The 461,373-nt window shown below is 70.7% G+C and carries 416 protein-coding genes, 12 tRNA genes, 1 other RNA gene, 4 pseudogenes and 1 riboswitch (2 of these 434 only partly in view); of the genes and pseudogenes, 272 read left to right on the top strand and 161 right to left on the bottom strand.

Features of this window, described 5'->3' with window-relative positions; translation table 11 throughout:
• Positions 1–853, top strand: the end of a protein-coding gene (gene smc, locus ELQ40_RS10870; protein ID WP_127793705.1) for a chromosome segregation protein SMC. It extends 2,765 nt beyond the left edge of the window; only the last 853 of its 3,618 coding nucleotides appear in the window; its start codon lies off the left edge, out of view; it ends in the stop codon at positions 851–853.
• A gap of 4 nt (positions 854–857) precedes the next feature.
• On the opposite strand, the gene ELQ40_RS10865 is transcribed toward smc, so the two are convergent.
• Positions 858–2,522, bottom strand: coding sequence for an alpha-amylase family protein (locus tag ELQ40_RS10865; RefSeq protein ID WP_127793704.1), 1,665 nt, complete (start codon positions 2,520–2,522; stop codon positions 858–860).
• On the bottom strand, positions 2,519–3,487 hold the full coding sequence (locus tag ELQ40_RS10860; RefSeq protein ID WP_127793703.1) for a TIGR03885 family FMN-dependent LLM class oxidoreductase: 969 nt from the start codon (positions 3,485–3,487) through the stop codon (positions 2,519–2,521). The genes ELQ40_RS10865 and ELQ40_RS10860 overlap by 4 nt, the downstream gene beginning before the upstream one ends.
• A gap of 124 nt (positions 3,488–3,611) precedes the next feature.
• On the opposite strand from ELQ40_RS10860, the gene ftsY reads away from it, so the two are divergent.
• The 3 genes from ftsY to ffh all read left to right on the top strand — a co-directional run bounded on the left by ftsY (position 3,612) and on the right by ffh (position 6,654).
• Positions 3,612–4,487, top strand: a complete 876-nt coding sequence (ftsY, locus tag ELQ40_RS10855) for a signal recognition particle-docking protein FtsY (protein ID WP_127793702.1) — start codon at positions 3,612–3,614, stop codon at positions 4,485–4,487.
• A 17-nt stretch (positions 4,488–4,504) separates the two neighbouring features.
• Complete coding sequence (locus ELQ40_RS10850) at positions 4,505–4,987, top strand: DUF2004 domain-containing protein (protein WP_127793701.1); 483 nt, start codon at positions 4,505–4,507, stop codon at positions 4,985–4,987.
• A 71-nt stretch (positions 4,988–5,058) separates the two neighbouring features.
• On the top strand, positions 5,059–6,654 hold the full coding sequence (gene ffh, locus ELQ40_RS10845) for a signal recognition particle protein (RefSeq protein ID WP_127793700.1): 1,596 nt from the start codon (positions 5,059–5,061) through the stop codon (positions 6,652–6,654).
• 28 nt (positions 6,655–6,682) lie between these two features.
• Here ffh and ELQ40_RS10840 read toward each other — a convergent pair whose 3' ends face one another.
• Genes ELQ40_RS10840 through ELQ40_RS10830 form a run of 3 tightly spaced genes read right to left on the bottom strand, consistent with a single transcriptional unit; the run spans position 6,683 to position 10,206 of the window.
• A complete protein-coding gene (locus ELQ40_RS10840; protein WP_164863540.1) occupies positions 6,683–7,357 on the bottom strand; it encodes a DUF305 domain-containing protein in 675 nt (224 codons plus the stop codon).
• Entirely contained in the window at positions 7,354–9,396 is a 2,043-nt protein-coding gene (locus ELQ40_RS10835; protein WP_205649320.1) for an LVIVD repeat-containing protein, read from the bottom strand. Before ELQ40_RS10835 ends, ELQ40_RS10840 begins: the two co-directional genes overlap by 4 nt.
• A gap of 3 nt (positions 9,397–9,399) precedes the next feature.
• Complete coding sequence (locus ELQ40_RS10830; protein ID WP_127793698.1) at positions 9,400–10,206, bottom strand: spermidine synthase; 807 nt, start codon at positions 10,204–10,206, stop codon at positions 9,400–9,402.
• A 133-nt stretch (positions 10,207–10,339) separates the two neighbouring features.
• Here ELQ40_RS10830 and ELQ40_RS10825 point away from each other — a divergent pair, with 133 nt between their 5' ends.
• Both ELQ40_RS10825 and ELQ40_RS10820 read left to right on the top strand, forming a co-directional pair.
• On the top strand, positions 10,340–11,368 hold the full coding sequence (locus ELQ40_RS10825; protein WP_127793697.1) for a lipid II:glycine glycyltransferase FemX: 1,029 nt from the start codon (positions 10,340–10,342) through the stop codon (positions 11,366–11,368).
• A 94-nt stretch (positions 11,369–11,462) separates the two neighbouring features.
• The gene (locus ELQ40_RS10820) at positions 11,463–12,896 is read left to right on the top strand and encodes a GH1 family beta-glucosidase (RefSeq protein ID WP_127793696.1); all 1,434 of its coding nucleotides are present in this window, start codon (positions 11,463–11,465) and stop codon (positions 12,894–12,896) included.
• Here the strand turns inward: ELQ40_RS10820 and ELQ40_RS10815 are convergent.
• The gene (locus ELQ40_RS10815) at positions 12,871–14,025 is read right to left on the bottom strand and encodes a glutamate--cysteine ligase (protein ID WP_127793695.1); all 1,155 of its coding nucleotides are present in this window, start codon (positions 14,023–14,025) and stop codon (positions 12,871–12,873) included. The two genes, ELQ40_RS10820 and ELQ40_RS10815, sit on opposite strands and share 26 nt — an antisense overlap.
• Before the next feature lie 286 nt (positions 14,026–14,311).
• Here ELQ40_RS10815 and rpsP point away from each other — a divergent pair, with 286 nt between their 5' ends.
• From rpsP to ELQ40_RS10790, 5 genes are all read left to right on the top strand, one after another.
• A complete protein-coding gene (gene rpsP, locus ELQ40_RS10810) occupies positions 14,312–14,731 on the top strand; it encodes a 30S ribosomal protein S16 (RefSeq protein WP_127793694.1) in 420 nt (139 codons plus the stop codon).
• Positions 14,732–14,734: 3 nt separating this feature from the next.
• Positions 14,735–14,971 carry an RNA-binding protein gene (locus ELQ40_RS10805; RefSeq protein ID WP_127793693.1) on the top strand — a complete coding sequence of 79 codons (237 nt, stop codon included), beginning with the start codon at positions 14,735–14,737 and terminating at the stop codon, positions 14,969–14,971.
• A gap of 1 nt (position 14,972) precedes the next feature.
• Positions 14,973–15,608: a ribosome maturation factor RimM gene (gene rimM, locus ELQ40_RS10800; protein ID WP_127793692.1), complete on the top strand. Its 636-nt coding sequence runs from the start codon at positions 14,973–14,975 to the stop codon at positions 15,606–15,608.
• Positions 15,609–15,611: 3 nt separating this feature from the next.
• Positions 15,612–16,298 carry a tRNA (guanosine(37)-N1)-methyltransferase TrmD gene (trmD, locus tag ELQ40_RS10795; protein WP_127793691.1) on the top strand — a complete coding sequence of 229 codons (687 nt, stop codon included), beginning with the start codon at positions 15,612–15,614 and terminating at the stop codon, positions 16,296–16,298.
• Between the two features lie 136 nt (positions 16,299–16,434).
• Positions 16,435–17,217, top strand: coding sequence for a sirohydrochlorin chelatase (locus ELQ40_RS10790; protein ID WP_240665744.1), 783 nt, complete (start codon positions 16,435–16,437; stop codon positions 17,215–17,217).
• 157 nt (positions 17,218–17,374) lie between these two features.
• Here ELQ40_RS10790 and ELQ40_RS10785 read toward each other — a convergent pair whose 3' ends face one another.
• The 4 genes from ELQ40_RS10785 to nirB all read right to left on the bottom strand — a co-directional run bounded on the left by ELQ40_RS10785 (position 17,375) and on the right by nirB (position 23,517).
• Positions 17,375–18,805 (bottom strand): MFS transporter, encoded by a 1,431-nt coding sequence (locus ELQ40_RS10785; RefSeq protein WP_127793690.1) that lies wholly within the window; start codon positions 18,803–18,805, stop codon positions 17,375–17,377.
• A gap of 163 nt (positions 18,806–18,968) precedes the next feature.
• Entirely contained in the window at positions 18,969–20,102 is a 1,134-nt protein-coding gene (locus ELQ40_RS10780; protein ID WP_127793689.1) for a uroporphyrinogen-III synthase, read from the bottom strand.
• A complete protein-coding gene (cobA, locus tag ELQ40_RS10775) occupies positions 20,099–20,905 on the bottom strand; it encodes a uroporphyrinogen-III C-methyltransferase (RefSeq protein ID WP_127793688.1) in 807 nt (268 codons plus the stop codon). The genes ELQ40_RS10780 and cobA overlap by 4 nt, the downstream gene beginning before the upstream one ends.
• The gene (nirB, locus tag ELQ40_RS10770; protein ID WP_127793687.1) at positions 20,902–23,517 is read right to left on the bottom strand and encodes a nitrite reductase large subunit NirB; all 2,616 of its coding nucleotides are present in this window, start codon (positions 23,515–23,517) and stop codon (positions 20,902–20,904) included. Before nirB ends, cobA begins: the two co-directional genes overlap by 4 nt.
• 201 nt (positions 23,518–23,718) lie before the next feature.
• Between nirB and nirD the strand changes: the two genes are divergently transcribed.
• Complete coding sequence (gene nirD / locus ELQ40_RS10765; protein ID WP_127793686.1) at positions 23,719–24,072, top strand: nitrite reductase small subunit NirD; 354 nt, start codon at positions 23,719–23,721, stop codon at positions 24,070–24,072.
• A gap of 21 nt (positions 24,073–24,093) precedes the next feature.
• Here nirD and map read toward each other — a convergent pair whose 3' ends face one another.
• Entirely contained in the window at positions 24,094–24,861 is a 768-nt protein-coding gene (map, locus tag ELQ40_RS10760) for a type I methionyl aminopeptidase (RefSeq protein WP_127793685.1), read from the bottom strand.
• 88 nt (positions 24,862–24,949) lie between these two features.
• Here map and ELQ40_RS10755 point away from each other — a divergent pair, with 88 nt between their 5' ends.
• The 10 genes from ELQ40_RS10755 (at position 24,950) to ELQ40_RS10710 (ending at position 33,274) form a co-directional block, all read left to right on the top strand.
• A complete protein-coding gene (locus ELQ40_RS10755) occupies positions 24,950–25,453 on the top strand; it encodes a hypothetical protein (protein ID WP_127793684.1) in 504 nt (167 codons plus the stop codon).
• A 208-nt stretch (positions 25,454–25,661) separates the two neighbouring features.
• Positions 25,662–26,009 carry a 50S ribosomal protein L19 gene (rplS, locus tag ELQ40_RS10750; RefSeq protein WP_127793683.1) on the top strand — a complete coding sequence of 116 codons (348 nt, stop codon included), beginning with the start codon at positions 25,662–25,664 and terminating at the stop codon, positions 26,007–26,009.
• 83 nt (positions 26,010–26,092) lie between these two features.
• On the top strand, positions 26,093–26,845 hold the full coding sequence (gene lepB / locus ELQ40_RS10745) for a signal peptidase I (protein ID WP_127793682.1): 753 nt from the start codon (positions 26,093–26,095) through the stop codon (positions 26,843–26,845).
• The gene (locus ELQ40_RS10740; protein ID WP_127793681.1) at positions 26,845–27,540 is read left to right on the top strand and encodes a ribonuclease HII; all 696 of its coding nucleotides are present in this window, start codon (positions 26,845–26,847) and stop codon (positions 27,538–27,540) included. Before lepB ends, ELQ40_RS10740 begins: the two co-directional genes overlap by 1 nt.
• Before the next feature lie 5 nt (positions 27,541–27,545).
• Positions 27,546–27,869: a DUF2469 family protein gene (locus tag ELQ40_RS10735; protein WP_127793680.1), complete on the top strand. Its 324-nt coding sequence runs from the start codon at positions 27,546–27,548 to the stop codon at positions 27,867–27,869.
• Between the two features lie 124 nt (positions 27,870–27,993).
• The gene (locus tag ELQ40_RS10730) at positions 27,994–28,350 is read left to right on the top strand and encodes a YraN family protein (protein WP_127793679.1); all 357 of its coding nucleotides are present in this window, start codon (positions 27,994–27,996) and stop codon (positions 28,348–28,350) included.
• Entirely contained in the window at positions 28,350–29,921 is a 1,572-nt protein-coding gene (locus ELQ40_RS10725; protein ID WP_127793678.1) for a YifB family Mg chelatase-like AAA ATPase, read from the top strand. Before ELQ40_RS10730 ends, ELQ40_RS10725 begins: the two co-directional genes overlap by 1 nt.
• Positions 29,918–31,159: a DNA-processing protein DprA gene (gene dprA, locus ELQ40_RS10720; protein WP_127793677.1), complete on the top strand. Its 1,242-nt coding sequence runs from the start codon at positions 29,918–29,920 to the stop codon at positions 31,157–31,159. Before ELQ40_RS10725 ends, dprA begins: the two co-directional genes overlap by 4 nt.
• Before the next feature lie 178 nt (positions 31,160–31,337).
• A complete protein-coding gene (locus ELQ40_RS10715; protein ID WP_127793676.1) occupies positions 31,338–32,270 on the top strand; it encodes a metallophosphoesterase in 933 nt (310 codons plus the stop codon).
• Positions 32,267–33,274 carry a tyrosine recombinase XerC gene (locus ELQ40_RS10710; protein ID WP_127793675.1) on the top strand — a complete coding sequence of 336 codons (1,008 nt, stop codon included), beginning with the start codon at positions 32,267–32,269 and terminating at the stop codon, positions 33,272–33,274. Before ELQ40_RS10715 ends, ELQ40_RS10710 begins: the two co-directional genes overlap by 4 nt.
• A 95-nt stretch (positions 33,275–33,369) precedes the next feature.
• Here ELQ40_RS10710 and ELQ40_RS10705 read toward each other — a convergent pair whose 3' ends face one another.
• Positions 33,370–33,981: a M23 family metallopeptidase gene (locus tag ELQ40_RS10705; RefSeq protein WP_127793674.1), complete on the bottom strand. Its 612-nt coding sequence runs from the start codon at positions 33,979–33,981 to the stop codon at positions 33,370–33,372.
• A 283-nt stretch (positions 33,982–34,264) separates the two neighbouring features.
• Between ELQ40_RS10705 and rpsB the strand changes: the two genes are divergently transcribed.
• From rpsB to ELQ40_RS10660, 9 genes are all read left to right on the top strand, one after another.
• Positions 34,265–35,203 carry a 30S ribosomal protein S2 gene (gene rpsB, locus ELQ40_RS10700; protein WP_127793673.1) on the top strand — a complete coding sequence of 313 codons (939 nt, stop codon included), beginning with the start codon at positions 34,265–34,267 and terminating at the stop codon, positions 35,201–35,203.
• A 48-nt stretch (positions 35,204–35,251) separates the two neighbouring features.
• On the top strand, positions 35,252–36,082 hold the full coding sequence (gene tsf / locus ELQ40_RS10695; protein ID WP_127793672.1) for a translation elongation factor Ts: 831 nt from the start codon (positions 35,252–35,254) through the stop codon (positions 36,080–36,082).
• A gap of 147 nt (positions 36,083–36,229) precedes the next feature.
• Entirely contained in the window at positions 36,230–36,961 is a 732-nt protein-coding gene (gene pyrH, locus ELQ40_RS10690; protein ID WP_127793671.1) for a UMP kinase, read from the top strand.
• 32 nt (positions 36,962–36,993) lie between these two features.
• On the top strand, positions 36,994–37,548 hold the full coding sequence (gene frr / locus ELQ40_RS10685; RefSeq protein ID WP_127793670.1) for a ribosome recycling factor: 555 nt from the start codon (positions 36,994–36,996) through the stop codon (positions 37,546–37,548).
• A 99-nt stretch (positions 37,549–37,647) separates the two neighbouring features.
• On the top strand, positions 37,648–38,556 hold the full coding sequence (locus tag ELQ40_RS10680; protein WP_240665742.1) for a phosphatidate cytidylyltransferase: 909 nt from the start codon (positions 37,648–37,650) through the stop codon (positions 38,554–38,556).
• 21 nt (positions 38,557–38,577) lie between these two features.
• Entirely contained in the window at positions 38,578–39,132 is a 555-nt protein-coding gene (locus ELQ40_RS10675) for a DivIVA domain-containing protein (RefSeq protein ID WP_127793668.1), read from the top strand.
• 126 nt (positions 39,133–39,258) lie between these two features.
• Positions 39,259–39,894 carry a lytic transglycosylase domain-containing protein gene (locus ELQ40_RS19395; protein ID WP_370296343.1) on the top strand — a complete coding sequence of 212 codons (636 nt, stop codon included), beginning with the start codon at positions 39,259–39,261 and terminating at the stop codon, positions 39,892–39,894.
• Positions 39,895–39,916: 22 nt separating this feature from the next.
• On the top strand, positions 39,917–40,225 hold the full coding sequence (locus ELQ40_RS10665) for a hypothetical protein (protein ID WP_240665741.1): 309 nt from the start codon (positions 39,917–39,919) through the stop codon (positions 40,223–40,225).
• On the top strand, positions 40,222–40,953 hold the full coding sequence (locus ELQ40_RS10660) for an alpha/beta hydrolase (RefSeq protein WP_205649319.1): 732 nt from the start codon (positions 40,222–40,224) through the stop codon (positions 40,951–40,953). Before ELQ40_RS10665 ends, ELQ40_RS10660 begins: the two co-directional genes overlap by 4 nt.
• A gap of 67 nt (positions 40,954–41,020) precedes the next feature.
• Here the strand turns inward: ELQ40_RS10660 and ELQ40_RS10655 are convergent, their stop codons facing one another.
• Both ELQ40_RS10655 and ELQ40_RS10650 read right to left on the bottom strand, forming a co-directional pair.
• Positions 41,021–42,088, bottom strand: coding sequence for an AI-2E family transporter (locus ELQ40_RS10655; protein WP_127793667.1), 1,068 nt, complete (start codon positions 42,086–42,088; stop codon positions 41,021–41,023).
• 37 nt (positions 42,089–42,125) lie between these two features.
• On the bottom strand, positions 42,126–43,739 hold the full coding sequence (locus ELQ40_RS10650; RefSeq protein ID WP_127793666.1) for a DivIVA domain-containing protein: 1,614 nt from the start codon (positions 43,737–43,739) through the stop codon (positions 42,126–42,128).
• Between the two features lie 186 nt (positions 43,740–43,925).
• Here ELQ40_RS10650 and ELQ40_RS10645 point away from each other — a divergent pair, with 186 nt between their 5' ends.
• The gene (locus ELQ40_RS10645; protein ID WP_127793665.1) at positions 43,926–45,863 is read left to right on the top strand and encodes a hypothetical protein; all 1,938 of its coding nucleotides are present in this window, start codon (positions 43,926–43,928) and stop codon (positions 45,861–45,863) included.
• Positions 45,860–46,786 (top strand): tetratricopeptide repeat protein, encoded by a 927-nt coding sequence (locus ELQ40_RS10640; RefSeq protein WP_127793664.1) that lies wholly within the window; start codon positions 45,860–45,862, stop codon positions 46,784–46,786. The genes ELQ40_RS10645 and ELQ40_RS10640 overlap by 4 nt, the downstream gene beginning before the upstream one ends.
• A gap of 51 nt (positions 46,787–46,837) precedes the next feature.
• Here the strand turns inward: ELQ40_RS10640 and glgB are convergent, their stop codons facing one another.
• Both glgB and ELQ40_RS10630 read right to left on the bottom strand, forming a co-directional pair.
• A complete protein-coding gene (glgB, locus tag ELQ40_RS10635) occupies positions 46,838–49,039 on the bottom strand; it encodes a 1,4-alpha-glucan branching protein GlgB (protein WP_127793663.1) in 2,202 nt (733 codons plus the stop codon).
• Positions 49,032–51,218 (bottom strand): maltotransferase domain-containing protein, encoded by a 2,187-nt coding sequence (locus ELQ40_RS10630; protein ID WP_127793662.1) that lies wholly within the window; start codon positions 51,216–51,218, stop codon positions 49,032–49,034. The genes glgB and ELQ40_RS10630 overlap by 8 nt, the downstream gene beginning before the upstream one ends.
• 71 nt (positions 51,219–51,289) lie before the next feature.
• Here ELQ40_RS10630 and glgP point away from each other — a divergent pair, with 71 nt between their 5' ends.
• Positions 51,290–53,851, top strand: a complete 2,562-nt coding sequence (gene glgP, locus ELQ40_RS10625) for an alpha-glucan family phosphorylase (protein WP_127793661.1) — start codon at positions 51,290–51,292, stop codon at positions 53,849–53,851.
• Positions 53,852–53,890: 39 nt separating this feature from the next.
• Here the strand turns inward: glgP and ybaK are convergent, their stop codons facing one another.
• On the bottom strand, positions 53,891–54,388 hold the full coding sequence (gene ybaK / locus ELQ40_RS10620; RefSeq protein ID WP_127793660.1) for a Cys-tRNA(Pro) deacylase: 498 nt from the start codon (positions 54,386–54,388) through the stop codon (positions 53,891–53,893).
• A 40-nt stretch (positions 54,389–54,428) separates the two neighbouring features.
• Entirely contained in the window at positions 54,429–56,525 is a 2,097-nt protein-coding gene (gene glgX / locus ELQ40_RS10615; RefSeq protein ID WP_127793659.1) for a glycogen debranching protein GlgX, read from the bottom strand.
• An 18-nt stretch (positions 56,526–56,543) separates the two neighbouring features.
• Here glgX and ELQ40_RS10610 point away from each other — a divergent pair, with 18 nt between their 5' ends.
• The 16 genes from ELQ40_RS10610 to ELQ40_RS10535 all read left to right on the top strand — a co-directional run bounded on the left by ELQ40_RS10610 (position 56,544) and on the right by ELQ40_RS10535 (position 74,147).
• Positions 56,544–57,764, top strand: coding sequence for a cysteine desulfurase family protein (locus ELQ40_RS10610; protein ID WP_127793658.1), 1,221 nt, complete (start codon positions 56,544–56,546; stop codon positions 57,762–57,764).
• A gap of 60 nt (positions 57,765–57,824) precedes the next feature.
• Positions 57,825–58,964: a tRNA 2-thiouridine(34) synthase MnmA gene (mnmA, locus tag ELQ40_RS10605; protein WP_127793657.1), complete on the top strand. Its 1,140-nt coding sequence runs from the start codon at positions 57,825–57,827 to the stop codon at positions 58,962–58,964.
• A 133-nt stretch (positions 58,965–59,097) separates the two neighbouring features.
• Positions 59,098–59,850 (top strand): hypothetical protein, encoded by a 753-nt coding sequence (locus ELQ40_RS10600; RefSeq protein ID WP_240665737.1) that lies wholly within the window; start codon positions 59,098–59,100, stop codon positions 59,848–59,850.
• An 88-nt stretch (positions 59,851–59,938) separates the two neighbouring features.
• Entirely contained in the window at positions 59,939–62,335 is a 2,397-nt protein-coding gene (ligA, locus tag ELQ40_RS10595) for an NAD-dependent DNA ligase LigA (protein ID WP_127793656.1), read from the top strand.
• Positions 62,313–64,100, top strand: coding sequence for an alkaline phosphatase family protein (locus ELQ40_RS10590; RefSeq protein WP_127793655.1), 1,788 nt, complete (start codon positions 62,313–62,315; stop codon positions 64,098–64,100). The genes ligA and ELQ40_RS10590 overlap by 23 nt, the downstream gene beginning before the upstream one ends.
• A 50-nt stretch (positions 64,101–64,150) precedes the next feature.
• Positions 64,151–64,453, top strand: coding sequence for an Asp-tRNA(Asn)/Glu-tRNA(Gln) amidotransferase subunit GatC (gatC, locus tag ELQ40_RS10585; protein WP_127793654.1), 303 nt, complete (start codon positions 64,151–64,153; stop codon positions 64,451–64,453).
• Entirely contained in the window at positions 64,450–65,991 is a 1,542-nt protein-coding gene (gene gatA, locus ELQ40_RS10580) for an Asp-tRNA(Asn)/Glu-tRNA(Gln) amidotransferase subunit GatA (protein ID WP_127793653.1), read from the top strand. The genes gatC and gatA overlap by 4 nt, the downstream gene beginning before the upstream one ends.
• Positions 65,991–67,523: an Asp-tRNA(Asn)/Glu-tRNA(Gln) amidotransferase subunit GatB gene (gatB, locus tag ELQ40_RS10575; RefSeq protein WP_127793652.1), complete on the top strand. Its 1,533-nt coding sequence runs from the start codon at positions 65,991–65,993 to the stop codon at positions 67,521–67,523. The genes gatA and gatB overlap by 1 nt, the downstream gene beginning before the upstream one ends.
• A 130-nt stretch (positions 67,524–67,653) precedes the next feature.
• Positions 67,654–68,400 carry a hypothetical protein gene (locus ELQ40_RS10570; RefSeq protein ID WP_127793651.1) on the top strand — a complete coding sequence of 249 codons (747 nt, stop codon included), beginning with the start codon at positions 67,654–67,656 and terminating at the stop codon, positions 68,398–68,400.
• A gap of 48 nt (positions 68,401–68,448) precedes the next feature.
• Entirely contained in the window at positions 68,449–69,717 is a 1,269-nt protein-coding gene (locus ELQ40_RS10565) for a DNA polymerase IV (RefSeq protein WP_127793650.1), read from the top strand.
• 53 nt (positions 69,718–69,770) lie between these two features.
• A complete protein-coding gene (locus ELQ40_RS10560; protein WP_127793649.1) occupies positions 69,771–70,106 on the top strand; it encodes a hypothetical protein in 336 nt (111 codons plus the stop codon).
• 57 nt (positions 70,107–70,163) lie between these two features.
• A riboswitch (TPP riboswitch) is annotated at positions 70,164–70,274 on the top strand.
• Positions 70,275–70,311: 37 nt separating this feature from the next.
• Positions 70,312–70,941, top strand: a complete 630-nt coding sequence (locus ELQ40_RS10555) for an ECF transporter S component (protein WP_127793648.1) — start codon at positions 70,312–70,314, stop codon at positions 70,939–70,941.
• A 2-nt stretch (positions 70,942–70,943) separates the two neighbouring features.
• Complete coding sequence (locus tag ELQ40_RS10550; protein WP_205649318.1) at positions 70,944–72,455, top strand: ABC transporter ATP-binding protein; 1,512 nt, start codon at positions 70,944–70,946, stop codon at positions 72,453–72,455.
• Positions 72,452–73,285 (top strand): energy-coupling factor transporter transmembrane protein EcfT, encoded by an 834-nt coding sequence (locus ELQ40_RS10545; protein WP_127793646.1) that lies wholly within the window; start codon positions 72,452–72,454, stop codon positions 73,283–73,285. The genes ELQ40_RS10550 and ELQ40_RS10545 overlap by 4 nt, the downstream gene beginning before the upstream one ends.
• Positions 73,282–73,839: a hypothetical protein gene (locus ELQ40_RS10540; protein ID WP_127793645.1), complete on the top strand. Its 558-nt coding sequence runs from the start codon at positions 73,282–73,284 to the stop codon at positions 73,837–73,839. Before ELQ40_RS10545 ends, ELQ40_RS10540 begins: the two co-directional genes overlap by 4 nt.
• Positions 73,840–73,889: 50 nt before the next feature.
• Positions 73,890–74,147, top strand: coding sequence for a hypothetical protein (locus ELQ40_RS10535; RefSeq protein ID WP_127793644.1), 258 nt, complete (start codon positions 73,890–73,892; stop codon positions 74,145–74,147).
• 16 nt (positions 74,148–74,163) lie between these two features.
• Here the strand turns inward: ELQ40_RS10535 and ELQ40_RS10530 are convergent, their stop codons facing one another.
• The 6 genes from ELQ40_RS10530 to ELQ40_RS10505 form a co-directional block, all read right to left on the bottom strand.
• A complete protein-coding gene (locus tag ELQ40_RS10530) occupies positions 74,164–75,408 on the bottom strand; it encodes a hypothetical protein (RefSeq protein ID WP_127793643.1) in 1,245 nt (414 codons plus the stop codon).
• Positions 75,409–75,464: 56 nt separating this feature from the next.
• On the bottom strand, positions 75,465–75,812 hold the full coding sequence (locus ELQ40_RS10525) for a metallopeptidase family protein (protein ID WP_127793642.1): 348 nt from the start codon (positions 75,810–75,812) through the stop codon (positions 75,465–75,467).
• Between the two features lie 68 nt (positions 75,813–75,880).
• A tRNA-His gene (locus ELQ40_RS10520) sits at positions 75,881–75,953 on the bottom strand.
• 40 nt (positions 75,954–75,993) lie between these two features.
• Positions 75,994–76,617 carry an oligoribonuclease gene (gene orn, locus ELQ40_RS10515; protein ID WP_127793641.1) on the bottom strand — a complete coding sequence of 208 codons (624 nt, stop codon included), beginning with the start codon at positions 76,615–76,617 and terminating at the stop codon, positions 75,994–75,996.
• A gap of 98 nt (positions 76,618–76,715) precedes the next feature.
• Positions 76,716–76,788 (bottom strand) — tRNA-Arg (locus tag ELQ40_RS10510).
• A 72-nt stretch (positions 76,789–76,860) separates the two neighbouring features.
• Entirely contained in the window at positions 76,861–78,102 is a 1,242-nt protein-coding gene (locus ELQ40_RS10505; protein ID WP_127793640.1) for a cation:proton antiporter, read from the bottom strand.
• Positions 78,103–78,232: 130 nt separating this feature from the next.
• On the opposite strand from ELQ40_RS10505, the gene nadE reads away from it, so the two are divergent.
• A complete protein-coding gene (gene nadE, locus ELQ40_RS10500) occupies positions 78,233–79,072 on the top strand; it encodes an ammonia-dependent NAD(+) synthetase (RefSeq protein WP_127793639.1) in 840 nt (279 codons plus the stop codon).
• Positions 79,073–79,153: 81 nt separating this feature from the next.
• Here the strand turns inward: nadE and ELQ40_RS10495 are convergent, their stop codons facing one another.
• From ELQ40_RS10495 to ELQ40_RS10485, 3 genes are all read right to left on the bottom strand, one after another.
• A complete protein-coding gene (locus tag ELQ40_RS10495; protein WP_127793638.1) occupies positions 79,154–79,810 on the bottom strand; it encodes a hypothetical protein in 657 nt (218 codons plus the stop codon).
• A gap of 131 nt (positions 79,811–79,941) precedes the next feature.
• Positions 79,942–80,196, bottom strand: a complete 255-nt coding sequence (locus ELQ40_RS10490; RefSeq protein WP_127793637.1) for a hypothetical protein — start codon at positions 80,194–80,196, stop codon at positions 79,942–79,944.
• A gap of 95 nt (positions 80,197–80,291) precedes the next feature.
• A complete protein-coding gene (locus ELQ40_RS10485) occupies positions 80,292–81,296 on the bottom strand; it encodes an aldo/keto reductase (protein WP_127793636.1) in 1,005 nt (334 codons plus the stop codon).
• 17 nt (positions 81,297–81,313) lie between these two features.
• Between ELQ40_RS10485 and msrA the strand changes: the two genes are divergently transcribed.
• From msrA to ELQ40_RS10460, 5 genes are all read left to right on the top strand, one after another.
• Positions 81,314–81,838, top strand: coding sequence for a peptide-methionine (S)-S-oxide reductase MsrA (gene msrA, locus ELQ40_RS10480; protein WP_127793635.1), 525 nt, complete (start codon positions 81,314–81,316; stop codon positions 81,836–81,838).
• A gap of 175 nt (positions 81,839–82,013) precedes the next feature.
• Complete coding sequence (locus ELQ40_RS10475; RefSeq protein WP_127793634.1) at positions 82,014–82,652, top strand: single-stranded DNA-binding protein; 639 nt, start codon at positions 82,014–82,016, stop codon at positions 82,650–82,652.
• A 78-nt stretch (positions 82,653–82,730) separates the two neighbouring features.
• Positions 82,731–83,213, top strand: coding sequence for a hypothetical protein (locus ELQ40_RS10470; RefSeq protein ID WP_127793633.1), 483 nt, complete (start codon positions 82,731–82,733; stop codon positions 83,211–83,213).
• A gap of 4 nt (positions 83,214–83,217) precedes the next feature.
• On the top strand, positions 83,218–84,900 hold the full coding sequence (gene ettA, locus ELQ40_RS10465; protein WP_127793632.1) for an energy-dependent translational throttle protein EttA: 1,683 nt from the start codon (positions 83,218–83,220) through the stop codon (positions 84,898–84,900).
• Positions 84,901–84,904: 4 nt separating this feature from the next.
• Complete coding sequence (locus ELQ40_RS10460; protein ID WP_127793631.1) at positions 84,905–85,384, top strand: thioesterase family protein; 480 nt, start codon at positions 84,905–84,907, stop codon at positions 85,382–85,384.
• A gap of 87 nt (positions 85,385–85,471) precedes the next feature.
• Here ELQ40_RS10460 and ELQ40_RS10455 read toward each other — a convergent pair whose 3' ends face one another.
• The 3 genes from ELQ40_RS10455 to ELQ40_RS10445 form a co-directional block, all read right to left on the bottom strand.
• Positions 85,472–85,975 (bottom strand): hypothetical protein, encoded by a 504-nt coding sequence (locus ELQ40_RS10455; protein WP_127793630.1) that lies wholly within the window; start codon positions 85,973–85,975, stop codon positions 85,472–85,474.
• Positions 85,975–86,478, bottom strand: coding sequence for a Rieske (2Fe-2S) protein (locus ELQ40_RS10450; RefSeq protein WP_127793629.1), 504 nt, complete (start codon positions 86,476–86,478; stop codon positions 85,975–85,977). Before ELQ40_RS10450 ends, ELQ40_RS10455 begins: the two co-directional genes overlap by 1 nt.
• A 110-nt stretch (positions 86,479–86,588) precedes the next feature.
• Positions 86,589–87,458, bottom strand: coding sequence for an acyl-CoA thioesterase II (locus tag ELQ40_RS10445; RefSeq protein WP_164863536.1), 870 nt, complete (start codon positions 87,456–87,458; stop codon positions 86,589–86,591).
• 86 nt (positions 87,459–87,544) lie between these two features.
• Between ELQ40_RS10445 and ELQ40_RS10440 the strand changes: the two genes are divergently transcribed.
• On the top strand, positions 87,545–88,225 hold the full coding sequence (locus tag ELQ40_RS10440) for a hypothetical protein (RefSeq protein WP_127793628.1): 681 nt from the start codon (positions 87,545–87,547) through the stop codon (positions 88,223–88,225).
• Positions 88,226–88,252: 27 nt separating this feature from the next.
• Here ELQ40_RS10440 and ELQ40_RS10435 read toward each other — a convergent pair whose 3' ends face one another.
• From ELQ40_RS10435 to pepN (ELQ40_RS10395), 9 genes are all read right to left on the bottom strand, one after another.
• Complete coding sequence (locus ELQ40_RS10435; protein ID WP_127793627.1) at positions 88,253–89,926, bottom strand: FAD-binding dehydrogenase; 1,674 nt, start codon at positions 89,924–89,926, stop codon at positions 88,253–88,255.
• A gap of 97 nt (positions 89,927–90,023) precedes the next feature.
• Positions 90,024–90,521, bottom strand: coding sequence for a globin (locus tag ELQ40_RS10430; RefSeq protein ID WP_127793626.1), 498 nt, complete (start codon positions 90,519–90,521; stop codon positions 90,024–90,026).
• Positions 90,518–91,657: a mechanosensitive ion channel domain-containing protein gene (locus ELQ40_RS10425; protein ID WP_127793625.1), complete on the bottom strand. Its 1,140-nt coding sequence runs from the start codon at positions 91,655–91,657 to the stop codon at positions 90,518–90,520. The genes ELQ40_RS10430 and ELQ40_RS10425 overlap by 4 nt, the downstream gene beginning before the upstream one ends.
• A 12-nt stretch (positions 91,658–91,669) precedes the next feature.
• The gene (pepN, locus tag ELQ40_RS10420) at positions 91,670–94,288 is read right to left on the bottom strand and encodes an aminopeptidase N (RefSeq protein ID WP_127793624.1); all 2,619 of its coding nucleotides are present in this window, start codon (positions 94,286–94,288) and stop codon (positions 91,670–91,672) included.
• 39 nt (positions 94,289–94,327) lie between these two features.
• The gene (locus tag ELQ40_RS10415) at positions 94,328–95,056 is read right to left on the bottom strand and encodes a response regulator transcription factor (protein ID WP_205649317.1); all 729 of its coding nucleotides are present in this window, start codon (positions 95,054–95,056) and stop codon (positions 94,328–94,330) included.
• Entirely contained in the window at positions 95,053–96,333 is a 1,281-nt protein-coding gene (locus ELQ40_RS10410; RefSeq protein ID WP_127793622.1) for a sensor histidine kinase, read from the bottom strand. The genes ELQ40_RS10415 and ELQ40_RS10410 overlap by 4 nt, the downstream gene beginning before the upstream one ends.
• A gap of 10 nt (positions 96,334–96,343) precedes the next feature.
• Positions 96,344–97,195, bottom strand: coding sequence for an ABC transporter permease subunit (locus ELQ40_RS10405; protein ID WP_240665736.1), 852 nt, complete (start codon positions 97,193–97,195; stop codon positions 96,344–96,346).
• Complete coding sequence (locus ELQ40_RS10400) at positions 97,192–98,103, bottom strand: ABC transporter ATP-binding protein (protein ID WP_127793621.1); 912 nt, start codon at positions 98,101–98,103, stop codon at positions 97,192–97,194. The genes ELQ40_RS10405 and ELQ40_RS10400 overlap by 4 nt, the downstream gene beginning before the upstream one ends.
• 116 nt (positions 98,104–98,219) lie before the next feature.
• Positions 98,220–100,784, bottom strand: coding sequence for an aminopeptidase N (pepN, locus tag ELQ40_RS10395; RefSeq protein WP_127793620.1), 2,565 nt, complete (start codon positions 100,782–100,784; stop codon positions 98,220–98,222).
• Between the two features lie 115 nt (positions 100,785–100,899).
• Here pepN (ELQ40_RS10395) and ELQ40_RS10390 point away from each other — a divergent pair, with 115 nt between their 5' ends.
• The 7 genes from ELQ40_RS10390 to ELQ40_RS10360 all read left to right on the top strand — a co-directional run bounded on the left by ELQ40_RS10390 (position 100,900) and on the right by ELQ40_RS10360 (position 107,972).
• On the top strand, positions 100,900–101,904 hold the full coding sequence (locus ELQ40_RS10390) for a DUF2332 domain-containing protein (protein ID WP_127793619.1): 1,005 nt from the start codon (positions 100,900–100,902) through the stop codon (positions 101,902–101,904).
• Positions 101,905–101,914: 10 nt separating this feature from the next.
• A complete protein-coding gene (locus ELQ40_RS10385; protein ID WP_127793618.1) occupies positions 101,915–102,418 on the top strand; it encodes a ribose-5-phosphate isomerase in 504 nt (167 codons plus the stop codon).
• A 3-nt stretch (positions 102,419–102,421) separates the two neighbouring features.
• Positions 102,422–103,441 (top strand): Fpg/Nei family DNA glycosylase, encoded by a 1,020-nt coding sequence (locus tag ELQ40_RS10380; RefSeq protein WP_127793617.1) that lies wholly within the window; start codon positions 102,422–102,424, stop codon positions 103,439–103,441.
• Between the two features lie 45 nt (positions 103,442–103,486).
• Positions 103,487–104,152, top strand: coding sequence for an FMN-binding negative transcriptional regulator (locus ELQ40_RS10375; RefSeq protein ID WP_127793616.1), 666 nt, complete (start codon positions 103,487–103,489; stop codon positions 104,150–104,152).
• Positions 104,149–105,636 (top strand): amidohydrolase, encoded by a 1,488-nt coding sequence (locus ELQ40_RS10370; protein WP_127793615.1) that lies wholly within the window; start codon positions 104,149–104,151, stop codon positions 105,634–105,636. The genes ELQ40_RS10375 and ELQ40_RS10370 overlap by 4 nt, the downstream gene beginning before the upstream one ends.
• Before the next feature lie 175 nt (positions 105,637–105,811).
• A complete protein-coding gene (locus ELQ40_RS10365; protein ID WP_127793614.1) occupies positions 105,812–107,260 on the top strand; it encodes a sensor histidine kinase in 1,449 nt (482 codons plus the stop codon).
• A gap of 52 nt (positions 107,261–107,312) precedes the next feature.
• Positions 107,313–107,972 carry a response regulator transcription factor gene (locus tag ELQ40_RS10360; RefSeq protein ID WP_127793613.1) on the top strand — a complete coding sequence of 220 codons (660 nt, stop codon included), beginning with the start codon at positions 107,313–107,315 and terminating at the stop codon, positions 107,970–107,972.
• Positions 107,973–108,014: 42 nt separating this feature from the next.
• On the opposite strand, the gene ELQ40_RS10355 is transcribed toward ELQ40_RS10360, so the two are convergent.
• From ELQ40_RS10355 to ELQ40_RS10340, 4 genes are all read right to left on the bottom strand, one after another.
• Complete coding sequence (locus ELQ40_RS10355; RefSeq protein ID WP_127793612.1) at positions 108,015–108,734, bottom strand: hypothetical protein; 720 nt, start codon at positions 108,732–108,734, stop codon at positions 108,015–108,017.
• Positions 108,735–108,797: 63 nt separating this feature from the next.
• Positions 108,798–109,283: a Dps family protein gene (locus ELQ40_RS10350; RefSeq protein ID WP_127793611.1), complete on the bottom strand. Its 486-nt coding sequence runs from the start codon at positions 109,281–109,283 to the stop codon at positions 108,798–108,800.
• A gap of 244 nt (positions 109,284–109,527) precedes the next feature.
• Positions 109,528–110,253, bottom strand: a complete 726-nt coding sequence (locus ELQ40_RS10345; RefSeq protein WP_127793610.1) for a DUF3558 domain-containing protein — start codon at positions 110,251–110,253, stop codon at positions 109,528–109,530.
• Between the two features lie 208 nt (positions 110,254–110,461).
• A tRNA-Gly gene (locus ELQ40_RS10340) sits at positions 110,462–110,532 on the bottom strand.
• Between the two features lie 98 nt (positions 110,533–110,630).
• Between ELQ40_RS10340 and ELQ40_RS10335 the strand changes: the two genes are divergently transcribed.
• The 7 genes from ELQ40_RS10335 (at position 110,631) to clpX (ending at position 116,110) form a co-directional block, all read left to right on the top strand.
• Positions 110,631–111,002: a nuclear transport factor 2 family protein gene (locus tag ELQ40_RS10335; protein WP_127793609.1), complete on the top strand. Its 372-nt coding sequence runs from the start codon at positions 110,631–110,633 to the stop codon at positions 111,000–111,002.
• 120 nt (positions 111,003–111,122) lie between these two features.
• Positions 111,123–111,197, top strand: a tRNA-Pro gene (locus ELQ40_RS10330).
• Positions 111,198–111,247: 50 nt separating this feature from the next.
• The gene (tig, locus tag ELQ40_RS10325) at positions 111,248–112,657 is read left to right on the top strand and encodes a trigger factor (RefSeq protein WP_127793608.1); all 1,410 of its coding nucleotides are present in this window, start codon (positions 111,248–111,250) and stop codon (positions 112,655–112,657) included.
• A gap of 70 nt (positions 112,658–112,727) precedes the next feature.
• Positions 112,728–113,285 (top strand): tetratricopeptide repeat protein, encoded by a 558-nt coding sequence (locus ELQ40_RS10320; protein WP_127793607.1) that lies wholly within the window; start codon positions 112,728–112,730, stop codon positions 113,283–113,285.
• Positions 113,286–113,318: 33 nt separating this feature from the next.
• Positions 113,319–113,945 carry an ATP-dependent Clp protease proteolytic subunit gene (locus ELQ40_RS10315; protein WP_255424726.1) on the top strand — a complete coding sequence of 209 codons (627 nt, stop codon included), beginning with the start codon at positions 113,319–113,321 and terminating at the stop codon, positions 113,943–113,945.
• 20 nt (positions 113,946–113,965) lie between these two features.
• The gene (locus tag ELQ40_RS10310) at positions 113,966–114,649 is read left to right on the top strand and encodes an ATP-dependent Clp protease proteolytic subunit (RefSeq protein WP_127793605.1); all 684 of its coding nucleotides are present in this window, start codon (positions 113,966–113,968) and stop codon (positions 114,647–114,649) included.
• A 186-nt stretch (positions 114,650–114,835) separates the two neighbouring features.
• Positions 114,836–116,110 carry an ATP-dependent Clp protease ATP-binding subunit ClpX gene (gene clpX / locus ELQ40_RS10305; protein WP_127793604.1) on the top strand — a complete coding sequence of 425 codons (1,275 nt, stop codon included), beginning with the start codon at positions 114,836–114,838 and terminating at the stop codon, positions 116,108–116,110.
• A gap of 8 nt (positions 116,111–116,118) precedes the next feature.
• On the opposite strand, the gene ELQ40_RS10300 is transcribed toward clpX, so the two are convergent.
• Both ELQ40_RS10300 and sepH read right to left on the bottom strand, forming a co-directional pair.
• Positions 116,119–116,403, bottom strand: a complete 285-nt coding sequence (locus ELQ40_RS10300) for a hypothetical protein (RefSeq protein ID WP_127793603.1) — start codon at positions 116,401–116,403, stop codon at positions 116,119–116,121.
• A 100-nt stretch (positions 116,404–116,503) separates the two neighbouring features.
• Positions 116,504–117,820, bottom strand: coding sequence for a septation protein SepH (sepH, locus tag ELQ40_RS10295; protein WP_370296335.1), 1,317 nt, complete (start codon positions 117,818–117,820; stop codon positions 116,504–116,506).
• 23 nt (positions 117,821–117,843) lie between these two features.
• On the opposite strand from sepH, the gene ELQ40_RS10290 reads away from it, so the two are divergent.
• The gene (locus ELQ40_RS10290) at positions 117,844–118,137 is read left to right on the top strand and encodes a DUF4193 domain-containing protein (protein ID WP_127795250.1); all 294 of its coding nucleotides are present in this window, start codon (positions 117,844–117,846) and stop codon (positions 118,135–118,137) included.
• Between the two features lies 1 nt (position 118,138).
• On the opposite strand, the gene ELQ40_RS10285 is transcribed toward ELQ40_RS10290, so the two are convergent.
• Complete coding sequence (locus ELQ40_RS10285; RefSeq protein WP_127793602.1) at positions 118,139–118,603, bottom strand: DUF3093 domain-containing protein; 465 nt, start codon at positions 118,601–118,603, stop codon at positions 118,139–118,141.
• A 38-nt stretch (positions 118,604–118,641) separates the two neighbouring features.
• Between ELQ40_RS10285 and dut the strand changes: the two genes are divergently transcribed.
• The 5 genes from dut to dxs all read left to right on the top strand — a co-directional run bounded on the left by dut (position 118,642) and on the right by dxs (position 125,689).
• The gene (gene dut / locus ELQ40_RS10280) at positions 118,642–119,100 is read left to right on the top strand and encodes a dUTP diphosphatase (protein WP_127793601.1); all 459 of its coding nucleotides are present in this window, start codon (positions 118,642–118,644) and stop codon (positions 119,098–119,100) included.
• Positions 119,097–119,735, top strand: a complete 639-nt coding sequence (locus ELQ40_RS10275; RefSeq protein ID WP_127793600.1) for a DUF3710 domain-containing protein — start codon at positions 119,097–119,099, stop codon at positions 119,733–119,735. The genes dut and ELQ40_RS10275 overlap by 4 nt, the downstream gene beginning before the upstream one ends.
• Complete coding sequence (locus tag ELQ40_RS10270; RefSeq protein WP_127793599.1) at positions 119,732–120,547, top strand: DUF3159 domain-containing protein; 816 nt, start codon at positions 119,732–119,734, stop codon at positions 120,545–120,547. Before ELQ40_RS10275 ends, ELQ40_RS10270 begins: the two co-directional genes overlap by 4 nt.
• Positions 120,548–120,704: 157 nt before the next feature.
• Complete coding sequence (locus tag ELQ40_RS10265; protein WP_127793598.1) at positions 120,705–123,557, top strand: aconitate hydratase; 2,853 nt, start codon at positions 120,705–120,707, stop codon at positions 123,555–123,557.
• Positions 123,558–123,742: 185 nt separating this feature from the next.
• Positions 123,743–125,689 carry a 1-deoxy-D-xylulose-5-phosphate synthase gene (dxs, locus tag ELQ40_RS10260; RefSeq protein WP_127793597.1) on the top strand — a complete coding sequence of 649 codons (1,947 nt, stop codon included), beginning with the start codon at positions 123,743–123,745 and terminating at the stop codon, positions 125,687–125,689.
• 82 nt (positions 125,690–125,771) lie between these two features.
• Here the strand turns inward: dxs and ELQ40_RS10255 are convergent, their stop codons facing one another.
• The 4 genes from ELQ40_RS10255 to ELQ40_RS10240 all read right to left on the bottom strand — a co-directional run bounded on the left by ELQ40_RS10255 (position 125,772) and on the right by ELQ40_RS10240 (position 130,923).
• Positions 125,772–127,913: a 3-hydroxyacyl-CoA dehydrogenase NAD-binding domain-containing protein gene (locus tag ELQ40_RS10255; protein WP_127795249.1), complete on the bottom strand. Its 2,142-nt coding sequence runs from the start codon at positions 127,911–127,913 to the stop codon at positions 125,772–125,774.
• Between the two features lie 5 nt (positions 127,914–127,918).
• Positions 127,919–129,124, bottom strand: a complete 1,206-nt coding sequence (locus tag ELQ40_RS10250; protein ID WP_205649315.1) for a thiolase family protein — start codon at positions 129,122–129,124, stop codon at positions 127,919–127,921.
• A gap of 76 nt (positions 129,125–129,200) precedes the next feature.
• A complete protein-coding gene (locus ELQ40_RS10245; protein ID WP_240665735.1) occupies positions 129,201–130,397 on the bottom strand; it encodes an HRDC domain-containing protein in 1,197 nt (398 codons plus the stop codon).
• Positions 130,390–130,923 (bottom strand): DUF3000 domain-containing protein, encoded by a 534-nt coding sequence (locus tag ELQ40_RS10240; protein WP_127795247.1) that lies wholly within the window; start codon positions 130,921–130,923, stop codon positions 130,390–130,392. The genes ELQ40_RS10245 and ELQ40_RS10240 overlap by 8 nt, the downstream gene beginning before the upstream one ends.
• A gap of 164 nt (positions 130,924–131,087) precedes the next feature.
• On the opposite strand from ELQ40_RS10240, the gene ELQ40_RS10235 reads away from it, so the two are divergent.
• Positions 131,088–132,281: an alpha/beta hydrolase family protein gene (locus ELQ40_RS10235; RefSeq protein ID WP_370296333.1), complete on the top strand. Its 1,194-nt coding sequence runs from the start codon at positions 131,088–131,090 to the stop codon at positions 132,279–132,281.
• 19 nt (positions 132,282–132,300) lie between these two features.
• Here the strand turns inward: ELQ40_RS10235 and ELQ40_RS10230 are convergent, their stop codons facing one another.
• On the bottom strand, positions 132,301–132,735 hold the full coding sequence (locus tag ELQ40_RS10230; protein WP_127793594.1) for a SufE family protein: 435 nt from the start codon (positions 132,733–132,735) through the stop codon (positions 132,301–132,303).
• 65 nt (positions 132,736–132,800) lie between these two features.
• A complete protein-coding gene (locus ELQ40_RS10225; protein WP_127793593.1) occupies positions 132,801–133,700 on the bottom strand; it encodes a sulfurtransferase in 900 nt (299 codons plus the stop codon).
• A 144-nt stretch (positions 133,701–133,844) separates the two neighbouring features.
• Here ELQ40_RS10225 and zapE point away from each other — a divergent pair, with 144 nt between their 5' ends.
• The 3 genes from zapE (at position 133,845) to ELQ40_RS10210 (ending at position 137,051) form a co-directional block, all read left to right on the top strand.
• Positions 133,845–134,900 (top strand): cell division protein ZapE, encoded by a 1,056-nt coding sequence (gene zapE / locus ELQ40_RS10220; RefSeq protein ID WP_127793592.1) that lies wholly within the window; start codon positions 133,845–133,847, stop codon positions 134,898–134,900.
• Positions 134,901–135,092: 192 nt separating this feature from the next.
• The gene (locus ELQ40_RS10215) at positions 135,093–136,355 is read left to right on the top strand and encodes an ammonium transporter (RefSeq protein WP_127793591.1); all 1,263 of its coding nucleotides are present in this window, start codon (positions 135,093–135,095) and stop codon (positions 136,353–136,355) included.
• A gap of 126 nt (positions 136,356–136,481) precedes the next feature.
• Positions 136,482–137,051 carry a type II toxin-antitoxin system PemK/MazF family toxin gene (locus ELQ40_RS10210; RefSeq protein ID WP_240665732.1) on the top strand — a complete coding sequence of 190 codons (570 nt, stop codon included), beginning with the start codon at positions 136,482–136,484 and terminating at the stop codon, positions 137,049–137,051.
• 99 nt (positions 137,052–137,150) lie between these two features.
• Here ELQ40_RS10210 and ELQ40_RS10205 read toward each other — a convergent pair.
• Positions 137,151–137,223, bottom strand: a tRNA-Val gene (locus ELQ40_RS10205).
• A gap of 317 nt (positions 137,224–137,540) precedes the next feature.
• On the opposite strand from ELQ40_RS10205, the gene ELQ40_RS10200 reads away from it, so the two are divergent.
• The 3 genes from ELQ40_RS10200 to ELQ40_RS10190 all read left to right on the top strand — a co-directional run bounded on the left by ELQ40_RS10200 (position 137,541) and on the right by ELQ40_RS10190 (position 137,912).
• Positions 137,541–137,613, top strand: a tRNA-Gly gene (locus ELQ40_RS10200).
• A 114-nt stretch (positions 137,614–137,727) separates the two neighbouring features.
• Positions 137,728–137,801: transfer RNA gene (locus ELQ40_RS10195), tRNA-Cys, on the top strand.
• Between the two features lie 36 nt (positions 137,802–137,837).
• Positions 137,838–137,912, top strand: a tRNA-Val gene (locus ELQ40_RS10190).
• 174 nt (positions 137,913–138,086) lie between these two features.
• Here the strand turns inward: ELQ40_RS10190 and ELQ40_RS10185 are convergent.
• Positions 138,087–140,168 (bottom strand): glycosyl hydrolase family 28-related protein, encoded by a 2,082-nt coding sequence (locus tag ELQ40_RS10185; protein ID WP_127793590.1) that lies wholly within the window; start codon positions 140,166–140,168, stop codon positions 138,087–138,089.
• A 268-nt stretch (positions 140,169–140,436) separates the two neighbouring features.
• On the opposite strand from ELQ40_RS10185, the gene thrS reads away from it, so the two are divergent.
• Together thrS and ELQ40_RS10175 are read left to right on the top strand one after the other, a co-directional pair.
• A complete protein-coding gene (gene thrS, locus ELQ40_RS10180; protein ID WP_127793589.1) occupies positions 140,437–142,422 on the top strand; it encodes a threonine--tRNA ligase in 1,986 nt (661 codons plus the stop codon).
• Positions 142,419–142,982 carry an HIT domain-containing protein gene (locus tag ELQ40_RS10175; protein ID WP_127793588.1) on the top strand — a complete coding sequence of 188 codons (564 nt, stop codon included), beginning with the start codon at positions 142,419–142,421 and terminating at the stop codon, positions 142,980–142,982. The genes thrS and ELQ40_RS10175 overlap by 4 nt, the downstream gene beginning before the upstream one ends.
• Positions 142,983–143,019: 37 nt before the next feature.
• On the opposite strand, the gene pdxY is transcribed toward ELQ40_RS10175, so the two are convergent.
• Together pdxY and ELQ40_RS10165 are read right to left on the bottom strand one after the other, a co-directional pair.
• Entirely contained in the window at positions 143,020–143,871 is an 852-nt protein-coding gene (pdxY, locus tag ELQ40_RS10170) for a pyridoxal kinase PdxY (RefSeq protein ID WP_127793587.1), read from the bottom strand.
• Between the two features lie 7 nt (positions 143,872–143,878).
• Positions 143,879–145,231: an aminotransferase class I/II-fold pyridoxal phosphate-dependent enzyme gene (locus ELQ40_RS10165; protein ID WP_127793586.1), complete on the bottom strand. Its 1,353-nt coding sequence runs from the start codon at positions 145,229–145,231 to the stop codon at positions 143,879–143,881.
• 110 nt (positions 145,232–145,341) lie between these two features.
• Here ELQ40_RS10165 and pdxS point away from each other — a divergent pair, with 110 nt between their 5' ends.
• The 12 genes from pdxS (at position 145,342) to ELQ40_RS10105 (ending at position 156,998) form a co-directional block, all read left to right on the top strand.
• Positions 145,342–146,232 carry a pyridoxal 5'-phosphate synthase lyase subunit PdxS gene (gene pdxS / locus ELQ40_RS10160; protein ID WP_127793585.1) on the top strand — a complete coding sequence of 297 codons (891 nt, stop codon included), beginning with the start codon at positions 145,342–145,344 and terminating at the stop codon, positions 146,230–146,232.
• The gene (gene pdxT, locus ELQ40_RS10155) at positions 146,229–146,885 is read left to right on the top strand and encodes a pyridoxal 5'-phosphate synthase glutaminase subunit PdxT (RefSeq protein ID WP_205649497.1); all 657 of its coding nucleotides are present in this window, start codon (positions 146,229–146,231) and stop codon (positions 146,883–146,885) included. The genes pdxS and pdxT overlap by 4 nt, the downstream gene beginning before the upstream one ends.
• A 52-nt stretch (positions 146,886–146,937) precedes the next feature.
• Entirely contained in the window at positions 146,938–147,465 is a 528-nt protein-coding gene (locus tag ELQ40_RS10150) for a DUF1697 domain-containing protein (RefSeq protein WP_127793583.1), read from the top strand.
• Positions 147,466–147,570: 105 nt separating this feature from the next.
• Positions 147,571–148,299 carry a hemerythrin domain-containing protein gene (locus ELQ40_RS10145; RefSeq protein ID WP_127793582.1) on the top strand — a complete coding sequence of 243 codons (729 nt, stop codon included), beginning with the start codon at positions 147,571–147,573 and terminating at the stop codon, positions 148,297–148,299.
• Positions 148,300–148,349: 50 nt separating this feature from the next.
• Positions 148,350–149,105 carry a YebC/PmpR family DNA-binding transcriptional regulator gene (locus tag ELQ40_RS10140; RefSeq protein WP_127793581.1) on the top strand — a complete coding sequence of 252 codons (756 nt, stop codon included), beginning with the start codon at positions 148,350–148,352 and terminating at the stop codon, positions 149,103–149,105.
• Positions 149,106–149,114: 9 nt separating this feature from the next.
• Positions 149,115–149,726: a crossover junction endodeoxyribonuclease RuvC gene (gene ruvC, locus ELQ40_RS10135; RefSeq protein ID WP_127793580.1), complete on the top strand. Its 612-nt coding sequence runs from the start codon at positions 149,115–149,117 to the stop codon at positions 149,724–149,726.
• Entirely contained in the window at positions 149,723–150,343 is a 621-nt protein-coding gene (gene ruvA, locus ELQ40_RS10130) for a Holliday junction branch migration protein RuvA (RefSeq protein WP_127793579.1), read from the top strand. Before ruvC ends, ruvA begins: the two co-directional genes overlap by 4 nt.
• Positions 150,340–151,374 (top strand): Holliday junction branch migration DNA helicase RuvB, encoded by a 1,035-nt coding sequence (gene ruvB, locus ELQ40_RS10125; RefSeq protein ID WP_127793578.1) that lies wholly within the window; start codon positions 150,340–150,342, stop codon positions 151,372–151,374. The genes ruvA and ruvB overlap by 4 nt, the downstream gene beginning before the upstream one ends.
• 100 nt (positions 151,375–151,474) lie before the next feature.
• On the top strand, positions 151,475–151,849 hold the full coding sequence (yajC, locus tag ELQ40_RS10120) for a preprotein translocase subunit YajC (protein WP_240665730.1): 375 nt from the start codon (positions 151,475–151,477) through the stop codon (positions 151,847–151,849).
• Between the two features lie 143 nt (positions 151,850–151,992).
• Positions 151,993–153,648, top strand: a complete 1,656-nt coding sequence (secD, locus tag ELQ40_RS10115) for a protein translocase subunit SecD (RefSeq protein WP_127795245.1) — start codon at positions 151,993–151,995, stop codon at positions 153,646–153,648.
• A complete protein-coding gene (gene secF, locus ELQ40_RS10110; protein ID WP_127793576.1) occupies positions 153,648–154,670 on the top strand; it encodes a protein translocase subunit SecF in 1,023 nt (340 codons plus the stop codon). Before secD ends, secF begins: the two co-directional genes overlap by 1 nt.
• Before the next feature lie 78 nt (positions 154,671–154,748).
• Positions 154,749–156,998, top strand: a complete 2,250-nt coding sequence (locus ELQ40_RS10105) for a bifunctional (p)ppGpp synthetase/guanosine-3',5'-bis(diphosphate) 3'-pyrophosphohydrolase (RefSeq protein WP_127793575.1) — start codon at positions 154,749–154,751, stop codon at positions 156,996–156,998.
• A gap of 31 nt (positions 156,999–157,029) precedes the next feature.
• Here the strand turns inward: ELQ40_RS10105 and ELQ40_RS10100 are convergent, their stop codons facing one another.
• The 3 genes from ELQ40_RS10100 to ELQ40_RS10090 all read right to left on the bottom strand — a co-directional run bounded on the left by ELQ40_RS10100 (position 157,030) and on the right by ELQ40_RS10090 (position 159,802).
• Positions 157,030–157,578 (bottom strand): hypothetical protein, encoded by a 549-nt coding sequence (locus ELQ40_RS10100; RefSeq protein ID WP_127793574.1) that lies wholly within the window; start codon positions 157,576–157,578, stop codon positions 157,030–157,032.
• Positions 157,579–157,672: 94 nt separating this feature from the next.
• Positions 157,673–158,905, bottom strand: a complete 1,233-nt coding sequence (locus tag ELQ40_RS10095) for a DUF349 domain-containing protein (RefSeq protein ID WP_127793573.1) — start codon at positions 158,903–158,905, stop codon at positions 157,673–157,675.
• A 111-nt stretch (positions 158,906–159,016) separates the two neighbouring features.
• Positions 159,017–159,802 carry a peptidylprolyl isomerase gene (locus ELQ40_RS10090; protein WP_127793572.1) on the bottom strand — a complete coding sequence of 262 codons (786 nt, stop codon included), beginning with the start codon at positions 159,800–159,802 and terminating at the stop codon, positions 159,017–159,019.
• 146 nt (positions 159,803–159,948) lie between these two features.
• Here ELQ40_RS10090 and ELQ40_RS10085 point away from each other — a divergent pair, with 146 nt between their 5' ends.
• From ELQ40_RS10085 to ELQ40_RS09870, 44 genes are all read left to right on the top strand, one after another.
• A complete protein-coding gene (locus ELQ40_RS10085; RefSeq protein WP_127793571.1) occupies positions 159,949–161,349 on the top strand; it encodes a replication-associated recombination protein A in 1,401 nt (466 codons plus the stop codon).
• Between the two features lie 231 nt (positions 161,350–161,580).
• Positions 161,581–162,204, top strand: a complete 624-nt coding sequence (rpsD, locus tag ELQ40_RS10080; RefSeq protein WP_127793570.1) for a 30S ribosomal protein S4 — start codon at positions 161,581–161,583, stop codon at positions 162,202–162,204.
• 158 nt (positions 162,205–162,362) lie between these two features.
• Positions 162,363–162,569, top strand: coding sequence for a hypothetical protein (locus ELQ40_RS10075; protein WP_127793569.1), 207 nt, complete (start codon positions 162,363–162,365; stop codon positions 162,567–162,569).
• A 59-nt stretch (positions 162,570–162,628) separates the two neighbouring features.
• Positions 162,629–165,286: an alanine--tRNA ligase gene (gene alaS, locus ELQ40_RS10070; RefSeq protein ID WP_127793568.1), complete on the top strand. Its 2,658-nt coding sequence runs from the start codon at positions 162,629–162,631 to the stop codon at positions 165,284–165,286.
• A 2-nt stretch (positions 165,287–165,288) separates the two neighbouring features.
• Positions 165,289–165,768, top strand: coding sequence for a Holliday junction resolvase RuvX (gene ruvX / locus ELQ40_RS10065; RefSeq protein WP_127793567.1), 480 nt, complete (start codon positions 165,289–165,291; stop codon positions 165,766–165,768).
• Positions 165,765–167,408 (top strand): endolytic transglycosylase MltG, encoded by a 1,644-nt coding sequence (gene mltG, locus ELQ40_RS10060; protein WP_127793566.1) that lies wholly within the window; start codon positions 165,765–165,767, stop codon positions 167,406–167,408. Before ruvX ends, mltG begins: the two co-directional genes overlap by 4 nt.
• Entirely contained in the window at positions 167,401–168,237 is an 837-nt protein-coding gene (locus ELQ40_RS10055; RefSeq protein ID WP_127793565.1) for a shikimate dehydrogenase, read from the top strand. The genes mltG and ELQ40_RS10055 overlap by 8 nt, the downstream gene beginning before the upstream one ends.
• A gap of 96 nt (positions 168,238–168,333) precedes the next feature.
• Positions 168,334–169,539 (top strand): chorismate synthase, encoded by a 1,206-nt coding sequence (gene aroC / locus ELQ40_RS10050; RefSeq protein WP_127793564.1) that lies wholly within the window; start codon positions 168,334–168,336, stop codon positions 169,537–169,539.
• 58 nt (positions 169,540–169,597) lie between these two features.
• On the top strand, positions 169,598–170,098 hold the full coding sequence (locus tag ELQ40_RS10045; RefSeq protein WP_370296328.1) for a shikimate kinase: 501 nt from the start codon (positions 169,598–169,600) through the stop codon (positions 170,096–170,098).
• Positions 170,095–171,183, top strand: coding sequence for a 3-dehydroquinate synthase (gene aroB, locus ELQ40_RS10040; RefSeq protein WP_127793563.1), 1,089 nt, complete (start codon positions 170,095–170,097; stop codon positions 171,181–171,183). Before ELQ40_RS10045 ends, aroB begins: the two co-directional genes overlap by 4 nt.
• A 58-nt stretch (positions 171,184–171,241) precedes the next feature.
• The gene (locus ELQ40_RS10035) at positions 171,242–171,700 is read left to right on the top strand and encodes a type II 3-dehydroquinate dehydratase (protein WP_127793562.1); all 459 of its coding nucleotides are present in this window, start codon (positions 171,242–171,244) and stop codon (positions 171,698–171,700) included.
• A gap of 134 nt (positions 171,701–171,834) precedes the next feature.
• The gene (gene efp, locus ELQ40_RS10030; RefSeq protein WP_127793561.1) at positions 171,835–172,398 is read left to right on the top strand and encodes an elongation factor P; all 564 of its coding nucleotides are present in this window, start codon (positions 171,835–171,837) and stop codon (positions 172,396–172,398) included.
• Positions 172,398–172,811: a transcription antitermination factor NusB gene (gene nusB, locus ELQ40_RS10025; RefSeq protein WP_127793560.1), complete on the top strand. Its 414-nt coding sequence runs from the start codon at positions 172,398–172,400 to the stop codon at positions 172,809–172,811. Before efp ends, nusB begins: the two co-directional genes overlap by 1 nt.
• A gap of 302 nt (positions 172,812–173,113) precedes the next feature.
• The gene (locus ELQ40_RS10020; RefSeq protein WP_205649313.1) at positions 173,114–173,626 is read left to right on the top strand and encodes a DoxX family protein; all 513 of its coding nucleotides are present in this window, start codon (positions 173,114–173,116) and stop codon (positions 173,624–173,626) included.
• A 147-nt stretch (positions 173,627–173,773) separates the two neighbouring features.
• Complete coding sequence (gene pyrR / locus ELQ40_RS10015) at positions 173,774–174,364, top strand: bifunctional pyr operon transcriptional regulator/uracil phosphoribosyltransferase PyrR (protein WP_127793559.1); 591 nt, start codon at positions 173,774–173,776, stop codon at positions 174,362–174,364.
• Positions 174,361–175,311: an aspartate carbamoyltransferase catalytic subunit gene (locus tag ELQ40_RS10010; protein ID WP_127793558.1), complete on the top strand. Its 951-nt coding sequence runs from the start codon at positions 174,361–174,363 to the stop codon at positions 175,309–175,311. The genes pyrR and ELQ40_RS10010 overlap by 4 nt, the downstream gene beginning before the upstream one ends.
• A complete protein-coding gene (locus tag ELQ40_RS10005) occupies positions 175,308–176,651 on the top strand; it encodes a dihydroorotase (RefSeq protein WP_127793557.1) in 1,344 nt (447 codons plus the stop codon). The genes ELQ40_RS10010 and ELQ40_RS10005 overlap by 4 nt, the downstream gene beginning before the upstream one ends.
• Positions 176,644–177,195, top strand: a complete 552-nt coding sequence (locus ELQ40_RS10000; protein WP_127793556.1) for a hypothetical protein — start codon at positions 176,644–176,646, stop codon at positions 177,193–177,195. Before ELQ40_RS10005 ends, ELQ40_RS10000 begins: the two co-directional genes overlap by 8 nt.
• Positions 177,192–178,349 carry a glutamine-hydrolyzing carbamoyl-phosphate synthase small subunit gene (gene carA / locus ELQ40_RS09995; protein WP_205649312.1) on the top strand — a complete coding sequence of 386 codons (1,158 nt, stop codon included), beginning with the start codon at positions 177,192–177,194 and terminating at the stop codon, positions 178,347–178,349. Before ELQ40_RS10000 ends, carA begins: the two co-directional genes overlap by 4 nt.
• Positions 178,349–181,639 (top strand): carbamoyl-phosphate synthase large subunit, encoded by a 3,291-nt coding sequence (carB, locus tag ELQ40_RS09990; protein ID WP_127793555.1) that lies wholly within the window; start codon positions 178,349–178,351, stop codon positions 181,637–181,639. Before carA ends, carB begins: the two co-directional genes overlap by 1 nt.
• The gene (gene pyrF / locus ELQ40_RS09985; RefSeq protein ID WP_127793554.1) at positions 181,636–182,514 is read left to right on the top strand and encodes an orotidine-5'-phosphate decarboxylase; all 879 of its coding nucleotides are present in this window, start codon (positions 181,636–181,638) and stop codon (positions 182,512–182,514) included. The genes carB and pyrF overlap by 4 nt, the downstream gene beginning before the upstream one ends.
• The gene (gene gmk, locus ELQ40_RS09980) at positions 182,507–183,490 is read left to right on the top strand and encodes a guanylate kinase (RefSeq protein ID WP_127793553.1); all 984 of its coding nucleotides are present in this window, start codon (positions 182,507–182,509) and stop codon (positions 183,488–183,490) included. Before pyrF ends, gmk begins: the two co-directional genes overlap by 8 nt.
• Complete coding sequence (rpoZ, locus tag ELQ40_RS09975; protein ID WP_127793552.1) at positions 183,483–183,740, top strand: DNA-directed RNA polymerase subunit omega; 258 nt, start codon at positions 183,483–183,485, stop codon at positions 183,738–183,740. Before gmk ends, rpoZ begins: the two co-directional genes overlap by 8 nt.
• A gap of 16 nt (positions 183,741–183,756) precedes the next feature.
• The gene (gene coaBC, locus ELQ40_RS09970) at positions 183,757–185,082 is read left to right on the top strand and encodes a bifunctional phosphopantothenoylcysteine decarboxylase/phosphopantothenate--cysteine ligase CoaBC (protein WP_127795241.1); all 1,326 of its coding nucleotides are present in this window, start codon (positions 183,757–183,759) and stop codon (positions 185,080–185,082) included.
• Positions 185,079–186,272, top strand: a complete 1,194-nt coding sequence (gene metK, locus ELQ40_RS09965) for a methionine adenosyltransferase (RefSeq protein WP_127793551.1) — start codon at positions 185,079–185,081, stop codon at positions 186,270–186,272. The genes coaBC and metK overlap by 4 nt, the downstream gene beginning before the upstream one ends.
• Positions 186,273–186,289: 17 nt before the next feature.
• Entirely contained in the window at positions 186,290–188,299 is a 2,010-nt protein-coding gene (locus tag ELQ40_RS09960) for a primosomal protein N' (protein ID WP_240665728.1), read from the top strand.
• 67 nt (positions 188,300–188,366) lie between these two features.
• Positions 188,367–189,299 carry a methionyl-tRNA formyltransferase gene (gene fmt / locus ELQ40_RS09955; protein WP_127795240.1) on the top strand — a complete coding sequence of 311 codons (933 nt, stop codon included), beginning with the start codon at positions 188,367–188,369 and terminating at the stop codon, positions 189,297–189,299.
• A 25-nt stretch (positions 189,300–189,324) separates the two neighbouring features.
• A complete protein-coding gene (locus ELQ40_RS09950) occupies positions 189,325–190,785 on the top strand; it encodes an RsmB/NOP family class I SAM-dependent RNA methyltransferase (protein ID WP_127793549.1) in 1,461 nt (486 codons plus the stop codon).
• 72 nt (positions 190,786–190,857) lie between these two features.
• Positions 190,858–191,547 (top strand): ribulose-phosphate 3-epimerase, encoded by a 690-nt coding sequence (gene rpe / locus ELQ40_RS09945; protein WP_127793548.1) that lies wholly within the window; start codon positions 190,858–190,860, stop codon positions 191,545–191,547.
• Positions 191,544–191,807: a phosphoribosyl-ATP diphosphatase gene (locus ELQ40_RS09940; protein ID WP_127793547.1), complete on the top strand. Its 264-nt coding sequence runs from the start codon at positions 191,544–191,546 to the stop codon at positions 191,805–191,807. Before rpe ends, ELQ40_RS09940 begins: the two co-directional genes overlap by 4 nt.
• Before the next feature lie 48 nt (positions 191,808–191,855).
• Entirely contained in the window at positions 191,856–192,698 is an 843-nt protein-coding gene (hisG, locus tag ELQ40_RS09935; RefSeq protein WP_127795239.1) for an ATP phosphoribosyltransferase, read from the top strand.
• A 7-nt stretch (positions 192,699–192,705) separates the two neighbouring features.
• Positions 192,706–193,467: an imidazole glycerol phosphate synthase subunit HisF gene (gene hisF, locus ELQ40_RS09930; RefSeq protein ID WP_127793546.1), complete on the top strand. Its 762-nt coding sequence runs from the start codon at positions 192,706–192,708 to the stop codon at positions 193,465–193,467.
• The gene (gene hisI / locus ELQ40_RS09925; protein ID WP_127793545.1) at positions 193,464–193,820 is read left to right on the top strand and encodes a phosphoribosyl-AMP cyclohydrolase; all 357 of its coding nucleotides are present in this window, start codon (positions 193,464–193,466) and stop codon (positions 193,818–193,820) included. The genes hisF and hisI overlap by 4 nt, the downstream gene beginning before the upstream one ends.
• Positions 193,817–195,343 carry an anthranilate synthase component I gene (locus tag ELQ40_RS09920; RefSeq protein ID WP_127793544.1) on the top strand — a complete coding sequence of 509 codons (1,527 nt, stop codon included), beginning with the start codon at positions 193,817–193,819 and terminating at the stop codon, positions 195,341–195,343. The genes hisI and ELQ40_RS09920 overlap by 4 nt, the downstream gene beginning before the upstream one ends.
• On the top strand, positions 195,344–196,048 hold the full coding sequence (locus ELQ40_RS09915; protein WP_127793543.1) for a Trp biosynthesis-associated membrane protein: 705 nt from the start codon (positions 195,344–195,346) through the stop codon (positions 196,046–196,048).
• An 89-nt stretch (positions 196,049–196,137) separates the two neighbouring features.
• Positions 196,138–196,368 (top strand): DUF6704 family protein, encoded by a 231-nt coding sequence (locus ELQ40_RS09910; RefSeq protein WP_127793542.1) that lies wholly within the window; start codon positions 196,138–196,140, stop codon positions 196,366–196,368.
• A 5-nt stretch (positions 196,369–196,373) separates the two neighbouring features.
• The gene (trpC, locus tag ELQ40_RS09905; RefSeq protein ID WP_127793541.1) at positions 196,374–197,144 is read left to right on the top strand and encodes an indole-3-glycerol phosphate synthase TrpC; all 771 of its coding nucleotides are present in this window, start codon (positions 196,374–196,376) and stop codon (positions 197,142–197,144) included.
• A 1-nt stretch (position 197,145) separates the two neighbouring features.
• Positions 197,146–198,354, top strand: coding sequence for a tryptophan synthase subunit beta (gene trpB / locus ELQ40_RS09900; RefSeq protein ID WP_127793540.1), 1,209 nt, complete (start codon positions 197,146–197,148; stop codon positions 198,352–198,354).
• Complete coding sequence (gene trpA / locus ELQ40_RS09895) at positions 198,351–199,130, top strand: tryptophan synthase subunit alpha (RefSeq protein WP_127793539.1); 780 nt, start codon at positions 198,351–198,353, stop codon at positions 199,128–199,130. Before trpB ends, trpA begins: the two co-directional genes overlap by 4 nt.
• Before the next feature lie 64 nt (positions 199,131–199,194).
• Entirely contained in the window at positions 199,195–200,187 is a 993-nt protein-coding gene (lgt, locus tag ELQ40_RS09890; RefSeq protein ID WP_127793538.1) for a prolipoprotein diacylglyceryl transferase, read from the top strand.
• 85 nt (positions 200,188–200,272) lie between these two features.
• Complete coding sequence (gene gltB, locus ELQ40_RS09885) at positions 200,273–204,862, top strand: glutamate synthase large subunit (RefSeq protein ID WP_127793537.1); 4,590 nt, start codon at positions 200,273–200,275, stop codon at positions 204,860–204,862.
• Between the two features lie 53 nt (positions 204,863–204,915).
• A complete protein-coding gene (locus tag ELQ40_RS09880) occupies positions 204,916–206,373 on the top strand; it encodes a glutamate synthase subunit beta (protein WP_127793536.1) in 1,458 nt (485 codons plus the stop codon).
• A gap of 72 nt (positions 206,374–206,445) precedes the next feature.
• Entirely contained in the window at positions 206,446–207,861 is a 1,416-nt protein-coding gene (gene pyk, locus ELQ40_RS09875) for a pyruvate kinase (RefSeq protein WP_127793535.1), read from the top strand.
• A gap of 126 nt (positions 207,862–207,987) precedes the next feature.
• Positions 207,988–208,848 carry an alpha/beta fold hydrolase gene (locus ELQ40_RS09870; RefSeq protein WP_127793534.1) on the top strand — a complete coding sequence of 287 codons (861 nt, stop codon included), beginning with the start codon at positions 207,988–207,990 and terminating at the stop codon, positions 208,846–208,848.
• 55 nt (positions 208,849–208,903) lie between these two features.
• Here the strand turns inward: ELQ40_RS09870 and ELQ40_RS09865 are convergent.
• A tRNA-Leu gene (locus ELQ40_RS09865) sits at positions 208,904–208,986 on the bottom strand.
• A 36-nt stretch (positions 208,987–209,022) separates the two neighbouring features.
• On the opposite strand from ELQ40_RS09865, the gene ELQ40_RS09860 reads away from it, so the two are divergent.
• The 17 genes from ELQ40_RS09860 to ELQ40_RS09780 all read left to right on the top strand — a co-directional run bounded on the left by ELQ40_RS09860 (position 209,023) and on the right by ELQ40_RS09780 (position 231,172).
• Positions 209,023–209,628: an ANTAR domain-containing response regulator gene (locus ELQ40_RS09860; RefSeq protein WP_127793533.1), complete on the top strand. Its 606-nt coding sequence runs from the start codon at positions 209,023–209,025 to the stop codon at positions 209,626–209,628.
• A gap of 131 nt (positions 209,629–209,759) precedes the next feature.
• The gene (polA, locus tag ELQ40_RS09855) at positions 209,760–212,471 is read left to right on the top strand and encodes a DNA polymerase I (RefSeq protein ID WP_127793532.1); all 2,712 of its coding nucleotides are present in this window, start codon (positions 209,760–209,762) and stop codon (positions 212,469–212,471) included.
• Positions 212,472–212,524: 53 nt separating this feature from the next.
• Positions 212,525–214,198, top strand: a complete 1,674-nt coding sequence (locus ELQ40_RS09850) for a DUF885 domain-containing protein (protein WP_127793531.1) — start codon at positions 212,525–212,527, stop codon at positions 214,196–214,198.
• A 62-nt stretch (positions 214,199–214,260) separates the two neighbouring features.
• A complete protein-coding gene (locus ELQ40_RS09845) occupies positions 214,261–215,286 on the top strand; it encodes an epimerase (RefSeq protein ID WP_255424725.1) in 1,026 nt (341 codons plus the stop codon).
• A gap of 108 nt (positions 215,287–215,394) precedes the next feature.
• Entirely contained in the window at positions 215,395–216,846 is a 1,452-nt protein-coding gene (rpsA, locus tag ELQ40_RS09840) for a 30S ribosomal protein S1 (protein ID WP_127793530.1), read from the top strand.
• A gap of 86 nt (positions 216,847–216,932) precedes the next feature.
• Positions 216,933–217,547, top strand: coding sequence for a dephospho-CoA kinase (gene coaE, locus ELQ40_RS09835; RefSeq protein ID WP_127793529.1), 615 nt, complete (start codon positions 216,933–216,935; stop codon positions 217,545–217,547).
• A gap of 81 nt (positions 217,548–217,628) precedes the next feature.
• Positions 217,629–219,698 carry an excinuclease ABC subunit UvrB gene (gene uvrB / locus ELQ40_RS09830; RefSeq protein WP_127793528.1) on the top strand — a complete coding sequence of 690 codons (2,070 nt, stop codon included), beginning with the start codon at positions 217,629–217,631 and terminating at the stop codon, positions 219,696–219,698.
• Between the two features lie 105 nt (positions 219,699–219,803).
• A complete protein-coding gene (gene uvrA / locus ELQ40_RS09825; protein ID WP_127793527.1) occupies positions 219,804–222,692 on the top strand; it encodes an excinuclease ABC subunit UvrA in 2,889 nt (962 codons plus the stop codon).
• A gap of 2 nt (positions 222,693–222,694) precedes the next feature.
• Positions 222,695–224,650, top strand: a complete 1,956-nt coding sequence (gene uvrC / locus ELQ40_RS09820) for an excinuclease ABC subunit UvrC (RefSeq protein WP_240665726.1) — start codon at positions 222,695–222,697, stop codon at positions 224,648–224,650.
• A 34-nt stretch (positions 224,651–224,684) separates the two neighbouring features.
• Positions 224,685–225,560: an RNase adapter RapZ gene (gene rapZ, locus ELQ40_RS09815; RefSeq protein ID WP_127793526.1), complete on the top strand. Its 876-nt coding sequence runs from the start codon at positions 224,685–224,687 to the stop codon at positions 225,558–225,560.
• Positions 225,561–225,597: 37 nt separating this feature from the next.
• The gene (gene whiA / locus ELQ40_RS09810) at positions 225,598–226,578 is read left to right on the top strand and encodes a DNA-binding protein WhiA (protein WP_127793525.1); all 981 of its coding nucleotides are present in this window, start codon (positions 225,598–225,600) and stop codon (positions 226,576–226,578) included.
• Between the two features lie 101 nt (positions 226,579–226,679).
• Positions 226,680–227,306: a superoxide dismutase gene (locus ELQ40_RS09805; RefSeq protein WP_127793524.1), complete on the top strand. Its 627-nt coding sequence runs from the start codon at positions 226,680–226,682 to the stop codon at positions 227,304–227,306.
• A 93-nt stretch (positions 227,307–227,399) separates the two neighbouring features.
• A complete protein-coding gene (gene gap, locus ELQ40_RS09800; protein WP_127793523.1) occupies positions 227,400–228,404 on the top strand; it encodes a type I glyceraldehyde-3-phosphate dehydrogenase in 1,005 nt (334 codons plus the stop codon).
• Positions 228,405–228,414: 10 nt separating this feature from the next.
• Positions 228,415–229,629 carry a phosphoglycerate kinase gene (pgk, locus tag ELQ40_RS09795; protein WP_127793522.1) on the top strand — a complete coding sequence of 405 codons (1,215 nt, stop codon included), beginning with the start codon at positions 228,415–228,417 and terminating at the stop codon, positions 229,627–229,629.
• Complete coding sequence (gene tpiA, locus ELQ40_RS09790) at positions 229,620–230,408, top strand: triose-phosphate isomerase (protein WP_127793521.1); 789 nt, start codon at positions 229,620–229,622, stop codon at positions 230,406–230,408. The genes pgk and tpiA overlap by 10 nt, the downstream gene beginning before the upstream one ends.
• 104 nt (positions 230,409–230,512) lie before the next feature.
• Positions 230,513–230,764 (top strand): preprotein translocase subunit SecG, encoded by a 252-nt coding sequence (gene secG / locus ELQ40_RS09785; protein WP_127793520.1) that lies wholly within the window; start codon positions 230,513–230,515, stop codon positions 230,762–230,764.
• Between the two features lie 42 nt (positions 230,765–230,806).
• Positions 230,807–231,172 carry an RNA polymerase-binding protein RbpA gene (locus ELQ40_RS09780; protein ID WP_127793519.1) on the top strand — a complete coding sequence of 122 codons (366 nt, stop codon included), beginning with the start codon at positions 230,807–230,809 and terminating at the stop codon, positions 231,170–231,172.
• Positions 231,173–231,253: 81 nt separating this feature from the next.
• Here ELQ40_RS09780 and pgl read toward each other — a convergent pair whose 3' ends face one another.
• The 6 genes and pseudogenes from pgl to tkt all read right to left on the bottom strand — a co-directional run bounded on the left by pgl (position 231,254) and on the right by tkt (position 239,359).
• Complete coding sequence (gene pgl / locus ELQ40_RS09775; protein ID WP_127793518.1) at positions 231,254–232,024, bottom strand: 6-phosphogluconolactonase; 771 nt, start codon at positions 232,022–232,024, stop codon at positions 231,254–231,256.
• Positions 232,021–232,986, bottom strand: coding sequence for a glucose-6-phosphate dehydrogenase assembly protein OpcA (locus tag ELQ40_RS09770; RefSeq protein WP_127793517.1), 966 nt, complete (start codon positions 232,984–232,986; stop codon positions 232,021–232,023). Before ELQ40_RS09770 ends, pgl begins: the two co-directional genes overlap by 4 nt.
• Positions 232,983–234,525, bottom strand: a pseudogene (zwf, locus tag ELQ40_RS09765) (glucose-6-phosphate dehydrogenase). Before zwf ends, ELQ40_RS09770 begins: the two are co-directional and overlap by 4 nt.
• A 12-nt stretch (positions 234,526–234,537) precedes the next feature.
• Positions 234,538–236,139 (bottom strand): glucose-6-phosphate isomerase, encoded by a 1,602-nt coding sequence (locus ELQ40_RS09760; protein WP_127793516.1) that lies wholly within the window; start codon positions 236,137–236,139, stop codon positions 234,538–234,540.
• Entirely contained in the window at positions 236,136–237,245 is a 1,110-nt protein-coding gene (gene tal / locus ELQ40_RS09755; RefSeq protein ID WP_127793515.1) for a transaldolase, read from the bottom strand. The genes ELQ40_RS09760 and tal overlap by 4 nt, the downstream gene beginning before the upstream one ends.
• Positions 237,246–237,268: 23 nt before the next feature.
• Positions 237,269–239,359 carry a transketolase gene (tkt, locus tag ELQ40_RS09750; RefSeq protein WP_127793514.1) on the bottom strand — a complete coding sequence of 697 codons (2,091 nt, stop codon included), beginning with the start codon at positions 239,357–239,359 and terminating at the stop codon, positions 237,269–237,271.
• 322 nt (positions 239,360–239,681) lie between these two features.
• Here tkt and ELQ40_RS09745 point away from each other — a divergent pair, with 322 nt between their 5' ends.
• Positions 239,682–240,602, top strand: coding sequence for a heme o synthase (locus ELQ40_RS09745; protein WP_127793513.1), 921 nt, complete (start codon positions 239,682–239,684; stop codon positions 240,600–240,602).
• A 52-nt stretch (positions 240,603–240,654) separates the two neighbouring features.
• Here the strand turns inward: ELQ40_RS09745 and ELQ40_RS09740 are convergent, their stop codons facing one another.
• Positions 240,655–241,635: a heme A synthase gene (locus ELQ40_RS09740; protein ID WP_370296320.1), complete on the bottom strand. Its 981-nt coding sequence runs from the start codon at positions 241,633–241,635 to the stop codon at positions 240,655–240,657.
• 250 nt (positions 241,636–241,885) lie between these two features.
• Here ELQ40_RS09740 and sufB point away from each other — a divergent pair, with 250 nt between their 5' ends.
• Genes sufB through ELQ40_RS09710 form a run of 6 tightly spaced genes read left to right on the top strand, consistent with a single transcriptional unit; the run spans position 241,886 to position 246,840 of the window.
• A complete protein-coding gene (gene sufB, locus ELQ40_RS09735; RefSeq protein ID WP_127793512.1) occupies positions 241,886–243,304 on the top strand; it encodes a Fe-S cluster assembly protein SufB in 1,419 nt (472 codons plus the stop codon).
• Positions 243,305–243,333: 29 nt separating this feature from the next.
• Positions 243,334–244,494, top strand: a complete 1,161-nt coding sequence (gene sufD / locus ELQ40_RS09730) for a Fe-S cluster assembly protein SufD (RefSeq protein WP_127793511.1) — start codon at positions 243,334–243,336, stop codon at positions 244,492–244,494.
• Position 244,495: 1 nt separating this feature from the next.
• Positions 244,496–244,822, top strand: a complete 327-nt coding sequence (locus tag ELQ40_RS09725; RefSeq protein WP_127793510.1) for a non-heme iron oxygenase ferredoxin subunit — start codon at positions 244,496–244,498, stop codon at positions 244,820–244,822.
• A gap of 59 nt (positions 244,823–244,881) precedes the next feature.
• Complete coding sequence (sufC, locus tag ELQ40_RS09720) at positions 244,882–245,664, top strand: Fe-S cluster assembly ATPase SufC (RefSeq protein ID WP_127793509.1); 783 nt, start codon at positions 244,882–244,884, stop codon at positions 245,662–245,664.
• A gap of 20 nt (positions 245,665–245,684) precedes the next feature.
• Entirely contained in the window at positions 245,685–246,014 is a 330-nt protein-coding gene (locus ELQ40_RS09715) for a metal-sulfur cluster assembly factor (protein WP_127793508.1), read from the top strand.
• Positions 246,015–246,027: 13 nt separating this feature from the next.
• Complete coding sequence (locus ELQ40_RS09710) at positions 246,028–246,840, top strand: methyltransferase domain-containing protein (RefSeq protein ID WP_127793507.1); 813 nt, start codon at positions 246,028–246,030, stop codon at positions 246,838–246,840.
• Positions 246,841–246,932: 92 nt separating this feature from the next.
• Here ELQ40_RS09710 and ELQ40_RS09705 read toward each other — a convergent pair whose 3' ends face one another.
• From ELQ40_RS09705 to ELQ40_RS09675, 7 genes are all read right to left on the bottom strand, one after another.
• Entirely contained in the window at positions 246,933–247,190 is a 258-nt protein-coding gene (locus tag ELQ40_RS09705; protein WP_127793506.1) for a hypothetical protein, read from the bottom strand.
• On the bottom strand, positions 247,190–247,636 hold the full coding sequence (locus tag ELQ40_RS09700) for a GNAT family N-acetyltransferase (RefSeq protein ID WP_127793505.1): 447 nt from the start codon (positions 247,634–247,636) through the stop codon (positions 247,190–247,192). The genes ELQ40_RS09705 and ELQ40_RS09700 overlap by 1 nt, the downstream gene beginning before the upstream one ends.
• Before the next feature lie 61 nt (positions 247,637–247,697).
• Positions 247,698–250,295: a valine--tRNA ligase gene (gene valS / locus ELQ40_RS09695; protein ID WP_127793504.1), complete on the bottom strand. Its 2,598-nt coding sequence runs from the start codon at positions 250,293–250,295 to the stop codon at positions 247,698–247,700.
• A gap of 164 nt (positions 250,296–250,459) precedes the next feature.
• Positions 250,460–252,154 carry an ABC transporter ATP-binding protein gene (locus ELQ40_RS09690; protein WP_127793503.1) on the bottom strand — a complete coding sequence of 565 codons (1,695 nt, stop codon included), beginning with the start codon at positions 252,152–252,154 and terminating at the stop codon, positions 250,460–250,462.
• Positions 252,151–253,032 (bottom strand): ABC transporter permease, encoded by an 882-nt coding sequence (locus ELQ40_RS09685; RefSeq protein WP_127793502.1) that lies wholly within the window; start codon positions 253,030–253,032, stop codon positions 252,151–252,153. The genes ELQ40_RS09690 and ELQ40_RS09685 overlap by 4 nt, the downstream gene beginning before the upstream one ends.
• Complete coding sequence (locus ELQ40_RS09680) at positions 253,029–253,985, bottom strand: ABC transporter permease (RefSeq protein ID WP_127793501.1); 957 nt, start codon at positions 253,983–253,985, stop codon at positions 253,029–253,031. Before ELQ40_RS09680 ends, ELQ40_RS09685 begins: the two co-directional genes overlap by 4 nt.
• Positions 253,986–253,989: 4 nt before the next feature.
• Entirely contained in the window at positions 253,990–255,669 is a 1,680-nt protein-coding gene (locus tag ELQ40_RS09675; protein WP_127793500.1) for an ABC transporter substrate-binding protein, read from the bottom strand.
• A 66-nt stretch (positions 255,670–255,735) separates the two neighbouring features.
• Between ELQ40_RS09675 and ELQ40_RS09670 the strand changes: the two genes are divergently transcribed.
• From ELQ40_RS09670 to ndk, 5 genes are all read left to right on the top strand, one after another.
• Positions 255,736–256,485 (top strand): TetR/AcrR family transcriptional regulator, encoded by a 750-nt coding sequence (locus ELQ40_RS09670; protein ID WP_127793499.1) that lies wholly within the window; start codon positions 255,736–255,738, stop codon positions 256,483–256,485.
• A 139-nt stretch (positions 256,486–256,624) separates the two neighbouring features.
• Complete coding sequence (gene ileS / locus ELQ40_RS09665; RefSeq protein WP_127793498.1) at positions 256,625–259,948, top strand: isoleucine--tRNA ligase; 3,324 nt, start codon at positions 256,625–256,627, stop codon at positions 259,946–259,948.
• A complete protein-coding gene (locus ELQ40_RS09660) occupies positions 259,945–261,321 on the top strand; it encodes a folylpolyglutamate synthase/dihydrofolate synthase family protein (RefSeq protein ID WP_127793497.1) in 1,377 nt (458 codons plus the stop codon). The genes ileS and ELQ40_RS09660 overlap by 4 nt, the downstream gene beginning before the upstream one ends.
• A complete protein-coding gene (locus ELQ40_RS09655; protein ID WP_127793496.1) occupies positions 261,318–261,788 on the top strand; it encodes a DUF4233 domain-containing protein in 471 nt (156 codons plus the stop codon). Before ELQ40_RS09660 ends, ELQ40_RS09655 begins: the two co-directional genes overlap by 4 nt.
• Positions 261,785–262,207 (top strand): nucleoside-diphosphate kinase, encoded by a 423-nt coding sequence (gene ndk, locus ELQ40_RS09650; RefSeq protein ID WP_127793495.1) that lies wholly within the window; start codon positions 261,785–261,787, stop codon positions 262,205–262,207. Before ELQ40_RS09655 ends, ndk begins: the two co-directional genes overlap by 4 nt.
• Before the next feature lie 116 nt (positions 262,208–262,323).
• Here ndk and ELQ40_RS09645 read toward each other — a convergent pair whose 3' ends face one another.
• A complete protein-coding gene (locus ELQ40_RS09645) occupies positions 262,324–262,950 on the bottom strand; it encodes a vitamin K epoxide reductase family protein (protein WP_127793494.1) in 627 nt (208 codons plus the stop codon).
• A 287-nt stretch (positions 262,951–263,237) separates the two neighbouring features.
• On the opposite strand from ELQ40_RS09645, the gene ELQ40_RS09640 reads away from it, so the two are divergent.
• A complete protein-coding gene (locus tag ELQ40_RS09640) occupies positions 263,238–266,021 on the top strand; it encodes an Rne/Rng family ribonuclease (RefSeq protein WP_127793493.1) in 2,784 nt (927 codons plus the stop codon).
• On the opposite strand, the gene ELQ40_RS09635 is transcribed toward ELQ40_RS09640, so the two are convergent.
• The gene (locus ELQ40_RS09635; protein WP_127793492.1) at positions 266,007–266,291 is read right to left on the bottom strand and encodes a DUF4031 domain-containing protein; all 285 of its coding nucleotides are present in this window, start codon (positions 266,289–266,291) and stop codon (positions 266,007–266,009) included. The genes ELQ40_RS09640 and ELQ40_RS09635 overlap by 15 nt on opposite strands.
• Before the next feature lie 217 nt (positions 266,292–266,508).
• Between ELQ40_RS09635 and rplU the strand changes: the two genes are divergently transcribed.
• The 7 genes from rplU (at position 266,509) to nadD (ending at position 271,681) form a co-directional block, all read left to right on the top strand.
• A complete protein-coding gene (gene rplU / locus ELQ40_RS09630; RefSeq protein WP_127793491.1) occupies positions 266,509–266,817 on the top strand; it encodes a 50S ribosomal protein L21 in 309 nt (102 codons plus the stop codon).
• Between the two features lie 24 nt (positions 266,818–266,841).
• Positions 266,842–267,099, top strand: coding sequence for a 50S ribosomal protein L27 (gene rpmA / locus ELQ40_RS09625; protein ID WP_127793490.1), 258 nt, complete (start codon positions 266,842–266,844; stop codon positions 267,097–267,099).
• Positions 267,100–267,179: 80 nt separating this feature from the next.
• Positions 267,180–268,700, top strand: a complete 1,521-nt coding sequence (gene obgE / locus ELQ40_RS09620) for a GTPase ObgE (RefSeq protein WP_127793489.1) — start codon at positions 267,180–267,182, stop codon at positions 268,698–268,700.
• 32 nt (positions 268,701–268,732) lie between these two features.
• On the top strand, positions 268,733–269,515 hold the full coding sequence (gene proB / locus ELQ40_RS09615; protein WP_127795235.1) for a glutamate 5-kinase: 783 nt from the start codon (positions 268,733–268,735) through the stop codon (positions 269,513–269,515).
• A gap of 9 nt (positions 269,516–269,524) precedes the next feature.
• Positions 269,525–270,793: a glutamate-5-semialdehyde dehydrogenase gene (locus ELQ40_RS09610; protein ID WP_127793488.1), complete on the top strand. Its 1,269-nt coding sequence runs from the start codon at positions 269,525–269,527 to the stop codon at positions 270,791–270,793.
• 68 nt (positions 270,794–270,861) lie between these two features.
• Positions 270,862–271,068, top strand: a complete 207-nt coding sequence (locus tag ELQ40_RS09605; RefSeq protein ID WP_127793487.1) for a hypothetical protein — start codon at positions 270,862–270,864, stop codon at positions 271,066–271,068.
• A gap of 13 nt (positions 271,069–271,081) precedes the next feature.
• The gene (nadD, locus tag ELQ40_RS09600; protein WP_127793486.1) at positions 271,082–271,681 is read left to right on the top strand and encodes a nicotinate-nucleotide adenylyltransferase; all 600 of its coding nucleotides are present in this window, start codon (positions 271,082–271,084) and stop codon (positions 271,679–271,681) included.
• A gap of 142 nt (positions 271,682–271,823) precedes the next feature.
• On the opposite strand, the gene ELQ40_RS09595 is transcribed toward nadD, so the two are convergent.
• Entirely contained in the window at positions 271,824–272,147 is a 324-nt protein-coding gene (locus tag ELQ40_RS09595; protein WP_127793485.1) for a hypothetical protein, read from the bottom strand.
• Positions 272,148–272,717: 570 nt separating this feature from the next.
• Between ELQ40_RS09595 and ELQ40_RS09590 the strand changes: the two genes are divergently transcribed.
• The 5 genes from ELQ40_RS09590 (at position 272,718) to ELQ40_RS09575 (ending at position 275,306) form a co-directional block, all read left to right on the top strand.
• Entirely contained in the window at positions 272,718–273,173 is a 456-nt protein-coding gene (locus ELQ40_RS09590) for a hypothetical protein (RefSeq protein WP_127793484.1), read from the top strand.
• A gap of 64 nt (positions 273,174–273,237) precedes the next feature.
• On the top strand, positions 273,238–273,624 hold the full coding sequence (rsfS, locus tag ELQ40_RS09585; RefSeq protein WP_127793483.1) for a ribosome silencing factor: 387 nt from the start codon (positions 273,238–273,240) through the stop codon (positions 273,622–273,624).
• A 111-nt stretch (positions 273,625–273,735) separates the two neighbouring features.
• Positions 273,736–273,811: transfer RNA gene (locus ELQ40_RS09580), tRNA-Ala, on the top strand.
• Between the two features lie 149 nt (positions 273,812–273,960).
• Entirely contained in the window at positions 273,961–274,701 is a 741-nt protein-coding gene (locus ELQ40_RS18780; RefSeq protein WP_164863534.1) for a hypothetical protein, read from the top strand.
• Between the two features lie 53 nt (positions 274,702–274,754).
• Complete coding sequence (locus ELQ40_RS09575) at positions 274,755–275,306, top strand: GNAT family N-acetyltransferase (protein ID WP_164863533.1); 552 nt, start codon at positions 274,755–274,757, stop codon at positions 275,304–275,306.
• A 33-nt stretch (positions 275,307–275,339) separates the two neighbouring features.
• Here ELQ40_RS09575 and ELQ40_RS09570 read toward each other — a convergent pair whose 3' ends face one another.
• Complete coding sequence (locus ELQ40_RS09570) at positions 275,340–275,975, bottom strand: TetR/AcrR family transcriptional regulator (protein WP_164863532.1); 636 nt, start codon at positions 275,973–275,975, stop codon at positions 275,340–275,342.
• Positions 275,976–276,144: 169 nt separating this feature from the next.
• On the opposite strand from ELQ40_RS09570, the gene ELQ40_RS09565 reads away from it, so the two are divergent.
• Entirely contained in the window at positions 276,145–277,368 is a 1,224-nt protein-coding gene (locus tag ELQ40_RS09565; RefSeq protein WP_127793480.1) for an oxygenase MpaB family protein, read from the top strand.
• A gap of 29 nt (positions 277,369–277,397) precedes the next feature.
• Here the strand turns inward: ELQ40_RS09565 and ELQ40_RS09560 are convergent, their stop codons facing one another.
• Together ELQ40_RS09560 and ELQ40_RS09555 are read right to left on the bottom strand one after the other, a co-directional pair.
• Complete coding sequence (locus ELQ40_RS09560; protein ID WP_205649311.1) at positions 277,398–278,447, bottom strand: alcohol dehydrogenase catalytic domain-containing protein; 1,050 nt, start codon at positions 278,445–278,447, stop codon at positions 277,398–277,400.
• Between the two features lie 99 nt (positions 278,448–278,546).
• A pseudogene (locus ELQ40_RS09555) lies at positions 278,547–279,400 on the bottom strand (aldo/keto reductase).
• Between the two features lie 165 nt (positions 279,401–279,565).
• On the opposite strand from ELQ40_RS09555, the gene ELQ40_RS09550 reads away from it, so the two are divergent.
• Positions 279,566–280,450, top strand: coding sequence for a helix-turn-helix transcriptional regulator (locus ELQ40_RS09550; protein ID WP_127793479.1), 885 nt, complete (start codon positions 279,566–279,568; stop codon positions 280,448–280,450).
• On the opposite strand, the gene ELQ40_RS09545 is transcribed toward ELQ40_RS09550, so the two are convergent.
• Entirely contained in the window at positions 280,339–281,388 is a 1,050-nt protein-coding gene (locus ELQ40_RS09545; RefSeq protein WP_127793478.1) for a hypothetical protein, read from the bottom strand. The two genes, ELQ40_RS09550 and ELQ40_RS09545, sit on opposite strands and share 112 nt — an antisense overlap.
• Before the next feature lie 181 nt (positions 281,389–281,569).
• On the opposite strand from ELQ40_RS09545, the gene ELQ40_RS09540 reads away from it, so the two are divergent.
• From ELQ40_RS09540 to ELQ40_RS09520, 5 genes are all read left to right on the top strand, one after another.
• Positions 281,570–282,355, top strand: a complete 786-nt coding sequence (locus tag ELQ40_RS09540) for a ThuA domain-containing protein (protein WP_205649310.1) — start codon at positions 281,570–281,572, stop codon at positions 282,353–282,355.
• Positions 282,356–282,444: 89 nt separating this feature from the next.
• Positions 282,445–283,644 (top strand): IS30 family transposase, encoded by a 1,200-nt coding sequence (locus tag ELQ40_RS09535; protein ID WP_127792102.1) that lies wholly within the window; start codon positions 282,445–282,447, stop codon positions 283,642–283,644.
• Positions 283,628–284,068: a ThuA domain-containing protein gene (locus ELQ40_RS09530; protein WP_240665725.1), complete on the top strand. Its 441-nt coding sequence runs from the start codon at positions 283,628–283,630 to the stop codon at positions 284,066–284,068. Before ELQ40_RS09535 ends, ELQ40_RS09530 begins: the two co-directional genes overlap by 17 nt.
• Positions 284,069–284,234: 166 nt before the next feature.
• Complete coding sequence (locus ELQ40_RS09525) at positions 284,235–284,975, top strand: IclR family transcriptional regulator (protein ID WP_164863530.1); 741 nt, start codon at positions 284,235–284,237, stop codon at positions 284,973–284,975.
• A 4-nt stretch (positions 284,976–284,979) separates the two neighbouring features.
• Entirely contained in the window at positions 284,980–285,750 is a 771-nt protein-coding gene (locus ELQ40_RS09520) for an IclR family transcriptional regulator (RefSeq protein WP_127793475.1), read from the top strand.
• Positions 285,751–285,773: 23 nt separating this feature from the next.
• On the opposite strand, the gene ELQ40_RS09515 is transcribed toward ELQ40_RS09520, so the two are convergent.
• Positions 285,774–286,430 (bottom strand): TetR/AcrR family transcriptional regulator, encoded by a 657-nt coding sequence (locus tag ELQ40_RS09515; RefSeq protein ID WP_240665723.1) that lies wholly within the window; start codon positions 286,428–286,430, stop codon positions 285,774–285,776.
• On the bottom strand, positions 286,427–287,329 hold the full coding sequence (locus tag ELQ40_RS09510; RefSeq protein ID WP_127793474.1) for a shikimate dehydrogenase: 903 nt from the start codon (positions 287,327–287,329) through the stop codon (positions 286,427–286,429). The genes ELQ40_RS09515 and ELQ40_RS09510 overlap by 4 nt, the downstream gene beginning before the upstream one ends.
• Before the next feature lie 135 nt (positions 287,330–287,464).
• Here ELQ40_RS09510 and ELQ40_RS09505 point away from each other — a divergent pair, with 135 nt between their 5' ends.
• Positions 287,465–288,229, top strand: a complete 765-nt coding sequence (locus ELQ40_RS09505; protein ID WP_164863528.1) for an IclR family transcriptional regulator — start codon at positions 287,465–287,467, stop codon at positions 288,227–288,229.
• A 3-nt stretch (positions 288,230–288,232) separates the two neighbouring features.
• Positions 288,233–288,997, top strand: coding sequence for an IclR family transcriptional regulator (locus ELQ40_RS09500; protein ID WP_127793472.1), 765 nt, complete (start codon positions 288,233–288,235; stop codon positions 288,995–288,997).
• Between the two features lie 68 nt (positions 288,998–289,065).
• Here the strand turns inward: ELQ40_RS09500 and dctP are convergent, their stop codons facing one another.
• The 4 genes from dctP to ELQ40_RS09480 form a co-directional block, all read right to left on the bottom strand.
• Complete coding sequence (gene dctP, locus ELQ40_RS09495; RefSeq protein WP_164863527.1) at positions 289,066–290,121, bottom strand: TRAP transporter substrate-binding protein DctP; 1,056 nt, start codon at positions 290,119–290,121, stop codon at positions 289,066–289,068.
• A gap of 169 nt (positions 290,122–290,290) precedes the next feature.
• Complete coding sequence (locus tag ELQ40_RS09490; protein WP_127793470.1) at positions 290,291–291,574, bottom strand: TRAP transporter large permease; 1,284 nt, start codon at positions 291,572–291,574, stop codon at positions 290,291–290,293.
• Between the two features lie 4 nt (positions 291,575–291,578).
• Positions 291,579–292,241, bottom strand: a complete 663-nt coding sequence (locus tag ELQ40_RS09485; protein ID WP_127793469.1) for a TRAP transporter small permease — start codon at positions 292,239–292,241, stop codon at positions 291,579–291,581.
• Positions 292,242–292,460: 219 nt separating this feature from the next.
• Positions 292,461–295,172, bottom strand: coding sequence for a PQQ-binding-like beta-propeller repeat protein (locus tag ELQ40_RS09480; protein WP_127793468.1), 2,712 nt, complete (start codon positions 295,170–295,172; stop codon positions 292,461–292,463).
• Between the two features lie 227 nt (positions 295,173–295,399).
• Between ELQ40_RS09480 and ELQ40_RS09475 the strand changes: the two genes are divergently transcribed.
• From ELQ40_RS09475 to ELQ40_RS09440, 8 genes and pseudogenes are all read left to right on the top strand, one after another.
• On the top strand, positions 295,400–296,866 hold the full coding sequence (locus ELQ40_RS09475) for an aldehyde dehydrogenase family protein (protein ID WP_127793467.1): 1,467 nt from the start codon (positions 295,400–295,402) through the stop codon (positions 296,864–296,866).
• Positions 296,863–297,756 carry a citryl-CoA lyase gene (locus ELQ40_RS09470; RefSeq protein WP_240665721.1) on the top strand — a complete coding sequence of 298 codons (894 nt, stop codon included), beginning with the start codon at positions 296,863–296,865 and terminating at the stop codon, positions 297,754–297,756. Before ELQ40_RS09475 ends, ELQ40_RS09470 begins: the two co-directional genes overlap by 4 nt.
• The gene (locus ELQ40_RS09465; RefSeq protein WP_127793466.1) at positions 297,753–299,516 is read left to right on the top strand and encodes a thiamine pyrophosphate-binding protein; all 1,764 of its coding nucleotides are present in this window, start codon (positions 297,753–297,755) and stop codon (positions 299,514–299,516) included. The genes ELQ40_RS09470 and ELQ40_RS09465 overlap by 4 nt, the downstream gene beginning before the upstream one ends.
• Positions 299,517–299,577: 61 nt before the next feature.
• Entirely contained in the window at positions 299,578–302,271 is a 2,694-nt protein-coding gene (locus ELQ40_RS09460) for a TIM barrel protein (RefSeq protein WP_127793465.1), read from the top strand.
• Positions 302,272–302,293: 22 nt separating this feature from the next.
• Positions 302,294–303,279 (top strand): annotated as a pseudogene (locus ELQ40_RS09455) (aldo/keto reductase).
• A gap of 73 nt (positions 303,280–303,352) precedes the next feature.
• Positions 303,353–304,381 carry a proline racemase family protein gene (locus ELQ40_RS09450; RefSeq protein ID WP_127793464.1) on the top strand — a complete coding sequence of 343 codons (1,029 nt, stop codon included), beginning with the start codon at positions 303,353–303,355 and terminating at the stop codon, positions 304,379–304,381.
• The gene (locus ELQ40_RS09445; RefSeq protein WP_127793463.1) at positions 304,378–305,331 is read left to right on the top strand and encodes an ornithine cyclodeaminase family protein; all 954 of its coding nucleotides are present in this window, start codon (positions 304,378–304,380) and stop codon (positions 305,329–305,331) included. The genes ELQ40_RS09450 and ELQ40_RS09445 overlap by 4 nt, the downstream gene beginning before the upstream one ends.
• Positions 305,328–306,023 (top strand): GntR family transcriptional regulator, encoded by a 696-nt coding sequence (locus tag ELQ40_RS09440; RefSeq protein ID WP_240665720.1) that lies wholly within the window; start codon positions 305,328–305,330, stop codon positions 306,021–306,023. The genes ELQ40_RS09445 and ELQ40_RS09440 overlap by 4 nt, the downstream gene beginning before the upstream one ends.
• Here the strand turns inward: ELQ40_RS09440 and ELQ40_RS09435 are convergent, their stop codons facing one another.
• Positions 306,024–306,806, bottom strand: coding sequence for a metal-dependent hydrolase (locus ELQ40_RS09435; RefSeq protein WP_127793462.1), 783 nt, complete (start codon positions 306,804–306,806; stop codon positions 306,024–306,026).
• A 178-nt stretch (positions 306,807–306,984) separates the two neighbouring features.
• Between ELQ40_RS09435 and ELQ40_RS09430 the strand changes: the two genes are divergently transcribed.
• Positions 306,985–307,524: a hypothetical protein gene (locus ELQ40_RS09430; protein ID WP_127793461.1), complete on the top strand. Its 540-nt coding sequence runs from the start codon at positions 306,985–306,987 to the stop codon at positions 307,522–307,524.
• Between the two features lie 43 nt (positions 307,525–307,567).
• On the opposite strand, the gene ELQ40_RS09425 is transcribed toward ELQ40_RS09430, so the two are convergent.
• From ELQ40_RS09425 to ELQ40_RS09415, 3 genes are read right to left on the bottom strand one after another with little or no spacing between them, the layout of a single operon-like run.
• Positions 307,568–308,059, bottom strand: a complete 492-nt coding sequence (locus tag ELQ40_RS09425; protein ID WP_127793460.1) for an Lrp/AsnC family transcriptional regulator — start codon at positions 308,057–308,059, stop codon at positions 307,568–307,570.
• The gene (locus tag ELQ40_RS09420; RefSeq protein ID WP_240666033.1) at positions 308,056–308,874 is read right to left on the bottom strand and encodes an oxygenase MpaB family protein; all 819 of its coding nucleotides are present in this window, start codon (positions 308,872–308,874) and stop codon (positions 308,056–308,058) included. Before ELQ40_RS09420 ends, ELQ40_RS09425 begins: the two co-directional genes overlap by 4 nt.
• A gap of 19 nt (positions 308,875–308,893) precedes the next feature.
• Entirely contained in the window at positions 308,894–310,081 is a 1,188-nt protein-coding gene (locus ELQ40_RS09415) for a hypothetical protein (RefSeq protein ID WP_127793458.1), read from the bottom strand.
• Positions 310,082–310,161: 80 nt separating this feature from the next.
• Between ELQ40_RS09415 and ELQ40_RS09410 the strand changes: the two genes are divergently transcribed.
• Positions 310,162–311,343 carry a glycoside hydrolase family 3 N-terminal domain-containing protein gene (locus ELQ40_RS09410; protein ID WP_127793457.1) on the top strand — a complete coding sequence of 394 codons (1,182 nt, stop codon included), beginning with the start codon at positions 310,162–310,164 and terminating at the stop codon, positions 311,341–311,343.
• Positions 311,344–311,509: 166 nt separating this feature from the next.
• On the top strand, positions 311,510–312,073 hold the full coding sequence (locus tag ELQ40_RS09405; RefSeq protein WP_127793456.1) for a YceI family protein: 564 nt from the start codon (positions 311,510–311,512) through the stop codon (positions 312,071–312,073).
• A 136-nt stretch (positions 312,074–312,209) separates the two neighbouring features.
• Here the strand turns inward: ELQ40_RS09405 and ELQ40_RS09400 are convergent, their stop codons facing one another.
• Positions 312,210–313,403, bottom strand: coding sequence for a winged helix DNA-binding domain-containing protein (locus tag ELQ40_RS09400; RefSeq protein WP_164863525.1), 1,194 nt, complete (start codon positions 313,401–313,403; stop codon positions 312,210–312,212).
• 147 nt (positions 313,404–313,550) lie between these two features.
• Between ELQ40_RS09400 and ELQ40_RS09395 the strand changes: the two genes are divergently transcribed.
• Positions 313,551–315,149 carry an ABC-F family ATP-binding cassette domain-containing protein gene (locus ELQ40_RS09395; RefSeq protein ID WP_127793454.1) on the top strand — a complete coding sequence of 533 codons (1,599 nt, stop codon included), beginning with the start codon at positions 313,551–313,553 and terminating at the stop codon, positions 315,147–315,149.
• A 39-nt stretch (positions 315,150–315,188) separates the two neighbouring features.
• Here ELQ40_RS09395 and ELQ40_RS09390 read toward each other — a convergent pair whose 3' ends face one another.
• From ELQ40_RS09390 to ELQ40_RS09380, 3 genes are read right to left on the bottom strand one after another with little or no spacing between them, the layout of a single operon-like run.
• The gene (locus ELQ40_RS09390) at positions 315,189–316,031 is read right to left on the bottom strand and encodes an SURF1 family protein (RefSeq protein WP_164863523.1); all 843 of its coding nucleotides are present in this window, start codon (positions 316,029–316,031) and stop codon (positions 315,189–315,191) included.
• Positions 316,028–316,297: a hypothetical protein gene (locus ELQ40_RS09385; protein ID WP_240665717.1), complete on the bottom strand. Its 270-nt coding sequence runs from the start codon at positions 316,295–316,297 to the stop codon at positions 316,028–316,030. Before ELQ40_RS09385 ends, ELQ40_RS09390 begins: the two co-directional genes overlap by 4 nt.
• Positions 316,294–316,695 (bottom strand): DUF3099 domain-containing protein, encoded by a 402-nt coding sequence (locus ELQ40_RS09380; RefSeq protein ID WP_127793452.1) that lies wholly within the window; start codon positions 316,693–316,695, stop codon positions 316,294–316,296. The genes ELQ40_RS09385 and ELQ40_RS09380 overlap by 4 nt, the downstream gene beginning before the upstream one ends.
• Before the next feature lie 143 nt (positions 316,696–316,838).
• On the opposite strand from ELQ40_RS09380, the gene ELQ40_RS09375 reads away from it, so the two are divergent.
• Positions 316,839–317,546, top strand: a complete 708-nt coding sequence (locus ELQ40_RS09375; protein ID WP_127793451.1) for a beta-ketoacyl-ACP reductase — start codon at positions 316,839–316,841, stop codon at positions 317,544–317,546.
• Positions 317,547–317,594: 48 nt separating this feature from the next.
• Here the strand turns inward: ELQ40_RS09375 and serB are convergent, their stop codons facing one another.
• Positions 317,595–318,257 (bottom strand): phosphoserine phosphatase SerB, encoded by a 663-nt coding sequence (gene serB, locus ELQ40_RS09370; RefSeq protein WP_127793450.1) that lies wholly within the window; start codon positions 318,255–318,257, stop codon positions 317,595–317,597.
• The gene (locus tag ELQ40_RS09365) at positions 318,254–319,501 is read right to left on the bottom strand and encodes a glucose-1-phosphate adenylyltransferase (protein WP_127793449.1); all 1,248 of its coding nucleotides are present in this window, start codon (positions 319,499–319,501) and stop codon (positions 318,254–318,256) included. The genes serB and ELQ40_RS09365 overlap by 4 nt, the downstream gene beginning before the upstream one ends.
• Before the next feature lie 103 nt (positions 319,502–319,604).
• Here ELQ40_RS09365 and glgA point away from each other — a divergent pair, with 103 nt between their 5' ends.
• The 3 genes from glgA to ELQ40_RS09350 all read left to right on the top strand — a co-directional run bounded on the left by glgA (position 319,605) and on the right by ELQ40_RS09350 (position 322,027).
• The gene (gene glgA / locus ELQ40_RS09360; protein ID WP_127793448.1) at positions 319,605–320,792 is read left to right on the top strand and encodes a glycogen synthase; all 1,188 of its coding nucleotides are present in this window, start codon (positions 319,605–319,607) and stop codon (positions 320,790–320,792) included.
• Positions 320,793–320,869: 77 nt separating this feature from the next.
• Positions 320,870–321,655 carry an ABC transporter ATP-binding protein gene (locus ELQ40_RS09355; RefSeq protein ID WP_127793447.1) on the top strand — a complete coding sequence of 262 codons (786 nt, stop codon included), beginning with the start codon at positions 320,870–320,872 and terminating at the stop codon, positions 321,653–321,655.
• Between the two features lie 120 nt (positions 321,656–321,775).
• Entirely contained in the window at positions 321,776–322,027 is a 252-nt protein-coding gene (locus ELQ40_RS09350) for a type B 50S ribosomal protein L31 (RefSeq protein ID WP_127793446.1), read from the top strand.
• Between the two features lie 75 nt (positions 322,028–322,102).
• Here ELQ40_RS09350 and ELQ40_RS09345 read toward each other — a convergent pair whose 3' ends face one another.
• On the bottom strand, positions 322,103–322,804 hold the full coding sequence (locus tag ELQ40_RS09345) for an exonuclease domain-containing protein (protein WP_127793445.1): 702 nt from the start codon (positions 322,802–322,804) through the stop codon (positions 322,103–322,105).
• Between the two features lie 97 nt (positions 322,805–322,901).
• Here ELQ40_RS09345 and ELQ40_RS09340 point away from each other — a divergent pair, with 97 nt between their 5' ends.
• Both ELQ40_RS09340 and ELQ40_RS09335 read left to right on the top strand, forming a co-directional pair.
• Entirely contained in the window at positions 322,902–323,879 is a 978-nt protein-coding gene (locus tag ELQ40_RS09340; protein WP_127793444.1) for an alpha/beta fold hydrolase, read from the top strand.
• Positions 323,876–324,970, top strand: a complete 1,095-nt coding sequence (locus tag ELQ40_RS09335; RefSeq protein ID WP_127793443.1) for a glycosyltransferase family 1 protein — start codon at positions 323,876–323,878, stop codon at positions 324,968–324,970. Before ELQ40_RS09340 ends, ELQ40_RS09335 begins: the two co-directional genes overlap by 4 nt.
• Before the next feature lie 6 nt (positions 324,971–324,976).
• On the opposite strand, the gene ELQ40_RS09330 is transcribed toward ELQ40_RS09335, so the two are convergent.
• The gene (locus ELQ40_RS09330; protein WP_127793442.1) at positions 324,977–325,816 is read right to left on the bottom strand and encodes an NAD-dependent protein deacetylase; all 840 of its coding nucleotides are present in this window, start codon (positions 325,814–325,816) and stop codon (positions 324,977–324,979) included.
• Positions 325,817–325,906: 90 nt separating this feature from the next.
• On the opposite strand from ELQ40_RS09330, the gene ELQ40_RS09325 reads away from it, so the two are divergent.
• Both ELQ40_RS09325 and ELQ40_RS09320 read left to right on the top strand, forming a co-directional pair.
• Positions 325,907–326,713 (top strand): RNA methyltransferase, encoded by an 807-nt coding sequence (locus ELQ40_RS09325; protein ID WP_127793441.1) that lies wholly within the window; start codon positions 325,907–325,909, stop codon positions 326,711–326,713.
• Between the two features lie 10 nt (positions 326,714–326,723).
• A complete protein-coding gene (locus tag ELQ40_RS09320; RefSeq protein WP_127793440.1) occupies positions 326,724–328,121 on the top strand; it encodes a D-alanyl-D-alanine carboxypeptidase family protein in 1,398 nt (465 codons plus the stop codon).
• Here ELQ40_RS09320 and ELQ40_RS09315 read toward each other — a convergent pair.
• Entirely contained in the window at positions 328,064–328,888 is an 825-nt protein-coding gene (locus tag ELQ40_RS09315) for an SGNH/GDSL hydrolase family protein (RefSeq protein WP_127793439.1), read from the bottom strand. The two genes, ELQ40_RS09320 and ELQ40_RS09315, sit on opposite strands and share 58 nt — an antisense overlap.
• An 89-nt stretch (positions 328,889–328,977) precedes the next feature.
• On the opposite strand from ELQ40_RS09315, the gene ELQ40_RS09310 reads away from it, so the two are divergent.
• The 3 genes from ELQ40_RS09310 (at position 328,978) to ELQ40_RS09300 (ending at position 332,771) form a co-directional block, all read left to right on the top strand.
• Positions 328,978–330,780 carry a DEAD/DEAH box helicase gene (locus tag ELQ40_RS09310; RefSeq protein ID WP_127793438.1) on the top strand — a complete coding sequence of 601 codons (1,803 nt, stop codon included), beginning with the start codon at positions 328,978–328,980 and terminating at the stop codon, positions 330,778–330,780.
• 143 nt (positions 330,781–330,923) lie between these two features.
• Positions 330,924–331,475 carry an Lrp/AsnC family transcriptional regulator gene (locus tag ELQ40_RS09305; protein WP_370296306.1) on the top strand — a complete coding sequence of 184 codons (552 nt, stop codon included), beginning with the start codon at positions 330,924–330,926 and terminating at the stop codon, positions 331,473–331,475.
• Between the two features lie 174 nt (positions 331,476–331,649).
• Complete coding sequence (locus tag ELQ40_RS09300) at positions 331,650–332,771, top strand: VIT1/CCC1 family protein (protein WP_127793437.1); 1,122 nt, start codon at positions 331,650–331,652, stop codon at positions 332,769–332,771.
• Between the two features lie 24 nt (positions 332,772–332,795).
• Here ELQ40_RS09300 and ELQ40_RS09295 read toward each other — a convergent pair whose 3' ends face one another.
• The 6 genes from ELQ40_RS09295 to ELQ40_RS09270 form a co-directional block, all read right to left on the bottom strand.
• Entirely contained in the window at positions 332,796–333,683 is an 888-nt protein-coding gene (locus ELQ40_RS09295; RefSeq protein WP_240665715.1) for a DUF3097 domain-containing protein, read from the bottom strand.
• 9 nt (positions 333,684–333,692) lie between these two features.
• On the bottom strand, positions 333,693–334,946 hold the full coding sequence (locus ELQ40_RS09290; protein WP_127793436.1) for an MFS transporter: 1,254 nt from the start codon (positions 334,944–334,946) through the stop codon (positions 333,693–333,695).
• A 37-nt stretch (positions 334,947–334,983) separates the two neighbouring features.
• Complete coding sequence (locus ELQ40_RS09285) at positions 334,984–338,529, bottom strand: error-prone DNA polymerase (protein WP_127793435.1); 3,546 nt, start codon at positions 338,527–338,529, stop codon at positions 334,984–334,986.
• A gap of 81 nt (positions 338,530–338,610) precedes the next feature.
• Positions 338,611–340,152 (bottom strand): DNA polymerase Y family protein, encoded by a 1,542-nt coding sequence (locus ELQ40_RS09280; protein WP_127793434.1) that lies wholly within the window; start codon positions 340,150–340,152, stop codon positions 338,611–338,613.
• Positions 340,149–340,943 carry a hypothetical protein gene (locus ELQ40_RS09275; protein ID WP_127793433.1) on the bottom strand — a complete coding sequence of 265 codons (795 nt, stop codon included), beginning with the start codon at positions 340,941–340,943 and terminating at the stop codon, positions 340,149–340,151. The genes ELQ40_RS09280 and ELQ40_RS09275 overlap by 4 nt, the downstream gene beginning before the upstream one ends.
• Positions 340,944–341,175: 232 nt before the next feature.
• Positions 341,176–341,260: transfer RNA gene (locus ELQ40_RS09270), tRNA-Leu, on the bottom strand.
• 118 nt (positions 341,261–341,378) lie between these two features.
• On the opposite strand from ELQ40_RS09270, the gene ELQ40_RS09265 reads away from it, so the two are divergent.
• Together ELQ40_RS09265 and ELQ40_RS09260 are read left to right on the top strand one after the other, a co-directional pair.
• Complete coding sequence (locus ELQ40_RS09265; RefSeq protein ID WP_127793432.1) at positions 341,379–342,701, top strand: M20/M25/M40 family metallo-hydrolase; 1,323 nt, start codon at positions 341,379–341,381, stop codon at positions 342,699–342,701.
• A 79-nt stretch (positions 342,702–342,780) separates the two neighbouring features.
• A complete protein-coding gene (locus tag ELQ40_RS09260; protein ID WP_127793431.1) occupies positions 342,781–343,599 on the top strand; it encodes an undecaprenyl-diphosphate phosphatase in 819 nt (272 codons plus the stop codon).
• On the opposite strand, the gene ELQ40_RS09255 is transcribed toward ELQ40_RS09260, so the two are convergent.
• Positions 343,586–344,545, bottom strand: a complete 960-nt coding sequence (locus tag ELQ40_RS09255) for a PAC2 family protein (protein ID WP_127793430.1) — start codon at positions 344,543–344,545, stop codon at positions 343,586–343,588. The two genes, ELQ40_RS09260 and ELQ40_RS09255, sit on opposite strands and share 14 nt — an antisense overlap.
• 47 nt (positions 344,546–344,592) lie before the next feature.
• Here ELQ40_RS09255 and ELQ40_RS09250 point away from each other — a divergent pair, with 47 nt between their 5' ends.
• The 9 genes from ELQ40_RS09250 to lnt all read left to right on the top strand — a co-directional run bounded on the left by ELQ40_RS09250 (position 344,593) and on the right by lnt (position 354,828).
• Entirely contained in the window at positions 344,593–345,333 is a 741-nt protein-coding gene (locus ELQ40_RS09250; RefSeq protein WP_240665713.1) for an HAD family phosphatase, read from the top strand.
• Positions 345,330–346,364 (top strand): tRNA (adenine-N1)-methyltransferase, encoded by a 1,035-nt coding sequence (locus tag ELQ40_RS09245; protein WP_127793429.1) that lies wholly within the window; start codon positions 345,330–345,332, stop codon positions 346,362–346,364. Before ELQ40_RS09250 ends, ELQ40_RS09245 begins: the two co-directional genes overlap by 4 nt.
• A 61-nt stretch (positions 346,365–346,425) precedes the next feature.
• Positions 346,426–347,349 (top strand): FKBP-type peptidyl-prolyl cis-trans isomerase, encoded by a 924-nt coding sequence (locus ELQ40_RS09240; RefSeq protein ID WP_164863521.1) that lies wholly within the window; start codon positions 346,426–346,428, stop codon positions 347,347–347,349.
• A 50-nt stretch (positions 347,350–347,399) separates the two neighbouring features.
• Positions 347,400–348,515, top strand: coding sequence for a YafY family protein (locus tag ELQ40_RS09235; RefSeq protein ID WP_240665711.1), 1,116 nt, complete (start codon positions 347,400–347,402; stop codon positions 348,513–348,515).
• Positions 348,515–349,483, top strand: a complete 969-nt coding sequence (locus ELQ40_RS09230; protein WP_127793427.1) for a YafY family protein — start codon at positions 348,515–348,517, stop codon at positions 349,481–349,483. The genes ELQ40_RS09235 and ELQ40_RS09230 overlap by 1 nt, the downstream gene beginning before the upstream one ends.
• Before the next feature lie 112 nt (positions 349,484–349,595).
• The gene (gene tatA / locus ELQ40_RS09225; protein ID WP_127793426.1) at positions 349,596–349,862 is read left to right on the top strand and encodes a twin-arginine translocase TatA/TatE family subunit; all 267 of its coding nucleotides are present in this window, start codon (positions 349,596–349,598) and stop codon (positions 349,860–349,862) included.
• A gap of 48 nt (positions 349,863–349,910) precedes the next feature.
• Positions 349,911–350,672, top strand: a complete 762-nt coding sequence (gene tatC, locus ELQ40_RS09220) for a twin-arginine translocase subunit TatC (protein ID WP_127795226.1) — start codon at positions 349,911–349,913, stop codon at positions 350,670–350,672.
• Between the two features lie 94 nt (positions 350,673–350,766).
• The gene (locus ELQ40_RS09215) at positions 350,767–353,193 is read left to right on the top strand and encodes an RNA helicase (protein ID WP_127793425.1); all 2,427 of its coding nucleotides are present in this window, start codon (positions 350,767–350,769) and stop codon (positions 353,191–353,193) included.
• A 36-nt stretch (positions 353,194–353,229) separates the two neighbouring features.
• Positions 353,230–354,828, top strand: a complete 1,599-nt coding sequence (gene lnt, locus ELQ40_RS09210) for an apolipoprotein N-acyltransferase (RefSeq protein ID WP_127793424.1) — start codon at positions 353,230–353,232, stop codon at positions 354,826–354,828.
• 18 nt (positions 354,829–354,846) lie between these two features.
• Here the strand turns inward: lnt and ELQ40_RS09205 are convergent, their stop codons facing one another.
• The 4 genes from ELQ40_RS09205 to ELQ40_RS09190 form a co-directional block, all read right to left on the bottom strand.
• Positions 354,847–355,215 (bottom strand): RNA polymerase-binding protein RbpA, encoded by a 369-nt coding sequence (locus ELQ40_RS09205; protein WP_127793423.1) that lies wholly within the window; start codon positions 355,213–355,215, stop codon positions 354,847–354,849.
• Positions 355,216–355,300: 85 nt separating this feature from the next.
• Positions 355,301–356,056: a glycerophosphodiester phosphodiesterase gene (locus ELQ40_RS09200; RefSeq protein WP_127793422.1), complete on the bottom strand. Its 756-nt coding sequence runs from the start codon at positions 356,054–356,056 to the stop codon at positions 355,301–355,303.
• Positions 356,057–356,061: 5 nt separating this feature from the next.
• Positions 356,062–357,003: an SPFH domain-containing protein gene (locus ELQ40_RS09195; RefSeq protein ID WP_127793421.1), complete on the bottom strand. Its 942-nt coding sequence runs from the start codon at positions 357,001–357,003 to the stop codon at positions 356,062–356,064.
• The gene (locus ELQ40_RS09190; RefSeq protein ID WP_127793420.1) at positions 357,003–357,476 is read right to left on the bottom strand and encodes an NfeD family protein; all 474 of its coding nucleotides are present in this window, start codon (positions 357,474–357,476) and stop codon (positions 357,003–357,005) included. The genes ELQ40_RS09195 and ELQ40_RS09190 overlap by 1 nt, the downstream gene beginning before the upstream one ends.
• Before the next feature lie 123 nt (positions 357,477–357,599).
• On the opposite strand from ELQ40_RS09190, the gene ELQ40_RS09185 reads away from it, so the two are divergent.
• Positions 357,600–358,373: an SDR family oxidoreductase gene (locus tag ELQ40_RS09185; protein ID WP_127793419.1), complete on the top strand. Its 774-nt coding sequence runs from the start codon at positions 357,600–357,602 to the stop codon at positions 358,371–358,373.
• 66 nt (positions 358,374–358,439) lie between these two features.
• On the opposite strand, the gene ELQ40_RS09180 is transcribed toward ELQ40_RS09185, so the two are convergent.
• Entirely contained in the window at positions 358,440–359,048 is a 609-nt protein-coding gene (locus ELQ40_RS09180; RefSeq protein WP_127793418.1) for an HdeD family acid-resistance protein, read from the bottom strand.
• Positions 359,049–359,212: 164 nt separating this feature from the next.
• On the opposite strand from ELQ40_RS09180, the gene ELQ40_RS09175 reads away from it, so the two are divergent.
• Entirely contained in the window at positions 359,213–359,767 is a 555-nt protein-coding gene (locus ELQ40_RS09175) for a hypothetical protein (RefSeq protein ID WP_127793417.1), read from the top strand.
• Positions 359,768–359,793: 26 nt separating this feature from the next.
• Positions 359,794–360,222 carry a helix-turn-helix transcriptional regulator gene (locus tag ELQ40_RS09170; RefSeq protein ID WP_127793416.1) on the top strand — a complete coding sequence of 143 codons (429 nt, stop codon included), beginning with the start codon at positions 359,794–359,796 and terminating at the stop codon, positions 360,220–360,222.
• Between the two features lie 13 nt (positions 360,223–360,235).
• Here ELQ40_RS09170 and ELQ40_RS09165 read toward each other — a convergent pair whose 3' ends face one another.
• Entirely contained in the window at positions 360,236–360,727 is a 492-nt protein-coding gene (locus ELQ40_RS09165; RefSeq protein ID WP_127793415.1) for a helix-turn-helix domain-containing protein, read from the bottom strand.
• 60 nt (positions 360,728–360,787) lie between these two features.
• Between ELQ40_RS09165 and ELQ40_RS09160 the strand changes: the two genes are divergently transcribed.
• The 4 genes from ELQ40_RS09160 to ELQ40_RS09145 all read left to right on the top strand — a co-directional run bounded on the left by ELQ40_RS09160 (position 360,788) and on the right by ELQ40_RS09145 (position 365,494).
• Positions 360,788–362,224 (top strand): MFS transporter, encoded by a 1,437-nt coding sequence (locus ELQ40_RS09160; RefSeq protein WP_127793414.1) that lies wholly within the window; start codon positions 360,788–360,790, stop codon positions 362,222–362,224.
• Positions 362,225–362,302: 78 nt separating this feature from the next.
• A complete protein-coding gene (locus ELQ40_RS09155; protein WP_127793413.1) occupies positions 362,303–362,713 on the top strand; it encodes a VOC family protein in 411 nt (136 codons plus the stop codon).
• 58 nt (positions 362,714–362,771) lie between these two features.
• Positions 362,772–365,120, top strand: a complete 2,349-nt coding sequence (locus tag ELQ40_RS09150; protein WP_127793412.1) for an excinuclease ABC subunit UvrA — start codon at positions 362,772–362,774, stop codon at positions 365,118–365,120.
• Between the two features lie 2 nt (positions 365,121–365,122).
• Positions 365,123–365,494: a nuclear transport factor 2 family protein gene (locus ELQ40_RS09145; RefSeq protein WP_127793411.1), complete on the top strand. Its 372-nt coding sequence runs from the start codon at positions 365,123–365,125 to the stop codon at positions 365,492–365,494.
• 188 nt (positions 365,495–365,682) lie between these two features.
• Here ELQ40_RS09145 and ELQ40_RS09140 read toward each other — a convergent pair whose 3' ends face one another.
• Positions 365,683–365,901 (bottom strand): SCO4848 family membrane protein, encoded by a 219-nt coding sequence (locus ELQ40_RS09140; RefSeq protein WP_127793410.1) that lies wholly within the window; start codon positions 365,899–365,901, stop codon positions 365,683–365,685.
• 73 nt (positions 365,902–365,974) lie between these two features.
• A complete protein-coding gene (locus ELQ40_RS09135; RefSeq protein ID WP_127793409.1) occupies positions 365,975–366,319 on the bottom strand; it encodes a hypothetical protein in 345 nt (114 codons plus the stop codon).
• A gap of 72 nt (positions 366,320–366,391) precedes the next feature.
• Between ELQ40_RS09135 and ELQ40_RS09130 the strand changes: the two genes are divergently transcribed.
• Positions 366,392–367,165: an SDR family NAD(P)-dependent oxidoreductase gene (locus ELQ40_RS09130; protein ID WP_127793408.1), complete on the top strand. Its 774-nt coding sequence runs from the start codon at positions 366,392–366,394 to the stop codon at positions 367,163–367,165.
• 9 nt (positions 367,166–367,174) lie between these two features.
• Here the strand turns inward: ELQ40_RS09130 and dhaM are convergent, their stop codons facing one another.
• The 3 genes from dhaM to dhaK are packed head-to-tail and all read right to left on the bottom strand — an operon-like array spanning position 367,175 to position 369,538.
• Complete coding sequence (dhaM, locus tag ELQ40_RS09125) at positions 367,175–367,888, bottom strand: dihydroxyacetone kinase phosphoryl donor subunit DhaM (RefSeq protein WP_127793407.1); 714 nt, start codon at positions 367,886–367,888, stop codon at positions 367,175–367,177.
• A 1-nt stretch (position 367,889) separates the two neighbouring features.
• Positions 367,890–368,537, bottom strand: a complete 648-nt coding sequence (gene dhaL / locus ELQ40_RS09120) for a dihydroxyacetone kinase subunit DhaL (protein WP_127793406.1) — start codon at positions 368,535–368,537, stop codon at positions 367,890–367,892.
• Positions 368,537–369,538, bottom strand: coding sequence for a dihydroxyacetone kinase subunit DhaK (gene dhaK / locus ELQ40_RS09115; protein WP_127793405.1), 1,002 nt, complete (start codon positions 369,536–369,538; stop codon positions 368,537–368,539). Before dhaK ends, dhaL begins: the two co-directional genes overlap by 1 nt.
• Before the next feature lie 240 nt (positions 369,539–369,778).
• Between dhaK and ELQ40_RS09110 the strand changes: the two genes are divergently transcribed.
• A complete protein-coding gene (locus tag ELQ40_RS09110; protein WP_127793404.1) occupies positions 369,779–370,537 on the top strand; it encodes an MIP/aquaporin family protein in 759 nt (252 codons plus the stop codon).
• Between the two features lie 157 nt (positions 370,538–370,694).
• Positions 370,695–372,209 (top strand): glycerol kinase GlpK, encoded by a 1,515-nt coding sequence (gene glpK, locus ELQ40_RS09105; RefSeq protein WP_127793403.1) that lies wholly within the window; start codon positions 370,695–370,697, stop codon positions 372,207–372,209.
• 94 nt (positions 372,210–372,303) lie between these two features.
• Here the strand turns inward: glpK and trpD are convergent, their stop codons facing one another.
• Positions 372,304–373,356, bottom strand: coding sequence for an anthranilate phosphoribosyltransferase (trpD, locus tag ELQ40_RS09100; protein ID WP_127793402.1), 1,053 nt, complete (start codon positions 373,354–373,356; stop codon positions 372,304–372,306).
• A 141-nt stretch (positions 373,357–373,497) separates the two neighbouring features.
• Here trpD and ELQ40_RS09095 point away from each other — a divergent pair, with 141 nt between their 5' ends.
• Genes ELQ40_RS09095 through ELQ40_RS09075 form a run of 5 tightly spaced genes read left to right on the top strand, consistent with a single transcriptional unit; the run spans position 373,498 to position 378,608 of the window.
• Positions 373,498–374,133: a heme-copper oxidase subunit III gene (locus ELQ40_RS09095; protein WP_370296786.1), complete on the top strand. Its 636-nt coding sequence runs from the start codon at positions 373,498–373,500 to the stop codon at positions 374,131–374,133.
• 46 nt (positions 374,134–374,179) lie between these two features.
• Positions 374,180–374,971: a cytochrome c gene (locus tag ELQ40_RS09090; RefSeq protein WP_127793400.1), complete on the top strand. Its 792-nt coding sequence runs from the start codon at positions 374,180–374,182 to the stop codon at positions 374,969–374,971.
• A gap of 33 nt (positions 374,972–375,004) precedes the next feature.
• Positions 375,005–376,075 carry a ubiquinol-cytochrome c reductase iron-sulfur subunit gene (locus tag ELQ40_RS09085; RefSeq protein ID WP_127793399.1) on the top strand — a complete coding sequence of 357 codons (1,071 nt, stop codon included), beginning with the start codon at positions 375,005–375,007 and terminating at the stop codon, positions 376,073–376,075.
• On the top strand, positions 376,072–377,679 hold the full coding sequence (locus ELQ40_RS09080) for a cytochrome bc complex cytochrome b subunit (RefSeq protein WP_127793398.1): 1,608 nt from the start codon (positions 376,072–376,074) through the stop codon (positions 377,677–377,679). Before ELQ40_RS09085 ends, ELQ40_RS09080 begins: the two co-directional genes overlap by 4 nt.
• A gap of 32 nt (positions 377,680–377,711) precedes the next feature.
• Positions 377,712–378,608 carry a methyltransferase domain-containing protein gene (locus ELQ40_RS09075; protein WP_127793397.1) on the top strand — a complete coding sequence of 299 codons (897 nt, stop codon included), beginning with the start codon at positions 377,712–377,714 and terminating at the stop codon, positions 378,606–378,608.
• A 74-nt stretch (positions 378,609–378,682) separates the two neighbouring features.
• Here the strand turns inward: ELQ40_RS09075 and ELQ40_RS09070 are convergent, their stop codons facing one another.
• From ELQ40_RS09070 to ELQ40_RS09050, 5 genes are all read right to left on the bottom strand, one after another.
• Positions 378,683–379,099: a cytochrome c oxidase subunit 4 gene (locus ELQ40_RS09070; RefSeq protein WP_127793396.1), complete on the bottom strand. Its 417-nt coding sequence runs from the start codon at positions 379,097–379,099 to the stop codon at positions 378,683–378,685.
• Positions 379,100–380,806 carry a cytochrome c oxidase subunit I gene (ctaD, locus tag ELQ40_RS09065; RefSeq protein ID WP_127793395.1) on the bottom strand — a complete coding sequence of 569 codons (1,707 nt, stop codon included), beginning with the start codon at positions 380,804–380,806 and terminating at the stop codon, positions 379,100–379,102.
• Complete coding sequence (coxB, locus tag ELQ40_RS09060; protein ID WP_127793394.1) at positions 380,803–381,705, bottom strand: cytochrome c oxidase subunit II; 903 nt, start codon at positions 381,703–381,705, stop codon at positions 380,803–380,805. The genes ctaD and coxB overlap by 4 nt, the downstream gene beginning before the upstream one ends.
• Positions 381,706–381,903: 198 nt before the next feature.
• Entirely contained in the window at positions 381,904–382,254 is a 351-nt protein-coding gene (erpA, locus tag ELQ40_RS09055; RefSeq protein WP_127793393.1) for an iron-sulfur cluster insertion protein ErpA, read from the bottom strand.
• A gap of 99 nt (positions 382,255–382,353) precedes the next feature.
• Complete coding sequence (locus ELQ40_RS09050) at positions 382,354–383,778, bottom strand: dipeptidase (RefSeq protein ID WP_127793392.1); 1,425 nt, start codon at positions 383,776–383,778, stop codon at positions 382,354–382,356.
• 38 nt (positions 383,779–383,816) lie between these two features.
• On the opposite strand from ELQ40_RS09050, the gene ELQ40_RS09045 reads away from it, so the two are divergent.
• Positions 383,817–384,416 (top strand): DUF3043 domain-containing protein, encoded by a 600-nt coding sequence (locus ELQ40_RS09045; RefSeq protein ID WP_127793391.1) that lies wholly within the window; start codon positions 383,817–383,819, stop codon positions 384,414–384,416.
• A gap of 64 nt (positions 384,417–384,480) precedes the next feature.
• On the opposite strand, the gene ELQ40_RS09040 is transcribed toward ELQ40_RS09045, so the two are convergent.
• Entirely contained in the window at positions 384,481–385,629 is a 1,149-nt protein-coding gene (locus ELQ40_RS09040) for an alkaline phosphatase family protein (protein WP_127793390.1), read from the bottom strand.
• Positions 385,630–385,697: 68 nt separating this feature from the next.
• On the opposite strand from ELQ40_RS09040, the gene ELQ40_RS09035 reads away from it, so the two are divergent.
• Positions 385,698–388,169, top strand: coding sequence for a DNA topoisomerase (ATP-hydrolyzing) subunit A (locus ELQ40_RS09035; protein WP_127793389.1), 2,472 nt, complete (start codon positions 385,698–385,700; stop codon positions 388,167–388,169).
• A 93-nt stretch (positions 388,170–388,262) separates the two neighbouring features.
• On the opposite strand, the gene ELQ40_RS09030 is transcribed toward ELQ40_RS09035, so the two are convergent.
• The gene (locus ELQ40_RS09030; protein ID WP_127793388.1) at positions 388,263–390,347 is read right to left on the bottom strand and encodes a type IIA DNA topoisomerase subunit B; all 2,085 of its coding nucleotides are present in this window, start codon (positions 390,345–390,347) and stop codon (positions 388,263–388,265) included.
• Between the two features lie 143 nt (positions 390,348–390,490).
• Between ELQ40_RS09030 and ELQ40_RS09025 the strand changes: the two genes are divergently transcribed.
• The gene (locus tag ELQ40_RS09025; RefSeq protein ID WP_127793387.1) at positions 390,491–390,724 is read left to right on the top strand and encodes a hypothetical protein; all 234 of its coding nucleotides are present in this window, start codon (positions 390,491–390,493) and stop codon (positions 390,722–390,724) included.
• A gap of 67 nt (positions 390,725–390,791) precedes the next feature.
• On the opposite strand, the gene ELQ40_RS09020 is transcribed toward ELQ40_RS09025, so the two are convergent.
• From ELQ40_RS09020 to ELQ40_RS09005, 4 genes are all read right to left on the bottom strand, one after another.
• Positions 390,792–391,526 carry a type 1 glutamine amidotransferase gene (locus tag ELQ40_RS09020; protein WP_127793386.1) on the bottom strand — a complete coding sequence of 245 codons (735 nt, stop codon included), beginning with the start codon at positions 391,524–391,526 and terminating at the stop codon, positions 390,792–390,794.
• On the bottom strand, positions 391,523–392,794 hold the full coding sequence (locus tag ELQ40_RS09015; protein ID WP_127793385.1) for a MurT ligase domain-containing protein: 1,272 nt from the start codon (positions 392,792–392,794) through the stop codon (positions 391,523–391,525). The genes ELQ40_RS09020 and ELQ40_RS09015 overlap by 4 nt, the downstream gene beginning before the upstream one ends.
• Before the next feature lie 7 nt (positions 392,795–392,801).
• Complete coding sequence (locus tag ELQ40_RS09010; protein ID WP_127793384.1) at positions 392,802–394,118, bottom strand: RNA polymerase sigma factor; 1,317 nt, start codon at positions 394,116–394,118, stop codon at positions 392,802–392,804.
• Positions 394,119–394,415: 297 nt separating this feature from the next.
• Positions 394,416–395,342, bottom strand: a complete 927-nt coding sequence (locus ELQ40_RS09005; RefSeq protein ID WP_127793383.1) for a proteasome assembly chaperone family protein — start codon at positions 395,340–395,342, stop codon at positions 394,416–394,418.
• An 88-nt stretch (positions 395,343–395,430) separates the two neighbouring features.
• Between ELQ40_RS09005 and ELQ40_RS09000 the strand changes: the two genes are divergently transcribed.
• From ELQ40_RS09000 to sucB, 3 genes and pseudogenes are all read left to right on the top strand, one after another.
• Complete coding sequence (locus tag ELQ40_RS09000; RefSeq protein WP_127793382.1) at positions 395,431–396,903, top strand: leucyl aminopeptidase; 1,473 nt, start codon at positions 395,431–395,433, stop codon at positions 396,901–396,903.
• A gap of 99 nt (positions 396,904–397,002) precedes the next feature.
• Positions 397,003–398,376 carry a dihydrolipoyl dehydrogenase gene (lpdA, locus tag ELQ40_RS08995; protein WP_127793381.1) on the top strand — a complete coding sequence of 458 codons (1,374 nt, stop codon included), beginning with the start codon at positions 397,003–397,005 and terminating at the stop codon, positions 398,374–398,376.
• 80 nt (positions 398,377–398,456) lie between these two features.
• Positions 398,457–399,997: pseudogene (gene sucB / locus ELQ40_RS08990) on the top strand (2-oxoglutarate dehydrogenase, E2 component, dihydrolipoamide succinyltransferase).
• Here the strand turns inward: sucB and ELQ40_RS08985 are convergent.
• Positions 399,994–401,664, bottom strand: coding sequence for a hypothetical protein (locus ELQ40_RS08985; RefSeq protein ID WP_127793380.1), 1,671 nt, complete (start codon positions 401,662–401,664; stop codon positions 399,994–399,996). The pseudogene sucB and the gene ELQ40_RS08985 sit on opposite strands and share 4 nt — an antisense overlap.
• Before the next feature lie 110 nt (positions 401,665–401,774).
• On the opposite strand from ELQ40_RS08985, the gene lipB reads away from it, so the two are divergent.
• The 3 genes from lipB to ELQ40_RS08970 all read left to right on the top strand — a co-directional run bounded on the left by lipB (position 401,775) and on the right by ELQ40_RS08970 (position 404,208).
• Entirely contained in the window at positions 401,775–402,425 is a 651-nt protein-coding gene (gene lipB, locus ELQ40_RS08980) for a lipoyl(octanoyl) transferase LipB (protein ID WP_127793379.1), read from the top strand.
• The gene (gene lipA / locus ELQ40_RS08975; RefSeq protein WP_205649465.1) at positions 402,422–403,408 is read left to right on the top strand and encodes a lipoyl synthase; all 987 of its coding nucleotides are present in this window, start codon (positions 402,422–402,424) and stop codon (positions 403,406–403,408) included. The genes lipB and lipA overlap by 4 nt, the downstream gene beginning before the upstream one ends.
• Positions 403,409–403,494: 86 nt before the next feature.
• The gene (locus ELQ40_RS08970; protein ID WP_127793378.1) at positions 403,495–404,208 is read left to right on the top strand and encodes a DUF4191 domain-containing protein; all 714 of its coding nucleotides are present in this window, start codon (positions 403,495–403,497) and stop codon (positions 404,206–404,208) included.
• A gap of 135 nt (positions 404,209–404,343) precedes the next feature.
• Here ELQ40_RS08970 and ELQ40_RS08965 read toward each other — a convergent pair whose 3' ends face one another.
• A complete protein-coding gene (locus ELQ40_RS08965) occupies positions 404,344–404,778 on the bottom strand; it encodes an RDD family protein (protein WP_127793377.1) in 435 nt (144 codons plus the stop codon).
• A 133-nt stretch (positions 404,779–404,911) separates the two neighbouring features.
• On the opposite strand from ELQ40_RS08965, the gene glnA reads away from it, so the two are divergent.
• A complete protein-coding gene (gene glnA / locus ELQ40_RS08960; protein WP_127793376.1) occupies positions 404,912–406,336 on the top strand; it encodes a type I glutamate--ammonia ligase in 1,425 nt (474 codons plus the stop codon).
• A gap of 119 nt (positions 406,337–406,455) precedes the next feature.
• Here glnA and ELQ40_RS08955 read toward each other — a convergent pair whose 3' ends face one another.
• Together ELQ40_RS08955 and ELQ40_RS08950 are read right to left on the bottom strand one after the other, a co-directional pair.
• A complete protein-coding gene (locus tag ELQ40_RS08955; protein ID WP_127793375.1) occupies positions 406,456–409,470 on the bottom strand; it encodes a bifunctional [glutamine synthetase] adenylyltransferase/[glutamine synthetase]-adenylyl-L-tyrosine phosphorylase in 3,015 nt (1,004 codons plus the stop codon).
• 13 nt (positions 409,471–409,483) lie between these two features.
• Positions 409,484–410,821: a glutamine synthetase family protein gene (locus tag ELQ40_RS08950; protein WP_127793374.1), complete on the bottom strand. Its 1,338-nt coding sequence runs from the start codon at positions 410,819–410,821 to the stop codon at positions 409,484–409,486.
• Between the two features lie 108 nt (positions 410,822–410,929).
• Between ELQ40_RS08950 and panB the strand changes: the two genes are divergently transcribed.
• Positions 410,930–411,814, top strand: a complete 885-nt coding sequence (panB, locus tag ELQ40_RS08945; RefSeq protein ID WP_127793373.1) for a 3-methyl-2-oxobutanoate hydroxymethyltransferase — start codon at positions 410,930–410,932, stop codon at positions 411,812–411,814.
• Between the two features lie 30 nt (positions 411,815–411,844).
• On the opposite strand, the gene ELQ40_RS08940 is transcribed toward panB, so the two are convergent.
• Positions 411,845–412,030 carry an SPOR domain-containing protein gene (locus ELQ40_RS08940; protein ID WP_127793372.1) on the bottom strand — a complete coding sequence of 62 codons (186 nt, stop codon included), beginning with the start codon at positions 412,028–412,030 and terminating at the stop codon, positions 411,845–411,847.
• Positions 412,031–412,110: 80 nt separating this feature from the next.
• On the opposite strand from ELQ40_RS08940, the gene ppgK reads away from it, so the two are divergent.
• Entirely contained in the window at positions 412,111–412,863 is a 753-nt protein-coding gene (gene ppgK / locus ELQ40_RS08935; RefSeq protein WP_127793371.1) for a polyphosphate--glucose phosphotransferase, read from the top strand.
• Positions 412,864–412,926: 63 nt separating this feature from the next.
• Here ppgK and rnpB read toward each other — a convergent pair.
• From rnpB to ELQ40_RS08915, 4 genes are all read right to left on the bottom strand, one after another.
• Positions 412,927–413,300: RNase P RNA component class A (rnpB, locus tag ELQ40_RS08930), an RNA gene on the bottom strand.
• A gap of 44 nt (positions 413,301–413,344) precedes the next feature.
• Complete coding sequence (locus ELQ40_RS08925) at positions 413,345–414,082, bottom strand: zinc ribbon domain-containing protein (protein WP_127793370.1); 738 nt, start codon at positions 414,080–414,082, stop codon at positions 413,345–413,347.
• 49 nt (positions 414,083–414,131) lie between these two features.
• Positions 414,132–414,950, bottom strand: coding sequence for a Nif3-like dinuclear metal center hexameric protein (locus tag ELQ40_RS08920; protein ID WP_127793369.1), 819 nt, complete (start codon positions 414,948–414,950; stop codon positions 414,132–414,134).
• Between the two features lie 66 nt (positions 414,951–415,016).
• Positions 415,017–415,089 (bottom strand) — tRNA-Val (locus ELQ40_RS08915).
• Positions 415,090–415,160: 71 nt separating this feature from the next.
• On the opposite strand from ELQ40_RS08915, the gene ELQ40_RS08910 reads away from it, so the two are divergent.
• Positions 415,161–415,859, top strand: coding sequence for a hypothetical protein (locus tag ELQ40_RS08910; protein WP_127793368.1), 699 nt, complete (start codon positions 415,161–415,163; stop codon positions 415,857–415,859).
• Positions 415,860–415,917: 58 nt separating this feature from the next.
• On the opposite strand, the gene ELQ40_RS08905 is transcribed toward ELQ40_RS08910, so the two are convergent.
• Entirely contained in the window at positions 415,918–416,376 is a 459-nt protein-coding gene (locus ELQ40_RS08905; protein WP_127793367.1) for a peroxiredoxin, read from the bottom strand.
• Between the two features lie 194 nt (positions 416,377–416,570).
• Here ELQ40_RS08905 and aceE point away from each other — a divergent pair, with 194 nt between their 5' ends.
• From aceE to ELQ40_RS08875, 6 genes are all read left to right on the top strand, one after another.
• Complete coding sequence (gene aceE / locus ELQ40_RS08900; RefSeq protein ID WP_127793366.1) at positions 416,571–419,297, top strand: pyruvate dehydrogenase (acetyl-transferring), homodimeric type; 2,727 nt, start codon at positions 416,571–416,573, stop codon at positions 419,295–419,297.
• A 51-nt stretch (positions 419,298–419,348) separates the two neighbouring features.
• Positions 419,349–420,530: a CdaR family transcriptional regulator gene (locus ELQ40_RS08895; protein ID WP_240666017.1), complete on the top strand. Its 1,182-nt coding sequence runs from the start codon at positions 419,349–419,351 to the stop codon at positions 420,528–420,530.
• A gap of 114 nt (positions 420,531–420,644) precedes the next feature.
• Entirely contained in the window at positions 420,645–421,562 is a 918-nt protein-coding gene (locus ELQ40_RS08890) for an ACP S-malonyltransferase (protein WP_127793364.1), read from the top strand.
• A gap of 34 nt (positions 421,563–421,596) precedes the next feature.
• The gene (locus ELQ40_RS08885) at positions 421,597–422,601 is read left to right on the top strand and encodes a beta-ketoacyl-ACP synthase III (protein ID WP_127793363.1); all 1,005 of its coding nucleotides are present in this window, start codon (positions 421,597–421,599) and stop codon (positions 422,599–422,601) included.
• A 66-nt stretch (positions 422,602–422,667) separates the two neighbouring features.
• Positions 422,668–422,916 (top strand): acyl carrier protein, encoded by a 249-nt coding sequence (locus ELQ40_RS08880; RefSeq protein WP_127793362.1) that lies wholly within the window; start codon positions 422,668–422,670, stop codon positions 422,914–422,916.
• Positions 422,917–423,000: 84 nt separating this feature from the next.
• Positions 423,001–424,236 carry a beta-ketoacyl synthase gene (locus ELQ40_RS08875; RefSeq protein ID WP_127793361.1) on the top strand — a complete coding sequence of 412 codons (1,236 nt, stop codon included), beginning with the start codon at positions 423,001–423,003 and terminating at the stop codon, positions 424,234–424,236.
• Between the two features lie 151 nt (positions 424,237–424,387).
• On the opposite strand, the gene ELQ40_RS08870 is transcribed toward ELQ40_RS08875, so the two are convergent.
• Positions 424,388–424,909 carry a DUF3145 domain-containing protein gene (locus ELQ40_RS08870; RefSeq protein WP_127793360.1) on the bottom strand — a complete coding sequence of 174 codons (522 nt, stop codon included), beginning with the start codon at positions 424,907–424,909 and terminating at the stop codon, positions 424,388–424,390.
• A gap of 252 nt (positions 424,910–425,161) precedes the next feature.
• Here ELQ40_RS08870 and ELQ40_RS08865 point away from each other — a divergent pair, with 252 nt between their 5' ends.
• Positions 425,162–425,809: a PadR family transcriptional regulator gene (locus ELQ40_RS08865; RefSeq protein ID WP_127793359.1), complete on the top strand. Its 648-nt coding sequence runs from the start codon at positions 425,162–425,164 to the stop codon at positions 425,807–425,809.
• Here ELQ40_RS08865 and ELQ40_RS08860 read toward each other — a convergent pair.
• Positions 425,791–427,602: a bifunctional 3'-5' exonuclease/DNA polymerase gene (locus ELQ40_RS08860; RefSeq protein WP_240666016.1), complete on the bottom strand. Its 1,812-nt coding sequence runs from the start codon at positions 427,600–427,602 to the stop codon at positions 425,791–425,793. The two genes, ELQ40_RS08865 and ELQ40_RS08860, sit on opposite strands and share 19 nt — an antisense overlap.
• A gap of 108 nt (positions 427,603–427,710) precedes the next feature.
• Between ELQ40_RS08860 and ELQ40_RS18775 the strand changes: the two genes are divergently transcribed.
• On the top strand, positions 427,711–428,484 hold the full coding sequence (locus tag ELQ40_RS18775; protein WP_164863519.1) for a hypothetical protein: 774 nt from the start codon (positions 427,711–427,713) through the stop codon (positions 428,482–428,484).
• 15 nt (positions 428,485–428,499) lie between these two features.
• Here ELQ40_RS18775 and ELQ40_RS08850 read toward each other — a convergent pair whose 3' ends face one another.
• Positions 428,500–429,696 (bottom strand): enoyl-CoA hydratase/isomerase family protein, encoded by a 1,197-nt coding sequence (locus ELQ40_RS08850; protein WP_164863517.1) that lies wholly within the window; start codon positions 429,694–429,696, stop codon positions 428,500–428,502.
• Positions 429,697–429,744: 48 nt separating this feature from the next.
• Positions 429,745–429,978 (bottom strand): hypothetical protein, encoded by a 234-nt coding sequence (locus ELQ40_RS08845; RefSeq protein ID WP_127793356.1) that lies wholly within the window; start codon positions 429,976–429,978, stop codon positions 429,745–429,747.
• A gap of 95 nt (positions 429,979–430,073) precedes the next feature.
• Between ELQ40_RS08845 and ELQ40_RS08840 the strand changes: the two genes are divergently transcribed.
• Both ELQ40_RS08840 and ELQ40_RS08835 read left to right on the top strand, forming a co-directional pair.
• Positions 430,074–430,628 (top strand): PadR family transcriptional regulator, encoded by a 555-nt coding sequence (locus ELQ40_RS08840; protein WP_127793355.1) that lies wholly within the window; start codon positions 430,074–430,076, stop codon positions 430,626–430,628.
• Positions 430,629–430,667: 39 nt separating this feature from the next.
• Positions 430,668–432,374, top strand: a complete 1,707-nt coding sequence (locus ELQ40_RS08835) for an AarF/ABC1/UbiB kinase family protein (RefSeq protein ID WP_127793354.1) — start codon at positions 430,668–430,670, stop codon at positions 432,372–432,374.
• A gap of 50 nt (positions 432,375–432,424) precedes the next feature.
• Here ELQ40_RS08835 and ELQ40_RS08830 read toward each other — a convergent pair whose 3' ends face one another.
• Both ELQ40_RS08830 and ELQ40_RS08825 read right to left on the bottom strand, forming a co-directional pair.
• The gene (locus tag ELQ40_RS08830; protein ID WP_127793353.1) at positions 432,425–432,808 is read right to left on the bottom strand and encodes a hypothetical protein; all 384 of its coding nucleotides are present in this window, start codon (positions 432,806–432,808) and stop codon (positions 432,425–432,427) included.
• The gene (locus ELQ40_RS08825) at positions 432,805–433,296 is read right to left on the bottom strand and encodes a MarR family winged helix-turn-helix transcriptional regulator (RefSeq protein WP_127793352.1); all 492 of its coding nucleotides are present in this window, start codon (positions 433,294–433,296) and stop codon (positions 432,805–432,807) included. Before ELQ40_RS08825 ends, ELQ40_RS08830 begins: the two co-directional genes overlap by 4 nt.
• A 54-nt stretch (positions 433,297–433,350) precedes the next feature.
• On the opposite strand from ELQ40_RS08825, the gene arr reads away from it, so the two are divergent.
• Positions 433,351–433,761 (top strand): NAD(+)--rifampin ADP-ribosyltransferase, encoded by a 411-nt coding sequence (arr, locus tag ELQ40_RS08820; RefSeq protein ID WP_127793351.1) that lies wholly within the window; start codon positions 433,351–433,353, stop codon positions 433,759–433,761.
• 48 nt (positions 433,762–433,809) lie between these two features.
• Here arr and dinB read toward each other — a convergent pair whose 3' ends face one another.
• Positions 433,810–435,006 (bottom strand): DNA polymerase IV, encoded by a 1,197-nt coding sequence (dinB, locus tag ELQ40_RS08815; protein WP_127795223.1) that lies wholly within the window; start codon positions 435,004–435,006, stop codon positions 433,810–433,812.
• 129 nt (positions 435,007–435,135) lie between these two features.
• Between dinB and ELQ40_RS08810 the strand changes: the two genes are divergently transcribed.
• On the top strand, positions 435,136–435,405 hold the full coding sequence (locus tag ELQ40_RS08810) for a hypothetical protein (protein WP_127793350.1): 270 nt from the start codon (positions 435,136–435,138) through the stop codon (positions 435,403–435,405).
• 27 nt (positions 435,406–435,432) lie between these two features.
• On the opposite strand, the gene ELQ40_RS08805 is transcribed toward ELQ40_RS08810, so the two are convergent.
• The 9 genes from ELQ40_RS08805 to ELQ40_RS08765 form a co-directional block, all read right to left on the bottom strand.
• A complete protein-coding gene (locus tag ELQ40_RS08805; protein ID WP_127793349.1) occupies positions 435,433–438,378 on the bottom strand; it encodes a DUF5979 domain-containing protein in 2,946 nt (981 codons plus the stop codon).
• A 176-nt stretch (positions 438,379–438,554) separates the two neighbouring features.
• The gene (locus ELQ40_RS08800; protein WP_240666015.1) at positions 438,555–439,550 is read right to left on the bottom strand and encodes a LacI family DNA-binding transcriptional regulator; all 996 of its coding nucleotides are present in this window, start codon (positions 439,548–439,550) and stop codon (positions 438,555–438,557) included.
• A gap of 9 nt (positions 439,551–439,559) precedes the next feature.
• Positions 439,560–440,579, bottom strand: coding sequence for an acetylxylan esterase (locus ELQ40_RS08795; protein ID WP_127793348.1), 1,020 nt, complete (start codon positions 440,577–440,579; stop codon positions 439,560–439,562).
• Positions 440,579–441,967, bottom strand: coding sequence for a Gfo/Idh/MocA family protein (locus tag ELQ40_RS08790; protein ID WP_127793347.1), 1,389 nt, complete (start codon positions 441,965–441,967; stop codon positions 440,579–440,581). The genes ELQ40_RS08795 and ELQ40_RS08790 overlap by 1 nt, the downstream gene beginning before the upstream one ends.
• Positions 441,968–442,001: 34 nt before the next feature.
• Positions 442,002–445,703: a hypothetical protein gene (locus ELQ40_RS08785; protein ID WP_127793346.1), complete on the bottom strand. Its 3,702-nt coding sequence runs from the start codon at positions 445,701–445,703 to the stop codon at positions 442,002–442,004.
• Positions 445,704–445,730: 27 nt separating this feature from the next.
• Positions 445,731–446,672, bottom strand: coding sequence for a carbohydrate ABC transporter permease (locus ELQ40_RS08780; RefSeq protein ID WP_127793345.1), 942 nt, complete (start codon positions 446,670–446,672; stop codon positions 445,731–445,733).
• Positions 446,669–447,556 (bottom strand): carbohydrate ABC transporter permease, encoded by an 888-nt coding sequence (locus ELQ40_RS08775; protein ID WP_240666014.1) that lies wholly within the window; start codon positions 447,554–447,556, stop codon positions 446,669–446,671. Before ELQ40_RS08775 ends, ELQ40_RS08780 begins: the two co-directional genes overlap by 4 nt.
• A gap of 148 nt (positions 447,557–447,704) precedes the next feature.
• Entirely contained in the window at positions 447,705–449,111 is a 1,407-nt protein-coding gene (locus ELQ40_RS08770) for an extracellular solute-binding protein (RefSeq protein WP_127793343.1), read from the bottom strand.
• Positions 449,112–449,181: 70 nt separating this feature from the next.
• Positions 449,182–449,847 carry an alpha/beta hydrolase gene (locus ELQ40_RS08765; RefSeq protein WP_127793342.1) on the bottom strand — a complete coding sequence of 222 codons (666 nt, stop codon included), beginning with the start codon at positions 449,845–449,847 and terminating at the stop codon, positions 449,182–449,184.
• 108 nt (positions 449,848–449,955) lie between these two features.
• Here ELQ40_RS08765 and ELQ40_RS08760 point away from each other — a divergent pair, with 108 nt between their 5' ends.
• Complete coding sequence (locus ELQ40_RS08760) at positions 449,956–452,967, top strand: glycoside hydrolase family 38 C-terminal domain-containing protein (RefSeq protein WP_127793341.1); 3,012 nt, start codon at positions 449,956–449,958, stop codon at positions 452,965–452,967.
• A gap of 64 nt (positions 452,968–453,031) precedes the next feature.
• Positions 453,032–453,481 (top strand): hypothetical protein, encoded by a 450-nt coding sequence (locus ELQ40_RS08755; RefSeq protein ID WP_127793340.1) that lies wholly within the window; start codon positions 453,032–453,034, stop codon positions 453,479–453,481.
• On the opposite strand, the gene ELQ40_RS08750 is transcribed toward ELQ40_RS08755, so the two are convergent.
• Positions 453,468–454,067 carry a TetR/AcrR family transcriptional regulator gene (locus ELQ40_RS08750; RefSeq protein WP_127793339.1) on the bottom strand — a complete coding sequence of 200 codons (600 nt, stop codon included), beginning with the start codon at positions 454,065–454,067 and terminating at the stop codon, positions 453,468–453,470. The two genes, ELQ40_RS08755 and ELQ40_RS08750, sit on opposite strands and share 14 nt — an antisense overlap.
• A gap of 108 nt (positions 454,068–454,175) precedes the next feature.
• Between ELQ40_RS08750 and ELQ40_RS08745 the strand changes: the two genes are divergently transcribed.
• Positions 454,176–454,562, top strand: a complete 387-nt coding sequence (locus ELQ40_RS08745) for a DUF1048 domain-containing protein (RefSeq protein ID WP_164863515.1) — start codon at positions 454,176–454,178, stop codon at positions 454,560–454,562.
• A 25-nt stretch (positions 454,563–454,587) separates the two neighbouring features.
• Here the strand turns inward: ELQ40_RS08745 and ELQ40_RS08740 are convergent, their stop codons facing one another.
• Both ELQ40_RS08740 and ELQ40_RS08735 read right to left on the bottom strand, forming a co-directional pair.
• The gene (locus ELQ40_RS08740; protein WP_127793337.1) at positions 454,588–455,325 is read right to left on the bottom strand and encodes an alpha/beta fold hydrolase; all 738 of its coding nucleotides are present in this window, start codon (positions 455,323–455,325) and stop codon (positions 454,588–454,590) included.
• A gap of 101 nt (positions 455,326–455,426) precedes the next feature.
• Entirely contained in the window at positions 455,427–456,128 is a 702-nt protein-coding gene (locus ELQ40_RS08735; protein WP_240666031.1) for a sigma-70 family RNA polymerase sigma factor, read from the bottom strand.
• A gap of 271 nt (positions 456,129–456,399) precedes the next feature.
• Here ELQ40_RS08735 and ELQ40_RS08730 point away from each other — a divergent pair, with 271 nt between their 5' ends.
• Positions 456,400–457,161, top strand: a complete 762-nt coding sequence (locus ELQ40_RS08730) for an SDR family oxidoreductase (RefSeq protein ID WP_127793335.1) — start codon at positions 456,400–456,402, stop codon at positions 457,159–457,161.
• On the opposite strand, the gene ELQ40_RS08725 is transcribed toward ELQ40_RS08730, so the two are convergent.
• On the bottom strand, positions 457,121–459,904 hold the full coding sequence (locus ELQ40_RS08725; protein WP_164863513.1) for a BTAD domain-containing putative transcriptional regulator: 2,784 nt from the start codon (positions 459,902–459,904) through the stop codon (positions 457,121–457,123). The two genes, ELQ40_RS08730 and ELQ40_RS08725, sit on opposite strands and share 41 nt — an antisense overlap.
• A 174-nt stretch (positions 459,905–460,078) precedes the next feature.
• The gene (locus ELQ40_RS08720) at positions 460,079–460,516 is read right to left on the bottom strand and encodes a GNAT family N-acetyltransferase (protein ID WP_164863511.1); all 438 of its coding nucleotides are present in this window, start codon (positions 460,514–460,516) and stop codon (positions 460,079–460,081) included.
• Positions 460,517–460,757: 241 nt separating this feature from the next.
• Between ELQ40_RS08720 and ELQ40_RS08715 the strand changes: the two genes are divergently transcribed.
• Positions 460,758–461,373 carry the 5' portion of an alpha/beta hydrolase gene (locus ELQ40_RS08715; RefSeq protein ID WP_127793332.1) on the top strand. Its footprint extends 368 nt past the window's final position, so only the first 616 of its 984 coding nucleotides appear in the window; the start codon lies at positions 460,758–460,760; its stop codon lies beyond the right edge, outside the window.

Below are 461,373 nucleotides of genomic sequence, written 5' to 3'. Positions count from 1 at the left end.
CGACGAGCGCATCCTGGTCGCCGAGTACGGTCCCGACCAGCTCGTGCCCGACGACGAGGCCGTGACGGCCGCAGCGGCGGGCGGAGGGGCATCCGAGGCCGAACCGCCCGAGTCCGCGACCGACCGAGGCGAGCGCGGCGACGGCTTCGGCGACGGGCTCGACACGGCGCCGGCCGGCCGGCCGTTCGATCGCGACGCGCAGCAGCGCCGCCTCGCGCAGGCCGAACGCAAGCTCGCCCAGCTCGGCCGGGTCAACCCGCTCGCGCTCGAGGAGTTCGCGGCACTCGAGCAGCGCCACCGGTTCCTCACCGAGCAGCTCACGGACCTGGCCAACACCCGCCGTGACCTGATCACGATCATCGAGGAGATCGACCAGAAGATGGAGGGCATCTTCCGGTCGGCGTTCGAGGACACCCGCGAGGCCTTCGGCGAGGTCTTCCCGATCCTGTTCCCGGGCGGCACCGGCAGCATCTCGCTGACCGACCCCGACGACCTGCTCACGACCGGCATCGAGGTGAGCGTGAAGCCGGCCGGCAAGAAGATCGAACGGCTCTCGCTGCTGTCCGGCGGCGAGCGGTCGCTCGCGGCCGTCGCCCTGCTGCTCGCCATCTTCACCGCGCGACCCAGCCCGTTCTACATCATGGACGAGGTCGAGGCGGCGCTCGACGATGCGAACCTCGGTCGGCTCCTCACCACGTTCGAGGGCCTCCGTGAGGCGAGCCAGCTCATCGTCATCACGCACCAGAAGCGCACGATGGAGATCGCCGACGCACTCTACGGCGTCTCGATGCGGCAGGACGGCGTCTCAGCGGTCGTGGGGCAGCGCGTGCGCGAGGAGCGCGCCTCGGCGTGATCGATCACGTGAGCCGGCGGTCGCCAGGTTCGACGGGGCGGAGCCAGCGGTAGCCGTACGCACCGACCTCGACCGAGGCTCTGCCGTGCTCGTCGAGGTCGAGTTCGGTGGTCTGCAGGAGATCGCTCAGGCGCGTGCCATCGGGCACCGCGCCCAGGTCGAGTTCCACCTGCACCGGCCGCGGCGCGAAGTTGTGCACGGCGATGAACGAGCCGAAGTCCGCAGTGAGACGGTGCGCGAGCACCGACCGTTCGGCGACCGCCAGCAGTTCGAACCGGCCCCATCCGATCTCGGGGGAGTCCCGGTAGACCCGGGCGAACCTGCGGATACGCGAGAGCAGCGAGTCCGGGTCGTGCTGCTGGGCCTCCACGTTCACATGCTCGGGCGAGTACCCGTCGCTCGGCGGCTTGGCCACGAGGCGCCGGGGCGCCACTCGCGAGAACCCGCCGTTCCGCCCCGCGGTCCACTGCATGGGTGAACGGACCGCCATGCGTCCCCCGAGCTCCGGGTTCTCGCCCATGCCGATCTCCTCGCCGTAGAACAGCACCGGAGTGCCGGGAAGGGCGAACAGCAGGCTGTACAGCAGCTCGACCCGGCGCGGGTCGCCGTCGACCATCGGCGGCACCCTGCGGACGATGCCGCGACCGTACACCCGCATCGACTCGTCCGGCGCGAGCGCGTCGAACACCTCGTTCCGCTCGGCCTCGGTCAACTGGTCGAGCGTCAGCTCATCGTGATTGCGGACGAAGGTCGCCCACTGCGAGGTCGTGAGCACCTCCGGTCGCGAGGCGAGCGTCTCCGCGAGCGGCGTGGCATCCTCCCGCACGAGCGACAGGTACATCCGCTGCATCGCCGGGAAGTCGAACTGCATGGTCAGCTCGGCCGGCTCCTCGGGCGCGCCGAAGAACTCGAGCTGACCGTCGTAGGGGAGGTTCACCTCGCCGAGGAGGATCGCGTCGCTCGAGCGGCGTTGCAGGAACTGGCGCAGGTCGCGGAGGAAGTCGTGCGGGTCGCCGATGTCGACGCCCTCCGGTGCCTCGATGAGGAAGGGCACGGCGTCCACGCGGAATCCGCTCACGCCGAGCTCGAGCCAGAGGCCCATGGTCTTGGTGATCTCGTCCCGCACATCCGGGTTCGAGATGTTGAGGTCGGGCTGGTGCCGGTAGAAGCTGTGCAGGTAGTACTGATCGGTGCGCTCGTCGCGCTCCCACACGCTCGTCTCCTCGCCGGGGAAGACGGGTTTCGGCTGCTTCCGCGGCGGCCGGTCGCGCCAGACGTACCAGTCGCGCCTGACGGAGTCGCGGCTGCGCCGCGCCTCCCTGAACCACGGATGCCGGTCCGACGTGTGGTTCATCACGAAGTCGATGATGACGCGCATGCCGCGATCCCGGGCCATCCGCACGACCTCGACGAAGTCGCCGAGCGAGCCCAGCCGCGGATCGACCCCCTGGAAGTCGGTGATGTCGTAGCCGTCGTCGCGGCGCGCCGTCGGCTGGAACGGCATCAACCAGAGGCAGCTGACCCCGAGGTCGGCGAGGTGGTCGAGGCGGTGCCCGAGTCCCTCGAAGTCGCCGACGCCGTCGTCGTTCCAGTCGAGGTACTTCTCGACGTCGAGGCAGTAGACGACGGCCGTCTTCCACCAGAGGTCTCCCCGAGCCGTGAGCTTCATCGGGAGACCGCCTTCAGGCCGGGCAGCACGTGCTCGCCGAAGGTCTCGAGGAATCCCTGCTGCTCGGTGCCGACGTGGTGCAGGTAGATCCGATCGAAGCCGAGTCCGACGAGCGCGGCGAGGCGGTCGAGGTGCTCCGACGGGTCGGCGGAGACCTGCACGACTGTGGCGACCTCCTCCGGCGAGGCATCGGCCGTGCGGGCGTCGAAGTCCTCCGGCTGCTCGAGGTCCCAGCTCTCGGGAGCGGTGACGAGGCCGTTGCGCCACTGGTCGTGCGCGATCGCGAGCGCGGTGTCGCGATCCTCGGCCCAGCTGAGGTGCACCTGCACCGCGATCGGCCCGCGTCCGCCGGCGTCACGGTACGCGGCGATCACGCGGCGCAGGGCGTCGGGCTCCTGCGCCACCGTGATGAGGCCGTCGGCCCACGCGGCGACCTCGCCAGCCGTCTCCGGCCCGACGGCCGCCGCGAAGAGGGGTGGCGCTTCGGCCGGACGGCTCCAGACCCGCGCCCGGTGCACCCGGACGTGCCCGTCCACCGTGACCTCCTCGCCGTCGAGCAGGCGCCTGATGACGTCGGCGGCTTCGTGCAGGCGTGCATCGCGGACGTCCTTCGGCGGCCAGGCGTCGCCGGTCACGTGCTCGTTCATCGCCTCGCCGCTGCCGAGCGCAGCCCAGAAGCGACCGGGGTGCATCTGCGCGAGCGTCGCGATGGCTTGGGCGGCGACGGCCGGATGCAAGCGCTGCACCGGCGCCGTGACGACGCCGAACGGCAGGCTCGTCGCCTGCAGGGCGGCGCCGAGCCACGCCCAGGCGAACCCCGACTCGCCCTGGCGCAGGCCCCACGGGGCGAGGTGGTCGCTGCACATCGCCGCATCGAACCCGACGCGTTCGGCCTCCTGCACGGCGGCGAGGAGTTCTCGCGGCGGGATCTGCTCGTGCGAGGCATGGAATCCGACGACGGTCACGGGTGCTCCCTTCGATCGTTCGACGTTCGCGCACCGCCGCAGACGGCGGCAACCCCTTGCAGCCCGGTGCGGCCGCGTGTATCGGCGGGCGTGGCGCTCCCGCCTCGCGGATAGGCTGGACGGCATGGCAGAACGTGCATCCTGGTCGCTCGGCTCGGCGCTCCGCGGCATCTTCGGGGCGAAGACGATCGACGATGACACGTGGGACGACCTCGAGGCGGCACTCATCACGGCGGACTTCGGTCCGGCCGTCACGGAGGAGATCGTCGAGCAGATCCGCGCCCAGGTCGAGCGGTTCAAGACCACCGACCCGCGCGACGTGCAGCGGATGCTCCGCGAGATCGTCGAGGAGCGGCTCGCGAAGTACGACCCGACGCTGAAGCTCACCGAACGGCCCGCGGTCGTGCTCGTGGTCGGGGTGAACGGCGTCGGCAAGACCACGACCATCGGCAAGTTCGCCAGGTTCCTGCGCACCTACGACCGGTCGGTCGTGGTCGGCGCGGCCGACACGTTCCGCGCGGCCGCGGTCGACCAGCTCGCGACCTGGGCCGGGCGCGCCGGCGTCGGCATCGTCCGGCCCGAGCGCGAGGGCCAGGACCCGGCATCCGTCGCGTTCCAGACCGTCGAGCAGGCCAAGCGCGACGGCACCGAGATCGTGATCATCGACACCGCGGGCCGCCTGCACACCAAGGGCGGCCTGATGGACGAGCTCGGCAAGATCAAGCGCGTCGTCGAGAAGCAGGCGCCGATCAGCGAGGTGCTGCTCGTGCTCGACGCGACGACCGGACAGAACGGGCTCGCGCAGGCCGAGGCGTTCATCGAGCACGGCGGCGTGACGGGCCTCGTGCTCACGAAGCTCGACGGCAGCGCGAAGGGCGGGTTCGTACTCGCCGTGCAGGAGAAGACGGGGCTGCCGATCAAGCTGATCGGCCAGGGCGAGGGCATCGGCGACCTCACGGGCTTCACGCCGCACGTGTTCGCGCAGAAGCTCGTCGGCTGAAGACCCGGGAGGACGATATGGAACACGACTACTTCGGACTCGTCGGCGACTACTGGTCCGAGCGCATCGAGTACGGCGACCAGGACGTCGAGGTCGTGCTCGACGCCGAGGGCGATGCGGTCGCGACGGCCGCGCTCGACGTCGCCGCGGTGATGATCGGCGAGCTCGAGCTCATCGACGACGAGCTCCGGCAGGTCTTCGTCAGCCAGCTCGATGCCGCGTCGTCGCCGGTGGTGCGGTTCCTCGAGACCCTGCTCGACGCCGAGCTCGAACAGGCCGACGAGGTCGAGGCCGCGATCGGTCGCGAGTCCGGCGACCGCCAGATCGACGCGCTGCGCTCGATGAGCCTGATCCGGGTCGACCTCCGGCCCGACGCCGACGAACCCGGCGACGCGTTCGCCGAGTTCGAGTACGCGCTCGCCCCCGAGGACACCGACGAACGGCTCATCGCCGCCATCGACCTCGGCCGCGAGGTGGTCGACGTCCGCTTCGACGGCTGACCCCGCGCGGTCGACGGCGCGCGCGACCTCGGCACCCGAGCCCTCCGGCCTCGCCTAGAATCGAAGGCACCATGGCTACCTTCGGCAACCTCTCCGACCGTCTCGCAGAGACCTTCAAGCAGCTCCGCACCAAGGGCAAGCTCTCCGCGGCCGACGTGGACGGCACCGTCCGCGAGATCCGCCGCGCGCTGCTCGACGCCGACGTCTCGCTCGACGTCGTCAAGGCGTTCACGGCGACGGTCCGCGAGCGTGCGCTCGGCGACGAGGTCAACAAGGCGCTGAACCCGGCGCAGCAGGTCGTGCAGATCGTCAACGAGGAGCTGGTCCAGATCCTCGGCGGCCAGCAGCGCAAGCTGCAGTTCGCGAAGAACCCGCCGACGGTGATCATGCTCGCCGGCCTCCAGGGTGCCGGCAAGACGACGCTCGCGGGCAAGCTCGCCAAGCACCTCGTGAAGGAGGGGCACACGCCGCTGCTCGTCGCGAGCGACCTCCAGCGCCCCAACGCCGTCAACCAGCTCCAGGTCGTCGGCTCGCAGGCGGGCGTCCCCGTCTACGCGCCCGAGCCGGGCAACGGCGTCGGCGACCCGGTTCGGGTCGCGAAGGACGGCGTCGCGCAGGCGACCCGCGCGCAGCACGACGTGGTCATCATCGACACCGCCGGTCGCCTCGGCGTCGACGCGGAGCTCATGAAGCAGGCCGCGAACATCCGCAAGGCCACGAACCCCGACGAGGTGCTGTTCGTCATCGACGCGATGATCGGCCAGGACGCCGTCGCCACCGCGAAGGCGTTCCAGGACGGCGTCGACTTCACCGGCGTCGTGCTGTCGAAGCTCGACGGTGACGCTCGCGGCGGCGCCGCGCTCAGCGTGGCATCCGTCACCGGTCGCCCGATCATCTTCGCGTCGACCGGCGAGGGACTCGACGACTTCGAGCCGTTCCACCCCGACCGCATGGCGAGCCGCATCCTCGACCTCGGCGACATCCTCTCGCTCATCGAGCAGGCCCAGCAGGCCTTCGACGAGGAGGAGGCGCTCAAGGTCGCCGAGAAGCTCGCGAGCGAGCAGTTCACGCTCGACGACTTCCTGAAGCAGATGCAGCAGCTGCGCGGCGCCGGCTCGATCAAGAAGATGCTCGGGATGCTTCCGGGCGCCGGCGGCCTCCGCCAGCAGCTCGACGACTTCGACGAGCGCGAGATCGTGCGCACCGAGGCGATCATCCAGTCGATGACCCCCGCCGAGCGGCAGAACACGAAGCTCCTGAACGGTTCGCGTCGCCTGCGCATCGCCAGGGGCTCGGGCATGACCGTGACCGACGTCAACCAGCTCGTGCAGCGCTTCGAGCAGGCCGCGAAGATGATGAAGACCGTCGCGCGCGGCGGCGTGCCGCAGATCCCGGGCATGGGCCCGATCCCCGGCGCCGGGTTCGGTGGCGGCGGTGCCTCGGCACGCAAGGCGAAGGGCAAGAAGAAGCCGTCGGGCTCGCGCTCGGGCAACCCCGCCAAGCGTGCGGCCGAGAACGCCGCGATCGCGGCAGGCGGTCCGGTTCCCGGTGGAGCGCCCGCGACGACGAGCGGCGCCGGATTCGGCCTCGGCGGCGGTGCGAAGGGCGGCCAGGCCGCCCCGAGCGAGGAGGAGCTCGCCGCGCTGCAGAAGTTCCTGGGCCGCTAGTCCAGCCGCTCGTGCACGGCGGGCCCGGTCAGCCGGGGACGCCGGCGCCGAGTCGTTGCGCGATCGACCGCAGGCGATCGATCTCGACCGCCTGCGAGGACGCGATCGTTCGCGCCCACCGCGCGACGGCCGGGTCTCCGGATGCCTCGAGCCGCTGCTCGGACATCTCGACGGCCCCCTCGTGATGGCGGATCATCAGGTCGAGGTAGAGCCGGTCGAACGCGTCGCCGTCGAGTGCACGCACTCGGTCCATCGCGCTCGCGCTGATCTCGCCCGGCATGGTCCCGTGCCCGCCGGGCACTGCGTCGTGCGCACCGTCGACGCCGCGGCGCTCGAGCCAGGCGCGCATCGCCCCGGCCTCCGCGGCCTGCGCGACCGCGATGGTCGCGGCGCCGGCGATGACCTCCGGGTCCTGCGCACGCTCGTCGGCGAGCGCCGCCAGCGCGACCGCCTGGTCGTGGTGCGCCGCCATCTCGGCGACCCAGGCGACGTCGTCGAGGCTCGTCGCCGCATCCACCGAGGCGGGTCGATCGCCGGCGTCCGACCGACCGGCACCGGGGGAGGGGCCGCCCGATGGTGACCCGCCCTCGGAGGATCCGGGCGCGACCGGGAACCCGGTGCAGCCGGCCAGGCCCGCCGCGCCGGCGACGAGCAGCGCGGATGCCACGATGAGTCGCGCCCCGCGAGCCGCGCCGATGGTCATGACGACGATCCGCCCGACGGTGCACCGGACGATCCGCCGGGCGGTGCACCCTCGCGCACCATGCGCGCCCGCCGTCGGCGGACCACGGCCCGACGGCGCAGCACCACGACGGCGGCGCCGAGCGCCAGCACCACGCCCAGGCTCACGAGCCCGGCCACGGCCCATCCGTCGAGCCCCCCGCGCGCGACCGGACCCTGCTCGGCTGAGGGCGACGGCGACGCCGACGGGTCGGCGATCGTGAGCACGCCGAGCGCGAGCCGGTCGGCCGTGCGATCTCCCCGGGCGACGAGGTCGTAGGCACCCGGTTCCAGCGGGCCGGGCAGCGACACCGCGGTCGCGGGCAGGGAGCCATCAGCCGCCGCCCGGGTCGTCGCGACCGCGGTCGCCGTCGGCATCCACCAGACGTCGACGGTCTCGCCGGGGTCGAGCGAACCGGGCGGCATCGACACCTGCACGGTCGGTGCGGCCGCCTCGGCGGCCGGGAGCGTGTCGGGGTCGAGGGCGAGCGGCGCGAGCGCCGCGCGCTCGGCCGTCGTCGTCGGCAGCACCGGGGCTTCGCGCCACACCCAGGCGTACTGCGGTTGCGACTGCGGATTCAGCTCGCCGGGGTCGTAGCGCGACGCGTCGGCGAACATCGGATCGGTGAGCCGCAGCACCTCGAGCCCGTCGTACATGTCGCTCGCGTAGAGGTATCCGTCGTAGTGGTAGACCGACCAGATACCGGCGGTGTAGTCCATCGAGTACCCGTACGTCGGGCGGTCGAAGAAGGTGAGTTCGACCGGCGCGGCGGGGTCCGTGAAGTCGATCACCGAGACGCCGCCCTCGAGCCAGGCCTGCGCGATCACGAACCGCCCGGGCACGGGGATCAGCCCGCCCGAGTGCGCGACGCACTTCTCCAGGTCGGACTGCTCGCGGGGGATCTTGAAGTACCCGCGCTGTTCGAGCACCCCGCCCGTGAACGACCAGAGCGCGTCGGCGCCGCGATCCGCGCCGAAGGCGGGGGAGCAGGTGTTGATGAACCCGTCTCCGAGCTCGTCCTGGAACACCACCGCGGTGGCGTCGTTGTCGAAGATCCCCGAGTGCCAGAACGCCACGTTCGGATCGCGCACCTGCTGCAGCACGACCGGATGCAGCGGATCGGCTATCGACAGCAGCAGGCCCTCGCCGCGGCAGGCGGCGACGGCGAGCGCCTTCGCCGGATAGGCCGTGATGTCGTGGCATCCGGTCGTCGACCTGGTCTCCGCACCGCCCGGCACCCGGTCCTCCGTCCCGAACGAGTCGAGCCCCGAGAACAGGTCGAGCTCTCCGACCACCGCGGACTGCTCGGGCGCCGTGAGCGGGACGCCCACGATCTGCAGCGGATTGCGCCCGGTGCAGTTGAGCGAGGCGCCTCGGCTGTACGCGCTGACGTAGACGAGCACCCGCGACGGATCCGCGGGGTCCGGAACGACGGTGTGCGTGTGCGACCCGCACCGGGTGCGCACCGCGGCAGCGTACCGCGGTGCGGTCGGGTCGCTGATGTCGAAGACGCGGATGCCCTCCCAGTTCTCGGACGTCTCGGGAACCCTGGTCGCGTCGCACGAGTCGTCCGACATCGTCTCGTCGACGGAGACGATGACGAGGTTCCCGACCGCGCTCACGTCGCCCTGGCCGCCCGGGCAGTGCTGCGCCGAGCGCAACTGCGGATCGGCCGGCGTGCTGATGTCCCACACCGAGAACCCGTCGAAGTTGCCCTGCACGAGATGATCGCCCGAGAAGGCGAGGTCGGAGTTGATGAAGTCGGGATCGTCACCCTGCCGGAACGGGTTGTCGCGGTGGGCGACCCACTCGAGCCCCGGCCCGATCGCCGGGTCGCGGCCGTCGCCCTCGACGGCTGCCGCCGAAACCGCCATGGGTGTACCGAGGTCACCGTCGTCGGGGGACGGGGCCGGGCCGACCCCTGCGACCGCGGTGATCGCCAGCGCCAGTCCGACCGCCGCGATGCCGCGCGTCGTCGCGCGGCGCACCCGGCTCCGCACGCGCGCGGCCTGGCGGGGCATGGCTCAGTCCGCGACCTCGTCGTGCCTGGCCGGAACCTCGCCGGCGAACGCGACGACCGCGTCGTCGGCGAGCACCTCGACCGGTCGCGGCGTCGAGGCCAGCGCGGCCCCGAACCCGTCGGCCGCCACCGGCTCCGGCGTGGACACGAGCACCACGTTGCCCGGCCCGCCGTCGAGCACCGCGCTCGCGGCGAGCAGGACCACCTCGTCCCCGGCCGCGAGCAGCGTCGCGGCGAGCGTGCGGGGCGCGATCATGTCTCGGCCGGCGAGGCTATTGACGATCACGACGCCGTCCGGTGCGAGCAGGTCGCGCAGCGCCGCGAAGAACTCGACCGTGCCGACGGCGGGCGGTGCCACGCTGCCGGAGAACACGTCGACCATCGCGATGTCGTAGCCGCCGTCGCGTCGTGCCGCGCGGTCCACTGCGGCTCGCGCGTCGTCGAACTCGACGGTGAGTTCCACGTCGTCTGCGAGGGGAAGCACGTCCAGGACGAAGTCGAACAGCTCGGGCAGGAGTTCGACGACGTGCTGCCGGGAGCCGGGCCGGGTCGCGGCGATCCAACGCGGCACGGTCAGCGCGCCGCCGCCGAGGTGCAGGACCGAGATCGGGGCGGAGCCGGGGTGGAGCGTGTCGACCGCTGCAGCGACCGAGCGGACGTACTCCAGTTGCAGGTCGAGCGGATCGTCCGGATTCACGTGCGACTGCGTGGTGCCGTCGATCACGAGTGAGAAGCCGCCGTTCGTACCTCGCTCGGGAAGGAACCGGGCCTGCACGCGTTCGGAGTCGAGCTCGAGGTTGGGTTCGCCCATGCGACCACCATAGGCGCGGTCGCCGGGATTCCGACCCGACGCGCGCAGATCGCCGCGGCGCCCGTCCCGGTCGCTACGATGGGCCCATCAGGGCTTCGAGCGTACGGGGAACGACCGGCACGGGGAGACGCGGGTGAGCACGACGGAATCGGTCAGACTCACGGTCCCGCAGACGTGGGATGCGCGAGTGCTGGCCGAGCCCGGCGACCCGCACTTCATGCAGAGCTCGACGTGGGCGCGCGTCCGGTCCACCGGGCCGTGGCGGGTCCGCGCGGCGACGGCCGACGAGGGTCCGCCGGTCTCGGTGCTCGAGTTCGAGCGCGATGTCGCCGAGGTGGGCGCCCTGCGCCATCTTCCGCGGATCAGCGGGATCGGGCCCGACGAGGTCGAACCGCTCACCGCCTACGTGCGCGAGACGGCAGCGGGTGCCTTCGCGACCAAGGTCGAGCTCTACCAGCATCGCGATGACGACCTCGATGCGGCATTCCGCGCCAACGGTTGGCTGCCGACGCGCGCGTCCCAGTACCGCCATGCGGTGGTCGTACGGCTCGCCGACGGTGCGGATGCGGCATTCGAGCGGATGAAGAAGCGCGGGCGGGCCGAGATCCGCACCGGCGAACGCAACGGCGTGGTCGTCGAGCGAACGGATGTCTCCGGCGCGGACGCCGAGCAGATGATCGACCTCGTGCGCACGACCGAGGAGCGCTCGGGGGCGTTCTTCCGCGACGACGAGTACCTGCGCCGGGTGTGGACCGCATTCGCCGACGACGGCGGAGGGAGCCTGTACCTGGCCAAGCACGGGGAACGCGTGGTCGCGGGCGCCTTCGTCGTCCGTTTCGGCACGCACGCCTGGTACAAGGACGGCGGGTCGACCCGCGACCTTCCGCAACTCATGGCGTCGCGCTACCTGCAGTGGCGCATCATGCAGGACCTCGCCCAGCAGGGCGTCCACCACTACGACCTGGGCCACGTCCCGCCGCCGGACCATCCGCACCCGGCGGGCCGGGGCATCCTGATCTTCAAGAGCGCGTTCGCTCCGGATCTCGTCGAGTACCAGCCCGCGTACCTGCTCGCCCATACGCCCGCCGCCGAAGCCTGGCGGTTGGGCGAGTCGGCGTTCATCTCGCGCCACCGCACCGAGACCGGCGACTACTGGTACTGACTGTTTGCTTACGACGTTGTAAGTAAACGGTGTCGCACAGCGGGTACGCTTGAGCCTGCGCGGCACTGGACCGCGACACAGGACTTGGAGCGACATGACCATCGACCGACCCGACTACCGCGACGCGGGCCTCGAGTTCCCCGGCGACTTCCTCTTCGGTTCGGCCACGGCCTCGTACCAGATCGAGGGTGCCGCGCACGAGGACGGCCGCGGGCCGTCCATCTGGGACACCTTCAGCCACACGCCCGGCAAGGTCTGGAACGGCGACACCGGCGACGTCGCCGACGACCACTACCACCGGTGGGAGTCCGACCTCGACCTCATGGTCGAACTCGGGCTCGAGGCGTACCGGTTCTCGATCGCGTGGCCGCGGATCCAGCCGACCGGGCGCGGCCCGGCGAACGAGGCAGGGCTCGCGTTCTACGAGCGGCTCGTCGACGGGCTCATCGCCCGGGGCATCCGGCCCATCGCGACCCTCTACCACTGGGATCTCCCGCAGGCGCTCGAGGACGAGGGCGGGTGGACGAACCGGGCGACGGCCGAGGCCTTCGCCGACTACGCCCGCATCGTCGGCGAGCGGCTCGGCGACCGCGTCGCCGTGTGGACCACCCTCAACGAGCCGTGGTGCAGCGCCTACCTCGGCTACGGCTCCGGCGCGCACGCGCCGGGGCTCATGGACGGCGCGAAGGCGCTCGCCGCGGTACACCACCTGAACCTGGCCCACGGGCTCGCCGTCGCCGCCCTGCGTGACGTCGTCCCCGGCGACCCGCAGTTCTCGATCACGCTCAACCTCCACGTCATCCGGCCGTCCGGTCCGAGCGGGGCCGAGGCGGCCCGCCGCATCGACGGCCTCGCGAATCGGGTGTTCCTCGGGCCGCTGCTCGACGGCGAGTACCCGGCCGACGTGATCGCCGACACGGCCGACGTCACCGACTGGGCGTTCGTGCGCCCCGGCGACACGGAGCTCATCCGCCAGCCGCTGCACCTGCTCGGCGTGAACTACTACTCGACCGTGACCGTGCGCATGTGGGACGGCGAGTCGCCGAAGGTGAACGCCGACGGGCACAAGGACATGGGCGGCACCGCGTGGCCGGGCTCCGAGGCGGTCGAGTTCCTCGAGCAGCCCGGGCCATACACCGAGATGGGCTGGAACATCGACCCCTCGGGCCTGGAAGACCTGCTCGTCGCGCTGCACGACGCCTACCCGACCCTGCCGCTCATGGTGACCGAGAACGGCGCGGCCTTCGCCGACGTGGTCACGGACGGCCCCGACGGACCGGCCGTGCACGACGACCAGCGCGTCGACTACCTGCGCCGACACTTCACGGCCGCGCATCGGGCGATGGCGCGCGGTGTCGACCTCCGCGGTTACCAGGTGTGGTCGTTCCTCGACAACTTCGAGTGGGGCTACGGCTACTCGAAGCGGTTCGGCATCGTCCGGGTCGACTACGACACCCTGGAGCGGCTGCCGAAGGATTCCGCGCGCTGGTACGCCGAGCTGATCAGGACCCGCCGGATCCCGGCCTGACCCCGTTGCGAAGCTCGCGCGCCAGGTGTTCGACGACGGCGCGGAGGTCGCCGTCGGCGCCGTGCGCCACGTCGAGCTGGCGCCGGTAGCTGGCGCCCTGCTCGACCATGAGCCGGACCGACGCGAGCTCCGCGGCGCAGCCGAGCCGTTCGGCAGTCGGCGCCAGGCTCGTCACGAGGTCGAGGAGGTCATCGCCGACGAGTCGCTCGGTGCCCGCGACATCCGTGATGATCTCGGCGTCCATGCCGTACCGGGCCGCGCGCCACTTGTTCTCGCGCACGTACCAGGGCTGCATCACCGGCGGCGTGCGACCGTCGGCGATCTCGTCGACCATCCGATCGACGAGGCACTGGATCAGCGCCGCGATGCCCGCGATCTCGCCGGCGGTCGAGACGCCGTCGCACACGCGCACCTCGATCGTGCCCCACTTCGGCGACGGGCGGATGTCCCACCGCACCTCGCTGTGATCCTCGATCACCCCCGTCCGGACGAGGTCGTCGACGTAGCGTTCGTAGGACGCCCAGTCGGCGAGCGGATAGGGGAGTCCCGCGGTCGGCAGTTGCTGGAACATGAGCGCCCGGTTGGACGCGTACCCGGTCTCGACCCCCGCCCAGAACGGGCTCGACGCCGAGAGCGCCTGCAGGTGCGGCACGTACGCCAGCATGCCGTCGAGCACGGGCAGCGCCAACGAACCGTCCTCGAGCCCGACGTGCACGTGGATGCCCCAGATCATCATGTTCCGACCCCACCAGCGGGTGCGGTCGATCAGCTTGTGGTAGCGCGGCTTGTCGGTCAGGTGCTGGTCGTACCACTGGCTGAACGGGTGCGACCCGCTGCAGATGAGGTCGTACTCGCCGAGCCGGTCGAGCACGCGGCGCACCTCGTCGACCTGCCCCTCGAGGTCGGCGACGGCGCCGGCGACCGTGCGGTGCACGCCGCTCACCAGTTCGACCGTGTTCGTCAGCAATTCGTGCGTGATGGTCGGATGCGGCTCGCCGTCCGGACTGCGCAGCTCGTCGAGCACCCGGTCGCCGACCGAGGCCAGCTCGCCCGTCGAGCGATCGACGATGGCGAGTTCCCATTCGATACCGATCGTGGAGCGTTCGGACCTGGCGAAGTCGATCTGCATGGGGCCGTCCAGTCCCGGCGTTGGCGCCGTGCGCTCATCTTGGCACGAACCGCGCAGCGCGCGCCGGGCCCTTGCCCGCGACGACGCGTCCGGTAGCGCCGGGATGCCGCGGACGCGCGGCCGTACGGATTGGCGACAGGCCGCCGGATCTGCAAGAATGGTCAGTCGAGTTCTGTACCGCCCGACCCTCTATCCGGCGCGCAGGGCCCCATTGAGCTTCCGCCGAGTGTGCACCCCACGCTCACGGCTGTCAGTTCGCCCAACCTCACAACACTTCAGGAGAATTGTGGCTGTCAAGATCCGCCTCAAGCGCCTCGGCAAGATCCGGGCCCCGTACTACCGCATCGTCGTCGCCGACTCGCGCACCAAGCGCGATGGTCGCGTCATCGAGGAGATCGGCAAGTACCACCCCACCGAGAACCCCTCGTTCATCGAGGTCAAGTCCGACCGTGCGCAGTACTGGCTCGGCGTCGGCGCGCAGCCGACCGAGCAGGTCCTCGCCATCCTCAAGCTGACCGGCGACTGGGGCACCTTCAAGGGCGACAAGGACGCGAAGTCCACCGTCCAGACCGCCGAGGCCAAGGCCTCGTTCGAGCCCGACGCCGCGAAGAAGTCGGTCGTCAAGCCCAAGGCCGAGAAGCCGGCCAAGGTCGAGGAGGCGCAGGCCGCCGAGGCCGAGGCCGCCGAGACCACGGACGAGGCGTAAGCCTTGCTCCAGTCCGCGCTCGAACACCTCGTCAAGGGGATCGTCGACCACCCGGGCGACGTCCGGGTCGTGTCCGCGTCGAGCGCACGCGGCGAGGTCCTCGAGGTTCACGTGAACCCCGAGGACCTCGGCCGCGTCATCGGCCGCGCGGGCCGCACGGCGAAGGCGCTGCGCACGCTCGTGACCGCGCTGGCCGACGGCCGTCGGGTGCGCGTCGACGTCGTCGACACCGACGACTGACGTGACGACGCAACCCCGGCCCCAGCAACTCCGAGTCGGTCGCCTGACCAAGGCCCACGGCCTGAAGGGCGCCCTCAAGCTCGAGCTCTACACCGACGACCCCGAGCGACGTTTCGTCCCGGGCGCCGTCTTCTCGCTCCAGGTTCCTGCCGATTCGCCCTGGCACGGCAAGCACCTGACCCTCACCGACCTCCGCTGGTTCAACGGCCAGCCCGTCGGGTTCTTCGAGGGCATCGACGACCGCACGGCAGCCGAGTCGGCGGTGAGGGCGATCCTGTGGATCGACCTTCCCGCCGACGAGGCGTCGGAGCCCGACGCCTGGTACGACCACCAGCTCGTCGGACTCGCCGCGATCCGCGACGGACGACGGGTCGGCCGGGTCGTGCACGTCGACCACCTGCCCGCTCAGGACCTGCTCGTCGTGAAGACCGACGGTCCGAAGCGTCGCGACGTCATGGTCCCGCTCGTGCAGGCCATCGTCCCCGAGGTCGACCTCGAAGCGGGCACGGTCACCATCACCCCGCCCGCCGGGTTGTTCGAGGACCTCGACGAGCCCGACGAGCCCGAGGAGTCGGGCGAGCCAGGCGATGGCGGCGGCGCCGATCCGGCTCCGCAAGCCCCGGCCACCGGAGCGTAGCCCGTGCGCATCGACATCGTCACGATCTTCCCGGAGTTCTTCCGGGTGCTCGACCTGTCGCTGCTCGGCAAGGCCCGCCAGTCCGGCCTCATCGACGTCGTCGCCCACGACCTGCGCGACCACACCCACGACCGGCACCGCACCGTCGACGACACCCCGTACGGCGGCGGCGCCGGCATGGTCATGAAGCCCGAACCGTGGGGCGAGGCGCTCGACTCGATCGTCGGCGACCAGGCATCCGACGCGCTCCTCGTCGTACCGTCGCCCGCGGGCGAGCCCTTCACGCAGCAGCTCGCGCGCGAACTCGCGGCCGAACCGCACCTGGTCTTCGCGTGCGGCCGGTACGAGGGCATCGACCAGCGCGTCGTCGACCACTATTCGACGCGGATGCGCGTCAGGCTCATCTCGCTCGGCGACTACGTGCTCAACGGCGGAGAGGTCGCGGTCATGGCGATGATCGAGGCGGCCGGTCGACTCGTGCCCGGCGTCGTCGGCAACCCCGAGAGCCTCGTCGAGGAGTCCCACGAGGACGGACTGCTCGAGTACCCGAGCTACACCAAGCCCGCCGTCTGGCGCGACCTGGAGGTGCCGCCGGTGCTGCTGAGCGGCAACCACGGTGCGGTCGCCGCGTGGCGCCGCGAGCAGCAGGTCGAACGCACGCGTCGCGTGCGCCCCGAGCTCCTCGACTGACCGGCTCCCACCCGTCGCCGCAAGCGGCGTGAGGGAGACTTCACGTCCCGGAAACACCTCCGCGCAGCTTCCGAAACACGTCGTTCGTACCGTCGAAACGGCGAAGGGTTCGCCCGGTCGGAAGGCGGAGTTACACGTGGCGGTCGATTCGTCGAGTTCCCAGGTCACCGTCGAGGCGGACAGTTACGAGTTCCGTCCGCTGCGGCTCGTCGCCGTGACCCACGGGGTGCCATCGCCGGCCAACCGCGAGGCGATCATGCACCTCGTCGACGGCGTCGTCCGGGCCCGCCCGGAAGCCGACGTGTCGATCACGTTCGTGGACGCACAGCACAGCGACCTCGCCACGTCGCTCGCGGAGGCGGTCTCCGACCCGCGGGCGATCATCGTGCCGCTCGTGCTGTCCGCCGGCTACCACGTGCGCACCGGCCTCGCCCGGGGCCTCGAGCGGCTTCCGGTCGCCGGCGCGTCGCTGGCCGACCCGCTGGGACCCGACGAGCGGATCGTCGAGGTCCTCGAGCGTCGGCTCGGCCCGATCGACGACGACGATGACGTGTGCGTCGTGCTCGCCGCCGCCGGGTCGAACGACCCGCGTGCGGTGCGCGAGTGCTTCGAGACCGCGCGCCTGCTCGGTGCCCGGATCGGCCGCGCCGTCACGGTGGGCTTCATCGCCGCGGCGATTCCCCGCCTGCCCGACGCGATCGAGATGCTCCGGGCCGTGCACCCCGGCACGAAGGTGCACGTCGCGACCTACCTGCTCGCCCCGGGCACCTTCTACGACGCGGCGATCGTCGCCGGAGCCGACGTGATCGCCGACCCGCTGCTCCTGCCGGGCGAGGCTGCGGACGACGCGCTCGTCCGGCTCGTCCTCGACCGCGCCGACGCGATCGCGGAGGAGCAGGAGTACCTCGCTCGCGGCTGAGGTCCGCCTGAGCCTCGACACCGTACCGCCCCCACCCGCACCGAGACCCTTCTGTGCCGGTATCCGTGTCCGCACGACGAAGCGGTGGATGCCCCGTCGAGGCATCCACCGCCGTGATCGCGTTCGGATGCCTCCGGGGAGGCATCCGAACCGATCCTCAGATCTTGCCCGCCCGAGCGACCGCACCGCGGACGTAGACGGCCCAGGTCAGCAGGAGCAGCGCCACGTAGACGCCGATGAAGACGAGGAATGCGCTCGTGTACGCGCCCGTGCCCTGGAACGAGAGGCTGAGAGCCTGGGGGATGAGGAAGCCGCCGTACGCGCCGATCGCGGAGATCAGGCCGAGCGCCGCCGCCGCCTTCCGCTGCGTCGAGACGTCGCCGCCGCGGCTCGCCTCGCCGCCGCCCCGCACCGAGAACACCACGGGCACCATGCGGTAGGTGGAACCGTTGCCGATGCCGGCCGTGGCGAACAGCAGGAGGAAGCCGACCAGGAAGATCCAGAAGTTGCCCATCGGCAGTGTCAGGATCACACCGGTCGTGATCAGCGCCATCGCGGCGAATGCGCACATGGTGATCCGTGCTCCGCCGAAGCGGTCGGAGAGCCGGCCGCCGTACGGGCGGGAGAGCGACCCGACCAGCGCACCGAGGAACGCGAGCGAGATGGATGCGCCGCCGACGGCGAACGTGCTGAACTCCGGGAACTGGTCGGCGATGAGCTTCGGGAAGACGCTCGCGAAGCCGATGAACGAGCCGAACGTGCCGATGTAGAGCAGCGACATGATCCAGAGGTGCGGCTCCTTGAGGGCCGCCGCCGAGCCGGCGAGGTCCGCCTTCGCGTTGGACAGGTTGTCCATGTACCGGAACGCACCGAACATCGCGACGAGGATGAGCGGCACCCAGATCCAGCCGGCCCACGGAAGGTTCATCGTGGTCGCAGCGCCCACGGTGACGACGATCGGCACGGCGAACTGCGCCACCGAAGCGCCGATGTTCCCGCCGGCCGCGTTGAGGCCGAGTGCCCAGCCCTTCTCGCGCTGCGGGTAGAAGAAGGTGATGTTCGACATCGAGCTCGCGAAGTTGCCGCCGCCGAAGCCGGCGAGCGCGGCGACCAGGAGGAGCACGCCGAACGGCGTGTCGGGGTTGCCGACGCAGACGGCCATCGCGATCGTCGGGATCAGCAGGAGCGCCGCGGAGACGATCGTCCAGTTGCGGCCGCCGAACTTCGCGACCACGAAGGAGTATGGGATCCGAAGGGTCGCTCCGACGAGGCTCGGGATCGAGATGAGCCAGAAGATCTGGCTCGTCTCGAGCTGGAAGCCCGCGGCGGGCAGCATGACGGCGACGATGCTCCAGAGCTGCCAGACGACGAAGCCGAGGAACTCGGCGAAGATCGACCAGCCGAGGTTGCGCTTGGCGATCGAGCGGCCGACGCGCTCCCACTGGTCGCGGTTCTCGGGATCCCAGCCGTCGATCCAGCGGCCCGGGCGGTGCGTGAGCTCAGGGGTGCCCGTCGTCGGGGCAGCGCCCGACGTCACGGCTGCGGATGACGCGGGGGCGTCTCGGACGTCGTTCACGGTGTCGGTCATCAGGTCCTCCGGTGCGGTCCAGTGGTGGTCTCCTGCCGAAGTTACGAGGCCGGTGTTTCTGCGGATCGTGCCGGTCGTAAACGATCTGTCGCGTTCTGCTCACGCATCGGCGCGGCCGGTGTGAGGCCGTCCAGGGCGGCGTGCCGGGCGGCAGGCGGCATCCTCAGACGTCCACCCGGTACCCGCGCTTCACCACGGTGGCGATGACACCCGGCACGCCGATCGTCTGCCGGAGCCGGCTCATCGCGACCTCGAGGGCGTGCTCGTCGCACGTGCCCGGCAGGGCCCGCACGAGCTGCTCGCGGGAGACGACCGAACCGTTTGCGTCGACCAGCGTGCGCAGGATCGTGAGGCCGGCCGGAGCGAGGGCGATCCTGCGGCCGGCGACCTCGACGACGCTGCCGCGCAGCACCACCGGTCCCGCGCGGGTGACGAGGCGGTCGACGCGGTGCTGCTCGAGGTGCTCGCAGACCAGGCGGATCAGCGCCCCCATCCGGAACCGGTCGGGCTGGATCGGATCGATGCCGGCATCGATCAGCGGCTGCGCCGTGACCGGGCCGACCGCGGCGGCGACCACGGGGCCGCGCATCGCGTCGATGATCTCCTCGCCGGAGCCGACGGCCTCGGCCGCGGCGAACAGCGCGTGCACCGCGGGTGCACTCGTGAACGTGACGCAGTCGACTGTGCGCAGGCGGATCGCATCGATCAGCCGGCCCACCCGCTCGTCCGCGTCGTCCGGGAGGGTCCACCGGTAGGGCTCGACGGTGAGCACGCGGGCGTGCGCCTCGCGCAGCCGGTCGAGCTGGCCCGGGTCGAGGAATCCGTGCATCTGCACCGCGATCGTCAGACCCGACGGGTACTGCTCGAGCACCGTGTCGATGAGCGACTCGGTCGTCTCGTGCGGGCTCATGCCGACGTCGTTGAGACCGGCTGCGCGGATGCCGCCGCGGGCCTTCGGCCCGCGCACGAGGATGGCGCTCGTCGAGAGCGTGTCGACGAGCGCCTCGCCGAGGCCCGCCGCATCGGCGACCTCGAACCAGCGCCGCACGCCGTAGGCCGTGGTCGCCAGCAGCACGTCGGGCTTCGCCTCGATGATCTCCCGCGTGTCGGAGATGACGGGATCGTCGACGCGCGCGTTCGCGATGCGCAGGGTCGGCGCGTGCAGCACCTGGGCGCCGCGACGCTCGAGGGCGTCGATGAGGTCGGCCGAACGCCGGTCGCTCGTCACGCCGATCCGGAACCCCTCGAGCTGATCGGGCCGGAACCCCGGCGCGACCGGATCCAGCACCACGGTCATGCGTCCATCGCCGTCAGCCGGGCCGCGCGGTCCATGAGTCCCTGCGCGCTCAGGTCGCCGTCGTGCGCGAGGCGCACGACCTCGCCGACCACGATGACGGCGGGGGACTCGGCACCCGCGCGGTGGGCCGCCACGACGATGCCGCCGAGCTGCGAGACCGTGGTGCGCTGGCCTGGCTGGAATCCTCGCTCGACGACGGCGACGGGCAGGTCGGCCGCGAGCCCGTGCCGCGCCAGCCCCGCCGTGATCTGCGGCAGGTTCGCCACGCCCATGAGGATCACGATCGTCCCGCCGAGCGCGCCGAGGCCCGCCAGGTGGCGCAACGTGTCGTCGTCGAGCGGTGCGTGACCGGACACGACGGTGAACATCGTCGACACGCCGCGATGCGTGAGCGGGATCCCCGCGGCCGACGGCGCGGCGATCGCGCTGGTGACGCCGGGAACGACCTCGACGGGGAGTCCGGCGCGATGGCAGGCGAGCACCTCCTCGCCACCACGACCGAGCACGTAGGGGTCGCCCCCCTTGAGTCGCACGACGTGCGCGCCGCCCAGGGCCTTCTCGACCATGAGCGCCTCGATGCCCGACTGGGGGAGGGCATGGTGCCCCGGCGTCTTGCCGACGTCGATGTGCTCGGCCCGGGGCGCGAACTCGTGCAGCAGGGCGTGCGGTGCGAGCCGGTCGTACAGCACGACGTCGGCGCTGCCCAAGGCCCTCACGGCGCGCAGGGTCAGCAGGTCGTCGGCACCGGGTCCGCCGCCGATGAGGGTGACCCGGCCGCCACGCGGGTCGCCGATGGCGCTCATTCGTCCCTCCCGCGGACCGGGATCGTGGCGCCTGCGAGCAGGACTGCGCGGCCGTCGGCCCGCTCCTCGGCGGTCGCCGGCCGGAACTGGTCGCGCTCCGGGACGCGTGCGATCGACGGGTCGGGCGTGTTCGGCGCATTCACGAAGGAACGGAACCGACGCAGACGCTCGGGGTCGGCGAGGGTCGCCGCCCACTCGTCCTCGTACGTGTCGACGTGGCGGCTCATCGCGGCCTCCAGCTCCTCGGCGAGTCCGAGCGAGTCGTTGACCACGACGTCGCGGACGTGGTCGATGCCGCCCTCGATGTCCTCCATCCATCTGGCCGTCCGCTGCAGGCGGTCGGCCGTGCGCACGTAGTACATGATGTAGCGGTCGATGTACTTCAGCAGGGTCTCGTCGTCGAGGTCGCTCGCGAGGAGCTGCGCGTGCGCCGGCTGGAACCCGCCGTTGCCGCCGACGTACATGTTCCAGCCCTGGTCCGTCGCGATGACGCCGACGTCCTTGCCGCGCGCCTCGGCGCACTCGCGGGCGCACCCGCTCACGCCGAACTTGAGCTTGTGCGGGGAACGCAGGCCGCGGTAGCGCAGCTCGAGTTGCACCGCCATGCCGACCGAGTCCTGCACGCCGTACCGGCACCACGTCGAACCGACGCAGCTCTTCACGTTGCGAAGCGCCTTGCCGTACGCCTGGCCCGACTCGAAGCCGGCGTCGACGAGCTTCCTCCAGATGTCGGGCAACTGGTCGAGGCGTGCACCGAACAGGTCGATCCGCTGGCCTCCGGTGATCTTCGTGTAGAGCCCGAACTCCATCGCGACGTCCGCGATCGCGGCGAGCTTCTCGGGCGTGATCTCCCCGGCCGGGATGCGCGGGACGACCGAGTAGGTGCCGTCCTTCTGCATGTTCGCCATGGCGCGGTCGTTCGTGTCCTGCAGGGCGCCGCGGCCGCCGTCGAGGATGTAGGACCCCTGCTGCGTCGCGAGGATCGATCCGACGACCGGCTTGCAGACGTCGCAGCCGAGCCCGCGGCCGAACCGGGCGAGGATCTCCTCGAAGCTCGTGAGTCCGAGCACGCGCACCGACTCGAAGAGCTCCTGCCGGCTCAGGTCGAAGTGCTCGCACAGCGCGCGGGACATCTCGATGCCCGACTTCGCCAGCTCGCCCTCGAGGATCTTCTTGACCAGCGGCACGCAGGAGCCGCACTGGGTGCCCGCGCGGGTGCACGCCTTCAGCGGACCGAGCTCGGTACAGGCGTCGTCGTGCACGCCGTTGATCGCGTCCCGGATGCTGCCGGCGCTGACGTTGTTGCAGGCGCACACGAGTGCCGACTCGGGGAGGTCGTCGCCGGCGGGCGGCTCCATCCCGCTCGCCGACAGGTAGGCGGCCGGCTCGCTCGAGAGCTCGGTGCCGAGGAGCGGGCGGAGCGAGGCGTACGGCGAGGCGTCGCCGACGAAGATGCCGCCGAGCAGGGTCTTCGCGTCGTCGGTCATGACGAGCTTCTGGTACATGCCCCGGGCGGGGTCGGCGTACACGATCTCGAGCGCGCCGTCGGCCTTCGCGAGCGCGTCGCCGAAGCTCGCCACGTCCACGCCCGACAGCTTGAGCTTGGTCGCGTCGTCGACCGTGGTGAACTCGGCGAGCCCGCCGAGCAGGCGGTCGGCGACGACCTCCGCCATGGCGTTCGCCGGGGCGACGAGCCCGGTGCAGCGGCCCTCGAAGCTCGCGACCTCGCCGATCGCCCACACGCCGGGCAGCGATGCGCGGCACGCGGTGTCGATCTCGACGCCGCCGCGCGGGCCGAGCTCGAGGCCCATCGCGGCGCCGAGCTCGTCGCGCGCGCGGATGCCGATGGCGAAGATCACGAGGTCCGCGTCGATGCGCTGGCTGTTGGTGAAGCCGACCCCGGTCACCCGGCCGCCATCCACGTGGATGCGCTGGGGGCGCGTGCCCAGGTGCAGGGCGATGCCCTGGCCCGAGATGATCCGCCCCAGGGCCCGGCCGGCGCCCTCGTCGAGCTGGGCGGACATGAGCCAGCCGCCGGAGTGCACGACCGCGGAGTCGGCGCCGAGGCGGGCGAGACCGCCGGCCGCCTCGAGGCCGAGCAGGCCGCCTCCGGCGACCAGGACCTTGGCCGGGCGCCCGTGCTCGTCGGCGAGGGAGGCGGCCTCCGCGACGATCCGATCGACGTCGTCGATAGTCCGGTACACGCGGGCGTGCTCGTGGCCGTCGATCTCGGGGACCGGCGCGCTCGATCCGGTGGCGAGCACCAGGTCGTCCCACACCAGCACCCGGCCGGCATCGGTCGTCGCCGTGCGCGCGGCGTGGTCGATCTCGACGACCCGCTCGCCGAGCACGAGGCGGATGTGGTCATCGCCCCACACGCCCGCCGGCTCGAGGGTCAGGTCGGCTCCGCCGTCGAGGCGGGTGCTCAGGGCGACGCGGTCGTAGGGCTGCCAGGTCTCCTCGCCGACCACCGTCACACGGAGTCGGCGCTCGGTGTCGCGCTGGTGCAGGCTGTCGGCCAGGCGGTGGGCCGCGGGGCCCGCGCCGACCACCAGTACCTGGCGGACGTCTTCGGTGTCGGGGGTTTCGGCCGACACGGCGCGCTCGGTCATGGGTCCTCCAGCTCTCGAATGCGGCGAGCTTAGGGCGGGGCGGTTTCGGCGAGATTACGCCGGGGTAACCTCACCCGTCCGTGAGCGCACATCGACCGAGGGGTGATGTGAGGAGGGTTTGACCGAGCGGAAACACCGGCGACCGCGCTGCCGAAACATCGCGTGGGTAGCGTCGCTCGGACAAGAGGAAGGTGAACGCCGATGACACTCCTGGCTGGAACGACGACCTGGGTCCGCGTGTGCGACACGAGCGACCTCGAACCGTTCTGGGGCGAGGTCGCGCTCATCGGCGGCCGGCAGATCGCCGTGGTGCTGATCGGGCCGGACGAGGTGTACGCGGTCGACCACATCGACCCGCACATGGGCTCGCCGGTCATGGCCCGCGGCATCGTCGGTTCCAAGGGCGACCGGCCCACGCTCGCCTCGCCCCTCCACAAGGAGGTGTACGACCTCGTCACCGGCGAGTGCTACACCGACCCGTCGCTGTCGCTGCAGGCGTTCCGCACGCGAGTCGTCGACGGGGCGGTCGAGATCGAGGTCGAGGAAGCCGCCTGATTCCGGGTCGCGCCGGGTCGCCTACCCGCGCGCGGTGAGCACCAGGGGATCGCCGTCGGTGATCGCGATCGTGTGCTCCGAGTGCGCACCGCGCGAACCGTCGGCGCTGCGAAGCGTCCACCCGTCGGGGTCGGTGAAGATGCGGTCGGTGGTCTCGAGGAACCACGGCTCGATCGCGATGACGAGTCCGGGCCGCAACGGCAGCCCGCGTCCGGGGCGACCGTTGTTCGGCACGTGAGGGTCGCCGTGCATCGTCCGGCCGACGCCGTGGCCGCCGAAGTCCGTGTTGATGGAGTAGCCCTGTTCGCGCGCGACGTCCGCGATCGCGCGGGAGATGTCGCCGATGCGGTTGCCGGGCCTCGCGGCGGCGATGCCGGCATCGAGTGCGCGCTCGGTCGTGCGGATCAGACGGAGGTCCTCGTCGCGCGGCGTGCCCACGACCACCGACTTCGCGGAGTCGGAGACCCAGCCGCCGACGGACGCGGCGAAGTCCACGCTGAGCAGGTCGCCGTCCTTGAGGGTGTAGTCGAAGGGGAGGCCGTGCAGCACCGCGTCGTTGACCGAGGTGCACAGCACCTTGCCGAACGGGCTCGCGCCGAACGAGGGGTGGTAGTCGATGTAACAGCTCTCCGCGCCCGCCTTGCGGATCATCTCGTGCGCGAGGGCGTCGAGTTCGAGCAGGTTGACGCCGACCTTCGCGGCCGCGGCGGTCGCCTCGATCACGCTCGCGACGAATCGCCCGGCGGGGCGCATCTGCTCGATCTCTGCAGGGGTCCTCAGTTCGATCACGGCAATCCTTCCTCAGGCTCCCATTCTGTCTGCTCCGCCCTGAGTGAACACCCGGCGGGCGCACAGCGGTCGCCGGTACGCTTGGGCCATGTTCGCACGTCGGCTGTTCCTCCGCTGGCAGTTCATCGCCGCCATCGTGCTGCCCGGGTGGCTCGCGATCGGCTGGGCCGTGTTCGGCGGCGGAGGGTGGGGGACCCTGGGCCTGGTCATCACCCTGCCCGTGACGTTCATCTCGCTCATCGTCGTGGCCTTCATGGTGAATGCGCGACCCACGGTCCGCGAGCAGCGCGCCGTGTCGTGGGGCGACGTCGGCGTGCTCGGCGCCTGGCACCTCTCGATCATCAGTGCCGGGTTCTACGGCGCCACCGCCGCGGGCTTCGGCGCGCTCTCGATCGCCCTGGCGATCGTGGCGTTCTGGTGGTCGATCTGGCAACTGATCCGCGACGGCGCTCGACGGATGCAGGCGTCCATGGCCGAGTTCGAGCGCGTCGCAGCCCAGCAGTCCGGGCAGCAGCCCGGCACGCCGCCGCGCATGGCGCCGTACGACGCCGGTGAGGTCATCGTGATCCGCGAGGCACGCGACCCCGACTGAGGGCCGGGGTGCGGATGCCCGATCGCCGGGTGCTCGGCGCCGCTCGCTTTGCCGGAACCGGGCATGATCTGGCAGAATGGACGATTGTGCCGCCGCAGGTCTCTGCCTCCGGGGAGCAGCATTGCGCGATCGGATCGCGCGGGCGGCACCAGACACGTTTCCAACTGATCCGCGTTCGACCGGTGGCGGGCGCAGAGAGCGAACCATCATGCACATCCTCGACCACGTCGACGCCGCGAGCCTGAAGTCGGACGTCCCCGACTTCCGTCCCGGCGACACCGTCAAGGTGCACGTCAACATCATCGAAGGCACGCGCTCGCGCGTCCAGGTCTTCCAGGGCGTCGTCATCGGCCGTTCGGGCGAAGGCGTCCGCGAGACCTTCACGGTCCGCAAGATCAGCTTCCAGGTCGGCGTCGAGCGCAAGTTCCCGGTGCACTCGCCGATCATCGACAAGATCGAGGTCGTCACCCGCGGTGACGTCCGCCGCGCGAAGCTGTACTACCTGCGCGAGCTGCGCGGCAAGAAGGCGAAGATCAAGGAGAAGCGCGACAACTGATCGCGCCTCCGCGCGCCGTACCGGCGCGTGCGATTCGACCGAGCTCCCCACCCCTAGACTGGGTGGGGAGCTCGGGCGGTTAAATGACACAAGACACAGGCACCACGCGCGACGGCCGCGAGGGCGACGAATCGGCGAACAGGCGCAAGCGCGGGGTGCTGCTGTTCGTGCGCGACCTGCTCGTGATCTTCGTGGTCGCCGTGCTCGTCTCGTTCCTGATCAAGACGTTCCTGATCCGGTCGTTCTTCATCCCGTCGCAGTCGATGGAGCAGACGCTCGAGGTCGACGATCGCATCATCGTGAACGAACTCGTGCCGGAGCTCGTCGGCATCGAGCGCGGCGACGTCGTCGTGTTCCGCGATCCGGGCGGGTGGCTGCCCGCGACCCCCGAGATCGATCAGCCGCCGCTCGTCGCCGCCGTCGAGTGGTTCCTCGCGTTCGTCGGCCTGTCGGCCCCGGACTCCAACGACCACCTCGTCAAGCGCGTCATCGGGCTGCCCGGCGATCACGTGGTGTGCTGCAACGCGCTCGGGCAGATGAGCGTCAACGGCGTGCCGTTGGATGAGTCGGCCTACGCGGTGCTGCCCGCCGGCGAGGCGCGCGTTTCGCGCGACGACTTCGACGTCACGGTGCCGGAGGGGTCGCTCTGGGTGATGGGCGACAACCGCTACAACTCCAAGGACTCGCGGTACAACGAGGAGACGCCGCTGAAAGGCTTCGTGCCGATCGACAACGTGGTCGGCAGGGCGTTCGTCGTGAGCTGGCCCATCGAACACTGGGCGTGGCTGGGCAACTACCCCGAGGTCTTCACCGGCGTCGACGGCGGCGACGGCTGATGGTGGCGGGCGGGCGTCCGCCGTCGCTCGTCGCGGAGCGCGCGCTCTTCGCCGACGGGGCCCCGGTGGTGCTGGCGTGCGACGAGGTCGGGCGCGGTGCGCTCGCGGGTCCGGTGACCGTGGGCCTGGTGGTGATCCTGCCCGACGTCCGGCGCATCCCCGCCGGACTTCGCGACTCGAAGCTGCTGCCCGAGCCGAAGCGCGAGCAGCTGGCTCCGCGGGCGGCCGGATGGGTGGCCGCCTCCGCGGTCGGCGAGGCATCCGCTGCGGAGATCGACGCGATCGGCATCATGGCCTGCCTCGGTCTCGCCGGCTCGCGCGCCTACCGTGCGCTCGCCGCCGAGTTCGACCTGCCCGGCGGCGCGCCGCTCCTGCTCGACGGCAACCACGACTGGCTGAGCCAGTCGATCGAGCACCGCGCCCAGGTGATCACGCGCATCAAGGCCGACCGGGACTGCGCGTCCGTCTCGGCTGCGTCGGTCATCGCCAAGGTGCACCGCGACCGGGGGATGCGCCGCGAGCACGACGATCTCCCGCTCTACTCCTGGGACGAGAACAAGGGGTATTCGACGCGTGCGCATTTCGCCGCGATCGACGACCACGGCCCGAGCGCCCTGCACCGGCACACCTGGTTGCACGACCGCTCGGTCACGGCGGAATCCGGTCCGGCGCTGTTCGACCTCGGCGTAGGATGAATCCGATGGACGAGGACGAATTCGACGACTACGACCGCGAGGTCGAGCTGGCCCTCTACCGGGAGTACCGCGACATCGTCGCGCAGTTCCAGTACGTGGTCGAGACCGAGCGACGCTTCTACCTCGCGAACGAGGTCGAGCTGGTGCGTCGTGACACCGAGCACGACTTCTACTTCGAACTGACCATGAAGGACGTCTGGGTCTGGGACGTCTACCGTGCCGACCGGTTCGTGAAGGCCGTCCGAGTCCTCACGTTCAAGGACGTCAACATCGAGGAGCTCGCGACCAGGGACTTCGAGCTGCCGAAGGAACTCGCGCTCGACGAGTGACGCCTCCGCGGCGTTGAACGTCGGTTCCTGCACAGGCTCGATCCGCGTCATCCGTCCCCGAGACGCGTCCTGACGCGCGGACCACCGCCGCGCGGCCGCCACGCTGGTCGCGGAGGTGGTGCGGATGGCCCACAACACGGAACTCGGCAGGCGAGGCGAAGACCTCGCGGTCGAGCACCTCGAGGCGCGCGGGATGCGCGTGATCGATCGGAACTGGCGCTGTCGGATCGGTGAGATCGACATCGTGGCGCGCGACGGGCGGGACACCGTCTTCGTCGAGGTGAAGACGCGGACGAGTGCCGACTTCGGGCACCCGTTCGAGGCGATCACCGCCCGCAAGCTCGCGCGGATGCGCCGACTCGCCGTGGCGTGGTGCGAACAGGCGACCGAACCGGTCGGCCGCATCCGCGTCGACGCGATCGCGGTGCTCGCGCCGACGGGGGCGCGCACGGTCGTCGAACACCTCGAGGGCGTGAGTTGATGCCCGTCGCGCGCACCCGCTCGGTCGCCCTGCTCGGAATGACCGGCTCCATCGTCGAGGTCGAAGCGGACCTGTCCAGCCAACTCCCCGGGTTGGTGATCATCGGCCTCCCCGACGCGGCGCTCGGCGAGGCACGTGAACGCGTCCGCTCCGCCGCCACCAACGCCGGATGCCCGCTCCCGCAGCGCCGACTCACCGTGAACCTCTCACCCGCCTCGTTGCCGAAGCACGGCTCCGGCTTCGACTTGGCCGTCGCCCTCGCCTGCCTCGCCGCCGCCGGCCAGGTCGATCCCGACTCGGTCGCGAAGGTGGTGCACCTCGGCGAGCTCGGCCTCGACGGCCGCGTCCGCCCGGTCGCCGGCATCCTTCCCGCGGTCGTCGCGGCATCGCGAGCCGGATTCACGACCGTCATGGTGCCGTCCGCGAACGCCGAGGAGGCCTCGCTCGTCCCGGGCGTCGACGTCATCGCCGTCGGTTCGCTGCTGGAGGCCGCGGTCCGACACGGCGGCGAGGGCGACGCGGATCTCCTCGATGCGTTCCGGACCATGCCGACCGAGCAGCGGCCGGCACCCGCACGTATCGGCGGTGCAGCATCCGAGGTCGCCGCGGCCGCTGACCTCGCGGACGTCACCGGCAACACCGATGCGGTCGAGGCGCTGCTGGCAGCGGCGGCGGGCGGGCACCACGTCTTCCTCGGCGGGCCGCCCGGGGCGGGCAAGACGATGCTCGCCTCGCGCCTGCCCGGCATCCTCCCCGACCTCGATCCGGAGTCCGCGCTGGAGGTCGCCTCGCTGCGATCGCTCGCCGGCGAGCCTCCCATGGGCGGACTCGACCTCCGGCCGCCGTTCATCGCCCCGCACCACACCGCCAGCGCCGCCGCCATGGTGGGCGGCGGGAGCCGGGTCATCCGGCCGGGTGCGGCCCCCCGAGCGACGCACGGCGTGCTGTTCCTCGACGAGGCCCCGGAGTTCGCGTCGTCCGTGCTCGACGTGCTGCGACAGCCGCTCGAATCGGGCACCATCCGGATCCACCGTGCCAACGCGGTCGCCACGTTCCCCGCCAGGTTCCAGCTCGTGCTCGCGGCGAACCCATGTCCGTGCGGGCAATACGGACTCAAGCACGGCGAGTGCACCTGCGCACCGGTGGCGCGCCGCCGGTACCTCGCCCGACTCTCCGGGCCCCTGATGGACCGCATCGACGTGCAGGTCTGGGTGCCGCGCATCACCTCGGCGATCCGCCTCGACGGCGAGCCGCCCGGCATCACGAGCGCCACGGCGAAGGAACGGGTCGGGGTCGCCCGCGCGACCGCAGCCGAGCGGCTCGCCGGAACGCCGTGGCGCACGAACGCCGAGATGCCCGGACCGTGGCTGCGAGGTGCCGGCGGCCTGCACCCCGGTGGTCGCGCGACTGCGTCGCTCGACCGGGCGCTCGAGCGGGGCGCGGTCACCATGCGCGGGTACGACCGGGTGCTGAAACTGGCCTGGAGCATCTGCGATCTCGACGGCGCGACCTCGCCCGGCGCCGACCACGTCGGGACGGCACTCGCCCTGCGGAAGGGGGCGCCGCGATGAGCGCGATCGAACGGCTGACCGATCGGATCGGGCGTGCGACGATCGGTATCGGGCGTGACACCGAGGACCTCGAGGCGGTCGCTCGAACACTCCTCGGCTCCATCGCCGAACCCGGCGACGGCGTGATGGGCCACGCCGTGGCAGCACTCGGGCCGCTCGCCGTCGCCGACCTGCTGCTCGGCGGCGCGGATGCGACGGCGCTCGCCACAGCACTGGTCGACGCCGACGCGCCGCTCGACCCACGCAGCTCCCGCGCCGCGTTGGAGCGCTGGCGCCCGCGAATCGACGCCGACGCCGTGGAACGAGCGGTTCGCGATGCCGCCAGGGTGGGGGCACGGCTGCTGATCCCGGCCGATCCCGCCTGGCCGGTCGAACTCGACGACCTCGGGGTGCACGCACCGTTGGCACTCTGGGTGCGCGGCGACGCCGGATTGCCGGCACGATCCGAGCCGAGCATCGCACTCGTCGGAGCCCGTGCGGCGACCGGGTACGGCGAGCACGTGGCGGTCGAATCCGCCGCAGGGCTCAGCGATCGCGGGTTCACCGTCGTGTCGGGCGGTGCCTACGGCATCGACGGCATGGCCCATCGGTCGACGCTCCGTAGCGGCGGCCGCACGGTCGCCTTCCTCGCCGGCGGGGTCGATCGCCTCTACCCGCTCGGGCACGAATCGCTGCTCACGCGGATCATCGAGAACGGCGCCGTCGTCTCGGAGTTGCCGTGCGGCGCGGCGCCGACGAAATGGCGGTTCCTCCAGCGGAATCGGTTGATCGCCGCGTCGAGCGCAGCGACGATCGTGCTCGAAGCCGGGCTGCGCTCGGGATCGCTCAACACGGCGGGTCACGCCGCCGCGCTGGCACGTCCGCTCGGCGCCGTACCCGGTCCCGTCACCAGCCCGGCGTCGGCGGGATGCCACCGGCTCCTGCGCGAGTTCGACGCCGTCTGCGTCGTCGACGCGGAGCAGATGGCGGAACTCGCGACCGGTGGGGCTCCCGTCTCCGGAGGGAGGCCCGGGGAGCGAGGCGGGCCGGCTCCCGGCGGTGCGCGCGGCGCGCGGCGGCATCCGGACGAGGTCAGGGTGATCGACGCCCTGAGCGCTCGCGCCCCACGGACGACCGACGAGGTCGCCCGCCGCGCCGGCATCGAGCCCCGTCGGGCGCTCGGCCTGCTCGGCGCGCTCGAGGCGGAGGGCCGCGCAGCCCGGAATCCGAACGGTTGGGTCGCCGTACGCTCCGGCTGACCTCGCGAGGGTCGCAGCTCGATGCTGCCGATACGGCAGAGCCGGCACCGCGCGCGGCCGTCCGGCCGGAATCGCCTCGGAGTTCGGGGGAGGCGCGATCGCCCGGCGACGCCCAGGCAACCGCGGTCACCCCGGCGAGGCGCCGTCGAGCGTCGGCGGTGCACCGTACGCTGGCCGCGTGGCTGGACTCACCGATGCACCCCGGCTCGGCCGGTTCCCGGCGCCGTCGCACGTGATCGCGCACCTCTCGGACCTGCATCTGCTCGCCGGCGGCGCTGAGCTCGGAGGCCGTGTCGACACGGTGGCTGCGCTCGAGCAGGCGGTGCGGCAGCTCGAACGGCTCGGCCCGATGCTCGACGCGATCGTCGTCACGGGCGATGTCGCCGATCTGGGGGAGTCCGACGCCTATCACCGGGCGCGTGCCGCGCTCGAGCCGCTCGCGGTGCGTGCCGGCGCCGAACTCGTCTGGGTCATCGGCAATCACGATGAGCGCGGCCCGTTCCGCGAGGCGCTGCTCGACGCCCGGCCCGGCGCCGACGACGACGGGGAGTCGCCGCTGCACCGCGTGACGACGGTCGACGGACTCCGCATCATCACGCTCGACGTCACCGTGCCCGGCTGGCATCACGGCGACGTGACGGGCGAGGCGGTCTCCTGGCTCGCGCAGGTCCTCGCCGAACCCGCACCCGCAGGCAGCGTGCTGGCGATGCACCACGCGCCGATCGCGAGTCCGCTGGCCCTGATGGACGTGCTCGAACTTCGCGGACAGGACGCGCTCGCCGAGGTGCTCGTCGGCAGCGACGTCCGCCTCATCCTCGGCGGGCACCTGCACTATCCGACGAACGGCACGTTCGCGGGCATCCCGGTCTCCGTGGCCGGCGCGATCGCGTACACGCTGGACCCCTCGGCCGCGCCGCGCTCGCTCGTCGGCATCGACGGCGGCCGCTCGTTCTCGCTGGCGTACCTCCGCGCCGACGGCGCCACCACCGCGGTCGTGCCGGTCGGCGACCACCCGGTCGTCGCCGAATTCGGGTCGGACTTCCTCGACGAGATCGAGCGCGTCGACCCCGTCGGTCGGCTCGAACGCTTCTCGCGCAAGCAGGCGCCATGACGACGACTCCGTCGTTCCACCAGGCGATCGACGCATACCTCGGGCACCTGACCGCCGAACGCGGGTACTCGGCGAACACGGTGAAGGCGTACGCGTCCGACCTCGCCGATCTCGTCGAGTTCGCCGCGCGACGCACCGCCGTCACCGAGCCACCGGCGTCGGAGTGGGAGTCGGCGGAGCACGACGCGCCGCTCGACACGATCAGCCTGCCGCTGCTTCGCGACTGGCTCTGGGAGGCGACCGAGGCCGGGCTCGCGCGATCGACGATCGCGCGCCGGGCCGCCTCCGTGCGGGGATGCCTCGCCTGGGCGGCCCGTCGGGGCCTGCTGCCCGCCGACCCCGCCGCGCGGCTGCGGGCGCCCCGAGGGCAGCGTGCGCTCCCGAGGGTCCTCACGCGTCAGGCGATCGACGGGCTGCTCGGCCGGCTGGAAGCGGCCGCGGCCGATGGCGAACCGACGGCCGCCCGCGATAGCGCCGTCGTCGAACTCCTGTACGCATCCGGGCTCCGCGTGTCGGAACTGGTCGGTCTCGACGTCGACGAGATCGACCGGTCTCGTCGTACGGTCCGAGTGCTCGGCAAGGGCTCGAAGGAACGGGTCGTGCCGTACGGTGCTCCCGCAGCGCGAGCGCTCGATCGCTATCTCGAACGCGCGAGGCCGCTCCTGCTCACGGAATCGGGCCCCGCCGTGCCGGCGCCACGCTTCAGCGGGCCGACGAGGACGGCGACCCCCGCCGCCTTCATCGGCTCGCGCGGCGGCCGGCTGGGGGTGCGTGCCGTGCACCGCCTCGTCGCGAGCCTCCTCGCCGACCTCCCGGGGAGCGGGCCGAGCGGGCCGCATGCGCTCCGCCACACGGCCGCCACGCATCTGCTCGACGGGGGCGCCGACCTGCGCGCCGTGCAGGAGTTCCTCGGCCACGCGAGCCTGGGCACCACGCAGATCTACACGCACGTCTCGGCCGAGCGGCTGAAGCAGACGTACCGGACGGCTCACCCGCGGGCCTGAGGTCGGGACCCGTCCTTCAGTCCGAGTGCGCCGCGTCGGCGCGCCCGCTGGTACGGCTGCGGTCGCTCCGCGCCGAGCGGCTGGCACGATCTGGATCAGCGCAGCGGGAGCAGCACCGCTCGGGGCACGCCCCCGAGGAACAGGAACGGCGAGACGTAGGCGCCGTCGATCCGCACGCCGAAGTGCACGCAGCTGCCGTCGCAGTGCCCGCCGGCGTCGACGACGCCGATCTCCTCGCCCCGTACGACGCGGTTGCCGGCGTCGACCCAGGCCAGGACCGGTTCGATGGAACTGAGCACGCCGTCGCCGTGGTCGATCGACAGCACAGGCCTCCCGCCGACCGGGCCCGCGAAGTGCACCACGCCCGCGTCGGGCGCCAGCACCGGTGTACCCGGCTCAGCCGCGAGGTCGATGCCGCGATGCCCTGCCGAGTACTCGGTCGCAGGCTGGCGGTACGGCGCGACCACGCGGATCGGCGGCGCGACCGGCCACCGCCAGGTCCCGGCCGCCGCGTCGGGGACTCCCGGGCCCGGTGCCGGCCGTCCAGCCGCCGGCGCCGCGCCGGTCGATGCGCCCAGCAGCACGGTGCCGGTGAGCAACGCCGCGGCGACGCGTCTGCGGGAGCCGCCTGCGAACCGGAACAGTGCCGCGAACCGGAACAGTGCCGCGAACCGGAACAGTGCCGCGAACCGGGGGCGGAGGGGCATCCATCGATCGTCCATTCCCGAAGCCTGGCGAGGCGGGGCCGCGAGGTGCGCGAAGCGCGTGACAACAGGGCGCCGTGGACGCGCGGAGCGGCTGGGGAGGAGAGGTGCCCGTGATAGCATGATCCTTGCGCCTCGCCATGCGAGGTGACTCCGCGTGCCCATTCGGCCACGAATCCACTCAGTCCCGACCGGCGACCTCGTCGGTTCGGGCGGAGCCGTGCCGGGCACCAGGGCTTCGACCGCCGGTCGCAAGCGTCAACTGAGAACAGAAGGAGAACGGCTCATGGCCGTCGTCACCATCCGCCAGCTGCTCGACAGCGGCGTGCACTTCGGGCACCAGACCCGCCGCTGGAACCCGAAGATGAAGCGCTTCATCTTCACCGAGCGCTCGGGCATCTACATCATCGACCTCCAGCAGTCGCTCGCCTACATCGACAAGGCGTACGACTTCGTCAAGGAGACGGTCGCCCACGGCGGCACGATCCTCTTCGTCGGCACCAAGAAGCAGGCGCAGGAGTCCATCGCCGAGCAGGCGACCCGCGTCGGCCAGCCCTACGTGAACCAGCGCTGGCTCGGCGGCCTCCTCACCAACTTCTCGACGGTGTCGAAGCGCCTCGCCCGCATGAAGGAGCTCGAGGAGCTCGACTACGAGGGCACCACCTCGGGCTTCACCAAGAAGGAGCTCCTCCTCAAGAAGCGCGAGCTCGACAAGCTGCACAAGTCGCTCGGCGGCATCCGCAACCTCTCGAAGACGCCGTCGGCGCTCTGGGTCGTGGACACCAAGAAGGAGCACCTCGCGATCGACGAGGCCAAGAAGCTCGGCATCCCCGTCATCGGCATCCTCGACACCAACTGCGACCCCGACGAGGTCCAGTACCCGATCCCGGGCAACGACGACGCGATCCGCTCGGTGAGCCTGCTCACGCGCATCATCGCCGACGCTGCGGCCGAGGGCCTCATCCAGCGCCACCAGAAGCCCGAAGAGGGCGACGAGGCCGCCGAGCCGCTCGCCGAGTGGGAGCAGGAGCTCCTCCAGGCCGGCAGCGCGACCACGCCGGAGCAGGCTTCGGCCGAGACCGAGAAGGTCGCCGAGACCGAGGCCGAGGCCAAGGCCGAGGCCGCCGAGGTCGTCGACGCGGCAGCGACCGAGGTCGCCGCGACCGAGTCGGCTGCAGACGAGGCCGGCGCCGAGGCGGCCGACGAGGCCGCCAAGGCCGAGTAAGCCGCAACCCGTTCCGTCACCCCGAACACGACAGGGAGTCCATTCCACATGGCCAACGTCAGCATCGCCGACATCAAGGCGCTTCGCGAGCAGCTCGGTACCGGCATGACCGACACCAAGAACGCGCTCGTCGAGGCCGACGGCGACATCGAGAAGGCGACCGAGATCCTCCGGCTCAAGGGCGCGAAGGGTAACGCGAAGCGTGCCGACCGCTCCACCTCCGAGGGCCTCGTCGCCGCCGCCGACAACGGCGACGGCACCGCCACGCTCATCGAGCTCGCCTGCGAGACCGACTTCGTCGCCAAGGGCGACAAGTTCGTCGGCCTCGCGGACCGCGTGCTCGCCGCTGTCGCCGCGTCGCGCGCCGAGACCGTCGAGGCGGCCCTTGCCGCACCGGCAGAGGGCAAGACCGTCGCCGACGTGATCAGCGAGGACGCCGCGATCCTCGGCGAGAAGGTCGAACTGCGCCGCGTCCGTCTCGTCACCGGCGAGCACTTCTCGATCTACCTGCACAAGACCTCGAAGGACCTGCCCCCGCAGGTCGGCGTGGTCGTGGGCTACGCGGGTGACGACGCCGAGACGGCTCGCTCGATCGCGCAGCACATCTCGTTCGCCGCGCCCGAGTACCTCACCCGTGAGGACGTCCCGGCCGAGGCCGTCGAGAAGGAGCGTGCGCTCGTCGAGCAGATCACCCGCGAGGAGGGCAAGCCCGAGGCCGCCCTCCCGAAGATCGTCGAGGGTCGCCTCGGCGCCTTCTTCAAGCAGGTCTCGCTGCTCGAGCAGGACTACGCGAAGGACAACAAGCTGTCCGTCAGCAAGGTCCTTCAGGATGCGGGCCTGACGGTGAGCGACTTCGCTCGCTTCAAGGTCGGCGCGTAACACCATCGCGAGGGAGTCCGGATCGGTTTCGATCCGGACTCCCTTCGTGTGTGCGGATGCCTCTGGCGAGACATCCGTCCGCGTCGCTCGGCTCGCACCGAGCCGACGCGCACTAGTTTTGTACCCGGGATCGAAGGGACTGTGGATATGACCGAACGCAGGCGGAGAGTGATGCTGAAGCTCTCGGGTGAGGCCTTCGGCGGGGGAGCCCTCGGCGTCAACCCCGACGTCGTCTCGTCCCTCGCCCGGGAGATCGCCGACGCGGCCCGCACGGTCGAGGTGGCCATCGTCGTCGGCGGCGGCAATTTCTTCCGAGGTGCCGAGCTGAGCCAGCGCGGCATGGACCGCGGTCGCGCCGACTACATGGGCATGCTGGGGACGGTGATGAACTCGCTCGCGCTCCAAGACTTCCTCGAGCAGGCGGGGGCCGAGACGCGCGTGCAGTCCGCGATCTCGATGACGCAGGTCGCCGAGCCGTACATCCCGCGCCGCGCCGAGCGGCACCTCGAGAAGGGCCGCGTGGTGATCTTCGGCGCTGGTGCCGGCCTGCCGTACTTCTCGACCGACACGGTCGCCGCGCAGCGGGCGCTCGAGATCGACGCCGACATCGTGCTCGTCGCGAAGAACGGCGTCGACGCCGTCTACTCGGACGACCCGCGCACGAATCCCGATGCGACGAAGATCGACCGCATCAGCTACCAGGAGGCGCTCCAGAAGGGGCTGAAGGTCGTCGACTCGACCGCGTTCAGCCTCTGCATGGACAACGGCATGCCGATGCAGGTCTTCGGCATGGAGCCGGCCGGGAACGTGACCGCCGCCATCCTCGGCGCGGACCTCGGCACCATCGTGTCGAACGGCACGGCACCGGCCGGTCGATAGACTGTCCCGAGCAGCGAAGAGAAGGAGCTCCCGTGATCGCGGATGTACTGTCTGACGCCACCGCCCGCATGCAGAAGGCCGTCGAGGTCGCGAAGGACGACTTCGCGACCGTGCGGACCGGGCGCGCCAACCCCCAGCTCTTCCAGAAGATCATGGTGAGTTACTACGGCACCCCGACGCCGCTGGCGCAGCTCGCCTCGTTGAACAACCCCGAGGCGCGCACCCTGGTCGTCACGCCCTATGACAAGTCCGCGCTCAAGGACATCGAGCAGGCGATCCGCGACACCCCGAACCTCGGTGCGAACCCGACGAACGACGGCAACATCATCCGCGTGACGCTGCCCGAGCTGACCGAGGAGCGCCGCAAGGAGTTCGTCAAGCTCGTCCGCGGCAAGGCCGAGGACGCCCGGGTGTCCGTCCGCAACATCCGTCGCAAGGCGAAGGACGACCTCGACGCGCTCAAGGGCGAGGTCGGCGACGACGAGGTGGCGCGGGGCGAGAAGGAGCTCGAGCAGGTCACGAAGTCCCATGTCGACCAGATCGACGAGGCGCTCAAGCGCAAGGAAGCCGAGCTCCTCGAGGTCTGACCGGGGAGTCCGAGGCTGAAGATGACAGGCGTCCCTGAGGGGGAGCGGACGGACGCCGGCGATCATGACCGGAGTACCCGCGAGGAGTTCCGCGCGCAGGTGAACGCGCGCAAGGCAGATCTCGAGCGTCAGTTCGAGGCCGGTCGTGCCCAGTTCGATCAGGCGCAGGAGAAGATCAAGGCCCGCACGGGACGCAACCTGATCCTCGCGATCCTCATCGGCGTGGCGTTCGGCGCGGCGCTGCTGCTCAGCCTGCTCGTGGTGAAGCAGCTCTTCATGCTGTTCGCCGTCGTGGTCGCGGCGTTCGCGACCGGCGAGCTCGTGCAGGCGCTGCGGAAGGGCGACATCCGCGTCCCGATCGTGCCGTCGGTCGCGGCAGCCGTGATCGCGGTGCCGGTGTCGTACTTCTTCGGCGCCGCCGGGCAGGTGATCGCCGTGCTGGGCGGCATCGTGCTCGTCACGCTCTGGCGGCTCGCCTCGTCCGGCCGGCATCGCGATGCACGTCAGCCGGGCCGGGGACTCGGTCTCGACCTCGCGGCCGGCGCGTTCGTGCAGGGGTACGTCACCTTTCTCGCGACGTTCACCGTGGTCCTGACGGCCGCCGACGGCGGGGAGTGGTGGACGCTCGCCTTCATCGTGACCGCGGTCGCGGCCGACACCGGCGCCTATGCGTTCGGGCTCATGTTCGGGAAGCATCCGATGGCGCCGGTCATCAGCCCCAAGAAGACGTGGGAGGGATTCGCGGGCGCTGCGGGCACCAGCCTCGTGGCGGGCGTGCTCCTCGCGCTCTTCATGCTGGATCAGCCGTGGTGGTTCGGGTTGCTCTTCGGCGCCGCGATCCTCGCATCGGCGACGATCGGCGACCTGATCGAGTCGCTCATCAAGCGCGATCTCGGCATCAAGGACATGAGCTCGTGGCTGCCGGGGCACGGCGGATTCCTCGACCGGCTCGATTCGATCCTGCCCTCCGCGGCGGTGGCCTTCGTGGCGTTCAGCATCTTCGGTTGACGGGTGGGTGATACTGGAGCGGTGACGTCGACCTTCCCCCATGCCCGCACGCCGAAGCTCGGGTACGACACCCGCCAGGTCGAGGAGTTCCTCGAGGTCGCGCGGCGCGCGTTCGACGGCACGCCGCGGGCCGGCGACCCGAGCGTGACGGCCGAGCGGATCCGGCTCACCGCCTTCGGGATGCAGAAGGGCGGTTACTCCACGTCGCACGTGGACGCCGCCCTCGAGCGGCTCGAGGACGCCTTCGCGGCGCGTGAGCGGCAGATCGCCGCGCGCCTGCACGGTGACGAGGCCTGGCTGCGCGAGGCGCGCACCACCGCGCAGGTGGTGGCAAACCGGCTCGCGCGGGCCGACGGCGAACGTTTCGAGCGGGTCAACCCGCTGGTGCTCGGGTACCACGTGAAGGACGTCGACGCCTTCGGCGACCGACTGTCGCGGTACTTCGCGGACGGCTGGCCGATCGGAGTGGATGACGTGCGAACGGTGACGTTCCGTTCGCAGCGCGGTGGGTATCGCGAGTCGCAGGTGGATCTCGTGCTCGACGCCGTGGTCGACGTGATGCTCGCGGTGCGCTGAGCACCTCGAGGGCCGCTGCTCCGATACACTCGATCCATCGTGGGTAGGCATTCGGATTCAGGCGCGCAGGGCGCGGTCGGATCCGGCGTTCCCCCGATGCGGAGATCCAATGTCCGGCCCGCTTCGATGCGGGTCCCCGAGCCCGTTCGATCCGACGTCGCGGCGACCGCCGGCCGGGGTCCGGGCCGGGTGAAGCAGGCCGCGACCGGGGTGTTCGCGTTCGCCGCGGCCGCGAGTTTCCTGCTGGTGAACGTCATCGGTCCGTTCTCGGGCGCCACGGCGTCGGCGGACTACACGGCGGCCGACCGCTTCGACGGCGAGGCGGCGCAGGACGTCGAGGTCGGGGGAGCGCACGACCTCGCGGTCGCGAGAGAGACCTACCTCGTCGAGGCGAAGCCCGAGGAACCGGTGTCCACCACCGCGAGCAGCGGTTGGGCGCCCCCGGCGATCACCCCCGACCCCGGGTCGGCGCAGGCATACGCGGCTGGCGCGGTCGCGGCGCGGGGGTGGGGCCCGTCGGAGTACGACTGCCTCTACGCCCTCTGGGCGAAGGAGTCGGGCTGGCGCGTGAACGCGTACAACGCGTCGAGCGGTGCGTACGGCATCCCGCAGGCGCTGCCGGGGTCGAAGATGGCGTCCGCCGGTGCCGACTGGGAGACGAACGCCAACACGCAGATCGAATGGGGCCTCGGGTACGTCTCCGGTCGGTACGGCACGCCCTGCGGTGCGTGGGCGCACTCGCAGGACGTCGGCTGGTACTGATCTCGCCGCCTAGACTGGAACGATGGCACCGTCGAATCGAGATCGTGGGCGCGCCGCGAAGGCGCGTGCCGGGCATCCCGAACTCGACGTCGAACGACTGACCGCCGGTTGGAAACGCACCGAGGTGCGCGGCGGGCGCGAATGGTTCGTGCAACCCGTCTCGGAACGACAGGCGGCGAAGGCGTACGCGTGCCCGGGCTGCGTCGTCGAGATCGCACCGGGCACGCCGCATCTCGTCGCCTGGCGCGCCGACGGGGTGCTGGGCGATGCCGCCGACCTCGCAGCCCGACGGCACTGGCACACGCACTGCTGGAGGATGAGCACCCCGTGAGCGAGACCGCCCCGATCGAGATCCGCGCCGCCGTCGAACTGCCCGCGAGCCGCGAGGACATCGAACTCCGGACCGACGACGGACTGACGCTGGTCGGCGAGTTGGCGACACCGGTCGACCGTCCGCCGGTCGCGACGCTCGTGACGCTGCATCCGCTGCCGACCCACGGCGGATTCATGGACTCGCACATCCTGCGGAAGGCGGCGGCGCGGCTCCCGGCGCTCGCAGGACTCGCCGTGCTGCGCTTCAACACCCGCGGGACGACGTCACCACGGGGGACGAGCGGCGGCGAGTTCGGCGACGGCGTCACCGAACGGGCGGATGTCGCAGCGGCGATGGCCTTCGTCCGCGAACGGGGACTGCCGGCGCCGTGGCTGGTCGGATGGTCGTTCGGCACCGAGTTGGCGCTGAAGTACGGACTGGAGCACGAGGTCGCGGGAGTCATCCTCCTGTCGCCGCCGCTTCGGCGGACCACGCCCGACGAGGTCGCCCGCTGGGCCGGGGCATCCGTCCCCGTGGTCGCGCTGGTGCCCGAGCATGACGACTTCCTGCAGCCCGCGGCCGCGGCCGCGCAGTTCGCCGTGGCGCCGAACATCCGCGTCGTGGGAGTCGACGACGCGAAGCACCTCTGGGTCGGCGAGCAGCAGACCCGGCGCGTGCTGGACGAGATCGTCGGACTGGTCGCCCCCGACGCGCTGCCGCTGCCGACCACCTGGCCGGTCGCCTGACCGCCGGCCGGTCGCCTGACTGCGGCCGGTCGCGTGCCGGCGAAGCGCGGGCGGCCGACCCCTCCGGCTACCGCGTGTTCTGGTAGGGGATGACGACCTGCTTGGTGATGAGCAGGAGCGCGGCGGCGACCGGGATCGCGATCAGTGCGCCGAGGATCCCGAGGAGCGTGCCGCCCGCGAGGGCGGCGACGACGACGAGTGCCGCAGGCACCCGCACGGCGCGATTCATGATGCGGGGACTGAGGAGGTATGCCTCCACCTGCATGTACACGAGGTAGTAGATCGCCGCGACCAGTGCCGTCAGCGGCGAGCCGATGCCGGGGAGCAGGCAGACGAGCACGATGATCACGGATCCACTCAGGGTGCCGACGAGCGGGATCAGCGACAGGGTGAACGCGAGGAACGCCAGCACCGCGGGGAACGGGGCGTTGATCACGGAGAGGAAGATGAAGCTCGCCATGCCGTTGATCGCGCCGAGCGTGATCTGGCCCATGACGTACCGGCCGACGGACTGCGTGATCTGCTCGGTGAGGTCGGCGAAGCGCCCGCGCCGGGTCGCGGGGACCAGTTCGTACAGACCCCGCTTCATGCTGCCGAGCGAGGCCGTGAAGTACAGCGTGAGGATCACGACGATCACGGCGGCGAAGACGCCGCTGCCGATCGCGAAGGCGACCTGCCACACCCCGCCGGCGATGTCGCTGAGCTTGTCGGGGTTCGACACGAAGTCGAGCACGGCCGCTGAGACGGAGTCGTAGACCGCCTGCACGTCGAGCAGCGGGAACTCCTCCTGCAGCGTGTCGAGGAACTCCGCGGTGTTCCCGAACCTCGCGACGAGGCCGGGCAGCGCGTCGACCAGCTGGCCGACCTGGTCGACGATGATCGGCACCACGGCGAGCAGGAGGGCTGCGAGAACGACGGTGACGCCGGCGATGACGATCAGTATCGCGGCCCACCGGGGCAGTCCCCGGCGTTCGAGCCATCCCACGGCGGGATCGAGGCCCAACGCGAGGAACAGGGCCGCGCCGACGTACGTGAGGATCGTCGACAGGCTGGCGATCGAGAAGAGGATGAGGAGGCCGGCTCCGACGCCCAGCGTGCCGACCAATCCGACACGGAAGGCGTTATGGATCTTCACGGTCCGGCCCCCTCGGGTACTCAGGTGTTGCTGGCGGTCATCGACCCTGGGCGGCGACCTGCTCGGCCTGCGTCAGCACGCCGCGCAGGCTCTCGAAGTACCCGGCGACGGCGTCGCGCTCGATGCGGATCTCCGCGAGGCGGTCCTCGGCGTCCGCGACGAGGGCGCGGGTGCGCTCCTCGGCGTCGGCGATGAGCTTGCGGGCCTGCGCGTGCGCCTCGGTGATGCGCTGGCGCGCCTCCTCGTCGGCCTTGTCGCGGATGTCGGCGCTCTCGGACCGGACGCGGCTCTCGAGCACCTCAGCCTCGGCGCGGGCCTCGGCGGTCCGGGCGACCGCCTCGGCAAGCTCGGCGTTGGCGTCGTCGAGGTAGCCCTGGGTCTCGGCCACGGCCTCCTGGTGCCGGGTCAGCAACTCCTGCTCGGCGTCGTCGCGCTTGCTCGCGAGCTCGGCATCGAGGTCGTTCTTGGCCTGCTCGATCTCGCGCTTCATGCGGTTGACCTCGTGCGTCGTCTTCTTGCGCATCGAGGTGAGCTGGTTGTCGAGGTCGATCCGGCCCTGCTCGGCCTCGGCCTCGAAGTCGGCCCGGGCCTGCTCCTGCTCGAGCGAGAGGTCCGCTCGCATCTGGTCGAGCGTCTTCTCGTGCTTGATGCGGATGCGCTCGAGCTCGTTCTTCAGCTTCAGCTTGGCGGCCTCGGCCTCGCGCTCGAGGTCGACGCCGAGCTGCTCGCGCTCCTGGTTCAGCTGGGACCGCCCCGCCTCGAGCTCGCGCTCGAGGTCGGTGCGCGCCTGCTCGAGCTCGTGCTCGAGGGCGACGCGACGCTCCTCGATCTCCGCCTCGATCCCCGCGCGTGCCTCGGCGGTCTCGCGGTCGAGGTCGAGCTTGGCCTGCTCGGTCTGCTGCTGGAGGTCGATGCGGGCCTGCTGCGTCTCCTTGGCGAGCTCCGCGCGAGCCCGGTCGAGCTCGACCGCGACCTCCGCACGGGTCTGCTCGGTCTCCTGCTGGAGTCCGGCGGCGGCGGCGCGGGCCTCGGTCGCCTCCGAGTTCGCCTCGGCGCGGAGTGCCGCGGCCTTGCGCTCGGCCTCGGCGAGGAGGGCCGCCGCCTCCCGCTTCGCGCTGCTGCGCAGTTCGGCCGACTCGGTCGAGGCCGCACCGCGGATCGCGGCCGCGTCGCGGGCGGCATCCTGTCGGAGCTGCTCGCTCGACTCGTGGGCGCGGGCGTTCATGTCGTCGACCTCGGCGCGCGCGTTCTCGAGCATGCGCGTCGACTGCGACTTGGCGTCGCTCAGGGTGCGATCGGCGAGCTCCTGTGCGTCGGACTTGAGGAGGTGCACCTCGTCGTCCGCGGCACGACGCAGCTTCTCGGCGTCGATGTCGGCCTGTGCGATCAGCCGCGTCGACTGCTCCTCGGCGACGCGGAGCGTGTTCTCGAGCTTGGTTCCGAGGCCGGAGAAGGTCGGGCTGCCGACCTCCTCGAGCTCGGCGGTCAGTTCCTCGATGCGGGCGAGGAGTCGCTTGTTCTCCTTGGTGCTCTCGGTGATCTGCGTGTTCGCGGTGATGACGTCACGACGAAGGCCGTTGAGGGCCTTGTCGACCTCGTCCTTGTCGTATCCGCGGAACACCTGCGTGAACTCGGTCTCTTCGACGGCCATGCTTCCTCCGGCTCGGGTCCCGCGGCGCTAGGGGGGTTGATGGCGCGGGAGTCGCCCCATTCTATGGGCGAAGGACGCCGGTCATGCTCGGTCGCATTCAGTCGGCGTCCGGCCGGCTCCCAGCCGGAGCCGATAGGGTTGGTTGTCTTTGTCGGAAGCCGCTCTGCGGCATGGAGGGAAAACCACGTGCGCTTCGTCTTCGCCATCGCGGCGTTCGTCGCCGCGGCCGTGCTGATCGGATTGGGCATCGCCCAGCGCACGGTCTTCCTGGAGCCCGGGAGCGTCTCGCTTCAGGTCCAGGTGGACGCGGCCGACGCGGATTACGTCGTCATCGAGCCGGATGCGCTCGCCGCGTACCCGGGCAAGCAGTCCGTCACGATCGCCGGTGAGGGGTCGACCTACTTCGCGTACGGACGCTCCAGCGACGTCCTCGCCTGGTTGGGCGACGACGAGTACGTGGCGGTCGGCTACGACGCCGAGTCCGGCGAACTCACCGATCGCCTGATGGTCGACGGCGAGCCGGTCGACGCGGAGCCGGATGCCCCGTCGACGACCGCCCCGGCGACGGATGCCCCGGCCACGGATGCCCCCGCGACGACCGCGCCCGCCACCCCGGATGCGACGGCACCCGCCGACACCGAGGGCGAGGCCGACGCGGTCGCGGTGTCGCCGTCGGGCTCCGACCTCTGGCTCGAGGAGCAGGCCGAGGAGAGCGGGCGGCTCGCACGCACGGTCGACCTCCCGGACGGGATCTCGATGCTCGTGGCATCCGGCAGCGAGGACCCGGTCCCGGACCGGATCGCGATCGCCTGGCCGCTCGACAACTCGACCCCGTGGGTGGGTCCACTGCTGACGCTCGGCTCGCTGCTGTTCGTGGTCGGCGTGATCCTCCTCATCTCCGGGATCGTCGGGCACAAGCGCTCGCGCGGACCACGGCGCAACCTGCCCAAGGGCGGTCGCGGCCGCCTGCCGAGCGCACCCAAGCCCGGCCGCAAGCAGGCGCAGCTCTCGAGCGGTCGACGCTCATCCGGCACGCGACGGGCCATGATCGCCGGGTTCGCGATGCTCCCGGCGCTCGCGCTGACGGCGTGCTCGCCCGACTACTGGCCCAGCTTCGACGAGGCCGCCGCGCCGGAGACGACGGCGCCGGCGACGGTCACCCCGACGCCGGCCCCCGGGGCGGACGGCGAGGAGCCCGAAGCCGGGGAAGAGGTCGAACCCGCTGTCACGGTGCCACAGATGGAGCGCATCATGGCGCGGATCTCGGACTCGGCCGGAGCGGCCGACGCGGCGCTCGACGCGACTGCGGCCGCCGAGCGGTTCACCGGTCCCGCCCTGCAGGCCCGGGAGGCGAACTACCGCATCCGTGCGGCGCTGCCCGACCGCCCGGCGCTGGCTCCCATCCCCGCGTCTCCGCTCGAGATCACTCTCCCGCAGCAGTCGCGGGGCGGCGTCTGGCCGCGCACGGTGCTCGAGGTCGTGCAGAACGGCGACGATCCGTCGGTCGCGCCGTCGGCACTGGTCCTGGTGCAGGAGTCGCCGCGCGAGAACTACAAGATCATGTACGCGATGTCGCTGGTCCCCGACGCGGATCCGCCGGAGGTCGCTCCCGCATCGATCGGTGCGCCGATCGTCACGCCGGATTCGAAACTGCTCATGCTGCCGCCGAGCCAGCTCGCCACGGCCTACGCCGACGTGCTGATCAACGGCGACGCCTCGCAGTATGCGGCGTTGTTCGAGCTCGAGGGCGATGCCCTGTACGAGCAGCTCGGCCCCACCGGACAGCAGGCCGAGGCCGCGAAGCTGCCGGCGACCGCGGGCATCACGTTCGCGAACCAGCCGGGAGCGAGCACCCCGGTCTCGCTCGCGACCAACGACTCGGGTGCGCTCGTGACCGTGTCGATCGAGCAGACCGAGCAGGTCAGGCCCAACGACGGCGGCACGATCGGCTTCGAGCCGGGTCCGGGCGCGGCCATGTCGGGCTTCACCGAGAAGAGCGCGAAGGGCGTGCAGCGCACGCGAGGCATCCAGGTCCTGTTCTACGTTCCCGCCGTCGGCTCGGAGGACCCGATCCGCGTGCTCGGCTGGTCGGAGAGCCTCATCGGAGCATCGGAGATTCCATGACGAACCCCATTCCGCCCGGCGGCTTCCGCGGCGCCGTCGACCTGTCGTCGCTCGTGCAGCCGCAGCAGGCGCCGGCGGCTGCGTCCGCCGCGACGGAAGACGACGCGATCGTGTTCGCGACCGACGACCAGGGCTTCGCCCCGGTGCTCGAGCGCTCCCGCACGGTACCCGTGGTGGTCGTCGTCTGGGCAGGGTGGAGCGAGCAGTCGGTCGCGCTCGTCGACGCGCTCGCGGGCCTGGTGCGCGCCCGTCAGGGCCGGCTCGTGCTCGCCACCGTCGAGGCCGATCGCAGCCCGCAGCTCGTCCAGGCCCTCCAGGTGCAGGCCGTTCCGACGGTCGTCGCGCTCGTGGGCGGCCAGCCCGCCCCGCTCTTCCAGGGCGAGCAACCCGACGACGTGATCGACCAGGTGTTCGACCAGCTGCTCCAGCTCGCCGCGCAGAACGGCGTGACCGGCACGGCCGAGGTAGATGGCGCCGGCGAGGCACCCGCAGAGTCGGCCGAGGAGCCGCTGCCGCCGCTGCACCAGGAGGCCTTCGACGCGATCTCGGCGGGCGACTACGCCGCGGCCGCTGCCGCGTACCGGACGGCGATCGCCCAGGACCCGCGCGACGCGCTCGCGGTCGCCGGCCTCGCGCAGGCGAACCTGCTGGGCCGGCTGCAGGGCAAGACGCTCGACGAGATCCGCACCCGAGCGGCTGCGGCCCCGGACGACCTCGACGCGCAGCTCGACGTCGCCGATCTCGACCTGTCCGGCGGGCACATCGACGACGCGTTCGCGCGCCTGCTCGACCTGTTCCCCACGCTCGACGCGGCCGGGAAGGCGACGGTCCGGGAGCGGCTCATCGAATTGTTCGAGGTCGTCGGCACCGACGACCCCCGCGTGGTCGCGGCGCGTCGCCGGCTCGCGAACCTGCTGTACTGATCTGCGGAACCCGCAGGCCCGTCGGCCCCGCGGGGCCAACGGACCGTGGGGTCAGCCCTCGAACCGGAACCAGACCGCGCCGAGCGGCGGCAGCGTGAACGACGCGGATGCCGGACGCCCCGCCCACGGGGCATCCGTCGCCTCGACCGCGCCCAGGTTGCCGACGCCCGAACCGCCGAACTCGACGGCGTCCGAGTTCAGCACCTCGATCCATCGGCCCGCCTGCGGCAGTCCGAGCCGGAATCCGTCGTGCGGCCGCCCGGCGAAGTTCACGACGCACAGCAGGGGCGTGCGGTCGCGGTCGTACCGGATGAACGCGATCACGTTCTCGGCCGCGGCACCCCCCTCGACCCACTCGAAGCCCGATGAGTCGTCGTCGAGCTGCCAGAGCGCCGGTGTCGCACGGTAGAGCCGGTTCAGCGCACCGACGAACTCGGCGAGCTGCCGGTGCGTCGGCTGGTCGAGGATCCACCAGTCGAGTCCCCGTTCCTCGCTCCACTCGCTGAGCTGGCCGAACTCCTGCCCCATGAACAGCAGCTGCTTGCCCGGGTGCGCCCACATGTATGCGAGGTAGGCGCGCAGGTTCGCGCGCTGCTGCCAGTGGTCGCCCGGCATCTTGCGCAGCAGCGAGCCCTTGCCGTGCACGACCTCGTCGTGGCTGATCGGCAGGATGAAGTGCTCGCTGAACGCGTAGAGGAACGAGAACGTGAGGTCCTGATGGTGGTGCGACCGGTACATCGGGTCCTTCTGGATGTACTGCAGCGTGTCGTGCATCCAGCCCATGTTCCACTTATAGCCGAAGCCGAGACCACCGGAAGAGGTCGGCGCGGTGACCCCGCCCCATGACGTCGACTCCTCGGCGATCATGACGATGCCGGGGTTGCGCTTGTACGCGGTCGCGGTCGCCTCCTGCAGGAACGCGATCGCCTCCAGGTGCTCCCTGCCGCCGTACACGTTCGGCAGCCATTGGCCCTCTTCGCGCGAGTAGTCCAGGTAGAGCATGGACGCCACGGCGTCGACCCGGAGGCCGTCGACGTGGAACTCCTCGATCCAGAACAGGGCGTTCGCGACGAGGAAGTTCCGCACCCTGGGGTTGCCGTAGTCGAAGACGTAGGTGCCCCAGTCGAGCTGCTCCCCACGGCGTGGATCGGCGTGCTCGTAGAGCGGCTCGCCGTCGAACCTCGCCAGCGCGAAGTCGTCCTTGGGGAAGTGGCCCGGGACCCAGTCCATGATGACGCCGATCCCGGCGCCGTGGAGCCGGTCGATCAGGTACCGCAGGTCGTCGGGGGAACCGAATCGGCTGGTCGCGGCGAAGTACCCGGTCACCTGATAGCCCCACGAACCGCCGAACGGATGCTCCGCCAGCGGCAGGAACTCGACATGCGTGTAGCCCAGCCACTGGACGTACTCGATGAGCTCGTCGGCGACATCGCGGTAGCCCTTCCCGGGCCGCCAGGAGCCGAGGTGGAGTTCGTAGATGCTCATCGGCTCGGCGTGGGGGTTGGTCGAGGCGCGGCGCTGGAGCCACTCGTCGTCCTGCCAGACATGCGTGCGCTGCGAGACGATCGAGGCGGTCGCCGGGGCGACCTCCGCCTGCTGCGCCATCGGGTCCGCCTTCATGACCCAGGCGCCCGATGCCGTGAGGAGTTCGAACTTGTAGGCGGTGCCCGGTGCGAGGCCGGGGACGAACAGCTCCCAGACGCCGCTCGCACCCATGCTGCGCATGGCGTGGCCCCCGCCGTCCCAGTGGTTGAACCCGCCGACGACGCGCACTGCGCGCGCGTGCGGGGCCCAGACCGTGAACGCCGTGCCCTGCACGTCGCCGCCGACGCCCCAATGGTCGCGGGCATGCGCGCCGAGGGCGGTCCAGAGTTCCTCGTGGCGGCCCTCCTGCACGAGGTGCAGGTCGAGCTCGCCGATCGTCGGCGCGAACCGGTAGGGGTCGTCCTCGATCCATTCGGCGCCGTCGGCGTACCGTGCCCGGATCCGGTACGCCGTGGGGCCGAACGCACCCGAGCCCGCCCAGATGCCGTGCCCGACGTGCGCGAGCGGGAGTTGCCGCCCGTCGGCCAGGAGCGCGTCGACCGTGTCGGCGAGCGGACGCCGCACCCGGATCACGGTGTGCGGTCCGGCGGACCCGCCGACCTCGTACCCGTGCGCGCCGAGCACGGAGTGCGGGTCGCTGTGGCGCCCTTCGGCGACGGCGGCGAGCTCGTCGTCGGACACGGAGGGTGGACGGGCGGGATCAGCCATGCATGCTCCTGTTCGTGGCGGAGGCCTGGGTCGTGGCGGAGGACCGGGTCGTGGCGGAGGCCGCCGGGATCGAGCGCTCGGCACTCCCGCGCCGGGCGCGGCTCGGTACCGGCTCCCGCACGATGCGGAGGACGTGCGCCGGTCGGGTGAACGCGTCGAGGCGCACGTAGTTCGAGGCGCCCCACTCCCAGCGCTCGCCCTCGACGAGGTCTTCGACCGTGAATCGGGCGCCCGGCTCGAGCCCGAGCGATTCGAGGTCGAGGTGCACCGTCGTCTCGCGGACCGAATGCGGGTCGACGTTCGCGACGACGATGACGGTGTCGGCGACGCCGCTGCCGGTGAACTCGGCCTCGAGGTGCTTCGAGTAGCAGAGCACCGAGTCGTCGTCGGTGGCGTGGATGCGCAAGCCGCGGAGCTGCTGGAGCGCCGGACGCTCGGCGCGGATCCGGTTGAGGATGCCGAGGTAGAGCCCGAGCGACCGGCCGTCGCGTTCGGCGGCGGCGAAGTCGCGGGGCTTGTACTCGTACTTCTCATTGTCGATGGCCTCTTCGGCACCCGGCCGGGCCACGGACTCGAACAGCTCGAATCCGGAGTAAACGCCCCACGTGGGTGCGGCCGTCGCCGCGATGGTCGCGCGGACGCTGAACGCGGCGGGACCGCCGAACTGCAGGTACTCGGTGAGGATGTCGGGCGTGTTGACGAACAGGTTGGGGCGGAGGAAGTCGGCGGTGTCCTCGCTCAACCCGGCCAAGAACTCCTCGAGTTCCTGCTTCGTGTTGCGCCAGGTGAAATACGTGTACGACTGCTGGAAGCCGGCGGCGGCGAGCGCCTGCAGCATCGCGGGCCGCGTGAACGCCTCGGCGAGGAACACGACGTCGGGCGACTCGGCGTTCACGGTCGCGATCAGCCGCTCCCAGAACGCGAGCGGCTTCGTGTGCGGGTTGTCGACGCGGAAGATGTTCACGCCCTGCGCGATCCAGTGCCGGATGACGCGGAGGACCTCGGCGTGGATCCCCTCGGGGTCGTCGTCGAAGTTCACCGGGTAGATGTCCTGGTACTTCTTCGGCGGGTTCTCGGCGTACCTGATCGTTCCGTCGGGCAGCACCGTGAACCACTCCGGATGCTCGGTCACCCACGGATGGTCGGGGGATGCCTGGAGCGCGAGGTCGAGCGCGACCTCGATGCCCAGCCCGGCCGCGGCCCGCACGAACGCGCGGAAGTCGGCGAGCGTGCCGAGGTCGGAGTGCACGGCGTCGTGGCCGCCGGGGGTGCCGTCGGCGAGCGGGCCGCCGATCGCCCAGGGCGAGCCCGGGTCGTGGGGTCCCGGGTCGAGCGTGTTGTTGCGACCCTTCCGGTTCGTCACGCCGATCGGGTGGATCGGCGGCAGGTAGACGACGTCGAAGCCCATCGCGGCGACGCCGGGCAGCCGCTTCGCGGCCGTGCGGAACGTGCCCGACTTCCAGCTCCCGTCCTTCTGGCGTCGCGCGCCCTCCGATCGCGGGAAGAACTCATACCAGCTGCCGACGCCCGCCCGTCGGCGCTCGACGAGGATCTCGCGTTCGTCCGACGTGGTCGTCAGCCGCGCGAGCGGCCGGCCGTCGAACTCGGCGAGCACCGGGCTGTCGACGAGTGCCCGGCGATCGGGTGCGGCGGCGTCCGCGTCCCGGAGCGACGCGGCCAGCGCGCCGAGGCGCTTGCGCACGGCCGCGGGCCTGCGGGTCTCGGCGACGGCCCGGTCCATCAGTCGGGCGCCGACCTCGTACATCAGGTCGATGTCGACGCCGGCGTCGATCTTCAGCGCCGCGTCGTGCCGCCAGGTGGCGATCTCGTCGCCGAACCCCTCGACGTGCCAGGTCCAGGTGCCGACGGCGTCGAGCAGGGCCCGCACCTCCCAGCGGTCGGTGCCGGGCGCGAGCGGATGCATCCGATGCCGGGTGACGTCGCCCGCGGGCGACGTGAGCACCAGCATCGCGCCGACCGCGTCGTGCCCTTCGCGGAACACGGTCGCGCGGAACGGCACGACCTCCCCCTCGTACGCCTTCGGGCGCCACCGCGGTTCCGGTGCGGCCGGGGTCAGGCGCGTGACCGGGATGCGGTGGGGGAGCGGTGCGGCGGTCGTCACGCTCCGACCGTAGCGCGTCGGGCGCGTTCCGAACACCGGCCACCGGCCGCGTCGCATGGAGCGCGCATGCAGCGCGCCGTGACACGTCGTTCACATGCACGACACCGGTCGCCCATAGTGTGGGCAGGGTGAAGCCGATCAGGAAGTTCACCGTCCGCGCCGTCGTCCCCGCCGCGCTCGCCCCGCTCGAGGAGCTCGCAGCCAACCTCCGCTGGTCGTGGCACGAGCCGACGAGACGGTTGTTCGAGCACGTCGATCCGGCCGTCTGGGCCGACTCGGGACGAGACCCGATCGCGTTCCTCGGCGAGGTCGCGCCGTGGCGGCTCGAGGAGCTCGCCGCCGACGACGACTACGTGGCGTGGGCGAATCGCGAGCTGGCCGAGCTGCGCGAGTACCTCGAGCAGCCGCGCTGGTACCAGGGCTTCGGCGACGATGCGCCGGCGAGCATCGCGTACTTCTCGCCCGAGTTCGGCATCGCGGAGGTGCTGCCCCAGTACTCGGGCGGGCTCGGCATCCTCGCCGGAGACCACCTGAAGGCCGCGAGCGACCTCGGAGTGCCCATCCTCGCCGTCGGCCTGTTCTACGCCTCCGGCTACTTCGCGCAGTCGATCTCGCCCGACGGCTGGCAGCAGGAACGCTACCCCGCCCAGGATCCCGACGGCCTGCCGCTCTCGCTCGTACGGCGTCCCGACGGCACCGCCGTGCAGGTCGTGCTGTCGCTTCCCGACGGGCGCGCGCTCGTGGCCCGCGTGTGGCGGGCGCAGGTCGGCCGCGTCACCCTGCTGCTGCTCGACTCCGACGTGCCGGCCAATGCCGACGAGCTCCGTCGGGTCACCGACCGGCTGTACGGCGGCGGCGGCGAGCACCGGCTGCAGCAGGAACTCCTGCTCGGCATCGGCGGAGTCCGTGCGATCAACGCCTGGGTCGAGCTCACCGGTGCCGCCGAACCCGAGGTCTTCCACATGAACGAGGGCCACGCCGGCTTCCTCGGCCTCGAGCGCATCTCGTCGCTGATCGGCGAGGGCATGGTGTTCGGCGACGCGCTCCAGCTCGTGCGCGCGTCGACGATCTTCACGACCCACACGCCCGTGCCCGCCGGCATCGACCGCTTCGAACGCGACCTCGTGGCGGCGTACCTGCAGAATCCCGACCTGCTGCCCGGGGTGAAGGCTGCCGACGCGCTGCCGCTCGGCGTCGAGCCGGGCGCGGACCCGGCCACGAGCGCGTTCAACATGGCGATGATGGGCCTGCGGCTCGCCCAGCACGCGAACGGCGTCTCGAAGCTGCACGGCGAGGTGAGCCGGCGCATGTTCGGGGCGCTGTGGCCGGGCTTCGACGCCGACGAGGTGCCGATCACCTCGGTGACGAACGGGGTCCACAGCCCGACGTGGGTGGCTCCGGCGCTGCTGGAGCTGAGCGAACGCGTCCTCGGCACCGCGGACCCGGAGCATGCCGACTGGCTCAGCGATGCGCTCGACGACGCGGAGCTCTGGTCGGTGAAGCGCGGACTGCGCGCGCGCCTGGTCGAGGACGCCCGTCGCCGGTTGCAGGACTCCTGGTCGTCGCAGCACTCCGGGGCGACGGCTCCCGACTGGATCGGCGGCGTGCTCGACCCCGACGTGCTGACGATCGGGTTCGCGCGGCGCGTCCCCACGTACAAGCGCCTGACCCTGATGCTCCAGGATCCGGAGCGGTTCGCGGCGATCCTCACCGACCCCGATCGTCCGGTGCAGTTCGTCGTGGCCGGCAAGTCGCACCCGGCTGACGATGAGGGCAAGCGCCTCATCCAGCGTCTCGTGCAGTTCTCGCAGCGACCCGAACTGCGCGACCGCATCGTGTTCCTGCCCGACTACGACATCGGCATGGCGTCGGTGCTGTACCCCGGCTGCGACGTCTGGCTCAACAACCCGCTGCGCCCGCTCGAGGCCTGCGGCACGTCGGGCATGAAGGCCGCGATGAACGCGGCGCTCAACCTGTCGATCCTCGACGGCTGGTGGGCCGAGTACGCGTCAGAGCAGTCGGGATGGGTGATCCCGTCCGCCGACCAGGCGACGGATGCCGCCGAGCGCGACGCGCTCGAGGCGACCGCGCTCTACGAGCTGCTGGAGCACGAGATCGTACCGAGGTACTACGACCGGTCGGAGCACGGCGTGCCGCACGAGTGGGTCCGGATGCTCCGGCACACGCTCGCCGACCTCGCCCCGGAGCTCGGCGCCGACCGCATGGTGCGTGAGTACGTCGACCGCCTCTACCGTCACGCGTGGCAGCACGGCGTCGCGGTCGGTGCCGATCACGCCCGGGGAGCGCGCGACCTCGCCGCGTTCGGGGCTCGCGTCCGCGCAGCATGGCCCGGGGTCTCCGTCGTGCACGTCGAGTCGGGCGGCGTCGACTCGCCGCACGTCGGCGACGAGTTGCGCCTGCGGGCGCGGGTGGAGCTCGGCGACCTGACTCCGGACGACGTGCTGGTCGAGGTCGTCTCCGGCAGGTCGACCGCCGAGGAGACGATCGCGTCGCCGCGCCTGACGCCGCTCGAACCGACCGGGAGGACGCAGGACGGCGGCCCCGTGGAGTACGAGGGATCGGTCACGCTCGACCGCGCGGGGGCGTTCGGGTACACCGTCCGGGTGATCCCGTCGCATCCGCTGCTGCTCAGCGCCGCCGAGCTCGGACTGGTCGCGACGGCGGGGTGACGCCGACCGGCGGAGCGGTCGTGGGAGCGGCTGCTCGGATCAGCGCGACCGCGCGATCGCGGCATAGCTGCCGCCGGTGACGGCCAGGAGGTCGTCCGGTGCGAGCTCCAGGTCGAGTCCCCGCCTACCGCCCGAGACGAGGATCGTCTCGCACAGGATCGCCGACTCGTCGAGCACGATCGGCAATGCGGTCTTCTGGCCGATCGGGCTGATGCCGCCCACGACGTAGCCCGTCCGGCGCTGCGCGACCTGCGGATCGGCCATCTCGGCGCGCTTGCCGCCGACGGCCGAGGCGAGCGCCTTCAGGTCGAGCTGCATCGCAACCGGGACGATGCCGACCGCGAGGCCGCCGTCGACGTCCGCGACGAGGGTCTTGAACACGATCTCGGGCGGGAGGCCGAGCTTCTCGGCGGCCTCCAGCCCGTACGCCGCGGCGCGGGGGTCGTGGTCGTACGCGTGGGCCGTGAACGGGATGCCCGCAGCGACGAGGGCGACGGTCGCCGGCGTGCCGGCGGAGGCATCCGATCGCTTCGCCATCAGCGGGCCGTCACGCGTCCGGGCATCACGCGTCCGGGCATCACGCGTCCGACGCGCGGTAGAGCTGCATCGACTGGGCGGCGACGCGCACGCGCTCGCCGGGGCGCGGCTCGGCCGCGGCGACGTCGGGCGTCTCGCTCGACGAGTCCCAGAGCAGCGTGTAGCTGCCGACGCCCTCGTGGTCGGGCAGCACGACCTCGGTCGGCTCCTCGTGCGCGTGGACGACGAGCAGGATCCGGTTGAACTCCTCGAACTCCGGGGTCGATGCCGCGAGGTATTGCAGGGTGCGCTCGGCGGGGGAGTTCCAGTCGTCGATGGTCATGGTGTCGCCGTCGGCGTTGTACCAGTCCATCTGCGTGGCGCTCGGCGTCGTCTCGCCGAACACGCCGAAGCGCACCGGGCGCAGCGCCGGGTTCTGGGCCCGCAGCCGGATGAGCCGCTTGGCCGTCTCGAACACGGCGCGCTGGTCGTCGTTCCACTCCCAGTCGAGCCAGGTCAGCTCGGAGTCGTGGCAGTACGCGTTGTTGTTGCCCGCCTGGCTGCGCCCGTACTCGTCGCCGGCCGTGAGCATCGGCACTCCGGCCGAGAGCAGCAGGGTGCCCATGAGGTTGCGCAGGCTCCGCCGGCGGGCCGCGCGGATCGCGGGGTCGTCGGTGCGGCCCTCGACGCCGTGGTTGTACGAGTTGTTGTTGTCGGTGCCGTCGCGGTTGTCCTCGCCGTTGCCCTCGTTGTGCTTGACGTCGAAGGCGGTGAGGTCGGCGAGCGTGAACCCGTCGTGGGCGGTGATGAAGTTCAGGCTCGCGAGCGGTCCGCGCTCGCGCGAGAACGTGTTCGACGATCCGGCGAGCCGGGTCGCGAAGCGGCCGATGCCGCTGCCGGCCGAACCCGTCTCGCGCTCGCGGCGCAGGTCGCCGAGCCAGAAGTCGCGCATGCGGTCGCGGTAGCGGTCGTTCCACTCCGTGAACCCGTTGGGGAAGTCGCCGGTGCGCCATCCGCCGGGACCGACATCCCATGGCTCTGCGATGAGCTTCGTGTCGCCGACGATCGCGTCGTCGAGCATGCCGCGCAGCAACGGGTGCTCGCGGTCGTACTCGCCGTGGTCGCCGCGGCCGAGCGTCGCCGCGAGGTCCAGGCGGAACCCGTCCACGCCCATCTCGCCCGCCCAGTACCGCATGGAGTCGAGCACGAGCTGCTGCGGCACCGCGTTGCCGAAGTCGAGGGTATTGCCGCAGCCGGTCGTGTCGACGTAGCGGCCGTGCGCGTCGTGCCGGTAGTAGGAGGCGTTGTCGATGCCGCGGAAGCTCGACGTCGGGCCGCCGCGCCCCTCCTCCGCCGTGTGGTTGTAGACCACGTCGAGCACGACCTCGAGGCCGGCCCGGTGCAGCCGGTCGACCATGTCGCGGAACTCGTCGCGGACGGCCTCTGCGCCGGCTGCCTGCGCCTCGGCGGTCGCGTAGGGGGAGTGGGGGGCGAAGAACGCGAGCGTGTTGTAGCCCCAGTAGTTCACCTTGCCCTGGCGGATCAGGCGGTCCTCCGAGACGAACGCGTGCACGGGGAGGAGTTCGACCGTGGTGGCACCGAGCGAGAGGAGGTGCTCGATCGACGCGTCGTGCCCGAGCCCCGCGTACGTGCCGCGCAGCGCGGCGGGAACGGCCGGGTTGCGCCGGGTGAACCCGCGGACGTGCGCCTCGTAGACGATGGTGTGGTCGAGCGGCACCCGCGGCTTGGGCGGGCGCACCGAGGAGGCGGTGCCCGCGGCATCCGAAGTCGTGCCGAACCCGCCGTCGGCGTCGAGGGGTGCCAGCGCGACGCCGCGCCACGAGCCGTCGTCCGCGCGTACGAGGCCGCGCGCGTACGGGTCGAGCAGGGTGTGCACCGGGTTGAACGCGTGCTCGACGCCGGTCGGGCCGTCGACGCGGACGCCGTACCGTGCGCCGGGCACGAGCGCGGCGGAGCGCGCCTCCCAGACGCCGTGCTCGTCGCGCACGGCGGCGACCCGCTCCGTCGCCCAGTCGAGGTCGTCGGGTGCGAACACGACGAGGTCGACCGCGGTGGCGTTCGCCGACCAGATGCGGAGCACGCCGCCGTCGGCGCCCGTGCGGACGCCGAGGTCGTGCGTGGGAGCGGTTTCGGGCATGCGATCTACAGTAGTTCCATGGCGTATCTCGACCACGCCGCGACGACCCCGATGCTCCCCGAGGCGGTCGACGCGCTCACCGCGGCCCTCGGCCTCACCGGCAACCCCGCGTCGATCCACAGTGCCGGGCAGCGATCGAAGCGACTCCTCGAGGAATCCCGCGAGCAGGTCGCCGCGACCCTGGGGGCCGACGGCATCGAGGTGGTCTTCACCGGAAGCGGCACCGAGTCCGTCAACCTCGCGATCAAGGGGCTGTACTGGCGGCGGCAGGCGGATGCCCCACGGCCCCGCATCCTGCTCCCCGCCGGTGAGCACCACGCCACGATCGACACCGTCGAGTGGCTCGCCGGGCACGACGGCGCCGACATCGTCGAGCTGCCCGTCGACGGGGTCGGGCGCCTGCGCGTCGACGCGCTCGCCGACGAGCTCGTGCGCGACGCGGCATCCGTCGCACTCGTCACGATGCTGTGGGCCAGCAACGAGGTCGGCACGATCCAGCCGGTCGCCGAGGTGTCCGAGCTCTGCGCGCGCGCCGGCGTGCCGCTGCACGTCGACGCGATCGCCGCATACGGCCAGCTGCCGATCGACGTCGGCGCGATCCGACGGGCGACGTATGCCGCGCCCGGCGCCGGACTCGTCGCGCTCAGCGTCTCGGCCCACAAGATCGGGGGACCCGCGGGCATCGGCGCGCTGGTGCTCGATCGCTCGGCGCAGGTCGAGCCGCTGCTGCACGGCGGTGGCCAGCAGCGCCGCATCCGCTCGGGCACGCAGGACGTGGCCGCAGCCGCGTCGTTCGCGGCGGCGGCGCAGGCCGTCGCGTCGCGGCTCGACGCGGATGCCGCCCGAATGGCACGCCTGCGCGATCGCGTGATCGACGGGGTCACCGCGCTCGTGCCGGAGGCCCGGCTCTCGGGAGACCCTGATCCGGCCGGCCGCCTGCCCGCGAACGCGCACTTCTCCTTCCCCGGATGCGAGGGGGATTCGCTGCTGTTCCTGCTCGATGCCGCAGGGGTCGAGGTCTCGACCGGGTCGGCGTGCCAGGCCGGGGTCCCCGAGCCCAGCCACGTGCTGCTGGCGATGGGTCGCAGCGAGGCCGACGCGCGCGGTGCGCTGCGGCTCACCCTCGGCCACGCGTCGACCGACGCCGACGTCGACGCGTTCCTCGCGGCCCTGCCCGCTGCGCACGAGCGGGCGGCTCGGGCCGGACTCGCCGCCAGGTCGACGTCGTTCGACCGCTGAGCAGCGGGGCGAGCGCGCGCTCGGGGCATCCGTTCAGCGGCGGTTCGTAGACTGGGACCCATGCGAGTGCTTGCGGCGATGTCAGGCGGCGTGGACAGCGCCGTCGCGGCGGCGCGTGCCGTCGAGGCCGGCCACGACGTCGTCGGCGTGCACCTGGCGCTGAGCCGGATGCCCGGCACGCTCCGCACGGGCAGCCGCGGCTGCTGCACGATCGAGGACTCGATGGACGCGCAGCGCGCGGCGAACGCCCTCGGCATTCCGTATTACGTGTGGGACTTCTCCGAGCGGTTCAAGGCGGACGTCGTCGACGACTTCATCGCCGAGTACGCGGCCGGCCGCACGCCGAACCCGTGCATGCGCTGCAACGAGCGCATCAAGTTCGCCGCGCTCCTCGAGAAGGCGCTCGCGCTCGGCTTCGACGCCGTCGCGACCGGCCATTACGCGAAGATCACGACGGATGCCTCGGGTCGCCGCGAGTTGCACCGCGCGAGCGCGGAGGCGAAGGACCAGAGCTACGTGCTCGGCGTGCTGACGGCCGAGCAGCTCGAGCACGCGTACTTCCCGCTCGGCGACACGCCGTCGAAGGAGTTGGTGCGCCAGGAGGCCGAGCGCCGCGGACTGTCGGTCGCGCGCAAGCCCGACTCGTACGACATCTGCTTCATCTCCGACGGCGACACGAAGGGCTGGCTCGCCGAGAAGGTCGGCGTCGCCACCGGTGAGATCGTCGATCGCACCGGGGCCGTCGTCGGCAGCCACGAGGGTGCGCACGCCTACACCGTCGGCCAGCGACGCGGGCTCCGGCTCGGCACCCCGGCACCCGACGGCAAGCCGCGGTTCGTGCTCGAGGTGCGGCCGAAGGAGAACACCGTCGTCGTGGGCCCGAAGGAGGCGCTCGCGATCGCCGAGATCGCCGGCAGCCGATTCTCGTGGGCGGGCGCCCACCCCGTGGCATCCGGCCTCGTGGCCGCCGACGGCGAGTCGTTCGCGTGCGACGTGCAGATCCGCGCCCACGCCGACCCGGTACCCGCCGTCGCGCGGGTCGCCGTGTCGGATGCCGGTGCCCCCGAACTCGTCGTGACGCCCGCGGCGCCGCTCGACGGCGTCGCGCCCGGACAGACCGCGGTGGTCTACGTCGGGACCCGGGTGCTCGGGCAGTGCACGATCGATCGGACGCTCAGCGCGGTGCCGGTCACGGCGTAGCCGTCCCGCCCCGGGGTTATGGCCCCCATATAGGGGGGCATGACGGGCCTGTCAAGGGATGCCGACGCCGATCGCGCCGCCCCTACGGTCGGGGGTGCAGTCGCGCCACCCCACCGACGACGAGGAGTCCACCGTGACCATCGAGCGCACCGAAGCCCCCGCACGCACCGATGCACCCGCCCGCAACGACGGGTCCGCGCGCACCGACGGCCCTGCCCGCACCGAGCGCCTCCACGACGGCGGCACCCGGACCGCGGAGGTGGCCCCACGCGTCCGCGACGCCGAGCAGACGCCGCACGCGGAATCCGACGCCCCCTCGGCGGTCGTCGTGGATCGCAGGGACGTCCTCGCTCGACAGCGCCGCCGATTCGGCGGGATCAAGGTCGGGTCGGCGCTGTTCGGCTGGATCACCGCGACGGGCACCGCGACGATCCTGTTGGCGCTCCTCGCGGCGATCGGCGCGGCGTTCGGGTTCGAGGCGGTGCCGGGCTGGATCGGTTCGCTCGGCGTCGAGCCCGCGGCGATGGGATGGGCCGGCGCGGTCGTGCTGCTCGTCGTCGTGATCGCGTCGTACTTCTGCGGCGGCTACGTCGCCGGTCGCATGGCCCGGTTCGACGGCGCCGTACAAGGCGTCGGCGTCTGGGTCTGGGCGCTCGTGATCGCGATCGTGGCCGCGCTGGCGAGCGTGCTCTTCGACGGCCGCTACCGGATCTTCGACGACCTCGCGGCCCTGCCGCGGCTGCCGCTGACGGACGGCGAGCTCACCGTCATCGGCCTCACGTCGGCGGCCGCACTCGCCGTCGCGAGCCTCGGCGGCGCGGTGCTCGGCGGCATCGCCGGCACCCGGTACCACCGTCGCGTCGACCGGCTCGGCTTCCAGGGCTGAGTCCGGCACGTCGCCGCGACGAAGCCTGCGCGATCCTGCGGCCCCCGCGCGCCACCGGCGCGTCGGGGGCCGCTCGTAGGATGGCGATGTGAGCGACTCCGCCGGAACGACCGCCCTCCCGACCGACTTCGATACGGCCCGCGCCGAATCCGACGCGCTCCGTGCGCAGATCGAACAGGCGAGGCTGGCCTACTACGCGGACGGCGACTCGGCGCTCAGCGACGCCGAGTACGACGAGGCGTTCCGCCGGCTCGAGGCGCTCGAGCGCGCGTTCCCCGAACTCGCGGGGCAGGACAGCCCGACCCAGCAGGTCGGCGCAGCCATCGTGGCCGCCGGCTTCCCGACCCACGAGCACGCCGAGCGCATGCTCAGCCTCGACAACGTCTTCAGCATCGACGAGTTCCGCGAGTGGGCGGCGAAGGCCCAGGCCGCCGCCGGGCGACCCGTCCGCTGGCTGTCCGAACTCAAGATCGACGGGCTCGCGATCAGCCTCGCCTACCGCGACGGGGTGTTGGAGACCGCGACGACGCGTGGAGACGGTCGGGTCGGCGAGGACATCACCGAGAACGTCGAGCTCATCCCGGCGATCCCGCGTCGCCTGACGGGCGACGGATGGCCGGCGTTCTTCGAGGTCCGCGGCGAGGTGTTCCTCGAAACCGTCGACTTCGAGGCGCTGAACGAGCGCCAGCATGAGCTCCAGGCCGCGTACGTCGCCGATCAGGTCGCGAAGGGCAAGCCCGAGGCCGAGGTCCCCGTCCGGTTCCCCGAGTTCGCGAACGCCCGCAACACGGCGGCAGGGAGCCTGCGCCAGCGCCGCGAGAACAAGTCGCCCGAACAGCTGCAGCTCATGCGCGAACGGCTCGGCCGGCTGTCGTTGCACCTGCACGGCATCGGCGCCTGGCAGGACCCCCCGGTCGACTCGCAGTCGGGCATCTACGACCTCATCGCCGGCTGGGGCCTGCCGGTCTCGCCGCACACTCGGGTGTTCGGCTCGATCGACGAGGTCGCGGGCTTCATCGCGCACTGGGGCGAGCACCGTCACGACGTCGAGCACGAGATCGACGGGATCGTCGTCAAGATCGACGAACTCGACCTGCACGACGAGCTCGGCGCCACGAGCCGCGCGCCGCGCTGGGCGATCGCGTACAAGTACCCGCCGGAGGAGGTGCACACCAAGCTCCTCGACATCGCCGTCGGCGTCGGCCGCACCGGCCGCGCGACGCCGTTCGCCATCATGGCGCCCGTGAAGGTCGCGGGCTCCACCGTTCGCCAGGCGACGCTCCACAACCAGGACGTCGTGAAGGCCAAGGGCGTGCTGATCGGCGACACCGTCGTGCTGCGCAAGGCCGGCGACGTCATCCCCGAGATCCTCGGTGCGGTCGAAGCGCTGCGCGACGGGACCGAACGCGAATGGCGGATGCCCGAGCGGTGCCCCGAATGCGGCACGCCGCTGCGGCCGATGAAGGAGGGCGACATCGACCTGCGCTGTCCCAATGCGCAGTCGTGTCCCGCCCAGGTCCGCGGCAGGGTCGAGCACATCGGCTCGCGCGGAGGCCTCGACATCGAGGCGCTCGGCGAGGTCACCGCCGCGGCGCTCACGCAGCCGTTCACGCCGTCCGAGCCGCCGCTGCGCACCGAGGCGAGGTTGTTCGACCTGACGGTCGACGAACTCGTGCCGATCGAGGTCGTCGTGCGCGACGCCGAGACCGGCGAGCCCAAGGTCGACGACGAGACCGGTGAGCCGGTGCGGCGGGCGCCCTTCCAGAAGTGGGGGCCCGCGACCTACCCGCCCGGCACCGAAGCACTCGACCCGGGCGAGCGGCGCCGGCTCGGCATCCGCAAGAGCCATCGCGAACTGCTGCCGTCCGGTGCGGCCGAGAAGCTGCTCGCCGAGCTCGAGAAGGCGAAGGCGAAGCCGCTCTGGCGACTGATCGTGTCGCTGAACATCCGCCATGTCGGCCCGGTCGCGGCGCGCGCGCTCGCCGACTGGTTCGGCTCGCTCGACGCCATCCGCGCCGCGTCGCGCGACGAGCTCGCCCAGGTCGAGGGGGTCGGCGGCATCATCGCCGACGCCGTCACCGACTGGTTCGCCGAGGCTTGGCACGTCGAGATCGTCGATCGTTGGACCGAGGCCGGCGTGCAGTGGTCGACGCCGGGGCATCCGGGTCCGGGCGCCGCAGCCGAAGCCGGCGGCGTGCTCGCGGGCCTCACGATCGTCGCGACCGGTTCGCTCGAGGGCTTCACGCGCGAGGGGGCGCAGGAGGCCATCATCCAGGCGGGCGGCAAGGCGGCGTCGAGCGTGTCGAAGAAGACGGATTTCGTCGCGGCCGGGCCGGGTGCCGGCTCGAAGCTCGCGAAGGCCGAGGAGTTGGGCATCCGCGTGCTGGACGCGGCGCAGTTCCGCGTGCTGGTCACGGAAGGGCCGGGTGCGCTCGGGGAGCAGGGCGAGGCTGGGGGAGCGGATGCCGCGACAGACGACGAATGACGAAGCAGCCGGCGACGACCAGGGCGCAGGCGGCGGTCGTGAGGCGCGGCAACGGGCACGATCGCGCCGCGACTTCCTGAAGTTCGGCGGTGTGGCGGCCGCCGGCGCGGTGGTCGGAGGCGGGGTCGGTGCGGCGGCCGGCGCGGCGATCGGCTACTCCCAGGGGTTCGCGGAGGGCGCCGACGACTTCGCCGCGCTCACGCCCCGGCAGGAGGCCGGCTTCGACCACGTCGTCGTGGTGATGGGCGAGAACCGCTCGTTCGACAACATCCTCGGGTACCTGTACACGCCCGACACGGTGCCGAGCGGCCAGAGCTTCGAGGGTCTCGCGTTCGGCGACTACTCGAACGCGGCGCCGGACGGCACCGTGTTCGCGGCCCACATCTACGACGGGCCGACCGACGAGATCATGGGCCGGCCCGATCCCGACCCCGGCGAAGAGTACCCGCACGTCAACACGCAGCTGTTCAACCTCGTCGACCCCGGGGGCAACGCCACGAGCGGCGTCGGCGACATGGCGCACCCGTACAACGCGCCGTCGAAGGGTGAGACGCCCACGATGGACGGCTTCGTCAGCGACTACATCAACAACTCCGAGCGGCTGCGCAAGGGCACGGAGCCGGGCCTCGACGAGGTGGAGCAGATCATGGGCTCCTTCTCGCCCGAGATGCTGCCGGTGCTGTCGACGCTCGCCAAGAACTTCGCGGTGTTCGATCACTGGTTCTGCGCCGTCCCGTCGCAGACGTTCTGCAACCGCTCGTTCTTCCACGCCTCGACGTCGCACGGGTTCGTGACCAACAAGCACGGCGGCGGCTACGACAAGTGGCTCGACGCCGAACCGACGCCGACGGTGTTCAACCGGCTCGAGGAGGCCGGGCTCACCTGGAAGGTGTACTTCGACGCGCTCCAGATGGTCTCGTTCACCGGGGTGCTGCACGCACCGGTGCTCGAGCAGTACTGGAAGACCGAGCATTTCGCGACGATGGACCAGTTCTACAAGGACGTCGAGGCGGGAGAGCTCCCCGCCTACGCGTTCATCGAGCCGCGCATGGTCTACAACCACAACGACTTCCATCCGCCGTTCGGAAAGCTCCGCGAATCCACGGTCGACGGCGAGGAGGTCGTCGACAGCGCGATCTCCGATGTCCGCGCCGGCGAACTGCTGATCCACAACATCTACGAGGCGGTCAAGCGCAGCGCGACCCCCGACGGGTCGAACGCGATCAACACCATGCTCCTGATCACGTTCGACGAGCACGGCGGCACGTACGACCACGTCCCGCCGCCCGCGGCGATCCCGCCGCACGAGGGTGCGGATCCGGGCGAGATGGGGTTCGAGTTCGACCGGCTCGGGTGCCGGGTCCCCGCCATCGCCGTCTCGGCGTACACGCGCGCCGGCACGATCATCCACGACGAGATGCACCACGGCGCGGTCATCGCGACGCTCTCGCGGCTGCACGGCCTGAAGCCGCTCACCCGACGCGACGCGGGCGCCAACGACCTGTTCAGCGTCGTGAACATGGACAAGCCGCGGCATCCGTCCACCTGGCCCACTACGACGCCGCAGTACGTTCCTCCGAATCCCGAGTCGACCGCGCCGCACCCGGCGCACGCCACGAAGGACAAGCCGCTGAGCCCTCCGGCGCGCGGGCTGATCGGGTTGCTCCTCGCGAGGGCGGGCGCCGGTGACGCGCCTGAGCCGCAGACGTTCGAGCAGGCCTACGAGGAGCTCAACCGTCGTGGCGCCGGGCTCTTCGGCCAGTAGCTCGCCCCGGTAGAATCGACGCATCCCCACCACGACACGTTCGGAGCAGCATGTCTGAAATCAGTGCGGAGCAGGTCGCGCATCTCGCGAACCTCGCCCGCATCGCGCTCACCGAGGAAGAGATCGCGCACCTCACCACCGAACTCGGCCAGATCATGCAGGCCGTCGAGCAGGTGAGCGCCGTCGCGACGCCCGACGTCCCGCCGACGAGCCACCCGATCCCGATGCGCAACGTCTTCCGCGACGACGTCGTCGGCGACAACGTCCTGACGAACGAGCAGGCGCTCTCCGGGGCGCCCGAGCGCGACGGCGATCGGTTCGTCGTCTCCGCGATCCTGGGGGAGGAGCAGTGAGCCACGGCGACGACCTGATCCGACTGTCCGCGTCCGACCTCGCCGCCCGCCTGTCCGCCGGCGAGGTCTCGTCCGTCGAGGCGACGCGCGCGCACCTGGACCGCATCGCCGCCGTCGACGGCGCGGTGCACGCCTTCCTCCACGTCGCATCCGATCGTGCCCTCGCCGACGCGGCCGAGGTCGACCGCCGTCGTGCGGCCGGTGACGAGCTCGGCGAGCTCGCCGGCGTGCCGATCGCCGTCAAGGACGTCCTGGTGACCGAGGGCATGCCCTCGACCGCCGGCTCCCGCATCCTCGAGGGCTGGATCCCGCCCTACGACGCGACGCCCGTGCGCAAGATCCGCGACGCCGGCCTGGTGCCCCTCGGCAAGACCAACATGGACGAGTTCGCGATGGGCTCGTCGACCGAGCACTCGGCGTACGGTCCGACCCACAACCCGTGGGACCTCGACCGGATCCCGGGCGGCTCGGGCGGCGGCTCGGCCGCAGCGGTCGCCGCGTTCGAGGCGCCGCTCGCCCTCGGCAGCGACACCGGCGGCTCGATCCGCCAGCCCGCGCACGTCACCGGGACCGTCGGCGTGAAGCCGACCTACGGCGCCGTGAGCCGATACGGTTCGATCGCCCTCGCGTCGAGCCTCGACCAGATCGGCCCGGTCACGCGCACCGTGCTCGATGCCGCCCTGCTGCAGGACGTCATCGCCGGGCACGACCCGCACGACTCGACCTCGATCCCCGATGCGTGGCCGTCGATGGCCGACGCGGTACGCCGAGCGGATGTCTCGGGCCTGCGCATCGGCGTCGTCAAGGAACTCGACTCCGACGGCTTCCAGCCCGGCGTCCGCCAGCGGTTCCACGAGGCGATCGACCTGCTCGAGCGCAACGGCGCCGAGATCGTCGAGGTCTCCACGCCGAACTTCGAGCACGCGATCGCCGCGTACTACCTGATCCTGCCCGCCGAGGCCTCGTCGAACCTCGCGAAGTTCGACTCGGTGCGCTTCGGCCTGCGGGTCACGCCCGACGGCGGCGGCACGGTCGAGCAGGTCATGTCGGCGACGCGCGAGGCCGGATTCGGCCCCGAGGTCAAGCGCCGCATCATCCTCGGCACCTACGCCCTGTCCGCCGGCTACTACGACGCGTACTACGGCAGCGCCCAGAAGGTGCGCACGCTCGTGCAGCGCGACTTCGAGCACGCGTTCGCGGACGTCGACGTGCTCGCCACGCCGACCGCGCCGACCACCGCCTTCAAGCTCGGCGAGAAGTTGAACGACCCGCTGTCGATGTACCTCAACGACGTGGCGACCATCCCGGCGAACCTCGCCGGCGTTCCGGGCATCTCGCTCCCGGTCGGCCTCGCGCCGGAGGACGGGCTGCCGGTCGGCATCCAGTTCCTCGCGCCGGCACGCGAGGACGCCCGCCTCTACAACGTGGGCGGTGCGCTCGAGCAGCTGCTGCTCGCCGAGTGGGGTGCGCCCCTGCTCGACCGCGCACCCGCGCTGTCGACCCACGAACTGCTCGCGACCGAGGAAGGCGCCGTCTGATGGCCCGTGTCGAACTGATGGACTTCGATCGGGCGCTCGAGCTGTTCGAGCCGGTCATCGGCCTCGAGGTGCACGTCGAGCTGAACACCGCGACGAAGATGTTCTCGGCGGCGCCGAACCCGGCGAACTCGGCCAACCACGGCGCCGAGCCGAACACGCTCGTCTCACCGGTGTGCCTGGGCCTGCCCGGGTCGCTGCCGGTCGTGAACGGCGAGGCCGTGCGTTCCTCGATCTCGCTCGGGCTCGCGCTCGGCTGCGAGATCGCACCGTCGAGCCGTTTCGCGCGCAAGAACTACTTCTACCCGGACCTCGCGAAGAACTACCAGATCTCGCAGTACGACGAGCCGATCGCGTTCGACGGCGAGGTCGAGGTCGAGCTCGAGAACGGCCGCGTCTTCCAGGTGCCGATCGAGCGTGCGCACATGGAGGAGGATGCCGGCAAGCTGACCCACGTGGGCGGCGCGACCGGCCGCATCCAGGGCGCCGAGTACTCGCTCGTCGACTACAACCGCGCGGGTGTGCCGCTCGTCGAGATCGTCACGCGGCCGATCGTCGGTGCCGAGGCGGATGCCCCTGCGCTGGCGCGCGCATACGTCTCGACGATCCGCGACATCGCGCGGTCGCTGGGCATCTCCGATGCACGCATGGAGCGCGGCAACCTGCGCTGCGACGCGAACGTCTCGTTGCGGCCCCGTGCCGCCGAGGGCGAGCCGGTCGCGCCGTTCGGCACCCGCACGGAGACGAAGAACGTGAACTCGTTCCGTTCGATCGAGCGCGCGGTGCGGTACGAGATCCAGCGCCAGGCGGCGATCCTCGCCGGAGGCGGCTCGATCACGCAGGAGACGCGCCACTGGCACGAGGACACGGGAACGACGAGCCCGGGCCGGCCGAAGTCCGACGCCGACGACTACCGATACTTCCCGGAACCCGACCTGCTGCCGGTCGAGCCCTCGGCCGAGCTGATCGAGGAGCTCCGGGCGGCCCTGCCCGAGGCGCCCGCGGCGCACCGTCGACGGCTCAAGACCGAGTGGGGCTTCACCGACCTCGAGTTCCAGGGCGTCGTGAACGCGGGCCTGATTGCCGAGGTCGAGGCGACCATCGCCGCCGGTGCCTCGCCCGCCGCGGCCCGCAAGTGGTGGACGGGCGAACTGCAGCGCATCGCGAACGCCGAGGGGCGGGAGCCGGCCGAGCTGGTCGAGCCCGCCGCCGTCGCCGAACTGCAGCAACTCGTCGACGCCGGCACACTCACCGACAAGCTCGCGCGGCAGGTGCTCGAGGGCATGATCGCGGGCGAGGGTACGCCGCAGGAGATCGTCGACGCTCGGGGCCTCGCGGTCGTCTCCGACGACGGCGCCCTGATCGCGGCGATCGATGAGGCGCTCGCGGCCCAGCCCGACGTGCTCGAGAAGATCCGCGACGGCAAGGTGCAGGCGGCCGGCGCCGTGATCGGCGCCGTTATGAAGGCGATGCAGGGCAAGGCGGATGCCGCGCGCGTGCGCGAGCTCGTGCTGGAGCGCGCGAGCGCCGGGTAGTCCTCGCCCGACTTCGTCCGGGGCCGGTCGCGTCGATGACGTGACCGGCCCCTTCGGCGTGTGCCGTTCACAGGAATCGGATGGGATCGACGGATACCGTGTGGGTCACCCCGAGAGGAACGAGGACGTCATGGGATTCCTGGATCGACTCTTCGGCACGCCCGAGCCGCAGCGCCGGCCGGTGCCGCCGGTACCCGGCCCGGGTCGGCCGGTTCCGCCCGGAGGCGCCGCCAGGCGGCCGATGACCGACGACGAGCTCGCGGTCGAGCGGTATCGCTACCTCCTTCGCACCGCGCCGCCCGAGTCCATCGAGGCCGTGCACGCCGAGGCGTTCGCGAAGCTCACGCCGCAGCAGCGTCACCTCGTGTACGCGAACCTCGCGGCGCAGCTGCCGCCGGGGGAGCAGGTGCTGTCCGAGGAGCCGTCGGCGCTCGCACGGGCCGCGACGCGCGCCGAGCTGCGCCAGCCCGGCACGATCGAACGCACGATGTCGTCGATCCCCGGGCCCGGGGCATCCGGGTTCCAGCCGGGAGCGCCCGGATACGGCCAACCCGGTGGGGCGGGTGCCCAGCAGGGCGGTCCGGGCGCGCCGGGGCGGCCGCAGTTCGGTGGGACCGGGTTCGGTTCGATGTTCGCCGGTTCGCTGCTCGGTTCGATCGCGGGGTACGTGGTCGGATCGGCGATCGTGTCGGCGTTCCTGCCCGACCCGTCGGCATTCGAGGCCTCCGGCGATGCCGGTGCGGGCGATGCCGGTGCGGGCGATGCCGGTGCCTCGACCGAGGCGGCCGGCACCGATGCCTCCGGCGACGGCGGCTGGGGCGACTTCGGCGGCGGTGACTTCGGCGGCGGCGATTTCGGCGGTGACTTCGGGTTCTGATCGACCCGCCCAGCGGTCGATGTCGGCGGCCCGACGTAGGCTCGCAGGGTGAGCAAGCAGGACGGCTCGTCACGGCAGGTGACGACGGGCCCGGTCGATGATTCGGCGACCCCGATCCTGCACGTCGACATGGACGCGTTCTTCGTCTCGGTCGAACTGCTCTCCCGTCCCGAGCTCCGCGGCAGGCCCGTCCTCGTCGGCGGAACCGCGGGGCGCGGCGTGGTCGCTGCGGCCAGTTACGAGGCCCGCAGGTACGGGGTGAACTCGGCGATGCCGATGTCGGTCGCGCTCCAGCGCTGCCCGAACGCCGTCGTGCTGCGCGGCGACTATCGCAGGTATACGGAGTACTCGAAGCGCGTGATGGAGATCCTCGGCGACGTGACGCCGTTGGTCGAACCGCTGTCGATCGACGAGGCGTTCCTCGACGTCTCGGGCGCGCGCCGCCTGCACGGCAGCCCCGGGCAGATCGCCTGGTCGATCCGCGAACGCGTCCGTGCCGAGACCGGCCTCACCTGTTCGGTCGGCGTGGCCGCCACCAAGTACGTGGCGAAGGTCGCGTCGGGTCGGGCGAAGCCCGACGGGATGCTGGTGGTGCCCGCTGCCGACACGCTCGAGTTCCTGCGGCCGCTGCCGGTCTCGGCGCTGTGGGGGGTCGGTCGGGTGACCGAGGAGTCGCTGACGCGTATCGGCCTGCTGACCGTCGGCGATGTCGCGGAGACACCGCCGGAGGCGCTCGAGCGCGCCGTCGGACCGGCGCTCGCGACGCGACTGACGCAACTCGCGAACGGCATCGATCCTCGCGAGATCACGGTGCAGCGCAGCGAGCGCAGCATCGGTCACGAGACGACGTTCGACCACGACCTGACCGACCCGGAGGAGATCCGGAGGGCGCTGCTCGGGCTCGCAGGCAATGTCGCCGCGAGGCTCCGCAAGGCGGGCACGACCGCCCGGACCGTGGTGCTCAAGCTGCGGTACGGCGATTTCCGCACCGTGACGCGCTCGCGCACGCTGGCGGAGCCGACCGACGTCGCCAGGCGCATCTACGAGGAGGCGTCCGGCGCGCTCGACGAGTTGGTGGGTGCGGGCGTGAAGGTCCGACTGGTGGGCGTGCGAGCGGAGCAGCTCCGACCGAGCGGCGGCGCCGCCCTGTGGGACCCCGACGAGGACTGGCGCGACGCCGAACGCACGATCGACGAGGTCGTCGCCAAGTTCGGACGGGGTGCGGTCAAGCCTGCGGCGCTCGTCCGTCGAGACGGTAGCGGCGCCGTCGCGGGTGCCAGGTTCCGCCGTCCCCTCGACGACGATGATGAGGCGTGAGCTCCCAGCGCAAGGGGGTGTCGCGTGGGCGCGGCCGCCGGTAGCGTGGCGGCATGGCTGAATTCGTACTCGAACTCGCGGAGAACGTCGGCAGCGTCGGCGTCAAGACGTCCTACGGCGAACCCGTCGACGTCGGCGGGAGCACTGTGATCCCCGTCGCGCTCGGCTGGTACGGCTTCGGCGGTGGCAACGGCACCGACGACGAGGGCCAGCAGGCATCGGGCGGCGGTGGCGGCGGCGGTTCCATTCCGCTCGGCGCATACATCGGCAGGAGCGGCGGCGATGTCCGGTTCGAGCCGAACCTCATCGGCCTGATCCTCGCGGCGACGCCGCTCGTCTGGGTCACCGGCAAGGCACTGCGCTGGGTCATCCGGGCGCTCAAGCGCTGACCATTCACCGCATCATCGAGGGGCGCGCACGGCGGAGGCCGGTCGTGCGTATACTCGTGCACTGAACACGGGAGTCCGGTGAGCCGGGCTGAGAGGAAGGTTCTCCAACCTTCGACCGTCGAACCTGATCTGGGTCATGCCAGCGCAGGGAGGGCAATCACATCTCGTTCCCGTGCCGCTTTCCTTCGAACGAAAGGGCACGACAGTGCACGCAACCACCTCCGTCGCAACCGAACCCGCCACCGGTCGTCGCAACCTCCGCTGGCGGGTCGTCGACATCGTCGTGGCAGCCGTCCTCGGCGTCGCGACCGGCCTCCTCTTCCTCTTCTGGAACAACGTCGGGTACGCATGGTTCTCCGCGGCCGACGCGGTCACACCCGGGCTCGGCGGCATCGCCGTGGGCATCTGGCTCATCGGCGGGGTCCTCGGCGGACTCGTGATCCGCAAGCCCGGCGCAGCGCTGTTCGTCGAGCTTCTCGCGGCACTCGTCTCCGCGCTCGTCGGCAATGCCTGGGGCATCGAGACCCTGTACTCGGGGCTGGCGCAAGGTCTCGGTGCCGAGCTGGTCTTCGCCGCCTTCGCATACCGGCGATTCGGCGTCGTGACCGCGATGCTCGCCGGCGCTTCCGCAGGCCTCGGTGCCTGGACGCTCGAACTGTTCACCTCCGGCAACCTGCAGAAGTCGGCGGAGTTCCTCGGCATCTACCTGGGCACGCTCCTGGTATCCGGTGCGGTACTCGCAGGACTGCTCGGATGGCTCATCGTCAGGGCGCTCGCAGCGACGGGCGCGCTGAACCGATTCGCCGCCGGTCAGTCGGTCACGCAGCGGGTCTGAGGATGACCGGGACCGAACGGCTCGCTCCGGCGACCGTGGAGGCCAGGGGATGGGGTTGGCGGCACGCCGGCCGCATCCGTTGGGCCGTCGACGGGGTCGACCTCGAGATACGACCGAGCGAGCGCGTCCTCGTCGTCGGCCCTTCGGGCGGCGGCAAGTCGACGCTGCTCCACGCGCTCGCCGGCGTGCACGGCGGTGCGGAGGAGGGCGAGTCGAAGGGCTCGCTCCTCGTCGACGGCAGGGAGCCCGCCGCCGCACGGGGACGGGCCGGGCTCGTCCTCCAGGACCCCGACTCCCAGGTGATCCTCGCCCGCGTGGGCGACGATGTCGCGTTCGGGTGCGAGAACCTCGGCGTGCCCCCGGAGGAGATCTGGCGACGCGTCGAGCAGGCGCTCGACGCGGTCGGGCTGGACCTCCCGCTGCAGCATCCGACCAACGCGCTCTCGGGCGGTCAGAAGCAACGCCTCGCCCTCGCGGGTGCGCTCGCGATGCGACCCGGGCTGCTGCTGCTCGACGAGCCGACCGCCAACCTCGACCCCGACGGGGTCGCCGAGGTGCGCGATGCCGTCGGCCGCGTGCTCGACGCGACCGGTGCCACCTTCGTCGTCGTCGAGCACCGGGTGGACGTGTGGCTCGGGCTCGTGGACCGCATGGTCGTTTTCGGACGGGACGGCAGGCTGATCGCCGACGGTGCTCCGGAGGCCGTGCTCGAGGCGCACCGTTCCGCGCTGCTCGATGCCGGGGTCTGGGTACCCGGCGTGCCGGCCGACGCCGGGACTCGACGCGACGTCGGTGGGCCCGCGCTGTTGCGCGCCGAGCACCTCTCCGTCGGGCGGACGCGCGGGAAGGTCGTGCAGTCCGACCTCGACCTGGATCTGGTCGAGGCGACGAGCACGGTGCTGACCGGACCGAACGGTGCCGGCAAGTCGACCGTGGCGCTCACGATGGGCGGCCTGCTTCCGGCGCTCGCGGGTCGGGTCGTGGCATCCGATGCGCTGGCGCGCGGGGCGGGAGCCGAGCCGATCCGGTGGCGGTCCAAGCAGTTGCTGAGCCGCGTCGGCACGGTGTTCCAGGAGCCCGAGCACCAGTTCGTCGCGCGCTCCGTCCGCGAGGAGGTCGGCGTCGCCCTCCGGGCGCTCGGCCGGCGGGACGACGCCGCCGCACGACGCCTCGACGAGGTGCTCGAGCGACTGCGACTCGATCACCTCGCTGCCGCCAACCCGTTCACCCTCTCGGGCGGCGAGCAGCGACGGCTGACGGTCGCCTCGGTGCTCGTCGCGCAACCGTCGGTGGTGATCCTCGATGAACCGACGTTCGGCCAGGACCGGGTGACCTGGACCGAACTCGTGCGACTGCTGCGCGAACTGGTCGACGGCGGCGTGTCGCTGCTGTCGGTGACGCATGACCGTGCGTTTCGCGAGGCGCTGGGGGATCGGCACCTCGACCTGCGCCCGGCCCTCGGCGGCGCGACCGTCGGCAGCGCGACCGTCGGCAGCGATCGGAGGGCCGCATGACCGCGGTCAGAACCGACGCCGCGCAGGCGGCCGGAGCACGCGACGCAGGCGCGCGGACACGGGAGGGAGTGCGCCTGCGGTTCGTCGACCGTGTCAACCCGGTCACCAGACTCGCCGCGGCGATGGTGCTGACCACGCCCCTGCTGCTCACGGTCGACTGGGTGAGCGCCGCCGTCGCGCTGGGGGTGCAGCTCGTGCTCTTCTTCGCGGCCGGTGTGACCCCGCGGCTGCTCGTGCGACGGACCTGGCCGATCCTGGTCGCGGCACCGATCGCCGGTATCTCGATGCTGTTGTACGGTCAGCCCGAAGGCGAGGTCTACGCCGAGGTCTGGCTCGCGAGGATCAGCGACGGCTCGATCGAGCTCGCCATCGCAGTCACCGTCCGCGTGCTCGCGATCGGCCTGCCCGCCGTGCTGTTGTTCCTCGACGTCGATCCGACCGACCTCGCCGACGGGCTCGCCCAGGTCTGGCGGTTGCCGAGCCGGTTCGTACTCGGAGCTCTCGCCGGGACCAGGCTCGTCGGGCTCTTCGTCGAGGACTGGCGGGCCATGGCGCTCTCGCGACGAGCTCGGGGGATCGGCGACCATGGTGCCATCCGCCGCTTCGCGACCATGGCGTTCGCGCTGCTCGTGCTCGCGATCCGTCGCGGCAGCAAGCTGGCGACCGCGATGGAAGCCCGCGGATTCGGCAGCGATCGACCCCGCACGTGGGCGCGCACGTCGACCGTCGGCGCTCCTGATGCCGGGCTGATCGCGATCGCGGCGGGCATCGCCGCGCTCGCGGTCGGCGCCTCGCTCGCGGCGGGAACGTTCCACCCGGTGTGGGCGTGACCCCGACCCTGACCTGCGACGCCGCCGTGGCCGCCGTCCGCCGGGCGGCGGCCGCGGTGCACCGTCCGGTGATCGCGATCGACGGTGCGAGCGGCAGTGGCAAGTCGACGTTCGCGAGCACCCTCCAGGGCGCATGGCCCGACCGTCGCATCGACGTGATCCGACTCGACGACGTCTACCCGGGATGGCACGGGCTCGACGCGGGCGCGTCGACCGTGCGGCGCCGGATGCTCCTCCCGCGCGCCCGGGGCGCCGTCGGTGCGGTCCCGCGCTGGGACTGGGCGGCGGGCGTCGTCGCGGGCATCGACCGGCTGCCGCCGGGACGCCCGCTGATCGTCGAGGGCTGCGGCGCCTTCGCCGCGGTGCGACGACTCGATGCGGCGCGCGTGTGGCTGGTGGCATCCGACGACCTCCGCAAGCGCGCCGCGCTGGCCCGTGACGGCGGCGCGTTCGATCCGTACTGGGACCTGTGGGAGGCGCAGTGGCGACGGTACGTCGCACGGACGCGGCCACACGTGGCGGCGGACCTGATCCTGCGGAGCCGGATCGGATGATCGCGGCGTGCTCGGGCGTCCTCCGCCACGCGGGGCGTACGGTGGACACCATGAGTGCAGCAGAGACCGGCGAGTACCTCGCCGAGTTCATCGACGGCCCGCTCGAGGGGGAGTTCGAACGTCGCGCGCTGGTCGGCGGCGCCTCCGAGGAACGGCTCGCCCGGGTCGCGGCGGTCGACGGCCTCGAGTCGTTGTTCTGGTATGACCGTGTCGACCAGGTCGACGGCGACGAGGGGATCCATGCGAGGTTCCGGTTCGATCCGGGCGACTCGGACCCGGTCGAGTTCGACCCGGACGACAACGAGTAGCGAGCGACGGTCGTGATCAGTCGGCGAGGAACTCGCCGATGATCGCTCCCGGGTTCGTGAGCCGCCAGACCGGGCCGGGGTCCGAGATCGCCGCGGAGAGTTCGAGCGGTGAGGCGAGTTCGCCCTCCGGCGTCGGCACCGCGACGCGGCCGACGGCCGTTCCGGAGCCTGCTGTCGTGAACGGGTCGACCTCCAACGCGACCTCGCCGTCGGCGGAGGCCCATCCGGTGCTCGTGCGGGTCGCCTGCGCGAGCAGGTCGGCGCGGTCGCCCCAGGCGGAGACCACGGTGCCGTACGCCGTCCCGGCCGTAATCACCTCGACCGGGTTCGACGCCGCGGCGGCGGACTGGGTGGCGGCAGTGACCGCCGGATCGAGCGTCTCATAGTCGGGCATCAGCGTCATCGCGCCGACGAGGCGAACCGCATCGGAGCCGTCGGCGGACGGCACCTCCGTGGTGTACACGAACGTGATCGCCGCCTGGTCCGTGAAGCTGCGCGTCATCGCCCGTACGCCCTGGTCCGACAGGTGCGAGATCGCGTCCAGGATCGAGCGCGCCCCCACGCCCTGCGACGACTGACCAGCGAGGATGGCGGCGATCGCCGGATCGGCGACCGCCAGCCCGGCCAGCCGTGCGAGTTCGGCCGCGGTCCCGACGTTGTCACCGGAGAGTCCCGTTGCGTCAGCGACGCTGAGCGTGGTGAACCCGTTCGCCGCGAGCCACTCGTTCGCGCCGGCGACGTACTGGTCGACGCTGCCGAACGCCCAGCGGGCGAGGGTGTCGGCGTGGTTGTTGCTCGAGGCCATGAGCACCGCGCGGATGACGTCGCGTTGGGTCCAGTTCTCGCCGGGCGAGACCTGGAGCGCGCGTGATCCCTCAGACTGGTACCGCAGGTAGTCGGTGTAGTCATCGGGCCCGATGCGGATCGACGGCCCGTCCGACCCTGCGGCGAGGGGCAGCGAGTCCAGCGTGGCGAGCAGCGTCACGAGCTTCGCCGCGCCGCCGATCGGCACCACGTCGGTGCTTCCCCCGGTCGCGATGAGCTCGGTCTCGCCGTCGACGGTGACCGCGGCCAGCGCGCTCGCTCCCTCCGCGGGAAGGGTCACGGGCGACGTCGCCGGCGCGGTCGCCCCGGCGCTCGCGGGTTCGACCGCGACGGCGGGAAGCGGACCGAGGAGCATCGCCGGGCCGTACACCCCGATGAACAGGATCGCGAGCGCGCCGAGGGCGATGCCGACGATGCGGCCGGGGCTTCGGGTCATGCTCTCAGGCTAACGCGAGCCGCGGGCGCCGCCCGACGTCGAAACGCTCCCGTTCGTCACGCCCAGCCGAGTTCGTGCAGGCGGTCGTCGTCGATGCCGTAGAAATGGGCGATCTCGTGCACGAGCGTGACATGGATCTCGTCGCGCAGCGCCTCCTCGTCGTCGCAGATCGCCAGCAGCGGTTCGCGGTAGAGGATGATGCGGTCGGGCATCTCGCCGAAGCCGTAGCGGTCGCGGTCGGTCAACGAGGTACCGTCGTAAAGCCCGAGGAGGTCGAGCGAACCGTCCTCCGGGCGGTCCTCGACGACGAAGACCACGTTCTCGAGACCGTCGACCATGTCGTCCGGCAACGCGTCGAGTTCGTCGACCACGATCGCTTCGAACGCGTCGGCATCGAGGTGCATCTCGGGCTCCGATCGGGTGGCGGATGACGAAACCCCCGCCGCTCTCCGAACGACGGGGGTTCCAACCGGGTGAGTAACGGGGCTTGAACCCGCGACCTCCTGGACCACAACCAGGCGCTCTACCGACTGAGCTATACCCACCATGCGCGCACGATCTCACGATCGAGGCAACTCCACGAGCTTACACCACCTTGGCTGCGAACTCGTCCACGACGGTGGCCGCGAGCTCCTGCAGTTCCTGGCTCGACGGCCCCGGATCGGCGACGAAGACCGCGCGGCGGTAGTACTCGAGTTCACGGATCGACTCGAGGATGTCGGCGAGGGCGCGGTGACCGCCTTCCTTGGCCGGCGAGTTGAAGAAGACGCGCGGATACCAGCGCTTCGCGAGCTCCTTGATCGACGACACGTCGACGTTGCGATAGTGCAGGTGCGCATCCAGACGTGGCATGTACTTCGCGATGAACGCGCGGTCGGTGCCGATGGAGTTGCCGGCGAGCGGCGCCTTCTGCTCGTCGGGCACGTGCTGCAGCACGTACTCGAGCACCTGGTACTCTGCGTCGGCGACGCTCACGCCGTTCGGGATCTCCTCGATCAGGCCCGACTGGGTGTGCATCGCGCGCACGAAGTCGCCCATCGATTCCAGGGCGCTCGCGTCGGGTTTGATGACGATGCTGAGCCCAGCGTCGACCGGCTGGAGGTCGTAGTCGGTGATGACGACGGCGATCTCGACCAGTTCGTCGACCCCGAGGTCGAGTCCGGTCATCTCGCAGTCGATCCAGACGAGTCGGTCGGTCGAGGCTGCCATGGCGGCGAGTCTACCGGCAGCGACCGACCGGGCCGCGCCGCGCCGATCGGGTGCACGCCCGAGGTGTGCGCCCGGGGTGCGCGGCGTGGCGGAGACGGTGCCCCCGGCAGGAATCGAACCTGCGACCGACAGATTAGAAGGCTGCTGCTCTATCCGCTGAGCTACGGGGGCCGACATGGACAGCCTACCGAACGGCGGAGGCTCGGCTCGGTCCGCAGGCCGCCGAACGGTCGATTCCGTGCGTCAGCCTTCGATCGGGACGTGCGGTTCGTCCCCGTCGTGCGCGCGCCGCGCCTCAGGCGCGGGAGCATCGGGTGAGCGCCTTCGCAGCAGCAACGCGATCAGGGGGAACGCCAGGACCGAGCACATCCCGGCACCGACCAGGGCGGACGCCATGCCGCTCGGCAGGACGCCGTCCTCCACGCCGATCGACGTGACGGCGACGATGATGGGCAGGGCGGTCGCGCCGAACAGCGCGGTCGCCGATCGATCGCGCAGGCTCGCGCCCGCGGGCGCTGCGAACGACGAAGGGATTCCCCGGACCACGAGGAAGAGCACGAGGAACAGGGGGATCGAGGCGAGCGCGACGGGGTCGCCGATGAGCGCGGCGAGATCGAACGTGACGCCGGTCTCGATGAAGAACACCGGGACGAGCAGCCCGTATCCGATCGCCTCGAGCTTTCCCTCGATGACGGAGACCTCGCGTTCCGGGGCGCCGGTGAGCAGCAGGCGGTAGACGATCCCGCCGACGAAGGCTCCGAGGAGCATGTCGAGGCCGAGGACGACGCTGAGTGCGACGAGTGCGACCAGCACGACGACGACCAGTCGGATCGCGAACTGCCCGCTCGTGTGGAGGGTGTCGGTGATGACGTGGTGCAGGCGCCGGCCGATCCCGCGTGAGGCCATCCAGATCGCGAGGCCTGCGACGAGCGCGAACGCGATGACGACGATCAGGGCGACGATCGGCGAGTCCTTGCTGAGGAACAGCGAGATCGCGAGCAGCGGGCCGAACTCGCCCACCGCGCCGATCGCGAGGACGCCGATTCCGAACGGTGTCCGCAGGTCGCCCGCGTCCCTCAGGATCGGCATGAGCGTGCCGAGCGCCGTGGAGGTGAGCGCGATGCCGATGAACACAGCCGCCTCGAGCGACGGGCCGATCAGCAGCGCGATGCCGAGTCCGAGCACCAGGGATGCGAGCCAGCCGAACGCGGCGCGCTTCGCGGGCCGACCGCTGATCGCGCGGAAGTCGATCTCGTTTCCGGCGAGGAAGAAGAGCATCGCGAGGCCGAAATCGCTGAGCGCCTCGGTGATGTCGCTCGGCTGGATCCACCCGAGGATCGCCGGACCGAACACCAGGCCGAGCGCGATCTCGAAGACGATCAGCGGGATCGCCACGAAGCGGCCGAGCAGGCGGACGAGCAGGGGCGAGGCCAGGGCGATCACGGGGATGAGCAGCAGTGTGCTCACGGAGACGTCGACCTGCATCAGAACCTCCCCGTCGGTGCCGTCGTCCCGATGCTATCGCCGGGGCAGCGCTCGGCGGCGAACGCTCGCGGACACCGACACCGGGGGTGCGCGTTGCGAGCCCGTAACACCGCGCGGGTAGGGTCGTCGCATGCGCGACCTCCAGGCATCCATCATCGACGAACTCTGCGTGAGCCCGGTCATCGACCCCGCAGAGGAGGTGCGCCGCCGGGTCGCGTTCCTCGTGGACTACGTTCGCGCCACCGGTGCGAAGGGTCTCGTCCTCGGCATCAGCGGCGGGCAGGATTCCACGCTCGCCGGTCGGCTCTGCGCGCTCGCCGTCGATGCGCTCGTCGCCGACGGCGTGGCCGCTCGGTTCGTCGCCGTCCGGCTGCCGTACCGGGTGCAGCGCGACGAGGCCGATGCACAGGCGGCGCTCGGGTTCATCGAACCGCAGGAGACCGTGACGTTCGACATCCAGGGAGGCGTCGACGGCGTCGCGACCGACTACGAGCGTGCGCTGGGGGTGCCGATCAGCGACTTCGGCAAGGGCAACGTGAAGGCACGGCTCCGAATGGTCGCCCAGTACGCGATCGCGGGGGAGGGGGGGCTCCTCGTCGTCGGCACCGACCACGCCGCCGAGGCCGTCACCGGGTTCTTCACGAAGTTCGGCGACGGCGGAGCCGACGTGCTGCCGCTCACCGGCCTCACCAAGCGACAGGGACGCGCCCTGCTCGAGCACCTCGGCGCGCCCGAACAGTTGTACCTGAAGACCCCGACCGCAGACCTCCTCGACGAGGATCCGGGCCAGGCCGACGAGGCGAACCTCGGCCTGCAGTACCGAGACATCGACGACTTCCTCGAGGGCCGGGAGGTCGATCCGGCGATCGCCGAGCGCATCGAGGCGAGGTTCCTCGCGACCCGGCACAAGCGGGCCGTGCCGGTGTCGATGTTCGACGACTGGTGGCGCCCCGTCGCGAACCGACCCTGATCGGCCGGTCGAATCCCTGCAGCCGATCGGCCCGCGCCGCGTGCCGATACGGGGAGTCGGCGCGCGGCGCGTCGGTCCGGGTCAGGCCCTGCCGTCGTTCGATCCGGTCATCGTGACCGGACCCGTGGCGGCACCGACGGTGTCGTCGTCGACCGGGAGTTCGGCGGTCGCCTGGTAGCGGTCGTGGTGCTGTTCGGCGACCCACGCATCCTGCTGCTGGACCAGATCCTGTTCGGGGGTCGCGCGCTCGGTGCCCCAGCGCGCGAGATCGTTCTGGAACTGCTTCCGCGTCCGAGACGGATGCCGCTGCCACTCCAGCATTCGGTCGCGGAACTCCGCGACAGCCGGGTCGAGCTGGTATCCGAACGTCGCCGAGGCGCGCTTGAGCTCGTGGAGCTGGTGCGCGGCCCAGTTCGCCGCGATGTCCGCACCGCGGATCGGCAGCAGGCGGACGTGGATGTCGGCCTGTCCGACGGCGCGGTCGGCGAGCACCTGTTCCTGCGGGGTCAGCGAGTTCCACACGGATGCCTCGGTCGCCGCGTCGACGAGTGCGGCGATCGCGCTCGCCTTCAGTTCGCGATCGCGCTGGGCGACGACGCGCTTGACGGCCGCCGTGGCGATCCACGCCGCGAGGAGCCCCGCGACGACGACCGCGATGAAGAGCACTGCGGCGGCGAAAATCGTCTCGCGAGCCGCACTCGAGTCGAGCCAGGTCATGAAGTCGTTCCACCACTGCATGAGCGCAGGCTACCCGCGCGCGGCTCGCTGCCCCGGCATCCGGCTCGGCGTGCCGGATGGGCGCGAGCCGACCGCTCGGTCCGCGGGAGGCTCGACCGCTCGTCGCGGCCAGACCGCCGCGCGGCCCGGACTCAGCGGAAGATCTCCGCCGCGTCCTCGGCGGTCCAGAACTCGCCGAGCTCGAGCGGACGGCTGGTTCCCGGGCGCAGTCGACGTGAGCGGAACCGCTCGCCGTCGACGGTTCCGCGACGCTCGATGTGCCCGAGGAGGCTGCCGTCGGCGGCGGCGACCCGCCAGAGGCCGGGTGCCGCAGGTGTGAAGCGCAGGCCCGGGATCGCCCCGGGGAAGTGCTCGCGCGCCGGACGCGCGGCGGTGATCGTCGACATGGATTGCTCCGTTCCGTGGTCGTGCAGCCGGCCCTGCGTCCTGCTCCGACGCTAGGTGCACCCACCGACACGCGCGGTGGAACGGGAGCCTCCGATCAGCTCCCCGTGCCGTGCACCGCCAGCGGTTCGATCTCGGCGATCTCCGCCTCGGTGAGTGCCGCGGCATCCAGGGCGGCGACGTTCTGCTCGAGCTGCGCGACGCTCGACGCGCCGATGAGCGCACTCGCGATCTGCGGCTGCCGCAGCACCCAGCTCAGGGCGAGCTGCGCGAGCGTCTGCCCGCGGCCCTTCGCGATGGCATCCAGCGCCCGCGCACGATCGAGGTACTCGTCGCCGATCGCGCCCGACGAGAGGAACCGCCCCTGGGCCGCCCGCGAGTCCGCGGGCACGTCGCCCGAGAGGTATCGGTCGGTGAGCAGCCCCTGCGCGAGCGGCGAGAAGACGATCGCGGAAGCCCCGACCTCGTCGAGCGCCGGGAACAGGCCGTCCTCGATGTGCCGATCGAACATCGAGTACCGGGGCTGGTGGATCGTGAGCGGCACGCCCTCCGCGGCCAGCGCCTCAGCGGCCGCACGGGTCTGCTCGGGGTCGTAGTTCGAGATGCCGACGTACAGGGCCTTGCCCTGTCGCACGGCGTGGGCGAGCGCGCCCATCGTCTCCTCGATCGGCGTCTCGGGGTCGGGGCGGTGCGAATAGAACACGTCGACATACTCGAGGCCGAGTCGATCGAGGCTCTGGTCGAGCGAGGAGAGCAGGTACTTGCGCGAGCCCCAGTCGCCGTACGGGCCGTCCCACATCGTGTACCCGGCCTTCGACGAGACGATGAGCTCGTCGCGATAGGGCTTCAGGTCGGTCGCGAGCAGTCGGCCGAAGTTCTCCTCGGCGCTGCCGGCGGGAGGCCCGTAGTTGTTCGCCAGGTCGAAGTGGGTGATGCCGAGGTCGAATGCGCGACGCACGATGGCACGCTGCGTGTCGAGCGGGCGGTCGTGCCCGAAGTTGTGCCAGAGCCCGAGCGAGAGCGCGGGAAGCTTGAGGCCGCTGCGGCCGACCCGGTTGTAGGTCATGCGGTCGTACCGTTCGGGAAGCGCGAGGTAGCTCATCCCCTTACCCTAGGACCGTGGAGAGCTTCGTTCTGGCCGGTGGCTGCTTCTGGTGCCTCGATGCGGTGTACCGAACGCTGAGGGGCGTCGACGAGGTCGTCTCGGGGTACGCCGGCGGCAGCGTGCCGAACCCCTCGTACGAGCAGGTCTGCACCGGCGCGACGGGGCATGCCGAGGTCGTGCGCGTCGAGTTCGAACCCGACGCCATCCCGCGCGAGGTGATCCTCGACGTGTTCTTCACCCTGCACGATCCGCGCCAGCTGAACCGCCAGGGCGGCGACATCGGAACGCAGTACCGGTCCGCGATGTTCTTCGACGGCGACGTACAGCACGAGCTGTTCGAGGCGGCCCGCGAGCGTGCGGCCGACTGGTGGGAGGGCGAGATCGTCACGACGCTCGAGCCGCTCGGCGAGTTCTGGCCGGCCGAGGAATACCACCAGGACTTCTTCGCGAAGAATCCCGGGCAGGGCTACTGCCTCGCGGTCGCCGTGCCGAAGGTGAACAAGATCCGGCGCTCGTACGCCGAGTACGTCGTCGCTTGACGGCTCCTCCCCAGACCGCCGGTATCGCCGCCGTCCACCGATCACGGCGGGCCCCCGACGCACGGCCGGTCGCCGCGTGATCCTCGAAGCACGCGGCATCCGGGGCGGACCTCCGGCACGAGCGCCCCGGGTGCCGCCAGCCGCAGGTCCCTGCGGCGCCATCCGAAGGAGCGACATGTCCGATTCCATCACCGTCACGGGCGTCGTGGGCAGCGACCCGCGATCGATCACGACCGCCCAGGGCCTCAGCATCACCTCGTTCCGCCTCGCGACGCGGCGACGGTTCTTCGACCGCGCCGCCGGCGCCTGGCAGGACGGCGACACGAACTGGTACACCGTGTCCGCGTTCCGAACCCTCGCGCTCAACGTCGGCGCCTCGGTGCGCAAGGGCGAGCGCGTCGTCGTGCACGGCAGGCTCAAGCAGCGCCAGTGGGCCGCCGGCGAGAAGTCCGGGACCGCGGTCGAGATCGACGCGGACACCATCGGCCACGACCTCCTCTTCGGCATCACGCAGCTCCGGCGGGTGCAACGTGATCGCGACGACGCGCAGACGGATGCCTCGGGCGGCGCGGTCGTGCCGTCGGACGAGTCCGACCCGACGGCGGAGGCGGGCTTCGACGCGCACGGTGCCGACAGCCTCGGCGACGACGAGCGGGTCGTCGGCGGCGACGATGCGGCGTTCGGCGCGCGTCGGCTCGGCTACGGGGACGAGGCCGAGTTCGCGTACAGCGGTCTCGGCGCGTCGATCGCGGAGGAGGAGCCGATCTCCGGAGAGGACGAGGTCGACGGCTCGCTTCGCCGCGAGGTCGTCTGAGCGGCGATGCCCGACGCCCGCCCGAGTCGAGCGCCTAGACTCGGCACGGGCGGCGTCAGCCGCCGGACGAGGGGATCGATGGTTCGGCGACGGTTCGGCGAAGCGGCTCTGGCATTGGCCGGGGCCGTGCTCGTGTTCGGGCTGGCCGCGTGCACGGCGCAGCCCCCTGTGGCGACGACCCCGCCGCCGTCCCCCGGCGCACGTCCGACCCCGACTGCGGCCCCGCCGCCGACCCTGGCGCCGAACCTGTCGGCGACCGAGAACCTCGCGTTCTTCGACCACGTGAACCAGGGCGTCATCGCAGCCGATGCGAACGCCGGCGGCCGCGCGTTCATCGATGCGCTCGTCGTCGCGGGCTTCGACAAGGCGGCGATGCAGGTCAGTCGGGACGAGACGACGATCGGCGAGCCGGCGGACTCCGTCCAGTTCGCCGTCGCGTTCCAGGGAGAGTGCCTCGTCGGACAGTACGGACCGAAGTCGGGCGGGTACCACGGTGCCGTGCGACCAGCACTCGGAACCGGTGGCTGTCTGATCGGGCAGACGCGCCCCATAGACTGGTAGGGACATGGCTGAGTACATCTATTCGATGGTTCGCGCCCGCAAGGCGGTCGGCGACAAGGTGATCCTCGACGACGTGACGATGGCGTTCCTCCCCGGAGCGAAGATCGGCGTGGTCGGCCCGAACGGTGCTGGAAAGTCCACGATCCTCAAGATCATGGCCGGACTCGACCAGCCCTCAAACGGCGAGGCCCGGCTCTCCCCGGGATTCTCGGTCGGCATCCTGATGCAGGAGCCGGAACTCGACGAGTCGAAGACGGTCCTCGAGAACGTCCAGCAGGGCGTCGGCGAGATCAAGGCGAAGATCGACCGGTTCAACGAGATCTCGGCTGCGATGGCCGATCCCGACGCCGACTTCGACGCGCTGCTCGCCGAGATGGGCGTGCTGCAGGAGGCCATCGACGCCGCCGACGCCTGGGACCTCGACTCGCAGCTCGAGCAGGCGATGGACGCGCTGCGCTGCCCGCCGAGCGACGCGCAGGTCTCGGTGCTCTCCGGCGGTGAGAAGCGACGCGTCGCGCTCTGCAAGCTGCTGCTGCAGAAGCCCGACCTGCTGCTGCTCGACGAGCCCACCAACCACCTCGACGCCGAGAGCGTGCTCTGGCTCGAGCAGCACCTCGCGAAGTACCCCGGCGCCGTGCTCGCCGTCACCCACGACCGGTACTTCCTCGACCACGTGGCCGAGTGGATCTGCGAGGTCGACCGTGGTCGGCTCTACCCGTACGAGGGCAACTACTCGACCTACCTCGAGAAGAAGGCCGAGCGACTCGAGGTCCAGGGCAAGAAGGACCAGAAGCTGCAGAAGCGCCTCAAGGAGGAGCTCGAGTGGGTCAGGTCCAACGCCAAGGGCCGACAGGCGAAGTCCAAGGCCCGTCTCGCGCGATACGAGGAGATGGCGGCCGAGGCCGAGCGCACGCGCAAGCTCGACTTCGAGGAGATCCAGATCCCGCCGGGGCCGCGTCTGGGCGACGTCGTCCTCGAGGTCAAGAACCTCGAGAAGGGCTTCGGCGACCGCAAGCTCATCGACGGGCTCTCGTTCTCGCTCCCGCGCAACGGCATCGTCGGCATCATCGGCCCGAACGGCGTCGGCAAGACGACGCTCTTCAAGACCATCGTCGGCTTCGAGCCCGTCGACGGCGGATCGGTGAAGGTCGGGGACACCGTCGAGATCTCCTACGTCGACCAATCGCGCGGCGGCATCGACCCGAACAAGAACCTGTGGGAGGTCGTATCCGACGGGCTCGACTACATCCAGGTCGGGAAGACCGAGGTGCCCAGTCGCGCGTACGTCTCGACGTTCGGATTCAAGGGCCCCGACCAGCAGAAGAAAGCCGGCGTGCTCTCCGGCGGTGAGCGCAACCGGCTGAACCTCGCGCTCACGCTCAAGCAGGGCGGCAACCTCCTGCTGCTCGACGAGCCGACGAACGACCTCGACGTCGAGACGCTGTCGAGCCTCGAGAACGCGCTGCTCGAGTTCCCCGGCTGCGCCGTCGTCATCACGCACGACCGGTGGTTCCTCGACCGCATCGCGACGCACATCCTCGCCTACGAGGGCACCGACGAGGACCCGGCCAAGTGGTACTGGTTCGAGGGCAACTTCGAGTCGTACGAGCAGAACAAGGTCGAGCGCCTCGGCGCCGACGCGGCGAAGCCGCACCGCTCGACGTACCGGAAGCTCACCCGAGACTGACCCCATGCGGCTGCACGTTCCGACCCCGCTCCGCTGGAGCGACCTCGACGCGTACGGTCACGTGAACAACGCCCGGATGCTGAGCCTCCTCGAGGAGGCTCGCATCCAGGCGTTCTGGGTGAACGACGACGGCACCGCCGAACACGCGGTCGGTGCGTCGACCGCGGTGATCGATGCATCGCCCGGGACGACCACGTTCACGCTCATCGCGCGGCAGGAGGTCGAGTACCTCGAGCCCATCCCCTACACCCGACTCCCGCTCGACATCGAGCTCTGGATCGGGCGCATGGGCGGTGCGAGCCTCGAGGTCTGCTACGAGGTGTGCTCGCCGGAGGGCGTCGAGCCGCGGATCCGGTACACGCGCGCGAGCACCACGATCGTGCTCGTCGACGCCGCGACCGGCAAGCCGCGCCGGGTCAGCCCCGAGGAGCGGGCAGCCTGGGAGCCCTACCTCGAGGCTCCGGTCGAGTTCCGCCACCGCTGACGCGTCAGTGGCTGACAGGTGGACCATGGACGCGGCCACAGCTCATGCGTCGATCGTCGATTCGGCGCCGGTCGGTGGTGCCCGTGTTCACTCGAGCGGATCCTCGCTGAACGACCCCTCCCAGACCGCTCGGCTGCCCGACTCGCCGATCTGCACGAGCGTCCACGTCGCGCCTCCGCCGACGCCGACGGCGGACACCGCGAGCACGGCGGTCGCCGCGACCACCGCACCGCGGCCGACGGCCCGTTCGCGTCGTCGTGCGACGAGTTCCACGATCGCCCACGCCGCCAGCGCCACGGCCACGAGCAGCAGCCCGACGACCCACGGTTGCAGTTCATCACCCTGCGCGGTGTGCTCCTGGATGAGGGGTGCCGGAGGCACGCGTGCCTCCAGCCATTCACCGGCGGCGACGGTCACCATCACGAGGACGACGAGCAGCACTCCGCCGATGAGTGCCGGTAGCCACAGCACGCGGCGGGCGGCCGGCCAGACGGCGGCGAGCAGGAGCACGAGGGCGAAGAGCGGCACCGCCACCACGACGACGTGGACCAGCAGGACGTGCAGCGGAAGGCCGGCGACCTCGTAGTCCATCAGGACCCCGCCACGATCTGGTCGCCCTCCACGCGGACCGCGATGGGGGGAAGCGGGTCGAATGCCGGGCCTTGCACGGCTTCGCCGGTCGCGGCGTCGAACGCGGATCCGTGGCAGGGACACTCGAACCGCGCTCCGGCCGGGGCCACCACGCACTGCTGATGGGTGCAGATCGCGCTGAACGCGACGACCTTGCCTGCCTCCGGCTGTGCGAGCAACGCGGGCTCGCCGTCGATCTCGACCGCCACGCTGCCGCCGACCGGCACCGAAGCGAGCGCGGCGATGCCGGCGACGGCGCCGGCATCCGCCTGGTCGTCAGGAGCGGCCGATGCGCTCGGCGGAGCGCTGGTCGGCTCGTCGGCGCCGGTCGGTGGAGAGGTGGTGGGCGCTGCCGACGGTGATTCGTCGGCCGAGCATCCGGCGAGCACGAGTGCACCGGTCACGGCGCCGGTGCCGCCGATCGTGAGCACCGTCCTCCTGGACAGTCGCGTGGCATCCGTCATGGAACATCGCCTCCCGTTGTGCGATGGCCGCCGTTCGGCTCCCTGATGCCATTCTGGCGCGCGGAAGGCGTTCCATGGGGTTTTCCGTGCAAGCGCTCAGGTCGTGTCGATCATCCGCGCGGCGCGCGGACCATGCCCTCCTGGGCGACGGAGGCCACGAGCACGCCGTCGCGCGAGTAGATCCGCCCGAGCGAGAGCCCGCGGCCGCCGCTCGCCGAGGGCGACTCCTGCGTGTAGAGCAACCAGTCGTCGACACGTGCGTCGCGATGCCACCACATCGCGTGGTCGAGGCTGGCGACCTTGAGCCCGCGCGTCGCCCACGGGATCCCGTGCGCTCGCAGCACCGGTTCGAGCAGCGAGTAGTCGCTCGCGTACGCCAGTGCTGCGCGATGCAGTTCGGGGTCGTCCGGCAGTCGCCCGTCGGCCTTCATCCACACCGCCTGCCTCGGAACGAGCTCGCCCTCGACACGGAGGTAGATCGGCGCGTCCACGTGGCGCACGTCGAAGGGCCGTTCGCTCGACCAGTGCCGGGCCATGTCGTGGTCGATGTGTCCGAGGAGGTCGGCCGTCGACGGCAGCGACTCGGGATCGGGCAGGTCGGTGGGCATCTCGACCTGGTGCTCGAGCCCCTCATCGTGGGTCTGGAACGACGCGATGAGCGAGAGGATCGGCAGACCGTGCTGGAATGCCTGCGTCCGCCGGGTCGTGAACGAGCGTCCGTCGTGGATCCGGTCGACGGAGAACGTGATCGGGTGCTGCACGTCACCCGGTCGCAGGAAGTATCCGTGCATCGAGTGCAGCGCACGCTCGTCGTCGACCGTCATGGTCGCCGCCATCAGCGACTGGGCGAGCACCTGACCGCCGAACACCCTTCCGGTCGGCATCCACTGGGAGGGTCCCGTGAAGATGTCCTCGTTCGTGCGCGCGCCGGTGTCGGTGAGGTGCAGCGTGCTCAGCAGGCCCTCGATGGGACCGTTCATCGTTCCTCCGTCGGGAGCGCGCAACGCACGCGGTCCGGCGACCGCTGGCGGAAGCCGCGGCGCTCAGTTGGTAGTTTAGACACGACATGGTTCAGCATCTGACGCTCGCCGACAGCCTGTCGCTCGGTGACCTGCACACGTATCTGCAACGGGCGGGCCGCGTCGAGGACGGTTCGGTGCGCCTGATCGCCGGATCCGGCATCCTCGCGGTCTACACCGCGATCCTCTACCCCCGCGGCATCCTCGACGAGAGCCCGACGGTGCTCGGCCTGCGGACGTTCTCGCTGGTCGACACGGAGGACTTCGACGCGGTCGTGCCGATGCGCTCGATCGTCGAGCGGATCACCCGCGCCCGCCGTGAGCTCGCAGAGGACGACGAGTCGCGACCGGTCACCATGTCGCGTCCGCCCGAGGTCAACACCGTCACCTGGGCGGGCATCTCGCCGCCCCGGGGCGGCTGGTTGCCGATCGGGCAGACGGATGCCGCGACGCTCGAGTCCGCGGCGCGCGCCGGCATCGCCGAGGTGGCGGAGACCATCCCCGACGGAACCGGTGAGCAGCTCGTGCAGCGCGTGCGCAGCGAGGTCTGGGGCCGCGGTATCGACGGTCTGGAGTACGTGCCGTCGGGCGCGGCGTTCGCCGCCTTCAGCCTCGGCTTCCTCGGTGACGACGCCGTGAGCGTGTTCGAGACCGGCCCGTGGACCCGGCTGAGCTCTCGGCGCGGCCACGTGCTCGTGCGGCGCAAGCCGTGGAGCCTCAAGTCCTGACACCGAGCCCGTTCGCGGCCGGCCGCCTCAGTCCCGAGCGATCGCGCGACCGGCGGCACGCCCCGTGAAGAGGCATCCGCCGAGGAACGTCCCCTCGAGCGCACGGTAGCCGTGGATGCCGCCGCCGCCGAACCCGGCGGCCTCGCCGGCCGCGTAGAGGCCGGGCACGGGCGCGCCGTTCGCGTCGAGTGCCCGCGAGTCGAGGTCGGTCTGGATGCCGCCCAACGTCTTGCGGGTCAGCAGGTGCAGCTTGACCGCGATGAGCGGGCCGGCCTTCGGGTCGAGGATGCGGTGCGGCGTCGCCACGCGGATCAGCTTGTCGCCGCGGTAGTTGCGGGCGCTGCGGATCGCGGCGAGCTGGAGGTCCTTCGAGAATTCGTTGTCGAGCTCGCGGTCGCGTGCGCGGATCTCGCGCTCGACCCGCTCGGTGTCGAGCGGTGCGTCGCCCGAGAGGCCGCGCATCCCCTCGAGCAGTTCGGGCAGCGTGTCGGCGACCACGAAGTCGACGCCGTGCTGCTTGAACGCCTCGACCGGCCCGGGGGCTCCGGCGCGGACCCGCTGGGCCAGCAGGCGCAGGTCCTTCCCGGTGAGGTCGGGGTTCTGCTCGCTCCCGGAGAGGGCGAACTCCTTCTCGATGATCTGCTGTGTGAGCACGAACCACGAGTGGGCGTGCCCGGTCGCCATGAGGTGCTCGAGCGTGCCGAGCGTGTCGAACCCCGGGAACAGGGGCACCGGCAGCCTCGAGCCGGTCGCGTCGAACCAGAGCGACGAGGGGCCCGGGAGGATGCGGATGCCGTGGTTCGGCCACACCGGGTCCCAGTTGGTGATGCCCTCCGTGTAGTGCCACATGCGGTCGGAGTTCACGAGCCGTGCACCCGCGGACTCGGCGATGGGCAGCATCCGGCCGTCGACGTGCGCGGGGACGCCGGTGAGGAAGTCGCGCGGCGGCTCGCCCATGCGGGCCGGCCAGTACTGCCTGACGAGCTCCGCGTTCCCGCCGATGCCGCCGGAGGAGACGACGACGGCGGGCGAGCGGAACTCGAACTCCCCGACGACCTCGCGATTGCTCGGCTCGCCGCGTCCGGCGTCGTCGTCGGCGAGGACCGCTCCTCGCACGCCCACGACCGCGCCCTGCTCGACGATGAGCTCGTCGACCCGGTGGCGGTGGCGGAAGGCCACGAGGCCGGCGGCCTCACCTGCCCGGACCCGGGCGATGAACGGCGCGAGCACCCCCGGACCGGTTCCCCAGGTGATGTGGAAGCGCGGCACCGAGTTGCCGTGGCCGGACGGGCGCCCGTCGCCGCGCTCGGCCCACCCGACGACGGGGAAGAACCGGACCCCCTTCCCGTGGAGCCAGGCCCGCTTCTCGCCGGCGGCGAATTCGAGGTACGCGTCGGCCCAGCGTCGACCCCACTCGTCTTCATCGCGGTCGAATCCGGCCGTTCCCGCCCAGTCCTGACGGGCGAGTTCGAGGGAGTCGCGCACGCCCATGCGGCGCTGCTCGGGGGAGTCGATCAGGAAGAGTCCGCCGAACGACCAGTGCGCCTGCCCGCCGAGGCTCGCCGCCGGCTCCTGCTCGACGATGAGCACCCGCTTGCCGGCGTCGACGAGCTCGGAGGCCGCGACGAGCCCGGCGAGCCCGGCGCCCACGATGATCGCGTCGGGTGTCTCGGGCTGGTCGGTGGGGTCGGGTGCGGCCACGTGGGGACTCCTTCGTCTCGGGTGGATCAGGGTCGTCCTGTGTCGGTCAGGGCGTGTCGGGTGGTGCAGCGTGCTCCGGTGGGCGCCGGAGCCGGGATCAGTCCTCGAAGGTGTTCACCATCGCGAACGCCGCGCGCTGCAGGTAGTCCCAGAGGACCTCCTCGGCGAGCGGGGGGAGGTCCAGCGTATCGACCGCGGCGCGCATGTGCGCGAGCCAACGGTCGCGGGCGTCGGGGTTCACCTTGAACGGCTGGTGGCGCAGCCGCAGGCGCGGGTGGCCGCGCTCCTGGCTGTAGGTGCCGGGGCCGCCCCAGTACTGCTCGAGGAAGAGCTGCAGGCGCAGGGCCGCGGGGCCCAGGTCCTCCTCGGGGTACATGGGTTTGAGCACCGGATCCGCGGCGACGCCGCGGTAGAACTCGTTCACGAGCTTCTCGAAGGTCGCCGACCCGCCGACCTGGTCGTAGAACGAGTCTCCCAGTGCCGCGCCGTGCTCGCTGCTGCGCAGCGGCACGTTCGCCGGTTGAGCCGGGCCGGATGCCTCGGGCGGCACGACCGACCCCGCAGCGCGGTCGTCGGCGGATTCGCGATCGGTCATGCGTCGGAGCCTCCGCCCGATGTGCTGCCGCTCGGCGTACTCGGCGGATCCTTCGGCGCACGCGGTCCGCGGGGGAGCAGCGGCTTCTTCGCGGGCTTCGCCTTGGCCTCGGATGCGAGCACGGCGTTCGGGGCGGTCCGCGGCGGTTTGGTGCCCTTCACCCGGGTCGCCGCGTCGAATCCGCTGAGCACCACCGCGTTCAGGCTGGGCAGCTTCACGTCCATGGCGTCGAGCGCGTTCTTGATGCGCACCCGCAGTTCGCGGGCGATGTCGTCCTTCGACGACGTGCGGACCTTCACGACGACGCGGATGACCATCGCCTCGGAGGAGATCGACTCGAGCCCCCAGATCTCGGGCTTCTCGAGGATCCGCGAGCGCCACTTCGGGGTCTGCGCGAACTCGGTCGCCGTCTTCATCAGCGTGGCCTCGACGGCCTCGATGTCGGCGTCGTACGGCACGGCGACGTCGAGGATGACCCGGGCCCAGCCCTGCGACATGTTGCCGACCCGGAGGATCTCGCCGTTCCGGACGAACCAGAGCGTCCCGTTGACGTCGCGGATCTTCGTCACGCGGACGTTGACCTCCTCGACGATGCCGGTCGCCGGTCCCAGATCGACGACGTCGCCGACCCCGACCTGGTCTTCGATGACCATGAACAGGCCGTTGAGCACGTCCTTCACGATGTTCTGGGCGCCGAAGCCGAGGCCGGCGCCGATCGCGGCGGAGAGCAGCGCGAACGAGCCCAGGATGTTCGGGTTGAGCGTTGCGACGATCATCAGCACGACGATGATGCCGATGGTCACGTTGACGATGTTCGTGAGCACCGACCCGAGGGTGCGCGTGCGCTGCACGAGCCGCACGGTGGCGAGGGGCGACGCCTGCAGTGCCTGCGTGTCGGTGACGTCCTGCTTCTTCTTGACGCCGGTGACGATCTGCTGCACGACCCGGTCGATGACGAAGTGCAGCACCCAGCGGATGAGGAGCGCGATGACGACGATGAGGATGATCGAGATCAGCTGGCCGAGCATGATCGCCCAGTTCTCGGACCACCACGTCGAGATCACACTGAAGAAGTCGGTGTTCAGCACGGTCGTCGGTTCGGTCGAAGGCAGCTCGTCGGGGGACTCGAATCGCATGATCCGGAAATCCTATCGATCGGCGACTGGGAGCTCCTCGAACGCCCGGGCGTCGAACGCCCGAGCCGCGAGGGCGCGTTCGAGCTCGGAGAGCTGCTCCGAGACGAGTCGCACCAACGGCGCCGGGCCGTCGTTCGCCGCGAGCCACACGCGCGTCCGTTCGGCGAGCCGCTCGTCGACCAGCGGGCTCGGGAAGAGCCGCGTGACGATGAGCGAGGCCATGGTCGAGGACCGCTGCGCCCACACCTGCTGCAGCATCGCGAAGTAGCCCTCGACGCTCGGTGCCAGCAGTGCGGCGGGCGCTGCGCGACGCCAGCCGTCGGCGACCGCGCGTGCGAGGTCGTTCGAGAGGGAGGCATCCGTCGCGACGCGATGCCACGCAGCCGCCTTCGTCGTCTCGTCGGGCGCCGCGGCGCGAGCCGTCTCGGCGAGCTGTCGGCCCTTGGCGGTGTCGTCGAGCGCGAGTGCCGCGTCGATCTCGCCGGCGGCGGACGCGCCGAGGGCGCTCCGGGCGATCACGATCTCCCAGCGCAGGTCGAGGTCGATCTCGAGGCCGTCGAGCGCCTCGTGTCCGTCGAGGAGCGAGCCGAGCACGTGGGCGTGCGCGGGCGTGGAGGCGAGCCTCGTGAACGCCTTCGCGAACTGGAGCTGCGCATCGGAGCCGGGTTCGGCGAGCGCGGCCTGCGCCCAGACGGCGTCGCCGGCCTCGGCGGCGACGAGGTCGCGGTGCTCCTCGGCGACGTAGCGGCCGATCGCGAGTTCGAGCCGCGCGAGCGTGAGCCCGCGAGTCGAGGACTGCGACTCGTGCCCGACGTTGCGCAGGACCAGGCGGACGTAGTCGCCTGCGGCGAACTCGGCGTCGCGCACCGCGTCCCAGGCCGATCCGAGCACGACCGCGCGCGCGACCGGGTCGCCGAGCTCCGAGAGGTGGTCGATCGCGGTCGAGAACGAGTCGGCGTCGAGCCGGACCTTCGCATAGGTCAGGTCGTCGTCGTTCACGAGCAGCAGGTCCGGCCGGTGGTGTCCCTGGAGTTCGAGGACCGGCGTCGATGCGCCGTCGACGTCGAGCTCGACGCGGTGGGTGCGCAGGAGTCGGCCGCCGACGAGGTCGTAGCAGCCGATCGCGAGCCGGTGCGGTCGCAGGGTCGGCCGTTCGACGGGAGCCGCCTGCTCCACCCTGGCCGAGCGGATCACGCCCGACTCGTCGTCGACGTCGAGCGCGACGCGCAGCGTGTTCACGCCCGCGGTCTCGAGCCAGACCGCGGACCACGTCGACAGCTCGCGGCCCGATGCGAGCTCGAGCTCGCGGAGGAGGTCGGCGAGGGTCGCGTTTCCGCCGCCGTGGGCGCGGAGGTACGCGCCGACCCCGCGCTGGAACGCCTCGAGCCCGACCCAGGCGACCAACTGCTTCAGCACCGAGGCGCCCTTGTCGTAGGTGATCGCGTCGAAGTTGACCTCGACGTCGGCGAGGTCGCGGATCTCGGCGACGATGGGATGCGTCGACGGCAGCTGGTCCTGCTCGGCGGCGTGCGCCTTCTCATCGCTCGCGAACGTCGCCCAGACACCCGAGAACTCGGTGATCTGCGAGGTGGCCAGCGTCGACGCCCAGGTCGCGAACGACTCGTTCAGCCACAGGTCGTTCCACCAGCGCATCGTCACGGAGTTGCCGAACCACATGTGGCTGAGCTCGTGGAGCACGACGATCGCGCGCTGCTCGCGCCGGGCTTCGGGCACGCGGGCTCGGAACAGGTACGACTCGTTGAAGGTGACGGCGCCGACGTTCTCCATCGCGCCCCAGTTGTACTCGGGCACGAAGATCTGGTCGTACTTGCCGTACGGGTACGGCGCGTCGAACGCGTGCTCGTAGAACTCGAGGCCGCGGCGGACCAGGTCGAACATGACGTCCGGTTCGGCGTACTGGGCCAGCGAACGCCGGGTGAAGAGCCCGAGGGGCACCTCGCGGCCGTCGACGCTCGTGGCGATGCCGCTCCAGCGCTCGTACGGGCCCGCGATGATGGCGACGATGTAGCTGGAGATCACCGGCCCGGTCTCGAACGACCAGGTCGCCGTGTCGGATGCCCCGCCCTCGGCATCCTCGTCGCCGCTCCCCACGGCGCCGGCAACCGGCACGGGCTCGGGCGAGGGCGCGTTCGAGAGCACCGTCCAGTACGCGGGCGCCGTGATCGTGAACCGCACACCCGCCTTCAGGTCTGGCTGGTCGAAGACCGCGTAGACGCGGTTCGCCTCGGCGACGGCGAACTCGGTGTAGAGGTAGGTCTCGTCGTCGACGGGGTCCGTGAAACGGTGCAGTCCCTCGCCGGTGTTGGTGTAGGCACAGGTCGAGACGACCCGCAGTTCGTTCTGCGCGGCGAGGCCGTCGAGCCGGATCCGCGTGCCGTCGCTCACGCCGGCCGGATCGAGCGCCCGGCCGTTCAGCACGATCTCGTGCACCTGCTCGGTGCAGGCCTCGATGAAGGTCGAGGCGCCCTCGACGCCGGTGAAGCGCGCGGTCGTCTCGCTCCGGAAGGTCGCCGCGTCGCCCGTGAGGTCGAGCACGACCTCGTAGCTCGGCGTGCCGACGATCCCGGCCCGCTCCTCGGCTTCCGAACGGGTGAGGTTGGCAGCAGGCATTGACGTGCCCTTTCGTCGGGGGGATGGCGCCCGGCAAGCCTATCGAGGCGGGCGGCGCCCGGGCTGATCCAGCAGGCCGAACTCGTACGCGAGGATGACGAGCTGGACGCGATCCCGGGCGCCGAGTTTCTGCAGCACCCGCCCGACGTGCGTCTTCACCGTCGATTCGGACAGGAAGAATCGTTCGGCGAGTTCGGTGTTGTTGAGGCCCTCCGCGATGCCCAGCAGGATCTCGCGCTCCCTCGAGGTCAGGTCTTCGAGCGCGCTCCGCGCCTGCGGCGCCGGCCCGTCGCCGGCCGGGAGATCCGCGGCGAAGAGTTCGAGCATGCGGCGCGTCACTCGCGGCGAGAGTGCCGCCTCGCCGGCGTGGACGGTTCGGATGGCCGAGACGAGCTCGATCGGTCGGACGTCCTTCAGCAGGAATCCGCTGGCGCCGGCGCGGATCGCCGCGAACGCGTACTCGTCGAGGTCGAACGTCGTCAGGACGAGGATGCGCGTGTCCGGATGCCGCACACTGAGCTCGCCGGTCGCGGCGATGCCGTCCATGCCGGGCATGCGCACGTCCATCAGCAGCACATCGACGGCCGTGGCCTCCACCAGGTCGATGGCTCCGCCGCCGTCGGCGGCCTCGCCGACGACCTCGATGCCGGGCTCGGCCTCGAGGAGGAGGCGGAATCCCGTGCGGACGAGCGCCTGGTCGTCGACGAGGCCGACACGCACGACCGCGCCGTGCGTGCGGTCCGGCCGCCGGCTCGCCTGGTCGGTCATCGGTCGGCCTCCGGGTTCGGGGTCGGGAGCGTCGCGCGCAGCCGCCATCCGCGGCCGCCGCGGGGGCCGGCCTCGAGCGATCCGCCGTACCAGGCGATCCGCTCCTTCAGGCCGGCGAGACCGCGCCCGGCGCCGGCGGGCTCGATCGTCGGCGTGCCGGGGTCCGCCGGCGAGGCGTCGTCCTCGACGAGGATCTCGATGAGATCGCCGCGATGCTCGATCCGCGCGGTGACTCGGCTCGCCCGGGCTCCGTGCCGGAGCGCGTTCGTGAGCCCCTCCTGCACGATCCGGTAGACCGCGAGGCCGAGGGCCGGATCCACGATCGGCGGCCCCGTCGTCGTGAGTCGCACCGGCAGGCCGGCATCGCGGAACCCGTCGACGAGATCGGGGATCTCGGCAGGGCCCGGCTGCGGCCGGAGCTCGGCGCGATCGCCATCGGGTTCGGAGAGCACCCCGAGCATGCGGCGCATCTCGGCCAGCGCGTCGCGACCTGCCTCGGCGACGTTGCGCATGGCCTCGGCCGCGCGGTCCGGATCGCGTCGCACCGTCGCCGCGGAACCGTCGGCGAGCGTCACCATGACCGTGAGGCCGTGGGAGACGATGTCGTGCATCTCGCGGGCGATGCGGGCGCGCTCCTCGGCCGCGGCGAGCCGGGCCTGCTGGTCGCGGTCGCGGGCGAGGTCGTGGGCCCGTGCGATGAGCGCCTCGAGATAGCGCCGCCGGTTCCCGACCGTGATCCCGATGAGCGTCGCGATGAGCAGGAAGACCACGTACTGGCCGGAGGCCGCGACCGGGCCGTCGTCGGGGATCGCTCCGGTGACGGCCTCGAGGTATGCGCCGACCGTCGCGACCAGGACCGAACCGGCGAAGCCGAGCCACGCCGACTTCGTCGATCGGTAGACGCCGAGCGCGTACAGGGCGAACACGACGGCGAACACGTCGCTGGCGCCGGCAGGCGCGGCGAGCAGGCACGCTGCCCACGCGATCCCGATGAGGAGCCACGGTCGGCTGCGACGCAAGACCACCAACGCGGCGCCGACCCCGGCGACGCCCACCACATGGGCGACCACCGCGCCCGTGGCAGGGCCGTCGGCCACGGTCGTGGCCCCGACGATGATCACGAGGCTGGGAACGACGTAGGCGGCGGCGATGAGGGCGTCGGTCAGCCGCGGATGGCGCGCCCAGAACCGCCGGATGACGCCCGGCGGCTTCGGCAGACGCAGTTCTCCCCCGACCGCCGGTGCCGGGCGGCCGGGGGAGAACGGTGCGTCCGTCATGGGCAGGACTCTACGCGTCCCGTCGCTTCAGCAGCGCCGAGGCGCCGAGGAGCGAAGCCGCCACCCACGCGACCACGACGAGCAGGCTCTGCCACGCGTTCGGACCGACCATCGCGGCGTCGTCGGCGCCGACGGCGGTGAACATCGTGAGACCCGCCGACGACGGGAGGTAGAGCCCGACGTCCGTCGCCCAGTCCGCCGGGATCAGCATCAGCACGGTCGGCAGGAGCAGCAGCAGCCCGAGCACCGCGGCTATGCCGCCCGCGCTCGACCGCAGGATGGTGCCGATGCCGAGGGCGAGCACCGCGACGAGCGCGAGGTACAGCGCACTGCCCGCGATCGACAGCGCCGTGACCGGGTCGAGCAGGTCGAGCGCGGTGCCGAGGACCGCGGACGCCGTGAGGTAGCCGCCGACGCTCGCGACCAGTCCGACGACGAAGGTGGCGACGACGAGCACGATCGCCTTCGCGGCGAGCGCGGGCAGGCGCTTCGGCACCGCCGTCAGCGTCGACCGGATCATTCCGGTGGTGTACTCGCCGCTGATCACCAGCACCCCGAGCACCCCGACGACGAGCTGCCCGAAGTACGTGCCGAACGTGGCGGACTGGATGACCAGGTCGCGCTGCTGCTCCGCGGGCATGGCTGCGACGTCGAGTTCGCCGGCGGCGCCGTTGAGCATGCTGAACGACATGAGGGCCGCCATGCCGAGCGAGATCACCACGACGATCGCGTACGACCACACGGTCGACCGGAGGCTGCGGAGTTTCACCCATTCGGAGGCGAGCACGCCGCCGAAGGTCAGTCGGGGCTCTCGGGAACCCGCCGGCCGCCGCATCAGGGCCGAGGTGCTGATCGCGGTCATCGGACGGCCTCCGTCCGGTATTCCACGACGTCCGAGGTGAGGGCGAGGTACGCCTCCTCGAGCGACGCCTGCTGCGGGGAGAGTTCGTGGATCGCGATGCCGTTCGCGAGGGCGAGGTCGCCGATGACGGATGCCGCCAACCCGGTGATCTCGAGCACGCCGGCTTCGGACCGGATGACGGCGACATCGGGCGCCGCGACGAGATCGGCCAACTGCGAGGCATGCGGCGAGCGCACCCTGACCCTGGTCTGCATGCCGCCGGCGATGATGTCGGCGACGGGTGCGTCGGCGATGATCCTGCCGCGGCCCAGCACGATGAGGTGGTCGGCGGTAAGCGCCATCTCGCTCATGAGGTGCGAGGAGAGGAAGACCGTGCGTCCCTCTCCGGCGAGGTGGCGCACGAACTCGCGGACCCAGAGCACTCCCTCGGGATCGAGACCGTTGACCGGTTCGTCGAGGATGAGCGTCGCCGGATCGCCGAGCATGGCCGCCGCGATGCCCAGACGTTGGCCCATGCCGAGCGAGAAGCCGCCGACGCGCTTGCGCGCGACCGACTCGAGACCGGTCAGCTCGATGACCTCGCGGACCCGGCGAGCACCGATGCCGTGCGTCGCCGCCATCGCGAGGAGGTGGTTCTCGGCCGTACGACCGGTGTGCACGGCCTTCGTGTCGAGGAGCGCACCGACCTCGTGCAGGGGAGCCCGGTGCTGGGCGTATGGGCGGCCCCCGACCGTGACCGTGCCGGAGGTCGGTCGGTCGAGTCCCACGATCATGCGCATCGTGGTCGATTTGCCGGCCCCGTTCGGTCCGAGGAAGCCGGTGACCTGCCCGGGTTGCACGGTGAACGTGATGTCGTCGACGGCGGTTCTCGCGCCGTAGCGCTTGGTGAGCGCGGTTGCGGTGATCATGCGTTCGACGCTACGGAATGCGTGGATCGGTCGCGTCGGCCGAGGGGATGGTTCGCGGGCGGCGGCGGGTGGTACCGGGGTACCACCCGCCGTCGCGGCGGCCTGCAGCCCGCGGCCTACTGCGCGTCGCGCGCCTGCGCCGCGAGCGCGCGCTCGACACCGGCGACGTTCTCCACGACGAGGCGGCGGAGCGCCGGAGCGGAGTCGGCGCTGCCGGCGAGCCAGGCGTGGCTGGCCTCGACGAGCGCCGCGTTCGCGAGCGGCGCCGGGTAGAGCAGGTCGACGAGCTTCTCGGCGATCGCGTAGCTGCGCTGTTCCCACACCTCGCCGATCATGGCGAAGTACCGGTCGACGAACGGCTCGAGCAGGGTGCGGTCGGCGGCACGCAGGAAGCCGGCCGCGGTGGTGCGCACGACCGAGTTCGTCGCGGTGTCGACGTCGATGAGCGAGGCCCATGCCCGCTCCTTCGCCTCGGCGGTCGGGATCGCGGCGCGTGCGTGCGCGGCGGACTCCTGGCCGGTGACCGTGTTGTCCTCGGCGAGGCGGGCGTCGATGTCGTCGTCGCCGGCACGGCCCGCGGCGACGAGGGCGATGAGCAGCTCCCAGCCGAGGTCGGTGTCGATGTCGAGCCCGTCGAGGGTGCGCTCGCCGGTGAAGAGGGCCTGCAGGTCCTCGACGTGGGAGCCGGACTCGGCGATCGCGGCGAACGCCTTCACGAACTGGAACTGGGCGTCGCCGCCCGCTTCGGCGGACTGGGACAGCGTCCAGAACCCGTCGGCCAGCGCGCGACGTGCGTCGGCGCGCTTGCCGGGGTCGACGTACGAGCTCGCAGCGAGCAGGGCGTTGGCGATGACGATGCGCAGCGTCGTCGACTCGGTCTCGCTCGCGACGTTGCCGAGCACGAGCTCGAGGTAGTCGCTCGCGGCGGTCTCGCCGTCGCGCGTGGCGTCCCAGACCGAGCTCCAGACGAGCGCGCGCGCCAGCGGCGACGCGAAGTTCGAGAGGTTCTCGAGCGCGACCCGGCGCGACTGCTCGTCCAGGCGGATCTTCGCGTACGCGAGGTCGTCGTCGTTGAGCAGGACCAGGTCGGGGCGGGCGAGGCCGACGAGTTCGGCCACCTCGGTGCGCTCGCCGTCGACGTCGAGCTCGACGCGGTGTTCGCGCACGAGCACGCCGTCCTGCAGGTTGTAGAACCCGATCGCGAGGCGGTGCGGGCGGATCGTGGGGTAGTCGGCCGGTGCGGACTGCAGCACCGCGAACGCGGTGATGGCGCCCGAGGCATCCGTCTGGATCTCGGGGCGCAGCGTGTTGACGCCGGCGGTCTCGAGCCACAGCTTCGACCACGCCGACAGGTCGCGACCGGATGCGGTCTCGAGCTCGGAGAGGAGGTCGGCGAGCGTCGTGTTGCCCCACGCGTGCTTGCGGAAGTACGCGCCGACGCCGGCGAAGAACGCGTCGATGCCGACCCACGCGGCGAGCTGCTTGAGCACCGAGCCGCCCTTGGCGTACGTGATGCCGTCGAAGTTGACGAGCACGTCCTCGAGGTCGCGGATCTCGGCGACGATCGGGTGGGTCGAGGGCAGCTGGTCCTGCCGGTAGGCCCAGGCCTTCTCCATCGAGTTGAACGTGGTCCACGCCTCGTGCCACTCGGTGGCCTCGGCGGTCGCGATGGTCGACGCCCACTCGGCGAACGACTCGTTCAGCCAGAGGTCGTTCCACCACTTCATCGTGACGAGGTCGCCGAACCACATGTGCGCGAGCTCGTGGAGGATCGTGACGACCCGGCGTTCCCGGATCGCGTCGGTGACCTTGGAGCGGAAGACGTACGCCTCGGTGAACGTCACCGCGCCCGCGTTCTCCATCGCGCCGGCGTTGTACTCGGGGACGAAGAGCTGGTCGTACTTCGCGAACGGGTACGGCACGCCGAACTTGTCCTCGAAGTAGGTGAAGCCCTGCTTCGTCTTCTCGAAGACGTAGTCGGCGTCGAGGTACTGCGCGAGGCTGCGGCGCACGAAGACGCCGAGGGGGATCACGCGCCCGTCGGCGCTGGTGAGCTCGTCGCGCACGACGTCGTAGGGGCCGGCGATGAGCGCCGTGATGTAGCTCGAGATGCGCGGCGTCGGCTCGAACGCCCAGGTCCTGGCCGCCCCGTCGGTCGAGCTCGTCGAGGTCACGTCGGTCGGCTCGGGCGTCGGCTGGTTCGACACGACCTCCCAGTGCGCGGGCGCCGTGACGGTGAACCGGAACGCCGCCTTCAGATCGGGCTGCTCGAACACCGCGAACATGCGCCGCGAGTCGGGCACCTCGAACTGGGTGTAGAGGTACGCCTCGCCGTCGACCGGGTCGACGAACCGGTGCAGCCCCTCGCCGGTGTGCATGTAGCGGCCGTCGGCGTCGACGACCAGCACGTTCTCGTCGGCGAGGTCGGGCAGCTGGATGCGCACGCCGTCGCTGACCTCGGCCGGGTCGAGTTCGCGGCCGTTGAGCGTGACCGAGTGCACCGCGGCGGTGATCGCGTCGATGAAGGTCGAGGCGCCCGCGCTCGCTCCGAACCGCACGGTGGTCGTGGTGCGGAACAGGTCGGGCCCCTGCGTCACGTCGAGCACGACGTCGTAGTCGTGGACCGTGACGAGCGCGGCCCGCTCTTCGGCTTCGATCCGGGTGAGGTTGTCTCCAGGCACGTGCAAGTCTCCATCTGCGTCGAACGGATGCCTCGCCCGCGGCTCGTGGCCGCGGGCAACGTCCACCAGCCTAACCGCGCGGGCGTCGCCCGAGGGGTGGGAGTACGGTCGCGGTATGCCATCGAGCACGGATGCCTCGGCCACGACCGCCGAGCGGTACCGCGTGTTCGCCGAGGTCGAGGCGCGGGGCATGTCGGCGACGTACGAGGACTGGGCGTCGGGCATCGCCGAGGATCCGCCGACGATCGCGCTCATCGACGAACTCCCCGCGGCGAAGCGTCAGCCGAACCTGGTCTTCTCGGCAGCCCGGTTCCTCGATGCGCCGACCGGCCGCTACGGGGGATTCCGCGACTGGTTGCACCGGAACTGGGCCGACGTGCGCGAGGTGGCGCTGACCCATGCCACGCAGACCAACGAGGCCGCGCGGAGCGCGCTGCACCTGCCCGTGCTCGCAGGGCTCCCGGGCCCGCTCGCCCTCCTTGAGGTCGGCGCCTCTGCCGGGCTGTGCCTCTACCCCGACCGGTTCGGCTACCGCTACTCGGGGCATCCGCCGCTCGAGCCCGCCGACGGCCCGAGCCCGGTGGTGCTCGACTGCGAGGTCGACGCGGCGACCCCGGTGCCAGGGCGGCTGCCCGAGGTCGTCTGGCGGGGCGGCATCGACCTGCACCCGCTCGACGTCCGCGACGCCGACGACGTCGCCTGGCTCGAGGCGCTCGTCTGGCCCGAGCATGACGACCGGCGGCGTCGCCTGCGGGCTGCGGCCGCGCTCGCCGCGGCCGACCCTCCCCGGATCGTCGCCGGCGACCTCGCCGAGCGGCTCGACGCGCTGGCGGCCGAGGCTCCGCGCGACGCGACGCTGGTGGTCTTCCACACGGCCGTGCTGATGTACTTGGAGCCCGACGCGCGCGAGCGGTTCGCCGAGCAGGTGCGAGGCCTGCCCGGCCACTGGATCTCCGCCGAGGGCCGCACCGTGACGCCCGGCATCCGGGTCCGCGACGACGTGCCGAACGAGCCGGCCGACTTCGTGCTCGCACTCGACGGCACGCAGGTCGCGTGGGCGCAGCCGCACGGACGCCGCCTGCGCTGGACCGGGGGATCCGAGCCTTCCCGGCTTCCCTAGACTTGCCTGCATGCGCATCCACATCGCGACCGACCACGCCGGCCTCGAGTTCAGCCGGACCCTCCTCGACCACCTGACCAACGCCGGTCACGAGGTCGTCGACCACGGCCCGGTCGAGTACGACGCGCTCGACGACTACCCGGCGTTCTGCATCAACGCTGCGCTCGCGGTCGCCCGCGACCAGGCCGTCGGGGTTCGCGCACTCGGGGTGGTGTTCGGCGGGTCCGGCAACGGCGAGCAGATCGCCGCGAACAAGGTCGAGGGCATCCGCGCGGCGCTGGTCTGGAGCATGGACACCGCGATCCTCGCCCGCCAGCACAACGACGCCAACGTCATCTCGATCGGCGCACGCCAGCACACCGTCGAGGAGGCGATCCGCTACATCGACGCCTTCATCGCCGAGCCGTTCTCGGGCGACGAGCGCCACGTGCGCCGCATCGCGCAGCTCGCCGAGTACGAGCAGACCGGCGACATCGCCGGCAAGGGCGTCGACACGGCCTCCGCAGAGGCCTGACCGGTGCCCGAGGGCCACTCCGTCCATCGCATCACCCGGCAGTTCGAACGGAACTTCGTCGGCCACGTGGTGCACGCGTCGAGCCCGCAGGGCCGCTTCGCCGCCGGCGCCGCGCAGCTCGACGGCAAGCGCATGACGGATGCCCGGGCCATCGGCAAGCAGATGTTCCTCGGCTTCGAGGGCGACCTGTGGCTGCGGGTGCACCTCGGCATGTACGGTGCGTGGGACTTCGCGGGCGACATCCTGATGGACGCCACGATCGCCTCGGCGAACGGGCGCATGGGGCAGACCAACCAGCGCGGCACCTTCCTCGACGGCCCGAATCCCGACGGCGTGGCCCGCGACGACGCCATCCTCGACTCCGCCGGCGAGAACTCGCTCACGTCCATCGGTGCTCCGCGCCGGGCGAGGCTGCGCATGTCGGAGTCGGAGAAGGACGGCGGCGGCCTCGACGTCTTCCCGCCCGAGCCGGTCGGCCAGGTGCGCGTGCGCCTGCTCACCGACACGATCTGCGCCGACCTCCGCGGGCCGACCGCCTGCGAGGTGCTCGACCCGGCGCAGGTCGAGCAGGTCGTCGCGAAGCTCGGCCCCGACCCCCTCCTCGACGATGGCCCGGAGGCCGAGGAGCGGTTCACCCGGGCGATCCGCAAGCGCGGCACGCCAATCGGCCTGCTGCTCATGGACCAGTCCGTCGTCTCGGGCATCGGCAACGTCTACCGAGCCGAGATGCTCTTCCGCGCCCGCCAGAATCCGCACACGCCCGGCAAGCTGGTGCCCGAGGAGCACGTGCGGCACCTCTGGGCCGACTGGTCGAAGCTGTTGCGGATCGGCGTCGAGACGGGGCAGATGATGACGATGGACGACCTCGAACCCGAGGCCTACCGTGCCGCGATGGCGAACCGCGCCGACCGGCACTGGGTGTACAAGCGCGAGGGCCTGCCGTGCCGGGTCTGCGGCACGAACGTGGTGCTCGAGGAGATGGGCGCCCGCAAGCTGTACTGGTGCCCGTACTGCCAGGCCTGATCGGAACGTCCGCCGCCCACCCCTGAACCTGTCGAAGCGAGCACCATGCGCCAGAACCCCAGCTTCACCCTCGCGAGCGAGGAGGCCGTCAAGCGGGTCATCCGCGAGCACCCGTGGATGACGATCGTGAGCATGACGGATGCCTCCGGCCTCGTCGCCTCCCACTACCCGGTGCTCCTCGATGAGACCGCGGACGGCATCGTGCTGCTGACCCACGTCGGCCGTCCCGACGAGGTGCTCCACGAACTCGGCAGCCACGAGGTGCTCGTCATCGTGCAGGGGCCGCACGGCTACATCTCGCCCGGGTGGTACGACGCGAAGCCCGCCGTGCCCACCTGGAACTTCGTCGCCGCCCACCTGTACGGCACGCCTGAACTGCTGGACGCCGACGAGAACCTGCGTGTGCTCGAAGCCCTCGTCGACCACTTCGAGGACGCGATGCCCGAACCGCGCCGCATGCGGGGCACGGCAGAGAACTCGGCGTACGCCGACCGCATCGCCGGCGGCACCGTCGGGCTGCGGATCCCGATCACGAGGTTCTCGGCGAAGAACAAGATGAGCCAGAACCGCCCTGCGGAGACCGTCGACCGCATCATCGCCGAGCTCGAGGGCGACGGACCCTACGCCGACGCGGCACTCGCGGCCGAGATGCGGCGTACGCACGCCCTGCTCCGCGCCGCACGAGCGGCCGCGACGGGAGCGGGCGCATGACCACGGGCTCGCTCGTGCTCGAGGAGGCGCGGCTGCCCGGCGCCGACCGCGTCGTCGACCTCGTCGTCCGCGATGGCGCCGTGGTTGGACTGCTGCCGCACGGTGAGGCATCCGTCTCGAGCACCCGACCCGCCGAACGCGTCGCACTCGGCGGGAGATTCGTGCTCCCGGGCCTGCACGACCGGCACGTGCACGCCTCGCAATGGGCGATGGTGTCGCGGCGGATCGACCTCGCCGGTGCGATGAGCGCCGCCGAGGCCGCCGCGCTCGCCGCAGCCGCCGTCGCGCGCGGCGAGACCGAGGTCGCCGGGTTCGGCTACCGCGACGGGCTGTGGCCGGATGCCCCGACCGCGGCCATGCTGGACGACGCTGCCGGCGACGTGCCCGTCGTGCTCGTCTCGGCCGACCTCCACGCCTGCTGGCTGAATCACGCGGCCGCCCGCCGGCACCGCATCGAGCTCCCCGACGACGGCGTGCTCCGCGAGGACGCCTGCTTCGCCCTCGTGCGCGAACTCGACGACGTCGCCGACGACCTGCTCGACGAGTGGGTCGCCGACGCGGCATCCCGCGCCGCCTCCCGCGGGATCGTCGGCATCACCGACTACGAGATGCGCTGGAACCGCGACGACTGGGCGCGGCGCGCAGCCGGCGGCGGATTCCCGCTCCGGGTGGCATTCGGCGTCTACCCGCAGCACCTCGACCGCGCGCTCGCCGAGGGCCTTCGCACCGGCGACGCGATCGACGGCACCGGCGGGCTCGTCGCGGTCGGCGGCGCGAAGATCATCACCGACGGTTCGCTGAACACGCGCACGGCCTGGTGCTTCGACCCGTACCCGGGGCTCGAGGGGCACGCGCATCCCCACGGCCTCGCGACCGTGCCGTACGACGAACTCGTCCCGCTGATGCGCCGCGCCCATGCCGGCGGGCTGACGCCGGCGGTGCACGCCATCGGCGACCGCGCCAACGCACGCGTGCTCGACGCGTTCGAGGCGGTCGGCTGTCCGGGATCGATCGAGCACGCGCAACTGCTCCGCCGCGACGACGTCGAGCGATTCGCCCGGCTCGGGGTCGTCGCCAGCGTGCAGCCCGAGCACGCCATGGACGACCGCGACGTCGCCGACCGGTACTGGGCCGGTCGCACCGACCGCGCGTTCATGCTCTCGGACCTGCACGAGGCCGGAGTCGAGCTCGCCCTCGGATCGGATGCCCCGGTCGCCCCGCTCGACCCCTGGGTCGCGATCGCCGCCGCCGTCGGCCGCGTACGCGACGGCCGCGAGCCGTGGCATCCCGAGCAGGCGATCGACGTCCGCGCCGCGCTGGCCGCGTCGACGAACGGCGCAGGGGCCGACGTGCGCGTCGGCCAGGTCGCCGACCTCGTGGTGGTCGAGGCCGACCCGTACGCGGCATCCGTCGATGAACTCCGGCGGATGCCGGTCGCCGCGACGTTCCTCGCCGGACGGGTCACGACGTCGACGTTGGACTGACCGCGGCCTCGCCGAGCGGGCGCATGCTGCGGGCGCATGCGGGGGAGAACCCCCGTCGGGTTCCGGACGCGGGCCGGATTGGCCCGAGTCCACGGGCACGCGACGCTGGGGACATGCACGGATTCCCCACCCCTCAAGCGGTCGCGCCATGCGACCATGACCGAGGAGACCGATCATGACGACACCGGACGCGACCCCGACCACCTCGGCTCCGCCGAGCCCCCGGGAATCCGACGCGACCGCGGCGGCGGAGACGGAGCCGGCGGTCCCGGGCCCGGCCGTCCCGGGCCCGGCCGCCCGCGGCTACGGCGCGTTGTGGGCCTCGGTTCCGCGCGAGCTCGGCTTCCTCATCCTCACGATGCCGCTCGCCGTCCTCTGGTGCATCGTGACATGGGCGCTCTTCTCCACGGGCGTCGGTCTCATCGCGATCGTCATCGGCATCTTCATCACCGTCGCGGCGCTCTACGTCGCGCGCGGATTCGGCATGCTCGAGCTGCACCGCCTCCGCTGGGCCGGTCGGCCGGCGATCAAGCAACCGGAGTGGTCGCGCGGCGGACACGAGACGAGCTTCTGGCGCGCGACGTTCCTGCCGTTCGCCGACGGCCACTACTGGCTGTACCTGCTGCACGTCCTGATCGTGAACCCCATCGTCAGCGTCGTCACCTGGAGCCTCACGATCACGTGGCTCGCGGGGAGCCTCGGCGGGTTGACGGCCTGGCTCTGGGAGCCCCTCACCCCGAGCGGGGGCCGGGAGTTCTTCCTGCACGAGTGGATCCTCGAACGGTTCTTCCCGGCCGCCGACCTCTCGCACGACCTCCGGGTCGGCGAACTGGTCTTCGAGTTCATCCTCGGCGCGGTCTTCCTGCTCACCCTGCCGTTCGTGTTCCGCGGCCTGACGATGCTGCACGACGTCATCGCCCGAGGTCTGCTCGGGGCCTGGCGTTCCGAGGCGCTCGAGCGGGAGGTCGTGGCGCTCGCCGCATCTCGCGGCGCCGCGGTGCAGGCCGAGGACGCCTCGCTCCGCCGGCTCGAACGGGACATCCACGACGGCCCGCAGCAGCGTCTCGTCCGCCTCCAGATGGATCTCGCGGCCATCGAGCGCCGGCTCGACCACGACCCGGAGCAGGCGAAGGCGCTCGTCGGCGAGGCCCGCGAGACCGCTCGTGAGGCACTGGACGAACTCCGGGCGCTCTCCCGCGGATTCGCGCCGCCGCTCCTGCAGGACCGCGGGCTGTCGTCGGCGCTTTCGGCGATGGTCGCACGCAGTCCGATCCCGGTGACCCTCGAGGACCTGCTCCCGTCAGATGCCGACCTGCCCGCATCGATCGAGCGCAACGCCTACTTCATCGCGGCGGAACTGCTCACGAACACCGTCAAGCACGCGGATGCCTCCGCCGTGCGGGTGCGCGTCGCAGTCCGCGACACGGGCCGCGCCGGTCGGTGGCTCGACCTCTGGGTCACGGACAACGGGCGCGGCGGGGCATCCCTTGCCGAAGGACACGGACTCGCAGGGCTCGACGAGCGCGTCCGCGGCCTGCGCGGCATGCTCGTCGTCGAAAGTCCGGTCGGCGGGCCCACCTCGGTCGGCGCGCACATCCCCTACGTCCCGGTGACGCAGGCGTGACCTCGTCGGCGGATGCCTCGGCCGGGGCATCCACCCTCGCTACGCTGGGGGGATGACCGAAGCCGGACGGCCGCTGCGCATCTGCCTCGCCGAGGACTCCGTACTGCTCCGCGAGGGGCTCGTCCGGCTCTTCGACGAAGCCGGCTTCGAGACGGTCGCCGCGTACGGTGACGCGGACGCGCTGCTCGCCGAGTTCGACGACTCCGCCGTCGACGTCGTCGTGCTCGACGTGCGCATGCCGCCGACGTTCCGCGACGAGGGAGTGCGGGCCGCGATCGAGCTGCGCCGTCGCGCGCCGCGCGTGGGCATCCTCCTGCTCAGCCAGTACGTCGAGGGGACCTACGCGCACGAGCTGCTCTCGAGCGGCGAGGGCGGCATGGGATACCTGCTGAAGGACCGGGTCGCGTCGCTCGACGAACTGCAGGACGCCGTCCAGCGGATCAGCGCCGGCGGCACGGTGCTCGATCCCCAGGTCGTCCGCGAGTTGCTGTCGCGGCGCGCCGACCCGCTCACGTCGCTCACTCCGCGCGAGCGGGAGGTGCTCGAGCTCATGGCGGAAGGGCGCACCAACTCGGGCATCGCCGCGCAGTTGTTCATCGGCGTCGGGGCGGTCGAGAAGAACGTGACCGCGATCTTCCAGAAGCTCGGGCTCGAGGACTCGGGCACCGACCACCGTCGCGTGCTCGCCGTGCTCGCCTGGTTGCAACGGTAGGCGACGCGCTGCGCTGTTGGGCACGGGACCGGCTGCTCCCGCTCAGACCGAGCCGGTGCCGGGCGTCCGCCGGAGGGGGACGTGCGTGCGCTGGACGCGCACGAAGCTCCGATATCCGAGGGACATCGACGCGACGATCGCGGCGACGGCGACGGCGGTTCCGACGCCGATCGCCCATCCCGTCGACGCGGTGAGCGTGAAGAGCAGCGCTCCGACGAACAATCCGTCGATCGCCGAGGTCGTGAGTACGACGAGCATTGCCGAGCTCGCGAGCACCTGGGTCCGGTCGCGCACGGCGAACGGATAGTAGGTCCGTGTCGCACCCTGGAGGTCGTCGGCGGTCCCGGTGAGCAGGTATCGCTCAACACCCGGATCGAGGTCGACGTACGCGGCGCGGATCCGGTTCATGGCGAGCACGTACGCGAGATCCTCGCTCATCGTGTTGAAGACGCGCAGCTGGGTGACGATCCCGAGCAGCACCAGGAGGAACAGCACGCCGAGGGCGGCGGCGCCGGACCAATCGCGGAAGGCGGTCGCGTTGCCCAGGACGCCGAGCGTGACGAGACCCGCCGAGACGAGTGTCAGCAGGATGGCGATCCGGGTGAGCACCTCGCTCTGCGTGGTGGAACGCGACGCGAGCAGACTCCAGTGTTCGGTCGCGAGCAGCTGCGCGCGCAGCGCGCGCTGGGCATCGGAGAGCGCGGGCGCCGGTCGGTCGCCGTCATCCGGAGACGGAACGGGCCCGGGAGCAGCTGCCGTCATACCGGCATTCTGCTCCCGGGCCCGTCCCGACGCACCCCCTCTTGATCAGGGGGATCGCGTCGGTCAGCTCACGCTGAGGTGCGCGGCGAGGAACCAGCGGTCCTTGTCGAGGCCCTGGCGGATCGAGATCGCGATGTCCTGGCTCGACGGGTCGAGCTCGGCCAACCCCTCGATCGCGGCGTTCACCTTCTCGGTGGCGACGTCGATCTGCGCGATCACGTCGGCGATCGTGTCGTCGGCCTGCTTGAATCCGGCCTTCGGGTTGACCGCGCCACCCTCCTTCGCGACGGTGGCGAGGCGCGCGTCGATCGGCAGCCCGAGAGCGATGATCCGCTCGGCGGCCTCGTCCGACCAGTCCTGCGCGTGGTCGACGACCACGTCGAGGAACTCGTGCACCTCGATGAAGTTGTGGCCGCGCACGTGCCAGTGCGCCTGCTTGCCGTTGACGGCCAGCGCGATCAGCTCATGCACGATCGGGGTGAAGAACTGCGCAACCCCTGAGGCGACCTCGGCGTTGGTCCCGGTCTTCGGAGCAATGGTGTCGGTCATCTGAGCCCACCTTCCTGATCGATGTCAGGTACAACGCTACGCGGATAGCGGCGTATTTCAAGGGAGGAAAGGCTGGCCTCAACGCCTGATCATGCGCGATTTCGCCGCGAGCGGACTCGAATTCACTGGAGCGAGGGTGACGAGCCACGATGACCGAGCCGAACAGGAGCGGAGCCGGGTCGCCACGTTCTTGGCGACGGACGCCCGGCGCCGGTCGGGACCGGGAGCTATGTCAACTGATCGCTCATCCGAGGCCAGCGAGCGCGATTGTCACCTGGTCGATGATGGCCGGATCCGCTGAGATGCCTTCGCGCGCGACGAGCAATGTCGTGTAGGTGCCGGAAACGCACTGCTGGGCTGAAACGGCCATGGCTGACTCGCGATCCGGGATATACGAAACGGACAGGGTTGTGCCTGGCTCCCGGCCTTGCAGTTCGAGGAGACTGCTGAAATAGCCGCACGCCTCGTCCGCAGGGATGATTGCTCCGGCCTCGAGCTCCGCTGCTGCTCCCTCGATCTGCTGCAACATGGTGGGATCGACCGCACCGTCGGGGAGTGCGCGGAAGCTGTCGAGCACCGACGGCAACGAGCGCGCCCAATCCTCCGCGGGCACCTGCGAGACCTGGATGCCGCCAGTCGAGGTGTTTCCGATCTGGCAGGCGGGCAGATCCGTGCCCGTGACCTGGACTTCGTTCCCCGCGGGCGTCGAACCGATCAACGCCGCGATGGTTTCGTCGTCCAGAAGCCCGCAGGGCGAATTCGAGGCGTCGCCCACGGGATCGGCCGCGGCGGACTCCTCAGTCGTCGCCGACTCTGACGCGCCGGTCGAGCTGGTCGTCTGGGCTCGTTCGAGCTCGGGCGTGCTGGTGCAGCCCGCGATCAACGCGCCGAGAACGAAGCAGCCCGCAATCGCGCTGAGCGTGCGGGTCGAATTTGGTCGAACCCCGGTTCGGGTCATGGGGGAGATCATGCTCGGATGGTAGCCGGGCTGGACAGGTGGTCTTCCCCAGACGCACTCGCTGTGGATCGTTTCTTGGTGAGAGGCGCGAGTCGTCGAATTCGTGCGTGGCGAACTCGCATGAGATGCAGCGACGGGGATAAGCCCTTGGCACCCGCTAGTGACACCTGCGGTCGACGTCGTCGCACGGGCAAACGCTGATCCGTTGCGCGGGTAAGGGAGGGGATGACGGGAATCGAACCCGCGTAATCAGTTTGGAAGACTGAGGCTCTACCATTGAGCTACATCCCCGAGCACCCGGCATCCGGGCACTTGGAACATCGTAGTGCACGCGCGAGACCTGTTCGTGCACGAGGGGTCCGCGCGTCACCCGTTCGAAGGAGAACGAGATGGACGGACGCGCGACGATCGAGGCGCTGGTCGACGCGATCAACGCGAGAGACCTCGACGCGATGGACGCCGTGTTCGACGACGACGTCGTGATCGAGTGGCCGCAGTCACGCGAGCGGATCGTCGGGGGAGCGAACCGACGGGCGGTGTACGCCGCGTTCCCGGGCCTGCCGACGTTGACGCCGCGGCGCATCCGCGGCTCCGGCGAACTCTGGGTGGCGGAGATCGTCGCCGACTACGGAGACGGCGGGGTTTTCGATGCGGTGTTCGTCTTCGAGATCCGCGACGGGCGCATCCGTCACGAGTCGGCGTACTGGGCGTCGCCGTTCGCGCCGGCCGACTGGCGGGCCGGATGGGTCGAGACGATGTGACCGGGATCCGAACCCGGCGATTGGGCACCGCCTGCGTGCAGTAGACTTTCGGGGGCCCATCTTCGCTCCCGCATGCTCCGGCATGCCTGCGCGGGCGGGCCGACGAGTTGAGTAGCGACTCGGGGCGTAGCTCAGCTTGGCTAGAGCGCCCGCTTTGGGAGCGGGAGGTCGCAGGTTCGAATCCTGTCGCCCCGACGAGTCGTGCAGGCTCGACACGAACTTCCACACAACAGGAGATCTTCCCCATGCCGACCACTTCGGTTGAGAAGCTGAGCCCGACGCGCGCCAAGCTCACCATCTCGGTGACGCCCGAGGAGCTGAAGCCCAGCATCACCCACGCGTACGAGCACATCGCCGAGCAGATCAACGTCCCGGGCTTCCGCAAGGGCAAGGTCCCGGCGCCCGTCATCGACCAGCGCGTCGGCAAGGCCGCCGTGCTCGAGCACGCCGTCAACGAGGGCCTCGACGGGTTCTACCGCGCCGCCGTCGCCGAGCACGAGCTGCGCCCGCTCGGCCGCCCGGCCGCCGACATCGTCGAGTGGCCGAACGAGAAGGACTTCTCGGGCGACCTGCTCCTCGCCATCGAGGTCGACGTTCGTCCCGAGATCGAGCTGCCCGCCTACGAGGGCCTCGAGCTCGTCGTCGACGACGTCGAGGTCGCCGAGGACGAGGTCGAGCAGGAGCTCGACCGCCTCCGCAGCCGCTTCGGCACCCTCATCACGGTCGATCGTCCCGCGAAGACGGGCGACTTCGTGACGCTCGACCTCGTCGCCAAGATCGGCGAGACCGAGGTCGACACCGCCAACGGCATCTCGTACGAGGTCGGCTCCGGCGAGCTGCTGGCCGGCATCGACGAGGCGCTCGACTCGCTCACCGCCGACGAGACCACCACCTTCGAGTCGAAGCTGCTCGGCGGCGACCACGAGGGCGAGACCGCTGAGATCACCGTCACCGTCACCGCCGTCAAGGAGCGCGAGCTCCCCGAGGCCGACGACGACTTCGCCCAGATCGCGAGCGAGTTCGACACCATCGCCGAGCTGACCGACTCGCTCAAGGAGCAGGTCGCCCGCAACAAGTCGTTCAGCCAGGGTTCGCAGGCTCGCGACCTCCTCGTCGACAAGCTCCTCGAGCTCGTCGAGATCCCGATCGCCGACAGCGTCATCGAGGACGAGGTGCACCGCCACCTCGAGGGCGAGGGACGCCTCGAGGACGACGAGCACCGCGCCGAGGTCACCGAGGCGAGCACCAAGGCCTTCCAGACCCAGATCCTCCTCGACAAGATCGCCGAGACGGAGAAGGTCCAGGTCAGCCAGGAGGAGCTCACGCAGTACCTCGTCCAGGGTGCCGCGCAGTACGGCATGAACCCGAACGAGTTCGTGCAGATCCTGAGCGAGCAGGGCCAGATCCCCGCGATGGTCGGCGAGGTCGCCCGCAACAAGGCGCTCGCGATCGCGCTGGGCAAGGCGAAGGTCGCGGATGCCTCTGGTAACGCCGTCGACCTGTCGGAGTTCACGGCCGTCGCCGGTTCCGATGACGAGGGCGAGGCCGCTCCTGAGGCCGAGGCCGTGGAGGCCGAGGTCGTCGAGGAGAAGCCGGCTCCGAAGAAGCGCGCCACCAAGAAGAAGGCCGAGGCCGAGCAGGCCGACGCCGAGTAACGAAACCACCCGGAAGGGCCGGATGCCACGCGGCATCCGGCCCTTCCGCATCTCGAGGAGGAGTGCACGGATGACCGACGACTGGGACCGGCGGATCGCCGAGGTCTGGGAACTGGCCGCGGGGTCGCTCGTCGACGACGAGGTGATCGAGCGGATCGACGCCATCGCCGCGGAACGCGGCGACGACGACGCCAGGGCCGCCTTCGAGCGCGCGGGCGCGAGGGACTCCGCCGGGCTGCCGGAGGACGCCGTGCCGCTGTACCGGCGCGCGCTCGAGCTCGGACTCGACGATGAGCACCGCCCGCAGGCGGTCGTCCAGTTGGCGAGCAGCATCCGCAACCTCGGCGACGTCGCCGAGGCGCTTCGGATGATCGAGGCCGAGTACCGCGACCACCCTGATGCGCCGTACCGCGACGAGGTCGCCGCGTTCCTCGCGCTCGCGCTCGTGAGCGCGGGCGACCCGACGCGAGGGGCATCCGTCGCGCTGACCGCGCTCGCACCGCACCTGCGCCGGTACACGCGGTCGATGACGGCCTACGCCGCGGCGCTCGTCGAGCCGGAAGGCGGCGCCGACGGAGCCCCGGAACGGCGACCGGACGCCTCGACCGCCGACGCGTCATCCGCCTAGGGCGAACAGCCCCGTTCGGCCGTGTTGCACCGGATAGATTCGAGTGAACGCGACAACGAAACGGAGCGAAATTCCATGGCCGAACCGTCACTGCAGCCCGGTGTGTTCGATCGTCTGCTGAAGGACCGCATCATCTGGCTCGGCTCCGAGGTCCGCGATGACAACGCGAACGAGATCGCGGCGAAGCTGCTGCTGCTCGCAGCCGAGGACCCGAAGAAGGACATCTACCTGTACATCAACTCGCCCGGTGGATCGATCACCGCGGGCATGGCGATCTACGACACCATGCAGTTCGTGCCCAACGACATCGTGACCGTCGGCATCGGCATGGCGGCGTCGATGGGCCAACTGCTGCTCACCGCGGGCACCAAGGGCAAGCGGTACATCACCCCCAACGCCCGAGTGCTGCTGCACCAGCCGCACGGCGGCTTCGGCGGCACGGCGAGCGACATCCAGACGCAGGCCCAGCTGATCCTCTCCATGAAGAAGCGGCTCGCCGAGATCACCGCTGCCCAGACGGGCAAGTCCGTCGAGCAGATCAACGCCGACGGCGACCGCGACCGCTGGTTCACTGCCGAGGAGGCGCTCGAGTACGGCTTCGTCGACCACATCCGCGAGTCCGCGCTCGACGTGACCGGCGGCGGCGGAACCCAGGCCTGAGGAAGAGAGAGAACACGCGAATGACTGCACCTACCTTCGGTGGCCCTGCTTTCGGCGGCACCGCCTTCTCGGGCACCCAGGCGCCCGGCTCCCGCTACATCCTCCCGAGCTTCGAGGAGCGCACGGCCTACGGCTTCAAGCGCCAGGACCCGTACGCGAAGCTCTTCGAGGACCGCATCATCTTCCTCGGCGTCCAGGTCGACGACGCGTCGGCCGACGACATCATGGCGCAGCTGCTCGTGCTCGAGTCGATGGACCCCGACCGCGACATCATGATGTACATCAACTCGCCCGGCGGCTCGTTCACGGCGATGACCGCGATCTACGACACGATGCAGTACATCCGTCCGCAGATCCAGACGGTCGTGCTCGGGCAGGCGGCCTCGGCCGCGGCCGTCATCGCGGCGGCGGGCACACCCGGTCGCCGACTCGCGCTGCCGAACGCCCGCATCCTGATCCACCAGCCCGCGATGGGCGAAGCCGGTCACGGCCAGGCGTCCGACATCGAGATCCAGGCGGCTGAGATCCTTCGCATGCGCACCTGGCTCGAGGAGACCCTCTCGAAGCACTCGAACCGCTCGATCGAGCAGGTGAACGGCGACATCGACCGTGACAAGATCCTGTCCGCGAACGAGGCGCTCGAGTACGGCCTCATCGACCAGGTGCTCACCTCGCGGAAGACGCTGCCGGCGCTCACGCGCTGACCCCGTCATCGCGCGTCGCAGACGCGAATCGGATGCCCCGGTGCCCGCACCGGGGCATCCGTGCGTCCGCGAGGGCAACGGATTCGCCCTCGGCGAACCGCGGGTCTGCACGAATGCGCGCCGCTCCGCCGCAAGCCCGCCGGTACGGGTTAGGCTCGGAGCAGACTCGTCGAGAGGGAGGATGCGATGGCACGCATCGGGGAGAGCGCCGACCTGCTGAAGTGCTCGTTCTGTGGAAAGAGCCAGAAGCAGGTCCAGCAGCTCATCGCCGGCCCAGGCGTCTACATCTGCGACGAGTGCGTCGAACTCTGCAACGAGATCATCGAGGAGCGGCTCGCCGAGGCGACCGAGACGGAGTCCGGCGAGTTCGAACTGCCGAAGCCGAAGGAGATCTTCTCCTTCCTCGAGGAGTACGTCATCGGCCAGGAGGTCGCGAAGCGCGCACTCGCGGTGGCGGTCTACAACCACTACAAGCGCGTCCGGGCCAAGCAGGCCATCACCTCGGCGGACCACCGCGACGACGTCGAGCTCGCGAAGTCGAACATCCTCCTCATCGGCCCGACCGGCTGCGGCAAGACCTACCTCGCGCAGACCCTCGCCAAGCAGCTCAACGTGCCGTTCGCCGTCGCCGACGCGACCGCGCTCACCGAGGCGGGATACGTCGGCGAAGACGTCGAGAACATCCTGCTGAAGCTGATCCAGGCCGCCGACTACGACGTGAAGCGTGCGGAGACCGGCATCATCTACATCGACGAGGTCGACAAGATCGCCCGCAAGGCCGAGAACCCGTCGATCACCCGCGACGTCTCCGGCGAGGGCGTGCAGCAGGCGCTGCTGAAGATCCTCGAGGGAACGGTCGCGTCCGTGCCGCCGCAGGGTGGGCGGAAGCATCCGCATCAGGAGTTCATCCAGATCGACACGACGAACGTGCTGTTCATCGTCGCCGGTGCGTTCGCCGGACTGGAGGACATCATCTCGTCGCGTGCCGGCAAGCGCGGCATCGGGTTCGGGGCGCCGTTGCACAGCAAGCAGGATCAGGGCGACATCTTCAGCGAGGTGCTGCCCGAGGACCTGCACAAGTTCGGCCTCATCCCGGAGTTCATCGGCCGACTCCCGGTCGTCACGACCGTCTCGCCGCTCGACCGCGAGGCGCTCATGGAGATCCTCACGGAGCCGCGCAACGCCCTCGTGAAGCAGTATCAACGCATGTTCGAGCTCGACGGCGTGCAGCTCGACTTCGAGGGCGAGGCGCTCGAGGCGATCGCCGACCTCGCCGTGCTGCGGCAGACGGGCGCTCGCGGCCTCCGCGCGATCATGGAGGAGGTGCTCGGTCCGATCATGTTCGAGGTGCCGAGCACGACCGGGGTCGCGCGCGTAGTGGTCACGCGCGCAGCCGTGCTCGACAACGCCGCGCCGACGATCGTGCCGCACAAGCCGCGCCGCGCCGAGAAGTCGGCCTAGCTCCCGGTTCAGTCGAAGACGCCCAGCACCCGCCAGCGGTCTCCGTCGCGACCCACGTCGAACATGTGGGTCTCGCCGTCTTCGGTACCCGCCTGGAAGCGCCAGTCGGCGATCGACAGCGGATGGCGGCCGGGGGAGACGTCGTGGCCGGCGAACGGCTCCCACCATTCGGCAGGGCCCACCAGCGGCGTCGGCCGATCGCTCACCCGGAAGCGCCGACCGCGCCAGACGAGACGTTTCGGCTCGCCGGACTCATCGGGCCAGACCTCGACGAACTCCTGCACTCGTGACATCGCCGCACCCTTCGTTCGAACAGATGTTCGAACGCTAGCAGTGGGTGCCGACACCGCCGGCTCGGGGCAACCGAGGTGCCCGATGGCGACGAGTGACCGGTCAGGCCAGGTCGTCGTCCGTACGTGCGCCGAACACGATCTCGTCCCAGCTGGGCATCGATGCGCGACCCTTCTTCGCCGTGCGGCCCGCGCCGGACGACGCCTTCCCGCCCCAGAGCGAGCGCGCGGCCGCGCCGGGCTGCTCCTCGTCCGGCAGGTCGAGGGTGGGTTCCGAGGCCTGGGCGGCCACCTGCGGCGTCGGTGCTGCGGCATCAGGGCCGCTGCCGGAGGGAGTGGCCTGCGCGGGCGACACGTGCATCGGCGCGGCGGGAACGAGTGCCGGTGTCGGATCGTTGGCAGCGGCCTCACGCTCGCCCCTGCGTCGCCGGAGTGCTTCGAGGAGGTCCGCGGTCTCGCTCTGCACCTGCGTGGGCTCGTCGGCTCGCTTGATGGCCGCACGGGCGGCCGCAGGGCTCGACACCTGGGGTGCGAGCGGCGTCGGTCGACCGTACGGCAGGGACTCGGCCGGTGGTGCGGTTTCCTGCGGCGCTTCGGGCTCCGGTTCCTCGAAGGTGAACGCGCCGCTGTCGAACCGTGACTGGTCGGGGTCACCGCCGACCGCACGGAGGCGCGGGATGAGGCCGTCCTTCAACTCGCCCTGCTGGGACAGCGTGATCGCCTCCGAGTTGATCGGCTGCAACGCCCTGCGGCGAGGATCGAAGCCCCACCGTGCGTCGTGGTCGATCGCGTCGGCGGTGAACTCGAGCTTGACGATCCAGCCGCGCTCCTCGTCCTTCCAGCTGGCCCACCGCTCGCCGAGGGCGTCCAGCTTGGCGAGGCGCTCCCGGATCACCGTGCCGAAGGAGAGCGGATCCTCCGAGGGGTCGACCTCTCCCGACACGTGCACCGGAACGGCGAGGGCCGAGGTGACCATGTGCTCGCGCTCGGCCATCACGGGGCCTTCGAAGCGCCGCACGTAGTCGACCGAGGCACCCGTGAGCTTCGCGACCTCGTCGGAGCTGAGCCCCGCGCGGATGTGCGCCTGCACTTCGCGTGGGGAGAGCTTCGGGCCCTGGTGGACCTCCGGGTGCGCCTGTCGGATCCGCGACTGGAGCACGTCGTCGATCTCGATCCGGAAGCGGGCACCATCATCGGAGGCGGCGATGAGTGCACCGCTCTCCACACCGATCACCTTGAGTTCTTGCATCGCGACAAGCCCTTCCGTGCTTTCGTCTCCGGCCAAGGATGCCATGGGCGAGGCGGGAACCCGGGAATAGCGCGGGCGCGCCGGAAGTTGAACGAGTGATCGATCGTCGCGAACCGCGCGGGAGTTTGCCAACGGAGGGTATTTCGTGCAAACTATGGCCGCCGAATTCACGGCGCAACAACGAATGGATGGGCATGGCAACGGATTACGACGCACCGCGGAAGACCGAGGACGACTCCGAGTCGATCGAGGCCCTCAAGGAGCGCGTTCCCGACAAGCTCTCCGGAGCAGTCGACGTCGAGGACGCCGACAACCCCGGTAGCTTCGACCTGGCCGGAGCCGATCTGTCGGACGTCGAGCTCGACGTCGTCGTGCTCCCGCCGCAGGCCGACGAGTTCACCTGCGTGAGCTGCTTCCTGGTGAAGCACCGCTCGCAGATCGACCACGAGACCAAGCTCGGGGCGATCTGCCTGGAGTGCGCTTCCTGACCTACTCGGTCGGTTCCGCATCGGGCCGCCGCGATCGATCGATCGCGGCGGCCAGTTCGTCCGGTCGGCGCGTCGACACCAGCCAGTAGGGCGTCGGGTCGGCGGCGTCGGTGATCGGGATCCGGACCAACGACTTGATCCAGCCTCGGATGACGAGGAAGGCCCGCGCGTCGAGGCGCAGGCCGAGCTCGGCGCGAGTGGCCTCCGCATCGGCGACCGCGACGGGTGATCCCGTGTGCGCGAGGTCGATCTCGGCGCGTCCGGCACGGAGCCGGCCGTCGGCGACCTCGATGACGGGGGCCGTCAGCGAGAGCGCGCCGAGCGCGCCGGCGTAGAGCACGATCCCGGTGACGATGCCCGCGGGCAGCGACACCGGGGCCAGCACGAGCATGCTCGCGGGGATGAGCAGCAGGCTCGCCACCCAGATCCAGGGGGACGGCCACATGCGCTCGCGATAGTCGGACATGGATCTATTCGACCAGACTTCTGCACTACCCTCGAACGGTGACCGATTCCGTCGACGTGCTGATCACGGCAGACCGCGTTCCCACCTACGCCCATCCCGGCGATGCCGGAGCCGATCTCCACGCCTCCGAGTCGCTGGTGCTCGAGCCCGGCGAGCGGGCCGCGGTCGGCACCGGAGTCTCGATCGCGCTGCCCGACGGATACGTCGCGTTCGTGGTGCCTCGGTCGGGGCTCGCCTTCAAGCACGGCATCACGATCGTGAACGCGCCGGGCACGGTCGACGCCGGCTACCGCGGCGAGATCAAGGTCGCACTGCTCAACACCGACCAGCGTGAGGCGCACCGCATCGAGAAGGGCGATCGGATCGCCCAGATCGTCGTGATGCCGGTCAGCCGCGCGCGCTTCGTCGAGGTCGAGCGACTGCCCGGCAGCCACCGCGGCGAGGGGGGATTCGGCTCGACCGGCTTCGGCGAGCACCAGCGAGGAGTGAACGCGTGAGCGACATCGAGAACAACGGCGACGTCCCAGTCGACCAGCCCAAGTCCGCACCCGACGATCGGGAGACCAACGGCCCGCTCGACGAGGCGGAGGCCAACCCGGTCCGCCCGTACGTCGACCTCGGCGGCGTGAAGGTGCTCCCGCGAGAGGGACTGCACCTGCGCCTCGAGATCGAGGAGGGCACCAAGCGGGTCGTCGCGATCGGCCTCGACTACGCCAACTCGACGCTGCAGGTCCAGGCGTTCGCCGCCCCGCGAACGAGCGGGCTCTGGCACGAGATCCGAGGCCAGATCACGGAGCAGATCGCCCGCCAGGGCGGAACCACGACGGTCAGGGAGGGGGCGTTCGGCCCCGAGCTGCTCGCGCAGATCCCGGTGGCCGCGACCGCCGAGCAGCCGGCGCACACCCGGCTCGCCCGCTTCATCGGCGTCGACGGGCCGCGTTGGTTCCTGCGGGGCGTGATCGCCGGCGAGGCTGCCGTCGACCCGGCCGCAGCGGCGCAGGTCGAAGACCTCTTCCGTTCGCTGGTCGTCGTCCGCGGATCCACGCCGATGCCCCCGCGCGACCTCATTCCACTGCGGATGCCTGCGGCCGGTCAGGCCGGCCAGGCCGGTCCGGCCGGTCCGGCGCGTTGAGTCCGGAGCCCGACGACCGCCTGCCCGACGACCCGGGCGCGCGCGACGAAGCCTCCCGCGGCGGCTCCGCCGCCGATGCCGGCGAGGCCGGGACTGCCGACGCGAAGGCCGAGTTCGCCCGCCAGTTCGCCCAGGCGGCGGAGCGGAGCGGGCTCGGCGGCTTCGCCCGCGACGAGAAGCTCACGGCCCGCGACGTGCTCACGGCGGTCGGAGGCATCCGCGGTGTCCTCGAGGCGCTGCTTCCCGGACTCGTGTTCCTCGTGGTCTACTCGGTGCTCACGAGCTTCGGCGGGCAGTCCGCGCAGGCGGCGCTCGTGCCGTCGCTCGTGGCTTCCGTCGGCCTGGCGATCGTGTTCACGGTCGCGAGGTTGGTGGTGAAGGGGCAGCCGACGCAGGCGATCGGCGGCCTCGTCGGCGTGCTCCTGTCTGCGGCGCTCGCCCTCTGGTCGGGAGACGCGCGCGACAACTACGCCCTCGGGTTCTTCACGAACGCGGGGTACGCGGTCGCGCTGCTGGTCTCGCTGCTCGTCCGCTGGCCGGCTCTCGGCCTCATCGTCGGCTTCCTCGTCGGGGACGGCACCGGGTGGCGCGAGGATCGTCGCAAGGTCCGGCTGGCCCAGTTCCTCACGATCGCGTGGATCGGGTTCTTCGTCCTCCGGCTGGTCGTCCAGGTGCCCCTGTACTTCGCCGACAACGTGCAGGCGCTCGGGCTCACGAGACTGCTGATGGGCGTTCCGCTCTATGCGTTGATGCTCGTGTTCACCTGGCTCGTGGTGCGTGCGGCGTGGGCGCCGAAGCCATCCGGCGAGTGATAGAGTTATCTCGACGTCGAGATAGTTTTGCGGGTCGCCGAGCAGTCGGGCGGCCGAATTCCCGTTAGGTTAGCCTTGCTGGAAGCGCCCCTGTCCGACGAGCATGATCGAGATGCCGGTGCCTCCCGTTGCGGGCACCCGCGAAGGAGAGGACATCGTGTCTGCAGTGAACAGTTTCGGGGCGAAGGACACGCTCCAGGTCGGTGACCGGTCCTACGAGATCTTCCGGGTCGACACCGTCGCCGGCTACGACAAGCTGCCGTTCAGCCTCAAGGTGCTGCTCGAAAACCTGCTGCGCACCGAGGACGGTGCCAACGTCACCAAGGAGCAGATCGAGGCGCTCGGCTCATGGGTTCCGACCGCCGAGCCCGACACCGAGATCCAGTTCACGCCCGCGCGCGTGGTCATGCAGGACTTCACCGGCGTGCCCTGCATCGTCGACCTCGCCACGATGCGCGAGGCCGTCACCGCGCTCGGCGGCGACCCGAAGAAGATCAACCCGCTCTCGCCCGCCGAGATGGTGATCGACCACTCGGTCATCGCCGACCTCTTCGGAACCGAGAACGCCCTCGAGCGCAACGTCGAGATCGAGTACGAGCGCAACGGCGAGCGCTACCAGTTCCTCCGCTGGGGCCAGACCGCCTTCGACGACTTCAAGGTCGTGCCCCCGGGCACGGGCATCGTGCACCAGGTGAACATCGAGCACCTGGCGAAGGTCATCTACGACCGCACGGTCTCCACCGCCGACGGCGACGTCGTCCGCGCCTACCCCGACACGTGCGTCGGCACCGACTCGCACACGACCATGGTCAACGGCCTCGGCGTCCTCGGCTGGGGCGTCGGCGGCATCGAGGCGGAGGCGGCCATGCTCGGCCAGCCGGTGTCGATGCTCATCCCGCGCGTCGTCGGGTTCAAGCTCACCGGTGAGATCCCCGCGGGCGTCACCGCCACCGACGTCGTCCTGACGATCACCGACATGCTCCGCAAGCACGGCGTCGTCGGCAAGTTCGTCGAGTTCTACGGCGCCGGCGTCGGCTCCGTCCCGCTCGCCAACCGCGCCACGATCGGCAACATGAGCCCCGAGTTCGGCTCGACGGCCGCGATGTTCCCGATCGACGACGTCACGATCGACTACCTCCGCCTGACCGGTCGCGACGAGCAGACGCTCGCGCTCGTCGAGGCGTACGCCAAGGAGCAGTCGCTCTGGCACGACCCCGCGAACGAGCCCGCGTTCAGCGAGTACATGGAGCTGGACCTCGCCACCGTCGTCCCCTCGATCGCGGGGCCGAAGCGCCCGCAGGACCGCATCCTGCTCTCGGAGTCGAAGGCGCAGTTCGAGAAGGACATCGTCAGCTACGCGACGGCCTCGACCTCGACCGACATCGTCGACCTCGAGTCGAAGCACTCCTTCCCGGCTTCCGACCCCGGCGCCGTGCCCGGTGAGGAGGCGGCCGACACGCGCCCGGTGCACATCAACAGCGGTGCACCCGTCAACGCGTCCAAGCCGGTCAAGGTGACCCCGCCCGCGGGCGATCCGTACATCCTCGACAACGGCGCGGTCACGCTCGCCGCGATCACGTCGTGCACGAACACGTCCAACCCCTCGGTCATGATCGCCGCGGGCCTGCTCGCACGGAAGGCCGTCGAGAAGGGCCTCAAGCGCAAGCCGTGGGTGAAGACCACGCTCGGCCCGGGCTCGAAGGTCGTCACCGACTACTACGAGAAGTCGGGCCTCGGCAAGGACCTCGAGGACGTCGGCTTCTTCACGGTCGGCTACGGCTGCACGATCTGCATCGGCAACTCGGGTCCGCTGATCGAAGAGGTGTCGACCGCGATCAACGACCACGACCTGGCCGTGACCGCGGTGCTCTCGGGCAACCGCAACTTCGAGGGTCGCATCAGCCCCGACGTCAAGATGAACTACCTCGCGTCGCCGCCGCTCGTCGTCGCGTACGCGCTGGCCGGGTCGATGAACTTCGACTTCGAGACCGACGCGCTCGGCACCGACACCGAGGGCAACGAGGTGTTCCTGAAGGACATCTGGCCCGACACCGACGAGGTCCAGGAGATCATCGACTCCTCGATCTCGCGTGAGCAGTTCATCAAGCAGTACGCCACCGTGTTCGACGGCGACGACCGCTGGAAGAACCTCCCGACGCCGACCGGGCCGGTGTTCGAGTGGGACGACGACTCGACCTACGTCCGCAAGGCGCCGTACTTCGACGGCATGAAGATGGACCTCACGCCGGTCTCCGACATCCGCGGCGCCCGCGTCATGGCGACCCTCGGCGACTCGGTGACCACCGACCACATCTCGCCGGCCGGCAACATCAAGGCGGGCACCCCGGCAGCGCAGTACCTCACCGAGCACGGCGTCGCGCAGAAGGACTTCAACTCCTACGGCTCGCGCCGTGGCAACCACGAGGTCATGATCCGCGGCACGTTCGCGAACATCCGCCTGAAGAACGAGTTGGTCTCCGCCGTCAACGACGGCCAGATCGTCGAGGGCGGCTACACGCGCGACTTCACGCTCGAGGGCGGCCCGCAGTCGTACATCTTCGACGCGTGCACCAACTACGCCGAGCAGGGCACTCCGCTCGTCGTCTTCGGCGGCAAGGAGTACGGTTCGGGTTCGTCTCGCGACTGGGCCGCGAAGGGCACGAGCCTGCTGGGCGTCAAGGCGGTCATCACGGAGAGCTTCGAGCGCATCCACCGCTCGAACCTCATCGGCATGGGTGTCGTCCCGCTGCAGTTCCCCGCCGGTGAGAGCTGGAAGTCGCTGGGCCTGGACGGCACCGAGATCGTCTCGATCACGGGGCTCGAGCAGCTCAACGAGGGTGTGACGCCGAAGACCGTGCGCGTCGTGGCCGAGCCGAGCGAGTTCTCGCCCAAGGGCAAGCAGCCCGTCGAGTTCGACGCGGTCGTTCGGATCGACACGCCCGGTGAGGCCGACTACTACCGCAACGGCGGCATCCTGCAGTACGTGCTCCGTTCGCTCGTCGACGCGTAAGGCGTTCGACTCCGACGACTGCCCGCTCCGGGTATCCGACCATCGGATGTCCCGGGCGGGCAGTCGTCGTTCGCGTGTGCGCCGATATCCGCGCGCCATGCGACGTTCAGGCGCCCCGGCGACGGGGCGCGTAGACTCGGTCCGACGTGCGCGGCACCACCGGTGCGTCGGGAAAGGCGGTTCGGATGACCCTGCTCGAGCAGATCGGCGGCCCTCGCGACCTCGACGCGCTGACGCAGGAGCAACTGGGGGAGCTGGCCCAGGAGATCCGCAGGTACCTGGTCGAGAACGTCGCGAAGACGGGCGGCCACCTCGGGCCGAACCTCGGCGTCGTCGAGACGACGATCGCGATCCACCGCGTGTTCGAGTCGCCCAAGGATGCGATCGTGTTCGACACCGGGCACCAGTCGTACGTGCACAAGTTGCTCACGGGACGTCAGGACTTCTCCACGCTGCGCCAGCGAGGCGGCCTGGCCGGGTATCCGCAGCGTTCCGAGTCGGAGCACGACATCGTCGAGAGCTCCCACGCGTCGAGCTCGCTCTCGTGGGCGGACGGCATCTCGAAGGCGTTCGAGATGACCGGGCAGGAGGACCGACACGTCGTCGCGGTGGTCGGCGACGGTGCGCTCACCGGCGGCATGACGTGGGAGGCGCTGAACAACATCTCCGACGACAACACCCGCAACCTCGTGATCGTCGTCAACGACAACGGCCGCTCGTACGCGCCGACGATCGGGGGTATGGCCCGGTTCCTGAACTCGGTCCGCACGCAGCGCACCTACCGCACCCTGCACCTGTCGAGCCGACGCGCATTCGATCGCCTCGGCGGGCCGGCTCGCGCGTTCTATCGCGGCGTCCGCGGCGGCCTGCACGGCTTCCTCGCGCGGTTCACGAACAACGAGGCGCTGTACTCGAACCTCGACATCAAGTACGTGGGCCCGGTCGACGGGCATGACGAGCACGCGATGGAGGCCGCGCTCCGGCAGGCCAAGCACTACGGTGCTCCGGTGATCGTGCATGCGATCACCGAGAAGGGGCGCGGGTACCAGCCGGCGCTCAACGACGTCGCCGACCAGTTCCATGCGGTCGGCCAGATCGACCCGGAGACGGGCGAGTCGCTCGAGACGTCGTCCGTGCCGTCGTGGACGAGCGTCTTCGCCGACGAGCTGGTGCGCCTCGCGGAGCGCGACGACCGCATCGTCGGCATCACCGCGGCGATGCTGCGCCCGACGGGACTCCACCGGATGGCCGAGCGGTTCCCCAACCGCGTCTTCGACGTCGGCATCGCCGAGCAGCACGCCGTGACGTCGGCCGCGGGCCTCGCATTCGGCGGCCTGCACCCGGTCGTGGCGGTGTACGCGACGTTCATGAACCGCGCGTTCGACCAGGTGCTCATGGATGTCGCGCTGCACGGCGCGGGGGTCACGTTCGTGCTCGATCGTGCCGGCGTCACCGGGCCCGACGGGCCGAGTCACCACGGCGTGTGGGACCTCTCGATCCTGCAGGTCGTGCCCGGCATCCGGATCGCCGCGCCACGCGACTCCGTCCGGCTGGCCGAGGAGCTCGGCGAGGCGGTGAGGGTTCGGGATGCCCCGACCGTGCTGCGGTTCCCGAAGGGCTCCGTCGGCGTCGAGTACGCCGCGCAGCGACGGACCGGCGACGGGGTGGACGTGCTCGTCGAAGCCGACCGCAAGGACGTCCTGATCGTCGCCGTCGGGCCGATGGCGGGCATCGCGCTCGAGGTCGCCGAGCGGCTCGAGGCGCAGGGGATCGGCGCGACGGTCGTCGACCCGCGCTGGGTCGTCCCGGTTCCCCGGAGTGTCATCGAGCTCGCCGGGGACTACCGCATCGTGGTCAGCCTCGAGGACGGCATCCGAGTCGGCGGGGTCGGCACGCGGATCCGGCAGGACCTCCGCGAGGCGGGCGTCGACACGGCGGTCACCGAACTGGGCCTGCCCGACGAGTTCCTCGACCACGCCTCCCGGAGCCAGATCCTCGAGCGGGTGGGGCTCACGCCGCAGCAGATCGCGCGCGACGTCACCGCGATGGTGCTCGGTGCGAAGCTGCCGCACGCCCGCGGCGCGGGCATGGAGGCCGTGTCGAGCGACACCGGTTCGCAGCCGCGGGTCTGAGTTCCACGATCGCAGTCCTCCGCTGCACATGCGAACGGGGCCCCGGCATTCGCCAGGGCCCCGTTCGTCGTTCGGAGAGCGGTCAAGCTCCGACGCCGCGGATCGCGGGGTGGTGGAACGTGTCGCCGAACACGCGCTCGGACGCGCCGACCCGGTCCAGGTAGGGCGTCGCGCCGCCCGCCTGGAACGGCCAGCCGGCGCCCAGGATCAGGCAGAGGTCGATGTCCTCGGCCGCGGCGACGACCTGCTCGTCGAGCATGAGCTTGATCTCGCGGGCGAGTTCGTCCTCCACGCGCCGGAGGATGGTGGCCTCGTCGACGGCGGTCTTGCCGACCGTGATCGCCTTCTTCGCCTCCTTGGTCAGGTCGACGACCTTCCCGGCCTTGTCCTTCTCGACGACCTGGGCGAGCTTCGACAGCGTGTGCAGGTTCTCCGAGGCGTAGAAACGCTCGGGGAACTCACGCACCATCGTGTCCTGCACGTGGGCGGCGACCGCCCACCCGACGAGGTCGATGAGTTCGAACGGGCCCATCGGCAGACCGATCGGTGCGAGCGCCTTCTCGACCACCGGCACGGGCGTGCCCTCGTCGACCGCACGGGCCGCCTCGCCCATGACCTTGGCGAGCAGCCGGTTCACCACGAAGCCTGGGGCGTCCGCGGTCAGCACGGCCGACTTGCGCAGCTTCGCGGCGGTCGCGAACGCCGTCGCCAGCGTCTCGTCGTCGGTCTTCGGTGCCTTGACGATCTCGAGGAGCGGCATGACGGCCACGGGGTTGAAGAAGTGGAACCCGACGACTCGCTCCGGGTGCCGCAGGTTCGCGCCGATCTGCTCGACCGAGAGCGACGAGGTGTTGGTCGCGAGGATCGCCGTCTCCGACACGTACTGCTCGACGTCGGCGAAGACCTGCTGCTTGACGGCCAAGTCCTCGAATACGGCCTCGATGACCCAGTCGCAGTCGGCGAAGTCGGCCTTGTCGGTCGTGCCGGTCACGAGGGCGCGCAGGCGGTTGGCCTCGTCGCCGTCGATGCGACCCTTCTGCTCGAGCTTGCCGATCTCGTCGCGGATGTACGCGAGGCCCTTGTCGACGCGCGCCTGGTCGAGGTCGGTGATGACCACGGGCACCTGCAGCCGACGCACGAACAGCAGTGCGAACTGGCTGGCCATGAGGCCGGCTCCGATGATGCCGACCTTCGTCACCTTGCGGGCGAGCGACTTGTCGGGCGCACCGGCAGGGCGCTTCGCTCGCTTCTGCACGAGGTTGAACGCGTAGATGGATGCGACGAACTGGTCTCCCGCGACGAGGTCGGCGAGCGCCTCGTCCTCGCGTTCGAAGCCTTCGGCCTTGGTGCCGCTCTTCGCGGCCTTGAGGAGGTCGAGCGCGCGGTACGGCGACTTCGCGACGGTGCCGAGCTTCGCCTCGAGCGTCTTGCGCGCGATGCCGATCGCGATGTCCCACTTGGCGAGCTTCTCGAGCTTGCCGGGGGCGTTCGGGCGCTTGACCTGCACCGAGCCGCCCAGCACACCGTCGGCCCACTTCAGGGAGTCCTCGAGGAAGTTCACGGGGGCGAACATCGCGTCGGCCATGCCGAGCTCGTACGCCTCCGGCGCCTTCAACATCCGGTTGTTCTTCAGCGGGTTCTCGACGACGACCTTGAGCGCGTTCTCGATGCCGATGAGGTTCGGCAGGAGGTACGCGCCGCCCCAGCCGGGGATGATGCCGAGGAAGACCTCGGGCAGCGCGAGCGCGGGCGCCGAGGCATCCAACGTCCGGTAGTCGCAGTTCAGGGCGATCTCGACGCCGCCGCCGAGGGCGAGGCCGTTGATGAAGCAGAACGACGGCACGCCCAGTTCGCCGAGCTTGCCGAGCACGAAGTGCCCGAGCTGTCCCATCTGCAGCGCCATGTCGCGGCTCGGGATCTCGCCGACCTTCGACAGGTCGGCGCCCGCGGCGAGGAAGTAGGGCTTGCCGGTGATCGCGACGGCCTGGATCTCGCCGGCCGCGGCGCGAGCCTGCAGCTCGTCCAGCCGGTCGTTCAGCTCGAGCAGGGTCACCGGGCCGAGCGTCGACGGGCGGGTGTGGTCGCGGCCGTTGTCGAGCGTGATCAGTGCGAGCACCTTGCCCGAGGCGAGGCGGATGTCGCGGACGTACGAGTGCGTGACGACCTCGTCGTCGGCGAACGCCGCGGTGAGCCCGGAGAAGTCGATCTTCGAGTAGTCGGTCATGGAGCTCAACGGCCCTTTCCGTAGCGCTTGTGGTGGGGGTTCTCCCAGATGACGCTGCCACCCTGGCCGAGGCCGACGCACATCGCCGTCAGGCCGTAGCGCACCTCGGGGTGCTGCTCGAACTGGCGGGCGAGCTGCAGCATGAGGCGCACGCCGGATGCCGCGAGCGGGTGGCCGATGGCGATCGCGCCGCCCCACGGGTTGACGCGCTCGTCGTCGTCGGCGATGCCGAAGTGGTCGAGGAAGCTCAGGACCTGCACGGCGAACGCCTCGTTCAGCTCGAACAGGCCGATGTCGGAGATGTCCAGGCCCGCGCGCTTGAGCGCCTTCTCGGTCGAGGGGATCGGTCCGATGCCCATGACCTCGGGCTCGACGCCGGCGAAGCCGAAGCTCACCATGCGCATCTTCGCCGAGAGGTCGAGTTCCTTCACCGCATCGCCCGAGGCGAGGATCGCGGCGGTCGCGCCGTCGGTCAGCGGCGAGGCGTTGCCGGCGCTCACGCGCCCATGCGGCCGGAACGGGGTCTTGAGCGTCGCGAGCCCCTCCATCGTGGTCTCGGGGCGACGACCTTCGTCCTCGGTCGCGAGGCCCCAGCCCTCGTTCGTGCGGATGGCGACGGGCACCAGGTCGGGCTGGATGTGGCCGGCGTCGTAGGCGGCCTGCACCTTCTGCTGGCTCAGCATGCCGAACCGGTCGGACCGCTCCTTCGTGAGCTGCGGGAACCGGTCGTGCAGCCGCTCGGCGGTGTTGCCCATGTTGAGCGCGTCGGGTGCGACGAGCTTCTCGGCGATGAACCGCGGGTTGGGGTCGGCGTCCAGCCCCATCGGGTGCCGGCCCATGTGCTCGACCCCGCCCGCGATGACGACGTCGTACTGGCCGAAGCCGATGCCCGACCCCGCCGTCGTGACGGCGGTCATCGCGCCCGCGCACATGCGGTCGATCGCGTATCCGGGCACGGTCATCGGCAGTCCCGCGAGGATCGCCGAGGTGCGACCGAGCGTGAGGCCCTGGTCGCCCTGCTGGGTCGTCGCGGCGATCGCCACGTCGTCGACCCGGTCCTTCGGCAGGTTCGGGTTGCGCTCGATCAGCCCGGTGATCGCCTTGACGGCGAGATCGTCGGCCCGGGTGTTCCAGTACATGCCCTTTTCGCCGGCCCGCCCGAACGGGGTACGGACCCCGTCGACGAACACGACATCAGCTCGTTCAGCCACGCTGCAGCTCCCTTTCGATCAGGAATGCTTCGATCCTATGAAGCGCTCCCGAGGGCTCGGCATCGGTTGACGGATCCTACGAACCGGTCGGCGACGCGTCTTCCAGCGATTGTGCTGCCTCCACAAAAGCGTCGGCGATAATCTGTGCGGTCGCGTCAAGCTGCCATGGGCGCGCGCCCAGCGCCGCGAGCGCCTCGCGGATGCCATCGACCGACTGGTCGGCCGGCGGCCGCCAAGCGACCCGACGCAGGTGATCGGGGGTCAGCAGGTTCTCCACGGGCATGTCGAGGCGCTCCGCGATCGTCGCCACCGCTGCCTTCGCCGCGCGGAGACGGGCATCGGCGTCGGGATGCCTCGACGCCCACCCGCGCGGGGGCGGCGGTGCGTCGCTGGGCACGCGGATCGCGGGCAGGTCCGCCGTGGCGAGGCCCGTCTCGATCGCGTCCCACCAACGATCGATCTCGGTTCGGCTCGCCCGCCCGGTGAACGTGCGGAGGTCGGCGAGTTCCCGCTTCGAACGCGGGAGGGCTTTCGCCGCCGCGAGGATCGAGGCATCCGGTACGAGGCGGCCCGGGGCCACGTCGATCTCCGCGGCGTGGTCGTCGCGTGCCGTCCAGAGGGCGCGGGCGACGGCGAGGTTTCGGGCGTGGCGGATGCCGTGGATCCCCGACAGGCGTCGCCACGGCTCCGCGGCCGGCGGCTTGGCCTCCTTGTGCAGCACGGCCTCGAACTCCTGCTCGGCCAGCGCGGACTTGCCCGCATCGGCGAGCCGCTCGACCAGGCCGTCCCGGACGTCGACGAGGAGTTCCACGTCGAGGGCGGCATACGTCAGCCACGACTCGGGAAGCGGTCGCGTCGACCAGTCGGCGGCCGAGTGCTCCTTCGCGAGCTTGATGCCGAGCAGTTCCTCGACGACGGAGGCGAGCCCGACCCGGGGCATCCCGAGCAGCCGGGCTGCGAGCTCCGTATCGAAGATGTGCGACGGGTCGAGTCCGACCTCCCGGAGGCACGCGAGATCCTGGCTCGCCGCGTGGAGCACCCATTCCTCGGCGCCGACCGACGCCTGCAAGGAGGCGAAGTCGGTGATCTGCGGCGGATCGAACAGGAAGGTGCCCGCGCCGCGTCGGTACATCTGGATCAGGTAGGCGCGCTGCGAATAGCGGAACCCGCTGGCTCGCTCGGCATCGACCGCGACCGGCCCCTCGCCTGCGGCCAGCGCCTCGACGGCGCCGACGAAGGACGCGGGCTCATCGATCACCCGGAAATCAACCACGGTACCTCCGACGCGGCAGCGCGGTGACCCCCTCCGAACGTGGAGGGAGGCCGGCGAGCATGCACAACAATTCTCCCCAGCCTTCCACATGCGGGGCGATCTGCGCGTCGATCGGAGTCCAGGAGGCGCGGAGCTCGAGCTGGGCGCCGTCGCCCCGGTGCGCGAGTTCGCCGTACCCGGTCGAGAGGATCTTGGTCGCCGTTCCGCTCGCGGCGACGTAGTGGGCGCCGCGCGCGTCGAGCGCGTCCACGAGCCAGGACCAGGCCACGTCGGCGACGAACGGGTCCAGGCCGATGTCGGTCTCGAGCGGTGCCTGCGCGAAGCACACGACGCGGAACCGACCGCCCCAGGCCTCCGGCTCCGAGGGATCGTAGAGGAGGACGAACCGCCCCGTTCCCAGGTCCGAGTCGTCGGCGTGGCGCGTGGGCGCGACGTCTGCCGAGAGCGCCGCGGCGTATGGGGCCAACGAGCCGGGCGCCGGGAACGGTTCCATCCGGAGTTCCGCGCGCGGCACGGCATCGCGCATCGAGGCGAGTGCGGCCTCGAACTCGGCGGGGGTCGGCGTCGCTCGATCGGACACCCCTGCAGACTAGAGTCTGGACGATGACGGGCCGATGCGGCACGCCGCGCGCGCGGTCAACGTCAGGATCGTTTCGGGGAAGGGGCCGGATGTCGCAGGGGATGCGAAACGTGGGGAAGGCGGTCGGAGTCCTCGCCGGCTCGATCGCACTGCTGGGAGCGGTCGTCGGAGCTGCGGTCGCGGTCCTCACCGTCGTCTTCGCGCGACGCGTGGTCACGCCGTCGGGTGCGCGCGAGGAGGACATCCGCATCATCGCGGTGGACCGTCCCGCCGGACGCATCGTGATCGAGGGGCACGAGGCCGACATGCCCGGCCGATACGGGTTCTGGTTCGAGCACGACGCGGGCCACGCCCGGCTCGGGGACGTCGTCGAGGTGCGCGACCGGCGGGTCACCCGCAGCATCGAGCGCGTCGACTTCGGCCGCCTCGAGCGCGCGGCGCGCGGGCGGATCGAGGGCAGCCTCTTCATCGGCCCGTGGGAGCTCGGCGTCCCGTACGCGGACGTGATCGTCCCCACCGCGCTCGGAGCGGCACCGGCATGGGAGATCCCCGCGGACGAGGCATCCGATCGCTGGGTCGTCCAGGTGCACGGTCGCGGAGCCAAGCGCCAGGAGGCGCTCCGAGCGGTCGCGCCCGCACGGGCGGCCGGCTGGAACTCGCTGCTCATGTCGTACCGGAACGACGGCGAGGCGCCCGAGAGCATCGACCGCAGGTACGGCCTCGGCGGCACCGAATGGGAGGACGTGGTCGACGCGGTGCGCTACGCGAGGGAGCGCGGCGCCCGGGAGGTCGTGCTCATGGGGTGGTCGATGGGCGGTGCGATCTCACTGCAGGCCGTGCTGCGGTCGACCGAGGTGCGAGAGGTGCTGAGCGGGATGATCCTCGAGTCCCCGGCGATCGACTGGGCCGACATCCTCCGCTTCCAGGGCTCGATGATCGGCCTGCCCGACCAGATGAGCGAGCTGGTGACCCGGCTCCTCGCCGCACCCGTCGCCGTCGAGGTGACCGGGCTCGCCGCTCCCATCGACCTCGAGAGCCTCGACGCGGTGGCGCGGGCCCACGAGTTCGGCGTGCCGATGCTGCTCATGGCGAGCGAGGACGACGGGTTCGTGCCGATCACGGGCGCCCGACGCTTCGCGGAGGCACGCCCGGATCTGATCGAGTTCGAGGTCTTCCACGGTGCACGGCACACCAAGCTCTGGAATGCGGAGCCCGAACGTTGGGAAGGCCTCATCGAGGCCTGGCTGCTCCGCAGGTCGGTCGTCGGCACGCCGTCGGGGGAGGAGACCGAGATCGCGGGGTGAGGGGACCCGAGCCTGCGACTCAGCCCGCCAGGCGCTCGTGCACCTGCCGCTTGACCCGCCCGAGCATGCCCGTCATGCCGCGCACCCGGAGCGGAGAGACCGCCTCCGCCAGGCCGAGCGTTTGCGGGTAGTCGGCGGGAACCGCGAGCACCTCCTCGACGGTGAGGCCGTCGAGCCCCTGCACCAGGATCGACGCGAACCCGCGCGTCGTCGGCGCCTCCGCGGGCGCCGTCGCGTGCAGGTGCACCCGACCGTCGACGATCTCGACGAAGATGAACACCGGCGACTGGCACTCCTCGACGCGTTCGAACAGGTCGGGGTGGTCCTGGAACCGCTCGGGCAGTTCGGGAAGTTCGTTCGAGAAGTCGAGCAGCAGCTGCAGGCGGTCGCGCACGGCGAGTGCGAGGAAGTCCTCTTTCGTCTCGGCGAGGGCGGCGGGGATCGTGGCATCCATCAACGCGATTCTCCCACGCGGGAGGTCGGTCGTCGCCGGATGCGCCGGTCGGCCGGGAGCCTGCGTCAGCGTCCCGGGACCTCGCCGCGGTCGGCGCCCGAGACGATCGGCACGCGTACCGCGCTGCCCCATTCGGTCCACGACCCGTCGTAGTTGCGGACGTCGTCGAAGCCGAGCAGGTGCTTCAGCACGAACCACGTGTGGCTCGAGCGTTCGCCGATGCGGCAGTAGGCGATGACCGAGTCGCCGTCCTCCAGGCCGACCTCGTCGCGGTAGATGGCGTCGAGCTCCTCGCGGGTCTTGAACGTCCCGTCGGCCGCCGCCGCACGAGCCCAGGGGACGGATGCCGCGGTGGGGATGTGCCCGGCACGCAGCGCGCCCTCCTCGGGATACGCCGGTGCGGTCGTGCGCTCGCCGGAGTATTCCTCGGGGGAGCGGACGTCGATCAGCGGGTTGCCGAGGTGGGCGAGCACGTCCTCCTTGAACGCGCGGATCGCGATGTCGTCGCGCTCGACGACGGGATACTCGACCGGCGCGACCTCGGTCGGATCGGTCGTGATGGCGCGACCCTCCGCGATCCAGAGGTCGCGGCCGCCGTCGAGGAGGCGGACGTCGTCGTGGCCGTAGAGGGTGAAGACCCAGAGCGCGTAGGCGGCCCACCAGTTGTTCTTGTCGCCGTAGACGACGATCGTGCTGTCGCGCGAGATGCCCTTCGAGCCGAGCAGCTCGGCGAACCGTTCGGGTCCGACGTAGTCGCGTACCACCGGGTCGTTGAGGTCGGTGTGCCAGTCGATCTTGACGGCGCCGGGGATGTGGCCGACCTCGTAGAGGAGGACGTCCTCGTCGGATTCGACGACCGCCAGGCCCGGGTCGCCGAGGTGGTCCTCGAGCCATTGCGTCGTCACGAGGCGCTCCGGCCGCGCATAGGCGGTGAACTTCTCGGCGGGGTCGAACTCGACGGACATGGAACCTCCTGGGATCGCCGGGAGCACCAGCGTGTCGCGCGGTGCGGACTAGGCTGTAGACCTGTCGCCCCCGAATCTACGCGGGGCGCGGGGCGATCTCACGGCCCCCGTCATCCGGTGCAACACGAAAGCGTGCCTTCCTCCATGACCTCGGCTCCCGCCTCAGCGCCCATCCGCCTCGTCGACCGCGACCCGTCGATGTCGGGGGCGGAGATCGCGGCAGGACTGACCCCGCCGCCGCAGTTCGAGCACGCGTCGTTCGAGTCGTACCGGCCCGATACCGACTTCGAATCGCAGCAGGCCGCACTCGACCGGTTGAACCAGTTCGCCGGCGCGTGGCGCGCGGCGCAGCGGCCGGGCGGCTTCTTCTCGCGCAAGCGCCCGGCCCGCATCGAACTGCCGGGTGTCTACCTGGACGGCGGGTTCGGCGTCGGCAAGACCCACCTCCTCGCGGCGCTCTGGCACGTCGCCCACGGGCCGAAGTACTTCGGCACGTTCATGCAGTACACCGCGCTGGTCGGCGCGCTCGGGTACGCGCAGGCGCTCGAACTGCTCCGCGGGGCGAAACTCATCTGCATCGACGAGTTCGAGCTCGACGACCCGGGCGACACGATGCTGATGACCCGATTCCTGGGCGAGCTGATGCAGTCGGGCACCCGGGTGGCCGCGACGAGCAACACGCCGCCGAACGCGCTGGGGGAGGGGCGGTTCGCCGCGGCCGACTTCCTGCGGGAGATCCACGCCCTGTCGTCGAACTTCGAGACGCTGCGGATCGACGGCCTCGACTTCCGCCGCCGCGACACCGACGGCCACGCCGTCGCGCTGGAGTCCGACGACCGTGTGGACGCCGTCGCCGAGGCGCTGAGCCGCCGCGGCCACGCCGTCTCGCTCGACGACTTCGACGCACTCGTCGCGCACCTCGCAACCGTGCATCCGTCGAAGTACGTGAAGATCGTCGACGGACTCGAGACCATCGCGCTGCGCGGCGTGCACGAGTTGCACGACCAGAACGCGGCGCTCCGGCTGGTCGCGTTCATCGACCGTGTCTACGACGCGGAGGTGCCGATCATCGCGAGCGGCACGCGTCTCGACGGCGTGTTCGACGACGAGATGATGTCCGGCGGCTACCGCAAGAAGTACCTCCGTGCGATGAGCCGCATGACGGCGCTGACGTCGGGGGAGCTCCCGCCGCACGACTGACGGCGTCCTCACGGGCGTTCGGCAAGACATCCACGTCTGATTCCCTGCGGTTCACCCGCTCGCGGAAACGCGCTGTTTACATTCCGCCGCCGGACGTAACGACGGTGAAACATCCGCCGACGCCGTTCGAAATCTCGACTCATGAAACTGGGCGACGCAAGCCACCCCCTGAATTCATAAGAGAGGTTCGACATGGATCAAGGCAACACCGCGTTCATGCTGATCGCGGCAGCCCTCGTGTTGCTGATGACCCCTGGACTGGCGTTCTTCTACGGCGGTCTGGTCAAGGCGAAGAGCGTCATCAGCATGATGATGCTCAGCTTCGGCGCACTGGGTCTCATCGGCGTCCTGTGGGTCGTCTACGGCTACGCGATCGCCTTCCCGGGCGCTGAGGGCCTCATCGCCCCGTGGTCGATCGACTGGTCGGCCATCGGCCTGTCGAGCCTGCTCGAGACGCCCGAGGACGCCGCGTACCCGCCGCTGGCCTTCGTCGCGTTCCAGGCCACCTTCGCCATCCTCACCGTCGCGTTGGTCTCCGGCGCCATCGCCGACCGAGCGAAGTTCGGCGCGTGGATGGTCTTCGCCGCACTCTGGGCGACCATCGTGTACTTCCCGGTCGCGAGCTGGGTGTTCAACTTCGGCCTCGCGGACGACGGCTCGTTCGCGTACGGCGGCTGGATCACCTACGGCATGCAGGAGTGGTTCGGCGTCGGCGCGATCGACTTCGCCGGCGGCACCGCGGTGCACATCAACGCCGGTGCCGCAGCGCTCGCGCTCGCACTCGTGCTGGGCAAGCGCGTCGGCTTCTCGAAGGGCGCCCACGTCCCGCACAACCCGCCGTTCGTGCTCCTCGGCGCCGGCCTCCTGTGGTTCGGCTGGTTCGGCTTCAACGCGGGCTCCGAGCTCGCGGCCGACGGCACCGCCGCCCTCGCGTTCGTCAACACCATCGCCGCTCCCGCCGCAGCGCTGCTCGCGTGGCTGCTCGTCGAGAAGATCAAGGACGGCAAGCCGACCTCGGTCGGTGCCGCATCGGGTGCCGTCGCCGGTCTCGTCGCGATCACCCCCGCCTGCGCGTCGCTGACGCCCATCTGGGCCATCGTGCTCGGTCTCGTCGCCGGTGCGGTCTGCGCCCTCGCGATCGACCTGAAGTTCAAGTGGGGCTTCGACGACTCGCTCGACGTGGTGGGCATCCACCTCGTCGGCGGCCTCATCGGCACGCTCTACCTGGGCTTCTTCGCCAACGGCACCGGCCTCATCTACAGCGGCAACCTCACGCAGCTCATGGTCCAGGCCATCGCGGCGTTCGCGGTGCTCGCATACTCCTTCGTGCTCGCCTACGTCATCGGGTTCCTGATCCAGAAGACGATCGGCTTCCGCGTCAAGGACGAGGACGAGATCGCCGGCATCGACACCGTCGTGCACGGTGAAGAGGGCTACAAGCTCGAGACCGTCTGACGATCTCGAATCCACCGCGAGGGCGGTGGGGAGCGAACGGTGCGTGGAGCACCCGCCGCATCCCCACCGCCCTTCGGCGCGTCATCGGTCCGGATCGAGCGGAATCCGGTCCGATAGGGTGCGGATGTGTCGCGAAGCCACCGCCTCCTCAACGCACTGACGAGCCTCGTGCGGACCGTCGCCCGAGGCGGGACCTCGCGAGTACACAGCGGGCAGCAGCCGCCGACGACGGATGCCGCACCGAGCGGCCGCTCAGACGCTGCGCCGTCACCCGGACGGAGCGGGAGCGCTGCCACGACAGAACTCGACCCCCGGCGGATCGGCGCGGTTCGCTTCGCCTACCGCCCCGAGCGCGACGGCGAGCCGGACCCGGGCGAGATCGTCTGGACCTGGGTGCCGTTCGAGGAGCGCGACGGGCGAGGCAAGGACCGGCCGGTCGCAATCGTGGCCGCAGGCGCCGACGGCGAGTTCCTGGCCGTGCAGTTGACGAGCAAGGGGCGCGACGACGATCACGACCTCGTGCCGCTCGGCGCAGGCCCGTGGGACGCGCAGGGGCGCCCGAGCTGGGCCCGGATCGATCGGGTGTTCCGCGTCAGCACGGCGGGTATGCGGCGGGAGGGTGCGACCCTCGATGCGGCGCGATTCGAGGCGCTCACGCATGCGCTGGGGGCGCGGTACGGCTGGCGGAGCGCCTGATCGCCCGTGACGCACTCGACCGCGCGATGCGGGCCGTGGACCGGCCGGCGTGCCCGGTGAGAACGACGAAACCCCCGGCGAACCGGGGGTCTCTGTGTGTGGGCGATGCCGGGCTCGAACCGACGACCTCTTCCGTGTGAAGGAAGCGCGCTACCAGCTGCGCCAATCGCCCATCAGGATTTCGCGACCGAACCGGTCGGCCGCGGGTTCGATACTAGCCGACGATCGGGGGCGAATGCACATCGGCGCGCTGGCGCGGATCCGAGCAGTCCGGCGCGTCGAGGAACAGTGCGAACTCGTGGCGCGAATCGACTTCGGACGGCAGGGAGGCATCCCTCGCTGCCATGCGGATACGCGCCTCGACACGCCCGGGATGCGGGTCGCTTTTCCGCGGTGGACCGGCGGAAACACCCGGGGAGCTTCGCTCAGTTTGGTACTCGTTCACCCTTTCGGTTAGAGTCTTCTCTGTCGCCGGAACACGGTGACAACGCGGATGTGGCGCAGTTGGTAGCGCATCACCTTGCCAAGGTGAGGGTCGCGAGTTCGAGTCTCGTCATCCGCTCTGACCGAAGCCGAGCAGCAATGCTCGGCTTCGTTCTGAGGTGGCTACGCCCGAGATGGCAACATCGAGGAGAAACCCAGTACGGTGAAGCCAGTGCCGTTTCGAACGGCGCACGGTGGATTGGCCGAGAGGCGAGGCAGCGGCCTGCAAAGCCGTATACACGGGTTCGAATCCCGTATCCACCTCCACAAGCTGATCACCTGTTAGGGTTGGTCAGTTCACACGGGCGATTGGCGCAGCGGTAGCGCGCTTCCCTGACACGGAAGAGGTCACTGGTTCGATCCCAGTATCGCCCACCACGAGAAACCCCCGGTTCGCCGGGGGTTTTTGCATTTCCTCCGCGAATCAGGCTGTTCGCGCGCCGACTCCGTGCGACGGACGTGCAGCCGAGGTGATCCGATGTCGGGCCGGCCACCCGAGGCATCCGCTCGGGTGGCCGGTTCCGCGCTCATGGACGTGCGGTCATCCCGCGATCACGACCACGGCGACGGCGCCGGGGGAGCGACCCGCGGCGGCCGGTCGTCGCACGTGATCGTGTTCGGCAGCTCCCACGGCGCGAGCCATGGTCCGGTCGTGTTGGCGCCGCTCGAGTCGTTTCCGCCGAGGTCGGCGATCGAGAACTCCGATCCGCTCGCCGGGAAGTTGAACGAGCCGCAGTTGTTGATGCCGACCGCCCCCACGTTGCGCGCGTCCACGTTCTCGAACGACGCGCCGCCGGCCACCCGGGCACTGACGACGGAGGTGCCGGTGCCGTCGACGCGGACGTCCCGGAACGCGACGTCGTCGATCGAGTAGAGGTCCTTCACGCCCCAGTCGGAGACCAGCATGATCGCGTTGTACGTGCTGTCGAGGTAGTGGTCGCCGGTCACCTCGACGCGCGACTCGATCGACCGGTCGAGCGCGTAGAGCCAGATCGCGCCGAGGCCCACTCGCCAGTTGAGCTCGAAGGTCCCGGCTCGCACGACGGTGTTGTCGGTGAACCGGAGCGTCCCGGCGAACGGCTGGGCGCCGAACCGCGAGCCGGCGTGCAGCCCGCTGCCCTCGCGGATCGGGTCGGCGACGAGATTTCCCTCGACGGTGATGTCGGTGCCGCCGTAGATCGCGATCCCGTTGGCCAGGGTCGGCGTCTGCACGGTGTTCCGGAGGAAGGTGTTGCGCTCGTTGGTCGTGCCCTCGGCCCACATCGCGAGACCGTCGTCGCCGGTGTTCCGGACGAACGTGTGCTCGACGATCGAGTCCGTGACGCCGGTGTGGAAGTTGATCGCGTCGGCGATCTGGTCGACGATCATCGTGTCGCGGATGTGCACGTTCGACATCGGGCCGTCGAGCCAGATGCCGACCTTGGTGTGCTCGATGTACAACCCCTCGATCGTCGAGTCGCTGAGCGCCCCGCCGATGCCGTTCACCTGGTCGGTGTCGATGCGTTCGCGCACGTCGCCGCGGATCGTGAAGCCGGAGAGGTGCACGTCGCGGCTGCCGCCCTCCGCTGCGGGCTTCCCGTAGAAGCCGACGCCGGTGTGGATCGAGCCGTCGGGGAGCGGCTCGTCGAGTGCGACCTCCGTGCCCTTCACGATCGTGTACCAGCTTCCGGCGCCCTCGATGGTGACGTCGTCGACGATGATGTGGCGGTCGACGCGGAACGTGCCCGGCGGCAGGTACACCGGCAGGTCCGTGCGCTGCGCGAAGGCGATCGCGCGTTCGATCGCGCCCGCCGAGTCGCGCTTGCCGAACGGGTCCGCACCGAACGCGAGCACGTTCGCGGCCCTGAACCGGACGTGGGGCAGGCCGACGAGCTCGGTGTCGACGAGGTCGATCGTCGTGAGCGCCGCCGCGGCACCCTGCGGGACGCTCAGCCGCAGCGTCGAACCGGCGGGGTGGGAGCGGCCGAGGTGCAGCCGCTGCTCGTCGTAGAAGTGCATCGGCCGGAACGGCGTCGAGATGCCGAGCGGGTCCGGGCCGTCGCGCTCGACCACCCACCAGTCGGGGTGCAGGAGCCCGGCGTTCGGGTCGTTGGTGAACGAGTACTGGTTGTAGAGCCAGGAGTACTCGGAGGTCAGGCTCATCGACGGGGCGCGTCTGCCGTCGACGCTCACCTCGAGCGGCGATCGGATGCCGCCGCCGTTCGGTGCATCGGGGATGCTGTACCGCACGGTGATGGCGTTGGTGCGGGCGGGGAGGGTGAACTCGATCCACTGGCCGGGTGCCAGTTGCACCGCGCTGCGGCCGGATGCCTCGGCGGCGAGCGTGTACGCGTCCCGGCTCTCGGGGAGCAGTGCGCCGGTGGTGGCGGCGGCGTGCTCGGCCTCCTGTTCGAGGAACGGCACGTCCGCGCCGCGGCCCTCGACGAGGGATGGGGCGAGCGCGGCACGGGTGATGACCGGCGGCGGGGCTGGTGCTGCTGCAACCGCACCCCCCGCGCCGGTGACGGTCGTCGCGGCGACCGCGATCGCGGTCACGACGGCAACGACGGCACCGACGGCCGGTCGGCGCCTGCGTGGATGGTGGGCCGGGCCGTCGGGGCGGACTCCTGGGGCGGCATCGTGGGCACGTGTCATCGTCGACTCGTTTCGCTCTGGACGACCGCGATGCGGCACGTCGTTGGGGCCGGTCGAGGCCGAAACTAGGGCGCGCGGCATCCGATTCACAAGGGGCTTGCTCGAAATGCCGTGAAATCGTCGATTTCTTGCGTAATGCGCCGCAAGCAGGACGCAAGCGACGGCACGAACGTCGGTCGGCGTTGCGCCGCCGCTCCGGGACGGGCGGGTCTGCTCGGCGCGACTAAGGTTGAAGGGTTCAACGCACCGAACTCGAGGAGAGGACCACGTGGTCGACGGTTTCGCACGGTTCACCGATCGTTCCGTTGTCGCCATGCGCGTCAACGGCGAGCTGAAGGACCTCGCCACGACGCTGACGGACGACGACGACGTCGAGCCGGTGACGATCGACTCGCCCGACGGCCTGAGCATCCTCCGCCACTCGACCGCGCACGTGCTGGCCCAGGCGGTGCAGGCGATCAACCCCGAAGCGAAGCTCGGCATCGGCCCGCCCGTGACCGACGGCTTCTACTACGACTTCGACGTGCAGACGCCGTTCACCCCGGAGGACCTGAAGGCCCTCGACAAGGAGATGGCGCGCATCATCCGCTCGGGCCAGCGCTTCATGCGGCGGGTCGTCAGCGACGAGGAGGCGCGCGCCGAGCTCGCCGCCGAGCCGTACAAGCTCGAGCTCATCGGCCTGAAGGGCGCTGCCGGCCACGGCGAGTCCAGCGGCGACGACCACGAGTCGGTCGAGGTCGGTGCCGGTGAACTGACCATCTACGACAACGTCGACCCGAAGACCGGCGACGTCGTCTGGAAGGACCTCTGCCGCGGACCGCACCTCCCGAACACGCGGATGATCGGCAACGGCTGGTCGCTCATGCGCGTCGCGGCGGCGTACTGGCGCGGCTCGGAGAAGAATCCGCAGCTCCAGCGCATCTACGGCACCGCGTGGCCGACGAAGGACGAGCTGCGCGCCTACCAGACCCGGCTGGAGGAGGCGGCGAAGCGCGACCACCGCAAGCTCGGCTCCGAGCTCGACCTGTTCTCGTTCCCCGACGAGATCGGTTCCGGCCTCGCGGTGTTCCACCCCAAGGGTGGCATCATCCGCTACGAGATGGAGGAGTACCTGCGCAAGCAGCTCCTTCGCAACGGGTACGAGTTCGTCAACACGCCGCATATCACGAAGGCGCACCTCTACGAGGTCAGCCAGCACCTCAACTGGTACGCCGACGGCATGTTCCCGCCGATGCACCTCGACGAGGAGACCGACGCGGAGGGCAACGTCACCCGGCAGGGCCAGGACTACTACCTGAAGCCGATGAACTGTCCGATGCACAACCTCGTGTTCCGGGCACGCGGCCGGTCGTACCGTGAGCTGCCGCTGCGGCTCGCCGAGTTCGGCACCGTGTACCGCTACGAGAAGTCGGGCACGCTGTCCGGCCTCACGCGCGTGCGCGGCCTCACGCAGGACGACGCGCACATCTACGTCACCGACGAGCAGATCAAGGAGGAGGTCGGCCGCCAGCTCGAGTTCGTGCTCGAGACCCTCCGCGGATACGGCCTCACGGACTTCTACCTCGAGCTGTCCACCAAGGACCCGGTGAAGTCGGTCGGCAGCGACGAGCTGTGGGAGACCGCGACGCAGACGCTGCGCGAGGTCGCCGTCGAGTCCGGGCTCGAGCTCGTCGACGACCCGGGCGGAGCCGCCTTCTACGGGCCGAAGATCTCGGTGCAGGCGCGCGACGCCATCGGCCGGACCTGGCAGCTCTCCACCGTGCAGCTGGACTTCAACCAGCCGGAGCTCTTCGAGCTGCGCTACGCCGCCGCCGACGGCACCCAGAAGCAGCCCGCCATGATCCACCGCGCGCTGCTCGGCTCGGTCGAGCGGTTCTTCGCGATCCTCCTCGAGCACTACGCGGGTGCCTTCCCGGCGTGGCTCGCACCCGTGCAGGTCGTCGGCATCCCCGTCGCCGACGAGTACGCACCGTACCTCGGGGCGATCATCGAACAGCTGCGCGGCGAGGGGGTCCGGGCCGAGCTCGACACGACCGACGACCGCATGCAGAAGAAGATCCGCACGCACACCACGCAGAAGGTGCCGTTCCAGCTGATCGCGGGGGAGAACGACCGCAGCGCCGAGACCGTGAGCTTCCGGTTCCGCGACGGCAGCCAGGAGAACGGCGTCGCCATCACCGACGCGGTCGCGAAGATCCGCGAGTCGATCGCGGACCACCGTCAGGTCTCCACGCGGGACGACCTGTTCGCATGAGCAACTACGGGCCCGACGAATTCGACGACGTGCCGACGCAGCGTTCGGGCGAGATCGCCGGGGTTCCCGACGCGTTCCAGCGGCTCTGGACGCCGCACCGGATGGTGTACATCGAGAACGGACAGGATCCGAGCGAGGATGCCTGCCCGTTCTGCCGTGCGCCCGACTTCGACGACGAGACGAGCTTCATCGTCGCGCGCGGCGAGCACGCGTACGTGCTGCTGAACCTCTACCCGTACAACAGCGGCCACCTGCTCGTGTGCCCGTACCGGCACATCGCGACCTACGACGAGGCGACCGCCGAGGAGGTCGCCGAGATCGGCGCCATGACCCAGACGGCCATGCGCGTGCTCACGCAGGTCTCCCGGTGCGACGGATTCAACATCGGCATGAACCAGGGACGGATCGCCGGCGCGGGCATCTCGGAGCACCTGCACCAGCACATCGTGCCGCGGTGGGCACTCGACTCGAACTTCTTCCCGATCATCGCGAAGACCAAGGCCGTGCCCCGGCTGCTCGGCGACGTGCGCCGAGAGGTCGCGGAGGCCTGGCCGGCCTGAGCCCCGCGCACGTCCGCCGATGCCGGCGGACCGCCTGTCAGCGGACCCGGCGCACCTCGAACTGGAGCCGCGGGTGGGCATAGGCCTCCTGCGACTCGACGAGCTGCAGTTCTCGCTCACCGGATTCGTGCGTGTGCTCCAGCAGGTCGTAGACGCTCGACACGGTGCGCGCGAGCGCGACGGATGCCTCGCCGGTGGCGCGGTAGTGCGCGGTGAAGAGCGCGGCCGTGACGTCGCCCGAGCCGTTCGCCTTCATCGGCAGGAGCGGGGTCTGCACGATCCACGCGCCGTGGTCGTCGACGGCGAGCATCTCGATGGTGCCGGGCTCGCGGTCCGGGCGCTCGACGCTCGTGACGAGCACCGTTCGTGGCCCGGACGCCCGCACGAGGTCGACCGAGGCCAGCGTGGACTCCAGCGTGTCGGGCTCGGTCCCGGTGAGGTACCCGAGCTCGAACTGGTTCGGCGTGATGAGGTCGGCGGCGGGGACCACGCGGTCGCGCAGCAGGATCGGGATCGCGGGCGCGACGAAGCATCCGCTCTTCGCATTGCCCATGACCGGGTCGCAGGAATAGATCGCGTCCGGCTTCACGGCCTTGATGCGCGCGACCGCGTCGAGGATGACGTCGGCGATGCCCTCGCTGCCCTGGTAGCCCGAGAGGATCACGTCGATCTTCGGGAACACGCCGCGGTCCTCGATGCCGGCGATGACCTCGCGGACGTCGTCCGGCGCGATCAGCGGGCCGCGCCACGCGCCGTACCCCGTGTGGTTCGAGAAGTTCACGGTGTAGACCGGCAGCACCTCGACGCCGATGCGCTGGAGCGGGAACACGGCTGCCGAGTTGCCGACGTGCCCGTAGGCGACGGCGGACTGGATCGAGAGGACCTTCACCGTTCGATCATCCCACCTCCGCGTCGACGAGCCGCCCGCCCGCCGCTCGCACCGCGGCGGCGATGTCCGCTGCGAGGCGCTCCGCGTCGTCGTCGGCGAGGTCGTGCACGGTGAGTCGCAGTCGGCGCGCGGCCGGCGCGTCGGCGAGGACGAACTCGTCTCCCGTCCGTGCGAGCCAGCCGCGTCGCATGAGCTGCTCCGACACGTCGCGCGCCGGGACCGGCAGCGGTACCCAGAGATTGAGCCCGTCGCCGGCCTCGACCGGCACCCCGAGCGCGGTCAGGCGCTCGGCGAACGCGTCGTTCCGGTGGGCGTAGTGCTCGGCGGCCTGCTCGATTCGCGCCGAGGCCTCGGCGTCGGTCACGAGCGCGAGGACGAGTCGCTGCAGGAGATGGCTGACCCAGGTCGTGCCCGGGGTGAGTCGCATCGCCAGTCGGTCGGCGGTCTCCGGGTCGGAGGCGGTGACGGCCAGGCACATGTCGGGTCCGAGGAACTTCGACACCGAGCGCACGAGCGCCCAGCGTCGATGATCGGGACCGATGAGCGAGTGGAAGGGCCTCCGGGACAGCATCGAGAAGTGGTCGTCCTCGATGACGAGCACGTACGGGTGCGCGCGGAGCACGGCGCGCAGTTCGGCGGCGCGGTGTTCGGAGAGGCTCGCACCGGTCGGGTTCTGCGCGCGCGGCGTGCAGACGACCGCCCGCACGCCCTGCTCGAGCGCGGCCCGGAGCCCGTCGACGGTCATGCCCTCGTCGTCCACCGGGACGGGTACGACGCGGTAGCCGCCGACCCGGACGGTGTGGATGCTCGTCAGGAAGCACGGGTCCTCGAGGGCCACGGCGTCGTCGCGGACGAGGGCCTGCGCGAGCAGTCGTTCCACGGCGTCGCCGGCTCCGCTCGTGATCGTGAGCCGGACCTCGTCGGGTGCGAGGTCGGCGGTCATCCAGTCCGTCGCCCACCGCTCGAGTCCGGGGTCGACGACCGGCTCGCCGTAGAGCACCGGCCGCCCCGCCATCCCGGCGAGGGCGCGCGACGGGTCGGGGATGAGCTCGGGGTCGGGGTTGCCGGTCGCGACGTCGCGGAGCACGTTGTCGCTCGCGAACCCCTCCTGGGCGACGGGCGAGCGGTCGGCGACGTGGGTTCCGCCGCGCCCACGGGTCACGACGACCCCCGCGACGGTGAGCTGCCGGTAGGCGGCGACGGCGGTGTTGCGGTTGACCCCGAGCGTGTCGGCGAGGGTCCGCACGGGCGGCAGGGCGGTTCCGGGTGGGAGCTCGCCGCGCTCGATGAGCGTGCGCACGCTGTCGGCGATGTCGGACGCGGAACGGCCCGTGATGTCGAGGGTGGACTCGTTGCCCATGGGCGCCTCCGTGGCCGGATCGGGATCATGCTACGGTTTGGCCTAGGCCAACGTTCCGCGTTGTCCATCATGCCACGCGCGAGGCGCGGACCACCCGAAGGGAACCATCCATGAGCACGTCCGAGACCGGATCGAGCCGCGTCAAGCGGGGCCTCGCCGAGATGCTGAAGGGCGGCGTCATCATGGACGTCGTCACCGCCGAGCAGGCCCGCATCGCCGAGGACGCCGGCGCGGTGGCCGTCATGGCGCTCGAGCGGGTGCCGGCCGACATCCGCGCCCAGGGCGGGGTCGCCCGCATGAGCGACCCCGACCTCATCGAGGCGATCATCGCCGAGGTGTCGATCCCCGTCATGGCGAAGGCCCGCATCGGCCACTTCGTCGAGGCGCAGGTGCTGCAGGCGCTCGACGTCGACTACATCGACGAGTCCGAGGTGCTCTCGCCCGCCGACTACGTGAACCACATCGACAAGTGGTCGTTCAACACGCCCTTCGTGTGCGGGGCGACGAACCTGGGCGAGGCGCTGCGCCGCATCAACGAGGGCGCGGCGATGATCCGCTCGAAGGGCGAGGCGGGCACCGGCGACGTCTCGGAGGCCACCAAGCACATCCGCAAGATCACCTCGGAGATCAACGTGCTGCGCTCGATGACGAAGGACGAGCTGTACGTCGCCGCCAAGGAACTGCAGGCCCCGTACGACCTCGTCGTCGAGGTCGCAGAGACCGGCAAGCTCCCCGTCGTCCTGTTCACCGCGGGCGGCGTCGCGACCCCGGCCGACGCGGCCATGATGATGCAGCTCGGCGCCGACGGCGTCTTCGTCGGCTCGGGCATCTTCAAGTCGGGCAACCCCGAGGCGCGCGCCGCCGCAGTGGTGAAGGCGACGACGTTCTACGACGACCCGTCGGTGATCGCCGAGGTCTCGCGCGGTCTCGGCGAGGCGATGGTCGGCATCAACGTCGGCGACCTCGCGGCACCGCACCGGCTCGCCGAGCGCGGATGGTGACCAGCACCCTCCGCGAGGAGTCGACCGACGCGGGGCCGGAGGCATCCGGCCCGCGTGTCGGCGTGCTCGCGCTGCAGGGCGACTTCCGCGAGCACGCACGAGTGCTCGCAGCGCTCGGCGCACGCGTCTCGCTCGTGCGCCGACCGGCGGACCTCGACGGGGTCGACGGACTCGTGATCCCCGGCGGCGAGTCGAGCGTGATGGACAAGCTCGCCCGCGCGTACGGACTCTTCGAGCCGCTGCGTGCGGCGATCGCCGACGGCCTGCCCGTGTACGGCACGTGCGCCGGCCTGATCATGCTGGCCGACACCGTGCTCGACGCGATCGCCGGGCAGCAGAGCCTCGGCGGCCTCGACGTCGTCGTCCGCCGGAACGCGTTCGGCTCGCAGAACCAGTCGTTCGAGACGGACCTCGAGATCCCGGCGCTGGGCGACCCCCCGGTGCACGCCGTCTTCATCCGGGGTCCGGTCGTCGAGTCGGTCGGGCCGGATGCCACGGCCCTCGCCTCGCTGGACGACGGACGGGTCGTCGCGGTCGAGCAGGGCGACCTGCTCGGCACGAGCTTCCACCCCGAGATCACGGGCGAGCGGCGGTTCCACGCGTACTTCCTGGCGAAGGTCCGGTCACGGGTCGGACGACGCTCGGGCGGCTGACCCCGGGATCCTTCCGGTCGCGGAGGTCGGCGGCTGCGCCTAGCATCGCGGCATGACCACCTGGATCGCCCTGCTCCGCGGCGTCAACGTCGGCGGCATCACCATCCGATCGCCAGAGCTGCGCGACGTGTTCGGGCAACTCGGGTTCGAGGACGTCCGCACCGTGCTCGCGAGCGGCAACGTCGCCTTCACGAGCGCACGATCGGATGCCGCCGCGCTCAAGCGCGAGGTCGAGCAGGCCCTGCGCGACCGCTTCGGCTACGACGCGTGGATCGTGCTGACCACCGCAGGGCACGTGCGGCAGGTGATCGATCGGTTCCCGTTCGACGCGGACGACGGCTCCCGTCAACCGTGGGTGGTCTTCGCTTCTGACGACGACGCGCTCGACGAGCTCGAACAGGCCGCGGCCGGCCTCGACACCGCCGACGATCCCGTCGCGCGAGGCGACGGCGTCGTCTACTGGAACCCCGTCAAGGGCTCTTCGACCGACACCCCGTTCGCCAAGCTCCTCGCGAAGGCGAAGTACAAGCCGACGACCACGAACCGGAACCTGCGGACGCTGCGCCAGCTCGTCGACTGACCCGCACCTCAGGGTGATCCCCGGCTCTCGTCGCGGGAGCGCACGGACGCGCCGACCGGGTGGGCACGGACGCGGCGGGAGGAGGCATCCGCTTCACTGCCCGGCATGGCCACTCGACTCTCCAGCACCGGCGCGCCCGACGGCGCGCCCACGACCACCTGCCGCAGCGACGAGGTGGTGGTGATCCACCGGTTGTTCCGCCGGCTCTACGCGGATGCTCCGCGAGCAGTGCGGTCCGTGCCGACCGGCGACCGCGTGCGCGCAGGCCACGTCTCGAAGCACCTGCACGGCATCACCGCGCTGCTCCACGTCCATCACCGCACCGAGGACCGGTACTTCTGGGACACGATGACCGATCGGGCGCCCGCGTGCGGCATCCACGCCTCGCTCATGCGGGAGCAGCACCGGGCCGTGTCCGACCTGCTCGACGAGATCGACGTGCTCGTCGACCGCTGGGCGTCCGACGCGGACGCGGTGAGCCGGGAGCGCGTCGCGCAGTCGCTCGACGAGGTCGAGCGACTGCTGCTCGTGCACCTCGCCGACGAGGAACGCGACGCCTTCCCGGTGCTCGACGACGTGCTCTCCGACGCCGAATGGGACGACATCCATCGCGCCGCGAAGCGGCACCGCCCACCCATGCCGATCTTCGTGCTCATCGGGTTCATGCTCGAGACCGTGCCGCCGGCCGAACGCGACGCGTGGTTCGCGACGCAGATGCCCGCGCCGATCCGCCTCGCGTATCGCGCGGTCGGCCGCCGCCAGTACGAGCGCGCCGTCGGCCGGTTGTTCCCGACCCCGCCCGGTCGCCTCGGATCGGCGCACGCGCTGGCCTAGAATGGGTCCTCGGCGGGCGCACCCGCCAGCGAAACCGATTCGGGAGCAGCATGTCCGGGCATTCCAAGTGGGCGACGACCAAGCACAAGAAGGCCGTCATCGACGCGCGCCGCGCGAAGTCGTTCGCCAAGCTCATCAAGAACATCGAGGTCGCCGCGAAGATGGGCGGCGCCGACCTGAACGGCAACCCGACCCTGTACGACGCCGTGCAGAAGGCCAAGAAGACCTCGGTGCCCAACGACAACATCGACCGCGCCATCAAGCGCGGCGCCGGCATCGGCGGTGAAGCGGTCGAGTACCAGAGCATCACGTACGAGGCGTACGGCCCGTCGGGGGTCGCCCTCATGATCGAGGTGCTCACCGACAACAAGAACCGCGCGGCCGCCGAGGTCCGCACCGGGCTCAGCCGCAACAACGGCACGCTCGCCGACCCGGGCTCGGTCGCCTACAACTTCTCCCGGAAGGGCGTCATCGTCGTCTCCGGTGAGGGCACGACCGAGGACGACGTCATGATGGCCGCCCTCGAGGCCGGCGCCGAGGAGATCGAACCGCACGCGCAGGGCTTCGAGGTCATCACCGATCCGTCGGCGATGGTCGAGGTGCGCAAGTCGTTGCAGGACGCCGGGCTCGACTACGAGTCGGCCGACATCGAGTTCGTGCCGAACCTCAAGGTGGAGATCGACGCCGACACCGCGCGCAAGGTGTTCCGCCTCATCGACGCCCTCGAGGACTCCGACGACGTGCAGAACGTGTACGCGAACTTCGACCTGACGGCCGAGGTGCAGGCCGAGCTCGAGGCGGAGTAGCCCATCGCCATGCGGGTGCTCGGCGTCGACCCCGGGCTCACCCGGTGCGGCGTGGGCGTGGTCGACGTCGAGCCGAATCGCACGGCACGACTCGTCGACGTCGTCGTGCTCCGGTCGCCGACCGAGCTCCCGATCGAGCGGCGCCTCGCGCGCATCGCCGACGGACTCGAGGCGATCTTCGACGAGCATCGGCCGCAGGCGGTCGCGCTCGAGCGCGTGTTCGCCCGTTCCGACGTCTCCACCATCATGGGCACCGCGCAGATCTCCGGCGTGGCGATGCTGATCGCCGCCCGCCGCGAACTCCCGGTGACGTTGCACACGCCGTCCGAGGTCAAGGCGTCGATCACCGGGTACGGCCGCGCCGACAAGAAGCAGGTCGGTGCGATGGTCGCGCGGATCCTCGGACTCGAGGCGGTGCCCAAGCCCGCCGACGCGGCCGACGCGCTCGCCCTCGCGATCTGCCATGCCTGGCGGACCGGCGGCGGGCAGGGAACGGCCCGCCGCGAACTCGACGCCGCCGGCGAGTCGGATGCCTCCGGCCTGACCCCGGCGCAGCGCGCATGGCTCGCCGCCGAACGTGCCGCGGCCGTGTCGGGGGCCGCCCGTAGGGTGAAGGAGTGATCTCCTCCCTCCGCGGGCGCGTGCTCGCCGCCGCAGGCAGCTCGATCGTCCTCGACGTCGGCGGCGTCGGCTACCAGGTCAACACCACGCCGGCCCTCGTGCTCGCCTGCCGCGAGGGCGACGAAGCGCACGTGCACACCGCGCTCATCGTCCGCGAGGACTCCATGACCCTGTTCGGGTTCGCGACGCGCGACGAGCTCGACGTGTTCGAGCTGCTGATCGGCGTCACGGGCGTCGGGCCGAAGTCGGCGCTCGGCGTGCTGTCGGTCGTCTCGCCCGACCAGGTCGCCGAGGCCGTGCAGCGCGACGACGACGCGGTCTTCCGGAAGGTCAGCGGCATCGGGCCGAAGACCGCGAAGCTCATCACCGTCTCCCTCGCGGGCAAGCTCCATGCGCCCGCCGCGCGTCCCGCCGCCGCGCCGGTCGTCACCGGCACGGTGACCGAGAGCGTGCTCGCCGCGCTCACGGGTCTCGGCTGGTCGGAACGCGTCGCCGCCGAAGCCGTCGAGGAGACGGCCGCGACCGCGTCCGAATCGGATGCCGCATCGGTGCCCGCCCTGCTCCGGCTCACGCTCGCACGGCTCGGGCCGGCCCAGCACGTCGGGAGGGCCCGATGACCGACGACCTGACCGACCCGGTACTGGCCTCGGAGGCCGAGCTCGCCTTCGAGGGCGCGCTCCGCCCCAAGAGCCTGCAGGAGTTCGTCGGCCAGTCCCGCGTGCGAGGGCAGATGCAGCTGCTGCTCACGGCCGCCGTGATCCAGCAGCGTACGCCCGACCACATCCTGCTCGCCGGCCCGCCGGGGCTCGGCAAGACGACGCTCGCGATGATCGTGGCCCACGAGGGCGGAAGGCCGCTGCGCATGTCGAGCGGGCCCGCGATCCAGCACGCCGGCGACCTGGCCGCCATCCTGAGCTCGCTCATCCCGGGCGAGGTGCTGTTCATCGACGAGATCCACCGCATGGCACGTTCGGCGGAGGAGATGCTGTACCTCGCGATGGAGGACTTCCGCATCGACATCATGGTCGGCAAGGGGGCCGGGGCCACGTCGGTCCCGCTCGACCTCGCGCCGTTCACCCTCGTCGGCGCGACCACGCGCGCGGGCCTGCTGCCGAACCCGCTCCGCGACCGATTCGGCTTCACGGCGCACCTCGAGTTCTACGACGAGTCCGAGCTCGAGCAGGTGCTGGGCCGGGCAGCCGTGATGCTCGGACTCGAGGTCGACCGCGCCGCGCTCGCCGAGATCGCCGGACGATGCAGGGGCACCCCGCGCATCGCGAACCGGCTGCTGCGTCGCGTGCGCGATTACGTGCTCGTGCACGGCGGGCGGGCCGACGTCGAGGCCGTCAGGGCGGCCCTCGACCTCTACGACGTCGACGCGCTCGGCCTCGACCGACTCGATCGCGCGGTGATGCAGACGCTCCTGACGAGGTTCGGCGGGGGACCGGTGGGCCTCAACACCCTCGCGGTCTCGGTCGGTGAGGAGGCGGAGACCATCGAGGCGGTGGTCGAGCCGTTCCTGGTCCGGATCGGGCTCGTGGTCCGGACCCCGCGCGGGCGCGTCGCGACGCCCGAGGCGTGGCGGCATTTCGGCCTGGCGGACCGGGTACCGGATTCGCCGTCGGCGCTCCCGATCGATGACCTATAATCCAATGAGGCTCAGGCCCCCCTGCACATGACTTCGTGCGCAGCGCCGCACCTCGGAAGGTTCCTTCGTCCCCATGGTTTTCGATCCGTTCACTATCGCCATGCTCGCCATCCTGGCGGTGCTGATCTTCTTCATGTTCCGCAATTCGCGGAAGCGCCAGGCGGAGCAGCGTGAGCAGCAGTCCAAGGTCCTCCCCGGTGCACGCGTGATGACGAACTTCGGCCTGTACGGCACGATCATCGCCATCGACGAGGACGAGAACCAGGTCGAGCTCGAAGTCGCCCCGGGCACGGTGCTCACGGTGCACCGCCAGACCATCGCGCGCGTCGTCGACCCCGTCGATGCGGTCACCGACACCGAGGCCGGCGACGAGGCCGTCGAGCTGAACACCGCTCCGGAATCCGAGCCCGAGTTCGGCGAGCGGATCGAATCGTCCGCAGACGAGAAGCCCGACACCAAGAAGTCGGACGACTGAGCCCCCAACCCGTCGCTTCGCCCGCGCGCTGACGCGCGGGCGCTTCAGAGAAGGCACACACCAACGTGGCTGCACCCACCAAGCGGTCCTCTCGGCCCGCGCCCGTCCGTAAGGCGTGGCGATCGCTGACCTGGCTCGGCGTGATGATCGCCGCGCTCTTCGCGATCAACGCCGCGGGCGTCATCTGGGGCGGCGGCTCCTGGACGCCCAAACTCGCGCTCGACCTCGAGGGCGGAACGCAGATCATCCTCGAGCCGGAACTCGAGGACGGCGCGACGGTCTCGCAGGAGCAGCTCGACCAGGCGGTCTCGATCATCCGCCAGCGCGTCGACGCCTCCGGTGTCGCCGAGGCCGAGATCAACACCGAGGGCGACAACGTCGTCGTCCGCATCCCGGGCGAGCTCGACGACCAGACGCGTGCGCGCATCCAGTCGTCCGCGAAGCTCGAGCTGCGCCCCGTGCTCCTGGCCGGGTCGCCGAGCAACGCCTCGATCGATCCGAGCGCCTCGGCCGAGCCGACCGAGGACCCGGCCGACCTCTCCGACACCCCGACGGTCGAACCGACCGACGGCAGCGACCTCAACTGGGTGACCCCCGCCCTGCAGGCCGAGTACGACTCGTTCGACTGCTCGTCGCTGGACGAGGTCGCGGCGAGTGTCGCGCCCGCCGACGAGCCGCTCGTCACCTGCGACGTCACGCGATCGGTGAAGTACGCGCTCGGTCCGGTCGAGGTCTCCGGGGAGAACATCGTCGACGCGAGCGCCGGCATGGTCACCACTTCGACGGGCGGCACGACCGGTCAGTGGGCGGTCAACATCGTCTTCGACGAACAGGGCACCGAGGACTTCGCCGAGGTCAGCACACGGCTGTTCGCGCTCTCGAGCGAGCCCCCGCGCGACCAGTTCGCGTTCGTGCTCGACGGTGCCGTGCTCTCGGCGCCGTCGATGAACGGTGTGATCACCGACGGCCGGCCGCAGATCACGGGTCAGTTCACCCAGGAGTCGAGCAAGGCGCTCGCCGACCAGCTCAAGTTCGGTGCGCTGCCCATCAGCTTCACGGTGCAGTCCACCGACACGATCTCGCCGACCCTCGGTGCCGCGCAATTGCAGGCGGGCCTCATCGCGGGCCTCATCGGCCTGATCCTGGTCGTGATCTACACGATCTTCCAGTACCGGGCACTCGCCTCCGTCACGATCGCCTCGCTCATCATCGCGGGCGTCATCACGTACCTCGTGATCACGATCCTGTCGTGGCGCGAAGGCCTGCGCCTCTCGTTGGCCGGAATCGCGGGTCTGATCGTCGCGATCGGCTTCACGGCGGACTCGTTCATCGTGTACTTCGAACGCGTCCGTGACGAACTCCGTGACGGCCGTGCACTGGTCGGCGCCGTCGAGGCCGGATGGAAGCGCGCCTTCCGCACGGTGCTCGCATCGAAGGGCGTCAACCTGCTCGCCGCGATCGTGCTGTTCGTGCTCGCGGTCGGCAGCGTCAAGGGCTTCGCATTCACGCTTGGCGTGACGACGGTCATCGACGTCATCATCGTGATCCTCTTCACCCACCCGATGCTCCAGTTGCTCGCGCAGACGAAGTTCTTCTCGAGCGGGAACCCGTGGTCCGGGCTCGATCCGAATGCGCTCGGGGCCGTCTACCGCGGCCGGGCGGAGTTCCGCAAGACGACCGCAGTGCCCGCGCGCAAGGCGGCGTCGAGCTCCAAGGAGGCGCAGCGGCGCCAGACGATCGCCGAGCGCAAGGCCGCGGTCACCGCGGGCACCGGCTCCGACGAGGGCAAGGAGTCCTGATGGCCAACCGACTGACCACCTTCGGCAACGACCTCTACACCGGGAAGCGATCGTTCAACTTCGTCGGCGGCCGCCGCAAGTGGTACATCCTCATCGGCGTCCTGCTCATCCTCTCCATCGCGATCCCGGCGCTGCGAGGGGTGAACCTCAGCATCGAGTTCACCGGCGGTTCGCAGTTCGCCGTGTCCGGCGCCGAGAACGCCACGGCGGAGCCAGCCGAGGAAGCGGTGCACTCCGTGGTGCCCGACGCGGTGCCGAAGGTGACGATCATCGGCGACTCGGGCGTCAAGGTCCAGACCGAGCAGCTCGAGCAGGCCGAGTCGCTCGAGGTGTCGCGCGCGTTGGCCGAGGCGTACGGCGTCGAGGAGTCCGAGGTCACCTCCACGTTCATCGGACCGAGCTGGGGCCAGGACGTGACGCGGCAGGCCGTGGTCGGCCTCATCGCGTTCGTGCTCCTCGCAGCCATCGTGATGGCCCTCTACTTCCGCACCTGGAAGATGTCGGCGGCCGCGATCATCGCACTCGTCGCCGACCTCATCGTGACCGTCGGCGTGTACATCTCCGTCGGCTTCGAGGTGTCGCCGGCCGCGATGATCGGCATCCTGACCATCCTCAGTTACTCGCTCTACGACACGGTCGTCGTGTTCGACAAGATCCGCGAGAACACGGCGGAAGACGGCGAGGAATCGCGACGCACATTCGCCGAGAGCGTCAACCTCGCCGTCAACCAGACGCTCGTGCGGTCGATCAACACCTCGGTCGTCGCCGCACTTCCCGTCGCCGCGATCCTCTTCATCGGCGCGGGTGCGCTCGGCGCCGAAACGCTCCGCGACATCTCGCTCGCGCTGCTCGTCGGCATCCTGGTCGGCACCTGGTCGACGGTCTTCCTCGCCGCACCGCTGTACTCGCAACTGCGCGAGGGGGAGCCGGCGATCAAGCGCCACGACGCCAAGGTGCTGAAGGAGCGCGAGCGCGCCGGCGGTTCCGCGTCGATCGAGGCCGAGGCGGTCGCTTCCGCATGACGGCCACCGCGTGCGAGCGGCCTTCCGTCCCGATGATCACCGCGAAGCGGCGATAATCGAAGTCTGGAGGTGGCGAGCATGACGGAGACCGGGTCCAACCAGACGGCGTCCCTGCGTCGACTCGTGCCTCGGATCTTCTCGCGCGCGCAGTCCACCGGTGCCGTCGACACCCTGTTGCGAACGGTGCGGATGCACCATCCGAAGGCCGACCTCGCGGTCATCGAACGGGCGTACCAGGTCGCCGAGCGTGCGCACGAGGGGCAGAAGCGCAAGAGCGGCGAGCCGTACATCACGCATCCCGTCGCGGTCGCGCAGATCCTCGCCGACCTCGGCATCGGATCGAAGACGGTTGCCGCGGCGCTGCTGCACGACACGGTCGAGGACACGGCGTACACGCTCGCGCAGGTGCAGGCCGACTTCGGCGACGAGATCGCGATGCTCGTCGACGGCGTCACCAAGCTCGACAAGGTCAAGTACGGCGACTCGACCCAGGCCGAGACCGTCCGGAAGATGATCGTCGCGATGTCGAAGGACATCCGCGTCCTGATCATCAAGCTGGCCGACCGCCTGCACAACGCCAGGACCTGGGGATTCGTGCCCTCGGAGTCGGCCGCCCGCAAGGCCACCGAGACGCTCGAGATCTACACGCCGCTCGCGCATCGTCTGGGTATCCAGACCATCAAGTGGGAGCTCGAGGACCTCTCGTTCGCGGTGCTCTATCCGAAGCTCTACGCCGAGATCGAAAGCCTCGTCAAGCAGCGGACCCCGCAGCGCGAGGAGTTCGTGCAGTCGGTGATCGACCTCATCAACGAGGACCTCCGCGCGGCGCGGATCCGAGGCAAGGTCGTGGGCCGACCCAAGCAGTACTACTCGATCTACCAGAAGATGATCGTCCGCGGCCGCGAGTTCGACGAGATCTACGACCTCGTCGGCATCCGGGTGCTCGTGAACTCGGTCCGCGACTGCTACGCGGTGCTCGGCGCGATCCACGCGCGGTGGACGCCGCTCCCCGGCCGGTTCAAGGACTACATCGCCACCCCGAAGTTCAACCTCTACCAGTCGCTCCACACGACCGTGCTCGGGCCGAAGGGTCGCGCGGTCGAGATCCAGATCCGTACGCACGACATGCACCAGCGCGCCGAGTACGGCGTCGCGGCGCACTGGAAGTACAAGGAGCGGATGGCGACCGGCCGCCCCGACGACCGCCCGGCCGAGACCGACATGGCCTGGCTCGCGCACATCTCGGACTGGCAGGCCGAGACCGCGGACCCGGGGGAGTTCCTCGACTCGCTCCGTTTCGAGATCGGCGCGAAGGAGGTCTACGTCTTCACGCCGAAGGGCAGGGTGATCGGCCTGCCGTCGGGGGCCACGCCCGTCGACTTCGCGTACGCCGTGCACACCGAGGTCGGGCATCGCACGATGGGTGCGAAGGTGAACGGACGTCTGGTCCCGCTCGAGAGCGAGCTGTCCAGCGGCGACGTCGTCGAGGTGTTCACCTCGAAGAACCCGGATTCGGGACCCAGCAAGGACTGGCTGACATTCGTCAAGAGTCCCCGGGCGCGCAACAAGATCCGCCAGTGGTTCACGAAGGAGCGCCGCGACGAGGCGATCGAGCACGGCCGCGACGCGATCGCGCGCGCCATGCGAAAGCACAACCTCCCGCTGCAGAAGCTGATGAGCCAGGAGTCGTTCGCGGAGGTCGCGGCGCAGCTGCGATACGACGATGTCTCCGCGTTGTACGCGGCCGTCGGCGAGGGGCACATCTCCACCCAGTCGGTGCTCGAGAAGGTGCTCGCGCTCGTCCGCGAGGTCGACGACGGCGACGACGAGCCGGACCTGCCGATCTCGGCCAGGCCGCGCCAGATCCCTCGCTCGAGCGACTCCGGCGTGCTCGTGCGCGGTGCGCCGGACATCCTCGTGAAGTTGGCGAGGTGCTGCACACCGGTGCCCGGCGACGAGATCGTCGGGTTCATCACCCGTGGCTCGGGGGTCTCGGTGCACCAGGCGAAGTGCCACAACGTGCAGTCGCTCCTCCGCGAGCCCGAACGCATGATCGATGTCGAGTGGGCGCCGAGTTCGAAGAGCGTCTTCCTCGTCCAGATCCAGATCGAGGCGCTCGACCGTTCCGGGCTGCTCTCGGACGTCACGCGGGTGCTGTCGGAGCACCACGTGAACATCCTGTCGGCGAATGTCTCGACCTCGACCGACCGCCTGGCGCTCAGCCGGTTCGTGTTCGAGATGGGCGACACGACGCACCTCGACCGCGTGCTCAACGCGGTGCGCCGGATCGATGCCGTCTACGACGTGTATCGCGTCTCGGACGGCTGAACCCCGCCCTCCTGCTGCCGGGCAGGGCGGGTCAGCGTTGCGCAGCCACTGCCGCGAGGCGGCCGAAGGCGAGCTGCTTGTGCGGCAGGCGGTGCGCGGCGTCGAGGCGAGCATGGAGGTCCGCCAGCATCCGTGTTCGACCGGTGACGAGGGCGGCGACGGTCGCGACCACGGTGCGGTCGTCGATCGCCGGATCGCGGACGAGGTCGTAGGCGGTGCGCGCCCTGCTGGTGCATCGCGCCCGCCCGAAGCCGACCACGTCCTCCGCGGCGAGTCGCACCTCGCGGACCCGACCGCGGTCGAGCCGCGCCGTGGTCCGCGCGGTCGCGTCGATGCAGAAGGTCGTGCGCGCCGGCGGCACCTCGACCGCGCCGTGCACCCACGCTGCGGAGGCGCGGTCGATGATGAGGTCGGGTTCGGCGTCGAGCGCGAGCGCCTGCGCGCGGAGTGACGGAAGGTCGGGCTCGTCGATCGGCACGAAGCCTCCGAGGAACCCCATGACCTCGCCGTCGAGCCTGGCCGCGCACAGTTCGGCGAGCGGGAGGTCGGCAGGGCCGAGGACGCTGGGGAGACGGGTCATCGCTCCAGCGTGGAGCACCCGGATGCGCCGCCGATCGCCTGCGCGGCATCTGTGGATGAACGCGGGACCTGCGGGGTGCGCAGGAACGGCCGGATCAGCCGCCGACGGCCTTGAGCCAGGCGCGACGGGCCTCGAGGGCTTCCTTCGCCTCCGCTGCGGCCCTCGCGTCGCCCGACGCCTCCGCGGCGGCGAGGTCGGCCTCGAGCTTCGAGATCGCGTCCTGGAGCTGTCCGAGCATGCCCTCGGAGCGCGCCTTCTTCTCGGGGTCCTCGCGCTGCCAGCGTTCGTCCTCGAGGGAACGGACATGCTGTTCGACCTTGCGAAGACGGTCCTCGACCGATCGCACGTGGTCGCGCGGCACCTTGCCGATCTCGTCCCAGCGACGCTGGAGCCGGCCCAGCGTGGCTCGCGCCGGCGCCGGGTCGGTCGCGGTGAGCAGCGTCTCGGCTTCGGTGAGGACCTCGAGCTTCTGCTCGAGGTTCGCACGGAACTCCTCGTCGTCGCGGGCGTCGACCTCGGCCTTCGCCTGGAAGAGCACGTCGCCGGCGGCCTTGAACTTCGCCCAGAGCGCGTCGTCGAGCTTCTTGCCCGCGCGTCCGGCCTGCTTCCACTCGTCGAGCAGGTTCCGATACTCGGCGACGCCGTCGGCACCGCGCGGTGCGAGGGCCTCCGCGCGCTCGATCAGCCGCTGCTTGCGTGCGCGCACATCGCGGTGCGAGGCATCCAGTTCTGCGAAGAAGGCCTTGCGGTGGGTCTCGATGGTCGCGCGCGCCGTGCGGAACCGCTTCCAGAGCTCGTTGGCGTCGTTCTTCGGAAGGCGCGGGCCCTCCTGCTGGTGGCGCTGCCACGCGGCGAACAGCTCGTCGAGCGCTGCGGACGTCTGCTTCCACTGCGTCTTCTGCGGGTCCTGCGCGGCGAGCTGCTCGGCCTGCTCGACGATCGCGGCGCGTTCGGCAAGCGCCTGCTCGACGGCGGCGCGCGCCTCGGCCTGCTGCTGCTCCGTGAGTTCCTGGGCGGTCCCGGAGAGGGCCTCGAGTCGCTTCGCGAGGGCGTCGAGATCACCGACCGCGTGGGCGTCGGCGACCGAGGCGCGCAGGTGCGTCACGGCCTTGGCGACGTCGGCGGCGGGTGCGCCGCGACGGACTCGCTGCTCCAGGAGCGTCACCTGGCCGGCGAGGTCGGTGTACTTGCGCTCGAAGTAGGCGAGCGCCTCCTCGGCGGTGCCGTCGGGGTACTGGCCGACCTCGCGTTCGCCCTCGGCGGTCCGCACGAAGACGGTGCCCGTCTCGTCGACGCGGCCCCACGGTTGCTGGTCTGATTCGGTCACGGCCTCACCCTGTCGTGGTCGGATGCCGCCCTCGGCGGCGCACTGGAGACAGCCTATTGCACGCCCCCGCCGGGCTGTCGGCGGTCGCCGGGGCGTCTGGTCAGCAGAGGGTCACTGCACGGTGAACGACTCGATCGTGACGGGAACGGCCGGTGCGCCGTCGCCGGCACCGTCGGCGGTGCCGGCCGAGATGACGGATGCCTGAAGCTGGTCGAGTCCGCTGGTCACGCGGCCGAGCACGGTGTACCCGCCCGCCGCATCCGACGGGATCGTCGAGTCCTCGTAGACGATGAAGAACTGGCTGCCCATGCTGTGGGCGTTCCCGCCCTGCCGGGCCATGGCGAGGGTGCCGGCGGGGTAGAGGTCGTCGGCAGGGGCGTTCTCGACCGGGCCGTACGAGTAGCCGGGGCCGCCGGTCCCGGTGCCCTCGGGGTCGCCGCACTGCAGCACGAAGATGCCGCTCGTCGTCAGGCGGTGGCACGTGGTGCCGTCGTAGAAGCCGGACTGGGCGAGGGTGATCTCCGAGGCGACGGCCTGCGGGGCGGCCGCTCCGTCGAGCTCGACGCCCAGCGGGACGCCGTTGATGGTGATGGTGCCGGTCCAGGTACGCCCCTCGGCCAGGTCGGGCGAGGGCACGTCGCCCTGGTTCTCGCCGGCGGCGGGGGTCTCGGTGGGCGCGGGAGTCTCGGTGGACTCGGCCGCAGGGGTGCCGGGGCCGCCGCTGAAGTAGAAGAGCTGTGCTGCGACGGCGAGCACGAGGACGACCACGAGCGCACCGCCGGCGATGACGTTGTCGCGGACGCGCCGGCGCTGCTTGCGCCGGTGCACCTCCTGACGTGCCTTGTACGTGCGCAGACGCGCTCGCTCCTCGCGGGCCTGACGGTCGTTGGCTGCCACGCATGCTCCTTCTCGGGATCCTGCGACCAGATGCTACGCAAGCGACGGGTGCTGAGCCAATTCCCGCGTCACGTCGACGTCGGTGAGTCGGGGCCCGTGCCGATCGGGTCGCGGCCGCGTCGGTGGTCGCGGATACGCTTGAGGGCATGCAGGAGTCCGCACCTGGGCTGCGTTCGGGCGCGACGCCGCTCGCCGTCCGCATGCGCCCGACGAGCCTCGACGAGGTGGCGGGTCAACGCCACCTCCTGACGGCGGGTTCGCCGCTCAGGGCGCTGGCCGGCGACCGCGCCGGGACGACGGGGTCGGTCTCGGTCATCCTCTGGGGGCCGCCCGGCACCGGCAAGACGACCATCGCGCAGGCGATCGCACGTTCCTCGGGGCGCAAGTTCGTCGAGCTCTCGGCGGTCACGGCCGGCGTTCGCGACGTGCGTCAGGTCATGGAGGAGGCGCAGGCGAGTCGAGACCTCTACGGGCTGTCGACGGTGCTGTTCCTGGACGAGATCCACCGGTTCACCAAGGCGCAGCAGGACGCGTTGCTGCCGGGGGTGGAGAACGGCTGGGTCATCCTCGTCGCGGCGACGACGGAGAACCCCTCGTTCTCCGTGATCTCGCCGCTCCTGTCGCGGTCGTTGATGCTGACCCTCGAGACGCTCTCCGACGACGACCTCGGCCTCCTCGTCGACCGGGCGGTGGTCGACGGCCGTGGCCTCGCCGGCAGGTTCGCGCTCGATGCCGAGGCGCGGGCCGCGATCGTGCGGCTCGCATCCGGCGACGCTCGACGAGCGCTGACGGCGTTGGAGGCGGCATCCGTCTCGGCGGCCCAGCTCGCCGCCGACCCGCAACCGGACGCCGAGGCGGAGGGAGCGGTCGACGCCGGCGACGAGACATCCGACGACCCACCGCCGTTGCCCGTGATCACCGCCGAGATCGTGTCGCGGGCGGTCGATCGCGCGCTGCTGCGATACGACCGTGCCGGCGATGAGCACTACGACGTCATCAGCGCGTTCATCAAGTCGGTCCGGGGGAGCGACGTCGACGCCGCCCTGCACTACCTCGCCCGCATGATCGAGGCGGGCGAGGATCCGCGGTTCATCGCCCGACGGTTGATCGTGCTCGCGAGCGAGGACGTCGGCCTGGCGGATCCGACGGCGCTCGGCGTGGCCGTCGCGGCGGCCGACGCGGTGCAGTTCATCGGGATGCCGGAAGGGCGGATCCCGCTCGCGCAGGCGACGGTGCACCTCGCGACCGCGCCGAAGTCCAACGCCGCGTACGTCGGCATCGACCGCGCCATCGCCGACGTCCGGGAGGGCAAGGCGGGGCGCGTCCCGAAGCACCTGCGGGACGCGCACTACCCCGGCGCGAAGCGATTGGGCCACGGAAAGGGGTACCGGTATCCGCACGACGAATCGATCGGGGTCGTCGAGCAGCAGTACCTGCCGGACGGCCTCCGCGGCGCGGTCTACTACCAGCCGACCGAGCACGGCAACGAGCGGGAACTCTCGGCGCGACTCCAGAAGCTCCGCCGCATCGTCCGGGGCGACGGCTGACTCGGGCGCGGGCGCAGTCGTGATAGGCGCGGGTGCAGTCGTGATAGGCGCGGGTGCAGTCGTGATAAGATCGTCGCTGGCCTGAAGCCAGGTCCTCGAGCGCGGCTGCGAGAGGATCACCGGCGAGCGGGTGCGATCTGTAGCCGATCCACCCCTGGCGAATCCCTCTGACACCGTTCCGGCGCGCCAGTGCGCCGCGAACCCGCTTGAGATTCTTCCGAAAGGACATTCGTGTCGAACCAGTCACGCAGCAAGACGCGCCTCTCGCGCGCCCTCGGCGTCGCCCTGACCCCGAAGGCCGCCCGCATCCTCGAGAAGCGCCCGTACGCCCCCGGCGAGCACGGCCGCACCAAGCGCAAGCAGGACAGCGACTACGCCGTCCGCCTCCGCGAGAAGCAGCGCCTGCGCGCCCAGTACGGGATCCGCGAGAAGCAGCTCCGCATCGCCTACAACGAGGCCAAGCGCACCGACGGCCAGACGGGTGAGAACCTCGTCGAGCTGCTCGAGATGCGTCTCGACGCCCTCGTGCTCCGCGCCGGCTTCGCCCGCACCATCGCGCAGGCCCGCCAGTTCGTCGTGCACCGCCACATCCTCGTCGACGGCAAGATCGTCGACCGTCCCTCGTTCCGCGTGAAGCCGGGCCAGCACGTCTCGGTCAAGCAGCGCTCCGAGGGCACCGAGCCCTTCCAGGTCGCGGCCGCCGGCGGTCACGTCGACGTCCTGCCCAAGACCCCGGGCTACCTCGAGGTCGACCTCGACAAGCTCCAGTTCTCGCTCTCGCGTCGCCCGAAGCGCGCTGAGGTGCCGGTCACCTGTGACGTGCAGCTGGTCGTCGAGTACTACGCAGCCCGCTGACGCATCGCGTCGGTTCGGAGGGGTCGCGGGAACTTCCCGCGGCCCCTTCGTCGTCTCGGTGAGCTCGTCGCCCACGGCCCGGCACGGCCCGCCGACACTAGACTGATCCGAGGCCAGCGCGCCGTGGACGCGGCGCACCGATTCCTAGGAGCCCCTTCGTGAAGCACATCCTCTGGTTCGCAGTCGGCGTCGCGGCAGGGTTCGTCGTCGCCCACCAGGTGAACCGCACCGAACCGGGCCGGGCGTTCTTCGCCGCGGTCGACGGCAAGGCGCGCGCGTTCGGGCAGGCGATCGCCGAGGGGTACCACGAGCGCGACGCCGAGCTCCGCGCCGCCACCGAGGCCGGCCCCGCAGCCGACCGCTGATCGGCGCACGCACCACCCACCCGCCCGGCGAACCGGGCCGTGACCACGAGAACGGAACCATGCAGACCGCCGACATCAGCCGTCGCTACCTCGACTTCTTCGCCGCTCGCGACCACACCGTCGTGCCCTCCGCCTCGCTCGTCAGCGACGACCCGACCCTCCTCTTCACCGTCGCCGGCATGGTCCCCTTCGTGCCGTACCTCACCGGTGTCGTACCGGCCCCGTACCCGCGGGCGGTCGACGTGCAGAAGTGCATCCGCACCAACGACATCGAAGAGGTCGGCAAGACGCCGCGCCACGGCACCTTCTTCCAGATGCTCGGGAACTGGTCGTTCGGCGACTACTTCAAGGAAGGCGCGATCGAGTACGCCTGGGAGTTCCTGACGAAGCCCGAGGCAGAGGGTGGCCTGGGCTTCGCGGAGCGGGACCTGTGGGTCACCGTGTACGAGACCGACGACGAGGCCGCGGGCCTGTGGAAGAAGATCGCCGGCCTGCCCGACGAGCGCATCCAGCGCATGGGCAAGGAGGACAACTACTGGAGCACCGGGCACCCGGGGCCCGCCGGCCCCTGCTCCGAGATCTACGTCGACCGGGGTGCGCAGTACGGTCCCGACGGCGGCCCGATCGTCGACGACACGCGCTACACCGAGATCTGGAACCTCGTGTTCATGCAGGACCTGATCACGAACGTGACGGGCAAGACCCAGTTCGACATCGTGGGCGAGCTGCCGCAGAAGAACATCGACACCGGTATGGGCCTCGAGCGCGTCGCGTTCCTCAAGCAGGGCCTCGAGAACATGTACGAGACCGACCAGGTCCGCCCGGTCCTCGACGTCGCATCGGCGCTCTCGGGTCGCCGTTACGGCGCCGACCACGATGATGACGTCCGCATGCGCATCATCGCCGACCACGTGCGTTCGTCGCTCATGCTCATGTCCGACGGCGTCCGTCCGTCGAACGAGGGCCGCGGCTACATCCTGCGCCGCCTGATGCGTCGGAGCATCCGGTCGATGCGGCTGCTGGGATTCGAGGGCCCGAGCTTCGCCGAGCTGTTCGCCGCTTCGCGCGACGCGATGAAGGCCGGATACCCCGAGGTCGAGACCGACTTCTCCCGCCTGTCGCAGATCGCCCTGGCCGAGGAGGAGACGTTCCTCAACACGCTCAGCGCGGGCACGTCGATCCTCGACCTCGCGGTCTCGAAGACGAAGGCGGCCGGCACGCCGCAGCTCGCCGGCGACACCGCGTTCCTGCTGCACGACACCTACGGGTTCCCGATCGACCTCACGCTCGAGATGGCCGAGGAGGCCGGGCTCGAGGTCGACCGTCCGGCGTTCGACGCCCTGATGGCCGACCAGCGGGCCCGTGCGAAGGCCGACGCCAAGTCCAAGAAGCAGACCCTCGCCGACGTCACGGCGTACTCGCCGTTCCGGTCGCTCGGTGAGACGGTCTTCACCGGGTACACCGACCTCGCGACCGATTCGACGGTGCTCGGCATCCTCGTCGACGGGCATCCGGTCACCGCGGCCGTCGCGGGTCAGACGGCGGAGGTGATCCTCGCGGCGACGTCGCTGTACGCGGAGTCCGGCGGCCAGATGCCCGACAAGGGACGCATCGTCGGCGACGGGTACGTGCTCGACGTGCTCGACGTCCAGAAGCCCGTGCCCGGCCTGATCAGCCACACGGTCCAGGTCGCGTCCGGCGAGGTCGGCGTGGGGGTCGCGGCGCGTTCCGAGGTCGACGCGGCCTATCGTCGCGGTGCGACGCAGGCCCACTCCGGCACGCACCTCGTGCACGCCGCCCTCCGCCAGGTGCTCGGGCCCGACGCGCACCAGGCCGGTTCGCTCAACCGCGCCGGATACCTGCGGCTCGACTTCGGCTGGAACAAGGCGCTCTCCACCGAGACGAAGACCGAGATCGAGGAGATCGCGAACACCGCGATCCGCGACAACCTCGAGGTCGTCACGCGCGAGATGCCCCTCGACGAGGCGAAGGCGCTCGGCGCCATGGCCCTGTTCGGCGAGAAGTACGGCGACGTCGTGCGCGTCGTCGACATCGGCGGCCCGTGGTCGCGCGAGCTCTGCGCGGGCACGCACGTCGCGACGAGCGCCGAGGTCGGCATGATCAACCTCATCGGCGAGTCGTCGGTCGGTGCGACCAGCCGACGCGTCGAGTCGCTCGTCGGCATGGAGGCATTCCGTCAGTTCGCCGCCGAGCGTGCGCTCGTGAACGAGTTGACGGCCAACCTGAAGACCCGTCCCGAACAGCTCGTCGACCGCGTCGGCGAGCTCGTGACGAGCCTCAAGGCCGCGGAGAAGAAGATCCAGGCCTTCGAGCAGAAGGCCCTTGCCGAGCGGGTCCCGACGCTGGCCGACCGTGCCGGACGCATCGGTTCGAACCTGCTCGTCGCCGAGCACGTGGGCGCGCTGGCATCGGCCGACGAGCTGCGCACGCTCGCGAACCAGGTGCGCACGCGGCTCGGCGACGTGGCATCCGTCGTCGCGCTCACGGCCGACGTCGGCGGTCGCCCGGTCGCGATCGTGGCCACGTCGCCGGCGGCCCGAGAAGCGGGTGCGAACGCGGGTGCGCTCGCGAAGCGGATGGCGCAGGTCCTCGGCGGCGGAGGCGGCGGCAAGCCCGACCTGGCGCAGGGCGGCGGCAGCGACCTGGGCGCGATTCCGACCGCGCTCGACGCGGTGCGCGCGGAGCTCGGCGCCTGAGCATGCGTCCCGGGGTGAGGCTCGGGATCGACGTGGGGCGCGCCCGCGTCGGCGTCGCCAGGTGCGATGCCGGCGCGATCCTCGCGGTCCCGGTCGAGACCGTCGCACGCAGCGTGGACGGCGATGACGACGTGCTCCGGATCCTCGCGATCGCCGAGGAGTACGACGCGTTCGAGTTCGTGGTGGGCAATCCGCTGTCGCTGTCCGGGGGATCCACGGCGTCGACCGATGACGCCGTGGGGTTCGCGCTGAGGCTCGCCGGTGCTGGGGAGCGGGAGGTTCGCCTCGTGGACGAGCGGCTCTCGACGGTGACGGCCCAGCAGCAGCTCAGGGCCTCCGGAAAGAAGGCTCGCCAGCAGCGTCCCATTGTGGACCAAGCTGCGGCCGTTATCATTCTGCAACATGCACTCGATGCCGAACGGGCGTCCGGCGCTGCACCCGGCCGGGTGATCCCCACCGACGAAGGACGCAGAACCCAGTGACTCAGTCCCCCCCTGAGCCCGACGACGCACCAGACGGCGCCGCCTGGGACGCCATGCTGCGCGGAGACCAGCCGCGCGGCAGGACCCAGCCGAACGGCGACCCCTACGCGCTGCTCACCGGGCCCCGACGGCCGTCGCTTCCCGGCGGTGGTGGGGCCGCCGGCCCGGGCGCGCAGCCCGAGCGGCAACCGGTGACGGACGCGCCGGCGCAGCCTCGGTACGAGTCGCAGATCGTGCAGGATGCTGGGCCGTCCCAGCCCCCCGCGGCTCACCCGAACGCGATGGAGCACGGGATGAGCCGGCGAGCGTTGCGCGAGGCCGAGCAGCGTGCGGCTGCGGCATCCGGTGAAACCGCAGACGGTCGGCACGATGCCGGGTTCGACGCCATCCTCGCCGACTACGGGAGACCCGCTGCCGCAGAGGCGGATGCCCGGTACGCGGGCGCCTCGGCCGGCACCGGCGCGCGCAGCGCCGTCGCCGACCCCTGGGCCGAACTCGCCGACGAGCCCGAGCCCGCACGCCCGAGCCGCACCGATCGGCGGGCCGCGGCGGCGACCATCTCGGATCACCACGGCGACGACGGCCGTCGTCGCCGCCGCGGGCCGTGGGGCTGCCTCGTCGGCCTCCTCATCGTCGTCGCGCTCGGCGCGGGCGCCTGGTTCTTCCTCCAGGGCCCGATCAACTCGGTCATCGCGCGCTTCCAGCCGGCCCCCGATTTCGAGGGTTCGGGAACGGGGGAGGTCCTCTTCCAGATCCACGACGGCGACACCGGTTCCGACGTCGCCGTGAATCTGGAGGCCGAGGGTGTGACGGCGTCGTACGACGCGTTCTACGACCTCCTGCTCGCGCAGACGCCCGAACCGGAGTTCCACCCGGGGGTGTACCGACTCGCCGAGGAGATGAGCGCGGCCGCCGCCCTGGAGGCGCTGGTGGATCCGGCGAGCAAGCTCGAGAACACCGTGCTCATCACCGAGGGCACCTGGGCGAACGACGCCCTCGCCGAGGCGTCCGCGGTGCTCCAGATCCCGATCGAGGAGTTGCAGGCGGCGACCGCGAACCCGCAGGCGCTCGGACTCCCCGCCGAGGCGACCACGGTGGAGGGCTTCCTGTTCCCCGCCACGTACACCTTCGACCCCGGTGTCACGGCCGAACAGGTCGTGCAGCAGATGGTCCAGCAGAGCCTCGCGGCCTACGACGCCGCGGGCGTGGCGCCCGAAGACCGATATCGGGTCGCGACCGTCGCCTCCCTGATCGAGCGCGAAGGCCTGCCGCAGGACTTCGGCAAGGTGTCGCGGGTGATCCAGAATCGCCTCGACCAGGGGATGCTGCTCCAGTTCGACTCGACCGTGCATTACGGGCTCGGCGACAACTCGGTCGTCACGACGACGGATGCCGAGCGCGCCGATGCCGGCAACGCCTACAACACCTACGTGCACCCGGGCCTCACGCCGGGCCCGATCGGGAACCCGGGCGCCGCGGCCATCGCGGCGGCACTGGCGCCGGAGGACGGCCCGTGGCTGTACTTCGTGACGGTGAACCCCGACACCGGCGAGACGATCTTCACGTCGACGCTCGAGGAGCACGAGGCCGCGGCCGAGCGGTTCTACCAGTGGCTCGAGGAGAACTCGACGGATGGATGATGCCACCCGGCGGCTCGCCGTGCTCGGTTCGCCGATCGCGCACTCGATGTCCCCGGCGCTGCATCGCGCGGCCTACGACCTGCTCGGGCTCGAGCACTGGGAGTACACGCGCATCGAGGCCGTCGGCGCCGACCTCCCGGCGCTGCTCGACTCTCGCGACGAGAGCTGGCGCGGGTTGTCGCTCACGATGCCGCTGAAGCAGGACGTCATCCCGCTGCTCGACGACGTCGACGAGATCGCGACGCTGACCGATGCGGTCAACACCGTGCTGCTCGCCGACGGGGTGCGGCGCGGGTTCAACACCGATGTCGGCGGGATCGTCCGCGCCCTCCGCGCGGTCGGGTGCGACCAGGTCCGCACGGGCGCCCTGCTCGGCGGCGGTGCGACCGCGTCGTCCGCCCTCGCGGCGATGGCCGAGCTCGGCGCGGCATCCGTCGACGTCTTCCTGCGACGACCGGAGGCCGGCGGCCCGGTCGCCGAGCTCGCGGCCCGGCTCGGACTGCGCCTCGAGGTCCGGCCGATCGCCGATCTCGCGCGGCTCGAGGCCGTCGACCTCGTGGTGAGCACGCTTCCGGGCGGCGCCGACCCGGGGGTGGAGGCATCCCATGCCCTCAGGAGGAGTGCGCCGCTCTTCGACGTCGCCTACGCCCCGTGGCCGACGCCGCTCGTGGCGCAGTGGCTGGAAGACGACGGCACCGTGGTGCACGGCCTCGAGATGCTGCTGCACCAGGCGGTGCTGCAGGTGCGGATCTTCACGACCGGCGATCCGTTCGCCGAACTGCCCGACGAGGCCGCGGTGCTCGCGGCCATGCGGCTCGCGATCACCTGACCGGCTGCGCGGTCCGCTCCGCGCGGCATCCGTTGGGTCCGTCGTCCCGGGCGTCACGCGGCGTCCCGCCCGTCCCGCCTGTGGAAGGATGGACGCATGCTCCGTTGGCTCACTGCCGGAGAATCCCACGGCCCTGAGCTCGTGGCGATCATCGAGGGTCTCCCCGCCGGCATCCCCATCTCGCTCGACACGATCCGAGGCGATCTCGCGCGCCGCAAGCTCGGCTACGGCCGCGGCGCTCGCATGAAGTTCGAGCAGGACGAGCTGGCCATCTCGGGGGGCGTCCGCCACGGGCTCACCCTCGGCAGCCCGGTGGCCGTGCGCGTCGGCAACACCGAGTGGCCGAAGTGGCAGGAGGTCATGAGCCCGGAGCCGATCGACCCCGACAAGCTCGGACGGGGCCGCGGCGCCCCGCTGACCCGCCCTCGCCCCGGTCACGCCGACCTCGTCGGCATGCAGAAGTACGACTTCGACGAGGCGCGCCCGGTGCTCGAGCGCGCGAGCGCCCGCGAGACCGCGGCCCGCGTCGCGCTCGGCGCGGTCGCGAAGTCGTTCCTCGGCGAGCTCGGCATCCGGCTCGTGTCCCACACGCTCGCGATCGGTCCCGTGCGGGTTCCGGAAGGGGCGGAGCTGCCGCTGCCGGGCGACGTCGACCGGCTCGACGCGGATCCGCTGCGGTGCTTCGACGAGGAGACGAGCGCGCGCATGGTCGCCGAGGTCGACGATGCGCACAAGTCGGGCGACACGCTCGGCGGCGTCGTCGAGGTGCTGGCGTACGGGCTCCCGCCCGGGCTCGGGTCGCACGTGCACTGGGACCGCCGCCTCGACGCACAGCTCGCTTCCGCACTCATGGGCATCCAGGCGATCAAGGGGGTCGAGGTCGGCGACGGCTTCGAGACCACCCGACGGCGCGGTTCCGCCGCGCACGACGAGCTGCGCATGGCCGACGGTCGCATCGTGCGTGCGAGCGACCGTGCCGGCGGCACCGAGGGCGGGATGTCGACGGGGACCGTGCTGCGCGTGCGGGCGGGCATGAAGCCCATCGCGACCGTGCCGCACGCGCTCCCGACCGTGGATGTCGCGACCGGCGAGCCGGCTCCTGCGCACCACCAGCGCTCGGACGTGTGCGCGGTTCCCGCGGCCGGCGTCGTCGCCGAGGCGATGGTCGCCCTGACGCTCGCGAACTCGGTGCTCGAGAAGTTCGGCGGCGACTCGGTCGGCGAGACCCGCCGGAACCTCGAGGGCTACCTCGCCGCGATCCCCGATTCGCTCGCAACGGCCGGCGCCGCGATCGATGCCTGATCAGCGCTCGACGGCCGATCGCGGGTCGGCGCGGGGGCCGGCGCCGGACGCCTCGCGCGTGAACCTGCCCGTGGTGCTCATCGGTCCGATGGGCGCGGGCAAGAGCCGGGTGGGCGCGAGGCTCGCGCGGGAGGTCGGGGCGCCGTTCGTCGACACCGACCAGCGACTCGTGGAGCGGTACGGCCCGATCGAGGAGATCTTCGAGCGGGAGGGCGAGGAGTACTTCCGCATCATCGAGCGCGAGGTCGTGGCGGAGGCCCTCCGTGAGGAGGCGGTCGTCGCGCTCGGCGGCGGTGCGGTGCTGCACCCGGACACGCAGGACGATCTCGAGCCGCTCGCCGTGGTGCTGCTCCGGGTCGACGCCGAGGCGGTCGCGCCGCGGCTCGTCGGCGGCAACCGTCCGCTGCTCGCCGAGGGCGGCATCGAGCGGTGGCGGAGCATCCTCGCCGCCCGGCTGCCCGTCTACGAGGCCGTGGCGGACCTCGACATCGACACCTCGCGCCGTCCGGTCGCGCGGATCGTCGCGGAGATCACCGGACGACTGGGAGAACGAGCATGACGAGCGAAGCGGGCGACCGCACGGCGATCCGCGTCGGCGGCGAAGACGGATACGACGTCGTCGTCGGGCGGGGCGTGCTGGCCGAGCTGGGCGATGCGCTCGGCCCGAACGTCCGGAAGGTGCTCGTCGTGCATCCGGCGACGCTGGGGGCCCGGGCGAACGAGCTGCGCGCCGCATTGCAGGATCGCTTCGAGGTGCTGCTCGCCGAGATCCCCGACGCCGAGGCCGGGAAGCGCGTCGAGGTCGCCGCGTTCTGCTGGCAGATCCTGGGGCAGGCCGACTTCACCCGAACCGACGCCGTCGTCGGGCTCGGCGGGGGAGCCGCGACCGACCTCGCGGGCTTCGTCGCGGCCACCTGGCTGCGCGGCGTGCGCGTCGTCCAGATCCCCACCACGGTCCTCGGCATGGTCGACGCCGCCGTCGGCGGCAAGACCGGCATCAACACGAACGAGGGCAAGAACCTCGTGGGCGTCTTCCACGCGCCCGCCGCGGTGCTGTGCGACCTCGACCTGCTCGACACACTGCCGAAGAACGAGATCCTCGCCGGCTTCGCCGAGATCGTGAAGGCCGGGTTCATCCGGTACCCGGAGATCCTCGACGTGATCGAGGCCGATCCCGAGATCGCCACCGACCCGACGACGCCGCAGTTCCGCCGCGTGGTCGAGCTCGCGATCCGGATGAAGGCCGACGTCGTCTCCGAGGACTTCACCGAGGCGGGACTGCGCGAGATCCTGAACTACGGACACACCCTCGGGCACGCGGTCGAGCACGCCGAGCGCTACCAGTGGCGCCACGGCGCCGCGGTCGCCGTCGGCCTGGCGTTCGCAGCCGAGCTCGCCCGTCTCTCGGGCCGGCTCAGCGACGAGGTCGCCGACCGGCACAAGCGCGTCCTCGACCTGCTGAGCCTGCCGACGAGCTACCCCGCCGGGCGGTGGAACACGCTGCTGGCGACCATGCAGCGCGACAAGAAGTCGCGTGCCGGGCAGCTGCGCTTCATCGTGCTGGACGACCTCGCGAAGCCGACCGTCATGCAGGCGCCCGACCAGTCCCTGCTGTTCGCCGCCTACCAGGAGATCGCGTCGTGACCGGCGCCGCTGCGGTCGACGCGGAACCCGTCGGACGCCTCGCCGATAGGCTGCACGCGTGACCACGATCCTCGTCCTCAACGGCCCGAATCTCGGGCGACTCGGCGCGCGCGAGCCCGAGGTCTACGGCAGTGAGACCCTGGCCGACATCGGGGCCCGGATCGAGGCGTCCGTGCCCGACGGCATCCACATCGACCTGCGGCAGACCGAGGACGAGTCCGAGCTGATCGGCTGGCTCTACGAGGCGGTCGACCGCGGCACGCCGGTGGTGCTGAATCCGGCAGCCTTCACGCACTACAGCTACGGCCTGCGCGACGCCGCGGCGCTGCTCAAGCAGGCCGGCGTGCCGCTGATCGAGGTGCACCTGTCGAACCCGCACGCACGTGAGGCGTTCCGGCACACGAGCGTGATCTCGGCGGTGGCATCCGGGGTGATCGCCGGGTTCGGAGCAGACAGCTACCTGCTCGCGGTCGAGCAGATCGTGCGGCTGATCGGCGCATCCGACGCGAGGGCGTAGGCCGGCACCGCCATTCGGCCGGCTTCCCGTTCGGGTGGCGGGCGACTACACTCGATCGGGGCCAATCGCCTCCGCGTGCCCCGGCGCGCCCGAACGAGCTTCTCGCAACTGAACCACGACGAACGGAACACTCCATGGCATCGACCGCAGACATCAAGAACGGCGTCGTCCTCAACATCGACGGCCAGCTCTGGAGCGTGATCGAGTTCCAGCACGTGAAGCCGGGCAAGGGTGGCGCGTTCGTGCGCACCAAGCTCAAGAACGTCGTGTCGGGCAAGGTCGTCGACCGCACCTACAACGCCGGCACCAAGGTCGACATCGAGAACGTCGACCGTCGCGACTTCACCTACCTCTACAACGACGGCGACGGATTCGTCTTCATGGACGCCACCGACTACGACCAGATCACGGTTCCGGCCGCGACCGTCGGCGACGCGGCGAACTTCATGCTCGAGAACCAGAACGTCACCATCGCCCTGAACAACGGCAACCCGCTCTACGTCGACCTCCCCGCGTCGGTCGTGCTCGAGATCACCTACACCGAGCCGGGCCTCCAGGGCGACCGCTCGACGGGCGGCACGAAGCCGGCGACCGTGCAGACCGGCTACGAGATCCAGGTGCCGCTGTTCCTGGAGACCGGCACGAAGGTCAAGGTCGACACGCGTACCGGCGACTACCTCGGCCGCGTGAACGACTAGTGAGCGCCCGCACGAAGGCCCGCAAGCGGGCCCTCGACCTCCTGTACTCGGCGGACATGCGGCAGGTGCCCGTCGAGCAGCTGCTCACGGTCGAGGCCGAGCGCGCCGCGAACGAGCCCGAGCGTCAGGCGTCGTGGCTGTACGCTCGCGAGATCGTCGACGGCATCGTCGACCACCGGAACGAGATCGACGAGTTGATCTCGACGCACTCGCGCGGGTGGACGCTCGAGCGCATGCCCGCCGTCGACCGGGCGCTGCTGCGCGTCGCGGTGTGGGAGATCGTCTACAACGACGAGGTCCCCGACGGCGTCGCGATCTCCGAGGCCGTCGAGGCGGCCACGGTCCTCTCGACCGACGATTCGGCCGGGTTCGTCAACGGGCTCCTGAACGCCGTGTCGCACTCGAAGGCGTGACGGATCGCCGCGGCGTGCGCCGCGGCATCCGTCGGTTCGAAGGCCGGGACATCCATCGGATGTCCCGGCCTTCGTCGTTCCCGGATGCCGGTTCGAGGCCCGTCTCGGATGCCCCGATCCGGCGCCGACGCCGAGGGTGTGCACCGAGTGGGCGCAGGGGCGAACCCCGACCCGCGGTCGGTGCGACCACCGATCGGGAATTCAGCGGTCGTCCGGATGATCGGGACCCGGCCCTCCGATGGAATGGGCGTCGTCGCCGCTTCCGGCTGCCGTTCCCACTCCAGAATCAGAAGGGTCCATCCATGTCCTCCACCACGCTCGACAGCGGTCGCGCCTCCACCGCCATCGGCCTCGACGCCGTGCTCGACCGCGCGAATGCCGCGCAGGCCGTCGTCCAACGCTTCCTCGCCCGCATCGCGGTGCCGAGCCTGCGCGTCTCGCTCGGTCTCGTGTTCCTCGTCTTCGGCGCGCTCAAGTACCTGCCGGGGGTGAGCCCGGTGGAAGGCCTGGTGGGCAGCACCTGGAGCGCGCTCTCGTTCGGCCTCGTCGACGGGTACGCCGCGATGGCGATCACCGCGACGCTCGAGGTCTTCGTCGGCCTCACGTTCATCACCGGGTTCCTGCTGCGGGTCGGCCTGCTGGCGCTGGCCGGCACGTTCGTGGGCATCTTCTCGCCGCTCGTGTTCTTCTTCGGCGACCTGTTCACGGCGGCGGGCCCGACCCTCACGGCGCAGTACATCCTGAAGGACGTCGTGCTCGTGGCGGCAGCGCTGGTCGTCGCCGCGAAGGCGCTCACCCGGCCGATCGGTCGTTGAGCGGATCGCCGTCGCAGCGCCCGCTGCGCGCCGAACCGGCGAGAAGGGCTCCTGCCGGACGGCAGGGGCCCTTCTCGCGGCTGCTAGGATCGAGGGAAACGACCACCTTTTAAGGCCGTCCCGTGAGGCGGAGAAGGGAGTCGGCGATTGACGCGCGCCGTGCTCAGCCAAGCTGACGTCCAGCGGGGACTCACCCGCATCTCGCACGAGATCCTCGAATCCAATCGCGGGGCATCCGATCTGGTCATCCTGGGCATTCCGACCCGGGGCGTGATCCTCGCCCGCCGCATCGCCGAAACCATCGCGCGCATCGAATCCGGTGCGCCCTCGCCCGAAGCCTTGGCCGGCGCGCTCGACGTCACCATGTACCGGGACGACCTCGCGCACACCCGCACCCGGACCCCGGCGCCGACCCAGCTGCCCCCCGGCGGCATCGACGACCGCACCGTCGTGCTCGTCGACGACGTGCTGTACTCCGGCCGCACCATCCGCGCCGCCCTCGACGCGCTCGCCGACCTCGGGCGCCCGCGGGCCGTCCGCCTGGCGGTCCTCGTCGACCGCGGGCACCGCGAGTTCCCGATCCGGGCCGACTTCGTGGGCAAGAACCTGCCGAGCTCCAAGAGCGAGCGCATCAACGTGCGCCTCGTCGAGACCGACGGCGAGGATGCCGTCACGATCGACGGTCCGGTCGACGGTCCCGCCGACGGCCCTGCCGACACCGAAGGAGTCGGCGCATGAGGCACCTGCTCGCCACACGCGGCCTCGCGCGCGACGACGCGATCGAACTGCTCGACATCGCCGAGGACATGGCCGCCGTGCAGGACCGCGAGGTCAAGAAGCTCCCGACGCTGCGCGGCAAGACGGTGGTCAACCTCTTCTTCGAGGACTCGACGCGCACGCGCATCTCGTTCGAGGCTGCGGCCAAGCGCCTGTCGGCCGACGTGATCAACTTCAGCGCGAAGGGATCGAGCGTCTCCAAGGGCGAGAGCCTGAAGGACACCGCGCAGACCCTGCAGGCGATGGGCGCCGACGGCGTCGTGATCCGGCATCCGTCGTCGGGCGCACCGTTCCTGCTCGCCACGAGCGGATGGATCGACGCCGGCGTCGTCAACGCCGGCGACGGCACGCACGAGCATCCGACGCAGGCGCTCCTCGATGCCTTCACGATGCGACGCCGCCTGCACGGCGACGCCTCGCGCGGACGCGACCTCGACGGCGTGCGCGTCGTCATCGTCGGCGACATCCTGCACTCGCGCGTCGCCCGGTCCAACGTCTGGCTGCTGCACGCGCTCGGCGCGCACGTCACGCTGGTCGCCCCGCCGACGCTGCTGCCGGTGGACCCGAGCGGGTGGCCCGCCGAGATCGGCTACGACCTCGACGAGGCGCTGGCCGCAGGGCCGGATGTGGTCATGATGCTCCGCATCCAGGCCGAGCGCATGCACGCCGCGTTCTTCCCCAACAGCCGGGAGTATTCCCGCACCTGGGGCCTCGACGACGCCAGGTTCGACCGCCTGCCGCCGACTACGATGGTCATGCATCCGGGTCCCATGAACCGTGGGCTCGAGATCGCCGCCCGCGCAGCGGACTCGCCGCAGTCCACCGTGCGCGAGCAGGTCGCGAACGGAGTATCAGTGAGAATGGCCGCCCTGTACCTGCTGCTTTCCGGAGAGCGGGGCCACGCATGAGCGACCGCATCCTGATCCGCAGCGCCACCCTGCCCTCGGGCGACCGCGCCGACCTGCTCATCGACGGCAGCGTCGTCGCCGAGGTCGGGAGCATCGCCGACGCGTCGGGCGCCACGGTGATCGACGCCGACGGGCTGCTCGCGCTGCCCGGACTGGTCGACCTGCACACCCACCTCCGCGAGCCCGGCTACGAGCAGAGCGAGACGGTGCTCACGGGCACGCAGGCCGCCGCCGCCGGCGGGTACACCGCGGTGTTCGCGATGGCGAACACGTCGCCCGTCGCCGACACCGCCGGCGTCGTCGAGCAGGAGCAGCGCCTCGGCCGCGCCGCCGGCTACGCGACCGTGCAGCCCATCGGGGCCGTGACGGTCGGCCTTCGGGGCGAGCAGCTCGCCGAGCTCGGCGCGATGGCCCGCTCTGCGGCGAGGGTCCGCGTGTTCTCCGACGACGGGTTCTGCGTGGCCGACCCGCAGCTCATGCGCCGGGCGCTCGAGTACGTCAAGGCGTTCGACGGCGTCATCGCGCAGCACGCCCAGGAGCCCCGGCTCACCGTCGGCGCCCAGATGAACGAGGGCGCCCTCTCGGGCGAACTCGGCCTCATCGGCTGGCCGGCGGTCGCCGAGGAGTCGATCATCGCGCGCGACGTGCTGCTCGCCGAGCACGTCGGCTCACGCCTGCACGTGTGCCACCTCTCGACCGCGGGATCCGTCGAGGTCGTGCGCTGGGCGAAGGCCCGCGGCATCGACGTCACGGCCGAGGTCACCCCGCACCACCTGCTCCTCACCGAGGAACTCGTCGCGACCTACGACGCCCGATACAAGGTCAACCCGCCGCTGCGCCGGGCCGAGGACGTCGAAGCCCTTCGCGCTGCCCTGGCCGACGGCACGATCGACATCGTCGCGACCGACCACGCCCCGCACCCCGTCGAGGCCAAGGAATGCGAGTGGGATGCCGCCGCCAACGGCATGGTCGGCCTCGAATCCGCGCTCTCGGTCGTGCACCGGACGATGGTCGAGACCGGCCTGCTCGACTGGGCCGGCGTCGCCCGGGTCATGAGCGAGACGCCGGCGCGCATCGGCCGCATCGCCGGGCACGGCACGCCGCTCGCCGCCGGAGCCCCCGCAGAGGTCGCGCTCTACGACCCGCAGGCCTCGGGCACGTTCGACGTCGCCCGCCTCGCCGGACGGAGCGTGAACTCGCCGTACCTCGGCCGGGAGCTCCCCGGGCGGGTCGTCGCGACCATCCACGCCGGCTATGCGACCGTCCTCGACGGCGTCGTCCGCGATGCCGACGAGATCGCCGCACTGGCGGCGGCGCGGAACGGCGGCGTCAATGGCTGAGACCATCGGCATCGTCGTCGCCGTCGTGATCGTCGGTGGCGCAGCCTTCCTCATGTGGCGCTCCTGGAAGCGCCGCACGGTGCGCGACGCGGCCATGCGCGCCTATCCCGTGCCCACCGTGCTCGGCGAGGCGGGCGTCGACGTCGAGGTGCTCTACGTCGCGACCACTCCGGTCGGCCGGCCGCTCGAGCGTCTCGCAGTCGAGGGGCTCGCATTCCGCGGCTCGGGCCACCTCGCCGTGCACCCCGAGGGCCTGCTGCTGCGGATCGCGGGCGAGCAGCCCTCGTTCGTCCCGCGCGAGCGACTCGTCGGCGCGGGACCGGCGTCATTCGCCATCGACCGCGGCGTCGAGCCCGAAGGACTCGTCGCCATCACCTGGATCGTCGACGAGGACACGGGGCCCGACGCGGTTCCCACGCACGTCGACAGCTACCTTCGCGCCCGGTTCCCGGGCGACGCCGGCCGGATCATCACGGCCGTCACCGACATCGCCGCAGCGCACGTGACGCTGCGGCCAGACGCAGAGAGCGAGACCGAAGCATGACGGAGTCCACGCCCCTGACGGGAGCGCCGGCGGTGCTCGTCCTCGAGGACGGCACGCGGTACGAGGGGCGCGCCTACGGCGCCCTCGGCCGCACGCTCGGCGAGGCCGTCTTCGCGACCGGCATGACCGGCTACCAGGAGACCCTGACCGACCCGTCCTACGCAGGCCAGATCGTGTTGCAGACCGCGCCGCACATCGGCAACACCGGCATGAACGACGAGGACATGGAGTCCGCGCGCATCTGGGTCGCGGGCTACATCGTGCGCGACCCATCGCGGGTCGTGTCGAACTTCCGTTCGCAGCGCAGCCTCGACGTCGACCTCGCCGCGGCGGGCGTCGTGGGCATCTCCGGCATCGACACGCGTGCCGTGACGCGGCACATCCGCTCGGCCGGCGCGATGCGCGCGGGCGTGTTCTCCGGCCCGGATGCCTCGCTGTCGCACGGCGAGCAGCTCGACCTCGTCCGCTCCGGCGCCGAGATGAGCGGCCGGAACCTCTCCGGAGAGGTCTCCACGGCGGAGTCGTACACGCTGCCCGCCACGGGCGAGCGCGTCGGATCGGTCGCCGTGCTCGACCTCGGGGTGAAGACCTCGACGCTGAACTTCCTCGCCGAACGTGGATTCGACGTGCACGTCGTGCCGCAGACCGTGTCGATCGACGAGATCCGCGCCCTCGGAACCGACGCGCTGTTCTTCTCGAACGGCCCCGGCGACCCCGCCGCGTCCGACCGGCACGTCGACCTGCTGCGCGACTCGCTGCGCGACGGCCGCCCGTACTTCGGCATCTGCTTCGGCAACCAGCTGCTCGGCCGCGCGCTCGGCTACGAGACCTACAAGCTGCCGTTCGGCCACCGCGGCATCAACCAGCCCGTGCTGGACCGCGCGACCGGCCGCGTCGAGATCACGGCGCACAACCACGGCTTCGCCGTGCGGGCGCCGCTCGACGGCGTGAGCGAGTCGAGCCAGGGCTTCGGGCGCGTCGAGGTCAGCCATGTCGACCTCAACGACGACGTGGTCGAGGGCCTCAACTGCCTCGACATCCCCGCGTTCAGCGTGCAGTACCACCCGGAGTCGGCGGCCGGGCCGCACGACGCCGAATACCTCTTCGACCGCTTCCGCGACATGGTGATCGCCAGCAAGGAGTCCAAGGCCTGATGCCCAAGCGCGACGATATCAATTCCGTCCTCGTCATCGGGTCCGGCCCGATCGTCATCGGCCAGGCGGCCGAGTTCGACTACTCGGGCACGCAGGCCTGCCGGGTCCTGCGCGCCGAGGGGGTGCGGGTCATCCTCGTGAACCCGAACCCCGCCACGATCATGACCGACCCCGACTTCGCCGACGCGACGTACATCGAGCCGATCACGCCCGAGATCATCGAATCCATCATCGTGAAGGAGCGCCCCGACGCGGTGCTGCCGACGCTGGGCGGGCAGACCGCGCTGAACGCGGCGATCGCGCTCGAGGAGGCCGGCATCCTCGCGAAGCACGGCGTCGAGCTCATCGGCGCCAAGGTCGACGCGATCCGCAAGGGCGAAGACCGCCAGCTCTTCAAGGAGCTCGTCGTCGAGTGCGGCGCGGACGTGGCTCGCTCCCACATCGCGCACACCATGGACGAGGTGCTCGCGGCCGCCGACGACCTGGGATACCCGCTCGTCGTCCGTCCGTCGTTCACCATGGGCGGCCTCGGCTCCGGGTTCGCGTACGACGAACAGGACCTGCGCCGCATCGCGGGTGCGGGCCTGCACGACTCGCCGACAACCGAGGTGCTCCTCGAGGAGTCGATTCTCGGCTGGAAGGAGTACGAGCTCGAGCTCATGCGCGACACCGCCGACAACACGGTCGTCGTCTGCTCGATCGAGAACGTCGACCCGGTCGGCGTACACACCGGCGACTCGATCACGGTCGCGCCCGCCCTGACGCTCACCGACCGCGAGTACCAGCGGCTGCGCGACATCGGCATCGACATCATCCGCGCCGTCGGCGTCGACACCGGCGGCTGCAACATCCAGTTCGCCATCGACCCGTCGAACGGCCGCGTCATCGTCATCGAGATGAACCCGCGCGTGTCGCGCTCGTCGGCGCTGGCGTCGAAGGCGACGGGCTTCCCGATCGCGAAGATCGCGGCGAAGCTCGCCATCGGCTACCGCCTCGACGAGATCCCGAACGACATCACCCGGGTCACCCCCGCGTCGTTCGAACCGACGCTCGACTACATCGTCGTGAAGGTGCCGCGGTTCGCCTTCGAGAAGTTCCCGGCCGCCGACCCCACGCTCACGACGACCATGAAGTCGGTCGGCGAGGCCATGGCGATCGGCCGCAACTTCTCGACGGCACTCCAGAAGGCGCTGCGGTCCCTCGAGAAGCGCGGCTCGTCGTTCCACTGGGGCGAGGAGACCCGTTCGGTCGAGGAGCTGCTCGCGGAGGCATCCGTACCGACCGACGGGCGCATCGTGCTCGTCCAGCAGGCGCTGCGCCTCGGCGCGTCGGTCGAGCAGGTGTTCGAGGCCACGAAGATCGACCCGTGGTTCCTCGACCAGATCGTGCTGATCAACGAGGTCGCCGCGCACGTCGCCGCCTCGGAGGCGCTCGACCACGACACGCTCCTGCTCGCGAAGGACCACGGCTTCTCCGACGCGCAGATCGCCGAGCTCCGGGGATTCGGCAGCGAGGCGGACGCCCGCGAGGTGCGCCACATCCTGGGCATCCGACCGGTGTTCAAGACCGTCGACACGTGCGCGGGGGAGTTCCCCGCGCTCACGCCGTACCACTACTCGAGCTACGACCTCGAGACGGAGGTCGCGCCGAGCGACCGCCGCAAGGTCGTCATCCTCGGCTCGGGCCCGAACCGCATCGGCCAGGGCGTCGAGTTCGACTACTCGTGCGTGCACGCGTCGTTCGCGCTGTCCGACGCCGGGTTCGAGACGATCATGATCAACTGCAACCCTGAGACGGTCTCGACCGACTACGACACGAGCGACCGTCTCTACTTCGAGCCGCTCACGCTCGAGGACGTGCTGGAGGTCATCCACGCGGAGTCGAAGTCCGGCGAGCTCGTCGGCGTCGTCGTGCAGCTCGGCGGACAGACCGCGCTCGGCCTCGCAAAGGGGCTCGAGGCTGCGGGCGTGCCGATCCTCGGCACGACACCGTCGGCGATCGACCTCGCCGAGGAGCGCGGGCTCTTCGCCGGCATCCTCGACCAGGCGGGTCTCGTCGCCCCGCGCAACGGCACGGCCATCGACCCCGCCGGTGCGGTGCAGGTGGCGGAGTCGATCGGTTACCCCGTGCTGGTCCGCCCCAGCTACGTGCTCGGCGGTCGCGGCATGGAGATCGTGTACGACTCGGCGAGCCTGAACGACTACTTCACCCGCATCGACGGCCAGGGCATCGTCGGGCCGGGGCATCCGCTGCTCGTCGACCGGTTCCTCGAGGACGCGATCGAGATCGACGTGGACGCCCTGTACGACGGCGAGGAGCTCTACATCGGCGGCGTGATGGAGCACATCGAGGAGGCCGGCGTCCACTCCGGCGACTCGAGCTGCACCCTCCCGCCCGTGACGCTGGGTCGCGCCGAGGTCGACCGGGTGCGCGAGGCGACGAAGTCGATCGCCGAGGGCATCGGCGTGCGCGGCCTGCTCAATGTACAGTTCGCGATCGGTGCGGGCGTGCTCTACGTGCTCGAGGCGAACCCTCGCGCGAGTCGCACCGTCCCGTTCGTCTCGAAGGCGCTGGGCATCCCGCTCGCGAAGGCCGCCAGCCGCGTCATGGTCGGCGCGTCGATCCGGGAGCTCGTCGCCGAGGGGCTGCTGCCCGTCGAGGACGGCTCGCGGGTGCCGCTCGACGCCCCCGTCGCGGTCAAGGAGGCCGTGCTGCCGTTCCACCGCTTCCGGACCCGCGAGGGGATCACGGTGGACTCCGTGCTCGGCCCGGAGATGCGCTCGACCGGCGAGGTCATGGGCATCGACCGCGACTTCCCGACCGCCTTCGCGAAGAGCCAGCTCGCCGCGTACGGCGGCATGCCCACCGACGGCACGGTGTTCGTGTCCGTGTCCGACCGCGACAAGCGGTCGATCATCCTCCCGGTGCTCCGCCTCCAGCAGCTCGGATTCCGCATCACGGCGACCGAGGGCACCGCGGAGGTGCTGCGCCGGAACGGCATCGGCGCCGACGAGGTGCTGAAGTTCCACGACAAGCAGTCCGAGGATGCCACGAGCATCGTCGAGCTCATCCAGCGGGGCGAGGTCGACGTCGTGGTGAACACGCCATCGGGCGGGTCGTCCCGCGCCGACGGCTACGAGATCCGCGCGTCCGCGGTCGCGGCGGGCATCCCGCTGTTCACGACGATCGCCGAACTCTCCGCCGCCGTCGCCTCCCTCGACGCGGGCGAGGGTGGGTTCGACGTGACGAGCCTGCAGGAGTACCAGGCCCGCCGGGAGCCCGTCGCATGACCCCGGCGAGCCCGTTCGGCGAGCGGCTCGCAGCCGTGTTCGCGGCCTACGGCCGGCTCTGCGTCGGCATCGACCCGCACGCGGGTCTCCTCGACCGCTGGGGCCTGCCCGACTCCGCAGATGGCGCGCGCGAGTTCGGCCTCCGAGTCGTCGAGGCGGCCTCCGGACGTGCGGGGATCGTGAAGCCGCAGGCGGCGTTCTTCGAACGCCACGGCGCGGCCGGATACCTCGCACTCGAGCGCGTGCTGCAGGAGGCGCGAGACGCCGACCTGCTGGTCATCGGCGACATCAAGCGCGGCGACATCGGCTCGACGATGGCCGCCTACGCCGAACCGTGGCTGAAGCCGGGTTCGACGCTCGAGGTCGACGCGATCACCGCGACGCCGTACCTGGGCCTCGGGTCGCTGGAGGACACCCTGCGCACGGCCGAAGCGGCCGGCAAGGGCGTCTTCGTGCTCGCGGCCACGTCCAACCCCGAGGCGACCGCGATCCAGCGCGCCGTCCTGCAGCAGTCCAGTCGTGCCGGCTCGTCGATCGGCGGCGCGATCGTCGCCGGCGTCTCCGCTTGGAACGCCGGACGACCGGATGTGTCGGGTGCAGCGTTCGGCGCGGCCGGGGTCGTCATCGGTGCCACGGTCGACCTCGCCGCCGCGGGCATCGATCGCGATGTCGAGCCGCCGCGCCCGGGTCTCCCGGTGCTCGCTCCCGGCTTCGGCGAACAGGGCGCCTCGGTGGCGGACGCGCGCGCCATCTTCGGCGGCTACTCCGGAGGCGTGATCGTCAGCGAGTCGCGGTCGATCCTCCGCTCCGGTCCCGACGGCATCGCGGAGACGATCATGCGGCACGCAGACGAGGCGGTGATCGCAGGTGCCTGAGCCCGGTCGCACCCCACCCGAGGTCGACCGCGTCGCGGCATCGCGCGCGGCCGTGCAGGCACGTCGCGCGCGCGCCGCCGTCAAACAGGCGATCGCGAGCGGCGCCCGGAGTCCGCTCGACGTGCTGCGTGCGGCGTTCGAGGAGCCGGACGGGGTCGAGGGACGCCTGCGGGCGACCGAGTTCCTCGGTGCCATCCCCGCGATCGGCGAGACGAAGACGGCCCGGATCATGTCGGACCTCGAGATCGCCGCGTCCAAACGCCTCGGGGGCCTCGGTCGCCTGCAGCGCCGTCGGTTGCGCGAGTTCGTCGCGGACTGGGTGGCGTCGCACGGCGGCACCGGCGACCGGCTCGTCGTGCTCGCCGGTCCCACCGCCGTCGGCAAGGGCACGGTGGCGCAGCACATCCGGGCGAACCACCCCGAGGTCCGCCTGTCGATCTCCGCGACCACCCGCGCCCCGCGGCCCGGCGAGGTCGACGGCGAGCACTACTACTTCGTCGACGACGCGGAGTTCGACCGCATGGTCTCCGAGGGAGAACTGCTCGAATGGGCGACCGTCCACAACGCGTACCGCTACGGCACGCCGCGCGGTCCGGTCCAGGACGCGATCGCCGCGGGCGACAGCGTGCTGCTCGAGATCGACATCCAGGGCGCGCGATCGGTCAGGCGGGCGATGCCGGAGGCCACGCTGGTGTTCCTGCTCCCGCCCTCGTGGGACGAACTCGTCCGCCGACTGGTCGGTCGCGGCACCGAGTCGCCTGCCGAACAGCAGCGTCGGCTCGAGACCGCGAAGGTCGAATTGGCGGCCGTCGACGAGTTCGATCACCGCGTCGTGAACCGCGACGTCGGTGAGGCCGCTCGAAAGGTCGTAGAATTGACGCGGCCCAGAACGGGAAGGCGCTCCGCCGCCGTTCGCCGAGAACTTCCGCGCACCGGGGGTGCGCGCCCATCGAATGAGGAGTCTGTCCATGGCTGAGAAGCAGTCCGGCATCATCGACCCGCCCATCGACGACCTGCTGTCGAAGGTCGATTCGAAGTACCAGCTCGTGATCTTCGCGTCGAAGCGCGCCCGCCAGATCAACGACTACTACGCCGACCTGCACGAGGGCAGCCTGTTCGACAACGTCGGCCCGCTGGTCGACTCGTCGATCGACGACAAGCCGCTCACCGTGGCGCTCCACGAGATCAACGAGGACAAGCTCCGGCTCCGCCCGCTGGGCGAATAGGCCCGGGTTCGTGCCGCTGAACGTCGTCGTCGGCATCGCGGGCGGCATCGCGGCCTACAAGGCCGTCGGCGTCGTCCGCGCCCTCGTGCTCGCCGGGCACGACGTGCACGTCGTGCCGACCGAGGCGGCGCTGCGCTTCGTCGGTCGGCCGACCCTCGAGGCGATCTCGCGCAACCCGGTGCACGTCGACCTCTACGAGGGCGTCGCCGAGGTGCGCCATGTGGCGATCGGCCAGGCCGCGGACCTCATCGTGATCGCCCCCGCCACCGCGAACACGATCGCGAAGCTCGCGGCGGGCCTCGCCGACGACCTGCTCGGCAACACGGTGCTCGCCAGCGAGGCGCCGCTGGTCGTCGCCCCGGCGATGCACACCGAGATGTGGCGGAACGCCGCGACGCAGGCGAACATCCAGACGCTCGTCGACCGCGGGGTGACGGTCGTCGGCCCCGCCGTGGGGCAGCTCACCGGTGCGGACTCCGGTCCTGGCCGGATGGAGGAGCCGGAGGTCATCGTCGAGTCGGCGCTGGCCGCGTACGGCGCGCACGCGGCGCAGGGCGGGCATGGTGCTCCGGGCTCGGGTCTCGCGGGCGATCTGCAGGGCCGTCGCGTCGTGGTCTCCGCGGGCGGCACGCGCGAACCCCTCGATCCCGTTCGGTTCCTCGGCAACCGCTCGAGCGGCAAGCAGGGGGTCGCGATCGCCGACGCGGCGCGTTCGCGGGGCGCGGAGGTCGTGCTGATCGCCGCGAACCTCGAGATCGCCGATCCGCACGGATGCGACATCCGCAAGGTCTCGACCACGCTCGAACTGCGTGAGGCCGTGCTCGACACCGCACGCGGCGCCGACCTCGTCGTGATGGCCGCCGCGGTCGCCGACTTCCGGCCCGCCACGGTGAGCGAGGGCAAGATCAAGAAGCAGCCCGGCGACGAGGGCCTCACCCTGGAGCTCGTCCGGAATCCCGACATCCTGGCGGAGCTCGGACACGCCCCCCACGACGGCACGCTCCTCGTCGGCTTCGCGGCCGAGACCGAAGCCGACCCGGAGCGGCTCATCGAGCTCGGGCGTGCCAAGCGCGCCGCGAAGGGCGCCGACCTGCTCGTGGTCAACCGGGTGGGGTGGACCGAGGGTTTCGCGTCCGACGAGAATCGCGCGAGCGTGATCGGCGTCGACGGCGAGGTCGTCACCGAGCTTCACGGAAGCAAGGTGTCGGTGGCGCACGGCATCCTCGACGTGGTTGTCTCTCGGTGGGACGACCGATTCGCCGACCCGGCGGCCACGACCCCGACGGCGACCGACACCACGACCGACGCGGATTCCGCGAGTGAGGACGACACCACACGATGAGCGACCTGCGGCTGTTCACCTCCGAGTCGGTGACCGAGGGGCACCCCGACAAGATCTGCGATCAGGTCTCGGACTCGATCCTCGACGCGCTCCTCACCGTCGACCCCGCCGCGCGCGTCGCCGTCGAGACCCTGGTCACGACCGGGCTCGTCCACGTCGCGGGCGAGGTCTCGACCTCCGGCTACGTCGAGATCCCCGCGATCGTGCGCAAGCGCATCACCGACATCGGGTACACGTCGTCCGACGTCTGGTTCGACGGCCGGAGCTGCGGGGTCTCGATCTCGATCGGAGCGCAGTCGCCGGACATCGCGCAGGGCGTGGACGACGCGTTCGAGTCGCGTGAGGGCAGCAGCATCGACGAGCTCGACCGGCAGGGCGCCGGCGACCAGGGCATCATGTTCGGCTACGCCACGCGCGAGACGCCCGAGCTCATGCCCGTGCCGATCTGGCTGGCGCACCGCCTCGCCGAACGGCTCGCCGACGTCCGGAAGCAGGGCGAGCTCGACTACCTCCGCCCGGACGGCAAGACCCAGGTGACCGTCGGCTACGAGGGCCAGACTCCGCGCACCATCGAGACCGTGGTGCTCTCCACGCAGCACTCGCCGAAGGTCTCGACCGAGCAGCTGCGCGCCGAGGTCGAGGAGGTCGTGATCCGTCCGGTGCTCGAGACGGTCGACCTCTCCGCGGGCGACCTCCGCGTGCTCATCAACCCGACCGGTCGCTTCGAGATCGGCGGTCCGCAGGGCGACGCCGGGCTCACGGGCCGCAAGATCATCATCGACACCTATGGCGGCGCGAGCCGGCACGGCGGTGGCGCGTTCAGCGGCAAGGACCCGTCGAAGGTCGACCGCTCGGCCGCGTACGCCATGCGATGGGCGGCGAAGAACGCGGTCGCCGCGGGACTCGCCGACCGGCTCGAACTGCAGGTCGCCTACGCGATCGGAAAGGCCGCGCCGGTCGGGCTCTACGTCGAGACCTTCGGGACCGGGCACCTGCCCGACGAGCGCATCATCGCCGCGATCCGCGAGGTGTTCGACCTCCGGCCTGCGGCCATCATCCGCGACCTCGACCTGCTCCGCCCGATCTACGCGCAGACCGCGGCCTACGGCCACTTCGGTCGCGAGCTCCCGGACTTCACCTGGGAGCGGCTGGACCGCGTCGACGACCTGCGCCAGGCCGCCGGGCTCTGAGCGTGCCCGAGGGGCCGGTGGCACGGGTCCTCCTCGACTCGCCGCTGCCGCAGCTCGACCAGCTCTTCGACTACCGGGTACCCGATCGACTCGTCGATCGGGTCCGGCGCGGCATGCGCGTCCGGGTGCCGCTGCGCACCGGAGGCCGGATCGCCGACGGATGGGTGGTCGAGCTCACGCACCGCAGCGAGTACGGCGGACGGCTCAGCGAGGTCGAGGACGTCGTCGGCGAGGTGCCGTTGCTCACCGAGGACGTCTGGCGTCTGGCGCGTGTCGCGGCCGATCGGGCCGCCGGCAACGCCTCGGACATCCTCCGGCTGGCGATTCCGTCGCGGTACGTCCGCGTGGAGCGGACCTGGCTGCAACGACGCGACGAGGACGGCGACGGCGACGGCCGTGAGCCCGGCGCCGGCGGTCGGTCGGCCGGACCCGGTGTCGTCGGTCACGGAGCCGGGCCGTCGAGCGCGCCCCCCACGGCCGGCGCCGCCGCTCCCGACCTGGCTGCCGGGATCGTCGCCGGGGCGCGGATGGCGCTCATGGCCGATCCGCGGCCGCTGCGACTCGCGTCGGGAACCTGGGTCGGCGCATGGGCGTTCGCGCTCGCCGAGGCCGCGCGGATCGCGCTCGACGCCGACCGGTCGACCCTGATCGCCGTCCCGGACCATCGCGACCAGGAACAGCTCCAGGCTGCGCTCGAAGCGGTGATCGATCCGGATCGGGTGCTCCGAACGGATGCCCGTCAGAGCGGCGGTGAACGCTACCGTGCGTTCCTCGACGCCATGCGCGACCGCGCGCACGTGATCATCGGCAACCGGTCGACGGTGTACGCGCCCGCCGCGCGGCTCGGCCTCATCGCGATCTTCGACGACGGGGACCCGCTCCACGCCGAGCCGCTCGCACCGGGCGTCCACGCCCGTGACGCCGCGCTCATCCGGCAGGAGCAGTCCGGTGCCGCGCTGCTCTTCGTCGGCCATACCAGGAGCGTGGACGTCGCGCGGCTGGTCGGCATCGGCTGGGTCCGCGAGGTCGAGCAGGCTCGGATCCAGCGGCCACGCGTCGTGCTCACCGAACAGCAGCAGACCCCCGAGCCGGGGTCCGCCCGGATCCCCTCCGTCGCCTGGCGACAGGCGCAGCAGGCGATCCTCGAGGGGCCGGTGCTCGTGCAGGTCGCCCGTCCCGGCCACACGCCGATGCTCGTCTGCGATCGCTGCCGCGAGCCGGCGCGATGCCCGGCGTGCGCGGGGCCGCTCGTGCTCCCGACCGCCGATGCACCGCCGTCCTGCGCGCTCTGCGGGACGAGCGCGGCCGGGCGGAGCTGTCCGATCTGCGAGTCGACGAAGCTCCGCGCCGCCACGGTGGGGGCCACGCGGACGGCGGAGGAGCTGGGCCGGGCCTTTCCGCGTGCGCGGGTCGTCCTCGCCGACGGGGAACGACAGGTGCTTCGGGTCGGCGACGAACCCGCGCTGGTCGTCGCCACCCGAGGAGCCGAACCGATCGCCGACGGCGGGTATCGCGCGGTCCTGCTGCTCGACGGCGATCGGATGCTCCTGCGCGAATCCCTGCGCGTCGCCGAGGACTGCCTGCGCTGGTGGTCGAACGCGGCAGCGCTCGCCGCCCCGGGCGCACCCGTGTCCCTCGTCGGGGTGGGCGGCGCACTCGGAACCGCACTGGCGACGTGGCGGCAACGCGAGTGGGCGGTCGACGAGTTGGCTGCGCGCCGCGAGGTCGGATTCCCGCCCGCGGTTCGGATGGCCAGCGTCGTGGCGGCATCCGAACGGTTGGCGGGTGCCGTCGAGGCGACCCGCCGGGCCGTCCCCTCGGTCGAGGTGCTCGGCCCGACCCCGGTCGACGGCGGCCTCGAGCGTGTCGTGCTGCGCTTCGACTACGGCGCGGGGCCGACGGTCGCGGCGACGCTCAAGGCGGAGGCGATCCGGACGGCGACCGAGCGTCGCAGGCCGGTGGCGGGTCGCGGTCCAGGCCGCGCTGCGGTCCTCCGAGTGCGATTCGACGATCCCGACCTGCCCTGATCCAGGGTGATCACGGGCCTCGTCGGGGCCTCGGGTCGAGATCCGGGAGAATGACCCGGTGACCTCCCTGCGCCTCGTCTTCGCCGGAACCCCTTCCGCCGCCGTCCCGAGCCTCGAACGGCTCGCGGCGAGCCGGCACGAGATCGTCGCCGTCGTGACCCGGCCCGATGCCCCGGTGGGCCGCAAGCGGGTGCTCACCCCGTCGCCCGTCGCGCATGCGGCGGACCGACTCGGGCTGCCCGTGATCCGGGCCGCCCGGCTCGACGCCGAGGCATCCGACCGCATCGCGGAACTCGCGCCGGACCTCGGCGTCATCGTCGCGTACGGCGGACTGGTGCGCGAGCCGCTGCTGTCGGCGCCCGTGGCCGGATGGATCAACCTCCACTTCTCGCTCCTGCCGGCGTGGCGCGGGGCTGCGCCGGTGCAGCACTCGCTGATCGCCGGCGACGCCGAGATCGGCGCGTCGGTGTTCCGGCTCGTGCCCGAACTCGATGCCGGCGACGTGTTCGGCGAGCTCCGCCGCGCCGAGGACGGCGAGTCGACCGCGGGGGAGTTGCTCGACCTGCTGGCGGTCGACGGCGCCGGGCTCCTCGCCGAGATCGTCGACGGCATCGCGGCGGGCACCGCCGCCGCGGCGCCCCAGGCCGGTGCGGCGACGTTCGCGCCGAAGCTCACGGTCGACGACGGGCGGCTGGACTGGACGCAGCCGGCTGAGGTCGTGCTCGCCCGCTATCGGGGCGTGACGCCGGAGCCCGGCGCGTGGACCATGGTCGACGGCGATCGACTGAAGGTGCTCGAGGCCCGGCGCCCGGCGGCAACGGATCCACGGCCCGACAGGTCGCTCGACGCCGGCGAACTGCTCGTCGAGCGGCGGCGCGTCCTCGTCGGCACGGCGACCGGGCCGGTCGAGCTCGTTCGGGTCCAGCCCGCCGGCAAGCAGGCGATGTCCGCGGCGGACTGGGGGCGCGGGCTGCCCGAACACGCCAGCATCACGGGGTGACGCCGACCCGCCGTACAGTTGACGGGTGGCTGGACAGCAGGATCGAACACCCCGTCGGGCGCCGGCGACCGGCCCCGACCGCCGATCGGGCGGCAAGGACCGCGCGGAGCGCGCCGTACGCGTCTCTCCGTCGCGGATCGTCGCCTACGAGGTCCTCGAGGCCGTGCGCGATGACGAGGCCTACGCCAACCTCCTGCTGCCGAACCGGATCACCCGTTCGAAGCTCAACGAGGCCGATGCCGCCCTCGCGACCGAGCTGACCTACGGCACGCTGCGGTGGCAGGGCTTCTACGACGCGGTCATCGCGCTCGCGGCCGACCGCCCGACCGACCGCATCGATGCGCCGGTCCTCGACATCCTGCGAATCGGCGCGCACCAACTCCTCGCGACCCGGGTGCCCACGCACGCGGCGGTCAACGAATCCGTCGTGCTCGCGAAGCGCCTCGCCCCGGGCGCGAGCGGATTCGTCAACGGCGTCCTGCGCACCATCTCGCGGTCGACCGCCGAGGAGTGGCGAGGATGGGTCGAGGACGAGACGCGCGGAGGAGCCGACGCGAAACTGGCAGCGGTCTCATCGCACCCCGAATGGATCGTTCGCGCGCTCCGATCGGCCCTCGCCCACGAGGACCGCGCCGATGAGCTCGACGCGCTGCTCGCCGCCGACAACGCGGCACCACGCGTGAACCTCGCCGTGCTCCCCGGACTCGGCGACGCCACGCCGGCGAACCTCGGCGAACCGAACCGGTACTCGCCGGTCGGCGTGACGGCCGGGCAGCCGCTCGCGCTCGTCGCCGCGCACGAGGGCCGGGTCCGGGTGCAGGACGAGGGCTCGCAACTCGCCGCGCTCGCGCTCGCCAGAGCCCGGCCGGTCGAGCCGGGGGAGCACTGGCTCGACCTCTGCTCGGGGCCGGGCGGGAAGACCGCAGTGCTCGCCGCCGAGGCGCTCGCCGCCGACGCCGTGCTCTCGGCGAACGAGCTCGTACCGGCCCGTGCCGACCTCGTCCGCCGGGCGATCTCGAGCGTTCCGCTCGACGTGCACGTGCACGTCGGCGACGGACGCGAGGTCGAGGCATCCGACCTCGGTGCACCGGAGGGCTTCGATCGCATCCTGCTCGACGCGCCCTGCACCGGACTCGGAGCCCTGCGTCGGCGGCCCGAGGCCAGGTGGCGGAAGACGCCCGGCGACGTCGGCGAGCTCACCGCGTTGCAGGGCGAGCTGTTCGACGCAGCCGTGCGGATGCTCGCGCCGGGCGGCCTGCTCGCCTACGTCACGTGCTCCCCGCACCTCGCGGAGACGCAGGGGACCCTCTCGGCGGGGATGGAGCGCTGGGGCGACCGGCTCGAACGGGTCGACACCCGCGCGGTCGTGCAGGGCGTCGCACGCGAACCGCTCGACCTCGCCGGCGATGCCGAGACCGTGCAGTTGTGGCCGCACCGGCACGGGACGGATGCGATGTTCATCGCGCTGGTCCGCCGGGCCGGCTGACGCCGTCGCCTCGCACGCGGGCTCACGGCCACCACCCGCTGCGGTCCTCGACGGCTCGGTAGGCTCGACGACATGACGCGCATCAACCCGAGCATCCTCGCCGCCGACTTCGCGAACCTCGAACGCGAACTCGGCCGGATCGCGACGGCCGACCTCGTGCACGTCGACATCATGGACAACCACTTCGTGCCCAACCTGACGTTCGGGCTGCCGATGGTCGAGCGCCTCGTGCAGGTCGCTCCGGTACCGCTCGACGTGCATCTCATGATCGACGATCCGGACCGCTGGGCGCCGGGGTACGCCGAGGCGGGCGCCGCGAGTGTGACGTTCCATGTCGAGGCCGCGGCGGATCCGATCCGGCTCGCGCGCACGCTTCGGCAGATCGGGGCCCGCGCCGGTCTCGCGCTGAAGCCGGGCACCGAGGTCGAGCCCTGGTTGGAGGCGCTCCACGAGTTCGATCAGGTGCTGGTCATGACAGTCGAGCCGGGCTTCGGCGGGCAATCCTTCATGCCCGAGACGATGCCGAAGCTGCGGCGGACCGCCGATGCGGTCCGCGCGGCGGGGCTGGACGTCTGGTTGCAGGTGGACGGCGGCGTCACGGTCGACACCATCGGCATCGCTGCCGAGGCCGGCGCCGACACCTTCGTCGCCGGGTCCGCCGTGTTCCGAGGCGAACCCGCCGAGCAGATCGCCGCCCTCCGCGCCGCCGCCGCGGTGCACCGCCACGGCGCCCACGCGAGCACCGGTAGTCTGGAAGCGTGAAGACCTTCGACGACCTGTTCGTCGAGCTCAGCGAGAAAGCCCGTACCCGACCAGAGGGGTCCGGCACGGTTCGCGAGCTCGACGCCGGCGTGCACACCATCGGCAAGAAGATCGTCGAGGAGGCGGCCGAGGTCTGGATGGCCGCCGAGTACCAGAGCGACGACGAGACCGCCGAGGAGGTCTCGCAGCTGCTGTACCACCTGCAGGTGCTGCTGCTCGCGAAGGGGCTCACGCTCGCGGACGTGTATCGACATCTCTGATCGGCCCACCCCATGACCGATCCGTTCGATCTCGACGAAAGCCAGGGAATGCTCCGCATCGCCGTGCCCAACAAGGGTTCGCTGTCCGAAACCGCCGCGCAGATGCTGTGGGAGGCCGGGTACACCGGTCGCCGCGATCCGCGTGACCTGCACACCGCCGACCCCCGCAACGGGGTCGAGTTCTTCTACCTGCGTCCGCGTGATATCGCGACGTACGTCGGCTCGGGCGCGCTCGACGTCGGCATCACCGGTCGCGACCTCCTGCTCGACTCCGGGTCGGACGCGATCGAGGTCGCCCCGCTCGGCTTCGGCGACTCGACGTTCCGCTTCGCGGCGCCGGGCGACCGATTCCGCGAGCTGGCCGACCTCGAGGGCGTTCGGGTGGCGACCAGCTACCCCGGGCTCGTCGGCGCGTTCCTGGCCGCGCAGGGCGTCACGCCGTCGAAGCTCGTCAAGCTCGACGGCGCCGTCGAATCCGCGGTGCGACTGGGCGTCGCCGACGCCGTCGCCGACGTCGTCTCCACGGGTGCCACGCTGCGTCAGGCCGGTCTCGAGATCTTCGGCCCGGTGATCCTCGACTCCGAGGCCGTGCTGATCGGCTCCGGCATCGAGAAGCCCGGTGCGGCGACGCTGCTGCGACGCCTGCAGGGCGTGCTCGTGGCCCGCCAGTACGTGCTCCTCGACTACGACGTGCCCGCCTCCAAGCTCGAGGAGGCGACCGCTGCGGCACCCGGCTTCGAGTCGCCGACGGTGTCGCCCCTGCACGACCCGGAGTGGGTCGCCGTGCGGGTCATGATCCCGCGATCCGACATGAACCACGTCATGGACGACCTGTACGCGATCGGCGCCAGGGCGATCCTGGTCTCGGCGATCCACGCCGCGCGGTTGTGAGCGCGGCATGACCCTCGCCGTCCGCGTGATCCCGTGCCTCGACGTGGCCGCAGGCCGCGTCGTCAAGGGCGTGAACTTCCAGAACCTCCGGGACGCCGGTGATCCCGTCGAGCTCGCGGCCCGGTACTCCGAGCAGGGAGCCGACGAGCTCACCTTCCTCGACGTCACCGCGACCGTGGACGATCGCTCGACCACCTACGACATGGTGCAGCACGTCGCCGAGCAGGTGTTCATCCCGCTCACCGTCGGCGGCGGGGTGCGCTCGCCCGAGGACGTGGCCCGCCTGCTCGGCCATGGGGCCGACAAGATCGGCGTCAACAGCGCCGCGATCGCGCGGCCGGAGCTCATCGCCGAGATCGCCGATCGGTTCGGCGCCCAGGTCGTCGTGCTCTCGCTCGACGTCAAGCGCTCCGAGCGCACCGAGTCCGGGTTCGTCGTCACGACGCACGGCGGCCGAACCGAGACCGACCTCGACGCGCTCGCCTGGGCCCGCCGCGCGATCGAACTCGGTGCCGGCGAGCTGCTCGTCAACTCGATCGACGCCGACGGCACGAAGGCGGGGTTCGACCTCGAGCTCACGTCGCTGATGCACGAGCTGTCGTCGGTGCCGGTCATCGCGTCCGGAGGCGCCGGATCGGTCGAGCACTTCGCGCCGGCCGTCGCGGCCGGTGCCGACGCCGTGCTCGCGGCATCCGTGTTCCACAACGGCGAGGTGGCGATCTCCGAGGTCAAGGCCGCGCTCGAAGCCGATGGGAGGATCGTCCGATGACGGTCGAGATCGACGCGGTCCTCGACCGTGCCGCGTTCAACGCCGACGGGCTGCTGCCGGCGATCATCCAGCAGTTCGACACCCGCGAGGTGCTCATGATGGGCTGGATGGACCGTGAGGCGCTCCGCCGCACGCTCACCGAGGGTCGCGTGACGTTCTGGTCCCGATCGCGCCGGGAGTACTGGCGCAAGGGCGACACGTCCGGCCATTCGCAGCATGTCAAGGCCGCCGCACTCGACTGCGATGCCGACACCCTCCTCGTCCAGGTCGACCAGGTCGGCGCGGCCTGCCACACCGGCACGCGCACCTGCTTCGACGGCGATGAACTCGAGGTCGAGGTGGGGGAGCGATGAGCGGGACGGCCACCACCGGGCGCGAGGACTTCGGGCCGCTGCTGCAGGGCCGTCGGGTCGTGCCGGTCGTCCGCGAGCTCTTCGCCGACGGGGAGACCCCGGTCGGGATCTACCGGAAGCTCGCCGGCGGCCGGCCGGGCACCTTCCTCCTCGAGTCCGCCGAACAGGGCGGCATCTGGTCGCGGTACTCGTTCGTCGGAGCCGCGTCGTACGGCGTGCTCACCGAGCACGAGGGTCGCGTCATCTGGCAGGACTACGGCCTCGACGCAGACCGCGCGATCGGCGAGGCATCCGAGCTGCCGCCCCTGGCCGCCCTCGAAGCGCTGCACCGGCGTTGGGCGACCGACGACGTCCCCGGAGCTCCGCCGCTGACCGGCGGTCTCGTCGGGTTCATCGGGTGGGAGGCGATCCGGCAGATCGAACATCTGCCGAACGTGCCCCCAGCCGACTTCTCGATGCCGGGTCAGGCGTTCTCGTTCGTGTCGGAGCTCGCGGTGGTCGACCATCGCACGGGCACCGTCCAGCTCGTCGCCTCGGTGCTCAACGACGGTGTCGACGACGAGGAGGCGCTCTGGGTCGATGCGCAGGCCCGCCTGGATCGGATGCAGACGGCCCTCGCGGCGCCCTCCGAGGCGACGCTCGCCGAGATCGACCTCGCTGTCGCCCCGAAGCCGCGCCACCGCACCGATCAGGCCGACTTCCTCGCCGCGGTCGACCGCTCGAAGGAGTACATCCGCGACGGCGACGTCTTCCAGGTCGTCATCTCGCAGCGTTTCGAACACGAGGCGACGGCGCATCCGATCGACGTGTACCGGGTGCTGCGCACGCTCAACCCCAGCCCGTACATGTACCTGCTGCCGCTCGAGGACGCCGACGGCGAGCCCTTCTGGATCGTCGGCTCCTCGCCCGAGGCGCTCGTCAAGGTCGAGGACGGGCGCGTGTACACGCACCCGATCGCGGGATCCAAGCCGCGTGGTGCGACACCCGAGGCCGACGCCGACCTCCAGGCCGAGCTCCTCGGCGATCCGAAGGAACAGGCCGAGCACCTCATGCTCGTCGACCTCGCCCGCAACGACCTCGCGAAGGTGTGCACGGCCGGTTCCGTCGAGGTGACGGAGTTCATGCGCGTCGAGCGCTTCAGCCACATCATGCACCTCGTCTCGTCCGTCGAGGGCGACCTGGCCGAAGGCCGAAATTCGATCGACGTGTTCCGGGCGACGTTCCCGGCCGGAACGCTCTCGGGTGCTCCGAAGCCGCGGGCGCTCGAGATCATCGACGAACTCGAGCCGGCGCAGCGCGGGCTGTACGGCGGCGTCGTCGGGTACTTCGGATTCGGTGGCAACGCCGACCTCGCGATCGCGATCCGCACCGCGTCGATCTCGGGCGGGGTCGCCCGCGTCCAGGCGGGCGCGGGGCTCGTCGCCGACTCCGACCCCGTCTCCGAGCACGAGGAGGCGCGGAACAAGGCGGCGGCGCTGCTGCGCGCGGTCGCGGTCGCGAACGCCCTGCGGAAGGTCGACTGAGTGCGTTCCGAACGGATGAAGCTGCCGGCGATCCTCCTCGCGATCGTCGGGGGCGGGCTGGCGCTCCTGTCGTGGAGCCAGACGTGGTTCCGGCTCGTCATCGACGGTGCGGCGGGCGGCGGTGCGGTGATCGACGTCGGCGGTCAGGTCGCTTCGCCGGCGCTCGCTGCGCTCGGCCTCGCCGGCCTCGCCCTCGCCGGCGCGCTCGCGATCGCCGGGCCCGGCATCCGCTTCGTGCTCGGCCTGCTTGCGGCGCTGCTCGGCGGTTGCGTGCTCCTGGCGGCGGGGCTCTCGCTCGGTGATCCGATCGGCGCCGTCTCGCCGGCGGTGACCGATGCGACGGGCGTCGCGGGCGCCGATCCGACGGCCGAACTGGTCGCGTCCTCGGTCGCGACCGCCTGGCCGATCGCCGCGATCGCCGGCGGCGTGCTGCTGCTCGCGTCCGGCGTCGTCGTGCTCGTCACCGGCCGCGCCTGGCCGTCGTCATCGCGCCGCTACCGCGACGGCGCAGCGTTCGCGAAGTCGGACGGGGCGCGCACGACGACCCCGGATGCCTCCGGTGACGGGGCCGCCGAGGCGACGGACGCGGTCCCGGCCGACCGCCCGTCGCCACCCGCTGCGGGCGGCCGTACCGGCGGGAGTGCGTCCGATCGCGCCATCGACGACTGGGACGAGCTGACCCGCGGCGACGACCCGACCGATTGATGGACGATCCCGTCCGGCCGGTCGCGCGGACGGGGAGCGTGCGGACCGCCCGCTAGACTGGCACCGAACCCCCGCAACGAAGGAGCGACATGAGCACTGAGACCGCAGATCCCGGCCACGGACACTCGCCCGCGGCGTGGACGGCCGTCACGATCATGCTCATCGCGTTCTCGATCGGCACCGTGGCGTTCTTCTTCGACGTGCAGTGGCTGGTCTGGGCTTCGGCCGGGCTGCTCGTGGTCGGTCTCCTCGTGGGCTGGGCCCTCGCGCGCGCCGGGTACGGCGTCGGCGGGGCCAAGACCACACCGTCCTCCCACTGATCGACGTGCTCTCGGACCTGACGGCGAACGCCGTCGCCGACGCCCGCGCCCGTGAGGCGCTTCGCCCGTTCGCCGAGGTCGAGTCGGCGGCCCTGGCGCGCCCGACCGCGGTCGACGCCATCGCGGCGCTGGCCCCGGCATCCCATGTGAAGGTGATCGCCGAGATCAAGCGTTCGAGCCCGTCCCGCGGGTCGCTGGCCGAGATCACCGATCCGGCCGCGCTGGCGCGCACCTACGAACTCGGCGGGGCGAGCGCCATCAGCGTCCTCACCGAGGGCCGCAGGTTCGGCGGTTCGCTCGACGACCTCGAGGCCGTGCGCGCGGCGGTCGCACTGCCGGTGCTGCGCAAGGACTTCATCTCGAGCGAGTACCAGGTCTTCGAGGCGCGCGCCGCCGGCGCCGACCTCGTGCTGCTGATCGTCGCGGCGCTCGACGATGCCACGCTCCGGCGCCTCTACGCCCTGATCGTCGACCTCGGGATGACCCCGCTCGTCGAGACGCACTCGGCCGAGGAACTCGACCGCGCGGCCGCGCTGGGCGCGCGCCTCATCGGCGTCAACGCCAGGGACCTCTCGACCTTCGACCTCGACCGCGACCTCTTCGGTCGCCTCGTCGACCGATTCCCGACCGACGCGATCCGCGTCGCCGAGTCCGCGGTGCTCTCCGCGGACGACGTCGCCCACTACCGGCGGGCCGGCGCGCACGCCGTGCTGGTCGGCGAGGCGCTCGTCACCGGCGACCCGATCGCGAACCTCTCGGCATTCCTGGCGGTGTGACATGGCCCTGCGCGAACAGACCGGCCCGTACTTCGGCGACTTCGGCGGACGATTCGTCCCTGAATCCCTGATCGCAGCCCTCGACGAGCTCGGCGAGGCGTACACGCTCGCGAAGCTCGACCCGGCCTTCGACGCCGAGCTCAAGGAGCTCGGCCGCAGCTACACCGGTCGCCCGTCGATCATCACCGAGGTGCCCAGGTTCGCCGAGCACGCCGGTGGCGCCCGCATCATCCTGAAGCGCGAGGACCTGAACCACACCGGGTCCCACAAGATCAACAACGTGCTCGGCCAGGCGCTGCTCACCAAGCGGATCGGCAAGCGCCGCGTGATCGCGGAGACGGGCGCCGGCCAGCACGGCGTCGCGACGGCGACCGCCGCGGCGCTCTTCGGGCTCGACTGCACGATCTACATGGGCGAGGTCGACACCGAGCGCCAGGCGCTGAACGTCGCCCGCATGCGGCTGCTGGGCGCCGAGGTCATCGCCGTGAAGTCGGGATCCCGCACCCTGAAGGACGCGATCAACGACGCGCTCCGCGACTGGGTCACGAACGTGGCCGACACGAACTACATCTTCGGTACCGTCGCCGGCCCCCACCCGTTCCCGGAGATGGTCCGCGATTTCCAGAAGATCGTCGGCGAGGAGGCGCGCCAGCAGGTCCTCGACCTCACGGGTGCCCTGCCGGACGCCGTCACCGCGTGCGTCGGCGGCGGCTCGAACGCGATCGGCATCTTCCACGCCTTCCTCGACGACCCGGGCGTGGGCCTGTACGGCTTCGAGGCCGGTGGAGAGGGAGTCGACACGCCGCGGCACGCCGCGACCCTCACGAAGGGTCGCCCGGGCGTGCTGCACGGTGCGCGCAGCCTCATGCTGCAGGACGACGACGGCCAGACGATCGAGTCCCACTCGATCTCGGCCGGGCTCGACTACCCCGGCGTCGGCCCCGAGCACTCCTGGCTGGCGAGCATCGGGCGGGCCGAGTACCGTCCGGTGACGGATGCCGCCGCGATGGACGCGTTGCGACTGCTCACCCGCACCGAGGGGATCATCCCGGCCATCGAGTCCGCCCATGCCCTCGCCGGCACCCTCGAGCTAGGCAGGGAGCTCGGGTCGAACTCGACCATCCTCGTGAGCCTCTCCGGCCGCGGCGACAAGGACATGGACACGGCCGCCCGCTGGTTCGGCCTCTACGACGGCGAGGAGCAGGAATGAGGACCGTCGGCCCGGTCATCGCGCGGCGCAACGACGAGGCGGCCGGCGCGCTGATCGGGTACCTCCCGGTCGGATTCCCCGACCTCGACACGAGCGTCGAGGCTGCGGTGGCGCTCGTCGAGAACGGGGTCGACGCCCTCGAACTCGGTCTGCCCTACTCCGACCCCGTGATGGACGGCCCGGTCATCCAGGCCGCCACCGTGCAGGCGCTCGCGAACGGATTCCGCATCGCCGACGGCTTCGAGGCGGTGCGTCGGATCACCGAGCGCGTCGACGCACCGGTGCTGATCATGACCTACTGGAACCCCGTCGTGCAGTACGGCGTCGACCGCTTCGCCGACGACCTCGCGGCCGCCGGGGGTGCCGGCCTGATCACGCCCGATCTCATCCCCGACGAGGCATCCGACTGGCTCGCCGCCTCGGAGCGGACCGGACTCGATCGGGTGTTCCTCGCTGCCCCGACCTCGACCGACTCGCGCATCGACCAGGCCGTCGACCGGAGCCGCGGCTTCGTCTACGCCGTGTCGACGATGGGCATCACCGGCGCACGCGCCGACGTGGACGCCGCGGCGCGGACCCTCGTCGGTCGGTTGCAGGCCGCGGGTGCGCCGGCCAGCTGCGTCGGCGTCGGCGTCTCGACCGCTGCGCAGGTCGCCGAGGTGCTCGAGTACGCCGAGGGCGCGATCGTCGGTTCCGCCCTCGTGAAGGCACTCGCCGACGGCGGCGTCGCAGGCGTCGGCGACCTCGCGGCCGAGCTCGCGCGCGGCACGCGCTGAGTTTGAAGTACGCTCGTCTGGGCCGTCCGCGGCCCGACATCCCCGTGAGAAAGGCGCACCAGGCGTGAGCGCACCCCTGAGCATCCCGAGCCCCGACCCCGCATGGCAGGTCTGGGAGATCCCGATCTTCGGGTGGACGACGCTGAACATCCACACCTACGCGTTGTGCATCCTGCTCGGCATCATCCTCGCGGTCGTCATCACGTCTCGTCGCCTCACGAAGCGCGGCGCCGAACCCGGCGTCGTGCTCGACATCGCGTTGTGGGCGGTGCCGCTGGGCATCATCGGCGCCCGGCTGTACCACGTGCTCACCCACCCCGACGACTACTTCGCCGGACAGGAATGGTGGCGGGTCTTCGCGATCTGGGAGGGCGGCAACGCCATCTTCGGCTCTCTGATCGGCGGCGCCGTCGGCGTGTGGATCGGCTGCCGCATGACCGGGCTCCGGTTCTGGTCGTTCGCCGACGCCCTGGCGCCGGGCCTGCTCGTCGCGCAGGCGGTCGGCCGTATCGGCAACTGGTTCAACCACGAGCTGTTCGGTGCGCCCACGGACCTGCCCTGGGGCCTCGAGATCGAGTCCGACAACGCCGCCTGGCCGCAGGGCCTCGAAGCCGGCACGCTGTTCCACCCGACGTTCCTGTACGAACTGGTGTGGAACCTCGTCGGCGCCGCGGTCATCGTGCTGCTCGAGCGTCGCTTCACGCTTCGCTGGGGCCGAGCGTTCGCGGTCTACCTCATCTGGTACGGCGCCGGTCGTGCCTTCTTCGAGTCGATCCGCGTCGACCCGAGCGAGATGTTCCTGGGCGTGCGCACGAACGTGTGGGCGGCCTGGGCGGCGGTCGTCCTCGGCATCGTGATCCTCATCGTCCAGCGCCGCAGGCACACGGGCGGTGAGCCGAGCGTCTACGTACCGGGCCGTGAATGGGCCGGCCCCGACGCTGAGGTAGACTCGGACGACAGCGAGTCCGATTCCGACTCTCTCGACGACGGTGTCGAGGGCGAGAACGCACCCGGCGAGACGGAGGCCACAAGCCCCGGCCGGTCCGCTACCGCGTAACACCCACGTTCTCCGACGCGCCGCCGCACCTCGCGACGCGACCTACCCCTACCGGGCCGACGACGTCCCCCGCTACCACTAGTTGATGAGGACGGTTCACGTGTCGCTCACCCCACCCTTCTCGAGGTTCGGTACCGTCCCGACGGCTCAGGGCATGTACGACCCCGCCGCCGAGAAGGACGCCTGCGGCCTCGCGATGGTCGCGACCCTCCGCGGGTCGGCCGGCCACGACATCATCACCGCTGCCCTCGACGCCCTGCGCAACCTCGAGCACCGCGGTGCGGTCGGCTCGGACGCCGGCACGGGTGACGGCGCAGGCATCATCACCCAGATCCCCGACGCGTTCCTGCGCGAGGTCGCGGAGTTCGCGCTGCCGCCGGTCGGGCAGTACGCCGTCGGCAACGCCTTCCTGCCGCTCGACCCGACCGCGCGGAGCGCGATCAAGCAGCAGTTCGCGCGCATCGCCGAGCACGAGGGCCTTCGGGTCCTCGGCTGGCGCGAGGTGCCGGTACGCCCCGAGGAGCTCGGTGCGCTCGCCCGTGCCGCCATGCCCGCCGTGCAGCAGGTCTACGTCGCATCCGCCGCCGAGCGCGACGGCGTCCACCTCGCCGGCATCGCGCTCGACCGCCTCACGTTCCGGCTGCGCAAGCGCGCCGAGCGCGAGCTGGAGCTCTACTTCGCCTCGCTGTCGAGCCGCACCATGGTGTACAAGGGCATGGTCACCACGCTCCAGCTCGAGCCGTTCTATCCCGACCTCTCGGACGAGCGGTTCACGTCGAAGCTCGCCCTCGTGCACTCGCGGTACTCGACCAACACCTTCCCGTCGTGGCCGCTCGCGCAGCCGTTCCGGATGATCGCGCACAACGGCGAGATCAACACCATCCAGGGCAACCGCAACTGGATGCGCGCGCGGCAGTCGCAGCTGGAGGCCGACGTGCTCGGCGACCTCGCCCCCCTCATGCCGATCGTCACCGAGGGCGCCAGCGACTCGGCGTCCTTCGACGAGATCGTCGAACTCCTGACGCTCGCCGGCCGCAGCCTGCCGCACGCGATCATGATGATGGTGCCCGAGGCGTGGGAGAACCAGGCCGAGATCGACGCGGACCGCCGCGCGTTCTACGAGTACCACTCGATGCTCATGGAGCCGTGGGACGGCCCGGCGGCGATCGTGTTCACCGACGGTTCGCTGGTCGGTGCCACGCTCGACCGCAACGGGCTCCGCCCGGGTCGGTACGTCGTGACCGACGACGGCCTCGTCGTGCTGGCGAGCGAGATCGGCGTGCTCGACATCGACCAGTCGAAGATCGTCCGTAAGGGCCGGCTCCAGCCGGGCCGCATGTTCCTGGTCGACACGGAGGCGGGCCGCCTCATCGAGGACGACGAGATCAAGGCGCAACTGTCGACGTCGGCCCCATGGGGGGAGTGGCTCGAGGGCGGACGCATCCGGCTCGCCGACCTGCCCGAGCGCGAGCACATCGTGCATCCGCCGGCGTCGGTCAACCGCCGCCAGAAGACCTTCGGCTACACCGAGGAGGAGGTCAAGATCCTCCTCACGCCGATGGCGAAGACGGGCATGGAACCGCTCGGAGCGATGGGTTCGGATGCCCCGGTGGCGGTGCTGTCCGAACGGCCGCGGCTGCTCTTCGACTACTTCACGCAGCAGTTCGCCCAGGTCACGAACCCGCCGCTCGACTCCATCCGCGAGCAGGTCGTGACGTCGCTCGGCACCTCGCTCGGTCCCGAGCGCAACCTGCTGACCGCGGGACCCGAGCACGCGAAGCAGGTCGTGCTCGACTTCCCCGTGATCGACAACGACGAACTGGCCAAGATCGTCCACATCGATCCGCGCCCCGGCGCGAGCACGACGCGGACGCTTCGCGGCATCTACCGTGTCGACGCCGGCCCCGAGGCGCTCCGCGCCCGCTTGGCGGAGCTCTGCGTCGAGGTCGACGAGGCGATCGCCGAGGGCGCGGCCTTCATCGTGCTCTCCGACCGCGACTCGACGAAGGACCTCGCACCGATCCCGTCGCTGCTGATGCTCTCGGCGGTGCACCACCACCTGATCCGTTCGGGCGACCGCATGAAGGTCGGCATCGTCGTCGAGGCCGGCGACGTGCGCGAGGTGCACCACGTCGCGCTGCTCGTCGGGTACGGGGCATCCGCGGTCAATCCGTACCTCGCGATGGAGACCTGCGAGGACCTCGTGCGTTCGGGCGTCATCACGGGCGTCACGGCCGAGCAGGCGGTGCGCAACGTGATCAAGGCGCTCGGCAAGGGCGTGCTGAAGATCATGTCGAAGATGGGCATCTCGACCATCTCGTCGTATGCCGGCGCCCAGGCGTTCGAGGCGGTCGGACTCGACCAGGCGTTCATCGCCGAGTTCTTCACCGGTACCACGTCGAAGCTCGGCGGCGTCGGCCTCGATGTCGTCGCAGCCGAGAACCTGGCCAGGCACGCCGCCGCGTTCCCCGTCGACGAGGCCGTGCGGGCGCACGAGCGCCTGGCGACGGGCGGCGAGTACCAGTGGCGCCGCGACGGCTCGCCGCACCTGTTCAACCCGGACACGGTCTTCCGCCTGCAGCACTCGACGCGGACCCGCCGCTACGACATCTTCCGCGAGTACACCTCGCTGGTCGATTCGCAGGCCGAGCAGCTGATGACGTTGCGCGGCATGTTCGCGCTGCGCACGGGCACCCGCCCGGCCGTGCCGATCGACGAGGTCGAGTCGGTCGCCTCGATCGTGAAGCGCTTCTCGACGGGTGCGATGAGCTACGGCTCCATCTCGAAGGAGGCGCACGAGACCCTCGCGATCGCCATGAACCGGCTCGGCGCGAAGTCGAACACCGGAGAGGGCGGGGAGGACCTCGACCGTCTGCTCGACCCCGAGCGTCGCAGCGCGATCAAGCAGGTCGCGTCGGGCCGCTTCGGCGTGACGAGCATGTACCTCACGCACGCGGACGACATCCAGATCAAGCTCGCCCAGGGCGCGAAGCCCGGCGAGGGAGGGCAGCTGCCGCCGACGAAGGTGTACCCCTGGGTCGCGCGCACGCGGCACGCGACCGCCGGCGTCGGGCTCATCTCGCCGCCTCCGCACCACGACATCTACTCGATCGAGGACCTCAAGCAGCTCATCTTCGATCTGAAGCGCGCGAACCCCAAGGCGCGGATCCACGTCAAGCTCGTGAGCCAGTCGGGGATCGGCGCGGTCGCCGCCGGCACCGCGAAGGCCCTCGCCGACGTGATCCTCGTGTCGGGCCACGACGGCGGCACCGGAGCGAGCCCGCTGAACTCGCTGAAGCACGCCGGCACCCCGTGGGAGCTGGGCCTCGCCGAAACCCAGCAGACGCTCATGCTGAACGGCATGCGCGACCGCGTAGTGGTGCAGGTCGACGGTCAGATGAAGACGGGCCGCGACGTGGTGATCGGTGCCCTGCTCGGCGCCGAGGAGTTCGGATTCGCGACCGCGCCGCTCGTCGTCGAGGGCTGCGTCATGATGCGCGTGTGCCACCTCGACACCTGCCCGGTCGGCGTGGCCACGCAGAACCCCGAGTTGCGCAAGCGCTTCACCGGCAAGCCCGAGTTCGTCGTGAACTTCTTCGAGTTCATCGCGCAGGAGGTTCGCGAGTACCTCGCCGAGCTCGGGTTCCGCTCGATCGACGAGATCATCGGCCGGCGCGAACTGCTCGACGTCGACCGCGCGGTCACCCACTGGAAGGCATCGGGGCTCGACCTGACACCGGTGCTCGTCGGCCCGGACTTCTCCGAGTCGGAGCCGCGCCGCAACGCGCGCGCCCAGGACCACGAACTCGACGAGCACTTCGACAACGAACTCATCGCCCGCAGCGCGATGGTGCTCGACGACGGCGGCACGATCGAGATCGACCTGCCGATCCGAAACACCGAGCGTGCCGTGGGCACGATGCTGGGGCACGAGGTCACCGTCCGCCACGGCGAGCACGGCCTGCCCGCCGGATCGATCGACGTGACGCTCACCGGGTCGGCCGGGCAGTCGTTCGGTGCGTTCCTGCCGAACGGGGTGACGCTCCGCCTCGAGGGCGACTCGAACGACTACGTCGGCAAGGGGCTCTCGGGCGGCCAGATCATCGTGAAGCCGACGGATGACGCCGGCTTCGCCGCCGAGCGCAACGTCATCGCCGGCAACGTGATCGGATACGGCGCGACTCGCGGTTCGATGTTCATCCGCGGCATCGTGGGCGAGCGGTTCCTGGTGCGCAACTCAGGTGCCACCGCGGTCGTCGAGGGCGTGGGCGATCACGCGCTCGAGTACATGACGGGCGGCCTTGCGCTGATCCTCGGTGAGACCGGCCGCAACCTCGGTGCGGGCATGTCCGGCGGCACCGCTTACGTGCTCGGCCTCCGTGAGGGCCGGGTGAACCGGGAATCGCTCACGACGGGCGAGCTCGAGCTCCTGCCGCTCGGCAGCGCCGACCGCGAGATCGTTCGCGACCTGCTCGAGCAGCACCTCGCCCACACCGGTTCCGCGGTCGCGCAGTCGCTGCTCGACGAGGGCGACGCGGCGTTCGACCGGTTCACGAAGGTGCTGCCGCGCGACTACGCGGCGGTGCTCCGCACGCGGCAGGTCGCCGTCGACGAGGGACTCGACCCCGACGGCGATGTGGTCTGGACTCGAATCTTGGAGGTGACGGGTGGCTGACACGACCACGGTGTGGACTCGAGCCCTACCCATTGACTGCGTGGAGGTGACGGGTGGCTGACCCGAAGGGCTTTCTCAAGGTCACCGAGCGGGAGCTGCCGAAGCGGCGTCCCGTGCCGGTGCGCATCATGGACTGGAAAGAGGTCTACGAGCAGGGCGACCCGACGCAACTGCGTCGTCAGGCCGGCCGCTGCATGGACTGCGGCATCCCGTTCTGCCACCAGGGTTGCCCGCTGGGCAACCTGATCCCGGAGTGGAACGACCTCACCTATCGTGGCGAAGGTCGCGCCGCGGCCGATCGCCTGCACGCGACGAACAACTTCCCGGAGTTCACCGGGCGGCTGTGCCCCGCGCCATGCGAGTCGTCGTGCGTGCTGGGCATCAACCAGCCCGCGGTGACGATCAAGCAGGTCGAGGTCTCGATCGTCGACCAGGCGTTCGGCAGCGGATGGGTCCAGCCGCAGCCCCCGGGTCGGCTGACGGGCAAGACCGTCGCCGTCGTCGGATCGGGTCCTGCGGGCCTCGCCGCGGCCCAGCAGCTCACGCGTGCGGGCCACACCGTCGCGGTGTACGAGCGCGACGACCGCATCGGCGGTCTGCTGCGGTACGGGATCCCCGACTTCAAGATGGAGAAGAAGCACATCGACCAGCGGCTCGCGCAGATGACCGCCGAAGGCACCCGCTTCCGCGCGGGTGTCGACATCGGCGTGGACATCACGTGGGAGCAGTTGCGCGCGCGCTACGACGCGGTCGTCGTCGCGACCGGCGCGATGGTGCCGCGCGACCTGCCGATCCCGGGCCGCGACCTTCCGGGCGTCCACTTCGCGATGGAGTACCTCACCCAGGGCAACCGGGTGGTCGCCGGCGACGACGTCTTCGACCAGATCACGGCAGAGGACAAGCACGTCGTCGTCCTCGGCGGCGGCGACACCGGCGCCGACTGCATCGGCACCGCGCACCGCCAGGGCGCGCTCAGCGTGACGAACCTGGCCATCGGCAAGCAGCCCGGCACGATCCGTTCGACGAGCCAGCCGTGGCCGATGCATCCGACCCTCTTCGAGGTCCAGTCGGCGCACGAGGAGGGCGGCACGCGCGAGTACCTGGCGTCGACTGTCGAGTTCCTCGCGAACGAGGCCGGCGAGGTGCGGGCCATCCGCGTCGCCGAGACGGAGTTCGTCGACGGTCGGCGCGTGCCGAAGGCCGGCACCGAGCGTGAGATCCCGGCCGACCTCGTGCTGCTCGCCCTGGGCTTCACCGGGCCGGAGACCGAGACGGTCGATCCGCAGCTCGGTCTCGCCGTGAACGCGCGGGGCAACTTCGAGCGCGACGACCACTACGCGACGGCGACCCCCGGCGTCTACGTCGCGGGCGACGCCGGGCGCGGCCAGTCCCTCATCGTCTGGGCGATCGCCGAGGGCCGGGCTGCGGCCGCGGCCGTCGACCGGTACCTTGAAGGCGAGACCCGGCTGCCGAGCCCGATTCCGGCGAGCGCGCGAGCGTTCGCCGTCTGACGGACCGGCCCGCTTCGGGTCGGCCACCGACCCGCGCCCGTCGGCGCGGAACAACTGGGAGCACACAACGAAATGAGACGAGCGAAGATCGTCGCCACCCTCGGGCCGGCGACGTCGAGCTATGAGCAGATCCGCGCCATCATCGACGCGGGCGTCGACGTGGCGCGGATGAATCTGAGCCACGGCAGCTACGATGTCCACGAGGGCGTCTACCAGAACGTCAGGAAGGCCGCGAACGACTCGGGTCGCTCGATCGCCGTGCTCGTCGACCTGCAGGGACCGAAGATCCGGCTCGGCAAGTTCGAGGGCGGTCCGTACGATCTGGCCGAGGGCGACATCTTCAAGATCACGACCGAGGACGTCGTGGGCACCAAGGAGCTCGTCGGCACCACGTTCAAGGGGCTTCCCCAGGACGTGAAGCCGGGGGACTTCCTCCTCATCGACGACGGCAAGGTCCGCGTCGAGGTGCTCGAGACCGACGGCGTCGTCGTGACGACGAAGGTCGTCGTGGCCGGCCCCGTCTCGAACAACAAGGGCATCAACCTTCCCGGTGTCGCGGTCAACGTGCCCGCGCTCTCCGAGAAGGACGAGGCGGACCTGCGTTGGGGCCTCGAACTGGGTGCCGACCTCATCGCGCTCTCCTTCGTGCGCAACGCGGCGGACATCACGCGAGTCCACGAGATCATGGACGAGGTGGGACGCCGTGTCCCCGTCGTCGCCAAGGTCGAGAAGCCGCAGGCGGTCGACCACCTCGAGGAGATCATCGAGGCGTTCGACGCCATCATGGTCGCGCGCGGCGACCTCGGCGTCGAACTGCCGCTCGAGGCGGTGCCGATCGTTCAGAAGAAGGCCGTCGAGATCGCGCGCAAGCTCGCGAAGCCCGTGATCGTGGCGACGCAGATGCTCGAGTCGATGATCCACAGCCCCGTGCCGACCCGCGCCGAGACGTCGGACGTCGCGAACGCGGTGCTCGACGGCGCGGACGCGGTGATGCTGTCGGGCGAGACGAGCGTCGGCGAGTACCCGGTGATCACGGTGCAGACCATGGCGCGCATCGTCTCCTCGACCGAGCAGCACGGGCTCGAGCGCGTGCCGAAGCTCGGTACGAAGCCGCGGACGCAGTCGGGCGCGATCACGGCTGCGGCGGTCGACATCGGCGACTTCGTCGACGCGAAGTACCTCTGCGTGTTCACGGAGTCGGGGGAGTCCGTGCGTCGGATGTCCCGTCTGCGCTCGCGGATCCCGATCCTCGCGTTCACTCCCGACCAGGCGATCCGTCGTCGGATGTCGTTGTTCTGGGGCGTCGAGTCGTTCGTCGTCGACCGGGTCACGCACACCGACCAGATGGTCGGCCAGGTCGACGAGGTGCTGAAGCGGTCGGGTCGCGCGGTCGACGGCGACACGGTCGTCATCATCTCGGGATCGCCTCCCGGAATCCCCGGCACCACGAACGACGTGCGGGTGCACCGCGTCGGCGAGGTGCTCTGACCTGATCGTCGACGGGTCCGACTGCGAATGCGGTCGGACCCGTCCGTGTCTGCCCGGCGGTTTCGCATTGCGCCCGGCGGCTTCGCGGCCTGTCCGGCGGCTTCGCGGCCGTGGCACAATGCAGGCATGGCGGACCGGTCGCGGCAGTCGGTGCTGGTCGAACGTTCGGCGACGATCGACGGGGTGAAGGTGCACCTGCGCACGTCGCCGGAGCCGAGCGCCGGGGCCGCGATGATGCACGTGCACGGCTTCGGGCTCTCCGGCCGGTACCTCGTGCCGACGGCAGAGCGGCTCGCATTCGAGTTCCGGACCATCGTTCCCGACCTGCCGGGATTCGGCCGAAGCGGCCGGGTGCGAGGGGCGCTCGACGTGCCGGACCTGGCGCGGGCCGCGGTCCGCATCCTCGACGACGCGGGGATCGAACGGGCGACCCTCGTCGGCAACTCGATGGGATGCCCCGTCATCTGCGAGTTCGCGCACCAGTTCCCGGATCGTCTGGAACGAGCCGTGCTCGTCTCGCCCGCCGGGGGTCTGCACAACCAGCCGTTCGTGCGCGCGGTCGGGCAGCTTGCCCGCGACGGCGGCCGCGAGCCGTCATCGTTGATCAGGGTGGTCACCCCGGACTACCTCAGGTTCGGGATCTCCAGCACGGCGCGCATGTTCACCGCCCTGACCAGGTATCCGACGCTCGAGCGGCTCCTGGCCCTCGACGTGCCGACCCTCGTCGTGGTCGGCGACCGCGACCCGCTGATGCCGGCGCCGGAACGCATCCGGGAGGTCGCCGAGCACGTCGACAACCGCGTGCTCGTAGTGGCGATCGAGGGCGCCGCGCACGCGATCAACTTCAGCCACCCCGACGAGCTGGCGCGCACCATCCGCCTGTTCATGGCGGACGCCCCGATCACGGACGACCCGGCGGCGCCGGGACGCGCGCGCATCATGGAGGTCCACCGGGGGAGCCGGCATCCGCGGTCCGATGCCGGATGACGCGACGCATCGAGCGCGAACGGGTGCGCGCCTCGGGCGCGGGTCGCCGTATCGGTGCCGGTGGTGGGGGTCGAACCCACACGCCCTTTCGGGCAAAGCATTTTGAGTGCTCCGCGTCTGCCATTCCGCCACACCGGCCAGAGGCCTCGGCCAGAATACCGTAGGCTTTGAGCCGTGACAGACAGCGAAACCACCCAGTCGGCGCCGCGCCGAGTCGTCGTTGCGGAAGACGAGTCGCTCATCCGGCTCGACATCGTCGAGACCCTCCGCGACAACGGCTTCGAGGTCGTCGGCGAGGCCGGCGACGGCGAGACCGCGGTCGCGCTGGCGACCGAACTGCGCCCCGACCTCGTCATCATGGACGTGAAGATGCCCCAGCTCGACGGCATCTCGGCGGCCGAGCGCCTCTCGAAGGGGCACATCGCCCCGGTGGTGCTGCTGACGGCGTTCAGCCAGAAGGAGCTCGTCGAGCGGGCCAGCGAGGCCGGCGCCCTGGCGTACGTGGTGAAGCCGTTCACGCCGAACGACCTGCTGCCCGCGATCGAGATCGCGCTCGCGCGGCACGCCCAGATCATCGCCCTCGAGGCAGAGGTCGGCGACCTCGTCGAGCGCTTCGAGACGCGCAAGCTCGTCGACCGCGCCAAGGGCCTCCTCAACGAGAAGATGGGCCTCAGCGAGCCCGACGCGTTCCGGTGGATCCAGAAGGCCTCGATGGACCGTCGTCTCACGATGCGCGACGTCTCGCAGGCCATCATCGAGCAGCTCTCGCCGAAGAAGTAGCGGTCGGGCGCAGCCCGCGGAACCGCCGATCGGATGCCGCGCCGGGGACTTCCCCGGCGCGGCATCCGTCGTCTGCGCGCGGGCGGACGGAGGCGTCGGGCCGTGTCGGCGGCCGCTTGTAGGCTGACATGGTGTCGGACCCCCAGAAGCCCACCCTCCTCGTCATCGACGGCCACTCGCTGGCCTTCCGCGCGTTCTACGCCCTCCCGGTCGACAGCTTCACCACGCGTGACGGCCAGCACACGAACGCGATCCACGGCTTCCTGTCGATGCTCCTGCTCCTGTTGCAGAACGAGCGACCGACGCACCTCGCGGTCGCGTTCGACAAGTCGCGCGTGTCCTTCCGGACCCGCGAGTACGAGGACTACAAGGGCAACCGCGGCGAGACCCCGGCGGAGTTCAAGGGGCAGGTACCGCTACTCCAGCAGGCGCTGCAGGCCATGGGCATCACGGTGCTCGAGATGGACGACTTCGAAGCCGACGACCTGCTCGCGACGCTGGCGACGCGCGGGGAGGCCGGCGGGTACCGGGTGCTGCTCGTCTCGGGCGACCGGGACACGATCCAGCTCGTCAACGACGAGGTCACGCTGCTCTACCCGAATTCGCAGGGCGTCTCGCAGCTCAAGCGGTACGACCCCGCTGCCGTGGTCGAGCGCTACGGGATCCGGCCCGAGCAGTATCCCGACGTCGCCGCCCTCGTCGGCGAGACGAGCGACAACCTGCCGGGCATCACCAAGGTGGGCGAGAAGACCGCGGTCAAGTGGCTGGGGCTGTACGGCGACCTCGCCGGCATCCTCGAGCATGCCGATGAGATCAAGGGCGTGGCGGGGGAGAACCTGCGCCGTGAGCGGGCCAACGCCGAACGCAACCGCCGCTTGAACGCGCTGGTGCGCGACGTGCCCGTCGACGTCGAGCTCGACTCGCTCGAGTCGAAGCCGATCGACCTCGACGCGGTTCGACCGCTCTTCCAGCGTCTCGAGTTCCGCGCGCTGATGGACCGGCTGACCAAGCTGGCCCAGACCGATCCGTCGGCCGCCGTCGGCACCGGCGGTGGGGTGACCGGCGGGGGCACCGCGACGGAGGCCGATGCCGCCGACGAGACACCGGCGCCTGCGGCGCCTCGTTCGGCCCGCCCGCTCGGGGATGACCTGACGGCCTGGCTGGAGCGCGCCCAGGAGGCTGAGCCGGCCGGCCTCGGCCTGCACCTCGAAGTCCTCGACGGCCGGGTGATCGGGGCGGGCGTCGCGACGCGCGAGGAGACGATCGAGGTCCAGTGGCAGGCGGGTCGTCCCGAGCTCGAGGGGTTCGAGGCGTGGCTGGCCGGGCCGGCACCGAAGATCGTCACCGATGCGAAGCCGCAGCTCAAGGCGCTCGCGCGGACCGGGCTGGCCTTCGAGGGGCTCGTCGTCGATCCGCTGCTCGCCGGATGGCTGCTCCGTCCGAACCTCCAGGAGAAGACCCTCGCCGACCTCGTGGAGCGCTACCTCGGCGAGACCGTGCCGCAGGGCGACCCGTCGCAGTTGGTGGCCGTCGAGGGCGAGGCTGCCGGCGCGCCCGAACTCGCCTGGTACGGCGTGCGGCTCGCGCCGGCCGTGCTCGCGGCCCTGCCGGAGGAGGGCCGTTCGGTGCTCGCCGACATCGAGATGCCGCTCGTCCCGGTGCTCGCGGCGATGGAACTGCGCGGCGTCGCCGTCGACCACGCCCGCCTCGCCGAGCTCTCGTCCGGGCTCGGTGAACGTGCCGCGTCGCTCGCGGCCGCGGCGTACGCCGAGATCGGCCGCGAGGTCAACCTCGGCTCGCCCAAGCAACTCCAGGAAGTGCTCTTCGACCAGCTCGGCATGCCGAAGACCCGCGCGACCAAGACGGGCTACTCGACGGATGCGAACGCCCTCGCGGACCTGCAGGACTCGAATCCCCACCCGTTCCTCGGGCTCCTGCTCGAGCATCGCGACGCGACCAAGCTCCGGCAGATCGTGGACGCACTCGACAAGTCGATCGGCTCCGACGGTCGTATCCACACGACGTACGGCCAGGTCGGTGCGGCGACCGGGCGCATGTCCAGCAACGACCCGAACCTGCAGAACATCCCCATCCGCACCGAGGAGGGCCGTCGCATCCGCGAGGCGTTCCGGCACGGCGACGAGTTCGCGGAGCTGCTCACGGCCGACTACTCGCAGATCGAGATGCGGATCATGGCGCACCTGTCCGGCGACCCCGGGCTCATCGAGGCGTTCAACGCCGGCGAGGACCTGCATCGCTTCGTCGGTGCGCGCGTCTTCGGCGTCGAACCGGCGGATGTCTCGGCGCTCATGCGCACCAAGGTGAAGGCCATGTCGTACGGCCTCGCGTACGGGCTCAGCGCGTTCGGGTTGTCGAAGCAGCTCCGGATCGAGCGGGCCGAGGCCACGCAGCTCATGAAGGACTACTTCGAGCGCTTCGGCGCGGTGCGCGACTACCTGCGAGGCGTGGTCGAGCAGGCCCGCATCGATGGCTACACCGAGACGATCTTCGGCCGGCGGCGCCCGTTCCCCGACCTCAACAGCCCGAATCGGGTGCTGCGTGAGAACGCCGAACGCGCGGCGCTGAACTCGCCGATCCAGGGGTCGGCGGCCGACCTGATCAAGCTGGCGATGAGCCGGATCGAACACGCGTTCGCCGACGGCGGCCTCCGGTCGCGGATGCTCCTCCAGGTGCACGACGAGTTGATCTTCGAGGTCGCCGACGGCGAGCGCGACGAGGTGGAGGCGATCGTGCGCGACCGCATGGCGCACGCCGCCGACCTCCTCGTGCCCCTCGACGTGCAGATCGGCCGCGGAGCCAGCTGGGACGACGCCGCGCACTGACGGCCGCGTCGGTCGCCGGGGCGGGCGTCGGTCGCTGGGGCTATGGTCGGAGGATGGCCGACCATGAGCGCACCCCGACCGACATCGACCGGATCGCGGAGGGCTGGGTCGACACCGTCGTCCAGCTCCAGCCGACCCTCGGCACGTACATCGGTCGGCGCGAGGTCGATGACCGACTGCCCGACTACTCGCCGGACGGTCACGACCGAGCAGCCGAGGCGATGCGCGACACGCTCGCCGCGATCCGGGCCGTCGAACCGGTCGACGGCGTCGACCTCGTGACCGCCACCGACCTCGGGAGCGAGCTCGAACTGGCGCTCGAGGAGCACGCGGCGCAACTGCACCTGCGGGACCTCAACGTGATCGCGAGCCCCGCGCAGGACATCCGCGAGGCGTTCGACCTGATGGCGACCGAATCGGTCGACGATTGGGAGCGGATCGCGGCGAGGCTGCGTGCCGTCCCGAACGCCGTCGACGGGTATGCCGCGAGCCTTCGGCTCGGCATCGAGCGCGGCATCGTCCCGGCCGTCAGGCAGGCTCGCGAAGTGGCGTCGCAGTCGCGGCGCCAGGCGCGTTCGGACGGCTTCTTCGCCACGTTCACGGCCGAGGCCCGAGCCGACGGCGAGGCGCTCCCAGATGCGCTGCGGGCCGATCTCGCGCGGGCGTCGTCCGACGCTGCGGCGGCCTACGAACAGCTCGCGGACTTCCTCGAGTCCGAACTCGCACCCCGGGCGGGTGCGGACGACGCCGTCGGGCGCGACATCTACGCGCTGCGTTCGCGGCACTTCCTCGGCGCGTCCGTCGACCTCGACGAGACCTACGAGTGGGGCATCGAGGAGCTCGAGCGCATGGTCGCCGAGCAGGAGGCCATCGCGCGGCAGATCGTCCCTGGGGCATCCGTCGCCGAGGCGGTCGCGCACCTCGACGCCGATCCGAGCCGGAAGCTCTTCGGGACCGATGCGCTGCAGGCCTGGATGCAGGAGACGAGCGACCGCGCGGTCGCCGAGCTCGGCGCCACGCAGTTCGACATCCCCGAGGAGATCCGCACGCTGGAGTGCATGATCGCCCCGACCCAGGAGGGCGGCATCTACTACACCGGACCCACGGACGACTTCTCGCGGCCGGGGCGCATGTGGTGGTCGGTGCCCGAGGGCGTCACGGAGTTCGACACCTGGCGAGAGCTCACGACGGTCTACCACGAGGGCGTGCCCGGGCATCACCTGCAGATCGGCCAGGCTGTGGTGAATCGCCGGACCTTGAACACGTGGCGTCGGCAGCTCGCCGGCTCGTCTGGGCACGCCGAGGGCTGGGCCCTGTACGCGGAACGCCTCATGGAGGAACTCGGATACCTCGACGACCCGGCCGATCGGCTCGGGATGCTCGACGGGCAGCGCCTGCGTGCGGCACGCGTCGTGCTCGACCTCGGGGTGCACCTGCGCAAGCCGCTGCCCGACGGCGGCGGCGTCTGGACGGGGGACTACGCGTTCGGGTTCCTCCGTGAGAACGTGGCGATGAACGACGAGTTCGTGCGATTCGAGGTGAACCGCTACCTCGGATGGCCCGGGCAGGCTCCCTCGTACAAGGTCGGCCAGCGCATCTGGGAGCAGTTGCGCGACGACACCCGCCGGCGGGAGGGCGCAGCCTTCGACATCCGCGGATTCCACAAGCGCGCCCTCGACCTCGGCGGCGTCGGCCTCGACACCCTGCGCCGGGCGCTGCTCGGGTGAGCACCCGAGCGACCGGCGCCTCGGACGAGGATGGCGACCTCCGCCCCGATCCCGACCTCCGCGTGAGCCGGATCGTCGTCGGGGGAGCGTCGGGCTTCATGGGGCGCCACCTGGTCGAGGCGTTCCGGCGAGACGGTGCGGAGGTCCGCACGATCGGCCGGGGGGCCGGCGCGGATGCCTCCTGGGGCGACCCCGACGCGATCGACGCGGTCGTCGACGGCGCAGACCTCGTGATCGGACTGGCGGGAAAGAGCGTCGACTGCCGGTACACGCCGGCGAACCGCGCGGAGATCGTGCGGTCGCGGGTCGAGACGACTCGGGAGCTCGCCGCGTCGATCGCCCGCGCCGACGTGCCGCCGCGGCTCTGGGTCAACGCGTCGACGGCGACCATCTACCGTCACGCCGACGATCGGCCGATGAACGAGCGCGGGGGAGAACTCGGCACCGGGTTCTCGGTCGACGTGGCCCGCGCGTGGGAGGGTGCGTTCTTCGAGTCCGACCTGCCCGCGACCCGGCGGGTCGCGCTGCGGGCGGCGATCACGCTCGGCCACGGCAGCGCGCTGGTGCCGCTGGCCAGGCTCGCACGGCTCGGGCTCGGCGGGCGACAACTCGACGGCAGGTGGCCGGCGACGAGGGCGCGGCTCCGGGCCGGCACGTACCACCGCTTCCGTACGCGCGGCGGCCGCCAGCGATTCAGCTGGGTGCACCTCGACGACGTCGAGGGGGTGATCCGGTTCCTCGTCGATCATCCGGAGATCGACGGCGTGGTGAACCTCTCGTCGCCGCACCCGGTCGACAACCGCGAGTTCATGGCCGCGGTGCGGCGGTCGGTCGGCATGCCCGTCGGGGTGCCGTTGATGCGATGGATGCAGGAGTTGGGCGCCGCCGTGATCCGGACGGAGACTGAGCTCACGCTGAAGAGCCGCTGGGTGCTGCCGGAGCGGCTGCTGGAGGCCGGGTACGAGTTCCGACACCCCGATCTCCAACCCGCGCTCGACGGGCTGATCGGCCGCGGGCGGCCCGATCGCCCGCGTGGGGCCCGGAGCCGCGGATCGGCCGGGTTGCCGGGGGAGCGGGGCATCCGTTAGGATTGACTGTCACTCTTGTGACATCCATGTCCGCATGCCCATCGCGGAACCAACACACGATCGAAACTCGCGACGGGCCTGATTCTGTCCATTCGGAGCATCCACTACATGACCACCGCAACGACCAAGGCGCCCAAGCAGGTCGCGATCAACGACATCGGATCTGCTGACGATTTCCTCGCCGCGGTCGAGAAGACGCTCAAGTTCTTCAACGACGGCGACCTCATCGAGGGCACCGTCGTGAAGATCGACCGCGACGAGGTCCTCCTCGACGTCGGCTACAAGACCGAGGGTGTCATCCCCTCGCGCGAGCTTTCCATCAAGCACGATGTCGACCCGACCGAGGTCGTCAACGTCGGCGACACCGTCGAGGCCCTCGTCCTCCAGAAGGAGGACAAGGAAGGCCGCCTCATCCTGTCCAAGAAGCGCGCCCAGTACGAGCGCGCGTGGGGCGACGTCGAGAAGATCAAGGAGTCCGACGGCGTCGTGACCGGCCAGGTCATCGAGGTCGTCAAGGGCGGCCTCATCGTCGACATCGGCCTCCGCGGCTTCCTGCCGGCCTCGCTCATCGAGCTGCGCCGCGTCCGCGACCTCACGCCGTACCTCGGCCAGGAGATCGAGGCGAAGATCCTCGAGCTCGACAAGAACCGCAACAACGTCGTGCTCTCGCGCCGCGCGCTGCTCGAGCAGACGCAGTCCGAGTCGCGTTCGACCTTCCTCGCCAACCTGCACCCCGGTCAGGTCCGCAAGGGCGTCATCTCGTCGATCGTCAACTTCGGTGCGTTCGTCGACCTCGGCGGCGTGGACGGCCTCGTGCACGTCTCCGAGCTGTCGTGGAAGCACATCGAGCACGCCAGCGAGGTCGTCGAGGTCGGCCAGGAGGTCACCGTCGAGGTGCTCTCCGTCGAGCTCGACCGCGAGCGCGTCTCGCTGTCGCTCAAGGCGACGCAGGAGGACCCGTGGCAGGTCTTCGCCCGGACCCACGCGATCGGCCAGGTCGCACCGGGCAAGGTCACCAAGCTGGTTCCGTTCGGCGCGTTCGTGCGCGTCGCGGACGGCATCGAGGGCCTCGTGCACATCTCGGAGCTGTCGGCCAAGCACGTCGAGCTCGCCGAGCAGGTCGTGTCGGTCGGCGAAGAGGTCTTCGTCAAGGTCATCGACATCGACCTCGAGCGTCGCCGCATCTCGCTGTCGCTCAAGCAGGCGAACGAGGGCGTCGACCCCGAGGGCACCGAGTTCGACCCGGCGCTCTACGGCATGCTCACCGAGTACGACGAGCAGGGCAACTACAAGTTCCCCGAGGGCTTCGACTCGGAGACCAACGAGTGGCGCGAGGGCTTCGAGGCCCAGCGCGAGGAGTGGGAGCAGCAGTACGCCGCAGCCCAGGCTCGCTGGGAGGCGCACAAGAAGCAGGTTGCTGCTTCGCTCACCGCGCAGGCGAACGACGACTCGTTCTCCGGCGCCGGCGCCTCGTACTCGAGCGACTCGGCCGGCGCGGGCACCCTCGCCGACGACGCGTCGCTCGCGGCGCTGCGCGAGAAGCTCTCGAGCAACAACTGATCGTCGTCCTGACGACTGCACCGGAGGCCGGTCCCGATTCGGGGCCGGCCTTCGGCGTCCGCGGCGGGCGCCGGTAGGCTCGTGGTGTGTATCTGATCGGCCTCACCGGCGGCATCGCGTCCGGCAAGTCCACGGTCGCGCGGCGACTCTACGAGCACGGTGCCGTGCACCTCGACGCCGACCAGCTCGCGCGCCGTGTGGTCGAACCCGGAACGCCCGCGCTGGCGGCGATCGTCGAGGCGTTCGGGACCGACGTGCTCCGCCCCGACGGTGCGCTCGACCGCGACCGGCTCGGGCGGCTGGTCTTCGCCGACGACGCTGCGCGGGCGCGCCTCAACGGCATCGTGCACCCCGCGGTCCGCGAGCTCTCCGCGCGGCTCATCAGGGAGGCTGGCGAACGTGACCCCGACGCGATCGTCGTGTACGACGTGCCGCTGCTCGTGGAGGCGTCCGTCGACCACCCGTTCGACCTCATCGTCGTGACCAGCGCCGGTCGGAAGGAACAGGTCAAGCGACTGGTCGACGAACGCGGGCTCGAGCCCGAGCACGCCGAGGCGCGGATCGACGCGCAGGTCGACGACGAGGAGCGCCGGCGCATCGCCGACGTCGTCATCGACACGTCGGGCACGCTCGGCCATACCGTGAGCCAGGCCGACGCGCTCTGGGCCCGGATCGTCGAAGAACGTCGCTCGAAGGGCTGAGCGCGCCGCTCCGTTCGCGGCGGTGATCGCCGCGGGCGAACCCCGGGTTCGGTGTCGGTGGCCGAATCTAGACTGGAGGGCATGCAGGCCACGCGATCCGTCCGTCCGTTCGAGGTCGTGAGCGAGTATCGCCCGAGCGGCGATCAGCCGCAGGCCATCGCGGAGCTCGCCGGGCGGATCAACGCCGGCGAGACCGATGTCGTGCTGCTCGGCGCGACGGGAACCGGCAAGTCGGCGACGACGGCGTGGCTCATCGAGCAGGTCCAGCGGCCGACGCTCGTGCTCGCGCACAACAAGACACTGGCAGCGCAGCTCGCGACCGAGTTCCGAGAGCTGATGCCGAACAACGCCGTCGAGTACTTCGTCTCCTATTACGACTACTACCAGCCCGAGGCGTACGTGCCGCAGACCGACACCTTCATCGAGAAGGACTCGTCGGTCAACGCCGAGGTCGAGCGGCTCCGCCATTCGACGACGAACTCCCTGTTGAGTCGGCGAGACGTCGTGGTCGTGTCGACCGTCTCCTGCATCTACGGACTCGGCACGCCGGAGGAGTACCTCGCGGCGATGATGCCGCTGCAGGTGGGGCAGCGGGTCGATCGCGACTGGCTCATCCGCAAGTTCGTGTCGATGCAGTACCAGCGCAACGACGTGGCCTTCAGCCGGGGCACGTTCCGGGTGCGCGGCGACACCATCGAGATCATCCCGGTGTACGAGGAGCACGCCATCCGCATCGAGATGTTCGGCGACGAGATCGAGGCGTTGTTCAGCCTGCATCCGCTGACGGGCGAGGTCGTGGAGAAGCTCGACGCGGTGCCGATCTTCCCGGGCTCGCACTACGTCGCGAGCACCGACGTGATGCAGCGCGCGATCGGCACGATCCGCGACGAGCTCGACGAGCGGCTCGCCGAGCTCGAACGCGAGGGCAAGCTGCTCGAGGCGCAGCGGCTGCGCATGCGCACCACGTTCGACCTCGAGATGATGGAGCAGATCGGATTCTGCTCGGGCATCGAGAACTACTCGCGGCACATCGACGGCCGCGCGCCGGGCGAGGCGCCGCATTGCCTGCTCGACTACTTCGCCGACGACTTCCTCGTCGTCATCGACGAGTCGCACGTCACGGTGCCGCAGATCGGCGCGATGTACGAGGGCGACTCGTCGCGCAAGCGCACGCTCGTGGAGCACGGGTTCCGGCTGCCGAGCGCGCTGGACAACCGGCCGCTGAAGTGGGACGAGTTCAAGGCGCGCGTCGGTCAGTCCGTGTACCTCTCGGCCACGCCCGGCCGCTACGAGATGGGGATCGCCGACGGGGTCGTGCAGCAGATCATCCGGCCGACCGGGCTGGTCGATCCGGAGATCGTGGTGAAACCCAGCAAGGGGCAGATCGACGACCTGCTCGAGGAGATCCGGATCCGCGCGGAGCGCGACGAGCGGGTGCTCGTCACCACCCTCACCAAGCGCATGGCGGAGGAGCTGACCGACTTCCTCACCGAGGCCGGCGTCCGGGTCAGGTACCTGCACTCGGACGTCGACACCCTGCGCCGCGTCGAGCTGCTGAGCGAGCTCCGCGCGGGCGTGTACGACGTGCTCGTGGGCATCAACCTGCTCCGTGAGGGTCTCGACCTTCCCGAGGTGTCGTTGGTCGCGATCCTCGATGCCGACAAGGAGGGCTTCCTCCGATCCTCGACCTCGCTCATCCAGACGATCGGCCGCGCCGCCCGAAACGTGTCCGGCCAGGTGCACATGTACGCGGACGTCGTCACCGATTCGATGGCGAGCGCGATCGACGAGACCACGCGCCGGCGCGAGTTGCAGCTCGAGTTCAACCGGGTGAACGGCATCGACCCGCAGCCCCTCCGCAAGCGCATCGCGGACATCACCGAGGTGCTGGCGCGCGAAGAGGCCGACACGGCCGAACTGCTGGCGGGCCGTGACGCCGGCCGCAAGAAGGCTCCGGTCCCGAACCTCCGTCGCGAGGGCATCGCGGCCGAGGGGGCGAACGATCTGGAGGACCTCATCCGCGACCTCAACGAGCAGATGCTCGAGGCCGCCGGCGAGCTGAAGTTCGAGCTCGCCGCGCGCCTGCGCGACGAGGTGCAGGAGCTCAAGCGCGAGCTCCGTCAGATGGAGAAGGCCGGTCACCTGGGCTGATCGCGGTTCGGCGGGGCGAGTACGGAGCAGCGATTCGAACGTATGTTCGCTGAGAGCATTCCTCACGGCGCCGTGCGTGTCGGTGGCCCTCCGTAGACTCGAAAGGTGCCAGTCTCGCGTCTCGATGCCCATTCCCGCCTGAGCGTGCGCGGTGCCCGCGTGCACAACCTGCGGAACGTCGACGTCGAGGTTCCGCGTGACGCGATGGTGGTCTTCACCGGCCTGTCCGGTTCGGGCAAGTCGTCGCTCGCGTTCGACACGATCTTCGCGGAGGGCCAGCGGCGCTACGTCGAGTCGCTGTCCGCCTACGCCCGCCAGTTCCTCGGCCAGGTCGACCGTCCTGACGTCGACTTCATCGAGGGCCTGAGTCCCGCAGTCTCGATCGACCAGAAGTCGACGAACCGCAATCCCCGGTCCACCGTCGGCACGATCACCGAGATCTACGACTACATGCGTCTGCTGTGGGCGCGCATCGGGGTGCCGCACTGCCCGGTGTGCGGCGAGCGCATCCAGAAGCAGACCGTCCAGCAGATCGCCGACCGGCTGATGGAGCTGCCCGAGGGCACGCGATTCCAGGTGCTCAGTCCCGTCGTGTCGAAGAAGAAGGGCGAGTTCGTCGACCTCTTCCGAGACCTGGCCGCGCAGGGGTACTCGCGCGCGGTGGTCGACGGCGACCTGGTCCGGCTCGATGAACCGCCGACGCTCAAGAAGCAGGTGAAGCACGACATCTCCGTCGTGATCGACCGGCTCGTGGCATCCGCCGACATCCTGGGCCGCCTCACCGACTCGCTCGAGACCGCGCTGCGGCTGACCGATGGTCTGGTGCAGATCAACTACGTCGACCTCGCCGGCGACGACGCCTGGCAGACCTTCTCCGAGAAGCTGTCGTGCCCGAACCAGCATCCGATCCAGCTCACCGAGATCGAGCCGCGTACGTTCTCATTCAACGCGCCGTTCGGTGCCTGCCCCGAGTGCTCGGGCCTCGGCACGCGGATGTCGGTGGACGAGGAGCTCCTCCTCGGCGACCCGACGTTGTCGATCAACGAGGGCGTCATCCTGCCCTGGACCTCGCAGGGCAAGAGCCTCTACAACTACTACGAGAAGCTGCTCGCGGGTCTCGCGCGCGACCTCGACTTCTCGTTGGACACCCCATGGGAGGAGCTCGACGGCACGGCGAAGGGCGCGGTGCTGCGGGGCGACAACTTCGAGGTCAAGGTCAAGTGGCGCAACCGCTGGGGCCGCGACATGAGCTACACCTCGGGATTCGAGGGCGTGGTGCCCTACATCGAGCGCCAGTACGCGCAGGCCGAGACCGACGTGCAGCGCGCGCGCTGGGCCGAATACCTGCGCGAGGTGCCGTGCCCGGTGTGCGACGGTCGGCGCCTCAAGCCCGAGGTGCTCTCGGTGCTCATCCACGATCACAGCATCGCCGACGTCTCGCGGCTGAGCCTCACCGATGCGCGGGCGTTCATGGACCGGCTCGAGCTCACCGAGCGTGAGCAGGCGATCGCCGCACAGGTGCTGCGTGAGATCAAGCTCCGGCTCGACTTCCTCATCCGGGTCGGGCTGGCGTACCTCGACCTCGCCCGTGCCGCGGCGACGCTGTCCGGCGGCGAGGCCCAGCGCATCCGTCTCGCGACGCAGATCGGGTCGGGCCTCACGGGTGTGCTGTACGTGCTCGACGAGCCGAGCATCGGCCTCCACCAGCGTGACAACCGGCGACTGATCGACACCCTGGTCGCGCTGCGCGACCTGGGGAACACGCTCATCGTCGTCGAGCACGACGAGGACACGATCCGCATGGCCGACTGGATCGTCGACATCGGCCCGGGCGCCGGCGTCAACGGCGGCACGGTCGTGCATTCGGGGTCGTACGCAGACCTGCTGGAGAATCGGGCCTCGCTCACCGGCGACTACCTCTCCGGGCGCAAAGAGCTCGCGGTTCCCGAGCACCGGAGGCCGATCGATTCCGAGCGCGTGATCACGGTCGAGGGCGCCGCCGCGAACAACCTGCGCAACGTCGACGTCGACTTCCCGCTCGGCGTGTTCACCGCAGTGACGGGGGTGTCCGGGTCCGGCAAGTCGTCGCTCGTGAACGACATCCTGTACCGGGTCCTCGCCAATCGGCTCAACGGCGCCCGCAAGGTCCCGGGCAAGCACCGGCGGGTGACCGGGCTCGACCAGCTCGACAAGGTCGTCCATGTCGACCAGGCCCCGATCGGCCGGACGCCGCGGTCGAACCCCGCGACGTATACGGGCGTGTTCGACCGGATCCGCACGCTCTTCGCCGAGACGACCGAGGCGAAGGCGCGCGGCTACCTTCCCGGTCGGTTCAGCTTCAACGTGAAGGGCGGCCGCTGCGAGGCCTGCTCCGGCGACGGCACGATCAAGATCGAGATGAACTTCCTGCCCGACGTGTACGTCGCGTGCGAGGTCTGCGGCGGTCAGCGGTACAACCGCGAGACGCTGCAGGTGCACTACAAGGGCAAGAACATCGCCGAGGTGCTCGAGATGCCGATCAGCGAGGCGGCCGACTTCTTCGAGCCGATCTCCGCGATCCACCGCTACCTCAAGACGCTCGTCGACGTGGGCCTCGGCTACGTCCAGCTCGGGCAGAGCGCCACGACGCTGTCAGGCGGTGAGGCGCAGCGCGTCAAGCTCGCGACCGAACTCCAGCGTCGGTCGAACGGCCGCAGCGTGTACGTGCTCGACGAGCCGACCACCGGCCTGCACTTCGAGGACGTGCGCAAGCTCCTCAAGGTGCTCGGCAAGCTCGTCGACAAGGGCAACACCGTGATCGTGATCGAGCACAACCTGGATGTCATCAAGTCCGCCGACTGGTTGATCGACCTCGGTCCCGAGGGCGGGTCCGGCGGCGGCCGGATCGTCGCGACGGGCACGCCCGAACAGGTCGCCGACAACCACGACAGCCACACGGGGTTCTTCCTCCGCGAGATCCTCGGCGCGCACGAGCGCGCCGACGTCGCCAGTTGACGATGTTCCCGGCGAGCTCGATCGGCGGGTCCGTCGCCTACCGTCCGAAGCCGGGGGAGATCCCGACCGGGCCCGGGGTCTACCGGTTCATCGACCCCGACGGGCGCGTGCTGTACGTCGGCAAGGCGAAGAACCTCCGAGCCCGGCTCTCGAACTACTTCGCGCCGCTCCACACGCTCCACGAACGCACGCGACGCATGGTTCTCACTGCGTCGAAGGTCGAGTGGACCGTCGTCGCGAGCGACGTCGAGTCGCTCAACCTCGAGATCACGTGGATCAACGAGCTGAAACCGCCGTTCAACGTGCGCTTCAAGGACGACAAGTCCTATCCGTACCTGGTCGTCACCCTCGGCGACGAGGCGCCGCGGGTCATGGTCTCGCGCAAGCGCGGCATCCGCGGCGCCAGGTACTTCGGCCCGTACCCGAAGATGTGGGCCGTGACGGAGATGGTCGAGATCCTCGTTCGCCTGTTCCCGATGCGCACCTGCAAGGACAGCGACTACCGACGGGCCATGACCAGCGGCAAGCCGTGCTTCGCGGGTCAGATCGGCCGCTGCTTCGGGCCGTGCTCGGGCAAGGTGACGATCGAGGAGCACCGAGCGAACGTCGACCGCTTCGTGGCGTTCATGCAGAACCAGGACCCGCGCATCATGCGCGACCTCGAACGCGAGATGCGCGCGGCCGCGGCCGTGCAGGACTACGAGACCGCGGCGCGCAAGCGCGACGAACTCCACGCCGCGACGGCGTTCTTCGAGAAGAGCGCGGTGGTCCTCGGCGAGCACGTCGACCTCGATGTGCTCGGCATCGAGCACGACGAACTGTCGGCCGCGGTGCATCTGTTCATCGTCCGCGGCGGACGCATCCGCGGCGAGCGATCGTGGAACGTCGACAAGGAGCTCGACGTGCCCCTCGGCGAACTGGTCGAGTCGGTGATCGAGCACGCGTACGGCGACGAACTCGTGCCCGCGCGCGAGATCGTCGTACCTGAGTCGCCCGAGGATGCTGACGCGCTCGAGCTCTGGCTGGGCGAACGGGCCGGTCGCAAGGTCGAGCTCCGCGTCGCGCAGCGTGGGCCGAAGGCGGCCCTGCTGGCGACGGCGACGCAGAACGCGAAGCAGGCGCTCGTGCTCGCGAAGACCCGGCGGAGCGCGGACTTCACGACCCGGTCGCAAGCGTTGGAGGACATCCAGGAGGCGCTCGAGATGCCGGATGCCCCGCTCCGCATCGAGTGCTACGACGTGTCGCACCTGTCGGGCACGAACATCGTCGCCTCGATGGTCGTGTTCGAGGACGGGCTGCCTCGCAAGGACGAATACCGTCGATTCGTGATCCCGGCGTCGAGCGACGACACCGACTCGATCCACCAGGTGCTCACGCGGCGGCTCGCGTACCTCCGGGGCGGCGACGCCGACGAGACGGGCGCGGAGCAGGGCGACGGGGAGGGCAGCGGCCAGCCTCAGCTGGACGGCCGCAGGAGGAAGTTCGCCTACCGGCCGAACCTGCTCGTGGTCGACGGCGGTCAGCCACAGGTCGAGGCGGCGGCGAAGGCGCTGAGCGAGTCCGGCGTCGACGGCATCACGCTGTGCGGCATCGCGAAGCGCCTCGAGGAGATCTGGACGCCGGGGGCGGACTACCCGGTCATCCTGCCGCGCAACTCCGAAGCGCTCTTCCTGTTCCAGCGCGTTCGCGACGAGGCGCACCGGTTCGCCATCACCCATCAGCGCCAGCGGCGCAAGCGAGACATCGCCTCGGTGCTCTCCGAGATCCCGGGAGTCGGCCCGGCCAGGGTCAAGGAATTGCTGCGTCACTTCGGGTCCGTGACGGAGCTGCGCGGCGCGACCGTCGAGGAGATCGCGGAGGTGAAGGGCGTCGGGCCGGCGCTCGCGACGACCATCCGATCCACGCTCCAGCCCGAACCGGACCGCGCGCACGGCGATGCCGGGCCGGAGCGCCGGTAGGGTGGAGGGAGCGATCGAGAGGGGGCTCCGGCCGATGGGAGACGAGTCCGAGCGTCAGGAGATGCTCATCGTCACCGGTATGTCCGGGGCGGGTCGATCGACCGTCGCCAATGCCCTCGAAGACCTCGGCTGGTACGTCGTCGACAACCTGCCGCCGCAGATGCTGCGCCCGCTGGTCGAGCTCGTCGAGCGTGCCGGTGCGTCGCTGCCCCGGATCGCCGCCGTCGTCGACGTTCGGGGTCGAGATTTCTTCGCCGAGCTCCAGGACATCATCCAGGCGCTGCGGAGCGGCGTGAACGTCCGCGTCGTCTTCCTCGACGCCAGCGATGCGGCACTCGTTCGGCGGTTCGAGTCGGTACGCCGGCCGCACCCGCTGCAGGGTGACGGAACGCTGCTCGACGGCATCACCGCGGAGCGGACGCGGCTCCAGAGCGTCCGCGAGATGAGCGACCTGCTGATCGACACCTCGGAGCTCAACATCCACCAGCTCGCGAACCAGGTGACCGAGGTCTTCGCCGAGGTCGACCACGCCGGGTTGCGGGTGACGGTCGTCAGCTTCGGCTTCAAGTACGGCCTGCCGCCGGACGCCGATCTCGTGGCCGACGCCCGGTTCCTGCCGAATCCGTTCTGGGTCCCCGAGCTGCGGGCGCTGACCGGCACCGACGCCGCCGTCTCCGAGTACGTGCTCGCACAGCCCGGAGCCCTCGAGTTCGTCGATGCGTACGCCGCGGCGCTCGCACCGATCTTCGCCGGCTACCAACGGGAGAACAAGCGCCACGCGACGGTCGCGGTGGGATGCACCGGCGGCAAGCACCGATCGGTCGCGCTCGTCCGCGAGCTCGCAGCGCGGATCAAGGTGCTGCCGGGTGTCGCCGTGGCGGTGAAGGACCGCGACCTGGGTCGGGAATGACCCCGGGCGCGATGAGAACGACAGATTGGAAGACCGCGTGGCACTGACCGCAGACGTGAAAGAGGAACTCGCACGGGTCGAGGTTCCGAAGACGACCGTGCGCGCCGCGGAGCTGGCCTCGATCCTGCGGTTCGCGGGAGGCCTGCATCTCATCTCGGGTCGGATCGCGATCGAGGCCGAGCTCGACTCCGCGACCATCGCGAAGCGCGTCACCCGCGACCTCGGCGAGCTGTACGGGGTGCGACCCGACGTCTCGGTGATCTCGGCGGGCGGCGTACGCCGTCAGAACCAGTTCCTCGTGCGCATCCTCGACGGGGGTGAGACGCTGGCGCGTCAGACCGGACTGCTCGACGCGCGTCGACGGCCGGTCCGCGGACTGCCCAACCGGCTCACGACCGGTTCGCGGGAGGATGTCGCCGCAGTCTGGCGGGGAGCCTTCCTCGCGCAGGGGAGCCTGACCGACCCGGGGCGGTCCGCCGCGCTGGAGATCACGTGTCCCGGCAACGAGACCGCGATGGCGCTGGTCGGAGCCGCAGGTCGTCTCGGCGTCTCGGCGAAGGCGCGCGAGGTACGGGGCATCCATCGCGTGGTCATCCGCGACGGCGAGGCGATCAGCGCGATGCTCTCGCTCATGGGCGCGACCGGCACCGTGCGCAACTGGGAGGAGCTTCGACAGCGACGCGAGGTGCGCGCGACGGCGAACCGGCTCGTCAACTTCGACGACGCCAACCTCCGCCGTTCGGCGCAGGCCGCCGTGGCCGCGTGCGCGCGGGTCGAGCGGGCGATGGAGATCCTCGGCGAGCAGATCCCCGACCACCTGAAGTACGCCGGTGAGCTCCGGCTCGCGCACCGGGAGGCGAGCCTCGACGAGCTCGGGCATCACGCGGACCCGCCGATGACGAAGGACGCGGTCGCCGGGCGCATCCGCCGGTTGCTCGCGATGGCCGACAAGCGGGCCGTCGACCTCGGCATCCCGGGGACCGAGGCCGGTCTCCCCGCCGACTTCGACGTGGTGTGACTCCTCCGGACCCAGCCCCTCGCAGACGGGCATAGGCTGGAACGCGTCGCGGTTCGACCGGGCGTGCGCGCGGGAACCGGGCATTCTGACAAGGAGAAGCAATGGCTGACTACACCCTCCCCGATCTCGCCTACGACTACTCGGCACTCGAGCCGGCCATCAGCGGCCGGATCATGGAGCTGCACCACTCGAAGCACCACCAGGCCTACGTGACCGGTGCGAACACCGCACTCGCACAGCTCGCCGAGGCGCGCGAGAGCGGCAACCTCGCCAACGTGAACAAGCTCGAGAAGGACCTCTCCTTCAACCTCGGCGGTCACGTCAACCACTCGATCTTCTGGACGAACCTCTCGCCGAACGGCGGCGACAAGCCGACCGGTGAACTGGCGGCGGCGATCGACGACCAGTTCGGGTCGTTCGACGCGTTCCAGGCGCACTTCACGGCGACGGCGCTCGGCGTCCAGGGCTCCGGCTGGGCGGTGCTCGCCTGGGATTCCCTCGGACAGCGCCTGATCATCGTCCAGTTCTTCGACCAGCAGGGCAACCTTCCGGCGGGCATCGTGCCGCTGCTCATGCTCGACGTGTGGGAGCACGCGTACTACCTCGACTACCAGAACGTGCGCGCCGACTACGTGAAGGCGTTCTGGACCATCGCCGACTGGGCGAACGTCCAGCAGCGGTTCGACGCGGCCCGTGAGAAGACCTCGGGCCTGCTGCTACTGTCGTAACCGGCTGCGTGTCCCCGGACCGCGTCCGGGGACACCGCCGTTCGACGTCATCACGAGGAGCGCGGTTTCGCGCATGTCAGACAGGGGGACCACGTGTCCGTAAAGATCGGCATCAACGGGTTCGGTCGCATCGGCCGCAACTACTTCCGCGCGGCTCTCGCGAAGGGCACCGATCTCGAGATCGTGGCCGTCAACGATCTCACCGACAACAAGACGCTCGCCCACCTGCTGAAGTACGACTCGGTCACGGGCCGGCTCGACGCGACGGTCGAGTACGACGACGAGAACATCATCGTCGACGGCAAGGCGATCCGGTCGTTCGAGGAGCGCGATCCGGCGAACCTCCCCTGGGGCGACCTCGGCGTCGACATCGTGATCGAGTCGACCGGGTTCTTCACCAAGGCCGAGGCGGCACGCAAGCACCTCGAAGCGGGTGCGAAGAAGGTCCTCATCTCGGCTCCGGCCACGGGTGAGGACGCGACCTTCGTCATGGGCGTCAACGAGCACCTCTACGACCCGGCCGCGCACCACATCATCTCGAACGCGTCGTGCACCACGAACTGCCTCGCCCCGCTGGCGAAGGTGTTCAACGACGAGTTCGGCATCGAACGCGGGCTCATGACCACGGTCCACGCGTACACCGCCGACCAGAACCTCCAGGACGGCCCCCACCGCGACCTCCGTCGTGCGCGCGCCGCCGCCCTGAACATCGTTCCGACCTCGACGGGCGCGGCGAAGGCGATCGGCCTCGTCCTGCCCGAGCTCGTCGGAAAGCTCGACGGGTTCGCGCTGCGCGTGCCGATCCCCACGGGTTCGATCACGGACCTCACCGTGACCGCCTCGCGGCCGGTGACGGTCGACGAGATCAAGGCCGCCTACAAGGCTGCCGCCGAGGGGCCCCTCAAGGGGATCCTCAAGTACACCGAGGACGAGATCGTCTCCAGCGACATCGTCACCGACCCCCACTCGTCGATCTTCGATGCCGGCCTCGTGCGGGTCATCGGGGACCAGGTCAAGCTGAGCGCCTGGTACGACAACGAGTGGGGCTACTCCAACCGGCTCGTCGACCTCACCGAGTACGTCGCCGAGCGACTCTGAAAGCGAAACTGTGACCCTGCGAACGATCGATTCCCTCGGTCCGCTCGCCGGCAAGCGCGTCGTCGTCCGTTGTGATCTCAACGTCCCCCTCAAGGACGGGATCATCACGGACGACGGCCGTGTGCGGGCGTCGGTCCCCACCATCCAGGCACTGACCGGCCAGGGCGCCCGTGTCGTGGTGGTCTCCCATCTCGGCCGGCCCGACGGCGCTCCCGACCCGAAGTACAGCCTCGCGCCGGTCGCCGCCCGTCTGGGCGAGTTGCTGGAGGCGCCGGTCGGCTTCGCGACCGACACCGTCGGCGCGGATGCCGCGGCCAAGGTCGGCGCCCTCGCCGACGGCGAGGTGCTGGTGCTCGAGAACCTCCGGTTCAACCCCGGCGAGACGGCGAAGGACGACGCGCTTCGCGGGGCGTTCGCCGAGCAGCTCGCGGCATTCGCCGACGCGGTCGTCTCGGACGGCTTCGGCGTCGTCCACCGCAAGCAGGCCAGCGTCTACGACCTCGTGCAGCTGCGGCCGAGCGCCGCAGGCCTGCTGATCGCCGCCGAGCTCGACGTGCTCGACCGCCTGACGGAGTCGCCGGAGCGCCCGTACGCGGTCGTGCTGGGCGGATCGAAGGTGTCGGACAAGCTCGGCGTGATCGCGCACCTCCTGCCGCGTGTGGATTCCCTGCTCATCGGCGGCGGCATGCTGTTCACGTTCCTCGCGGCGCAGGGCCACAAGGTCGGATCGAGCCTGCTCGAAGCCGACCAGATCGAGACCGTCCGCGGGTACCTCTCCGAGGCCGCCGAGCGTGGTGTCGACCTGCTGCTGCCGACCGACGTGGTCGTCGCCGCCTCGTTCTCGGCGGACGCCGAGCACGTCGTCGCGCCGGCCGATGCGATCGAGGAGACCGCGTTCGGGGCATCCGGGCTCGGCCTCGACATCGGACCGGACACCGCTGCGGCGTTCGCCGAGCGGATCCGCGCCTCGAAGACGGTCTTCTGGAACGGCCCGATGGGCGTCTTCGAGCTCGCGCCGTTCGCGGACGGCACGCGCCAGGTCGCCCAGGCCCTCACCGAGGTCGACGGCCTCAGCGTCGTCGGGGGCGGCGACTCCGCCGCGGCAGTTCGCCAGCTCGGCTTCGCCGACGACGACTTCGGACATATCTCGACGGGCGGAGGCGCAAGCCTCGAGTTCCTCGAGGGTAAGAAACTCCCCGGACTGGAGGTCCTCGGATGGCAGTGAGCCGTACCCCGTTCATCGCGGGAAACTGGAAGATGAACCTCGACCACCTGCAGTCGATCGCGTTCGTGCAGAAGCTCGCGTGGTCGCTGGCCGACGCGAAGCACGACTTCGCCGACGCCGAGGTGGCCGTCTTCCCGCCGTTCACCGACCTGCGTTCGGTGCAGACCCTGGTCGCCGCGGACAGCCTGCCCGTCGGGTACGGGGCCCAGGACCTCTCGGCGCACGACTCCGGTGCCTTTACCGGGGAGATCTCGGGCGCCTTCCTCGCGCAGCTCGGTTGCGCCTACGTGATCATCGGCCACTCCGAGCGGCGCACGCTCCACGGCGAGACCGACGCCGACGTCAATCGCAAGGTGCTCGCCGCGCAGCGCCACGGCATCGTGCCGGTGCTGTGCGTCGGCGAGACCGCCGAGGACCTCGAGGCGCACGGCGCGAGCGCCGTGCCCGTCGCCCAGTTGCGTGCGGCGCTCGAGGGCGTGGACGCGGGCAAGGAGCTCGTCGTCGCCTACGAGCCGGTCTGGGCGATCGGTTCGGGGCAGGCCGCGACGCCGGCGCAGGCCGAACAGGTCGCCGCGGCGCTGCGTGCCGTGCTCGCAGAGGTGCTCGGCGACGAGGCCGCGAAGTCGACGCGCATCCTGTACGGCGGGTCGGTGAAGGCGGCCAACATCGCCTCGTTCATGCGCGAGCCGAACGTCGACGGCGCCCTCGTCGGCGGCGCGAGCCTGGACATCGACGAGTTCTCGAGCATCGCGCGGTTCTCGAAGCACGTCGGAGCCTGACGCGCCGATCCATCGACCGCGGCCCGCCGGACCAGGTGGGCCGCGGTCAGTCGCTATACTCGAATGTCGGCACGGCAGATTCCCGTGCCCGGAAAGGGTTCACCGTGGAGATTCTCCAGGTCGTCCTGCAGGTGCTGCTCGGCCTCACGAGCCTCCTGCTGACGCTGCTCATCCTGCTGCACAAGGGTCGCGGCGGCGGTCTGTCCGACATGTTCGGCGGCGGCATGACCTCCAGCCTCGGCGCATCCGGTGTCGCCGAGCGCAACCTGAACCGGATCACGATCATCCTCGGCCTCATCTGGGTCGCGTGCATCGTGGTGCTGGGGCTCATCACCAAGTTCGACGCCGGCCTCTAGCCGCCGGCCTCCGAGCAATCCACACCCGACCACAGGAGCGACATGCCATCTGGGAACAGTGCGATCCGTGGATCCCGCGTCGGAGCGGGTCCCATGGGCGAGCAGGACCACGGATTCCACGCGGACCGCGTCGCCGTGAGCTACTGGGACGCCCTCGGCAACGAGACGGTGCGCTACTTCGCGGCGAACCTCCCCGCTGAGGAGATCCCCGACGTGATCGACAGCCCGTCGACCGGGCTGCCCGCGGGGCGCGACAAGGAGAACCCGCCTGCCGTGGCGAAGACCGAGCCGTACAAGACGCACCTCGCATACGTCAAGGAACGGCGAACCGAGGAGGAGGCTTCGGCGCTCCTCGACGAGGCGCTCGAGCAGCTCCGCGCGCGTCGCGGCACGGCGTCGAAGGACTGAACGCGACGTCTCATCACGACGTCCGCAGACGACGAAGGGGCCGGCTCGAATGAGCCGGCCCCTTCGTCGTCTGCGATCGAGTCAGTACCCTGGCGCGATGAGCGACTCGGGCACCTCCGCCGCGGCATCCCGGTCCACGAAGAACACCGTCCGACGGCGTCCCTTGACCCCCGCGACCGGCACCTCGTCGCGGCTGGCACCGGCCAGCGCGAGGCCCAGGGCCGAGGCCTTGTCGGCTCCGGCGAGCACCAGCCAGACCCGCTCCGACGCGTTGATCACCGGCCGGGTCAGGCTGATCCGCTCGGGCGGCGGCTTCGGCGAGTTCCGTACCGCGATGGCCGTGCGGTCGGTCACCTGGATGCCCGACCGATGCGGGAAGAGCGACGCGATGTGGCCGTCCGGACCGACCCCGAGGAAGGTGATGTCGAAGGTCGGGTGGGCGACGTCGCCGGTGCCGTATCGCGCGAGCTCGTCGACGTACTGCTGGACGGCGGCATCGAGGTCGACCCCGGCATCCGACGCCGGCATCGGATGCACCTGATCCGATGACAGCGCGAGATGGTCGAGCAGCGCATCGCGGGCCTGGCGGTCGTTGCGCTCGGCATCGCCGTCGGGCAGCCACCGCTCGTCGCTCCACCAGAAGTGCACGCGGCTCCAGTCGATCGACGTGTGAGCGGGGCTGTCCCGCACCGCCGCGAGGACCGCCGACCCCATGCTGCCGCCCGTGAGCGACAGGTGCGCCACCTCCTGGGCGTCGAGGATGTCGAGCGTCTTCGTGATGAAGCGTGCCGCGACCGCGCCGGCGAGCGCCGCCTTGTCGGGGTGGACGAGCACTCGTCGCTCATTCGTCATCGGACCGCGCCTTCTCGAGCCGAGACCTCCAGCAGTGCCGGAAGCCCCTGGGTGATGACCTCACCGTACAGCTCGTCCGGGTCGAGTCGCCGGAGCTCGTCGGCCAGGCAGTCCCGGAGATTGCGGCGGGGAAGGGCGACGTCGTGGGTCGGCTGCGCCGGCTGGCGCAGCGTCGCCACGCCCGGGACGTCGCGGACGAGCTCGATGACGCCGGAGGCGCGTTCGAGCGTGACCCCGTGGATGCCGTGAGATTCGGCGTCGACCGGTGTCAGCTCGTACTCGGTCTCGGCCCCGAGCTGCATCCGCAGCCAGGCCGCGAGCAGCGTCGTCGACGGCGAGTCGCCGGCGCCCGTGACCTTGACCCTGGTCACCGGTTCGTACGGCGGCTGGTCCAGCACCGCGGCGAGCTGCGCCCGCCAGAGCGTCAGGCGCGTCCAGGCGAAGTCGGCGTCGCCCGGCGTGTAGTGCTGCGCCAGGACGTCCAGCGCGCCCTGCGGATCCGCCTGCGCGGAGGCATCCGTGATCCTGCGCTGCGCGATCCTGCCGAGCGGCGACGAACCGGGTCGTTCCGGGGCCGTGCCCGGCCACCACGTGACCACCGGTGCGTCGGGCAGGAGGAGCCCCATCACGAGGCTCTCCTCGTCGCCCGCTGCTGCGCCGCACGCGCGGAGCACGATGACCTCGCTCGCACCGGCGTCGCCGCCGACGCGGATCTCCGCATCGAGTCGGGACTCCGCGTCGGGATCGTCGGCGTCCTGCGTGGTCGAGACCACGAGGACCCGCATCGGATGCTCGCGGGACGCGTCGTTCGCCGCCTCGATCGCCTCCTCCTCGGTGCCGACATGCGTCGCGATGACGAGCGTCAGGACTCGGCCGAGGGCGACGGCGCCGCCCTCCTCGCGCATCTTGACGAGCGTCTTCGAGACCTGGCTGATGGTCGTGTCGGGAAGGTCGACGATCACGGGCGCCTCCAGGTTCGTCCGTCGCGGGCGAGGAGCTCGTCGGCGCTCGACGGTCCCCAGGTTCCGGGGCGGTACTGCTCGGGCTGCCCCTGGGTCTCCCAGAACTCCTCGATCGGGTCGAGGATCTTCCAGGACAGTTCGACCTCTTCCTGGCGGGGGAAGAGCGGCGGGTCGCCGAGGAGGACGTCGAGGATGAGTCGTTCGTACGCCTCGGGGCTCGCCTCGGTGAACGCGTGGCCGTATCCGAAGTCCATCGTGACGTCGCGGACCTGGATGCCGGCGCCGGGCACCTTCGAGCCGAACCGGATCGTGACGCCCTCGTCGGGCTGCACGCGGATCACGAGCGCGTTCTGCCCGAGTTCGGAGGTCTGGCTGGCCTGGAACACCTGCTGCGGGGCGCGCTTGAACACGACCGCGATCTCGGTGACCCGGCGGCCCAGCCGCTTGCCCGCCCGCAGGTAGAACGGCACGCCGGCCCATCGGCGGGTGCCGATGAGGAGCTTCATCGCGGCGTACGTCTCGGTGGTCGACTCGGGGTTCATCCCGTCCTCGTCGAGGAAGCCGATGACCTCCTCGCCGCCCTGCCATCCGCCCGCGTACTGCCCGCGGGCCGTCCCGGTCGCCAGGTCCTCGGGCAGCCGGACCGCCGCGAGGATCTTCTCCTTCTCGGCGCGCAGGTCGGCGGCGTCGAACGAGATCGGCTCCTCCATCGCGGTGAGCGCCAGGAGCTGGAGCAGGTGGTTCTGGATGACGTCGCGGGCCGCGCCGATACCGTCGTAGTAGCCCGCGCGACCGCCGACGCCGATGTCCTCGGCCATGGTGATCTGCACGTGGTCGACGTAGTTCGCGTTCCAGATGGGCTCGTAGAGCTGGTTCGCGAACCGGAGCGCCAGGATGTTCTGGACCGTTCTCCTTGCCGAGGTAGTGGTCGATCCGGAACACCGAGTCGGGCGGGAACACCGAGGCGACGACGTCGTTGAGCTCGCGCGCCGTCTTCAGGTCGCTGCCGAACGGCTTCTCGATCACGACGCGCCGCCACTGGTCCTCGCCCTGCTCGGTCAACCCCGAGCGCTTGAGCTGCGAGACGACGAGCGGGAACGACTTCGGCGGGATCGACAGGTAGAACGCGTGGTTGCCCATCGTGCCGCGTTCGACGTCGAGCCGACCGACGACCTCGCGGAGGCGGTCGAACGCCGCGTCGTCGTCGAAGTCGCCCTGGACGAAGCGGATGCCTCGCGCCAACTGGCGCCAGACGTCCTCGCGGAACTCGGTGCGCGCGTACTGCTTCACCGAGTCGTGCACGACCCGCTCGAAGTCCTGGTCGTCCCAGTCGCGGCGAGCGAAGCCGACGAGTGCGAAGCCGGGCGGAAGCAGGCCGCGATTGGCGAGGTCGTAGACGGCCGGCATCAGCTTCTTGCGCGACAGGTCGCCGGTCACGCCGAAGATGATGAGGCTCGACGGGCCCGCGATGCGGTTGAGCCGGTAGTCCTTTGGCGATCGCAGCGGGTTCTGCCCCGCGGCGATCGCGGCCGGTTGCATGCCCATCGTCGCTCAGCCGATCGCGTCGCGCAGCGTGGAGAGCTGCGTCGCCGGATCCGACAGCGTCAGGGTGAGGACCGGACGGTCGTGCTCGGCGAGCACGCTCGCGTCGCCGGATGCCTGCGCGGCGATCAGCTCGCCGAACGTGAACGGGCGGTCGGGGATCGTGAGGTCCTCCACCGGCGCCTGCGTCAGCTGCAGGAATGCGCCGACCGCAGGGCCGCCCTTGTGGAACTGTCCGGTCGAGTGGAGGAACCGCGGACCCCAGCCGAAGGTCACCGGACGGCCGGCGCGGGCGGCGAGGAGGTCGCGCAGCTGCGCGAACTCCGGGTGCGCCACGCGGTCGACATACGCCTGCACCGAGAGGTATCCGTTGGCGGGGAGCTCTTCGAGCAGCACGTCGATCGCCGAGACGAGGTCGCTCGCCGCGCCGATGACGTCGGGCGTGCCGCGGACCTCGATGCCGTCGGCGACGAACGCCGCGGGTGCGGGCTCGGGCCGCGCGTCGAGCAGGCCGCGGGCGGCGACCTTCGCGGACTCCACGTCCGGCTGGTCGAACGGGTTGATGCCGAGGAGTCGACCCGCGACCGCGGTCGCGTACTCCCAGACGAGCAGCTGCGCCCCCAGCGTGCCGGAGACCCGGATCTCTCCCGAGTCGCCCGCGAAGATCTGGTCGCCGGCGTCGGAGACGAGGCGGACGACCTGCACGTCGGGCAGGTCGGCCTCGAGCTCGGGGGCGCCCGTCTCGAGGACGACGGGGAGGAGCCCCGTGCCCTCCTTCCCGGTGGATTCGGCGATGAGCTGCTCGGCCCAGTCGGCGAAGCCGACGATGTGGGTGCCGTCGGCGACGATCGCGAGCTTGTCGCGCAGGGGAGCGGTGGCCGCGATCGCGGCGCCGAGCACGAGGCCCGGGTTCTCCTCCGTGTCGACCGCGAGCGAGAGCTCGATGGCCTCGGCCTCGTCGAGGATCTCCGAGATGTCGACGCCGGCGAGCCCCGAAGGCACGAGGCCGAACGCGGTCAGCGCCGAGTAGCGGCCGCCGACGTTCGGGTCGGCGTTGAAGACGCGGTATCCGGCGGCGCGAGCCGACTCGTCGAGCGGCGAGCCCGGGTCGGTCACGATGACGATGCGGGTCACCGGGTCGATGCCGGCCTCGGTGAACGCGCGCTCGTAGGCGCGGCGCTGGCTGTCGGTCTCGACCGTCGAGCCGGACTTCGAGGAGACGACCAGCGCGGAGGTCTCGAGCCGGTCGGCGAGCGCGGCCCGCACCTGGCCCGGCTCGGTCGAGTCGAGCACGGTGAGGTGCACGCCGGCGGTCCGCGTGATGACCTCGGGGGCGAGCGACGAGCCGCCCATGCCAGCGAGGACGATGTGGTCGACGCCTGCGGCACGGAGCTCCTCGCGGAGCGCGAGGATCTCCGGGACCAGGGGGCGCGAGATCGCGACGGCCTCGGTCCAGCCGAGGCGCTTCGACGATTCCTCCTCGGCCGCAGGACCCCACAGGGTGCCGTCCTGCGCGGTGATGCCGGAGGCGACGAGGTCGGCGACCAGCCCGGGGACTGCGCGGCGGACGGCGTCAGCCGCCGGGCCGCTCACGGCGATGCGGAAGCTCATGCCGCCGCCTCCAGTGCGGTGCGGACCGTGCCGAGCAGCTCGTGCCAGGACACGATGAACTTCTCGACGCCCTCGCGCTCGAGCAGCGTGGTCACGTCGTCGTAGTCGACGCCGACGCCCGCGAGGGCATCGAGCACGCGGGCGGCGTCGGCGTACGCGCCGGTGATGGTGTCGCCGAGGATCTCGCCGTGGTCGGCGGTCGCCTCGAGCGTCTTCTCGGGCATCGTGTTCACGACGCCCTTCGCGACCAGCTGGGTGACGTAGAGCGTGTCGGGCAGCGCCGGGTCCTTGACGCCGGTCGAGGCCCAGAGCGGGCGCTGGTGGTTGGCACCGGCGGCCACGAGTGCCGTCGCGCGCTCCCCGCCGAACTCCTGCTCGTAGAGCTCGTACGCGAGCTGCGCGTTCGCGACGCCCGCCTTGCTCTTGAGCGCGAGCGCCTCGTCGGTGCCGATGGCTTCGAGTCGCTTGTCGATCTCGGTGTCCACACGGGAGACGAAGAACGACGCGACCGAGTGGATGGTCGAGAGGTCGATTCCCGCGGCCTTCGCCTGCTCGAGTCCCGAGAGGTACGCGTCGATGACCTGGCGGTAGCGGTCGAGGCTGAAGATCAGCGTGACGTTGACGCTGATGCCCGCGCCGATCGTCTCGCGGATCGCGTCGAGGCCCTCGACCGTCGCCGGGATCTTGATCATGGCGTTGGGTCGGTCGACCTTCGCCCAGAGCTGCTTCGCCGAGGCGATCGTGCCCTCGGTGTCGTGGGCGAGGTCGGGCGCGACCTCGATCGAGACGCGGCCGTCGAAGCCGGCGCTGCGGTCGTAGATCGGCCGGAACACGTCGGATGCGTCGCGCACGTCGTCGGTCGTGATCTCGAAGACCGCGGTGTCCACGTCGGTGCCGGCCGCCGCGAGCTCGTGGAGCTGGCCGGCGTAGGCCGCGCCGTTCGACAGTGCGCCCGCGAAGATCGTCGGGTTGGTGGTGACGCCGACGACGTCGCGCTCGGCGATGAGCCGCTCGAGGCTGCCGGTCGTGAGTCGCTCGCGCGAGAGGTCGTCGAGCCAGATGCTGACGCCGGCCTGGGAGAGGGCGGCGGTGGGAGTGGTGCTCATGGGATGTGTCTCCTTCTGCTCGCTCAGGAGGCGAGCGATTCCTTGGCGGCGGCGACGACGGCTTCCGTCGTGATGCCGAACTCGCGGAAGAGGGTCTTGTAGTCGGCGGAGGCGCCGAAGTGCTCGATCGAGACGCTGCGACCGCGTGCACCCACGTACTTCGCCCAGCTCAGCGCGAGGCCGGCCTCGACCGAGACGCGGGCGGTGACCGATGCGGGCAGCACCGACTCGCGGTACTCGGCGTCCTGCGCCTCGAACCACTCGAGGCTCGGGGCCGAGACGACGCGCGCCTGCACGCCCTCGGCCGCGAGCTGCTCGCGCGCGGCGACGGCGAGCTGCACCTCGGAGCCCGTGGCGATCAGGATCACGTCGGGCGTGCCCGACGGTGCCTCGGCGAGCACGTACGCGCCCTTCGCGAGGTTGGCCGCGGATGCGAACACGTCGCCGGACGCCTCGCCGTCGCCGCGCTCGAACACGGGGATGTTCTGCCGCGTGAGCGCGATGCCGACCGGGGCGTCGTGTCGCTTGAGGATCTCGAGCCAGGCGTACGAGACCTCGTTCGCGTCGGCCGGACGGACCACCGTGAAGTCGGGGATCGCGCGCAGCGTCGCGAGCTGTTCGATCGGCTGGTGCGTGGGGCCGTCCTCGCCGAGCGCGACGGAGTCGTGCGTCCAGACGAAGATCGAGGGCACCTTCATCAGCGCCGCGAGGCGCACGGCCGGACGCATGTAGTCGCTGAAGATGAGGAACGTGCCGCCGAACGGTCGGGTCGGTCCGTGCAGGGCGATGCCGTTGACGATCGCGCCCATCGCGTGCTCGCGGATGCCGAAGTGCAGCACACGGCCGTACGGGTTGCCCGAGAACTCGTGGGTCGACCACTGCTCCGGGATGAACGACGGCGCGCCGTTGATGGTCGTCAGGTTCGACTCGGCCAGGTCGGCCGAGCCGCCCCAGAACTCCGGCAGCGCCGGGGCGAGGGCGTTGATGACCTTGCCGGACGCCGCACGCGTGGACACCTCGGTGCCGCCCTCGAACACGGGCAGCAGCGACTCGATGCCGTCGGGCAGCTCGCCGGCCTCGAGGCGGTCGAGCAGCGCCTTGCGCTCGGGGTTCGCCGCGGCCCACGCGTCGAACGCGACCTGCCACTCGGCCTGGGCGGCAGCGCCGCGCTCTCGCGCGGCCCGCGTGTGCTCGAACACGTCGTCGGCGACGACGAACGACTGCTCGGGGTCGAAGCCGAGCACCTCCTTGGTCGCGGCGAGCTCGGCGGCGCCGAGGGCGGAGCCGTGGATCTTGCCGGTGTTCTGCTTGCCGGGGGAGGGCCAGCCGATGATCGTCTTCAGGATGATGATCGACGGCTTCGACTGCTCGCCCTTGGCGGCCTCGATCGCGTCGTACAGGGCCGCGACGTCCTCGACGTACTCGCCCGTGTGCTTCCAGTCGACCGTCTGCACGTGCCATCCGTACGCCTCGTAGCGCTTGGCGACGTCCTCGGTGAAGGCGATGTTCGTGTCGTCCTCGATGGAGATCTGGTTCGAGTCGTAGATCGCGATGAGGTTGCCGAGCTGCTGGTGGCCGGCGAGCGAGGCGGCCTCGCTGGTCACGCCCTCCTGCAGGTCGCCGTCGCCCGCGATCACGTACACGAAGTGGTCGAACGGGCTCTCGCCGGCCGGTGCCTCCGGGTCGAACAGGCCGCGCTCGTAGCGGGCCGCGTACGCGAAGCCGACCGAGGACGCGAGGCCCTGGCCGAGCGGACCGGTCGTGATCTCGACGCCCGCGGTGTGCCCGTACTCGGGGTGGCCGGGGGTCTTCGAGCCCCAGGTGCGCAGCGCCTTGAGGTCGTCGAGTTCGAGGCCCGAGCCCTCGAGGAAGAGCTGGACGTACTGGGTGAGGGAGCTGTGGCCGGCCGACAGGATGAACCGGTCGCGACCGAGCCAATCCGTGTCGGACGGGTTGCGCCGCATGACCTTCTGGAAGAGGAGGTAGGCGGCGGGCGCGAGGCTCATCGCCGTACCCGGGTGCCCATTGCCGACCTTCTCGACCGCGTCCGCGGCGAGCACGCGCGCGGTGTCCACGGCACGGTCGTCGATGGGATCCCACTGCAGAGTTGCCACGAGGTGTGTGTTCCTTCCGATCGTGGCGGGCATCCGGGGAGCCGACGGCCCCCGGACCCGCCGGGATACGCTTCGGCGCGGTGGAGCCTGGCGACAGCCTGCGGACCGGCGCATCGGGGACGCGCAACAGAACCGCGCCGCCGGGCGCGCTCCGATCAGTATATGGAGTCCATGACACGCCGTGACGGGACATGACTCACACGTCCGTGGCCGCCCGGTGAGCGGCACGACACCCGACCGACATCTCCGGCCGAGCCGATGGCCTAGAATCGAGAGCGGTTCGCGCGCCGTACGAGCGCGCCCGCGAACCGGAAGAGGAACGATGCAGGCAGCAGTAGACACCCGCGAGGTCCGACCGCCGTCGACCCTGCGTCGCAAGGCGGCCGCTTACCTGGCCCTCACCAAGCCGCGGGTGATCGAACTGCTGCTCGTCGTCACCGCGCCGACGATGATCCTCGCCCAGCAGGGGCTCCCGAGCCTCTGGCTGATGCTCGCGACCCTGATCGGCGGCGCGATGAGCGCGGGCTCCGCGGGCGCGTTCAACTGCTACATCGACCGCGACATCGACCGCGTCATGAAGCGCACCGAGAACCGGCCGCTCGTGACCGGCGAGCTGACCGACCGCGAAGCGCTGGTCTTCGCGTACGGACTCGGAGCGGCATCCATCGCCTGGCTCTGGATCTTCACCAACTGGGTCGCCGCAGCCCTCTCGCTCGCCGCGATCCTGCTGTACGTCGTCTTCTACAGCATCATCCTGAAGCGCCGCACCGCGCAGAACATCGTCTGGGGCGGCATCGCCGGTTGCATGCCCGTGCTGATCGGCTGGGCCGCCGTCACCGGCAGCCTCGACTGGGCGCCGTTCATCCTGTTCCTCATCATCTTCCTGTGGACCCCGCCGCACTACTGGCCGCTGTCGATGAAGTACAAGGACGACTACGCCGCCGCCGGCGTGCCCATGCTCGCCGTCGTGCGAGGACGAGCCCAGGTCGGCCTCCAGGTGATCCTCTACGCGTGGGCGACCGTCGCCTGCTCGCTGCTGCTCATCCCGATCGCCGACATGGGCCTGGTGTACACCGCGACGGCGCTGGTGTCGGGCGGATGGTTCATCTACGAGACGCACCGGCTGTACCACCTCGCGATCCACCACCAGCAGGTCTCGCCGATGCGGGTGTTCCACGGCTCGATCGTCTACCTGTCGCTCGTGTTCCTCGCGGTCGGCATCGACCCGCTGCTGCCCTTCTAGCGCAACCGGGCGTCCAGTCGGGCGCACATCCGGGCCCGGTTCCGTGGGAGGGTCACGACCCGACGGGCACGGATGCCTCCACCACGCGGTCCGCGTTCTCCGCACGCTTCAGGCGGAGGACGACGGAGGTCATCGCGGCGACGAGCGTGACGGCGAGCACCATGTGGATGTTCACGAGGACGATCGGGAGACCGGTGCGGGCCTGCCAGAGCCCGACGGCGATCTGGATCAGTTCGACCGCGAGGAGGAGGCCGACGGCACCGCGGAGGCCGAGGTCGCGCGGGGTTCTGAGCGCGCCGATCAGCAGCGCGATCGTGAGGGCGAACGTCGCGTAGCCCGGCCACGCGTGGATGTGCTGCCAGAGGATGGGGTCGAGCCCGTTCCGTGCCGCTTCGTCGTCCCCGGCGTGCGGGCCTGAGCCGGTGAGCAGGATGCCGACGATCACCGTGATCAGGACGGCCGCGCTCGTGACGTGCGCGAGGATCGCGTAGCCGCGCGAGACGGCCGGCTTCCGTGGCCCCGGAGCGGCGTAGACGCGGTACACGAGGACCGTCGCGAGGGCGACGAGCGCCGCCGAGACCAGGAAGTGGAAGCCGACGATGGCCGGGTGCAGGTGGAGCCAGACGGTGATGCCGCCGACGACGGCCTGCACGATGATGCCGATGCCGATGGCGAACGAGATCCCGACCAGATCCCGGCGGCGCGGTCGGAGCCGCAGCACGGACAGGAACATGAGCGCCGCGACGACGACGAGGACGCCGGTGAGCGTGCGGTTGCCGAATTCGATCAGGCCGTGGATGCCGAGTTCGGGTGTCGGCACCAGCGAGTCGGCCGTGCAGTAGGGCCACGTCTCGCATCCCATGCCGGACCCCGTCAGGCGGACCAGCCCGCCGGTGCCCACGATGCCGATGTTCACGATGAGCGACAGCCAGGCCATCGCGCGGACCCAGCGCGTGATCTCGGTGGGGAGCAGGAACGCGAGGAGGCGGTTGCCGCCGGTGGTGCGGGTTGCGGGCTGCGCGGTGCGGTGCACGGGTGGTTCGTTCCTCACTCGGGCCGTGCTGGGACGGTGCCGTGAGTCGGCATCGAGGGCGGCGCGACCCTGTAGACTTGATGGGTTGGGAGATCTGGGCCCGGCGCGCACGCGCGTCCGCGCAGACTCCTCAGCCATCTTAGGTTCGCACTGGAGCCACCCGCACATCACCGCTGATCGAACCGCCTCGACCATCGAGGAACGGTGAGCCGGACTGATAGCCGGTCGCACGGGAGGAGAAGAGGAGCACATGACGGACGTACTGATCGACCGCCCGGAGCTCGAGGGCCTCGGCGTCTACGAGTTCGGCTGGTCCGACTCCGACGCCGCCGGCGCATCAGCCCGCCGGGGTCTCTCGGAGAACGTGGTCGCGGACATCTCGCGACTGAAGGACGAGCCCGAATGGATGCTCAAGCGCCGACTGCGCGCGCTGCAGCTGTTCGACCGCAAGCCGATGCCCTCGTGGGGCGCCGACCTGTCGGAGATCGACTTCGAGAACATCAAGTACTTCGTCCGCTCGACGGAGAAGCAGGCCCAGACCTGGGAGGACCTGCCCGAGGACATCCGCAACACGTACGAACGGCTCGGCATCCCCGAGGCGGAGCGCCAGCGCCTCGTCGCCGGCGTCGCCGCGCAGTACGAGTCCGAGGTGGTGTACCACCAGATCCGCGAGGACCTGGAGGAGCAGGGCGTCATCTTCCTCGACACGGACACCGCGCTCAAGGAGCACCCCGAGATCTTCGAGGAGTACTTCGGCACCGTGATCCCGGCCGGCGACAACAAGTTCGCCGCGCTCAACACCGCCGTCTGGTCGGGCGGTTCGTTCGTCTACGTCCCGAAGGGCGTGCACGTCGAGATCCCCCTGCAGGCCTACTTCCGGATCAACACCGAGAACATGGGGCAGTTCGAGCGGACGCTGATCATCGCGGACGAAGACAGCTACGTCCACTACATCGAGGGCTGCACGGCCCCGATCTACAAGTCGGACTCGCTGCACTCGGCCGTCGTCGAGATCATCGTGAAGAAGAACGCGCGCGTGCGCTACACGACGATCCAGAACTGGTCGAACAACGTCTACAACCTCGTCACCAAGCGCGCGGTCGCGCACGAGGGCGCCACCATGGAGTGGATCGACGGCAACATCGGCTCGAAGGTCACGATGAAGTACCCGTCGATCTTCTTGATGGGCGAGCACGCCAAGGGCGAGACCCTGTCGGTCGCCTTCGCGGGCCCCGGCCAGCATCAGGACGCCGGCGCGAAGATGATCCACATGGCGCCGTACACGCAGTCGTCGATCGTCTCGAAGTCGATCGCGCGCGGTGGCGGTCGTGCCGGCTACCGCGGCGAGGTCCGCGTCGACGCGAACGCGCACCACTCGGCCAACACCGTCCGCTGCGACGCGCTCCTGGTCGACACCATCTCCCGCTCCGACACCTACCCGGCGATCGACATCCGCGTCGACGACGTGCAGCTCGGCCACGAGGCGACCGTCTCGAAGGTCAGCGAGGAGCAGCTCTTCTACCTCATGTCCCGCGGTCTGCCGGAGGACGAGGCGATGGCGATGATCGTGCGCGGCTTCATCGAGCCGATCGCCCGCGAACTGCCCATGGAGTACGCGATGGAACTCAACAAGCTCATCGAGATGGGCATGGAAGGATCGGTGGGCTGAGAGTGACCGCCGCTACGCAGAGCACAGCCATGCCCACCGCCGAGCAGCACGGCATCCGTGCGCACTCGGACGGCGCCGGCGCGACGGTGCCCGTCCAGACCCGCTCCGAGCGGTTCCGCTCGGCCGACGTCGCCGACTTCGCTCCCGTCACGGGCCGCGAGCACGAGTGGAAGCTCTCTCCGGTCGCGGCGTTCGCCGACCTCACCGGCGGCGAGCTCGACGGATCGCGCACGCCGCTCGAGACGGTGGACGCCGCGGGCATCGAGGTGTCCTGGGTGTCGCGCGACGACGCCCGAATCGGCACCGCGGGCCTGCCCGAGGACCGAGGCTCGGCGAACGCCTGGTCGAGCTTCCAGGAGGCGCTCCTCATCCGCGTGACGGGCGAGGACGACAAGGCCGCGACCGTGACCCGGACGGCGCTCGGCACCGCGCCTCGGGGCGCGCACACGCTCATCGAGGCCGCGCCGAACAGCCGTGGGCTCGTCGTGCTCGGCGGTTCGGGCGACGCGCGCCTCGCGGAGAACGTCGAGATCCTCGTCGGCGAAGGCGCGAACCTCACCGTCGTCTCGCTCCAGGAGTGGACCGACGACTCGGTGCACCTGGCGAGCCACTTCGCCCGCGTCGGCCGCGATGCGAAGCTCAAGCACATCGTCGTGTCGCTCGGCGGCAAGGTCGTCCGGGTGAACCCGTCGACGCACCTCGCGGAGCAGGGCGGCGATGTCGAGGCGCTCGGCCTGTACTTCTCCGACGCGGGGCAGCACCTCGAGCAGCAGGTGTACGTCCACCACGACGCCCCCCACACCCGCTCGCGCGTGACCTACAAGGGCGCGCTCCAGGGCGAGGGTGCGCGCACGGTCTGGATCGGCGACGTGCTCATCGGCAACGCCGCGGTCGGCACCGACAGCTACGAGCAGAACCGCAACCTCGTGCTCACCGACGGCACGCGTGCCGACTCGGTGCCGAACCTCGAGATCGAGACCGGCGACATCGAGGGCGCCGGCCACGCGTCGGCGACCGGTCGGTTCGACGACGAGCAGCTCTTCTACCTCATGGCGCGCGGCATCCGCGAGGACGAGGCCCGCCGCCTCGTCGTGCGCGGCTTCCTCACGGAGATCGTGCAGCAGATCGGTGCGCCCGAGCTCGAGGAGCACCTCATCGCCGCACTCGAAGCCGAACTCCAGGGGAGCTGACGTGGCATCCGTTCGCGTGTGCGGGATCGACGAGCTCGTCGAGAACCAGGCATCGAAGTTCGTGCTCGACGGCGTCGCGATCGCGGTCGTGAAGGACTCCGCCGGTGACGTGTTCGCCATCGGCGACGTGTGCACGCACGGCGACATCTCGCTCTCCGAGGGCTTCGTCGAGGACGACACGCTCGAGTGCTGGGCCCACGGGTCGAAGTTCTCGCTGCACACCGGCAAGCCCCTCACCCTCCCGGCCTACGAGCCGGTTCCCGTCTACCAGGTCAGCATCGAGGGCGGCGACGTCCTGATCGACCCCGCGGTCACCCTGGCCGTCTGACCGACCCACTGCTCGGGCCGCACCGCGGCCGACATCCGATCGAAGGAATTCAACACCTCATGTCCGTGCTCGAGATCAAGAACCTGCACGTCAACGTCGAGACCGACCAGGGCACCCGCGAGATCCTCCGCGGCGTCGACCTGGTGATCAACGAGGGCGAGATCCACGCCATCATGGGCCCGAACGGCTCCGGCAAGTCGACCCTCGCCTACACGATCGCCGGTCACCCCAAGTACACCGTGGTCGACGGCGAGATCCTGCTCGACGGCGAGAACGTCCTCGAGATGTCCGTCGACGAGCGTGCCCGCGCCGGCCTCTTCCTCGCGATGCAGTACCCGGTGGAGATCCCCGGCGTCACCGTCACGAACTTCCTCCGCACCGCGAAGACCGCGATCGACGGCGAGGCGCCGGCGATCCGCACGTGGCTGAAGGACGTCCGCGGCGCGATGAGCGACCTCAAGATGGACCCGGCGTTCGCCGAGCGCAACGTCAACGAGGGCTTCTCGGGCGGCGAGAAGAAGCGCAACGAGATCCTCCAGCTCGAGCTGCTCAAGCCGAAGTTCGCCGTGCTCGACGAGACCGACTCGGGCCTCGACGTCGACGCCCTGAAGGTCGTCTCGGAGGGTGTCAACCGCGCCCACCAAGCGAACGGCCTCGGCATCCTGCTGATCACGCACTACACGCGCATCCTGCGCTACATCAAGCCGGACTTCGTGCACGTCTTCGTCGCCGGCCGCATCGCCGAGCAGGGCGGCCCCGAGCTCGCCGACCGCCTCGAGGAAGAGGGCTACGACCGCTACCAGGTCGCGGAGTCCGCGGTCGCCGAGGCCGTCGCCGAGTAATCGGCGCGTAGACTCAGGACATGGTCACCTCACTCGCGCCGGAGAAGTTCGACGAGGTCACCGAGGCGCTCAAGGACGTCGTCGACCCCGAACTCGGGGTCAACGTCGTCGACCTCGGCCTCATCTACGACCTCGGCTGGGACGACGAGCACGACGCGCTGGTCATCCACATGACGCTCACGAGCGCCGGATGCCCCCTCACCGACGTGCTCGAAGAGCAGACCGCCGAGGCGCTCGACGGCGTCGTCGACCAGTTCCGGATCAACTGGGTCTGGATGCCCCCGTGGGGCCCGGAGCGCATCACCGACGACGGTCGCGACATGATGCGCGCGCTCGGCTTCGCGATCTGATCGCGAACCCGGGATGACTTCCGGCGCGAGCCGCGACGCCTACACGCACGGGCACCACGAGAGCGTCGTGCGCACCCATGCGCGACGGGACGTTGCGAACTCCGCGGCGTATCTCGTGCCGCACCTCACGCCGGGGACGCGCGTCCTCGACGTCGGGTCGGGTCCGGGATCGATCACGATCGACCTCGGCCGGCACGTGCCCGGCGGCTCGGTGCTCGGCGTCGACGCCTCGGCGGAGATCGTCGACGCCGCACGCGAGCTGGCCGCAGACGCCGGCGTCGACGGCGTCGCCTTCGCGGTCGGCGACGCGTATGCGCTCGAACATCCCGACGATTCCTTCGACGTCGTGCACGCGCACCAGGTGCTGCAGCACCTCGCACGACCGGTCGACGCGCTGCGCGAGTGGCGACGTGTGCTGAAGCCCGGTGGCATCCTCGCGGTGCGCGAGGTCGACTACGGCGGGATCATCTGGAATCCGGCCGCGGGCCTCGAGGACTGGCTCGAGCTCTACCAGGCGGTGCACCGCTGGAATGGCGGCGAACCCGACGCGGGTCGGCGCCTGACCGGGTGGGTGCGGGAGGCCGGATTCACGGACCTCGACGGGAGCGCGTCGTCCTGGCTGTACGCGTCGGCGGCCGAGCGCGCGTGGTGGGGCGCCGCGTGGGCCGACCGGGCGACGCAGTCGCAGTTCGCGACGCACGCCCTCGATTCCGGTCTCGCGACACCGGATCGGCTGCAGCGCGTCGCGGATGCATGGACCGCCTGGGTCGCCGACCCCGACGGCTGGTTCCTGATGCCGCACGGCGAGGTCGTCGCCCGGGGGTGACCCACCGACGCGGTGCGCGGCTGACGGGACGCGCCGCGCGCCTCACCGCATGCGCGTGATCCGGGCGGCATCCGACGGATCGGTCGCGCAGGTCACCAGTCGTCGTCGGAATCGATTCCGTCGGCACCGGGTTCCGCGTGAGTCGGGGCATCCCGTACGACGGTTCCGTCGTCGAGCTCGGCGATCGGGCGCCCTTCGAGCCAGGTGAGCGTCCAGTGGCGGCCGTCGCCGCCGTCGCCACGCGCCTCCTCGACACGCTCCTGTTCGACAGCGGCGATCCGCGGTCGCAGCGAGTCGGGCACCGACCGCGGCGGCTCGGCGCCGAACGCCCAGCGGGTCCCGAGCTGCATCAGGCGTCCATCTCGTAGGTGACCCAGTCCGTCCGACGTGCGAGCGAGTCGTAGAGTGCGCGGGCCGACTCGTTGCCCTCCGCCGTGATCCAGCTCACGCTGCCGCCGCCGAGCTCGCCCGAGCGGTCGTGCACATGCTCGATGAGCGCGCGGGCGACGCCGTCGCGGCGGTGCTCCTCCGCGACGTACAGGTCGTCGAGGTAGCAGCCGGTCGTTCCGCTCAGCGTGTCCGGAACGGCTCGGTAGTGCGCGAGGCCGATCGGTGCGCCTTCGGCGTCGACGGCCAGGACCGCGTGGAGCGGGTTCGCCTCGTCGCGCAGCCAGTTCCAGACGATGAGCGCCTTCGCGTCGTCGAGCTCCTTCTCGTAGAACGTGCAGTACGCCGCGAACAGCGGCAGCCAGCCGAAGAAGTCGTCGTCGGCCGCAGGCCGGATCTCATAGGTCATTCGTTTCCCCCTAGGTCGGTCGTGTCGAGCACGCCCTCGGTCGATCGTGCCGAGCACGCCCTCAGTCGGTCGTCTCGAGCACGACCTCGGACACCGCGAGCTCCTCGCCCTCCGCGAAGGCGAGCTCGGTGATGCGCCCCACCGCGCGAAGGTCACCTGCTGCGGACTCGAGCAGTCGGACGGCGTCCGACGGCCCGGTGATCGTCGCACGGGCGACGACGGTCTTCTGCGACACCTTGGCGTCGGTCTTCGCACGACGGATGCCGGTGAGCGCGAGGCCCGTGAGTTCGAGGAGCTCGGCGCCGGCGTCGCCTCGCGCGGCGAGCTCGTCGGACGTCGGCCAGGCGGCGGTGTGCACGCTGTCGGCGTTCGTCCAGCTCCACGCCTCCTCGGTCGCGAAGGGGATCACCGGTGCGAACAGGCGCAGCAGCACGCTGAGCGCGGACTTGAGGGCGGCGACGGCGGAGGCCTGCGCCGGGGAGGGCTCGCCGTAGGCGCGCTCCTTCACGAGCTCGAGGTAGTCGTCGCAGAAGGTCCAGAAGAACGTCTCGGCGACTTCGAGGGCGCGGGCGTGGTCGTACGCGTCGAGCGCGCGGGTCGCCTGGTCGACGACGGTCGCGAGCGCGGCCAGCATGCTGCGGTCGACGGCCTCGGTGACCGGGGCATCCGCCGCGCCCTCGAAGCCGAGGATGAACTTGGCCGCGTTGAGCACCTTGATCGCGAGCCGACGGCCGATCTTCACCTGGGTGGGGTTCTGCGGGTCGAACGCGGCATCCGTGCCGAGGCGGCTCGAGGCCGCCCAGTAGCGCACGGCGTCCGAGCCGTGCTGTTCGAGGAGCCCGGCCGGAGTCACGACGTTGCCCTTCGACTTCGACATCTTCTTGCGGTCGGGGTCGACGATGAAGCCGGAGATCGCGGCGTTCGCCCAGGGGGCCACGCCGTGCTCGAGCTCGGCGCGCAGCGTGGTGGAGAAGAGCCAGGTGCGGATGATGTCCTGGCCCTGCGGGCGCAGCGAGTACGGGAAGACGAGGTCGAAGAGCTCGGGGTCGCGCTCCCAACCGCCCGCGAGCTGCGGGGTCAGCGAGCTGGTCGCCCAGGTGTCCATGACGTCGTGCTCGCCGATGAAGCCGCCGGCGACACCGCGCTGCGACTCGTCGAACCCGGGAGCAGCGGCCGACGACGGGTCGACCGGCAGCAGGTCGCGGGTCGCGACGATCGGCGCGTCGAACACCGGGTTGCCGTCGGCGTCGAGGGGGTACCAGACCGGGATCGGCACGCCGAAGAAGCGCTGGCGCGAGATCAGCCAGTCGCCCGAGAGGCCGCCGACCCAGTTCTCGTAGCGCACGCGCATGAAGTCGGGGTGCCACGACATCTCGCGGCCGCGGGAGAGGAGACGCTCGCGGAGCTGCTCGTCGCGTGCGCCGTTGACGACGTACCACTGGCGGGTCGAGACGATCTCGAGCGGGCGGTCGCCCTTCTCGAAGAACTTCACCGGGTGCGTGATCGCCTTCGGGTCGGCGAGCAGTTCACCGGACTCGCGCAGGAGCTCCACGACCGCCTGCTTCGCCGAGAACACGGTCTTGCCCGCGAGCTGGGCGAACGCGGCGCGCCCGGCATCGGTGGTGATGGCCTCGGGGGCGTCGGCGACGATGCGTCCGTCGAAGCCGACGATCGCACGGTTCGGGAGGTCGAGCTCGCGCCACCACACGACGTCGGTCACGTCGCCGAAGGTGCAGATCATCGCGATGCCGGTGCCCTTGTCCTTCTGGGCGAGGTGGTGCGCGACGACGGGCACCTCCACGCCGAACACGGGCGTGGTCACGGTGGTGCCGAACAGCGGCTGGTAGCGCTCGTCGTCGGGGTGCGCGACGAGGGCGACGCACGCGGGCAGCAGCTCGGGCCGGCTGGTCTCGATCTCGATGTCGCCGCCGGGCGTGCCGTCGGCTGCGGCGGGGCGGTGGAACGCGATGCGGTGGTAGTGGCCGGGCTGCTCGCGGTCCTCGAGCTCGGCCTGCGCGACGGCCGTGCGGAACGTGACGTCCCACAGGGTCGGTGCGAGCGCCTGGTACGCCTCGCCGCGTTCGACGTTGCGGATGAACGCGAGCTGCGACGTGAACAGCGCCTCGTCGGCGATGGTGCGGTAGGTCTGGGTCCAGTCGACCGAGAGGCCGAGCGTGCGCCACAGCTCCTCGAACTGCTGCTCGTCCTCGACGGTGAGGCGCTCGCACAGCTCGATGAAGTTGCGCCGCGAGATCGGAACCTGGTCGGCCGCCTTCGTGCTCTTGCCGTCGCCGCCCTCGAACGGCGGGGTGAAGTCGGGGTCGTAGGCGAGCGTCGGGTCGCAGCGGACGCCGTAGTAGTTCTGCACGCGTCGCTCGGTCGGCAGGCCGTTGTCGTCCCAGCCCATCGGGTAGAACACGCTGCGGCCGCGCATGCGCTGGAAGCGCGCGGCGACGTCGGTGTGCGTGTACGAGAAGACGTGGCCGATGTGCAGCGAGCCGGAGGCCGTCGGCGGGGGCGTGTCGATCGAGTAGATCGCATCGCGGGTCGCGGTGGTGCGGTCGAACCGGTAGGTGCCGTCCTGTTCCCAGGTGCCGCCCCACTTGCCCTCGAGGCCCTCGAGGGCCGGCTTGTCGGGGATGCGCGAGGTGTCGGTCATGATGCTCCGGTTCGGTATGTGCGGCACCGAGTCGTTGGGGTGCCTGAGTATGCGACGCTCCAGCCTACCCGCTGGGTGTGTCGCACAGGGCATCGGCCGGTGCCGGCGGGCGGCAGGTCGCGGCGCCGGTCGCGGATTCCGTTCCGGCGCCGGCGTCGGCGGTGCTACCGGGGCAGGCGCGGCGAATCGCGGATCAGCGACCGCGTGTACTCGTGCGAAGGCGCCCCGAACACGGCCTCGGTCGCCCCGCGCTCGACGATGCGTCCGTGCCGCATGACCGCGAGCTCGTCGCTCATGTGGCGCACCACGCCGAGGTCGTGCGAGATCACGAGCAGGGCGAGGCCGCGCTCGCGCTGGAGTTCGTCGAGCAGGTCGAGCACCCGGGCCTGCACGGTGACGTCGAGCGAGGACACCGGTTCGTCGCAGATCAGGATCTCGGGTCGCGCCGCGAGGGCGCGGGCGATCGCGACCCGCTGACGCTGGCCGCCCGACAGCTCGAGCGGATGCCGCGACGCGGTGCCCGCCGCGAGGTGCACCTGCGCGAGCAGGTCGTCGACGGCGGCCCGGTCGGACGCGGCGCCGCCGGCCGCGAGCGCGTCCCGCAGGATGCGGTCGACGCCCCAGCGCGGATCGAACGATCCGTAGGGGTCCTGCTGGATCGCACCAATGCGCCGCCGGTCGGGACGGCGGTCGCGCTCGGGCAGCGGATTCCACGGCGCCCCGTCGAGCCGCACCGCGCCCGCGTCCGGTCGTTCGAGGGCGAGCAGCAGCCTCGCGAGCGTGGTCTTGCCCGACCCCGACTCGCCGACCAGGCCGAGGGTGCGCCCGCGGTGCAGGTCGAGGTCGACGTCGTCGACCGCGACCGTGGCGCCGCCGCGCGTCGTGAACGCCTTCACGAGGCCCCGCGCGTCGAGGACGGGCGCGTCGGCGAGTACGCGATCGGATGCGTCGGCGCGGTGTTCGGGAGAAGCGCCGCGTGCATTCGGTGCATCCGGTGCACGCGACGTGCCCAGCAGCGGCACCCCGCGCGGGACGTCGGTCGGCACGGCGGCGACGAGTTCGTGGGTGCAGGGGTGCTGCGGTGCCGCCAGCACGGCGCCGGCCGGCCCGGACTCGACCGCCGATCCGTCGGCGATCACCACGATCCGGTCGGCGATGCGGGACACGACCGCGAGGTCGTGGCTGATGAGGAGGACGCCGGCACCACGGTCTGCGGTGTCGCGGAGCAGGTCGAGCACTCGCACCTGCACGCCGACGTCGAGGGCCGTGGTGGGCTCGTCGGCGATGATCAGCGGAGGGTCGAGGGCGATGGCGGCCGCGATGAGCGCCCGCTGGCGCATGCCGCCCGAGAGTTCGCCCGACCGCCGGTCGATCGTGAGGGCCGGGTGCGGCATGCCGACCGAGTCGAGCAGTTCGAGCACGCGTCGGCGCGCCGCGGCCGGTCGGAGCCCGCGGTGGAGGCGCAGGGCGTCGCCGATCTCGCGACCGATCGGGCGGAGGGGGTCGAGGGAGACGAGCGCGTCCTGGAGGACGAGGCCGGCCTTCGCCCCCCGCAGACGCCGCCACGTGCGTGCCGACGCCGTGCGCACGTCGATGCCGTCGAGTTCGAGGCGGTCGGCCGCGACCTGTGCGCCGGGCCCGGCGAGGCCGAGCGCCGCCCGTGCGGTCACGCTCTTGCCCGATCCGGATTCGCCGACGAGCGCGACGATCTCGCCGCGCCCCACCGTCAGGTCGATCCCGTGGACGACCTCGGCGCGGTCGGCGCCGGTCCCGAAGGCGACGCGCAGGCCCTCGATCACGAGCGCCGGTGCGGCGGCGCCGTCGGGCAGCGCACGGGCCGGGGGAGCGGCATCCGTCATCGTCGTCTCCCGTCACGTGCCGTCAGCGCGCGGCCGAGGACGGTGGTCGCGAGCGTGGTGAGCACGATCATGAGGCCGGGGAAGACGGTCAACCACCATGCCGTGGTGATGTAGGTGCGCCCGGCCGAGAGCATCGCACCCCACTCCGCGGCGGGCGGCTGGGCGCCGAGTCCCAGGTAGCTGAGCGACGACGCCCACACCACCGCCTGGCCGATGCCGAGGGTCGCGAGGGCCGCGACGGGCACCAGTGCGTTCGGGAGCACGTGCCGTACGACGATGCGGAATCCGCCGTGTCCGAGCAGTCGCGCGGCCTCGACGTAGCCCGAGTCGCGGATCGAGAGCAGTTCGCCGCGGATGATCCGCGCGTAGCCCGGCGCCGTCGACAACCCGACGGCGATGGTCGCGGTCACCGGGCCCGGGCCCCACAGCACGATGACCAGCAGGGCGAGCAGGAGCCCCGGGAACGCGAACAGCACCTCGTTCACCCGGCCGACGACGAAATCGACGACCCGGCCGCCGAGTGCCGCGAGCATGCCCAGCGCCAGCCCGAGGGCGAGGCCGATCGCGGTCGCGGTGACGCCGATGAGCAGCGACGCGCCCGTGCCCTCGACGGTGCGGCTGTAGACGTCGCGGCCGGATTCGTCGGTACCGAACCAGTGCGCCGCCGACGGCGGGGAGAACGCGTCGCGTGGTGCGATGGCGTTCGGATCGGCCGTCTGCAGGAGGCCGGGTGCGACGCAGGCGATGAGGAGGAAGAGCGCGAAGGCGCCCGCGAGGACCGTCCCGACGCGCGGCCGACGCCACCGTCCGCCCGGCGTGCGCGGCGCGGCCGCCGCGTCGGTGCCGGCGGCCCGGCTCCGGAGCTCGACATCGCTCATGCGCGGCTCCGCTCGCGTCGCAGCCGCGGGTCGGCGACGCCGGAGATCGCGTCGGTGACGACCGTCATCACCACGTACACGACCGCGACGACCAGGACCACCCCGACGACGACGGGCACATCGCGCAGTTCGGTGGCCCGCAGGAGGGTCCGACCGAGGCCCGGCCTGGCGAAGATCGTCTCGACCACGACGGCGCCGGAGATCAGGTAGCCGACCGCCCACCCCGAGAGGTTGACGGCCGGGAGCACGGCGTGGCGCAGCGCGTGGCGGAGGCGGATGCCCGCCCCCGTCTCGCCGCGGGCCAGCGCCGACACCGTGAACGGCTGCTCGAGCGCGTCGAGCAGGTGTTCGCGCATGAGCTGCGCGAGGAATCCGGCGAGCGGCACCGCGAGCGTGACGACGGGCAGGACCAGCCCGGCCGCGGTGTCGTCGGCCACCGGAGGCAACCATCCGAGCGACGTCGAGAACACCGCGATGAGCACGGTCGCGAGCCAGAAATGGGGGAGCGCGGCGGCCGTGAGCTCGACCGCTCCCGAGACCGAGCGCGCCACCCGACCGGGCGCCGACGCCCACAACGCCAGGCCGACCGCGATGAGCCACGCGAGCGCGAGCGCCAGCACCGCGAGGGTGAGCGTGCCGATGAGCTGGCCGCCGATGAGCTCGGCGACCGGCACCTTCAGCGAGTACGAGTCGCCGAGGTCACCCGACAGCAGGCGCCCGAGCATGGCGAGGTACTGCACCACAAGGGGCTGGTCGAGCCCGTAGTCGGCGCGCACGCGGTCGAGCGCTTCCTGCGACGCCTGCGAACCCGGCCCGCCGAGGATCGCCTGCGCGGGATCGCCGGGAACGAGGTGGATGGCGAAGAAGGTCAGCGTCGCGACCGCCCACAGCACGAACACCGCACCGCCGAGGCGGACGAGGAACGTGCGGAGCGGCCGCGACGCGCGTCGCACCCTGTCAGCCCGCGAGGGTCGCGTCGGCGAACCAGAGCGTCGACACCGTCGGCATGGCGCGGATGCCCTCGACCTCGGGGGCGTGCAGGAAGTGGTTCTGCTGGTCGTAGAGCGGCAGGGCGTAGAACCCGCCGAGGATCAGCTCCTGCGCCTGCAGGTACAGGGCGGCGCGGGCATCGGCATCCGACTCGGAGGCCGCCGTCGTCAGCAGCGTGTCCAGCTCCGGGTCCGAGAGTTGCGCGAGGTTCGCGAAGTACCCGCTCGGCGCCGGCACGATGCTGTCGCTGTGGTAGAGGATCCGCAGCACGTCGGGGCCGATCTTCGTGTAGGGCGCGCTCACCACCTCGTACTCGTTCGCGAACAGTGCGCCGTACCAGCCCGACAGGTCGAGCGGCTCGATGCGGACATCGAAGCCCGCGGCGCCGGCCGTCGCCTGCACCTGCTCGAACAGGGACTGCTCGGCGGGGATCGACTGGTTCGTCGACACCGGGAAGCGCACGACGAGCGGCACGCCGGCCTTCGAGCGGACGCCGTCGGCGCCGCGCTCCGTCCAGCCCGCCTCGTCGAGCAATGCGTTCGCCGCGTCGAGGTCCGTCTCGAACAGCGCGTCGTCGGAGTAGGCGGTCGGCTCGACACTCGAGAGCACCGAGTACGAGCGCTGGGCGGTGCCGAAGAACAGGCTGTCGATGCCGTCGTTCACGTCGACGGCTCGGATGAACGCCTCGCGCACGCGCTCGTCGTCGAACGGCGCCTGGCCGGAGTTCAGCTCGAGCCGGTTCGAGGCGCCCGGACGCGGGGCGTCGATCTCGACGAGCGTGCCGGTGTCCTCGGCCTGCGCCAGCGTGTCGGGCTGGGCGTTGTCGATCACGTCGACCTCGCCGGCCTGGAGCGCGGCGTACCGCGACGCGGCATCCGGGATGAACCGCCACTCGATGCCGTCGAGCAGCGCGGCGCCGTCGCGCCCGCGATCGGCGGGCCCACCGGTGTAGTCGTCGTTGCGCACGAGCGAGATGTGGTCCTGCGGCACCCACTCGTCGACGACGAACGGCCCGGTGCCGATCGGCGCCTGGCAGTTCTCCTCCATGCCGCGGGCGATGCCGGCGGGCGACTGGATCGCGGTCCACGGCTGCGCGAGCGACTCGAGCAGGGCGCTGTCGGGGGCCGACAGGTGGAACCGGACGACCGTGTCGGAGACGACCTCGACCTCGGCGACCTTGCCGACCGCGAGGTACCCGGTCGAGGACTGGGTCTCGGGGTCCTGCAGGTGCTCGACGTTGACCTTCACGGCCTCGGCGTCGAACGGCGTCCCGTCGGTGAACTCGACGTCGTCGCGGAGCGTGAAGTCCCAGGTGAGGCCGTCGTCGCTCACGGTCCACTCGGTCGCGAGCCACGGGATGACCTCCCGGTCGTCGTCGAGTGAGACGAGCGACTCGAGGTACTGCCCGGCGATGAGCGCCTGCGGGTAGTTGCCGCCGACGTGCGGGTCGAGGCAGGTGGGTTCGCCGTCGCCCGACGCGTAGACGAGCGTGCCGCCCGCCTCGGCGGACGACGTCGACTCGGCCGGGCCGGTCGTGCACGCCGCGAGGGCGGCGAGCAGGACGCCGGCGGATGCCGCGCCGACGGCGCGGAGCGAGCGACGTGCGCGGAGCGAGCGTGGGGTTCGTGCGGAGCGCGGGGCAGCCATGTTCGGAGTGACTCCATCGGTGGGGTGGGATCGGACCGGTTTCCGTACTCAGTCCATAATGATCCTATGACGGATTCCGGGCTCCGCGGCACGACGGGGCGGCCGCGAGGCGGTCGCCCCCGCGCGTCGTCCCGCCGCACCCTCGAAGACGCCGCCACCGAGCTGTTCCTCGAGCAGGGGTACGCGCAGACCACGATCGACCAGATCGCCCAGCACGCCGGCGTCGGACGCAACACCTTCTTCAACTACTTCTCCGCAAAGCGCGACCTGCTCTGGGTCGACGCCGACGAGACCCTCGGCGCCCTGCCCGACGTCCTCGCCGACATCCCGACCGAGCTCCCGCCCAGCGCCGCGCTCGAGCACGCCATGACCGCCCTCGCCGCGAGGCATCCCCGCGCCGCCGTACCGCTCGCACTCAGCCAGCGCGAGCCGATGGCGACCCAGGAGGAGTTCCTCGCCGCCGGCCTCCCGCGATTCCTCGCGGTCGCCGCCGCGCTCGCCGAGTTCCTCGCCGCACGCGCTCCGGCCGGGGTCGAGCCGCTCGTCGTGCGCGCCGCCGCGAACGCGACGCTGGCCGCCGCCGCGACGGGAGCGGCCGCATGGGGGCTCTCGGGGGTGGAGCGGGGCGATCTCGCCGACGACGTCCATCGCTCCGTCGCCCCGGTCGTCGCCGGGTTCGCGCCGCTGCTCGACGCGATCCCACCGGCCGGTACACTGGATGCCAACGACCGCGATCCGGCCATCACCGGGGAGTCTTCGGAAGAACGCGATCTGAGGCGACGGGCTCACGGGCCCGGGGCATCCGATCGCCGGTAGAACCGAACGGGGCCGGCCCGTCACAGCCGAAGAACAAGGGGCCCAGGGTGCGAGCCAGGGGCAAGCGAGGTGGTACCGCGACGCGGCTCAGGGAGTCGTCGCCGTCCTCGTACCGGAACCGTCCCCGCAAGGAGCGAGCGTGTACCCGCGCACCCCAGACGACCACGGCGTGGTCCCCTCACCGGACTTCCCGGCGATCGAAGAGCAGGTCCTCGGCCACTGGAAGGCCGACGGCACCTTCCAGGCGTCCATCGACCAGCGCGAGGGCGCGCCCGAGTGGGTCTTCTACGACGGCCCGCCGTTCGCGAACGGCCTCCCGCACTACGGCCACCTGCTCACCGGCTATGCGAAGGACCTGTTCCCGCGGTACCAGACCATGCGCGGCAAGCAGGTGCACCGCCGCTTCGGCTGGGACACGCACGGCCTGCCCGCCGAGCTCGAGGCCGAGCGGCAGCTCGGCATCACCGACAAGAGCGAGATCGAGCAGATGGGCATCGCGGCCTTCAACCAGGCCGCACGCGACGCCGTGCTCCGCTACACCGCGGAGTGGCAGGAGTACGTCACCCGCCAGGCCCGCTGGGTCGACTTCGAGAACGACTACAAGACGCTCGACGTGACCTTCATGGAGTCGGTCATCTGGGCGTTCAAGACCCTCCACGACAAGGGCCTCGCGTACGAGGGCCACCGCGTGCTGCCGTACTGCTGGCGCGACCAGACGCCGCTGTCGAACCACGAGCTGCGCATGGACGACGACGTCTACAAGATGCGGCAGGACCAGACCGTCACCGTGACCTTCCCGCTCACCGGGGCGAAGGCCGAGTCGCTCGGACTCACCGCCGTTCGCGCGCTGGCGTGGACGACGACCCCGTGGACGCTGCCGACCAACTTCCTCCTCGCCGTCGGCCCCGACATCGAGTACGCGGTGGTGCCCGCGGGCCCGAACGGCACGCCCGACGCGACCGTGCTGCGCGAGCAGGTCGCCGGCGAGGCATCCGACACCGAGGTGCTGGGCGGCGAGTACCTGCTCGCGTCGGCGCTCGTGGGCTCGTACGCCAAGGAGCTCGGCTACGAGTCGGCGGGCGACGCGCAGGCTGCGATCTCGCGGACGGTCCGCGGCGCGGATCTCGCCGGCGTCGCCTACGACCGCCTGTTCGACTACTACGCGGATGTCGACGCGTTCGGCCTGCAGCAGGCGTGGCGCATCGTGGTCGCCGACTACGTCACCACCGAGGACGGCACCGGCATCGTGCACCAGGCTCCCGCCTACGGCGAGGAGGACCAGAAGGTCGGCGAGGCGAACGGTGTCCCCGTGATCCTCTCGCTCGACGACTCGGGCCGCTTCCTCCCCGAGGTCACCGACGTCGCCGGGCTCCTGTGGAGCGACGCGAACAAGCCCCTGACCCAGCTGCTGAAGGCCGAGGGGCGCCTGCTGCGCCAGGCGAGCTACGAGCACTCCTACCCGCACTGCTGGCGCTGCCGGAACCCGCTGATCTACAAGGCCGTGTCGAGCTGGTTCGTGCGCGTGCCCGAGTTCCGCGACCGCATGGAGCAGCTCAACGACGACATCACCTGGGTGCCCGAGAACGTCAAGTACGGGCAGTTCGGCAAGTGGGTCGGCAACGCCCGCGACTGGTCGATCAGCCGCAACCGCTACTTCGGCTCGCCGATCCCGGTGTGGAAGAGCGACGACCCCGAGTACCCGCGCGTCGACGTGTACGGCTCGCTCGAGGACATCGAGCGCGACTTCGGCCGGCTGCCCCTGAACGGCGCGGGTGAACCCGATCTGCACCGTCCGTACATCGACGACCTCACCCGGCCCAATCCCGACGACCCGACCGGGAAGTCGACCATGCGGCGCATCCCGGACGTGCTCGACGTGTGGTTCGACTCCGGCTCGATGCCGTTCGCGCAGGTGCACTACCCGTTCGAGAACCGTGAGTGGTTCGACACGCACCACCCGTCGGACTTCATCGTCGAGTACATCGGCCAGACGCGCGGATGGTTCTACGTCATGCACGTGCTGTCGACCGCGCTGTTCGACCGGCCGGCGTACCGCAACGTCGTCAGCCACGGCATCGTGCTCGGCAGCGACGGGCAGAAGATGTCGAAGTCGCTGCGGAACTACCCCGACGTGAACGAGGTGTTCGACCGCGACGGCTCCGATGCGATGCGCTGGTTCCTGATGTCGAGCCCGGTGCTGCGCGGCGGCAACCTGATCGTGACTGAAGAGGGCATCCGCGAGGGCGTCCGCCAGGTGATGCTGCCGCTGTGGAGCACGTGGTACTTCTTCTCGCTGTACGCCAACACGGCGCGCGACGGCGGGTACGAGGCGAAGCGCTCGACCGCGTCGACCGACGTGCTCGACCGGTACCTGCTCGCGAAGCTGCGCGACCTCGTCGAATCCGTCACGGCCGACCTCGACGTGTTCGACTCGACGCTCGCCGCGCAGAAGCTGCGCGACTTCGCCGACGTGCTCACCAACTGGTACGTGCGCCGTTCGCGCGACCGGTTCTGGACCGGCGTCGACGACGAAGGCGCGAACGCCGAGGCCTTCGACACGCTGTACACGGTGCTCGAGACGTTCACCCGGCTCGCGGCGCCTCTGCTGCCGCTCGTCACCGAGAAGGTGTGGCGCGGGCTCACGGGCGGCCGCAGCGTGCACCTCGCCGGCTGGCCCGAGGCCTCGGAGTTCCCCGAGGACCACGCCCTGGTCGCCGCGATGGACGCCGTCCGCGACATCTCGAGCACCTCGCTGGCCCTGCGCAAGCAGGCCGGTCGCCGGGTGCGTCTTCCGTTGGCGTCGCTCACCGTCGTGGCATCGGATGCCTCGGCACTCGCGCCGTTCGAGGCGATCCTGCGCGACGAGCTCAACGTGAAGGCCGTCGAGTTGGTGCCGCTCGAGGAGGGCAGCGCCGAGCGGTTCGGCGTGACCAAGCGCCTGACCGTGAACGCGCGCGCCGCGGGCCCGCGCCTGGGCAAGCAGGTGCAGCAGGCGATCCAGGCGGCGCGCTCGGGGGACTGGTCGCTCGACGGCGACGTCGTCGTCGCGGGCGGCATCGCGCTCGAGCCCTCCGAGTACGACCTCGTGCTCGAGGCCGGCGCCGGCGACGGCGAGCGCGCCCTCGGGCTCCTCGCCGACGGCGGGTTCGTGATCCTCGACACTGCGACGACCCCCGAGCTCGAGGCCGAAGGCCTCGCGCGCGACGTCGTGCGCGCGGTGCAGGAGGCGCGGAAGGCCGCGGGCCTCGAGGTCGGCGACCGGATCCGGCTCGGCCTCACGCTCGATGCCGCAGGCGTCGCTGCGGTCGACGCGCACCGCGACCTGATCGCGGGCGAGACCCTCGCGACGGAGCTCGACGTGGCGGTGCTCGACGTGACGGCACCGGCCGACCCGGCGGGCGACTCCGCCGCCAAGCCCGTGGGCGACGGTTCGTCGCTCCTCGTGACGCTGGAGGCCGTGTGACCGACGAGTTCCCCGAGGACGACGCCGCGGCTCGCGACGCCGCCGACGCCGTGTACGCGGCCCTGCTCGATCGTGTCGGCGAGCAGTCGCCCGAGCCGCGGCTCGACGCGACCCGGCGCGCGGTCGAGCTGCTCGGCGATCCGCACCGCGCGGCCCCGGTCATCCACCTCACGGGGACGAACGGCAAGACCACGACGGCGCGGATCATCGAGAGCCTGCTGCGCGCCGGAGGCCTGCGCACCGGGCTCATGACGAGCCCGCACCTCGAACGCTTCACCGAGCGCATCCGGGTCGACGGCGAGTCGGTCGCCGATGCCGACGTCGCACGCATCTGGTCGGAGATCGAGCCGTACGTCCAGCTCGTGGACGCCGAGCTCGAGGCCGCGGGCGACGCGCCGCTGACCTTCTTCGAGGCGCTGACGGTGCTCGCGTTCGCCGTGTTCGCGGACGCCCCGGTCGACGTGGTCGTGCTCGAGGTCGGCATGGGCGGCGAGTGGGACTCCACGAACGTCGCCGACGGGCAGGTCGCCGTGTTCACGCCGATCGCACTCGACCACGTCGCACGGCTCGGCCGCACCGTCGAGGAGATCACGCGCACGAAGGCGGGCATCATCAAGCCCGGGGCCGCGGTGGTCACCGCGTTCCAGGCCCCCGAGTCCCTCGGCGTGCTCGCGGAGGTCGCCGCCGCGAACGACGCGACCCTCGCGGTCGAGGGCGGCGGATTCGCGGTGCTCGACAGCCAGGTCGCCGTCGGCGGCCAGCTGATCTCGGTGCGGGGTCTCGCGGGGGAGTACCGCGACCTCGCGCTGCCGCTCTTCGGCCGGCACCAGGCCGACAACGCCGCCCTCGCGATCGCCGCGGTCGAGTCGTTCCTCGGCGGCGGCACCGTCCGCCTGGCCGACGACGTCGTGCAGGCAGGTCTCGCGGATGCGACCTCGCCCGGGCGCCTCCAGCGCGTGGGCAGCGAGCCGACGATCATCGTGGACGCCGCCCACAACCCTCACGGCGCGCAGTCGCTCGTCGCCTCGCTCGGCGAGTACTTCGACTTCGAGGAGCTCGTCATCGTGCTCGGCGTGCTCGCCGACAAGGACGCCGCCGGCATCGCACGCGAGCTCGCGGCGACCGGCGCTACGTTCCTGGTCACCCAGGGCGAGTCCGACCGGGCGGTCCCGGCCCACGAGCTCGCGGCGATCGTCGCGTCGGTCGCCGGGCCGGAGCGCGTCCAGGTCGTCGACCGCCTCGAGGAGGCCCTCGAGACGGCTCGCGACTGGGCCGGCGCAGAGACGGGTCGCGGCGTCGTCGTGACCGGTTCGATCACGCTGGTCGGCGAGACGATCGCGTACGCCGGCGACCGCGGTTGGGGGCACGCATGAGCGCGGTGCCCCCCGCCGCCGGCTTCTCGGGCGGACCGGGCGAGCCCGACGTCCCCGGCGGTGCCGATCGGGCATCCGACGGACGCGCACCCCGTTCGGTGCGGCGCAGCCTCGCGACGATCGTGCTCGGTTTCGAGCTCATCGTCGTGTTCCTCGCCGCCCTCGTGCTGTGGGGCCTGGCCGTCGACGGCGACACGCCGTTCGGCCTGCCGCGCTGGAGCATCCTCGCCGTGGGCGGTGCGATCATCGTGCTGATGCTCGTCGACATCGCCGCGCTGCTGCGCTACGACTGGGCGATCGGCCTCGGGTGGGGCATCCACGTGCTCATCCTGGCCGCCGGATTCATCAACCCCGCGCTGTTCTTCGTCGGTGCGCTCTTCGGCGGCATCTGGGCGTACGCGATGATCACCGGTGCCCGCATCGACCGACAGAAGGCCGCGTTCGCGGCCGGGAAGGAAACGCCATGACCACCCCCATCGAGGAGACCCTCGTCCTCGTGAAGCCCGACGGCGTCGCACGCAACCTCACCGGCGAGATCCTCCGCCGCATCGAGGCCAAGGGCTACTCGCTCGTCGACATCCGCCTCGTGCAGGCCGACCGCGAGCTGCTCGCGAAGCACTACGCGGAGCACGAGGGCAAGCCGTTCTACGAGCCGCTCGTCGAGTTCATGGAGTCCGGCCCGGTCGTGGCGATCCGCGTCGCGGGCAACCGCGTGATCGAGGGATTCCGCGTGCTCGCGGGCGCCACCGACCCGACGACCGCCGCGCCCGGCACCATCCGGGGCGACTTCGGCCGCGACTGGGGCCTCAAGGTGCAGCAGAACCTCGTGCACGGCTCCGACTCGGTCGAGTCGGCCGAGCGGGAACTCGCGCTCTGGTTCGCCTGAACCGCTCCCCGCACCGCGGGTGACCACGAAGGGCCCGACGATGTCGGGCCCTTCGTGGTTCCGTGCTTCACCTCGCCGCCGACCGCGGAGCGACCGCCGTGCGACGACGCGGCAGCTCAGCCGAAGAGGTTCTGCAGGTCGAGCATCACCCGCGGGATCGCGTTCATCTGCGCCTGCGCCAGCAGGATCACCACGAGGTAGCAGACCACGGTGATCAGCGGGATCCATCCGAACCACGCACCCGCGAGTCGTTGCACCCGCGCGCTCGACGGGATGCGCCCCTCGCGGAGGTTGTCGAGCGTCACCGCCCAGAAGGTCGGGATCGTCACGGCCCAGGTGAGCATGCACCACGGGCAGAGCACGTCGAGGACGTAGATGCTCTGGTAGATCAGCCAGCCGACGAAGACGAGCGCACCGGCGACGCCCACGTTGAACCCGATCCAGATCCAGCGCGGGAACTCCACGCGGCTGATCAGCGCGACGGCGATCGTGATCACCACGGGCCACGCCATCATGCCGAGGAACGGGTTCGGGAAGCCGAACACCGAACCCTGCCACGATTCGAGGTTCGTGCTGCACCCGACCAGGACGCCGACGTTGCACGACGGGACGTGCTCGGGGTCGCTCAGGGTGAGCACCTTCTCGACCGAGAGCTCGTACGCGGCGAGGAGCCCGAGGACCCCCGCGACCAGCAGGAAGACGCCGAGACCGCGCTTGGAGGCGGGTTGGGGAGTGTCGGGCATGGTCGGATTATGGCACGGCCGGAATGGCGGATCCGGTGAGTGCGGCCCGGTCGTGCGATAATCGAGGGAGTCGTCCGGGCCGCGCCCGGCACGGCGCCAACGAAGGCTTTTGAGGATGCCCCGCATCCGCACCGGCGGTGAACGCACCGCGAAGAGGGAAGCGACCCGGCCGACAGCCGGGCGCTCACGAGAAGTTCGGCGGGACCGCGCCACGCGCGGAACCGCTCCGAGGAGTACCGGAGACCGATGGCGCGGCCGTCGTGGACCGGCATAGGAGTGCACCAGAGATGGTGGAAGGCAACGACCAGAACAACAACGAGGCAGGCGGCGAGAAGCCGCAGCGACGTCGCGGTGGCCTGTTCGGCGGCCGCCGCGGTCGCGGACGGCACCTGACGGCGCCCGACCGGATCAGCACCGAGCCGGCGCCCGGCGCGGAGGAGCCCGCAGCGACCCCGATCACGGCGGACGCGACCCCGGTGGATGCGACCCCGGCGGGCACCGCGGCGGCGCCCGGCACCGGGCAGCAGCTCGCGGCGGCCGGTACGCCCGAGGCGGCCGTCGACGCGGCGTCGGAGGCATCCGTTCCCGCAGCGGTATCCGAGGAGGTCGACGGCATGCCCGCGGCGGCATCCGCCTCCGATCCGGCGTCGGACGCGGTCGATGAGGCGGCGACGCCCGCGGCCCCCGAGTTCGAGCCGATCCCGCAGGGGCTCACCACGACGTCGCTCATCTTCCGGGCGCCGCCCGTCCTGAAGGTCGTCGAGGCGCCCGAGGGCGAGGAACGCGACGACCGCGCCGATCGCGACGAGCCGTCGACCAGCGTGCGCCGCCGCAGCCGTCGTCGCAGCGGTGAGGAGGCACGCGGTGCCGCCGACGACCCCGCGAACACGGTCGTGCGGGTGCGCAAGCCCCGCGAACCCGAGCTGATCACCGAGCCGCAGAAGGTCAAGGGCTCGACGCGACTCGAAGCGAAGAAGCAGCGTCGCCGCGACGGTCGCGACGCCGGCCGCCGGCGCACGATCATCACCGAGTCCGAGTTCCTCGCCCGCCGCGAGTCGGTCGACCGGCAGATGGTGGTGCGTCAGAAGGGCGGCCGCATCCAGATCGGCGTCCTCGAGGACGACGTGCTCGTCGAGCACTACGTCGCCCGCAACCAGGACGCGTCGCTCATCGGCAACGTCTACCTGGGTCGCGTGCAGAACGTGCTGCCCAGCATGGAGGCTGCGTTCGTCGACATCGGCCGTGGCCGCAACGCCGTGCTCTACTCGGGCGAGGTCGACTGGGACGCCGCCGCCGAGAACGGCGAGAAGAACCAGCCGCGCCGCATCGAACTCGCGCTCAAGCCCGGCGACCGGGTGCTCGTCCAGGTCACGAAGGACCCGGTCGGCCACAAGGGCGCACGCCTCACCAGCCAGGTCTCGCTGCCGGGCCGCTACCTCGTGTACGTGCCGAACGGATCGATGAACGGCATCAGCCGCAAGCTGCCGGACACCGAGCGCGCCCGCCTCAAGAAGATCCTCAAGGAGGTGCTCCCCGAGAACGTCGGCGTCATCGTGCGCACGGCGGCCGAGGGCGCCACCGAGGAGCAGCTCACGCTCGACGTGAACCGCCTGACCTCGCAGTGGGCCGACATCTCGGCGCAGCTCGAGAAGGCGCAGGCGCCGGCGCTGCTCCACTCCGAGCCCGACCTGCTCGTGAAGATCGTCCGCGACGTCTTCAACGAGGACTTCCAGAAGATGATCATCGAGGGCGACGAGGCGCGCCAGACGATCGAGCGGTACCTCCGCGGCGTCGCGCCCGACCTGCTCGAGCGGGTCGAGGCGTACACGGGCGAGCGCGACTCGTTCGACGAGTTCCGCATCTCGGAGCAGATCGAGAAGGCGCTCGACCGGAAGGTCTGGCTGCCGTCGGGCGGCTCGCTCATCATCGACCGCACCGAGGCGATGACGGTCGTCGACGTGAACACCGGCAAGTTCGTCGGCTCGGGCGGCAATCTCGAGGAGACGGTCACCAAGAACAACCTCGAGGCCGCCGAGGAGATCGTGCGCCAGCTCCGCCTGCGCGACATCGGCGGCATCATCGTCGTCGACTTCATCGACATGGTGCTCGAGTCCAACCGCGACCTCGTCCTGCGCCGTCTGGTGGAGTGCCTGAGCCGCGACCGGACGAAGCACCAGGTGGCCGAGGTCACCTCGCTCGGGCTCGTGCAGATGACCCGCAAGAAGCTCGGGTTGGGCCTCCTCGAGTCCTTCAGCGAGCCGTGCGAGGTCTGCGCGGGGCGCGGCATCATCGTGCACCACGAGCCGATCCTCCGGCACCGCCAGCAGCAGCCGCAGCCCGAGCGTCGTCGCAACCGCGGCGGCCAGCAGCAGCAGCCGCAGCGCGAGCAGCAGCCGCCGGCCGAGCACAAGCCGCACCCGGGTGCGCACGAGATCACCGAGGACGTGAAGCACGCGCTCGCGCAGATCGCCGCGTCCACGATCGCCGGACAGCACGCGGCCGCCGATGCCTCGCCGGCCTCGGAGTCCGCCGAAGCGGCAGTGCAGGCCGAGCGTCCCGCGGAGGCCTCGACGCGCAGCGGTCGCCGCGGTCGCCGTCGGGCGTCGCGCGGCGGGCAGTCGGTCGCCGTGGTCTCGCCGACCACCCGCGAGGGAGCCGACGAGGACCGAACGGATGCCCCGGCCGACGTGTCGCCGGTCTCCGCTCGGGCGGAGGTGCCCGAACCGGCTGAACCGGAGCGGACGGATGCGACGGACGTCATCGAGGCGCCCCCGGGCGCCGACGCCGTCGACGATGAGCAGGCCGAGCAGCAGCTCCCGCTGATCGACCTGCCCGACCTCCCCGACGTCGCCGAGCGTCGTCAGCCTCCGGTCGACGCGGACGCGCTGCTCGGTTCGGTGCTCGACGCGCTGCCCGCGCCGAAGCAGCCGGGCGAGGGCCGGAACCGCAGCCGTCGGGTGTCGACGTCCGCGGTGAGCGCCACCGGCGGAGCGCCCGTCATCGTCCGGGTCGACGGCGCCGCGCGCGAGTCCGGCGCGGCCGACGACGCTGACGACTCAGCGGGCGTCTGACCCGCTGCGGCGTTCCCGAGCGCTGATCCGCAGGCCGCTGCGGGCGAGGCGCCGGACGAGCTCCTTGGGTTCGACCGGCGTCGCGCCCGCGGCGACCAGCTCGTCGTAGCGCTCCGCCGGGACGTCGTAGTGGTCGAGATCGAACGCCCGCGGCGGGATTCCGGCGCGGTGCGCGAAGGCGTGCAGCTCATCGAGCGAGGCGTCGCTGACCAGGTGCGCCCAGAGCGTGCCGTGGTTCGGCCACATCGGCGTGTCGATCAGCACCGTCATGGGTGCGAGTCTAGGCAGCGGGGGAGTGCGACGCGCCGGCGGCGCGCGTTTGACCGTCCTCGAAGCATCCGGTAAACTCGACCGTTGGTGCCGCCGCTTATCCCGGCGCGCACGCACAGTTTTCTGGCAGACGACCCTCCTTCCCGCTGGGGTCTCGCGCAGGTGACATCCCCATCAGACAGACGGAGCCCCGGCTCCCCAGAGATAGGTACGAGTAGTGGTTTACGCAGTAGTGCGCGCCGGCGGCCGGCAGGAGAAGGTCGAGGTCGGCACCATCGTGACGATGGACCGCATCAAGGCCGACAAGGACGGCAAGGTCTCGCTGACCCCCGTCCTCCTCGTCGACGGCGCCAAGATCACCTCCGACGCCGAGTCGCTCGCGAAGGTCAAGGTCACGGCCGAGGTCCTGAACGACCTCCGCGGCCCCAAGATCGTGATCCAGAAGTTCAAGAACAAGTCGGGCTACAAGAAGCGCCAGGGCCACCGTCAGGAGCTCACGCGCGTCAAGATCACCGGCATCAAGTAACGCGGCTCGCAAGGAGAGACTGACATGGCACACAAAAAGGGAGCGAGCTCCACTCGCAACGGTCGTGACTCGAACGCCCAGCGCCTCGGCGTGAAGCGCTTCGGTGGTCAGGTCGTCAAGGCCGGCGAGATCATCGTCCGCCAGCGCGGCACCCACTTCCACCCCGGCGCGGGTGTCGGTCGCGGTGGCGACGACACGCTGTTCGCGCTCGAGGCCGGCGCCGTCCAGTTCGGCGCCAAGGGCGGCCGCAAGGTCGTCAACATCGTGGCGGTCGGCGCGTAAGCGTTCGATCCATCGCGTGAGGGCGGGCTTCGGCTCGCCCTCACGTGTTTCCAGAAGTTCTTCGAGAGGGGAGTCGCGGCGTGGTCAGCTTCGTCGATGAGGTCCGGCTGTTCGTGAAGGCCGGGCACGGCGGCAACGGCTGCGTGTCGGTGCGGCGCGAGAAGTTCAAGCCGCTCGCGGGCCCCGACGGCGGCAACGGCGGCGACGGCGGCGACATCGTGCTCGTCGCCGACCCGCAGGTCACGACGCTCCTCGCGTACCACGGCCGCCCGCACCGGACCTCCCCGAACGGCCAGCCCGGCATGGGCGACAACCGCTCCGGGTCGATGGGCGAGGACATCGAGCTGCCCGTCCCGGTCGGTACCGTCGTGAAGGACGAGCACGGCGTCGAGCTCGCCGACCTGGCCGAAGCGGGCATGCGGTTCGTCGCCGCCCCCGGCGGCCAGGGCGGCCTCGGCAACGCGGCGCTCGCGTCGACCAAGCGCAAGGCGCCCGGTTTCGCGCTGCTCGGCACCCCGGGCTTCGAGGGCGAAGTCACGCTCGAGCTCAAGACGATCGCCGACGTCGCACTCGTCGGGTACCCTTCGGCGGGCAAGTCGAGCCTCATCGCGGCGATGTCGGCCGCGCGCCCGAAGATCGCGGACTACCCGTTCACGACACTGCACCCGAACCTCGGCGTCGTGGAGGCGGGCGACCACCGGTTCACCGTCGCCGACGTGCCGGGCCTGATCGAGGGCGCGAGCGAGGGCAAGGGCCTCGGGCTCGAGTTCCTCCGTCACGTCGAGCGGTGCTCGGCGCTGCTGCACGTGCTCGACTGCGCGACCCTCGAGCCCGGACGCGACCCGATCAGCGACCTCGACGTGATCCTCGGCGAGCTCGCCGCGTACCCGGTGCCCGAGGGTCAGGTGCCGCTGCTCGAGCGCCCCCAGCTCGTCGCGCTGAACAAGGTCGACGTGCCCGAAGCCCGCGAGCTGGCCGACTTCGTGCGTCCCGAGCTCGAGTCGCGCGGCTACCGCGTGTTCGAGATCTCCACGGTGTCGCACGAGGGCCTTCGTCCGCTCGGGTTCGCGTTGGGCGACCTCGTCGACGAAGCCCGGCGTGCGCAGGCCGACGCCCCGGAGGCGCCCCGGATCATCATGCGGCCGAAGGCCGTCGACGCGCAGGACTTCGTCGTCCGTGCCGAGGGCGGCAGTTACGGCACCCTCTACCGGGTGATCGGCGGCAAGCCCGAGCGCTGGGTCGCCCAGACCGACTTCACGAACGACGAGGCCGTCGGCTACCTCGCCGACCGGCTCGCCCGCCTCGGGGTCGAGGACGAACTGGTCCGGGCGGGCGCGGTCGCGGGCTCCACGGTCGTCATCGGCGCCGGCTCCGGCGTCGTGTTCGACTGGGAGCCGACGCTCACCTCGACGGCCGAGCTCATGACGGCTCCGCGCGGCACCGATGCGCGCCTCGACGAGAACCGACGCGCGACGCGAGCCGAACGACGCTCGGAGTACCACGAGCGCATGGATGCCAAGGCCGAGGCACGAGCCGAGCTCGAGCGCGAGCGCGAGGCCGGCATGTGGGCCGACGACGAGCCGGAGGAGACCGAGCAGTGACGCCGCTCCGCCGCGCAGACATCCCTGCGGCCATGCGCATCGTCGTGAAGGTCGGGTCGAGCTCGATCAGCGGCGTGAATGCGGGGCAGATCGCCCCGCTCGTCGACGCCCTCGCTGCCGCGCACGGCCGCGGTGCCGAGGTGGTGCTCGTGTCGTCGGGCGCGATCGCGACCGGGATGCCGTACCTGAAGCTCGATTCGCGTCCGGGCGACCTCGCGACGCAGCAGGCGGCGGCGTCCGTCGGCCAGAACGTGCTCATGTACCGCTACCAGGACTCGCTCGACCGGTACGGCATCGTCGCCGGCCAGGTGCTGCTCACCGCCGGCGACCTGGAGAACCCCACCCACCGGTCGAACGCCCAGCGCGCGATGGAGCGGCTGATCGGGCTGCGGATCCTGCCGATCGTGAACGAGAACGACACCGTCGCGACGCACGAGATCCGGTTCGGCGACAACGACCGCCTGGCGGCGCTGGTCGCCGAGCTCGTCGGCGCCGAACTGCTCATCCTGCTCTCCGACGTCGACTCGCTCTACACGAAGCCCCCGCAGCTTCCCGGCGCCGAGCGCATCGCGCACGTGCCCTTCGGCGACGATCTCGCGGGCATCGAGATCGGCACCATCGGGTCGGCCGGGGTCGGCACCGGTGGCGCCGAGACGAAGATCAGTGCCGCGAGGATCGCCGCGGCGTCCGGCAGCGCCGTGCTCATCACGGCGACGGCGCTCGTCGCGGATGCGCTCGAAGGCCGCGAGATCGGCACGTGGTTCGAGCCCGCCGTCGATCGTCACACTGCCGGGGAGCCTGCGCCGCTCTCCTAAGCTGGGGCCATGTCGCATCCCGAACTCGATCCCGAGGCCCTCGACTCCCGACTCGCCGCCGCGAAGCGCGCCTCGTACCGACTCGCGACCGCGACGACCGCCGAGAAGGATGCCGCCCTGGGGCACATCGCGCGGCTCCTCCGCGAGCGGGCGGGCGAGGTCGTCGCCGCGAACCGGGCAGATCTCGAGGCCGGCGCCGAAGCCGGACTCGGCGAGGGGCTGCTCGACCGGCTGAAGCTCGACGAGCGGCGGATCGACGCCCTGGCCGACGCCGTCGTCGACGTCGTGGCACTCGACGATCCGATCGGCGAGACCGTGTCGGGGCGGTCGCTGCCGAGCGGAGTCCGGATCGACCAGGTCCGGGTGCCGTTGGGCGTGGTCGGCGCGATCTACGAGGCGCGGCCGAACGTCACGATCGACATCGCGGCGCTCGCGCTCAAGAGCGGCAACGCCGTCGTGTTGCGCGGCGGTACCGCGGCCGAACGCACGAACGCCGTGCTGCTCGGGATCCTCCGCGACGGGTTCGCCGCCGCCGGGCTTCCTGCGGATGCCGTGCAGACCGTCGACGACTACGGCCGGGCCGGCGCGCGTCACCTGATGCAGGCCCGCGAGTACGTCGACGTGCTGATCCCGCGGGGGAGTGCCGGCCTCATCCGCGCCGTCGTCGACGAGGCCAAGGTCCCCGTCATCGAGACCGGCGCGGGGGTCGTGCACATGTTCCTCGACGAGTCGGCCCGCGAGGACTGGGCGGTCGAACTCGTCCACAACGCGAAGGTGCAGCGGCCCAGTGTGTGCAATGCGCTCGAGACGCTGCTCGTGCACCGGGTCGCCGCCGAGCGGCTCCTGCCGAGCGTGCTCGACCGGCTCGAGGCATCCGGTGTCACCGTCCACGGCGACGAGCGCGTGCGCGCGATCCGTCCCACCGCGGTCGCCGTGACCGAAGAGGACTGGGCGACCGAGCACATGAGCCTCGACCTGTCGGTCGCCGTCGTCGACTCGCTCGACGACGCGCTCGAGCACATCCGCCGGTACTCCACGCGGCACACCGAGTCGATCGTCACTAACGACCTCGGCAACGCCGAACGCTTCCTCAACGAGGTCGATGCGGCCGCGGTGATGGTGAACGCCTCGACGCGATTCACCGACGGCGCGGAATTCGGGTTCGGTGCAGAGGTCGGCATCTCGACGCAGAAGCTGCACGCCCGCGGCCCGATGGGGCTACCCGAGCTGACCAGCACCAAGTGGATCGTGCGCGGCGCGGGGCACGTGCGGGCCTGACCTCGCTAGACTGTCCGATGCACGTCGCCCACCCGAGGGGCGACGTGAGAACCGAGAGGAACCGCTGAATGAGCCTGGCGACCGTAGTCCTGACCGAGACGGTGCACGCGCGCGAACTGCCGATGGAGCCCATCCTGTACGGCGTGGTCGCGTTCGTGGTCCTCCTCGCGCTCGCGTTCGTCACGTACTCGTACCGCGACGTCGCCAACCGGCACCGGTTCAAGGCCGAGGCGTACGCGGCCCGTCACGCCGACGACGAGCACGCGGGTCACTGAGGCCTCGTTCTCCATGACGGACGGTCGGCGCCGACCGAGGATCGGCGTGATGGGCGGGACGTTCGATCCCATCCACCACGGCCACCTCGTCGCAGCCAGCGAGGTCGCCACGTCGTTCGACCTCGACGAGGTCGTGTTCGTGCCGACCGGGCGTCCCTCCTACAAGGAGGTCGTCACGGCGGCGGAGCACCGGTACCTGATGACGGTGATCGCGACAGCGTCGAATCCGCGGTTCACGGTGAGCCGGGTCGACATCGACCGGTCGAAGCCGACGTACACGATCGACACGCTGCACGACATCCGGGAGCAGCGGCCCGACGCCGAGCTTTTCTTCATCACCGGCGCGGACGCCGTCGCCCAGATCCTGAGCTGGCGCGACGTCGGCGCGCTCTGGGAGCTCGCGCACTTCGTAGCTGTGAGTCGACCGGGACATGTCCTGAACGTTTCTGGATTGCCGGAGCAACACGTAAGCTTGCTCGAAGTCCCGGCTCTCGCGATTTCGTCGACTGACTGTCGGGAACGGGTGCGCCGGGACTTCCCGGTGTGGTACTTGGTGCCCGATGGGGTCGTCCAGTACATCTCCAAGCACCATCTCTACCGGAGTGTCGAATGACGTCGTCGAACGAACCGCCGCTCACTCGTCGTGAAATGCGCGAGCGCGAGCGTCTGCAGGAGCTGCAGAGCGATTCGCCGACCCCGCAACAGACCGCCGCTCCCACTCCGTCGGCACCTGCGCCGGCTCCCGTGGCTCCCGCCTACCCGCCGCCGGCGCCGTACGGCGCTGCCCAGCCCGCGCCGTCCGCACCGCAGCCGGCGCCCGCCGCGGCTCGGCCCGCGGGCGCGGCACCTGCCGCGAACCCCGGGTACGCACCCATGTCGGCGGGAGGCGCCTCGACGGCGACGGGTTCGCCGTTCGGCGGCCCGATCGCCGCTCCGACGTCCGCGCCGGCGCCCGCAGCACCGCAGCCCGGCTCGACCGGCGTCTCGTACGTGCCCCACGATGCACCGGCACCGGCGACCCGGGCGGACGCCCAGGCCGGGACGTCGCCGTCGCAGCCGGCACGGACGCCCGAGCGCACGCTGACGCGGCGGGAACTCCGCGGGCTGATCGACGGACTCGACGACGCCGACGACGAGCCGGCCGCAGCGGGTGCGCCCGCGGCACCCGCCGCCGGTCCGGCGTGGAATGCTCAGGCGCGACCCCAGCCGGACGCCGCTCGGTACCCGTCGGCACCGTCGGGCGCACCGGCGGCCGGTCAGCCGAACCCGTTCGCCGCGGCGCAGCAGGCCGCGGCCCAACAGGCGGCGCAACAGGCCGCCGCCCAGCAGGCAACGCAGCAGGCCGCCGCGCTCCGTGGCGGCTCGGCCGGCCCCAGGGCCCCGCCGGGCAGCCGCCCGCCAGCCAGCCGATCACGCCGGCGCGTCCGGCTGCCGCGCCCGGGCAGCCGTTCCCGGGACAACCGTCGACCGGTCAGCAGCAACACGGCACCGGACGCCCCGTCGATCCGCGCGTCGCGCCGACCGGTGCGCCTGCGGCGGCATCCGCTCAGCCCGCTGCCCGTAGCGGCGCGCCGGCTTCGCCGTTCGCCGCAGCTCGCGCCGAGGAGTCGCCCGCGGCTGCGAAGCCGGTCGGGCACTGGACCACGCAGTTGGACCTGCCCGCCGCTGAGCCGGAGCCGTACGACCAGATCCTCTCGCGCGGTGGCGGTGCCACCCGCGGCGTGCCGACCACCACGAACGCGTTGATCCTGCCGATGCTGCCCGACCAGGGCAGCCTCGGGCAGCAGGGCGGCCAGAACGAGATCATCGTCACCGGCACGATCGACCTGCCGCGCAGCTACGGTGCGACGGGCGTGCACCCGAGCCAGATCGACTCCGGTGACGTCGACCGCCTCTTCGACCAGGTCGAGGACACCGCGACGACGGGCGTCGCGCCGGTCGCGGCAACGCGTGCGATCAGCACGCAGGGCCCGTCGAAGACGATGCTCACGCCGCCGAAGAAGGAGGGCATGAACATGCCCCTCGTGCTGGCGATCACGGCCGGCGTCCTGACGCTCGGCATCGTCGCCACCCTCGTCGTCGGTGCGGTGTTCGGACTCTTCTGATGCGGTCGTCCTCCGACTCGACCCACAGCCGCCCCGCACCCGGGGCGACCTCCGAAAGGACAGCATGACCGCCTCCTCGCACGCCCTCGATCTCACCGCGGTCGCCGCACGCGCCGCCGACGCGAAGGGCGGCGAGGACCTCGTCGCGCTGGATGTGTCGTTGCCGACGCCGTTCGCGGATGTCTTCCTGCTCGTCACCGGCACGAGCGAGCGCAACGTGCTCGCGATCGCCGAGGAGGTGGAGGAGCGCATGCTCGAGGCCGGCGCCAAGGCCGTGCACCGCGAGGGTCGTGAGAACGGCCGCTGGGTGCTGCTCGACTTCGGCGACGTCGTCGTGCACGTGTTCCACCGCGAGGACCGGATGTACTACGGCCTCGAGCGGCTGTGGCTCGACTGCCCGGCGATCCCGGTCGACTCGATGCTGCAGTCGTCGGCGGCCGAGGCGCCCTGAGCCGAGCCGCTCGCGCGTGCACTCGTCACCGTGAGGTCGCCTCGATTTCATTTCGCAGGCGACGCTGGTGTAAGCTGGACGACGTCGCCGCGAGAGCGGAAGACGAAATCTGGGTCTGTGGCGCAGCTGGTAGCGCACCTGCATGGCATGCAGGGGGTCAGGGGTTCGAGTCCCCTCAGATCCACCAAGAACCCCTGATGAATCGGTAGATTCGTCGGGGGTTTTTCGGCGTCAGAGGGGCGAGTCCGCTGCGAGCCCCGTCGGCCGGCCGGCCGGCCGCCCGCCACCCCTTGCCGACTGGCGGGCGGTGTTGCATGCTGGCCGCGAAGGGGCGGCATGGACGCGAGTGAGGCCCGGCTCCGTGCGTTGCAGCGTCGAGCGTACGGTGCCGATCCGACCGACGAGGAACGCGCGCGCGCCGTGGACGAGATCGCCGAGCTGGAAGCGCGCGGGTCCATTCGCGCTGAGCGTCCGGGCACCACCACCGCCGACCAGGCTGCCGGTCCTGTCGGCCCGTCGGATGCCCCGAACGGTCGAGCCGATATTCCGCGCGGGATGACTGATCCGGCCCTCGTCCGCCTCGCCATCGTGCGCTGGGCGTCCGCAGCAGGTGGAGTCGGCCTCCTCCTCGGCGCGATCCTCGGTTGGGGTGCAGCTCAGCGCACGGCACCGGGGTCCGACATCCCCTCGACCGCAGCGCCGAGCATCGAAGGGTCGCCTGATGCCGGGGTTCCGCTCGGCGACACCGAGCTGTTCACGCTGATCGAACAGCTGCCGCCTGCCGCCGAGTCGGCGCGGGTCGCGAGCGTCGACGAGACGATCGACCTGGCATCCGTACGGCTGCTCGCCAGTCGGCTCGAGGGTCCCGCAGCCTACGTGGCGCGCACGATCGACGGCGAGGACGTGTGCCTCGTCCTCCTCCTGCCCACCGATTCTGCGCGAAGCGAATGCACGGAGGACGGACGACTTCCCGCCGACGGCCTCCGTGTGCTGTACGGCACGCAGGAGAACTTGCCTGCGGTCGGTCGGCTCGACTCCGCCGGGGTCGTCTCGATCGGCCTGGTCGTCGCATCCTGACCCGGTGCGCTCGCCGTCTGGTTCGCAGGCGTTCCCCGGAGTACCCTGACGGCATGCTGCAGGGCCGGCTCGTCCGCCTCCGACCCGTGCGCGAGACCGACCTCGACGCCGTGTACGACGCGCACGTCGACATCGGCAACCGTGGCGCGTTCTTTCCGCTCGGGGTAAAGTCGGAGCCGGCTTTCCGGCGCGAATTCGCCCAGACGGGCTTCTGGGAGCGCACCGAGGGCACGCTCCTCATCACGATCGACGACGGCGCGACCCTGGTCGGCCACATCGAGTTCTTTCGCGCGGTGTCCTATTGGGATGCCTTCGAGCTCTCGTACCAGCTCTACGACGAACGGTTCGCGGGCCGCGGCTACACGACGGAGGCGGTCCAATTGCTGGTCGACTACCTGTTCGCGACGAAGAAGGACGAGTGGATCCAGTTGGTCATCGTCCCCGGTAACCGGGCGTCTCGGCGCATCGCCGAGAAGACCGGGTTCACGCTCGAGGGAACCGCGCGGGGTGCATTCTTCAACGACGGGGTGAGCAATGACGTGCTCGTCTACTCCCTGCTTCGCGGCGATCGACGCCCGTGGCACGAGGTCGACGACACGGACTGACGTTGTCCTCCGCGGCCCCGACGGAACGGTCGCTCAGGCTTCGGTGCGCGAGGTTCGCGATGCGCGTTCGAGCCCGATCGCGTCGGGGATGGCGCGGCTCACGAGCGTGACGAGCGTCGTGCGGAGAAGCGTTTCGAGTTGCTCACGCGAGAGGTCGGCGTCGATGAGCCAGCGGCGGGCGAGCGCCGTGGCGAAGGCCGAGTAGGCGCGCAGTGCCGACCTGACGGCGGGATCGTCGCGGACGTCGAAGAGGCCGACGATGCGGCAGATCTCGTCGGACATGGTGTCGACGTACGCGTCGACGATCGGCGTGAGGTCCTCGTCCCGGTGGGATCCGAGGAATCGGGATGCCGTGAGCCAGGTCTCCCGGCTCTGCGAGACCATGCCGACCCAGCCCTGCACGCCGATGGCGATCCGTCGTTCGACGGGGGTGCCAGGGGGGAAGGTCGGCGCGTCGAAACGGGGTTCGTTGAACAACCGGTCGACGACGGCGACGTACAGGTCGCGCTTGCTGGCGAAGTAGTGGTTGAGGAGCGGCCGACTCACTCCGCATACGGCGGCGAGCTGGGCAGTGGACACCTCGTCGTACGGATGCGACGCGAACACCTCGCTCGCTGCCGCGACGATCTGCGCGCGCCGCTGCACGGGTGGGAGACGGCTGGTGGCCACGCCTTCATTCTGCCGCAGCTGAGACCGTCGACCGGGCAGGCGAAGATCGCGATCGGGCGTAGGGGGCCGGATCGTGAGATCTTGTTGTCATTTCGTCAATAGGCATCCTACGATGCGAAGTGAATCGCGATTCACAACTGACCGCAGTACGGACAAAGGAGTTCGATCGATGTCAGACCTCAGCAGACGAAAGCTCCTCCTCGCCGGCGGCGCACTCGGCGCGGCCGGTGCGCTCGCCGCCGCGAGTCCCTCCTACGCCTGGACCTGGTCCTCCCTCGGCTCCATCGCCCGGAGCGACACGACGCGCGATCCGCGGTTCGTCTGGGACGACCGCGTCGACCCCGTAATGGCCGCGCTGCTCGACCGCGGCGGGGTGCCTGACGTCAACCGCGTCCTCAAGCCGTGGATCTACAACGGGCAGGCGGTACCGTCCGGGCTTCCCGCCGACGTCCAGGGCATCGTCGACATGGCGCGCACCCTTCCGACGTGGACGGACCTCGGCAGGCTCGACACGGCGTACCGCTTCGCCACGAAGCGCGGGCTCTACCTCGGGGTCCTGTACGGCATGAACAGCGGCATGATGAGCGCGGCGATCCCGCGCGAGGCGCGGGCGGTCTACTGGTCCAAGGGCGGAGGGGACATCCGCGACCGGATCGCGAAGACCGCCAAGCTCGGCTACGACATCGGCGCATACCGTGCCTACCGGCCCGAGGGGCAGATGATCGTCACCTGCGTGAAGACCCGGCTCACGCACTCCGCAGTCCGCCACCTGCTGCCGCAGTCGCCGTACTGGCGGGCATCCGCCGACGAGCAGATCCCGATCAGCCAGCACGACATCCTCGTCACCTGGCACAGCCTTGCCTCATCGGTGATGCAGAAGCTCAACGAGTGGGGCGTGCGGATTCCGAAGAACGAATCGGATGCCTACCTGCACCTGTGGCAGGTGACCGCGTCGATGCTCGGCGTGAACGACGAGTTCATCCCCGTGAGCTGGGAGCAGGCGGAGTTGCAGCGCCAGCAGGTCCTGGTGCCGATCCTCGCGCGCACCGACGAAGGCGTGAAGCTCGCCGACAAGCTCGTGAACCTCGGCGAGTACATCGACTTCACACTGGTCACCCAGCCACTGTTCGAGGCCGTCACGCGGTACATGCTGGGCGACACCGTGACCGACATGCTCGAACTGCAGCGCCGCCCGCTGCTGCAGAAGACCGTCTCGGAAGCCTGGCCGATCTTCATCAAGATCCGCGAGGCCGGGCTGCCGATCCCCTTGGCGCCGACGATCTACTCGGCGTTCGAGGAGCTGATCCGCCTGTTCGCGCTGTTCTACCTGAACCCGTTCCAGCGGATCAACATCGACATCCCGACGGAGAACAATCCCGATCACCCGTACTGACGTCGTGGCGACCCCGTCGGATCGAAGCGTCAGACGGTGACCATCACCTTGAGGGCTTCGCGGGCATCCATTGCCGCGTACCCGGTGGCGATGTCGTCGAGGGCGACGGTGCGGTCGAAGACCCTGCCCGGATCGATCTCACCGTTCAGGACCTGCTGGATGGCCGGTTCGAGGTAGGCGCGGACGGGGGCGGGACCGCCGGCCAGGCGAGCGTTCTTCCCGAACAGCGAGCCGAAGCCGATGGGGGCATCCTCGTATTGCGGGACGCCGACGCGCGAGATGATGCCGCCCGGGCGGACGATGCCGTACGCCTGCTCGTAGGCGGGCAGGTGCCCGACGGCCTCGAGCACGATGTGGCTGCCCTCGCCGTCGGTGAGGTCCATGACGCGTGCGATGCCGTCTTCGCCGCGTTCGGCGACGACGTCGGTCGCGCCGAACTCGACACCGAGGTCGGTGCGGTCGGTGTGGCGGCCCATCAGGATGATGCGCCCGGCACGGAATCGCCGGGAGGCGAGCACCGCGCCGAGTCCGACCGCTCCGTCGCCGACCACCGTGACGGTCTTGCCGGGCCCGACCTGGCCCATGTGCGCGGCGTGGTATCCGGTCAGGTAGACGTCGGAGAGGGTCAGCAGGGAGGCGAGCAGCGACTCGTCGGCGTCGGCGGGATCGACGCCGGGCACGACGACGAGCGACCCGTCGGCCTGGGGGATGCGGGCGAACTCGGCCTGCAGCCCGGCCGCAGCCGGGGTGCCGTACCAGCCGCCGTGGATGCACGCGGTCTGAACGCCCTCGCGGCAGAACACGCAGGTGTTGTCCTGGAACGCGAACGGCGCGACGACGAAGTCTCCTGGCTTGACGGTCGTGACGGCCGAGCCGACCTCTTCGACGATGGCGATGAGCTCGTGGCCCATCGAGGTGCCGTGCTCGGAAGCCGCCATCGAGTGGTACGGATGCAGGTCGGATCCGCAGACGCACGTGCGCACGGTGCGCACGATCGCATCGGTGGGGGACTGGATGACGGGGTCGGGGACGGTCTCGACGCGGACATCGCCGGCGCCGTACATGAACGTGGCCTTCATGTCATCCATCCCACCTGCGTCGAACCGGGCGGGGGAGTCCCTGCCGTGCCGGGTACCGACGGTACCCCTGTGCGCGACCGACGTCCTCCTCCTTCCTGCTCAGTCCTCGGGGATCGGGAACAGCATGCGCTCGTCGAACTCCCGGTCGGGGTCCGGGCCGCTGCCCCTGCCGGTGTCGAGTGCGTCGATGCGTGCGAGCTCGTCGGCTGAGAGGTCGAAGTCGAAGACGTCGAAGTTCTCGGCGATGCGTGACGGGTTCGTCGACTTCGGGATCGCCGAGCGGCCCTGCTGGAGGTGCCAGCGGAGCATGACCTGGGCGGCCGACTTGCCGTGCGCGTCGGCGATGGCGACGATCGTCGGGTCATGCATGACATTGCGCCGTTCGTCGCCCCACGGGCCGGGGTAGAACGTGATGCCGCCGATCGGCGACCACGCCTGGGTGAGGATTCCCCGTGCCGTGTCCGCCCGCTGCAGTTCGGGCTGCGCGTGGTACGGGTGGAGCTCCACCTGGTTCACGGCCGCGTCACCTCGACCTCGGCCATCAGCCGGTCCAGGGCGTCGGTCGTGAAGTTGCTCACGCCGATCGCCCGCACCCGGCCGTCGGCCAGCAGGATTTCGAGGGCACGGTAGGCCGCCACCGTGCGGTCGAACAGGTTCGCGGCCTGCTGGTGGAGGATCAACAGGTCGATCTGCTCGACGCCGAGCTTGCGCATGGATTTCTCCCAGGCGTGCAGCGTCTCGTCGGTTCCGTAATCGCTCGGCCACACCTTGGTCTCGATGAAGACGTCCGCTCGGTCGAGCCCCGACCGTCGGATGCCCTCGCCGACCTGTCGTTCGTTGCCGTAGGCCGCCGCCGTGTCGATGTGTCGGTACCCGACCGCGAGGGCGGCCTCGACCGCCCTCGCCGTCTCGTCGGGCGGGCTCTGGAACACGCCGAGGCCGAGCGTCGGCATCCGGACGCCGTTGTTGAGGATCAGTTCTGCACTCACCCGTTCCACGCTACGGAGGTGCCCGCGCCGAAGGGAGGCCCCGACGGTACCCCGCTCGCCCGCCCTGCCGCGCGGGCAGGTACTCGCAGGACCTCCCGGCGCGCTTCGCGCCCGCGTACGGTTGGGCGCATGAGCGATCTGCGCGCAGAGGTCAGGGAGTTCCTCTCCACCCGCCGCGGCCGGCTCACGCCCGACGCGGCGGGGCTTCCCGCGTACGGCGGCAACCGACGCGTGCCCGGGTTGCGCCGTGAGGAGGTCGCGATGCTCGCCGGCGTCTCCGTCGACTACTACGTGCGGCTCGAGCGCGGCAACCTCTCCGGGGCATCCGAGGGCGTCCTCGACGCGCTCGCGAACGCGCTCAGGCTCGACGACGCCGAGCGGCAGTACCTCTTCGACCTCGCCCGAGCCGAGGGCGGGTCGCCGCGCCGGCGACGGAAGCCCGCAGGCTCCGTGCGCCCGGCCGTGCAGCAGGTACTCGATGCGATGTCGGATGCCCCGGCCTGGGTCCGCAATGCGCGTCACGACATCCTCGCGACCAACCGGATGGGCCGGGCGCTCTACGCGCCGGTGTTCGACGACCCGCACCGCCCGGTGAACACCACGCGATTCGCCTACCTGAATCCGGCAGCGCGAGAGTTCTGGCGCGACTACGACCAGATCCTCCACGACGCGTCGTCGATGCTGCGCCTGGAGGCCGGTCGCAACCCCCACGACCCTGATCTGATCCAGCTCATCGGCGAACTGTCGACGAAGAGCGAGGTGTTCCGCCGACGGTGGGCTTCGCGCGACGTGAAGTTCCACCGCAGCGGCATCAAGCGGTTGCGGCATCCGATCGTCGGCGACCTCGACCTGAACTACGAGTCGATGGAGCTTCCGAGCGAACCCGGCCTGGTGCTCAACGTCTACACCGCGCCCGCCGGGTCGCCGAGCGCGGACGCGCTCCACCTGCTCGCGTCGTGGGCGGCGACCCACGAGGCGGAGCTCGCCGATGCCGACACGACCGGACGCGGCTGACCGCCTACCCACGCGATCCCGTCGGGATCCCGGCCGACGGCGGCCGTCCGTGCGACCCGTCCGGCCGCGAGGTCGATCTCGACGGCGACCTCGTCGTCGCGGCACGCGGTGTAGGCGTGCGTCCCGCTCGGGTCGAGCACGATCATCTGCGGCCACCGGGGAGTGGTGATCAGCCGTGTCGGCGAGGCATCCGACGCCGAGGGATCGACCACGGCGACCGCGTCGGCTGATCGCAGTGCGACGACGAGATCGCCGGAGGGGGTGAGCGCGGCGCCGAATCCGACGGCCGGGAGGTCGATCCACCGCTCGACGCGACCCCGGGCGACGTCGACGACGGCGAGACGGGCATCCTGCTGATCGGCCGTGTAGGCGGTGCGTCCGTCGGGGGAGAGGGCGATCCGGTTGATCTTCGCGGCGACCGGCACGACGGCCCGCAGGCTCCGCGTCGTCAGGTCGAGGATGCTCACGCTGCCCGGCTCGACGTTGGCCGTGCATCCGATCGAGCCGTCACCGGAGACCGCCAGCATGTGCGACTGGGCCGCGCCGGTGTCGATCGATCCGACGACCTCGAGCGTTGCGGGGTCGAGTACGAGCACCGCGTTCCGGCTCTCGGCGGTCACGTAGAGCCATCCGTCGCCGAACATCGGGCAGTGCGGTCGCGCCGGGCCGCCGAGGTCGACCGTGCGGATGACGTTCGCCGACTCGAGGTCGATCACGTCGATCGTGCGTCCCTCGATGCCGGGAACCCCGACCGGGGCGTCGCTGTAGATCGGCACGAGGGCCGATCGCCGGTCGGGCGTCACGGCGACCTCGTGCCCCGAGGTGCCAATGAGCGGCACGGTCGCGACCGTGGCTCCGCGGTCGAAGTCGACGATCCCGAGGGTGTCGTCGTCCTTGTTCACGACCAGCAGGCGGCCGTTCGGCAGGTTCTCGCTCACCCTGCGATTCTGCCGACGGCACGCTGCTCCGGCGCCGATTGCGAGGCGGATGTCGCGGGTCGGCCTACTGGGTGGAACGCGCTTTGCCGCGCGGCTCGCCGCGCTCCTAGATTGCCGCTCAGCCCCGGGTCGACGGTGGCCGGCGCCGAGGAGTCAGCACCACCCGATCAAAGGAGATCACATGAAGTCACGCATACGCTCCGCGGCCGGCCTGGTCGCGGCGGCGGCGCTCGGTGCCGGGATCGCGCTCGGCGGAACCGCCATGGGCGGCCACGGCGACTGGGGGGACGGCAACTGGCGAGACGGCCGTGGCGGCGATCGGGACGGCGGCCGGCACTCGGTGACGGCGGAGTCGATCTACCTCGACGAGATCAAGGACTACGGCGTGTGCCGCGGTGTCGACCCCGAGTGCTACAACGACTACGGGAACGGCTGGGTCGAAGGCGAACAGAAGCGGATCCTCATCTGGAGCCGCACCGCGGGCCCTCGCCACGCGCACCTCGGCACACCGCTCGCGGCCGGCCTGAACCCGCCGCTGAACGCCGACAACGTCGCCCAGGCCGCGATGATCGCGTGGGCCGCTGAGCGGGGCATCGCCGCCGACTACACGGAGGACCTGTCGCAGTTCCGGCTGAACAACTACCAGGCGGTCGTCTTCCTGAGCTCGAACCGCGACACGCTCGACGACACCGCGCAGACCACGCTCATGCAGTACGTGCGCGGCGGCGGCGGCTTCGTCGGGATCCACAACGCGTTCGGCGCCGAAGGTGGATTCAACTGGTCGTCGCAACACCTTGATCGTGGAGGTGTTCAGCAGTGGCGACGAAGGATTGGTTCGCGAAGACGAGTGACGTTCCTGAAGGGGCGCGTCGGCAGTGGCGTGCGGATCGAGCGCTACGACCTCCGATGCGCTCACCCGGTCGGCCAGAGCCCTCGCGGGCGGTGCAGCGGCAGTTCTGGAAGTTGATCGCGACGGGCATCACTTCGGCCGAAGCGGCGTTGAAGGTGGGCGTGTCCGTGCCGGTCGGGTCCCGATGGTTTCGCCACGCTGGGGGCATGCCGCCGATCTCATTGGCCGAGCCGTCCGGGCGCTACCTGACCTTCGAGGAGCGTGAGGAGATCGCGCTGCTTCGTGCCAGGCAGGTTGGAGTTCGTGAGATCGCGCGCAAGATCGGGCGCGATCCCGGCACGATCTCTCGCGAGCTGCGTCGCAACGCGGCCACACGGAGCGGGAAGCAGGAGTACCGGGCGTTGGTCGCGCAGTGGAAGGCTCAGCAGGCCGCGAAGCGCCCGAAGGCCGGAAAGCTCGTCACCAACGACAGATTGCGCGAATACGTGCAGGAGCGTCTGTCCGGGCACGTCCGACGATCAGACGGCACGATCGTCGTGGGGCCGGAACCGCCGGCATGGAAAGGACTGAACAAGCCGCACCGGCAGGACCGGCGGTGGACGCTGGCGTGGAGTCCGGAGCAGATCTCGCACCGGCTGCAGGTCGACTTCCCGGATGATGAGTCCATGCGCATCAGCCACGAGGCGATCTACCAGTCGCTCTTCATCCAAGGCCGTGGCGCGCTCAAACGCGAGCTCGTCGCCTGCCTGCGGACCGGCCGTGCACTCCGGCAACCACGAGCGCGAGCACGCAACCGACCGCAGGGGCATGTCACCGAGGATGTGGTGTTCTCAGAGCGCCCTGCTGAGGCCGCGGACCGCGCGGTTCCCGGCCATTGGGAAGGTGACCTGATCATCGGCACCGGCCGATCCGCGATCGGCACGATCGTCGAACGCAGGAGCCGCTCGACGTTGCTCGTGCATCTGCCTCGGCTTGAGGGTTGGGGCGAGATACCACCGGTGAAGAACGGTCCGGCGCTGGGCGGCTACGGCGCGATGGCGATGAACGCCGCATTGACGACGTCGATGACGAAGCTTCCCGAGCAGCTCCGAAAGACGATCACCTGGGACCGCGGCAAAGAACTCTCCGGACATGCGCAGTTCGCGCTCGAGACCGGCACGAAGGTGTTTTTCGCGGACCCGCACTCGCCCTGGCAGCGCCCGACGAACGAGAACACGAACGGGCTGCTACGTCAGTACTTCCCGAAGGGGACCGATCTATCGCGCTGGAGTGCCGAAGACCTCGAGGCTGTCGCGCTCACGCTCAACAACCGGCCACGCAAGAGTCTCGACTGGAAGACTCCCGCGGAGGTGTTCGAGGAGCAGCTACGCTCACTCCAACAGTCCGGTGTTGCAACGACCGGTTGAACTCAGGGAATACAGCTGGCCGTACTACGAGGGTCTCCTCGGCGGAGCCAACTTCTACAACCACGGGCCGAACCGCGACGGAACCGTGGAGCGGATCAACCGCAAGGACGCCTCGACCTCGTTCATGCCCAGGACCTGGGCGTTCAAGGACGAGTGGTACAATCTCGCGCCGTACCCCAGCTACGTCAACGTGCTGCTCGAGGTCGACCAGGCGACCAGCCAGGCGACGCCGGCAGGCCACGGCGAGTCGCATCCCGTGAGCTGGTGCCAGTACTACGACGGCGGACGGGCGTGGCTCACGACCCTCGGTCACGACATCGCGGCGTGGACCGATGCACCCCTGGCCGGCGACGACCTGTTCAAGCAGCACGTCATGGAGGGCCTCGAGAGCGCGATGGGCATCAAGCCCTTCTGCGCGGCCTGACACCCGCGCGGGAGCTCCTCCCCGGCTCCCGCCACGTGGGCCCGGGCCTCGTCGACCGGCGAGGCCCGGGCCCCTTCCGTGTCCGGAAGTTCCGTCCAGTGGGACATCCACCGGCTCCCACGGAGGTTCGGTTGCCGTACTCGCGAGCCCGACCGATACTGCGCATATGCGGTCCGCTCTCACTGCCGAGCCGGTCTCGGTCCTCGACCGGATCCTCGCCGTCCTCGACGCCGCACGCGAGGCGCACGGCTCGACCACGGTCAGCGAGCTCGCGCGGACGACGGGGATCCCGAAGTCCACGGTCTCCCGGATCGTCGGCGACCTCGTCCGACAGCGCTACCTCGCCCGGAGCGCCGACGGCGTGGTGATCGGCCTGCGGCTGTTCGAGCTGGGGTCGCGCGCGAGCACCCCCCGTCGTCTCGGCATCGCGGCCCTGCCGGTGCTCGCCGAGCTGTACCACGCGACCGGCGAGCACCTGAACGTCGCCGTGCAGGACGGCCGCGACATGCTCTCGGTCGTCTCGGTGCAGGGCCGGCTCAGGCCGTGCCCGTCCCGGGCGGGCGTGCGGGTCCCGTCGGCGACGACCGCGCTCGGCAAGGCGGTGCTCGCGTTCACGTCGGACGAGGTGGTCGTCGGGCGCGTGCTGGGCGGGCTCGACCCCGACCGCCGGCGAAGCCTCGAGCGGGAGTTCGTGCGCGTCCGCGGCGAAGGTCTCGCGGTCGATCGGTGCGAGACCTTCCGCGGGGTGATGGCGATCGCGAGCCCGGTGCTCTCCGCGCAGCGCCAGCCGGTGGCGGCGATCTCGGTCGCCGGACCGGAGACCGACATGGACGCCGATCGGATGATGCCCCTGGTCCGCCACGCGGCACTCGCGCTCACGCACCGGCTGGCGCTCCGGGTGGCCTGACCCGGTGGCCGAGGCAGACGGCGACGACGCGATCGGCGTGCTCGACCGCCTCACGGCACTGCTCGAGGCCTTCGAGTCCGACGACCGCGGACTGGGGATCTCGGAGCTCGCGCTGCGCGCGGGCCTGCCGAAGTCGACGGTGTCGCGGCTGGTCGCGATCCTCGTCCGCAGGAACTACCTCGAGCGGGACGGCAGGCTGCTGCATCTCGGCCTGCGGTTGTTCGAGCTCGGCCACCTCGCCGAGCAGCCGCGACGGCTTCGGAGTGCGGCGCTGCCGATCATGGCGAACCTGCGCAACACCACGGGCGGAACCGTCAACGTCGCGATCCGCGACGAACGCGAGCTGGTCTGCATCGCGGTGATGCGCGGCCAGGCGCCCGCACCGGTGATCGCGCACACCGGTGCCTTCCTCCCGATGCACGCCACGGCGCTCGGCAAGGCGGTGCTCGCGCATTCGCGGGCCGCGTTCGTCGAGGAGATCCTCTCGGCTCCGCTGCCGGCGTGGACGGAGCGGACGCTCACCGATCCGACGGCGTTGCGGGTCGAGCTCGACCGGATCGGCCGCGGCGCTCCGGCCCTGGACGCGGGGGAGTACCTCGCCGGCGTCTCGTGCGTCGCGCACGGGCTGTTCGACCGCTCCGGCGACGTGGTGGGCGCGCTGTCGGTGTCGAACACGTCGACGGTGTTCGACGCGGAGCTGTTCGCGCCGGTCGTTCATGCGGCTGCGGGGGCCTTGACACGGCGGCTCGAGGAGGCGCCCTCAGGCGACACCTGAGTCGTCGGGTGCGGCCGCCGTCGCTACCCGCGCGAGCCGGTCATCGTGGCGACGACCATGTCGCCGATGAGGCGGCGATGCGAGTCCTGCAGTTCGGGAGCGAGCATGTCGCGGTCGAAGATGGCCTGGAAGGTGTGGCGGTTCGCGACGTGGAAGCACGCGTAGGCGCTGATCACCATGTGCACGTCGAGCGCGTCGACGTCGTCGCGGAAGGCGCCCTCCTCGACGCCGCGGTCGATGACCTCTTCGAGGAGCGTGATCGCGGTGACGTTCTCGCGCATCACGGTCTCGGAGCGGCGCAGGTGCTCGGCCCGGTGGATGTTCTCGATGCTCACGAGCTGGATGAACTCCGGATGCGTCGTGTGGTGCACGTAGGTGGCCTCCGCGAGTCTCCTGAGCGCCTCGGTCGGGCTGAGCGAGTCGATGCGGATGCCGCGTTCGACCAGGCGGATCTGCGCGTAGGCGCGCTCGAGGACCGCGAGGTAGAGGCCTTCCTTCGAGCCGAAGTAGTAGTAGATCATGCGCTTCGTGGTTCGGGTGCGCGCGGCGATCTCGTCCACCCTGGCGCCGGCGTAGCCGTTCGCCGCGAACTCGGCGATCGCGACCTCGAGGATGTCGCGCTGCGTCCGGCTCGCCCGCTCGGTGGTGCCCGCGTGCACGTCGTCGATGCGATCGGTCACTCCGCGCTCCCTCCGGCGTCGGGTCGCCCTTCGGCGCGGATCAGCGCGCGGAAGTGCCGCTCCATCCGGTCGCGGTCGGGTGCGACGCCCGTGATGATCCGGAGACTAGCGCATGCCTGGCCGACCGCCATCCGTCCACCGTCGAGCACCGGATGCCCGAGCGCGGTCGCGCGGCCGAGGAGTTCGGTCTCGAGCGGTCGGTACACGACGTCGGCGACCCACGCGTTCGCCGCGAGGCGGTCGAGGTCGAACGCGGTGCCGGGGTGGTGGCTCATCCCCATCGGCGTGGCGTGCACCACTCCGCTCGCGCGTGCGATCGAGTCGGGGAGCTCGGCGAGGTCGATCGCGGCGATCTCGTGCGACGGGTAGAGCGTGCGCATCCGCGTCATGAGGCGTTCTGCGCGATCGCCGTCCTGGTCGTGGAGATCGAGGTGTGCGGTGCCGCCCGCGAGCAGGGCGTACGCGGTCGCGGCGCCCGCGCCGCCGCATCCGATCTGCACCACGCGTCGGAGGGACGCTCCGGGGAGGCCCGTTTCGAGCCCGTCGCGGAACCCCATCCAGTCCGTGTTGTGTCCGACGGTCCGATCGGGTTCGAAGACGACGAGGTTGACGGCACCCAGGCGCTCGGCGTCCGGCTCGAGGACGTCGACGAGGTCGACCACGAGCTGCTTGCACGGGTGGGTGATGTTCATCGCCGCGTACCCGCTCGCTCGAGCCTCCTGGAGGATGGCGCCGATGTCGCTCGGAGGACGTCCGAGTTCGATCAGGTCGTGGACCCGGTACTCGTAGTCGAGGCCGAGCGCGGCCGCCTCGACCTCGTGCATCGCCGGCGTCAGCGACGCGCTGATGCCGTCGCCGACGAGCCCGACGAGGTATCGGGGGCGAGGCGATGTGCGCATGGATGCCCTTCCCGCCCACCGCTCTGTGGGGCCACGTGAGTCCTCGACAAGCATTGCACGCCAGTGTACGAACTAGTACGTTCGTAATCGAAAGCGCGATCGACGATGATTCAAGCCGCTGGAAGGGGTCGCTCGATGACGAGTCCCACCGAATGGAACACCGCCCCCGATCCGACGGCGTCGCCGGTCTCGGTGCTCGACCGCATCATCGCGATCCTCGAGGCGGTCCGCGAGAGCGACGGCCCGGCCACGATCACCGACATCGCCGCACGCGTCGGGCTGCCGAAGTCCACGACGTCCCGACTCGTCGCCGACCTGGCCGACCAGCGGTACCTCGCACGGGTCGGAGGCGGCGCCGGCGTCGAGCTCGGCCTGCGGCTGTTCGAACTGGGCGCCAGGGCGAGCCGACCGCGCCGACTCCTCGCCGCGGCAGCACCGGTGATCCGGCGACTTCGCGAGGCGACGGGCGAGCGGGTGGGACTCTGGGTCCAGCAGGGCACCGACATGGTCTCGATCGCCGCGCTGCCGGGCAGGCTGCCGATGCTGCCGACGAGCGCCGGCATGCACTCGCCCGCACTGACGACCGCCAGCGGCAAGGCGTATCTCGCCTTCTGCGCCGACCAGCGGGTCGTCGACCGCGTCACCGCCTCGCTCGTCGACGACGACGCGAGGCACTTCCGCGACGAGCTCGCCCAGGTGCGGTCGTCGACCCTCGCGACCGACCTTGAGGTCTCCTACCCGGGGATCCTCGCGGTGGCGAGTCCCGTGTTCGGCTCCGGCAGGTCCGTCGTCGGCGCGATCTCGATCGCCGGCCCGAGCGGTGGGATGGATCCGGACCGGATCGCTCCGATCGTGCGCGCCGCGGGCACGAGCGTCAGCCGGCGAGTGGCGGCTGCGTAGCCGATGCGCACCGCGGACTGGACGGCCACCGTCAGCGTGCTGGACCGGATCACGGCGGTCTTCGACGCGTTCGGCGACGAGGACGAGGGCCTCGGGGTGTCGGAGCTGGCCCGCCGGGCGCACCTGCCCAAGTCCACGGTCTCGCGGCTCGCCGCCGACCTCGTCGCGCAGCGGTTCCTCGAGCGCGACGGCGATCGGCTCTTCCTCGGCCTGCGCCTGTTCGAGTTCGCCCAGACCGTCGAACGGCCGCGGATGCTGCGGCGCATCGCGATGCCGGTGATGACCGAGCTGCGCGACGCCACCGGGCACTCCGTGAGCCTGAGCGTGCTCGATGGCGCCGATGTCGTGTGCATCGCGATGGTGCGCGGGGAATCCACCGGATCGCCGCTGCTCCGGATCGGCGGCCGGCTGCCGGCGCACGCCACCGCGACCGGCAAGGCGATGCTGGCGTACCTGCCGCGCGATGACCTCGACCCGGTGCTCGCCGGTGGCCTGCCGGGCCGCACCGATCGCACCATCCGCGATCCCGACCTGCTCCGGCGCCAGCTGGCGGAGGTCCGGCGGCTCGGCGTCGCGACCGAGCTCGGCGAGTGCGCCGACGACCGTGCCTGCGCGGCCAGTCCGATCCTGGCGCCGGGCGGCGCAGCGATCGCCGCCGTCGCGGTCGCCGGACCCGAGGGGGTGCTGGCGCCCGAGCGCGTCGCGCCCGCCGTCCGCGCGGCGGCGTCCGCGCTGGGCCGCCGCCTCGCCGCGAACCCGGGCGACTGACGCGAAGGAGCGTGGCGGGTGGGACCCGCCACGCTCCTGTTCACCACCCGCGGCTCGCGGGTGACGCCTCACTCCGCCGTGTCGCGGATGGCCTGGTAGGCCTCCAGGTTCTCACCGGTGAAGTAGCCCTGGAAGAACTCCTCGGCCTTGCTGATGAACGCATCCATGTCGATGTCGTCCTGCTCGACCACGGTGAACGCGTCGTTCGCGCGGTACTCGTCGAGGATCTCCTCCGTCGACTCGTCGACGCAGTCGCGGTTCTCGGGGCGGATCTCGTGGATCGTCTCCTCGAGCAGCGCGGTCTGCTCCTCGTTCATCTTCTCGTAGGTCGCGTCGCTCACGATGATCCAGTGGATGCCGACCTGGTGGTCGTTGAGGATCGCCGTGTTGAGCACTTCGTCGTAGCTCGACGAGCGGGTGGCGACGATCGGGTTCTCCTGGCCGACCGCGATGCCCTGCTGCAGCGCCGTGTAGACCTCCTCCACCGCGACCGAGACCGGGTTCGTGACACCGAGCGCCTCCGCGTTCGCGAGGAAGATCGGCGAGTTCGGGAACCGGATGGGCACGCCGGCGAGGTCGTCGGGGCTCGTCACCTCGACGTCCTTCGTCGTGAAGGTGCGGTTGCCGAAGAACCATCCGTCGACGATGTTCACGCCGGTCGCCTCGTGGAAGCCGGTGAAGAGGTCCTCGGAGCTCTCGTCGATCCACTGGAACGCGTGGTCGACGTCGTTGAACGCGTACGCCGCGTCGACCACGCCGATGGGCTCATAGGTGGCGCTCAGGGCCGAGGCGCCCTGCAGGTCGATGTCGATGTCGCCGGCCTGCACCTGGGGGAAGCGGTCCGCGTCGGGTCCGAGTTGGCTCGCGGGGTAGAGGTCGACGGTGAATCCGACGTCGGCGCCCTCGAGCCGTTCCTTGAGCAGCTCGACGCCGCAGAAGTAGTTCGGGGTCTCCTCGTTCTGGCTGGTCGCGACGGTGAGGGTCACCGGCGAGTTCTCGGCGGCGCCGGCGTCGCCGGTCTCCTCCGGCGTCCCGCCGCCGGAGCAGGCTGCGAGAACGAGGGTGGATGCTGCGAGCACCGACGCGGCGATTCGACCGCGGCGCGTCGAGCGGGCTGTGCCCATGGGACTCTCCTCTGGTTGTGCGCACGTCCTCGTGCGCCTCTGGCGTGACATTCGACGGCCGGTCAGGAAATCCCGGCACTGCCGACTCTGACCGAGTTCCGGTGGGGCGGACAGCGGCGTCCCGTCGAATGGAACATCCGGTTCGCTTCGCTCCGAGGCCATCTCGCCGTCAGCCCATCAGGCCGAGCAGCGTGGGCAGGCTCGTCACGATCGCGGGGAAGAGCGTGATGAGCAGCAGCACGGCGCCGAGCGGGATCAGGAACGGCAGGATGCCGCGGAAGAGCTCGCCCATCGGCCTTCGGGTGATCGAGCCGACGACGAAGAGGACGGCGCCGACCGGTGGCGTCAGCGATCCGATCATCAGGTTGAGGATCATGATCACGCCGAGCTGCACCGGGTCGATGCCGAACTGGGTCACGATCGGCATCAGGATCGGCACGAGGACGAGGATCACCGGCGGAGCCTCGAGCGGGATGCCGAGCAGGATCAGCAGGACGTTGAGCATCAGCAGGAAGAGGATCGGGTTGTCGGTCAGCCCGGTGAGCCACTCACCGAGGGAACGCGAGACCTGCTCGCGGGCGAGCACCTGCCCCATCAGGTTCGAGGCCCCGAGGATGAGCAGGATCCCGCCCGAGATGACGACGGTCTCCTTGGCCGACTTCCAGAAGACCCGCCAGGTGAGCGTCCGGTAGATCCCACCGAGGACGAGCATGTAGACCGCCGCGATGCCGGCGCTCTCGGTCGGCGTGAACCACCCGCTGAAGATGCCGCCGAGGATGATCACCGGCAGCAGGGCGGGGCCGATGACGCGCACCGCCGCCTTGCCGAGCAGGGAACCCACGAACGGCTTGCCGCCTGCGATCTCGGGGTGTCGCCGCACCCAGAAGAAGATGTACGCCGCGAGCCCCAGCGCCATCAGCATCGCCGGCACGATGGACGCCGCGAACAGGGCACCGGTCGAGATGGACGCCGTCGCGGCGAACAGCACCGCGGGGATGCTCGGGGGCATCACGGTGCTCATGAGCGAACCCGAGGCCGTGAGCCCTGCCGAGAAGCCGTACGGATACCCCGCCTTGAGCATCTGGGGCACCTGCACCTTGCTCGTCGACGCCGCGTCGGCGAGCGCCGAGCCGCTGATCCACGAGAAGCCGATCGCGGTGCCCAGGTTCACGTACGCAAGACTGCCCGGCAGCCTCGGCAGCAGTGCCCGGGCGAGGTCGTAGAGCCTCGTGGCGATGCCGAGGTGGTTGGCGACCGTGCCGACGAAGATGAACAGCGGCACGGCGAGCAGGGGGAAGCTGTTGATGCCGTTGACGACCGAGGTGATCGCGTAGCCGGCCGACAGGCCGTTGCTGTAGAAGTACAGCAGGCTGGCCGCGATCATCGCGAACGCCACGGGGACCCGCAGGAGGAGGAAGACGACGAAGAGCAGGATGTAGAGCCAGAGGTCCAACGGGTCAGCCTTCCATCTCGCCGATGTCGAGCTTGCGCTCGGGGCGGTTCGCGAACGGGATCTTGATGGTCGAGTGGATCGCGGCGGAGACGAAGCCGATCAGCGCGAAGACGTAGAGCATGCCGTAGGGCACGTGCATCGCCGCGCTCAGCCGGCCCCACTCGAGCTCGATCTTCACGAACGCCTCGTACGCGAGGGCGAGGCTCGTGACGACCATGATGACGGCGGACGTGACCCGCAGGGCGACGAAGAGCTTCGTCCCCTCGAGCAGCCCGTCGAAGATCTCGAGCACGATGTGCCCGTTGCGACCCACGAGGTATCCGGTGGTGATGAACGTCATCGCGATCATCGACAGGAGCGCGATCTCGCCGGCTCCGACCCAGGCGACCGAGGGGAAGTACCGGCCGAGCACCTGGTACATCACGCCGAAGACGATCAGGGCGAAGAGCGTGACGCCGATGACGATCTCGATCGCGGACAGCACGCGGATGAACCGCGGGTCGGCCGGCACGCCCTTGTTCAGCTCGGGTCCGGCGTAGAACGTGTCCGTGTGCGGGAAGATCGACTCGCCCAGGGCGGCCTCCGACGCCTTCCTCGTCAGAGGCTCGGGTTCCTCCGACGGGCGGTCATCGGGGTCGGGTCCGGACCCGGGCTCCCTGTCGGTCATGGCGTCACCGCCGTGCTGTGATGCTGCATTGCCAACCTCTCTGTTGATCCCGCGCACCGTCGCGCGCGCATGCGGCTGCTCCTGAGACTCTCCGGCGTCACGCGGATCACCGGAAGGCGAGTCTCGCCGAATGGGACATTATGCCCACGCGCGACGCAGGGCAGGCGGGCGACCCGACGTGTCGGGCCGCCCGCCTGCCGTGCGAGGGGGATCGGGTCGCTACTTGCGCACGTCCACCGTCGCGGTCGAGCTCAACCGCTTCTGCACGCCCTCGTGGAGCACGTCGACCTCGAAGGTCAGCGCGGCCTGCCCGGTCGGCACGTTGTGATCCAGGGCGGCCCGGTCGAACTGGACGACGAGCCAGGTGCGCTTCGTCAGCCGGTTCAGCCACTTCCCGGTCGTGTGCACGCTCGTCGCCTCGACGGGATTCGAGGACAGCGGAGTGAGCAGTTGCGCCCTCCCGTCGTACTCGTACCCCTTCGGCAGGTCGAACGTCACGGTCACCTTCTGGTTCAGCTTGCCCAGCAGCCCGCCATGGTCGCGAACGTCGATGCGGTTCAGCGGGAACTTCAGAGCCCCGGGCACGTCCTGCGGCGTCAGGACCACTTCGATCTTGCCCGTCGGCCGCGGATCGGTGCAGTCGTTGAAGAAGTACTCGCCGGCGCGGTCGAAGGTGTGCTGGTAGCTCTCGCCCGGTTGCAGCCTCGCGTTGAACTCGCCCTCGAAGAACTGCGTCGCGCAGTGCTCCAACTGGTTGGGGAAGTTCGGGAAGGTCTCGGCGCCCGGGTTGAGGAACGTGACGGTCGTGCCGACGGGGACCCGGAGGTGCGTGGGCTGCATCGCGGCCTGGGCCGTGGCATCCCTCGCCGCCGCGGTGTCGGCGGTGCGACTGGACCGCGCGAGCAGCACGGTATTGCCCACCGTCTCGCCCGCGACGGCTGCGCCGCTCACCGGACGCCGGATCGAAAGCGGCGCCGGGTCCGGCCCCTCCGGGCTGCCGGACTCGGTGGTGTAGTCCCCGCCGAGCTTGAAGGCCCACAGCGAATCGCCCTGGGTCACCGAACCGCCGTAGGGGTTCGTCGAACCCGCCGCGAACACCGCGAGGTACTGCTCGCCGTCGATCTCGTACGTGACCGGCGCGGAGGCGATACCCGATCCGGTCTGGAACTCCCACAGCACGTCGCCGTCGGACGAGTCCATCGCCATCAGCCGGCCGTCGATCTGTCCGGCGAAGAGCAGGTCGGATGCGGTCGTCAGCGGACCCTGGCCGTGCGACATGTCCGTCCCGAGGTGGTTCCGCCACTTCACCTGACCGGTCGACGCGTCGTAGGCCAGGATGCCGCCCGTCTGGTACTGCCCGATCGCGCGCTGCCCGTTGGCCGCGGCGCCGTTCCAGTGCGCGACCGGGTTGGTGCCGTAGGGGAAGTACACGAGGTTCGTCAGGTGGCTGTACGAATGGTTCGACCAGTCTCCACCGCCGTTCTGGCTCGTCGTGGAGAGGATCGGCAGGTCCCACTGCGGGTCGTACATGCATCCCTCGCGGTGACCCGACGAGCCCTCCGGGTAGGTCAGGAACGGCTCGTCTGCCGCGACGTAACTGTCCGGGTTGAACACGAGGTTGCCCTCGGCGTCGGGCTGGTAGCCGTTGTAGTTCGGCACCGCGCGCCAGGGATCGCCCGGGATATTCTCGGTCCCCAGCTGCTCCCACACCAGGCATTCGGGGAGGAGGCGCTCGGCCGGGAACGGCTGGGTCGCCGAGTGGCTCTGGCGCGAGTCGGTGATCATCGGCTTCTCGACGACCGGCAGTACCGGCTCCCCGTTCGTGCGGTCGAGCACGAACTGATGTCCGGACTTGCTGCCGTAGAAGACCACCTTGCGCTCCTGGCCGTCGACCACGATGTCGGCGAGCGTGGGCGGATGCACGTTGTCCATGTCCCACACGTCGTGGTGGATCGACTGGTAGTGCCACCGGTACTCGCCCGTCGCCGCGTCGACCGCGACCATCGTGCTCGAGAAGAGGTTGTCACCGGGTCGGAGGGACCCGTCCTGCGAGCTGGTGCAGCTGCGGGCGTTGCCGAAGGTCATGTAGTACAGCCCGAGCTCGGGGTCGACCGCGCCCTGCATCCACGAGGTCGCACCGCCCTCCTCCGAGCAGTCGGTCCCGTCGGGGAGGACCGGTCCCCAGGTCTCCGAGGCGTCGAAGGTCACGCCGTCGAGGCCCGTGAACTTTTCGCCGCGCTTCGGACCGCCGAAGAAGTGCCACAGGTACGAACCGTCGGTCGCGTCAAGGGCGACGACGGCGCCGCGATCGCCGTCGGCGGCGTGCGCGTACACGATGCCGTCGGAGTACACGGTCGCGACCTTCCCGACTCGCCCGAGGTCCTCGCCGGCGGGACCGGTGGGCTGTGCCGACCAGACCTCGGCGCCGGTGGCCTGGTCGAGCGCGACGACGCTGTTGCCGCCGGCGAGGGTGAAGATCTTGCCGTCGCCCGCCGAGACGCCGCGGCGGGTCCCGGACAGTCCGAGCGTCCCGCCCTCCCACTTCCAGCCGGCCGCACCCGTCCTGCCGTCGACGGCGATGACGCCGCCGCTCGGGGTGTCCAGGTAGATGATGCCGTCGACGACGATGGGCGTCGTCTGCTGGCCGACGTCGTCGGTCGCCGGTGCGACCGCCGACACGTGCGTCCGCCACACGGGTCCGAGCCGGTCGACGTTGCGCTTGGTGATCTGCGTGAGGCCCGAGTAGTGCTGGTTGCCGAGGTTGCCGCCCACGGTCGGCATGTCCGCGCCGGTCGGCTCGAGCCCGGTCAGGCCTTCCGGCGGCACGGGTTCGGCCGGTGCCATTCCGTACGCCGGTGACGCCGCGAGGGCGAACACGACGAGTGCCCCCAGTCCCGCCGACGCCAGCCTGCTCTTCGTTCGTTTCCGCATGTTCCGACTCCTCGATCGTCGTTGATCCCGATGCCGTTCGAGGTCGGACGCTAGACCCCCCGTGCGGGGGTGGCAACGCCTCGACCCACCGAGTGGTACACCGGCGAAACGCCTCGCCGGGAGGCGATCCGTCGTCCGCTTTCTGCCCAGTGGGACACGCGTTGTCGCCGCGCGCGGCGCGTGCCTAGCATGCCGACGTCGGCGCACCGCCGGCGGACGGAGTTGTCATGGCCGCTGCTGCACCCAAGTCCCTGTCGCCCGAACAGGAGCACGAACTCGACGAGGTGTTCGCCCGGGCGCGCGCCGCCCTCGCGATCATCGAGACCTACGACCAGGAGCGGGTCGACCGGCTGATCCGGGCGATCGCGTGGGCGGTTGCGAACCGGTCCTCGTTCGAACGTCTCGTCGCCATGGGCATCGAGGAGTCGGGTCTCGGCGACTTCGACAGCCGGATGAACAAGCGCATGAAGATCCGCGGCGTCCTGCGTGACGCGCTCCGCAGCCCGTCGGTGGGAGTCATCGAGGAGGATCTCGAGCGGGGACTCGTCAAGTACGGCAAGCCCGTCGGCGTGATCGGCTGCGTGGTGCCGACGACGAACCCCGACCTCACCCCGGCCGGCAATGCGATCTACGCGGTCAAGGCCCGCGATGTCGTCGTGTTCTCGCCGCACCCGCGGTCGAAGGACACGACCCTGGAGACCGTCCGCCTCATGCGCGAGGCGCTGGAGGCGGAGGGCGCACCGGCGGACATCCTGCAGTGCATCACGTTGCCGAGCCTCGCGGCGTCGCAGGAGATCATGCGCCGTGCCGACCTGGTGATCGCGACCGGGGGACAGGGCCTGGTGCGCGCGGCCTACAGTTCGGGAACGCCGGCATACGGCGTGGGTGCCGGCAACGCGACGGAGTTCGTCGACGACACCGCCGACCTGCGGGAGACGGCGCGCAACTGCATGCTGTCGAAGACGTCGGACTTCGGTTCGGGATGCTCGGCCGACGGCAACGTGCTGGTGCCGTCGACCCGGTACCGCGACATGATCGACGCGCTGGTGGCCGAAGGGGGCCACCTCGCGACATCCGACGAACGCGACGCGCTGCGGTCCGTGATGTGGGACGACGAGGGGCACCGCCTGCCCGACACCGTCGCGGTGTCGCCGCAGGCGCTCGCGCGAGCGGCCGGGTTCGAGATCCCCGACGATCGCCGGTTCATCCTGGTCGAGGGCGACGGCATCGCCGAGGACCGCCAGTTCTGCAAGGAGAAGCTGACCACGCTCATGGCGGTCCATGCCTACGACGGCAGCTTCGAAGACGGCGTCGAGGTCGCCAAGCGGCTCTACGACATCGGCGGCAAGGGCCACTCGTGCGGCATCGCGTCGACCGATGACGCGCACATCGACTACTTCGCGCGCCACATGCCGGTGTCGCGCATCATGGTCCGCCAGCCGAACTCGAAGGCGAACGCCGGCGCGTTCACCAACGGCATGCCGATGACCTCGTCGATGGGCTGCGGCACCTGGGGCGGCAACATCACCTCGGAGAACGTGTCGCTTCGCCACTACCTCAACACGACCTGGGTCTCGCGGACCATCCCCGAAGACCGCCCGACCGACCAGGAGCTGTTCGGCGAGTTCTACGACGCCGCCCTCGAACAGGTCGCGCCGACCGGGGCCGCATCGACCGGGGCCGCGACGTCGTGACCACCGAGCAGGAAGCCCTCCCCGGTCCGGATGCCGCGGGCGACGACGCGGCGATCGTCGAGGAGGCCCGGCGGTGGTGGCGGACCGACATCATCGACGTGCGGCCGGGTGAGATCGCGCTGCGCGGGTATCCCATCGAGCAGCTCATCGGCAACGCGGGATTCGTCGACACGATCTGGCTGATGGTGCGCGGCGAGCTGCCCGCCCCGGCCGAGGCCGCGTTGTTCGAGGCCGCCCTGGTGGCATCCGTCGACCACGGCCCGCAGGCCCCGTCGATCGCGATCGCCCGGATGGCGACCACGTGCGGCGTGCCGGTCAACGGCGCGATGGCCTCGGCGATCAACGTGCTCGACGACATCCACGGCGGCCCCGGCCAGCAGTGCATGGAGCTCTACCTCGAGATCGACCGCGAGGTCGACGAACCCGGCGACCTCGAGGATGCGGTGCGGACCGTGCTCGCCCGGCACCGGGCAGCCGGCGTGAGGTACATCCCGGGGTTCGGGCACCGGTGGCATCCGCTCGACCCGCGGACCCCCCGGCTGCTGTCGCTCGTGGACGACGCGGTCGCCGACGGTGTCGTCGAAGGCCGCTTCGCCCGGATCGGGCGGGCCGTCGAGGACGAGATCGCCCGCGGCAGGCCGAAGCGGATCCCGATGAACGTCGACGGCGTCACGGCCGTCATCTACTGCGAACTGGGCCTGACGCCCGAGCTCGGGCGCGGAGTGTTCATCCTCGCGCGCTCGGTCGGCATCCTCGCCCACACGGTGGAGCAGATGGCACAGGGCGGCCGGATCAAGGGGCCGATGCCGAAGTCCATCGGATACACGTACACGGGGCCGGCCCGCAGATCGGTCCCTGGCGCACGCGACGAACGAAGGAGCAGTTCATGAAGGACCTCGTGTCGAACCAGATCGTCCGGTATCTGGAGTCACGGGACGTCGAGCACGTCTTCGGACTGTGCGGGCACACCAACATCGCACTGCTCGCCGCGCTCGAGCAGAGCGAGCAGATCGCGTTCGTGAACGTGCGGCACGAGCAGATCGCGGCCCACGCGGCCGACGGCTACGCCCGGGCGGGCCGGCGCACCGGCGTCGTGCTCACGCACCTCGGCCCGGGGCTCACGAACGCGACCACGGGCGTGGCGAACGCGGCACTCGACTCCATCCCGATGGTCGTCATCGCGGGCGACATCCCGAGCCACTATTTCGGCAAGCACCCGCACCAGGAGGTCAACCTCCACTCGGATGCCTCCCAGTACGAGATCTACCGGCCGTTCGTGAAGCGCGCGTGGCGGGTCGACCAGCCGCACCTCGTCGCGGAGGTGCTCGACAAGGCGTTCACGCTCGCCGAGAGCGGCCGACCCGGGCCGGTGCTCGTCGACGTGCCGATGGACGTCTTCTCGGCCGAGGTCGACGTCGCACCGTTCGACCGGGTGATCTCGAACACGCGGTCGCTGGCCAAGCCCGGCCTCGACGAGGCGGTCGCCGAGCGGATCGTGCGGAACCTCCTCGACGCCGAACGGCCCGTGCTCTACGTCGGCGGCGGCATCGTCGGCGCGGACGCCGCAGCCGAGCTCGCGGAGTTCGCCGGCCTGCTGTCGCTGCCCGTCGCGCACAGCCTCATGGGCAAGGGCGCACTGCCCGACGACAGCCCGCTCGTGCTCGGCATGACGGGCTTCTGGGGCACTGCGCTCACCAACCGGACGACCCGGACCGCCGACTGGATCCTCGCGCTCGGAACCCGCTTCGCGGAGGCGGACTCGAGCTCCTGGTACCCGGAGTACACCTTCGACATCCCGAAGACCAGGCTCATGCAGGTCGACATCGATCCCGCCGAGCTCGGCCGCAACTATCCGCTCGAGATCGGTGCGATCGCCGACCTCAAGGCCGCGCTGACCGCGCTCCTGCGCGTCGCCCGTCGGCTGGCACCGGATGGGGTCCGACGTGACGGTCTCGTGGCGGAGATCGCCGAAGACCGATCAGCCCGGAAGCGTGGGAACGCCGACGCCCAAGCCTCGGACGCGTGGCCGATGCGGCCGGAGCGGATCCTCGCCGAGACGCGCGAGGTCCTCCCGGCGGACGCCATCATCACGACCGACGTCGGCTGGAACAAGAACGGCGTCGGGCAGCAGTTCGACATCCTCACTCCGGGCACGTTCCTGACCCCCGGCGGCTTCGCGACCATGGGGTTCGGGGGGCCTGCGGCGGTCGGCGCCAAGATGGCGCACCCCGACCGCGTCGTCGTCTCGCTGGTCGGCGACGGGGGATTCGGACAGAACCCCGCCGTGCTCTCGACGGCGCGGGAAGAGCAGGTCGCCGCCGTGTGGGTGGTCATGAACAACAACGCGTTCGGCACCATCGCGGGCCTCGAGAAGGCCGCGTTCGACACGACGTACGGCACGGTCTTCGGCACCGACACGGATCCGATGTACACCGACTTCGCGGCGATCGCCGAGGCGTACGGCGTGACGGGCATCAGGGTCGAGTCCGCCGCCGAGTTCAAGCCGGCACTCGAACGCGCGATCGCCCTCGGCCGCCCGGTGGTGATCGACGTCTCGATGGTCAACGTGCCGACCCCGACCACCGGCCACTGGAACATCCTCGACATCTACAACCCGGGGGAGACCGTCGAGCACGTCGCCACCGAGTGAGCTCGCCGCTCGGTTCGGCGCACAGGCATCCAGCTGCTGCGAATGGAGGGAGGGATCGACCATGGTCCGCGCATCCGGCATGTCCATCTCGACGGTCTGCCTCTCGGGCACGCTCGAGGACAAGGTCCGCGCGGCCGCGGCCGCCGGCTTCTCCGGCGTGGAGCTGCTCGAGTACGACCTCGTCATGTCGGCCTGGTCGCCGGGTCGCCTCGCCCAGGAGGCCGCCGACCTCGGTCTGTCGATCGACGTCTACCAGCCGTTCCACGTCGAGCCGGTGCCGCCGGAACGGCTCGCCGGGTTCCTCCGCCGCGCCGAGCGGAAGTTCGACGTGCTCGACGACCTGGGTGCGCGCGTGCTCGTCTGTTGCTCGTCGAGGAGCGACGACGGCGTCGACGACGACGACCTCGCGGCCGGACAGCTCCACGCGCTGGCCGAACGCGCCGGCGCACGAGGCATCCGGCTGGCGTTCGAAGCGGTGCCATGGGGGCGCGTGCGGACCCATGAGGAGGCATGGCGGCTGGTGTCGGGTGTCGACCACCCGGCGCTGGGCCTGTGCCTCGACAGCTTCCACGTGCTGTCGGCCTCGAACGACGTGGCCGCCGTCGAACGGATCGACGTCGGCAGGGTGTTCCACGTGCAGCTCGCCGACGCGCCGCGCCTGAACCTCGACGTCCGCGAGTGGAGCCTGCACTCGCGCGTGTTCCCCGGTCAGGGCGTGCTCGACGTGGCCGGGTTCCTCCGGCGCCTCGCCGCGGAGGGCTACGCCGGTCCCGTCGCGCTCGAGGTCTTCAACGACGTCTACCAGCAGGAGGACCCTCGGCACACGGCGACCGACGCGATGCGCGCCGTCCGCGCGCTCGCCGAGACCCTCGAGGCCGACGACGTCGACGGACCCCTCGGGGCGATCGCAGCCGCACTCCCGCCGGCCCCGCTGCTCAAGGGGTTCGCGTACGCCGAACTCGCGGTCGACCAGGTCTCGGCGCCGATCGTCGCCCGCACCCTCGACGCGCTCGGGTTCGCGAACAGCGGGCGGCAGGCGTCGCGATCCGTCGAGCTGTGGGAGCAGGGAACGGCGAGGATCCTGCTCAACCCCGACCCCGAGCGCTCGGTCGATCCGGCGAGCGCGTCGATCTGCTCGCTCGCCGTGGAGAGCAGCGATCCCGCGGGCTCGCTGCGTCGCGCCGAGGCCCTGATGGCGCCGGACGTCGTGCGGCGCCGCGTCGGCGACGTGCACGACGGCGGCGCTGTCGCCACGCCCGACGGCATCGCGCTGCACTTCCGCGCACCCGAACCGGCGCCGGACGACGGCGTCGCGCCGGAGTCCGTGCGCGCGTCCCTGGTCGACGCCATCGACCACGTCGCGATCACCGAGTCGATCGACGACTTCGACCAGTCCGCGCTGTTCCTCCGGACGGTGCTCGGGCTCGTTCCGGGCCCGTCCTCGGAGACCACCGCGCCGTTCGGGGTCATCCGGAGCTGGTCGGCGACCGACCCGGGCGGGCGCGTGCGCGTCGCGCTGAGTACGTCGCCGCTGCGCCGCGGCGACTGGGCTCCCGGCGTGTCGAGCCCGCAACTCGTGGCGTTCTCCACCCGGGATGCGATCGGCGCGGCGAGGGCGATGCGCGCGCGCGGAGCGCCGATCCTCCGCATGCCCGACAACTACTACGACGACCTCGATGCCCGACTCGACCTGCCGCCCGGGTTCATCGACGAGCTGCGCGAGCTGTCGATCCTGTACGACCGCGACGAGCGCGGGGAGTTCCTGCACTTCTTCACCGAGATGCTGGGCTCGCGCATCTTCTTCGAGGTCGTCCAGCGCATCGGCGACTACGCCGGGTTCGGCGATCCGCGGAGCGTCCCGCTGCGGATGACCGCGCATCGCCGACAGCGGATGCGCATGCTCGCGAGCGCACCGACGGAGGTGCCGGCCGCGGGGCGCCACGACTACTCGCTCGCGCACCTGACCGCGCTGAGCCTGACCCCGCCGGAACTCGTCGACGCCGCGGCCGCGGCGGGCTACCGGTACGTGGGCCTCCGGATGACCAAGGTCACCACGCAGGAGCCGCACTATCCGCTCGCCAACGACCCGCGGCTGATGCGGGCGACGAAGACCCATCTCGCCGCGACCGGCGTCGAGGTGCTCGACATCGAGCTGGCACGGGTGACGTCCGGCGACGATCCCCGGGACTTCCTGCGGTTCCTCGAGGCCGGAGCCGAGCTCGGTGCGAAGCACGTGATCACGCAGCTGCCCGATGCGGACTTCGCTCGGAAGTCGGACCGATTCGCCGAGCTGTGCGCGCTCGCGCGACCGCTGGGCCTGACGATGGACCTCGAGTTCCCGTCGTGGACCGAGACGCCGAACCTCACCGAGGCGACGCGGGTGCTGCGCGAAGCCGATCAGCCCAATGCGGGCCTGCTGATCGACGTGCTGCACTTCGCCAGGTCGCGCTCGAGCCTCGCCGACCTGCGCGCCCTTCCGCCGGAGTGGTTCCACTACGCCCACGTCTGCGATGCCCCCGGCGACATCCCCGCCTCGACGGCGGACCTCATCCACACCGCCCGCTTCGAACGCCTGTTCCCCGGCGAGGGGGAGCTGGACATGTTCGGCATCCTCGCGGCGCTTCCGGCTGGGCTTCCGTACGCATTGGAGATCCCGCGCGCGATGCTCGTGGCGCAGGTGGGCCCGAAGGAGCATGCGCGGCTCGCGATCGCCGCGGCGCGGGAGCATCTCGATGCGGTCGAGGGCGTGCGGTGATTCGAACGACGGAGGACCGACCATGCACACTCGAACGCTCGGGCAGGGACTCGAGGTGTCGGCCGTCGGACTCGGATGCCTGGGCATGTCGCAGAGCTTCGGCCCGAATCCCGGCTCCCGCGACGAGATGATCGCGGTGCTGCGATCGGCGCCGGACGCCGGTGTGACGTTCTTCGACACCGCGGAGGTCTACGGGCCGTACGTCAACGAGGAGCTCGTCGGCGAGGCCCTCGAACCCATCCGCGACGACGCGGTGATCGCGACGAAGTTCGGGTGGCGCATCGAAGGCGGCGCGAGCGTGGGCGTGGACAGTCGCCCCGAGCAGATCCGTCGGGTGGCGGATGCCTCGCTGCGGCGGCTCCGCACCGACGTGATCGACCTCCTGTACCAGCACCGGGTCGACCCGGCCGTGCCGATCGAGGATGTTGCCGGTACGGTCGGCGAGCTCGTCGCCGAGGCAAGGTGCGCCACTTCGGGCTGTCCGAGGCCTCGGCCGACACGATCCGACGGGCGCACGGCGTGTTCCCGGTCACCGCGCTGCAGAGCGAGTACTCGCTGTGGACGCGCGACCCGGAGGCCGAGGTGCTGCCGACGCTCGCCGAGCTCGGTATCGGCTTCGTCCCGTACAGCCCGCTCGGCAAGGGCTTCCTCACCGGCGCGGTCGAACGCAACGCCTCGTTCGGCGACGGGGACATCCGCTCGACGATCCCGAGGTTCGCCGAGAACAACCTCGCGGTGAACCACGCACTGGTCGATCAGGTCGCCGTCATGGCTGCGTCGAAGGGCGCCGCGCCGGGCCAGGTCGCGCTCGCCTGGCTGTTGGCGAAGCATCCGTCCATCGTGCCGATCCCGGGCACCCGGCGGACGCCGCGCATCGAGGAGAACGCCGCGGCGACCGCCGTCGCGCTGTCGGCCGATGAGATCGCCGACCTCGATGCGCTCGCCGACCGGGTCGGTGTGCGCGGGGAACGCTACGGCGAGCGCCACATGGGATACCTCGACCGTTGAGCGGCGGTGCGCGGGGGAGCACCGCACACCGGTCTCATGAGTACTATTGCAATTGCACTCATGGAGGTGGCCGTTGCCGAACGCGCGCGAGACGTACGAGACCGTCGACTATCACACGGGCGGGGAGCCGTTCCGGATCGTCCCCGACCCGCCGTTCGCGATTCCGGGCGACCGGGTCGCCGAACGCCGGGTCGCGGCGATGGGGTCGCCCGAGATCGAGCGCGTCCGACGGCTCCTGTGCTTCGAACCGCGCGGCCACGCCGACATGTACGGCGGGTTCATCGTCGCGCCCGACGACGACGGCGCGCACCTCGGGGTCCTGTTCTGGCACAAGGACGGCTTCTCCACCGCGTGCGGGCACGGCACCATCGCGCTCGGCACCTGGGCGGTGGAGACCGGTCTCGTGCCCGCCGACGCCTCGGGCGTCACGGACGTGCTCATCGACGTCCCGTCCGGCCGAGTCACCGCGCGGGTGCACACGGATGCCGACGGCGCCGTCGTCGCGGTGGACTTCCGCAACGTCGCGAGCTACCTGATCGCCGAGCGCGTGCCCGTGGCCACCTCGCGCGGCGAGGTGATCGTCGACCTCGCGTTCGGCGGCGCGATCTACGCCCAGCTGGATGCCGCGAGCGTCGGGCTCACGGTTTCCCCGGAGCATGCGGCGGAGATCATCGCGATCGGCCGCGAGGTGAAGTGGGCCCTGAACGACTCCGAGCTCGCGCGGCATCCGATCGACGATCGCCTGAGCGGCGTCTACGGAACCATCGTCTTCGAGGACCTGGGTGCGGATGCCTCGGGCGCGCTGCACCAGCGCAACGCCACGGTCTTCGCCGACGGCGAGCTGGACCGGTCGCCGTGCGGCTCCGGCACGTGCGCGCGCGTCGCCACGCTGAGCGCGACGGGCAGGCTCGCCGCCGGCGCGACGCTCGTGCACGACTCGATCGTCGGCTCGCGGTTCCTGGCCTCCACCGTCGGAACGACCGAGGTCGCGGGGCGACCGGCCGTGCTGCCGCAGGTCACGGGCACGGCGTTCGCGACCGGCACGCACCGGTTCACGGTCGATCCACGCGACACGCTCGTGCCGGGATTCGTGCTCCGATGACCATGTCCATCCCGTTCCTCGACGCCGCCGCGATGCGCTCGGCCCTTCCTCCTGCGGCCGCGGTCGCGGCGATCAGGGCAGTGCTGGCGGCGGGGTTCGCCCCGTCGAGCGACCGTCCGCGGTCGGCCGTGCCGCTCACCGACGGGGAGCTCCTCATCATGCCGTCCGAGGTCGGCGAGACCGCCGGCATCAAGGTGCTCACCGTGGCGCCATCCAATCCGCGACGGGGGATGCCTCGGATCCAAGGGCTCTACGTCCTGTTCGACCCGCAGACGCTCGCGCCGCGCCTGCTGCTCGACGGCGCCGCGCTGACCACGATCCGCACACCGGCGGTGTCGATCGCGGCCGTCGAGCCGATGCTCCGGCGCGGGCGTGAACCGTTGCGGGTGGTCGTGTACGGCGCGGGCCCGCAGGCGCGGGCGCACGTCGAGACGCTGAGGGCAGTGCTCGGGCCGTCGCGCACGATCGAGGATGTCACGTTCGTCACGCGCTCGCCCGCCGGCTCTGCGGCTGCGTACTCGGAGGCGGCGGACTCGGAGGCAGCGGGCTCGAAACCGGCGACCGAGGCGACCGCACGCGCCGGGCTCATCATCTGCGCGACCACGGCCCGAGAGCCGGTGTTCGATTCGCGGATCCTCCGCCCGGATGCGATCGTGATCGCCGTCGGCTCGCACGAAGCGGACGCCCGGGAGCTCGACTCGGCGCTGATGGCGCGCGCCACCGTCGTCGTCGAGGACGCGGCGACCGCGCGCCGCGAGTGCGGTGACGTCGTGCTCGCCGTGGCCGAGGGCGCGCTCGATCCGGAGCGCCTGGTCGCGATGGACGCGGTGATCCGCGGCGAGGCATCGATCGCGGCCGGGCGTCCGATCGTGTTCAAGAGCTCGGGGATGTCATGGGAGGACCTCGTGATCGCCGAGGCGATCGCCCGGGCCCGGGAGGTCGGACGATGACGATGCGCCCCGATGTCTTCGCGGCCCCCGGCGGCCGCGCGACATCCGCTCGGGACGGCGTCCGGCGCCAGGTGTCCGCGACGCTCCGGGCAGCGCTCATCGCGGGCGAGCTCGTCCCCGGCAAGGTCTACTCGGCACCGGAGCTCGCGCGTCGACTCGACGTCTCCGCGACGCCCGTGCGCGAGGCGATGCTGGACCTCGCGCGCGACAGGATGGTCGAGGTCGTTCCCAACACCGGATTCCGGGTGACCGAGGTCGGTCCCGCCGAACTCGATCGCATCACCGCGATCCGCCTCCTCCTCGAGGTCCCGGTGATGGGCGAGATCGCCGAGTCCAGCGCGGCCGGTCGCGACCGGCGGCTCGCCGAGCTCCGCCCGCTCGCCGATGCGATGGTCGCGGCGGCGGAAGCCGTCGACCTCATCGCCTACCTGGCGCTCGACACGGAGTTCCACACCTCGTTCCTCGCGATCGCGGGCAACGACGAACTGGTCGACCTCGTCCGCGGGCTCCGAGAGCGCAGCAGGCTCACGGGACTCCGAGCGGTCGCCGAGGCGGGAGGACTCGCGGCGATGACCCGCGAACACCACGCCCTGCTCGATGCCGCACTCGCCCACGACCGGCGGTCGATCGAGGAGCTGACCCGTCGACACCTCGGGCATGTCCGTTCCGAATGGGCCGCCGACCGGCCGTGATCACGCGAGGCTCGCCGGATCGATGCCGACGACGAGCAGGGTCTGATAGCCCGCGGCGACCGTGACGTAGATCGTGAGCACGGCGCCGAACGCGCGCTCGCGCCGCGACCCGGTGTCGCCGAGCAGCGGCAGGGCGAGGTGACCGCTGCGCAGCCAGACCCGGTTGAGCACCGGCACCTCGGCGACGAACCTGGGCGGGCGCACGACGATCGGCCACAGCGCGCCCGGCAGCCCACCGGTGGTGAGCGCGTCGCCCGCGAGGTGGACGGCGTAGCCGATGGTCACCGCGACCGGGAACCAGGCGATCTGCTCGGGCACCACGACCACCACCACGAGGGCGAGCGCCGCGCCGAGGAGCCAGGCCGACCACCATGTCCGGACGAAGTCCCTGGCCTTGAGTGCGAAGCACGCGAGGGCGGCGGTCGCGCAGCCGACGCCGATCGCCACCGGTCCGACGCCCTCGACCTCGACCGTCGCGAGCGTCAGGGCCCACGACAGGAGCGCGACGAGCGCGACCGCGAGCAGCGAGTGCGCACCCTGCCGGTGGCCGCCGGATGCCTCCCCGATGAGCCGCGTGATCAGCCTTCCCAGCACGGGCACCGAGTAGGCGATCGTGCCGCTGTGATGATCGGCGTCGGGCAGTAGCGCCGCGCCGGCGCAGACGACGGCGCCGACGAGCACGCCGATCGGGTCCAGTTCCCACGCGCCGCTCGTGAGGTACGGGACGGTTCCGGTGACGGCGATCCAGGCGGCACCGCCGGTGATCGCATGGTTGATGCCCATCACGGGCGGATGACTCGGATTCGGTGCACGGCCCCGATGCTAGCGACCACCGCGGACACGGGGTGTGCGATCGCGTCAGCCGTCGCGGCCGGACTCCGGCGCGCCGCGGGGCCTGCTTGACCACCCCCCGGACGCGGCACAGAATGGGTGGGTTCACGCACGGGGGAGCAGGAGGCTCATGTCAGACGCACAGGTTCGATCGACCACCACGAGCGAGGCGCCGACCGCGATCTTCGATGCGGCATCCCTCGACCAGTCGGGCGGGACCGACGGCGTCCAGGCCGCAGCGACCGAGCAGTCGGCCCCCGGCACGTCCGCCGAGCCGGCGGAGAAGGCGGTCTGGAGCCGCGACCTGCGATTCATGCTGGTCGTGCTCGCGGCGATCGCGGCCCTGTTCCTCGCGTTCGCCCTGCTCATCGCGTTCAGCCCGACCGGCGCCGCGATCAGCGCCCTCGCGGTCATCGCCGCACCCATCGCGACCATGGTCGCCGCGTACTACGGCATCAGCCTGGCGCTCCGCCAGGTGCGCGACGCGAATGACGCCGCCGAGGCCGCGGAGGCGAGGGCTCGCGCGGCCGAGGCCAGCGCGCGCGACTCCGACGCCTGGTCGGCGCAGATGGAATCGGGGCTGCGCGTCGCGGTGTCGAAGCTCAAGGGCGCCGGTCTCGAGACACGCGATGTGGAGCGCGCCGCCGGAACCCCTGACGAGTTCTTCTGAGCGCTGACCGACGACTGCGTCCTCGCCCTGACGGACGCCGCGTTCACCGCCAGGTGTCGAGCGCCTGCGCCGGCGGACGCCCGGACAGTTCGCCGAGGATCAGGTGGGACCGCGTGGACACCACGCCGGGGCGACCCTGGATCTCACGCAGGATCGCCTGGCTGAGCTGTTCGTGATCGGGTGCGCTGACCGTCAGGATCAGGTCCAGCTCGCCCGACACGGCCTGCACCTTCTCGACGAACGGCAGTGCTGCGAGCTGTCGCGCGATGTCCTCCCAGGGCGTGCCGTCGGCGACGTGCACGACGACGAGCGCCGAGATCGACAGGCCGATCGACCGGCGGTCGATCTGGGCGCCGAACCCGGTGATGACCCCGCGCTGCTGGAGGTTCAGCAGGCGGTTGTGCGCCGCAGTGCGGGAGATGTGCACCCGGTCTGCGAGGGTGCGCACGGAAAGGCGACCGTCGCGACTGAGTTCAGCGACGATCCTCTTGTCGATGGGGTCGAGCGGCTCCCCCCGATGAGCGTGTTCGGTCATCCTGTTCCGATCCCGCTCTCAGCGTAGCGGCTGCGCACCGCCGCGCGTCGGAGGGATTCCCGCATCGGTGCGCGCCGTACCCGATCGGGCAGCACGACGCGGGCGACGCGCAGGGCGGTGAACCAGCCGTCCGCGGCCCGGGCGACCCGCGGCGTGAACCGGAATCCGTAGGCGGCCCGGATCTGCGCGGGCAGCAGTGCAGCCGTCACGAGGCGGACGGGCGGCAGCGCGAGACGCATCCAACCCGGCAGTTCGGGCTCGACGAGCAGGGCGCGTGATATGTCCCGCGCCTCGTCGCCGACCTTGAGCGTGCTGAGCCGTGATCGCCACCATCGGTCGAACTCGGCGCGGGTCGAGGGCCATCCGGCCGAGCGCGCCTGGAGGTTGGCCGCGAGGTCGCCGTATCCGCGGACCAGGATGTCCGCCGTCGGCGGGTCGAGCGGGCCGGCGAGCCGCTCCTCGAGGTCGAGCCCGACGGCGAGCAGCGTCGACGCGACGAACCGCTGCGCGTCCCGGTCGAACGCGCTGTACGACGGGGCGGATGCCGAGGCAGCGCCCCTGACCGGTCGGTGGCGCTCGTCGACCGCGGCCGCCGCAGCCTGCCGGATGCGCTCGTCGCCGAAACCGATCGCGTGGACGTAGTCGAGCGTCCCGCGGAGCCGCGCGAGCGGGTCGGTGCGGAACGCGCTGTGCCGGGCGACTCCGCGTGCGACCCGGGGGTCGGCCAGCTGGAGGAGGATCGCCGCGGCACCGCCCGCGAGCAGGGTCGCGTCGCCCGCGTGTCGACGGAACACCTCGAGCTCACCGGCATCCATCACGGGTCCAGTCTGGTCGTCAGTACCAGTTGACCGCTTCGGAGTGGGCCCAGGCGCCGCAGGGTGCGCCGTAGCGCCCCGAGATGTACGAGAGGCCCCAGTTGATCTGCGTGGCCGCGTTCGTGCGCCAATCGGCGCCGGCCGCCGCCATCTTGCTGCCCGGCAGCGACTGCGGGATGCCGTACGCGCCGCTCGACTCGTTGTACGCGTCGGCCCGCCAACTCGACTCCCGGGTCCAGAGCTTCAGCAGGCATTGGTACTCGCCGTCGCCCCAGCCGTACCCGCTCATCGCACTGCGGGCGTACGCCTTCGCGCCGGCGGGGTCCACGACGACGCCCGGCGGCGGGGGAGCGGTGCCGATCCCCGCGGCGGCGGCAGCGGCTTCCGCCGCCGCAGCCTCGGCGGCGGCCTGCCGGGCGGCGGCCTCCTGTCGTGCCTGCTCCCCGATCTGGTACCGGCGCTCGAGGTCGACGGTGCGGTCGCGCAGGCTCGCCAGCTGCGCCCACAGGGTGTCGAGCGTCTGCCGCTGCGCGGTGAGCTCGGCCTCGGCGGCGAGGTGCGCGGACTGCGCGGCCTCGGCGCGGTCCTCCGCCTCGGACGCCAGTCGGTCGCGTTCGGCCGCGGCGACCGCGGCCTGGTCGCCGAGTGCCTCGGCGTTCGAGCGCTCGGCCTGGGCCTGCTGGGCGACCAGGCTGTACAGGTCGGTGAGCCGCGCGGCGCGCGCGAGGCTCGCGAGGGTATCCGCCGGATCGGCGTTCGCACGCACCGGGGAGGCGCCGAAGAACGCCTGGAGGGCGGCATCCGATCCGCCCGTCCGTGCGAGCAGGGCGGCCGTGCGACCGAAGCGGCGCGACGACTCCTCGGCGGATGCCGCCGCGGCGTCGGCTGCGGCCTGCAGGTCCGCGGCCGCGGCGACGGCGGCTTCGTGGGCGGACTCGGCGTCGGCGGCCCGGGAGGCGGCGAGCACGGCTGCGTCGCCGAGCCGGCCCGTCTCCACCTCGAGGTCGCCGATGAGCGACACGATCCGGCCGGCTTCGGCGTCGCGGGTCGCGACGTCGGCCTTCGCGGCCTCGACCTGCTCCCAGGTCGGGTACTCCTCGGCGAGCGCCGGTGATCCGGGCGCGATCGACATGACGGCGGCACCGGCGACCGCGAGCATCGCCGCCGCAGCCGCGCGCCGAGTGCGCGCCGACCCGGTCATCGCCATCCCGAACCTCCCTCCCCGAGGCCCGGCGAGTCTACCCAGCGGTCGACGCCGCGCCGTGAGAGACACGCAGCGTAGACTCGATGCCCGTGCCCGCCCGCCGCTCCCTGCTCGTCGCCGTCGCCCTCGTCGGCGTCCTGACGGGCGTGATCGCCGGATGCACCGGTGCGTCGGCTCCGTCCCGATCGTCGGCGACGCCGAACGACCCGCCTTCGGCGCCGACGACGACGGCACCGGCGGATCCGGTGGCGGCCTGGGTCGCGGATCGCGTCGAGTCGATGACGACCGAGCAGAAGGCCGCCTCCCTCCTGATGCTGCATGCCCCGGGAACGGATCCGGCGCCGCTGCGGGCCCTCGTCGATCAGGGCATCGCCGGGCTCATCCTCATGGGCGACAACGTGCCCGGGACCCCGGCCGAGCTCGCGGTGCTGACGGCTGCGGTGCAGGCCGACCCCGAGGCCCGCGCGCTCATCGGCATCGACGAGGAGGGCGGGATCGTCCAGCGACTGCCGTGGGACGACGCCGCGGCCGCGACCGAGTTGCGCGGGCTCCCGCCGGAATCGACCACGGCAGCCTTCACGCGTCGCGGCGACCTGCTCGCGCAGGTCGGCGTCGACGTGAACTTCGGCATCGTCGCCGATGTCACGTCCGATCCGGGCTCGTTCATCGCCGACCGGATCCTCGGCACCGAGCCGACCGCGGCCGCGGGGCGCGTCGCGGCGGCCGTCGCGGGGGAGTCCGGTCGTGCCGCATCGACGCTCAAGCACTTCCCGGGTCACGGCGCGGCTCCCGGCGACTCGCACGAGTCGGTGCCCGTCGCGCCGCTGACGATCGACGAGTGGCGGGCGGGCCCGGCCCTGCCGTTCGCAGCCGGCATCGACGCCGGCGCCGAAGTCGTGATGACCGGCCACCTCGCGTACCCGCAGGTCGACCCGCAGCCGGCATCCCTGTCGTCGACCTGGCATTCGATCCTGCGCGACGAACTCGGATTCGACGGCGTGATCGTCACCGACGACATGCTGATGCTGCAGCACAACGGCCTCCCGGAATACGCCGACCCGAACGAGAACGCGGTGCGCGCCGTGGCGGCCGGCGCCGACCTGCTGCTCTACGTGCTTCCGGCCGATCCGTCGGAGTTCGGCATCTCGGTACAGGCCCTCTCCGACGCGATCGCCGGTGCGGTGCGGTCCGGTCGGATCTCGGAGGATCGACTCGACGACGCGGCGACACGCGTGCTGTCCATGCGGCGCACGGCGGCGCACTGACCGCGAAGGGATGTGGCCTGCCGCCCGCCGCCTTCCCGAGTCGCCCGGTGACGGCGCGGTCCGATCGGATTCGGTCGATCGGGAATACTCAGGCGAACACCATACGTTTGCATACGACGAGCCGGGAGATCTCCGGCTTCCAAGACGATCCACTGGAGACCGACGAATGACCACCACCGCTTCGACCATCGAGATCCCCGGCTACCGTGTCGGCACCTGGACCATCGACCCCACGCACAGCGAGGTCGGCTTCCAGATCCGCCACCTCATGATCAGCAAGGTCAAGGGCAAGTTCGAGCGTTTCGACGCGACCTTCACCACCGCCGAGAACCCCCTCGACTCGACCGTCACCGCGTCCGCCGAGGTCGCCTCGGTCAACACCAACGAGCCGAACCGCGACGGCCACCTCCGCACCGGCGACTTCTTCGAGGCCGAGACCTACCCGACCATCGACTTCGTCTCCACCGGCGTGCGCGTCGAGGACGGCGACTTCAAGGTGGACGGCGACCTGACGATCCGCGGCATCACCAAGCCGGTGACCTTCGACTTCGAATTCGGCGGCTTCGGCGGCGACCCCTACGGCAACTACAAGGGCGGCGCATCGGCCAAGGCCGTGATCAACCGCGAGGACTTCGGCCTCAACTACAACGCCGCGCTCGAGACCGGCGGCGTGCTGCTCGGCGACAAGGTCACCATCACGCTCGAGCTGCAGGCCGCGCTCCAGCAGTAGGGTCGCGCAGCGCTCGACGAGGGCGGACGGTCGTGGATCGGCTGTCCGCCCTCGTGCTTGTCCGTCATGGTGTCGTCCGCCCGCGCGTCGCGCCGTGGACGCCCGAGTTCGTACGCCTGCCGTCGGGCGGCTGCGCTCAGCTCGCCGTGCCGTCGGCGGTCACCACGCCGGAGACCGGCACCCCGCGGAACCGCGCCCAGGATGCCAGGGCGCGCGCGTAGTCGTTCGGCTCGGCTCGCCCGTCGAACGGCTCCACGGTCACGACCGTGCTGCGTGGTCGGTCGCGACCCGAGCCAAGCGACACCCGGGCCGTCGCGTCGCGCCGCCGCCACGTGCCGACCACGCGCCCTGCGTCGACCAGGATCGGCCGGAACACGCCGTTGCCGCCGGGCACGACGCGCGGGGCGAAGGACGGGGCGCACACCGGTGATCGGTCGGCGTACCCGATGAAGTACTCGTCGAACGCGGCGAGCGCGAGGCGACCGGACGGCCGCGGGGCCCGCGACTCCGCGACGGTCGGATCCGCGTCGTTCGCATCCGCAGGAGACGGTGCCCCTTCGCCGGGTTCCGCAGTCACCCAGTGCCGGTCGTCGAAGGGGATGACCGCGTCGCCCGCGGCCGCGATCCCGGTCCGGATGTCGCCCAGCGTCAGGCCCGCCCACCACGCGGCGTCCCGTTCGGTCGCCGGTCCGTGCCCCCGGAAGTACGCCGTCACGAGTGCCGCGAGCAGTTCGTCCCGATCCACCGGCGCGAAGCTCGAGGGCACCCATTCCTCGACGAGGGCGAACTGCTGCTCTCGCCCTTCGACCGGGCCGAGGCAGACGACCGCGTCGCGTGCGAGCCGCCCGATCAGGTGGTACCCGCGCTGTCCGTCGGTCGAGAGCCCGGCGATCTCCCAGGCCCGGTACAGCTCATCGCGCGTTGCGGGGCCGCCGGCGAGCAGCTGTTCCGCGACTCGTCGCGCGGTCGAGTAGGTGACGTCATCGTCGAGGCCCAGTTCGACGCGCCTCGCCTGTTCGGCGCGATGCATGCGCTCAGCCGTCAGCGCGAGGAACGGCCGCAGGCGCGCCGGCGGGACGAAGTGCAGCGTGCCGCGGAACGGCCAGGTCCGCACGATCTCCCCGCGATCGATCGCGGCGTCGACCTCGGCCTCGACCGACCCCCGGATGCGCGCGCCGATGGCCCATTTCGCGGCGGCGAGGTCCTGCGCCTGGATCGCGCCGAGACGCTCGACGACCTCGGCCGGCGAGGAGAGACTGCCGCCGCGGTCGAGTCCGTGTGCGGCGAGCCGTGTCGCGCGCAGGCGGGCGGAGCCGGTCGGTGCATCCATGCGAACAGTATGGCGAGGACCGCCGACGCTGCGCCCCGCGCCATCGGTCGGGCGCAGCGGCCGTACTCGGATGTCAGGTCGGATAAACTGGGAGGCTGTGCCGCTCGGCACGATCCCCATTCCAGCCCTGACGCTCCGGAGGCCCGAGTGCTCGCCGTCCATGACCTCGAGATCCGCGTCGGCGCGCGCCTGCTCATGGAGCACGTGAACTTCCGCGTTACCTCGGGCGACAAGATCGGGCTCGTGGGCCGCAACGGTGCGGGCAAGACGACGCTGACGAAGACCCTCGCCGGCGAGACGCTGCCCACCGGCGGCCGCATCGACCGGTCGGGCGAGATCGGCTACCTGCCGCAGGACCCGCGCTCGGGAGACCCCGACATGCTGGCCCGCACCCGGATCCTCGACGCCCGAGGGCTCGGCTCGCTCGTGCTCGGGATGCGCGAGGCATCCGAGTTGATGGGGTCGGACGACGCGGCCGTCGCCGAGAAGGCGATGAAGCGCTACGGCAACCTCACCGACCGCTTCACCGCACTCGGCGGGTACGCGGCCGAGGCCGAGGCGGCGTCGATCGCGTCGAACCTGAACCTGCCCGACCGCATCCTCGACCAACCGCTGAAGACGCTCTCCGGCGGCCAGCGACGCCGGATCGAGCTCGCCCGCATCCTGTTCTCCGACGCCGACACGATGATCCTCGACGAGCCGACCAACCACCTCGACGCCGATTCGGTCGTCTGGCTCCGCGAGTTCCTGAAGAACTACAAGGGCGGCGTCATCGTCATCAGCCACGACGTCGAACTCGTCGGCGAGGTCGTGAACCGGGTCTTCTACCTCGACGCCAACCGTTCGGTCATCGACCTCTACAACATGGGTTGGAAGCACTACCTCCGCCAGCGCGCGGCCGACGAGGAGCGCCGGAAGAAGGAGCGGGCCAACGCCGAGAAGAAGGCCGGCGCCCTGCAGCTCCAGGCCGCCCGGTTCGGCGCCAAGGCGTCGAAGGCGGCCGCCGCGCACCAGATGGTCGCACGTGCCGAGAAGCTGCTCGCCGGCCTCGAGGAGGTGCGCCAGGTCGACCGCGTCGCGAAGCTCCGCTTCCCGACCCCGGCCGCGTGCGGCCGCACCCCGCTGAGCGCGAGCGACCTCTCGAAGAGCTACGGCTCGCTCGAGATCTTCACCGCCGTCGACCTCGCGATCGATCGCGGCTCGAAGGTCGTGATCATCGGCCTGAACGGCGCGGGCAAGACCACGCTGCTGCGCATCCTCGCCGGTGTCGACCGGCCCGACACGGGCGTGCTCGAACCCGGCCACGGCCTGCGCATCGGCTACTTCGCGCAGGAGCACGAGACGCTCGACGTGAAGCGCAGCGTGCTCGAGAACATGGTGAGCGCCTCGCCGAACCTCACCGAGACCGAGGCCCGCAAGGTGCTCGGCTCGTTCCTGTTCACCGGCGACGACGTGCACAAGCCGGCCGGCGTGCTCTCCGGCGGCGAGAAGACCCGTCTCGCGCTCGCGATGATCGTCGTGTCCGGCGCGAACGTGCTGCTGCTCGACGAGCCCACGAACAACCTCGACCCGGCGAGCCGCGGCGAGATCCTCGACGCGCTCGCGCACTTCGAGGGTGCCGTCGTGCTCGTATCGCACGACCCGGGCGCGGTCGAGGCGCTCAACCCCGAGCGCGTGCTCATCATGCCCGACGGCGTGGAGGACCACTGGAGCGCGGAGTACCAGGAGCTCATCGAGCTCGCGTGACGGCGCGGCCGTCGCTCGAGTGTCGCCTGACCGACCGCGTCAGCCGCGGTCGAGGATCTCGTCCTCGACGTCGGCGTCGGCGCGCTCGCGCGGCATCCGCTTCGGTTTCGGTTCGCGTTCGCGCGACGTCGTGTCGCCCTCGGCGGATGCCTCCGCGAGCCCCTTGCGCTCCTGGTTCGCCGCCCATGCGAGGCCGATGAACCCGAGCAGCGCGAAGACGAACCACTGCAGGGCGTAGGAGAGGTGCGGGCCTTCGTCGCGGATGGGCCGGGCCGCGGCCAGCGGCGGCTCGTTCGCGTCCGCACCGGTCTGCACGAGGATGCCGTAGGCGCCGGTGTAGCTCGGCTCGCCGACGCGGTCCGCGAGCTCGTCGAGGTCGATCGTCGCGAGCTCGTCGCCCGACGCGGTCCGGCCGTGGATCGTGCCCTCGCCCGCCTTGAGGCGGGCGGTGACCTCGACGTGTCCGCGCTCGGGCGGCTCGTATGCGCTGGGCCGGCCGTCGGAGTCCTGCGGGATCCAGCCGCGGTCGACGAAGAACACGGTGCCGTCGTCGAGACGCATCGGGGTCACGACCTCGAATCCGGATGCCCCCTCGAACGGCCGATTGCGGATCACGACCTCCTCGTCGGCGAGGTACTCCCCGGAGATCGCGACGACCTGCCAGCGCTCGTCGGGATCGAATCTGGCCGGGTCGGGGAGTGCCGCGGCGACCGGCTCGGGTTGCGCATCGTAGTTCGCGTCGATGCGGGCGACCTCGGTGAGCGCCTCGGCGCGACGGTTCAACTGCCAGGTTCCCAGCGCGCAGCACGCGATCGCGAACACGACGACGAGGGCGAGGTATCCGGCCCAGCGGGGCGATCGGAGGAATCCCCAGGAGGTCACGCGGCACCTCCGTCGATCGGATCGGCTGCCGGCCGGCCCGGCGCCGCGACGGTCGGGTCGAAGGGCGCCACCGCGACCGGGAACGATCGCGACGCGAGGAAGTCGCGCAGGTACTCGACGTGCTCGTCGCAGGCGAGCCAGGTCTTGACGCGGGACTCGTCGTGGATGCGCGGGTTGCGCCAGTCGACGCGCCAGCGCGCCGACTCGCGGCACCCGGCGCGCGAGCAGGTGTCCGCCGCGGGGGCGGTTCCGGGCAGGCCGATCATCCCTCGCGCTCCTCGGGGCGCCGCCCTTCGGCGTCCGGTCCGTCCGCCTCGGACCGCCCGTCTTGACGGGCCTCATCCGTCGGCGGTTCCGCACCCGGCTCGTCGGCGGACCGGTCTGCGTCCTGGTCCGCGGGCTGGTGGGCCCCGTCGACGAGCACCAGGCCGCCCGGGCGCTCGACGGCTCCGCCCCGCCCGCCGCCGACGTTCGCGAACACCACGGCGATGTAGGGCAGGAAGATCGCGCCGGCCGCGCACACCGCGAGCCACCATCCCTGCGCGAAGAGCATGAGGAAGATGCACAGCACACGGATCGACATCGTGATCGTGTACTTGATCATGCGCGCACGCCGCTCGTCCTCTGGGGACGGCGGGAGCGTCGTGATGGTGTGCTGGTTCATCGTCGCCGCCGGAGATTCCGGCGCTCCTCACCATCAAGCCTACGTCCGTCCGGCGCCGACGGATGCCTCTCCGCCCAACCCATACACTGGGACGGGCCGCTCGGCGGCCGGAACCTCAGCACCCGAGCGAATGGAGCCCCCCGATGACGACCCGCACCGTCCTGGTCACCGGAGGCAACCGAGGCATCGGCTACGCGATCGCCGAGGAGTTCGTCGCGCAGGGGCACCGGGTCGCCGTCACCGCCCGATCGGGCGAGGGACCCGCCGGCACCCTCACGGTTCGGGCCGACGTGACGGACGCCGAATCCATCGACCGTGCGTTCACCGAGGTGGAGGCCGAGCTCGGGCCGATCGAGGTCGTCGTCGCGAACGCCGGCATCACGCGCGACACGCTGCTGCTGCGCATGTCGGAGGACGACTTCGAGCAGGTCGTCGACACGAACCTCACCGGAGCGTTCCGCATCGTCAAGCGCGCATCGAAGGGCATGCTGAAGGCCCGCTTCGGCCGGGTCGTGCTCATCTCGAGCGTCGTCGGCCTGTACGGGTCGCCCGGCCAGGTCAACTACTCGGCGTCGAAGGCCGGCCTCGTCGGCATGGCCAGGTCGCTCACGCGCGAGCTCGGAGCACGCGGCATCACCGCCAACGTCGTCGCCCCCGGCTTCATCCGCACCGACATGACCGACGAGCTCTCACCCGAACTGCAGGAGGAGTACCGCAAGTCGATCCCCGCCGGCCGCTACGCCGAGCCCGCAGAGGTCGCCAAGGTCGTGGCATGGATCGCGAGCGACGATGCCGCCTACATCTCCGGCGCGGTCATCCCGGTCGACGGCGGCCTCGGCATGGGGCACTAGCGAGCGCGGGGGCACTCGCGCGCGCCGGGGCGTTCCGTCGAGCTAGACCTAGCGGGCCAGGCCCGCGAGCGGGAGGACCGCAGACAGGTCGGGCAGGTCGATGACCACGTCGGCCTGCTCGCGCACGATCGGCTTCGCGCAGAACGCGACGCCGAGCGCCGCGCGGGCGAGCATCCGCAGGTCGTTCGCGCCGTCGCCGACGGCGATCGTGCGAGACAGCGGGATGCCGCTGACCCCCGCCCATTCCTCGAGCGCTGCGGCCTTGGCGTCGGCGTCCACGATCGCACCGTCGACGTGACCCGTCAGGGCGCCGTCTGCGACGACGAGCCGATTCGCCCGGCAGAAGTCCAGGCCCAGTCGTTCGGCGAGCGGGTCGAGCAGTTCGTGGAACCCGCCCGACACGACGCCGATCCGACCGCCGACCGCGTGGACCCCGGCCACGAGCGCCTCGATACCCGGCGTCGGGGTCATCCGGGCGCGGACTCGGGGGAGCACGTCCGCGCCGACGCCGCGCAGCGTGGCGACGCGTTCACGCAGGCTCTCGGCGAAGTCGAGCTCGCCGCGCATCGCCCGCTCCGTGACCGCGGCCACGAGTTCGAGGCTCCCGGCCTCCTCGGCGAGGAGCTCGATGGCCTCCTCGCGGATGAGGGTCGAATCGGCGTCCAGCACGACGAGCGGCCCGCCGGAGCGGGCCGGAATCGCGCCGCTCACGCGGACGCCCGCACTCGGGAGCCCTTGCCGACGACGGTGATCCCGCTGTCGGTGACGATGAAGCCGCGGGCGAGGTCGTCGGCGCGGTCCACGCCGATTCGCGCACCCGCCTCGACGACGACGTCCTTGTCGAGGATGGCCCGCTGCACGGTCGCCCGGGCCTCGATCCGGGCGCGGTCGAACAGGATCGAGTCCGCGACGTGCGCGCCCGAGCCGACGACGGCCCACGGGCCGAGCACGCTGCGTTCGACGTGGGCGCCCGAGATCACCGAGCCGAGCGAGACGATCGAGTCGATCACGGTGCCGAGCGAACCGCGGGCGTCGCGGGTGAACTTCGCGGGCGGCGAGTTGAGCTGCTGGCTGAAGATCGGCCACTCGCGGTTGTAGAGGTTGAAGACGGGCAGCACGGAGATCAGGTCCTGGTGCGCCTCGAAGAACGAGTCGAGCGTTCCGACGTCGCGCCAGTAGTAGCGGTCGCGATCCGTGGAGCCTGGGACCTCGTTGCGCTTGAGGTCGTAGACCCCGGCGGCGCCCTGCGCCACGAAGGCCGGGATGATGTCGCCGCCCATGTCGTGCCCGGAGTCGGTCCGCTCGCCGTCGCGCAGGACCGCGTCGATCAGCGCCTCGGCGTCGAAGACGTAGTTGCCCATCGATGCGAGCACCTCACCGGGGGAGTCGGGCAGGCCCACCGGGTCCTTCGGCTTCTCGAGGAACCGATGGATGTGATCCGGGCGCTCGGGGTCGACCTCGATGACGCCGAACTGGTCGGCGAGCGAGATCGGCTGTCGGATCGCCGCGACCGTCGCGGCCGCCCCGGACGCCACGTGCGCGTCGATCATCTGGCTGAAGTCCATGCGGTACACGTGGTCGGCACCGACGACGACGATGATGTCGGGCTGCTCGTCGTAGATCAGGTTGAGGCTCTGCAGGATGGCGTCGGCCGATCCCGAGAACCATCGCTTGCCCAGGCGCTGCTGCGCCGGGACGGATGCCACGTACGAGTTCAGCAGCCCCGACAGCCGCCACGTCTGCGAGACGTGGCGGTCGAGCGAGTGCGACTTGTACTGGGTGAGCACGACGATCTGGCGCAGGCCCGAGTTGACGAGGTTCGACAGCGCGAAGTCGATCAGGCGGTACTGGCCGCCGAACGGCACCGCGGGCTTGGCGCGGTCCTCGGTCAACGGCATCAGGCGCTTGCCTTCTCCACCTGCCAGGACGATGCCGAAGACCTTGCGCGCAACCATGCGCCAAGCGTATCCAGCGGAGCGACCGCGTGCGACCGCGCGACCGATCGTGACGCGGTCGCAACGGGGATTCCGCCGATCGCGCTGCGCTAGGTTGACTTGCATGCGCGTCGACCTGCTCACCCGCGAATACCCACCCGAGGTCTACGGCGGCGCCGGCGTCCACGTGGCCGAGCTCGTCAGGGCGCTCCGGCGCGAGATCGACGTGGCGGTCCGGTGCTTCGGCGCACCCCGAGCGGAGGCGGGGACGACGGCATACGGCACGCCGGCCGGCCTGGTCGACGCGAACGCGGCGATCGCCACCCTCGGCGTCGACCTCGAGATGGCGGCGGATGCCTCGGGCGCCGACCTCGTCCACTCGCACACGTGGTACGCGAACTTCGCCGGATTCACCGCGAAGCGGCTGCACGGGATGCCGCACGTCGTGACGGCGCACAGCCTCGAACCGCTGCGGCCGTGGAAGGCCGAGCAGCTCGGCGGCGGATACCGGGTGTCGTCCTGGGCGGAGCGATCCGCCTTCGAGGACGCCGACGCCGTCATCGCCGTGAGCGACGGCATGCGTCGCGACATCCTGCGCGCCTATCCGGCGATCGAACCGGGGCGCGTGCAGGTCGTGTACAACGGCATCGACCTCGAGGACTGGCATCCGGTCGACGATCCCGACGCGGTGCGTGTGCTCGGCGTCGACCCCGATCGGCCGTCGGTCGTGTTCGTGGGCCGGATCACCCGGCAGAAGGGCCTGCCGTACCTGCTCCGCGCGGCGCGGCTGCTGCCGCCCGAGGTGCAGGTGGTCCTCTGCGCCGGTGCGCCGGACACCCCCGAGATCATGGCCGAGGTCGAGGGCCTCGTGCGCATGCTCGCCGAGGAGCGCGACGGCGTCGTCTGGATCGACCGCCACCTGCCCCGCCCCGAGCTCTCCGCGCTGCTCAGCGCGGCGACGACCTTCGTGTGCCCGTCGGTGTACGAGCCGCTCGGCATCGTCAACCTCGAGGCGATGGCCTGCGGGGCGGCCGTCGTGGGAACGGCCACCGGAGGCATCCCCGAGGTCGTCGTCGACGGCGTCACCGGCGTGCTCGTACCGATCGAGCAGGCCGACGACGGCACCGGCACGCCGCTCGATCCCGACCGCTTCGTGCGGGACCTGGCCGACGCGCTCACCTCGGTCGTGTCCGACCCCGAGCGCGCCCGCGAGATGGGTGCGGCGGGGCGGGCCCGGGCGGAGACGCAGTTCGCGTGGGACCGCATCGCCGCGCGCACGCTGGAGGTCTACCGGAGCGTGCTCGCGTCGTGAGCGGCACGCACGCGGCACGTCACGCGGCGCCTCCCGGTGGACCGGACGGCCTCGTCCATCCCGATAGCATTGGAGGCATGGCGAGTACGGTTCTGGAGTTCCGCGATGTGTCGGTCATCCGCGACGGCAACACGATCCTCGACGGGGTCGACTGGAGCGTCGCGGCCGATGAGCGCTGGGTGATCCTCGGACCGAACGGCGCCGGCAAGACCACGCTGCTGCAGATCGCCGCGGCGGCCATGCACCCGAGCAAGGGCACCGCCGACGTCCTGCTCGAGTCCCTCGGCAAGGTCGACGTGTTCGAGCTCCGTCCGATGATCGGCTTCGCCTCCACGGCGATGGCTCGCAAGATCCCTCGGAACGAGACCGTGCTCGACGTCGTGCTCACCGCCGCCTACTCGGTGACCGGCCGGTGGAACGAGGAGTACGAGGAGATCGACGAGCGGCGTGCCAAGCGCGTGCTCTCGGAATGGAGCCTCGAGGAATTCGCCGACCGTCGGTTCGGCAGCCTCTCCGACGGCGAGCAGAAGCGCGTGCAGATCGCCCGATCGGTCATGACCGATCCCGAGCTCCTGCTGCTCGACGAGCCCGCCGCCAGCCTCGACCTGGGAGCCCGCGAGGAGCTCGTGGGCCTGCTGGGCGGCTACGCCTCGTCGTCTGCGGCCCCGGCCATCGTCATGGTGACGCATCACGTCGAGGAGATCCCCAAGGGGTTCACGCATGCGCTGCTCCTCAAGGAGGGCTCCGTCGTCGCAGCCGGCCCGCTCGCCGAGGCACTCACCGCCGAGCACCTGACCGAGACCTTCGGGCTCTCGATCGAGCTCACCGAGCAGGACGGCCGCTACGTCGCCCGCGCGGCCTGACCGACCTCCGAGCTCCGATCTGCTAAACTCTCTTGTTGGCCCGAGTGGCCAGAGAGCTTTCCCGTCCGGCATCACGCCGCACCGGGACCGACCAACCATCCGATCAACAAGGAAGTCTCCATGAAGACCGACATCCACCCCGAGTACAACGCCGTCGTCTTCCGCGACCTCGCTTCGGGCGCCACGTTCCTCACGCGCTCGACCGTCTCGAGCGAGAAGACCATCGAGCTGGACGGCGTCACCTACCCGGTGATCGACGTCGAGATCTCGAGCGAGTCGCACCCGTTCTACACGGGCAAGCAGCGCATCATGGACTCGGCCGGTCGTGTCGAGAAGTTCAACCAGCGCTTCAAGGCCTTCGGCTCCAAGTAATCCGCTTCGCGAAGGGGCGGGCGACCGATCGGTCGCCCGCCCCTTCGTCGTGCTCGCGGTGCACCCGCCGGGCGTTCACCGCACGGGCCAGGCCCCCGAGCTCGTGAACTCGGGCTCGCCGTTCTGCCGACGCCACTCCTGGTAGCGGTCTGCCTGGTCACGAGACCAGTCGACCTGAAGTCGGTGCAGCGCATCGATCGCGTTCGCCGCGAGGTCCGGGTAGCGGCGGGCGATCGCCTGGGCGACCCTTCCCGCGGCGAGCGCATCGGCCCCGGCGTCGTGCGCATCGACGAGTTCGACGCCGTAGTGCGCGCACGCCGCGGTCAGCGTGCGCTTGCCGCGACGGTAGCGGTCGACGGCACGGTCGATGACGAGCGGGTCGACGACGGACTCCGGGACGGCGAGCCCGGGGTGCCCGTAGCGCTCGGCCTCACGGGCCAGGACCGACAGGTCGTAGCTCGCGTTGTACGCGACGATCGGCAGCCCCCGGCTCGCGGCATCCGTCAGCGTCTGGATGATCTCCGCGACCGCCTGCACCGCGGCGCCGCCCTCGGCGCGGGCGCGCTCGGTCGACACGCCGTGGATGAGGGACGCCGCCGTCGGGATCTCGACGCCGGGATCGACGAGCCAGCTCCGCTGTTCGACCACATCGCCGCCGCGGTCGATCACGCCGACGTAGGCGGTGACGATCCGGCACGTGTCGACGTCGATTCCGGTCGTCTCGAGGTCGAAGACGGCGAGGGTGTCGGCCCAGTGGCCCGCGGGAGTCTCGTGCATGCCGTCACGATATGGGCCGCCACCGTCACGGGTCGGGGGCCACGCCGTGCAGGGGAGTCCCGGAAGGCGCGCAGGTCGCGCGCCTAGACTGGTGGGGATGATCGATTCCCCCTATGCCGCAGCCCTCGCTCGGATCCCCGTGCGGCGGCACGACGTGCAGGTGCTCGGCGCCACGACCGTCTGGTGGGAGTACGGCGACGTCGACGACCCGGCCCTCGTGCTCGTGCACGGGTTCCGCGGCGACCACCACGGCCTGGAGCCGGTGGTTGCCCACCTGCCCGGCTATCGCGTGATCTCGCCCGACCTTCCGGGCTTCGGGCAGTCGGCACCCCTCGTCGGCGCCGAGCACGACATCGACGGCTACGCGGCATGGCTCGCTGCGTTCCTCGCGGCGATCGGTCTCGAGCGCGGGTACACGCTCCTCGGACACTCGTTCGGCTCGATCGTCACGTCTGCTGCTGTCGCGGCCGGACTGCGCCCCGACCGTCTCGTGCTCGTCAACCCGATCGGCGCTCCCGCGCTCGAGGGCCCACGCGGCGTCATGACGCGTCTCGCGGTCGGCTACTACCGCGTCTCCGCCGCGCTGCCTCCGCGCCTGGGCTTCGCGCTCCTGCGCAACCGGCTCATCGTGCGCGTGATGAGCGTGACGATGGCGAAGACCCGCGACCGCGACCTCCGGCGGTTCATCCACGACCAGCACGACCGCTACTTCTCGGTGTTCGCCGATCGCGACATGCTCCTCGAGGCGTTCCGTGCCTCCGTGTCCCACGACGTGCGCGAGTTCGCCGCCGACATCCCGGTGCCCACGCTCCTCGTCGCCGCCGTGCGCGACGACATCACCCCGATCGAGGCGGAGCGCGCGCTCGTCGCCCGGTTCGCCGACGCCCGGATCGACGAGATCGACGACGTCGGCCACCTGATCCACTACGAGACCCCCGCCGCGGCGGCCGCATCGATCCGGGCGTTCCTGGGCGACTCCGTCGGCACCACGGCGCCCGACGCCCCCGCGTCGCGCATCCCCGCCCGCGAGACCGCCGACCAGACCGCCGACCAGAGCACGGAGGCGACCGCGTGAAGATCGTCGTCGACTGCCGCTACACCAGGATCGGACAGCACGACGGCATCAGCCGCTTCACCGCGGGCATCGTCGGCGAGCTCGCGAAGCTGCATCCCGTGACCATGCTGATCAGCGACCGCCGGCAGCTCGACCTGCTGCCAGACCTGCCGTGGCAGCTGGTCACCGGTCCCACCAGCGTGCGCGAGCCCTTCGTCGCCCGGCAGGTGCGCAAGCTCCGGCCCGACCTGGTGTTCTCGCCGATGCAGACGATGGGATCGGCGGGCCGGGACTACGCGCTGCTGCTCACGCTGCACGACCTCATCTACTACGAGAACCGCACGCCGCCCCGCGACCTGCCCGCGTTCGTGCGGGTCCTCTGGCGGCTCTACCACCTCGCGTGGTGGCCGCAGCGGGTGCTGCTCAACCGAGCCGACGCGGTCGTCACGGTGTCCGAGACGACCGCCGGGCTCATCCGGAGGCGCCGGCTGACGAAACGCACGCTCGAGGTCATCCCGAACGCGGCCGACGAGCTTCCGGTGCCCGCCCTTCCGCGCCCGCGCCCCACGACGAAGCGGCTCGTCTACATGGGGTCGTACATGCCCTATAAGAACGTGGACACCCTCGTGCGTGCGGTGGAGTTCCTCCCGGATCACGAGCTGCACCTGCTCAGCCGGATCTCGCGCGCCGAGCACGATCGGCTCGCCGCCCTGGCGCCGGCCGCTCGCCTCGTCTTCCACGGCGGCGTGACCGACGCCGAGTACGCCGACCTCCTCGCCGGCGCCACGGCACTCGTGCACGGCAGCCGGGCCGAGGGGTTCGGCATCCCGCTGGTCGAGTCCATGCGGGTGGGCACCCCGGTCGTCGTGAGCGACATCCCGATCTTCCGCGAGATCGGCGGCGACGCGGCGATCTACTTCGACCCCGACCAGCCTCGGGCGCTGGTCGAGGCGCTCCGCGATCTCGAGGCCGAGGGGGAGTGGGAGCGGCGCTCCGCGGCATCGCTCGAGCAGGCGTCGCGATTCACGTGGGCGACGTCGGCGGAGCGCCTGCTCGCGCTGATGCGTCGAACCGTGGCCGCCCGCGCCGAGCGGACCGCGCCGCGGCGCTGAGCCAGCTCAGCGGGCGAGCGCCGCGGCCAGCGCCGTGAGCGTCTCGGATGTTCCCGCGTCGATCTTCACCGCGGCCCGGCTGTCGCCCTTCGTGAGGCCCCGGTTCACCACGACGATGGGGAGCCGCCTGCGGCGCGCGATCTCGAGCAGGCGCACGCCCGAGTTCACGACCAGTGACGAGCCGGCGACGAGCAGCGCATCCGCGCTCCGCACGATGGAGGCGGCCTGCTGGAACGTCTCGCCCGGCACGAACTCCCCGAAGAAGACCACGTCGGGCTTCAGGATGCCGCCGCATACGGTGCACTCCGGGATCCGCATCGCGTCGACGTCGTCGACTTCGACGTCGCCGTCGGGGGCGGCGCGGATCGCCCGGTCGAGGTCGATGTCGGGGTTGAGGGTCTCCAGTCGGTCCGCGATCGCCTGGCGTGCGAAGTACTGCCCGCAGGTGAGGCAGACGACGCGATCCATGGTGCCGTGCAACTCGACCACCCGAGCGCTGCCGGCGCGCCGATGGAGGCCGTCCACGTTCTGCGTGACGACGCCGGTGAGGGTACCGGCCTCCTCGAGCGCGGCGAGCGCGAGATGGCCGTCGTTCGGAACGGCGCTGCCGAACGCCCGCCAACCCAGGTGGCTGCCCGCCCAGTACCGCTTGCGTGCCCGCTCGGAGCCGAGGAACGTCTGGAACGTCATCGGGTTGCGCTGGGGCGCCCCCTCGCCGCGGTAGTCGGGGATGCCCGAGTCGGTGCTCACTCCGGCCCCCGTGAGCACGGCGATCTTGCCGCCGCGCAGCACGTCGAGCGCGGCATCCAGGCCGGCGGCCTCGACCTCTCGGGCCAGTGTGTTCACGCGCGCCTCCGTTCGTCGGTGTCCATGAGTGTAAACGCAGCGGTTTTCCGGAATGTTTCCTCGGCTGGCAGGCTTGGAGCGGGAGGACCGATGCGAATCGAACGGGTCGCGGACGCGGCATCCGATGCGGTGGCCGATTACGCGGCGCTGACGGATGTCTCGCTGCGCCGGGCCACGGAGGCCGAGCGCGGCCTGTACATCGCCGAATCGGCGAAGGTGATCCGGCGGGCGATCGCCGCGGGGCACCGGCCCAGGTCGGTGCTGATGGAGGAGAAGTGGCTCGACGGCCTCGAGGCCGAGCTCGCGCCGTTCGACGTCCCGGTGCACCTCGCGGATCCCGATCAGCTCGAGGCGATCACGGGATACCGCGTGCATCGCGGTGCGCTCGCGGCGTTCGAACGACCCGCCGAACCCGACCCCGCAGCGCTCCTGGCGCAGGCGCGCCGGGTCGTGGTGCTCGAGGACATCGTCGACCACACGAACGTCGGGGCGATCTTCCGCAGCGTCGCGGCGCTCGGCGCGGACGCGGTGCTCGTGACCCCGCGATGCGCCGACCCGCTGTACCGGCGGAGCGTTCGCGTGAGCATGGGCACGGTGTTCCAGGTGCCGTGGACCCGGGTCGGCGACTGGCGCGAGGCCGCTCCGCTGCTGGCCGAGCACGGGTTCACGACCGCCGCCCTCGCGCTCGCGCCCGATGCCGTCTCGCTGCGCGATCTCGCCGCCGCACCGCCCGAACGCGTCGCGCTGGTCTTCGGCGCGGAGGGCGACGGGCTCAGCCGGCACGCGCTGGACGCGGCCGACCTGGTCGTCACCATCCCGATGGCGCACGGGGTCGATTCGCTGAACGTGGCCGCCGCGGCGGCCGTGGTCCTCTACGCACTCAGCGAGCCGGTCTAGGCTCGCGGTGATGTCGTACCCCGCCCCACCCTCCACCGAATCCGGCGCCGCACCCGGGCGCGGTCTGCCGCACGACCCCGGCACGGCCCTCGCCGCGGCGAACCTCGACGCCGACCGCGATGCGAAGCGACGGATGTATCGCCGCAGGCGCATCGTCGCCGGCACGGTGGCCCTCGCCCTCGTCGCCCTCATCGCGAGCGGCGCCGTCTACGTCTCGAACGCGCTCGGGGCCCCGCTGCCCGCCGTCGCCGCGGAGATCACTGACCCGCCACCGGTGGCGCAGGCCGCGCAGCCGCTCGTGCTGCCGGGCACCGGGGAGTTCGCGATCGGTGCCGTCGGGTTCGACGGGCTCCTCGCGACCAGCGCCGACCAGTCGCCGATGGCGATCGCGAGCATCGCGAAGGTCGTCACGGCGCTCACGGTGCTCGCTCAGCACCCGGTGGCACCCGGCGAGGGTGGGCCGTCGATCGAGTACACCGACGCCGACGTCGACATCTACTGGGACATGATCGCGCAGAACGGGTCGGTCGCCCCGGTCGCCGCGGGAACCTCGCTCACGCTCGTCCAGAGCCTCGAGGCGATGCTGCTGCCGTCGGGCAACAACTACGCGATCTCGATCGCGAACTGGGCCTTCGGGTCGGAGGCCGCGTACACGGCCGCGGCGAACGCGTGGCTCGCGCAGCAGGGCCTCACCGAGATCACCGTCGCGGACGCGAGCGGGCTGTCGATGGACAATGTCGGCACGCCCGCCGCGCTCGTCCGCCTCGGCGAGCTGGCGCTCGCCGAACCCGCGCTCGCGGGCATCGTCTCGACGCAGGCGGTGGACCTCCCCGGCGTCGGACGGGTCGAGAACTCGAACAAGCTGCTCGGCACGCACGGTGTCGACGGCATCAAGACCGGCACGACCGACGACGCGGCGAACCTGCTCTTCTCGGCCGACTACCAGGTCGGAGGTTCGACGGTGACGGTCGTCGGCGTCGCGCTCGGCCAGGACACGCACGCGCAGCTGCGCGAGCAGGTCGCGGCCCTGCTCGACAGCGTCGCACCCGGATTCCACGAGGTCCAGGCGCTGGCCGCGGGAACGCCGCTGGCGACCTACGGCACCGCCTGGGGCGACACGACGACCGCGACGGCGAGCGAGGGGGCATCCGTCGTCGTGTGGAGCGACACCCCCGTCGACGTCGAGGTCGTCGCAGACCCGATCACGACGGTCGGCGCCGGCGACCGCGTCGGCACCGCGACGGTCCGCGCGGGGAGCCAGGTCATCGAGGTGCCGCTGCTCGTCGACGCGCCGATCGAGGACCCGGGCACCTGGTGGCGGCTCACGAACCCGGGCGGCCTCGACGCGACTCAGGGCGCAGGGTCGGTGGACACCGGGTCCGTGGACAGCGGGTCGCCGGCCGAGTAGGGCCCGGCCTCCGGGCGCTTCGCGGTGATCGTGTCGCCCGACGACTGGTGGCGGATGCGTCGCACCACCCACGGCACGAGGTACTCGCGCGCCCACGCGAGGTCCTCGACACGGGCCTGCCGCCAGGTGCTCCCGGGCAGCGGCTCGGGCTTCAGCGGCTCGAGGTCGTTCTCCACGTTCAGCGCCGAGAGCACCATGCGAGCCACCGTGTGGTGTCCGAGGGCGTTCAGGTGGAGCCGGTCGGGCGCCCAGAAGCGCTGGTCCTGGATGTCGGCGAGCGCCCACTGGTCGGCGACGATGCAGTCGTACTTCGACGCGATCGCGCGCAGGTTCTCGTTGTAGATCGCCACCTTGCCGCGGATGCCCCGGAACACGGGGGAGAAGCCGACGTCCACGCCCGTGAAGATCACGATGGTCGCTCGGTCCCTCGAGAGCCGGTCGATGGCGTACTCGAAGCGCGCCGAGATCTCGTCGGGGTCGGTGCCGGGGCGGATCACGTCGTTGCCGCCCGCGGAGATCGTGATGAGGTCGGGGCGCAGGGCCACGGCGGGTGCGAGCTGCGCGTCGATGATCTGCTGGATCAGCTTGCCGCGCACCGCGAGGTTCGCGTACGCGAAGTCCTCGGTGCCCTGCGAGAGCACCTCGGCGACGCGGTCGGCCCATCCGCGATGGCCGCCCGGCACGGACGGCTCGGGATCGCCGATGCCCTCGGTGAACGAGTCGCCGATGGCGACGTAGCGGGACCACGGATGCTGCTGGGTGACCATCCCTCCATTCTGCACACGTGCCGGGATCCCGGCACGTGCGCCGCGGCCCGCCGCGAGCATGTCGGCCGGGTCGGGTACAGTGCTGGACAGTGAGCACAGCGACCCCATCCGGCCATCAGCCGGGCACCTCGGCCGCCGAGCACCTCTCACCCGCCTTCCCTGCCAGAGCGCCCTGGGGCACCGCGAACCGGCTGCGCGCGTGGCAGGCCGAGGCCCTCGAGCAGTACCTCGCCGACCTCCCGCGCGACTTCCTCGCCGCGGCCACGCCCGGCGCCGGCAAGACCACCTTCGCGCTCCGGATCGCCGCGGAGCTTCGCGCGCGCCGCATCGTCGACCGGATCACGGTCGTGGCGCCGACCGACCACCTCAAGCGACAGTGGGCCGACGCCGCTGCGCGGGCCGGCATCCGACTCGACCCGGGATTCCGCAACGCCCACGGACGAAGCGCACGGCACTACCACGGCGTCGCGGTGACCTACGCGCAGGTCGCCATGCGGCCGGCGCTCCACCGCGAACTGACGCTCTCCGGCCGCACGCTCGTCATCCTCGACGAGGTGCACCACGGCGGCGACACGCTGTCGTGGGGCGATGCGATCCGAGAGGCGTTCGAACCGGCGGAGAAGCGGCTCTCGCTCACCGGCACGCCGTTCCGCAGCGACACCGCGCCGATCCCGTTCGTGCACTACGAACCCGACGCCCACGGCGTGCGACTCTCGAAGACCGACTTCAACTACGGCTACGGTCGGGCACTTGCCGACGGGGTCGTGCGGCCGGTGCTCTTCATGGTCTACGCGGGCCACATGCGCTGGCGCACCAAGGCCGGCGACGAGATGGAGGCGCGGCTCGGCGAGGACAACACGAAGGACATCACGAGCTCGGCCTGGCGCACGGCCCTCGAGCCGACCGGCGAGTGGATTCCCGCCGTGCTCCAGGCCGCCGATCGCCGGCTGACCGAGGTCCGCCACGGCATCCCCGACGCGGGCGGTCTCGTGCTCGCGACCGACCAGACCGTGGCGCGCGCCTACGCCGAGATCCTGGAGGGCATCTCGGGCGAGAAGGTGGCCGTCGTGCTCTCCGACGACAAGGAGGCGAGCGAGCGGATCGAGGAGTTCTCCGCAGGGACGAGCCGGTGGATGGTCGCGGTCCGGATGGTGTCCGAGGGGGTCGACGTTCCCCGCCTCGCGGTCGGCGTGTACGCGACGAGTTCGTCGACGCCGCTGTTCTTCGCCCAGGCGATCGGCCGCTTCGTGCGGGCGCGCCGTCGCGGTGAGACGGCCTCGGTGTTCATCCCGAACGTGCCGATCCTCATGGCGCTCGCGGGCGAGCTCGAACGCGAGCGCGACCACGCCCTCGACCGACGCGGCGGCGACGATGAGGACCCGGGGCTCGACGACGGGCTGCTCGAATCGGCGAACCGCGAGGAGAAGGCCTCGGACGAGCTCGGCGACGAGTTCACGTGGCAGGCGGTCGCGTCCGATGCGACGTTCGACCGCGTCGTGTTCGACGGCACCGACTTCGGGACGTTCGCCGAGCCCGGCAGCGACGAGGAACTCGACTTCATCGGGCTGCCGGGCCTGCTCGAACCCGAACAGGTCGCGGAACTGCTCAGGCATCGGCAGGCGAGGCAGGCCCGGCGCGCAGGCGAGCGTCGGAAGCACACGGTCGAGGACGAACCGGCGGCCGAACCCGTCGCGCTGTACCGCACGCTCAAGGAGCAGCGGTCGCTGCTCAACAGCCTCGTCGGGCTCTGGGCGCGGCACACGGGCGAGCCGCACTCGCAGGTGCACGCGGAGCTGCGACGGGTCTGCGGCGGACCGGCCGTCGCGCAGGCGACGGTCACGCAGCTGCAGTCCCGGATCGAGCTGCTGCGCAGGCGACTCGCGAGCCGGTGACCGGCTCGGTGGTCGTCGGGAAGCGGCCGGCCACCCGACGACCTGCGGTGTCCGAGCCGAACCGCCGAAGGGCTCGTGACATCGGTCGCGAGAGCCGGACGACCTGCAACATTCCGCAAGCCATGTTGCAGAACATTTCGATCATGTCGGAGGATGACGGGACCCGGCCGATCCGCACCGCCCCCGATCCAGCGGCCGCCATCCGAAAGGCCCCCATGGCGCAGCAGCATCCCGAACTCGACCGCGTCGACCGTGCGCTCCTGGCCGCGTTGTCGACGAACGCGCGATCCTCCGGCGCCGCGCTCGCTGCGGAGATCGGCGTCGCGGAGTCCACCGTGTCGCTCCGCCTCCGCCGCCTGCAGAGCCTCGGAACGATCCGCGGCTACCACGTCGACGTCGACCTCGCGTCGGTCGGGGTGTCGTTGCAGGCGCTGATCGCGGTGCGACTCGTCAAGCACGACCGCGCCGAGATCGACGCGTTCCGCGCCGCGGTGCCGCACCTGCCGGGCGTGCTGGGCGTGTTCCACATGGCCGGCGCCGAGGACTACCTGCTCCACGTCGCCGCGCGCGACGCGGTCGAGCTCCGCGAGTTCGTGCTCGCCCACCTCACCGGCCACCCGGCGGTCGCGCACACCGAGACGAACCTCATCTTCGAGCACGCCGAGGGCGACGGCTGGCAGCACCTGATCGGCTGAGTCGGGGGCCCGTGCGTTCGGCGGTCCGAAATGCTGCCAATCCCGCTCGTTCGCCCCGATTCCGGTCCGCGTGCGAACGCCGCTCGCTATCGTGGCTGAGGCCGTTCCGGCCGAGGACGTGATGGAGCGGGCCGTTCGAGCACCGACCTCGTCGCCCGCCGGACAGGTGGACGCATGACCGACGAGACGGCGAACCCGACGCCTGCGAGCCCGCCGACCGGGGCGGACCGCGCGCGCTGGCGGCGGTACCTGGCCGACGAACGGGCCGAAGGCGCCGTGTATCGCGAGCTCGCCGATCGCAAGACCGGTGAGGAGCGCGAGATCCTGCTCGCCCTCGCCGCCGCGGAGGGGCGGCACGAGGCGCACTGGCTCGCGCTGCTCGACGGCGATGAACGGGGCACCCCGCGCGCCGACGTCCGGACCCGCGTGCTCGTCGCACTGGCGCGCCGGTTCGGCTCGATCTTCGTGCTCGCCCTCGCGCAGGGTGCGGAGGCCCGCTCGCCGTATGCGACCGACCCGTACGCGACTCCCGCGATGGCCGCCGACGAGCGGATCCACGGCGAGGTCGTGCGCGGGCTCGCCGCACGCGGTCGGCGCCGGCTGGCGGGCAGCTTTCGTGCGGCCGTGTTCGGCGCGAACGACGGGCTCGTGTCGAACCTCGCCCTCGTGCTCGGCATCGGCGCGACGGGGGTTCCGGCACCCGTCGTGCTGTTCACCGGCCTCGCCGGGCTGCTCGCGGGCGCGCTGTCGATGGGAGCCGGCGAGTACGTGTCGGTGCGGTCGCAGCGCGAACTGCTGGATGCCTCGGCGCCCGACCCCGCGGCAGGCGACGCCCTGCCCGACCTCGACCTCGACGCGAACGAGCTCGCGCTGGTATACCGGGCGCGCGGCATGGCCCCGGACGCCGCCGTCGAGCATGCGGCACTGACGCTGGCACGGGTGCACGCGGCCGGACGCCAGGACGCGTCCCGAACGCCGACCGACGCGCTGCCCGCGATGGATCAGGACGATGAGGCGATCGGCACGGGCCTCGGGGCGGCGCTCGCGAGCTTCTGCTTCTTCGCGTCGGGTGCGCTGATCCCGGTGCTGCCGTGGTTGTTCGGTATGTCGGGCCTGCCCGCGATCCTCCTGGCGACCGCACTGGTCGGTCTCGCGCTGCTCCTCACCGGGGCGACGGTCGGCGTGCTCTCGGGCGCGCCGCCGCTCAAGCGCGCCCTCCGCCAGCTCGCGATCGGGCTCGGCGCAGCGGCGGTGACGTACGTGCTGGGGCTCGCATTCGGGACGACACTCGCGTAGCGGGCCGCGACCGGCGTGTCGCGATCAGCGCTGACCGGTCGGCTCCGTCACGAAGTCGATGAGTTCCTCGACCCGGCCGAGCAGGGCTGGCTCGAGATCGCCGTAGCCGCGCACCCGGCCGAGGATCGCCTGCCACGCCCGGGCGATGTCGGCCTGCTCGGCGTGCGGCCAGCCGAACGCCTCGCACACGCCGTGCTTCCACTCCACGCCCCGGGGGATCACGGGCCAGGCGTCCCGACCGATACGCGCCGGGCGCACCGCCTGCCAGATGTCGATGAACGGATGCCCCACCACGAGCACGTGCGCGCCGTGACGGCCCCGCCGGACCTCGTCGGCGATGCGTTGCTCCTTCGATCCGGGCACGAGGTGGTCGACCAGCACGCCGACCCGGCGCTGCCGGTCGGGCTGGAACTCGTCGAGCAGGTCGGCGAGGCGATCCACGCCCTCGAGGTATTCGACGACGACGCCCTCGACCCGCAGGTCGGCGCCCCAGATCTTCTCCACGAGCTCGGCGTCGTGCCGGCCCTCGACGAAGATGCGGCTCGGCAGCGCGACCTTCGCCCGCGTCTGGGGGGCCGCGAACGAGCCGGATGCCGTGCGCATCGGACCGGCGGGGGCACGCCTGACGGGCGGGACGAGCCGGACCGGGCTGCCGTCGACCAGGAACCCGTGCCCGAGCGGGAACAGCCGGCGCTTCCCGAACCGATCCTCGAGCACGACGTTGCCCTGCTCCAGCCCGACGACGGCCCCGCAGTAGCCGTCGGCCGCGAGCTCGACGACGAGGTCTCGCTCCACGGGGAGGTCCGGGATCTTCGGGCGTCCCCGCGCCCGCCAGTCGCCGGCGAGGACGTCGGTGCCGTAGCGGTCTTCGCCGTGGACTTCAGGACGGGGGATGGCGTCGTTTCCGGGCACCGTTGGAGGCTATCCGACCGGTCGCGCCCGAGGCGGCGGCGACACGGCAGGCGGTCGAGACGCCAGGTGCAACGTCCACACTGCACCGAGCGCGGCCACCGCGGCGGCGACGGCGAACGTCCACCCGAGTCCGAATCCGGCGGCCAGCGGGCCGAGCGCGATCGGTCCGAGGCCGAGCCCGAGGTCGATCGCGGCGGTCGCCGTTCCCGAGGCGGCGCCGCGCTGCGCGGGCCCGGCGGTCGCGAACACCGCGGCGAAGAATGCCGGGGTGCTGAACCCCACGCCGATCGCCAGGATCGCCGAGCCGACGTGCAGGCCGCCAGGTGCCGGCCACACCGCGGTGATCGCAAGGCCGGCCGCCATGAGCACGAGGGCGGCGGCCCCGAGGCGCAGCGGCGGGAATCGGTCGACGAATCGGGCGAACGCGACTCGGACGACCACGACCACGGCGCCGAACACGAGCAGTGCGGTGCTGGCATCCGCCGTGCCGATCCGCACGGCGTGCAACGAGGCGAACGCGAGGAAGCCCCCGAGCGCGATGATCGATGCGAGGAACCCGATGAGGATGGGCAAGGCCGGGCGATAGATCAGCGGCTCCCGTCTCGGCGTCGGATCGGTTCGGGTCGGCTCGGGCGTCGGGCGACCGACGGACGACCCGCCGGACCCGGATGCATCGACCGGCTCGGTGTTCCGGGTCTCGCCGACGCCGACCGAGATGGCCGCCGCGACCAGCGCGATGGTCGCGCCGCCCATCCACGCGGCAGCGAATCCGGCCCAGTCGGACAGGAGCTCGCCGAGCGGAGGTCCGAGCGTGAGTCCGAGGTAGAGGCCCAGGGAGTTGATCGAGATCGCCTCGCCCAACCGGCTCGGCGGCGCCAGGTCGGCCAGCGCGGCGAAGGATGCGACGAAGAAGGCGGCCTCGGCGACACCGGCGAGCAGGCGCAGCGCGATGATCGAGAGGAGGTCGGGCGCCGCGGCGATGGTGAGATAGGACACCGCGGCGATGAGCGCTCCGCCGAGGAGCAGTGGCCGGCGTCCGAGGCGGTCGGCGAGTCGTCCGGCGAGCGGGCGCAGCAGCAGGGCCGAGAGCGCGAATGCACCGAACGCGATGCCGGCGGCGGCCTCGTCGCCGCCGATCGGGCCGGTGACGTGGAGCGGCAGCGTGAACACGGCGATCCCGTCCGCGGTGAAGTAGGCCAGCTCGGCGATGCCGAGGGCGATGAACGCCGGCGTGTAGAGGCGTTCCCGCGGCAGGCCCTCCATGCGCCGGATGCTACGCCGATGGGCCGGTCGCCGCAGGTCAACGGAAGTCGCGCGACCGGTGCGGTGCCGACACGGTGAGCGACTCGAACCGATCAGCGACGAGGTTCACGATGCCGTCGCGCGTGCGCTCGAGGATGCCGCGCACCACCATCGCGGGCGCCTCGCGGGCCACCCGTCGGTACCGCGTCCACACCCCGACCCCGGCGATCACGTTGACCGTGCCCGATTCGTCCTCGAGGTTCAGGAACGTGATGCCCGACGCCGTCGCCGGCCGCTGACGGTGAGTGACCACCCCGCCGACCTCGATGCGCCGCCCGGACTCGGCCTCGCGGAGGCGGTCCACCCGGATCGCACCGCGCGCATCGAGTCGGTCGCGGATGTGCCGGATCGGGTGGTCGTCGGGCGAGATGCCGGTCGCCCAGAGGTCGTAGACCACCTGCTCGGTCGGGGTGAGCAGCGGCAGCAGCGGCGGCTGCACGACCACGATCGAGCCCGGCAGGTACTCGGCGCGGTCCTGCGCGGCCTCGCCGGCGAGCCACAGCGCGCGCCGCCGGTCGAGTCCGAACGACGCGAACGCGCCGGCCGCCGCGAGCGCCTCGAGTTCGGATGCCTCGAGCCCGACCCGGCGCGACACCTCGGCCATGTCGCGGAACGGACCGCCGCGCTCACGTTCGGCGACGATGCGCTCGGCGAGCGCGGTGCCGATGGAGGAGACGTCGGCGAGCCCGAGCCGCACGACGAACCCCGCGTCGCGGCGATGCGCGGCCGACCGGTCGGGCGCCTCGCGGTCGAACGGGCCGATCGGCGGCTGCACCGCGTCGGCGCAGCCGTGCAGGCCGCTGGGCCCGGCGTGCCCGGGCGCCGGGGCATCCGAGGTCACCGGGGCATCCGATCGCGAGCCGGCATCCGTCCCGTCGGGGACGCCGCGCGGTTCGAGCCCCGCGTGCACGCCCGACCGCTGGATGTCGGGCCGCAGCACCTCGACGCCGTGGCGACGCGCGTCGGCGGTGAGGGTCTGGGGCGAGTAGAAGCCCATGGGCTGGGCGCGCAGCAGGGCCGCGAGGAACGCCGCCGGGTAGTGCAGCTTCAGCCACGAGCTCGCGTAGACGAGCAGGCCGAAGCTCAGTGCGTGGCTCTCGGCGAAGCCGAAGTTCGCGAACGCCTGGATCTTCGCGTAGATCTCGTCGGCCGTGTCCTCGTCGATGCCGTTGCGCGCCATGCCGGCGTACAGGCGCTCCTTCAGCGACTCGATGCGCTCGACGCCCCGCTTGGACCCCATCGCCCGGCGCAGCAGGTCGGCGTCGGCGGGCGTGCAGTCGCCGACCGCGACGGCCATCTGCATGAGCTGCTCCTGGAACAGCGGCACCCCGAGCGTGCGCTCGAGCACGGGCTCGAGCTTCGGATGCAGGTACGTCACCTGCTCCTCGCCCGTGCGCCGGCGGATGTACGGATGCACCGCACCGCCCTGCACCGGGCCGGGCCGGATCAGGGCGATCTCGACCACGAGGTCGTAGAAGCAGCGCGGCTTCAGCCGGGGGAGCGTGCCCATCTGCGCACGCGACTCGACCTGGAACACCCCGATCGAATCGGCACGGCACAGCATGTCGTAGACCGCGCCCTCCTCCTTCGGCAGGCTCGCGAGCTCCCATTCCTCGCCGGTCGTCTCGCGGATCAGGTCGAACGTGTACTGCAGCGCGGCCAGCATGCCGAGGCCGAGCAGGTCGAACTTCACGAGGCCCATCCAGGCGCAGTCGTCCTTGTCCCACTGCAGCACGGTGCGGTGCTCCATGCGCGCGTGCTCGATCGGCACGACCTCGCCGACGGGCCGGTCGGTGAGCACCATCCCGCCCGAGTGGATGCCCAGGTGCCGGGGGAAGGTCAGGACCTGCTCGGCGAGCTCGATCACCGGCCCGGGGATGTCGTGGTCGTCGGTCTCGACGACCGCACCCCAGCGTTCGACCTGGCGCGACCAGGCATCCTGCTGGCCCGTCGAGTAGCCGAGCGCCTTCGCCATGTCGCGTACCGCGACCTTCGGCCGGTAGGTGATGACGTTCGCGACCTGCGCCGCGTTGCGCCTTCCGTACTTGCCGTAGACGTACTGGATGATCTCCTCGCGCCGGTCGGAGTCGAAGTCGACGTCGATGTCGGGCTCCTCATCGCGCAATGCCGACAGGAACCGCTCGAACGGGAGCCGGTAGAAGATCGAGTCGACCGCGGTGATGCGCAGCACGTAGCAGACGGCCGAGTTCGCGGCCGAACCGCGCCCCTGGCACAGGATGCCCCGGCTCCTGGCCTCGCGCACGAGGTCGTACACGATCAGGAAGTAGCCGGGGAAGTCCTTCTGCTCGATCACGTCGAGCTCCTGCCCGAGCCGTTCGCGGACGTGGTCGGGAACCCCGGGATAGAGTTCCGCAGCGCCCCGCCAGACGAGTTCGCGCAGCCAGCTCATCGGCGTGTGGCCGTCGGGCACCTCCTGGCGCGGCAGCTTCGGGCGGGCGCTGCGCAGACGGAACCCGAGCTCCTCGGCGATGCCCGCCGTGCGCGAGACCGCACCGGGATACCGGGCGAACCGCGCGGCCATCTCGGCGCCCGAGCGCAGGTGCTGGCCGTCGGACGCCGGCAGCCACCCGTCGAGCTCGTCGAGGCTGCGCCTGGCACGCACAGCGGCGAGCGCCTGGGCGAGCCGGTGCTCGGGCGGGGTCGCGTAGTGCACCGCGTTGGTCGCGATCACGGGCAGGTTCGCACGGGCCGCCAGCCTCGCCAACCGGTCGTTGTCGGGCTGGTCCGCCGGATGCCCGTGGTCGAAGAGCTCGACCACCACCCGGTCGTGCCCGAACAGCGCGACGAGCCGGTCGAGCTCGCGCCACGCGGCCTCGTCGCCGTCGGCTCCGCCGAGCGCGAGTGCGCGGCGCACCGGTCCCTTGCGGCATCCGGTCGGGATCAGCCATTCACCGCCGGACTGCGCGGCGAGCTCCTCGAGGTCGTACACGGGTCGCCCCTTCTCGCCCCCGGCGAGTTGGCCGGCCGTGATCGCCGAGGCGAGTCGGTGGTAGCCCTCCTCGCGTCTGGCGAGCACCAGCAGGTGGTCGCCCTCAGGGTCGGCGGCGCCCATCTGCGGTCTGGTGAGCCCGATCGAGAGCTCGGCGCCGAAGACGGTCGTCAGGTCGGGGAAGGCCTCTGCGGCCTCGGCGAACCGCACGATGCCGTAGAACCCGTCGTGGTCGGTCACGGCGAGCCCCGAAAGCCCCAGGCGGTGCGCCTCCTCGACGAGCTGCTCGGGCATCGAGGCGCCGTCGAGGAAGCTGAACGCCGTGTGCGCGTGCAGCTCGGCGTACGGCACCGCCGGGCCCTGTTCGACCTCGAGTCCGGGGGAGGGACGGTAGGGATGGCGCTTGCGGCTCCAGGCCGGGCTGTCGCCGCCGTCGGCGATGAGCGGGCGTCCGTTCCGGGGGTCGGTACCGCCGTCGCCGCCGCCCGGCTTGCCGATGAATCCGCTCGGGCCACCACGGCCGTCGGGCCGGCGCCGGTCGGAGAGCCGGCGTTCGAGCTCCGACCATGGGATCTCGGGATTGTTCCAGCCCATCAGTTCGCTCGTTTCATCGTTGCGCCGTCATCATCGATGCCGTGAATACATCGATACCCGCTGACTGATTCGATTCCGCCATCAGTCGTACCTGGCCTCGGCCTGCCATCCCTCGGCATCGCGCACGAGCAACCACGCGCAACCGTCGGCATCGACCACCTGGAACCGGTGCACCCGGCGAGCGTGGTCGGCGTCCCACCACCGCTCCACCACGGGCCACGGCCCAGCCCACGCCTGCACGGACCTGGGCGGTTCCCCGCCGCCCGGGGCGAAGGCCGCCGGCTCGGCCGTGACCGAGCCGCGGTCGTCGATCGCGACCGATGCGCCCGACGCATCGACCAGCACCACCCGCGGCCGTTCCCGGAAGACGCTCGCGGGCGCGAGCGCCGGCAGGCTCCCCGGCCAGGGCGCCGCGACGAGGTCGGGGGCCCGGTCGCCCCAGGGCACCAGCACCTGACGGTCGGTCAGCAGCCGCCCGCCGCCGACGGCGGGCGTGACGACCGCGTCATGGCCCAGCATGCTCTGCACGCGGGTCAGGCCGTGGTGCACCCGCTCATCGGGGCCGCCGCCCCACAGTCCCTCCTCGTGGTTCCCGGTCGAGTCGACGCGCTCGGGAACCACCCGAACGCGCACGATGGGGGAGGCCAGCCCAGCCGCGGCATCCCCGGCACCCTGCAACTGCCACCGGACGCGGTCGACCACGTCGGCCGCGGTGAACCAGCGCGGATGCAGCCACTCCCGGGACACGTGCCCTCCGCGCTCGTCGTCGAGATCGACCCGGATCGCCGTGCAGACCAACCGCACGGCCCGCATCCGGTCGATGAACTCCTCGGCCCGCACCCGGAACGCGAAGGCGAGCTGGTCGACGCGGTCCAACGGGGGCTCGAACTCCTGCTCCACGGCGAACTCGGGCGGGGGCGTTCGGGCCGCGACCCGGGTCGCCTCACGGCCCGACGCGAGGTCGTGCGCGAAGGCACCGGCCGCACCGAACCGACGCCGCACGTCGGCCTCGGGCAGCGCCGCGAACTCGCCCAGGGTCGCGACCCCGAGCCGCTTGAGCAACGTGGCCGTGCGGGGGTCGACCGCCAGGCGCACGGGCAGCGGCGCCAGGAACTCCGCGGATGCCCCCGCCGCCACGACGCCCACCGGCGAGGTGCGCGTCGCACGCGCGGCCTGCTCCGCGGCGAACGGACCGTCGGCGACCCCGATCCTGGCCAGGGGGACCCCCGCGGACGCCGCGGTCCGGAGCAGCGCCTCCGCGGCCGCGTGCTCGCCGCCGTAGTACCGCACCGGGCCGCGGGCCCGCATCGCCAGCGTGCCCGGCCGGATGAGCTGCAGACCCGGCACCGTCTCCTCGATCCGACGCACCACGGGTTCGAACGCCCGCGCATCGAGCGCCGCGTCGTACGGCAGGACGACGAGGTGCGGACAGCGCAGCTGCGCCTCGCGCAGGCGGATGCCGCGCACCACGCCCTCGCCCCTGGCCGCCGCCGAGCAGGCGTACACGAGTCCGCCGGAGGTGAGCGCGACCGGCGCGGATGCCTCGACCCCCGCCTCCTCGGCCGCGGCGAACACCGGCCAGTCGGGGCACCAGAGCACGATCGTGCGGACCGGACCGGTCATCCGGCCCGCCGGAGATCGATGCGACGGACCTCGCCGAGCGGCTCCGCACCCGGAGCATCCGGGCGGACCGCGGCATCCGCCGCCGCGGCGACGTCGATCGAGGGCGCGGCGGCGATCACCGGGATCTCCGCGGCGGACGCGACGGAGAGGCCGAGCGATCGGTCGGGCAGCATGAGACGGGAAGCCGCGGCCCGCCCGTGCCCGCGCCCGGCCGTGCGGACGACGAGTTCGCGCTCGGCCAGCGCGCCGTGGCCGCGCTCGATCCCGCTCCATGCGGAATCACCGACCTCGAGCACGGTGTCGGCCCCCGGCCACACGCCGTCGCTGACCAGGACCGTGCCGCGCTGGCGCAGCCGGGCCTGGAACCGGGATGCCTCGGCCGGCGAGATGCGGCCGGCCGGCCGGACCGCGACGACGGGGATCACGTCGGCGAGGGCCGCGGCGACCGTGAGCCACTGCCGCCCCGGCTCGGGGACGAGCACGAGCCGCTCCAGGTCGATGCCCAGGCCCGCCGCCGCCTCGGCGCCGAACTCGGGGATGCCGCTGACCGCGACCCAGCGCCCCGCGGCCGACGGGCCGGCGAGCAGGGCCATGACGAGGCTCGTCGATCCGGATGCCTGCACCACGGTGCCCTCGCGCAGCACACCGCCCGGCAGCACCCCGGCCAGCGCCGGATGGGTCGGCACCGCCCGGGTGTCGAGACGGGTCGCCTCCATGCCGCGGATCCGCGCCTGCAGCTCGCCGACCCGGTCGGACCGGGCGTCGGGGGAGTGCGGGGCGGGGAGCGTCACCGATCCAGTTTCGAACATACATTCGAACACGGCAAGTCCGTCAGGCCGATCGTCCGTCTTGTCCGAACCGTTCGGAAGTCCGGAATTCAGGAGATCGGCGCCGGATCAGGACCGGATCGGGGATCGCGTCCTGACGAGCCTCCCAATTCCTGAATCGGGCACTTCGGCCGACCGGCGGCCCCGGGAAACACGAAAGGCCCGGATCTTCCGATCCGGGCCTTTCGACACATCGTGCGCGAGGGGGGACTTGAACCCCCACGCCCTATACGGGCACTAGCACCTCAAGCTAGCGCGTCTGCCAATTCCGCCACCCGCGCGTGTGTCCGGCTGCTGATCTCTCAGCGGCCGTAGAAGAGATTAGCACGGTTCCGAGGGTGCTCTTGACCACCCCGACCCCTGAGCCCGGCCGGGGAGCACTGCGGTTACCGTGGAGGCATGGCCGAGGCATCCCAGACCCCAGAATCGACCGAGCTGGAGGCGACCGCGGCGATCGCACGCGACCTCATCCGCTTCGACACGAGCAACTACGGCGAGGGCCGGTCGAACGGCGAACGCGAGGCGGCCGAGTACGTCGAGGCCCACCTGCGCGAGCTCGGACTCGAGCCGCGGCTGTTCGAATCCGAGCCGGGCAGGGCGAGCGTCGTCGCCCGTGTGCCGGGCCGGAACCCCGGGAAGCCCGCGCTCGTCCTGCACGGCCACCTCGACGTCGTGCCGGCCGACCCGCGCAACTGGAGCGTCGACCCGTTCGCCGGCGAGATCCGCGACGGCATGCTGTGGGGCCGCGGTGCGGTCGACATGAAGGACATGGACGCCATGATGCTCACGGCGCTCGGCGACATCCTGGGGGAGGGGCGGCTGCCCGAGCGCGAGATCGTGGTCGCGTACTTCGCCGACGAGGAGGCGGGCGGCTCGTACGGTGCGAGCTGGCTGGTCGACCACCACCCCGAGCTCTTCGCCGGCGCGACCGAGGCGATCAGCGAGGTCGGCGGGTACTCCATCACGGTCGGGGGCAGGCGCGCATACCTGCTGCAGACCGGCGAGAAGACCCTGCTCTGGATCCGCCTCGTGGCGCACGGCCGCGCCGCGCACGGCTCGCGGCTCATCCGCGACAACGCGATCACGAAGCTCGCCGCGGCCGTCGCCCGCCTCGGCGAGACCGAATGGCCCGTCCGGCTGACCGACACGACCGAGGAACTGCTCGGCGAGATCGCGAACGTGCTCGGCGTCGACCTGGCCGAGACCTCGCCCGACGAACTCGCCCTCGCGACCGGATCGGCGTCCGGGTTCATCACCGCCACGCTCCGCACGACGACGAACCCGACCGGGCTCACCGCGGGGTACAAGCACAACGTGATCCCCGACCGCGCCGAGGCGCTCATCGACATCCGCACGCTGCCGGGCGAGGAGGACGCCGTGCTCGCCGAGGTGCGCCGCATCATCGGCGACGACATCGACATCGAGGTCGTGCACCGCGACGTCGGCCTCGAGTCGCCGACGTCGGGCGCGCTCGTCGACGCCGTGCGGCGCACGCTGGGCGCGCACGACCCCGAGGCTCCCGTGTTCCCCTACCTGCTCTCCGGGGGCACCGACAACAAGTCGCTGAGCCGCCTCGGGATCCGCGGGTACGGCTTCGCGCCGCTCCGACTGCCCGACCACCTCGACTTCCCCGCCATGTTCCACGGCGTCGACGAGCGGGTACCGCTCGACGCACTATTCTTCGGAAGGCAGGTCCTGCGCGACCTGCTGCTCGACTACTGAGCTCCTCGACTCCACCGGTCCGCATCACGCGGCCCCCGACGCCCTCCGCCCGCGCGGAGACGGAAGGCGGAACCCGACCGTGATCGAAGCCCTCATCCTCGGCCTCGTCCAGGGACTCACCGAGTTCCTCCCGATCTCGTCGAGTGCGCACCTGCGCATCCTCGGCGAGTTCCTGCCCGGCGCGCAGGACCCGGGGGCCGCGTTCACCGCGATCACCCAGCTCGGCACCGAGACGGCGGTCGTGGTCTTCTTCTGGCGCGACATCGTGCGGATCGTCTCGCACTGGTTCGGGTCGTTCACCGGCCGCGTGCCCCGCAACGACCCCGACGCCCGGATGGGATGGCTCATCATCGTCGGCTCGATCCCGATCGTGGTGCTCGGCATCCTCTTCCAGGACGAGATCGAGACGACGTTCCGATCACTGTGGATCGTCGCGACGATGCTCATCGTCTTCGGCGTCATCCTCGGCCTGGCGGACTGGGCCGGGGCGAAGCGACGCAAGCTCGACCAGCTCACCGTCGGCCACGGCGTCGTGTTCGGGTTCGCGCAGGCGTTGGCCCTGATCCCCGGGGTGTCGCGCTCGGGCGGCACGATCACCGCGGGACTGCTGCTCGGCTACGAGCGGGCCGCGGCGGCCCGGTATGCGTTCCTGCTCGCGATCCCCGCCGTGTTCGGTTCCGGGTTCTACCAGCTGTTCAAGAGCTGGGGCGAGCCGAGCGCGTACACCCTGCTCGAGACGGGTGCCGCGACGGTCGTCGCGTTCGTCGTCGCCATCCTCGTGATCGCGTTCTTCATGAACTGGATCTCGAAGCACAGCTTCCTGCCGTTCGTGATCTACCGGATCGCGCTCGGCGGACTCGTGATGTGGCTGCTCGCCGCCGGGATCATCCAGCCGTAGGCGGGCGCCAGGGCTCGTCGCCGCCCCGACTGTCGCCGCGGCCGTCGGCCCGGCCGTCACCGCGACGGCGGAGGTAGCGCTCGAACTCCTTGGCGATCGCCTCGCCGCTCGCCTCAGGGGCGTCCGCCGCGTCGCGCGCCTGCTCGAGCTGCGCGATGTACCCGGCCATCTCCTCGTCGTCGGAGGCGAGGGCGTCGACCCCGGCCTCCCACGCCTGCGCCTCCGTCTCGAGCGAGCCGCGGGGGATCGACAGGCCCGTGAACTCCTCGAGCTTGGCCAGCAGGGCGAGCACCGCCTTCGGCGACGGCGCGTTGTGCACGTAGTGCGGCACCGACGCCCACAGCGACACCGTCGGGATGCCGACGCGTTCGGCCTGGTCGGCGATCACGCTGAGGATGCCCACCGGCCCCTCGTACGAGGAACGCTCGACCCCGAGCGAGTCGCGCACCTCGGCGTTGTCGCTCGACGCGAAGACCGCGAGCGGGCGCGTGTGCGGGGCATCCGCGAGCATCGCCCCGAGCAGCACGATCGCATCGACGTCGGCGGTGAGGGCCGCGTCGACGAGCTCGGCCGCGAAGCTCTTCCAGCTGCGGGCGGGCTCGGCGCCGAGGATGACGTGCAGGGAGTCGGCGCCGGGGCCGGTCACCCGGTCGGGGCCGTCCGGCGGGATCTCGCCCGGCCCGAGCAGCGCCGCGCCGGGCCATTCGAGCTGCCTGACGCCGTCGTCTCCGACGACGACGTTCGGCCGGTTGAACTGGTAGTCGTAGTAGAGCTCCGGGTCGACGGCCGCGATCTCGACCAGGCCGAGCCGGTCGACCAGCAGGCGGGCCGCGCCCGAGGCCGCCTCGCCGGCGTCGTTCCAGCCCTCGAAGGCGACGACGAGGAGCCTTCCGCTCCCGAACCCGGTCGGATGCTGCACTGACGCCTGCTTCCCGCCCCGGGGCATCCGGGGCCACATCCCCACAATAGGCCGTGGCCGTAGACTTGCCGGTTGTGACCACACGCCTTCCCGCCGCCGTCCTGTGGGACATGGACGGCACCATCGTCGACACCGAGCCGTACTGGATGGCCGCCGAGATCCGGCTGTTCGCCTCGTTCGGCCTCGAATGGACCCACGAGGACGCGGAGCAGGTGGTCGGCATGGGCTTGTGGGAGTCGGCCGAGCTGTTCCGCCGGCACGGCGTCGACCTCGAGCCCGACGAGATCGTGTACGGGCTGACCGAACAGGTGCGCGAGCAGCTCCGGACCGACGGCGTGCCGTGGCGGCCGGGGGCCCGCGAGCTCCTCCAGGAGCTGCGCGAGGCATCCGTGCCGACGGCGCTCGTGACGATGTCGGTGCGTTCGATGGCCGAGGACGTCGTGCGCGCGATCCCGTTCGAGGCCTTCGACGTGATCGTCGCCGGCGACGAGGTCTCCGAGCCGAAGCCGCATCCGGAGCCGTACCTGCTCGCGGCGCAGCGCCTCGGCGTCGACATCGCCGACTGCGTCGCGATCGAGGACTCGCCGACGGGCATCACCTCCGCGCACGCGTCGGGCGCCGTGGCGCTCGGCATCCCGAACCTCCTCGACCTCCGCGGCACCGCGCACCATCACCTCTGGGACACCCTCGCGGGCCGCACTCCTGTGGATCTCGGCGAGCTCCTCGTCGAGCTGCGGGCCGAACGGTCGGACGCGCACGACCACGACGGAACCGCGGACGACCGCGGCCATGACGACGGAAAGGCTTCAGCATGAGCGGCGGCAGGGGAGAGCGCAGCGGCCCGTTCCGCACCGGCGACCGGGTGCAGTTGACCGGGCCGAAGGGCCGCATGCACACGATCACGCTCGAGCCGGGAAAGCTGTTCCACTCGCACAAGGGCCCGATCGCGCACGACGACCTCATCGGCCTGCCCGACGGGTCCGTCGTGCGCAACCAGGTGGGGATCGAGTACCTCGCGCTGCGGCCGCTGCTCAGCGACTTCGTGATGTCGATGCCGCGCGGTGCCGCGATCGTCTACCCGAAGGACGCCGCGCAGATCCTCGCGCAGGCCGACGTGTTCCCGGGCTCGGTCGTCGTCGAGGCGGGTGTCGGCTCGGGCGCCCTGTCGCTCTGGCTGCTCCGTGCGATCGGCCCGTCGGGCCGCCTGTACTCGTTCGAACGCCGCGAGGAGTTCGCCGACGTCGCCCGCGGCAACGTCGGGACCTTCCACGGGCGGGTGCCCGAGAACTGGTCGATCACCCTCGGCGACCTCGCCGACACGCTGCCCGAGACCGTAGAGGACGGCAGCGTCGACCGGGTCGTGCTCGACATGCTCGCCCCGTGGGAGGTGCTCCCGGCCGTCACCGACTCGCTCAAGCCCGGCGGCGTGGTGCTCTGCTACGTCGCGACCGCGACCCAGCTCTCGCGGGTGGCCGAGGCGATCCGCGCGACGGGGTCGTACACCGAGCCGGTCGCCAACGAGACGATGGTGCGCGGATGGCACGTTCAGGGACTCGCCGTCCGCCCCGACCACCGCATGATCGCGCACACCGGGTTCCTGCTCACGGCCCGCCGCCTCGCGCCGGACACCGTGCTTCCGGAGCTCAAGCGGCGCCCGTCGAAGTCCGACTTCAGCGACGAGGACGTCGAGGCGTGGACGCCGGGCGCGCTCGGCGAGCGCTCCGTGAGCGACAAGAGCCTGCGCAAGCGGGTCCGCGCGGCCGGGAACTCGGCCGCGCTCGCGCGCGACGAGCCGGGCGCCGCGACCGGTTCGACGCCGTCTGAGCCCGACGGCGAAGCCGGGTAGGCTTTCAAGGCCCGTTCCGCGTCCACCCCAACCTGACGCCCACCCCATGAAACGAGGATCCGTGCGTTCGTCTCTCGCGCTCGTCGCCACCGCTGGTCTCGTCGCCGTCGCGCTCACCGGCTGCGCCACGGCGCCGGCGCCCGAGGCCGCTCCCGGCAACACGTCCTCGGCGGTCCAGGTCTCGGGCGATTTCGGCGAGCCGCCCCGCGTCGAGTTCCCGTCCCCGGTGAACCCGGAGGAGACGCAGTGCTCGGTCGTGATCGAAGGCGACGGCCGACCCGTCGTCGCCGGTTCCCCGCTGCTCGTGGCCGCGACGTTGTTCGACCCCGAGTCGGGCGAGGAGGTGCAGGCGGTCGGCTACGACGAGCCGGTCCTGCTCACGGTCGGCGACAGCACCCTCGCCGGATTCCGCAAGGGGCTCACCTGTGCGAACGAGGGTTCGCGCGTGGTCGTCGCGGTGCCCCCGGCGGACGCGCTCAACCCGCAGACGGGCGCGGAGCCCGAGACCGGAATCGTCGCGGTGTTCGATGTCCTCCGGGTGTTCCCGGCCCGCGCCGAGGGCTCGGCGACGCTGACCCGCGACGGCTTCCCGGCCGTCGTGCTGGCGCCCGACGGGCGCCCCGGCATCACCGTGCCGACCCAGGACCCCTTCGGGCAGACCGAGGTCGAGACGCTGCGCCAGGGTTCCGGCCAGGTCGTCGAGTCCGGCGACGAGGTGCTCGTGCAGTACACGGGCGTCCTGTGGGACGGCGGCGAGGTGTTCGACTCCTCGTGGGAGAACGGCGCACCCGCCCGTTTCGTCGTGAGCGACGGCGAGGGCTCCCAGGTCATCCCCGGCTTCTCGAAGGCGATCATCGGCCAGCAGGTCGGCTCCCAGGTCGGCGTCGTCGTCGCGCCGGAGGACGGCTACGGGGAACAGGGCAGCAACGCCATCCCCGGCGACGCCACGCTGTTCTTCGTGATCGACATCCTGGGCGTCCTCTGAGCCGCTCCGGCACGCGCCCGGACCGTCCGGCTCGCACTAGGATCGCACCTGTGAACGCAGCCGCGGGGGAGCAGCCGGAGCGCCGGTCGAAGGCGATTCCCGCCGTGGACCGCCAGTTCAGCCTGGTGCTCGCACTGGTCGCGACGGAGACCGGGCTGCTGAAGAGCGAGATCCTCTCGACGGTGCGCGGCTACGCCGAGAAGTACGTCGACGGCGGCCCGAACGACAACCTCGAGCGGCAGTTCGAGCGCGACAAGGACGCGCTTCGCGAGCGCGGCATCCCGCTCGAGACGATCGAGTCGCCCGATCGGCCCGGCGACAACCAGTCGCTGCGGTACCGCATCCCGAAGCGCCGGTACGAGCTGCCCGAGTCGGTGCGCTTCACACCCGACGAACTGGCCCTGCTCGGGCTCGCGGCGGAGGTCTGGCGCGAGGCATCCCTCTCCGTCGATTCGCAGCGGGCGCTGACCAAGCTGCGCGGTCTCGGCGTCGAGCCGCGTGATCCGGTCATCGGGTACGCGCCGCGCCTGCGGGTCCGTGACGCGGCGTTCGAACCGCTGCGGCGTGCGCTCGATCGTCGGCAGGCGGTGCGGTTCAGCTATGTGCGGCCCGGTTCCACGAACGCTCGCGAGCGCACGCTCGAACCCTGGGCGGTCGTGAACCACGAGGGCCGCTGGCACGTGCACGGCTACGACCGCGACATGGATGCTCCGCGCACGTTCCTGCTGTCTCGCATCACCGGCGAGGTCTCGACGGTTGCCGGCGCCGCACGCTCCACCCCTCCGGAGGGCGTCCAGGATGCGATCCTCTCCGAGCTCGAGGGGCTTCGGCAGGCGAACGCCGCCGACCTGGCCGTGCGTGCGGGCAGCGACGCCGAGATCCGGCTCGGTCGTCGCGCGGTGCTGCGCGACGACGAGTCGGGCGTGATCCGCCTCCACTACACGGATGCCGCGGTGTTCGCCGACGAACTGGCGAGCTACGGTCCCGAGGTCAGGGTGCTCGGTCCGTCCGACCTGATCGCGGCGGTCCGCGACCGGCTCTCGCAGGTGGCGGCCGCGCACGCGGCCCCGCAGGCGAAACGGGCGACGCAGGGTGACGGCGCGACGCAGGCCGACGGGGTCTCGCGGGCCGACGACCTCTCGCGGCCCGACCGAGGGGAGGGCTGATGGCCGCGCCGAAGGGGCCGAAGGCTCCCGACCAGCTCGTCTTCCTGCTCGCGCTCGTGCCGTACCTGCTCGAGCAGCGCGTGGTCGATGTCGCGACCGCGTCGGCGCACTTCGGCGTCGCCGATGCGGAGGTGCGCGATGCGGTCCGCCTGATCGCGACGTCCGGCCTGCCGGGGTCGACCGGCACCTACCAGCCCAACGACCTCTTCGACATCGATTGGGATTCGTTCGAGGACGACGACGTGATCGTCATCGTGCACCACGTCGCGATCGAGGACGCGCCGCGCCTGTCCGCTCGCGAGGCCGCGGCGCTGATCGCCGGCCTCCAGTACCTGTCGGCGACGCCCGAGAACGCCGGACGGGCGCAGCTCGATTCGCTGCTCGCGAAGCTGACCGCCGGTGCATCCGCGACGCCCACGGGCCTCGCCGTCGCGCCGTCCGAGTCGGATGCCGCGCTCGAACTCGCCCGGGCCGCGGTGGCCGAGGGCCGGCAGCTCGAGTTCGCGTACCGCAATGCGCTCGGTGAGCAGAGCCGGCGCCGGGTCGACCCGATCCGGATCGCCTCGCTGGGCGCCGACTGGTACCTCCAGGCCTACGACCACCTCCGCGAAGACCTTCGCAACTTCCGCATCGACCGCATGGGCGACCTGGTCGTGACCGACGAGCCCGTCGGCGACCATGGCGACCGCACGCTGTCCGACACGTTGTTCCACGGCTCCGAGTCGGACCGCGAGGTCGTGGTCGACGTCGCCCCCGAGGCGTTGCCGCTCATCGCCGACTACCTCGCCGACGCCGTGGAGGAACGGGTGGGCGACCGGCTCCGGGTGACTCTACGGGTCGCGCACTTCCATGGGTTGAAGCGCCTGGTGGCGGGCCTTCCGGGACTCGTCACCGTCGTCGCGCCCGATGAGGCACGCGCGGTCGTCGCGGCCTGGGCCGAGGCGGGCCGTTCCGCGTACGACGGCTGAGATCCACCGCAAACCGTCGGCCGTGACTGTTTCGTTGCCCGAGATGGAGGCTACGGCAACCCGCTCGGGCTACACTGGGCGGACACGCCCATCGAGCATTGGACGAACACCCATGTGGCAAGGCTTCACCGGATGGCACGCGCTGATCATCCTCGTGGTCATCCTCCTGCTGTTCGGCGCGCCGAAGCTGCCCGCACTCGCGCGGAGCCTCGGCCAGTCGATGAAGATCCTGAAGAGCGAGGTGCGCTCCGACGGCGACAAGGGGGAGCCCGGCGACGACGCCGACGGCACCGCTGCGACGCCGGCGAAGGGCGGCACGACCGTCGCCTCCGAGGAGAAGCCCAAGTCGGTCGGCACCGACCACGGCTCCACCAGCTGACCCGTGACCGCCGTGAAGCCGCGCGGCGAGAAGAACCGCGAGAAGCGGATGTCGCTCGCCGCGCACCTGATCGAGTTGCGCAAGCGGCTCTTCATCTCCGCAGCGGCGCTCGTCGTCGGCATGGTGGCCGGCTGGATCCTCAACGAACTGTGGGTCTGGGACGCGATCCAGGAGCCGGTGAGCAAGGTCGCCGAGGCCAGGGCCGGTGATGGCGCGACCTCGCTGAACTTCCCGACGCTCGCGAGCGCATTCGACCTGAAGCTCCAGATCGCGTTCACCCTCGGCATCGTGATCTCGGCGCCGGTGTGGCTCTACCAGATCTTCGCGTTCCTCGTGCCCGGCCTGAACACGCGCGAGCGCCGCTACACGCTGTGGTTCTTCGCGAGCGCCATCCCGCTGTTCTTCGCGGGGTGCGCGGTCGCCTGGTTCGTGCTGCCGAACATCGTGAAGATCCTCACCAGCTTCGTGCCCGAGGGATCGACCTCTCTGCTGCAGGCCCGCGAGTACATCGACTTCGTGCTGAAGCTCGTGGTCGCGATCGGCATCGCCTTCGTCGTGCCGGTGTTCATCGTGCTGCTGAACTTCATGGGCGTGCTCAGTGCCGCGTCGATCATCAGGTCCTGGCGGGTCGCGGTGCTGGTCATCGTGCTGTTCACGGCGTTCGCGACGCCCTCGGCCGACGTCGTGTCGATGTTCCTGCTCGCGGTCCCCATGATCGGGTTGTACTTCGCCGCCTGGGGCATTGCGAACGTACACGACCGGAGGGTCGCCAAACGTCAGCGCGAGGAGTTCGGCGAAGCGTTCGCCTGATCGGCATCCGCGCGCCGCGGCATCCCACCCGGCCGAGGCAGCCCACCCCACCGCTTCGGCTCCTCCGACCGTCTCGGCTGTCTAGGCTGGGAGCATGAGCCTCAGCCCCGCGGAACGCTACGCGTTGAGCCGCCAGCAACGTCGGCAGCCGAGGCTCGGGGAGTTCGCCGCAGAGCAGCGGTTCGACCTCGACCCGTTCCAGCGCGCCGCGTGCGCGGCGCTCGACGAGGGCCGCAGCGTGCTCGTCGCCGCGCCGACCGGCGCCGGCAAGACGATCGTCGCCGAGTTCGCGGTGTACCTCGCGATGCAGTCGACGGACGCGAAGGTGTTCTACACGACGCCCATCAAGGCCCTGTCGAACCAGAAGTTCCAGGAGCTCGGCGACCGGTGGGGAGCCGATCAGGTGGGCCTGCTCACCGGTGACACGAACGTCAACTCGAACGCGCGCATCGTCGTCATGACGACCGAGGTGCTGCGCAACATGCTGTACGCCGACTCGCCGCTGCTCGATCGGCTCGCGTTCGTCGTGATGGACGAGGTGCACTACCTCGCCGACCGGTTCCGCGGTGCCGTCTGGGAGGAGGTCATCATCCACCTGCCGGAGGACGTCCGCCTCGTCTCCCTGAGCGCGACGGTCTCCAATGCCGAGGAGTTCGGCGACTGGCTCCAGACCGTCCGCGGCGACACCGACGTGATCGTCTCCGAGGAGCGGCCGGTACCCCTCGAACAGCACGTGCTCGTCCGGCAGAAGCTGATCGACCTGTTCGACTCGAGCGGGCAGGCCGCGACCCACCGGGTGAACCCCGAACTCAAGCAGCTCGCGCGCGCACGCGGGCGTTCCATCGACAGCCGCTCGCAGCGCGGCCGTCGCGGCGGCGACCGCGGACGGTTCCACCGGCCCGACCAGGGTGCGCGCATGGACCGCCCCGAGGCGATCGCGATGCTGCAGGCGAAGCACCTGCTGCCGGCGATCGTGTTCATCTTCTCGCGCGCGGGTTGCGACCAGGCGGTGCGGCAGGTGCTGCGCAGCGGCATCCGATTGACGGATGCCTCCGAGCGCGAGCAGATCCGGCAGATCGTCGAGGGCCGTGCGCGGCAGCTCCGCGACGAGGACCTCGCGGTGCTCGGGTACTGGGAGTGGCTCGAGGGGCTCGAGCGCGGTGTCGCCGCGCATCACGCCGGGATGCTGCCGGTGTTCAAGGAGATCGTCGAGGAGCTCTTCCAGGAGAAGCTGCTCAAGGTCGTGTTCGCGACGGAAACGCTCGCGCTCGGCGTCAACATGCCGGCCCGTTCGGTGGTGCTCGAGAAGCTCGAGAAGTTCAACGGCGAGGCCCGCGTGCCGATCACCCCGGGGGAGTACACGCAGCTCACCGGTCGTGCCGGCCGCCGAGGCATCGACATCGAGGGGCACTCGGTGATCCACTGGGTCGACGGACTCGACCCCGAAGCCGTCGCCTCGCTCGCCTCGCGGCGCAGCTACCCGCTCAACTCGAGCTTCAAGCCCACGTACAACATGGCCGTGAACCTGATCGAGCAGTTCGGGCGCGAACGCACCCGACAGGTGCTCGAACTCTCGTTCGCGCAGTTCCAGGCGGACCGGGCGGTCGTCGACCTCGCACGCACCCTGCGCAAGCAGGAGGAGTCGATGGCCGGCTACGAGCAGGCGATGCGCTGCCACCTCGGCGACTTCGCGGAGTATTCGGGGCTCCGCCGCCGGATCGGCGAGCTCGAACGCCAGGGCTCCAAGGGCAACCCGACCCATGCGCAGCGCGAGCGGATGCAGCGCGAGCTGAACGCCGTGCGCAAGCAGATGCGTTCGCACCCCTGCCATGGCTGCGCAGAGCGCGAGGCGCACAGCCGGTGGGCCGAGCGCTGGTGGCGGCTGAAGAAGGAGCACGACCAGCTGCAGGGGCAGATCCGCAGCCGGACCGGACAGGTCGCGAAGCGGTTCGACCGGGTGACCGACGTCCTGCAGCGGCTCGGCTACCTTGAACCGGCCGGGGGCGGCGAGCTCGTCTCGACCGCGGCCGGCCGCATCCTGAAGCGCATCTACGGCGAACGCGACCTCCTCGTGGCCGAGTGCCTGCGCCGGGGACACTGGGAGGGGCTCGACGCGGCGAACCTCGCGGCGATGGCCGCGACTCTCGTGTACGAGCCGCGTCGGGACGACCGCGGCGTCGAGTACCGACTTCCGCGGGGCATCTTCCGCAGCGCGCTCGAACGCACGACGGATGCCTGGGCCGAGCTCGACGACCTCGAACGCGACCACCGGCTACCCGGCAGCGAGGTGCCGTCACCGGCGCTCGCCAACGCGATGTGGTCGTGGGCGCGCGGCGTGGGCCTCGGCACCGTGCTGGAGGACACCGATCTCGCCGCCGGCGACTTCGTCCGGCTCACGAAGCAGGTGATCGACCTGCTCGACCAGGTGTCGATCGTCGCGGATGCCGAACTCGGCACGGCGGCCCGTGCGGCGATCGACGGAGTGCGGCGCGGTGTCGTGGTCGACGGCACGGTCGGTTGAGCGGCCGGATCCTCGGGCTCGCCTAGGCTGAACAGCGTGCCCGAGACCCCCCGCCCGATCCTGCCGTGGTGGGCTGGCCTGCCGGTCGCCGTGCTCGCCGGATTCGTCTTCGATCTCGCGTTCCCCGGCGTCGGCGCCTGGCCGCTGGCGTTCGTCGGCATCGCACTGGCGCTCATCGTGCAGGTCGGCCGGTCCGCCTGGGGCGCCCTGCTGGTGGGATTCGTGTTCGGGGCGACGTTCTACCTCCTGCACGTCGAGTGGACGAGTCGGTATCTCGGCCCCGTCCCGTGGCTCGCACTGTCGCTGCTCGAGGCGCTCTTCGTCGCCGTCGGCGGCCTGGCCGTCACGCTGGCCTACCGGTGGCTGCCTCGCGCCTGGCCAGGCACGTGGGCGCGGCTGATCGCGCTGCCCGCGCTGATCGCGGGATTGTGGACCGCCCGGGAGATCGCGGTCGGAACCTTCCCGTACGGCGGGTTCCCCTGGGCGCGCGCGGCGCAGAGCCAGTCGGCCAGCCCGTTCGCCGAGACCGTCTCGTGGGTCGGCCAGCTCGGCCTGTCCTTCGTGATGGTCTTCATCGTCGCCGCGGTGATCGAGTGGGCGCGGCTGCGCCGGTGGCGCGACGTCCGCACGGCCCTGCCCGCCGCGATCGTCGTGGTGATCGCGGTGCTCGTCCCGGCGTGGGCGACGACGCCCGTCGGCGAACTCCGGGTGGCGAGCGTGCAGGGCAACGGTCCGGCCGGCTACTTCGACGAGCGCGAGCGCGGCGACGTGCTCGCATCGCAGGTCGAGGCGACCGCGCCGATCCTCGACGAGGAGGGGATCGACGTCCTGCTCTGGCCGGAGGGATCGGTCGACATCGACCCGACGCGGGACGCCGCGACCGCCCGCGTGCTCGACCGGATCGCCGGTCGCCTCGACGGCGCTCCGCTCGTCGTCAACACCGTCACGGTCGAGGGCGACTCCGAGGAGGACCTGGAGTTCTTCAACACGTCTTTGCTCTGGGAGGAGGGCGAGGGCGCCGTGGATCGGTATTCGAAGCGGCATCCCGTGCCGTTCGGCGAGTACATCCCCGACCGGGACTTCTACATGCTCTTCGCCCCCGACCTCATCTCGCTGGTGCAGCGCGGGTACTCGCCCGGCACCCAACCGCCCGTGTTCGACCTCGGCGACGCGGTCGCCGGCCTCGCGATCTGCTTCGACGTCATCTACGACGACGTCATCTGGGAGGGCGCGCGCGACGGGGCCGAGCTCTATCTCCTGCAGACGAACAACGCGGACTTCCGGGGGACGGATGAGAACCTGCAGCAACTGGCGATCGCGCGCCTGCGCGCGATCGAGACCGGGCGCTCGGTGGTGAACATCTCGACCGTCGGCACGAGCCAGGTGATGCTCGCCGACGGGCGCACGATCGATGCACTGCCGGCCGACGAGGCGGGTGCGATGGTGACGGATGTCCCGCTGCGCCAGGGTCTCACCCCCGCCGTGGTCATGGGGGAGTGGCTGCCGGGTTCGATCGCGGTGCTGTCCGTCGCGGCACTCATCGCCGCTGGCATCATCGCTCGCGTCGCGCGCAGGGCGGGCCGACGCTGGGCACAGGAAACGCCGGCCCGGGGGGATGGGCCGGCGTTCGACTGAAACGTCAGGTGGAGCGGGTCAGGACGCGGTCTTCTGGGCCTGGCCGCGACGGGCGCGGAGCCACTGGAGCCGCTCCTCGAGGAGCTCCTCGAGCTCGGGGATGGTGCGGCGCTCGAGCAGCATGTCCCAGTGGGTACGTGCGACCTTCTCGCCCGAGCGGTCGACCTCGACCGGCTTCTGGTCGACGAGCAGGGTCGCGTTGTGACCGCAGAAGCGGCACTCCCACGTGTCGGGGATCTCGGCCTCGGTCGAGAAGATCATGACCGTCTCGCGTGCGCAGTCCTCGCAACGGTAGGTGTACTGCGCGCGGTCGGCGAACACCACTCCGTCCTCGCTCTGCAGGCTCTGTGCCCCGATGCGCATTCCACGAAGGCTTCGATCTGCCATTGGCTGCTCCTCTCGATCGTCTACAGGTATAAACGATCAAGCTGAGGGATTCCTTTCCGCAGCCTTCGGATTTGCCGGGGAATTCTCAGGTTCGCTCGCGGACGACCTCGACGGCGAGGTCGCACCGATCGGTGACGAGTCCGTCGACGCCCTTCGCCAGGAGGCGGCGCATCTCGTCGGGTTCGTTCACCGTCCAGACGTGCACCTCGGCGCCCGCTGCGTGCACGCCCGCGAGGAATCGGTCGGTCACGAGCGGGATCGGGCCCACCCGCTCGGGAACCTGCAGCGCGGATGCCCCGGCAAGCGCGCGTCGGAGCATCTGGGTGCTGCCGATGATCGAGGCGAGCCAGGCCCGGATCACGGCGGTTCGTCCGCCCGAGGTGACCGCTTCCGGCACCGCCGCACCGAGTCGGCGCCTGCGTCGATCGTCGAAGCTCGTCAGCAGGACCCGATGGCCCGCACCCGTTCGGCGCACCACCTCGATCACGGCATCCACGGCCCCATCGTCCTTCACGTCGATGTTGAACCGGACTTCTGGGAACGCGACCAGTGCCTCCTCGAGGGTCGGGAAGCCGGATCCGCCGCCCAGGTCGATCGCGCGGAGTTCGGCGAGCGTGAGAGCGGACACCTCCGTCTTCCGGCCGGCCACGCGTTCGAGGGTCGGGTCGTGGGCGAGCACCGGCACACCGTCGTTGGATCGCCGTACGTCGGTCTCGAGGTACGAGGCGCCGACCGCGATCGCCGCGGCGAACGCGGCGATCGTGTTCTCCGGTGCGTCGAGCGCGAGTCCGCGATGCGCGAGGACACGCGGGCGCGCTGGAGTGAGGTAGGTCGATGCCACGGGCGTCAGCTGACGGAACCTGGTCGTTCCCTGCCGGCGACGTCGCCCTGCGCGGCCCCGGGTGCTCCGCCCGGGGTGAACGCCCTGCCGATGCCCTTCAGCGCCTCGGTCAGCTCGCTCGGGACGATCCACAGCTTGTTCGCGGGTCCCTGCGCGAGCTCGGGCAGCGTCTGGAGGTACTGGTAGGCCAGCAGCTTCGGGTCGGGGTCACCCTCGTGGATCGCCCGGAACACCGTCTGGATCGCCTCGGCCTCGCCCTGCGCGCGCAGCACCGCGGCCTTGGCGTCACCCTCGGCGCGGAGGATCTCGGCCTGCCTGAGACCCTCGGCCTCGAGGATCGCCGACTGCTTCGTGCCCTCCGCGGTGAGGATGGCCGCGCGGCGGTCGCGCTCGGCGCGCATCTGCTTCTCCATCGAGTCCTGGATGGAGATGGGCGGGTCGATCGCCTTGAGTTCGACCCGGGAGACTCGGATGCCCCACTTGCCCGTCGCCTCGTCGAGCACGATGCGCAACTGTCCGTTGATGTTGTCGCGGCTCGTCAGCGCCTCCTCGAGGTTGAGGCCGCCGACCACGTTGCGCAGCGTGGTCGTCGTGAGCTGCTCGACGGCGCCGAGGTAGTTCGCGATCTCGTAGGTCGCCGCGCGCGCGTCGGTGACCTGGAAGTACACGACGGTGTCGATCGACACGACGAGGTTGTCCTCGGTGATCACGGGCTGCGGCGGGAACGACACGACCTGTTCGCGCATGTCCACGAGCGGACGCAACCGGTCGATGAAGGGCACGAGCAGGTTCAGGCCCGGCACGAGCGTCTTGTGGTACCGGCCGAGCCGCTCCACCACGCCCGAGTACGCCTGCGGGATGATCCTGATCGACCGTGCGATGACGACGATCACGAAGATGACGATCGCGACGACCACGACCACCGCGATGATGCTGGAGATCTCCATTACTGCGGGGTGCTCCTCTCCACTGGCACGACGACCGCCGTCGCGCCATCGATGCCGGTCACGAGGACCCGTTCGCCGACGGCCACGTCGGCCTGTTCGGTGATCGGCGACAACCTCGCGGTCCACGTGTCGCCGTTCTGCAGCTTGACCTGCCCGCCGACGCCCGTCACGGTGCGCACGACCGTGCCGTCCGCGCCGATGAGCGCGTCGATGTTGCTCCGCGCGGGATCGCCGCCTCGTCTCAGCGTCCGCAGCAGCGGCGGTCTCAACAGCAGGATCAGCGCGACCGCGACGACCGCCGCGATGATGAACTGCGCGTACCACGGGATGCCGAAGAGCCCCGAGACGAGACCCGCGACACTGCCCAGCGCGAGCATGAGGAACGTCAGCTCGAGCGTGAACACCTCGATCGTCGCGAACACGAGGATCAGGACCAGCCAGATGATCCACGCGTACTGGGTCAGCACATCCATTTGGTCTCCTTCGAACGCGCCCCCTTCCGAACCTAGCAGTGGAGGGTCTGCGGCGGGAGGTTGATAGTGTCGGTTGGCCGAGTTCGCGCGCGGTCGACCGCGCACCATCCACAGGAGCACACCGTGACCAACCCTCTCGCCCCCGGCTCGCTCGACGGCCGTGTCGCCGTCGTCACCGGTTCGTCCCGCGGCATCGGCGCCGACACCGCGCGATACCTGGCCGACGCCGGCGCCGCAGTCGTCGTCAACTACCGCAGCAAGGCGCCGCGCGCCGAGAAGATCGTCGCGGAGATCGCCGCAGCGGGCGGCCGGGCGATCGCCGTCGGCGCCGACCTCACCGACGCCGACTCCGTCGCGGCGCTGTTCGCGACGGCCGAGGCCGAGTTCGGCCCGGTCGACCTGCTCGTGCTCAACGCGTCCGGCGGCATGGAGTCGGGCATGGGGGAGGACTACGCCATGCGGCTCAACCGCGACGCGCAGGTGAACGTCGTCGACCGTGCGCTGCCCCACCTCGCCGAGGGCGCCCGCATCGTCTTCGTGACGAGCCACCAGGCGCACTTCATCCGCACCACGCCGACCATGCCCGAGTACGAGCCGGTCGCGCTCTCGAAGCGGGCCGGTGAAGACGCGCTGCGCGAGAAGCTGCCCGAGCTCGAGGCATCCGGTGTCGGCTTCGTGGTCGTCTCGGGCGACATGATCGAGGGGACGATCACGGCGACGCTGCTCGAGCGGGCCAACCCCGGCGCCATCGCGGCCCGCAAGCAGGACGCCGGCCGGTTGTACAACGTCTCGGAGTTCGCGGCGGAGGTCGCCCTCGCGGCCGTCGAGCCGATCCCCGCCGACCACACGCGATACGTGGGGGATGTCACGGGCTTCACGCCCGCCTCCCTCGACTGAGCGCAGCAGGTGACGCGATGAGGCCGGCGGGAGCATCTCCCGCCGGCCTCGATCGTCGTTCGGTGGTCAGGCCGTCGGCGCCACGCCCTTGCCGAAGGTGAACGCACGGACGATCTGCACGATCCCGAGCACGACGAGCGCGATGCCGGCGAACCAGAACAGGAACACGGCGCCCCAGATCGGCGAGAAGAGCAGCACGATCCCGGCGACGAGGCTGAGGATGCCGAAGAAGATCGCCCACCCCTTCGACGCGGCATCACCGGACTGCACCAGCGCGACGATGCCCTCGACGATCCAGAGGATGCCGACGAAGATGCCGAGGAAGATACCGAAGAACACGGCCGACTCCGACGGATTCGCGAGCACGACGATGCCGGCGATCACGAAGAGCACGCCGAGCACGATGTCGAGCGCCCTCGAGCCGCCCGAGATGCCGCGCGAGAAGATCCCGAGACCGAGGTAGGCGATACCGGCGATCAGGAAGTAGAGGCCGAAGATCCACGCAAGCGCGATCGCGGACTTCTGCGGCGCGAACGTGATGAACAGGCCGACGATCAACGACACGGCGCCCGAGATGCCGAGCGTCGCGCGCACCGTGTTGATCGCGGACTTCGACAGGTCTGCGGCGTCGAGCGAGAATGCGGCGAACGCGGAACCCGACTGCGGACTGGACATGGTGGTACCCCCTTCTGGCGCGACGACGGTCGCTCGTCCCTCAGGCTAGGGCTGTACGGCGGCTGTGCGCCGGATGTGTGCTCGCGAGTCGCACCGTGACGACATCGTGACCTGTCGGGCGGGAGGATGGCCGTGGCCGCGCGTCGGGCCCTACTATGACGGCCATGCGCGAGACGTCGAGACCAGGCCCCCGCTGCTTCGTCCTTGCGTCGGCGGTCCTGATCCTCCTCGCGGGTTGCGTCGCGGAGCCGACGCCGCAGGCCCCGCCGCCGACGACGGAACTCCCCGCGGAGCCGGGCGCGTCCCCGACGCCCTGGGATCCGGGTGACGTACCGGATGCCTCGGACGCGGTCGAACTGCTCCCCGCGCAGCGGGGCGACTGCGCGGTCGACCCGTCCTTGGGCGGCACGGTCGCGCTCGTCGTCGTGTCGGACGACGATGAGACGCCGGTCGAGGTGACCTACGACGTGTTCCGCACCGACGGCACGATCGCCGTGCGGCGGATGACCCAGCCGGGTCCCATCCTGATGGCGGTGCAGCAGGACTGCACGGACGGGGTCGTCTCCAGCCCGTGGCAGTTCCGGGCGACACGTCCCGGCGGTGGTGCGCTGTCGTGCTGGATGACCTACGGCGGCCGCCAGGTCACCGCGGACAGCGCCTTCGCGGAGGGCGCTGACGAGGAGCTCGCCGTCGACTGCACCGGCCATCCGGGCATGTGAGCGCGATCCGTGCCACGATCGTCGGGATGGCCACCGCGAACGACGACGACCGCCGACTGCGCGAACTCGCGCTGCTGCGCCGGGTACGCGACCGCATCGACCGCGAGTATGCGCAGCCGCTGGATGTCGACGCGCTCGCGCGGGGCGCGCACCTCTCCGCGGGGCACCTGAGCCGCGAGTTCAAGAAGGCCTACGGCGAGTCGGTCTACAGCTACCTGATGACCCGACGGATCGAGCGCGCCATGGCCCTGCTCCGGCGCGGCGACCTGAGCGTCACCGAGGTCTGCTTCGAGGTCGGCTGCTCCTCGCTCGGCACGTTCAGCACCCGGTTCACCGAACTCGTCGGGGTGCCGCCGAGCGTGTATCGCCACCAGCCCGACGGCATCTTCGAGGCGGTGCCGTCGGTACTCGCGAAGCGCGTCGCCCGTCCGGTGCGCCGGCGGGCGGACGGCTGACCGACTCCGGGCGTCAGCCGGCGGGCGTCAGCGGCGCCTCGATGGCGCGGTCGTAGGCATCGCGCGCCGTCGCGACGTCGGCCTGGTGCTGCTCGGTCCATGCGACCAGGGCCTGGACGGTCGCGTGCAGGGAGCGTCCGAGGGCCGTCAGCTCGTACTCGACCCGGGGCGGGACGACCGGGTACACGGTCCGTCGGACCATCCCGTCGCGCTCGAGGTTGCGCAGCGTCACCGTCAGCATCCGCTGACTGACGCCGTCGATGACGCGCTTGAGCTCGGAGAAGCGCATCACCCGGTCGTCGAGGAGCGCGATGACCAGCAGCGACCACTTGTCGGCGAGCCGGTCGAGGATCTGCCTGACCTCGCAGTCCTCGCGGGCATCCCACTGGAAGGCGTCCCAGTCACCGCCGTCGTGGCCGCCCTCGAGGTCGTCGTGGTGCGACCGGTCCCGTTCGATGGTTCCCCGGGAGTAACCCGGTGACGTCGAAGTGCCGTCTTCCGTCATTCCCCAATGGTCACTCATGATGTGGTCAGGCACAAGAGGTAACCACGTGAGGAGAACCGCATGTCCATCGACACATCGTCGACCGCCGTCCCGGCGTCGGATACCGCACCGGAGTTCGACCGGCTCAGGGGTCGAGCCCTGGGTCTGCTCGTCGTCCTGTGCGGTGCCGCGTTCCTCGAGGGTGTCGACGTCGCGATGTTCGGCATCGCCCTGCCCGTGATCCGCGCCGACCTCGGGCTGGCGACGGGCGAACTGCAGTGGGTCGTGAGCGCGTACATCCTCACCTACGGCGGGTTCATGCTCCTCGGCGGCCGGGCCGCCGACCTCCTCGGGCGGCGACGGGTCTTCCTCGTGGCGATGGCCGTCTTCCTCCTCTTCTCCGGGCTCGGCGGCGTCGCGACCGAGTCGTGGATGCTCCTCACCGCACGTGCGGTGACCGGCGTGGCCGCGGCGTTCATGATGCCTGCCGGGCTGTCGATCATCACGACCTCGTTCGCCGAGGGCGCGCAGCGCACACGGGCGTTGCTGATCTACGCCGGCATCGGTGCGGCCGGGTTCTCGGTCGGCCTCGTGCTCGGCGGCATCCTGACGATGTTCGGGTGGCGGTGGGTGTTCTTCGCCCCGGTGGTCGTCACCTCCGTGCTGATCGTGCTGGCGGCGGTGCTCGTGCCGCGCGACACGGTCGCCGGTGTCGGACCCGCGCGACGGGTCGACGTCGCCGGAGCGATCGTCGCGACCGGCGCCTTCCTCGCCCTCATCACCGCCATCGAGCAGTCGACCCACGCCGCGCCCGCCGTCAGCCTGTCGCTGCTGGCCCTGAGCGCGATCGGGTTCGTCGCCTTCGCGGCGATCGAGCGCCGCGCGTCCGACCCGCTCATCCCGCGGGGCTTCCTTGACCGCGCGCCCCTGTTGCGCGCCTACCTCGGCGCAGCGGCGCTGGCGGCGGGCTTCATGGGATTCCAGTTCATCGTGGTGCTCTACCTGCAGGAGTTCCGTGGCTGGTCGCCGTTGCTCACGGCCCTCGCGCTGCTGGTGCTGGGCATCGACATGATCCTCGCGCCGACCCTGACGCCGCGACTGGTCGCCCGGTTCGGGCTGTGGCCGACGATCCTCGTCGGCCTGGCCGCCGCACTGGCGTCCTTCCTCCTGTTCCTCCCGGTCGGCGCCGACTGGGTGTACGCGGCGATGTTCCCGAGCTTCCTCGCGCTCGGCCTGGCGTTCACGTTCGCCTACGGGCCGCTGACGGTGGCCGCGACGGAGGGGGTCGACGACGCCGACCAGGGGCTCAGCGGGGGACTGCTGTACACGGCGTTCCAGTTCGGCGCCGCGATCGGCCTCGCAACGACCGGGGCGGTGCTCATGGCCGCCGAGCCTGCCGGACCGGTCGACGCGACGCGGATCGCCCTCGTCGTCCCGATCGTGGTCGCCGCCGTGGGCGTCGTGATCGCGATCGCCGGCGTCGCCGCGGGCCGGCGACGGCGCGCGCTCGCCAGCTGATCCACTCGAGGCATCCGCTTCCGGATCCGATCAGGAATCGAGAAGCGGATGCCGCGCCCCGCGCGTAGCGTGACGCGCATGGACATCACGATTCAGTACACGTTCCTCCCGCACACCGACCCCGAGGCATCCCTCGCGTTCTACCGCGACACCCTGGGGTTCGAGGTCCGCAAGGACGTCGGCTACGAGAACATGCGATGGATCACCCTCGGACCCACCGGTCAGCCGGAGACCTCGATCGTGCTCACTCCGCCCACGCCCGACCCCGGCACGACCGACGAGGAACGGCGCATGGTCGCGGAGATGATGGCGAAGGGCACGTACGCCAGCATCGTGCTCTCGACGCCCGACGTCGACGGCACGTTCGACCAGGTGGCCGCCAGCGGTGCGGAGGTCGCGCAGGAGCCCATCGACCAGCCGTACGGTGTCAGGGACTGCGCGTTCCGCGACCCCGCGGGCAACATGGTCCGCATCCAGCAGCCGAACTGAGACGTCCGTGCTGCAGGACGATGCGCCGCGCGTCGGCGGCGCCCGCCATGATGGTGCCATGACGAATCCCGCCGACAGCCACGACCTGATCCGGGTCCAGGGCGCCCGCGAGAACAACCTCAAGGACGTCTCCGTCGAGATCCCCAAGCGGCGCCTCACGGTGTTCACCGGAGTGTCCGGTTCGGGCAAGAGCTCGCTCGTGTTCGACACCATCGCGGCGGAGTCGCGACGCCTCATCGACGAGACCTACAGCGCCTTCGTGCAGGGATTCATGCCGTCGGTCCCGCGACCCGACGTCGACGTGCTCGACGGCCTCACGACCGCCATCATCGTCGACCAGGAGCGGATGGGCGCGAACCCGCGCTCCACGGTGGGCACCGTGACCGACGCGAACGCGATGCTGCGCATCCTCTTCAGCCGCCTCGGCGAACCGTACATCGGCGGACCGACGGCCTTCTCGTTCAACATCCCGACGCAGAAGGCCAGCGGCGTGATGACCGGGCCGAAGGGCGAGAAGAAGATCGTGCAGGAGGCGATCTACCTCGGCGGCATGTGCCCGCGGTGCGAGGGCCGCGGACAGGTCTCCGATCTCGACCTGTCGCAGATCGTCGACGAGTCGAAGTCGCTCGACGAAGGCGCGATCATGGTGCCCGGCTACACCGCCGACGGTTGGATGGTGAAGGGGTTCTCGGCGTCGGGGTTCTACCCGGCCGACAAGCCGATCTCCCAGTTCACCGAGAAGCAGCGCGACCTCTTCCTCTACGGCGAGGTGACGAAGGTCAAGATCAGCGGCATCAACATGACGTACGAGGGCCTGATCCCCAAGATCACGAAGGCGATGCTCTCGAAGGACCTCGACGCCCTCCAGCCGCACGTCCGGGCGTTCGTCGAACGCGTCGCGACGTTCGCCAGGTGCCCGGAGTGCGACGGCACACGGCTCACCGAGGGCGCCCGTTCCTCGAAGATCCAGGGCGTCAGCATCGCCGACGCGTGCCGCATGCAGGTCACCGACCTCGCAGAGTGGGTGCGCGGGCTCGACCTGCCGGAGGCCGGGCCGCTGCTCGATGCGCTCGGGGCGAACCTCGACGCGTTCGTCACGCTCGGCCTGGGCTATCTCAGCCTCGAGCGGCCCTCGGGCACGCTGTCGGGCGGCGAGGCGCAGCGCATCAAGATGCTGCGTCACCTCGGCTCATCGTTGACGGACGTCACGTACGTGTTCGACGAACCCACGATCGGGCTGCATCCGCACGACATCCAGCGCATGAACTCGCTGCTCCTGCGACTGCGCGACAAGGGCAACACCGTGCTCGTCGTCGAGCACAAGCCCGAGACCATCGCGATCGCCGATCACGTCGTCGACCTCGGCCCGGGCGCCGGCGGCAACGGGGGAGAGATCGGCTTCGAGGGCACCGTCGACGGCCTGAAGGCGAGCGGCACCGTCACCGGTCGACACCTCGACGACCGCGCGACGATCAAGCCGGCGGTGCGCTCGTCCGCCGGCGCGATCGAGGTCCGCGGGGCGACCGCGAACAACCTGCAGGACGTCGACGTCGACATCCCGCTCGGCGTCCTGACGGTGGTGACCGGGGTCGCCGGGTCAGGCAAGAGCTCGCTCATCCACGGATCCGTCGCGCCGCGGCCGGGGATCGTGTCCATCGACCAGGCGGCGATCAAGGGATCCCGGCGCAGCAGTCCGGCGACGTACACGGGGCTGCTCGAGCCGATCCGCAAGGCGTTCGCGAAGGCGAACGGGGTGAAGCCCGCGTTCTTCAGCGCGAACTCCGAGGGCGCGTGCCCGAGTTGCAAGGGTTCGGGCGTCATCATCACCGAGCTCGGGTTCATGGACACGATCGAGACGCCGTGCGAGGACTGCGGCGGAAAGCGTTTTCAGGCCGGAGTGCTGGAGTACAAGCTCGGGGGACTGGACATCACCGAGGTACTCGACCTTCCCGTCGCGCAGGCGCGCGAGTTCTTCTCATCGGGGGAAGCGAAGATCCCGGCGGCCGCGGCGATCCTGGGGCGACTCGAAGACGTCGGGCTCGGCTATCTGCACCTCGGGCAGCCATTGTCGACGCTGTCGGGTGGCGAGCGGCAGCGCATCAAGCTGGCGATCGCGATGGGGGAGTCGGGCGACGTCTACGTGCTCGACGAACCGACGACCGGACTGCACCTCGCCGACGTCGACAACCTGTTGCGCCTGCTCGATCGGCTCGTCGACTCCGGCAAGTCGGTCATCGTCATCGAGCACCACCAGGCGGTCATGGCGCACGCCGACTGGATCGTCGACATCGGCCCCGGCGCCGGCCACGACGGCGGTCGCGTGGTGTTCGAGGGCACGCCCGCCGACCTCGTCGCGGCGAAGTCGACGCTCACGGGGGAGCACCTCGCGGAGTACGTCGGAGCGTGACCGTGGACGCCGAAACGACGCTGAAACGCCTCGTCGAGACCATCGACGCACACGACTGGGCGCGGCTAGGCGACCTGCTCCACGAGCGCTTCACCTGCACGCTCGTCCACACCGGCGAGCGATTCGGCCGTGACGCCTGGATTCGACTGAACGCCGAGTATCCCGGATTCGAACACATGTTCCTCGAGGATGCGGTCGCCGTCGGAGACCGGGCCGTCGGCCGCGCCCGGGTCACCGGGCGTTCCGGCGACGAGGTGCAGGAGTTCCAGGTCGCATCGTTCCTCACCGTTGCGGACGAGCAGATCATCGAACTGGTCGAAGTCTGGACCGACGTCGGGCAATCAGCACCTGACGGCACGCGTCCCGGCGATTGACCGCGTGACCTGACGCCCGTTCTCGTCCGGATCGTCCGCCGGCTCAAGCGCAGTTCTAATCAGCGCCGATAATGCACATTATGTCTGAACGTATTCCCCGAGCAGCCGGTCCGAGCGGCCGACTGTGAACTCACCGGGCACTGCGCCCCGGGCAGTCGGAGCCCGATCGCCCCAGCGAGGATGCGTGACTACGCGACGACGAGCGCAATGACCGCCGCGGCCGCCGACACGACCGCGAGCAGCAGCGCGATGCCGATGAGCACGGCGTGCACCGTGTAGAAGGTCGTGCGCCTCCCCTGCTCGTCCCGTGCACGCGGGTCGGCTGCGATGCGCTTGAGGAATCGCGGCCAGACGATGACATTGAACGCGGCGTTCACGAGCAGGAGGACGGCGAGGAGCACGAGCACCTCGCCAGCCTAGGCGAGCGAGCCATGGGGCTCGACGAGCCATTCGAACACAGGTACGAATGACCGCGAACTGCTACTCCCCCTGCTCCCCCGCCGACGCCTCGTACTTCTCGAGCCGCCGACCCGAGGCGGGCATCCCGAGTTCGTTGAACGGCCCCTGGACGTCGTGCTCCGGAAGCCGCCGCTCGGTCGGGCAGATCAGGATGATGTTCCCGCCGTACTCCTCAACGAAGCGGTGGGCGTGCATCGGATCGCCGCAGACCGGGCAGGGCGAGTCGTCCTTCGGCGGCGCGGGCGGCCCCTCGCCGGTCGGACCCGGCGGCGACTCGAAGACCGGGGTGAGTGCCCGATCGACTCGGTCGAAGAAGTGCGTGAACGCGTTGCCGTCATCTTGGCGGCCCGCTGCGTCGCGTGCCATGGTGCAGATGGTACGCCCGCGTGCGGTCGCACCGCCAGCCTGCGCTCCGTGCGCGTCGCTACGCTGAATCCCATGACGGATGCCCCTGCCACGCCCGCTGCCCGCCCGATCACGCTCATCACCGGTGCGAGCCGCGGCATCGGGCGCGCGATCGCCGAACGCCTCGCCGCCGACGGGCACGACCTCGCGCTGACGTACCGCGAACGCAGAGATGCCGCCGAAGAGGTCGCTGATGCGTGCCGCGCGCTCGGCGCGCGCGTCGAACTGTTCGAGGTGGATTTCGCCGACCTCGAGGCTGCCGACCGGCTCGTTCCCGAGGTCGTCGCCGCTCTCGGCGCGATGACCGGCCTGGTGAACAATGCCGGCATCACCGGCCGCATCGGCGGATTCCTCGATGCGCCGATCGAGGAATCGGAGCTGGTCTTCCGCATCAACGTGCTCGCCCCGATCGTGGTGACCCGTGCGGCGATCGCGCACATGTCCACCGACCTCGGCGGTTCAGGCGGTGCGATCGTGAACATCTCGTCCGGTGCGGCGACGAACGGCTCGCCGCACACCTACGTGCCGTACGCGATGAGCAAGGCCGCACTCAACATCCTCACGCTCGGCACCGCACGTGAGTTCGCGGCGGCGGGCGTCCGCGTGAACACCGTCTCCCCGGGCACGACGTACACCGAGATCCACGCGGCGGCCGGTCGCCCCAACGCGCCCGAGGAGCGCGCGCCACGCATTCCCATGCAGCGCGCGGGGCATCCGCACGAGATCGCCGGCGCGGTCGCCTACCTGCTCTCCGACGACGCGTCGTACACGACCGGCACCGACATCCGCGTCGCGGGCGGCAACTGAGCTGCTCCCCTACGTCTCGCCGAATCCGGATGCCGCGAGCTCGGCGACGGCATCCACCGCCGCAGCACCCGACGGGTCGTCGCTGGAGATCTCGATCTCGGCGCCCTGCGTGAGGCCGAGCGCCATGATGGCCAGCAGGCTCTTCGCGTTCACCCCGTTGACCGTCACCGGTTGATCGAAGGTCGCCGCGAGCTTCACCAGCTCGGCTGCCGGCCGTGCGTGCAGTCCGTCGGCGTTCACGAGCGTCACCCTGCGCGTCGGACCGGCAGCGGATGCCTCCGCCGGCGGTTCGCCCGCGGGTGAGGCGCCCGCGGGCGGAGCGGCATCCGCATCGGGTGAACCTGCGGCGGTGCGTGCCGCCGCCGCGACCGCCTCGAGGTCGTCACCCGCCTCGGCGCTGACCGCGGCCGCGACGCCGCCCTCGACCAACGGCGCGTCGACCAGCCGGACCCGAGCACGCTGGTCGTCGTCGAGGAACTCGAGCGCCGTGTCCGTCGTCAGGATCGCCGAGCCGAGATCGCACAGCACCACGACTCCGTCGCCGGCGTCGGCCTCGCCGATCGCTGCGCTCACCTTCTCGAAACTCGTGCCGATGCGACCGTCGTCGGTGCCGCCCGCGGCCACGAGGCTCGCGTTCGGCGCCATCTGACGGGCGAGGTCGACGAGACCACGCGCGATGAGTTCGGAATGCGAGACGAAGACGATGCCGACCCGGCCCGCCATCTCAGGCACCCGCCGCGTCGGCCGCGGCCTGCAACAGGTACGCCGACGATTGGGCGCCAGGGTCGCGGTGGCCCGCCGAGCGTTCGCCGAGGTAGCTCGCGCGCCCCTTCCGGGCCACGAGCGGCTCGGTGGCCTCGGCGCCGGCCGCCGCGGCAGCAGCCGCCGCCGCGAGCACCTCCGCGGGCGACTTGCCTTCCGCCGCCGCGGCACCGGCCGCGTCGACGGCCGGCGTCCAGGCATCCACCATCGTCTTGTCCTCGAGTTCCGCCTTGCCGCGCGCGACGATGCCGTCGCGCGCGGCCGTGAGGAAGTCGACGACGTCGGATGCCTCGAGCTCGGACTTGCCGGCGACGGCGGTCGACCCGCGCAGGTACGCGGTGCCGTACAGCGGACCGGCCGCACCGCCGACCGTCGAGATCAGCGTGGTCGCGACGAGCTTGAGCACGTCCCCCGGCGTCGCGTCGTCGGCCACGCCGTCGAGCTTGCCGAGCACCGCACCGAACCCGCGGTCGAGGTTCTCGCCGTGGTCGCCGTCGCCGATCTCGCGGTCGAGGGTGATGAGCTCGACCCGATGCTCCGACACGGTCGCCGCACTGCGCCGCACCCAGTCGAGCGCCCACTCGGTGCCGAGCGCGCCCCCGTCCGCCATCAGCGACCCCACCGCAGCGCGGCCGTCTGCACCGGGGCATCCCACAGTTCGACCATCTCGTCGTCGAGCTTCAGCAGCGTCACCGAGAAGCCCTGCATCTCGAGCGACGTGATGAAGTTGCCCACGAGCGAACGGGTGACCTCGATGCCGCGCTCGGCGAGCACCTCGGCGGCACGTCGGTACGCGAGGTACAGCTCGACCTGCGGCGTGCCGCCCATGCCGTTCAGGAACAGCAGCACCCGGTCGCCGGAGGCGTAGGGCAGGTCCTCGAGCACCGGCTCGAGCAGTCGGTCGACGAGCGCGTCGGCGGGCTCGAGCTTGATGCGCTCGCGACCCGGCTCGCCGTGGATCCCGATCCCGATCTCGACCTCGTCGTCGGCGAGCGTGAAGCTGGGCTCCCCTGCGTGCGGCACGGTGCAGGGCGTGAGCGCCATGCCCATCGAACGTGCGTTCGCGTTCACCCGCTCGGCGATCTCTGCCACCTCGTCGAGCGAGTCGCCGCGCTGCGCCGCAGCGCCGGCGATCTTCTCGACGAGCACGGTGCCGGCGACCCCGCGCCGACCCGCCGTGTAGAGCGAGTCCTTCACGGCGACGTCGTCGTTGGTGACGACGGCGCGCACCTCGATGCCGTCCGCGGCGGCGAGGTCGGCTGCGGTCTCGAAGTTGAGCACGTCGCCGGTGTAGTTCTTCACGATGTGGAGTACCCCGGCTCCCCCGTCGGCGGCCTTCGTGGCGGCGAGGATCGGGTCGGGCGTCGGCGACGTGAACACCGCGCCGGGCACGGCCGCGTCGAGCATGCCGTAGCCGACGTATCCCGCGTGGAGCGGCTCATGGCCGCTGCCGCCGCCCGAGACGAGGCCGACCTTGCCTGCGACCGGCGCGTCGGCCCGTCGGACGAACAGCGGGTCCGTCTCGACCGTGACGATGTCGGCGTGTGCGATGCCGAATCCGGCGACGGATTCGTCGACCACCTGCTTCGGGTCGTTGATGATCTTCTTCACTTCGCCCTTCCCTCCCCTGGGCTCGCGCGGCGTTGCGCCTCGATGCCGGATCGGCATCACGGTCAACGCTATTCCAGTGCGAGGTCCGCGGGAAGGGCGCGGTCGCTGTGGGATCGAAACGGCCCGTCCGAACGATCGGTCGGCGCGCACGACCCGCCGAATCCGCTCTTCCAACCGCACGACCGGCGCCGATATGGTGGCACCAGCGCGCGATGATGCAGCGCAACGATTGGGGGCGTCATGAATCTCGGAGTGATATTCATCTCGGAGTTGGTCGGCACGGCGATGCTGGTCCTCCTCGGTTGCGGCGTCGTCGCGAACGTCGCACTCATCCGCACCAAAGGCAACGGCGGCGGATTCCTCATGGTCAACATCGGCTGGGGCCTCGCGGTCTTCGCCGGTGTGATCGTGTCCTACGCGTCGGGTGCGCACCTCAACCCGGCCGTCACGCTCGGCCTGATGACGAACTACCTGGCGGAGGGCAAGGCCGACTACGTCCCGGGCATCCCCGTCGACGCGGCATCCACACTCACGTACATCGGCGCACAGCTGCTCGGCGCGATCATCGGTGCAGTGTTCGTGTGGCTGGCCTACAAGCAGCACTTCGACGAGGAGCCCGAGCCCGCCAACAAGCTCGGCGTCTTCTCGACCGGCCCGGCGATCCGCTCCTACGGGTGGAACTTCGTCACCGAGGTCATCGGCACGTTCGTGCTGGTGTTCGTCATCCTCGGGTTCAGCTACGGCGGAACCCCGGCCGAGCTCGGTGCCATCCCGGTCGCATTCCTGGTGATCGTGATCGGTACCTCGCTCGGTGGTCCGACCGGCTACGCGATCAACCCCGCACGCGACCTCGGTCCGCGCATCGCCCACGCGTTCCTCCCGATCAAGGGCAAGGGCTCGAGCGACTGGGGTTACTCGTGGATCCCGGTGTTCGGCCCGATCGTCGGCGGCGTGATCGCCGGAATCGCGGCACTCGGACTGCTCCCGGTAGTCGGCTGAGCAGAGGGGCCGGTTCGCGACAGCGAACCGGCCCCTTCGCTTTCCGGCGGCGACCGGTGACGCACCGGAAGCCGCAACATGCACCACCACGCACCGCATCGTCGCCGTGCGAGCCATCCTCGCTCTGCGACATCCAGTAATGAAATGAGAGGACGGCATGGCCGACTACATCCTGGCCATCGACCAGGGCACCACCAGCACCCGCGCGATCATCTTCGACAAGGGTGGATCGATCATCTCGACAGGTCAGCTCGAGCACGAGCAGATCTTCCCCAAGGCCGGCTGGGTCGAACACGATCCGCTCGAGATCTGGACCAACACCCGCGAGGTGATCGGGCAGGCCCTCGGCAAGGCCGACCTGACCCGCCACGACATCGCCGCGGTCGGCATCACCAACCAGCGCGAGACCGCCGTGGTGTGGGACAAGAACACCGGGCAGCCCGTCTACAACGCCATCGTCTGGCAGGACACGCGCACGCAGCCGATCGTCGACCGCCTCGCCGCCGACGGCGGCGTCGAGCGCTTCAAGCAGGACGTCGGCCTCCCGCTGGCGACCTACTTCTCCGGCACCAAGATCGTATGGATCCTCGAGAACGTCGAGGGCGCCCGCGAGAAGGCTGAGGCCGGCGACCTGCTCTTCGGCACGACCGACTGCTGGGTCCTGTGGAACCTCACGGGCGGCGTCGACGGCGGCGTCCACGCGACGGATGTCACGAACGCCAGTCGCACGCTGTTCATGGACCTCGAGACCCTGAGCTGGCGCGACGACATCCTCGAGGCATTCGGCGTTCCGAAGTCGATGCTCCCCGAGATCAAGAGCTCCTCCGAGGTCTACGGCACCGTCGAGTCGTCGAGCCTGCTGCGCGAGGTGCCGGTCGCCGGCATCCTCGGCGACCAGCAGGCCGCGACGTTCGGGCAGGCGGCGTTCGACCAGGGCGAGTCGAAGAACACCTACGGCACGGGCAACTTCCTGATCTTCAACACGGACACCGAGATCGTCCACTCGAAGAACGGACTGCTCACGACGCTCGGCTACAAGCTGGGCGACCAGCCGGCGCACTACGCGCTCGAGGGATCGATCGCCGTCACGGGTTCGCTCATCCAGTGGCTCCGCGACAACCTGGGCCTCATCTCGAGCGCGCCGGAGGTCGAGGAGCTCGCCAAGTCGGTCGAGGACAACGGCGGCGCGTACTTCGTCCCGGCGTTCTCGGGCCTGTTCGCGCCGTACTGGCGTCCTGACGCCCGCGGCGCGCTCGTCGGCCTCACCCGCTACGTGAACAAGGGGCACATCGCCCGTGCGGCGCTCGAGGCGACGGCGTTCCAGACCCGCGAGGTGCTGGACGCCGTCAACGCGGACTCGGGCGTGGAACTCACGGAGCTGAAGGTCGACGGCGGCATGATCGCGAACAACACGCTCATGCAGTTCCAGGCCGACATCCTCGGCGTGCCGGTCGTGCGCCCCGTGGTCGCCGAGACCACGGCGCTCGGCGCGGCCTATGCGGCCGGCCTCGCGGTCGGCTTCTGGTCGGGCCTCGACGACCTCCGCGCCAACTGGCAGGAGGACCGCCGGTGGGAGCCGAAGATGGAGGCCGACGAGCGTGAGCGCCAGCTCAGGCTCTGGAAGAAGGCCGTCTCCAAGACGTTCGACTGGGTCGACGAGGACGTCTCCTGATCGTCGCCACCCGCTGAACGACCAGGGGCGGGCGGATGCCGAGGCATCCGCCCGCCCCTCTCGTCGCGTCCGTGGCGCCGGCGAGCCGATGCGGTCAGGCCTGCGTGACGGCGATCCACTCGTCCAGCTTGCGCAGCGCGTCGCCACTGTCGATCGCGGCCTCGGCGATGGTGATCTGCTCGCGGAAGCGTTCGAGGATCGGCCGCTGGAACTGGCCCGGGTCCTTCGCGAGCCCGAACGACACGAGCCCGGCGGCCGCGTTCAGGACCACGATGTCCCGCACGGCGCCCGTCGCGCCACCGAGCACTTCGCGGACGATCTCGGCATTGCGTTCAGGGGTGCCGCCCTTGAGCTGCCCGATGGACGCCCGCGCGATGCCGAGCTCCCTGGGATCGAGGTCGTGCTCCTTCACCGTGCCGCCCGAGACCTCCCAGATGTGGCTGTGCCCCGTAGTGGTCAGTTCGTCGAGCCCGTCGTCGCCGCGGAACACCAGCGCGGTCGCGCCGCGGGTCTGGAAGACGCCGACGATGAGCGGCACCCGGTCGAGGTGGGCGACGCCGACGGCGGATGCCTCGGGCCGGGCCGGATTGCACAGCGGGCCGAGGAAGTTGAACACGGTGGGAACGCCGAGTTCGGCACGCACCGCGCCGGCGTGGCGGAAACCCGGGTGGAATGCCGATGCGAAGGCGAACCCGATGCCCGTCTGCTCGAAGCCGTCGGCGACGCGCTCCGGTTCGAGGGTGAGGTCGATTCCGAGGGCGGCCAGCACGTCGGACGAGCCCGACGCCGAACTCGCCGCCTTGTTGCCGTGCTTGAGCACGGGCACCCCGACCGCGGCGCAGACGATGGAGGCCATCGTGGACACGTTCACCGTGCCGAAACGGTCGCCGCCGGTTCCCACGATGTCGAGCGCCATCGCGTCGACGTCGAGCGGGCGTGCATGCTCGAGGATCGCGTCGCGGAAGCCGACGATCTCGTCGACCGTCTCCCCCTTCAACCGGAGTGCGACCAGGAATGCGGCGAGCTGCGCGTTCGTGACCTCGCCCGTCATGACCTGCTCCATGCTCCACGCGGCATCCGACACGCTGAGGTCGTTCCCGTCCAGCAGGGTCGTCAGGATTCCGGGCCAGGTCTGCGCTTCGGTCATGCGGTCGATCCTATCCGCGCGATTCCCGGCGGATTCACGGCTGCAGGCCAGCGGAATTTAGGTTAGCCTTACCGCGAAACGCCCACGCCACCCCTCGCAGTGACGAAAACTCAGCCGCGATTTCAGCCATAATGGGTGATTGTGACGAGCACCTCATTGACTTCTCAGGCGAGCGCGCCCTTGATCAGGCGTCCCAACACCGTGGCGGTCGGCACGATCGTCTGGCTCGGCAGTGAGGTGATGTTCTTCGCCGGCCTGTTCGCGATCTACTTCACGCTCCGTGCGATGTCGCCCGAGCTGTGGGCGTACGAGGCCGACCGCCTGAACTTCCCGTTCTCGCTCACGAACACGATCATCCTCGTGGCGTCGAGCTTCACCTGCCAGTTCGGCGTGTTCGCGGCAGAGAAGATGAAGCCCTATGCCACCGGCTCCCTCTGGAACCTCAGGCAGTGGGGCATGGTCGAGTGGTTCTTCCTCACCTTCGTCATGGGCGCGATCTTCGTCGCCGGCCAGGTCTGGGAGTACGCCACGCTCGTCTCCGAGGGCATCGCGATCGACTCGAACGCGTACGGTTCCGCGTTCTACCTGACCACCGGGTTCCACGGCCTCCACGTCACAGGCGGCCTCATCGCGTTCCTCCTGGTCATCGGCCGCGTCTTCGCCGTGAAGAACTTCGGTCACAAGGAGGCGACGAGCGCGATCGTCGTGTCCTACTACTGGCACTTCGTCGATGTCGTCTGGATCGGCCTGTTCCTCGTCATCTACGTCCTCAAGTAAGTCGGATCAGGAGCGACCCCCCAGCATGCCCGATAGGAAGAAGCCCATGAACCGCAAGTCGCGACGCACCGGACGCCGGCATCCGCTCGCCACCGTCGCGCTCCTGGCACTCGGTCTCGTCTTCACCGGCGGCGCCTACGCCGCCTTCAGCACCGGCACCGCCCAGGCCGAGGCGGATGCGACCTCCCAGCAGACGATCGAAGAGGGCAAGAAGCTCTTCCAGGCCAACTGCGCCACCTGCCACGGCCTCGCAGCCGAGGGCACCGCCGACGGCCCCAGCCTCGTCGGCGTCGGCGCGGCTGCCGTCGACTTCCAGGTCGGCACCGGCCGTATGCCCATGCAGATGCAGGGGCCGCAGGCCCAGCAGAAGCCGGTGCAGTTCACCGATGAGCAGGTCAAGCAGCTCGCGTACTACGTGGCGTCCCTCGGCCCCGGCCCCGACATCCCCGCCGACCACCTCGTGAACGGCGGCGGCGACGCCGCCAACGGTGCGGAGCTCTTCCGCATCAACTGCGCGATGTGCCACAACGTCGCGGGCGCCGGCGGCGCACTGACCGAGGGCAAGTTCGCTCCCCCGCTCACCGACGTCTCGGGCGTGCACATCTACGAGGCCATGGTCACGGGCCCCCAGAACATGCCCGTGTTCAACGACATGAACATCAGCGCCGAGGACAAGCGCGACATCATCACGTACCTCAAGTACGTCCAGGACAACCGCTCGCCGGGTGGGTTCGAGCTCGGCTCGCTCGGCCCGGTCGCGGAGGGCCTGTTCATCTGGATCTTCGGTCTCGGCGCAGTCGTCGCGATCACCGTGTGGATCACGGCGAAGTCCAACTAGCGCAGGCACCGAAGAAGTTCGAGAAGGAGAACCATGGCCCAGGACGACACCAGCGGGACGGACATCGTCGCCGCCGACTCGTCGCACGCCGCGCCCGCCGCTTCGCCCGGTACCGCGGTCATCTCCGCTGACGCGTTCGAGAACCCCGGGTTCCCGCCGCACCGCCCCCGCGTCACCGACGAGATCCCCCAGCGCAACAAGCGCGCCCAGCGCACCGTCTACACCCTCTTCTACCTGTCGGTGCTCGGCAGCGTGTGGGCGATCGCCGCGTACATGCTGTTCCCGATGGAGTCGAACGACGTCGGACAGGTCCGCCTGAACAACATGTTCTTCGGCCTGGGCGCGACGCTGGCGCTGCTCGCGCTCGGCTTCGGCATCGTGCACTGGGGCAAGGCCGTGATGAAGGACGTGGAGCTCGTCGACGAGCGCCACCCGATCGGCGGCTCCCCCGAGACGCAGGCTGCTGCGGCGAAGGTCTTCGCCGACGCCGACGAGGAGTCGGGCTTCACTCGCCGGACCGCGATCCGCAACAGCCTGATCGGCGCGCTGCTGGTCTTCCCGCTCCCCGCCGTGGTGCTGTTCCGAGGCTTCGCGCCGCAGGACCAGCTCCCGGTGCCGCTGCTCAGCCACACGATGTGGAAGAAGGGCACGCGCCTCGCGATCGACCCGTCGGGTGTCCCGATCCGAGCCGCCGACGTCACGATCGGCAGCGCGTTCCACGTCATCCCCGAGGGCCTCCAGGACCTCGAGCACGGCCGCCTCGAAGAGAAGGCGAAGGCCGCGGTCCTGCTCATGCGCCTCAACCCCGAAGAGCTCAACGAGCGCGAGGACCGCAAGGACTGGTCCTACGACGGCATCGTCGCGTACTCGAAGATCTGCACGCACGTCGGCTGCCCGGTCGCCCTCTACGAGCAGCACACGCACCACCTGCTGTGCCCGTGCCACCAGTCGCAGTTCGACGTCGCCAACCACTGCGAGGTCATCTTCGGCCCGGCCGCACGCGCCCTGCCGCAGCTGCCCATCGCTGTCGATGACGAGGGCTACCTCATCGCGCAGAGCGACTTCACCGAACCCGTCGGCCCGAGCTTCTGGGAGCGTCATTGAGCACCGCAACGTCCAACGCGCCGCAGAAGCGGTCGTTCACGGCGGCCGCGTCCGTCTACGTCAACGAACGCACGAGCATCGCCGGCTTCGTCAAGGAGCTCGGTCGCAAGGCCTTCCCCGACCACTGGTCGTTCCTGCTCGGTGAGGTCGCGCTCTTCAGCTTCGTCGTCGTGCTCATCTCCGGCACGTTCCTGACGTTCTTCTTCCAGGCCTCCATGGCCGAGGTGCACTACGACGGCTCGTACGTGCCACTCAAGGGCGTCGAGATGTCGGTCGCGATGGCATCCACCCTCGACATCTCGTTCGACATTCGCGGCGGCCTGTTCGTGCGCCAGATGCACCACTGGGCGGCGCTCATGTTCGTGGCGGCCATCGGCCTCCACATGCTCCGCATCTTCTTCACCGGCGCATTCCGCAAGCCGCGCGAGTTCAACTGGCTGATCGGCTTCGTGCTGTTCATCCTGGCCATGGCCGAGGGCTTCACCGGCTATTCGCTCCCCGACGACCTGCTGTCGGGTAACGGCCTCGCGATCATCAACGGCATGGTCAAGGGCATCCCGCTCGTCGGCACCTGGATCTCCTTCCTGCTGTTCGGCGGCGAGTTCCCGGGCACCGACATCGTCGGGCGCCTGTACACGCTGCACATCCTGCTGCTCCCCGCGCTGGTCGTCGCCTTGATCGCGATCCACCTGGTGCTCGTGGTCGTCCACAAGCACACGCAGTACGCCGGCCCCGGCAAGACGCCCGGCAACGCGGTCGGCCCGCCCATCCTCCCGATCTACGCGGCCAAGGCCGGCGGCTTCTTCTTCATCATCTTCGGCGTGCTCGCGCTGATCGCGTCGCTGTTCACGATCAACCCGATCTGGAACTACGGCCCGTACGACCCCTCCCCCGTCTCGGCCGGAACTCAGCCCGACTGGTACATCGGCTTCGCCGACGGTGCCCTGCGACTCATCCCGCCGGGTTGGGAGTTCGTCTGGCTGGACCGCACGTGGTCGTTCAACATCCTCGTGCCGCTCGCCGGCATCGGTGTCTTCCTGCTCCTTGCGATCGCGTACCCGTTCATCGAGGCCTGGGTCACAGGCGACAAGCGCGAGCACCACATCGCCGACCGGCCGCGCAACGCGCCCACCCGGACCGCGATCGGTGCGGCGGGCGTCACGTTCTACGCCGGCCTCTGGGCCGCCGCGAGCTCGGACATCCTGGCCACGCACTTCTGGCTCACGATGGAGGGCGTGATCCACGCCCTGCAGGCCGTCGTGATCATCGGACCGTTCATCGCGTACTTCATCACGAAGCGCGTGTGCCTCGCGCTGCAGAAGAAGGACCGCGAGATCGTGCTGCACGGCTACGAGTCGGGCCGCATCGTGAAGCTGCCGGGCGGCGAGTTCATCGAGGTGCACCAACCGCTCGACGAGTACGACCGCTGGCGCCTCGTGAGCTTCGAGAGCTACGCGCCGCTGATGATCCGCCCGAACGCTCGTGGCAAGATCACCTTCGGTCAGAAGATCCGTGCTTCGCTCTCGCGCTGGTTCTTCGAGGACCGCATCGCCCCGGTCGGGCGTGCGGAGCTCGAGGCGTCGCACCACGACGAGCACCACTGATCCAGCACCATCCAGTTCGGGCACCAGGCGCCATGTCGATCGATTCGACCTGGCTCCGGTGCCCGAACTGTTTTCAGGACCTCTCGCCCGTCGCCGAGGACGGCCGAACGTTCGGCTGCACGTCAGGGCATCGGTTCGACCGCTCGAAGTACGGCTTCATCACCCTGCTTCCACCTGGCGCTCCCAGAACGATCGGCGACGATCGTGCGATGCTCGAACGCCGGGCCGCGTTGCTCGGCTCCGGCCTCTACACGCCGGTCATGCAGCAGGTCGCCGAAGCCGTCCGCAACCGGCTGACCGACACCGACCGCGATCGCATCGACCGTAACGACGAATCGATCTCGTTGGTCGACCTGGGATGCGGAACCGGGCACTACACGCGGTCACTCGTCGCGGCCGTTCCTGCGATCACGCGCGTCGCGCTCACCGACCGCTCCCCTGACGCCGTACGAGCCGCGATGCGAACGGTCGGCACGGCGGCTGAATCCACCGGCGTGGTCCTGGACCTCTGGCGACCCCTGCCGCTGCGCGATGGATCGGCGGACGTCGCACTCGACGTCTTCGCGCCGCGCAACCCAGACGAGTTCGCGCGGGTCCTGCGGCCCGGCGGGGCGCTCATCGTCGTCGTGCCGACCGCGCGTCACCTCACCGAGCTGCGAGAAGCCGGCGCGATGCTGGAGATTCCCGACGACAAGGATGCCGCGGTGGCCGACCGCCTCGGACGGAGTGGGTTCGACCTTCGAGCGAGCGTGCGCGTCGACTACACGATCGAGGCGGATCCCGTTGCACGCGAGTGGATCATCGGGATGGGGCCGTCAGCCCGCCATGGTCGTCAGGGCGACAGCGTTCGAAGAGAGGCCTCGGGCGATGATGCCGACACGCTCACCGTGACCGTCTCCGTCGACGTCATGACCTTCCAACGACCCTGAAACGAGCCACCATTCGAAGCCGGTACACGAAGAGGCCCGGTGCGCGACTGCGCACCGGGCCTCTTCGGTATCGGTCAGCGGGCGAAGTGTCCGCGGTAGTACTCGTACACCCAGCCGACGAGCGCTATCACGGCGATCGGAACGGCGATGAACGCGATCCAGAAGCCCACTGCAAGGCCGAGGAAGGCCAGCGCGGCGGCACCGGCGAGCACCAGCGGCCACCAGCTCCACGGGCTGAAGAAACCGAGCTCGGGGTCGCCGTCGTCGATGTTCGCGTCGAGCCGGTCCTCAGGGAGCGTTCCGCCCTGCGCGGCGTGCACACGGCCGAGGTAGAAGGCGATGAACGCCGCCAGTACGGCCGTCAGTGAGATCGCGACGAGTCCGACCCACTCGGGCTCCCCGTACTCGATCCACGTCCACGCGATGTAGAGCGCCGCCGCGAACGCGAAGAATCCGGCGAGGACCCAGAACAGGACGATGTTCGCGCGCATCTACTTGACTTCCTTCGTCGCTGCGTCGTACACGGGTGCTTCGGGCGCGTCCTTGGCAGGACCGATGCCCACCGGAATACCGGCCTCGGGGTGGTTGAGGTCGAACGCCGGCGACTCCGAGCGGATGCGCGGGATCGAGGTGAAGTTGTGGCGAGGCGGCGGGCAGCTCGTCGCCCACTCGAGCGACCGACCGTAGCCCCACGGGTCGTTCACCGTGACCTTCGGTGCGCGGCGCGCGGTGATGTAGACGTTCAGGAAGAACGGGATGAGCGAAGCCGCGAGCACCGCGGCGCCGATCGTGGACACCTGGTTCATCCACGTGATGTTGTCTTCCGGCAGGTACGAGTAGTACCGGCGCGGCATGGCCACGACGCCCAGCCAGTGCTGGATGAGGAAGGTCATGTGGAAGCCGATGAAGAGCAGCCAGAAGTGCCACATGCCGAGCTTCTCGTTGAGCAGCTTGCCCGTCCACTTCGGCCACCAGAAGTAGAAGCCGGCGAACATCGCGAACACGACCGTGCCGAAGACGACGTAGTGGAAGTGCGCGACGACGAAGTACGTGTCGGACACGGCGAAGTCGAGCGGCGGCGACGCGAGGATGACGCCCGTGAGGCCACCGAACACGAACGTGATGAGGAAGCCGAGCGACCACACGAGTGGTGTCTCGAACGTGATCGACCCTCGCCACATCGTGCCGATCCAGTTGAAGATCTTCACACCCGTCGGTACGGCGATGAGCATCGTCATCAGGGCGAAGAACGGCAGCAGCACAGAGCCGGTGACGTACATGTGGTGCGCCCACACGGTGACCGAGAGGGCTGCGATCGCGATCGTCGCATAGACGAGCGTCTTGTACCCGAAGATCGGCTTGCGGCTGAACACGGGGAAGATCTCGGACACGATGCCGAAGAACGGCAGCGCGATGATGTAGACCTCGGGGTGGCCGAAGAACCAGAACAGGTGCTGCCACAGGATGACTCCGCCGTTGGCGGGATCGTAGATGTGGGCGCCGAACACGCGGTCGGCGGCGGCCGCGAGCATCGCGGCGGCGAGCACCGGGAACGCCATCAGCACGAGGATCGAGGTGACGAGCGTGTTCCAGGTGAAGATCGGCATGCGGAACATCGTCATACCGGGGGCGCGCATCGTGATGATGGTCGTGATGAAGTTCACCGCACCGAGGATCGTGCCGAAACCCGAGAGGCCGAGGCCCAGCATCCAGAGGTTGCCGCCCACTCCTGGTGAGAACGTCGTCGACGCGAGCGGTTGATACGCGAACCACCCGAACGAGGCGGCGCCCTGCGGCGTGAAGAAGCCGGCGACGGCGATGAGCGACCCGAAGTTGAACAGCCAGTACGCGAACGCGTTCAGCCGCGGGAACGCGACATCGGGAGCGCCGATCTGCAGCGGCATCAGCACGTTCGCGAACCCGGCGAAGAGCGGGGTCGCGAACATGAGCAGCATGATCGTGCCGTGCATGGTGAACAGCTGGTTGTACTGCTCGCGCGTCTGCACGATCTCGAGGCCGGGCTCGAAGAGCTGGGCGCGGATGATCAGCGCCATCACGCCCGCGATGCAGAAGTAGATGAACGAGGTGATCAGGTACAGGTACCCGATGACCTTGTGGTCAGTCGAGGTGATCCATCGGACGAGGATGTTGCCCTTGCGCTCGACCTTCGAAGCGCCGAAGGGAATCGCGGTACTCATTCGGCTTCGTGCTCCTCTTTCAGTTCGGGCGCGCCCGTGCCCGGAAGGTTCTGGTTGCGGTCGTACTCGTTCGAAAGCTGGCCCTCCTGGCCGAGGTCGCGAAGCGAGTCGATGTACTCGTCGTACTCGGCCTGCGAGACGACCTTGACGTTGAACAGCATGAGCGAGTGGTACTCGCCGCAGAGCTCGGCGCACTTGCCCTCGTAGGTGCCCTCGCGCTGCGTGGTCAACGACATGTAATTGGTCTTGCCCGGGTACATGTCCTTCTTGTAGAGGAAGTCGACGACCCAGAAGGAGTGGATGACGTCACGCGACTCGAGCTCGATCTCCACGTTGGCGTCGACCGGCAGGTAGAGCGTCGGCAGTTCCGACTGCACGAGCGAGCCCTTCGGGCCCTCCTCGTCGAGCTGGCCCTGGATGCCGGGCGAGTAGACGTCTTCATTGACGTAGTTGAAGTCCCAGGCCCACTGCTTCGCGATGACCTCGATCTTGACGTCGAGGTCGTCCTCGGCGAACCGCTGCTCGATCGCGGCCTGGTCGCGGGCGGTGAAAGCGAAGAAGCCGAGGACGAGGATCAGCGGCACGATCGTGTAGAAGATCTCGATCGGCATGTTGTAGCGCAGCTGCACCGGCAGACCGGTCTGGCCGCGACGGCGGCGGTAGGCGATGACCGCCCAGATCGTCAGGCCCCAGGTGATCACGCCGACGACGAGCAGGACGATCCACGACGTGACCCAGAGGCCGGCGACGCGGTCGGTGTGGTTCGTGACGGACGGCTCGCCCTCCTCGAAGCCCGGCAGGAAGCCGTGCAACTGAGCCTGCGTGCACCCCGCGAGCACGAGACTGAGTGTCGCTGCGATCGGAACAGCAGCCCATCGGAGTCGGCGATTGTGGCGCACCGGTGACCTTTCGGGAGACTCGAAGGCGCTTCTCAGTGAAGCGCATGGATCGTTGCCTAGCCTACTCCGAGTCGAACGGCCAGATGTGCACCGAAGCCCGGTGTCGTCCGCAGAATCCTGCGGATTCCGTGCTCCATCGGCGGAAACACGAAGGGGAGGACGCTTTCGCGTCCTCCCCTTCGACGGGTCCGTGCGGCCTCAGTGGAACGAATCCCCGCATGCGCAGCTGCCCTGGGCGTTGGGGTTGTCGATGGTAAAGCCCTGCTTCTGGATGGTGTCCTCGAAGTCGATCGAGGCGCCGTCGAGGTAGGGCACGCTCATCTTGTCGACGATGACCTCGACGCCCGAGAAGTCGACGACGGCATCGCCGTCGAGCAGCCGCTCGTCGAAGTACAGCTGGTAGATGAGGCCCGAGCAGCCGCCCGGCTGGACGGCGACGCGCAGCCGGAGGTCTTCGCGGCCCTCCTGCGCGAGCAGGCTGCGCACCTTGTCTGCAGCGTTGTCGGACAGCTGGACGCCGTGGGCGTTCTCGGTCGCGGTCTGGCTCATCTCACTCCTTGCGGGTCCGGCGGAATCCGGTGGTCTGCGGCAATTGTACGCCCGCAATCCCGGGAACCGGCTGGAACCGCGTCGCGGTCGGCCGGCTCGTCACGGGCGCGGTACGGCATCCAGTCGCGCGAGGAACAGCGCCTCGGCGAGGAGTGCCTTCTGGAAGACGCCCAGGTGCAGCGACTCGTTCGGGCTGTGCGCCTTGGACGCCGGGTCTTCGACGCCGGTCACCAGGATCTGCGCGCCGGGGAATTCCTCGACGAGCTCGGCGATGAACGGGATCGAGCCGCCCACGCCGATCTCCACCGGGTCGACGCCCCAGGCATCCGCCATCGCGGACTTCGTGGCGGCCACCGCCCACCCGCTGGTGTCGACGAGGAACGGCTGGCCGGTGTCGGGAGCCTCGAAGGTCAGGCGTGCGCCGAACGGGGCATTCGCCTCGAGGTGGGCCTTGATCGCGCCGAGCGCCTCGTCGGCATCCTGTCCCGGGGCGATGCGGGCGCTCACCCGCACGCGGACGCCGGGGATCAGCGTGTTCGATGCGTTCGCGACATCCGGGGCGTCGATCCCGGTGACCGTGATCGACGGCTCCGACCAGATCCGCGAGAGGATCGGCCCGCGGCCGATCGGCGAGACGCCGTCGAGCAGGCCGGTCTCCTCGCGGAGCTGCGCCTCGTCGAAGTCGGGCACGTCCAGGCCCGCGCCGCGGAGCCCGTCGACCGCGACCGCGCCGTCGGCGTCCCAGAGCGAGTCGAGGAGGCGGATCGCCGCCAGCATCGCATCGGGCACCGCTCCGCCGTACATGCCCGAGTGCGACGCGTGCGCGAGCGTGTCGATCCGCAGGTTGAAGGCGACGGCACCGCGCAGCGCGACGGTGATCGCGGGCGTCTCGAGGTCCCAGTTGCCCGAGTCGGCGACGATGATCGCGTCGGCTGCGAGGGCGTCGCGGTGCTCCCGGAGGAAATTCGCGAACGACTGCGACAGCCACTCCTCCTCGCCCTCGATGAACACGGAGAGCCCGAGGTCGAGGTCGCCCAGGACCTCGGCGATCGCGCGGACGGCGCCGACGTGCGCCATGACGCCGGCCTTGTCGTCCGCGGCGCCGCGACCGTGCAGGCGATCGCCGCGCTGCGTGGGCTCGAACGGCGGCGTCTCCCAGTCCTCGTCCTTGCCGGGCGGCTGCACGTCGTGGTGCGCGTACAGGAGCACGGTCGGCCGACCGGCTCGGGCCGGCCGATGCGCGAGGACCGCGGGCTGGCCGAGCTCGTCGTTTCCGGCGACCGGCGCACGATGCACCTCGACGAGCTCGAAGACGCCGGTGCCGCGGAAGAGCTCTGCCACGGCCTCCGCGCTCGTCGCCACGTGTTCGGGGTCGAATGCGGGCCATGACACCGACGGAATCCGGACGAGGCGCGCGAGATCGGCGACGGTCGTCGGGAATGCCGCCGCCACGGCGGCGCGGAGTCGGTCGGTGAGGTCGGAGTTCGGCAGTTCGTCCGGGTCGGCCGGAGGGGTGTTCGTCATGCCGGTAATCTTAAGATCTACCGATTCCGAGGAACCCCGTGGCCAAGCAACCTGAGAACACTCCCACCCAGTCCCCCGCCGACGCGCAGCCGGAGACGCTCGAGGCGACGCAGGCGCGACTGAAGCAGGGCGGCAAGGGTGCGCCGACGCCGACGCGCGCCGAGCGCGAGGCGGCGAACAAGCGCCCGCTCGTGCCGAACGACCGCAAGGAGGCGGCGCGGCAGGCGAAGTCGAAGGCTGCCGAGCAGCGCGAGAAGGCGCGCATCGGCATGGCGATGGGCGACGAGAAGTACCTGCCCATGCGCGACCGCGGTCCGCAGAAGAAGTTCGTGCGCGACTACGTCGACGCGCGGTTCTCGGTCGGCGAGGTGCTCATCCCGGTGATGTTCCTGGTGATCCTGCTGACCCTGGTGCCGAGCTACGAGATCCAGTCGATCTCGATCCTGCTCCTGTGGGGCTTCTTCATCATCGCCCTCGTCGACGTGATCATCCTCGGCGCGATCCTCACCAAGAAGCTCCGGGCGAAGTACGGCGACAAGGCCGAGAAGGTGCGCTGGTACGCCGCGATGCGCGCGCTCCAGCTGCGCCCGCTGCGGCTTCCGAAGCCGCAGGTGAAGTACGGCAAGTTCCCGTCCTGATCGCGGCGCGCGGATGCGCGGACGACACGTGAGATGAGCGGATGCCCCGGCCCGGGGCATCCGCTCATCGCGTCTCGTACCCGCCGAACCTGATGAGCGGCACCCGGGACTCCTCGTCCGTGAGCGATCCGTGCTGGCCGATCATGCGCTCGGCGCCGCGGTCGGGCTCGCGCGGGTCGTAGTAGGCGATGCCCGAGCGCGCCGCGACGATCAGGTCGCCGATGCGGGGCAGCACCTCGTCGTCGACCTGACCGTAGAGCCCGGCGGTGACCGCCTCCTCGCGGGTGGCCACCCACGCGCGCTCCCCCTCGGCGTCGCGCCAGCGCTGCACGAGCGCCGCACGGTCGGATGCCGCGAGCCCGGGTTCGAAGTACAGCGCGAGGCAGCGCGGTTCACCGGCGACGTGGCGGACCCCGTCGATCAGCTCCGGCCGGTCGATGAAGACGTGTCGGTGCGCCGGGACGTCGACCACGCCGTGGTCGGCGGTCACCAGGAGTCCCGCGCTCTGCGGCATCCGTGCCACGAGGCCCGCGACGGCACCGTCGACCCGTTCGAGGGCCGCCACCCATCGATCGGATTCCCACCCGTGCGCGTGGGCCAACTGGTCGAGCTCGGGGACGTACAGGTACACGAGGGCTCCGTCGACGCCGTCGACGATCTCCCGCGCGAGGTCGAACCGCTCCTCGATCGAGGAGGCGGGCCGGTAGTCGGAACCGCGGAGCACCGCTTCGGTGTAGCCCGAGTTCGCGTAGCGAGGCGCGCCGACCGTGAACGGCGAGAGACCGGCCGCACGCGCCGCCTCGAACTGCGTCGGACGGCGCTGCCAGCCGTCGGGCAGGAGTCCCTGCTCCCAGCCGTTCAACTGGTTCGCGAGCACGTCTCGCCCTGGCACCAGCGTGCGGTAGCCGACCAGGCCGTGGGCGCCAGGCGCGGCGCCCGTCGCGAACGACGCGATCGCCGCGGCCGTGGTGGATGGGAACGTGGTCCGAACGACGTCCTTCTTCCCCATCGCTCCGGCCAGGGTCCGGGCGTGCCCGCGACGCGCACCGAGGTTCCACGCCCCCAGACCGTCGACGAGCGCGACCACCGCGGAGCGCGCCCGCCCGAGGCCGATCGGCGCGTCTGCCGTGCCGGCCAGGCTCGCGATCACCGAGGGCAGCACCCCGGCCAGTCGCCGGGCGGGGTCGGCGGGCGCCGGTAGCATGGCAGGCATCGCGCTCAGTCTTCCACAGGCGGGCGCGCCCACTCCCCCGTGGCGACACGACGAACCCGAGAAGACGGATGACCGCACCGAGCATCGAGCCCACCGACGCACCCACCAGCGAACGTATCGAAGACGTCGACGTGTCGACCGAGATGCAGGGCTCGTTCCTCGAGTACGCGTACTCGGTCATCTACTCGCGGGCACTGCCCGACGCGCGCGACGGGCTGAAGCCCGTGCAGCGGCGCATCGTCTACGGCATGACCGAGATGGGGCTTCGCCCAGACCGCGGCCACGTCAAGAGCTCGCGGGTCGTCGGCGAGGTGATGGGCAAGTACCACCCGCACGGCGACTCGGCGATCTACGACGCGCTGGTGCGGCTCGCCCAGTCGTTCACCCTTCGCGTGCCCCTCGTCGACGGGCACGGCAACTTCGGGTCGCTCGACGACGGCCCTGCCGCGTCCCGGTACACCGAGGCGCGCCTGGCGGCGCCGGCCCTCGCCATGGCGGAGGGGCTCGACGAGGACGTCGTCGACTTCGTCCCGAACTACGACAACTCCTTCCTGCAGCCCGAGGTGATGCCGTCGGCGTTCCCGAACCTGCTCGTGAACGGCGCGAGCGGCATCGCCGTCGGCATGGCGACGAACATGGCACCGCACAACCTCGTCGAGGTCGCGCACGCCGCGCGCCACCTCATCGCGAACCCCGAGGCCACGCTCGAGGAACTCATGGAGTTCGTGCCCGGGCCCGACTTCCCGTCGGGGGGCACCATCATCGGCATCGACGGCGTGCGTGACGCGTACGCGACCGGCCGTGGATCGTTCAAGACCCGCGCGAAGGTGTCGGTCGAACAGCTGTCGCCGCGCAAGACGGGCCTCATCGTCACCGAACTGCCCTACCTGGTCGGCCCTGAGAAGGTCATCGAGAAGATCAAGGACGGCGTCAACGCCAAGAAGATCACCGGCATCTCGGACGTCGCCGATCACACCGACCGCAAGCGCGGGCTCCGGCTCGTCATCGGGATCAAGACCGGGTTCAATCCGCAGGCCGTGCTCGAGCAGCTGTACCGGCTCACCCCCCTCGAAGACGGTTTCGCGATCAACAACGTCGCGCTCGTCGACGGCCAGCCGCAGACGCTCGGCCTGCGCGAGCTGTTGAGCGTGTACATCGATCACCGCATCAGCGTGGTGACGCGGCGCAGCCGCTTCCGTCTCCAGAAGAGCCGCGATCGCCTCCACCTCGTCGAGGGCCTGCTCATCGCGATCCTCGACATCGACGAGGTCATCCAGGTGATCCGGTCGAGCGACGACACCGAGCAGGCGCGGTCGCGCCTGATGCAGGTGTTCGACCTGAGCGAGATCCAGTCCGAGTACATCCTCGAGCTGCGCCTGCGCCGCCTCACGAGGTTCTCGCGGATCGAGCTCGAGACCGAGCGCGACGACCTCCTCGCCGAGATCGCCCGGCTCGAGGAACTGCTCGGCAGCGACCTGCGCATCCGCACGCTCGTCTCCGACGAGCTCGAGGAGGTCGCCGAGCGATTCGGCACCCCGCGTCGCACCATGCTCACCGCCGGACGCATCGTCCCGGCGCGGCAGGCCGCCCGGCAGGCCGCATCGATGTCCATGGAGCAGGCGGATGTCCCGTGCCGCGTCTTCCTCAGCTCGACCGGCCGGATCGGGCGCGTCGACCGCCCCGATGGCGCCGACGCGCTCACGATCACCGTTCCGACACGGCGCAGCAAGCACGATGCGGTGCGTTCGAGCCTCGACACGACCAGCCGGAGCGAGATCGGCGCTGTGACCACGCAGGGCCGGCTCGTGCGGTTCTCCGTCGTCGAGCTGCAGCAGCTCGCGGCGAACTCGGTCCACCTCGAGGCCGGTCACCGGGTCGGCGAGTACGTCGAGCTCCGTTCGGGCGAGGACGTCGTCGCACTGGTCGACCTGAAGAGCGACCGCCCGATCGTGCTGGGCACCGCGCAGGGCGTCGTCAAGCGCGTCGCCCCCGGCGGCCACCCCAACCGACCGGAGTTCGAGGTCATCGCCCTCAAGCCCGGTGACTCGGTGGTCGGTGCCGCCCAGGGCGGCGATGACGACGAGCTCGTCTTCGTCGCGAACGACGCGCAGCTGCTGCACTTCCCGGCCTCGAGCGTTCGACCGCAGGGCGCCGCTGCCGGCGGCATGGCGGGAATCAAGCTCGCCGATGGCGCGAAGGTGATCGACTTCCAGGCGATCGCGCCCGATCGACTCGACGAGACCGTCGTCGTCACGATCGCAGCCACGACCGACACGCTGCTCGGCGCCGATCCCGGTGCGGCGAAGGTGTCGGCGTTCTCCGAGTTCCCGGGCAAGGGACGCGCGACCGGCGGCGTACGGGCGCAGCGGTTCCTGAAGGGCCAGGACGCCCTCGCCGTCGCTTGGGTCGGTCCCGGTCCGGCGCACGCGCTGGGCGCCGACGGCGGCGTGCGGAAGCTCCCCGAGGAACTCGTCAGGCGCGACGCGTCGGGCACCGCGATCGACGCGCCCGTCGCGGTCATCGGGCGGCGGATCAGCTGAGGCTCGGATGCCCCCGAGCGGCGTTGCTGCGTTGCGCGGGGCATCCAGGAGTCACCGGAGCACCCGGTAGAGGGCGTCTCCGCGGGGTATGCCTCAGGCGTCGATGCGCTCCCGGCTGAGCCCGTTCGCGCTGTCGATGATGAACTCCTTGCGCGGAGCGACCTCGTTGCCCATGAGCAGTTCGAACACGCGACCGGCCTGTTCGGCGTCCGCGACGTTCACGCGTCGCAGCGTGCGGTGCGCACGGTCCATCGTCGTCGTGGCCAGCTGGTCGGCATCCATCTCGCCGAGGCCCTTGTACCGCTGGATCGGATCCTGGTACTTCTTGCCGCGCCGCTTGAGATCGGCGAGCACGGCGCTGAGCTCGGGCTCCGAATAGGTGTAGATGATGTCGTTCGGCTTCGATCCGGGGTTCACCACGACCACGCGGTGCAGGGGCGGCACCGCCGCGAACACCCGGCCCTCTTCGATCATGGGCCGCATGTAGCGGAAGAAGAGCGTCAGGAGCAGGGTGCGGATGTGGGCGCCGTCGACGTCGGCGTCGCTCATGATGATGACCTTGCCGTACCGCGCCTGGCCGATCTCGAACGAGCGGCCCGAACCGGCGCCGATGGTCTGGATGATCGCCGCGCACTCGGCGTTGCCGAGCATGTCGGCGATCGAGGCCTTCTGGACGTTGAGGATCTTGCCGCGGATCGGCAGGAGCGCCTGGTGCTCGCTGTCGCGCGCGAGCTTGGCGGTGCCGAGGGCCGAGTCGCCCTCGACGATGAAGAGCTCGCTCTGCGCGACATCCGTCGATCGGCAGTCGGCCAGCTTCGCGGGAAGCGACGACGATTCGAGCGCCGTCTTGCGGCGCTGTGTCTCCTTGTGCGCACGGGCGGAGATCCGCGCCTTCATCTCGGCGACGACCTTGTCGAGCACGAGTGCGGTCTGCGCCTTGTCGTCGCGCTTCGTCGAGGCGAACCGCTCGCCGAGCGCCTTCGTCACCACCGACGACACGATCGAGCGCACCGCCGGGGTGCCGAGCACCTCCTTCGTCTGGCCTTCGAACTGCGGCTCGGCGAGCCGGACCGTCAGCACGGCGGTGAGGCCCGCGAGCACGTCGTCCTTGTCGAGCTTGTCGTTGCCGACCTTCAACCGCCTGGCGTTCTGCTCGACCTGCGCGCGGATGAACTTCAGCATGCCCTGCTCGAATCCGGCCTGGTGGGTGCCGCCCTTCGGCGTCGCGATGATGTTCACGAAGCTTCGGAACACCGTGTCGTAGCCGGTCCCCCAGCGCAGCGCGATGTCGACATGACAGTGCCGCTCGACCTCGGTCGGGAGCATGGCACCGCTCTCGCTCAGCACCGGGACCATCTCCGTGAACCTGCCGTCGCCCGACAGGCGCCAGATGTCGGTCACGGGTCCGTCGGTGGCGAGGTGCTTGACGAACTCGGAGATGCCGCCCTCGAAGGCGAACCGGTGCTCGTCGCGTTCCGCGCCGCGCTCGTCGACCACCGTGATGCCGAGGCCGGGCACGAGGAACGCGGTCTGGCGCGCGCGCCCGAGCAGTTCGTCGAGCTGGAACGACGCCCCCTTGGTGAAGATCTGCGAGTCGGCCCAGTAGCGCACCCGCGTGCCGGTGACGCCGCGCGCGACCTTGCCGGCGACGCGCAGTTCGCTCGCCTCCTCGAAGGGCGCGAACGCCGCCGCGGGGCTCGGGGCCGCCCCGGCGGCATCCGCGAATCGTCCCGGCTCGCCCCGGTGGAAGGACATCGCCCAGGTCTTGCCGCCTCGATCGACCTCGACGTCGAGCCGCTCGGAGAGGGCGTTCACGACCGAGGCGCCGACGCCGTGGAGGCCGCCCGATGCCGCGTAGGATCCCGAGCCGAACTTGCCGCCGGCGTGGAGCTTGGTGAACACGACCTCCACGCCCGACAGTCCGGTCTTGGGTTCGATGTCGACCGGGATGCCACGCGCATGGTCTCGGACCTCGACGCTGCCGTCGGCGTGGAGCAGGATCTCGATCTCGGTGCCGTGCCCGGCCAGCGCCTCGTCGACGGAGTTGTCGATGATCTCCCAGAGGCAGTGCATCAGCCCGCGCGAGTCGGTCGACCCGATGTACATGCCAGGTCGCTTGCGGACGGCCTCGAGGCCCTCGAGCACGGAGAGGTGGCGGGCGGAATAGTCGGAGCTCACGTCGCCCAAGCCTAGTGTCGACGGCCGACGCCGCCCCTCCGCCACTACGCGCTGAGCGAAATGCCCCCGGCACGGGCAGGTTCACGGGCGTGGTCGTGTTGAAATGGAGGAACGGATCGAACGTGAGCACTGGAGGAGGCGCCATGACGCAGTACACCGAGACCACCGGTACCGCCGAGGCCGAGGCACCGTACGAGCTCACGGCGCTCGATCGGTGCGACGCCTGCGGTGCGCAGGCCTACATCCGGGTCACCGTCGCGAGCGGCGAACTCCTCTTCTGCGCCCACCACGGACGCAAGCACCAGGAGAAGCTGTCCGAGATCGCGCAGACCTGGCACGACGAGTCGAGCCGGCTCCTCGTCGACACCCGCGACTGACCGCCGACCACGACGAAGCGCCCCGCTCCGGCGGGGCGCTTTCGTCGTCTCCGGACGGAGCGTGCGTTCAGCGGTCGAGGGTGACGCCCGCGCCGCGCAGCTGCGCCTCACGAGCGGATGCCGCGTACCCGTCGACGACCCCGGCCTGCTCGCCCGGCGTGTAGTCGACGCCCGCGCGCGCGGCCATCTCGGCGATGATCGCATCGGCGAACCCGGGGTTCTTCGCGAGGACCGGCCCGTGCAGGTGGGTGCCGAGCACCCAGCCCATGACGACGCCCTCCTGACCCGACTCGCGTCCGTTGCCGTCGCCGGCGAGGGTTCGCCCGAGCGGGGAGGCCTCGGCCTGGACGTAGTCGCGGGCGTGGTTCTCGAACCCGACCAGGTGACCGAACCTCGGCGAACGCACCACGAGGTCGCCGATGACCCGCGACGAGCGAGCGACCGCGCGGCCGGGAAGCACGCCGAGCCCTTCGACGACGGAACCGTCGGCGCGCTCGACACCCCAGGAGAGGAGCTCCCACCCGGTGCCGACCGCGAGGATGGGAACGCCCTCCGTGCCCCAGCGACGCAGGAGGTCGTGGAGGGTGAGCAGCTTCGCCCTCGCAGCATCCAGCGTCGAGTCGTTGCCCGAGCCGATGACGACGGCGTCGACCCGGTCGGGAAGGTCGGCGACGTCCTCGACGGCGACGACGCGCGCGTCGTGCGCCGCCCAGCGCAGTCGCTGCGCCAGGACGTTCGCGTTCTGGGCGTCGCCGTTCGTGTTCAGCAGCGACGGAGCGAGCGTCGCGATCGTGAAGGTCATTCGGTTCCCGTGAGTCCGAGGTGGGCGCGAGTCCGACGCATCGAGTCGGCGGAGAACACGATCGTCTTGACGCCGGCGAGCGGAGCCGGTGCGGCGAGGAAGTCGTCGACGGCGGTCGCGAGGTCGGGTTCGACGCGGTCGATCTCGACGCCGTCGTACGCGAGCATGAGGGCGGCCTCGGCAGCCTTCGATCCGCTCACGATCGCGACCCGCGCAAGCGACGAGGCATCCGTCGGCCAGAAGTAGGAGGGATCGCGAACGTCCGAGCCGATCGCGAACAGGATCTGCTCGGTGCCCGGCTCGATCCCGTCGACATTGAGCTGGTAGCTCGCGGGATTCTGGACCAGCACGAACTCCACCTCTTGGCCGCGCACCGTCACGCGTTCGCCGCGTCCGAACACGGCGGGGATCGCGCTGAGTGCGTTCGCCGCGATGTCGCGGTCGAACCGATCGCCGAGCGCCGCACGCGCGGTCGTGTAGGCGGCGGCCGCATCGACCGCGTAGTGCGTTCCGCGGGCCGGCAACCCGACCCCGACGGATGCCCCGCCGTCCGCGAGTTCGGTGCGTCGACCGTCGACGTATTCGACCACGACGCCCTGCTCGGGCGCGAGCCGTGTCCGCGTGGTCTCCGAGTAACCCAATCCTCGCGGGGCGGCTTCGAGCACCGAGGCCGCGACGCCGTACCGGTGGACGCCGAGCCCGGCGCCCACCGTCGCGGCGAGCCGTTCGAGCGCCGCGTCGTCCGCGTTGATGACGAGCGACTCCTGCGCGCGGGCGGCGATGCGCGCGAGCATCCCGACGACCATCTCGGAGTCGTGGAACCGGTCGATCTGGTCGACCATCACGTTCGTCAGCGCAACGATGCGGGCGTCCACGCCCTGCATCACGAGCGCGCCGTGCCCCTCGTCCATCTCGAGGACCGCAACGTCACCCGGCACCCGGCCACGCCAGTCGGACTGCTCCAGCAGCGCCGAGGTCAGCCCCTGGCTGATGTTCGCGGTCGACGGGTTGGTGAACACCTCCACGCCGTGGGCGCGCAGGACCGCGACCAGCATCTTCGTGGTCGTCGACTTGCCGCTCGAGCCCGACACCACGATCAGTCCGCCCGGGAATCCCGAGAGCGTGCGCCGGAGGTATCCGGGCGCGATGCGGTTGACGACCAGGCCGGGCACCGCCGATCCGCCGCCCGGCTTGCGCAGCCGAGCGGCGAATCGGGTGAACCTTCCGATGAGGATCGCCGGCGCGTAGCGCAGCGAACCAGCTCCCACCTGCGGCCTACTCGAGGTAGTCGCGGAGCGACTGCGAGCGCGACGGGTGACGGAGCTTCGCCATGGTCTTCGACTCGATCTGACGGATCCGCTCGCGGGTGACGCCGAACGTGTCGCCGATCTGGTCGAGCGTCTTCGGCATGCCGTCGCCGAGGCCGAACCGCATCCGGATCACGCCCGCCTCGCGCTCGCTGAGCGAGTCGAGCAGCGACTCCAGCTGCTTCTGCAGCATCGTGAAGCCCACCGCGTCGGCGGGGACGACCGCCTCGGTGTCCTCGATCAGGTCGCCGAACTCGCTGTCGCCGTCCTCGCCGAGCGGCGTGTGCAGCGAGATCGGCTCGCGGCCGTACTTCTGCACCTCGATGACCTTCTCAGGGGTCATGTCGAGCTCGCGGCTGAGCTCCTCGGGCGTGGGCTCGCGGCCCAGGTCCTGCAGCATCTGACGCTGTACGCGCGCGAGCTTGTTGATGACCTCGACCATGTGGACCGGGATGCGGATCGTGCGTGCCTGGTCGGCCATCGCGCGAGTGATCGCCTGACGGATCCACCAGGTGGCGTAGGTGGAGAACTTGAAGCCCTTCGTGTAGTCGAACTTCTCGACGGCACGGATCAGGCCCAGGTTGCCCTCCTGGATCAGGTCGAGGAACTGCATGCCGCGACCCGTGTAGCGCTTGGCGAGCGAGACGACCAGACGCAGGTTCGCGCCGAGCAGGTGGCTCTTCGCGCGCTGCCCGTCCTTCGCGACCCACTGCAGTTCGCGGCCGAGCTGCGTGCGCTTCTCGGCCTCGGCCATGTGCGAGAGCTTCTCCTCGGCGAACAGGCCCGCCTCGATGCGCATCGCGAGCTCGACCTCTTCGGCCGCGTTGAGGAGCGCGACCTTGCCGATCTGCTTCAGGTAGTCCTTGACCGGGTCGGCCGTGGCGCCGGTGATCGCTGCGGAGTAGACGGGGACCTCGTCCTCGTCGTCCACGGCACGCAGCACGAGAGCGCCGGTGGGGTGCGGCTCGACGGGAATCGGTGCGGCTTCCTCCTCGTCGGACTCGGCGTCGCCGGTCGCGGCGGTCTCGGTCTCGGTCTCGGCGGTGTCGTCCGCCTCGATCTCGACCTCCTCGATCTCCTCCTCGTCGACCTCGTCGCCGGCGCCGGCCTTGCCCTTCGCCTTGGTCGAGCTCTTCGCCGTCGTCGTGCGAGGCGTCTTCGACGCCGTCGTCGTCTTCGCTCCCGCCTTCTTGGCCGGGGCCTTGGCGGCCGTCGCGCTCGAGGCCTTCGCGGGAGCGGTCGCCTCGGCGTCGCCCTTCGCGGACGTCGGGGACTTGGTTGCCATGAATTCGCCTCTCCTCACCGTTCCGACACCCGCTGCGGGTCGGATCGGGATGCTGGTCCGGGTCCGGTGTTTCTGGACACTATGAGGACCCATGTCAAGTCCACCGGTGGTCGCAGCGGTGCTGCGCGGCCTGGACGAGAACGGGTCCTGCCTTCAATTATACCAGTGCGCGCACCCGGATTCCGCCGACACCGCGGGTTCGAGCGCACTCGGCGATGACCGGTACAACGCACCGGGCACCCGTGCCATTCCTGACGCCGGAGCGATCGGCGGCGGATCACCGGCGAACTGGGCCGACTACGGCTGCAGCGGCGGCTCGTCGTCGCGGCCGCGACGGAACGCGAGGAACTTCTCGAGCTCGGCGGCGATCTCGTCCGCCGAGGGGACTTCGCCGTCCTCGTCGGTGAGCGGGGAACGCAGCACCGTTCCTTCCATGTAGGTGTCGTGCCGCTCTTCGAGCGTGTGCACCAGCTTCGCGAGCTCGCCGTTCTCGGCGACCTGCTCCTCGATGCGCGCGACGAAGTCGCGGCCCTGCTCGCGCAGCAGATCGGTCGGGAAGATCAATCCGGTCGCCGAGCTGATCGCCTCGAGCGCGGCGACCGCGGTCGCCGGGTACTCCGTGTCCGAGAGGTAGTGCGGCACCAGCAGGACGAACCCGGCGACGCTGCGACCCTGCTCGGCCAGCCGGTACTCGACGAGGTGCATCGCGTTCGAGGGCGCCTCCGTGGTCGGGCGCCAGACCGACATCGACTCGACGAGATCGGATCGGTTGCCGCTCACCGTGAGCGAGATCGGCCGGGTGTGCGGCACCGGCATCGGGATGGAGTTCACCCAGGTCGTCGAACTCACGCCGAAGCGCTCGATCAGCCCGATCACCGCGGTGGAGAATCGCTCCCACTGGAAGTCCGGCTCGTACCCCGTCAACAGGAGGAACGAGCGTCCGAGATCGTCCTGCGCGAGTTCGAGCGAGAGCCGGGGCGGGCGGAAGTCCGCGATGTGGTCGCCGTCGAACAGGATGATCGGGCGACGGGCGCGGTAGTCGAGGAGTTCGTCGGCGTCGAAGGTGGCGACGACCGTCCGTTCCAGTTCCGAACGCAGATACTCGGCCGTCTGCGCGACCGCTCCCCCGGCGTCGGCGAACCCGGTGAGCCCGGCGACGAGCGGCAGGCCCGAGGGCACCGCGACGTCGGCATTGAGCTCGTAGAGGGATTCGGGAACGCGCATGCAACCAGCGTAGTGACGTGCGAACCGCTCACTTCCCCGCCGATCGGCGCGGGGGTGTGCCGAGAGCGAACAGCCGTACCATCGACGCATGCCGGAACTCACGCTCGACCTCTCCACCGCCCCCGCCTCGGAGTCCTCGGCCGACGCGGTCGTGCTCTTCGCCGTGGCCGGCGACGAAGCACCGCAGCTCGTGGACGGGGACGGGTACGACTGGGTCCCCGATGCCCTCGAGTCGCTCGGTGCGAGCGCAGTTGCCGAGGAGATCACCCGACTGCCCGCGCGCGACGGAGGCCCCCGCCGCATCCTCGTCGCAGGCGTCGGCCCGACCGCGGACGCCCCTGCCATCCGGCTCGCCGCCGGCGCCGCGCTGCGCCAGGTCGGCGAGGCCGCGGCGGTCGGGCTCGCGCTGCACGGGGCATCCGACGAGCTCGTCGCGGCCGCACTCGAGGGCGCCGCCCTCGGTGCGTACCGCTTCACTCGATACCGCTCGGAGGCGAAGCCCGGGCCGTCCCGGATCGTCGCCCACGCGACCGGCTCGGCGGAGGCGATCGGGCTCGACCGGGTCCGGATCGTCGCGGAGGCGGTCGCCGAAACGAAGGACCTCGTGAACACGCCTCCCGATGACCTCACGCCCGAGCGATTCGCCGAGATCGCCCGGGCCGCCACGGAGGACGCTTCGCTCTCGTATCGCGAGTGGGACGTGCCCGCGCTCGAGGCCGGGGGCTTCGGCGGGATCCTGGACGTCGGCCGGGGATCGGCGAACGGTCCGCGCCTCGTCCGGGTCGAGTACGCGCCGACGGATGCCCGATTCACGCTCGCGCTCGTCGGCAAGGGCATCACGTTCGACTCCGGCGGTCTCTCGCTCAAGCCCGCGGCGTCGATGGTCGGCATGAAGACCGACATGGCCGGGGCTGCGGCCGTACTGCACGCCATCGTCGCGCTGGCCCGGCTCCGGACCCAGGTGCGGGTGATCGGATGGCTGTGCCTCGCCGAGAACATGCCGTCGTCGACCGCGCTCCGCCCGACCGACGTCATCACGATCAATGGCGGCACGACCGTGGAGGTGCTCAACACCGACGCCGAGGGCCGGCTGGTCCTCGCCGACGGACTCGTCGCGGCCGGCGAGGATCACCCCGACGCGATCATCGACGTCGCGACGCTCACCGGCGCGCAGTTGGTCGCGCTCGGCGGCCGCATCGCCGGCCTGATGGGCGACGACGAACTCGTCGCCCGGGTTCGGGCCTCCGCGGATGCCGTGGACGAGGCGGTCTGGCCGATGCCGCTTCCCGACTACCTCAGAGGGATGCTGAAGTCGGATGTCGCCGACCTCGCGAACGCGAAGCTCGGGACCGTCCTGCCGGGGATGTCGCTCGCCGGGGTGTTCCTGCGCGAGTTCGTCCCGCGCGACGAGACCACCGGGGAGCGGATCCCGTGGGCACACCTGGACATCGCGGGGCCGTCCAACAACACCGGAGCGGCGTGGGGCTTCACCGGATCCGGTGGCACCGGATCCACGGTCCGCACGCTCGTCCGGCTGGGCGAGGACCTCTCCGGCAAGTAGTAAGGTCGTGGGGGCGAGAAATCCGCCCAGCCGACGCGACGAGCGGGTGAACCCCGCCGCGAGACGCGCCGCGCGAACCGATGCGCAAGGGAGATCCGGTTGTCCGAGCAGAACTTTGACCTCGTCGTCCTCGGCGGTGGCAGCGGCGGCTACGCCGCCGCGATCCGCGCAGTCGAGTTGGGCATGAGCGTTGCGCTCGTCGAGAAGGACAAGCTCGGCGGCACCTGCCTGCACCGCGGTTGCATCCCGACGAAGGCGCTGCTGCACGCAGCCGAGATCGCCGACAACGCCCGCGAGTCCGAGAAGTTCGGCGTTCGCGCGACGTTCGAGGGCATCGACCTGGCGCAGGTCTCCGCGTACCGCGAGGGCATCGTGGCCAGCAAGTGGAAGGGCCTGCAGGGCCTGCTCAAGGCACGCGGCATCACCGTCGTCGCCGGCGAGGGACGTCTGGCCGGGCCGAACACGGTCCAGGTGGGCGAAGACCGCTACACCGGCAGGAACGTGGTCCTGGCCACCGGGTCGTACACCCGCTCGCTTCCGGGCCTCGACATCGCCGGCCGTGTCATCAGCAGCGAACAGGCGCTCCAGCTCGACTTCGTGCCGAAGAAGGTCGCCGTGCTCGGCGGCGGCGTGATCGGCGTCGAGTTCGCCAGCGTCTGGAAGTCGTTCGGCGCCGAGGTGACGATCATCGAAGCGCTCCCCCACCTCGTCCCGAACGAGGAGGAGTCGATCTCGAAGCAGCTCGAGCGTGCGTTCCGCAAGCGCGGCATCGACTTCAAGCTCGGCGTCCGCTTCCAGGGCGTGACGCAGCACGACGACGGCGTCGTCGTCACCCTCGAGAACGGCGAGACCGTCGAGGCGGAGCTCCTGCTCGTCGCCGTCGGTCGCGGCCCCGTCACGGCCGGTCTTGGCTACGAGGAGGCCGGCGTCACCGTCGACCGCGGCTTCGTGATCACCGACGAGCGCCTCAGCACCGGCGTGCCCGGCCTCTACGCGGTCGGTGACATCGTTCCCGGCCTCCAGCTCGCGCACCGCGGCTTCCAGCAGGGCATCTTCGTCGCCGAGGAGATCGCCGGCCTCAACCCGATCGTGGTCGAGGACGTCAACATCCCCAAGGTCACCTACTGCGAGCCCGAGATCGCCTCGGTCGGGTACACCGAGGCACGCGCCGCAGAGAAGTTCGGTGCCGACCAGGTCTCCAGCTACGACTACAACCTCGCCGGCAACGGCAAGAGCCACATCCTCGAGACGAGCGGATCGGTCAAGGTCGTCCGCGTCAACGACGGTCCGATCGTCGGCGTCCACATGATCGGCGCACGCGTCGGTGAGTTGGTCGGCGAGGCGCAGCTGGCCGTCAACTGGGAGGCGTACCCCGAGGACGTCGCTCCGTTCATCCACGCGCACCCCACGCAGAACGAGGCGTTGGGCGAGGCGTTCCTGAAGCTTGCGGGCAAGCCGCTGCACGCACTCTGAGTCGGGCACAGAGCCGAATTCACCCGAGAACGACTGCAATAAGCTAGATCTGCGAACCACGCTGTGAAGGAGCAATGCGCATGAGCGAATCCGTCAGCCTCCCGGCACTCGGCGAGAGTGTCACCGAGGGCACGGTCACCCGCTGGCTGAAGAACGTCGGCGACCGTGTCGAGGTCGACGAGCCGCTGCTCGAGGTCTCGACCGACAAGGTCGACACGGAGATCCCGTCGCCGGTGGCCGGGGTCATCGAGGAGATCCTCGTCCAGGAGGACGAGACCGTCGAGGTCGGTACCGAACTGGTACGGATCGGCGACGGATCCGCTGCTGCGGCCTCCGCGGAGGCGCCCGCCGCTGAGGCACCGGCCGCTGAGGCACCCGCTGCCCCCGCCGCCGAGGCACCCGCCGCGCCGGCTGCGGAGGCGCCTGCTGCCCCGGCCGCACCGGCAGAGGCCCCCGCGGCCCCGGCAGCTGAGGCGCCCGCCGCACCCGCTGCCCCCGCCGCCGAGGCACCCGCCGCGCCGGCTGCGGAGGCGCCTGCTGCCCCGGCCGCACCGGCAGCTCCGGCTCCGGCCGCCGCACCCGCTGCCCCGGCCGCACCTGCAGCAGCTCCGGCTCCGGCCGCCGCGCCTGCGGCCCCGGCCGCGGAAGCACCTGCGGCGGCTGCACCTGCTGCCCCCACCGCGGAAGCCCCGCTGCGCCCGCAGCCGGCGGTGCCCACGCCGGTGCATCCGGCTACGTGACTCCGATCGTGCGCAAGCTCGCGAACGACCAGGGTGTCGACTTGGCTTCGGTGACGGGCACCGGCGTCGGCGGCCGCATCCGCAAGCAGGACATCCTGCAGGCGCAGACGCAGTCGCAGCCGGCCGAGGCGGCTCCGGTACCGCGCCAGCAGCTGGAGACCTCGCCCCTTCGCGGCACCACTCAGCCGATGACGCGCCTGCGCAAGGTCGTGGCTGAGCGTGCCGTGGTGTCGATGCAGTCGACGGCGCAGCTCACCTCCGTCGTCGAGGTCGACGTGACGAAGGTCGCGCGTCTGCGCGACCGCGTGAAGGGCGACTTCCAGGCGAAGACCGGCAACAAGCTCTCCTTCCTGCCGTTCTTCGCTCTCGCGGCGGTCGAGGCGCTCCGTGCGTACCCGATCATCAACTCCACGGTCGACGGCGACAGCATCGTCTACCCGGAGCGCGAGAACCTCAGCATCGCGGTCGACACCGAGCGCGGCCTCCTGACCCCGGTCGTGCGCGATGCGGGTGAGCTGGACATCGCGGGTCTGGCCGGGCAGATCGCCGACCTCGCCGAGCGTACGCGCAACAACCAGTTGAAGCCCGATGAGCTCTCCGGCGGAACGTTCACGCTGACCAACACGGGCTCGCGCGGCGCGCTGTTCGACACCCCGGTCGTGTTCCTCCCGCAGACCGCGATCCTCGGCACCGGCGTGGTCGTGAAGCGTCCGGTCGTCCTCACCCAGGACGGCCAGGACTCCATCGCGATCCGTTCGACGGTCTACCTCGCGCTCTCGTACGACCACCGCATCATCGACGGCGCCGACGCGGCGCGTTTCCTCACCGCGGTCAAGAACCGCCTCGAGGAGGGCGACTTCGAGGGCGACCTCGGCATCTAGTCGAAGATCTCACGCAGACGCCAACCGGCCTCGCTCCTCATCACGAGGATCGAGGCCGTTCGGCGTTCCTGGTCTCGGTAGGGAACGCTGACGAGCCACGCGGCCCCCATCTCACCCGTCGTGACAGCCGCCGCGACGTCGAACTCGGGCACGGCGATCTCCACCCCGTTCCGTGCCTCGAGGACGGCCGAACGATCTGCGGCCTCGAGCGCGGAGCCCGGCTGCGACACATCGCCGAGACACCCGAGGTCGAGCCGTGCGAAGCACTCCGCGCGGCGCTCCAGCAGCTGCCCCGCAGCGACGTCCGCCGTGGCGGCGGCATCCGCCGCCGGTGCAGCTTCGCGAGATCCCGAAGCATCCGCCGGCTCGTCCTGTTCACCGGTCCCGTCGGCGACGGGCGACGGTTGACCCGTGGCGGGCACGTCGGTCGTGAGCGCACGATCGACCCGGCCGGTGCCGGTCGCACCACCCGCGGCGCTGCGTCCAGCACCCGGTGGAACCATCGTCAGGAGGAGCACCAGCGCGCCGGTTCCGATGATCGCTGCGACGACGAGCGCCGGACGGCGGCGGGCCAGTACGGCTCGGAGCTTCGACGCCGCCGCTCGGTCCGCCTCCGATTCGATGCCGTGCACGCGACCGGGTGCGATCGCCTCGACCACCTCGTCCGCACCGCCGCGCGCGAACGCCATGCGAAGTCCGACCCACAGCCCACGACGCGGCTTCCGTTCCGGCGAGCCGCCCGTCGCCGCCGCGGCGTCGGCCGGCGTGGACCCGAGGAACGTCTGCGGCACATCGATCCGCTGCGGCACGCCGCCCGGCCGAACGGCCGAGTCCGTCCGATCGAGCTCCAACCCCTCCACCGAGGTCGGCCGGTACATCGCGAAGAGCGCCCGTTCGACGTCGAGCGCGAACGGGCGGAACGGTCGTGTGTCGAGCGCCTCGCGAATCCGCTGCTGCAGCGGACCGAACGCGTCCGCCGGGCGCGTGCGCCCGGCGACCTCAGCGACGAGTCCGCCGAACGCGAGGTGCATCGCGCGGACCGTTGCGGCCCGCTCACCGGGATCGACGGCCTCCGACAGGGCCCGCAGTGCGCCGGTCCCGACGAGTCTCGGACGGCCGGTGCCGTCGAACCGCACCTCGCTCGCCGGAAGGCGGTCGAGGGCGAAGCCGGCCGAGGCGAGTTCCCCGACCGCCACGGCGACCGGAGCGAGCACGGTGACGGCCTCCCCGGGCGAGAGCTCACGTCGGGCGAGGAGCTCTGCGAGGCTCACTCCGGCGAGCCGTTCGACCACCACGCTCGTCTGGCCGTCCTCGGATGTCATGGCGTCGAGCGCACGCGGCAGCGCTCCCACCTTGGCCATCGCCGCGAGCTCGCGCACTATCGACTCCTGGTCGACGTCGCGTTCGTACACGCGCACGATCACGAGCTCGGTTGCCGGGGTCTCGCCTCCGGCGACCGCGACCGGCGGCCCGGGTCGTGTCGCGACCGCGAGGTAGACCTGCGCCCGGTCGCCGGTGGCCAACCGTCGCAGGAGCCGGTATCCCGCGAATTCGCCGGATCGTTCGGCGGCCGTACGGCCGGATGCCGAAGGATCCGATGCGAAGCCGTCGACCGCGGCATACGGCGGCGGGTCGGGCAGCGGGTGGTTCCGTTCTCGGCGACGCATGGCATCGAGCCTTCCCGACCGGAGGACCGGCGAAGTCGAGGAGCGGCCCGACGTGCAGAGCCATGGACCGCGTGCGGCTGTGGAGGAGCGGCCCTCCTAGACTGGGCACCATGCTCGACTACGTCGTCACGGGGCTAAGCGCCAACTCCGTGCCGTACAGCGAGGGCCTCACCCTCCAGCGCGCCGTCCATCACGCGGTGGTCACCGGGGAATCACCGGACACCGTCATCCTCCTCGAACACGAATCGGTCTACACGGCCGGCAAACGCACCGCCCCCGACGAACGCCCGGAAGACGGCACGCCCGTCGTGGACGTCGACCGCGGCGGGAAGATCACGTGGCACGGCCCCGGTCAACTGGTGGGGTATCCGATCCTCCGTCTCGCGGACCCGATCGACGTCGTCGCCTACGTGCGTCGCCTCGAAGACGTGCTCATCCGCCTGCTCGCGGAGTTCGGCATCGAGGGCCGTCGGGTCGACGGCCGCTCGGGCGTCTGGGTCGGCGACGGCACCGACGAGAAGATCGCGGCGATCGGCATCCGCGTCGCAGACGGCGTGACGATGCACGGGTTCGCCCTGAACTGCTCGAACGGGTTGGAACCCTACGAGCGGATCGTGGCTTGCGGCATCCGCGACGCCGGCGTCACGACCATGTCCCGCGTGATCGGGCGGCAGGTCCGCCCGATCGACGTGGTCGAGCCGTTGCAGCGACTGCTCGACGAGACGTTCGCGCCGGTTCCGGTGGAAGGCACGGTCGCGTGAGCACCGCGCCCGACGGTCGGAGGATGCTCCGGCTCGAGGTCCGCAACGCGCAGACCCCGATCGAACGCAAGCCCGAGTGGATCAAGACCCGCGCCAAGATGGGGCCCGAGTTCCGCGACCTGCAGGCGCTGGTGAAGTCCGAGGACCTCCACACCGTCTGCCAGGAGGCGGGATGCCCGAACATCTACGAGTGCTGGGAGGACCGGGAGGCCACGTTCCTCATCGGCGGCTCGCAGTGCACCCGTCGATGCGACTTCTGCCAGATCGACACGGGGCGTCCGGCGGACTACGACGTCGATGAGCCTCGCCGGGTCGCCGAGTCTGTCGTCCGCATGCGGCTCCGGTACTCGACCGTCACCGGGGTCGCTCGCGACGACCTTCCCGATGAGGGCGCCTGGTTGTACGCGGAGACGATCCGCGAGATCCATCGGCAGTCGCCGGGCACCGGGGTGGAGATCCTCGTGCCCGACTTCTCCGGGAACCCCGACCACCTGGCCGAGGTGTTCTCGGCGAGGCCCGAGGTGTTCGCCCACAATGTCGAGACCGTCCCGCGGATCTTCAAGCGCATCCGTCCCGCGTTCCGGTACGACCGCTCGCTCGGCGTGCTCACGGCCGGCCGCACCGCAGGGTTGATCACGAAATCGAACCTGATCCTCGGCATGGGCGAGGATCGGGCCGAGATCTCCCAGGCCCTGCGCGACCTGCACGACGCCGGGACCGACATCATCACGATCACGCAGTACCTGCGCCCCAGTCCGCGCCACCTCCCGGTCGCCCGCTGGGTCCGGCCGGAGGAGTTCGTGGAGCTCAAGGCCGAAGCCGAGGAGATCGGCTTCCTCGGCGTCCTCGCCGGCCCGCTCGTGCGGTCGTCGTACCGCGCGGGTCGCCTGTGGGCGCAGTCGATGAGCGCGAAGGGCCGCGAGATCCCCGCGGAACTCGGCCACCTGGCCGATGCCTCGGCCGGCTTCGCCCAGGCGGTCTGACCGATCCGGGTCGGGTGGGCGGAACGCGCGCCACCCGACCCGGATCGCGGTTCGAGGTGCCCCTCGGCGCCGGTATCCTTGTGTGCATGGCACGCACCAAGGACGCCTCGTCCGCTTCGAAGGAGCCCGGCCGCCTCAAGCAGATGTGGCAGGTCTTCCAGATGACCCGTCGCTACGACTCGACGGCTCCGTGGTTGATGCTCCTCGGCTTCCTCGCACCCGTCGCGCTCGGCCTCGGCCTCGCGCTCTGGCTCTCGAGCGACAACTGGTTCACCCTCACGCTCTGGATCGTCGCAGGCGTGCTCGCGGGTCTGCTCATCGCGATGATCATCCTCGGCCGTCGCGCCGAACGCGCCGCATACTCCCAGATCGACGGCCAGCCCGGCGCGGTCGGGGCGGTCCTCCGCAGCGGCCTTCGCGGCGGGTGGGTCGGCAACGAGATGCCCGTCGCGGTGAACGGCAAGACGCAGGATGCCGTCTACCGCGCGGTCGGACGCGGCGGCGTCGCGCTGATCGGCGAGGGCGATCCGTTCCGAGTCGAGCGCATGCTCAAGGACGAGGAGCGCAAGGTGACCCGCGTGCTTCCGAACGTCCAGATCCGGCTGCTCACGGTCGGCCACGGCGAGGAGTCGGTCGAACTGCACCGGCTCGCGGCCGCACTCCGCAAGTCGAAGAAGGTGCTGACCAAGCCCGAGGTCCTCGCGGTGTCCAACCGTCTGAACTCGCTCCAGTCCTCGCTCCCGATCCCGAAGGGCATCGACCCGATGAAGGTTCGCGCGCAGCGCGGCAAGATGCGCTGATCGCACCACCCCGAAGCGTTCCGGCGCGGCATCCGTATACGAGCGGATGCCGCGCCGTCGTCGTTCGACGGACGCTCGCGCGCCCGTCCGGCGGCCGATCTCGTGCCGAAGGCCACCGATCGGATGCGATACCGATCAGGAACGGATGAGGATCGTTCCCGCGACCTTGTCGTGGAACCCCCGCTGGTCGGAGTCCCAGACGAGCGCGGGGAGGACGACGATCAGCAGGGCGGTGCGGACGATCGGCCGCCAGAGGCCGATCCAGCCCCCGCCGAGCGGCACCACGTGCATGCCGAGGAGTCGGTGCCCGAGACTGCCTCCGATGGTCGGGATGAACAGGACCTGCATGAGGGCGAAGACGGCGAACGTGATCCAGTTGTGGGCGAGCGACTGGTAGGGCGCGAACAGCAGTGCGATCACGAGCGCGAGGCCGTAGTCGATCACGAGCGCCGCGATGCGCCGGCCCGCACGGGCGACGGAACGCGGTCCCGACACCGGAAGCCCGAGCCGCTCCCCCGGCCACCGGCTGGGTTCGAGCGTGCCGGATGGGGTACGTGGGGCTTCGGGCATGCCGACGATTCTACCGAGCGCTCGCGACGTAACATGCCCGAAACATTCGCGTCATTGCAGAGTAACCCCCTCCCAGTAGCTTCGGACACGGTCGTGCAACCCGCCGAATCCCATCCCCTTGGAGTGCCGCAACATGTTCAGTGATTCGTCTGAAGTCCTCAAGTTCATCAAGGAAACGGACGTCAAGTTCCTCGACATCCGCTTCACCGACCTCCCGGGCGTGCAGCAGCACTTCAACATCCCGGCGTCGACGGTCGACGAGGACTTCTTCACCGTGGGTCAGCTGTTCGACGGATCCTCGATCCGCGGCTTCGCGAACATCCACGAGTCCGACATGCAGCTCATCCCCGACGTGACCACCGCGTACATCGACCAGTTCCGCGCTGCGCGCACGCTCGTCATGATCTTCGACATCTACAACCCGCGCAACGGCGAGATCTACTCGAAGGACCCGCGCCAGGTCGCCAAGAAGGCCGAGAAGTACCTCGCATCGACCGGCATCGCCGACACCGCCTACTTCGCCCCCGAGGCCGAGTTCTACATCTTCGACGACGTGCGCTACGAGGTGAACCAGCACTCGAGCTTCTACTCGGTCGACTCCGACGAGGGCGCATGGAACTCGGGCCGCGTCGAGGAGGGCGGCAACCTCGCCAACAAGACGCCGTACAAGGGCGGCTACTTCCCGGTCTCCCCCATCGACAAGACCGCGGACCTGCGCGACGACATCACGCTCAACCTGATCGAGGCCGGCTTCGTGCTCGAGCGCTCGCACCACGAGGTGGGCACCGGCGGCCAGCAGGAGATCAACTACCGCTTCGACACCATGGTGCACGCGGCCGACGACATCCTGAAGTTCAAGTACATCGTCAAGAACACCGCCGAGCAGTGGGGCAAGTCCGCGACGTTCATGCCGAAGCCGCTGTTCGGCGACAACGGCTCGGGCATGCACACCCACCAGTCGCTGTGGAACGACGGCAAGCCGCTCTTCTACGACGAGGCGGGCTACGGCGGCCTCTCCGACATCGCCCGCTGGTACATCGGCGGCATCCTCAAGCACGCGCCGGCGATCCTCGCCTTCACGAACCCGACGGTGAACTCGTACCACCGCCTCGTTCCCGGCTTCGAGGCTCCCGTCAACCTGGTGTACTCGGCGGGCAACCGTTCGGCCGCGATCCGCATCCCGATCACGGGCACCAACCCGAAGGCCAAGCGCATCGAGTTCCGCGCGCCCGACGCCTCGGGCAACCCGTACCTCGCGTTCGCCGCGCAGCTCATGGCGGGCCTCGACGGCATCAAGAACCGCATCGAGCCGCACGAGCCGGTCGACAAGGACCTCTACGAGCTCCCCGCCGAGGAGGCCAAGTCGATCCCGCAGGTGCCGGGTTCGCTCGACGCCGTGCTCGACGCGCTCGAGGCGGACCACGACTTCCTCCTCGAGGGCAACGTGTTCACCAAGGAGCTCATCGAGACCTGGATCGACTACAAGCGCGAGAAGGAGCTGAAGCCGCTGGCTCAGCGCCCGCACCCGTTCGAGTTCGAGCTCTACTACGGCGTCTGATCCCCCCGACACGGCTCCCCCCAGCCGTCCCCAGGAAGGCCCGCACCGCTTCGGCGCTGCGGGCCTTCCGCCGTTCGGCGGTCGAGGCGACCGGGTCGACGGACCGCACCGGGCAGAGGTCAGGTCGAGGGCTCGCGGCGCGGTTCGACGCCGTAGAATCCCCGTTCGAACACCGCCCGCGCCCGCCGAGCGGCGCCCAGGTAGTCGTGCTCGAGGCTGTTGGCCGATCCCGGCGGGTATCCCATCAGTCGTGACACGCCCTCGAGTTGCTTCCGGTCCACCGGGAGCACATCGGTCGTCTTGTCGAGCCAGAGGGTGAGGGCCGATCGGGCCCGCGATGCGAGGATCCACGCTGCGCGGAGGATCTCACCGTCGGATTCGCCGATGAGCCCGTGTTCGACCGCCGTCGACAACGCGTCGAGCGTGGAGGTCGTGCGAAGATCGGGCACGGCCGCGGCGTGCTCGAGTTGGACGAGCTGGACGAACCACTCCACGTCCGAGAGGGACCCGCGCCCGAGCTTCAGGTGACGCGCGGGATCGGCTCCCTGCGGAAGCCGTTCGTTCTCCACTCGCGCCTTGATGCGCTTCACCTCGCGAACCTCGCGTTCGGCGATCTCCTCCGGGTACCGGATCGCGTCGGCGAGTTCCGTGAAGTCGGCGAGGAGCTCTGGGTCCCCCGCGACGCCGCGCGCCCGGAGCAGGGCCTGCGCCTCCCACGTGAGCGACCATCGGGCGTAGTACGCCCGATACGCGTCGAGCGACCGTGCGATGACGCCGTTGCGGCCCTCGGGACGCAGATCGGCGTCGAGATCGAAGGGCAACCTCGCGTCCTCGGTGAGCCGATGCAGTTCGGACACGATCCGCAACGCACGCGAATGCGCGGCGTCCGGTTCAGCTCCCGCCGGACGGTACACGTAGATGATGTCGGCGTCGGATCCGATGCCGAGCTCCCGCCCGCCGAATCTTCCCATGCCGATCACGGCGAACTCGATGCCGTCCGGCGCTCCACCGCGGATGGCCGCGACCGTGCCCGCGATGTGGTTCTCGACGACATCGCTCAGACCGTGGCCGAGCTCCTCGATGGTGCAGGTGTCGACGATGCCGGCCAGAGCCAGGCGCAGCACCTCCCGGCGCCGCATCGCCCGCAGCACCTTCGCCGCGGTGTCGACATCGGAATGGCGGGCGAGCACGGCCCTCGTCTCGTCGCGCAGCGACTGCAACGAACGAGGTCGGAGCTCGGCGGTGTCCTCGAGCCAGGCCACCGCCTCCGGGATGCGCTCGAGGAGTTCGCCGGCGAATCGGGAGCCGGACAGCACCCGCGTCAGGCGCATCGCCGCGTCCGAGGAGTCGCGGAGCAGTCCGAGGTACCAGTGCGTGGTTCCGAGCGCGTCGCTGAGACGTCGGAAGGCGAGCAGACCGTAGTCGGGGTCGGCTCCCTCGGCGAACCACGAGATGAGCACGGGCATGAGGTGGCGTTGGATCGTCGCACGACGCGACACGCCGGCGGTCAGGGCCGCGATGTGCGCGAGTGCGCCCGAAGGATCGAGGAATCCGATGGCCGAGAGCCTCGCCTCGGCCTGCGCGCTGGTGAGCCCGAGCCCGCCGGCCGGGAGGGCGGCGACTGCGGAGAGCAGCGGGCGGTAGAACAGCCGCTCGTGCAGGCCGCGAACCCGCTGCCGAACCTCCTGCCAGGCGACCGCGAGCGACTTGGCGTCGCGTGCGAGACCGGATGCGCGCGCCAGCGCTCGGCGCTCGGCATCCTCGACCGGCATCAGGTGCGTGCGGCGCAGGCGCGCGAGTTGGATGCGGTGCTCCAGCACGCGCAGGATCCGGTAGTCGCGGCTGAATTCCGCGGACTCCTCGCGACCGACATAGCCTCCGGCGGCGAGTGCGGCGAGTGCCGGGAGAGTGCCGGCCTGCCGGATCGTGTCGTCGGATGCCCCGTGCACGAGCTGCAGCAACTGGACGGTGAACTCGATGTCCCGCAGGCCCCCCGGACCCAGCTTGAGCTGCCGGTCGACCTCGGCCGCCGGGATGTGCGCGGTGACGCGTGCGCGCATCTGCTGGACGGACTCGACGAACCCCTCGCGCGCGGAACTCGTCCACACCTTCGGCCCGAGCGCCGCCGCGTACCGGTCGCCGAGGTCGCGGTCGCCGGCGAGCGGCCGCGCCTTGAGCAGCGCCTGGAACTCCCAGTTCTTCGCCCAGCGGTCGTAGTACTGCACGTGCGACTCGAGCGTGCGTACGAGCGCGCCGTCCTTCCCCTCGGGTCGGAGGTTCGGATCGACCTCCCAGAGCGGCGGCTCGATCCCCGGCTCGCCGATGATGCGCTGCACGGTGACCGCCAGCCGGGTCGCGATCTCGATCGCCCGGCCTGTGGAGACGACCGCTTCGTCGGCGCTCTCGGCGACGTAGATGACGTCGACGTCGCTCACGTAGTTGAGTTCCCGAGCGCCCGCCTTGCCCATGCCGATGATCGCGAACCTCGTCGCGTCGACCTCCGCCGCCGGGAACCGTCCCGGCGCGGCCGGTTCGCCCTCACCGCGCGCGATCGCTCGACGTGCGAGTTCGGTGGCGGCGTCGAGGGTCGCACCGGCGAGATCGGCGAGGCCGGCCGCGACCACGTCGACCGCGCCCACGGCGTCGTCGCGCATGAGGTCCCACGCCGCGAGTTCTGCCAGCAGGCGTCGGTAGCGGACCCGGAGCGAGCGTGCCGCGAGTTCGAGGTCGATCGTCGCCTCGGTCGTTCCGACGGGGACGGCGTCCCCGAGCGCAGCCTTCGCCTCCGCCTGCGTCGGCGGATTCCGGGGCTCCGCGGAAAGCACGTCGAGCTCGGTCGGATGCCGCTCGAAGAAGTCGCCGAGCCCACGGGACGCCCCGAGCACCCGGGCGAGCCGATCGGCCGAGGCATCCGAACGCAGGAGGTCGTCCACCGCATCGGCGGCGCGCTCGCGGAGTCGGAGCGTCGCGGCCAGCGCGGCATCGGGATCCGCCGCGTTCCCGAAGACGCCGATCAGGGACTCGGCGGCCACGCCGCTCGCGTCGGCGAGACCTGAGATCTCGGTGCCGGCATGATCCAGGTCGTCGAACCCGGCGCGCGCGAGCGCGCCGAGGTGGCTCGTCGAGCGCGTCATGCGGACGTTCGCCTCAGAGGATCTCGAGGTTGCGCTTGAGCTCGAACGGCGTGACCTGGGTGCGGTAGTCCCGCCACTCGGCGCGCTTGTTGGCGAGCACGAAGCTGAACACCTCTTCGCCGAGCGTGTCGGCGACGAGCTCGGACTCCTCCATCAGCTCGATCGCGTGGTCGAGGCTCGCGGGCAGCGGGTGGTAGCCGAGGGCCCGCCGCTCGCTGTCGCTGAGCGTCCACACGTTGTCCTCCGCCTCGGGCGGCAGTTCGTACCCCTCTTCGATGCCCTTGAGGCCGGCGGCGAGCAGCAGCGAGAAGGTGAGGTACGGGTTGGCCGCAGAGTCGATCGCGCGGTACTCCACGCGGGCGCTCTGGCCCTTGTTCGGCTTGTAGAGCGGAACCCGGACGAGCGCGGAGCGGTTGTTGTGGCCCCAGCAGATGAAGCTCGGCGCCTCCCCACCGCCCCAGAGCCGCTTGTACGAGTTCACGAACTGGTTCGTGACTGCGGAGATCTCGGGGGCGTGGCGCAGGAGGCCGGCGATGAACTGGCGGCCGATCTTGGAGAGCTGGTACTGGGCGCCGGCCTCGAAGAACGCGTTCGCGTCGCCCTCGAACAGCGAGAGATGCGTGTGCATGCCGCTGCCGGGGTGCTCGGAGAACGGCTTGGGCATGAAGGTCGCGTAGACGCCCTGCTCGATGGCCACCTCCTTGATCACCGTTCGGAAGGTCATGATGTTGTCCGCGGTCGTCAGCGCATCGGCGTACCGCAGGTCGATCTCGTTCTGACCCGGCCCTGCCTCGTGGTGGCTGAACTCGACGGAGATGCCGAGGTCCTCGAGCATCCGCACCGAGCGGCGACGGAAGTCGTGCGCGGTGCCACCCGGCACGTTGTCGAAGTACCCGGCGGAATCCACCGGCACCGGTCCCTCTTCGCCGTACTTCGACGACTTGAGCAGGTAGAACTCGATCTCGGGGTGCGTGTAGAAAGTGAATCCGCGATCGGCCGCGCGCGCGAGCGTGCGCTTGAGCACGTTGCGCGGGTCGGCGACGGCCGGCTCGCCGTCAGGCGTGGTGATGTCGCAGAACATGCGCCCGGTCGGATCGATGTCGCCGCGCCACGGCAGCGTCTGGAAGGTCGACGGGTCCGGGAACGCGAGCAGGTCGGATTCGTAGGTGCGGCTGAGCCCCTCGATCGCGGAGCCGTCGAAGCCGATGCCCTCGTTGAACGCGCCTTCGACCTCGGCCGGGGCGATGGCCACCGACTTCAGCGTGCCGACGACGTCGGTGAACCAGAGCCTGACGAACTTGACCCCGCGTTCTTCGATGGTTCGGAGAACGAAGTCGCGCTGCTTATCCATCCACACCCTTCCTCGCACGTTTCAGCGTAGTGGTTCCGCGGCCGGCGCAAGACCCGACGGCACCTGCCGCAGACGGGCCGCGACGCGGCCTGTGGAAGACTGGGCGGCATGTCGACGCAGCCGGTTCCGTCCACCCCCGACCCCGAGCGGTCCACCGAGCAGAATCCCTACGGCGGCGCGGGCACCGCGGGCGGACCGAAGCGGGTCCGCACCCGGCACTTCCTGAATGCGAAGCGCGACGGGATCAGGATCACCGGCCTGACGAGCTACGACCAGTTGACCGCGCAGATCTTCGACGAGGCCGGGATCGACTTCCTGCTCGTCGGCGACTCGGCCGGCAACAACGTCCTCGGCTACGACACGACGCTACCCGTCACCGTCGACGACCTCATCCCGCTCACGCGCGCCGTCGCGGGCGCCGTCAAGCGGGCATTCGTGGTGGCGGACATGCCGTTCGGTTCCTACGAGAACGGACCGGAGGAGGCGCTGCACACCGCGGTGCGGTTCATGAAGGAGACCGGTGCGCACGCGGTCAAGCTCGAGGGCGGTCAGCGCAGCCGCAAGCAGATCCACCGGGTCGTGCAGGCGGGCATCCCCGTGATGGCGCACATCGGCTACACCCCGCAGAGCGAGCACGGTCTCGGCGGTCACCTCATCCAGGGCCGTGGCGAAGGACTCGACCAGCTGCTCGCCGACGCCGCGGCCGTCGAGGAGGCGGGTGCGTTCGCGGTCGTCCTCGAGATGGTCCCGGCGGAGGCCGCCCGGCAGGTGACGGAGCGGCTCGCGATTCCGACGATCAGCGTCGGAGCAGGTCCGCACACGGACGGGCAGCTGCTCGTCTGGACCGACTGGGCCGGACTGACCACGGGCCGGATCCCGCGCTTCGTGAAGCAGTACGCGAACCTGTCCGGCATCCTCTCCGATGCCGCGAAGGCCTGGGCGGCGGACGTCGCGGACGGCGTGTATCCCGGACCCGAGCACTCGTACGAGTGAGCGCGCCGACCGGGCGACGCCGGACGCCGGTCAGTCCTCGGCGGCGTCCTCCTCGGCCCACTTCGCGCTGTTCGCCCTGAGGATCTCGAGCGCCTTCTCGGCCTCCGCCCTCGTCTCGAACGGCCCGACCCGGTCGACCGACGGCGATTGGAACCCGTGCTCGACCTCCCCCGTGCGGAGGTTGTACCAGTAGCGGTGCTCGGCATCCTCTGACATGCCCCGATCCTAGGCCGCACCATGCCGCCGAAGCCGAACGGCAGACCGGGTGTCCGGATACTCCGCGATAGGTTGATCCCATGACGGGTTCGAAGGCGATCGGCATCGACATCGGCGGGACGGGGATCAAGGGGGCCGTGGTCGATCTCGACACCGGTGAGCTCGTCTCCGATCGTCACAAGGTCAAGACGCCGGACGGAGGCGCTCCCGCCGACATCCTGGCTGCAACCGTCGAGCTCCTCAGCCGACTCGACGGCGCCGACGGGCCAGCCCTCCCGGTCGGTGTCTGCTTCCCCGCGATCGTCAAGCGTGGTCTCACGCTCTCCGCCGCGAACATCTCATCGGAGTGGATCGGGCTTCCCGCCGAGCAGCTGTTCGAGGACGAACTCGGGCGCGACATCCGATTCATCAACGACGCGGATGCCGCCGGCATCGCCGAGCAGCGGTACGGCGCTGCGGCCGACGTCGAGGGCCTCGTCATCCTGACGACCCTCGGAACGGGGATCGGGAGTGCCTTTCTGAACGACGGCGTGCTGGTGCCGAACACCGAGCTCGGGCACCTCGAGATCGACGGGTTCGACGCGGAGTCCCGCGCCGCCTACTCCGCGATGGAGCGGGAGGACCTCTCCTGGGAGGACTGGGCGAAGCGCCTGCAGCGCTACTACGGCGTCGTCGAGGCGCTCTTCTCCCCCGACCTGTTCGTCGTCGGCGGCGGCGTGTCGAAGCACCACGAGCAGTTCCTGCCGCTGCTCGACCTGCAGACCCCGATCGTGCCCGCGGTGCATCGCAACAACGCCGGCATCCTCGGCGCCGCGTCGCTGACGCGGCACTGAGCGGACGCGCCCCGATCTATGGCCGGCTGACTCGACGCCGGGTCGGTCGCGCGATGGTCGGGGCGAGCGGGCCGGCTGATACGCCGGGTTCTGTTGACCGGGCGCTTGCGCGACACCGGCTGGACGACCATCTCTCTCGGGGCTGCGTCACCGCAGCCCTCCAGCGGCCCACCCGAACACGGGACGGGCAGCCCCATCGTGTTCTGTCTGGCCTTGCTCCGGACGAGGTTTACCGAGCCGACCGCGTCACCGCGGCCGCTGGTGGGCTCTTACCCCACCGTTTCACCCTTACCGCAGGCGAGCCTGCGGCGGTCTGCTTTCTGTGGCACTGTCTCGCGGGTTGCCCCGGGTGGGTGTTACCCACCGTCCTGCCCTGCGGAGCCCGGACGTTCCTCGGCGCCCGATCGCTCGGACGACGCGGCCGTCTTGCCGACCCGCTCGCCCGTCAAGCCTACCGGAGGCCTCGGCGGAGTGCCGCGGGTCAGAGACCGGACTCGTCGGTGCGCACCAGGATGCGATCGCACTCGGGGCACTGCACCACCTCGTCGGGCGCCGACCGGCGCACCGACTCGAGGTCGGATCCGGTCAGGGTGATCGTGCACCCGCCGCAGGTGCGCTGGCGCAGGAGCGCCGCACCGACGCCGCCGCCGCGCGCGCGGCGCTGCTCGTAGAACGCGAGGAGCGCCTCGGGCACGGTACCGGCCACCACCTCGCGGTCGCGTGCGGCCTGGTCGCGCTCGGTCGTGAGCCCGGCAGCCGCCTCGTCGCGTTCCGCCTCGAGCTTCGACTGCTGCACCCCGATCGCGGCGCGCTCGTCGTCGATGGCGTCGACGGCGCCCTGCGCCTGGTCGACCTTCTCCATGACGACCAGTTCGGCGTCCTCGAGGTCGGACAGTCGGCGCTTCAACGAGACGAGCTCGGCCTCGAGCGCGCTGACGTCCTTCAGCGAGGAGGTGTGCGTCAGCCGCTCGCCGTCCCGCGCGATGCGCGCCTCGACCATCGACACGTCCGACTCGAGACGCCCGAGCTCGGCCTTCGCGTCCTCCAGGACGCCCACCGCCTCGGCGCGGGTCCGGCGGATCGAATCCTCCTTCGTCGCCAGCTCGGCGAGCGGCGCCGCCTGCGGCAGCGCGCCGAGTCGGTGCGCGAGCTGCGCGAGGCGGGTGTCGATGGCCTGGAGTCGCAGGAGTTCCTGCTGATCGGCGGCGGATGCCTTCACGTGGTGCTCCTCGTGGGGGTCGGGTCTGCGATGGTGGGGCCGGCGGTGATCACTGCACCACCTGGAAGTCCCAGGGGTCGGTGCGGAGGTCGCTCACGACGACCTCGAGGTCGGGATGAGCGGCCCGCAACTGCGACGCGGCGCGATCGAGCCAGAGCCACTCGCTCGCCCAGTGCGACACGTCGATGAGCGCAGGTCCACCGGCGACGGCGGCCTGCTCGCGCGCCTCGGAGGCGGGGTGGTGGCGCAGGTCCGCCGTGATGTAGACATCGGCGCCTCGCACCGCGGGGTCGGCGAGCAGCGAGTCGCCCGCTCCCCCGCACACGGCGACGGTCTGAATCGGATCGTCGTAGCCGCCGGCCACGCGGACACCCGTGGCGGTCGGAGGCAGCAGGTCGGCCAGGGTGCGGGCCAGTCGACCGAGTGTCGTCGACTCGGCGAGCCGGCCGACCCGGCCGAGACCGTGACCGTGCGTCGCGGACGGCACGATCGGGGAGGCATCCGTCAGCCCGATCGCCTCCGCGAGCACGGCGGAGGTGCCGTCCTCGACGACGTCCGCGTTCGTGTGGGCGGCCACCAGCGCGCAATCGGCGCGGATGAGCCTGGCGATGATCGCGCCCTTGTAGCGATCCTCGGCGACGGAGGTCACACCCCGCAGCAGGAGCGGGTGGTGTGCGATCAGGAGGTCGGCGCCCTGCTCGATCGCCTCGTCGACCGTGGCGCCGACGGCGTCGACGGCGAAGTGCACGCGTTCGACCGGGGCAGCTGGATCTCCGGTGACCAGCCCCGGGGCGTCCCAGCCCTCGGCGCCAGACAACGGCCACAGGCGATCGATCGTCGCGAGGAGTTCGGCGAGGGGCACGGGCACCCGGCAAGCCTACCGGCCGCCGAGGAGACCGGAACCTGCGAGCCTGCCGGATCGCCGCGTAGACGGTGGGCCCTGCCGGGCTCGAACCGACGACATCCACGGTGTAAGCGTGGCGCTCTACCAACTGAGCTAAAGGCCCCCGCGCCGCGGTCGTGACGAATGCCGCGCGGCGCAAGGCCATGCTAACCGAGCGTGCCTAGACTCGCCGCCATGCAGGTCGTGACGCGGCACCCGAGTCGCACGGCGGTGCCGGAGCACCGCTGGCCCGCGGTGGTCGCGCTCGTCGCGGCGCTCGCGCTCTACGCGTTCCTGCCGAACGAACTGTTCGGCGGCCAGCGCTTCGCGGTGGTCGCGGTCGGCCTCGCCGCGCTGGTGCCCCTGCTGATCGTCAACCCGCACCGGTTCGTCCGCCAGCCCGCGTGGAGCCGGGTCCTCTCGATCGCGCTGACCCTGCTGCTCGTCCTGACCAACCAGGTCGCCCTCGTGATCCTGGTGACGAAGCTCGTGGGCGGGCACCACGACGCGCCCGGCCTGCTGCTCGCCGCGCTCCAGGTGTGGGTCGCCAACGTGATCGGGTTCGCGCTGCTCTACTGGGACCTCGATCGCGGCGGCGCCGTCGTGCGGACGAACTGGGCGAGGACCGAACTGCCGCCCGCGGACTTCCGCTTCTCGCAGGACGAGGATGCCGACACCGTCGAGGAGGTGGCGAAGGGATCGTCGGAGCGCGTGGACTGGACGCCGCGTTTCGTCGACTACTTCTACACGTCCCTGTCGAACTCCATGGCGTTCAGCGCGAGCGACGCGATGCCGCTGCGCCAACGCACCAAGCTGCTGATGGGGTTGCAGGCGTTCGGCGGGTTCGTCATCCTCGCCCTCGTGATCGCGCGGTCGGTCGGCATCCTCGGTTGAAGCGGTCGCGGAACGGGTGCCCGATGCGGTCGTGCGCGTCGTCGAACGCGGCGGGTGCTCAGAGCGCCGCGAGTGCCTCCCGGTATGCCGCGAGGGACCGCGCCTCGCCGGGGGCGGTCGCGAATGCGGCGCGCACGACGCCGTCGACGTCGATCACGAAGGTGGCACGGGTGGCCATGCCGGGGCCGTCGAGGAACGCGCCGTAGGCGCGTGCGACCTCGCCGTGCGGCCAGAAGTCGGCAAGGAGCGAGAACTCGAAGCCCTCGCGCTCGGCCCACGCGCGGAGCGCGAACTTCGAGTCGACCGAGATGCCGAGCAACTCGACGCCCGCGTCCTGGAAGGCGGCGATGTTGTCGCGCAGTTCGCAGAGCTCGCCCTGGCAGGTCCCGGAGAACGCGAACGGGAAGAACACGAGCACGACCGGCTTCTCACCGCGGAACTCGGACAGCCGGACCGTCTGGCCGTGCTGGTTCGGAAGGGCGAAGTCCGGGGCTTCGGCGCCTGTTGCGAGGGTCATGGGTCGGCTCCGTTCGGGGGTCGGCTGGCGGATCGGCCCGGCAAGCCTAGCGACCGGTCACCGCGGGCACGTGGCATCCGGTGCAGGCATAGACTCACTAGGATGACGTGGTGTGTCCGGCCGTAATCCGGCCGGCTTCGTCGTGCGCACGCTGAATTCCGCAGGCATGACCTGCAGAAAGAGGAAGGTCGACTGTGACTGTCAACGACCAGGACCCCTACTCCGTCGAGGCTCTGGACTCCGACCCCGAGGAGACGAACGAGTGGGCCGAGTCCCTCGACGCGCTGGTCTCGGCGAAGGGCCACCAGCGCGGGCGCGAGATCATGCTCAGCCTGCTCAAGCGCTCCAAGGAACTGCACCTCGGCGTGCCGATGGTGCCGACCACCGACTACCTGAACACCATCGCGCCCGAGAACGAGCCCGAGTTCCCCGGTGACGAGGACGTCGAGCGTCGCTACCGCGCCTGGATCCGGTGGAATGCGGCCATGCTCGTGCACCGCGCGCAGCGTCCCGGCATCGGCGTCGGCGGGCACATCTCGACCTACGCGTCGAGCGCCGCGCTGTACGAGGTCGGCTTCAACCACTTCTTCCGCGGCCCCGATCACCCCGGCGGCGGCGACCAGGTGTTCTTCCAGGGCCACGCCTCCCCCGGCATGTACGCCCGCGCGTTCCTCGAGGGCCGGCTGAGCACCGACCAGCTCGACGGGTTCCGCCAGGAGAAGTCGCAGGCGCCGTTCGGCATCCCCTCCTACCCGCACCCGCGGCTGATGCCGGAGTTCTGGCAGTTCCCGACGGTCTCGATGGGTCTCGGTCCGATCAACGCGATCTACCAGGCGCAGCTCAACAAGTACCTCACCAACCGCGGCATCCGGGACGCCTCGGACCAGCAGGTCTGGGCATTCCTCGGTGACGGCGAGATGGACGAGGTCGAGAGCCGCGGCCAGCTCCAGGTCGCCGCCAACGAGGGTCTCGACAACCTGACGTTCGTCGTCAACTGCAACCTCCAGCGCCTCGACGGCCCGGTGCGCGGCAACGGCAAGATCATCCAGGAGCTCGAGAGCTACTTCCGCGGTGCCGGCTGGAACGTCATCAAGGTCGTCTGGGGTCGCGAGTGGGACGACCTGCTCGCCCACGACCACGACGGCGCCCTGCGCAACCTCATGAACGTCACCCCCGACGGCGACTACCAGACCTACAAGGCCGAGTCGGGCGCCTACGTGCGCGAGAACTTCTTCGGACGCGACCCGCGCGCGCTCGAGCTCGTCAAGGACCTCAGCGACGACGAGATCTGGAACCTCAAGCGTGGCGGTCACGACTACCGCAAGGTGTACGCCGCGTTCAAGGCGGCCGTCGAGCACAAGGGCCAGCCGACGGTCATCCTGGCGAAGACGATCAAGGGCTACGGCCTCGGGCCGTCCTTCGAGGGCCGCAACGCGACCCACCAGATGAAGAAGATGACGCTCGACAACCTCAAGACGTTCCGCGACGCGATGCGCATCCCGATCACGGACGCGCAGCTCGAGGAGAACCCCTACCTTCCGCCGTACTACCACCCCGGCGACCAGGACGAGGCGATCCGCTACCTGCACGATCGCCGCCGCGACCTCGGCGGATACCTGCCCGAGCGCCGGACGAACCACACGGCGATCACCCTGCCCGACGACTCGGCGTACGCGATCGCGAAGAAGGGCTCCGGCACGCAGGAGGTCGCCACCACGATGGCGTTCGTCCGCCTGCTCAAGGACCTCATGCGGTCGAAGGACTTCGGCAACCGAATCGTGCCGATCATCCCCGACGAGGCGCGCACGTTCGGCATGGACGCGTTCTTCCCGAACGCGAAGATCTACAACCCGAACGGCCAGCACTACACGTCGGTCGACCGCGAACTGCTCCTCGCCTACAAGGAGAGCCCGCAGGGCCAGCTCGTGCACGTCGGCATCAACGAGGCGGGCGCGTTCGCGGCGTTCACCGCGATCGGCACGTCGTACGCGACCGAGGGCGAGCCCCTCATCCCGATCTACGTGTTCTACTCCATGTTCGGCTTCCAGCGCACCGGTGACGCGATGTGGGCGGCCGGCGACCAGATGGCGCGAGGCTTCATCATCGGAGCCACCGCCGGACGCACGACACTGACGGGCGAGGGCCTCCAGCACGCCGACGGACACTCGCAGCTGCTCGCGGCGACGAATCCCGCCGTCGTGTCGTACGACCCGGCCTACGGGTACGAGATCGGCCACATCATGCGCGCGGGAATCGAGCGCATGTACGGCGGCTCGCACCCCGACCCGAACGTCATGTACTACCTGACCGTGTACAACGAGCCGCACGTGCAGCCGGCCGAGCCCGAGGGCGTCGACGTCGAGGGCATCGTGCGCGGCCTCCACCGCATCTCCGAGGGCACGGCGGAGGGGCCGAAGGCCCAGCTCCTCGCGTCGGGCGTCGGCGTGCCGTGGGCGCTCGAGGCGCAGGAGCTCCTCGCGAACGACTGGGGCATCTCGGCCGACGTGTGGTCGGTCACGAGCTGGTCCGAGCTCAACCGCGACGGGCTCGAGGCCGATGAGCACAACTTCCTCGAGCCAGACGAGGAGCGGCGGGTCCCCTACCTGACGCAGAAGCTCTCGGGTGCGCGCGGGCCGTTCGTGGCCGTGAGCGACTGGATGCGAGCCGTGCCCGAGCAGATCCGCGCCTACGTGCCCGGGCAGTTCGCGACGCTCGGTGCCGACGGGTTCGGATTCTCCGACACCCGCGCCGCCGCCCGCCGGTTCTTCAAGATCGACGGTCCGTCGGTGGTCGTCCGCACGCTCGAGCTCCTCGCCGAGCGCGGCGAGATCGACCGGTCGCTCCCGGCCCAGGCGATCGAGAAGTACCGTCTGCACGACGTCAACGCCGGGACCTCCGGATCGGTCGGCGGCGAGAGCTGACGGACTGACGTGGCGACGAGGCCCCGGACGAAGGCGGAAACACTCGCGTGGTTGCGCACGATCGCGGGTGAGTTGTCGACCCAGACGCTGAAGCGCCTGGAGGACACGCTCCCGTGGTACGGCGACATGCCGCCGAGCCGCCGTTCGGCCGTGGGTCTCGTCGCACAGGCGGGCATCACGTCCTTCATCTCCTGGTTCGACGACCCCAAGTCGACGCCGTGGATCGCCGCCGACGTGTTCGGGGCGGCCCCCAGGGAGCTGCTGCGCTCGGTCAGCCTGCAGCAGACGCTCCAGCTCATCCGCGTCACGGTCGAGGTGGTCGAGGACCGCGTCCGCGACGGCGGCGAACCGCTGCGGGAGGCGATCCTGCTGTACTCGCGGGAGATCGCGTTCGCCGCGGCCGACGTCTACGCGCGCGCAGCGGAGGCCCGCGGGCTCTGGGACGCCCGACTCGAGGCGCTCGTCGTCGATTCGATCCTCTCCGGCGAGTACGACGAGGAACTGCCGAGCAGGATCGCGGCCCTCGGCTGGCACGGCCACGGCGAGGTCGCGGTGCTCGTCGGCACCGCGCCCAAGCTCTTCGACGTCGACCAGCTCCGACGAGCGGCTCGGCACATGCAGGCGGACGTCCTCGTCGGCGTGCAGGGCAACCGGCTCGTCGTCGTCATCGGCCGCGCCGAGCCCCGAGACCAGGCGCCCGACGGCGAGGAGACGGTCGGCACGGCCGCACCGCTCACGTTCCTCGAGATCGCGCAGCAGCTCGAGCCGCATTTCGGGACGGGTCACCTGGTGCTCGGGCACGAGGTGCCGAACCTGGTGGATGCCTCGAAGAGCGCCCGCGCCGCCCTCGCCGGGTTCGCGGTGGCGAAGTCCTGGCGCAACGCACCCCGGCCCGTGCACGCCGATGACCTGCTCCCCGAGCGTGCCCTCGCCGGTGACCCGCTCGCCAAGGCGACACTGGTGCACCGGATCTACCGACCGCTGCAGGCGCACTCGACCGAACTGCTCACGACGCTCTGGAGCTACCTCGACAACGGGCGGTCGCTCGAGGCGACGGCCCGCGAGCTGTTCGTCCACCCGAACACCGTGCGGTACCGCCTCAAGCGCGTCTCCGACGTGATCGGCTGGGACGCGACCGGGGCCCGCGAGGCGCTGATCCTCCAGTGCGCGCTCATCGTCGGCTCGATGAGCGACCACGAAGCCGCGTCGCCGCGACGGCGGCCTCGCTCCTGAGCGGGGAGACGCCGTCGAACGTGCACTCGTGTGTACCCCACGCACAATGATCCCGCCGAGAGCTTGTGAGCCGTATACACCCGCGCTTCGCCGCGCATTGGCAGACTTGAACGCGTGATCGTCGTCGTCTGCCCTGGTCAGGGCTCTCAGACCCCCGGTTTCCTCTCCCCCTGGCTTGCCGAGCCCGCCTTCGCCGAGCGCCTCTCGGCGCTTTCCGCGGCCGCAGAGGTCGACCTCGCGCTGCACGGCACGCACAGCGATGCAGACACCATCCGCGACACCGCGGTGGCACAGCCGCTCATCGTCGCCGCCGGCATCCTCTCGCTCGGCGCACTGCTCGCCGACGGCCGCTCCGGGGGCATCGGCGGGATCGCGGGTCACTCGGTCGGCGAGATCACCGCGGCCGCCGGAAGCGGCGTCCTGGGCGACGAGGACGCGATGCGGTTCGTCGCCGCCCGCGGCCGGGCGATGGCGGACGCCGCCGCGCTCGAGCAGACCGGCATGAGCGCGGTCATCGGCGCCGACGAGACCGAGCTCCTCACGCGCCTCGCAGAGCTCGGCTTGGAACCGGCGAACTTCAACGGCGGCGGGCAGATCGTCGTCGCCGGCGCCGTCGACGCACTCGAGGCGCTCGCCGCCGAGCCGCCCGCCCGCGCACGCGTGATCCCCCTGCAGGTCGCGGGCGCATTCCACACCCGCTACATGGCACCGGCCGTCGAACGGCTCGCCGCGGTCGCCGCGGACCTCGCGCCCGCCGATCCGACGCTGCCGCTGTGGACGAACCGCGACGGCAGCAGGGTCGACTCCGGTGCCGCGTTCCTCGACCTGCTCGTCGGCCAGGTCTCCTCCCCCGTCCGCTGGGATCGCTGCATGACGTCGTTCGCCGACGCCGGCGTCACCGGCATCATCGAGCTCGCGCCGGCCGGAGCACTCGTCGGCCTCGCCAAGCGCGGCCTCAAGGGCGTGCCGACGGTCGCCGTCAAGACGCCCGACGACCTGCCCGCGGCGTTCGAGCTCATCGACGCAGCCTGAGTCCCCACTCGTCCCGTTCCACAGAAAGCGCATGATGTCGATCCCCACCCTCCAGCAGTCGCACGGCCCGGCGTACACGCGCATCTACGCGATCGGCGCCGCTCGCGGCGCGAACGCGGTCCCCAACGCCGACCTCATCGAGCCGATCGATTCGTCGGACGAGTGGATCCAACAGCGCACCGGCATCGTGACCCGTGCGCGGGCGGGCAGCGATGTGCTCGCGGTCGATCTCGCGACCGACGCGGCGCGCGAAGCGATCTCACGGTCCGGCATCGCCCCGGAACTCATCGACCTCGTGATCATCGCGACGATCTCGAACGTGCAGCAGACGCCGTCGATGGCCGCGGTCGTCGCCGACCGCGTCGGAGCGAACCCCGCCGCCGCATACGACATGAACGCGGCGTGCGCCGGATACGCCTACGCGGTCACGCAGGCCGACGCGCTCATCCGCACCGGGGTCGCCCGCTACGCGCTCGTGATCGGCGCCGAGAAGCTCTCCGACGTCGTCGACCCGACGGACCGGTCGATCTCGTTCCTCCTCGGCGACGGTGCCGGTGCGATCGTGATCGGCCCGAGCGACACCCCCGGCATCGCCCGCACCGTGTGGGGCTCCGACGGGTCGAAGGCCGGTGCCGTGGGCATGAACAGCACCCTCGTCGAGTTCCGCGACGGCACCGCCGAGTGGCCGACGCTGCGCCAGGAGGGCCAGACCGTCTTCCGCTGGGCGGTGTGGGACATGGCGAAGGTCGCGAAGGAGGCGCTGGACGCCGCCGGCGTGACCGCCGCAGACCTCGCCGCGTTCATCCCCCACCAGGCGAACATGCGCATCATCGACGAGTTCGCGAAGCAGTTGAAGCTGCCCGAGAGCGTGGTCATCGCCCGTGACATCGCCACGACCGGCAACACGTCGGCCGCGTCGATCCCCCTCGCGACCCACCGGCTGCTCGAGGAGCATCCGGAACTGTCGGGCGGCCTCGCCCTGCAGATCGGCTTCGGCGCCGGCCTCGTGTTCGGCGCCCAAGTGGTGGTCCTCCCCTGAACCACCTCCCCCGTCCCCTCTAGACTGGCCAACGGTCATCAAGAGACACCCTCAAGGAGAAACAACATGGCACTGTCCAACGAAGAAGTCCTCGCCGGCCTGGCCGAGCTCATCAACGACGAGACCGGCATCGCGACCGACACGGTCGAGCTGGACAAGTCGTTCACCGATGACCTCGACATCGACTCCATCTCGATGATGACGATCGTCGTCAACGCCGAAGAGAAGTTCGACGTGAAGATCCCCGACGAAGAGGTCAAGAACCTCAAGCTCGTCGGCGACGCCGTCGACTTCATCGTCAAGGCCCAGGCCTAGTCAGCTCCGAGTGGCGGGCCACCGCTGACGCGGGCGGCCCGCCATTCGAGCGCCCCCTGTTCCTCCTACGGAGTTGTTCTCTTCATGACCAAGAAGATCGTCATCACCGGCATCGGCGCGACCTCGCCCATCGGCGGCACCGCGTCCGAGAGCTGGAACGCCCTGCTCGCCGGTGAATCCGGCGCGCGCCTGCTCGAGCACGACTGGATCGGCGAGTACGACCTGCCCGTGCGGTTCGCCGCCGAGGCGAAGGTCCGCCCCGAGGAAGTGCTCGAGCGCCCTGTCGCGAAGCGCCTCGACCCGTCCAGCCAGTTCGCCCTGATCTCCGCGATGGAGGCCTGGGCCGATGCGGGAGCACCCGAGGTCGCTCCGGAGCGACTCGGCGTCGACTACGCCACGGGCATCGGCGGCATCTGGACGCTGCTCGACGCCTGGGACACGCTGCGCGAACGCGGCCCGCGCCGCGTCCTGCCGATGACCGTGCCGATGCTCATGCCCAACGCGGCTGCGGCAGCCATCTCGATGCACTTCGAGGCCCGCGCGTTCGCGCGCACCGTCGCCTCCGCCTGCGCGTCGAGCACCGAGTCGCTCGCGAACGCGTACGAACACCTCCAGCTCGGCCTCGCCGACGTCGTGATCGCGGGCGGATCGGAGTCCGCCGTGCACCCGATCACGCTCGCCTCGTTCTCGTCGATGCAGGCACTGTCGCGCCGCAACGACGACCCGTCGACGGCTTCGCGCCCGTACAGCATCGACCGCGACGGCTTCGTGATGGGCGAGGGCGCCGCGAGCCTGGTGCTCGAGACCGAGGAGCACGCGTTGGCGCGCGGTGCCCGGATCTACGCCGAGCTCGCCGGTGGCGGGGTGAGCGCCGATTCGTACCACATCACGGCGAACGACCCCGAGGGGCGAGGCGCCACCCGGGCGGTGCTCGATGCCCTGACCCAGGCCGGAGCGACGCCCGACCAGGTCACCCACATCAACGCGCATGCGACGAGCACGCCGGTCGGCGACATCGCCGAGTACGCGGCTCTGCTCAACGTGTTCGGCGATCGGGTCCACGAGATCCCGGTCTCGGCCACCAAGGCGTCGACCGGGCACCTGCTCGGTGGAACCGGTGCATTGGAGGCCGTGTTCACGGTGCTGGCGATCCGGAACCGCATCGCTCCACCGACCATCAACCTGTCGACGCAGGATCCCGCGATCCCGCTGCGCGTCTCGGGTGAGGGGCAGCCCCTCGGCGACGGTCCGCAGCTCGCCATCTCGAACTCGTTCGGGTTCGGCGGCCACAACGCGGTCGTCGCGATCCGGAGCGTCTGAGCATCGGAGCGCGCGCCCTCCGCGATGCCAGAGGCCCCCGGCAGTTCCCTGCCGGGGGCCTCTCCTGTGTCGCGGGCCGCATTTCGCGTGTGCGCCGGCCGGGATTCGCCATCCGACCCTCGCGGCGCGCCATGCGGCCCGCGTGCCCGGGTCAACCGACCCGGTGCAGCCAGACGACCGGAGCGAAGTCGCTCGCGTGCCGGAACGGTTCGAGTTCGTCGTCCCATGCCTGGCCGAGCGCGAGGCGCAGTTCTCGGTGCAACTCGAGCGCATCGTTGCCCGCGATCTCCATCGCATAGCGCACCCGATCCTCGGGGATCACGACGTTGCCCGCGGTGTCGGTCTGCGCGAAGAACACGCCGAGGTCGGGCGTGTGCATCCACCTCGCGCCATCGGACTCCGGCGTCGGGTCCTCGCTCACCTCGAACCGCAGCTGCGACCAGCCGCGCAGTGCCGAGGCGATCCGGGCGCCGTCGCCGACCCGGCCCTCCCAGGTGAACTCGGCCCGGAACGTTCCGGGCAGCACGGGCTGCTCGGTCCAGTCGAAGTTCACGGGCGCGCCGAGTGCGCCGCCCGCGGCCCATTCGACGTGCGGACACATCGCCTTCGGCGATGAGTGCACGAACAGGACGCCGCGCGCGGCGCGCACTGCCCGCGTGAGCTCTTCCGCCATCTCGATCTCCGTTCCGTGAGGTGCGTCTTCCCCTACGACCTCGGAACGCCCGGACGGCGCGTGTTCGGTTGTCGACGGCGAGCCGTCTGTGGCCGATTATGCACCGGATCGCCCGCTCGGACAAGGCCACCACGTCGGTTCAACGCAACGGATGCCGACGGTTGCGGTCCACGAAACCGTATACTCGGTGAAGCGTTCCATCCGCAGTTCCCTCCCCCGAGTTCCGTTGCCGTGACGTGAGGAGCACGCCCCTTGGCCGTTCGCGACGCGATCCTCGCCCTGCTCCTGGCCGGTCCGGCCTACGGGTTCCAGGTCCACGGGGAACTCGCCCTGCGTAGCGGAGCGCGCCGCGAGGTCAACGTCGGGCAGACGTACGCCACGATCGACCGGTTGACCGCTCGAAAGCTCATCGAGCCCGCTGGAACGACCGACCACGGACTGCCGTTGCACCGCCTCACCGCCGAAGGCCGGCGGGCGGCGCGCGAGTGGCTCGACGGCGCCGATGCCTCGGGCGCCGATGCCTGGGACGAGACCGTCGATCGAGTCCTCATGGCCGCGACGCTCCCGGACGTCGACGTCCGCCCCGTGATCGCCGCCGAGCGGGAGCGGTGGCGTGATCGGGAGGCGGAGGCATCCGCTCGAGGAGCATCGGTCCTGGACCCGGCAGGCGCGCTCGGCGCTGCGGTCGAGCGTGCCGCGGCGCTCGCCCAGGTCGAACGGGCGGCCTCCGCGCTCGCCTGGCTCGACCGCGTCGAGGCGGATCCCCCGCCGGCGTTCGAGCCCTCGAGCGAGCGGCCGAGACGAGGCCGTCGACCCGGGCGCTCGGCGCCGAGCGAGTCGGACGCCGACGGGGCCGGTGCGCCCGACGGCGCGGCATCCGATCACGCGTCGTCGGCGTAGCTGTCGACGATCCGCAGCCCGAGCGGGAACTCGACCGCGAAGTCGCCGAATAGCAGGCGGCCGGCCTCGGCGGCCGTCTCGCGGACGGCGTCGGCGACGCGGTCGGCATGCTCCTCGGGCGTGTGCACGATCAGTTCGTCGTGCAGGAAGTACGCCAGGTGCGGAGAACCGCCGAACACCGGCCCCGATGCGCTCGACGTCAGACGCGCCGGCGACTCGTCGCCGATCGCGGCGAGCCGCGTGCGGAGCGACGCCATCCAGCAGAGCGCCCACTCGGCAGCGCTTCCCTGGACCACGAAGTTCCGCGTGAACCGGCCCCAGTCGCGCGCCGACGACCGGGCCCGCCGTTCATCGACGTGGGTGGCCTCGGGCTGCGCCGCCGCCGACTGGACCTCCCACCAGGTCGCCGGGGGAAGCGGTGACGAGCGCCCCAGCAGCGTGGTCACCCGGCGTCCGCGTTCACCGTCGGCGGCCGCACGGTCGACGAGCGCCATCGCACGCGGATACGCGCGGCGAAGGCGCGGGACGAGCCGGCCGCTGTCACCCGTCGTCGCCCCGTAGATGGCGCCGAGGATGGCGACCTTGGCCTGTGCGCGGTCGTCGACGAGTCGCCCGGCGACGAGACCGGCGTAGAGGTCTCGTCCGCGCCCGGCATCGGCGAGTGCCTCGTCGCGGGCGAGACCGGCGAGCACACGGGGTTCGAGCTGCGCCGCGTCGGCGATGACCAGTCGCCAGCCGGGGTCGGCGACCACGGCGGCCCTGACCTGCTTCGGCAACTGGAGCGCCCCGCCGCCGTCGGTCGCCCAGCGCCCGGTGGCGGTGCCGCCCGGCACGTATTCGGCGCGGAGCCTGCCGTCGGCGATCCACTCGTCGATCCAGGCCCAGCCGTTCGCACTGAGCAGCCGGGACATCCGCTTGTAGGCGAGCAGCGGCTCGACGACCGGATGCCGCAGCTCCATGATCTCCCACTTGCCGGTCGACTCCACCGGGAGGCCGGCGTTGCGCAGCGCGCGCAGCAGGTCGACCTGGGAGTCGACGTTGAGCGACGGCGCATCGAGGGCGGCGCGGACCTCCGCCGCGACGGCGGCCATGCGCGCGGGCTTCACGCCCGGCGCGACGGGCTGCGGACCGAGTTGCTCCTCGAGCACCCTTCGATGCCGGGCGACGCTCCACGGGAGCCCTGCCGCGCGGAGCTCGACGCCGATCAGTGCACCTGCGGACTCGGCCGCGGCGAGCAGTCGCAGCGCCGACGGCGCCTTCGACCCGGCGATCACCGCATCCTGGCGCGCGAGCTCGTCGATCGCGGCGTCGACCCCGGATGCCGCGGCCGGCGCGCCGCCGTCGACGGCGATCGCAGCGAGCGGATGGTCGACGAGGTCGAACAGCGCGAGGCGGTTCGGTTCGGGCACGGGATTGCGCGAAGCCGCCGCCTCGCGCGCGGCCGCGTCCTCTGCCGGCCCTCTGCCGAGCCAGTCGGGCCGGGGCCCGGCAACCGCACGCGCATCGTCCGCGAAGTCGGAGTGCTCGAGCACGGCTGCGACCAGGCGGAGATCGTGCCCGCGTTCGACCCGAACGCCCGCCGCGAGGAGCTCCGGATACCAGTCGCGGGTGTCCGCCCAGACCCAACGCGGGCGCGACGACTCGTGCTCGCGGACGAACGCGGGCAGTTCCGCACGGTCGACGATGCCGAGCGATTCGGGTACCGCCGCGTCCGGACCCGGCTGGGCGAGGTCGTCGGCGACGGCGACCGCCTTCACCCGGGCGCCGCCGGCCGCTCCGAGGACGATCCGCACGCCGTCCATTCTCCCGGGCGCCGCCGACACCCACGCATCCATCGGCTCACCCCGCGAGCATGTCGGGGGCGCGTGGCACGATGCACGCATGCCGAACCGAGCCGCCCGATGACCGCCGTGGCCTTCGCGTGCGGACACGGCGCCGACCCCCGCGCGCCCGGAGCGGTGCGGATCCGCCGCGGATGCCCCGTGTGCATGCTCGTGCACGAGACGCATCGGTCGCGCGAGGAGCTCCTCGGTCGCGTCCTCCCGCGCCAGCGCAGCGCGCTCGCGAACGAGACGCGGATCGGAGCCGAGTACGACTGGCGGTGCCGGCGAGGCCACGACCAGTACCGGGCGACGGTCCTGCAGGCGCTCACGGGCACCGGTTGCGCGAAGTGCCGGGCCAGCGCGACGGCGCCGGCGAGTCTGCGCGAGGCCGGCGTCGCGGTCATGAATCCGGGGCTGCGCACGCGCACCTCCATGACCGAGCAGCGCCTGCGCGCACTCCTCGGCGAGCGGCTCACCCTGCATCACCGGGTGAACGCGGTGCGGATCGCGCGGACCTTCCACGGGCGGAACGAGGTGTGGCCGGACATCCTCGTTCCGCAACTGCGCATCGCGATCGAGTACGACGATCCGGGTCGCTCGCGGCGGGCGCACCTGGGCCTCAAGGAGGCATCCGACGTCGATAAGGACGACGCGCTGCGCGAGGTCGGGTGGGAGGTGATCCGAGTGCGCGGTGGCGGGCTGGAACCGCTCGGGCGGTACAGCGTCGAGTGCCGGTCGATCACCGCGGGCGTCGCCGACCGGATCGTGGAACTGATGCGGCAGATCCGCGGCGATGCAGCCGTCGACCGTATCGCACGCGCGCCGGTCGACGCCGCGGCCGAGTCCGGCTGAGGCCGCGTCAGGCGTTCACGACTCCGCGACCCGGCGGCCGGTGCCCGCCGTCGCCGACGCGTCATCATGCTCGACCTCTGCCGCTTCGGGGATGCCCAGCCCGCGCGGGAACACGCTGTGGCGCAGCGGGGTCTCCATGGCCGCGACGATGTCGTCGACGTCCACGTGTGCGAGATCCGACGGCCTCCAGTCGGGCACGGTCGATTGATGCAGCGTCTCGGTGTTCTGCGCGACGAGCGCCTGCACGCCCGTGAACAGGTCGGGCTGCGTCGTGAACCAGCGGGCGAGCCGCAGTTCGCGCTCGAGGGCTTGGCGCAGCGTCTCGCCGTCGCGCGCCGCGCGTACCGAACGCAGCGTCGCGACGAGCGCGGTCGGCGAGAGCCGCAGGAGGGTGTCGGCGGCCGTGGCCGCATTGCTCGCCGCCTCCGGGTCGGTCGAGTCGGCCGCGCGCAGCCCCTCGACGACCTCGCCGTTCGAGAACGCCCACAGGCGCTCCAGGATCGCCGGCACGGTCTCGGCCGAGTAGCAGGCGTCGATCCAGTCCTGGGAGGCGAGCAGGGCGGACTCCCCCGGTTCGGCGGCGAAGCCGCGCACGACGGCATCGGGCTCCGCCATGCCCTCGGCGCCGAGCGCCTCGACGAGTTCGCCGACGCGGTCGGCGGGCACCACGACGTCCGCGAAGCCGAGCGCGACGGCGTCAGCGGCGCTCAGGTCCACCGAGTTCAGGGCGAGGTAGGTGCCGATCTCGCCCGGCGTGCGGGCGAGCCGCCAGGTGGCGCCTCCGTCCGGCACGAAGCCATATCCCGTCTCGGGCTGCCCGAGCCGGATGCGATCGGTCACCACCCGCGTCGACACGTGGCCGCCGAGCGAGAGACCGCCGCCCATCGTCATGCCGTGCATGATCGAGACGACCGGCTTCGGGAACTCGGCGAGCTTTGCGATCACCCGGTATTCATCGCGGAAGAACACGGTGCCGATCGTCATGCCCTCGGCGGCTCGCGCCAGGATCTCGCGGAAGTCGCCGCCCGCGCAGAAGCCGTGGTCGCCGACGCCGTCGAGCAGCACCGCGGTGACGTCGGCGTCCTCGGCGAACGCGTCGAGGGCCTCCGACAGCGCGTGCATCATCTCCAGGTCGATCGCGTTGATCGACTCCGGACGGTTCAGGCTCAGCCGGCCGAGCGAGCCGGTGACGGCGACGTTGAGGGCATTCACGCCCTCCACGCTAACGGGCCGCGAGGGGTCGTGCCGACACGGCCGCGATCAGAACGACGCGACGACCCACCAACCGACGATGAACAGGCCCATCGCGATGAAGACGGCGCCGATCGCGAGGAACACCTTCGGCCCCGGGCTGCGCAGGCCGGGGCGCATGCCGGGCGCCTCGCGCTCAGCTCGGATCGTCGCGGCCAGCCAGCCTCGACGGACGATCAGGAGCGTGCCTCCGACGAGCGCGAGCACCGCCCAGACGAGGGCGAAGACGAGTCCGGGTTCCACCCGACCAGCGTAACCGCGCTGGTCGTCGCCCCTTGCCGAACGATATATCGCTGGGTATCGTTCCGGTATCGCTCTCGATCGACGAGGAGGCAGCCATGTCCAGTCCGTTCTCTGCAGGATTCGGCCCCAAGCCGGGCGCCTCGGGCGGCTGGCCCCTCTGGGACGCGCTCGACCAGTTCAAGGACGTGTTCGAACAGCGGATGTCGCCGCGCATGGCCCGCGGCGACGTGCGCGCCGCGGTGCTCGCACTGCTCGCCGAGCGCCCCATGCACGGCTACCAGGTCATCCAGGAGATCGAGGAACGCAGTGGCGGCGCGTGGAAGCCCAGCCCCGGCTCCGTGTACCCGACCCTCCAGATGCTCGCCGACGAGGGCCTCATCTCCGCCGAGGAGTCCGGTGGCCGCAAGACCTACACGCTCACGGACACCGGTCGCGCCGAGGCCGACGCCGCCTCGGCGAAGGCCGCGCCGTGGGAGGCATCCGGCTCGAAGGATTCCGGCCGGACCACCGAACTGCCGAGGGCCGGGGTCAAGCTCGCGCAGGCCGTCGGACAGGTCGCGCGCGGCGGCACCCCCGAACAGGTCGCGCAGGCCGTCGAGGTGCTCGACGACGCTCGGCGTAGGCTCTACTCCATCCTCGCCCAGGACTGACGCGATCCGCCGCGCGACCGTCGGCGAGCAGGAGGCCCGATGACCGACGTCCGCGCCTCACGTGCGCGCTACCGGCGCATCCTGCGGTTCGCCCTGCGGTACATGGCGCAGGCGTGGTGGTTCGAACTCCTCCTGCCCCGTCTCGGGCTCGCCGGCGTCGCCGCCCGCGGACGCGCGGCGCGGATGCGACGGATCGCGCGCGAGTTCCACGGGCTCGCCGTGTCGCTGGGCGGCCTGATGATCAAGGTCGGCCAGTTCATGTCGTCGAGGCTCGACGTGCTGCCGCCGGAGATCACGAAGGAACTCGAAGGCCTCCAGGACGAGGTGCCGCCGGTCGAGTTCGCCGCGATCCGCGCGCTCGCCGAGGCGGAACTCGGCGTGCCGCTCGATCGCGCGTACGCGTCGTTCGATCCGGTGCCGGTCGCCGCGGCATCCCTCGGCCAGGCGCATCGTGCGCGCCTGTCGGCCGACGACGCCGCGCAGGCCGGGTTCACCGACGTGGTCGTCAAGGTGCAGCGACCGGGCATCGACGAGATCGTGACGGTCGACCTCGCGGCGCTGCGGAAGGTCGCCGGATGGCTGAACCGGGTGCGCCTGGTCGCGGACCACGTCGACCTGCCGCGTCTCATCGAGGAGTTCGCCGCCACGAGCCGCGATGAGATCGACTACCTGCACGAGGCTGCGAGCGCCGAGCGCTTCGCGGCAGCGTTCGCCGGCGACCCGCGCGTGGGCGCTCCGGCGGTCGCCTGGGAGCGGACCACTCGGCGGGTGCTCACGCTCGCAGACGTGACGGCGATCAAGGCGAACGACCTGGCCGCCCTCCGAGCGGCCGGGATCGATCCGTCGTCGGTCGCGCCGGTCTTCGCCCGCGTGATGTTCGACCAACTGTTCGACCACGGGTTCTTCCACGCCGACCCGCACCCCGGGAACATCTTCGTCACGCCGCGGCCGGACGCTGCCGGCACCGACGAGGACCCGGCGTGGGCGCTCACGTTCGTCGACTTCGGCATGATGGGCGAGGTCCCCGAGCACCTGCGCGACAGCCTGCGCCGGCTCGTGATCGCCGTCGCGTCGCGCAACGGCCGGCAGCTGGTCGACAGCATCCAGGAGGTCGGGTTCCTCCTGCCCTCGGCGGACACCGCGCAGCTCGAGCGGGCGATGACCGAGCTGTTCGCGCGGTTCGGCGGCATGGGGTTCGCCGAGCTGGCGCAGGTCGATCCCGACGAGTTCCGCGACTTCGCCGTGCGCTTCGGAGACCTCGTGCGGTCGTTGCCGTTCCAGCTTCCCGAGAACTTCCTCCTGATCATCCGGGCGGTGTCGTTGACGTCGGGGCTGTGCAGCTCGCTGAACCCGGCGTTCAACATCTGGGACGCCGTCGAGCCCTATGCCGCGAAGCTGCTGCGCGACGAGCGGGGCAACGCGGCCCAGGCCTTCGCGAAGGAGGCCGTCTCGATCGCCGGCACCGTCGTACGGCTTCCCGGCCGGCTCGACCGGCTCGTGTCGGCGTTCGAGGACGGCACGGTCGCAGTGGACGCCCCGCGCCTCGACCGGCGCATCCGGAGTCTCGAGCGGCTCGCGCGGCGGCTGATCGCCGTGGTGGTCTTCGCCGCGTTGCTGATCTCCGGGGCGGTGCTGCGGGACGAACTGCCGGTGCTCGGCATCGTGCTCATGGTCGCGTCGATTCCGGCACTCCTCCACGCCCTGTTCGCCGGATTCGTCACGCGACGATCCGATCGCGGCGCGTAGGACTCCGGCGGACCGGACGTGCGCGGGCGATCGCGCGAGGCCGTCGCGGGTCAGGCCGGCGCGAGCGCGACGATCAGCGTGCACACGCTCAAGACCGCGCACGCCGGCGTCATGACCGCGCGTTCGGCGCGGCTGCGCGAGATCGCGTTGAGCAACGTGCCGAAGACGAAGTATCCGAACACGATCCAGGTCGCGACGATCGCGAACGTCGTCGGCGCGCCGAAGGCGCCGGCCCGCCAGAACAGGAGTGCGGCGATCGCCGCGTAGAGCAGGACGGCGAGGGCGCTGCCGATGCGCAGCCCGCGCGGCAGGACCCGGTGCTGGCCGCCCCAGACGAACCGCCCGTACGGTCGGCCCGCCGCGACGAGCACCTGCACCACGCCGATCGCCGCGAGCACCAGGGTCGCGACCGTCGCCGCGATGAGCGCGGTCATCGCCGGCCTCCCGCGCTACCGTCGGATGCCTCGGCGCGCGCCGCGAGGTGCCGTTCGGCATTGGCGATCAGCGTCTCGAGCTGCTGCTGCAGGAGCGCGAGGTCGATCGAGTCCTCGAGACCGTCGTCGGATGCGTCGAGCCCGGCCCAGGCCGAAGCCAGCAGCCGTGATCCGGATCCGGTCAGCGACACCAGGTTGGCGCGCGCGTTCGACGGGTCCGGCGAGACCTGCACCAGCCCCTTGCCGACGAGCTCGGCGAGTCGTTGCGTCACCGCCGCGCGCGAGACCCCCATCCCCCGGGCGATGCTGCTCTGCCGCGCCGGGGCGAACGCGTCGATGGTGATCAGCGCGGCGAAGTCGGCGACGCCGATGCCGTGGGCAGGTCGGAGGTACACGTCGGCCACACGGTCGACGAGAGCCGTCGCGCGATGCAGGGTCAGGGCGAACGGACGTGATTGCGGGGCCGCGGCATCCATAGTGTTAAGCACTTAACACCTCGTCTCCCGCTGCGTCAAGCTCCCGTTGCGGCGTAGCCTGAGGCGATGACCGATGCGCTCGACGACGGCCCGTTCTACCACGGCACCAAGGCCGCCCTGCAGGTCGGCGACCTGTTGACCGCGGGCTTCCGGTCGAACTACCGGCCCGAGGTCGTGATGAACCACATCTACTTCACGGCGCTCCGCGACGGCGCGGGCCTCGCGGCCGAACTCGCCATCGGCGACGGCATCCCACGCGTGTACCGGGTCGAACCGACCGGGCCCTTCGAGGACGACCCGAACGTGACCGACAAGAAGTTCCCCGGGAACCCGACGCGGTCGTTCCGGAGCACCGAACCGCTCCGGATCCTCGAGGAGGTCGACGACTGGACCCGGCTGACGTCGGAGGCGCTGCAGGAGTGGCGCGAGCGGCTCGCAGTGCTGCGCGCCGAGCCACGGGGCGAGATCATCAACTGACGCGGGAGGCGCCCGGAGCCGGCCGCGCCGCAGCGCTCGCGACATCCGTCACTCGTGCTCGGGCAGCAACGGTGCCGACCAGCCCTGATCGCGGCCGAGCTGCACCGCCCGTGCGACGGACGTGGCGCCGAACCGGTCTCGCACGGCATCGAGCACGCCGTCGAGCCGCTCGCCGTCGCCCCAGTCGATCGGCAGCTCCGGCTGCGTGCCGTCGACCTCGCCGAGGTGCGACAGTGAGATGCCGATCAGCGTGACACCGCGCTCCTCGATCACGGACATCGCCGCCGCGAGCAGGCCCTGTGCGACGAGGAGGAGCACGGCCGTGCGGTCCGTCGGAGCACGGAGCGTCCGCGAGCGGGTGGCCCGCGTGTAATCGCCGAACCGGAGGCGGAGCACGACGGACCGGCAGACCCGGTCGCGGTCCCGCAATCGACGCGCGAGGCGGTCGACGATCTGGGTGAGGATGACGTCGATCTCCTCAGCGGTGCGCGGGCGGTTGCCGAGTGCCCGCTGCGAACCGATGGATCCGCGCCGGCGAGTCGTGTCGACCGGGCGCGGATCCCGCAGCCGGGCGAGGGCGTGCAGGTGCGCACCCGCCGCGCGCCCCAGCAGTCGTTCGGCGGTCGCGGCCTCGAGCTCGGCCAGCTCGCCGACGGTCCGGATGCCGAGGCCGTGCAGCTTCTCGGCCGTCGCCGCACCGACGCCCCACAGCCGCTCCACGGGCAGCGGGAGCAGGAACGCCTCCTCCCGCTCGGGTTCGACGACGAGGAGCCCGTCGGGCTTGCTCACCGCGCTGGCGACCTTCGCGAGGAACTTGGTCCGCGCGACCCCGACCGAGATCGCCAGGCCGACCTCGGCGCGCACGCGCTCGCGCAACCGTGCCGCGATCTGCTCCGGACTCCCCGCGATGCGACGGAGGCCGCCGACCTCCAGGAACGCCTCGTCGATGGAGATGCCCTCGACGAACGGCGTCGTGTCACGGAAGACGGCGAACACGGCCTTGCTGGCTGCCGAGTAGACCTCCATTCGCGGCGGCACGACCACGGCGTCCGGACACAGCTCGCGCGCCTGCCGACCGCCCATCGCGGTCCGCACGCCGCGCGCCTTCGCCTCGTAGCTCGCGGCGAGGACGACACCGCCGCCCACGATGACCGGGCGTCCTCGCAGTGCCGGCGCGTCGCGCTGCTCGACCGAGGCGTAGAACGCGTCGAGATCGGCGTGCAGCACCGTGGCCTCGCCGCGCATCCGCACCTCCCGAGCATCTCCGTCCGACAGCGGGATCGTCGCACCTGCCTGCGACATCGGGTGCTCCCCATCGCACACCGTCCGGAGCACGGTCGCCGATGCGGCCGCGACTCTGCGAGGATCGTTCGCATGACCGACGCCACCGCATCACGTTCGAACCCGACCGCCTGGGCCGCCTTCTGGGTCGCGCTCGCAGGCCTCCTCCTCATGCCGATCCCGCTGTTCATCGGCCTCATCCTCGGCGGAGGCCTGTCGATCGTCGCCGCCGTGCTCGGCGTGATCGCGCTCCTGAAGGGACTCTCCCGCAGTGGAACGGGCATCGCACCCGTCGTGTTCGCCGCCATCTTCATCGCGCTCACCTGGGGCGGCATCTCCGTCGGCGGCGGCGTCATCTGGTGACGATTCCGCGGGTGTGACGCCTTGCGACTACGCGCGCCTGCGTCGCTCGACGGTCCGCAGGGCTGCGAGCACGAGGCATCCGAGCAGCAGGGCGACGGTCGCGGCGGCGAGGGGTGCCGCAGCGTCGAAACCTGCGGCCGGTAGCACATCGGGGGCATCCGCCGTGTTCCGCAGTTCGACGGCGGCCGTGCGGCCGGACCCGATCGTGATCGTCGGATCGCTCACGGGCGCGCCGTCGATCAGCCAGGTGGGATCGCCCCACGTCACGCCGGGCACCCGCGGCGGTGAGACCTCCTCGAACGTGACGACCGCGCCGATCGGCAGTCCGTCGACGGTCACCGTCTGCCCGGGCCGCACGATCAGTTCCTGGGCTTCGCCCTCGTCGACCCGGTAGGTGACCGTGAACGGCGTGTCCGCGGGCACGGACGCACCACCGTCGCCGGTCACGGTCTTGGTCACCGCGAACCCGCCCGGGGCGGGCTCGGCGTCGTTCTCGAGGGTCAGTTCGACGGTCGTACCCACCGTCGAGACGAACGACACCCACCCGTCGACGTCGGGTGCCACCGGCTGACCGTCGATGGTCCACGTCGGAGTCCCCCACGAGACGCCGGGGATGTCGGGAGGCGCCGCCTCTCGGAGGAACACGGTCACGCCGGAGGGCAGGTCGTCGACCACCACCGGCACGCCGGCCGTCACGGAACCCGCGGTCACCGGGCCGTTCGACACGCGGTACTCGATGGGGAACACCGTATCGATCGGAACGAGGCCGGATGCCGACCCCGTCACGGTCTTGAGGAACTGCACCGAGCCGAAGCCGTTCGCGGTGTTCGTCAGCGCGAGGGCGACCGTGCCGCCCGGTTGCACCACGAACGTCACGTTGCCCTCGGCATCGGGAAGCACCGGGACGCCGTCCACCGTCCAGCCGGGCGTTCCCCACTGGACGCCCGGGATGTCGGGCAGGTCCCCCTCGCGAACGGTGACGACGGTACCGGCCGCCACCGGGCCGAACGTGATCACCTCGTCCGCGGGAATCGTCGTGGTCGTCTCCGGGCCACCGTCGAGCGTGTAGATGATCGGATACTCGAAGCCGTCGGGGATCGCGTCGATGCCGTCGCCGATGACCGTCTTCGATCCCGAGATCCAACCGACCGCGTCGGCCGTGTTCGTGAGCTCGAGGGCGATGGTCTCGCCGCCGACGAGCGTGAACGTGATGTCGCCGTTCTCGTCCGGGACCGCGGGCTGCCCGTCGACCGTCCAGGTGGGGGTTCCCCAGGTGATGCCGTCGAGGACGGGGAACGTGACCTCGGAGATGGTGACGACGTCGCCGGCGACGAGGTCGTCGACGACGGCCGGGTCACCCGGAGTCACGACGATCGAAGTCGGGGTTCCGCCGTTCACCGCGTACTCGAGTCCGAACTCCGCGCCCGCTGGGACGACCCCGGCTCCGGAGCCGGTGAGGAGCTTGGTCACGCTGAATCCGGCCGGGATGGGTGCGGCGGTGTCGGTCACGACCAGGGCGACGGACGGATGCGTGGCGTCGATGACGAACGTGGTGTCGCCGTCCCACGTGACATCCGACCAGGCCAGTTCCGGCGGAAGCACGTCGTCGGAAGGCGGCAGCTCGAACACGACCACGCGGGTTCCGAAGGGGAACATCCCCTCCGGTGAGACGGTGCTCCCGTCTGCCGGCACCGAGAGGACGCCGTCGACCAGAGTGCCATCGGGGAGGAACGCGAGGTATCCGACCTCGAAGACGGTGCCTGGCGCCAGTTGGTCGGGGCTCACGCCCGACAGCGCCTTCGACACCGAGAACGTCCCCTCGTCGACCGGCGCGTCGCACGGCAGCGCGCCGGCGAACAGGTAGGAGTGGACCTCGCCGCCGGCGATGGTCACCGAGTTCGCGATCACCTGGCCGTCCCACGGCTGCGCGCGGATGCTGAGGTCCGCGTTCGGCGCGTAGATCGAACCGTCGCCGCGGCCATCGGTGCTGATGTCGACCGGTCCGGTGACCTGCGAGAGGTCCCAGATCACGTACGGCGAGTAGGTCCCCTCGGGATCGATCGCCGGGGGGAAGATCGACGTCGTGCCGGGTTCGACGTGGATGACGAGCGGGTTCAACGGGCCCGGCACCCCGTCCGAGAACTGCAGCAACCGGGCGCCGGCGATGTCGGCGTACTGAAGCACGTTGGGCTGATCCGGCGACAGGGTGCCGAGCACGATCCGATCGCCGGCGTCCTCGACGATCTCCACCGGGTACCCGATGAGGTTGTCGGGATCGACCACATCGATGAGGCACTGGTCGATCTCGTCCTCGTCGGCCTGGCGGTTGGCCTCGACGTAGTCGGCCACCACCGACGAGGTGTCGAGTCCCGTTTGGTAGGTGTAGATGCTTCCGTCACCGTCCGACGTCGTCGGCGGCGCGGCGTCGTCGGGATACACCTGGTTCTCCGCGTCGATGAGCGGCGGCGAATCGCTGCCCGTCGACAGGGCGTATCTCAGCCACGATGCCCGGGTGAACGAGACGAAGGGACCGCCGCGATCCACGATCTTCAGGTCGCCGATCTGGGAGGGCTGCGTGGCTCCGGCGCTCGTGATCTGGACGCGGCCGAGGTTGTCGACCGGGTCGGGATCGTAGGAGCCGATGAGGACACGGGTCGGATCGCCGTCGATCGTCGGCAGCACGTAGCCGCCGGTTCCCGCGATGACGTGCGCGAACTGGTAGGTCGAGCTCTGCGTGAGCCGGAGCTGACCGCCGACGGCGATGCTGCCTTCGAACTCCGAGTTGCCGAGGCTCGCGTCCTGTTTGGCGTACACCGTGAATCCGCCGGCGAGGGTGAACGGGTTGACGGCGGACAGGCCCGATGGCAGGACCGAGGTCACCGGCCTCGTCACGTCGACGGCGCTCGACGGCGTCACGATACCGACCGCGATCATTCCCGCGGCCAGGAGCGCAGCACCGATCGCACCGATCACCGAACTCGCCCGTCGCCCCACGCGTCCCCCGACCGCCCTGCTGACCCGCGTCCGCCGATCACCCGGCGTGCGTCGTCGTCAAGCCAATCACGACGCGCGAGACTTCGTCCAGCACTCACCCGGGTCGGCGGTTCCGGTCGCGCGACCGACGCTCTCGGATCGCGACCGAACCCGTCTCAGCTCGACGGCCCGAGCACCAGGTTCGGCGTCACGAACCGCTCGCCGCCGAACGGCGTCGGATCGATGATGTTGTCGGCGGCGACCCGCCCGACCCCGGTGAGGTCCAGGTCGATCGTGGTGAGCCGGCGAGGGTTCTGGTCGACGATGATCTCCTCCCAGTTGTCGACCCCGACGACTGCGACATCGTCGGGCACGACGCGCCCGAGGGCAGCGAGGGCATCGAGCACGCCGAAGCCGATGTGGTCGTTGCCGCAGAAGACGGCGTCGAACGCCCGCCCCGACTCGACCAGCAGGTCGACGGCCTCGGCCCCCCACTCCTGGCGCCAGCTCCCGTACAACGTCGCGGCGGGCTCGAGACCCGCCTCCTCGAGCGCGCGACGGAACCCGGCCTCGCGCCGCTGCACGGCCAGGTCGGCAGCGTCGGCGGTGACGTAGGCGATCCGTCGGCGGCCGCTCTCGACGAGATGCCGGCCGGCGAGGTATCCGGCCTGTTCGTTGTCGGGCACGAAGACGGAGTCGTCAGGGCTGTCGGATGCGGCGAACGCGTAGGTGACCGGCACCTCGAACTGGTGGGTGATCGACGGGGTCACGCGACCGAACCCCGCGCCGACGACGAGCAGCCCGTCGATCCGTCGATCGCGCAGCGTGCGGATGCTCTCCGTCATCTCGCGATGGGCGTGGATGCGCCCGTCGAAGACGAGCACGGCCCGTTCACGTCGGCCGAGCTCGAGGATGGCGCCCATCACGACGGCGCGGGAGAACGTGGCCGTCGCGCGATGCGTCAGGAGGCCGACCGTGCGGCTCCGACCGGACGCGAACGACAGCGCGAGTGCGTTGGGTCGGAAGTCCAGCCGCGCTGCAGCCTCGCGCACCTTCGCCTTGGTCGCCGCGGATACCACCGGACTGTCGTTGAGCGCCTTGGATGCGGTCGCCTTCGACACTCCGGCCACTGCGGCGACGTCGCTCAACCGCACCGCTCGTTGCGTGGTCATCCCGCGATCCTACTGAGCCGCGCCCGCGAGCAGCGGGATGCCGGGCCCGCCCGTCCCGGCACGCACCGAAACCGGAGACATCCGCAGGTCGAGGAACCGGGCCTGAGCGCGCCAATGCTCCGCGCCGCCGCCCTCGTGCTCGTTGAACTCGTACACCGTCATCTCCTTCTCGACTCCTGCATACCGGTTGAACGCGGCGAACACCGTCGACGGCGGGCAGACCGCATCGTGCAGGCCGACCGAGAACAGAGCGGGCGCGGTCGCCCGCTTGGCGAAGTTCACCCCGTCGAAGTACGACAGGGTGTCGAAGACCTGCTCGCCTCGTCCTCGGTGCAGCGCGAGGTAGCGCGCGACCTCCTGGTACGGGTCGCGGCCGGTCATGCCGACCGCGCGACGGAAGTGGCACAGGAACGGCACGTCCACGATCGCCGCCGCGACGCCGCGGTGGAGCCCGGCGGCAGCAAGTGCGATGCCCCCGCCCTGGCTCCCGCCCGCGACGGCGACCACCGACTCGTCGACGCCGTCGAGCGCCTGGACGGCGTCGACGCACCGCACCGCGTCGGTGAACACCCGTCGGTAGTAATAGGTCAACGAGTCCTCGATCCCACGTGAGAGGAACCCCGCGACGCTCGGGCCGGAACCGTGCGGATCGGGCGTGTCGGCTGCAGGCTGACCCCGCGTGTCCATGACGACGTGCGCGTAGCCGGCTGCGGCCCAGGTCATGCGCTGGTGCGGCAGCCCTCGCCCGCCGCCGTAGCCGAGGAACTCGATCACCGCCGGCAGCGGTCCCGTCGTGCCGGCCGGCCGGAGGTACCACGCACGCACCGGATCTCCGCCGAACCCGGGGAACACGAGCTCGCGGGCCTCGATCGCACGGAGCCCCGCATCGACGTCGGTGACCACCGGCCCACCCGACGCCGCGCGTGCCTCATCGATGGTGCGGGTCCAGAAGGCGTCGAAGTCCGCGGGCTCGGCGACCTCCGGCGCGTAGGTCCGAAGTTCGGCGAGCGGCAGGTCGAACTGCGCCATCAGCGGGCCGCCTGCGCCGTCGCCCGCGCGGAGGCGGCGAGCGGTTCGAACACCGCCGACGCGGCTCCGAGCGCCAGGGCGGACATCCGCACGGGGAGCCCGCTCGCGAGCGAAGCGTTGCCCGCGACGCCGACGCCCATGGCACGTACGCCGTCGCGCCAGGTCGCGGCACGCCCGAGCGGATCGGAACCCGGTCCACGGAAGACGTCGCGCAGCAGCGCATCGTCGGCGCCGCCGTGTCCGCCGGCGACATGCGGGATCGTCACCTCGACCGCCGCGCCGAACTGCCGCTGCACGACGAGCCGCTCCCCGACCGGCCGCCCGGTGTCGTCGTGCACGGCATCGGGATCCGCGCTCGGGTCGACGACCGCCTGCCGACCCGTGTCGTCGAGCAGCACGGCGCCGCGTTCCACGACGGAGAGTTCTGCCCGGCCGAGCGTGCCGTTCACCGCGACCGTGTACCCCTCCCACGGTGAGTGCGCGTTGAGCGCGTAGGTCATGCTCGCACCCCTGGCGTAGTCGACGACGAGCGAGAGGTTGTCCTCGATGTCGATGCCCTCGTCGAACACGTCGCGGTCGCGCACGTATCCGTCGTACGCCTCCTGCTCGTAGTACAGCCCCCGCAGCACGTCGTGTTCGCGCAGGTCCAGGCCGAACGGGTCGCGGGCGCCGTCGACGCTCCCCCGCGGCGGGCGGGGGCCGAGCCCGCGGGACGCCGCGTTGGCCGCGCCGTAGAACCGGAGGCCACCGCTGGCGAAGACTCGCTGCGGCACATCGCCGATCCACCAATTGACGAGATCGAAGTGATGCGACGACTTGTGCACGAGCAATCCGCCGGAGTTGGCCTTCTCGCGGTGCCAGCGCCGGAAGTAGTCGGCGCCGTGCGAGGTGTCGAGCAGCCACTCGAAGTGGACGGAGGTCACCTCCCCGATCGCACCATCGGCGATGACCTGGCGGAGCGCCGCGTTGCGTGGCGAATACCGGTAGTTGAACGTCACGGTGACCTCACGGCCGGTCTCGGCGACCGCCGCTGCGACGCGGCGGACCCCCTCGGCGTCGGTCGTCAGCGGTTTCTCGACGACGACGTCGGCCCCGCCGTGCAGGGCGGCGACGATCAGGTCGGCATGCGCGAAGTCGGGCGCCGTGACGATCACGCGGTCGATCCGATGCCGAGCGATCGCCTCGCGCAGGTCCCCGACCTCGAAGCGGAGCGGCGCGCGGGTGCCGAGTTCCGCCAGCCGTCGCTCGTTCCAGTCGAGACGGCCGGGGTTGGGATCGGCCCAGGCGACGAGTTCGGCGTCGGCGGCGTGCGGGCCGGCCATGGCGCCGAGATAGATCTGCGCCCTGGATCCTGTGCCGATGAGGGCGTATCGGGTCGGTTCGGTCATCGCGGTGCTCTCTCCAGGGTGTTCATCGTGGTCGTCACCGCGCGCAGTCGAGCGCCGGTGCGGGCAGGTCGGCGGCCGTGTACGACGCCGGCCTGTCCGGGCGCGCGTAGGGGACGTACGCCGCGATGCGGACGTTCCCGGCGGCGATCGACGCGCTCGGGGCCCGCAGCACGAACTCGCGTGTCGCTCCGGCCGGGACCCCTGCCGCGCGCTCGTCCGCGTACGCGGTCGTGGCGCGGAGGTCGGCTGCGAAGGGGGCGGCGTTCCGGACTGCGACGGTGAGGCGCGGCTCGCCGGCGACGCACTCGGCACGGACCTCCGCGGTGATCGACGCGTCGTTCCCGACCACGCGATCGACCGCGAGCGTGTACGTCGTGGCGGCGCGGCCGGGTGCGGAGGCGACGACGGTCGCCGTGCCCGGTGCCGCAGCCGGCGGGGTGATCTCGAATCGCACGTCGGGATCGCCTTCGGCGGTGATCGTCGGCATCGGTCCGCCTGCGAGCGCCGCGATCGCATAGGTCGTGGAGGTCGGGTCGAAGTCCGGGATGGGTCGGCCGTCGACCAGGATCCCGGTCGCCGTCGCCGTGCCGACGGGGACGACGGGTAGGAACAGTGCGGAGTTCTTGGACGCCCCGATACCACTGCCCCATTCGAGGAATCCCTCCCGGGTCCCGGCGTCGTTGTCGTTGACGAGGATGGAGAAGGAGAACGCGCCCTGGGCCGGGTCCACCCCGAGCAGGTCCCACGGAACGGTGAGGTCGTAGCTCGTGGTCGTTCCCTCACGGGCCACCTCGGCGTCCGCGACCTCGACAGGCCCGACCGGCGCGGTGTAGCTGTAGACGCCGGGACCATCGGTGCCGAGGAACGCACCCAGCTCCACCCGCGACGCGGGTTCGGCCCCGGGCAGCCCCCTGGCGACGGCGAACTGCAGCGAGTCGCCGGCCCACAGGCGGTCGACCGTGGCCGCCGGCCTGTGATCCTGGTCCTCGACCTCGGCCCGGATCCGGAGACCGGCGTCGCTCCACGAGAGGGCGAATGCTCCGCCGAGGTCGGCCTCGGTCGCCGGGGTGCCGGTGATGGCGACGTAGGTGCCATGCGCCCGCCAGTCGACCTCGTCGGCGGCGGCCGGCTCCTCCGCGAGCGGCGCGATCGCGGTCGTACCGTGGAACGACCGCACGCCGGCGTCGGTCGACGCGGTGACCGAGTAGTCGTGCGGCTGCCACGCCTCCAGGTCCGGCGCGACGACGCGGACGGCCGTGGTCTCACCGGGGCCCGCGACCACCTCGGCAAGCGTGCCCGTCGTGTCGCCGACCGACCACGCCACGTCGCTGACGGTCGATCGTCCTCCACCCGGCAGGTTGCCGACGACGAAGTCGAGGCCGACGCCCTCGGCGGAGGCGACCGGCCCGAGCGACAGGGTCGGGTTCTCCACGACCTCTGCGGCATCGTCCACGTAGGCGACGACCGCGTCGCCGCTCCTGACCGTGTAGCCGACGGGTCGTTCGCCGAGTTCGCGCATCGGGGCGAGGTCGATCACGCCCTCGACGAGGTCCGCCGTGCCACCGAGTCGGATGCCGCTGCCGACCGGGCCGACCACACTGAGGTCTCCGGAGACCCCGAGCACCGAACGATCGACGCTGACCGGCACCGCCGGCGTGCCGCCGAGAGCGATCCGGTCGGGCGTGGCGATCGAGGTCGCAGGTTCCGCGACGACGACCGGCGTGCTGACGGCCCCGACCAGGTAGGCGGGGTTCGGGCCGACGGTCAGTTCGACCCGGCCGTTCGCCCGGGCCTTCCACCCGCGGCCGTCGCCGCGGACGATGCGTGCCGACTGTCCGGTCTCCGCCGACAGCGTGACGCGCTCCCCCGTCGCCCAGAGCACGCGAACGACGTCTCCCGGTGCCGCGGTGTACTCCGCGACGATCGCGCCGTCGAGCCGGTGCAGGGCGGTGAGCGTTCGCCCGGCGGTGAGCCGGTTGAACGCCGCCAGCGCCGGATAGGCGGGCTTCGGCGTGAGCGCCGTCCCACCGTCGGCCGGGCGACGGGCGAGACCGAAGTTGTGCTCGGGTTCGGCGGGATTCGCGCCGGAGTCGATGAGCTCGTAGTAGACGACGCGATCGACGCCTGCCGCCTCGAGGAGCGCGGCCGACCGCACCACGTACGCGGCCTGCTGCTGCTCGGTCGTCCCGCCGGTCGTGGTCGTCCACCCGTGTTCGCTGAGCCAGATCGGGATGTCCGCGTCGGGGGCGTACCGGTCGATCAGGGCGCGCAGGGTCGCGACGCCCGCCTCCGTGCGCCCCTCGGGCGCGACCGGGAAGTCGTAGGTGTGGTAGCTGACGACGTCGAGCGAGTCGAGCGCGCCGAGTGCGAACAGGTCCTCCATGAAGTCCCACTTCGCGCCGGCGCTCACGGGCCCGACGACGCGGGCGCCGGGCGCGGCCGCGTGGATGGCGGCCGCGGCGGGCACGAGCAGGTCCATGTAGCAGGCGGCGGTCATGCCGCAGGCGCCGTTGTTGAAGGTGTGGTTGAACTCGTTGTAGATCTCGTAATCGACGTCGGAGCCGTAGTGCGCCGCGGCCGCGGCCGCGTAGTTCGCGAACGCGGCGATGCCCTCGGGTGAGCTCGGGGTCTTGCCGCCGTCGTACCAGCGGCTGAAGTAGGCGAGGATGACGAGCGGCCGCTCGCCGCGTGCCTTCGCCGCCGCGAGCTGCTGATCGAACAACGCCGGGAACTCGTACACGCCCGGCGACGTCTCGATCGTGTCCCACGAGGGTCCCTCCCGCAGGATGCCGGCGTCCAACGGGTCCATGAGGGAATCCACCTGGTCGACCGTGTAGCGGTTGACGTGCACGGCGACGCCCACCGGGTGCTCGGCCGGCGCCGTCGCCGTCGAGGGTTGCACGATCGCGACCGTGGCGGTGCGGCTGACGGCGACCGGGGCATCCACCGACATCGTGACGGCGTAGTACCCGGCCGGGAGCGCGGAGAGGTCGATCGACGCGGATCCGTCGTCGACGGACTCGGTACCCGAGTCGATGCGCTGCCCCGACGACGCGCGCACATCCCAGTCGACCTGGTCGGCGATCGTCGTCAACCCGACGTGCACGTCACCCGTTTCGTAGACGAGCGACGTGTCGCTGAACGCGAGCGTGCCGGGCGGCGGATGGTGCTCCTCGAAGGACGGGTTGACCACGAGGTTCGCGGTGCCGTTCTGCGCGGTCATCCGGACGTCGTCGATCCAGACCGTGCCCGCACCGCGCACCAGGAACCGCATGACGAAGGTCATGCTCCCCGCGGGCTGCGTGTACGACCACTCGAGGCGGGTCCATTCGTTCGTGCCGGCGGGGAATTCGACGCGTTGCGCGTGGTCGCCGCTGAGCACCACGTACGCCGCTCCCGCCGACGACAGGTCCTCGGTGCGGACCCAAGCGCTCATGTCGTACGTCGTGCCCCCGGTCGCACGGATGTTCTGCCGCAGGTCGACATAGCTGGCCGAGTACTCCGACGAGAACGCGATGCGAGCAGACGCCGCGCCGTCGTGCATGATGTCCGTGTCGGCCGTGACCACGAAGTCAGGCGTCCCGGAGACGGTGGTGGTCCAGCCGTCGAACGAGTCCGACTCGGGGACTCCGGCGTGCGCCGGCGGCCCGGAGGCGAGCAGGAGCCCGGCCGACAGGGCGATCGTGCCGATCGCCGCGATGGCACGCGCGACGCTGCGGTGCTGGGGTGCAGTCATGAGGTTCGCAATCCGCTGACGGTCGGGTCAGCCCTTGATCGCGCCGGCCTGGCCGGCGCTGCGGAGGAACTGTCGCTGGAAGATGAGGAACAGCGCGATCGGGATGATCACCGAGATGAACATGCCGGCCATCATCAGGCTCGTGGGGGCGGTGTCGCTGATCCGGTACAGGCCCACCGACAGCGGCTGCAGTTCGGGCGACGGCAGCACCAGGAGCGGCCAGAGGAACTCCTTCCACGACCCGACGATGGTGAGCAGCGAGACGACGCCGATCACCGGCCGCGACATCGGCAGCACGATCGACCAGAACACCCGGAAGACGCCCGCGCCATCGATCCTCGCGGCCTCGAACACGTCGCGCGGGAGCCGGTCGAAGAACCGTGCGACGAGCAGCACGTTGAACGCGCTCGCCGCGGTCGGCAGCCACACCGCCCAGAACGTGTTCACGAGGTTCACCCCGACCAACGGCACGTCGAGGATCGTGACGTAGAGCGAGATGAGCGAGACGACGCCGGGGATGAACAGCGTCGCGAGCACGCCGAAGTTGACCGCCTTCGCGTACTTCGGCCGCAGCACCGAGATGCCGTAGCCGCCGGTCAGGGCGACGAGCAGTCCGAAGAACCAGCAGCCCGCCGCCATCCACACGGTGTTGAGGAGGTACTGGCCGATGCGGATCTGCGACCACGCATCCGGCAGGTTCTGCCACTGGATGCCGCTGGGCCACCACTCGAACGGCGCCGTGAGGATGTCCTGGCTCGTCGAGAGCGCGGCCTTGAACAGCCAGAGCAGCGGACCGAACGAGACGACGACGAGCGCGGCGATCAACACGATCGCGAGCACCCTCGTGATGATCCGGACGGATCGACGCGAACGGTCGAGCGCTGAGACATTGGACCGGTCGTCGGACTCCTCGGAGGGGCCGGGAGCCTTCCTGGTGATGGTGCGTACCGTGCGGGTGACGGTGGTCATGATTCGCTCCACTTCCGGGTGAGCCGCAGGTAGATCGCGGAGACGACGCTGAGCACCACCGCGAGCAGGAGACTCAGCGCGGTCGCCTTGCCGAAATCGCCGGAGAGGAACGCGTAGTTGTAGATGAGCATCAGCAGCGTCACCGTGCGGTTCTCGGGGCCTCCCCCGGTCATGACGAACGGATCCGTGAAGACCTGCATCGTCCCGATGATCTGGAGCAGCAGCATGAGCAGGATGACACTCCGCAACTGCGGCAGCGTGACATGCCAGGTGCGCTGCAGGATGGATGCCCCGTCGACCTCGGCCGCGTCGTAGAGCTCTGCCTGGATCGACATGAGCGCGGCGAGGTAGATGATCGTGGCCGTGCCGGCGGTCGCCCAGGTGGCCTGGATCACGATGCTCGGCATCGCCATCACCGGGTCCTGCAGCCAGCCGACCGGGGCGATCCCGAACCAGCCGAGCACGGTGTTGAACAGCCCGGAACCCGACGGGTCGTAGAACTGCTTCCAGAGCAGGACGCTCACGACCGGCGGGATGATGACCGGCAGGTAGACGAGCACGCTCGAGATCTGCCGGGTGCGCCTGAGCTCCGCCATCACCATCGCCATCAGGATGGGCAGCGGGAACCCGATCAGCAGTGCGAGCGCCGCGAACCACAGCGTGTTGCCGGTCGCGGTCCACAGCAGCGGGTCCGCGAGCACGCGTTCGAAGTTGCGGAACCCGACCCAGGTCGGCTCGGTGATCAGGTCCGTCTGCTGGAAGGCGAGGATCAGGCTCTTGAGGATCGGCCACCAGGCGAAGTAGCCGAACGTGACGAGGAGCGGGACGAACATGAGCAGGGTCGCGATCCCCCCGCCGCGGACCCAGTTCAGGAATCCGCGCACCGGACCCCGTCGGCGGGCCTGCCTCCGGGCACCGGGGCCGGCCGGCTCTACGGGTTCGCCCCCGGGCGATCGGCTGATCGACCGTGCCGTCGGCGTCGCGGTGGCCGTCATCGGACTGCTCGCATTCGTTCCACGCTCCTCGACCACGTCATTCGGCGTCGACCAGGTCCTGCACCTGGGTCTGCGCGTTCTGCAGCAGCTCCTCGATGTCGGCGTCCTCGCGCGTGAGGACCGCCTGCACCACGGGGTCGAGCGACGCGTAGAGCTCCTGCGCCTTCTTGGCGGGTTCGGGCACGATCGTCGCGGTCGCGAGGCTGTCGAGGTAGGCCGTGTAGTTCTCGCGCGCGACGTTGATGTACGGCTCGATCCAGCCGAGGTACGTCTCGTACTGCGCGTCGGAGACGACCGGGACCTCGGGCAGCCCGACCGGGAGGTCGTCAGCCACCTGGGCCTCGGCCCAGGTCGTCGCCGCCTCCTCGTCGACGTACCGGTTCAGGAAGTAGTACTTCGTCCATTCGAGCGCCGCGCAGACCTGGTCGGGCGTCGCCTTCGGGTTGTACCACTGGATGTTGCCGCCGCCGAGGACGCCGACCGGGTCGTCGCCGACCGGGAAGGGTGCGAGTCCGAAGTCCTCCTTCGGCATGCCGCGGCCGATCACGAGACTGTTGTAGAGGTTCGCGCCGTTCAGGCTCTGGCCGATCGCGCCGGCCGCGATGTCGTCGCGGATCGCGTTGTTGTCGTAGAGGTAGTTCGCGCCGGCGGCGTCCTCCTCCCACCGCACGTCGTGGAGGAACTCGAGGCTGGCGGCCATGCCGGGCGTATCGAGCGTCACGGTGGTCTCGTCCCCCTCGGTCTCCTCGACGAGGTCGCCGTTGGAGTAGGCCATCGACGTCAGCAGCCACCCGCCGGTGTTCGCCGTCGTCGGGATGATGAAGCCCGTCTTGCCGGTCTTCTTCGAGATCGTCGCGGCCGCCTCGAGCACGTCGTCCCAGGTCGCCGGCGGCTCGTCGGGATCGAGACCGGCCTCCTCGTAGAGTGCCCGGTCGTAGATGAGGCCCATGGTGTACGCCGCCCGGACCACGCCGTACGTGCGTCCGTCGGCGTCCTGCGTGACGGCCTGGAGCTGCGGGTTCAGCGCGCTCAGCACCTCGTCGTCCTCGACGTACGGGGTGATGTCGGCCGCCTGGCCGCGCTCGATCAGCGACTGGATGTCGGTGAAGGGCACCTGCAGGGTGGTCGGCAACGTGCCGCCGACGAGCAGGGCGGGGAACGTCGAGACGTCGTACTTGGTCTCCTCGTCCTCGATGGTGATGTTCGGGTGGAGCTCCCCGAACGCCGACACGGCGTTCTCCCAGGCCTCGAGGTTCGCGGTCTGGTCGGAGGTCGGGCGTTCGCCGACCGTGATGGTGACCTCCGCGTCGGGATCGCACGTGGCTGCTGCGGCGGTGGTGGCGGGGGTCGTTCCTCCGCCGCCCGCTGCGCAACCGCTCATCGCGAGTGCGGCGATCGCCAGACCGCCGACCAGTCCGCCGTGGCGCCAACGGTGTTGTGTCATGTTGCCTCTACTCCTTCGTAGTCCGAGCACTTCGTCGTTCGATGCATAACAACCGGTTTCACACTCTGGATCACCGGTCCGATGTTGTCAAGTCCGATCCGCGCACCGCGACCGGACGCCACGGTGCGAGCCATCGATCGGCGGCCGCCGTCCAGTCCACGACGCCGCCGCCGAGGCCGCATCCGTGGCCGCCGAACGGGTAGAGGTGGAGTTCATGGGGCACCCGCGCACGTCGCAGCGCACCGGACAACAGCAGCGAATGCTCGACCGGGACCTTGTCGTCGTCGAACGAGTGGAAGATGAAGAACGGCGGTGCGTCGGGCGTCACGAGCGTCTCCAGCGACAGGGCGGTTCGGTTCGCGGGACGGTCGTCGCCGCCGAGCAGTACCTCGCCGGATCGCTGATGCGGATGCTCGAGGAACGAGACGACCGGGTACCCCAGGAGCACACCGTCCACTCGCGAGGCCGGTGTCGGCGGGCGCAGGGCCGCCAGGCCCGCGGCGTGGCCGCCGGCCGAGAACCCGGCCAGGATCACGCGCGATGCACCCTCGGCGCGCACGCGCGCGATGCGCTCGGTGATCACCCGATGCGCCGCCGGATGCGGGGTTCCCAAGGGGTACCGTACGACCTCTGCGGTGACGCCGAGGCCGCCCAGCCAGTCGGCGACGGGTTCCGCCTCGTGGGCGGCATGGTGGTGGTAGCTCCCGCCGGGGAGCACGAGCGCGTGCGTGGTCATGAATCACCTTTGAAACCGGTTTATGGATAGCCTAGGGTTGCACGGAGGCTCGCTGACGAGCAACCGGACGCCGCGGCGGTCGGTCCTGGCAGACATGGAGGAAGTTCGGTGCACGTAGACCCGACCCGCGTCGAAGCGCGGCTGCAGAGGTTCATCCGCGAGCGGTTGGAGCCAGCGGTGCACCGGGCATCCTCGCCGTTGAAGGTCGAGCACTGGTCGGTACCCGATGAACCGGTGCCGTTCGCCACCGCCGTGGCTCAGGGGTTCACGCCGACCGCTCCCGGCTGGAGGTGGGGTGCTGCGTGGAGCACCACCTGGTTCCGCCTCACCGGCGAGGTGCCCGCCGGATGGGACCCCGACCTCGTGGAGATCACGTGCGATCTCGGATTCACCGCCGACCGGCCCGGGTTCCAGGTGGAGGGCCTCGCCCACCGCACCGACGGCACCGTCATCAAGGCGGTCTCGCCGCGCAGCCACCACATTCCGCTCCCGGACGAGACCGGCCGGGTCGTCGTGTACGTCGAGGGCGCCGCGAATCCCGATGTGGCGGGCGAGTACACCTTCGCGCCGACCGGCCTGGGAGACCGGGCGACCGCCGGCGGCGCCCCCCTCTACTCGCTCGGCGAGATCGCGCTCGTCCTCCGCGACCGCGTGGCGTGGGAGCTCCTGCAGGACGTCCGGCTGCTCGCCGGCCTCGCCCGCGAGCTGCCCGACGACGCACCGCGACGCGCACGGGTGCTCCGCGCGCTCGAGCGGATGCTCGACCTCGTGGATCCCGACGACGTCGCCGGATCCGCGGCCGCTGCGCGGGAGGTCCTCGCACCCGTGCTCGCCGCTCCGGCGAACGCCTCGTCGCATCGCGTCGTCGCGGTCGGACACGCGCACATCGACTCCGCCTGGCTGTGGCCGGTTCGCGAGACCGTGCGCAAGGTGACGCGAACCTTCGCCAATGCGCTCGACCTCATGGAGGAGCATCCCGAGTTCGTGTTCGCGGCGTCGTCGGCCCAGCAGTACGCGTGGCTGAAGGAGCACCGACCCGAGCTGTTCGAACGAGTGCGGGCGGGCGTGCACGGCGGGCGCTTCGTGCCGGTCGGCGGCATGTGGGTGGAGTCCGACACCAATATGCCTGGCGGCGAGGCCATGATCCGCCAGTTCACCGCCGGCAAGCGGTTCTTCCTCGAGGAGTTCGGCGTCGAGACCGAGGAGGTCTGGCTCCCGGACTCGTTCGGCTACTCGGCGGCCCTGCCGCAGATCGTCGCGGGAGCCGGCAACCGCTGGTTCCTGACCCAGAAGATGTCGTGGAACCAGGTCAATCCCCTCCCCCACCACACGTTCTGGTGGGAGGGCATCGACGGCACGCGCGTGTTCACGCACCTGCCTCCCGCGGACACGTACGGCTCGCAGCTGACACCCGACGAACTGCTCCACGCCGAGCGGAACTTCCGGGATGCCGGCGACGCCACCGTGTCGCTCGTCCCCTTCGGCTGGGGCGACGGGGGCGGCGGGCCGACCCGGGAGATGCTGGCGGCCGCCGACCGGTCGCGCGACGTCGAGGGGCTCCCCCGCGTCGAGATCGGAACGCCGCGCCGGTTCTTCGCCGAGGCCGAGGCCGAGTACCCCGACGCACCGGTCTGGTCGGGCGAGATGTACCTGGAGCTGCACCGGGGCACCTACACGTCGCAGGCACGGACCAAGCGGGGCAATCGGCGCAGCGAGCACCTGCTGCACGAGGCCGAGCTGTGGGCGACGACGGCCGCCGTCCGCGTCGGCGCGACGTATCCCCACGAGCGGCTCCGTCGAACCTGGGAGCGCGTGCTCCTGCTGCAGTTCCACGACATCCTGCCCGGCAGTTCGATCGCCTGGGTGCACCGCGAGGCCGAGCGCGACTACGCCGCCATCGCAGACGAGCTGACGTCGATCATCGACGAGAGCCTCGCGGCCCTCGTCGGCCGTGGGGATTCGACCCTCGCCGCCGATGCGACGACGGGCGCGATCACCGAACGACCGGATGCCGCGCGCACCGTGCGCCCAGAGGCATCCGTGAACGTGTCGGCGCTGGAGGACGGCGGATACGAACTCGCGAACGACCGGATCCGCGCGGTGGTCGACCGGCGCGGCCGGATCGTGTCGCTCGTCGACGCCGCCACCGGCCGCGAGGCGGTCGCGCCGGGCGGGGCGGTCAACCGGCTGGTGCTCCATCGCGACACCCCGACCGAGTGGGATGCCTGGGACATCGACGCGCACTACCGCCGCAGCGCCGTGCCGCTCGACGGCGACGAGCCCGACGTATTCGAGGTCACGACCGAGGAGAACGGGTCGGTCGAGGTCGCGATCACGCGCTCGTTCGCCCGGTCGCGCGTCGTCCAACGGATCACGCTCGCGCCCGGCGCATCCGCCCTCGACCTGGCGTTCGACTTCGACTGGCACGAACAGCAGAAACTGCTGAAGCTCTACGTGGACCTCGACGTGCACGCCGACGAGGTGCTCGCCGAGACGCAGTTCGGATACGTGAAGCGGGCGACCCACGAGAACACCTCCTGGGAGGCGGCCCGGTACGAGTTCTGCGCGCACCGGTGGGCGTACATCGGCGAACCGGGGTACGGCGTCGCCGTCGCGAACGACTCCACGTACGGGCACGACGCGACTCGGATGCCTCGGACCGGCGGCGGACGGACCACGACCCTCGGCCTCTCACTCCTGCGCGCGCCCAGGTTCCCCGACCCGCACGCCGACCAGGGAAGTCACACGATGCGCGTCTCGATCAGCCCGCGTGCATCCGTACGGGACGCGGTCGACGCCGGCCGCCGGCTCAACCTGCCGCGACGTTCCGTGACCGGCGGCCGCATCGTGGAGCCGCTGTTCACGGTCGAGAGCGACTCGGTCGTCGCCGAGACGGTGAAGCTCGCCGACGACGGTTCGGGTGACGTCATCCTCCGGCTCTACGAATCGCTCGGCGGCCGTGGCACCGCCGTCGTCGCCCCGCGTTTCGAGGTTGCCGACGCCGAGCGGACCGACCTCCTGGAGCGTCCGACCGGCGTCCGGATCGACACTTCGACAGAGGCACCGCTCGAACTGCGACCGTTCGAGATCGTCACGCTGCGGTACCGCAGGAAGGGGTGACCTCGCGCGCTCGAGTACCGTCCTCGTCGCTCCGGATGTCGGCGGGTCGCCCGACGATCGCACCATGAGCGATTTCGACTTCCTCTACGGCGAATGGAACGTCACCAACCGTCGCCTGCGGCAGCTGTTCGTGCGCAGCGATGAGTGGGACGAGTTCCCCGCGACCTCGTGGGCGCGCCCCCTGCTCGACGGCGTCGGCAACGTCGACGAGATGCACTGCCCGACGCAGGGCTGGTCCGGCGCGAGCATCCGGTTCCAGGACCAGGTGAGCGGCGAGTGGTCGATCTACTGGGCGAACAGCAGCACCGGCCGACTCTTCCCGCCCGTCGTCGGACGTTTCACTGACGGGCGCGGTGACTTCTACGGCGACGACACCCACGACGGCGAGCCCATCAGGGCGCACTTCACCTGGTCGGACATCACGCCCGATTCGGCGAGGTGGCAGCAGGAGTTCTCGCGCGACGGCGGCGAGACCTGGGAGTGCAACTGGGTCATGGAGTTCACCCGCGCGTGAGTGCGGGGCCGGCTCGCAGCGCCGCAAGGGCGTGGTCGACACGTGAGCGGGTCTCACGCTCGTCGGGCAGGCCGAGCCGGAGCGCCAGCCGATGATAGAGCGGACCGTACACGAGGTCGAGCGCGACGCCGAGGTCGGCGTCGCCCGGGAGTTCCCCCGACGCTTGGGCGGCGCGCAGACGTGCGTCGAACGCGGCGATGCTCGGCACGACCACCTGCTCGCGGATCGCGTCGCCGAGCGCCGCGTCCCGTTGTCCCTCGGCGACGAGCGCGGCGACGGGTGAGGCGTCCTGGGGGCTGTACATCGCGACCACGGCCGTCACCTGACGCGTCAGGTCTCGTGCGAGGTCGCCGGTGTCGGGGAACGTGGCCTGCCGATCGGCCAGCTCCGAGATCGCGTCGAGCAGCACCGCCCCCTTCGACGGCCACCAGCGATAGATCGTCTTCTTGCTGACCCCGGCGCGCTCGGCGATGCCTTCGATCGTGAGCTGCGCGAAACCGGCCTCCCGGCACAGTGCGAGGGCCGCGTCGAGCACGGCGACTCGTGCACGTTCGCTGCGGCGGGTCGGATCGGGAGAGCTGGCCACCCTCTCAGATTACACGCCACGTGTCGTGTTGTCAGGACGCTCAGCGAGTGCTAGCGTCCTCGCATGACACGACACGTTGCGTGTCGTTTGCTCGTTCGAAGGAGTCCCATGCGCTCGACCCTGTCCTCAGCGCCCGCGATCAGGCCCGGCGGCGAACCCGCCGAATCACCGTTCACCCGACGCCTCATCCGCCTGCCGGCGGCATACCGTGCCGCGTTCGACGCCTTCGAGGAGTACCTCGCCGACCGCGTCGACCTCGTCGGCCGACGCGCACTCATCCGTACGCTCGACGATCTCGCGACCTGCCTGGAGGAAGCGCACGCCGGCGGCGTCTCCGTTCGCGCGTTCGCCGGCGACGATCCGGCCGCCGTCGCGGACGCGCTCCTTGCGAACCATGCCGACGGGCCGCGCGCGGTGAGCCTGCGCCTCGACCTCGCCCGCGCGATCGAGGCCATCGAGCGCGGTGCCGGAGCCCGGAGGGTCGTCACGCGATGATGGACGACCCTCCGGGCTCCCCGGTTCACGCAGCCGATCGCGCGCTGCTCGATGCCTGCACTGCGGCGAGCACGAGGGCAGCGACCTCGTCCGGCCGCGAGACGGAGACCGCGTGGGAGGCTCCCTCGAGCTCGATGGCCTCCTGGGCGTCGGCCCGCTCGGCGCCGGCCCGGAGCACCGCAGCAGGGATGTTGCGGTCTTCGGCACCCCAGATGTGCCACGACGGCCGATCGCGCCACCCCGGCACCTCCGCCTGCACGGCGTCGCGCAGCGCCGCGTCGGTGACGGGGCGCTGCGTGGCCCCCATGAGCCCTGCGGTCTGCACATCGACGTCCGCCGCGAACTGGTCGCGGAACTTCGTGCGATCGATCGAGAACTCGATGCCGCCGTCGCTGAGGTGTCGCGGCACGATCGCCTCGCCCAACGATGAACCGGGCGCGCTGGCCGAGAGTGAGAACGCCGACTCCCCCGTGAGGGGCGTGAACGCGGAGACGTAGACGAGCCCGACGACCTGGTCGTTCCCGGCCGATGCTTCGGTGATGACGAGGCCTCCGTATGAGTGGCCGACGAGTACGACCGGCCCGTCGATCGAGGCGATGACGTCCCGCACATACGCGGCGTCGACGGCGAGTCCGCGGAGCGGGTTGGCAACGGCCGTCGAGACCACCCCTTCGCGGTAGAGGGCACGGATGACTCCATCCCAACTTGCGGATTCGGCGAACGCGCCGTGCACGAGCACGACGGTCGGCTGGTTCTCGGACATGTACTTCTCCTTCTCTCGGTGTCGCCGCATCCGCGACGACGTTCATCGGCTGAGACCGCCGGCGGCTTCGACTTGTGACCGACGCGGTGCCGTTCGTTCCATCAGGCCGGGGCGCCACCCGTCGAGAGCTCCCGCTCGAGTGCGACCGCATCGCCGCCCCGCGCGGCGTTCCTCACCGCGGCCAGGAGGCGCTGGTGGGCGCCCCGGTCGACGGCGCGTCGGCCGGTCGCTGTCAGATGCTTCCGAGCCCGGCTGACGAGCTGTCGCACGGCGGGCTCCGATGATCCGATGACTCGGGCGATCCGCTGGTAGGGATACTCGAAGCCGACACGAAGGACGTAGGCGGCTCGTTCCGTCGGTGAGAGCCGCTCCATCATCAGGTACGTCGCGCGCTCGAGTTCCTCCCCGAGTTCCACGTCCACGCTCGGGTCCTCCGCGGAACGTTCGTCGACGCCGCCATCCGCGTCGAGCGCACGCTCGTAACGGACTCGACCGCTCTGCAACACATTGATCGCCGCGCGTGTGGTGGTCGTGGCCAGGAACGCCATCGGCTCGCGCACGTCGCTGCGATCGCGGGACTGCCAGCGGATCCAGACGTCCTGCACGACGTCTTCGGCATCGGCGGCGTTCCCCAGGATCCGGTAGGCGATGCCGAACAGTCGTCCGCGCCCCTCGGCGAACACGCGCAACCCCGGCGCTTCCGGCCTGCCGAACAGACTGGAGCCGTCGGCTGTCCGTCGTCCTGTCCGCTGTGCCGTCGATGTGCTTCTGCCGTCGAGTGGCCGGCCGGTTGTGATCGTCATGACGGACACGCAATCGGAGGGCCGTGCATTCCCCGTGCGCGATCTGTGCGAACGGCGTGCACCGCCGACGCACAGCCGGCCGATCAGCGCGACGCCGGCCGTGAGCCGGGACGAGCTCGCGTGCTCGGAGCGAGCGCGTCACGATTCGGATCGTTGCTCGGTCAACGCTGATGTGCCCCGCTCGCGGGCATCGGAGTCCGACGGTTCGACGAAGGGAGCGGCGCATGGCCGACGACATCGAGATCCCCGGGTACGCGGCATGAGCGCACACATGACCGAACCTGGCGCGGTCTCCCCGACCGAAAGCGTGGACGGCACGGTCGCACTGGTCACCGGAGCCTCTTCTGGCATCGGCCGGGCCACCGCGCTCGCGCTCTCGAATGCAGGGTTCCGTGTCGCGGTCGGCGCGCGACGGGTCGCCCGCCTCGGATCGCTCGCGGATGCCGCGCCGGGACCGATCCTGCCGATCGAGCTGGATGTCTCGGACTACGGTTCCGTGACGGACGCCGTCACGCAGACACTGGACCGGTTCGGATCGCTCGAGGTCCTCGTCAACAATGCCGGCCTCATGCAGAGCGGCATGATCCTCGGCGCCGATGTCGCCGAGTGGGAACGCATGGTCGAGACGAATCTGCTGGGCTCGATGTACGTCGCCCATGCGGCGCTGCCCCATCTCGTCGACGCACGTGGGCACATCGTGCAGGTGTCATCGACGTCGGGGCGGATCGCATCGCTCGGCAGCGGTGCGTACGCGGCGACGAAGTTCGGGGTGAGCGCGTTCACCGAGTCGTTGCGGCAGGAGGTGACCGCGCGCGGAGTCCGAGTGACGGTGATCGAGCCGGGCTTCGTCTCGACCGAGCTGACCAGCCACATCACCGATCAGACCATGCGGGCGGCGGCCGCCGAGATCGGCGATTCGATGCGGACGTTGCAGGCCGAGGACATCGCCGAGGCAGTGCTGTTCGCACTGCGACAGCCCGAGCACGTCTCGATCAACGAGTTGCTGATCCGACCGACGGACCAGGTTCGGTGACGCTGCGGAGGCGCGTCTCCATCGCCGCGATGGCCTCATCGATCCAGGGCCGCATGATCGTCCCCTCGAAGTCGTTCGAGAGGAACTCCGTATGGTCGTGGACGATGCGTTCGAACCGCTCGCGCGCTGCGTGCGCCGACTCTCGTCGATTCGCGCCGGCCTCGGCGATCGTCGTGATCATGGCCGAGTATGCCTGGATCATCACATCGAGCGATCCGTCGATCGTGGCGATCAGCGCGAGAGCCTCATCGAACTGCCCTCGCCTGGCACTGAGCATCGCTCGGTACGCGGAGACGTATGGCGCGAGGTACTCGGCCCCCGACGTCTCGATATGGAAAGCCGCCTCAGCCGTGACGTCGTCGAGCTGCTCGAGATCGCCATCGATCAGGAGTGCCACCGCGTACGACACGAGCGCGATCGAGAGGATGTCCGAGCGTTCCGACCGACGGGCGGCTTCCACCGACTTGCGGGACAAGTCCAGTCGGCCCGTGAATTCCGTTGCGAGGTATGCGAGGTTCCGGAGCGTGTTCGACTCGCCGACGTCGTCGCCCCACGACCGATAGCGCTCGAGTACCCGGGCGAAGTGTTCCTGCGACTCGTCGTCCTGTCCGCACAGGCCGAGGTTCACGGCGAGGTCCCGCCTGAGCTCGACCTCCAGCCGCTCATCGCCGCTCCTGGATGCGGCATCCGTCGCCCGTCTGATCTCCTCGATCATGGTGCTCGGCGCATCGACGGTCTGTCGCATCGGTCGCCAATCGAGCGCGATCAGCGCTGCCTCCCGGTCGAGTCCGAGTGAGAGTGCGATGCCGAACGTCTCGATGATCGCCTTCCGCTCGGCGAGGAACCACCGAGTCGCATCATCAGGTGAAGCGAATGTCGCGATCGCCTCGGCGATGGGGGGCGGCGACGCGACCTCGACGACCGGTGGGCGTCCGAAGGCCAGGTACGCATTCCGAGCGGTGTGCACGTAGTGCGACACCGAGCGCCTGCGCGCGGCATCTCGCTCGGGCGTGCCCTCGGTCATCTCCCGCCCGTAGAGCCGGAGCAGGTCGTGCACGGCGTACTCGCCCGTGGCGACCGTCACGAACATGTTCGCCGCCACGAGTTCGCTCGCGGCGGCAGCCGTCCGCCTAAGATCGAACCCGGCGATGCTGGCGAGCGCCGCTCGGGGGTGCGTCGTCCCAGGATGCACGGACGACAAGCGGAACAGCGTTGCCGCGTCATCGGAAAGCGAGCGATACGACCAGTCGAACGCCGACCGAAGATCGTTCTTCGCATCGAGGGCCAGGACATCCAGCGCGGACGCCGCTGCTGAGAGCCCGTCGACGACTTCGTGCATCGCTTCGCGTGACCCGGAGGCGGACGCGGCTGCGAGCGCGAGCGCGAGCGGGAGGCCGGCGCACGACGCGACGATCGATTCGATCGCTGCTGTATCGGCCTGCACGCGAGCTTCACCGAGCCGTCTGGCGAGGAGCCGACGAGACTCCTCGACGGTGAGTCGGCGCAGCGGTACGGGAATCGCGCCGTCCTGGACGAGGAGACCCGGCATGACCGCACGACTCGTGACGATCACGAGGCATCCGGGGGCACCGGGCAGCAGGGAGCGGACGTGATCGACATCGGCTGCGTTGTCGATGATGATGACCATCCGTCGACCGGCCATCGCGCGGCGGTATGCATCCCGCAGCGCCGCGACGCCGCCCTGGATTCCCGCGACAGAGCCCCCGAGATCGGCCAGCCACTCGCGGAGCGCGTCCGTCTCGGTGACCGATTCTCCGGGCGGGGCGTAGCCGCTCAGGTTGACGAACAGCTGCCCGTCGGGGAATCGATCGGCGATGGCGTGCGCCCACTGCAGGGCCAGCGTCGTCTTCCCGATGCCGGCCATCCCGCTGATGAGCAGCACGGCCGACTCCCCCCGAGCGGCGCTCTCGGTCGCCTCGTCGAGCAGATCCTGGACGCCGGCGCGATCGACGGTCGCCGCCGGGGCGAGCGGAAGCCCACGGGGAGCCATCGACGAGTCGGCGGTGGGTTCGTCGGCCAGGATCTCATCCACGGCCGCCTGCAGCTCGACGCCGGGCGCGATGGTGAGTTCCTCCCAGAGGCGCCGTCTGGTCGCGTCGTAGATCGCGATCGCCTCAGCCCGGCGTCCACAACGGGAGAGCAGCGTGATCAGCTTGGCTCGCAGCGCTTCGTTGAGTGGTGCATCGTCTGCGACGTTCGAGATCAGGGTCGCCAACGGCCCGGGGTCTCGAAGCGAGAGCGCACACTCGGCGGCATCGATCGCGAGCGCGATCCGGTCTCGTTCGATCGACTGGAACGCGGGAAACGAGAGCGTCTCCCAGCCGAGTCCGCCGAACGCGGCACCGGCGGCGAGCTCGAGCGCCGTGAGGTAGCCGATCGCGGCGTCCTCGGGCGAACGTTGCCGGGAATCCGCCCAGAGCCCTGCGACCTGCTCGAGGTCGGTCGCGACGACGCCTGTGTCGATGCGATACCCCGCTCCTGTGCCCAGCACCGCGGTTCCCGCCGCGCGAGCAGGGAGGTCTGGTTCGAGCAGGCGTCTCAACTCGCCGACGTGTCGCTGGACCTGGTTGATCGCGGTCGCCGGAGGATCCTCGCCCCACAACAGGTCGACCAGTTCGCCGATCGAGACGGCCTTTCCGCGCGCGGCGATGAGGGCGGCGAGGATGATCCGTTCGCGTTGCGGCCGGGCCGTCAGATCGACGGACGGGCGCAGCACGCGCATGCCACCGTAGACCGACACCGTGATCCGCGCCTCAGCGCGGACTGGTGAGTCTGGTGACGCCGTCAAGATGCCCGCCGATCCGCCTGCCGGCGCAGGCGAGTCCCACCCTATCCATGACATTTCATGAGTTCCGTCGCGACACGTCACGAAGGAACTCGGAGCGCGCCACGCGGGTCATCCGGCGACGAGGAGGTCGGCGTATTGCACGTTCGATCGCATGAACTCGGCCACGACCGGACACTCGACGTCGATGTGCACGCCGCGCTCGCGAAGGTCATCGAGTGCGGTGGCGATCAACTCGGCCGAGATCCCGCGCCCACGCATGTCCGGTTCGACGAACGTCGAGGTGACCGCGACTCGATCGCGCCGATCGTCGTAGCTCACCGTGGCGATCTCCCGACCCTCGATGGTCGCGACGTAGAGGCCTCGTTCCTCGAGCCGGTGCACCCTGATCTCGAACTCGGCCTCCGCCGACGGTGTGTCGATGGCTCGAACCTCCGGCCCCGAACCACTGACGGACGGAGTGGTTCCCTCATCGAGGAATCCCGCCCCGTCGGGGTACCCGGCCGCATCCGCGTACTCGACCGTGGAACCGGCCCGCTGCCCATTCATCATGTCTCCGATCTCGTCGTGCGGCCGCCGTGTCGAGCGACCTCTCGCAAGCTCTGACCGAGTCACGCTCGCCGTTGTGACGTGGAGCGTCCGATCCGTTGCGACACGGAGCGGCCGATCTGCGCGCCGGAGTCGTTCGCCGAGGATCCGACCCGCTTGTCACATCCGCCTCCGATGCCCGGTCAACGCTCATGACTCCACCGAGTCCACGGATGGAACCCAGATTCGAAAGGAAGCCGTCATGGCCGACCATGTGCTCGAACCCGCCGCGAAGGCGCTCGCGGATGCCACTGCGAATCCGCCGTACTTCGCACAGATGACGCCGACCGAAGCCCGCGAGGTGCTCGACGACGTACAGGCGCAACCCACGACGATGCCCGACGTCGACGAGACGTGGGTCACGGTGCCGGCAGATGTCGGCGACGTGCCGGTGCGGATCGTGAAGCCCGCCGGCACGCCCGATGCGGCCGTGCTTCCGACCGTGCTCTACGTGCACGGCGGCGGTTGGGTGCTCGGCAACGCCGGCACGCACGACCGGCTGGTGCGCGACCTCGCGGTGGGGGCCGGCGCTGCCGTCGTGTTCGTCGAGTACGACCGCTCCCCCGAAGCCCGCTACCCGGTCGCGATCGAGCAGGCCTACGCGACCGCACGCTGGATCGGCACTCAGGGCGCCGGCCACGGACTCGATGCCGCTCGATTGGCGATCGCCGGCGATTCCGTCGGCGGGAACATGGCCGCAGCGCTGGCGCTCCTGGCCAAGCAGCGCGGTGACGTGCGATTCATCCACCAGTCGCTGTACTACCCGGTCACGGACGCCGCGCAGAACACCGACAGCTACCGCGAGTTCGCCGAGGGCC

Source organism: Agromyces sp. LHK192, assembly GCF_004006235.1.
Lineage (GTDB): Bacteria > Actinomycetota > Actinomycetes > Actinomycetales > Microbacteriaceae > Agromyces.
Note: the sequence above shows the minus strand (reverse complement) of the source record. Positions and strands in the feature narration are given on the sequence as shown.

Coding starts and splice junctions, on each gene's coding strand:
- ELQ40_RS10865 (WP_127793704.1), bottom strand. CDS start 2,522: ATGAAGCTCACGGCTCGGGGAGACCTCTGGTGGAAGACGGCCGTCGTC.
- ftsY (WP_127793702.1), top strand. CDS start 3,612: ATGGCAGAACGTGCATCCTGGTCGCTCGGCTCGGCGCTCCGCGGCATC.
- ELQ40_RS10850 (WP_127793701.1), top strand. CDS start 4,505: ATGGAACACGACTACTTCGGACTCGTCGGCGACTACTGGTCCGAGCGC.
- ffh (WP_127793700.1), top strand. CDS start 5,059: ATGGCTACCTTCGGCAACCTCTCCGACCGTCTCGCAGAGACCTTCAAG.
- ELQ40_RS10840 (WP_164863540.1), bottom strand. CDS start 7,357: ATGACCATCGGCGCGGCTCGCGGGGCGCGACTCATCGTGGCATCCGCG.
- ELQ40_RS10835 (WP_205649320.1), bottom strand. CDS start 9,396: ATGCCCCGCCAGGCCGCGCGCGTGCGGAGCCGGGTGCGCCGCGCGACG.
- ELQ40_RS10830 (WP_127793698.1), bottom strand. CDS start 10,206: ATGGGCGAACCCAACCTCGAGCTCGACTCCGAACGCGTGCAGGCCCGG.
- ELQ40_RS10820 (WP_127793696.1), top strand. CDS start 11,463: ATGACCATCGACCGACCCGACTACCGCGACGCGGGCCTCGAGTTCCCC.
- ELQ40_RS10815 (WP_127793695.1), bottom strand. CDS start 14,025: ATGCAGATCGACTTCGCCAGGTCCGAACGCTCCACGATCGGTATCGAA.
- ELQ40_RS10785 (WP_127793690.1), bottom strand. CDS start 18,805: ATGACCGACACCGTGAACGACGTCCGAGACGCCCCCGCGTCATCCGCA.
- ELQ40_RS10780 (WP_127793689.1), bottom strand. CDS start 20,102: ATGACCGTGGTGCTGGATCCGGTCGCGCCGGGGTTCCGGCCCGATCAG.
- cobA (WP_127793688.1), bottom strand. CDS start 20,905: ATGAGCGCCATCGGCGACCCGCGTGGCGGCCGGGTCACCCTCATCGGC.
- nirB (WP_127793687.1), bottom strand. CDS start 23,517: ATGACCGAGCGCGCCGTGTCGGCCGAAACCCCCGACACCGAAGACGTC.
- nirD (WP_127793686.1), top strand. CDS start 23,719: ATGACACTCCTGGCTGGAACGACGACCTGGGTCCGCGTGTGCGACACG.
- ELQ40_RS10755 (WP_127793684.1), top strand. CDS start 24,950: ATGTTCGCACGTCGGCTGTTCCTCCGCTGGCAGTTCATCGCCGCCATC.
- rplS (WP_127793683.1), top strand. CDS start 25,662: ATGCACATCCTCGACCACGTCGACGCCGCGAGCCTGAAGTCGGACGTC.
- lepB (WP_127793682.1), top strand. CDS start 26,093: ATGACACAAGACACAGGCACCACGCGCGACGGCCGCGAGGGCGACGAA.
- ELQ40_RS10740 (WP_127793681.1), top strand. CDS start 26,845: ATGGTGGCGGGCGGGCGTCCGCCGTCGCTCGTCGCGGAGCGCGCGCTC.
- ELQ40_RS10735 (WP_127793680.1), top strand. CDS start 27,546: ATGGACGAGGACGAATTCGACGACTACGACCGCGAGGTCGAGCTGGCC.
- ELQ40_RS10730 (WP_127793679.1), top strand. CDS start 27,994: ATGGCCCACAACACGGAACTCGGCAGGCGAGGCGAAGACCTCGCGGTC.
- ELQ40_RS10725 (WP_127793678.1), top strand. CDS start 28,350: ATGCCCGTCGCGCGCACCCGCTCGGTCGCCCTGCTCGGAATGACCGGC.
- dprA (WP_127793677.1), top strand. CDS start 29,918: ATGAGCGCGATCGAACGGCTGACCGATCGGATCGGGCGTGCGACGATC.
- ELQ40_RS10710 (WP_127793675.1), top strand. CDS start 32,267: ATGACGACGACTCCGTCGTTCCACCAGGCGATCGACGCATACCTCGGG.
- ELQ40_RS10705 (WP_127793674.1), bottom strand. CDS start 33,981: ATGCCCCTCCGCCCCCGGTTCGCGGCACTGTTCCGGTTCGCGGCACTG.
- rpsB (WP_127793673.1), top strand. CDS start 34,265: ATGGCCGTCGTCACCATCCGCCAGCTGCTCGACAGCGGCGTGCACTTC.
- tsf (WP_127793672.1), top strand. CDS start 35,252: ATGGCCAACGTCAGCATCGCCGACATCAAGGCGCTTCGCGAGCAGCTC.
- pyrH (WP_127793671.1), top strand. CDS start 36,230: ATGACCGAACGCAGGCGGAGAGTGATGCTGAAGCTCTCGGGTGAGGCC.
- ELQ40_RS19395 (WP_370296343.1), top strand. CDS start 39,259: ATGCGGGTCCCCGAGCCCGTTCGATCCGACGTCGCGGCGACCGCCGGC.
- ELQ40_RS10665 (WP_240665741.1), top strand. CDS start 39,917: ATGGCACCGTCGAATCGAGATCGTGGGCGCGCCGCGAAGGCGCGTGCC.
- ELQ40_RS10650 (WP_127793666.1), bottom strand. CDS start 43,739: ATGGCCGTCGAAGAGACCGAGTTCACGCAGGTGTTCCGCGGATACGAC.
- ELQ40_RS10640 (WP_127793664.1), top strand. CDS start 45,860: ATGACGAACCCCATTCCGCCCGGCGGCTTCCGCGGCGCCGTCGACCTG.
- glgB (WP_127793663.1), bottom strand. CDS start 49,039: ATGGCTGATCCCGCCCGTCCACCCTCCGTGTCCGACGACGAGCTCGCC.
- ELQ40_RS10630 (WP_127793662.1), bottom strand. CDS start 51,218: ATGCGACGCGGCCGGTGGCCGGTGTTCGGAACGCGCCCGACGCGCTAC.
- ybaK (WP_127793660.1), bottom strand. CDS start 54,388: ATGGCGAAGCGATCGGATGCCTCCGCCGGCACGCCGGCGACCGTCGCC.
- glgX (WP_127793659.1), bottom strand. CDS start 56,525: ATGCCCGAAACCGCTCCCACGCACGACCTCGGCGTCCGCACGGGCGCC.
- ELQ40_RS10610 (WP_127793658.1), top strand. CDS start 56,544: ATGGCGTATCTCGACCACGCCGCGACGACCCCGATGCTCCCCGAGGCG.
- mnmA (WP_127793657.1), top strand. CDS start 57,825: ATGCGAGTGCTTGCGGCGATGTCAGGCGGCGTGGACAGCGCCGTCGCG.
- ELQ40_RS10590 (WP_127793655.1), top strand. CDS start 62,313: ATGCCGCGACAGACGACGAATGACGAAGCAGCCGGCGACGACCAGGGC.
- gatC (WP_127793654.1), top strand. CDS start 64,151: ATGTCTGAAATCAGTGCGGAGCAGGTCGCGCATCTCGCGAACCTCGCC.
- gatB (WP_127793652.1), top strand. CDS start 65,991: ATGGCCCGTGTCGAACTGATGGACTTCGATCGGGCGCTCGAGCTGTTC.
- ELQ40_RS10570 (WP_127793651.1), top strand. CDS start 67,654: ATGGGATTCCTGGATCGACTCTTCGGCACGCCCGAGCCGCAGCGCCGG.
- ELQ40_RS10560 (WP_127793649.1), top strand. CDS start 69,771: ATGGCTGAATTCGTACTCGAACTCGCGGAGAACGTCGGCAGCGTCGGC.
- ELQ40_RS10550 (WP_205649318.1), top strand. CDS start 70,944: ATGACCGGGACCGAACGGCTCGCTCCGGCGACCGTGGAGGCCAGGGGA.
- ELQ40_RS10545 (WP_127793646.1), top strand. CDS start 72,452: ATGACCGCGGTCAGAACCGACGCCGCGCAGGCGGCCGGAGCACGCGAC.
- ELQ40_RS10535 (WP_127793644.1), top strand. CDS start 73,890: ATGAGTGCAGCAGAGACCGGCGAGTACCTCGCCGAGTTCATCGACGGC.
- ELQ40_RS10530 (WP_127793643.1), bottom strand. CDS start 75,408: ATGACCCGAAGCCCCGGCCGCATCGTCGGCATCGCCCTCGGCGCGCTC.
- ELQ40_RS10525 (WP_127793642.1), bottom strand. CDS start 75,812: ATGCACCTCGATGCCGACGCGTTCGAAGCGATCGTGGTCGACGAACTC.
- orn (WP_127793641.1), bottom strand. CDS start 76,617: ATGGCAGCCTCGACCGACCGACTCGTCTGGATCGACTGCGAGATGACC.
- ELQ40_RS10505 (WP_127793640.1), bottom strand. CDS start 78,102: ATGCAGGTCGACGTCTCCGTGAGCACACTGCTGCTCATCCCCGTGATC.
- nadE (WP_127793639.1), top strand. CDS start 78,233: ATGCGCGACCTCCAGGCATCCATCATCGACGAACTCTGCGTGAGCCCG.
- ELQ40_RS10495 (WP_127793638.1), bottom strand. CDS start 79,810: ATGCAGTGGTGGAACGACTTCATGACCTGGCTCGACTCGAGTGCGGCT.
- ELQ40_RS10490 (WP_127793637.1), bottom strand. CDS start 80,196: ATGTCGACGATCACCGCCGCGCGTCCGGCGCGCGAGCACTTCCCCGGG.
- ELQ40_RS10485 (WP_127793636.1), bottom strand. CDS start 81,296: ATGAGCTACCTCGCGCTTCCCGAACGGTACGACCGCATGACCTACAAC.
- ELQ40_RS10475 (WP_127793634.1), top strand. CDS start 82,014: ATGTCCGATTCCATCACCGTCACGGGCGTCGTGGGCAGCGACCCGCGA.
- ELQ40_RS10470 (WP_127793633.1), top strand. CDS start 82,731: ATGGTTCGGCGACGGTTCGGCGAAGCGGCTCTGGCATTGGCCGGGGCC.
- ettA (WP_127793632.1), top strand. CDS start 83,218: ATGGCTGAGTACATCTATTCGATGGTTCGCGCCCGCAAGGCGGTCGGC.
- ELQ40_RS10460 (WP_127793631.1), top strand. CDS start 84,905: ATGCGGCTGCACGTTCCGACCCCGCTCCGCTGGAGCGACCTCGACGCG.
- ELQ40_RS10455 (WP_127793630.1), bottom strand. CDS start 85,975: ATGGACTACGAGGTCGCCGGCCTTCCGCTGCACGTCCTGCTGGTCCAC.
- ELQ40_RS10450 (WP_127793629.1), bottom strand. CDS start 86,478: ATGACGGATGCCACGCGACTGTCCAGGAGGACGGTGCTCACGATCGGC.
- ELQ40_RS10445 (WP_164863536.1), bottom strand. CDS start 87,458: ATGAACGGTCCCATCGAGGGCCTGCTGAGCACGCTGCACCTCACCGAC.
- ELQ40_RS10440 (WP_127793628.1), top strand. CDS start 87,545: ATGGTTCAGCATCTGACGCTCGCCGACAGCCTGTCGCTCGGTGACCTG.
- ELQ40_RS10430 (WP_127793626.1), bottom strand. CDS start 90,521: ATGACCGATCGCGAATCCGCCGACGACCGCGCTGCGGGGTCGGTCGTG.
- ELQ40_RS10425 (WP_127793625.1), bottom strand. CDS start 91,657: ATGCGATTCGAGTCCCCCGACGAGCTGCCTTCGACCGAACCGACGACC.
- pepN (WP_127793624.1), bottom strand. CDS start 94,288: ATGCCTGCTGCCAACCTCACCCGTTCGGAAGCCGAGGAGCGGGCCGGG.
- ELQ40_RS10415 (WP_205649317.1), bottom strand. CDS start 95,056: ATGACCGACCAGGCGAGCCGGCGGCCGGACCGCACGCACGGCGCGGTC.
- ELQ40_RS10410 (WP_127793622.1), bottom strand. CDS start 96,333: ATGACGGACGCACCGTTCTCCCCCGGCCGCCCGGCACCGGCGGTCGGG.
- ELQ40_RS10405 (WP_240665736.1), bottom strand. CDS start 97,195: ATGACCGCGATCAGCACCTCGGCCCTGATGCGGCGGCCGGCGGGTTCC.
- ELQ40_RS10400 (WP_127793621.1), bottom strand. CDS start 98,103: ATGATCACCGCAACCGCGCTCACCAAGCGCTACGGCGCGAGAACCGCC.
- ELQ40_RS10390 (WP_127793619.1), top strand. CDS start 100,900: ATGCCATCGAGCACGGATGCCTCGGCCACGACCGCCGAGCGGTACCGC.
- ELQ40_RS10385 (WP_127793618.1), top strand. CDS start 101,915: ATGCGCATCCACATCGCGACCGACCACGCCGGCCTCGAGTTCAGCCGG.
- ELQ40_RS10375 (WP_127793616.1), top strand. CDS start 103,487: ATGCGCCAGAACCCCAGCTTCACCCTCGCGAGCGAGGAGGCCGTCAAG.
- ELQ40_RS10370 (WP_127793615.1), top strand. CDS start 104,149: ATGACCACGGGCTCGCTCGTGCTCGAGGAGGCGCGGCTGCCCGGCGCC.
- ELQ40_RS10365 (WP_127793614.1), top strand. CDS start 105,812: ATGACGACACCGGACGCGACCCCGACCACCTCGGCTCCGCCGAGCCCC.
- ELQ40_RS10360 (WP_127793613.1), top strand. CDS start 107,313: ATGACCGAAGCCGGACGGCCGCTGCGCATCTGCCTCGCCGAGGACTCC.
- ELQ40_RS10355 (WP_127793612.1), bottom strand. CDS start 108,734: ATGACGGCAGCTGCTCCCGGGCCCGTTCCGTCTCCGGATGACGGCGAC.
- ELQ40_RS10350 (WP_127793611.1), bottom strand. CDS start 109,283: ATGACCGACACCATTGCTCCGAAGACCGGGACCAACGCCGAGGTCGCC.
- ELQ40_RS10345 (WP_127793610.1), bottom strand. CDS start 110,253: ATGATCTCCCCCATGACCCGAACCGGGGTTCGACCAAATTCGACCCGC.
- ELQ40_RS10335 (WP_127793609.1), top strand. CDS start 110,631: ATGGACGGACGCGCGACGATCGAGGCGCTGGTCGACGCGATCAACGCG.
- tig (WP_127793608.1), top strand. CDS start 111,248: ATGCCGACCACTTCGGTTGAGAAGCTGAGCCCGACGCGCGCCAAGCTC.
- ELQ40_RS10320 (WP_127793607.1), top strand. CDS start 112,728: ATGACCGACGACTGGGACCGGCGGATCGCCGAGGTCTGGGAACTGGCC.
- ELQ40_RS10310 (WP_127793605.1), top strand. CDS start 113,966: ATGACTGCACCTACCTTCGGTGGCCCTGCTTTCGGCGGCACCGCCTTC.
- clpX (WP_127793604.1), top strand. CDS start 114,836: ATGGCACGCATCGGGGAGAGCGCCGACCTGCTGAAGTGCTCGTTCTGT.
- ELQ40_RS10300 (WP_127793603.1), bottom strand. CDS start 116,403: ATGTCACGAGTGCAGGAGTTCGTCGAGGTCTGGCCCGATGAGTCCGGC.
- ELQ40_RS10290 (WP_127795250.1), top strand. CDS start 117,844: ATGGCAACGGATTACGACGCACCGCGGAAGACCGAGGACGACTCCGAG.
- ELQ40_RS10285 (WP_127793602.1), bottom strand. CDS start 118,603: ATGTCCGACTATCGCGAGCGCATGTGGCCGTCCCCCTGGATCTGGGTG.
- dxs (WP_127793597.1), top strand. CDS start 123,743: ATGACCCTGCTCGAGCAGATCGGCGGCCCTCGCGACCTCGACGCGCTG.
- ELQ40_RS10255 (WP_127795249.1), bottom strand. CDS start 127,913: ATGACCGACTACTCGAAGATCGACTTCTCCGGGCTCACCGCGGCGTTC.
- ELQ40_RS10240 (WP_127795247.1), bottom strand. CDS start 130,923: ATGCGCGATGCCGTGCCGCGCGCGGAACTCCGGATGGAACCGTTCCCG.
- ELQ40_RS10230 (WP_127793594.1), bottom strand. CDS start 132,735: ATGGATGCCACGATCCCCGCCGCCCTCGCCGAGACGAAAGAGGACTTC.
- ELQ40_RS10225 (WP_127793593.1), bottom strand. CDS start 133,700: ATGTCCGTCGAGTTCGACCCCGCCGAGAAGTTCACCGCCTATGCGCGG.
- zapE (WP_127793592.1), top strand. CDS start 133,845: ATGACCTCGGCTCCCGCCTCAGCGCCCATCCGCCTCGTCGACCGCGAC.
- ELQ40_RS10215 (WP_127793591.1), top strand. CDS start 135,093: ATGGATCAAGGCAACACCGCGTTCATGCTGATCGCGGCAGCCCTCGTG.
- ELQ40_RS10185 (WP_127793590.1), bottom strand. CDS start 140,168: ATGACACGTGCCCACGATGCCGCCCCAGGAGTCCGCCCCGACGGCCCG.
- ELQ40_RS10175 (WP_127793588.1), top strand. CDS start 142,419: ATGAGCAACTACGGGCCCGACGAATTCGACGACGTGCCGACGCAGCGT.
- ELQ40_RS10165 (WP_127793586.1), bottom strand. CDS start 145,231: ATGGGCAACGAGTCCACCCTCGACATCACGGGCCGTTCCGCGTCCGAC.
- pdxS (WP_127793585.1), top strand. CDS start 145,342: ATGAGCACGTCCGAGACCGGATCGAGCCGCGTCAAGCGGGGCCTCGCC.
- ELQ40_RS10150 (WP_127793583.1), top strand. CDS start 146,938: ATGACCACCTGGATCGCCCTGCTCCGCGGCGTCAACGTCGGCGGCATC.
- ELQ40_RS10145 (WP_127793582.1), top strand. CDS start 147,571: ATGGCCACTCGACTCTCCAGCACCGGCGCGCCCGACGGCGCGCCCACG.
- ELQ40_RS10140 (WP_127793581.1), top strand. CDS start 148,350: ATGTCCGGGCATTCCAAGTGGGCGACGACCAAGCACAAGAAGGCCGTC.
- ruvC (WP_127793580.1), top strand. CDS start 149,115: ATGCGGGTGCTCGGCGTCGACCCCGGGCTCACCCGGTGCGGCGTGGGC.
- ruvB (WP_127793578.1), top strand. CDS start 150,340: ATGACCGACGACCTGACCGACCCGGTACTGGCCTCGGAGGCCGAGCTC.
- yajC (WP_240665730.1), top strand. CDS start 151,475: ATGCTCGCCATCCTGGCGGTGCTGATCTTCTTCATGTTCCGCAATTCG.
- secD (WP_127795245.1), top strand. CDS start 151,993: ATGATCGCCGCGCTCTTCGCGATCAACGCCGCGGGCGTCATCTGGGGC.
- secF (WP_127793576.1), top strand. CDS start 153,648: ATGGCCAACCGACTGACCACCTTCGGCAACGACCTCTACACCGGGAAG.
- ELQ40_RS10105 (WP_127793575.1), top strand. CDS start 154,749: ATGACGGAGACCGGGTCCAACCAGACGGCGTCCCTGCGTCGACTCGTG.
- ELQ40_RS10100 (WP_127793574.1), bottom strand. CDS start 157,578: ATGACCCGTCTCCCCAGCGTCCTCGGCCCTGCCGACCTCCCGCTCGCC.
- ELQ40_RS10085 (WP_127793571.1), top strand. CDS start 159,949: ATGCAGGAGTCCGCACCTGGGCTGCGTTCGGGCGCGACGCCGCTCGCC.
- alaS (WP_127793568.1), top strand. CDS start 162,629: ATGCAGACCGCCGACATCAGCCGTCGCTACCTCGACTTCTTCGCCGCT.
- ruvX (WP_127793567.1), top strand. CDS start 165,289: ATGCGTCCCGGGGTGAGGCTCGGGATCGACGTGGGGCGCGCCCGCGTC.
- ELQ40_RS10055 (WP_127793565.1), top strand. CDS start 167,401: ATGGATGATGCCACCCGGCGGCTCGCCGTGCTCGGTTCGCCGATCGCG.
- aroC (WP_127793564.1), top strand. CDS start 168,334: ATGCTCCGTTGGCTCACTGCCGGAGAATCCCACGGCCCTGAGCTCGTG.
- aroB (WP_127793563.1), top strand. CDS start 170,095: ATGACGAGCGAAGCGGGCGACCGCACGGCGATCCGCGTCGGCGGCGAA.
- efp (WP_127793561.1), top strand. CDS start 171,835: ATGGCATCGACCGCAGACATCAAGAACGGCGTCGTCCTCAACATCGAC.
- ELQ40_RS10020 (WP_205649313.1), top strand. CDS start 173,114: ATGTCCTCCACCACGCTCGACAGCGGTCGCGCCTCCACCGCCATCGGC.
- ELQ40_RS10010 (WP_127793558.1), top strand. CDS start 174,361: ATGAGGCACCTGCTCGCCACACGCGGCCTCGCGCGCGACGACGCGATC.
- ELQ40_RS10005 (WP_127793557.1), top strand. CDS start 175,308: ATGAGCGACCGCATCCTGATCCGCAGCGCCACCCTGCCCTCGGGCGAC.
- ELQ40_RS10000 (WP_127793556.1), top strand. CDS start 176,644: ATGGCTGAGACCATCGGCATCGTCGTCGCCGTCGTGATCGTCGGTGGC.
- carA (WP_205649312.1), top strand. CDS start 177,192: ATGACGGAGTCCACGCCCCTGACGGGAGCGCCGGCGGTGCTCGTCCTC.
- carB (WP_127793555.1), top strand. CDS start 178,349: ATGCCCAAGCGCGACGATATCAATTCCGTCCTCGTCATCGGGTCCGGC.
- pyrF (WP_127793554.1), top strand. CDS start 181,636: ATGACCCCGGCGAGCCCGTTCGGCGAGCGGCTCGCAGCCGTGTTCGCG.
- rpoZ (WP_127793552.1), top strand. CDS start 183,483: ATGGCTGAGAAGCAGTCCGGCATCATCGACCCGCCCATCGACGACCTG.
- metK (WP_127793551.1), top strand. CDS start 185,079: ATGAGCGACCTGCGGCTGTTCACCTCCGAGTCGGTGACCGAGGGGCAC.
- rpe (WP_127793548.1), top strand. CDS start 190,858: ATGACGCGCATCAACCCGAGCATCCTCGCCGCCGACTTCGCGAACCTC.
- hisG (WP_127795239.1), top strand. CDS start 191,856: ATGCTCCGCATCGCCGTGCCCAACAAGGGTTCGCTGTCCGAAACCGCC.
- hisF (WP_127793546.1), top strand. CDS start 192,706: ATGACCCTCGCCGTCCGCGTGATCCCGTGCCTCGACGTGGCCGCAGGC.
- hisI (WP_127793545.1), top strand. CDS start 193,464: ATGACGGTCGAGATCGACGCGGTCCTCGACCGTGCCGCGTTCAACGCC.
- ELQ40_RS09920 (WP_127793544.1), top strand. CDS start 193,817: ATGAGCGGGACGGCCACCACCGGGCGCGAGGACTTCGGGCCGCTGCTG.
- ELQ40_RS09910 (WP_127793542.1), top strand. CDS start 196,138: ATGAGCACTGAGACCGCAGATCCCGGCCACGGACACTCGCCCGCGGCG.
- trpB (WP_127793540.1), top strand. CDS start 197,146: ATGGCCCTGCGCGAACAGACCGGCCCGTACTTCGGCGACTTCGGCGGA.
- trpA (WP_127793539.1), top strand. CDS start 198,351: ATGAGGACCGTCGGCCCGGTCATCGCGCGGCGCAACGACGAGGCGGCC.
- gltB (WP_127793537.1), top strand. CDS start 200,273: ATGAGGACGGTTCACGTGTCGCTCACCCCACCCTTCTCGAGGTTCGGT.
- pyk (WP_127793535.1), top strand. CDS start 206,446: ATGAGACGAGCGAAGATCGTCGCCACCCTCGGGCCGGCGACGTCGAGC.
- ELQ40_RS09870 (WP_127793534.1), top strand. CDS start 207,988: ATGGCGGACCGGTCGCGGCAGTCGGTGCTGGTCGAACGTTCGGCGACG.
- ELQ40_RS09850 (WP_127793531.1), top strand. CDS start 212,525: ATGGCCGACCATGAGCGCACCCCGACCGACATCGACCGGATCGCGGAG.
- rpsA (WP_127793530.1), top strand. CDS start 215,395: ATGACCACCGCAACGACCAAGGCGCCCAAGCAGGTCGCGATCAACGAC.
- uvrB (WP_127793528.1), top strand. CDS start 217,629: ATGCAGGCCACGCGATCCGTCCGTCCGTTCGAGGTCGTGAGCGAGTAT.
- uvrC (WP_240665726.1), top strand. CDS start 222,695: ATGTTCCCGGCGAGCTCGATCGGCGGGTCCGTCGCCTACCGTCCGAAG.
- rapZ (WP_127793526.1), top strand. CDS start 224,685: ATGGGAGACGAGTCCGAGCGTCAGGAGATGCTCATCGTCACCGGTATG.
- ELQ40_RS09805 (WP_127793524.1), top strand. CDS start 226,680: ATGGCTGACTACACCCTCCCCGATCTCGCCTACGACTACTCGGCACTC.
- tpiA (WP_127793521.1), top strand. CDS start 229,620: ATGGCAGTGAGCCGTACCCCGTTCATCGCGGGAAACTGGAAGATGAAC.
- ELQ40_RS09780 (WP_127793519.1), top strand. CDS start 230,807: ATGCCATCTGGGAACAGTGCGATCCGTGGATCCCGCGTCGGAGCGGGT.
- pgl (WP_127793518.1), bottom strand. CDS start 232,024: ATGACGAATGAGCGACGAGTGCTCGTCCACCCCGACAAGGCGGCGCTC.
- ELQ40_RS09760 (WP_127793516.1), bottom strand. CDS start 236,139: ATGAGCTTCCGCATCGCCGTGAGCGGCCCGGCGGCTGACGCCGTCCGC.
- tal (WP_127793515.1), bottom strand. CDS start 237,245: ATGAGCACCACTCCCACCGCCGCCCTCTCCCAGGCCGGCGTCAGCATC.
- ELQ40_RS09745 (WP_127793513.1), top strand. CDS start 239,682: ATGCAGGCAGCAGTAGACACCCGCGAGGTCCGACCGCCGTCGACCCTG.
- sufB (WP_127793512.1), top strand. CDS start 241,886: ATGACGGACGTACTGATCGACCGCCCGGAGCTCGAGGGCCTCGGCGTC.
- sufD (WP_127793511.1), top strand. CDS start 243,334: ATGCCCACCGCCGAGCAGCACGGCATCCGTGCGCACTCGGACGGCGCC.
- sufC (WP_127793509.1), top strand. CDS start 244,882: ATGTCCGTGCTCGAGATCAAGAACCTGCACGTCAACGTCGAGACCGAC.
- ELQ40_RS09715 (WP_127793508.1), top strand. CDS start 245,685: ATGGTCACCTCACTCGCGCCGGAGAAGTTCGACGAGGTCACCGAGGCG.
- ELQ40_RS09710 (WP_127793507.1), top strand. CDS start 246,028: ATGACTTCCGGCGCGAGCCGCGACGCCTACACGCACGGGCACCACGAG.
- ELQ40_RS09705 (WP_127793506.1), bottom strand. CDS start 247,190: ATGCAGCTCGGGACCCGCTGGGCGTTCGGCGCCGAGCCGCCGCGGTCG.
- ELQ40_RS09700 (WP_127793505.1), bottom strand. CDS start 247,636: ATGACCTATGAGATCCGGCCTGCGGCCGACGACGACTTCTTCGGCTGG.
- valS (WP_127793504.1), bottom strand. CDS start 250,295: ATGACCGACACCTCGCGCATCCCCGACAAGCCGGCCCTCGAGGGCCTC.
- ELQ40_RS09690 (WP_127793503.1), bottom strand. CDS start 252,154: ATGACGGATGCCGCTCCCCCGGCCCGTGCGCTGCCCGACGGCGCCGCC.
- ELQ40_RS09685 (WP_127793502.1), bottom strand. CDS start 253,032: ATGAGCGATGTCGAGCTCCGGAGCCGGGCCGCCGGCACCGACGCGGCG.
- ELQ40_RS09675 (WP_127793500.1), bottom strand. CDS start 255,669: ATGGCTGCCCCGCGCTCCGCACGAACCCCACGCTCGCTCCGCGCACGT.
- ELQ40_RS09670 (WP_127793499.1), top strand. CDS start 255,736: ATGACGGATTCCGGGCTCCGCGGCACGACGGGGCGGCCGCGAGGCGGT.
- ELQ40_RS09655 (WP_127793496.1), top strand. CDS start 261,318: ATGAGCGCGGTGCCCCCCGCCGCCGGCTTCTCGGGCGGACCGGGCGAG.
- ndk (WP_127793495.1), top strand. CDS start 261,785: ATGACCACCCCCATCGAGGAGACCCTCGTCCTCGTGAAGCCCGACGGC.
- ELQ40_RS09645 (WP_127793494.1), bottom strand. CDS start 262,950: ATGCCCGACACTCCCCAACCCGCCTCCAAGCGCGGTCTCGGCGTCTTC.
- ELQ40_RS09640 (WP_127793493.1), top strand. CDS start 263,238: ATGGTGGAAGGCAACGACCAGAACAACAACGAGGCAGGCGGCGAGAAG.
- ELQ40_RS09635 (WP_127793492.1), bottom strand. CDS start 266,291: ATGACGGTGCTGATCGACACGCCGATGTGGCCGAACCACGGCACGCTC.
- rpmA (WP_127793490.1), top strand. CDS start 266,842: ATGGCACACAAAAAGGGAGCGAGCTCCACTCGCAACGGTCGTGACTCG.
- proB (WP_127795235.1), top strand. CDS start 268,733: ATGCGCATCGTCGTGAAGGTCGGGTCGAGCTCGATCAGCGGCGTGAAT.
- ELQ40_RS09610 (WP_127793488.1), top strand. CDS start 269,525: ATGTCGCATCCCGAACTCGATCCCGAGGCCCTCGACTCCCGACTCGCC.
- ELQ40_RS09605 (WP_127793487.1), top strand. CDS start 270,862: ATGAGCCTGGCGACCGTAGTCCTGACCGAGACGGTGCACGCGCGCGAA.
- nadD (WP_127793486.1), top strand. CDS start 271,082: ATGACGGACGGTCGGCGCCGACCGAGGATCGGCGTGATGGGCGGGACG.
- rsfS (WP_127793483.1), top strand. CDS start 273,238: ATGACCGCCTCCTCGCACGCCCTCGATCTCACCGCGGTCGCCGCACGC.
- ELQ40_RS18780 (WP_164863534.1), top strand. CDS start 273,961: ATGGACGCGAGTGAGGCCCGGCTCCGTGCGTTGCAGCGTCGAGCGTAC.
- ELQ40_RS09575 (WP_164863533.1), top strand. CDS start 274,755: ATGCTGCAGGGCCGGCTCGTCCGCCTCCGACCCGTGCGCGAGACCGAC.
- ELQ40_RS09565 (WP_127793480.1), top strand. CDS start 276,145: ATGTCAGACCTCAGCAGACGAAAGCTCCTCCTCGCCGGCGGCGCACTC.
- ELQ40_RS09560 (WP_205649311.1), bottom strand. CDS start 278,447: ATGAAGGCCACGTTCATGTACGGCGCCGGCGATGTCCGCGTCGAGACC.
- ELQ40_RS09550 (WP_127793479.1), top strand. CDS start 279,566: ATGAGCGATCTGCGCGCAGAGGTCAGGGAGTTCCTCTCCACCCGCCGC.
- ELQ40_RS09540 (WP_205649310.1), top strand. CDS start 281,570: ATGAAGTCACGCATACGCTCCGCGGCCGGCCTGGTCGCGGCGGCGGCG.
- ELQ40_RS09535 (WP_127792102.1), top strand. CDS start 282,445: ATGCCGCCGATCTCATTGGCCGAGCCGTCCGGGCGCTACCTGACCTTC.
- ELQ40_RS09525 (WP_164863530.1), top strand. CDS start 284,235: ATGCGGTCCGCTCTCACTGCCGAGCCGGTCTCGGTCCTCGACCGGATC.
- ELQ40_RS09510 (WP_127793474.1), bottom strand. CDS start 287,329: ATGCGCACATCGCCTCGCCCCCGATACCTCGTCGGGCTCGTCGGCGAC.
- ELQ40_RS09505 (WP_164863528.1), top strand. CDS start 287,465: ATGACGAGTCCCACCGAATGGAACACCGCCCCCGATCCGACGGCGTCG.
- ELQ40_RS09500 (WP_127793472.1), top strand. CDS start 288,233: ATGCGCACCGCGGACTGGACGGCCACCGTCAGCGTGCTGGACCGGATC.
- dctP (WP_164863527.1), bottom strand. CDS start 290,121: ATGGGCACAGCCCGCTCGACGCGCCGCGGTCGAATCGCCGCGTCGGTG.
- ELQ40_RS09485 (WP_127793469.1), bottom strand. CDS start 292,241: ATGACCGACAGGGAGCCCGGGTCCGGACCCGACCCCGATGACCGCCCG.
- ELQ40_RS09480 (WP_127793468.1), bottom strand. CDS start 295,172: ATGCGGAAACGAACGAAGAGCAGGCTGGCGTCGGCGGGACTGGGGGCA.
- ELQ40_RS09475 (WP_127793467.1), top strand. CDS start 295,400: ATGGCCGCTGCTGCACCCAAGTCCCTGTCGCCCGAACAGGAGCACGAA.
- ELQ40_RS09465 (WP_127793466.1), top strand. CDS start 297,753: ATGAAGGACCTCGTGTCGAACCAGATCGTCCGGTATCTGGAGTCACGG.
- ELQ40_RS09460 (WP_127793465.1), top strand. CDS start 299,578: ATGGTCCGCGCATCCGGCATGTCCATCTCGACGGTCTGCCTCTCGGGC.
- ELQ40_RS09445 (WP_127793463.1), top strand. CDS start 304,378: ATGACCATGTCCATCCCGTTCCTCGACGCCGCCGCGATGCGCTCGGCC.
- ELQ40_RS09440 (WP_240665720.1), top strand. CDS start 305,328: ATGACGATGCGCCCCGATGTCTTCGCGGCCCCCGGCGGCCGCGCGACA.
- ELQ40_RS09435 (WP_127793462.1), bottom strand. CDS start 306,806: ATGGGCATCAACCATGCGATCACCGGCGGTGCCGCCTGGATCGCCGTC.
- ELQ40_RS09430 (WP_127793461.1), top strand. CDS start 306,985: ATGTCAGACGCACAGGTTCGATCGACCACCACGAGCGAGGCGCCGACC.
- ELQ40_RS09425 (WP_127793460.1), bottom strand. CDS start 308,059: ATGACCGAACACGCTCATCGGGGGGAGCCGCTCGACCCCATCGACAAG.
- ELQ40_RS09420 (WP_240666033.1), bottom strand. CDS start 308,874: ATGGATGCCGGTGAGCTCGAGGTGTTCCGTCGACACGCGGGCGACGCG.
- ELQ40_RS09415 (WP_127793458.1), bottom strand. CDS start 310,081: ATGGCGATGACCGGGTCGGCGCGCACTCGGCGCGCGGCTGCGGCGGCG.
- ELQ40_RS09410 (WP_127793457.1), top strand. CDS start 310,162: ATGCCCGTGCCCGCCCGCCGCTCCCTGCTCGTCGCCGTCGCCCTCGTC.
- ELQ40_RS09405 (WP_127793456.1), top strand. CDS start 311,510: ATGACCACCACCGCTTCGACCATCGAGATCCCCGGCTACCGTGTCGGC.
- ELQ40_RS09400 (WP_164863525.1), bottom strand. CDS start 313,403: ATGGATGCACCGACCGGCTCCGCCCGCCTGCGCGCGACACGGCTCGCC.
- ELQ40_RS09385 (WP_240665717.1), bottom strand. CDS start 316,297: ATGATCGGCCTGCCCGGAACCGCCCCCGCGGCGGACACCTGCTCGCGC.
- ELQ40_RS09380 (WP_127793452.1), bottom strand. CDS start 316,695: ATGAACCAGCACACCATCACGACGCTCCCGCCGTCCCCAGAGGACGAG.
- ELQ40_RS09375 (WP_127793451.1), top strand. CDS start 316,839: ATGACGACCCGCACCGTCCTGGTCACCGGAGGCAACCGAGGCATCGGC.
- ELQ40_RS09365 (WP_127793449.1), bottom strand. CDS start 319,501: ATGGTTGCGCGCAAGGTCTTCGGCATCGTCCTGGCAGGTGGAGAAGGC.
- glgA (WP_127793448.1), top strand. CDS start 319,605: ATGCGCGTCGACCTGCTCACCCGCGAATACCCACCCGAGGTCTACGGC.
- ELQ40_RS09355 (WP_127793447.1), top strand. CDS start 320,870: ATGGCGAGTACGGTTCTGGAGTTCCGCGATGTGTCGGTCATCCGCGAC.
- ELQ40_RS09350 (WP_127793446.1), top strand. CDS start 321,776: ATGAAGACCGACATCCACCCCGAGTACAACGCCGTCGTCTTCCGCGAC.
- ELQ40_RS09345 (WP_127793445.1), bottom strand. CDS start 322,804: ATGCACGAGACTCCCGCGGGCCACTGGGCCGACACCCTCGCCGTCTTC.
- ELQ40_RS09340 (WP_127793444.1), top strand. CDS start 322,902: ATGATCGATTCCCCCTATGCCGCAGCCCTCGCTCGGATCCCCGTGCGG.
- ELQ40_RS09325 (WP_127793441.1), top strand. CDS start 325,907: ATGCGAATCGAACGGGTCGCGGACGCGGCATCCGATGCGGTGGCCGAT.
- ELQ40_RS09320 (WP_127793440.1), top strand. CDS start 326,724: ATGTCGTACCCCGCCCCACCCTCCACCGAATCCGGCGCCGCACCCGGG.
- ELQ40_RS09315 (WP_127793439.1), bottom strand. CDS start 328,888: ATGGTCACCCAGCAGCATCCGTGGTCCCGCTACGTCGCCATCGGCGAC.
- ELQ40_RS09305 (WP_370296306.1), top strand. CDS start 330,924: ATGTCGGAGGATGACGGGACCCGGCCGATCCGCACCGCCCCCGATCCA.
- ELQ40_RS09300 (WP_127793437.1), top strand. CDS start 331,650: ATGACCGACGAGACGGCGAACCCGACGCCTGCGAGCCCGCCGACCGGG.
- ELQ40_RS09290 (WP_127793436.1), bottom strand. CDS start 334,946: ATGGAGGGCCTGCCGCGGGAACGCCTCTACACGCCGGCGTTCATCGCC.
- ELQ40_RS09285 (WP_127793435.1), bottom strand. CDS start 338,529: ATGGGCTGGAACAATCCCGAGATCCCATGGTCGGAGCTCGAACGCCGG.
- ELQ40_RS09280 (WP_127793434.1), bottom strand. CDS start 340,152: ATGACCGGTCCGGTCCGCACGATCGTGCTCTGGTGCCCCGACTGGCCG.
- ELQ40_RS09265 (WP_127793432.1), top strand. CDS start 341,379: ATGGCCGAGGCATCCCAGACCCCAGAATCGACCGAGCTGGAGGCGACC.
- ELQ40_RS09255 (WP_127793430.1), bottom strand. CDS start 344,545: ATGCCCCGGGGCGGGAAGCAGGCGTCAGTGCAGCATCCGACCGGGTTC.
- ELQ40_RS09245 (WP_127793429.1), top strand. CDS start 345,330: ATGAGCGGCGGCAGGGGAGAGCGCAGCGGCCCGTTCCGCACCGGCGAC.
- ELQ40_RS09230 (WP_127793427.1), top strand. CDS start 348,515: ATGGCCGCGCCGAAGGGGCCGAAGGCTCCCGACCAGCTCGTCTTCCTG.
- tatA (WP_127793426.1), top strand. CDS start 349,596: ATGTGGCAAGGCTTCACCGGATGGCACGCGCTGATCATCCTCGTGGTC.
- tatC (WP_127795226.1), top strand. CDS start 349,911: ATGTCGCTCGCCGCGCACCTGATCGAGTTGCGCAAGCGGCTCTTCATC.
- ELQ40_RS09215 (WP_127793425.1), top strand. CDS start 350,767: ATGAGCCTCAGCCCCGCGGAACGCTACGCGTTGAGCCGCCAGCAACGT.
- ELQ40_RS09205 (WP_127793423.1), bottom strand. CDS start 355,215: ATGGCAGATCGAAGCCTTCGTGGAATGCGCATCGGGGCACAGAGCCTG.
- ELQ40_RS09195 (WP_127793421.1), bottom strand. CDS start 357,003: ATGGAGATCTCCAGCATCATCGCGGTGGTCGTGGTCGTCGCGATCGTC.
- ELQ40_RS09190 (WP_127793420.1), bottom strand. CDS start 357,476: ATGGATGTGCTGACCCAGTACGCGTGGATCATCTGGCTGGTCCTGATC.
- ELQ40_RS09180 (WP_127793418.1), bottom strand. CDS start 359,048: ATGTCCAGTCCGCAGTCGGGTTCCGCGTTCGCCGCATTCTCGCTCGAC.
- ELQ40_RS09175 (WP_127793417.1), top strand. CDS start 359,213: ATGCGCGAGACGTCGAGACCAGGCCCCCGCTGCTTCGTCCTTGCGTCG.
- ELQ40_RS09170 (WP_127793416.1), top strand. CDS start 359,794: ATGGCCACCGCGAACGACGACGACCGCCGACTGCGCGAACTCGCGCTG.
- ELQ40_RS09165 (WP_127793415.1), bottom strand. CDS start 360,727: ATGACGGAAGACGGCACTTCGACGTCACCGGGTTACTCCCGGGGAACC.
- ELQ40_RS09160 (WP_127793414.1), top strand. CDS start 360,788: ATGTCCATCGACACATCGTCGACCGCCGTCCCGGCGTCGGATACCGCA.
- ELQ40_RS09155 (WP_127793413.1), top strand. CDS start 362,303: ATGGACATCACGATTCAGTACACGTTCCTCCCGCACACCGACCCCGAG.
- ELQ40_RS09150 (WP_127793412.1), top strand. CDS start 362,772: ATGACGAATCCCGCCGACAGCCACGACCTGATCCGGGTCCAGGGCGCC.
- ELQ40_RS09135 (WP_127793409.1), bottom strand. CDS start 366,319: ATGGCACGCGACGCAGCGGGCCGCCAAGATGACGGCAACGCGTTCACG.
- ELQ40_RS09130 (WP_127793408.1), top strand. CDS start 366,392: ATGACGGATGCCCCTGCCACGCCCGCTGCCCGCCCGATCACGCTCATC.
- dhaM (WP_127793407.1), bottom strand. CDS start 367,888: ATGGCGGGCCGGGTCGGCATCGTCTTCGTCTCGCATTCCGAACTCATC.
- dhaL (WP_127793406.1), bottom strand. CDS start 368,537: ATGGCGGACGGGGGCGCGCTCGGCACCGAGTGGGCGCTCGACTGGGTG.
- ELQ40_RS09110 (WP_127793404.1), top strand. CDS start 369,779: ATGAATCTCGGAGTGATATTCATCTCGGAGTTGGTCGGCACGGCGATG.
- glpK (WP_127793403.1), top strand. CDS start 370,695: ATGGCCGACTACATCCTGGCCATCGACCAGGGCACCACCAGCACCCGC.
- trpD (WP_127793402.1), bottom strand. CDS start 373,356: ATGACCGAAGCGCAGACCTGGCCCGGAATCCTGACGACCCTGCTGGAC.
- ELQ40_RS09090 (WP_127793400.1), top strand. CDS start 374,180: ATGAACCGCAAGTCGCGACGCACCGGACGCCGGCATCCGCTCGCCACC.
- ELQ40_RS09085 (WP_127793399.1), top strand. CDS start 375,005: ATGGCCCAGGACGACACCAGCGGGACGGACATCGTCGCCGCCGACTCG.
- ELQ40_RS09075 (WP_127793397.1), top strand. CDS start 377,712: ATGTCGATCGATTCGACCTGGCTCCGGTGCCCGAACTGTTTTCAGGAC.
- ELQ40_RS09070 (WP_127793396.1), bottom strand. CDS start 379,099: ATGCGCGCGAACATCGTCCTGTTCTGGGTCCTCGCCGGATTCTTCGCG.
- ctaD (WP_127793395.1), bottom strand. CDS start 380,806: ATGAGTACCGCGATTCCCTTCGGCGCTTCGAAGGTCGAGCGCAAGGGC.
- erpA (WP_127793393.1), bottom strand. CDS start 382,254: ATGAGCCAGACCGCGACCGAGAACGCCCACGGCGTCCAGCTGTCCGAC.
- ELQ40_RS09050 (WP_127793392.1), bottom strand. CDS start 383,778: ATGACGAACACCCCTCCGGCCGACCCGGACGAACTGCCGAACTCCGAC.
- ELQ40_RS09040 (WP_127793390.1), bottom strand. CDS start 385,629: ATGCCTGCCATGCTACCGGCGCCCGCCGACCCCGCCCGGCGACTGGCC.
- ELQ40_RS09035 (WP_127793389.1), top strand. CDS start 385,698: ATGACCGCACCGAGCATCGAGCCCACCGACGCACCCACCAGCGAACGT.
- ELQ40_RS09025 (WP_127793387.1), top strand. CDS start 390,491: ATGACGCAGTACACCGAGACCACCGGTACCGCCGAGGCCGAGGCACCG.
- ELQ40_RS09020 (WP_127793386.1), bottom strand. CDS start 391,526: ATGACCTTCACGATCGCGACGCTCGCTCCGTCGCTGCTGAACACGAAC.
- ELQ40_RS09010 (WP_127793384.1), bottom strand. CDS start 394,118: ATGGCAACCAAGTCCCCGACGTCCGCGAAGGGCGACGCCGAGGCGACC.
- ELQ40_RS09005 (WP_127793383.1), bottom strand. CDS start 395,342: ATGCGCGTTCCCGAATCCCTCTACGAGCTCAATGCCGACGTCGCGGTG.
- ELQ40_RS09000 (WP_127793382.1), top strand. CDS start 395,431: ATGCCGGAACTCACGCTCGACCTCTCCACCGCCCCCGCCTCGGAGTCC.
- ELQ40_RS08985 (WP_127793380.1), bottom strand. CDS start 401,664: ATGCGTCGCCGAGAACGGAACCACCCGCTGCCCGACCCGCCGCCGTAT.
- lipB (WP_127793379.1), top strand. CDS start 401,775: ATGCTCGACTACGTCGTCACGGGGCTAAGCGCCAACTCCGTGCCGTAC.
- ELQ40_RS08970 (WP_127793378.1), top strand. CDS start 403,495: ATGGCACGCACCAAGGACGCCTCGTCCGCTTCGAAGGAGCCCGGCCGC.
- ELQ40_RS08965 (WP_127793377.1), bottom strand. CDS start 404,778: ATGCCCGAAGCCCCACGTACCCCATCCGGCACGCTCGAACCCAGCCGG.
- glnA (WP_127793376.1), top strand. CDS start 404,912: ATGTTCAGTGATTCGTCTGAAGTCCTCAAGTTCATCAAGGAAACGGAC.
- ELQ40_RS08955 (WP_127793375.1), bottom strand. CDS start 409,470: ATGACGCGCTCGACGAGCCACCTCGGCGCGCTCGCGCGCGCCGGGTTC.
- ELQ40_RS08950 (WP_127793374.1), bottom strand. CDS start 410,821: ATGGATAAGCAGCGCGACTTCGTTCTCCGAACCATCGAAGAACGCGGG.
- panB (WP_127793373.1), top strand. CDS start 410,930: ATGTCGACGCAGCCGGTTCCGTCCACCCCCGACCCCGAGCGGTCCACC.
- ELQ40_RS08940 (WP_127793372.1), bottom strand. CDS start 412,030: ATGTCAGAGGATGCCGAGCACCGCTACTGGTACAACCTCCGCACGGGG.
- ppgK (WP_127793371.1), top strand. CDS start 412,111: ATGACGGGTTCGAAGGCGATCGGCATCGACATCGGCGGGACGGGGATC.
- ELQ40_RS08910 (WP_127793368.1), top strand. CDS start 415,161: ATGCAGGTCGTGACGCGGCACCCGAGTCGCACGGCGGTGCCGGAGCAC.
- ELQ40_RS08905 (WP_127793367.1), bottom strand. CDS start 416,376: ATGACCCTCGCAACAGGCGCCGAAGCCCCGGACTTCGCCCTTCCGAAC.
- ELQ40_RS08885 (WP_127793363.1), top strand. CDS start 421,597: ATGTCGATCCCCACCCTCCAGCAGTCGCACGGCCCGGCGTACACGCGC.
- ELQ40_RS08880 (WP_127793362.1), top strand. CDS start 422,668: ATGGCACTGTCCAACGAAGAAGTCCTCGCCGGCCTGGCCGAGCTCATC.
- ELQ40_RS08875 (WP_127793361.1), top strand. CDS start 423,001: ATGACCAAGAAGATCGTCATCACCGGCATCGGCGCGACCTCGCCCATC.
- ELQ40_RS08870 (WP_127793360.1), bottom strand. CDS start 424,909: ATGGCGGAAGAGCTCACGCGGGCAGTGCGCGCCGCGCGCGGCGTCCTG.
- ELQ40_RS18775 (WP_164863519.1), top strand. CDS start 427,711: ATGACCGCCGTGGCCTTCGCGTGCGGACACGGCGCCGACCCCCGCGCG.
- ELQ40_RS08840 (WP_127793355.1), top strand. CDS start 430,074: ATGTCCAGTCCGTTCTCTGCAGGATTCGGCCCCAAGCCGGGCGCCTCG.
- ELQ40_RS08835 (WP_127793354.1), top strand. CDS start 430,668: ATGACCGACGTCCGCGCCTCACGTGCGCGCTACCGGCGCATCCTGCGG.
- ELQ40_RS08830 (WP_127793353.1), bottom strand. CDS start 432,808: ATGACCGCGCTCATCGCGGCGACGGTCGCGACCCTGGTGCTCGCGGCG.
- arr (WP_127793351.1), top strand. CDS start 433,351: ATGACCGATGCGCTCGACGACGGCCCGTTCTACCACGGCACCAAGGCC.
- dinB (WP_127795223.1), bottom strand. CDS start 435,006: ATGCGCGGCGAGGCCACGGTGCTGCACGCCGATCTCGACGCGTTCTAC.
- ELQ40_RS08810 (WP_127793350.1), top strand. CDS start 435,136: ATGACCGACGCCACCGCATCACGTTCGAACCCGACCGCCTGGGCCGCC.
- ELQ40_RS08800 (WP_240666015.1), bottom strand. CDS start 439,550: ATGACCACGCAACGAGCGGTGCGGTTGAGCGACGTCGCCGCAGTGGCC.
- ELQ40_RS08795 (WP_127793348.1), bottom strand. CDS start 440,579: ATGGCGCAGTTCGACCTGCCGCTCGCCGAACTTCGGACCTACGCGCCG.
- ELQ40_RS08790 (WP_127793347.1), bottom strand. CDS start 441,967: ATGACCGAACCGACCCGATACGCCCTCATCGGCACAGGATCCAGGGCG.
- ELQ40_RS08785 (WP_127793346.1), bottom strand. CDS start 445,703: ATGACTGCACCCCAGCACCGCAGCGTCGCGCGTGCCATCGCGGCGATC.
- ELQ40_RS08780 (WP_127793345.1), bottom strand. CDS start 446,672: ATGACCACCGTCACCCGCACGGTACGCACCATCACCAGGAAGGCTCCC.
- ELQ40_RS08770 (WP_127793343.1), bottom strand. CDS start 449,111: ATGACACAACACCGTTGGCGCCACGGCGGACTGGTCGGCGGTCTGGCG.
- ELQ40_RS08765 (WP_127793342.1), bottom strand. CDS start 449,847: ATGACCACGCACGCGCTCGTGCTCCCCGGCGGGAGCTACCACCACCAT.
- ELQ40_RS08755 (WP_127793340.1), top strand. CDS start 453,032: ATGAGCGATTTCGACTTCCTCTACGGCGAATGGAACGTCACCAACCGT.
- ELQ40_RS08745 (WP_164863515.1), top strand. CDS start 454,176: ATGCGCTCGACCCTGTCCTCAGCGCCCGCGATCAGGCCCGGCGGCGAA.
- ELQ40_RS08740 (WP_127793337.1), bottom strand. CDS start 455,325: ATGTCCGAGAACCAGCCGACCGTCGTGCTCGTGCACGGCGCGTTCGCC.
- ELQ40_RS08735 (WP_240666031.1), bottom strand. CDS start 456,128: ATGACGATCACAACCGGCCGGCCACTCGACGGCAGAAGCACATCGACG.
- ELQ40_RS08730 (WP_127793335.1), top strand. CDS start 456,400: ATGACCGAACCTGGCGCGGTCTCCCCGACCGAAAGCGTGGACGGCACG.
- ELQ40_RS08725 (WP_164863513.1), bottom strand. CDS start 459,904: ATGCGCGTGCTGCGCCCGTCCGTCGATCTGACGGCCCGGCCGCAACGC.
- ELQ40_RS08720 (WP_164863511.1), bottom strand. CDS start 460,516: ATGAATGGGCAGCGGGCCGGTTCCACGGTCGAGTACGCGGATGCGGCC.